Below are 445,308 nucleotides of genomic sequence, written 5' to 3'. Positions count from 1 at the left end.
GTTTGAAAACGACAATATGTCGAAAATCGGCCAGACCGTCGCGGGCCGAATGTGAAGGGTCGGGGTATTGCAGCGAATCATTTTCGTGGCGCTGCACCAACAAAAGGATTGAAACCGATGGCGATGAGTCCGGACCCCGTTCGCGGGCCTAGTTTCGCTGTGCCCGGTGCGCGGCAATCCGCCTTGTCCGGAAACGGGTTGGCGGTGGCGTCGATGCTGGCCTGGGCGGCCGGATTCCCGGCGGCCGAAATCCTGCTGCAGACCTGGCCGCCGGTTGCCTTGCTGGCTGCGCGGCTGATGCTGGCGGTGGCCGTGATGATCCCGATCTGGCTGTGGATCGATGGCGCAGATGCGGTGCTGCGGGCGCGCTGGGCCCATGCGATGAGAGTGGGCGGGTTTGGACTTGGCTTGGGCATGTTCCTGATCATCCTGGCGCAGAAACTGACCGATCCCGTAACCGTTGCCATCATCGCCTCCTGCGCGCCTTTGATTGCGACACTGCTCGAGCTGGCTGCGGGAACGCGCAGATTGCGGTGGAACTTCGCGCTGGGGGTTGCCGTTTCGATCATAGGCGGCCTGATCGCAACCAGCGCGGTGGCGCCGGCCCAGCTGGGACTGGGGGCGCTTTGCGCAATCGCCTCGACCGCGCTGTTCTGCTGGGCCAGCATGGCGACCGCGCGGGACTTCCCGGACCTCAGCCAAACCGGACGTACCACGATCACGCTGATCGGCGGCACGTTCATGGCCGGCGCGCTGTTCTATCTGTCGAGCGTCCTCGGGTTCGAAGTCTGGCCATCGTCGCCGATCGACCCGCAGCAGGCAGGAATGCTGGCGATCTACGCCGTGATCTCTCTCGGCCTCAGCCAGGTCCTGTTCATCGCTTCGATCGGCCGGCTGGGTGTTGCTCTGGCGTCATTCCACATCAATGTGGCCCCGTTCTACGTGATGCTCATCATGGTGGTTCTGGGTTCGGAGTGGAACTGGACCCGGGCGCTGGGCGCCGGAGTCGTGGCGCTGGCGGTTGTCCTTGCGCAAGACCGTCCCGCAAGACGGGTTGCCTATGGCGTTTCCTCGGCGCGACCCAAGACAAAGAACTGCCCGCCGGACCAGACCCCGACCTGCCCGGCGCGTTCCGTCGCAATGTCCACAAGGCGGTAGAAACTCTTGCGGTCGATCCGCGCCTCGAGGTTTGATCGCACCAATATATAGGGTCTGGGTTCGTTTGTTTCCGGGTCGGTGGCCACCCGTATCGGGTGATCCGGACCCGCCGACACCGTATCGCCGACATGGGCGGTAAAGGTCAGAACCTGATCCTCGTCCGCGCCGGTCCGGTCGAAATCGACCGCCACAAACGGCGCGTCTTCGACCCTGATGCCGACCTTCTCGACCGGGGTGACCAGAAAATAGGCGTCCCCTTCTTTCTTAAGAATTGAGGAAAAAAGCTTCACAAGCTCGAACCGGGTGATGGGCGACCCTAGGTAATACCAGGTGCCATCGCGCGCGATGCGCATGTCCAGATCGCCGCAGAACGGAGGATTCCAGCTGTCGACAGGGGGCAGACCCCGCGGTTTGGCCGCCTTGACCGAGGCCGCCAGACCCTCAGGGGACGGTTTCACAGGATTTTGTCCGCTCATTGTTTTTGCCATTTCCTCTCAGCGCGATACACTTCAACCATAATAAGTCCACGGAAGGGAAAGTCATGACCGAACCTGCCGACCTCGTCTCCGAGATCGAAGCGCTGGAAGAGAAACTGCAACAGGCCAAATCCTCGATCACCCGCCGCTTCATCGGGCAGGAGAGGGTCGTCGACCTGACGCTGACGGCGCTGCTGTGTGGCGGTCATGCCCTGCTGATCGGGCTGCCGGGCCTGGGCAAAACGCGGCTGGTCGAAACCCTGTCGACGGTCATGGGCCTTCATGGCAACCGCATCCAGTTCACCCCTGACCTGATGCCAGCCGACATTCTGGGGTCTGAGGTTCTGGACACCGCCGAGGATGGCAGCCGCCATTTCCGTTTCATTCCCGGCCCGATTTTCTGTGAACTCTTGATGGCCGACGAGATCAACCGCGCCAGCCCGCGCACCCAGTCGGCGCTGCTGCAGGCGATGCAGGAACGCACGGTGACCGTCGCGGGCGAGGATCGCGCGCTGGGCGTGCCGTTCCATGTGCTTGCCACCCAGAACCCGATCGAACAGGAGGGCACCTATCCGCTGCCCGAGGCCCAGTTGGACCGTTTCCTGGTGCAGATCGACGTGAACTATCCCGACCGTCAGACCGAGCGTGACATCCTGCTGGCCACCACCGGCGTGGCCGAGGAAGAGGCGCACCAGATCTTCACAAAGGAAGAATTGCTGGCCGCGCAGGTTCTGCTGCGCCGGATGCCGGTGGGCGAGTCGGTGGTCGAACTGATCCTCGATCTGGTGCGCGCGTTCCGCCCCGAAGAACCCGGCGTGTCCGAGCGCGTGTCCGAGACCGTCGCCTGGGGCCCGGGTCCGCGCGCGGCGCAGGCACTGATGATGACGGTGCGGGCGCGGGCGATGCTGCAGGGCCGGCTGGCCCCCAATGCAGAGGACGTGCTGGACATGGCGCGCCCGGTGCTCAGCCACCGGATGGCGCTGAACTTCGCCGCGCGGGCGCGCGGTGACAGCCTGCCCGACCTGATCGAAACCACCGCGGCCGGGCTTGTCCGGGCTGAGGCGGCGGCGTGAACGCGGCCCGCACCCTTCGCGAAAGATCCGAGGCCGAGGCGTCCCGGCTGCCGCCGCTGCTGGCGCGGGCCGAACACCTGGCCGGAACCGTGCTGCTGGGCGATCACGGCCGGCGGCGTTCGGGGTTGGGCGATGATTTCTGGCAATATCGACCGGCCCAGATCGGCGACAGCCGGCGGATGATCGACCATCGGCGCTCGGCCCGCGGCGATCAGCAATATGTGCGCGAACGCGAATGGCAGATCGCGCAGTCGATCATGCTGTGGGTCGATCAGGGCGCCTCGATGCGCTTTGCGTCCGATAAATCCCTGCCCACGAAGGCCGACCGGGCGCGTTTGCTGGGGCTGGCCACGGCGATCCTGCTGGTGCGCGGGGGCGAGCGTGTGGGCCTGACCGGCACCACCCTGCCGCCCCGGCGCGGCAATGCCCAGATCATCCGGCTGGCGCAGGCCTTGTCCGAAGATACCGAGGCCGATTATGCCCCGCCCGAGCACCGCGCCATGATTCCCCATGCCCGCGCCGTGTTCATCTCTGACTTCCTCGGCCCGCTGGACGAGGTCGAACTGGCCCTGACCAAGGCTGCCGACCGCGGCGTGCGCGGTGTGCTACTGCAGGTCCTGGACCCGGGTGAGGAGAGCTTCCCCTATCGCGGGCGCACCATCTTCGAAAGCGTCGGCGGGACGGTCCGGCACGAGACGCTGAAGGCGGGCGACCTGCGCGAGCGGTATCTGGCGCGGCTGGCGCGGCGAAAGGATGACCTGACCCGCCTGTGCCGCGTCACCGGCTGGCAGCTGGGCCTGCACCATACGAGCGACAGCGCGCAGGCGGCCCTGTTGTGGCTCTATCGTGCGCTGGACGGAGGGGCGCGATGACGGTTCTGGCGGGCATCGGCTTTACCGCGCCATGGGTGTTGCTGGGTCTGCTGACCCTGCCGATCCTGTGGCTGATCCTGCGCGCCGTGCCGCCCGCGCCGATCCGCCGACTGTTCCCGGCGGTGACGCTGTTGTTGGGCCTGAAGGACGACGAGAGCGTATCCGACCGCACCCCGTGGTGGCTGTTGCTGCTGCGGATGCTGGCGGCGGCGGCGATCATCATCGGTCTGGCCGGCCCGGTGCTGAACCCGTCGCGCGACCAAACCGGATCGGGGCCATTGCTGCTGGTGCTGGATGCCAGCTGGGCCGGGGCCACGCGCTGGCCCGCCACGCTGGATCAGATCGACGCGCAACTGACCGAAGCCGGACGGGCCGGGCGCCCGGTCTCGATCCTGCGACTGACCGAGCCGGAACCGCCCGTCTTCCAGGCCGCCGAAGCCTGGCGCAACCGCCTGCCCGGACTGGTTCCGCAGCCGTGGCAGCCGGACGCGGCGCAGATCGAACAGGCCCTGGCCGACCTGTCGGCGGTCGAGGGCGGTTTCGATACGCACTGGTTCACGGACAAGCTGGACTATCCGGGCCGTGAAACCCTGCTGTCTGCGCTGCAGGCGCGGGGCGGGGTCACGGTCTATCGCGCGGCGGCGCCGATCCTGGCGCTGCTGCCGGCCACCTATCAGGACGGGGCGATCCGACTGACCGCGGTGCGCGCCACACCGGGTCCGGCGCAGACCGTCACCATCAATGCGCAGGGGCGCGACCCGGCGGGCGTGATGCGCCTGCTGCAATCGGTCGAGGTCAGCTTCGAGAGCGGCGCGACCCAGGGACAGGCCGATCTGGCCTTGCCATCCGAACTGCGCGCCCGCATCACGCGGTTCGAACTGCAGGGCCAGCGGTCGGCCGGGGCGGTGTCGCTGACCGATGACAGCCTGCGCCGGCGCGAGGTCGCCCTGATCGCGGGAACCGTCAATCGCGAGGGGCTGGAGCTGCTGTCGCCGCTGCACTACCTGACACAGGTGCTGATCCCCACCGCCGATTTCGTCGAGGGCGGGCTGGCCGAGGTTCTGCCCGCCAACCCGGATGTGATCGTGCTGGCCGATGTGGCCAAGCTGACCCCCGCCGAACAGGCCGGATTGGTCGAATGGGTCGAGCAGGGCGGGCTGTTGCTGCGCTTTGCCGGTCCGCACATGGCGGCCAGCGATCTGGGCCGCGATGCCGAAGACGCCCTTTTGCCGGTGCGGCTGCGCAGCGGTGGCCGCTCGGTCGGCGGCGCGATGAGCTGGGGCGAGGCCAAGGGGCTGGCGCCCTTCCAGGAGGGCTCGCCCTTTTACGGGTTGCGCATCCCCGACGATGTGACCGTCAGCACCCAGGTGATGGCGCAGCCCGACCCGAACCTGGCCGACCGGGTGATCGCCGCGCTGTCGGATGGCACCCCGCTGGTGACGCGCAAGCCACTGGGCCTGGGTCAGGTGGTGCTGTTCCACGTCACCGCCGATGCCGAATGGTCGACTCTGCCGCTGTCGGGCCTGTTCGTCGAAATGCTGGACCGGCTGGCCGTGGCCTCGGCCGCCAAGACGCGGCAGGTCGAACAGCTGCAAGGCACCACGTGGGAGCCGATTCAGGTGATGGACGGGTTCGGAACCTTGTCTGATGCGGGCAATCTGGCCGGTGTCGATGGCCCTGCGCTGATATCCGGCGCCCTTGGCCCCGACTTGCGCCCGGGTCTGTATGAAAGCGGCAAGCAGAAACTGGCCCTGAACGTGCTCACCGAGGACAGCACGCTGCGCCCGATAAGTTGGCCTGCGGATGTGCCGATCAAGGGGCAGGAGGTCAGCGCCGAAACTCCGATCGGGGGTCTGCTGCTGAGCCTGGCCCTGATCCTGCTGGCGGTTGACGTCGTGGCCTCGCTGGCGCTGTCGGGGCGTCTGGGGCTGGCGCGGGCGGCGGCGGTGGCGCTGAGCGCGGTTCTGATCGCACCGCAGGCGCAGGCGCAGACGCCCGACGAGACGGAGTTCGCTCTGCAGGCAACCAAGGAATTGGTGCTGGCACATGTACTGACCGGCAATGCCCAGATTGACGACGTCGCCCATGCCGGGCTGCGCGGCCTGTCGCAAACCCTGTTTTATCGCACGTCCGTCGAACCGGCCGAGCCCATGGGCGTGGACCTCGAACGTGACGAACTGGCTTTCTTCCCGCTGCTCTACTGGCCGATCACCCCGGATCAGCCCCAGCCTTCGGCCGAGGCTTATGCCAAGCTGAACGCCTATCTGCGGTCCGGCGGGATGATCCTGTTTGACACGCGGGACGCCAACATCGCCGGATTCGGCGCCTCCAGCCCCAATGGCCGCAAGCTGCAGCAACTGGCTGCTCCGCTCAATATCCCTGCGTTGGAGCCTGTTCCGCGCGATCACGTCCTGACCCGCGCGTTCTACCTGTTGCAGGATTTCCCCGGCCGCTTTGCCGGAACCGAGGTCTGGGTCGAGGCCGCGCCCCTGGACGCCGAACTGATCGAAGGCATGCCCTTCCGCAACCTCAACGACAACGTCACCCCGGTGGTGATCGGTGGCAACGACTGGGCCGGGGCCTGGGCAATCGACCGGAACGGGCAGGCGCTGCTGCCGGTCGGGCGCGGCTATGCCGGAGAACGCCAACGCGAGCTGGCCAACCGGTTCGGCGTCAACCTGGTCATGCACGTGCTGACCGGGAACTACAAATCCGATCAGGTGCACGTGCCTGCTCTGCTTGACAGGTTGGGCCAATGACCGGTTCCGTCATCTTTGACCCGCTGATCCCGTGGCCTGTGCTGGTGGTCATCGGTTCGATCGCTTTGGCCGCGACGGTTCTGGCGCTGTGGCGCGGGCTGTCAGGTTGGGCGTTGCGCGGACTGGCCGCGCTGGTGCTGTTGGCAGCCTTGTCCGGCCCGGTCTACCAGATCGAGGACCGCGCCCCGCTGACCGACATCGTGTTGATGATCGAGGATGAAAGCGCCAGCCAGACCCTGTCGGACCGCGCCGAACAGACCGCGCAGACCGCCGAGGCCCTGGCCGCCGAGATCGAGGCCCGCGACAACACCGAACTGCGTCGTATCACCGTGGGCGACGGCGACGGAGACGAAGGTACCCAGGTGATGGCGGCGCTGAATGCCGCGCTGGCCGAGGAACCGCGCGCCCGGATCGCCGGAATACTGGTCTTGTCGGACGGAATTGTGCATGACGTCGATCAGGCCCCCGACCTGCCAGCGCCGATGCACCTGTTGCAGACCGGTCGCGCGCAGGACTGGGACCGCCGCCTGATCGTGCGCAACGCGCCGGCCTTTGCCATCATCGACGAGCCCGTCACTCTGACCTTGCGGGTCGAGGACAGTGGCGCGGTGCCCGCCGGTCCGGCGTCCGCCCCGCTCGAGATTGCGGTGGACGGGGGCGAGCCGCAGCAGTTCAGCATCCCGATCGGTGTGGATGTCGAGCTGCCGGTGACGCTGCCCCATGGCGGGCGCAACGTCATCCAGTTCACCGTTCCGCAGGCCGATGGCGAACTGACCGACCGCAACAACACCGCCTTGATCCAGATGAACGGTGTGCGCGACCGGCTTCGGGTTCTGTTGGTCTCGGGCGAGCCGCATCCGGGCGGACGAACCTGGCGCAATCTACTGAAATCCGACAGCTCGGTCGATCTGGTGCATTTCACCATCTTGCGCCCGCCCGAGAAACAGGACGGGGTTCCGGTGGACGAACTGTCGCTGATCGCATTCCCCACGCGCGAGTTGTTTCTGGAGAAGATCAACGATTTCGACCTGATCATCTTTGACCGCTACAAGCGGCGCGGCATCCTGCCCGCGATCTATCTGGACAACGTGACCAACTACATCAATGACGGCGGTGCGGTGCTGATTGCGGCCGGGCCTGACTTTGCCACCGCCGACAGCATCTTCCGCTCGCCCCTGTCTGCGATCCTGCCGGCGCAACCCTCGGCCCGGGTCATCGAAGAACGCTACGTGCCCACGGTGACAGACCTGGGCCAGCGTCATCCGGTGACCGCCGATCTGGGTGAGACGGGCGACTGGGGCGCATGGCTGCGGCAGATCGACGTGAAACAGCGCTCGGGTGAATTGTTGATGACCGGCGTCGACGACCGTCCGCTGCTGGTGCTGGACCGTGTGGGGGAAGGGCGCGTGGCGTTGCTGGCCTCGGACCACGCCTGGCTGTGGAGCCGTGGCTACGAGGGCGGTGGCCCGCAGTTGGAATTGCTGCGCCGCCTTGCCCACTGGATGATGAAAGAGCCCGAGCTTGAAGAAGAAGCGCTGTGGGCCGAGGCCAACGGGCAGTCAATGCGCATCATCCGCCAGACCCTGAACGAAGAGGTGGGCCCCGTCACGGTCACCCGACCCAATGGCGACACGCTTGAAGTGCCCTTGCGCGAATTGTCCCCCGGTCGGTTCGAGGCGCAGTATTTCGGCCCTGAAATTGGGCTTTATCGCCTGCAGGAAGGTGAGCTGTCCTCGGTCATCGGCCTTGGCCCTGCGGCGCCGCGGGAATTCGAACGCACCATCGCAACAGCCGAGATCCTCGCGCCGGCCATGGCGGCCATGCGTGGCGGCGCGATCCGTGTCGAGGACGGGCTGCCGGCAATCCGCAACGTGCGCGCCGGGCGTCCTGCGGCCGGGCGTGGCTGGATCGGTCTGACCCCGCGCGAGGCATATGAAACCCGTGACGTGACCCAGGCCGGACTGTTGCCTCCCTGGCTGGTGCTGCTGCTGGCGGGTGGCTTCCTGCTGGCGGGCTGGCTGCGCGAAGGACGGCGCTGACCGGCCTTTGGTCTTAAACAGATTTTCACGGTCTGCGGGAATGCTGATCCCGAACCGACCGGGAAGATGACCATGAGTCTTGCAGAAAAACTGGCACAGGAACGGCGGGCGCGTCTGGCCGCCGAACGCTTGCTTGCACTCAAGCAGAGTGAACTGTCCGAGGCCAATCGCAAGCTGGGCGAATATGCGATGGCCCTGACCAAACGTATCGGCGAGACCGAGGCCGAGGTCGAATCCGTGCGTGGCGAGAATGAAAAGGTCAAATCGGACCTGACCGTTGCAAATGCCAAGATCGAAGTGGCCGAACGCCGCCTCTGGCACTCGATCCAAACGATCCAGGACGGTTTCGCCTTCTTCGACGGCAGTGATCGGTTGATCAGCGCAAATACGGCCTATCTGAGCGTGTTCGAAGGACTGGACGAGGTCGCGCCCGGGATTTCATACCCCCGCATTCTTGATCTGCTGACCACAGAGGGCATCATCGATATCGGGTCGGAACCGGCCGAGGCGTGGAAAACCCGCATGATGCGCCGCTGGACCCGGATCAACCCGCCGCCCGAAGTGATCCAGCTGTGGAATGGGCAATATATCAAGCTGATCGACCAGCGCGGCCAGGGTGGCGATGTGGTCAGTCTGGCCCTGAACATCACGGCCTCGGTCCAGCATGAGGCGCAACTGCAGGCCGCGCGCGAAAAGGCCGAGGCCGCCAACCGGGCCAAGTCGGCTTTCCTTGCCAATATGAGCCATGAGATCCGGACCCCGATGAACGGCATCGTCGGGATGACCGACCTGCTGTCGGAAACCCCTCTGAATGAGGAGCAGAGGCTTTATGTCGAGACGATCCGCAATTCGGGGGACGCGCTGCTGGTCATCATCAATGACGTTCTGGACTATTCCAAGATCGAAGCGGACAAGCTTGTGCTGCATCCCGAGGATTTCGATCTTGAGCGTTGCATCCTCGAAGTTGCGATGCTGCTGCAGCCCACGGTGCGCGACAAGGGGCTGACCTTGCTGGTCGACTATGACCTGTTCCTGCCGACGCTGTTCGTGGGCGATCCAGGCCGGGTGCGTCAGGTGCTGACCAATCTGGTGGGCAACGCGGTCAAATTCACCGCCCATGGCCATGTTCTGATCCGGGTCACCGGAGTACCGCATGCCGATCAGAAGACCTGCGACATCCATATTGCGATCGAAGACACCGGAATCGGCATCGAAGCGGACAAGATCGGGCACATCTTTGGCGAGTTCAATCAGGTTGAAAACGAAAAGACCCGCGCCTTTGACGGCACTGGCCTTGGTCTGGCCATCACCAAACGCCTGATTACCTTGATGGGTGGCTCGATCTGGGTCGAGAGCGAGGCCGGCAAGGGATCGTGCTTTGGGTTCCGCATCACGCTGCCCACCGCCGAAGGCCCTCAACCGGCTCCGCCTGCCTTGGCGGACAGGCTGAAACATGTCCTCGTGGTCGAGGATTTGGCGGTCAATCGGGCCATTCTGAACAAGCAGCTGCGGCGTTTGGGGGCCGAGGTGACGGTTTGCGCCACAGGCACCGAAGCGCTGAGGGCGGTGGAAGCGTCGATCGACCTGATCCTTTGCGATCACGATCTGCCTGACATGGACGGGCTGGATTTGGCGGAAACTCTGCGCAAGCGAGGCTGGTCCGACGTTCCGATCGTGCTGATGTCCGCAAACCCGGCCATCGTGCACGCCGATCCGAACCATCGGCTGATACAAGGGGTGGTTCAGAAACCGATCCCACGGGCCGAGCTGTTCTCACGGCTTCAGGCGCTGGGCGCCGCTGTGTTGCCTGCGCCTGTTTCCCCGCCCTGCCGCGCGGAGCCGGCCCAATCGTCCGGCGGAAACACGAAGCTGCGCAAGATGCGGGTTCTGGCCGCCGAGGACAATCGCACCAACCAGTTGATCCTGAGCAAGATGACCAAGGATCTGAACATAGACCTCAAGCTGGTGGCCAACGGGCTTGAGGCTGTTGAAGCCTTTTCGGAATTCGCGCCGGACCTGATCCTCATGGACATCTCGATGCCCAAGATGGACGGAAAGCAGGCCACGGGTGAGATCCGTAGACGCGAAATCGGCACAGGGCAGCATGTGCCGATCGTGGCGCTGACCGCTCATGCCTTGGCGGGTGACGAGCACAGCATCCTAGCGGCCGGGCTGGATCACTACCTGACGAAACCGCTTCAGAAGAAGCTGATTTGCGAGATGATCCAGTCCAACTGCCCGACGGATGCGCAACCCGTCATTGTCGCGCCGGCCGGTGCGGTCTAGGCTGTCGCTATGTCACAGGAACGAGGTTTTCGCCCCCGCGCTTTGGGTGAAATAGCAATACGCTGCGCCGACATGGCAGCGATGGTCGATTTCTATGAAAACGTCATCGGTCTGACCCGCCTGCATGGCGGTCATGACAGCGCCATCACATTCTTTCGGATTGCGGAAGGGTTCGAAGGACACACACAAGTTCTGGCGCTGTTTCACCATGGGGCAGCGCCGCGGCCGGGTTTGCACCCCACCGGTGCCGACAAACCCATGACCGGGGTGCAATCGTCGCTGCACCATATCGCCTTGTCTCTTCCCTTTGCGGAACAGAAGGCCGTCATGCGCTGGTATGATCAAATCGGCCAGCCCTATCGCGTGGAACGGTTCGGCTGGATCGGTTGGCGCGGCGTGTTTACCACGGACCCCGAGGGCAACACGGTCGAGCTGGTTGCGTATGATGCCTCGATGCTGGATCAGGCCTGATAGGGGCGCACGAATACCGGTTTGTCCGGTTCCGACAAATCAGACCGATACACATAGCCGCCGGTGTCGAAATCCCGCAGGCCCGCAGGGTCGGTCAGCCGGTGCTGGATGATGTACCGCGCCATCGAGCCGCGAGCCTTCTTGGCAAAAAAGCTGACGATCTTGGGTGCGCCGCCCTTGTCCTCCATGAAGACCTGGGTGATGACCCGCAGTTTCAGCGCCTTGGGGGCCACCGCGCCAAAATACTCCTGGCTGGCGCAGTTCACCAGCGTGTCGGTGCCGATCTCGTCGGCCTGCGCGTTCAGGGCCTTGCTCAGTTGGTCGCGCCAGTAGTCGTAAAGGTTCGTGCCGCGCCGGGTCTTCAGCCGGCTGCCCATTTCCAGCCGATAGGGCTGGATGGCATCCAGCGGGCGCAGCAGGCCGTAAAGCCCCGACAGGATGCGCAGATGATCCTGCGCCCAGGCCAGTTCATCGGCGTCCAGCGAGGCGGCCTCGAGCCCCTGATAGGTGTCGCCGGCAAAGGCCAACGCGGCCGGACGGGTGGTTTCGGGCTGTGGTGCCTCGGCGAAGGCGCGGAACCGGTCGCGGTTCAGCCGGGCCAAATCGTCGCTGAGGCTCATCAGCTTTTTCAGGTCCCCCAGCGTCAGGTTGCGCGCGGTTTTCGCCAGCCGGATCGCGTCGTCCTGAAAATCGGGCCGGGTCGGTGCCACGTCCCGCTCTGCCCAGTCCAGCCGTTTGGCCGGAGAGATCACCACCAGCATGTCTGCCCCCGTGTTCGTGCCTGCCCGTCGATACCTAGCCCGCCGCGCGCAGCACGTCCAGAAAGGCGGCAGCGAAACGTTCGGCGCGGCGGTCGCCCAGCACCTGTTCCAGAGTGCGCGCGTCGTCCGGGCGCATCTGCGCCACCTTGGCCAGTTGCGCGGCTGAGCAGCTCAATGGTTTGTCGATCCCGTCCGGGCCTCGTGCCAGCTGTGCCTGCACCTCGAGCAGACGGTCGTAGATATTTCCCTGTTCACGCCCGGCCAGCTTGCGGCGCGCCGGGTGGATCGCCTGCGCCTCGCCCGCGATCACCTCAAGGAAGGTGTCGCCGTATCGGTCCAGCTTTTTCGCGCCGACACCGCCGATCCGGGCCATCTCGTCCAATGTCATGGGGCGTTTTTCCGCCATCTCGATCAGCGTGCGGTCGGGGAAGATGACATAGGCGGGCACGCGAGCGGCCTCGGCCAGCGCGCGGCGCTTGGCCTTGAGCGCCGACAGCAGGGGCGCGTCTTCTTCCGAGACCATCATCTTGACCGCGGGCCGGCGGGTGGCCTTGCGCAGCGTGTCCTTGCGCAGGGTGATCTGCGCCTCGCCCTTCAGGATCGGCTTGGCGGCCTCGGTCATGCGCAGGGCGCCGTGGCGTTCGGGGTCGGGGCGCACCAGGTCGTGGCCCATCATCTGCCGAAAGATCGCCTGCCATTGCGGGCGCGACCAGTCCTTGCCGATGCCATAGGTGGGCAGCGCGTCATGCCGGCGCGCGCGGATCTTGTCGGTATCATTGCCCAGAAGGATGTCGATCAGGTGGCCCGAGCCGAACCATTCCTCGGTGCGCAGGATCGCCGACAGGGCCATGCGCACTGGGGTGGTGCCGTCGAACAGCTCAGGCGGGCTGTCGCACAGATCGCATTTGCCGCAGGGCTGGGCCTCTTCCCCGAAATAGCCCAGCAGGGTTTGGCGGCGGCAGTGCAGCGCTTCGGCCAGCCCCAGCAGCGCGTTCAGGCGGGCATGGTCGGCGGCGCGGCGTTCGGGCGGGGCGAGCCCCTCGTCGATCTGGCTGCGGCGCAGGCGGATGTCGTCGGGGCCGAACAGGGTCAGGGTTTCGGCCGGGCCGCCGTCGCGGCCGGCGCGGCCGATTTCCTGGTAATAGGCCTCGATCGATTTTGGCAGGTCCGCATGGGCGACCCAGCGGATGTCGGGTTTGTCGATACCCATGCCAAAGGCCACGGTGGCCACCACGATCAGCCCGTCCTCGCGCGCGAAACGGGTTTCGACGATGCGGCGGTCCTCGGCCTCCATCCCGCCGTGATAGTGGCAGGCGCTGTGGCCCTGTTCGCGCAAGGCTTGCGCCAGCACTTCGGTCTTGTTGCGGGTGCCGCAATAGACGATGCCCGACTGGCCCCGGCGGGCGTCGGCGAAATCCAGGATCTGCTTGCGCGGGCTGTCCTTGGCGGCAAAGGCCAGGTGGATGTTCGGGCGGTCGAAGCCACGCAGGAACTTGCGCGGGGGCGTGCCGTCGAACAGTTTCTCGACGATTTCGTCCTGGGTTTCCCCATCCGCCGTGGCGGTGAAGGCGGCCAGTGGCACGTTCAGCGCGCGCCGCAGCTCTCCGATCCGCAGATAGTCGGGGCGGAAATCATGGCCCCACTGGCTGACGCAATGGGCCTCGTCCACGGCGATCAGGCTGACATTGATCCGTCGCAGCATCCCCAGCGCCGAGCCCGCCGCCAGCCGTTCGGGCGCCATGTAGAGCAGTTTCAGCCGCCCGGCCTCGAGCGCCTCCCACACGGCATCGGTTTCCTCGGGCGTGTTGCCCGAGGTCAGCGCACCAGCCTCGACCCCGGCCTCTTGCAGCCCCCGCACCTGGTCGCGCATCAGCGCGATCAGCGGCGAGATCACAACGGTGACGCCGTCGCGCAGCAGGGCAGGCAGTTGAAAACACAGAGATTTGCCGCCCCCGGTGGGCATGATGGCCAGCACGTTCTCGCCGGCGGTCACGGCATCGACGATCTCTTCCTGCCCGGGGCGGAAGTCATCGAATCCAAAGACATCTCGCAGCAGAGGCGCGGCGTCGAACATGTGCGGGGGTGCCCTGTTTCAAGATTTGACTGCTCTTGAACGGACAATCACACAGTCGGAATCGGGGAACAAGAGGTCAGTAGAAATAGACCGCGTTGTTGATGAGGATGATCCGCAGCGCATAGACCCCGATCAGCACCACCAGAGGCGTCAGGTCCAGACCGCCCATGTTGGGCAGAATGCGGCGGATCGGGCCGTAGATCGGTTCGAGCAGGCGGTTCAGGCCGTACCAGATCTGGGCTACCAGCTGTTGATGCAGGTTCAGGACCTGGAAGTTGATCAGCCAGCTCATGATCACATGGGCCAGGATGATGAACCAGACGATGTCCAGGATCAGCAGCAGGATTTGGATCAGCGACAGCATGAGCACCTCGTTTTCCGTACGGCCTGAGACCTAAGTGCCCAAGCGGCAATAGGCAAGCCCGCAGTCACAGAACGCTTGCGAAATGGCCCAAAGGCCCGTCTTATGAAATCAAAAGCAGGCAAGGGGCAGAGATGGCAGAGATTTCCAAGCGCAGGCGCATCTGGGGCTGGTGGTTTTTCGACTGGGCCAGCCAGCCGTATCACACCCTGTTGGTGACCTTTGTCTTTGGCCCGTATTTCGCCGGTGTTGCGGCTGAATATTACGCAACCGCCGGGATGGATGCCGAAGCTGCCGCCGCGCAGGCGCAGACGGTCTGGGCCAACTGCCTGACGATCACCGGTCTGATCATCGCTTTCGGCGCGCCGCTGCTGGGGGCGATGGCCGATGTCTCGGGGCGGCGCATCCCGTGGATCTTTGCCTTTTCGGTGATGTATGCCGTGGGCTCCGCGGCGCTGTGGTTCACGCTGCCGGACGGGTCGAACATGTGGCTGATGCTGTCGGCCTTCGGTCTGGGCTTCGTGGGGGCCGAATACGCGCTGATCTTCATCAACTCGCAACTGCCCGATCTGGGGGACGACGATGAGGTGGGCGAGATCTCGGGCTCGGGCTTTGCCTTCGGCTATTTCGGCGGGCTGATTTCCTTGGCGATCATGCTGGCGCTGTTCGTCGAGCAGCCCAACGGGAAGACGCTGATCGGGATGGAGCCGCTGTTCGGGCTGGACGCCGGCGCGCGGGAAGGCACGCGTTTCGTGGGGCCGTTCACCGCCGGGTGGTTCATCCTGTTCATGGTCCCGTATTTCCTGTGGGTTCGCGACGATCCTGCCGCCGACAAGAAAGGCAGCGTATCCGAGGCGCTACGCCTGCTGGGCAAATCCGTGGCCGCCTTGCGGTACCGGGTCAGCCTTGCCAGCTATCTGGGGTCATCGATGTTCTACCGGGACGCGCTGAACGGGCTGTACAGTTTCGGCGGCGTCTATGCGCGGCTGGTGCTGGAATGGGACCTGATCAAGATCGGCGTCTTCGGCATCATCAGCGTGCTGGCTTCGGCAGTCTTCGCCTGGATCGGCGGAAAGCTGGACCGGAAATTCGGCCCCAAGCCGGTGATCCTGACCGCGATCTGGGTTCTGATCCTGGTCTGCACCACCATCGTGTCGATGGACCGGACGCAGATCTTCGGCATCGCCCTGCCACAAGGCTCGGGCCTGCCGGACATGGTGTTCTTTGGCTGCGGCATCCTGATCGGCGGGATGGGGGGCATTCTGCAATCGGCCAGCCGGTCGTTGATGGTGCGCCACACCGATCCGGCCGCCCCGGTCGAGAGCTTTGGCCTCTATGGTCTGTCGGGCCGCGCCACCGCTTTTGCGGCGCCTTTGCTGATCGGAATTGCAACAACCGCGACCGGCAGCGCGCGGTTGGGGGTGTCTCCGATCGTCGGGTTGTTTATTCTGGGATTGTTCCTAATGCGCTGGGTCAAACCGGAAGGGGATCAGAGCAGATGATTTTATTACGTTTTTTGGTGTTTTTGGCAGGAATTGCGCTGGCCGGGGCGGCAGGGGCCCAACCGCTGGCCAAGCAGTTGTTCGGGGCTCAGAAGGACAGTTCGCAACAAAAACCGGCCGCTTTCGGCAGTTATTCGCGCGGATGCGCGGCCGGATCGGTGCAACTGCCCGAGACCGGACCCACCTGGCAGGCGATGCGTCTGTCGCGCAACCGCAACTGGGGCCATCCGCAAGCCATCGACTTCGTGCAGGACCTCAGCCGTTTTGCGGCAAAGCAACCGGGGTGGAACGGGCTTTACATCGGGGATATCAGCCAGCCGCGCGGCGGGCCGATGACTTCGGGCCACCGCAGCCACCAGCTTGGCCTGGACATCGACATCTGGATGCTGCCCGGTGACAACATGCGCCTGTCGCGCAAGGCCCGCGAGAACATCTCGTCGATCTCTCTGCGGCGCTCGAACGGGGCCTATGTGAACGGCAACTGGACGAAACAGCACCACGCCATCCTGCGCGAGGCGGCCAAGGACAAACGCGTGGCCCGCATCTTCGTGTTTCCGGGCGCCAAGGTGCAGATGTGCAAGGAAGAAAAAGGCAACCGCGCCTATCTGCGTAAGATCCGGCCCTGGTGGGGGCATCATTATCACTTCCACGTCCGGCTGAACTGCCCGCGCGGCTCGCGCGGGTGCGTCAATCAGGATCCGCCACCCAAGGGTGACGGCTGCGCCGAGGCCGAACAGTGGGTGCGCAACATCCTGAACCCGCCGCCGCCCGACCCCAACGCGCCGCCTCCGAAGAAACGGCGTGAGTATGTTCTGGCGGATCTGCCCCAGCAATGCGCCGCCGTCTTGCAGTCCAACTGATCGCCAGCCTGTTTCTGGCCGGCTCCGCCTGGGCGGTCGAAGTCAAATCGACCGAATATCTGGGCAGCTTTGCATGGCGCGCCGGCCATGACTGGTTCGGCGGGTTTTCCGCCATCCATGTCTCGGATGACGGGCAGCGCGCATGGGTGCTGAGCGACCGCTCCACCCTGGCATCGGTCCGCATCGAGCGGGATGGCGATGAGATTGTCGGCATCCGTATTGTTGGCCACTGGCCGGTTCTGTCCAGCCGGGGACGGATCATGCCCGGCAGCTCGGGTGACTCCGAGGGGCTGGCGCTGGCGCCGGATGGCAGCTTCTACATTTCGTTCGAAGGCGTGCATCGCGTGGCCCGTTATGCCGCGCCCGGTGCCCATGCTCAGGTGCTGCCGCGCCCCAAGGCCTTTGACGGGCTCGACCAGAATGGTTCGTTCGAGGGGCTGGCCATCGACGCGCAGGGTCGCCTGTACACGCTGCCCGAGAAAAGCCGCACGGCAAATGGCGACATTCCGGTCTATCGCTGGAACGGGCGCGCCTGGTCCACGCCCTTCGTCCTGGCGCAGCGGGACGGTTTTCTGCCCGTAGCGGCCGATTTCGGCCCGGACGGGCGGTTCTACGTACTGGAACGCGCGGTCTCGCTGACCGGGTTCCGGTCGCGTCTGCGTCGGTGGCAGATCGCGGGTGATACACCTGCGGCCGAGGAAATCCTGTTCCAGGCCGGAACCGGAACCCATGACAATCTCGAGGGGCTGTCGGTCTGGCGCGACGGGCAGGGGCGGTTGCGGGTCACGATGATCTCGGACGACAACTTTCTGGCCCTGCAGCGTACCGAACTGGTCGAGTATCTGCTGCCGGATTGACACGGGCCGATCCCGGGTCTAGAAGCGCGGCTTGCCTTGGGACGGTCCCTTGGCCAAGTCGCCGCTACCTTGTCAAAACGGGCATCAGAACATGCAACGCAACTTTATCCCCGGCATTCTTGCCATGGCCGCCATCGTCGTGGCCTCGAACATCCTGGTTCAGTTCCTGATCTTTGATGGGCTGTTGACCTGGGGTGCCTTCACCTACCCGCTGGCCTTTCTGGTCACCGACATCATGAACCGCGTCTATGGCGTGGGCCCGGCCCGCAAGGTCGTGTTTGCCGGCTTCGTCACCGGCGTGATCTGCTCGCTGATCGGCAGCCAGATCATGCTGCAGGGCGACGGCTTCACCTACGCCGCCGTGCCGTTGCGCATCGCCGTGGCTTCGGGAACCGCGTTCCTGATAGCGCAGCTGACCGATGTCACCGTGTTCAACGCCATGCGCGAAGGCCGCTGGTGGCGCGCGCCGCTGGTATCCACACTGGTCGGATCGGCGCTGGATACCGCGATCTTCTTCACCATCGCCTTCTCGGCCTCGGTGACCTTCTTCGGCGCCGATGCGGATGCGGCCATCAACTGGGCGTGGGAGCCCGTGCCCTTCATGCTGTCGGGCCCCGAGGCGCCTCTGTGGGTGACGCTGGCATTTGCAGACTGGCTGGTGAAGCTGTCGCTGGCTTTGGTCGCGCTTATCCCCTTCAAGGTGATCGTCGCGCGCCTGACCGCACAGCCCGCGTAAAAAACGCTTTGAGAATGGCACAAGTTGTGTCACCATCCTTTTCAACCGCAACAGATAGAAAAGGAGGTGATCCAGTGTCGAGAAAGAGATTGGAGAGAGGTGTCGGAACAACCGGGGGGACCGCCTGCTAGGGCAGCCCTTGGCGGAGCGCGCGCTCCGGCTGGTCGATTGATCTAACCGGCCCGACCTCCTGAACTTTCGAAGGGCCGTCCCGCCGGGGCGGCCCTTTCTGTTTCCGGGTGGCGCCTGTAAGGTCGCGCCCATGTTGCGCATCACCGACGATATCACCCTGCACGATTGGGAAATGACCGAGAGCTTCATCCGCGCTTCGGGGCCCGGCGGGCAGAACGTGAACAAGGTCTCGACCGCGGTCGAGCTGCGCTTCGAGGCGGCGCGCTCGCCCTCGCTGCCCGATCCGGTCAAGGCGCGGCTGAAACGGCTGGCCGGGCGGCGCTGGACCAAGGATGGTGCAATCATCATCCAATGCGACGAAACCCGCAGCCAGGCCCGCAACCGCGAGATCGCCCGCGCCCGTCTGGCCGAGCTGATCGGCAAGGCGCTGGTCAAACCCAAGCGGCGGATCGCGACGAAACCCACCTATGGATCGGTCAAGCGCCGGTTGGCGGCGAAAAAGGCCCGGTCCGACGTCAAGGCGCTGCGCGGCAAGGTGGCGGAAGATTGATCTGGCATCTTTCCCTGCCGTTGCTAGTCTGACCGCGACAGGCGGCAGGGAGGCAAAGCCATGAGGCTGGAGGGAAAAACCGCAATCGTGACCGGCGGCGCATCCGGGTTCGGGGCCGGGATCGTGCAGAAATTCCTGTCCGAGGGCGCACGGGTGATGATCGCCGACATCAACGGGGATGCCGCGCGTCACATGGCGGCAACGCTGGACCCTCTGGCCGACCACTGCCAGGTGGATGTCGCCGACGGCGACTCGGTCCAGGCGATGGCGGATGCGGCGCTGGACCTCTACGGCCAGCTGGACATTCTGGTGAACAATGCCGGTGTGACCCACCTGCCGACGCCGCTGGAGGAGGTCAGCGAAGAAGATTTCGACCGCGTCTATCGCGTGAACATGAAGTCGGTCTTTCTGACCGCGCGGGCGCTGGTGCCGCATATGAAATCGCACGGGTCGGGGGTGATCCTGAACGTCGCCTCGACCGCCGGATTGTCGCCGCGCCCAAATCTGAACTGGTACAACGCCTCCAAGGGTTGGATGATCACCGCGACCAAGACGATGGCGGTCGAGCTGGCCCCGTCCGGTGTGCGCGTGAACGCCATCTGCCCGGTGGCGGGGGAAACGCCCCTGCTGAAATCCTTCATGGGCGAGGACACGCCCGAAATTCGCGCCAAGTTCCTGTCGACCATCCCGTTGGGCCGGTTCTCGACCCCGCAGGACATGGGCAACGCCGCCTGTTTCCTGTGCTCGGACGAGGCCAGCATGATCACCGGCACCGCGCTCGAGGTGGACGGGGGCCGCTGCATCTGAGCCAGTCCTTCATCTGGCCATTAATACCCCGTCGAAGGCAGCGCGCGCCTGCCCGCTTTCCCGCAGTAAAGGACAAACCCAAATGACCCCCGGACCCAGAAACCTGATCACCGACGTGCCCGGCCTGCTGGTGGGCAATGCACAGGACGCGGCCCTGAAATCAGGTGTCACCGTCCTGACCGGAGATCAGCCCCTGCGGGCCTCGGTTCATGTGATGGGGGGCGCCCCCGGCACGCGTGAGACCGATCTGCTGGCGGCCGACAAGACCGTCGACCGGGTGGATGCGATCGTGCTTTCGGGGGGCTCGGCCTTCGGGCTGGATGCCTGTTCGGGCGTGATGGATGCGCTGCATGCACAGGGTCGCGGGTTTCAGGTGGGGCCGGCTGTGGTGCCGATCGTACCCGGGGCGATTCTGTTCGACCTGCTGAACGGCGGCGACAAGGCGTGGGGTGAAAACCCGTACCGCGCCTTGGGCCGGGCCGCATTTGACGCCGCGGCGGAGACGTTCGATCTGGGCAGCGCCGGGGCCGGAACCGGCGCGCTGACGGCCATGTGCAAGGGCGGGCTGGGCTCTGCCTCGGCGGCGTTGCCTGGCGGCGTGACCGTGGGTGCGCTGGTTGCGGCCAACCCGCTGGGCAGCGTCACCACTCCGGGCGACCGGCATTTCTGGGCCGCCCCGTTCGAGATCGGGGCCGAGTTTGGCGGGCTGGGGCCGGATGCGGCGTCCGGTCTGGGGGACCCCGCGCCCAGCCGCAAGGCCCGGGCGATGGGCCATCCCCCGCCCGACAAGGCCAACACGACCATCGCCATCGTCGCCACCGATGCCGCCCTGACCAAACCGCAATGCCAGCGCATGGCGGTGGCCGCCCATGACGGGATAGCCCGCGCCATCCTGCCCGCCCACACGCCGGGCGATGGCGACCTGGTGTTCGGCGTCAGCACGGGACGGATCCCTTCGGCCGAGGCCGATCTGGCCTTGCTGGGCCACGCCGCCGCCCTGTGCCTGGCCCGCGCCATCGCACGCGCGGTATTCCATGCGAAACCGGCGCCGGGCGACCTGTTGCCGTGCTGGTCAGATCTGCAAAATACGCCTTGAAAATATACCTTTTTGGCTGCGTCAGGTCGCCGCCGCGCGTCAAATTGCGCATTGACTCTGCGCGCGTTTGATACTGGTTAAAGGGCAGCCAATTCATATCGGAGCAACGCCAATGAAACGTATCATCGCGACTGCCATCGTCGGCCTGCTGGCTGTGCCGGCCCTGGCCGAAGGCGACGCCGAAGCCGGTGCCAAGACCTTCAACAAGTGCAAGTCTTGCCACATGATCGCAACGCCCGACGGCGAAGCGATCGTCAAAGGCGGCAAGACCGGGCCGAACCTGTACGGTATCGCGGGCCGTACCGCCGGCACCGAGGAAGGCTTCAAATATGGTGACAGCCTGGTTGCGGCCGGTGAAAAAGGACTGGTCTGGGACGAGGAAAGCTTCGTCGCCTATGTTCAGGACCCCAAGGCGTTCCTGAAAGACTACCTGGGTGAAACCTCGGCCAAGTCGAAGATGACCTTCAAGCTGAAGAAGGGTGGCGAGGACGTCTTTGCCTATCTGCAGAGCGTTTCGGCCGAATAAGCCGCACTTGCCAAAAAATCGGAACAAGTACAAAAGGCCGCAGCCCTGCGGCCTTTCGTGCGCTTGATTGCAACGTCGATCATCGCCAGTTTTGTCGCAGACCAAAAAAACACTGCGCCCAATCCGCCAGCGCATCGCGCCCGGTCGCCGATGCCGCCAGACCGACGCAGTCACATCAGGAGAGGACAGATGGGAATCATGATCCCGGCTTGGGTTCATGGCGAGCTGACACCCGTGGACAAGCTGGAAGCCCACGAAAAAGGGCTCAAGCACAAGGCGGTCTCGGTCTTCGTCGTGCGGGGCACCGAGATTCTGATGCAGCGCCGCGCGCTGGGCAAGTATCACACGCCCGGCCTGTGGGCGAACACCTGTTGCACCCATCCCGACTGGGACGAAAACTCCTCGGACTGCGCCGTGCGCCGCCTGCGCGAGGAGTTGGGCATTACCGGGCTGTATCCGGAATACCGGCACCGGCTGGAATATCATGCGGATGTCGGCAACGGGATGGTCGAGAACGAGGTCGTGGACGTGTTCTTGGCGCATGTGCGCGGGCCGCTGAAGATCGAGCCCAACCCCGATGAGGTGATGGAGATCCGCTGGATCGACTACCACGATCTGCTGGCCGAAGTGCGCCGTCACCCCGAACGGTTCACCCCGTGGCTGAAGATCTATCTGCACAATCACGCAGACACGATCTTTGGCCCCGACCTGATCATCTCGGCCAAATCCTGACGCGCCCATCTTGCAAGGGCTGACGAAGCCGCATACATCACGGCGTCATGGCCAAGCAGAAGACAGACCCCAACTACAAGGTGATCGCCGAAAACCGGCGGGCCCGCTTCGATTACGCGATCGAAGAGGATATCGAGTGCGGCATCGTGCTGGAAGGGTCCGAGGTCAAGTCTCTGCGCGCGGGCGGGGCGAACATCGCCGAAAGCTATGCCTCGGTCGAGGATGGCGAACTGTGGCTGATCAACAGCTACATCGCGCCCTACGAGCAGGCCAAGGCGTTCAAGCACGAAGAGCGCCGCCGGCGCAAGCTACTGGTGTCCCGCAAAGAGCTGTCGAACCTGTGGAACGCCACGCAGCGCAAGGGCATGACGCTGGTGCCGCTGGTGCTGTATTTCAACCACAAGGGCCGGGCCAAGCTGAAGATCGGGATCGCCAAGGGCAAGAAGATCCACGACAAGCGCGAAACCCAGGCCAAGCGCGACTGGTCGCGCCAGAAACAGCGCCTGCTGAAGGATCACAGCTGACCCGGGCTGCGCCGCGGGTCAGAGTGGATCAGAACGCCATGGTGGCCTGCACCGCCCGTTTCCAGCGCGCATAGGCCGCTTCGCGGTCAGCCTCGGGCAGGATCGGTTCGAACCGCTGGTCCAGCGCCCAGGTGTCGGCAAATCCGGCCTGATCGGGGTAGACCCCGGCCTTCATCCCCGCCAGCCAGGCTGCGCCCAGCGCCGTGGTTTCCTGCATCACCGGCCGGTCGACCGGCGCGCCCAGAATGTCCGACAGGCCCTGCATCGCCCAGTCGGAAGCGCTCATCCCGCCATCGACCCGCAGAATCACGTCCGCGTCGGCGCCCCAATCGCCCTGCATCGCGTGCCACAGGTCGCGGGTCTGGAAGGCGATGCTTTCCAGCGTGGCCCGTGCGATCTCGGCCCGGCCCGAGTTGCGGGTCAGGCCGAACATGGCGCCGCGGCAGTCGGGCTTCCAATAGGGCGCGCCCAGCCCGGTGAAGGCGGGCACCAGCACCACATGCTGGTTGGGGTCGGACTGCGCGGCCAGTTCGCCGCTTTGCGGGGCCGAGTCGATGATCTGCAGCGCGTCGCGCAGCCACTGCACCGCCGCGCCCGCGATGAAGATCGAGCCTTCCAGCGCATAGGTCCGCTGACCGTCCAGCTGATAGGCGATGGTGGTCAGCAGGCGGTTTTTCGACTCCACCGGCTGCGTGCCGGTGTTCAGCAGCGCGAAACAGCCGGTGCCATAGGTGGATTTCATCATGCCCGGCTGGAAACAGGCCTGCCCGATCGTGGCGGCCTGCTGGTCACCGGCCACGCCCAGAATCGGGATCGCCCCGCCGAACAGGCTGGTCTGGCCGAAATCGGCCGCGCAGTCGCGCACCTCGGGCAGCATCGACAGCGGCACGTCCAGAAGATCGCAGATCTCGGCGCTCCAGTTGCCTTTGTGGATGTCGAACAGCAGGGTGCGCGCGGCGTTGGTGGCGTCGGTGGCGTGGACCTGGCCCTCGGTCAGGCGCCAGATCAGGAAGCTGTCGATGGTGCCAAACAGCAGCTCGCCCGCCTCGGCCCGGTCGCGCGCGCCGGGTACGGTGTCCAGTATCCATTTGACCTTGGTGCCCGAGAAATATGGGTCGAGCAGCAGGCCGGTCTGGGCGGTCACGTCATCCTCGCAGCCCGCGTCGCGGAACCGCTGGCAGATTTCGGCGGTGCGGCGGTCCTGCCAGACGATGGCGTTGTGGATGGCCTTGCCGGTCGTCTTGTCCCAGACCACGGTGGTTTCACGCTGGTTGGTGATGCCGATCCCGGCGATCTGGTCGGCCGTGACGCCCACCTCGTCCATCACCTGCCGGCAGACGTTCATGACGCTGTCCCAGATTTCCTCGGGGTCGTGCTCGACCCAGCCTTCCTGCGGGAAATACTGGGTGAATTCCCGCTGTGCGGTGCCTACGCGCTGCATCTGCGCGTCGAACAGGATCGCGCGCGAGGACGTGGTGCCCTGATCGATTGCCAGAATATAGGTCATGCCCGTGCTCCCCCAGGTCGTCATTTTCAGGGGACCTTAGGCGATTGGTCGGGGCCGTTCCAGACCCCAGTTTCAGGCCACAGGCACGTCGATATTGTCGATCAGCCGCACGCCTTCCAGCCAGGCGGTGGCGAACAGGCGCGCGGGGCGGGTGGCAGCGGTCAGCGGCGCAAGCGTTTCGGTGCAGCGCAGGTCGAAATATTCCACCTCGGAAAAGCCCGCCGCCAGCAGCGTGTCGCGGGCCGGCCCCACCAGATCCGCGAATGCGGCGCCCTGCGCCAGTTGTCCGGCCATGTCCTGCATCACCGCATGCATCCGCGCCCCGGTCGCCAGCCCCTGGTCCGACAGGCGCAGATTGCGCGAGGACATCGCCAGCCCCGAGGGCTCGCGCACGGTGGGGCAGCCGATCACCTCGATCGGGATGTCCAGATCGCGGGCCATGCGCTGCACGACCATCAACTGCTGATAGTCCTTTTCCCCGAAATAGGCCCTGTCTGCCTGCGTCTGCAGGAACAGTTTTGCCACGACGGTTGCCACGCCGTCGAAATGTCCGGGGCGGAATTCGCCCTCCATTACGTCGGTCAGGCTGGCGACGGACACGGTGGTGACGAACCCGTCCGGATAGATCTGGTCCGGGTCGGGGACATAGATCGCATCGACCCCCAGCGGCGCCAGCTTGGCCGCGTCGTCCTGCTCGGTGCGCGGGTACTTGGCCAGATCCTCGGGGTTGTTGAACTGCTTGGGATTGACGAAGATCGTCACGATCACCCGGTCGCAATCGGCCCGCGCCGCCTGTGCCAGCGACAGGTGCCCCTGATGCAGCGCGCCCATGGTGGGCACCACGCCGACGGTCTGGCCCGCCCGGCGCCAGGCCCGGGTCTTGGCGCGCAGCTCCGAAAGGGTGCGCAGGATGGGCGCGGTCATGCCTTGCCCCCCTTGGCAGGGGCCTGATCGGCAAACACATGTTCGGCCGCGGGGAAGGTGCGGGCGCGCACCTCGGCGGCGTATTCGGCGATGGCGGCCTCGGCCAGCGGGCCCAGATCGGCATAGCGTTTGACGAATTTCGGTTTGAAGGCCGTGAAAAAGCCCAACATGTCGTCAACCACCAGGATCTGACCGTCACAGCCGGCCGAGGCTCCAATGCCGATGGTGGGGATGGGCAGCTCGGCGGTGATCCGGTCGGCCAGACCCAGCGGAACCTTCTCGAGCACGACCGAAAACGCCCCGGCCTCGGCCACGGCGCGGGCGTCGGCCAGCACCGTCTCGGCCTGTTCGTCGCGGCCCTGCACCTTATAGCCGCCCAGCGTGTTGATCGATTGCGGCGTCAGACCCACATGCGCCATCACCGGGATGCCGCGCTTGACCAGAAAGCGGATCGTCTCGGCCATCTCGTCCCCGCCTTCCAGCTTGACCGCGCCGGCGCCGGTCTCGGCCATCAGCCGGGCCGCGTTGCGGAAGGCCTGCTCGGGGCTTTCTTCATAGCTGGCAAAGGGCATGTCGATGACCATCATCGCCGTCTCGAGCCCGCGGGCGACGGCCTGACCGTGCAGGATCATCATCTCCATCGTCACGCCCAGGGTCGAGCTCAGCCCGTGCAGCACCATGCCCACGCTGTCGCCCACCAGGACGAAGTCGCAATGGGGGTCCATCAGCCGGGCCATCGGCGTGGTATAGGCAGTCAGGCTGACCAGCGGATCGCCCCCTTTGCGGGCGCGGATATCCTCGGCATTCGGGGCTGTCTTGCGGGCGGTGGCGCTCATGCTCGCTCCTCGCGGGGTTCATGTTGCAGCGCGGCATAGCAGATCGGCAGGGGCCAGAGAAACCCCGGTTGCGCGAACATTTCCTTGAATGACCCAAGGTTTGCAGGGACATTATTACCGTCAGGGCCGCGTCATCCGCCGCCCGTCCGCACATTCTGGGAGGGAATTTACATGACCAAGCCGTTCTTTCGCACCTTTGCCGGCGCCATGGCGCTGGGCGTGGGGCTGCTCGCCTCGCAGGCCATGGCCCGGTCGGACATCACCATCGCCATGCAGCTGGAGCCACCGCATCTGGACCCGACCAGCGCTGCCGCACAAGCTATCGATTCGGTCGTCTACACCAACGTGTTCGAAGGGCTGACCCGGTTCATGGGCGATGGCTCGGTTGTGCCCGGGCTGGCCGAAAGCTGGGAGATCTCCGAGGACGGAAAAGTCTATACCTTCACGCTGCACGATGGCGTCACATTCCATGATGGCACCACGATGGATGCCGAGGACGTGAAGTTCAGCCTCGACCGCGCCACCGCCGAGGACAGCGCCAATGCGCAGAAGGCCCTGTTCGCCGGGATCGAAAGCGTCGAGGTCGTGGACCCGCTGACCGTCAGAATCACTCTGGCGGAACCCAACGGCAATTTCCTGTTCAACCTGGCCTGGGGCGACGCGGTGATCGTGGCGCCCGAAAGCATCGAGGGCATCAAGACCAACCCGGTGGGCACCGGCGCCTACAAGTTCGCCGAATGGGTCCAGGGCGACCGCATAACCTTGAAGCGCAACCCCGATTACTGGGGTGACCAACCCGCGTTGGAGCAGGCCACGTTCAAGTTCATCTCGGACCCCACCGCCGCCTTTGCCGCGATGATGGCCGAGGACGTGGACGTGTTCGACAATTTCCCCGCCCCCGAGAGCCTGCCGCAGTTCGAGGCCGACCCACGGTTCCAAGTGCTTGTCGGCTCGACCGAGGGCGAGACCATTCTGGCGACCAACAACAAGAAGCCGCCCTTCGACGACGTTCGGGTACGGCAGGCGCTGGCCCACGCGATCGACCGTCAGGCCATCATCGACGGCGCGATGTTCGGCTACGGCACGCCGATCGGCACGCATTTCGCACCACACAACCCGGCCTATGTCGATCTGACCGGCCTGTCGGCGCATGACCCGGACAAGGCCCGCGCCCTGCTGGCCGAGGCCGGGTTCGCGGACGGGTTCGAAACCACGCTGCACCTGCCGCCGCCCTCCTACGCCCGCCGCGGGGGCGAGATCGTGGCCGCGCAGCTGGCCGAGGTCGGGATCAAGGCCGAGATCATCAACGTGGAATGGGCGCAGTGGCTGGAAACCGTGTTCAAGGGCAAGGATTTCGCCCTGACCATCGTCAGCCATACCGAGCCGATGGATATCGGCATCTATGCCCGGCCGGATTACTACTTCCAATATGACAACCCGGACTTCCAGGCCCTGATGGCGACGCTGAACGCCACCACCGACCCCGATGAACGCACCCGCCTTATGGGTGAGGCGCAGCGCATGATCGCCGAGGATTACGTCAACGCCTATCTGTTCCAACTTGCCAAGCTGGGCGTGGCCAAGGCCGGGGTTCAGGGCCTGTGGGAAAACGCGCCCACGGCGGCCATCGACCTGACCGCGATCAGCTGGGCGGAATGAGCCTTACGGGTCCGCCCGGCGGGCCTGTTTCCCCATATTAGGGTCTGTTTCAGATGACACGTTGCCTGGTTTCGGTGTTTTTCTTCATGGTCGCCCTGACCCTGTCGGGGCCTTTGGGTGCGCAAGGGTTGTTTCAGGATGGCCACAGCGCGCTGTTGGGCACCCCGGAGAACCCGGTCGAGGTCGGCGTCGGCATCAAGATCGACCAGATCACCTCGGTCGATCAGAAGGCCGAGAACTATGGCGCCGTGGTCGTGCTGCGGTTTGAATGGAGCGATCCGGCCTTGGCGTTCGATCCGGATGAACTGGGCCGCGATTTCCGCGTATTCGATCCGCCGGCCTTCGTGCGCCATGCGGCCGCACTGGATGCGGTGGTTCCGGCCTTCGTCATCCACAACCAGCAATCCAACCGCTGGGTGCACGAATCCGCGGCCGCGCTACGCCATGATGGGCATGTGACCTTTGTCGAGAAATCCTCGCTGACGCTGCAGGCGCCGCATTTCAACTTCCTCAGGTTCCCCTTCGACACGCAGGAGTTCCATTTCGAGGTCGTCTCCGTCTTTCCGTCCGACTTCGTGCATTACTACGCGCTGGACCAGTTTTCGGGGCTGGGCGACACGCTGGGCGAGGAGGAGTGGATTCTGGGCAACGCCCGTATGCTGGCCTCGACCACGACCGGCCTGTCGGGCAACGAAAGCGATCAGGTGTCGCTGGTCTTTCAGGGCAAGCGCCACCTGACCTACTATGTCATCCGGGTGTTCCTGCCCATGCTGGTGCTGGTTCTGGTCGGCTGGGCGCTGTTCTTTCTGGACGAATACCGCAAGCGGATCGACATCGCCGGGGCCAACCTACTGGTCTTTGTCGCCTTCAACTGGGCAATCTCGGCCGATCTGCCCAAGCTGGGCTATCTGACCTTTCTGGATTTCATCCTGCAATGCATGTTCCTGATGACCGGGGCGCTGGTGGTGTTCAACGTGATGCTGCGGCGGCTCAAGGTCTCGGGGCGCGAGGACACGGCGCGCAAGCTGGACAACTACGCGATCAAGTGGATCTATCCGCTGGGCTATGCCGCGATCGTGGGCTACGCGGTCTGGGCGTTTCTGATGCAGTCCTGACGCGCTGTGCCGCTGGACCGGCGGCCAATCCCGGCCTAACGTGGCGGCAATGCTCCGATATGCGCTCAAACGTCTGATTTCGCTGGCACTCAGCCTGGCCGTCGCTTCGGTGGTCATCTTCGCGGTGATCGAGGTGGCGCCCGGGGATCCGGCCTCGTTCATGCTGGGGGTGAACGCCCAGCCCGAAACGCTGGCCGCCCTGCGCGCCGAGCTGGGCTTGGACGTGTCACGGCCGCAGCGCTACCTGAACTGGGTCAGCGGCATGCTGGCCGGAGATTTCGGCACCTCGTACACCTATCGCACGCCGGTGGCGCAGATGGTGGCCGACCGGCTGTGGGTGTCGCTGCCGCTGGCGCTCTATGCGCTGACACTGTCGACGTTGATCGCCTTTCCGGTCGGTATCTTCGCCGCCGCGCGCCGGGGAAAACCGGGCGATCTGGCGGTGATGGGGGCCACGCAGCTGGGCATCGCGGTGCCGAATTTCTGGTTCGCGATGATGCTGGTGCTGATCTTCGCCATCAATCTGCGCTGGTTCAACGCGGGCGGGTTCGCGGGGTGGGACAACGGCCTGTGGACCGGGCTGCACTCGTTGACCCTGCCGGCGATCGCGCTGGCCCTGCCACAAGCGGCGATCCTGGCGCGGGTCATGCGTTCGGCACTGCTGGACATTCTGGGTGAGGATTTCATGCGCACCGCCCGCGCCAAGGGCCTGTCGCGCCGTCAGGCGCTGTGGCGGCACGGGGTGCGCAACGCGCTGATCCCGGTGTTGACCATCATCGGGCTGCAGTTTTCCTTCCTGCTGGCCGGATCGATCATCATAGAGCAGGTCTTCTATCTGCCCGGGTTGGGGCGGCTGGTGTTCCAGGCGATCTCGGCGCGGGACCTGATCGTGGTGGAGTCGGTTGTAATGCTGCTGGTCTTTGCGGTCATCACGGTGAACTTCCTGGTCGATCTGGCCTATGCCGCGGTCGACCCCCGGTTGCGGAGCCGCACATGAGCCGGTCTCTGATCCTGGGGGCGGCGCTGTCCTCGGTGGTGGTGTTGATGGCGCTGCTGTCCTTCGTCTGGACACCCTATGACCACGCCGCCCTGAACATCCCCGACAAGCTGCAGCCGCCCAACGCGCAGCACTGGTTCGGTACCGATCATTTCGGGCGAGACATGTTCTCGATGATCATGGTGGGCGCGCGTACCTCGATCGCGGTGGCGTTGGTGGCGGTGGGCATCGGCATGGGGTTCGGCGTGCCGCTGGGTCTGACGGCCGCGGCGCGCAAGGGGTCGTGGCTGGATGAGCTGATCATGCGCGGCAACGATCTGGTGTTTGCCTTCCCCTCGCTGGTCATCGCGATCCTGATCACCGCCGTCTTCGGCCCCGGTGCGGTGAACGCGATCATCGCCGTCGGCATCTTCAACATCCCCGTCTTCGCCCGCATCACCCGCGGCGCGGCCCTGTCCCTGTGGGAGCGCGAGTTCATCCTGGCCGCCCGCGTGGCGGGCAAGGGCGCGGCGCGGATCTCGGCCGAGCACATCCTGCCCAACGTCGCCAATCTGCTGATCGTGCAGGGCACCATCCAGTTCAGCCTTGGTATTCTGGCCGAAGCGGGGCTGTCCTATGTCGGCCTCGGTGCGCAGCCACCCACGCCCAGCTGGGGCCGGATGCTGGCGGATGCGCAGACGATGGTCAGTTTTGCCCCGCATTTGGCTCTGATTCCGGGGCTGGCGATCTTCGTGACGGTGCTGGGGCTGAACCTGCTGGGCGACGGGCTGCGCGATTGGCTGGACCCCCGCATCCGGGTGGCCCGCGCATGAGCCTGCTGGAAATCCATAACCTGTCGCTGTCGATCCACGGGGTCCCTGTTCTGGACCAGGTCAGCCTGTCCATCGACCCCGGGCAGATCGTGGCCGTCACCGGTGAGAGCGGCTCGGGCAAGTCGATGTCGGCACTGGCGGTGATGCAGTTGCTGCCCGCAGGGGCCGTGGCCAGCGGCTCGGTCCGCCTTGACGGGCACGAGGTTCTCAACAGCCCCGAGGACGAGATGTGCCGCCTGCGCGGCGCGGCCGTCGGGATGGTGTTTCAGGAGCCGATGACGGCCCTCAATCCGGTGAAGACCATCGGTGATCAGGTGATGGAGACCATCCTGATCCACAAGGCCATGCCCCCCGACGCCGCCCGCGCGCGCGCGCAAGAGGTTCTGACCCGTGTCGGCCTGCCGCCCGACCGCTTTCCCCTGTCGCGCTATCCGCACGAACTGTCGGGCGGGCAGCGGCAGCGGGTGGTGATCGCCATGGCCATCGCCCTGCGCCCCCGGCTGCTGATCGCGGACGAGCCGACAACTGCGCTGGACGTAACCACGCAGGCGCAGATCCTCGATCTGCTGCGGGGGCTGGTCACCGAATACGGCATGGGCCTGCTAATGATCACCCACGATCTGGCGGTGGTGGCCGACATGGCCGACCGGATCGTGGTGATGCAGAAGGGGCGGGTGGTCGAAACCGGGGCCACCGACCACCTGCTGCGCCAAATGCAGCATCCCTATACGCGGATGCTGTTTCAGGCCTCGGGCCACCGGGTCGTATTGCCTGCGCCGCCTGCGCCTGCGCCGCTGCTCGAGGTCCGCAACGTGGTGCGCGACTATCGCCTGCCGCGCACGCGGTTGTTTGAGAAGCCCGGCCATCACCGGGCCGTGGATCACGTCAGTTTCACGCTGAACCGGGGCGAGCGCCTTGGACTTGTGGGCGAGTCCGGCTGCGGAAAATCGACCCTGACACGGGCTGTTTTGGGGCTTGAGGAGGTTCAGGGCGGGCAGATCCTGCTGGGCGGCCTGCCAGTGTTCACCGGTCGCAAACCCAATCTGGCCGTGCGCCGCAAGATGCAGGTGGTGTTCCAGGACCCGTTCGGCAGCTTCAACCCCCGCCACCGTGTCGCCCGCCTGATCACCGAGCCTTTTCACCTGCTGGGAACGCCGCCCACCGGGTCCGAACGGCAGCATCGGATCGCCGAGATGCTGACCGCCGTAGGCCTCTCGCCGGACGATGCGGGGAAATACATCCACGAATTCTCGGGCGGGCAGCGCCAGCGCATCGCCATCGCCCGCGCCCTGATCATCCGGCCCGAGCTGATCCTGTTCGACGAGGCCGTCTCGGCACTCGACGTGTCCGTGCGGGCGCAGGTCCTCGACCTGTTGGCCGAGCTGTGCGCGGCCTATGACCTGACCTACCTGTTCATCAGCCATGACCTGAGCGTGGTGCGCACCATCACCGACCGGGTAATGGTGATGCAGTCCGGCCGGATAGTCGAGCAGGGCAAGACCGAGCGCGTGTTCGCGGACCCGCAGCACCCTTATACGCAAACCTTGATCCAAGCCGTGCCGAAATTGCCCGAGATCGGGCAAGGCGCGGCAAGAAACCCGTTAGTTAGAGCCTAATTTGGAGGCGGATATGCTAAATCCCATCTGGTTTGATCCCACCCTGTGCCTGATCGGCGGCGATTGGGTCGCAACCGACGGCACGCTTGATCTGACCAACCCGTCCGACGGCACGCCGCTGTGCCGGATTGCGCGCGGTGAGGCGCCGCAGATCGATGCCGCCGTGCAGGCCGCGCAGGCGGCGCTGGACGGCGACTGGGGCCGGATGACCGCGCTGGAGCGGGGCCGCATCCTGACCCGGCTGGGGCAGTTGGTGCAGGACCGGACCGAAGAGCTTGCGTTGCTCGAAGCTTTGGATGTGGGCAAACCGCTCACCCAGGCGCGCGCCGATGCGCTGGCGCTGGCGCGGTATTGCGAATTCTACGGCGGTGCGGCGGACAAGGTGATGGGCCAGACTATCCCCTATCTGGACGGCTACACGGTCTACACCCTGCGCGAGCCGCACGGTGTGACCGGCCATATCGTGCCGTGGAACTACCCGATGCAGATCATCGGCCGCTCGGTCGGGGCGGCGCTGGCCATGGGCAATGCTTGCGTGCTGAAACCGGCGGAAGAGGCCTGTCTGACCGCGCTGGCCTTTGCCCATCTGGCAACCGAGGCCGGCCTGCCGCCGGGGGCGCTGAACGTGGTGCCCGGCATCGGGGCTGAGGCGGGCGCGGCCCTGTCGGCGCATCCGGGTGTGCATCATATCTCGTTCACCGGGTCCGTGGCGACGGGCGCGCTGGTGCAACAGGCGGCCGGGGCCAACGTGGTGCCGGTGACGCTGGAACTGGGCGGGAAATCTCCGCAACTGGTGTTCGATGATGCCGATCTGGAGGCCGCGTTGCCGTTTCTGGTGAGTGCGGGCATCCAGAACGCGGGTCAGACCTGCTCGGCCGGGTCGCGTGTTCTGGTGCAGCGCGGAGTCTATGCCGAGGTCAAGGCGCGCATGGCCGCCGCCTATGCCGATCTGACCGTCGGCCCCGCGACCGAGGATCTGCGCGTCGGACCGCTGATCTCGGACCGGCAGAAGCAGATCGTGACCGGCTTTCTGGCGCGGGGGGCCGATCTTGAGATCGCAGCACAAGGCCGGATCGTGGATCACGCGCCGCCGGGCGGGGCCTATGTGCGCCCGACGCTATTTGGTGACGTGCCGCCCGATCATCCGCTGGCGCAGAAGGAAATCTTTGGCCCGGTCCAGGTTCTGATCCCCTTCGACACCGAGGAACAGGCCGTTCAAATCGCCAACGGCACCGATTACGGGCTGGTGGCCGGGATCTGGACGCGGGACGGCGCGCGGCAGATGCGGCTGGCCAAACGGCTGCGCGCGGGGCAGGTGTTCATCAACAATTACGGCGCGGGCGGCGGGGTTGAGCTGCCGTTCGGCGGGGTCGGAAAATCGGGCCATGGCCGCGAAAAGGGGTTCGAGGCGCTGTACGGGTTTTCCCAGTTGAAAACCGTGGCCGCCCATCACGGCTGAGCCGTGCTAGACGATCACTTCGATCGCTTCTTGGTCCCCTACGCCAAAGACGCGCTTGTAGCGCTCGATTTCGTCTTTCGGCCCCATCGCCTTTTCGGGGTTGTCCGACAGTTTCACCGTCGGCCGCCCATTGGCCGAGACCGCCTTGCACACCAGCGAGAACGGCGCCAGCGCATCCCCCGGCACCAGACCGCGGAAATCGTTGGTCAGCAAAGTGCCCCACCCGAACGAGACCTTCACCCGGCCCGCGAATTGGCCATGCAATTCGCGGATCTTGTCCACGTCGAGCCCGTCCGAGAAAATGATCCGCTTCTGGCTGGCATCCTCGCCGCGCGATTTCCACCAGTCGATGGCGATCTCGGCGCCCTTGGCCGGATCGCCGCTGTCGATGCGGATGCCAGTCCAGCCGGCCAGCCAGTCGGGCGCGCGGTCCAGAAACCCCTTGGTGCCATAGGTGTCGGGCAGGATGATCCGCAGGTTGCCGTCATGTTCGTCATGCCAGTCGCTCAGCACGTCATAGGGCGCGCGGGCCAGTTCCTCGTCGGTTTCGGCCAGCGCTGAATAGACCATCGGCAGTTCATGCGCATTGGTGCCGATCGCCTCGACCTCGCGCCGCATGGCGATCAGGCAGTTCGACGTGCCGGTAAACGCCGGGCCCAGCCCCTCGATCATCGCCTGCACGCACCAATCCTGCCACAAAAAGGAGTGCCGCCGCCGGGTGCCGAAATCGGCGATCCCCAAACCGGGAATGCCGCGCAGCGTTTCGATCTTTTCCCAGACACGGGTCATGGCGCGGGCATAGAGAACCTGAAGCTCGAACCGGCGCATGTCGTTCAGAACCGCACGCGAGCGCAGCTCCATCAGCACCGCCAGCGCCGGGATCTCCCACAGCATGACCTCGTGCCATTTCCCTTCGAATGTCAGCTCGTACTGATCGCCGCGGCGCTCCAGGTAATAGGGCGGCAGGCGCAGATTCTCGAACCATTCCATGAAATCGGGGCGGAACATCTGGCGTTTGCCGTAGAAAGTGTTGCCCCGCAGCCAGGTGCTTTCACCCCGGCTGAGGCTGAGTGAACGGATGTGGTCCAGCTGTTCGCGCAGCTCGCCCTCGTCGATCAGCTTGGCCAGCGGGACGTGATTCGAGCGGTTGATCAAGGAAAACTCGACCGTTGTTTGAGGTCGGTTTCGAAACACTGACTGGCACATCAGCAGTTTGTAGAAGTCTGTGTCGATCAAAGACCGGACAATCGGGTCGATCTTCCATTTGTGATTGTAGACACGGGTCGCGATGTCGACCATGGGGAACTCCTGCCATTTCCGTTGTTAGATCAATCAGGGCGGTGAATGGCAAGAGTCGCGGATTTGGTAACAATGCCTAGGACAGGCCATAATGCGGGCATAATGTCTGTTCTTTTCGCGGTCTAGTTAGACGGTGGGATGGTACGAGAAGGTAGTAGTTGGCTGAATGGTTCTGGCTTACGACTTTGATATTGTAACGATTGCGAAAGATGGGGGTGATTGCGGTTCGGCGACTGCGGCAGACTCGAAAACCGCAACCGTCTACGCGCGGTTTCGCGACGTAAAGACGGCCGATGCTCTTAGGGGAGCGTCACCGCAGCTGCGCCAGATGTTCGTGGATGCCGGGTTCATTCTGGACAGCCACGGCAATAGTGATGCACGTGGTTTCTATCCGGCCGAAGACGCCGAGGCCCGCGAAAAAGTCTTGCGTCGGCTGTTTGCAAATATTCGGGCAACGGGATTGCGCGGCCAGTATTGCGGTGAATTCTATCTGCACGGCTTTCTGCGCCATGTCCGCAGCGCGCAACCCAGTGTCGATATCAAACGCCGCGATCCGGTGCGCCGCCCGCAACCGGCCACACCCGCGCCCGCAAAACCTGACCGAAGAACCGTGCCGGGGCGCATTGGCTTCGCCCTTGGCCTTGCGGTTATCGTGTTCGTCCTGCTGAAATACCTGGCTGCGGCCGGAGCGACGCCCTGAACCGCTAGGCCAGCGTAACACCCGCGTCGCGCATGGCCTGTTCCGCCGCTGCGAGCGATCCATCCAGATCGATTGCGCGGCAAACGTCGGTTCTGACGGTCACGTCAAAGCCCAGCCGGGCCGCATCCACCGCCGAATAATGCACGCAGAAATCGGTCGCCAGGCCCACCAGCGTCAGCCGGTCGATCCCGCGCGTGCGCAGATAGCCTTCCAGCCCGGTGGGCGTGGTGTGGTCGTTTTCGAAGAAGCCGGAATAGCTGTCGATCGCGCTACGGAAGCCCTTGCGCAGGATCAGGTCGGCATCGGTACGCAGGTCGGGGTGGAATTCGGCGCCGGGTGTGCCCTGCACGCAATGGTCGGGCCACAGGACCTGCGGGCCATAGGGCATCTCGACCAGATCATAAGGCGCCTTGCCCGGATGGGAGGACGCGAACGAGGAATGACCCGCCGGGTGCCAGTCCTGCGTCAGGATCACCGCATCGAAATCGGGAATCATGGCATTGATCGGGGCGACGATCTTATCCCCGTTGGGAACTGCCAGCGCGCCGCCGGGGCAGAAATCGTTCTGGACATCGATCACGATCAGGGCATGGGTCATGGCGGCCTCCTTTGCGCGTCCTATCGGTAGGGGGGCGGGCGGTGGTCGTCAATGCGGTCTCTTGCGTTGCGGGGGGGCGCGCATTAGATCGCGGCCATGTACACGATCGCCGCACTGTATCACTTCACCCGTTTTGCCGACCCGGACGCCCTGCGCGCGCCGCTGCTGGAGCTGTGCCGCGCGCAGTCGGTCAAGGGCACGCTGCTGCTGGCGCATGAGGGCATCAACGGCACCATCGCCGGCCCACGCGCCGGGATCGACGCGGCTCTGGCGCATATTCGGGCGCTGCCGGGCTGCGCCGATCTGGAATGGAAAGAGGCCACCGCCAGCCAGCCGCCTTTTGGAAAGATGAAGGTGCGCCTGAAGAAAGAGATCGTGACCATGGGCCAGCCGGATGTCGATCCGCGCGCCCGCACCGGCCACTATGTCGAGCCTCAGGACTGGAACGATCTGATCCGTTCGGATGATGTGGTGGTGATCGATACGCGCAATGATTATGAGGTGTCGATCGGTACGTTCGACGGCGCAATCGACCCTAAAACGGCCAGTTTCCGCGATTTTCCTACCTGGTGGGAGCATAACAAGGACCGGTTCCACAACAAGCGCGTCGCCATGTTCTGCACAGGCGGCATCCGCTGCGAGAAATCCACCAACTATCTGCTGGGGCAGGGGGTCGAGGATGTCTATCACCTGAAGGGCGGCATCCTGCGCTATCTCGAGGAGGTCCCGCCCGAGGACAGCACCTGGAAGGGCGAGTGCTTCGTGTTCGACAATCGCGTTTCCGTAGGGCACGGGTTGGCCGAGGGACCGCACCAGCTGTGTCATGGCTGCCGCCGCCCGATCCTGCCCCAGGACATGGAGCGCCCCGAATACGAGCACGGCGTGTCCTGCCACCAATGCATCCACGAGACGTCCGAGGCCGACAAGGCCCGGTTCCGCGAACGGCAGAAACAGATCGCGCTGGCGCGGGCGCGCGGCGAAGAGCATATCGGCGGCCAATAGCTTCGAATCCCGCAAAAAAGCTTGCGATGATGCGCCCGGCGTTAAAAAATGGCCGGTACCCGTGCTTGGGGAGGGGGACGATGGCGCATGATCCAACCACATTGCAGGATTGGAAGCCCACGCTGATCGCAGCGATGGGCCTTGTCATGCTCAGTGCGCTGGCTTGGTACATCCTTTCACACCTGACCGAATCCGCCGCCGGCGACACGATCGGAGCCGCAGCCACCATCGGGCTGGCGATTTGGCTGTTCTCGCAAACCTGGTACTACATTGCGCTTGTGCGCTCGCCCAAGCGGCAGTTGCTGCTGATGGGGATTTCCTTCATTCAGGTCGTGCCGTTTCTGTTCGCTGCAGTCTACGGGTCATACGGGTACTACGATCTGTGCGTTGAAGGCGCCCGCGGTCCGGCGGATGTCCTGTACTTCTCGTATGTTACCTTCACGACGGTTGGTTTTGGTGACTTGCGGCCGGTTGGCGTGTGCCGCGCGCTTGCCGTGGCTGAGGCGATTACCGGCTATATTCTACTGGGCCTGTTCGTGGCAGCGGCCGTAGGGCTGTATGGTCGGTCGCATCGCCATCGCCATGACAAAGACGCCTGAGCCCGCCGGCCACATTTCTTCACTTGTTCCGCTCAATCCATTGCGACATCGCACGTTTGTCGCGGAAGCACTCGCTGGGGATCGGGCGGCGTTTGGTGCGCGAGATCCGCTCGGCAAAGGCCACCTGTTTGCCCGTCGGGTAGTCGGCAAAGGGGGAGGGATCGTGCGGCTTGTGCGCCGAGATCCAATCGGACATGGATCGCCGATCGCGCTGCGCCTCAACCGGGATCTCCAGCGCGGACTGCTGGGCGATCGCGCGCGCATAGCGCATCTGACGGTCCGTGACGGGCAGAATGTGGTAGTCGTTGGTCGGCCCCATCGGGGCGGTATTGCGCAAAGACTGTTCCATCTGGTGATCCTCCGATCATGCAGAACAGAAATGGAACATTAACCATTTTTTTCAAGAGTGCCCCTTTTTTTGTTGGCAAGAATTCGCCCAAAGCAGTGCTTTATTGACTGATCAATCAATAATCATTACCTGCGGATGAAACCGACCGGCACCGGTTCCCCGGGGCCAGAGTAAAAAAGGATCCGCGATGAAAGTTCAGCCCAAGGCCAGCCACTTTATTGATGGCGAATATGTCGAAGACACCGCAGGCACCCCGATCGACGTGATCTATCCAGCTACGGGCGAGGTCATCGCCCGCTTGCATTCGGCGACGCCGCAGATCATCGAACAGGCTCTAACGAGCGCAAAGCGCGCGCAAAAGGCCTGGGCGGCGATGACCGGGACCGAGCGCGGCCGCGTCCTGCGCCGCGCCGCCGACATCATGCGCGAGCGCAACCGCGAGCTGTCGATCCTGGAAACCCATGACACCGGCAAGCCGTTGCAGGAAACGCTGGTGGCCGATGCGACCTCGGGCGCGGATGCGTTGGAATATTTCGGCGGGCTGGCCGGGTCCCTGACCGGTGAGCACATCCCGCTGGGTGGCGGCGATTTCGTTTATACCATCCGCGAGGCGCTGGGCGTCTGCGTCGGCATCGGCGCGTGGAACTACCCCACCCAGATCGCCTGCTGGAAGGGCGCCCCGGCGCTGGCCTGCGGCAATGCGATGGTTTTCAAACCCTCGGAAACCACGCCCCTGTCGGCATTGAAAGTGGCGGAGATCCTGATCGAGGCCGGCTCGCCCAAGGGCATCTACAACGTGGTTCAGGGCTATGGCGATGTGGGCGCCGCGCTGGTCACCGACCCGCGCGTGGCCAAGGTGTCGCTGACCGGCTCGGTACCCACGGGCCGCAAGGTCTATGCTGCCGCGGCCGAGGGCATGAAACACGTCACGATGGAACTGGGCGGCAAGTCGCCCCTGATCGTGTTCGACGATGCCGACATCGAAAACGCCGTCTCGGGCGCGATCCTGGGCAATTTCTACTCATCCGGTCAGGTCTGTTCCAACGGTACGCGCGTCTTCGTGCAGAAGGGTATCAAAGAGGCCTTCCTGAGCCGTCTGACCGAACGCCTTGCCAATGTGAAGATCGGCGACCCGATGGATGAGGCCGTGAACTTCGGCCCGATGGTCAGCGAAAACCAGATGAACATCGTTCTGGGCTATATCGAGAAGGGCAAGGCCGAGGGCGCGCGGCTGGTCCATGGCGGCGCGCGGCTGGATCGCCGGGGCTTCTACATTCAGCCCACGGTCTTTGCCGATGTGACCGACGACATGACCATCGCCCGCGAGGAAATCTTCGGCCCCGTCATGTCGGTTCTGGATTTCGAAACCGAAGACGAGGTGATGGCCCGCGTCAACGCCACCGAGTTCGGCCTGGCCGCCGGCGTGTTCACCAACGACCTGACCCGCGCCCATCGCGTGGTGGCCGGGTTCGAGGCGGGCACCTGCTACATCAACACCTACAACCTGGCCCCGGTCGAAGCCCCGTTCGGCGGGTCGAAAATGTCAGGCGTCGGGCGCGAGAATTCGAAGCTGGCGATCAACCACTATTCGGAAATGAAAACCGTCTATGTCTCGATGAACGACGTCGAGGCACCCTACTAGACGATCCCGAACCGGGATTCCGGCCCAACTTGCCCTGTTCCCGACATTTGGGGTCGGGAACAGAGCATACGGTGTCCGCACACTGTGGCTGACTTCTGAGGCAGAGGGGTGACGCGCCCTCACCAGTCAGGAGAAAAGCCCGATGAGAACCCATGCACAGGCCGTCGTGATCGGAGGGGGCCTTGTCGGTTGTTCGATCCTCTACCACCTTGCCAAGCTGGGCTGGACCGACGTGATCCTGCTCGAGCGGGACGAACTGACCAGCGGGTCCACCTGGCACGCTGCGGCCAACATCCACGGGCTGCACGACAACAACAACGTCACCCGCATCCAGCACTACACGATGAACCTCTACAAGCAGCTGGAGCAGGAAACCGGGCAGGGCTGCGGCGTGTTCCAGCCGGGATCGCTGTATCTCGCCCAAACCGAAGCGCGCGAGCACCAGCTGCGCCTGCAAGAGGCCAAGGCGCGGTTCTATGGCCTGAATTTCCATGAGATCAGCCGCGAACAGGCGAGGGAGCTGCACCCGCTGGCGCAGTTCGATGACATCCGTTGCATCATGTATGAACCCGACGGCGGCAACGTAGACCCATCGGGCGTGACCCATGCCTATGCCGCAGGAGCGCGCGCGCTGGGGGCCGAGATTCAGCGGTTTTGCCCCGTAACAGGGACTGAGCCGCAGCCCGACGGCTCGTGGATCGTGCGCACGGAAAAGGGCGACATCCACACGCAATGGGTGGTCAACGCCGCCGGGCTGTGGGGGCGCGAGGTGGCCGCAATGGCCGGGCTGGACCTGCCGCTGCAACCGACCGAGCACCAGTATTTCGTAACCGAAGCAATTGACGAGGTCGCCGCCCTTGGCCGCCGCCTGCCCTCGATCGCCGACCGCGACGGCGAGTATTACTTCCGGCAGGAGGGCAACGGCCTGCTGATCGGCGCCTACGAGAAGGACATGCGGTTCTGGGCCGAGGATGGCACGCCGCTGGATTTCGCCCATGACCTGTTTCCCGACGACTTGGACCGGATCATGGAAAACGTGATCCGCGCGACCGAGCGTGTGCCGGTGGCCGCGACCGCAGGTGTGAAACGGGTGATCAACGGCCCGATGATCTGGTCGCCGGATTCCAACGCCATCTGGGGGCCGGTGCCCGAGTTGCGCAACTATTTCTGCTGCACCGGCATCATCCCCGGCTTTTCGCAATCGGGCGGGCTGGGCCTCCTGGCCGCGCAATGGATGATCGAGGGCGAGCCGCAATACGACATGTTCGCCTGGGATCTGGCGCGGTTCGGCGACTGGGCCGGCAAGAACTTCACCAAGGCGCGGGTCGCCGACCAATATTCCCACCGCTTCGCCATCCATTTCCCGAACGAAGAGCGCAGCGCTGGTCGGCCGGCTCGCGTGCGCCCTGCCTATGAGATGCAGAAACAGTTGGGCGCGGTCTTCGGCCTCAACTGCGGCTGGGAACACCCGCTGTGGTTCGCCGACCGGCCCGGAACGGTCGAAACCACCGGCTTCACCCGCCAGAACTGGTTCGAACCTGTGGGGCAAGAGGCCCGGATGCTGCGCGAGAGCGTGGGCGTGATCGACATCTCGAACTTTGCCAACTACGTCGTCAAGGGGCCGGGCGCGCATGACTGGCTCGACCGGCTGGTGGCCAACCGGGTGCCGACCGAGGTGGGGCGGTCTTGCCTGACCCCGCTGATTTCCGTGCGCGGTGGCGTGGCGGGGGATTTCACCATCACCAAGGTGGCCCAAGACGAATACATGATGATCGGCTCGGGTATGGCCGAACGCTATCACCAGCGGTTCTTCAACATGGTGGACCTGCCCGAGGGCACCACCTTCGAGGTCGCCACCAACCGCATCGCGGGCTTCAACATCGCCGGCCCGAAATCGCGAGAGGCCTTGCAACGGCTGACCAATGCCGACCTGTCGAACGCGGCGTTCCCCTTCATGCGCTCGGCCACGACCGAGGTTGCCGGGGTCACCTGCCTTGCCATCCGCGTCAGCTTCACCGGCGATCTGGGGTGGGAGCTGCACTGCGCCGAAGAGGACCAGATCAGACTCTATACCGCGCTTCTGGACGCTGCCCGCGCCTGCGGTGGAGGGCCGGTCGGCGGCCGTGCTCTGGGCGCGTTGCGGATCGAAAAAGGCTATGGCTCATGGGGGCGCGAGTATTCGCAGGAGTACTGGCCGCACGAGGTCGGTCTGGATGGGTTGATCAAGCCAGACAAGGATTTCCTGCACAAGGCGGCTTGGCTGGCGATCAAAGACAATCCCGCGCGCGAGGTGCTGTCGATTTTCGAGGTCGATGTCCCCCACGATGCCGATGCCAGCGGGGGCGAGCCGATCTTCACCCCAGATGGTACGCCCGTCGGGCGCGTCACCTCGGGCGCTTATGGCTATACGGTCGGCAAGTCGCTGGCCATCGGATACGCCAACCCAGCCGTGGCCCAGCCGGGTGACGAGGTGCATATCTTCATCCTGGGCAAACCGCACAGGGCTCGGATCCTGCATGCGCCTGCGTTCGACCCCGAAGGCCTGCGCCTGCGAGACCAGAAACCGGCGATGGAGGGTGCCAAGTGACCGAAACCTTCGCCCGCGTCGCCGAGTTTGTTCTGAACCGCCCGGCGGACCAGATGCCCGACAGCGCGCGCGAAGCGGCGGCCCTGATGCTGCTGGATACTTTGGGCATCGTGATCGCCTCGACCCCGATGGAGGCCGGCGTGATCGCCCGCGACACTGCCGCATTGCTGTACGGATCGACCGATCCTGCATTCTCGGCGCGGATGCTGTGCGACGGGCGCCGGGTCAGCCTGGCGGGCGCGGCCTACGCGGCCGCCACGCAGACCGACAATCTCGACGGGCACGACGGTTACAACCCGACCAAAGGGCATATCGGCGTGGTGGTCGTGCCCGCGCTGTGCGCATTGGCCGAGCACTGCCCTGATCTTTCCGGACCCGATGCGCTGGCCGCCGTCATCACCGGCTACGAAATTGCGGGCCGCGCAGGTATCGTGCTGCATGCCACCGTCAGTGACTATCACACCTCGGGGGCCTGGAACGCACTGGGCGTGGTTGCAATGGCGGCCCGCTTGCGGGGCCATTCACCGGACCAGTTGCGCCAAGGCCTTGGCATTGCCGAATATCACGGCCCCCGCAGCCAGATGATGCGCGAGATTGCCAACCCGACCATGCTGCATGACGGGTCGGGCTGGGGCGCGCTGGTGGGCATGTCGGCGGCAATTCTGGCCGAGCGCGGCTTTACCGGCGCCCCCGCCATCACCATCGAGGAGGACCGCGCCGCACCCTATTGGCAGGACCTCGGAACGTTTTGGCAGATGGAACATCAATATGTGAAACCCTATCCGATCTGCCGCTGGGCCCATGCCGCCATCGACGGGCTGCGCACGGTCATGACAAGGCACGCTCTGACCCATGACCAGATCGCCCGCGTCGAGATCCACAGTTTTCACGAAGCGGTTCAACTGTATTCGGGGATGCCCGAGACGACTTCGCAGGCGCAATACTCGCTGCCATTTGCCGTCTCGACTTTTGCGGTACACGGGCGGATCGGGGTCGAGCACATCAGCGGCGATGGATTGTCCGATCCAATGGTCGCCGATTTCCTGAGTCGCATCACCGTATCCGAGTCGGACCGCCATAATTCCCGCTTTCCCGCCGGGCGCTGGGCCGACGTTCAGGTCACGACGCATGACGGTCGCGTTTTCCGCTCGGGCGACATCCATGCCCGGGGAGGGCCTGAGTCTCCGATGTCGCGACAGGACGTCATCGACAAGTTTGTCGAGTTTTCTTCTCCGGAAATCGGAGGGTCTGCTGCCAAGAATCTGAGAAGCGCGGTTTTGAACCTTACCGATCCAGGCACCCGGTTTAGTGACATGGTGCAGCCTCTCTACCGGTCGGCCAAGTCGTCAGCCTGACCGGACCAGCCTTGCAACTGCAGAGGATAGGTCGACAGCGTTTCATATCGTGCGCCGTCCGGCCGAAGTGTCGAAAAGTTGAGGTTGAACTGGGTCACCACCATGGTGTCTTGGGGAACTGGGGTATGCAAAAAGGCCTTGTTTAGAGACGATTCAATACCCCGAACTATGGTGATATGCGGTCGAAAGCGGCGGCGTTGCAGCGTCAGCCCGGCCCGCCTAATGCACTGCAGGACGCTTTCATGCAGGTGCAGGAGTTCAGGATCGGGCTCCACCACCATGTGCAGGGAGTTTCCGAAACTGCCCAGCCCGGACAGTCTGATGGAAAAGGCCGGGCGCTTCAGCGCTTCGAGGTGATCATTCAATTCGATCAAGGCGTTTCGGGTCTGGTCGCCCAGGAAAGCCAGCGTCAGATGAAGGTTTTCAGCAGGCAAACTTCGACCGCAATGTACTGCGCGCGCGACGTCGGCGCATATCTGGGCGATTTCGGAAGATACGGGAATGGCGACAAAACATCGAATGAGCGCTTCGGACATCCGTTGCCCCTGATCTGGATAAGGTTGAATTTGCCGGGCAGTCTGGCGGTGCTTGCTCTTTCAGACAAGCGCATGCTCTCAATGCGAGGCGCACAAGCCGGCTGTTCGTCGCGCGGATCCTGACTATTCCAATTCAGTTGTCACGTTCAGCAATTCGGCTATCTTCTGCCGCGTGTCGGCGCTGGCCTCAAGCAGCTGTTCAGCGTCTGAAATTGGCTTGTCCGGTTCTCGCTGCACTGGCGCACGCAGTGCCGAGCTCAGATCTATGACCTGCCCCAGCGCTGTGTCCTTCGCCCCAACTTTTTCCAAGTTGAACCCCGCCCACCATGACAGGCGCGCGGCGGTATCCTCATCCCCTATGTTTCGCCAAGCCTCAACGGCGGCCGCGTAATTGCCCATATCGGTCAGGGCTTGTGCCCGCACCCTTTCAGCGTCATCGGAGGGATCCTCGGCCAATTCGCGAAGGGCCAGATCCGGTCGGTTTTCCAGCAGCGCGGCCCGCGCCCGAAGGATGGCGCGTTCGCGCCTGCGTGTCCCATCCGAACCTGCACCAGTCAAGTCTCGGGCTTGCTTGGCAAAGCCGAGGTCCGCAAAACGCTTGGCCAGTAACAGCGAAGTCTCGATCGAAATAGACTCTAAATCATGTGTTTTCAGGGTACTTGTATACAGCAGAAAGGTCAGGTCATCCGCGCGCTCTGCTGCCAGATGCAAAATACGATTGCGCGTGCCGGTCCAGGTCTCGTCTCCGCGATGGGCATCAAGGATATTGAAGGCCGCAGAAAACTCGCTGCCAAGGGCAAGCGCCAGGGCGTGACCGCGGGCCATGACCGGGCCCAATTCAGAATTGCGCAGTTCGATCGCGTAGCCCGAGATCAGATCGATTTGGCGTCGCGAAACGGCCCCACCCTCTGCCCACTTCTTTTCAACGAGCCGGGCCAGGGCAAGCGGGGCTTCCAAATCCGAGCTTGGGTTGTCGATGACGTCGTTCAACAAATTGTCGCGGGTGTCCGCATCTCCCTCAGCGGCAGCAACAGTTGCCTGCGCGAGTGTCACCTCGGGGTGTTGCAGAGTTTGGACGCGATCCACCGAACGAAGTACCCGCCGGGCGGCTTCAAGCTGGCCGGAGGTGACGAATATCTCGGCCAGCCGGGGGCCGAGGATCCGGCGTAGATGCTCAGGAAGCCTCAGGTACGCCTGTTCCATCCGTTCCTGCTGCGCATCTTCCTGCAACTGGCCATCCGCCATCGCGGCCCACATGGCAACCGCGCCGTCGCAGCGTTGCAACCCACGCAGTTGGTTAGGCTCTGATACAGGCTGATCATCAATTATTTGCGCGACCGCTCGAACCCATTCCTGTTCCGGCGATGCATCTTCGATCAACTGCAGAACCTGTATGGCCTCTGAACCGAAACCCCAGTGTGCCAACAGCTTTGCGAGCTTGAGCGCGATGGATCTGTCGACCCTGTCGAACTCCAGGAACAAGCCCGCTCGCAGCTCAGCCACCTGATGCGCAAAAGGCCGACCGTCAGACCAGGTGTCGAACCCCAATTCGGCATCCGAAATACAGGCTGGCAGCAACTCCAGAGGTTGCAGAGGTGGCTCTCCCAGTTTGCCCAACTCGTCAAGGATCGAGCTTACCTGGATATGAGCAGGCAGATCCTGCGCGATGTCCGGAAGCGCTTCCGGCACCGAGGCACGCGGACCCGGAGGTGTGACGTTCAGGTCGACAAGCCCGCGATCCGAGCCTTGCAACAGACGGGTCGAAAGGCGCTGCTGCAGGCCATCGCGATCCAGTTGCGGAAGTGGGGCAACGATTTCAATTGATGGCGCTTCGGCCTGTGGACGACGCTTGGAAGTCTGTTCTGGGATCACAATCGATGGAATGTCCAGACTTGGCGGAGGCAAGGCTTTTTGCGCCGCTATGTCCACAACGATCATCGTATCCTTGTACAAAAAAGCGGTCGCGGCGCAGTCACAGCCGAAGTCCAGCTCAAGCGGCGCGCCGGAATCGGCCTGCGATATCGCCTCAAGCCGGCCTGCGGACAATCGTGCAAAGACCGATCCGGTCTTAAATTCCACGTCGTCCAATTCGACCGCCAGGCGCGCGCCGTTTTTCCGGTGGGCGAGGCTCCAGTTGGTGCCCGCAGGAACGCTGAGAACAAGCCGCGTGAAACCGTCATGTTCGCCGGACCGCACCGGAACGTCCTTCGCCAGCACACCAGTTGCCAATGCGTTCAGGCCAAGGGTCAGGAGCAAAATCCGGATCATGCTGCCGCCTGCTTGATCTCTTTCAAGGCTTCTTCCAATTCGGTGAAGCCGGGGCGATTGTGGGTCGGCGTGTTCTGGCGACCAACCTCGATACACATTGCAGGGTTGTGATTGTGCAGGTTGGCAACCAGAACTTCCCGGATCAGTTGATAGAAGTGATTGTCTTCCTCCACGACCGCTTTCAGCTTTCCGGCGAAGGGGCCGACCAGCCCGTAGGCCAGAAAGACGCCCAAGAAAGTCCCGACAAGGGCACCTCCGATCAACTTGCCCAAGACCTCAGGCGGTTGGTCGATCGAGCCCATGGTCTTGATCACGCCGAGAACCGCCGCGACGATCCCCAGTGCCGGCAACCCGTCCGCCACGGTTTGCAAGGCGTGGCTGGAATGCATGGCGTGGTGGAAATTGGCATCCATCCGCTTTTCCAGAACCTCTTCAACCTGATGGGGATCGTCATAGTTCATCGCCGCCGACCGCATGGTGTCGCAAATCAGGTCCACCGCCTCTTTGTCCGCCTGTATCTTGGGGAAGGCTGCAAAAATGGCTGAGTTTTCATGGTCTTCGATGTGCTGCTCGAGCTCGACCGGATTTGAACGGGCAAGCCGGATTAGCGAGAACAGAAGGCACAGCAGATCGCGGTAGTCTTCGGGCTTCCACTTCGGGCCTTTGAAAACCTTGCCCAGATCCTTGATCGTGTGTTTGACCGCCGACAGGTCATTGCTGATCAGAAAGGCGCCGATGGCGGCCCCGCCGATCATCATCATCTCGAACGGCAGAGATTTGAGGATGATCGCCATCTTGCCGCCGGCGGCGAGGTAGCCGCCGAACACCATTACGAAAATAAAGACGATTCCAAGAATTCCGATCATGTGGTCTCTCCGGCAGAGCGGTCTTTGTGGGTGGGGCTCATGGCGGCTACTCAGTGGGGGCGTTGGCGTTGCGTCCGGCCATTACGACACTGATGGTATAGGCGGCCTCGGGGCTGAGACCGGCCATCACACCCGCAGCAGCCTCAGGCGGCATACGCGACAGGAAACCGGCCGCAAAAACCGGATCCATCGTTTCGAACAGCGCCGCGGCGTCCTTGGGCTTCATGTTCTGATAGACATCGGTCAGACGGGCAAGGTCGGTTTCAGCCGCCTTGTCCGCCACGGCCAATGTCTCGCGCAGCGATGCCTCGGCCTCTTGCAAATCAGAGAGGCGCGTCGCAATGGCCTCGTTTGCAATCTCCAGGGCACGCTCCCTGTCGCGCAGCGCGCTCTCACGCTGTTTGACGGCTGCTTCCCGACGCAGCAATTCGGTCAGCAAGGCTTGCATGTCCGGTTTTTCGTCCGAGCCGGCGCTGTGTGCAGAGACTTCCGAGGGGTCAGGCCCCCTTGCCAAAGCCGGCCCAGCCTCAAGCCCCAGCCGTATGATGGCGGAACTGATCATCAAGGCTGAAATGAGGGTCAGAACGCCACCACGTGGTCGACGCTGGGCAGGTTGCAGGCTGAGCATCAGGATCGGGCCTCGCTACCTTGCGCCTTGTGCCTGAAGAACAATACGCCTTTGGGAACCGGGCCCGGATCCTCTGCGGAGTCGTTGGTGGATTTGACCTTGGCTTCCGGCTTGGATGGCTTTGGTTCCACAGCCGCAGGCTCGGCGGGTTGCTCGGGTGCTTGAGGCCCGGATTCCGCTTTCAGCGAGTCCGGTTCCGCCTCGAGAGGTGACGGCTTTTTGGTTTCGGCCGAGGAATTTGCAGGCTCCTTAACCTTGGGTTTGTCCTCGGGGATCACGTCGTGCATCGACGCCATGATCAACTCAAGCCGCTGTGCGACTGACTCGGCGCGCTCGGTCAGATCCTGCAGTTTGTGTCCGGACTGGTCAGATGCAGCACGCGCGGCATCCAGGGATTTTTTCAGTTCTTCCGCCTGTGCGGACAGCACGGAAACCGCGCCACCGACGCCCCGCTCCAGGTCCGTGAACCGCCTGAGGCGTCGGGCCAGAACAAAACAGTACAATCCGGCCCCCAAGGCGCCGGCGACCAGCAGAATGTCCGAGATCAGTTCCAATTTCGCCTCCTAGTTCAATACGAATTCCGTGACCAGAACGTCACGTACCCGACCTTCGCCAACGACGATGCCGATGCGCCGCAGCAGGTGCCCGCGGATGCGAACCAGAGCCAGCGAGTCTTCGAGGTCGGACAGGTTGATGGCCCGGAGATAGCCGTTCATCACGTCCATGATGCGGGGAATCATCTTTTCCACCTCGGCCTCGTGACCGGCGGCCACCTCAAGTTGAGCGTGGAATTTCAGATGGCGCGAATCGCCGGAATTCACGGACACGATCACGGGCGGCAGGTCGACGAACCCGACATCCGGCAACGCATCGATCGCATGTCCGGCGTCCGCGTTTTCCGCTGTGTTTCCCTCGGCCTCGGGTGCTTTGCCCAAAAGCCCGGACGCGGTCACATAGTACCCTCCCGCAGCACCCAGAAGCGCCAGAACCGCGCCAATCATCAGTCCCTTTTTACCCGACTTCTTCGGGCCTTCTGCCTCATCCACGGTCGCGTCTGTCATGGCGTCCTCATTCTTGCGTTCGGCACCCGTCATAACCCCGCAGGGACTAACCGATTGTTAAGGGCAATCGTTCAAACAGGGCACGAGCCGCACAGAATGTCGGCGAGTCGGAGGTGAGCGTGCAGCAGATCGGAACTGTCTGGGCAAGTTTGGGCAGGCGCAAACAAATCATCGTGGCGGGGGCGGCTGTCGTCGTGTTCCTGAGTGTCCTGGCGATTTCGCGGTTGGTGACATCTCCGTCCATGACACTCCTCTATGCGGGGCTGGAAAGCGGGGCGGCGGGGGATATCGTCCGCGCCCTGGATCAACGCGGTGTCACCTACGAGATTCGTGGCGGCTCAATCTATGTTCCGGGCTCGCAACGCGACGAGTTGCGCATGACCCTGGCAAGCGAGGGTCTGCCTGCAAATGGCAACCGGGGTTATGAACTGCTGGATACGCTGAGTGGGTTCGGTACGACCTCGCAGATGTTCGACGCTGCCTATCGGCGCGCCAAGGAGGGTGAACTGGCGCGAACCATCGTCAGCAGCCCTCATGTAGGGCAGGCGCGGGTTCACATTGCCAGCGGGTCCACAAGCCCGTTCCAGCCCAGCGTTTCGCCAACCGCTTCGGTCTATCTGGTGCCATCCGGGGCCAAGATCACGGTTGAGCAGGCCAAGGCGATCCGATTTCTGGTGGCCTCCGCCGTGACCGGCCTCGCGCCCGAGGATGTTGCGGTGATCGATTCCAACGGTGCGGTGATCGGCCCGCAAGAGACGGCGGTTGCCGCCGACACTGCCGATGACAAGGCCAAGGTCCTGCGCGACCGCGTCCTGCGGCTGGTCGAGGCACGCGTCGGACCCGGCAATGCGGTGGTCGAAGTCAGCGTCGACACGGTCACCGAGACCGAATCCATAAGAGAGCGGCGGTTCGACCCCAAGGGCCGTGTCGCAATCAGCACCGATGTCGAGGAACGGTCGGATACCTCCCGCAATCAGTCGTCTGATGTAACAGTTGCTTCCAACCTGCCGGACGGGGACGGCAATGGCAGCGATGAATCGAATTCTTCAGCCACGCAAACCCGCGAGCGGATCAACTATGAGGTTTCAGAGACCGAGCTTGAAGTTCTGCGGGTGCCGGGGGCCATCAAACGCCTGACGGTTGCCGTGCTGGTCAACGGAACCCGAACAACGGACGCCACCGGTGCCGAGGTTTTTATGCCGATGGCACAGCCGGAACTGGACGCTCTGGAAGAGCTTGTCGCCTCGGCCGTGGGCTTCAATGCGGATCGCGGGGATGTCATCACGCTGAAATCCCTGGAACTGCCCAATGTCGAACCGCAAGGAACATTGGCGACCGCTTCGGTCTGGCAAAGCATCCATCTGGATACGATGTCGCTGATACAGATGGCAGTGTTGGCCATCGTATCGCTGGTCATGGGGCTGTTCGTGATCCGGCCGATCCTGACCGGTTCTGCCGCAGTGCCAGCCTTGCCGCCTGCCGCAGCCTCCGCCGGGGGCGGCGCGCCATATCTTGTCGGTGAAATCTCAGATGCTGATGGACAGGAATTCAGCGCTCTCACCGGCCAGGGCGAAAACGGAGGCTCTGTGCCTGCGATTGGGTCCACGGCAAGCGAAGATGCGGTCGGCCGTCTGCGCGCCCTGATCGGGGACAAACAGGAAGAAACGGTCGAAATTCTGCGGAGCTGGCTGGAAGAAAAAAAGGAGAAGGTGTGATGTCGATCGCCCACCTGCTCGAGGATTTCACGACTCAGGCCGACGGCGCGAACCTGCGATTGCTGGACGAAGAAGCTTTGGAGGAAGAGAGGCTCGCCGCTTTCGAACGCGGATATGGTGCCGGGTGGGAGGATGCGTTGCAGGCCCAAACCCAAGGTCGTGCTGCGCTGACCGAGGATATGCGGGCAGCCTTCTCCGACATGTCCTTCACCTACCAGGAAGCTCTGACCCGGATGACCTTGTCGCTTGAACCGATGTTCAGTGCTCTGGTTCAGACCGTCCTTCCGCACGCCTTGGATCGGGGGCTTGCCGCGCGCGTGATCGAGCAGTTAAGCGAAATGGCCAAGGCGCAGGTTGCACAACCGATCCTTCTGTTGGTTCCACCCGGTGTTGAAGGGGATGTCGAGGCAATGTTGCCCGCCGACATAACGCCCCTCCCCAAGGTCGTCGCGGACCCCGGGTTGCTGCCGGGTCAGGCGCGGTTGCAGGTCGGCACCGCCCGGTCCGAGGTTGATTGCACCGCGCTGCTGGACGCGATCGCCGCCGCTTTCGACGCATATGTTTTTGAGGCAAAAGAGGCTTTGTCAAATGAGTGACGCACCTGCATCCAAACCTGAAAGACCCAACCCGTTCGAAGCCGTTCCCATAGAGGTGACGGTTTCCGTCGGTCGGGCGCGCCCCCTGATACGCGACCTGTTGAGCATGGGTGAGAACGCCGTTCTGACCTTGGACAAACGGGTCGAAGATCCGGTGGATCTGTATGTCGGCGACCAATTGGTCGCCCGTGGTCTGCTCGAGGAAATGGAGGGGGACAATGCCGGTCAATTGGCGGTGCGTCTGACCGAGATTTCGGATTTCCAGAACGGACTTGGATGATGCGCCGGGCGGCTTGGTGTGCATTGGCGATCCTTGTGCTGACACCAGCACTGGCATCGGCACAGGAACTGTCGCTGTCATTGGGCGACGGCGGATCCATATCGGCGCGAACCATTCAGTTAATCCTGCTGATCACGGTGCTCAGCCTGGCACCCGGCCTTGCGATCATGGTGACCTGTTTCCCCTTTCTGGTCACGGTACTGGCCATTCTGCGGCAGGGGATCGGATTGCAACAGTCCCCGCCCAACATGCTGATCGTCAGCCTGGCGCTGTTTCTGACCTACTTCATCATGGAGCCGGTTTTTACCCACGCTTGGGACACCGGGATCCGACCGATGGTCGAAGAAACACTTACGGTAGAGCCTGCATTGGAACGTGCCATGGTGCCGTTCCGCGAGTTCATGGTGGCGCGGCTGGATGGCGACACGTTTCGGGCCATGGCGGCCTTGCGCCCCGACACCGCGTCGATGGAGCTGTCGCCGGAGGCGCCTCTTTCGGTTCTCATGCCGTCCTTCATGCTGTCCGAGGTTGCCCGCGCGTTCCAGATCGGATTCCTGATATTTCTACCGTTTCTGATCATCGATCTTGTAGTGGCCGCGGTACTCATGTCGATGGGGATGATGATGGTGCCGCCCGCCACGGTTTCGCTGCCGTTCAAACTGGCGTTTTTCGTGATTGCAGATGGGTGGTCCCTGATCGCAAGTGCCTTGGTGCGAAGCTATTCCTAGCCTGCGTGTGAACGGTCTCAGCGCCGGATTTGCAGCCGCGCCCGCAGACCCTGATCACCCGCTTCAAAGCGCAGCGAGCCACCATGCTGTTCTGCCACGGTTGCAACGATTGTCAGGCCCAGCCCGAACCCGTCGGACGACCCGATGTTCGAACCGCGCCGGAACGGGGCCATCAGCGCCTCGATATCCGAAACGGACAAGTTGGTTCCCTTGTCTTCGACGACAATCGTGGCGGTTTCCGCGTCGGTTTCCAGTTCAACCGTTGCGTGGCGCCCATATTTCAGCGCGTTGTCGATCAGGTTCGTCAACGCCCGTTTCAATGAGATCGGTCGCGCCATGACAAGGATGCGGCGGGTTTCCGGAAGCGAGCCATGCCCGCGCCGCGACATGAAGAGCGACGCCGCGCCCTCCACCTCGACCGGGGCGACCTGTTTCAGGGTCACAGGCAGATCCATGTCCTGATAGTCGGCAACCAGCGACTCGACCAGTGAGGTGAGAGAGATCTGGCGCGGGTCCTCGATGCTCAGTTCCGAGCGGGTGTAGGTCAACACGCTTTCGATCATGCCGGTCATCTGGTCGACATCGGACTCCAGCTTCTCTCGCAACTCGGCGTCCGGTATCAGCGCCGCGCGCAGACGCACGCGGGCCGCTGGTGTCCCAAGGTCGTGGCTGACGCCGGACAGGACCGTAGCACGCTTTTCCAGCTGTGCGCGTTCGTCCTCAAGATGCGTGTTTACCGCCGATACGATGTCGCGCAGTTCGGCCGGCCCGGACATGTCGTAGCTGTCCGGACCCCCGCTGCGCCGGCGGTCACGCAGCGACTGGGAGAACCGCGAAAAGCTGTCTGTCACATTGCCGACTGATGTCAGAATGATCGCAAGTGCCACGACGGCCAGAAAGATCGCAGGCAGGCGCAGGTCGGTCGGGGCCGCATCGCACCCCCAGACCTGCGTACCGTCGATCTTCTGCCAAGCGCCCTGTCCGAACCGGGCCACCAGAATGGGTTCGCTGCAATAGGTGGCCAGCAGGCGTGTCAGGTTGCCCATCTTCTGCGGCCCGGTCTGGTCGTTGCCTGACACGATGTCGGATACCGGATAGACCAGCCGGTCGGACAAGACCGCAAGCGTCAGGTTCCGCCCGCTGAGCGGCGCGGAGCTGTCGGTCAGAATGGACAGGTTGGTCAGAAACCGGCGTCCTGCAAGGTCGGGCAACTGCTCGAATTCACCCGCATCGGCCAGACTTGCGGCCTCGGGCGGCAGTGGCGTGATCAATACGTCGGGATGCGAGGCGCGACCGGTGCGCAGATCTTCGTAGACCGAGAACCCGGCAACATAGGCCCGGGTCAGATAGGCGTCCCAGTTGCGAACGGATGAAAACCACAATCCTGCCGCCAGCAGCCCGGCAGCAAACGCACCCAGGCTCCAGGCCCAGCCCAGATCCCGCAGGCGCAGGGTCATGCCTCCTGTTCCACGGTGACCTCGCAGGCGAAGACATAGCCGACACCGCGGGCCGTGCGCAGCATCTGCGGATCTTTGGGGTTGGCCTCGATTTTGGAGCGCAGCCGCCCCACCAGAACGTCGATGGCCCGACCCTGCGCTTCGGGCTTGTCACCGGTGCCGGTCACGTCCAGCGCGGCGGCGATCTCGTCGCGGGTCAGCGGAATGTGCGGGTTGGCCAGCAGCACCTTGAGCAACGCGGTTTCGCGCTGCGACAGCGACACCTGGTACCCGTCCGGGGCATGCACCTCGTCGCGTTTGCCGTCATAGACCCATCCGCCAAAGCGGAACGTGCGGATCCGCCGGCGATAGGCCAGCGATGGCGTGCGCCGCGCGCGCTGCATCACCGCGCGCACACGCGCCAGCAGCAGTTGCGGGTTGAACGGCTTGGCGATGTAGTCGTCGGCGCCCACCTCGTACCCGGCCATGCGCTGATGATCGGCAGACAGGGCCGACACGAAGATGATCGGCACGTCCTGCTCGCGGCGCAGCCGGGCGCAGATCTCGACCCCGTTCTCGTCACCCAGCATCACGTCCAGAAGGATCAGGTCGATGCGGCCTGACTTCAGGTGTGCCTGCACCTCGCGCTCGGTGGCTGCTGGCAGGGCAATGAACCCGTTCTGGTGAAAGAACTGGGTCAACATCGACCGGATTTCCGGATCGTCATCCACAACCAGCAGACGTGGAATGCTCACGCTGTTCCTCCCCGATTTCCCCCTCGACGCTGCCCTCAATTGTAACGGACTGCAACAGATTCAAGGTCAACGTAACACGCTGTAACAAAAGGCGGGAAAATTTGCAGCCCGCGCCGGATACATGGGAATTTGCCATTGCCAGACGGCAAGCGGCTGCCGGTAATGTCCCGCATCGCTGCCCCGCGGCAGCAAACAAGGATCTGGGAGGATACCAAACATGAAACGTTTCGCACTCGCCACGGCGTCGTCGCTGGCCGTTCTGGCTGGCACGTCGGTGATGGCCGAACCGCAGGCCGAAGTTCTTCACTGGTGGACGTCGGGCGGCGAGGCCAAGTCGGTCGCCGTTCTGCAGGAAGAGTTCGCGGCCAATGGCGGCACCTGGACGGATATGCCCGTTGCAGGCGGCGGCGGAGACGCGGCGATGACCGCGCTGCGCGCCCGCGTTCTGGCCGGCAACGCGCCGACCGCCGTTCAGCTGAAAGGCCCGGCGATCCAAGAATGGTACGAAGAGGGTGTTCTGGCGGACATCTCGAACGTTGCCGAGGCCGAGGGCTGGGCCGAAGTCCTGCCCGCCTCGATCGCGGCGCATATGCAATGCGAAGGCACCTGGTGTGCCGCACCGGTCAACGTGCACCGTATCGACTGGATCTGGGCAAATGCCGACATCCTGGCCGCCAATGACATCGAGATGCCGACCACCTGGGACGAGTTTAACGCCGCTGCCGAGAAGCTGCAGGCCGCAGGCATCATCCCGCTGGCCCATGGTGGTCAGGCCTGGCAAGACGCAACCGTCTTCGAAGCAGTTGCGCTGGGCATCGGCGGACCCGAGTTCTTCAAGAAGGCCTTTGTCGATCTGGACCCCGAGACTCTGACCTCGGACACGATGGTTCAGATTTTTGACCAGATGCGCACCCTGCGCGGGTTCGTTGATGAGAACTTCTCGGGCCGCGACTGGAACCTGGCCACCGCCATGGTCATGAACGGTGAGGCCGCCTTCCAGATCATGGGTGACTGGGCCAAGGGTGAATTCCTGGCCGCGGGCAAAGTCCCGGGCGAAGACTTCCTGTGTGGCTCGACCCCCGGTGACGGATACCTGTACAACGTCGACAGCTTTGCCATGTTCGACGTGGACGGCGACGACAAGCGCGCCGGTCAGGAACTGCTGGCCAAGCTGATCGTCGCGCCCAAGTTCCAGGAAGTGTTCAACCTGAACAAGGGTTCGATCCCGGCGCGGACCGACGTGGCGCTGGACAAGTTCGACATCTGCGCCAAGATCTCGGCCGAAGACATGGGCGCTTCGTCCGCCAATGGCTCGCTGCTGCCGTCCTACGCGCATGGCATGGCGCTGCGCGGTGCGCAGGCTGGTGCGATCACCGACGTCGTGACCGCGCATTTCAACTCGGATATGTCCTCGGCTGACGCGGTTCAGCAACTGGCGGACGCGGTGGCAAACAGCTACTGATCCAACACGCTCTGCCCCCTATACTGCGGGGCAGAGCATCTTTCCCCGGAGGAAAAAATGTCCGAATGGCTGGAAAACCACCTTCCAAAGGTGGTGCTGGCACCGTCGTTCATCGCCGTATTGATCTTTGTCTACGGATTTATCGGATGGACCGCCTGGGTGTCGCTGACCCGATCGAAACTGCTGCCGAAATACGAGATCAAGGGCTTCATCCAATATGACCGCCTGTTTGACTCGCCCCGCTGGGACACGGCGATCAACAACCTTTACGTCTTTGGCGCGCTGTTCATCGTGATCGCGATGGTGCTGGGCCTGCTGCTGGCGATCCTGCTGGATCAGAAGATCCGCGTCGAAGGCGCGATCCGTACGATCTACCTGTACCCGATGGCGCTGTCGATGATCGTGACCGGCACCGCGTGGAAGTGGATCCTGAACCCGGGTCTGGGTATCGAGGCCATGGTCCAGGGCTGGGGCTTTCCGAATTTCAAGTTCGACTGGCTGGTGAACCCGGACTACGCGATCTACACGATCGTCATCGCCGCGATCTGGCAGAGTTCGGGTTTTGTCATGGCTCTGTTCCTGGCCGGACTGCGCTCGGTGGATGGCGAGATCATCAAGGCCGCGCAGGTCGATGGCATCCCCACCTGGCGGATCTATACGGCAATCATCATTCCGTCGATGGCTCCGATCTTCCTGTCGGCCTTCATCGTGTTGGCACACCTTGCGATCAAGAGCTTTGACCTTGTCATCGCCCTGACAGGCGGCGGTCCGGGTTACGCAACCGATTTGCCCGCAACATACATGTACGCGATGGCGTTTTCGCGCGGCGATATCGGCCAGGCGGCGGCGTCCGCGATGATCATGATGCTGGTCGTCTTTGCCATCGTGGTTCCTTACCTCTACTCAGAACTGAGGGCGAAAAATGACTGATCTGTCGATGCCCCAAACCCGAACCCGCAGCCAGAGTGCCACGGGCAAGATTGCCTTGCGTTGGTTGCTGTATGTCCTGCTTGGTCTTTTTGCGCTCTACTACCTGATGCCGCTTTTCGTGATGTTGACCACATCGCTCAAAAGCCTCGAGGAAATTCGCACGGGATCGCTGATCTCGCTGCCGCGCGAGGTCAGTCTGGATGCCTGGAAAACCGCCTGGTCAGGCGCCTGCACCGGTATCCAGTGCGAAGGCCTGCGGCCCTATTTCTGGAACTCGGTCCTGATTGCGGTCCCTGCCGTGGCAATCTCGACCCTTCTGGGGGCGTTGAACGGATTTGTCGTCGCGCAATGGCGTTTCAAAGGGGCCAACATCATCTTTTCTCTGATGCTGTTCGGTTGTTTCATCCCGTTCCAAGTGGTCCTGCTGCCGATGGCGCGTCTGCTGGGCATGATGGGGATCGCCGGAACCATTCCGGGCCTGATCTTCGTCCACGTGATCTATGGGCTTGGCTTCACAACGCTGTTCTTCCGCAACTACTACGTCACCATCCCGACCGAGCTGACCAAGGCGGCGCGAGTGGATGGTGCCGGGTTCTTTCGGATCTTCTGGTCGATCTTCCTGCCGCTGTCGCTGCCCATCATCGTGGTGACCGTGATCTGGCAGTTCACCCAGATCTGGAACGATTTCCTGTTCGGCGTTTCGTTCAGCCAGGCGGGCACGCAGCCCGTGACCGTGGCGCTCAACAACATCGTCAACTCAACCACCGGCGTCAAAGAGTACAACGTCGACATGGCCGCCGCGATCATCGCGGGGCTGCCGACGCTGCTCGTCTATGTCGTTGCCGGTAAGTATTTCATCCGCGGCCTGACCGCCGGTTCCGTGAAGGGATAACCCATGGCTCCCATCCTCGATATCCAAAACCTGTACAAGAATTACGGCGCAACCGAGATTCTGAAGGACATCAACATCTCGATCGAACCGGGCGACTTCCTGGTGCTGGTCGGCCCTTCCGGCTGTGGCAAGTCGACCCTGCTGAACTGCATCGCCGGGCTCGAGCCGATCTCGGGCGGGACGCTGTCGATTGGCGGCAAGGACATGACTCATGTCAGCCCCAAAGACCGCGACATCGCGATGGTGTTCCAGTCCTACGCCCTGTACCCGACCATGTCGGTGGCCAAGAACATCACCTTTGGCATGAAGGTGCGCGGGGTCGATCAGGCAACTCAGGACGCCAAGCTGAAAGAGGTCGCCTCGCTTCTGCAGATCGAGCCGTTGCTGAACCGCCGCCCCAGCCAATTGTCGGGTGGTCAGCGACAGCGTGTGGCAATGGGCCGGGCTCTGGTGCGTGACCCCAAGCTGTTCCTGTTCGACGAACCGCTGTCAAACCTGGACGCCAAGCTGCGGGTCGAGATGCGGACCGAGATCAAGAAGCTGCATCAGACGCTGGATGCCTCGATCGTCTATGTGACCCATGATCAGATCGAAGCGATGACCCTGGCCACCAAGATCGTGGTGCTGAAGGGCGGTGTGGTGCAGCAGATCGGCACTCCGGCCGAGATATACAATCGCCCCGCCAACCTGTTCGTGGCCGATTTCATGGGCTCGCCGGCGATGAACCTGATCCCGGCGCGGGTCCAGCGCAACGGGACCGGCACGCAGGTCGCCATTGCGCGGGATGGGGCTGACCCGATCGTGCTGACGGATACGCGCGATCTGGACCTGCCCGAAGAGGTGATCCTGGGCCTGCGCCCCGAGGATATCGCTGAATCCGGGTTCCGCGCTGGTGCCGGTGTGCAAGAGGCCGCCTGCCTGGTCGATATGGTGGAACCGGCCGGTGCCGATACCTACGTCGTGTCGGAACTGGGCGGCAAACAGGTCACTGCGCGCCTGCATGCCGAGACCAGCGCCAGGGCCGGTCAGATGCTGAACCTGGCCTTTGACATGAGCAAAGTGTCCTATTTTGCGAAAGCGACAGGCGAACGCCTGAACTGAGCCACGAAAAACGCCGCGCGGGGATCCTGCGCGGCGTCATCACTACTCTGACCGTTTGGTTCAGCCGGTCTTTTTCAGGTCATTGATCAGCTGATCCAGGTTGCCTTTGCGCGCATCCAGCATGGCGCCGATCTCGGTCCGCTCTGTCAGCAGCAGGTTCACCCCTTCGATGAACATGTTGTAGAACTTGTCGCGACCCGACTTGTCCGACACCAGGAAGGTCACTTCGAACGGTGCTTCGCCGCGCAGCTTGACGCTGCTGCGAACCTCGTAACCGGCCTTGATCTTGCGGGCATTCTTGACGGTGACCTCACCCCCGATGAATTCGCGGAAGCGTCGACCGTATTTGCGCGAGATATACCCCTGGAAAGCCTTGGTGAATTCGCGCATCTGCGCATTGCTGGCGCTGCGCGCATCGGCGCCCAGCGCATAGCGTGCCATGATCGGAACGTCGGCATATTGCACGAAGATCTTTTCGAAATCGCGCAGCATGGCGCTTTCGGATTTGCCCGACTCGATCACGCGCGTGATGTCGGCAACGACGCTGTTGACCAGTTGTGTCGCGCTGGCCTCGGTCAACGCCAGGGTCTGCTGCGGAAGGCCAGCCACGGCCAGCCCGGCCAGGGCGGTGGCGGCAAAGGTACGGCGGTTCATGGCGTTATTCAGCATAGGGGTCCTCATATGGGTCCTCGTAAGGGTCAAGGTATGGGTCCCTGACCGGGTCGGTGCCGGTATCGGCGTAGGGATCGGAATACAGACCCAGATAGGCATCCTCATCGTCCCTTGCCAGTTCGAACCGGCGGTTTTGCAAATAGATCAGGCGGGCCTGAGCGTAACTGTCTGCGCTTTCGTACAGAATCGAGTCGACCGTGTCCGAGAATCTGCCCCGATCGCCCATCCGCCGTACCACCTCGGCATAGACGCCCAGGTTGTCGGCCGGTCGCGTCGGCGAGAAGTTGATCGGGTTCGAGAACAGGTTGACCACAACGCCGACCGCATCCCGGGTCGTCGAGGGGCCGTAGAACGGCAGTTCGACATAAGCCCCTTCGCCGAAGCCCCAGACATGAAGCGTTTCGCCGAAATCGGTATCAACCGGCGGCAGGTTCAACTCATCCGCCGGTTTGGACAGACCGAACCCGCCCACGGTCGAGTTGATCACGAACCGCAGCAGTGCGTTGCCCGACTGTTTCAGATTGCCCTGCAGCAGATAGTCGACGGCCTGTCCGGGCAACGAGATGTTTTCAGCGAAGTTGTTGAAGCTGGTGACCATCGGGTCGGGTACGATTTTCACATAGCCTTTCGAGGCCGGGCGGAACAGGAACCGGTCGACGCCCAGATTGAACTTGTGAATGCCGCGATTTGCGTTTTCGTAGGGGTCGAAGACCTCGCCGCGGGCCGCTGCGTCCTGGGGTTGCGACGCGCAGGCCGACAGAACCGCGAACAGCGACACTGCGACGATGTGCTTGAAACGGATCCGGTTGGACACGGTCTTGGTTACTCCCGATCGTCCGGATGTAATCCAGCCGGACACTCAATCAATACGTTTTCTCGTTGGCACAACGGACCAATTCAACGGCACATAGTCGTTTCGCACTCGAAAGGAAACTCCTAGCGTTTAACCCGCGCGCCGGACCCGGGTAAAGTGGCCTGCATTCAACACATCCGCATGAGTGGAGACCTGCCCAAATCGCGGGCAAATGCGAAATTGCCGGTTTCCGGCTTTCCGTGGGCGGTGTTCCCGGTTAGCGTCCGCCCGAGTCACATGAAGTTGAGGACAATCACATGAGCATCGCAGCCAAACTGGAATCCCTGGGCGTGACCCTGCCGGACGCCCCCGCACCGGCAGCCAATTACGTGCCGTTCGTGCGGGTGGGCAACATCGTCTATGTGTCGGGCCAGATCTCGAAGGACGATGCGTTGATAACCGGCAAGCTGGGCGCCGATTTGGATGTGGCCGCCGGTGCGGCGGCGGCCCGGGTCTGTGCCATCAACCTGTTGGCCCAGGTCAAAGCGGCCTGCGGCGGGGACATCGACAAGCTGGTGCGGGTGATCAAGCTGACCGGCTTCGTGAACTCGACCGCCGATTTCACCGACCAGCCGCAGGTGATCAACGGTGCGTCCGACTTCCTGGTCGAGGCGCTGGGCGATGCCGGCCGCCATTCGCGCTCGGCCGTCAGCGCCGCGTCGCTGCCGTTGGGCGTGGCCGTCGAGATCGAAGGGATTTTCGAGATCCAATGACACCGTCTCTGCCTCGTGTGTTCATGGGCGCGCCGATCGCGCATCGGGCGTTGCATGACATTCGCCAGAACCGCCCGGAAAACAGCCGGGCGGCCATCCGGGCCGCCATTGCTGCGGGCTACGGGATCGAGATTGACCTGCAGTTGACGTCGGACGGCCATGCCATGGTGTTTCACGACTATGATCTGACGCGCCTGACCGGGCGGCCGGGCGCCATTCAGCAGATCACCCGGGCCGAGGCCGCGGACCTTCCGCTGCTGCACGGGGACGAGGGTATCCCTTCGCTTGAGGAAGTTCTGCAACTGGTGGCCGGCCGCGTGCCGCTGCTGATCGAGTTCAAGGATCAGCACGGTGCGATGGGGCCTGTGGACGGGCGGCTGGAGCAAGACGCGGTCGCGCTGCTCAAGTCCTATGACGGCCCGGTCGCGCTGATGTCATTCAACCCCAACTCGGTGGCCGAGCTGGCCCGGCTTGCGCCGGAGATGCCGCGTGGGTTGACGACCTGTTCCTACAAGCCCGAAGTCGAGCATCTGCCGGCCGAGGTCTGCGACCACCTGCGCGAGATCCCCGATTTCGACCGGGTTGGCGCCAGCTTCATCAGCCACGAGGTGCAGGACCTGTCCCGCCCCCGCGTGGCCGAGTTGAAGGCGCAAGGCGTGCCGATCCTGTGCTGGACGGTGCGCTCGGCCGAACAGGAGGCCGAGGCGCGCAAGGTGGCCGACAACGTGACCTTCGAGAACTATCTGGCCGCCATTCCGGGTTGAACCCGGCTGCCGGCGTCACAGATAGTTCAGGGGACGCAGGAGGGCACATGGACCAGTCACAGATCGAGATACGGGTTCTGTCGGCGCTGGATCAGATCCCGGCGGCCGAATGGGACAGTTGCGCCTGCCCCGAGGCCGCCGACGGCACCCGCCCGCTGGACCCGTTCACCACGCATCGGTTCCTGCGCGCGCTGGAAGACAGCGGCTCGGTCGGGCGGGGCACCGGCTGGCAGCCGCAATACCTGACCGCCTATCTGGACGGCCTGTTGATCGGGGCCGCGCCGATGTATGCCAAGTCGCACAGCCAGGGCGAATATATCTTCGATCACAGCTGGGCCCATGCCTATGAAAACGCGGGCGGGCGGTATTACCCGAAATTGCAGATCGCGGTGCCCTTCACCCCGGCCACCGGGCGGCGGTTTCTGACACGGCCCGGCTATGACGGGATCGCCATGTCGGCGCTGGTGCAGGGGGCGGTGCAACTGGCCGCCGACAACCGCCTGTCGTCGCTGCACGTCACCTTCTGCACCCAGGACGAGGCGCTGGCCGGGCAGCAGATGGGCCTGCTGGCGCGCGACTCGCAGCAGTTTCACTGGCTGAACGACGGCTATACCGACTTCGACGATTTCCTCGCCGCACTGTCCTCGCGCAAGCGCAAGAACATCCGCAAGGAACGGGCGCAGGCCAATGCCTTTGGCGGCGAGATCCGCACCCTGAGTGGTGCCGATCTTCGTCCCGAACACTGGGACGCGTTCTGGGAATTCTATCAGGACACCGGCGCGCGCAAGTGGGGCTCGCCCTATCTGACGCGGCAATTTTTTGACATCGTTCACGAAACCATGGCCGATGACGTGGCGCTGGTGCTGGCCGAGCGGGGCGGATACCCGATCGCGGGGGCGCTGAACTTCATCGGGCGCAAGACCTTGTTCGGGCGCTATTGGGGCTGCAACGAACATCACCCCTGCCTGCATTTCGAACTGTGCTACTATAGGGCGATCGACTTTGCCATCGCGCATGGTCTTGACCGCGTCGAAGCCGGCGCGCAGGGAGAACACAAGCTGGCGCGGGGTTATCTGCCCACGCGCACGCACAGCCTGCACTGGATCGCCGATCCCGGCTTTGCGGACGCCGTCGCGCGGTATCTCGAGGCCGAGGCCCGCGCGGTGGGGGAAGAGATCGAAATTCTGACGGATTACGGCCCGTTCAGAAAAGCCAACCCGGAGGAACAGCAATGAGCGAACTTCTGTCGACCGAGACCCGTGGCCCGCTGCTGGATCCGCTGTTCAAGAACGGCTGGACCATGGTCAAGGATCGAGACGCGATCACCAAGACCTTTATCTTCGACGATTTTGTCGATGCCTTCGGCTGGATGACCAAAGTGTCGATCTTTGCGGAAAAATGGAACCATCATCCCGAATGGTCCAACGTCTACCGCACGGTCGAGGTGGTGCTGACCACTCATGACGTGGGCGGCCTGTCGTCTCAGGACGCCAAGCTTGCGCGCAAGATGGACAGCCTGCTTTAGCCGCGGTCGCCCCGCGACCCCATGCCCCCAGCCAACATCGCTACCTCGCCCAGACGACGGAACTCGGCCGGGGTCACGGTACCGTCGCTCACGTCGATGTCGCGCGGGATTCCGGCGGTGCGATTGCCCATCATCCGTACGCTACGCGCCGCCGGATTGATGTCCAGACAGCGCGTCTGATAGCAGGTCAGACCTGCCGTATTGATCTGAATGTGCGCTTGCCCGTCCGGCCCGGTCACGACCGGCGCCTGCGGGACGTCGCACGCTGCCAGCAGAACGACCGCGCCAAGCCAATAAAATACTCTCATGCCTGCGCTCCTGTTGGTCACAGGGTCAGCCGTGCCGGGGCGCCGGGCCTCAATCCAACTGACCGTTCCGGTCTTTGTCCGCAGACAGGAAATCGTCATTCATCTGCGAGTCATACTCTGACCGAGAGATAGAGTTGTCGCGATTGCGGTCAATCTTCTGGAACATCTTGATATCCATGAACGGCTTGGCCTCGTCCAGACCGAGCGTGCCATTCTTGTCATCGTCCATTTCCTGATAGGCGTAATCCGAAAAGGCATCGAATTCGTCGCGCGACAGGAAACCGTCGTTGTTGGCGTCGATCGCGTTCAATTCGCGCTCATTCAGTTCGGCCACGCTGTCTGCGGCGGCAGGTGCTGCCATCATCAGGGCCGTCATCAATAGAACCGAGTGTTTCATCCTGGCGCTCCTCAGCATGCGAATCTCTGGCCTTCGACCCCGCCGGCCACGGCGCCGGCTGCGGTCAGAATATCCTTGCCCGACCCACCGCCGAACTGGTTGCCGATGGCGCCGCCGATCAACGCGCCGCCCAGGGTGCCGCCAAGACAGGCGATTTCGTGCTGGCGCGCAGCCTGTTGCTGCGGTGTTGGCGCAGGCCCGCACGCGGTCAACAGTCCCGCGCCACCCAAAGTAATGACTGCTAGAATTCTTTTCATGAATGAGCTCCCGGTTCCCATGCAGGAACACTGGCACAATCCGCGGGTGCGGGCCAAGTTAATTGGCCTTCATCCAACGTGATCTGTGGCATGGCCCCGGTGCGCACCGGGGCCGTCCTGTCAGATGACTTCGAGCAAGCCTTCGCCAGCCGAAATCTCGCAGGCGCCGGGGCTTTCCTCCAGGTTCAGCGCCACGACCTTGCCGTCTTCGACCAGCATCGCATAGCGCTTGGAGCGCGCGATCAGGCCGGCTGGCGGGGCGTCGAAATCCATGCCGATCGCCTTGGTGAATTCCGAGGCCGGATCGGCCAGCATGGTCAGTCCGGCCGCAGTTGCGCCCGTGGCCTCGCCCCAGGCCTTCATCACGAAGGGGTCGTTGACCGACACGCAGATGATCTCGTCCACGCCTTTGGCCGCAAACTGGTCCTTGGTGCGCATGAAGCTGGGCACATGGGCCGAGTGGCAGGTGGGGGTGAACGCGCCGGGCACGGCAAAGATCACCACCTTGCGGCCCTTGACCTTGCTGGAGACCCGCACCTCTTCCGGTCCGTCAGCGCCCATCTGGATCAGGGTTGCTTCGGGCAGGGTGTCGCCGGTTGAAATCATCTTCATGCTCCTGTCGATTGAAATTGCAAACTCGCTCCTTGCCGCAATATAGGTGGGCGGGTGGCACAAGCCACGGGAAATTGACAGGGGGCGGACCAGATGAGCCATATCGTCGTGATCGGAGCCGGGCAGGCGGGGTCATCACTGGTGGCCGGGCTGCGCAAAGGCGGGTTTGACGGGGCGATCACCCTGATCGGGGCGGAACCCGTGCTGCCCTATCAGCGCCCGCCGCTGTCCAAGGCGTATCTGCTGGGCGAGATGGAGCTTGAACGGCTCTACCTGCGCCCCGAAAGTTTCTATGCCGAGAACGATATCACCCTGCGTCTGGGCCAGCAGGTGGGCGCGATCGACCCGGCGGCCAAGACCGTGACCATAAGCGGTGAGGTGATATCCTACGACCAGCTTGCCCTGACCACCGGCTCGCATCCGCGCCGCCTGCCTGCCGCGATCGGCGGAGACCTGGCGGCCGTGCATGTGGTGCGCACGCTGGCCGATGTGGACACGATGGCCCCCGCCGTCACCCAAGGCGCGCGGGCGCTGATCGTGGGCGGCGGTTATATCGGGCTCGAGGCCGCGGCGGTCTGCGCCAAACGCGGCGTGCAGGTGACGCTGGTCGAGATGGCTGACCGCATCCTGCAGCGTGTCGCGGCCCCCGAGACCAGCGACTATTTCCGCGCACTGCACAGCGCGCATGGCGTGGACATCCGCGAAGGCGTAGGGCTGGACCGGATCACCGGCGAGAATGGCAAGGTCACCGGCGCGGTGCTGGGCGACGGGACCGAACTCGAGGTCGATTTCGTGGTGGTCGGCGTGGGCATCGCTCCGGCCACCGAACTGGCCGAAGCGGCCGGGCTTGCGATCGAAAACGGTATCAAAACCGATGTGCAGGGCCGCACCTCTGCCGCCGATATCTGGGCGGCGGGCGATTGCGCCTCGTTCCCCTACAAGGGCCGGCGAATCCGTCTGGAAAGCGTGCCCAACGCCATCGACCAGGCCGAGGTGGTGGCGCAGAACATGCTGGGCGCGGGCAAGGATTACGTGGCCACGCCCTGGTTCTGGTCGGACCAGTATGACGTGAAGCTGCAGATCGCCGGGCTGAACATGGGTTATGACCACGTCGTAACCCGTCCGGGCGAGGGAGCGACCACCTCGTTCTGGTATTACCAGGGCGATCAGCTGCTGGCCGTGGATGCGATGAACGACCCGCGCGCCTATATGGTCGGCAAGCGCCTGATCGACGCAGGGAAAACCGCGGATCCGGCGGTGGTGGCCGACCCCGCAGCGGATCTGAAACCGCTGCTCAAGGCGTGAGGATCATCGCCGGAGACTTCCGGGGCCGGGCGCTGGCCTCGGTCGGCAAGGGGGATGCAGGCGCGCATCTGCGCCCCACCACCGACCGGGTGCGCGAAAGCCTGTTCAATGTGCTGAACCACCTGATCGATTTCGACGGGCTGCGGGTGCTGGACCTGTTCGCCGGCACCGGCGCGCTGGGGCTCGAGGCGCTGTCACGCCGCGCGGCGCATGTCACCTTCGTCGATGACGGGCGGGTGGCGCAGGGGCTGATCCGCAAGAATATAGACCTGACCCGCAGCGCCGACCGCACCGCCCTGATCCGCCGCGACGCGACGCGGCTGGGCGATAATCCCGAAGCGCCGTTCGACCTGATCTTTCTCGACCCGCCCTATGGCAAGGGAATGGGGCAAAAGGCGCTGGTGGCGGCACTCAAGGGCGGCTGGCTGGCCGATGACACGCTGGTGGTCTGGGAAGAGAACGCCCCGATGGCCCCGCCCGAAGGCTTTACGCTGCACGATGCGCGCAAATACGGCGACACCCATATCTCTCTGATGTGGCGGGACGGAACGCATGCATGATCTGGTAATCTTTGATTGCGACGGTGTCTTGGTCGACAGTGAAACGATCTCCAATCAAGTGATGGTCGACAACCTGGCCGGGTATGGGCTGCACCTGTCGCTGCAGGACTGCATGTCGATGTTCGTGGGCGGCACCATGTCGGGCGTCCGGGACTCGGCTCGCAAGATGGGCGCTGACCTGCCCGATGACTGGACCGAGCAGATCTATGCGCAGATCTATGATGTGCTGCGCGCCGGTGTTCCCGTGATTCCGGGAATCCCCGAGTTGCTGCGCCATCTGGACGAACAGCGCATTCCATTCTGTGTGGCCTCGAACGGGCGGCGCGAGAAGATGCAGATCACCTTGGGCCAGAACGGGCTGTGGGACAGGTTCCAGGGCGCGATCTTCTCGGCCCATGAGGTCGGCAGCGCCAAGCCCGAGCCGGGGTTGTTCCAGACCGCGGCCCGACATTTCGGTGCGAAGTCGCCCGTCGTCATCGAGGACAGTGCGAACGGTGTGACCGCCGCGATCCGGGCCCAGATGAGGTGCCTTGCCTATGCGCCGCATGATGACGGCGCGCGCCTGGCCGGGCTCGGGGCTGAAGTCATCCGTGACATGAAGGACGTGCCGCGGCTTTTGGGTCATTGACCGGCCTGTGCTAGACTGCGGTCATGGATCGCGCACTCTCACGCCCGCTCTGGCCCGCCCGGTTCGAGGCGCAGGCCTCCTCAGGACCCGAGCCACAGCCTCGGCCCGCACCCGTGTTCATTCAGGACGCGGTGACGCCTTGGGGCCCGGACACCCTACTGCTGAAGCTTCTGCGCGATCAGGCCGCCGATCAGGAGGAGTAGGTCGGGTGGAACTTGCCGCCCGGTGACAGGGTAAAGATCTCGACCCCGTCCGCTGTCACACCCACCGAATGCTCGAACTGCGCCGACAGCGACTTGTCGCGGGTCACGGCGGTCCAGTCATCGGCCAGCGTCTTGGTCTCGGGGCGGCCCAGATTCACCATCGGCTCGATGGTGAAGAACATGCCTTCTTCCAGAACCGCGCCGGTGCCCGGGCGGCCATAGTGCAGCACGTTGGGCGGCGCGTGGAACACGCGGCCAAGCCCGTGCCCGCAGAAATCGCGCACGACGCTCATGCGGTGGGCTTCGACGTAAGACTGGATCGCGTGGCCAATGTCACCGAAGGTGTTGCCCGGCTTGACCATCTCAATGCCTTTGAACAGGGCGTCGTGGGTCACCTGGATCAGCCGCTCGGCCTTGCGCGGCAGCTTTCCGGCCACGTACATGCGCGACGTGTCGCCGAACCAGCCGTCTACGATCACGGTCACGTCGATATTCAGGATGTCGCCATCCTTGAGCTTCTTGTCCCCGGGAATCCCGTGGCAGACCACGTGGTTCACGCTGATGCAGCTGGCGTGCTGATAGCCTTTGTAACCGATAGTGGCCGATTTCGCGCCGGCGTCCTCGACCATCTGGGTGATGATCCGGTCGATCTCGCCCGTGGTCTGGCCGGGAAAGACATGCTCGGCAATATCATCGAGGATGCGCGCCGCCAGAGCCCCTGACGCGTGCATGCCGGCAAGGTCAGTCTGTTCGTAGATGCGGATACCGTCCTTCGTCAGACGGCCACGATGCTCTTTCATTCGTGCGGGGCTCCAAAAAATTCTGCGCAGCATCCCTTCTACGCTGCTTGTGCAGAAAGTACCAGAGGGCGCAGGGTCGCGGGTGCCTGCCCTGATCTGAATTTGGATGCGGGGGGCGAAACGTCAAGGGACGTTGCCGCGTTTTGCGCGGGTGGTCCGGCCCGGCGTCAAAAGGCCTCGACCGATGCCCGGATTTGGGGCCAAATGAATCTACAGAGACTCATTTGGTCGGGAAGAGAGGAGCCGGATGAATGTTGCGGAAACGGGAACTGATATCGAATGGAAACCCAATGGAGGCGGTCGTCGGTTTCAGTCGCGCCGTTCGGGTGGGGGATTTCATCGCGGTCGGGGGGACTGCCCCGGTCGATGCGCAAGGCAAGACAGTCGGGGTCGGGGACGTCTATCTGCAGACCAAGCAATGCTTTGAGATCATCAAGGATGCGCTGGAGCGTGCCGGATCGGGTTTGCAGGACATCGTCCGAACCCGCGTGATCCTGACCGATATCGACAATTGGAAGCAGGCGATCGAGGCCCGCAAGCTGTACTGTCTGGACGCGCGACCCGTGGACACGATCATGGCGATCAACCGGTTCGTAAATCCCGAATGGTTGGTTGAAATCGAGGTCGACGCCGTCGTCCCCGATTGAATCGCCATGCGGCGGAAATCGACCGGCCTTCAGTCGCTGGAAATCGTCGCCTGCGGCTGAACCCAGACGCCATCCGGTGAAATGCGCGTACCACAGACCAAGTGTTCAACCCCATTGGCCTGGGCAGTCGAAAACGCTGCCGCATAGGCCGGGTCGATATCGGCGGCCAATGCGAAATTGCGGCAATCTGTGCGCTGAACCAGGTAGAGCAGGATGGCCCGGTGCCCTTGCGCGGCCATTTCGGCCAGCTCCCCCAGATGTTTGGTGCCCCGAGCGGTGACGCTGTCGGGGAATTCGGCCAGCCCCGGTTCGCGCGACAGGGTCACGCTTTTGACCTCGACATAGGCGTCGGGCAGCCCGGGTTGCGAAAGCAAAAAGTCGATGCGGCTGTTTTGGCCGTATCTGACCTCGGGCCTCACGGTTTCATAGGCGGCGAATGCTGGGATTTCCCGGGCTTCGAGCGCTGCCCGCAGCGCCCGGTTGGGCACCGAAGTATCGACCCCGGTGAAATGGCCGTTTTCATGATCGACCAGCCGCCAGCCGAATTTGAGCTTTTTCTTCGGGTCTTCATTAGGCTCAAGCCAGATCTTTTCGCCCGGTTCGGCCAGACCCATCATCGAACCCGGATTGGCGCAATGGGCCGTCACCTCGCGCCCGTCCTCAAGCCTGCAGTCGGCCAGAAAGCGTTTATAGCGGCGGATCAGGCGGGCGGGCACAAGAGGGGTTTGAAAGCGCATGGTTCCGGGCCTATACCTGCCGCAAAGGTCGATCAAGAGGAGAGCGTGCCATGCCCAACCCAACCGCTGCAATGCTGGTGATCGGGGATGAAATCCTGTCCGGCCGAACCCGCGACGCCAACATGCATTATCTGGCGCAGGAGCTGACCAAACACGGCATCGATCTGAAAGAGGTCCGCATCGTCAGCGACGAGGCACCGGCGATCGAGGCCGCCGTCACGGCGCTGTCGCAGGGCTATGACCATGTGTTCACCAGCGGGGGCATCGGCCCCACCCATGACGACATCACCGCCGATTGCATCGCCCGCGCGTTCGGGGCGCAAATCGATGTGCGAGACGATGCCCGCGCCCTGCTGCAGGCGCACTACGACCAATCGGGGCTGGAGCTGAACGAAGCGCGCCTGCGCATGGCGCGCATCCCTGACGGGGCAACGCTGATCGACAACCCGGTTTCCACCGCGCCAGGGTTCACACTAGGTAATGTCCATGTGATGGCCGGCGTCCCATTGGTCTTCCAGGCGATGGTGGCCAGTGTGCTGCCCACCCTGACCGGAGGAAAACCGTTGTTGTCTCAGACCTTGCGGGTCAACCGGGGAGAAGGTGACATCGCTGCGACCCTGGCCGCCGTGGCAGAGGAATTTGGCGACGTGTCGATCGGGTGTTACCCGTTCCAGATCAACGGCGTCTTCGGGGCCAACGTGGTTGTTCGGGGCACTGACGGGTCGCGTATCGATGCGGTCACGACGCGACTGGCCAAGGAGCTTGGCCTTTGACGGTAGACTGGGCGGCAGTTGTCGATGGCACATGGCCCGCCGCGCGGTACATGCAGTTGGGTCCGTTCCTGCTGCGCGAAGGGCAGGGGGGCGGCTCGCGCGTGTCGGCGGCCAGCCGTATCGGCCCGGTCACCCCGCCGGATATCGACGCGGCCGAGGCGGCCATGCAGGAGATGGGCCAAAAGCGCATCTTCTGCCTGCGCCCCCACGACGCGGACCTGGACGAAATCCTGGCGCAACGCGGATACGAGGTTCTGGATCCGGTCAACATCTATGCCTGCCCGGTCTCACAGCTGACGGACCAGCCGGTCCCGCCGGTCACGGTGTTCTGCCTGTGGGAGCCCTTGGCGATCATGCGCGAAATCTGGGCCCAAGGTGGCATCGGCCCCGAACGCCTGGCGGTGATGGAGCGCGCCCCCGGCCCCAAGACCGGACTGTTGCTGCGTCACCGCGATCAGCCGGCGGGCACCGGTTTCGTGGCCATCCACGACGGCATCGCCATGCTGCATGCGCTCGAGATCGTGCCGGCGCACCGCCGACAGGGGCTGGGCCGCTGGGGGATGCGCGCCGCGGCCTTTTGGGCGCTGGACAATGGCGCGCATACCCTTAGCGTGATCTGCACCAAGGCCAATACCGGCGCCAACGCGCTCTACCACTCTCTCGGGATGGAACGCGTCGGAGAGTATCACTATCGCCAGCTGGTCTGAGAGGAGACAGACGTGACCGATCGAGACATGCCCACCGCGCTTGACCTGCCAATGGTGGATCCGCTGCCGCCCGAGACTCAGAAGTACTTCGATATCTGCGTCGAGAAGCTGGGCATGGTCCCCAACGTGCTGAAGGCAAATGCCTTTGACATCGACAAGCTGAACGCGTTCACGGGCATGTATAATGACCTGATGCTGGCGGACAGCGGGCTCAGCAAGCTGGAACGTGAGATGATCGCGGTCGTGGTCTCGTCGATCAACCGGTGCTTCTATTGCCTGGTGGCCCATGGTGCCGCCGTGCGTCAGCTGTCAGGTGATCCCAAGCTGGGTGAAATGCTGGTGATGAACTACCGAGTGGCGCCTCTGGACGACCGCCAACGCGCGATGCTTGATTTCGCCGCCAAGATGACCATAGCCAGCGCCGAGATCGAGGAACCGGACCGCCAGCGCCTGCGCGATGCGGGGTTCACCGACCGCGACATCTGGGACATCGCAAACGTCGCTGGCTTCTTCAACATGTCCAACCGGGTCGCCAGTGCCACGGCGATGGTGCCCAATGACGAGTATCACGCGCAGTTTCGATGATCCGATTTGCTGTCCTTCTTTTCTGTCTGATCGCGGGTCCTGTGGCGGCGCAGGACCTGTCGCTGCCGGCGAGTGCGCGACAAATCAGCCAGCGCGTCAGCCCGTTGGACAGCTACCAATTGCCGACCGGCCCGTTTGCAGACAACGCCGTTCCCGCGCGCACGGTCGAAGGCCGGATCGAGCGCACCACATGGCGGCTGCAGGCCGGTTCCAGCACGACGCTGCAGATCCTCAACCCGCTGCGGGATCAGCTCAAGGCGCAGGGTTTCGAGATCGCTTTTGAATGTGAGGCCCGCACTTGCGGCGGGTTCGACTTCCGCTTTGGAACCGAGGTGGTGCCGACGCCCGACATGTATGTCGCAATCAATGATTATCGATTTCTGTCAGCCACTCGTGGAGCCGAAGCCCTGACCTTGCTGATCAGCCGAAACCAGCCCGACGGGTATGTGCAGATGATCCGCGTCACTCCGAAGGGTCAGACCCCACCGCCGCTGGTGGTCGAGGAAACGGTGATTGGCAGCGACGGGCTGGTTGCCAGCCTGGTGCGGGATGGTCACGTGATACTCGGCGATCTCAGCTTTGAGACGGGCGAGGTCGCCTTGGGGGCCGGGCCGTTCGAGTCGCTGCGCCTGCTGGCCGGCTACCTGGCCGAGACCCCCGGCGCGCGGCTTGCGCTGGTTGGGCACACCGACGACACCGGCGACCTGCAGGCCAATATCGAAGTCAGCACACGCCGCGCCCAGGCTGTCCGTGCGCGGTTGATCGAGGCACATGGAGTGGCAGAGGACCGCGTGCAGGCACAGGGTGTCGGCTACCTCGCCCCGATCGTTTCGAACGCCACCCCGGAAGGGCGCGAACAGAACCGCCGGGTCGAGGCTGTTCTGCTGTTGAACTGACCAAGAAAAAAAGCCCGCGCAATTTGCGCGGGCCGGTCAGTCTTCACTGGGAGGTCTTACCAATCCATCGGACCTTTTTCGGCAAAGGACTCGACAAGGAAATCAATGAACGCCCGCACCTTGGGCTGGGTGAACCGGCCCGGCGGGTACACCGCATAGACACCCTGAACCTCGTCCGGCAGCGATGGCATCGCGTCGACCACCTGGCCGGATTTCAGCGCGTCCGCGTAGAGATAGCTGGGCAGATAAGCTATTCCGAGGCCCGAGATAGCCGCATTCAACAGGGATTGACCGTCGTTCACGCTCAGCCAACCCGCCGTGCGCACCTGCCTCTTTTCGCCTGAGGGCGCGGTCAACTTCCAGACGTTGCCCGAGGACTGGCTGGAGTAATGCAGCAGCTTGTGTTCGTTGAGGTCATCGATCTTTGCCGGGCGCCCGAACTTCTCGATATAGCTGGGGGCCGCAACCATGCGTTTGACCGTTTCGGTCAGCTTGCGGGCGCGCAGGGTGCTGTCTTCCAGCTCGCCGATGCGCACGGCCACGTCGAACCCTTCGGAAATCAGTTCGACATAGCGATTGTTCAAGACCATGTTCACGGTGATGTCGGGATAGGCCGCCAGGAAACCCGACAGCACGGGCGACAGGTGGTTCACCCCGAAATCAGTGGCCACACTGATGCGCAGCAGACCTGAAGGCGCCGATTGCATCGACGTCACCAGCGCGTCGGCTTCGCCTGCATCATTCAGCACACGGCGTGCGCGGTCGTAATAGGCCAGCCCGATCTCGGTCGGCGACACGCGGCGCGTCGTGCGGTTCAGCAAACGCGCGCCCAAGCGGGCCTCCAAGCTCGACACGTGCTTCGACACGGCTGATTTGGAAATGCCCATCTTTTTGGCCGCGTCGGTGAAACCACCTTGGTCCACCACGTTGGCGAAGGCCTCCATTTCTGTCAGTCGGTCCATTCTCGTTCCCCAGGTCGTCTGTTCGTTGACCGACCATCGCCTCCAATCTGGGCGGAAACTGGGCAGACATGGGATAATATCAGGGTTTTGAATCGGATCGTTTGCGCTTCGGAAACGCGGAAACAGTGGTTTCCCGCCTGCATCCGCCCCCTGTTTGCGTGTTCTTTTCTGGTAATTTCTCGCAACGTGCTAAAGTCAGAATGGCATTTTTGTGACCAGGGAGGAGATCATGAAAGCCATTCTAGCAACCGTTTTTTGCCTGCTTGCCCCCTTGGCCTGGGCCGGAGGGGAGACACCTTCGAACCCCGACGCTGAGGTCTATTTCGTCAACCTGTCGGACGGCGACACGGTAACGTCGCCGGTGACGGTGGTCTTTGGCCTCCGCGGTATGGGCGTTGCGCCAGCCGGGACCGAAAAGGAAAACACCGGCCATCACCATTTGCTGATCGACCGTCCCCCATTGGGTCAGGGTGAGGACGGGGCCGATGAACTGGCCTACGGACTGCCGGCTGATGACAACCACCTGCACTTTGGCGGTGGTCAGACTGAAGTCACGTTGGAGCTTGCCCCCGGGACGCACACGTTGCAACTGGTCCTGGGCGATGCGGATCATGTGCCTCACGCGACGCCGATCGTCTCCGAGGTGATAACGATCACCGTGGAGTAACCCGTACCGACCAACCGCAGCGCCGGGACCAAACCGCCGACAGCGGCGGGACGGTTTCGGTTTGTTTACATGTGCTTGCCTCGCCTATACACGATCCCGATCGGGATCGGAGCCATGGTATTTGAATGAACGTTGGTTTTGGGGTCGACCGGAATTTTCTATATCCCGCATTGCTGTCAGCCGATTTTCAGAGTTCAAGACGAAATACCCGAAAATCACGCTGCTGCCGTTGTTTCTGCCAGACTTCTTTTCGGGCCGGTGTCTGTTCATTGACGCCGACACTCTTGTGCTGGGCGATGTCTGCGAGTTGCAGGAACTCGACATGAATGGCCACGGGATCGGGGCCTGTATCGACATGGGATTGGTCACATTGGGTGAGGGCCGCTTTCTGCGCCCATCCCTGCAGAGTGTTCTGAGGCCGGGGCACGAACACCAAAAGTCGGTGACGCGCGTTTTGCGCAGCATCCGGTTGGGCTTTCTGCCCGGCGAGAACTACTTCAACGCGGGCATCCTTCTGATGGATTGCGAAGCGATCCGGAATTCACCCGCAGGCAAGGAGCTGGGCGATTTCGACAAGCTGATCCCGCATATCCACGACCTGCCCGAGCAGGATCGGATGAACCAGATTTTTGCGGGTCAGTGGCTCAGACTTCCTCAGCAATGGAACACGCGGCCGCAGATTTGGTACGACGCTCACAGTCCGAAATTCCGGCATACCTCTGCCGAATTTCGAGACCAACTGAAACAGGCAAGCCAGAACCCGAAGATGTGGCACTATATCGGAGGCAAGAAGCCCTGGAGCGCGAAGCCGGCGTCACAGATTCTGCTGCGCCGCGCCTTTCGAGATTACCAGGAATACCTGGCACTGTTCGAGGACGAGACAGGTCTGACTTTTTCCGTTTAAGGCGGGGAATTGGCTCAACTCTCAAAAAAGCCACCCGGGCATCGTTCGGGTGGCTTTCTTTAGTCTGGGTGTTCTCGCCTTGGGGCAGTGGACGGAACGGGCCTTCCCTACAGAGCGGCGGCCAGCCGCGTGCCCTGGTTGATCGCCCGCTTGGCGTCCAGTTCCGCGGCCACATCCGCGCCGCCGATCACATGCGGGGTGATCCCGCGTTCGATCAGCGCATCGGCCAGCGACCGCTCGGGCACCTGTCCGGCGCACAGAACGATCGTGTCCGCCTTGATGACGGTCGGGTCCGCGCGCTCTTCTCCGAATGAGACATGCAGCCCCTCGTCGTCGATGCGCTCGTAGTTCACGCCGCCCACGAAGTTCACATCCTTCATCTTCAGCGTCGCGCGGTGGATCCAGCCGGTCGTCTTGCCCAGCCCCTTGCCATGCGCCTGCTTCTTGCGTTGAAGCAGCGTGACCTGCCGCTTGGGCGCCTCGGGCTGCGGGCCTTCGGGCGCCAGGCCCGAGCGGTGTTGTTCAGGGTCGGCGACGCCCCATTCCTTCATCCACAAGGGCAGGTCTGTGGTGGGTGAATGGCCCTCCTCCAGCAGGTATTCCGACACGTCGAACCCGATGCCGCCCGCGCCGATCACGGCCACCGATTTGCCCACCGGGGCCTTGTCGCGCAGCACGTCGATATAGTTCACGACATTGTCGCGGTCCTCGCCGGGGATCTGCGGGTCGCGCGGGTTGACGCCGGTGGCGATCACCACCTCGTCGAACCCGGTCAGATCGTCGGCGCCGACCTCGCGGCCCAGTTCCACCTCGACGCCAAGGCTGTCGAGCATGGTGCGATACCAGTCCACCAAGCCCCAGAACTCTTCCTTGCCCGGCACCTGCTTGGCCATGTTCAGCTGGCCGCCAATCTCGTCGGCCTTGTCGAACACGGTCACGTCATGGCCGCGATCCGCCGCCGTCATCGCCGTGGACAGGCCCGCCGGACCCGCGCCCACGATGGCCACGCGCTTGAGCGCGGTGGCCTTTTCGATCACCAGCTCGGTCTCGTGGCAGGCGCGCGGGTTCACCAGGCAGGAGGTCAGCTTGCCGCTGAACGTGTGATCCAGACAGGCCTGGTTGCAGGCGATGCAGGGCGCGATCTTGGCCGACTCGCCAGCCATCGCCTTGGCCACGAAATCCGCATCCGCCAGCATCGGCCGCGCCAGCGAGACCATGTCGGCGCAGCCCTCGGCCAGCACCTGCTCGGCCACTTCCGGCGTGTTGATCCGGTTCGAGGTGATGACCGGAATCCCCACCTTGCCTATCAGCTTCTTCGTCACCCAGGCAAAGGCCGCGCGCGGCACCGAGGTGGCGATGGTCGGAATCCGCGCCTCGTGCCAGCCGATGCCGGTGTTGATGATCGTCGCCCCGGCCTTCTCGACCGCTTGCGCCAGTTGCACCACCTCTTCATGGGTCGAGCCATTGGGCACCAGGTCGATCATCGACAGCCGGTAGATGATGATGAAATCACTGCCCACCGCCTCGCGCGTTCGGCGCACCACTTCCAGAGGCAGGCGCATCCGGTTCTCATAGGACCCGCCCCAGCGGTCGGTGCGCTTGTTGGTGTGGGTCACCAGGAACTGATTCAGGAAATACCCCTCGGACCCCATGATCTCGACCCCGTCATAGCCGGCCTTCTGCGCCAGCACGGCGGCGTTGACGATGTCGCCGATCTGCTTCTCGATGCCTTCCTCGTCCAGCTCGTTGGGCGGGAAGGGCGAGATCGGCGACTTCACCGGGCTGGGCGCCACGCATTTCGGGCCATAGGCGTAACGGCCCGCATGCAGGATCTGCATTGCGATCTTGCCGCCCGCCTGATGCACCCGGTCGGTGACGACCGAGTGGTTCGCCACGTCCTTGTCGCTGGCCATCATCGCAGCGCCGGGCAAAACCGAGCCTTCGAGGTTCGGCCCGATGCCGCCCGTCACCATCAGCGCCACGCCGCCACGTGCGCGCGAGGCATAGAACTCGGCCACCCGGTTCCAGTCGCCGGTTTCTTCCAGCCCGGTATGCATCGAGCCCATCAGGACCCGGTTCTTCAACGTGGTAAAGCCCAGATCCAGCGGGGCCAGCAGGTTCGGGTACGCAGTCATCTTGAAACTCTCCCTCAATTCGGGCCCGACAATCGCGCCGCACCGCGCCGGTGTCACGCGAAACCTGACGTCACCCCCTTTGCCGCCGCTTTGCCAGTTGCTACAGCTTGGCCAACCACATTACGAGGCCCGCCCATGACCCCAGAACAGATCGCCAAACTGCCCTATCGCCCCTGCGTCGGCCTGATGCTGATGAACGATCAGGGTCAGATTTTCGTCGGCCAGCGCAATGACCGGTTCGAGGACGCCTGGCAGATGCCCCAAGGTGGCGTGGACGAAGGCGAGACCCCGCGCGCGGCGGCGCTACGCGAGTTGCAGGAGGAAATCGGCGTCACCCCCGACCTCGTGGAAATCGTGGCCGAGACCGACGACTGGCTGCCCTACGACCTGCCGCATGACATCGTACCCAAGATCTGGAAGGGCCGCTTCCGGGGGCAAGAGCAGAAATGGTTCCTGTTGCGGTTCCTGGGGGAAGACGACCAGATCAATATTCAGACAGACCACCCTGAATTCACCCGCTGGAAATGGCAGGACCCCAACCACCTGATCGCCGAGATCGTGCCATTCAAACGCGAAGTCTACGAGCGGGCGATGGAGGCTTTCAGGGGGTATTTGGGGTGAACTAGAACTCGATCAAGCGGGTTCCGTTCCGGGTTGCGGACAAGTTGCCTAGTCCATGGAACTCTGTTATGGATTTCGCGAACCTGTGCTAGCCCTTGTTCATGGCAAAGACCTCAACACAAACCGGACCGGCTATTCCCTATGCGCTTGCGGTTGCAGGCGTTCTTTTCGCGTCGATCTGCTTTGGGCTGGTACCCTATTTCAGCAGAGGGCTGACGCAGCAGGGTGTCGCGCCCTATGCCGTCGCATTCTACCGCTACATCGTCGCGGCAATTCTGCTGCTGCCCGTTCTCGTCATGCACCGCAAAGCTTGGCGCGAGATTTGTTGGGGCCTTTCGGCAGGAGCCGTGATGGGACTTGGGTGGATTGGATACGTGACGGCTTTGGAGGCCTTGCCCGCATCAACCGTGGGCGTGCTCTACATGACCTATCCGGTTTTTACATTGGTCATTGCCTGGGCGCTTTTCTCCGATGCACCCACGCGGCGCGCCTTGCTCGCTTCTGGCCTTATCGTTCTGGCGGCAATCACTGCTGGTGCTCCCGCATCCGTGTCCCCACAACACATACCAACTCTATTGGCGGCACTGGCGGCCCCGTTCGGCTTTGGTTTCGGTATTTGTGTTTTGGTCCACAGGCTGTCCCGAATCGCGCCGCTTGCGCGCATAGCCTCGGTTTCCCTGGGATCGGTTCTTGGGCTCTTGCCGCTGATTCTGAGTGCCGATGTGCAACAGCTGCTCCCGGAGAGGCAATCCGACTGGATCTTGATTGTCGGAATTGGCCTGGTCACGGCGCTTGTGCCGCAGCTCATCTACACCATTTGCTCGCCCTTGATCGGCGCCTCTCAAACCGCGGTCGTTGGAAGCGTAGAATTGCCCACGATGTTCGTGGTCGGATTTGTTGCTTTTGGCGAAGCAATCACGGCGCCCCAAGCCATAGCCTGCGCTTTGGTTCTTGGTGCGATTGCAATCACCAGAAGCCGAACGACACGCACCTTGACCACTGTGATCGCAAATGAACCGAGCAAGTAGGTCCTACCTCAAACCAACCCCTCTTCCTGCAACAACTCCAGCGCGTGGGTATCCGGCCGCGGGCCGATATGGCTGATCACTTCTCGGGCGCAGGCGTTCCCGATTCTGGCGCATTTTCCGGACCGCGCGCATCGACTGCGCACACTTGCCGCACTTGACCCGGTGCAAAAATCGGCGCAAATCTGGCGCGTTTTCCGGGCCGCGCAGCAGTAGCGGCCTTTTGGGGATGGTGAATTTCATGCGCCAGCCAAAGATTCTGACGACGCTCAAAACCTATGACATGGCTCAGTTTACGGCGGATCTGATCGCCGGGATTTCGGTTGCCATGGTGGCCCTGCCGCTGAGCCTGGCGATCGCCATCGCCTCGGGCGCGGACCCGGCGCAGGGGTTGGTCACGGCCATCGTCGCGGGGTTCGTCATTTCGGCGCTGGGGGGCAGCCGGGTCCAGATCGGAGGCCCGACCGGCGCCTTCATCGTGGTGGTGTTCGGCGTGATTGCCGAACACGGATATGACGGGTTGGTCATGGCCACCTTCATGGCAGGGTTCATCCTGCTGATCGCGGGTTATTTCCGGGCCGGGCGATTGATCTCATTCGTGCCCGAGGCCGTTGTCAACGGCTTTACCATCGGCATCGCCGTCATCATCGCCACCAGCCAGATCAAGGATTTCTTCGGCCTGTCGATTCAAAATCTGCCCGCCGAATTTCTTGAGAAAGTACCCGCGCTATGGGGCGCGCGCGACACGCTGAACCTGGCGGCCACGGGAACCGCCCTGCTGGCGGCCGTTCTGATCGTTGCCCTGCGCCGGATCGCGCCGCGTTTTCCGGGGCTGATCATCGCGGTCGGCGTTGCCTCGGCGCTGGTCGCGCTGATGGGGCTGGGGGTCGACACGATCCATTCGCGGTTCGGTGATCTGCCCTCGACCCTGCCTGCGCCCCAGCTGCCCGACCTGTCGCTGTCGCGCTTTGTCGAGCTGTTCCCTTCGGCGGTCGTGATCGCCTTTCTGGCCGGAGTGGAATCGCTGCTGTCGGCCATGGTCGCCGACCGGATGATCGGCGGGCAGCACAGGCCCAACGCGGAATTGACGGCCCAGGGCGCGGCCAACATCGCCTCGGCCCTGTTCGGAGGGCTGCCGGCCACCGGGGCAATCGCGCGCACGGCGACGAACATCAAGGCGGGCGGCAAGACGCCGGTTGCGGGCATCATCCACGCGCTGACGATCCTGCTGATCATGCTGGTTGCGGCCCCGGCGGCGGGCTATCTGGCCATGCCGGCATTGGCCGCGCTGCTGATGATCACCGCCTGGAACATGAGTGAGCCGCACAAATGGGGTGAATATGCCCGCGCGCGCCCCAGCGATCGGGCGCTGCTGGTTCTGACCATGCTGCTGACCGTCTTCATCGACCTGACCGTGGCCATCGGTGTCGGCGTGGCCATCGGGCTTGCCCTGCGGCTTAGCCGGCGCGAGTCGGTCCAGACGGACTGGACCCCGCCAGATCGGTGAGGAACTCACGCGCCCTCAACTGAACAGGTTGAACTGGCTGGCGTACACCGGCGCTATATGGCCGGTTGCTGAATTTTGGTGTGCAAAGCACAGCGAACCTGTGCGTGGTGCCGGAGAACACCCAAACTACGCCCAAGCTCATCCGCTGGATTCGGCGGGACCCCGACGGCTTGATTGCCGAGATCCTGCCCTTTAGGCGGTAGCCTTTGAGCGGGTGCCCCCGCTCAAACCAACCCTTCGTCCCGCAGCAGTTCCAGCATGTTCGCCTCGGGGCGCGGGCCGATATGGCTGATTACTTCTCTTGCGCAGACGTTGCCGATGCGGGCGCAGGTCTCCATGTCGCGGCCCGTCGCAATGCCGAACAGGAATCCGGCGGCGAACTGGTCGCCCGCGCCGGTGGCGTCCACCGGCACAACCTTCTCGACCGGCACGTCGATGCGAATGCCGTCATGCAGAACCGTCACCCCGTCGCCCGAGCGGGTGCAGACCACCAGCGGGCAGATCGCAGCCGTGCGCCGCAGCGCCTCTTCCAGGTCGTCGGTCTCGAACAGCGATTTGATCTCGGCCTCGTTGCCGATCACGAAATCCAGCTCGTGTTCGATCAGCAGCAGGAAATCGGTGCGGTGACGCTCGACGCAGAACGGGTCGGAGATGGCGATGCCGGTCTTGCCGCCGCCGTTGCGACAGTCGCGCGCGGCCTCCAGGAAGGCGGTCTTGCCCTTCTCCTTGTCGAACAGATACCCCTCGAGGAACATGATCTGGCTGTTGCCCGCCACCTCGGCCGGCACGTCGGCCGAGGACAGTTCCGAGGAAATCCCCAGATAGGTGTTCATCGACCGTTCGCCATCGGGCGACACGAAGATCATCGAGCGCGAGGTCGGCAGTTCGCCCCCCGGCACGGGCGGGTTTACGAAATCCACGCCGTCCTCGTTCATCGCATCGGCATAGAACCGGCCCAGCGCATCATCATGCACCCGCCCGATGAAGGCCGCGTCCAGACCCAGCGCTCCTGCGCCCGCGATGGTGTTGGCCACCGACCCGCCCGGCGTCTGCACCCGGTTTTCCATGGCCGCATACAGCACCTCGCCGCGTTCCCGTTCGATCAGCTGCATGATGCCCTTCTCGATCCCCATCATCTCGAGAAAGCTGTCGTCGGCCTGAGAGATGACGTCCACAACGGCGTTGCCGATGCCGGTCAGGTGATAGGTTTTCATAGGGTCTTGTCCTCGAATTGGCACAGGTCGCGGATCAGGCAGGTGCCGCATTGCGGCTTGCGCGCCTTGCAGTGGTACCGGCCGTGCAGGATCAGCCAGTGATGGGCGTGAAGCTGAAAGTCCACGGGAATATTGTCTTCGATGGCGCGTTCCACGGCATCCACATCCTTGCCGGTGCAGATACCCGTGCGGTTGCCGACGCGAAAGATATGGGTGTCCACCGCCTGCGCCGGGTATCGCCACCACATGTTCAGCACCACGTTCGCGGTCTTGCGCCCGACGCCCGGCAGCGACTGCAGTGCGGCGCGCGAGTTGGGCACCTCGCCGCCGTAGTCCTCGACCAGGATGCGCGACATCTTGATGACGTTCTTGGCCTTCTGGCGGAACAGGCCGATGGTCTTGATGTGCTCGATCAGCCCCTCTTCGCCGAGGTCGAGCATCTTCTGCGGTGTGTCCGCGATCTTGAACAGCGCGCGGGTGGCCTTGTTGACGCCCGCATCGGTCGCCTGCGCTGACAGCGCCACGGCGACGACCAGCGTGTACACGTTCACGTGCTCAAGCTCGCCCCTGGGTTCGGGGTCGGCCTGCTGGAACCGGGTAAAGATCTCGCGGATCGTGTGATAATCAAGCTGCTTTGCCATCCGGGCCTTAATGCCGCCCGCGGTGCCGGGTGACAAGCCCAAAGCCCGCTGCACCGCCAATGCGCAAGTTTCGGGTCGCACGGTCGGGCCCAGCGCGGCTAGGATGGGGCAAGCCACAGCAAGGTGAATGCCATGAACGTCCAGACATCCGAATCCGGTTACCACTACAACGTGATGCGGCGCGCGATCGATCTGATCGACCAAGGCGGCGAGTCGCTGTCGCTGGAAGAACTGGCCCGCCAGATGGACATGAGCCCCGCCCATTTCCAGCGCCTGTTCTCGCGCTGGACGGGCGTGTCGCCGAAACGCTACCAGCAATATTTGACGCTCGGCCATGCCAAGGCGCTGCTGCGCGAGCGGTTCACCACGCTGGAGACCGCGCACAGCGTCGGTCTGTCCGGCAGCGGCCGCCTGCACGACCTGTTCCTGAAATGGGAGGCGATGAGCCCCGGCGAATATGCCCGCAAGGGGGCCGGGCTGACCATCTATTGGGGCTGGTTCGAAAGCCCCTTTGGCCCGGCGCTGGTGATGGGCACGGCCAAGGGCATCTGCGGCATGGCCTTTGCCGCCGAGACCGGCGAAGAGGCCGCGATGCAGGACATGCTGTCGCGCTGGCCCCTGGCGGAATACGTCGAGGATCCGATGCGCCTGCGCCCGTGGGTCCTGTCGGCATATGGCGCGGCCAGCGACCGGCTGGAGCCTACGCCGCTGTACCTGATCGGCTCACCCTTGCAGATCAAGGTGTGGGAGGCGCTGATGCAGATCCCCTCGGGCCAGGTGACGACCTATTCCCAGATCGCGCAGGCCGTGGGCACGCCGCAGGCGGTGCGGGCAGTGGGCACGGCGGTGGGCCGCAACCCGGTCAGCTGGCTGATCCCCTGCCACCGCGCGCTGCGCAAATCGGGGGGGCTGGGCGGCTATCACTGGGGGTTGCCCGTCAAACGCGCCATGCTGGCCTATGAGGCGGCGCAGGCCGATGCCTGATTGACTAAGGCCCGTGCGCCTGTCACAAGGCGCGCAGGTTCGGGTATCCTGCCGCTCGCGGCCCTTTGGCTTTGGTGAAACCCGGTTCAAACCACATCTGTTGCCCTTTCCCGGCGCGCGGATGGCAAGGCGAGCCCCGTCCAATACTCGCGCCCGTTTTTGGAAACGAGGCAAGAAATGACACAGATCCGAAACATCGCCCCCGTGGGCGAGCTGAAAGTGCAGGCCAAACGCCTGCGCGAGAAACTGCGTGGCGCAGGCGTGGCCCTGAGCCATGCGCAATCGCTTGAGATGATCGCCCATCAGCACGGCGCGCGCGACTGGAACACGTTGCACGCGATGGCCGGAAACCGGCTGCACCTGAAGGTCGGAGACCGCGTGCAGGGCACCTATCTGGGCCAGCCCTTCACAGGGGAAATCCGCGGCCTGACGATGCTGGGCGACGGTGCGCAGCGGCGGATCACCCTGCAGTTCGACACCCCGGTCGACGTGGTGACCTTTGACAGCTTCTCGGCCTTTCGCCAGCGCGTCAGCGGTCAGATAGGCTGGGACGGTCGGTCAGCCCGCCATACGACGAACGGCGAACCGCAGCTGGTGGTACGCCCGGCCTGACGAAAACGGGGCAAGGTGCCTGCCCGCGCCTTGCCCCGCATTTTGAACGTTCCTGTGCCGGGGTTATTCCGGGGTCCAGCCGCTGACGGCCTTGACCTCCAAAAAGTCCTCCAGCCCCCAGACACCGCCTTCGCGCCCGTTGCCGGACTGTTTCATGCCGCCAAAGGGCGACCCGGCGGCGCGCGACTGGCCGTTCATCTCGACCATGCCCGAGCGCAGTTTGCGCGCCATGCGGTTGGCGCGGGCGCCGTCCTGCGTCTGGACATAGTTGGTCAGGCCATAGGGCGTGTCATTGGCGATCTCGATGGCCTCTTCCTCGGTATCGAAGGGGATCATCGTCAGGACCGGGCCAAAGATCTCCTCGCGCGCGATGGTCATCTGGTTGTTGGCGTCGGCAAACACGGTGGGGCGCACGAAATAGCCTTTGTTGAACCCTTCGGGCCGACCGGGGCCGCCGGCGACCAGGCGCGCACCCTCGTCGATGCCTTTCTGGATCAGGGCCTGGATCTTGGTCCATTGCAGCTCGTTCACGACGGGGCCGATATGGCGGCCTTCCAGCATCGCCGGGCCCACGGTGACCTTGCCCGCCACCTCGGCCGCGGTTTCCACCGCTTGGTCATAGATCGGGCGCTGTACCAGCATCCGGCTGGGCGCGTTGCAGCTCTGGCCGGTGTTGTTCATCATGTGCAGCACGCCGCGCTTGACCGCCTTGTCATCGGCATCGGCAAAGATCACGTTGGCGCCCTTGCCGCCCAGTTCCAGATGCACCTTCTTCAGCGTGTCGGCGGCGTTCTTGGAAATCGCCGTGCCCGCACGGGTCGAGCCGGTGAAGCTGACCATGTCGACGTCCGGATGCCCCGACAGTTGCGAACCCACGCCCACGCCGTCGCCGTTCACCAGGTTGAAGACACCCGGCGGGAAGCCCGCCTCGTGCATCATCTCGGCAAAGATCATCGCGTTCAGCGGGCTTTGCTCGGACGGTTTCAGAACCATGGTGCAGCCCGCGATCGCCGCCGCGCCCACCTTGAGCGTGATCTGATTCATCGGCCAGTTCCACGGGGTGATCAGCGCGGCGACGCCGACTGCCTCGTAGATGATCCGGTCATTGGGGGCATGATCGCCCAGGGGGCGCTCGAACTGGAAACTCTTGGCTGCTCGAATGAAATTCTTCAGGTGCCAGATCCCGGCGCCCACCTGCTGGGTGCGCGACATGTCGATCGGCGCGCCCATCTCCATCGACATTGCCTGCGCGAGGTCTTCGGCGCGGGTGGGGTAGATCTCGATCAGCTTTTCCACCAGCGCGATGCGCTCTTCGACCGGCGTGGCCATCCAGCCCGGCAGCGCCGTCTTGGCCGCCGCCACGGCCGCGTCGGTATCGGCCTGACCGCCCAGAGAAATCACCGTGCAGGACTCCTCGGTCGAGGGGTCGATCACATGGAAATCATTGGCTTGGCTGGGGGCGACCCACTGGCCGTTGATGTAAAAGTCGCGTTTCTCGATCATGGCGTGTCCTCTTGATCCGCATTCATTCGACCGCGCGGTCGGTTTTCCCGGGCACTCTGTCACTGCGGCCCCCTTGGGGCAAGGCAATTCTGGAAATTTGATCAAATTATTGATCGCACGTTTTTTGCCCCTGTGCCACATCAATGGTTTAACCTGAGGGCAAAGTGATTAGGTTTGCACCAACCGACTCGGGTTTTCACAGGAAAGGAGATGCATCATGGGTTTGCGCATCAACGATACCGTCCCCAATTTCACCGCTGAAACGGACCAGGGCACCATCCAGTTCCACGACTGGATCGGCGACAGCTGGGCGATCCTCTTCTCGCACCCCAAGGATTTCACTCCGGTCTGCACCACCGAGTTTTCGGCCGTGGCGCAGTTGAACGACGAATGGGCCAAGCGCAACACCAAGGTGATCGGTGTTTCGGTCGATGGGGTCGAGGACCATAAGAAGTGGAAGAAAGACATCGAGGCCTATGGCAAGGCCAACCCCGGCTTTCCGATCATCGCCGATGACGGACTGGCAGTCTCCAAGGCCTTCGACATGCTGCCCGCCGAGGCATATCTGCCCGACGGCCGAACCCCGGCGGACAGCGCCACGGTGCGCTCGGTCTTCATCATCGGGCCGGACAAGCAGCTGAAACTGTCGATGACCTATCCGATGACCGTGGGCCGGAATTTCGCCGAGATTCTGCGCGCGCTGGACGGGTTGCAGATGAGCGCCAAGGGCGTGGCCACTCCGGCCAACTGGGTGCCCGGCGAAGACGTGATCATCCCGCCGTCGGTTTCGAATGACGAAGCCAAGGAGAAGTTCGGCGAGTTCGAGACGATCTTCCCCTATCTGCGCAAGACCAAGGCGCCGAGCTGACATCAAAAGGGGCGGGGCACATCATGTCCCGCCCCGTACCGCATTGAACGTCCTCAGGCCTCAAGCGCCTCAAGCACTTTCCTTGCAACCGCAGCGGACGACGCCGGGTTCTGCCCGGTAATCAGTTTGCCGTCCTGCACGGCGTGAGGTTGGAACGGGTCCACCTTGCTGAACTGCGCACCCCGGTCCTTCATCGTATCCTCGACCAGCAAGGGCACGATTTCGGTCAGGCCGACGGCGTCTTCTTCTTCATTCGTGAAGCCGGTAACGGTTCGACCCTTGACCAAGGGCGACCCGTCCGCGGCCTTGGCGTTCGCCAGAACGATCGGGGCGTGACACACGGCGCTGACCGGTTTCCCCGCTGACCAGAACGTCTCGATCAGATCAATCGATTTCTCATCCGACACAAGGTCCCACAGCGGCCCGTGCCCACCGGGATAGAAGATCGCGTCATAGCCGTGGGCGTTCACCTCGGACAGTTTGACCGTGTTGGCCAATGCCGCCATCGCTTCGGGGTCGGCCTCGAACCGGCGGGTGTCGTCGGTCTGGCTGTCGGGTGCGCTGCTTTTGGGGTCCAGCGGCGGCTGGTCACCTTTGGGCGAGGCCATTGTCAATTCGGCCCCGGCATCCTTGAACACGTAATACGGAGCGGCCAGCTCCTCGAGCCAGAACCCGGTCTTTTCTCCGGTGTCGCCCAGCTGGTCATGCGATGTCAGGACGACCAGAATTTTCTTTGCAGTCGAAGCCATGTGTTTTCTCCTAGTTCGGCCGGTTCACCCGGCCCGTGTCTTGTGTGACGGGATATATGGCTGTTGCCGCTTGTTGATTAGTGCCGGATTTGGCAAAGCATTATTGCTGACAGGTAATAATGAGGCTGCGAGATGGCGCTGTGGGACGGGCTGGAAGAATTCCTGATGGTGGTTGAGACGGGGGGCTTCACCGCCGCGGCCCGGCGGCTTGGGGTTTCGGCCAGCCATGTCTCGCGTCAGGTCGCCCGGCTTGAGGATCGTTTGGGCGTCAAGCTTTTGGCGCGTTCGACTCGCGTGGTGCGCCTGACCGACGCCGGACGCGACTATCACGCGCGTGTGGCCGGGCTTGTGGCGGGTCTGGAAGAAGCGAACCAGTCGGCGGCAGGGGATCGGGCCCAGATCGCAGGGCGCATTCGCGTTTCGGCCGCCGGGCCGTTTGCTGAACAGTTCGTGGCGCCCGCTTTGGCGCGGTTCGCAAGCCTGCACCCCAAGCTCTCGGTCACCATCGACTTCAATTCGCGCCTTCTGAACCTGACCGAGGAAGGCTTCGACTTTGCCATCCGCTATGGCACGCTGACCGAAAGCGGGCTGATCGCGCGGCGGTTGGCCACCCGACGGATGGTCTGCGTGGCCGCGCGCGGCTATCTCGACCGGCACGGAAGGCCGACCCATCCGGCCGACCTGCGGCATCATCAGTGCCTGATCACCAACAATGACCGGTGGGTATTCCGCGACCCCGGCTCGGGCGACCCGATCGAGGTTCGGGTGCATGGCCGGTGGCAGGCCAACAACCCGCACGCCGTTCTTTCTGCCGCGCGGCAAGGTCTGGGGGTCATGTACGCGCCCGAGATTTTTCTGGGCGCGAAGCGCCCCCCTGAGCTGGAGCCGATACTGCAGGGGTACGAAGATCCAAGCCGCGCGAGTTGGATCGTCTATCCTGAACGGCGTCATCTGCCGCTGCGGGTGCGCCGGGCGATGGATTTCTTGGTCGAGGAACTGGGCGATGCGGTGCCCGACTAGGCGGGGCGCTGCGGATGCAGGTGCAGTTGCGCGCGATAGGCGGCGCGCTTGAACTCGCGGGTCAGCTTATCGGTCAACGGCGGTTTCGTCTGGATCGTCGAGCCGCCGATTTCACCGGCCACTTCCTGGTTGCCGCTGCCCAACAGCGCGTGGACGGGCTGGCCCGTGATCCAGTGCATCTGCAGGAACGTGTCCACCGGGCGGTCAATGCGGTCGGTGGCCGCCAGCAGACGTTCCGCCGCCTTCCGGCCCACCACCTGGCAGACGCATTGCAGTCCGATGACCTTGGGCAGGATCAGACGAAGGCCGTCATGCTCAGCGAGGGTCTGGGCTGCGGTTTCGCGCTGCTTGACCGGGATGCGGATATAGTGGTCAGGGGTCGCGATCGGGCGCAACAGATCCAGTGCAGCGTTCATCCGATCGGGATCGACGCGCAGGTCATCCTCGGCGGTGATCGCCAGATCGATCCCCTCGTCGACCATCTTGCGCCAGATCCGGCGGTGGCTTTCGAAGACGCCGATCTCGGCCGGGCGCAGGGTGAACGGGTAGCGTGGGCGATGCAGGTTGCCCAGGTGCAGCGTGACCCCAGCAATCTGCGCCGGATCGCGCCCGTTGACCGCTTCGATCAGTTCGGCATTGGGCAGGTCGGCGCAGAGCTGCTCGGCATTGGGTCGGCGCGCGGTGCTGGAGGACATATGGATGACGAAGGATCGCATGGTGTCGTGCATAGAACAGGGGCGCCGCCCGGGAAAGGCCTCGGTAAAACAAAAAAGACCCCGGCCGGAACCGGGGTCTTGGATCAAGCAAGGGGCAGGGCGGATTATTCCGCGCCTTCCTCTTTCTTTTCTTTCTTCTCGGGCACGATCTCTTCGCCGGTTTCCTGATCGACGCATTTCATCGACAGGCGGACCTTGCCGCGATCGTCGAAGCCCAGAAGTTTGACCTTCACTTCCTGGCCTTCCTTCAGAACGTCCGAAGGGTGGTTAAGGCGACGGTTTTCGATCTGAGACACGTGGACCAGACCGTCACGCTTGCCGAAGAAGTTCACGAAGGCGCCGAAATCGACGATCTTCACGACCTTGCCGGTATAGATCTGACCTTCTTCCGGCTCAGCCACGATCGAGTGGATCATCTCGTAGGCTTTCTTGATCGACTCACCATCGGGCGATGCGATCTTGATGATGCCGTCATCGTTGATGTCGACCTTGGCGCCGCTGGTTTCCACGATCTCGCGGATCACCTTGCCGCCCGAGCCGATCACTTCGCGGATCTTGTCGGTCGGGATCTGCATGGTCTCGATGCGCGGTGCGTGGATCGAGAACTCGGCGGTCTCGCTCAGCGCCTTGCTCATCTCGTTCAGGATGTGCAGACGGCCGTCCTTGGCCTGAGCCAGGGCTTTTTCCATGATCTCGGGCGTGATGCCCGCGACCTTGATGTCCATCTGCAGCGAGGTGATGCCGTTTTCGGTACCCGCAACCTTGAAGTCCATGTCGCCCAGGTGGTCTTCGTCACCCAGGATGTCGGTCAGAACGGCATAGTCGCCGTCGTCTTCCAGTATCAGACCCATGGCCACACCGGCCACCGGAGCCTTGAGCGGAACGCCCGCATCCATCATCGACAGCGAACCGCCGCAGACCGATGCCATCGAGGACGAGCCGTTCGACTCGGTGATCTCGGACACCACGCGGATGGTGTAGGGGAAATCGGTCGGAGCCGGCAGAACCGCCTGCAGGGCGCGCCATGCCAGTTTGCCGTGGCCGATTTCGCGGCGACCGGGCGAACCAACGCGGCCCACTTCGCCGACCGAGTAGGGCGGGAAGTTGTAGTGCAGCAGGAAGTTCGATTTGAAGTTGCCGTGCAGCGCGTCGATGAACTGCTCGTCGTCACCAGTGCCCAGCGTCGTCACGGCAAGCGCCTGGGTTTCACCTCGGGTGAACAGGGCCGAACCATGGGTCCGCGGCAGCAGGCCGGTTTCGGCCACGATCGGGCGCACGTCGGTGGTCGAACGACCGTCGATCCGCTTGCCGCCCTTCACCACGTCGCCGCGCAGGATGCTGGCTTCGAGCTTTTTCATCGCCGAACCCAGGTTCGAGTCCTCAAGCTGCTCTTCGGTCAGAGCGGCCTTGATGGCCTCGCGCGCGGCAGCGACGGCTGCGGTGCGCTCTTGCTTGTCGGTGATTGCGAATGCGGCACGCATCTGCTCTTCACCGGCAGCTTTCACGGCAGCGTACAGCTCCGAGTAGTCGGGGGCTTCGAAGGCAAAGGGCTCTTTCGCGGCGTCTTCGGCCAGCGAGATGATCAGGTCGATCACCGGCTGGATCTGTTCGTGCGCGAAGGTCACGGCGCCCAGCATCTCGGCTTCGGTCAGCTCGTAGGCTTCCGACTCCACCATCATCACGGCGTCTTTGGTGCCGGCCACAACCAGATCCAGACGCTGTTCAGGGTTCAGGCGCAGGTCCTGCATGTCGTCGACGGTCGGGTTCAGGACGTACTCGCCATCCACGAAACCAACGCGGGCACCGGCGATCGGGCCGCGGAAGGGCGCGCCCGAGATGGTCAGGGCCGCCGATGCGGCGATCATCGCCACGATGTCGGGGTCGTTGACCAGGTCATGGCTCAGCACGGTGCACATCACCAGAACTTCGTTCTTGAACCCGTCAACGAACAGCGGACGGATCGGACGGTCGATCAGGCGCGCGGTCAGCGTCTCTTTCTCGGTCGGACGGGCCTCGCGCTTGAAGAAGCCACCCGGCACCTTGCCGGCGGCATAGTATTTTTCCTGATAGTGCACGGTCAGCGGGAAAAAGTCCTGACCGGGCTTCTGTTCCCGGGCAAAGGTCACGTTGGCCATGACGCTGGTTTCGCCCAGCGTGGCAATCACGCTGCCGTCAGCCTGACGGGCAACCTTGCCGGTTTCCAGTGTGAGCGTTTCCTCGCCCCACTGCATCGATTTCTTCGTTACATCAAACATATGCGTATCCTAGATGGGAGCACTCCCGCCCCTGCGGGTCTCCCGTTTTGCGTGGCGGCCCCATTGCCGCCGACCCCAATTTATCTTCCATTCGAGTGCCGGGGTCAGGGCACAACGTCTCAGATACCGCGCGCATACATGAGATTGCGTCGGATTGAAAGGGATAAGGCCGCAGAAGGCACACGGTCCTGCATCTGCCGTGGTTCGCCTTTGCGTCAGCCGACACCGCGAACGTTCCGATGCGTAAGCCCGCATAGCATCTGGCGTGCACCCGCTCGCAAACAGGACCATCGCTCGTCATCGAGGATATGCAGATCGGAAATCGGCGCGGCAGAGGCTGGAGAGAAACTCCGGGCTGCGACGGTGGTAGGAAAGCCGCGAAACTAATGCGACCCCATCCTCTCGACCTCGGTCAGGCCATCGCTGGCCATGCGCAGACATATTCCCGTAGGCGAATGCATTTTGTGAAAAAGTGATTGCAGTGTAGCCTCTTACCACGGAACCCGCGGTCCAGACGACGAAAAGGCGCCAAGGGGGTAAGACTACTCACTGTCGTCCGACGGCCGAATACCTTGGCGTTTGCAATTCGCGCGAACGAAAGGGACGGCCACATGTCTCAGACCAAGAAAATGCTGGATCCGGATCCGCGGATCTATGATTTCGAAACGGAATACGAGCTGGGGCAGGACAATGTTCGCCCATTCGGGCTGGATATTCACAACCCGGTTTTTCTTATCTCAAGCATCCTGATCTTTGCCTTCGTGCTGATCGCTCTCGCCAATCAAGAGGCCGCAGCAACGTTCTTCGGTTGGCTGCGGCCGTGGCTGACCAGCACCTTCGACTGGTTCCTCGTCCTGTCCGTGGATGCAATCACGCTGTTCTGCCTGGCCTTGATCGTTCTGCCGGTGGGCAAGGTGCGCATCGGCGGCAAAGACGCCAAGCCCGACTACTCCTACGCCGGCTGGATTGCGATGATGTTCGCGGCCGGGATCGGCATCGGATTGCTGTTTTTCGGCGTGTTAGAGCCGGTCTACTACAATTTCGCCGAGGATGGCGGCGCCCGTCCTTTGGGCATCGACATCGCGGTGCCGGGCAATGAATACATTGGTGTTGTCGGTACCATCCACCACTGGGGGCTGGAGGGCTGGGCGGTCTACGCCGCCGTGGGCCTGAGCCTCGCGATCTTCAGCTACAATCTCGGCCTGCCGCTGACCCTGCGCTCGGCCTTCTACCCGTTGCTGGGCGAGCGTGTCTGGGGCTGGTGGGGCCATGCGATCGACACGCTGGCGGTGTTTGCCACCCTGTTCGGCCTGACCACATCGCTGGGGCTGGGCGCGCAACAGGTTGCCGCCGGTCTCTACGAGGTGTTCGGCATCGAACCCAGCCCAACCGTCGTCGTCTTGCTGATCATCGGTATCACGATGATCGCGCTGGGCTCGGTGCTGATGGGCATGGACGCGGGCGTGAAGCGGCTCAGCGAGATCAACATGATCATGGCCGTGGGCCTGTTCCTGTTCGTGATCGCAGTGACCGGGATCGGCACGGCGATCTCGCGCTATTTCAGCGTGATGACCGATTACGTCAGGCTGCTGCCGGCTTTGTCGAACCCGTTCGGGCGCGAAGACACCAGCTTCTTCCACGGTTGGACAACCTTCTACTGGGCCTGGTGGATCGCGTGGTCGCCTTTCGTGGGCATGTTCATCGCCCGCATCTCCAAGGGGCGCACGGTGCGTGAATTCGTGATCTGTGCGCTGCTGGCGCCGACAGCGGTCTGCGCGCTGTGGATGTCCACCTTTGGTGGCGCGGCCATCGACATGCTGAACGTCGGCGGTGCCGAGGGCGTCAAGGCTACGGTGATCGACAGCTATGCCCCCGAAGGCGCGCTGTTCGGCTTCCTGAAAGAGCTTCCGCTCTACGGCATCGTGGCTCCGATCGCGCTGATTTTGATCGTGGTCTTCTTTGTCACCTCGTCCGACTCGGGGTCGCTGGTGATCGATACGATCACCGCCGGCGGCAAGATGGACGCCCCGGTGGTGCAGCGTGTGTTCTGGTGCACGCTGGAAGGCTTGGTCGCAATCGCGCTGCTGCTGGGTGGCGGGCTTGCCGCGCTGCAAGGGGCGGCGGTGTCAACCGGCATCCCGTTCACGCTTGTGGTGCTGATCATGTGCTACTGCCTGTGGCTGGCGCTGAAGTCTGAACGCGCCAAGATCTGAACCGACTTCATCGACCAATGAACGCCCGCCAAATGGCGGGCGTTCTTTCGGTTAAACCGGGCCCAGTCATAGTTCCGAAGGTTTGACCCGGGTCGGAAGTCTCTATTCAGGATCTCGCAACAAAGCCTTCGCAAATTGAATGAACATTGCGATGAACACGCCGACCCCGACGAAAATGTAGATCACGGTGAAGACCTTGCCGATCTTGGTCGCCGGGGACAGATCGCCGAACCCGACCGTCGACAATGTGGTCGCGCTGAAATACAGCGCGTCCACCCAATGCCAGCCCTCTATGCTGCTGTAGAACAACGTGCCAGACAGAAGAATAAGAATACATAGCAGCAAACCGCCCCGAAAATGCGGATCATCCCACGATCGGACGATCGCCTTGAGCAGACGGTAGGCATTGAGGATCAGAGCTATCATTCTATACGCCTTTGAGCTGTTTCGAGGGTACGTTCAGGATGCATGTTTTTGAGTGAAATTCCGCGTGTACAAATCGGATTATTTGCTAAGATGGCGATGTTTGACAGGAGATACTTCATGCGTATTCATCTTTTGGTGGCGCTGCTTGCCGCCACCTCAGTTTCCGCGCAGCAAGACCCGGCTCAGACCCTGATCACCAATGTGCATGTATTTGATGGCGTCAACGACGGGCGCATCGAAAACGCGAATGTTCTGATCGAGGGCAACCTGATTGCGGCTGTGTCGACAGACCCGATCTCGGCCGAAGGAGCAACGGTGATCGACGGCGGTGGACGCACCCTGATCCCGGGTCTGATCGATGTACACTGGCACACGACATATGCGTATACCCCAGCAACCGTCTTGATCTTCAATCAAGGCGATATGTCGGAAGTGGCCATTCGTTCGATGACAGGGGCAAAGGAAACCCTGATGCGCGGCTTCACAACAGTGCGCGATCCCGGCGGCAATCCATTTGCAATCAAGAGACTGATCGATTCCGGCGAATACCCCGGGCACCGCATTCTGCCTTCGGGGCCGTTCATGAGCCAAACATCGGGTCATGCCGATTTCCACAGTTTGTTGGAAAACCCAAGAAACTCGACTTCCGAGTTGAGTTATTGGGAAAAGAACATGATGGCGATGGTGGCCGATGGGGTCCCCGAGGTTCGCAAAAGGACCCGCGAGATTCTCAAGTACGGTGCCTCCCAAGTCAAAATAACCACGGGCGGTGGCGTATCCTCACAGTATGATCCGCTGGATGTGAGCGAATACTCTGTTGATGAGATCGAAGCGGTCGTCGAAGAAGCTGCGAACTTCAATACTTACGTACTGGCCCATGTAATGACGGACCGCGGGATTCGCACCTCAGTCGAAGCCGGCGTCATGAGCATCGAGCATGGTTTCTTCGCGTCTCGTGAAACGCTTGAGCTCATGAAAGAAAAAGGGGCATGGCTAAGCCCCCAGACCATGAAAGAAGAGGACATGGTCTGGGACAGCCCGGTCAGCGCGGCAAAATACAAGCAGGTCACAGATGCCGTTGCGAACCTGTACCCGATGGCCAAAGAGGTGGGGGTGAACCTGGCCTTTGGGACCGACCAGCTTCTGGACGCCTCCAAGGCGTATCAACAAAGCCTTTATCTGGTGCGATTGGGCGAATGGTTCACCCCGTATGAAGTGTTGAAAATCGCCACTTCTGAAAACGCCCGGTTGCTGGAACTGAGCGGCCCCCGGCACCCGTATCAAGACGGCCCGCTGGGGGTCATCAAAGAGGGTGCCTATGCCGACCTGATCCTCGTCGACGGCAATCCGCTTGAAAACCTTGAGTTGGTTGGGAATCCGGGCGAGTACTTCGACCTGATCATGAAAGACGGTGTGGTCTACAAGAACACGCTGGACTGAACATCACTCTCCTCTGACAAAAAACGCCCGCCAAATGGCGGGCGTCTCGAACTTGAAAGCGGTGTATTCCGCGCTTAGCGGCGGATGCCCAGCTTTTTGATCAGGTCCTGGTAGCGCGCTTCTTCCTTGCCCTTCAGGTAATCCAGCAGCTTGCGGCGCTGGGCGACCATCTTCAGCAGACCACGGCGGCCGTGGTTGTCTTTCTTGTGGGTCTTGAAGTGCTCGGTCAGGGTGTTGATGCGCGAGGTCAGAATAGCAACCTGGACTTCCGGCGAACCGGTGTCGCCGTCCTTGGTCGCGAATTCTTTCATGACGCGTGCTTTTTCTTCAGCAGTGATCGACATCGGGGTCTCCTTCGAAGGTTAGAGTTGATGGCGCAGGCCGGGATGTCGTCCAGCGCAGGCCCATGGAGAAAACCGCACCGATTCCAATGCGGATGGGCGCGTATAGGCGCAATCGGAATAAATGGCAAAGGGATTCTGCGTGTCTCAGCCCATGGGGCTGGTCAGGGTTGGGTCCAGACCCGGAGTCAGTTGGATGTCCTCGGGCCCAAGACCTTGGGCGCCGAACAGATAGGCCACCTCACGCCCGTTGACCAGAACGCGCGTCAGATCAGCGTTGTCCGCATCCTGTTCGATCCCGATATCGGGCGTGTCAGGGCCGTTCCATTCGATCAGCAGCTTGTCTTCTCCGGGGGTGAAATCCACGACGCTGACTTCCTTACCTGTGGCCGTTCTGTCGATGGCGATCTGGTCCGCTCCCTGACCACCGGTGACGACATCTCCGGCACCTGCCAGGATCGTGTCGTCCCCCGCGCCGCCGTTCAGAAAATCGCTGGCGGGCGTGTCGCCATCGTCCCGACCGGTCAGAGTGTCGTCGCCATCACCGCCGAACAGCGTGTCTGCCCCTGCGCCGCCGGCGAGCATGTCTTCGCCGTCGCCGCCTTGCAGCGCGTCTTCGCCCTCAGCACCGGCAAGGTCATCGTTGCCCTGACCGCCGTACAGATCGTCATCGCCTTCGCCACCAACCAACTGGTCGTCGCCAGCATGGCCGTACAATATGTCGTCACCGGCATTCCCCGAGAGGTCATCGTGACCGTTGCCACCGTGCAGAATATCATCGCCAGTGTTTCCGTTTAGCGTGTCATCCCCGTCCGCGCCGAACAACGTATCATCTCCGGCGCCACCATCGATAATGTCATCGCCATCATAGCCGTTGATCTGATCGTTGCCCTCGGCCCCGCTCAGATTGTCCACACCCGGTCCGCCAGCGATGACCAGGTTTCCGTCCACGTCCGAGAGTATGGTTCCGTGGGACGCACCCTCGGCCTCGGCCGGGTCTTCGAAAGAATCGTCAATCTCAAGCAGATTTCCTTCGGGAATGTCTTCGACGGCATCTTCTTCGATGACATCGTCGTCGTCCTCGTCCTCATCCCCCGAGAATACGTCGCTGATCGCGTATGCTGCGCCGCCCATTGCGGCCAGGCCGAACAATCCGAGCAGAAACATGGGAACCCTCCGAAAGCGTGCCGCCCCGAGTGTGAAATATCCCATGCCGCCAAAGGGTTGGTCAAAGCCAACCTGAGTCTGTGGTTAACCCTTTGTCACCGGTCCCACGGTTCGGGTTGCTGGGTATACGCGATGTAGAGCGGATGCTTGGGGTGGCCTGCCTTGCTGAGCCCCAGGTGGAACAGCGGCTGGCCGGTGCCGCGCAGCAGGCGCTCGACGGCCGGGCCGCGATCCAGATGCGCGCCATGGGTGCCCCAGGCGGCGATCACCTGATCGGCCCAGTCCACGCCGGCCAGGATGGCGGCGTCGTTCTCGGGCCCTACCGGATCGGCCGCCGCGCGCATCTTGCGCGGGTCGGTGTCGCGCCAGGCAAAGATGTTGGTCACCTGGAACGCCCCGAACCCCAAGGCCCGCGCGCGCCGCTCGCAACGCTCGACGGTCGGGTCATTCTGCACCTCGGTCGCGGTCGAAGGATTCAGCATCACGAACAGCGCCCGGCGCCCGGCCGGATCCCAGATGCGGGTCAGGCTGTAGCGATAGCGTTCGCAGTCGGAATAGACGGCTGTCGAGGGCGCGTCGCCCTTGGTGTGGGACCGGGTGATCATGCGCCTTCGCTTAGCACGGGACCTAGCCGGCGAACACCCGGCTGGGGTGCAGTTCACCGGATTTGTAGACCCCCACCGCCACGGCCTTGCCGTCGAACGAGGCCCAGGCCTCGTCGCCGTATTCCACGTCGCTGGCCAGAACCATGCCGGGGTTGCCGTTGCGCAGGCGGGTGGCGCCTTCGGGTGTGCATTTCAACTCGGGCAGGTCGGCCAGCCCTTCTTCCAGCGGGCGCAGGTAGTCATCCAGCGCCGGGGTTTTCGCCATCGCGTCGATCTGCTCGATGCTCAGGCCGTCCTCCGACTCGAATGGGCCGGACCAGATCCGGCGCAGCTCCTTGACGTGGCCATGGCAACCCAGCACCTCACCCAGATCGCGGGCGATCGAGCGGACATAGCCACCCTTGCCGCAGGTCATTTCCAGCACGACATAGTCGGGATCGGGACGATCGACCAGCACCAGTTCCTCGACCCACAGGGGTCGGGCGGCCAGTTCCACATCCTCGCCGTCGCGGGCCAGCTTATAGGCGCGCTGGCCGTCGATCTTGACCGCCGAGAACTTGGGCGGCACCTGCATGGTCTCGCCCACGAAGGGCAGCAGGGCCTGCTTGATCTCGTCATCGGTGGGGCGCAGGTCGCTTTCCGCGATCACTTCGCCCTCGGCATCGTCGGTATTGGTGGCCTGACCCAGCCGCACGGTAAAGGTATAGGCCTTGAGCGCATCGGTGATGTAGGGAACGGTCTTGGTGGCCTCGCCCAAAGCGACGGCCAGAACGCCGGTGGCTTCGGGGTCGAGCGTGCCGGCATGGCCCGCCTTTTTGGCGTCCAGCGCCCAGCGGACCTTGTTGACCACGGCGGTCGAGGTCATGCCTGCCGGCTTGTCGACCACCAGCCAACCGGAAATGTCACGACCCTTGCGTTTGCGTCCCATGATGCACCTTGCCGTCTGCTAAGGCGCGCGACCTAGCGGATCGGTCCGGCGCTGTCAATTTGCCGGGATGTCCTCGACCACGCCGACGATCGGCCCCAGCGAGAATCCCACGTCCGATCGGTTCGCCGCCCGATCATACATGCGCGAGATGTTGCCGTCGAAAAATAGCGCGTTGGGCGTGTTCAGAACGTCGCGGAACAGGCGGCCGAACTCGTGGAAGGTGACGTAATCTTCGGAAATCACGAATACCGCACGGCTGCCATCGGCGCTGGTGCCCACCCCGTTGCGCACATAGCGCGAGGTCGAATCCTTTAGAAACCGCGGATGCAATTCGCCGTCGATCACCAGCATCGGGCCGGATTGGGTGGCAAAGCGGCAGTCGGGCTTGCGATCTAGATAGTCCAGCGTCTCGAACACGTCGGCACGGCCTTCGCGGATGCAGAACACCCCGTTGGGCAGCAGGCCGAAATTGCCGGGTCCGGCGTTGGGAATCACGCGCATGAGTTCCTGCCCGTCTTCGACATAGTGGCCCACGGGCGAGCGGTCCTCGTGATACATGCCGGCATTCATCGCAAAGCTCAGGCGTTGGCCCGCATCGGCCAGTTCCTCGTTCACCGACGAGAAGTGGCCCAGCACTTGGCCCGCTTCGTCATACAGGAACAGGCGCAGGTCCTCGGTGGTGGCGTCGACCTCGCACACGGTATAGCGCCGGTCTTCGTGTGCCACGCGCTCGCAGGTCACCGCACCGGCCTGTCCGGCCCAGAGCAATGCGATCAAAGCGGCGGTCCTGCGGATCACTCGTCCAGGTCCCGGCGCACGGCGTCCTGTTCGAACATCCGGCGTGTGTCGTCCATGCGGTCGAACGTTTCGTCCAGCCGGAAGCGCAGGTCGGGGGCGAATTTCAGGCCGACCTTCTTGCCGACCATGCGGCGCAGCTCGCCCTTGTTGCGGGCCAGCAGCTCGATCACGGTGTCCTGCCCCTTGCCGCCCAGCGGCAGCACATAGGCGGTGGCGATCTTGAGGTCGGGCGAGGTACGCACTTCGCCCACGGTGATCGACAGGCGGTTCAGGTCGGGGTCGTGCACGTCGCCGCGCGCCAGCACCTCGGACAGGGTGCGGCGGATCAGTTCGCCGACGCGAAGCTGCCGTTGCGAGGGGCCGGGGCCGTCGTGGAATTTGTTCTTAGCCATGTCCCCGATCTAAGCGCAAAGCGGGCCTTTGCCAAGCGGCCCTGAACCGGGTAGGAGGCTTTGAGCCGAATTTCAGAAGAAGGACCAGCGCAATGACGCATATTCCGGGAATCGTCGTGACCGGGGCTTCGGGCCGGATGGGGCAGATGCTCATCAAGACCATCACCGACAGCGATAAGGCGCGGCTGGTCGGCGCGGTCGAACGCACGGGCCATGACTGGATCGGCCAGGACGTAGGCACCGCGATGGGCGGCCAGCCGCTGGGCGTGATCGTCACCGACGATCCGCTCGAGGCCTTTGCCCAGGCCCAGGCGGTGATCGACTTCACCGCGCCCGAGGCGACGCTGGAGTTCGCCGCGCTGGCGGCGCAGGCGCGCTGCGTGCATGTGATCGGCACCACCGGCATGAGCGACGAACAGATCGCCGCGCTGGAACCCGCCGCGCGCCATGCGGTGATCGTGCGGGCCGGAAACATGAGCCTGGGCGTGAACCTGCTGGTGCAGCTGACCAAGAAGGTCGCCGCCGCGCTGGACGAGGATTTCGACATCGAGGTGATCGAGGCGCATCACCATCACAAGGTCGATGCGCCCTCGGGCACGGCGCTGATGCTGGGCGAGGCCGCGGCCGAGGGGCGGGGCGTGCAACTGGCCGATGTCGCCGACCGGGGCCGCGACGGGATCACCGGCGCCCGGCAGCGGGGCCATATCGGCTTTCACGCCATCCGCGGTGGCGACATCGTCGGCGAACATGACGTGCTGTTCGCCGCACCGGGCGAACGAATCGTGCTGCGCCACGTGGCGACCGACCGGGCGATCTTTGCCCGAGGCGCGCTGAAGGCTGCGCTGTGGGGGCAGGGCAAGGCCCCCGGCCAATATGACATGGTGGATGTGCTGGGGCTTTAACCCTCGCCCAGATGCCGGTCGACCATGCGCTGAACCATCGGCGCGAAATGGTCGAAGCCGGGGGTGTCCATGTCGGGCCGTTTGCCGGCCTCGTCCAGATACCGGACCTGGATGATCTCTTTCAGGTTCGGGTTGGCCTCGAATGCGGCGACTTCCTCGGCGCTCATCGGGCCGCCCTGCAGGTCCAGCGTATGGACCGAGGCCGCCGACAGACGGTTGAAATATTCGGGTCTGGTTGCACACAGGTACCGTTTGGCTGCGACGTGATAGCGGCAGCAGTCGGTGATGACCGACGGAAAGAACCGCTCCAGCACCTCGGCGCCGGCGTCCTCGTGGTGGCGATCCTCGGTGTCGTCGGGGTGGTAGGTGCCGAATTCCGAGGTGAAATGCCCGATATCGTGCAGCAGGGCGCCCACGATGATCTCTTCGGGCATGCCGTTCTGCTCGGCGATGGTGGCGCCCTGCAGCATGTGCTGGGCCATGGTGACCGGCTCGCTCAGGTACTCCTCGCCTCCGCGCCGGTCGAAGATATCGGCGATGAAGGCCACGATGTTGTCGCGGGTCAGGGTCTGGAAATCGGGTTTCATTCCGCCGCCTCCGGTTGCGCCATCCGCATCGCGGCCAGAGTCGACAGCAGCCCGTCCTTGTCGGCATAGCATCCCTGCAGCCAGCGCGACCCGGCACCCGAATAGCCCAGCCGCGCGTGCAGGACGCGGGTGTTGTCGACGATGAAGCTTTCGCCCGGTTCCAGCTTGAACGCAACGCCCATGGCCGGGTCGTCGATGATCTCGCCCAAACGGCGGTAGGCGGCATAATAGGCCTCCATCCGGTCGAAGGGTACATCCAAGAACGGGGCCGAGGACCGGTTGTTGAAGCGGATGCCGATCAATTCGCCATCGGGCGACAGCTCGATCATCGGGCGGCGCGCGCGCAGGCAGACCCCGTCCGAACCGCGGTATTCGAACCGCGCGGGATAGCCGGCCAGCAGGGCAAAGCCCTCGGGGTTTTCGTCGCGCAGGCGCTGGGCCGCGCGAAAGCCGTCGACCACGATCGACTCCCCGCCCTCGGCGCTGTTCTCCAGGCAATAGAGGATCTGCAGCGTGGGCACCGGGTCGCGATAGGGGTTGTCGGTATGCGCCTGCAGGCCAAGGCCGGTATAGGCCAGATTGGTCGGGTTCACCTCGGTCCGCACCTCGAAATAGGGGCCATAATTGGTCTCGCGCACATAGCCGAACAGATCGGCGACCTTCATCAGCGAACCGGGCGCGGTCGGGCCGCCGGTCAGCTTGGCAAAGCCGTATTCGGCGACCGCCGCCAGCCAGTCGCGCTTGGCGGCGGGGTTTTCATGCACCTGCGTCCAGTCGCCGGCCGGGGCCGCGAACCCGCCGTCCCAGGTGGTTATGCCGGGCGACAGCCAGCCCATCGGGCGGGTCTGGTCCCGATCATAGACATGCGCGGCCAGCCAGTGTGCGGGGAAGGTGACGGTCTTGTCTTCGGGGGCGAAGGTCACCTGCAGGTCACCGCCCGCTACCTCGGCCGCCTGAATCGCGATCCCCGCCGGAATGTCGCCGATCGTGATCAGGCGCTGGCCGTTGCCGGGGTCGCGCGTCTGCGGGTCCAGCGCATTGTCGCGCAGCCAGATGGCGTGGAAACGGGCGCGGGTGCCGTCTTCGAATTCAACCGAAACGACCGCCGGGTCATGGGTGGCTTGGCGCAGCATGGGGCTCTCCTGTTCAGCGCGGGCTTTGATTGAGGAGATACGCGGGATATGGCATTACGACAATTAAGGCTTGTTTCCACTGAGGGTTGGAAAATCTAATGAGCAAGAAAAAGGTCGGCCTGCCCCCGCTGGACTGGCTGCGCGTGTTCGAGGCGGCCGGGCGGCTGGGCGGATTTTCGGCTGCGGCGCGCGAGTTCGGCCTGACCCAGGCGGCGGTCAGCCAACGCATCGCCAATCTGGAATCCTGGCTGGGCCGGTCCCTGTTCGTGCGCGAGGCGCGTGGCGTGTCGCTGACGGTCGAGGGCGAAAGCTATCTGCCGCTGGTGCAGGACAGTCTGCGGGCGTTGGAACGCAACACCGAGGATCTGTTCGGCACCGCCCCGCGCGCGTTGCGGGTGGCCGGGCTGTCTTCGCATATCCAGGCACTCGTGCTGCCCAGCCTGGGGGCCTTTCGCGCCCTGCGGCCCGAGGTGCAGGTCACCACGGATTCGGTGGCGCGGCGGTCCTCGCTGGAGGACGAGCGGACCTGGCTTCAGATCCGCTATGGGCGCGGCAGCTGGCCGGGGCGCGCCGCCGACCTGATCGCGCCCGAGGTTCTGACCCCGATGGCGGCACCGGGCGTCAGCTGGGGCGCGCCGGTGATCGACCTACGCGGCGAACGGCCCGGCTGGCAGGACTGGATGCAGAAGACGGTCGACACGGATCTGCCACGCACCGGTCTGAGCTTTGATTCGATGGAACACGCCCTTGGCGCGGCGCGGCAGGGGCTGGGGGTCGCCTTGGGGTCGGTCGCTCTGGCCTCGGCAGATCTGGCCTCGGGCCGTCTGATCCGGCTGGGGCGTCCCGATTTGAAAACCCGCGACGGATACTGGCTGACCTGGCCGCGGGACCGGGCGCAGTCGAAAAAGCAGCAGGCCCTGATCGGCGATTTCCTGCAGGCCCTGCGCGCGGCGGTCTGAGCGGTCAGAAATCGATCGCGATGCCCTTCTTCTCCCAATCGCCATAGCGCGCGGGATCGAGGCCGTCGCGTCCGCCCAGCTCCTTGGGCAGGGGTTTGGCCTCGGCTTCAGCCTTGCGCCGGCGCTCTTCGGCCTCGGCCAGGGCGCGCTGGGCGGCGGGCGGCAGGTCTGTGCGGTCGTCGCTCATGACATCGGGTTCCTTTCCGTGCATGGCCTTGATATACGCCCTCGTCCGCTGATGGCAATGCGGGCGAAAACCTTGCAAAGGCGGTTTCATGACCAACACCCCGACTGCGGCGCGGCGCAGCGCCATCTATCTGCTGGATCAGATCCTGGGCGAGGGGCGCTTGCTGTCCGAATGCCTGGCGGCCGGGGCGCTGGATCGCCTAGCGCCCGAAGACCGCGCCCGGGCGCAGCGGCTGGCGCTGGAGACCCTGCGCGGGCTTGAGCGCGCCGACCGCCTGCTGGAGGAGCATCTGCGGCGCACACCGGCGCTGACCGTCCAAAACGCGCTGCGTCTGGGAACGGTCGAACTGTGCCAGGGCGAGGCTGCGCATGGCGTCGTGAACGCTATGGTCGAGATCGTCGGCCGCTCGCGCAAGCACGGGCGGCTCAAGGGGCTGGTCAACGCGGTTCTGCGCAAGATCGCCGCCGAAGGCCCCGAGGCCTGGCCGAAGATGCGGGTGCCGCGCCTGCCGGACTGGCTGCGCGAACCGCTGATCGCGGCCTGGGGCGCGGATGCGGTCAAGGGCATGGAGCAGGCCCATTTCGCCGGCGCGCCGCTGGACCTGACGCCAAAACCCGGCGCAACGATCCCCATGGGCACCGAACTGCCGACCGGCTCGGTGCGGGTTGCTGACGCGGGGCAGGTCTCGGCCCTGCCGGGCTATGCGGCCGGAGACTGGTGGGTGCAGGATGCCGCCGCCGCCTTGCCAGCGCGGATTCTGACGCCCCGTCCGGGCGAGCGGGTTCTGGATATGTGCGCCGCGCCCGGCGGCAAGACGCTGCAACTGGCGGCGGCGGGGGGCGAGGTCACCGCGCTGGACATTTCCGAGGCCCGGCTGGCGCGGGTGCGGGAAAACCTCGAACGGACCGGGCTGTCGGCCCGGGTGGTCGCCGGCGACGCGCTGGACCATCAGGGCCAGTACGACGCGATCCTGCTGGACGCGCCCTGTTCGGCGACCGGCACCATCCGGCGGCACCCGGATCTGCCCTTTGCCAAGGACGGCTCCGAGTTCGGCGGCCTGATCGCGTTGCAGGCCCGGATGCTGGCCCATGCCTGGACCCTGCTGAAACCCGGCGGGCGGCTGGTCTATTGCACCTGCTCGCTGCTGCCCGACGAAGGCGAAGTGCAGATCGAAGAGGCTTTGCCGCAACATCCCGACATGCAGGTGGACCGCGCCGCGCTGCAGGTGCCCGGCGTTCAGCCCGACTGGCTGACCGAGGAGGGCGGGTTACGCCTGCGTCCCGATTTTTGGCCTGATCTGGGCGGCATGGATGGGTTCTACATCGCCTGCCTGAACAAATCGGCCTGACCGGTCGCTTTTCGATGACTTGACGAACCGGCCCGGCTATCGTTGGTTCAAACGCCAGCAGAGCGGCAGGGGCAGAGCAACACACGTCATGTCGAATTCGGACACCATGGCCAACCGATGGGTGCGGTTTCAGAACCGTCTCTACGCGCGCCTCAGCCAGCGCCGGAAACCCGTCAGCGGCTTTGTCGGTCAGCCCGAGCCGCGCACCGTCGGTTCATTTGCGCGCGGGCGGCAACTGGTGGCGGGAAATCTCTTGTTTGCCGGTTACCTTGTCGAAGCCCCGGACACGGGCTTGTGGGAGGTCGTGGCCCCCAACGCCGCATTCGATGCTGAACGCCACGGGTTTTCCTGGCTGGACGATCTGGCCGCGGTGGGTGATGCCGCGGCACGGGAAAAGGCGCAACGCTGGGTCTGGGGCTGGATCGAGACCCACGGCAAGGGGCAGGGTCCGGGCTGGGCTCCGGACCTGACTGGACGCCGCCTGATCCGCTGGATCAATCACGCGCTGTTCCTGCTGCGCGGTATGGACGAGGCCCACAGCCGCCTGTTTTTCCGGTCTCTGTCACAGCAGACCTGGTTCCTGTCCAAACGCTGGCACGCGGCGACACCGGGGCTGCCGCGGTTCGAGGCGCTGGCCGGCCTGGTTCAGGCCGGTTTGGCGCTGGAGGGGATGGAAGACATCTCGGACCCGGCCGTTCGGGCTTTGGCGCGGGAATGCGAGGCCCAGATCGACGCGCAGGGGGGCATTCCCACGCGGAATCCGGAGGAATTGCTCGAGGTCTTTACCCTGCTGGCCTGGACTTCCGCTGCGCTCAGCGAAGTGGGGCGCGGTACGCCCGCTGCTCAGACGGCAGCAATCAAACGGATTGCCCCCACCCTGCGCAGCCTGCGTCATGCAGACGGCGGGCTGGCCCGGTTTCACGGCGGTGGCCGCGGCGTAGAAGGCCGGTTGGAACAGGCGCTGGCCCAAAGCGGGGTCAAACCGAAACCCGTCAAAGGCCTGACCATGGGCTATGCCCGTCTGGCCGCCGCCCGCACCACGGTGATCATCGACGCAGCACCCCCGGCCAAAGGGGCGGCCTCGTGTATGGCGCACGCTTCGACATTGGCTTTCGAACTGACCTCGGGGCGACGGCCATTGATCGTCAATTGCGGTTCTGGCGAAAGCTTCGGGTTGGAGTGGCGCCGGGCCGGGCGGGCCACGCCGTCGCACTCGACCCTATGCCTGGATGGATACTCCAGCGCCCGGTTGGCTGCTCCGGCCAAGGGAACCGCGAACGAAGCAATGGTGGACGCCCCGAGCGAGGTTCCGGTGGAGTTCGAGGATTCGTTCGAAGGCGCGCGCGTGATGGCGGGCCATGATGGATACGCCAAGGTGTTCGGACTTACCCATGCCCGTACGATCGAGCTGCGCTTTGACGGGCGCGAGGTGACCGGTGAAGACATCCTTCTGACGGCCACCGACAAGGCAAAACGCCAGTTTGACCGGGCCGTTGACGCATCCAAGCTGTCAGGGATCGGTTTTGACATCCGGTTTCACCTTCATCCGGATGTGGACGCCGCGCTGGATCTGGGGGGATCTGCGGTGTCGATGGCGCTCAAAAGCGGCGAGATCTGGGTTTTTCGCCATGACGGCGTCGGAAAATTGTCGCTTGAGCCAAGCGTTTACCTGGAAAAAGGCCGTCTGAAGCCCCGCGCGACAAAACAGATCGTTCTATCCGGCCGCGCAATCGAGTATGCGACGCGCATCCGGTGGACGCTGAGCAAGGCGCAGGATACAGCCTATGCCGTGCGCGACGTGCACCGGGACGAGCCCGATTTCGACTGAGCCAAAAGGATCTTTGGACCCATGACCGACCTTCACCCCGTGCGCCGCGCGTTGCTTTCCGTTTCCGACAAGACCGGATTGATCGATCTGGGCAAGGCCCTGGCCGACCGCGGGGTCGAGCTGCTGTCGACCGGCGGCACCGCCAGGGCGCTGCGTGATGCGGGGCTTGCGGTCAAGGATGTCAGCGAGGTCACGGGTTTCCCCGAGATGATGGATGGCCGGGTCAAGACGCTGCACCCGATGGTGCATGGTGGCCTGCTGGCGCTGCGCGACAATGACGCCCATGTGGCGGCGATGCAGGAGCATGGCATCGGCCCGATCGACCTGCTGGTGGTCAACCTCTACCCGTTCGAGGAAACGGTGGCCAAGGGCGCGGGCTATGACGAATGCATCGAAAACATCGACATCGGCGGCCCCGCGATGATCCGCGCCGCGGCCAAGAACCACACCTTCGTCAACGTGGTGGTCGATGTCGAGGATTACTCGGCCCTGCTGGATCAGCTCGAGGAAAACTACGGCAAGACGTCGCTGGGCTTCCGCCAGTGGCTGGCGCAGAAAGCCTATGCCCGCACCGGAGCCTATGACGCGGCCGTGTCCAGCTGGCTGGCCGACGCGCTGCAGATCGACACCCCCAAGCGCCGCGTGTTCGCCGGCGAACTGAAACAGCCCCTGCGGTATGGCGAGAACAGCCACCAGCAGGCGGCGTTCTACGTCGATGGCTCGGGCCGCCCCGGGGTCGCCACAGCCGTTCAGCATCAGGGCAAAGAGCTGAGCTACAACAACATCAACGACACCGACGCCGCCTTTGAACTGGTGGCCGAGTTCGACCCGCGCGACAGCGCCGCCTGCGCCATCATCAAACATGCCAACCCTTGCGGCGTTGCAACGGGCGCCACGTTGCTCGAGGCATACAAGGCGGCGTTCGACTGCGACCGGACCTCGGCCTTTGGCGGGATTGTGGCGCTGAACCGGCCGCTGGACGCGGAAACCGCGCGCGAAATCACCGGCATCTTCACCGAGGTCGTGATCGCCCCCGGCGCCACCGACGAGGCCAAGGCGATCTTTGCCGCCAAAAAGAACCTGCGCCTGCTGACCACCGAAGCGCTGCCCGACGTGCGCGCCGGCGGCAAGACCGTGCGCCAGGTGGCCGGCGGGCTGCTGGTGCAGGACAAGGACAACGGGCATATCGAGATGGATGACCTCAAGGTCGTGACCAAGCTGGCCCCCACGCCCGAGCAGATGCGCGATCTGCTGTTTGCCTGGAAAGTGGCCAAGCACGTCAAGTCGAACGCCATCGTCTACGTCAAGAACGAGGCCACGGTGGGCGTCGGCGCCGGCCAGATGAGCCGGGTGGATTCCGCCCTGATCGCCGCCAAGAAGGCCGAGCGTATGGCTGAAAGTCTGGGCCTGCCCGAACGGCTGACTATCGGCTCGGCCGTGGCCTCGGACGCGTTCTTTCCCTTCCCCGACGGGCTGATGGAGGCCGCCGCCGCAGGCGCGACCTGCGTGATCCAGCCGGGCGGGTCGATGCGCGATGACGAGGTGATCGCCGCCGCCGACGAAGCCGGTCTGGCCATGGTGTTCACCGGCATGCGGCACTTCCGTCACTGATGCGGGTCCGGGTTCTGCTCTGGGCCGGGCTGGCCGCATTTGTGATCGACCAGCTCAGCAAGTACCTGGTGGTCCACGTGTTGCGCGTGGCCGACCGGCCCGGCGGCATCGACGTATTGCCGCCGCTGCTGACCTTTCGGTACGGCGAGAACCGCGGCATCAATTTCGGCCTGTTTCAGGGCAATTCCGAAGCCGCGCGCTGGTTTCTCATCGCTATTTCGCTGGCCATCAGCATCGGCGTTTTCGTCTGGCTCTGGCGCACGGCCGCATCGCGGCGGATGCTGGTTTTCGGCGGGTTGCTGATCGGCGGAGCGTTGGGGAACGTGGTTGACCGGGTGTTGTATGGATACGTTCTGGATTTCCTGAACATGTCCTGCTGTGGCATCAACAACCCGTTCGTCTTCAACCTCGCCGACGTGTTCATTTTCGCGGGTGCCCTCGGGTTGGTGCTGTTCGAAGGCAAAAAGCCCTCGTGACGCGCCGGATGTTATGCGATAAAAGCGCCTGAAACAGGCTGGAGACCAAGATGCGGATGCCGCGCGCCATTATTGCTCTGACACTTGCTGCGGTCGCAGGATGTTCCGATATCGGCCTGCGCCATCTCGAAGCGCCAGGGCCCGGGCCGGACGAGTTTTCGGTCATGCCGGTCAAGCCACTGACCCAGCCCAAAGATTATGCGTTCCTGCCTGCGCCGACGCCGGGTGGCGCGAACCTGACCGACCCAAACCCGAATGCCGATGCCGTGGCTGCGTTGGGTGGCAATCCCGGGGCGCTGAACCCCGGCACCGGTATTCCGTCGTCGGACGGGGCGCTGGTGACGGCTTCCAGCCGCTATGGCGTTTCCCCCAACACCCGCCAGGTTCTGGCGCAGGAAGATGCGGATTTCCGCAAGCGTCAAAGCCGCTGGACGCGGTTGCGCCTGTTCAAGGTGGACCGCTATTCGCAGGTCTACAAGCGCAATTCCATCGATCCCCAGGTGCAGACCGAAGCTTTGCGCAGACAGGGCGTGGAAACACCCTCGTCGCCGCCGGATGAATAATTCTTAACTTTCCGTCATCGCTCTTGAACCCGTTCGGCGTCACCGTAGTTTGAACACCGTAACGAAACGGAGGATGCCCCATGGCTCGGGCCTTGGCGTTTTGCGCCGCTTTGATGACCGCAACCCCGGTTTTGGCCGAAACCGGGCACGAGGCCGTCACCACCTTTACCCTGGACAACGGCATGGATGTCGTCGTGGTCGAAGATCACCGCGCGCCCGTGGTTCAGCATATGGTCTGGTATCGGGCCGGATCGGCGGATGAGCCGATCGGGTCGTCAGGTGTGGCGCATTTCCTCGAGCATCTTCTGTTCAAGGCCACCGATACGATGGAGGCGGGCGAGCTTTCGGCCACCGTTGCGGCCAATGGCGGCAACGACAACGCCTTCACCTCGTATGACTACACGGCCTATTTCCAGCGCGTCGCGGCCGACCGGCTGGAGTTGATGATGAAGATGGAGGCCGACCGGATGCGCAACATCCGGCTGACCGAGAGCGACATCGCCACCGAGCGCGACGTGATCTTGGAGGAACGCAACCAGCGTACCGAGAACAACCCCCGCGCCCTGTTCGGCGAACAGATGAGCGCGGCGCAGTATCTCAACCACCGCTACGGCGTTCCGGTGATCGGCTGGAAGCACGAGATGGAGACATTGGACATGGAGGACGCCCTGTCCTTCTACCAGACCTATTACGCGCCCAACAATGCGATCCTCGTGGTGACCGGCGATGTGGACCCGGACGAGGTCAAAGCCTTGGCCGACACCTATTATGGCGTGATCCCCGCCAACCCGGACCTGCCTGAACGGGTCCGATCGCAGGAACCGCCTCAGACCGCCGAGCGGCGTCTGACCTTCAAGGATGCGCGGGTGTCGCAACCATATGTTCAGCGCAGCTACCTCGCGCCCGAGCGTGATGCCGGTGCGCAGGAGAAGGCTGCGGCGTTGTTCCTGCTGGCCGAACTGCTGGGCGGCAGCACCACGTCCTACCTGAACGAGAAACTGCAGCTTGAACAGCAGTTGGCTGTTTATGCCGGGGCGTTTTATCGTGGGGTGTCGCTGGATGACACGACCTTTGACCTGATCGTTGTTCCAGCTGAAGGCGTGTCGCTGCAAGAGGCCGAGGATGCGATGGATCAGGCGGTGGCCGATTTCATCGCCGAAGGCGTCAACCCGGAGGATCTGGACCGGATCAAGATGCAGCTGCGCGCCGCACAGGTCTATGCCCGAGACAATGTCGATGGAATCGGCAACCGCTATGGTCGGGCGCTGACCAGCGGCCTGACGGTCGAGGACGTGCAGGCCTGGCCCGACATCTTGCAGGCCGTCACCGGCGAAGAAATCATCGCCGCCGCGCGCGAGGTGCTTCAGCCCGAAGCGTCTGTCACCGGCTGGCTGATGCGTGATGACGAGGTGACCCAATGATCCGTTTCCTTGCCCCCTTGATCGCCCTGCTGATCGCGCTGCCTGCCTGGGCCGAGATCAAGATTCAGGAGGTCACCTCGCCCGGCGGTATCCGAGCCTGGCTGGTCGAGGATCACTCGATCCCGTTCACTGCGCTGGAACTGCGGTTCCGCGGGGGCACGTCACTGGACGATCCCGACAAACGCGGCGCGGTCTATCTGATGAGCGGCCTTCTCGAAGAAGGCGCGGGCGACATGGATTCCCGCACCTATGCGCGGGCGCTGGAATCCCTGGCGGCGTCGATCGGATACAGGGCCACGGATGACAGTGTTGCGATCTCGGCCCAGTTCCTGACTGAAAACCGGGACGACGCCGTTGAGCTGCTGCGCACCACCATCCAGCAACCGCGCTTTGACCAGGACGCGATCGACCGGGTTCGGGCGCAGGTCCTGTCCGGGCTGCGCTCGGAACAGACCGACCCCAATGACATCGCGGGTGAGGCATTCGCCAAAATGGCCTATGGCGATCATCCTTATGGATCCAACGGCAAAGGCTCGATCGACAGCGTATCGGCCCTGACCCGGGACGACATCATCGACGCATACAAAGGCGTCTTCGCCAAGGACCGTCTGTATGTGGGCGCAGTGGGCGACATCACACCCGAAGAGTTGGGTGCATTGCTGGACAATCTGCTGTCGGACCTGCCCGAGACGGGCAAACCGATTCCCGGGAATGCAGAGGTGACGATCCCCGGTGGCGTCACGGTGGTCGAGTTCGACACGCCGCAATCAGTGGCGCTGTTCGGCCAGAAGGGCATCGACCGCGACGATCCGGATTTCTTTGCAGCCTACATCCTGAACCACATCCTCGGCGGCGGCGGCTTTGAAAGCCGCCTGATGCAGGAAGTGCGCGAAAAACGCGGCCTGACCTATGGCGTCGGGACCTATCTGGTGCCCAAGGATCTGGCCTCGGTCTATCTTGGGTCGGTATCCTCGGCCAATGACCGGATCGGGCAGGCTATCGAGGTAATTCGCGACGAATGGCGGCGCGCGGCGACCGAAGGTGTAACCCAGAAAGAGCTGGATGACGCCAAGACCTATCTGACCGGCGCCTATCCGTTGCGCTTTGACGGCAATTCCCAGATCGTGGGCATCATGGTGGGCATGCAGATGGAAGATCTGCCGATCGACTACATCGCGACGCGAAACGACAAGGTCAACGCGGTGACACTGGACGAGGTGAACCGCGTCGCGGCCGAGCTGCTGGACCCGGACGGGCTGCATTTCGTGGTTGTGGGCAAACCCGAGGGGCTTGAGACCACGAACTGACGCGAAGGGCCGGCAGTCAGCAGGCCTTTTGCCGAACTCCCGACGAGCGGTCATTCAGCGCCGCTCGCCCCGGGTCCCTTGAACCGGAAGCGTCCGCTACGTGTGGATCGTCCGCGTATCCGCCACCTGTTCCGTAAAACCGGTACGGTATTCACGGTCATGCGCGTCCGCCGGCGGGCTTGTTTCACTTGATGGACAGATGTCATCATGAAGCGGAACCATTTTTCGCGGGTAAGGAAGGATCCTTGATGCCCTATCAGTTCTGGCATTCGAAGTTGACCGACCCTCCCATCCACGTCCCGGCGATTGGACTGCAGTTGTTTGTCCGGATACCGCACGACACCACCGACGAGAATATCTCGGTCATAGAGACAATAAATGAACCGGGGTTTGGCCCGCCCCTGCACCGTCACCCGCAAACTGAGATCTTTCGCGTTTTGGACGGGCGGTATCTCTATGAGTGCGATGGAAAGCGCTTTGTTGCAGAAACGGGCGACGTCGTCACGATCCCCGGTGGCGCCGCGCACGCATTTCGCAATCTTTCCGACTGGCCAGCGCGGCAACTGGTCATGATACTGCCCTCCTTCGACACGGTCGCCTTTTTCAACGGGCTGGGAGACATCATGGCAGACGGAGTTCCCGACCGGGAGGTGCTGAACGCATTCTCCGAGAAATGGCAGATCGAGTTTCTGGGGCCGCCCCTGCAGCTTTGACGTCAGTCCAATTTGCCTCGGGCGCCAAAGTTGGCGGCTGAGTCATGCATTCACCGGGTTTTCGCGTTTCTTTTCCGGCCAGAACTCATCCACGACCACGTAGGCTATGATGACGAACAGGGCCGCGCTTGCGACTTGCAGAACGCGAGTGATGCTTTTGACATCGGCCTCGTCCGAAAACGGTGAAATCGACCCGCCGTAGACAATCAGGACCGTCGTCAGGGCCGATCCGGCGGCGGCGGCCAGCGGGATCTGGGATTTGCCGAGCGCGCCCAGCGTCACACAGGCGAAAAAGCACAGCAGGATCGGCGTGAGAATGACCGGCGCGATTACGTTGACTTCGTAGCAGATGATGGACGCAGCTGCGCCGAGCAGGTTTGCCGTCAGCATCGCCTTGGCCACGGCTTTGCCGGCGGCAGGCATCGCAGCGAGCTGCTGGCTGAGAAGAGCCACAAAGAACAGAACCAGCAGGGCAGACGCCCCAGACACAAAAAATGCCAGGGCGAAAGGAACCGTGACAAGAGACATTCTGACGATGCGCCGATGCTTGTCAAAGTCAGCGGCGGATGCGGCTTTGCCCTGCGTGGCGTTCTGGGGGGCGGCCGGAATAAGCGTGAACATCAACGTCGATACGAAACCGGCAAACAACAGGTTCAGCGGGATCCAGAATACAAGCACCAGCGCCAGATCCGGAGATTGCAGAACGAGGTTGGGGATCATCAGCGCCCCCATCAGGGCGATGACGCCCGGCAGGACACCGGCGCCTGACACGGACCATATGAAGGACAGGATTATCCCGATCGCCACCAGTATCAGAAACACGACCGGATAGGGCGCGAAAACCGATGAGAGCAGGAAAGAAACGAACATCAACGCAATCGAGAAAACGAACAGTTTCGCAAACGCGGCCAGGGGCAACGCGGTAGGTGCCTGAAGGAAGAGCGCGGTGAACACCGCGCCAACAACCGCCAATGGCCACCCAAGGAAAAGCCCCAGAGAAAAGACGCCGGTCACACCCAGTGCAAGTCTGTAAACGGCGTTTCTGTCCTCAGTACGCATAAGAAAAGATCGAAACCAAACGAATGTATGTCCGACCGACCGCGTTCAGTATCCCGTTGTCGCTGAGGTACATGATGACATCCGCCTGACCGTTCAACTGAAACCTCAGGTCGTCTTCCGCGCTTCCGGCCTCGTAGCCCGGCAGTATGATGCGCACGGGAAACCGTTCAGGTTCACGCAGAAAGCCTTTGGTGCTCGGCGGGCTTGCCAATTGTCCGGGTGTGTCGCCGCCACTCAGCGAGACCGCCGCGCTGAAGCTTTCGATTTTGCCCGGGATGATCTGACCGGGGTGCATATCCAGCACGACATCCACCGGAGACCCGACGGTGGCGCGCCCCAGATTGTTCTCGGTGAAATACGCCTCGATCCACACGTCCGTCGCATCAAGAAACGTCAGCAGATCCTGGCCGGACCGGGCGTATGTGCCGGGTGCAATCAACAAGTTGGATATGACGCCCGTAGCCGGCGCGCGCAGTTCGGTCCATTCCAGATTGAGCTCGGCATCGGCCAAAGCCGCCAAGGCACGTTGGATTTTGGGATTCTCATTCCCTTCGTCCCCAAGCCTTTGCTTGGCCTTCTCCAGATCTGCTTTGGCGTTTTCATAGTTCGCCTCGGACTCGGCCAGCTGGCCTCGGGCATCGTCGGCTTTCGAGATGGCAATCAGCCCTTTCTTCTCGAGCGCGAAGACCCGCTCCGTCTGAATGCGCATCGTATCCAGATCGCTCTGCGCGCGGGCCAACTTGGCTTGCGCCGCACTTACCTCGGCTGAGGATGCGCCGACCTCCTGAGTGGCCGCCTCAAGGTCGGCCTGGGCTCGGTCGCGATCAATCTCGTAGGGTCTCGGGTCGATCCGAACCAGCAGATCGCCGGCCGAGACGACCTGCCCGTTTTCTACCAATACCTCGATCACGGTTCCCGTGACCTGCGGAACGATTTGGGTCGCCACGGCCTTTACCCGTGCGTTCCCGGTGAACGGCGTCTTGCGGTCGGCAACCAGATACCAGATGAGGAAGATGAGAATGACGGCCAGTGTCGTCCAGATCGTCTTCCTCATTTTGCGGCTCCCTCGGCGGTGTCATCGGTCGCTGGTGAGGCGTCGATCCAGACCTTGAACAACTCGTAGAAGACGGCGAACAAGACCGGACCCATGAAGATGCCGATCAGGCCATAGGCCATCATCCCGCCCAGCACCCCGATGAGGATCACGAGCATCGGGGTCTCCAGGCCTTTTGAAATGAAAACCGGCCGCAGGAAGCTGTCCATTATGCTGACGGGAATGGCCAGAACGGTGAAGATCAGCGCCGCACCGCCGGACATGGAACTCCATGCATAGATGACCAGCGGCAGAAGAACGAGGCCGGGGCCGATCTGGATGATCGAGAGGATCAGGCAGATGAACGCCAGCGTCGCGGCCGAGGATATCCCGAACAGCGCCAACAGGACCCAGACAACGACGGCCTGAATGGCGGCAACCCCGATTACTCCCTTGGTGACGTTCCGGATCGTGGCCCCAGCCAGAGTGACGAATTCGCCGCCGCGTGGCGCAAAGACGCGGTTGGCAAAGCGCTGAAGGCCCTGCACCAGATCCGGTCCGGGGCTGAACAGGGCGCCCATGATCAACACCGACAGCGCAAGGCCGAGAAGCCCGATTCCGATCCCCAGGACTTTGCCAAAGAGCGATTTGGTGATCTCGAGGATTTGCGGGCCGTATTTTGCAAGCGCACCATCCAAGTTCCGTTCGAACATGCCCCAGGCATCGGCAAGCTTGGCGCCGACCAGAGGCAGATCCTTCAGGCCTTCCGGCGCCGGCGGTATCTTCAATTCGCCCTTGTCAGCCTGCTCGGCGAACTCGGACCCCAGTTCCGCAGCCCCTGACACCGCCGTTGCGACCGGCCCCAATGTGAGAACCAGACCCAGCAGAACCAGGATCGTCGTTGCCAGCTTCTTCCGTCCTCCCAGCTTGGACTGAAGCCAATCGAAGGCCGGATAAAGCGCAACGCAAAGGATTGTGGCCCAGATGACCACGCTTGCAAGCGGGGCGACCATGACCAAGGCGCTGTATAAGAACAGCCCGAGAAACAGCAACCTTATCGCAAGGTCGACAATCTTTGCGTCCTGAGTCTTTTCCATTCCATCCCCCTGGTATGTTTTTCCATATGTTACACTCAAAAAAGCAAATATGTATATTTTTTGAGCATTTAGGGGATGCCCGGCAGTGCGGTGGTTGACTCAGCCCCCAATTTGCAAGCGGATCGTGGGGCGCAAAGCACGCGGCTGCTCACCTTGCCAGAGCCTATTTTTACGAGGTCTCATCCTCTTGGGACAGGATCGTGTCGGCCACGGTCGTGGCGGCGGTGACAAAGATACCCAGACCCACGATTATGTACGCCATCGTAAAGATCTTGCCCGCAGCGGTTTCAGGAGAAAAGTCGCCAAAACCCACGGTCGAGATCGTCACTACGGAAAAATAGACGGAGTCCAACCAGCTCCACCCCTCGACAAAATGGTAGAACACGGACGCCCAAAGGATCATTCCGACGGTGAAGGCGAGTATGCCTTTCACTCTGCCGTCCTTGAAAGCGACACCTATCCCACGCGTTATTCTGGTTAGTGAATTCATCATGCCCTCATTCGCAAAAGAATTCACGTATAGCAGTAATTGGATGATTGTGTGAATCCAAAGGGTGAGTTGGCCCGGGCAACGGTGATCTCGTGGCCTCGGAAGGCGCGCGAAACATGTATTCCATTAACATGATGGATAAATGCTCTAGGGTAATCACATGCTGAATCGGGACGCTGAGGGATAACGTGCGAATAATTGTCAAAGGTGTCTTGATCTGTTGCGCGGTCGCGCTTGTGGTTTTTTCCGCGGCGTGGTTGTTTCTGTCGTCCGCTTTGTTTTCGTCGGTGCGGACCAGTTTCGTTGAGAACCTGATCTCAAAAAAGCTGGGTCAGCCGGTCTTGATTGAGGATGAGGTGCGTTTGGGCCTTGGCCGTCAGTTGCAGGTATCAGCAGCTGGACTGGTTCTGCCCGCGACGCCCAAGACCGAGGCGGATCTGGCAGCGATTGATCAGATCGAGTTCGACGTATCTGCACGGGACCTGTGGAACAGCAAGCTGTCGGTGAGCAATCTTTCAGTGTCGGGGGTTCATCTGAACTTGATCAAAGACGAAGAAGGCGTGACCAACTGGCAGTCCTTTTCGCGCGCCGGGGTCGAAACCGACAAGACTGCGGAACGCCCGACCCAACCTTTGGCCGGTATCCTGACGGATCGCACAATCGACCTCAAGGATGTCACCGTACTCTATCAGAACGACCTGAACGGCATTGGACTGGACTTGCAGCTTCCAGAACTGGTTTTGCAGCGCGATGCCGAAACCGATGTTGCCTCGGCGGTCGGAACGGGGTCGCTCAACGGTCAGAGTTTTGACTTGAAGGGCACGTTCCCGCCCCAGGACCCGTTCCAAGTGGCATGGAACTTTGATCAGATTTCGGTCGAAGCCCAACAGATTCCTGTGGAGACCGGCCTTCAGGTCAAGGCGACCCTCGAGGTCGATCAGTTGGGTCAACTGCTCGATGTCTTGAAACTCAACCGCGTGTTGGAGGGTTCGGGCAATGTTGGTGCAACATTCAAACTGGCAGACGGCGTCGCACGGGTTGATGACCTGTCTGTTCTGGCCGAGCTGGATGGTGGCCAAAGCCTTTCCGTCACCGGACAAATCGGGAAATTGGGCAATCCGGAAGATGTTTCTCTGACGACCCGCATTCGCCTGTATCCTGAGGATGCCGAGCCGGCTCCGGCTGCCTCGCGGTATGACCTCAAGCTTATTGCTGTGGATATGGTCATCGACAGTGTCCCGGGACAGGTCCCGCAACGGCAGATGGTCATCAAGACGAACGGTTTCACGCTGGACACCTCTGGTGAGGGCCCGCCGCCGATCAAATTCTCCGAGCTTGCCAGAACGCCCGAAGGCGCCCTGAGCGTGGGCAACATCAATTTGAGGATCGGAAACCCCGCCGATCCGTTTATCATTCTGACCGGTTCGGTCGAGGATGCGTTGCAGTTGCAGGGCGTATCCGCCGAGGGTTTGATTGATATTCCGGCAAGCAGTCTGATCTCGCCCGAACTTCTGGGCCCCGATGACCAGCTGGGCAGGTTTTCGGGAAACTTTCATTTGAACGGAAACATCGAACAACTTGCTTTGACCAATCTGGATGGTCAGACAAGCGAAACCGAGGTCTGGAACCTGGAGGTGCACGGGTCCGTAGAAAATGTCCTCAAGTTCGAGAATCTGGATCTGGCAATCGACGTGGATGTTCCGTCGGGCGCAGATCTTCTGAAGGCCTTGTCGCTGGAGCCGGTGGACACCGGTCGGGCCCATCTTGAAATCGACCTGGTAAGTGAAGGCACCGATTGGAATGCCAACGCCAATGTCGAGGTTTCCGAGTCGGTCTTGAAAATCGCGGCGGATCTTGATGACGCAACAAGCGATCCCGTGCTGCAGGGGTCGATCGAGAGCGATCTGATAAAAATCGATCAAATCCGGACCATCGTTCAGGCGGCCGCCCAACTGCGCAAGATAGGTGGTTCACCGCCGGAGCAGGAAGATGCCGAGCAAGGCGACGGTGACACAGGTCCGTTGAGGGATGTGACCCTCAAACCCATCGGGCGGGCCATTTTGCTGTCGGGTGTGAATGTAGATGTCGACATAGACCTGCGTCACATTGAGGGTGCCAAGGGCATCAGCAGCCTGCAGAGCGAACTGACTCTGGACGAAAACGAGCTACGGGCCGGACCTCTGAAGTTTGAATACGGAGGTGGTCATTTCGACGTCAGCGGGCAAATGGATCTTTCGAATGAGGCGCATCTGCTGACCCTGACCGGAAAGGCGGGCGGATGGCAGTTGGATGACCTTCTGCAAAACCTGAACTTCAAGAAAGGCGCCAGCGGCACGGTGTACGCAGATTTCTCGGTTACGGGGGGCACGGATACCGTCAAGCAATTCGTCGGCAGCATGAGTGGCAATGCCACGGTTTCAATTCGCGACGGTTCGATCGAAACCCAGCTTCTGGATCTAGCCGGGCTGGGTATTCTTCCGTGGGTATTTACCAAAGAAAAACAGAAAGTGGCGCCAATCGTGTGCCTGCGCGCTCCGATCAGCATTTCCAACGGAAAAATTGAGACGAAACAGACGACGCTGGAAACAGATCATGTTCAGGTCGTTGTCTTTGGCGCTGTCGACCTGACGGACAAGGTGTTGGACCTGAACATCCAGCCAAGAAAGATTGGCGAGCCACTTGCGCGCAGCCCGTGGCCAGTGACCCTGAGGGGCGCGCTCGCTGAGCCCAAGGTCAAAGTCAAGGATGGTCCGAAAAGGCTGAAGCGGTCGGATGGTGCAGACCAGATGCCGGCACAAAGAAAGCTCTGCATCCCGGATATCCTGCAGTTGCAGTAGGGGCGGTTTGCCAAGCGGCCACGGCCCTGCCTGTGTTCGGCAAGGCCGGCCAAGCCTTTCGGACGCGGATCACCCCTTTTTCATGCTGCGCAGCATCTGCCCCATCATCTGGCCGAACTGACCCGAGCCGCGCTGATACAGCGCCCCGTCCACGGCCAGAACCGTACCGCTGACATAGCTGGCCATGTCCGAGGCCAGGAACAGACAGGCGTTGGCCACGTCCTGAGGCGTGCCCCAGCGGCCCAGCGGCACGTCTCGGCGCAGCTGCTCGCCCGCGTCGGGGGTGGGGGCCAGACGCTTGGCGCCCTCGGTGCCCTCGATGAAACCCGGCACCACCGAGTTCACCCGGATGCCTTCCACGCCCCATTCCATCGACAGGGTGCGGGTGATCTGATCGACACCCGCCTTGGCCGCGCAGACATGGGCCTGGCCCTCGTAGGGCAGGTAAGATTGCGGGGCCGAAATGTTGATGATGTTGCCGCCGGGCCGTTTCAGATAGGGATAGGCGCCTTTCAGCACATGCACAGTACCCATCAGGTCGATCTCGACCACGGTGCGGAAGGCGTTGACCGACATCTCCGCCATCAGCGCCGGGAAGTTGCCCGCCGCCCCCGAAACCAGCACGTCGAAATCACCGAGCGCCGCGTGGAACTGTTCCAGCCCCGCGGCGACCGCCTCGGCATCACGCACGTCGAAGGCCGCGCCGATGGTCTCGGCCGCGCCGGCTGCCTTCAGCGCGGCGATGGTGTCGTCCACCTTCTCCTGCGAGCGGCTGGCCACGGCCAGTTTGGCGCCCGAGGCCGCGAAGGCCTCGGCGATGCCCCGATTGATACCGCTGGTCCCGCCGATGACGATGACCGTCTTTCCTGCAAAGTCCATGTAGAGCCTCCCGCTTTGGAAGGGGCCCTACTCGCCGTAGGGCACCCAGATGTTCTTGATCTCGGTCGCAGCCTGCAGGAAGCGGCGGGTGTGGTCCATGCCCCAATCGATTGCCGTCGCGTTATTGACCCAGGTCCGTTTCAGGTTCCCGGCCGAGACGACCTCGATCTGCGCTGACAGGTCCGACGACGAGAAGGACCAGACCGCATCCACGTTCAGATGCGAGGCCAGCGGTTTGGCCAGTTCCTCATGACTGCCGGTCAGGATGTTGACCACGCCTGCGGGCACGTCCGAGGTGTCCAGTACCTGATAGAAATCGGTCGCCGCCAGCGGATAGGGCTCGGACGCCACCAGAACCACCCGGTTGCCCATCGCGATCGCCGGGGCCATGGCCGAGACCAGACCCAGCAGCGGCGCTTCGTCAGCGCAAAGCGCGCCGATCACGCCCACCGGTTCCTTCATCGCAATCGCCACGCCCCGGATCGGAACGCCATGCACCTGGCCGTCGTACTTGTCGGCCCAGGCGGCTGCAGTGAACAGGCGCTGGATCGCGGCGTCGACCTCTTTCGTACCGTCCTTGCGGCCGGTCATCGCGTCGATGCGATGCGCGAACTCGTCGGCGCGGGCCGAGAGGTTCTCACCGATGTAATACAGGATCTGCGCGCGCAGATGGCCGGTTGTTTTCGACCAGCCCGCCGCGCCTGCCGCGGCCTCGACCGCGTTGCGCACGTCCTTGCGGTTGGCCAGACCCACATGGCCCAACAGCCCCGCCTTGCCCCAGACCGCGCGGGAATAGCCGCCATCCGGCCGGGCCTGCTTGCCGCCGACATAGAGCTTGGCGGTACGGTCGATTGGGTCAACCGGGCCGCCTTCGCCCACGACGGGTTCGATTTTCGCCAGCGGCTTGGTCTTGCCCTTGGGCTTGGTATAGGCACTCAGCCCTTCCCAGCCACCTTCGCGGCCAAAACCGCTTTCGCGCACGCCGCCAAAGCCCACGGCCGCGTCGAACAGGTTGGTGGCATTGACCCAGACCACGCCCGCGACCAGCTTGGGCGCGATGTCCAGCGCAAGGTTGACGTTCTCGGTCCAGACCGTGGCCGCCAGTCCGTAGCGGGTGTTGTTGGCCAGCTCGACCGCCTCGGCCGGGGTACGGAAGGTCGACGAGACCAGAACCGGGCCGAATATCTCCTCCTGCATCAGCGGGTCCGAGGTCTCGAGTCCGGTGATCAGCGTCGGCGGGTAGTAGCAGCCATTCGATGGCAACTCACAGGCGGGCTGGTAAACCTGGCCTACCGCGTTGCCCTCGACCATCGAGGTGATGGTCTGCAGCTGCACCGGGTCCACCACGGCGCCCACGTCGATGCATTTGTCCAGCGGGTTGCCGATGCGCAGCGTGTCCATGCGGGCGCGCAGCTTGGCATAGAACCGCTCGGCGATGCCCTCCTGCACCAGCAGGCGCGAGCCCGCGCAGCAGACCTGGCCCTGGTTGAACCAGATCGCATCGACCAGACCTTCGATGGCACTGTCGACATCGGCGTCGTCAAAGACGATATAGGGCGACTTGCCGCCCAGCTCGAGCGTGAGGGCCTTGCCCGACCCGGCGGTGGCCTCGCGGATGCGGCGCCCCACGATCGTCGAGCCGGTAAAGGCGATCTTGTCCACGTCTGCCTTCACGATCATCTCGCCCACCGCGCCGTCGCCGGTGACGATGTTGACCACGCCTTTGGGCAGACCGGCCTGCATGCAGATATCGGCGAACAGCAGCGCCGTCAGCGATGTGTATTCGGCGGGCTTCAGAACCACCGTGTTGCCCATGGCCAGCGCCGGGGCCACCTTCCACGCCAGCATCAGCAGCGGGAAGTTCCACGGGATGATCTGGCCGCAGACCCCCAGCGCCTGTGCGTCGGGCAGCTCGGTTTCCATCAGCTGGGCCATACCCGCGTGATAGTAGAAATGCCGCTGCACCAGAGGAATGTCGATGTCGCGCGATTCACGGATCGGCTTGCCGTTGTCGAGCGTCTCCAGCACCGCGAACAGGCGGGCGTGTTTCTGGATCAGCCGCGCGATGGCATAGAGGTAGCGGGCGCGGGCCGGGCCGCCCAGCTTTTCCCATTTGGGTTGCGCCTTGCGGGCGGCAGCGACGGCGGCATCCACATCGGCCTGCGTGGCCTGGGTCAGCTTGGCCAGAACCTCGCCCGTGGCCGGGTTGCGGCTTTCAAATCCTTTGCCGGGCTTGGTAAAGGCGCCGTCGATGAAATGGCCGAACTTGTCGCCCTGATCGACCAGCCATGCCAGGGCCTCGGCGGCACTTTCCGGGGCGGGTCCGTATTCCATGGTCTCGAAAATCTCTTTGACTGTCATTGTTCCTGTCCTCAGCCCATCGGGTGCCGGTAACCGGCCGAGTATGCCCCGGTGACGAAATGTTCCAACTGCCGCTCGATATCGCCCAGCAGGGACGACGCGCCGAACCGGAACAGGTCGGGCTGCAGCCAGCGGTCGCCCAGCTCGTCCTTGATCAGCGACAGGTAGACCAGCGCATCCTTGGCCTTGGAAATCCCGCCGGCGGGCTTGTAGCCCACACGATAGCCGGTGCGGTCATAGTAGTCACGGATCGCGCGGATCATGACCAGCGACACGGGCAGGGTGGCGTTGACGCTTTCCTTGCCGGTCGAGGTTTTGATGAAATCGGCCCCCGCCATCATGCAGATAAGCGAGGCACGCGCCACGTTGCGCAGGCTGCCCAGCTCGCCGGTGGCGAGGATGGCCTTTACATGCGCCTCGCCGCAGGCTGCGCGGAACGCCTTCATCTCGTCATACAGCGCCTGCCAGTTGTCCTGCAGCACATGGCGGCGCGAGATCACGATGTCGATCTCCTCGGCCCCGGCCTTCACGCTCTCCTCAATCTCGGCCACGCGCAGGTGAAAGGGCGACAGGCCCGCCGGAAAGCCCGTGGACACGGCTGCGACCGGAATGCCGGTGCCTGTCAGCGCATCCACCGCGGTTTCGATCATGTCGTGATAGACGCAGACCGCGCCGGTGGTAATCGGCGGCATGTCAAGCGCCCTCAGCAGGGCGGGTGACACGGGCTGGCGGGCCTTGGCGCACAGGCGGCGCACGCGGCCCTCGGTGTCATCGCCCGACAGGGTGGTCAGGTCGATCATGGTGATCGCCTTCAGCAGCCAGGCGGCCTGATGCTCTTTCTTGACCGACCGGCGTCCGGGCAGGGTCGCGGCGCGGCGCTCGATGGCCGAGGTGTTGGCCTGCACGGCGCGCACCCAGTCGAGGTCCAGACCCATGCCGGGGTTTCGGGGCTCGGTCACTTGCGGCAGATGCGCGGTGCGCACGGGGCTTTCTGAGCTCTGCGTATCCATTGTCACGTCCTTTGGGAGGTTTGCGCCAAAATCGCACGGGAAACGGCCAAAGGAAAGGCAAACTGGACGCCTTTGGCCACTTTTTTGACCAAATGGACAAATCCGGCTTTTTCTTGCGAGTAATTCGCAACACGGTTGACTTAGTTGCGAATGGTTCGCATATTCATTCTCAACTGGTACTCGGAACGAGGTCACATATGATTCGCCGCAGTTTTCTTTTTGCCCTTGCTCTTGGTGCCGCGCTGCCCTTGGCGGCGTGGGCCGAGGCGCCGCTGAAGGTCGTGGCGACGACCGGAATGATTGCGGACGCCGTGCAGCAGGTCGGCGGTGATCAGGTCGAAGTCAAAGGGCTGATGGGTCCCGGAGTCGACCCGCACGGCTATCGCCAGACCCGCAGCGATATCGTTGCCGCGACAAGGGCCGACCTGGTCTTGTGGCACGGCTTGTATCTTGAGGCGCAGATGGAAGACTTCTTCCACGACCTCGGGCGCAAACGCAAAGTCGTTGCCGTGGCGGATGCCATCGACAAGTCTAAACTGCGTGCACATGCCGACTATGCCGACAAATACGATCCGCATGTGTGGATGAGCCCGGTCTTGTGGAAAGACGTCGTGGTCGAGGTGCAAAAGGCGCTGACCGACGTGCGGCCGGACTCCGCCGCTTATTTCGCCGCCAACGCCCAGCGTTTTCTGGCTGAAATCGACCAGTTGGACGCTTATGGGAAAAAGGTGCTGACCCAGGTGCCCGAAGACAACCGGGTGCTGGTCACCGCCCATGACGCCTTTGCCTATTTCGGCGAGGAATTCGGGTTCGAAGTGTTGGGGATACAGGGTATCTCGACCCAGTCCGAGGCGGGGCTGAACCGGATCGGAGAATTGGTCAACACTTTGGTCGCGCGCAACCTGACCGCCGTCTTCGTTGAAAGCTCGGTCTCGGATCGGTCGATGCGGGCGTTGATCGAGGGTGCGGCGGCGAAGGGTCATACCGTCTCGGTCGGGGGTGAGTTGTATTCGGACGCCATGGGCGAGCCGGGCACCTACGAGGGCACCTATATCGGGATGCTGGATCACAACATCACGGTCATTGCACGGGGCCTGGGTGCGGATGTGCCCGAACGCGGCATGTCCGGCAAGCTGTCGGCGGGGTTCTGACCATGTTGGAGCTTGCGGCTGGCAAATCGTCATCAAGCGGGGACCTGACGGTGCAGGACAGCCCGCTTGTGATCCGGGGGATGACGGTATCCTACGGTCAGAAACCGGCCATTTTCTCGGTAGACATGACGGTGCAACCCGGGGCCATGACGGCCATCATCGGACCGAACGGCGCTGGCAAATCGACGCTGCTCAAGGCGGCGCTGGGTATCGTCAAGCCGCTGTCGGGCCAGGTGCTGGTGTTCGGCAAGGCGTTAGACCGGCAGCGGGCCCGTATCGCCTATGTTCCGCAGCGCGCCAGCGTCGATTGGGATTTCCCGACGCGGGTCATCGACGTGGTCCTGATGGGCCTGTCGCGGGAACTGGGCTTGCTGGGCCGGGTCCGGATGCGACACATGGCCCACGCGATGGAGTGCCTGCATCGGGTCGGGATGCATGAGTTTGCGGATCGCCAGATCGGCCAGCTTTCGGGTGGTCAGCAGCAACGGGTGTTTCTGGCGCGCGCACTTGCTCAGGATGCCGATCTGTACCTGCTGGATGAACCGTTTGCCGGGGTCGATGCCGCCACCGAAAAAGCCATCATCTCGGTCCTCAAATCCCTAAAGGAAGCCGGCAAGACGGTGGTCGTGGTCCACCATGACCTTGCTACGGTCACGGATTATTTCGACCACGTGTTCCTGATCAATACCCGCAAGGTCGCCGAGGGCCCGGTGGAGCAGGCCTTTACCGCCGAGACTCTTCAGGCCGCCTACGGGGGGCGGCTTGCCACCGCCCAGATCAACCAGATCTCGGGCACTGCGGGCTGACACATGCTGTGGGACGCACTGACCCTGCAATTGGGGTACAACGCCACCTTGGTTGCCATCGGCGCCACGCTGCTTGGGTTTTCGGCTGGCGTGACAGGCACCTTCCTGTTTCTGCGCAAGCGGGCGCTGGTCAGTGACGCCATCAGCCACGCGACCCTTCCGGGCGTCTGCATCGCCTTCATGGTGCTGGTGGCGCTGGGCGGAACCGGGCGAAACCTGATCGGACTGCTGTCCGGCTCCGCGATTTCGGCCGCCGTGGGCCTTTTGTGCATGAACTGGCTGATCCGCCGCACCCGTCTGGCCGAGGACGCGGCGATCGGGGCGGTCCTGTCGGTATTCTTCGGCTTTGGTATCGTTCTGCTGACAGTCATCCAGACCATGGGGGTGGGCCGACAGGCCGGGCTTGAGGGGTTCTTGCTGGGCTCGACGGCCGGTATGCTGTGGTCCGACGCTCTGATCATCGCGATCGGCGGCGCTGCAACGCTGCTGCTCGTCATGATCATCCGCCGCCCCATGATGATGGTGGCGTTCGATTCCGAATACGCGGCCGCCTTGGGGCTGCCAGTGCATCGCATCGACCTTGCGATGATGGGGCTTGTCATGGCGGTCACGGTTGTCGGGCTGAAGATCGTCGGATTGATCCTGATCGTGGCTTTGCTGATCATACCCGCCGTCACGGCGCGGTTCTGGTCGGACCGGTCCGACCATGTGGTGCTGTTGTCTGGGGTCATCGGCGGGTTGTCGGGCTATCTGGGTGCGGCGGTGTCCGCCTCAGCGCCCAACTTGCCGACCGGACCGATCATCGTCCTGTTCAGCTTTGGCTTCTTTGTTGTATCTCTGTTTCTTGCTCCGGTGCGCGGCGTGTTGGCCGCGATCGTGCGGCATCTGCGGTTCCAGCGGCGGGTTCACATCCGTCAGGGGTTGCTGGCGCTTGCGCAAGGCCAGAACATCTATGAGTCCTACACTTTGCGCCTGCTGCGTCGGGCTGGACTGGCCCGGCCCGACGGGGTGGCTACGGATGCGGGCAGAGCGCAGGCGGCCAAGGCGCTGCGCGACGAGAAACGCTGGGAAATCGTACGCGCCGACAATGCGCACGAGGCAGCCGCTGCCCTGTATGACGGGTTACGCGACATCGAAACCGTTCTGACCCGGGACCAGATCGACGACATTGACCGCCGCATCGGCGGACCACGGGAGGTTCGCCCATGAGCGGTGAAGAGTTTGTTCCCCTGTCCTTGACGCCGCTGCTGATCGGAACCTTTGCAGCCATCGCCTGCGCATTGCCCGGAAACTTCCTTGTACTCCGCAAACAGGCACTGATCGGCGACGCAATCAGTCATGTGGTTCTGCCCGGAATCGTCGTGGCCTTTCTCGTCACCGGCGCGATCTCGACCTGGCCGATGATGCTGGGCGCCGCCGGCGCGGCGGTTGTCGCCGTTGTGCTGATCGAGACCATCCGGAGGTTGGGCCAGATAGAACCGGGCGCCGCAATGGGCGTCGTATTCACCACTATGTTTGCTGGAGGGGTGCTGCTGTTGGAACAGACCGACACCTCGAGCGTTCATCTGGATGTCGAGCACGCACTCTATGGCAGCCTGGAAAGCCTGATCTGGCTCGACGCGACCGGCTGGTCCTCGCTGCTGGATCCGGTTGCGCTGGCCGGCCTGCCGCCCGAGCTTGCTCGGATCGCCCTGACCCTGGTGGGTGTCAGCCTGTTCGTCTGGCTGTTCTGGCGGCCGCTCAAGATCTCGACATTCGACGAAGGCTTTGCCCGGACGATCGGAATTCGAACCGGGGCGCTGGGAATGGCGCTGGTGATTGCGGCGGCGATTGCGGCCGTAGCCGCGTTTGATGCCGTCGGCTCGATCATCGTGATCGCAATGTTCATCTGCCCGCCGGCCGCCGCCCGGATGATGACCGACCGGCTTGAGACCCAGATTGCCTGGAGTGTTGTCTTCGCCATCCTGTCCGCCGTGTCCGGCTATATTCTTGCTGGGTATGGCCCGCTGTGGTTGGGCGGATCGGACGCCGTCAGTGCGGCCGGGATGATCGCCACAATGTCCGGCCTGATTCTGGCTGTCGCGGCCGTGTTTGGCCCCTGCCGGATGCGCGCTGCGGCGCCGGGTCCGGGCTGACCCGGCGTGTTCCCGCCACCCGCTCCGGTCGGTGATCGGCCAAACTTTGCCCACCAAACGGGGCAAGCGAACCTTAAGCAGATTTGTCCAACGCACCATGTTAGACACCGCGCCATTACACAGTTAATGACCACCACTCACCACGGATCGTCCGGGCAATCGTGAAACTTTTGGCAACCAATTCGGGTTGCGCATCTCGATTGGCCGGGCGATCCGACCCCCTATACCAAAGCAGCGTAAACCGGTGGCAGAATCGTGTGCGATTGTGCTAGGTCTAGCGGTATGGCGCAGGCAAACCCCAATATCAGCGAAAATCGCCCAGTAATCCGGCAACTCGACGAGGCCGCGATCAACCGCATCGCGGCCGGTGAAGTGGTCGAACGCCCCGCTTCCGCCGTCAAGGAACTGGTGGAAAACGCGATCGACGCAGGCGCGACCCGGATCGCCATCGACATCGCCGACGGCGGCAAAACCTTGATTCGCGTCACCGACGACGGGTGCGGCATCGCGCCCGAGGATCTGCCGCTGGCCCTGTCGCGCCACGCGACCTCCAAGATCGACGGGTCGGACCTGCTCAACATCCACACCTTCGGGTTCCGGGGCGAGGCGCTGCCCTCGCTTGGCGCGGTGGGGCGTCTGACCATCACCAGCCGCGCGCCGGGGACCGAGGCGGCCCAGATCCGCGTGGCTGGCGGCAAGATGGAGCCGGTGAAGCCCGCCGCCCTGCGCGCCGGCACCGTGGTCGAGCTGCGCGACCTGTTCTATGCCACGCCCGCGCGACTGAAATTCATGCGCACCGACCGGGCCGAGGCGCAGGCGATCTCGGACAAGGTCAAGCGGCTGGCCATGGCGGAACCCTCCATCACCTTCACCCTGCGCGATGTCTCGGGCGGGGGCGAGGGGCGCGTGGTGTTCCGCGCCGACCGTGAGAATGGAGACCTGTTCGACGCGCTGCACGCCCGGCTGGCCCGCATTCTGGGGCGCGAGTTTGCCGAGAATGCCTTGCAGATCGACGCCACCCGCGAGGGGATCCGGCTGTATGGCTATGCCGCGCTGCCGACCTATTCGCGCGGCGCGGCGGTGGCGCAATTCCTGTTCGTCAACGGCCGACCGGTGCGCGACAAGATGCTGACCGGGGCGCTGCGGGCGGCCTATTTCGATTTCCTTAGTCGTGACCGGCACCCGGCGGCGGCGCTGTTCATCGACTGCGAGCCCACCTTGGTGGATGTGAACGTGCACCCCGCGAAATCCGAGGTGCGGTTTCGCGATCCCGGCGTGGCGCGCGGGCTGATCGTCTCGAGCCTGCGGCACGCGCTGGCCGAGGCGGGGCACCGCGCCTCGACCACCGTGGCCAACGCAACGCTGGGTGCGATGCGGCCCGAGCCGGCCCCCGCGATACCCGCGCGGGTCTATCAGATGGACCGGCCCTTGCCCGCGGCGCGGGCCGTGGCCTATCAAGCGCAGGCGCCCGGCTTTGCCGATCTGGCCAATGCCTACAGCGGCAGCGTGGTCGAGCCCGTGGCCGAAGCCGAGCAGCCCGACCAGACCCCGCCCGAGCACCTACCCCTGGGGGCCGCGCGCGGGCAGGTGCATGAAAACTACATCATCGCCCAGACCGCCGACGGCATGGTGATCGTGGACCAGCACGCCGCGCATGAACGGCTGGTCTATGAGAAACTCAAGACACAGATGGCCGAGAACGGCGTGGCCGCGCAGGCGCTGCTGATCCCCGAGATCGTCGAACTGTCCGAGGGCGACTGCGCCCGCCTGCTCGCGGTGGCCGACGACCTGTCGCGCCTGGGCCTGACCATCGAGCCCTTCGGCGGCGGCGCGGTGGCGGTGCGCGAGACCCCGGCCATTTTGGGCGAGGTCAACGCGCGGGCGATGATCCTGGACATTCTGGACGAGCTGGCCGATCAGGGCGAAAGCCAGACGGTGCAGGCGCGGATCGAGGCGATCCTCAGCCGGGTGGCCTGTCATGGCTCGGTCCGCTCGGGCCGCCGGATGCGCGCCGAAGAGATGAACGCCCTGCTGCGCGAGATGGAGGCGACGCCCCATTCCGGCCAGTGCAACCACGGGCGGCCGACATATGTGGAACTGAAGCTGAGCGATATCGAACGGTTGTTCGGCCGCAGTTGATCCGGCCGCCGGTCGGCGGTAGAAAAGAAGAAACAAAACAAGAACGCGCAGGTTGAGATGATCGAGATTGCAGGCACCCCATATTCTTTGGAAGATCCCATGGTGATGGCCGCCCTGATCGGGGCGGGGGTGGTTCTGCTGATCCTCGTTCTGCTGTTTCTGGCCCTGCGCGCGGCCAACCGCTCGGCCCGGATGGCCGAGCCACTGGCGCAGCAGCTGGCCTATCTGGGCCAGCATGTGCAGCAGTTGGGGCAGGGGCAGGAGCAATTGCGCGGCGGGTTGCAGCATGTCTCGGACACGCAGGCCAATGCGCAGGTGCAGGTGATCCAGACGGTCGAGGCGCGGCTGTCGGCGGTGCAGCAGCACATGAACGACCGGCTGGCCGACAACGCCATGAAATCCGCCCGCGCGCTGGCCGAGATGCAGGAGCGGATGAAGGAAACCCTGCATGGGTCTTCGAAACAGACCGCGACCTCGCTGACCCAGTTGCAGGAACGGCTGGCCGCCATCGACAAGGCGCAGGACAACATCACCAAACTGTCGGGCGACGTGCTGTCGCTGCAGGACATCCTGTCGAACAAGCAGACCCGCGGCGCCTTCGGCGAGATCCAGTTGAACGACATCGTGTCCAAGGCGCTGCCCTCGGACAGCTATGTGCTGCAGGCGACCCTGTCGAACGGCAGACGCGCCGACTGCCTGATCCGCCTGCCCAACCCGCCGGGGCCCATCGTGATCGACAGCAAGTTCCCGCTGGAGGCCTATGAGGCGCTGGTGGGCGCGGGCAATGACATGGAGTTGAAGGCGGCGGTGCAGATGTTCCGCAGCACGGTGCGCAAGCACATCACCGACATCTCGACCAAGTACATCCTGGACGGTGAAACCGCCGACGGGGCGCTGATGTTCCTGCCCTCCGAGGCGGTCTATGCCGAACTGCACGCCAAGTTCCCCGAACTGGTGCAGGAGAGTTTCTCGAAACGGGTCTGGATCGTCTCGCCGACCACCTGCATGGCCACGTTGAATACGATGCGGGCGATCCTCAAGGACGCGAGGATGCGCGAACAGGCGGGCGCGATCCGCAAGGAACTGGGCCTGCTGCACAAGGATGTCGAGCGTCTGGGCGACCGGGTGGCCAATCTCGACCGGCATTTCGGGCAGGCGGCCAAGGATATCTCGGAAATCAAGATCAGCGCCGAAAAGGCCGGCAGGCGCGCGCAGCGGCTGGACAATTTCGATTTCGAGGAACTGGCCCCCGAAGACCGCGCCAACGTGGTGCCGCTGGGCAAGTCCGAGGGCTGAGGCCTACTGGATCGACAGGTCCAGATTGTAGCCGACGGTCTTGCCGGTATCGCGGTCGTTGCCCATCAGGTAGACGCGGATGGTATAGTCTCCGTCCTCGGGCAGGGTGATGCGGGCTGTGTTGCCGTTGACTGAGCCATTGTAGATCGCAACCCCGTCGCTGCCCGGCGGCAGGATGTTGAAATAGACTACGCCGCTGCCGTTGGTATCGCTGACCTGAAGCTCGGCAAACAATTCCTGCCTGCCTTTTGCACCCAGCACGTAGTCGAAATATTCATCACCCGTAATGGTGCCGTTGACCATCGTCCCGAAGTTTCCGGGCTGGAATCTCACCTCGGCTGTCCTTTGGGCCAAGGCGGGCAAGGCCACAACGGCAATGAACAGGGCTGCCAGAGCTTGTTTCAACATTCTGCATATCCTCCCGGTGATTCCCGGCTCCAAGCCTAGCACAACCGAGGGACGGTTCAGATTCGCAGGAAGGGCTGCACCAAACGTGGGATCAGGCTGTTGAACTTCAGCGGAGCGTCGGTCACCGCCAGGCAGATGCAATCCTCGGACATGTCGGCCACGGGCGTGTGTTCCAGATCCTCGTCTGCGATCTCGACATCGCCGCGGGCGAAATGATCCACCTCGTCGGAAAACGCGCCTTGCAGAACCATGGTCAGTTCCATGCCCTTGTGGCCGTGGTCCGGTACCGCCGCACCGGCCGGGATGAACAACAAACGCGCCGTAGCATCGCGCGAGGTTGGCAGAATGGCCTGCTTGACGCCCATGCCAATCGGCTTCCAGCGAATGCTGTGCACATCGCCGCCGACGTAATCCTGCAACGGTGCCGGCAGCACGTCGCATTTCGCGCGCGCGGGCTTGGGGGTCGGAGCACCCTGCGCGATCAGAGCCATTGTCGATGACAGGGCATCCGCGGACAAAGGTGCGGCTTCGACCTGGTCCTCAAGCATGTGTCCGCCCACCGCGTCATAACTCTCAGCGCGGGCGCGACAATGGTCGCACAGGGACAGGTGGGTCGCGACCATCAGGTCGAACGCTTCGGGCAGTGTGCCCGAGGCGTAGGCCATCAGCAGGTCGTCCGTCAGGTGATGTTTGATCTCTTTGCTCATCTCTATCATCTCAGTTCATCGCGTGGCGCAAGCGGTCCAGCGCCAGCCTAATTCTCGATTTGATGGTGCCCAACGGAAGCCCGGTCTGCGAAGCGATCTCGCGATGGCTCAGGTCACCAAAATACGCCTTCTCGATCAGTTCCCGCTGTGCCTCGGGCAATTGCAGCAGGGCCGTTTTCAGTTGCGCCGTTTCCTGTTGCAGCGCGATTACGTCTTCCTGTTCGGGTTCCGCTTCGGGACCCCATGTCAGTTCTTCCGGTTCAGGACGCCGCTGTTTGCGAATGGCGTCGATGCGTTTGTTCCGCGCGATAGTAAAGACCCATGTAGCCACGGTAGCCCGTGACGGATCAAACAGATGCGCCTTGTGCCACAAGGTGGCCATGACTTCCTGCGCGCACTCCTCGGCCAACGTCGCGTCCGAACCCGACCGGATCAGGAACGCTTTGACCCGAGGGGCAAAGTGTTGGAACAGCTCGGCAAACGCCGCCTGATCCTGCGACTGCCGGATGCGTTGGACGTGGGACACCCACTCGCATCTTGCCGCGCCATTATTCTTCGTGCAGTTCACCGACGATCCCTTGGTTCGTTTCGTGCCGCGCCCAGCCGGCCGCGCCGCCGGGGCGGTCGCGACATCGTCCGGAACAACGGTGTCCATCTCGGTAAACATAACTGTATTACGGTGCCGCACCCAAGTCGGATCACGCCTGCCCGAGATTTTTGATCCGGTCGCGCGTTTTTTTCGTATCATGATCATGGATGTTCGCTGAAAAACGCAGCCGATCCAGAATGTTGACCGCTAGAAAAGATCAGTCCGACCATGCCAGAAATCGACTTCGTTCCGGCCCATACCTTTCACGGAAGGAAAGGTGCCATCGAGAACGCCTTTCGCTACTCGGTCGACTACATCCTGCTGGATCCCGAACAGGCGGCGGAAACGCCCGCATTGTTTTCGGTAGATAGACCCAACCTCACCGGCTGGCGGACCCGCGATCATGGAGGTGTGCCTGGCGATGGTCGGGGTGCCCCGTGGCTCCGCGACAGTCTGCGGGCGATGCAAATCCCCCAACCCGCGCAGGTTCTGTTGCTGACCCAACCCCGGGTGCTGGGCCACGTATTCAACCCGGTCAGTTTCTGGTTTTGCCTGAATGACGCAGGCGCACTGTTTGCCGTGGTGGCCGAGGTCACCAACACTCATGGAACGCGGCACAGCTATGTCTGCCACAAGCCGGGGTTTGACGTGATCGCTCCTTCTGACCGGATTTGCGCGACCAAGGTCATGCATGTCTCGCCCTTTCAAAAGATCGAGGGCACCTACACTTTCCGGTTCGACCTGCGCCCGGATCGGGTCGGGGTTTGGATCGACTACGGCCGCGACGGGGGCGGTTTGATTGCTACGCTCACGGGCGTCCGGCAACCTCTCACCAATGGCGCGATCCTTCGTTCGCTGCTGCGACGCCCGTTTGGTGCGCGGCGGGCGGTTGCATTGATCCACTGGCAGGCGCTGAAACTGTGGATCAAGAAGGCCACTTTCCGACCGTTCCGCACCGCACCGGTGCCATCTCACCCCGTCTCGCGCCCGCACGAGTGACGATCTGCAGTTTGCGCAAGATCAAGGACGCAGGCGCGATGCAATGGTTGAGATGGACTTCAATTGCGGACAGAGGAGTTGAAACCAATGCTGGAAATCTCGCCAACCAAAGTCGCCCAGGTCGCCATGATGGGCCGCGAGCTGGATCGCGCCGAGGGCGAGCTGCGGGCTTTTATCGATCGCATGGACGAGGACGAGCAAGCCGAGTTGGTCGCGATCATGTGGATTGGACGTGAAAGCTTTTTCCCGGACGACCTCAGCGAGGCGATCGCTACGGCCAAGGCCGAGGCCTCGACGCCATGTGCCGATTACCTCATCGGCACGCCGCATCTGTCGGATCACCTTGAGAACGGGTTGGACGCGCTGGGCATCTCGGCCGAAGATGTCGAGAACGACCTGATGTAGACTTGGTCGCCCGCACGGTGTTTCTGCGCTATGCTCCGGGGCAGAGGGCGCCGTGTATTGCACAGCGCCCGGTCCACAGCAGGGGCGCCAGATGCCGCGTATGTTGAAGACGATATTGGTGTTGGCCCTTATGTCCGTTCCGGCGTGGCCGCAGCGTCCGGCGCTGGCCTGCACCGTTTGTCTGGCACTTCCCGAAAACTCTCTGGCCGACCGGTTGTTGTCTGCTTCGGTCATCGTTCTGGCCGCGCCCGCGCCCGACGACCCGTTCCGCTATGCACCCGTCGGGTTGCTGAAAGGCAGTTGGGACGAGGTTGCGGACCTCCCCCAGATACCGTTTCTGGTGGACAGCAGCACGCGGAATGCCCTGCGCGCCGATCCTGACCGGGTGGTCTTGATGATCTATGGCCCAGGCCGCCGGGACAAGGCCGGGCGCGCCTTTGATCAGTCCTGGACCAAGGGGTTTCTGATGACGCCGCAGCGGGCCGATTTTATTGCCGAGGTACAGGCGCAAGGCCAAGGCTGGCGGTTGGACGGATCCCGATCCGCCGAGCGCGCCGCGTTTTTCGCGGCCTATCTGAGTTCCGGTGACCGCTTGTTGCGGAACACCGCTCTCATCGAACTCCACCGGGCACCCTATGCGGCTGTGCGCGGCCTGCGCGACGCTGCTGCAACCCCGGATCTTTTGCGCGATTTGCGGAGCCTGAATCGCGTAGCCTATGCCCCGGCAACGATCCGGCTGCTGGGCCTGCAATCTGATCCGGCCGCGGCAGAGGCGGTGCGCACGGTCTATCCAAAGGCGGTCGCCACCGGAGGGTTCAACCTGCGCGAATGGGCGCTTGCCGGTATCGAAATCGACGGCGACCAAGCCCTGAATACGATCCAGGAGGCTCTGACCGCCAGCCCGCTTTCTCCAAAGGATCGCCAGGCGATCATCGCGGCGCTGATCGACGGCGGCGATGCGATGCCGGAACACCGCGGGAAGATCCTGGATATCTTTGTCGGTGAGATAGCGCGCGACCAAAGCACGGCCGGGCAGATCGCCCTGGCCACGCGCGATTGGGGGGATGATACGCTTGCCCCTGCGCTGCGGGCGCTTCTGGCTGACCCGCAGATCGACCCCGCCACCGCCTTCGCCATCCGAGTGGCCCTGCCATCCGGTCAGTGACCCCGCCAACCCTGACGTAAGGTTAACAAAGCTTAATCCGTTGGTCCGGAACCGTTAACGCGGCGTCCTTTTATCTGATGACAGTACTGCAATGCAGTTCGGATTTCAGGAGGACAAACCAATGGCAACCGCACAAACCACACAGTCGAACCACAGCCTGTTTCATGACCTTTTTGCAAAATACGCCGAGGCCAAGACCGAACGGTTTCGGAAGCAGATCTTTGCGAAGACGGTCCGTGACCTCGAACGCCTGAGCGACCAGCAGCTGCACGATATCGGCATCACCCGCTCAGACATCCCCCAAACGGCCTATCAGAGCGTCTATCAGCGCGCCGCGTTTACGCAGTAACCAGGGCCGCGCCCCAACAGGACACCGGCCAAACTGGGAGGAAACAGCCGATGCTCGACACAATGCAACCGACTCAACAACCCTGCCCATCCGCCAGCGCGCTGCTACTGTTCGATCGCGCCATGCGCATCCGGGCGGTCAAGGATGACATCGTACGCGCAGCGCAACATCTGAGTGGTCTGGATGACCGGCAGCTGTCCGAGCTTGGCATTAACCGCAGCGATCTTGAGGAAACGATCGAGCGCTACATCTGAACCACAGGCGCTGATCGATCGGTCGGTCACAATACCAGAAAAAGCCATTCCGGTGCGTCCGGAATGGCTTTTTGGTTGGTTCAGGCCAGGTGGTCGACCACCTGCAGGTGCTGTGCCAGCTTGTCGATCTCGGCCATCCAGGCCTGAACCAGTTTCGGATCGCTGGGCGCGGCATGGACACCGGCGGGAATGGCGCGGTCCTGCACCGCCTCGACCGCCAGCGAAACCGGGATCGACACCAGACGCGCCATCGCGCTGCCGCGCGCGTCGCCCCAGGCGTCCATCACGTAGGTCTTGTGCCAGACGGCCTTGCCATCCTTCTCGGCCTTCAGCCCGACACAGAGCACGACGCGGTCGGGCTCGCCCTCTTCATAGGCGTTCTCGGTCCAGAACTGGTCGGACATTTCCTTGAGCCTGGCATCGCCGTCTGGGCTTTCCAGCGTTTCGATCTCGCGGAACACGTCCGACCAGGCATCCGACCAGCCGTTCAGCCGCAGGGTGCCGCGGACGAACTCCTTGACCGGCCAGTGCTCCTCGAAATGGTACTGCTGCATGAAGGGGATCGAGTCGCGGTTCGGATAGACCTCGAAGCTTTCGGGCGTGGGAAGCGGCGCGACGTAGGTGCTGATCGCGTCCCAGGGCCGGGCCACGTCCAGCGGGGCATAGTCGCGGATCGACCGCGAGGGCGAACGCAGCGCCTTGAGCACACCCAAGGGCGACCAGCTGAACTTGTAGCGGAACGGGTTGGGGTTCTTGGGGATGCCGCCGCAATAGGAAATGAAGCTGAGGTGGTTTTCCGGGTCGAAGGCGTCGGACGCGCGGTAATCTTCCACCAGCGCATGGGCCATCAGGTGGTCGATGCCCGGGTCCAGCCCGACTTCGTTGACCAGCGCGACGCCGGCCTCGCGGGCTTTGTCGTTCAGCGCACGCATCTCGGGCGCGATGTAGGAGGACGAGACGAAATGCGCGCCTTTCGCGATCGCCAGTTCCGCCAGCGGCACGTGCCAGTCGCCCGGCAGCATCGAGACGATCACGTCGCCCTTTTCCAGCACCGCGCCCAAGGCGTCGATGTCGAAGGCCCGGATGTCGTCGGTCAGATCGCCGACCTCGGCGCGGGCCTTGTCGACGGTCCGGTTCCAGACGGTGACCTTGTGGCCGGCCTCGATCAGGCGGCGCAGGCCGGGGATGGCCGACAGGCCGGTGCCACACCAGTGAATCGTCATGGCTCAGATCCTTTCGATATGGGATTTGAAGGTGTCCTCGGCCCGCGCCCAAACGCCCGAGGTCAGGTCTGTCAGGGTCAGCAACGAGGGCAGAAGTTGCGCGGCGTAGTCTTCCGAGCTTTCGACCGGCAGCATTGAGGGCAGGTTGTCGATGGCCATCACGTCCAGCACCGGGTCGGTGGCCACGCGCAGGGCGGGTTCTTCCCAGGTTGTGGCGCGGTCATAGACCGGCACCGGGTTGTAGTCGCTGTCGGGGTCGCAGGCCACGTCGCCGATAGCGGTCAGCTTGCGCGGGGCATTCAGCGCCTCCCGCGGGACGAAGACCGGGGTGCCGGGGCGCGCGAAGATGCAGTTGAGGAAGATGTCGTTTTCGAGGATCTCCGGGAACGGCCCGCCATCGGCGGTTTCGGCCATGTCCCACTTGGTCACGTCGACCCCCATCGCCTCGCACAGGTCGGACGCGCCGGTGCCGACCCTTCCCAGCGCGCCGATGACGATGGCGCGGGGGCGGGGCGCTCCGGTGGCGTTCAGCTCGGCCAGCAACTCGGCGTTCAGTGCGTCCTTGCCGGGATAGACGCCGACGGGGCCGCAAATCTCGCCGCGCTGCTGCGCCGCCCAAGTCTTGAGCGTCACCGCCGCGCCCGCGTAGCCCGCCCAATAGCCGAAGGCCGCGACCCGCCGCCCGTTTTCATCGACCAGGTATTCCAGATCATACAGCGTGCCGCCGCCGACCTTGAAGCGCTCCAGCAGCTTGCGGCCCGAATGCTGGCCCTTGAAAGCATGACCGAACATGATGTGGCGATGCGGCAGGGGCGTACCGTCCTCGGGCAGCTCCTTGAGGCCGAAGATGACCGCATCCAGCGGCGCCTCCGGCCACGAGTTCTCCGGCGCGATTTCGCAGCCCGCCGCGCTGTAGCCGTCGATCGGGATGGCCCGGACATGGCTTTCCTCGACCGTCACGCGAATGCCGGCGGCGATCAGTTGTGCCGCACCCTCGGGCGTCAGGCCCACCCGTTCCTCGTTCGGGCGTTGTTCAGCCCGGACCCAGAGATGTGTCATGCGATGTCCTTTTGTCAGAGCATTCCGGCGGCCCGTACCGCCTGAACCGAGGGTCGGGCCTCCATCGCCGCGCGGAAGGCCTGGATCTTGGGAAAGGCCGTGACATCGACCCCGTCACCTTCCAACCAGCTGCAAACCACGTAGAGATAGGCGTCGGCCAGCGAGAATGCCTCGCCCAAAACAAACGGACCGCGCAGCCCGTTTGACGAGATGTAAGCGCAGGACTCGGTCATCGTCTGGGCCACCTTGCCCTTCATGTCCTGCCAGCTGGACTCCTGATCCGCCCAGCGGTGACCGCGCATCTTGTGCGCATGGTTCACATGCATGGTCGAGGCCAGGTAATGCATCACCTCGCGCATCCGCGCGGCCAAGACCGGATCGTCCGGAACAAGCCCGGCCTTGGGGGCCTTGGTTGCGATGTATTCAAGCAGAGCGCCGGTTTCCGTCAGAATGCCACCATCGACCACCAGAGCGGGAACGCGACCCTTGGGATTGATCTGCTTGTAGGCTGCCGTCGTCTGCTCGCCCGCTGCGAAGTCGAGCCTGATCGCCTCATAGTCCAGACCGGCTTCCTCAAGCGCGATGACGACGGCGATCGAGATAGTGCGGGGTGCGTAGTAGATCTGCATCTGGGACCTCCGATCCGGTTACAGGTGGGTCTGGGCGAAATGCCGGTCCGGCGCTTCCAGATGCGGAACCGCGTTGAACAGAACCGGGCTCAGGTCCGCTCCGATCGGGTGCAGACGATGCAATGAGGTGTTCATGATGGCAAGGGCCACGCGCGCCATCGCCGGGATGTCCAGCCCCATCGCCTGCCGCACCACCATCGAGATCAACCCGCCCGAGGTCACCACGATGGCCGGCCCGTCGCCGTCATGGATTTCACGCAGAGCGTCCGAGACGCGGGTCTCGAACTGCTCGAAGGTTTCGGGCGCGTTCCGAATGTCGCCGTTGGCCCAGGCCTTGAAGGTCAGCGGCAGGTGCTGAACGAAACCTTCGCGGTCCGTCGGGATCGTCACGCCGTGCTGTTCCTCGAACAGTTGCGCAAGGGTGAAATACTCGATTTCATTCAGACGTGCATCGCGGACGGGTTCCGGCAGACCCATGCTTGCCGCCGTTTCCACATGCCGGGTCAGGGTGCCGCAAAACACCCGTGGATAATGGGCTTTGGTCTCGCGCAGATGGGCCCCAAGCCAGCGCGCCTGCTGATGCCCAAGCTCGCTGAGCTTGTCATAACTGTGTTCGTCCCGTGCGGTGGTGTTGGCCTGCCCGTGGCGTACCAATGTGATGTATGACATGTCGGTCCCTCTTGGCCCGAAGTCTTAGGGCAGCTTGCACGCAGGGGCCAGAGGTGTTCGGCCGGTTGCCGTCAAAAAACCGGGACAGGCTGCAACCGGGCTTGCGGGCGGACGGCCCGGCGATAGAGTTGCGGCAAGCGACAAGAAAGGACAGCGCAATGGCCGTGAATGCGCAGAGGTTTCTGGATGATCTGCACAAGCTGCGGGAATTCGGAGCTGCGGGGGTTGGTAAAGGCGTCGTGCGCCCGGCATATTCAGACGCGGACATTGCGGCGCGGCGATGGCTGGCCGAACGGTTTCAGGAGGCCGGGCTGCAACCGCATTTTGATCCGGTCGGAAACCTGTTCGGTCTGGCATCCGCGCCGTCGCTTTTGATGGGGTCACATTCAGACAGCCAGCCCGAGGGCGGTTGGCTGGATGGCGCGCTGGGCGTAATCGCGGCGTTGGAGCTGGCTCGCTCCAGCCAGCGCCCGATCTCGGTGGTCAGCTTTCAGGATGAGGAGGGCCGGTTCGGCGTCACGACCGGATCAGCCATCTGGTCCGGCAAGTTGCCCCTTGCGCAGGCCGACGACCTGACCGACCACACGGGCATACGGTTCGGTGATGCGCGCGCTCGGATGAAAAGTCTGATGCAGGATTTTGTGAACCCCGCCCAATTCACCGGGTTCATCGAAATGCATATCGAGCAGGGTCCGATTCTGGATGCCAACGCCGAGGCCATCGGTGTGGTCTCGGACATCGTGGGCATTCGCGACATGGTCATCGAGTTTTCCGGCCAGCAGAACCACGCCGGCACGACGCCGATGCACTTGCGCCGAGACGCGTTCCAGGCTCTCTCGATCTTCAACGGCCTGATCAACGATCGGTTCCGCAACGTGGTGACCCCGCAGACGGTCTGGACGATCGGTCATGTTGAGCTGTCCCCGAATGCCTCGTCGATCGTTCCTGGCCGGGTCCGTTTCTCGATGCAGTGGCGCGATCAGGACACGGATCGTCTGGCCCGAATGGAAAGCATTATTCGTACGACCGCCCAAGAGGTCAGTGAATCCATCGGGGGCGAAGCGCAGTTCGGGCCAATGCTGGGCATCGAACCGGTTGAAATGGATCCAACCCTCCGGCGGTCGCTGGAACACGGAGCCCAGATCGTCGCGCCCGGCAACTGGCGGGTCATGCCATCCGGGGCCTTGCACGATGCGTCGAACGTGGCAGCCCTGATGCCGGTCGGAATGCTGTTCGTTCCATCCATTAACGGTATCAGTCATGACTTCGCGGAGGATACCGCCGAGGCCGATCTGGTGACGGGGCTGAAGGCCTTGGAGGCGGCACTTGCCGATCGCTGAGGTAAGTGGCCGCCGACCGCGAATACTGCAATTTCAGCTGTTGCGTAACGGAAAAAAGTTTCCTATACGACACAAAGCTGCAGCATGCAGATGTATACTCCTTGTCCATGAGCGATTTAGGCTGTGATGAATACCTGCGATCTGAAGTCGGACGGAGCACCGCCAGCCGTGAAGTTGCCGGTACAGGAAAATGCATGTCGACCAGCCAGAATTCCACTGACTCGATCCGGAAAGGCTGCCGTGGCATGGTATTCCCAGCCATGTGCTTTTGGATCCGGTCCATCGCGCCACTTTTGCCAAAAGAAAGAACACTGACATGCCTGGAATGAAGCGCACGCCGTTGTATGACCTTCATGTTGAGTTGGGAGGCAAGCTGGTTGATTTTGCGGGCTGGGAGATGCCCGTTCAGTATCCTTTGGGAATCATGGGCGAGCACAAGCAATGCCGCGAGAAGGCGGCGCTGTTCGATGTGAGCCACATGGGCCAGGTGATCCTTCGGGGAGAGAATGTGGGCGAGAAGCTCGAGGCGCTGTGCCCGCAGGCTTTTGCGACATTGCCCGAGGGCAAGGCGCGCTATGGGTTCTTCACCAACGAGGACGGCGGGATTATGGACGATCTGATCGTGTCGAACGCGGGCGATCATTTCTTCGTGGTGGTGAACGCGGCGCTGCGCGATCAGGACATTCCGCACATGCGCGCGCACCTGGACGGGGTCGAGGTGACCGAGATCTTCGACCGCGCGCTGGTGGCGGTTCAGGGCCCTAAAGCCGAGGACGTGGTGGGCGCGCTGTGCCCGGCGGCGCGCGATCTGAAGTTTATGGAAACCACCGTGGCCCCGATCGACGGAGTCGAATGCCGGATCTCGCGACTTGGTTACACGGGCGAGGACGGCTATGAGATCTCGATCCCCGAGGACAAGGCGATCGAGGTCACCCGCGCCCTGTTGGCGCATGAGGATTGCGAACCGGCGGGCCTGGGCGCGCGCGACAGCCTGCGGCTGGAGGCGGGTCTGTGCCTGTATGGCAATGACATCGACCAGAGCACTTCGCCGATCGAGGCCAACCTGGCCTGGGCGATCCAGAAGCGGCGCAAGGAAGAGGGCGGCTTTCCCGGCGCGGATCGCATCCAGCGCGAACTGGCCGAAGGCCCGGCACGCAAGCTGGTGGGGATCAAGCCCGATGGCCGCGCCCCGGCGCGACAGGGGGTCGAGGTGCAGGATCTTCAGGGCAACACGATCGGTCAGATCACCTCGGGCGGATTCGGGCCAACGGTCGGCGGCCCGGTTGCGATGGGTTACGTCGCCGCCGGCCACACCGAGCCGGGCGAACAGGTGAATCTGATCATCCGGGGCAAGGCGCAGCCGGCGCAGATCGTGGCGCTGCCCTTCGTCAAACAGAATTACAAGCGTTGAAGTCAGGAGAGAGACAGCATGGCAACCTATTATTCCGAAGAACATGAATGGCTGACGGTCGAGGGCGACACGGCCACGCTGGGAATCACCAAGCATGCGGCCGAGCAGCTGGGCGAGGTGGTGTTCGTCGAGCAGCAGGACGTGGGTGAAGAGTTTGCGAAGGACGGCGAGATCGGGGTGATCGAATCCGTCAAGGCGGCCTCCGAGATTTATGCCCCGGTCGATGGCGAGATCCTCGAGGTGAACGAGACGCTGGCCGACAACCCGGGCGCTTTGAACGAGGATCCCGAGGGCGAGGCGTGGATCTACAAGATCAAGATCACCGATGCCGCGCAGTTGGAAGATCTGATGGACGAGGCCGGCTACAAGGCGTTCATCGGCTAAACCCACGGAGTCCCGGCCTGGGGCTCCATCGTTTTGACTTGTGCCGCCGAATTTGGGCTCCGCCCGTTCGGGCCGGAAACTGTCCACCGGACAGTTTCCGGGACGGCCCTTACTCCCCGCCGGAGGCTTCCTCAGTCTCCGCCGGGCCTGACCTATCCATGGGAGCGCTGCAATGGCCTTCAAACTGACCGACTACGAAGCCTATGACTTTGCCAACCGTCGCCACATCGGTCCCAGCCCGACCGAGATGCGCGACATGCTCAAGGTGATCGGCTTCAAGACGCTGGACGATCTGATCGACGCCACCGTCCCCCCCGCGATCCGGCAGAAAGAGCCGCTGGACTGGGGCCCGGCGATGACGGAACGCGACGCGCTCTATCACATGAAAAAAGTGGCGGGAAAGAACAAGGTTCTGACCTCGCTGATCGGTCAGGGCTATTACGGCACCACCACCCCGGCGCCGATCCTGCGCAACATTCTGGAAAACCCGGCCTGGTACACCGCCTATACGCCTTATCAGCCCGAGATCAGCCAAGGCCGGCTCGAGGCGCTGCTGAACTTCCAGACCATGGTCAGCGACCTGACCGGGCTGGACGTGGCCAACGCCTCGCTGCTGGACGAGGCGACCGCAGCGGCCGAGGCGATGGCGATGGCCAAGCGCGGTGGCCGGTCCAAGGCCAACAACGCGGCCTTCTTCGTGGACCGCAACTGCCACCCGCAAACCATCGCGGTGATCAAAACCCGGGCCGAACCCCTGGGCATCGACGTCAAGGTCGCCGACCCTGACGAGCTGGATGCGGGCGCCGTGTTCGGCGCGATCTTCCAGTATCCCGGCACCTATGGCCATGTGCGCGACTTCACCAAGGAAATCGCGGCGCTGCATGAACACAACGCCATCGCCATCGTGGCCGCCGACATCCTGTCGCTGGCGCTGCTGAAATCCCCGGGCGAGATGGGGGCCGATATTGCCGTGGGCTCGACCCAGCGCTTCGGCGTGCCGATGGGCTATGGCGGACCGCACGCCGCCTACATGGCCACCACCGACAAGCTGAAACGGGCGATGCCGGGCCGGATCATCGGCGTCAGCATCGACAGCCGCGGCAACAAAGCGTATCGCCTCGCGCTGCAAACCCGCGAGCAACATATTCGCCGCGAGAAAGCGAACTCGAATGTCTGTACTGCGCAGGCGCTGCTGGCGGTGATTGCCTCGATGTATGCGGTCTATCACGGCCCCGATGGCATCAAAGCCATCGCGCAATCGGTACATCGCAAGACCTCGCGCCTGGCCGCCGGTCTGGAAGAGGCGGGCTTTGCCGTCGAACCCGAGGTGTTCTTCGACACCATCACCGTTGAGGTCGGCCATCTGCAGAAGACCGTCATGGAAGCCGCCGTGGCCCGGGGTGTCAACCTGCGCAAGGTCGGCGATACACGCGTGGGCATCAGCCTGGACGAACAGACCCGGCCCGAGACCATCGAGGCTGTCTGGGGGGCCTTTGGCATCGACAAGACAGACGACAGCTCGAACAAGCAGTACCGCCTGCCGGACTACGCGCTGCGCGAGACGCCGTATCTGACCCACGAGATCTTCCACAAGAACCGGGCCGAGGCCGAGATGACCCGCTACATGCGCCGTCTGGCCGACCGCGACCTGGCGCTGGACCGGGCGATGATCCCGCTGGGCAGCTGCACCATGAAGCTGAACGCGACGATCGAGATGATCCCGGTCACCTGGCCCGAGTTCGCCAACATGCACCCCTTCGTGCCGGAAGATCAGGCGCAGGGCTATCACGAGATGATCGCCGACCTGAACGACAAGCTGTGCCAGATCACCGGCTATGACGCGATCAGCCAGCAGCCCAACTCGGGCGCGCAGGGCGAATATGCGGGCCTGCTGACGATCCGCAACTATCACATCGCCAACGGGCAGGGGCATCGCAATGTCTGCCTGATCCCGACCTCGGCGCATGGCACCAACCCGGCCTCGGCGCAGATGGTCGGCTGGCAGGTGGTGCCGGTGAAGGCGGACGCGAAGGGCAACATCGATCTGACCGACTTCCGCGAGAAGGCCGAGAAGCACTCGGACAACCTGGCCGGCTGCATGATCACTTACCCCTCGACCCATGGCGTGTTCGAGGAAACGGTGCAGGAGGTCTGCCGGATCACCCATGACCACGGCGGTCAGGTCTATATCGACGGGGCCAACATGAACGCCATGGTGGGCCTGTCGCGCCCCGGCGACATCGGCGGCGACGTCAGCCACCTGAACCTGCACAAGACCTTCTGCATCCCGCATGGCGGCGGAGGCCCCGGCATGGGCCCGATCGGCGTCAAGGCGCATCTGGCCGAGCACCTGCCGGGCCACCCGGAATATGGCACCGCCGTGGGTCCGGTTTCGGCTGCACCCTTCGGCTCGCCCTCGATCCTGCCGGTCAGCTGGGCCTATGTGCTGCTGATGGGCGGCGCGGGCCTGACCCAGGCGACCAAGGTGGCGATCCTGAACGCCAACTACATCGCCGCGCGCCTGCAGGAGGCCTATCCGATCCTCTACACCTCCGAGACCGGCCGGGTGGCGCATGAATGCATCCTTGACACCCGCCCGCTGGCCGAGGCCGGCAACATTACCGTCGACGACGTGGCCAAGCGGCTGATCGACAGCGGCTTCCACGCGCCGACCATGTCATGGCCGGTGGCCGGCACGCTGATGGTCGAGCCGACGGAATCCGAGCCCAAGGACGAGCTGGACCGCTTTTGCGACGCCATGCTGTCGATCCGCGCCGAGGCGCAGGATGTCATCGACGGCAGGATCGACCCCGAGAACAACCCGCTGAAGAACGCCCCCCACACGGTGCGCGACCTGGTGGGCGAGTGGGACCGACCCTACACCCGCGAACAGGCCTGCTTCCCGCCGGGTTCCATGGGCGTCGACAAATACTGGTCGCCCGTCAACCGCGTCGACAACGCGTACGGAGACCGGAACCTCGTATGCACATGCCCGCCGATGGACGCATACGAAGAAGCCGCCGAATAAAAACACTGAAACCCCCGCCCGATCCGGCGGGGGTTTTTCTCAGGGCTTGAAGCCCGCGGGCACGCCAAAGGGCGGCGTCTCCACGCTGGTCCCGGTCAGGGCGTGCAGGAACGCCACCAGCTGCGCGATTTCGCCGTCGCTCAGGTCAACTGGCGTGATGTCGAGCTTGGCGCGTTGGCGCGCCATCTCGAACCGGTCCTGCCAGACGATGAAATCGGCCTGTTCCAGCCACGGCACCTTGGGCAGCGCGGCAAGATTGGGCGTCCAGCGTGACAGGCTGGTTGCCGGGTCCAGGTGGTGGCGGATGATCCCTTCGAGGTCGGGAAAGGCGCCGTTGTGGCCGTAGGGTGCGGTCAGCGCCACGTTGCGCAGCATGGGCGTGCGGAACCGGTAGGCGTCCTCCAGCCGGTCGCTTTCGCCCATGCGGCCCACGTCGCGGGCATAGGCGTCCCATTGCCGGGTGCGGCCAGGGCCGAATGGCGGCAGGGCCAGTGCGTGGAATTTCTGATCCGACAGCAGCGGCCCCGAATGGCAGGTGGCGCACCGCGCCTTGCCGTAGAACAGCCGCATCCCGGCCTTCTGATCGGGGGTCAGGGCGGTCTCGTGCCCGGCGAGGTACTGGTCGAACGGGCTGTCGGTGCTGCGCCATTCGATGGCCATGAAAGCGGCCAGAGCGTTGGCGACATGGGTGATGGTGATGTCCTCGGTGCTGTCCACGTCGTCAAAGGCGGCCACCATCGCCGGGCCGTATTTCGGGTCGGTCCGCACCCGTTTGGCGATGATCGGCCAGCCCTTGTCGATCCGGTCATGCACGGCGCCGGTGACCTCGTTCTCGGCCACGTTCCCGGCCATTTCGAACTGAGCGGTCAGCGGAAACAGCGCCTGCGCGGCCAGCAGCGAGTTCAGCCCTTCTGGCAGCCATTCCTGCGCGGGCGAGTTGAACCCGTTGCCATAGACGTCCGACAGGCTGAGCCGCCCGTCATGGAACATCGTGTGGATGTCGTGCGCGCCCAGGTTCCACAGGCCCGGCGCGTTGCGCGGGATGCGCTTGCGGATGCGGTCCGTCCCGGTGCCGGGCGTGCGGTCGGGGCCTAGACCCTGGCCGCCCTCGCCGATGCCCAGCGACAGGCCGTCGGAGGTGCCGAAATCGGGGTGGTGGCAATGGGCGCAGGTGATGTTGCGGTTGCCCGACAGGATCGGGTCATAAAATAGCTGGTGACCGATCGCGGCCTGTTCCCTATCAAAGAACAGAAAGTCGTCATCGGTCAGGGGCGAGGGCAGGTCCTGCGCCCAGGCCGCCCCGCAAAACAGGAGACCCGCCGCACCATGCGCCAGCTTGTGCTTGCCCTTTGTCTTGCCGCCTCGCCCGTCTGGGCCGAACTGGAACAGGCCCGCGATCTGATGGAGGCGGGCGAGTTTGCCGCCGCGCGCGAACAGCTTCTGCCCGCGGCCCGGTCGGGCAACGCCGAGGCCGAGGAGCTGATCGGCGTGATGTACGGCCTTGGTCTTGGGGTCGAGCAGGACTATGAGCGCGCGTTCGAATGGTATCTGCGCGCCTCGATGAAGGGGCATCCGGGCGCGCAATCGGGTGTCGGGTGGTATTACGAGCTGGGTCTGGGCCTGCCTGCGCCCGATCTGGTGCGGGCCTACATGTGGTACACGCTCAGCGCCATCGGCGGCGACCCCGATGCGGCGATCAGCCTTGAAGAGGTGGTCAAGAAGATGACGCCCGAACAGATCGAAAAGGCCCATGTGCTGGTCAATGACTACAAGGGGTGGATGTACCCCTTTCGGTAAAGGCGGGCCGGGATGACGCGACACCCCGGCCCGAACCGTATCAGTTCAGGTCGGCGGCGCGTTCCGCGTTGATCTCGGCTTCGGCCTCGGCCACGGCCGCGGTCAGAGCGCCATAGATCTCGTCCCCGCGCGCGACGTTCTGCTGGAACCAGTCATAGACCGGGGTCGCGGCCTGCTTGAACGCCTCTTTTTCCTCGGGGGTCGGCACGTACAGGTCGCCGCCACCGGCCACGAAATCCTCGTAGGCCTGGATCGACTTGCGCTTGGGCGAGGCAAAGGTGGCCTGCTGCAGCGCATAGAACCCATCGACGACGACACGGCGCAGATCTTCGGGCATTTCCTGGAACTTGGCGTTGTTCATCCACCACAGAGCGCCCATATAGGCGTGCCCGTCCAGCGTGACGTATTGAAGGCCGGCATCGGGGAATTTCATGCCCATGATGTCGGTGATACCGTTCTTCGAGCCGTCGACCACGCCGGTCTGGAAGCTTGTGAACAGTTCCGGCCACGGGATCGGGGTGGGCGAGGCGCCCAGGGCCTTGACCAGTTCCTGCGGCAGGTCTGCGACCACGGTGCGGATCTTCAGCCCGTCCATGTCGGACGGCTGGGTCACGCGGCGCTTGGTGTTGGCGAAGTTGCGCCAGCCGCCGGTGTTGCCGATGGTCATCAGACGGATCGCGCCGCCCGAATCTTCCAGCGCCATTTCGCGCATCTTGCGGGTGAAATCACCCGACAGGACCCGCTCGGCGATGCGGTCGTCGGCCATCAGATAGGGCAGGTCCAGAACCTGTACGTAAGGGAAGATGCCCGAGGCCCCGCCCGAGGTCGAGATGTAGATGTCGATGGTGCCGTCGGCCACGCCCTGCAGGCATTCGGCCCCGTTCGAGCACAGCTGCGTGCCGATGAACAGCTCGACCTCGATCGCGCCGTTCGAGGCGTTCTCGACGAAGTTCTTGAACACGACCAGGCCGTCATAGTCCTCGTCGTTTTCGTTCGAGTTGGCGGTGGCGCGCAGCGTATAGTCGGCCGCCGAGGCCGCCAGCGCCGAGGCCGCCACCAGCGACGTGGCCAGTGCTGCGGTTTTGAAGAATGTTCTGAGCATGCGTTTCCTCCCTGTGGTACTCAGTCTAGTTTGCAAATCCCGTCAGTCTCGGGATCGTCATGGATATTGCGGGGACATAAGTGATCAGGAAGATCACCGCGATTTCGACGGCCAGGAACGGCAGGATCGCCTTGGCGATGGTTTCCACCCGTTCGCGTGACACGGCGGCGGCCACGAACAGCACCAGCCCCATGGGCGGCGTGGCCAGGCCAACGGTCAGGTTGACGCTCATGATGATGGCGAAGTGGATCGGGTCGACCCCCAGGCTGGTGAAGATCGGGCCCAGGATCGGCCCCAGGATGATGATCGCCGGGCCTGCATCCAGGAACATGCCCACGACGAACAGCAGCAGGTTGATCAGGAACAGCAGAATCAGCGGGTTTTCGGACAGTCCGAGGATCAGCGCGGCCAGCTGCTCGGGCGCATGGCTGAGGCTGACCACGGTCTTGAACGCCATCGCCGCCCCCACCAGCAGCAGCACCACGGCCGAGGTCATGCCCGCGTTGCTGAGAACGTCGGGCACCTCTTTCAAGGTCAGCGTGCGCAGCACGAAAAACCCGATGATGAAGGCATAACCGACGGCGACGGCGGCGGCCTCGGTCGGGGTGAAGATGCCGCCCAGAATGCCGCCCAGAATGATTACCGGCGTCATCAGCGGGAAAAAGGCCTTGAGGCTGGCCTGACCGCGCTCGGGCCAGGTGTATTTGCGGCTGGCCACCGGGAAATCATACCGGTTGGCCATGACCTTGATCATCAGCATCAGACCGATGCCCACCATGACACCCGGCACGATGCCCGCCAGGAACAGGGCCGCGACGCTTTCGCCCATGACATAGGCATAGATGATCATGATCCCCGAGGGCGGGATGATCGGCCCGATGACCGAGCTGGCGGCGGTGATCGCGGCGGCGAACTTGCGGGTATAGCCCTGCTTCTCCATCGCCGGGATCAGCATCGAGCCCAGCGCCGAGGTATCGGCCACCGCCGAGCCCGACAGCCCCGCGAAGAGGATCGAGCTGAGCACGTTCACATGCGCCAGCCCGCCGCGCAGATGGCCCATCAGTGCCTGGCTGAACTCGACCAGCCGGATGGTGATGCCGCCGCGGTTCATCAGCTCTCCGGCCAGCATGAAGAAGGGGATGGCCATCAGCGGAAAGCTGTCCATCCCGTTGTAGACGTTGCGATACAGCAAGGTGATGTCGTTGGTCTGGCCGTTCAGCCACAGCAGCAGGCCGGGTGCGGCCAGCAGCGCGAAAAAGACCGGCAGGCCGATCAGCAGAAACACCAGAAAGACGGGCAGGAACCAGACCAGCATCTATTCGGCCCCCACGGCGGCTTCGGGGATCTCGGGCAGCAGGTCACCGCCGCCCAGCATGGTGATGATCGACCGCAGGATCAGTTCGATGTTGACCGACAGCAGCAGGATCACGCCCACCAGCAGGGAGGCCATCATCCAGCTGCGCGGGATCCGGTACCATTCATCAAAGCCCAGCGAGGTGGGCAGGTACAGCGCTGCGGTGGCGAAACGCCCGCCGAACCCCGTGACCTCGGACCAGCCGATGCGCACGGCGACCACCAGAACCGTCAGGCTGAGCAGCAGCAGAAACAGGTTCAGCAACTGGCCGGGTACGCGCGGCAGAAAGCGGACCAGCATGTCGATGGCCACGAACCCGCCGCGCCGGAATGCGGTGGGTGCCATCAGGCCCGTCATCCACAACATGCAGAACCGCGCGGCCTCGTCAGGCCAGGGCAGGGCGTTGCCCAGAACGTATCGGAAGAACACCTGAATCAGGATCGCGATCACCATGAAGGCGATCGCAACGACACCGACCGCGCGGCCCAGACGCAGCGCGGTTTCGTTCACGAATGCAATCGGCGCAAGCACCGACGTCAATCCGCCCATGCGGATCCTCCCTGTTCAGGCCGCGGGTTTTGCCCGCGACCGTGTCCCGCGCTTATTGGTGCGCGAATTGGCCGAGCTTGCCGGCGTAAAAGGTCAGCGCGTCTCCGTCCGCCATGCTGGCCCGCAAGACCTTGCCCACCACGATAACGTGATCGCCCGCATCGTGATACGCATGTTGTTCACATTCGAACCGCGCCAGGCATCCGCGCAGCAGCGGCGTTCCGTTTTCGCATCGGTCGTGGTCGATGTCGCGTAGGGCAAAGGCGTCTTTCGAGCAGCCAAAGCACAGCTCGGCCTGGTCGGCCGACAGAACATGAACACTGAAATGACGCGCCTTGTGAAAATAGGGGAACCGGCGCGAGTTCCGGTCGCCAGCCCACATCACCAGAGGCGGGTCCAGCGACAGCGAGGAAAAGCTGTTGGCCGTGATGCAGACCGGCCCGTCGGGGCTGTCGCAGGTCACGACGGTGACGCCGGTGGCGAACCGGCCGAAGGCGTCCCGCAGGGTACGGGTGTCGTCCTTGTGCGGAATGAAGGTGCGCGCCATGTCGTTCGAAAATGCGTTCATCATGGTACCTCATGCCCCAGCGCCGCCTCGTAGAGGCGGAACCAGGCTTCACGATCCAGATTGACTTCCAAGGCGTCCGAAATGCGCTTGATGCGGTCCAGGCTGTTGGTGCCCAGAACCGGCAGGATGCCGGCCGGATGGGCCAGCAGGAAGGCCACGGCCACCGCGGCACGGTCGACGCCGAACTGCGCGCCGATCTCGTCCGCGAAGACGCCCACCGGAGGATTGCCCGCCATCAGCGCCCCGCCGCCCAGCGGCGACCACGCCATCACCGGGTGTCCGTGCTGCTGGTGAAAGGCCAGATCGCCATTGGTGAATGGGGCGATCGCGCCCAGAGAAATCTCGATCTGGTTGGTCACCAGCGGGGTCTTCATGGCCGATTGCAGCAGCTGCCAGTCCCAGGGGCGGAAATTCGACACGCCCACCGCGCGGACCTTGCCGCTGGCCACCACCTCGTCCAGCGCAGCGCCGGTTTCATGGTGGTCCATGAACGGGTCGGGGCGGTGGATCAGCAGCAGGTCGATATGGTCGATCGCCATTTCCCGCAGCGAGGTGTCGACCGATTTCAGGATATGCGCGCGCGAGGTGTCATAGTATTTCACCTTGGCATCCGCATAGCGCCCGCAGGGGGCGACGATGTCGCATTTGGTGACGATCTCCATCCGGTCGCGCAGGCCGGGATTGGCGCGGAGGGCGTTGCCCAGAATCGCCTCGGCGCCATAGTCGCCATAGATGTCGGCCTGATCGAAGCTGGTGATGCCCTGATCCAGACAGGCGTGGATTTTGGCCGCCACATGCGCGGCCGAGGTGTCGCTGTCATCGCCCAGCCGCCACATGCCATAGACAAGGCGGCTCAGTTCCAGGGTGTCGGAAAGCTTGATACGTTGCATCAACGACGAACTCCGTTGCCCAGCGGCGTCGCCGGGGTGTCAGCAGGAACCCTTCCATAGGCTTCGGGAAGGGAACAGGTTTTCAGATGCGACATCACGCGGGTGCCGAAATGGCGGGCCTCGTCCATATGCGGATAGCCCGAGAAGATGAAGGCGCGGATGCCCATCTTCTGATACTCTTCGATCTTCGACAGCACCTGGTCGGTCGACCCCACCAGCGCCGCGCCGCAGCCTGACCGCGCCCGGCCGACGCCCGTCCACAGGCCCGGCTCGACATAGCCGTATTTGTCGGCCAGCTCGCGGTTCCTGGCCTGATGCGAAACACCGAGCGAGGTGGCGTCCAGCGCCCGTTCGCGGATTGCGCGGCCGTATTCGTCATCCAGTTTCGACACGATATAGTCGGCATATTCCTTGGCCTCGGCCTCGGTGTCGCGCACGATCATGTGCACCCGCAGGCCATAGTCCAGCGTGCGTCCGTATTCGTCGGCCACCGCGTGTACGGCCTTCATCCGCTCGGCCAGCTGGTCTTTGGTTTCGGGCCACATCAGATAGACGTCGCAATGTTGCCCGCACAGCTTCAGTGCATCGGGCGAATAGCCCCCGAAATACAGCAGCGGCCCGCCGGTCTGATAGGGTTTGGCCGGATCGGTCGTCAGGCCCGAGAAATTGTAGACCTGACCCTGGTAATTGATCTCATCCTGCGTCCAGGCCTGTTTCAGAATCTCGACCACCTCGCGCGAGCGCTGGTAGCGATAGCTGCTTTCGGCCTTTTCCCCAGGAAAATCCGACGAGATGATGTTGACCGTCAGCCGCCCCTTCAGCATGTGATCCAGCGTCGCGATGGTGCGTGCCAGCATGATCGGCTGCATCTCGCCGCAGCGCACGGCGGCCAGCAGGTTGATCTTTTCTGTGATCGGCGCGCAGCCGGCCACGAAACTCAGCGTGTCCTGCCCCACCTGATACGAGGACGGGCACAGGATGTTGCGAAAGCCCTGCGCCTCGGCCTCTTTCACGATGCCCGAGCAATGTTCCCAGCTGGAGCGCAGATCGCCGTCGGGCACGCCGAGAAACTGATAATCGTCCGAGCACAGCGCCGCGAACCACGAAACCTCGGCCGCATCCAGATCGGGGGATGTGATGGGGACGATCGTCATCTGATTCTCTCTCCTGCCGGGCTCAACTTTTCTCTTGCGTAGCAACCACATTGATGTAGATCAATAGTGTATCAATTTTTTCTGCGACCAAGTGAAGCGCCCGCGTGCCCCCATCCACCAGAAACCCCAACGCCCTGCCGATCTATGTGCAGATCGCCGAGCTGCTGATCCGCGACATCGCCGCCGGCCGGCTGATCGACGGCGAGCGTCTGCCGCCCGAGCGGGACATGGCGGCGCAGTTGAACGTCTCGGTCGGGACGCTGCGAAAATCGCTCGCCGAGCTGGAAAAAAAGGGGATGCTCGAGCGGATCCAGGGCTCGGGCAACTATGTGCGCGAGACCGGGACCCAGAACAGCGTTTATGCCATGTTCCGGCTGGAACTGCCCGAGGGCGGCGGCCTGCCGCGCGCCGACATCCTGTCGGTCGATCACCTGGACAAGCCCGCCGACCTGCCCGATTTCGGCACCTCGCGGCGCGGGTCGCGCGTGCGGCGGATGCGCTATCTGAATGACACAATCATCGCGGTCGAGGAGATCTGGCTGGACGAATCAGCCGGTCTGATCGATCGGCGGCTGCTGTCGGACTCGCTCTATCGCTATTACCAGCAGCAGCTTGGGTTCTGGATCACCCGCGCCGAGGATCGGGTTTCGGTCGGTCGGCTGCCCGACTGGACCCCCGCGCACTTCACCCGGCCGGCGGGCGAGACCGTCGGTTACATCGAGCGGTTCAGCTGGTCGGAACGGCCTGAACCCGTAGAGTTTTCGAAAACCTGGTTCGACCCGGACCGGGCAACTTACGTCCAACGACTGAAATGACGAGGAAACGCGCATGACCCGGACCATCAATTACGGGCTGATCGGATGTGGCATGATGGGGCAGGAACACCAGCACAACATCGCCCTGCTGGAGGGCACGCAAGTGGCCGCCATTTTCGAGCCCGACCCCGAGATGGCGCGCGCCGCGCAGGCGATTGCGCCGGGGGCCAGAATGGTGGCTTCGGTGCAGGATCTGCTGGCGGTCGAGGAGTTGGACTGCCTGGTCATCGCCAGCCCCAACCATCTGCATGTGGATCAGATCGCCCAGATCGCCGAAACGCGTCCCTTGCCGCTGTTGGTGGAAAAGCCGCTGTTCACCAACCCCGGCGATGCGGCCCGTCTGGCCGAGATCGAGCGCAGCTATCCCTGTCCGATCTGGGTGGCGATGGAATATCGCTACATGCCGCCCATCGCCGCCCTGATCACCGAGGCGCAGGACACCAGCGGCGGCGTCAAGATGCTGAGCATCCGCGAACACCGCTTTCCGTTCCTGGAAAAGGTCGGCAACTGGAACCGATTCAACCGCAACACGGGCGGTACCTTCGTCGAGAAATGCTGTCATTTTTTCGACCTGATGCGCCTGATCCTGCAATCCGATCCTGTACGCGTCAGCGCCAGCGGCGGGCAGGCCGTGAACCATCTAGATGAAACCTATGACGGCGAGACGCCCGACATCCTCGACCACGGCTATGTCATCGTCGATTTCGCCTCGGGCGCGCGGGCGATGCTGGAGCTGTGCATGTTCGCCGAGGGCGCGCGGTATCAGGAGGAAATCTCGGTCGTCGGCCCCAAGGCCAAGATCGAGGCGCTGGTCCCCGGGCCGGGCCGGTTCTGGCCCGAACATCTGGGCGAGCCGCCGGTGCCGCAGCTGATCGTCAGCCCGCGCGATCCCAAGGGCCCGATCACCCGCGACATTCCCGTCGATCCGCGTCTGCTGGCGGCGGGCGACCACAACGGCTCGACCTTCTATCAGCACCAGGGCTTTCTGGCACTGGTGCGCGGTGAGCGCGACGCCCCGGAGGTCAGCCTGACCGACGGCATGTGGGCCGTGCGCATGGGGCTGGCGGCGCAACAATCGCTGGCCACGGGCGAAACCGTCCGGCTGGATCGCTGAGGTCTTTCTGCGGGTGCAAAATGCGCCGATCGGAAACCTGTGTTCCGATTTGGCGTCACCGCCCGTGTCGTTTTTGATATTCAAAGCGTCTTTTCCGCTTGCCCGCCCAACCGCGGCCCCCTAGGTCTGGCCGCGGGACACCCCTCCCCAACGAGGGGCGTATATCTGGAAGGGTAACACCAATGACCATCGAACGACCGGCAACGCGGCCGGCCAATCCGCGTTTTTCCTCGGGCCCCTGCGCCAAACCCCCCACATTCGAGCTGAACAAGCTGGCCGATGCCGCGCTGGGCCGATCGCACCGCGCCGCCGTCGGCAAGGACAAGCTGAAGGCCGCCATCGAAGGCACGCGCGAGCTGCTGGGCATTCCGGCTGACTATCGCATCGGCATCGTTCCGGCCTCGGATACCGGCGCGGTGGAAATGGCGCTGTGGTCGCTGCTGGGCGAACGCAAGGTCGAGATGTTGGCCTGGGAAAGCTTTGGCGCGGGTTGGGTCACCGACGTGGTCAAACAGCTGAAGATCGACGCCGAGGTGAAAACCGCCGATTACGGGCAGATCGTCGATCTGGCGTCCATCGATTTCAACAATGACGTGGTCTTTACCTGGAACGGGACCACTTCGGGTGTACGGGTTCCGAATGGCGACTGGATCACCGATGACCGCGCCGGCCTGACCATCTGCGACGCCACCAGCGCCGCTTTTGCGATGGACCTGCCCTGGGACAAGCTGGATGTCACCACCTTCAGCTGGCAAAAGGTTCTGGGTGGCGAGGCCGCACATGGCTTGCTGATCCTCAGCCCCCGCGCGGTCGAACGGCTGGAAAGCTATACCCCCGCGTGGCCGCTGCCGAAGATCTTCCGTCTGACCAAGGGCGGCAAGCTGATCGAGGGCATCTTCCAGGGTGCCACCATCAACACGCCGTCGATGCTGGCGGTCGAGGATTACCTGTTCGCGCTGGACTGGGCGCGCTCGGTCGGCGGGCTGCAGGGCCTGATCGCCCGCGCCGATGCCAATGCGCAGGCGATCTTTGACTTCTGCGACCAGAACGACTGGATCGACAACCTGGCCGAGGACCCGGCCACCCGGTCGAACACCAGCGTTTGCCTGAAGTTCACCGATCCGCGCATTCGCGACGGCGCAAGCTTTGCCAAGGCGGTCGCCAAGCGGCTGGAGGCCGAGAACGTGGCGCTGGACATCGGCGCGTATCGCGATGCGCCGGCCGGGCTGCGCATCTGGTGCGGCGGCACGGTCGAGACGTCCGACATCCGGGCGATGCTGCCCTGGCTGAAATGGGCGTTCGAAGCCGAGATCGCCGCACAGGCCGAAGCCGCCTGACCCTTTTCCCCGACAAGATCCGGGCCGCGTCCGGCCCGGAGCCATCATCCCATTCAAGGACCACGCACATGGCCCCCAAAGTACTCGTATCCGACAAGCTCAGCGAAACCGCGGTTCAGATCTTCCGCGACCGCGGCATCGACGTGGATTTCATGCCCGACGTGGGCAAGGACAAGGAAAAGCTGGCCGAGATCATCGGCAACTATGACGGCCTGGCCATCCGCTCGGCCACCAAGGTCACCGAGAAGATCCTGGAAAAGGCCGACAAGCTGAAGGTGATCGGCCGCGCCGGCATCGGCACCGACAATATCGACAAGGACGCGGCCTCGAAAAAGGGCGTGATCGTGATGAACACGCCGTTCGGCAACATGATCACAACCGCCGAGCACGCCATCGCGATGATGTTCGCCGTGGCGCGCCAGATCCCCGAGGCCAATGCCAGCACCCATGCAGGCAAGTGGGAAAAGTCCAAATTCATGGGGGTCGAGCTGACCAACAAGACGCTGGGCGTGATCGGCGCCGGCAATATCGGCGGCATCGTCTGCGACCGGGCGCAGGGCCTCAAGATGAAGGTCATCGCCTATGACCCCTATCTGGGCCAGGAGAAGGCCGACAAGATGGGCGTGGAAAAGGTCGAGTTGGACGAGCTGCTGGCGCGGGCCGATTTTATCACCCTGCACGTGCCGCTGACGGACCAGACCCGCAACATCCTCAGCCGCGAGAACCTGGCCAAGACCAAGAAGGGCGTGCGCATCATCAACTGCGCCCGCGGCGGTCTGGTCGACGAAGAGGCGCTGGCCGAACTGATCAAATCCGGCCATGTCGCCGGCGCGGGGTTCGACGTGTTCAGCGAGGAACCGGCCAAGGAAAACCCGCTGTTCGGCCTGCCCAACGTGGTCTGCACCCCGCATCTGGGCGCGGCGACCACCGAAGCGCAGGAAAACGTGGCGCTGCAGGTGGCCGAGCAGATCTCGAACTATCTGCTGACCGGCGCGGTGGAAAATGCGCTGAACATGCCCAGCGTAACCGCCGAAGAGGCCAAGGTCATGGGACCGTGGATCAAGCTGGCCGGCCATCTGGGCAGCTTCATCGGCCAGATGACCGACGAGCCGATCAAGGCGATCAACATCCTGTATGACGGCGTGGCGGCGCAGATGAACCTGGCCGCGCTGAACTGCGCGGTGGTGGCGGGGATCATGAAACGCTCGAACCCTGAGGTGAATATGGTCTCGGCTCCGGTCGTGGCCAAAGAGCGCGGCGTCAAGATCTCGACCACCAACCAGGACAAGTCGGGCGCCTTCGAGGGCTATATCAAGGTGACCGTGGTGACCGACAAGCGCGAACGCTCGATCGGGGGCACCGTGTTCAGCGACGGCAAGCCGCGCTTCATCCAGATCAAGGGCATCAACATCGATGCCGAAGTCGGTGCGCACATGCTGTACACCACCAACGAGGACGTGCCGGGCATCATCGGCACCCTGGGCAAGACCATGGGCGAGCATGGCGTGAACATCGCCAACTTTACCCTGGGCCGCGCCCAGGCGGGGGGCGAGGCGATCGCGCTGCTGTATGTTGACGAGCCGGTTCCGGCAGAAGCCCGCGCCAAGCTGGCCGAAACCGGGCTGTTCACCCAGATCAAGCCGCTGGAGTTCGACGTGGTTTGATCCGGCAAGACCCGGATGAAAGCGATTGACGCCTGCACCCGCCCGGTGCAGGCGTTGTCGTTGCAAAGGCCCGCAAATCCAACCCCGCCTGGAACGGAGACATGGACATGACCGCGCCCACCTACGCCATCGGTGATCTGCACGGCCAGACGGCCGAGTTCGACCGCGCCCTGTCCCTGATCGAACAGGATGGCGGGCGCGATGCGCGGATCGTGTTTCTGGGCGACTACGTCGATCGCGGCCCCGACAGCAAGGGCCTGCTGGACCGGCTGATTGCCGGGCGCGACGCCGGGCGGAACTGGGTCACGCTGCTGGGCAACCATGACCGGATGTTCGCGTGGTTCCTGCAGGATGAGCCGCGCCATGATCCGCATCTTCTGGTCGGCTACCACTGGCTGCACGAGCGGCTGGGCGGCACCGAAACCCTGCGCAGCTATGGCGTCGAGTTCGAAGACCGCACCCGGCTGCAGGATGTGCATCGCGCGGCCGTTGCGGCAGTGCCGGTCGCGCACAGGGCTTTTCTGCGCGACCTGGTGCGGATGCATCAGACCCCCGAGATTGCCTTTGTCCACGCCGGCATCCGGCCGGGCGTGCCGCTGGGCGCGCAGGCCGAGGACGATCTGGTCTGGATCCGTCAGAGTTTTCACGCCTGCGAAACCCCGCACCCCAAGCTGATCGTGCATGGCCACACGGTGGTGGACCGCCCCACCCATTACGGGAACCGCATCAACCTGGACAGCGGCGCGGGCTATGGCCGCCAAACCGGGGTTGCCGTGTTCGAGGGGCGCGACTGCTGGCTGCTGACCGAAGCCGGACGCGTGCCGCTGCGCCCCTGATCAGCCGCCCGCGAACATGTTCTTGTAGGCCTCGCGGAGGGCGTTTTTCTGCACCTTGCCCATCGTATTGCGCGGCAGTTCGTCCAGCAGGATAAGCCTGCGGGGATGTTTGAAACGGGCAAGGCTTCGGCTCACCGCCTCCATGATCGTGTCCAGATCCGGTGCCGCGCCGGCCTCGGGCACCAGGATGCCCAGCACGGTTTCCCCGAAATCCGGGTGCTGCACGCCGATCACCGCGCTTTCCAGCACGCCGGGCTGGTCATCCAGAACCAGCTCGATTTCCTTGGGATAGATGTTGTAGCCGCCCGATATGATCAGGTCTTTGCCGCGGCCGACGATATGCACATAGCCATCCGCGTCGATGCGGCCCAGATCACCGGTGATGAAGAACCCGTCCTCGCGCAGCTCGGCGGCGGTTTTCTCGGGCATCTGCCAATAACCCTTGAACACGTTCGGGCCGCGCACTTCGATCATGCCGATCTCGCCCTGCGGCAGCGGATCGCCCGTTTCAGGGTCGGTGATCTTCAACTCGACCCCCGGCAGCGGAAAGCCCACCGTTCCGGCCCGACGCTCGCCGTCATAGGGGTTCGAGGTGTTCATGTTGGTTTCGGTCATGCCATAGCGTTCCAGGATGCGGTGGCCGGTGCGTTGCTCGAACCGCGTGTGGGTTTCGGCCAGCAGCGGCGCCGAACCGGATATGAACAGCCGCATGTGCCGGGTCAGATCCCCGGTAAACCGGTCGTCGTCCAAGAGACGAGTATAGAAGGTCGGCACACCCATCATCGAGGTGGCCTTGGGCATCAGGCGCAAGATGTCGTCCAGATCGAAGCCCGGTAGAAAGATCATCGATCCACCGGCCGACAGCATGACATTGGTGGCCACGAACAGGCCATGAGTGTGAAAGATCGGCAGCGCGTGCAGCAACACGTCATCCGCGGTGAAGCGCCACTCCCGTACCAGCGTTTCGGCGTTCGACAGCAGATTCGCCTGCGTCAGCATGGCACCCTTGGACCGTCCGGTGGTGCCCGATGTGTAAAGGAAAGCTGCGAGGTCATCCTCGGTCCTGTGCGCGGGTTCGAAGGCTGGCAACATCCCAAGTGCGCGCCGCATCAGGCTGCCGGAACCGTCCGCGTTCAGAGTTTCGAGCATCGCATTCTGCGCTTGGGCAATCGGCTCGATATCGACCTGTGATTTGGCATCCGCGACAACCATCCGAGCACCGCTGTTTTCGATGAAATACCGCAGCTCGTCTGTCGTGTAGGCGGTGTTCAGCGGCAGAAAGATCAGCCCGGCCTGAACGCAGGCTGCGTAAAGCGCCAGCGCCTCGGGCGATTTCGCGACCTGCACCGCAACGCGGTCATCCGGTTCCAGCCCGCAGGCCGTCAAAGCGTTGGCGATCCGGGCCGCCATGTCCAGGAATTCGGCATGTGAGAGAACGCGTCCGTCCGGCAGATGCAGGAACGGCGTTGTCTTGCCCGCGTGAATGCCGAAAAGTCGATCGTATAGCGGGTTGCTCATCCCGTTCTCCGTGTTGCCGTTGCTCGGTCAAGGCGAACCTGTACCGGAATCGGGCCGCGGTAAAGGCCCGGACTGCCTCAGAACCGGGTGGTCATCCGGTAGCCGGCCGCGAAATACATCTTGGCGAAGGTAACCGGGCTGCCTTGCAACCAGGTGATACGTTCCGCGGTAAAGACCGGCTCGCCAACCGTTACGTCCAGAAACCCGGCCAGTTCGGCGTCGGCGCGGCTTGCCAGAAAAGACAGCTCGACATTGGTGAAGGGGACCGTCTGAATCAGCCATTCATTGGGTCCCAGCGTCGAGAAATCAGCCTGTTCGACAGCCGGGACGCTGGCCGTAACGATCCAGCGATCCTCGAACTGAAACGGGGTGTTGTCCGAAAAATGCATGCACCGCACATGCATCACCCGCCGATCCGATCCCAGCGCCAGCCGCGCGGCCAGCCATTCGGGCGCCTGTTCGGCTTGGGCCGAGACAAGTGCATAGCGGTAGGTGCCGCCCAGAGCCTCGACCTCTTCCCGGACCAGCGGGATGGTGAACCGGGCCTGTCTCTGCGGCGCGCTCAGCACCCGGGTACCGGCCTTGCGGCGGCGTTCCAGAAATCCTTCCTCGGCCAGTTCGCGCAGCGCCCGATTGACCGTTGTACGCGTGCAGGAAAATTCGACCGCAAGGTCCTGCTCGTTGGGCAGCAGCATGTCCGGCAGCCACTGGCCCGAGCGGATGCGGTCAAGCACAGTCTGCTTGATTTCCTTGTAGCCGGTCGTGTCAGCGGTCTGGGTCATCTTGATCTCAACTCAGTTCTTTGTCGGGTCAGACGTCGGTCAACAGGTCTGCAATCGCGGCTTTGTAGTCTCTGATTATCGTCTCGCGCGCAATATGCCTGCCATCCCGCACCATATGACGGCCTGCCGACCACAGATCCGTTACCAGACCATCGGGTGCGGCAAAGCACAAGCCGTCCAGAAGTTGATGATCCGCCAGCGCGCAAAGCGTTGGGTGCGACCGGTCAACTGCCACCAGGTCGGCCAGTTTGCCGACCGCGATCTCTCCGGCATTGCGGCCCAGAGCCTGCGCCCCGCCTTGTGCCGCGCCGGTGTACAACGCATGTCCCACGGAACCGTTGGCTGCCGCCAGAACCGCGCGGGATCGGTCGCGAAGGCGCTGGGAGTATTCCAGACTGCGCAACTCCTCTGGCAGAGAAATCCGCACGTTAGAGTCTGATCCGACCCCGAACCGTCCTTGAGTTTCAAGGTAGGGCACTCCGTTGAAGATCCCGTCGCCCAGGTTGGCTTCTGTGATCGGACACAGGCCGGCCACGGCCCCCGAACGCGCCAGAGCGCGTGTTTCGGCGTCGTCCATCTGGGTAGCATGGATCAGACACCAGCGTGAATCGACCTGGGCGTTGTCCAGAAGCCAGGCGACCGGGCGTTGGCCCAAAGCGGATTGCACGTCCTCGACCTCTTTCACCTGTTCGGCGATATGGATGTGAACCGGACCCTCCGGAACTTGCGCCAGCAGCAGGGCCAAGTCCTTGGGTGAGGTGGCGCGCAAGGAATGCGGCGCGATGCCGACCACCGTGTCCGCGGCAAGATCTGCGGCAGCCGACCGGCACTCGTGATACAGGTCCGTGAACCGGTCCACGTCATTGCCGAACCGCAACTGGCCGCCAGACAGGGGCTCTTGCCGGACGCCGCCGTAGGAATAGAGAACCGGCAAATGGGTCAGACCGATTCCCGTCCGCAAAGCTGCTGCGAAGATACGCTGGCTCAGCTCGGAAAGCTGGTCGTAGGGCGCGCCGCCGGGCTGGTGATGCACATAGTGGAATTCCCCGACCGCGGCATATCCGGCCTCCTGCATCTCAAGGAACACCAGCGCAGCGATGGCCTCCATCTGCTCGGGCGTCAACCTGTCCAGAAAGCGGTACATCAGATTTCGCCAGGACCAGAAGCTTTCCCGCCCGGCTGCGCGAAACTCGGTCATACCTGCCATGGCGCGCTGAAACGCGTGGCTGTGCAGGTTCGACAAGGCTGGCAGCAGGGCATCAACGCTGGTGTCGGCCGACTGCGGACCCGCGCCGATCTCCAATCCGGTGATGACGCCATTCGCAGTTTCGACCCTCAGGTCCGAAACCCAGTCAGAGCCTAACAAGGCGGTTTTGGCATGGATCGGCATCAGTGCTTCTTTTTGTGTAGACTTTAATTTTTTACACGTATACGAAAAATTGAAACCCGAGGGGAGTCCAAAAGAATCGCGATGACCAGAAATTCGGTGATTTGTTGTCGGCGGATCGCAACCATGGCGGATGGGGTTGCGTCCTATGGCTTGGTCGAAGACGCGGCGATTGCTGTTTCGTCGGGCCGGATCAAATGGATCGGGCCGCACCGAGATCTGCCGCCGGATCACGCCGACTGGCCGATCGTCGATTTTGCAGATCGGTTGATCACTCCGGGCCTGATCGATCCGCACACGCATGCGATTTTCGGGGGTAACCGGGCGGTTGAGTTCGAAATGCGGCTGAACGGGGCAACCTACGAAGAGATTGCGCGCGCCAGCGGGGGAATTCTGTCGACGGTCACAGCCACACGCGCCGCCAGTATTCAGGACCTGATCCAAGAGGCGCTGCCTCGCATAGACGCGCTGTTGGCCGAGGGTGTGACCTGCATTGAAATCAAGTCCGGCTATGGACTGGATCAGGACACCGAGCTGCGCATGTTGCGCGGGGCCCGGGAAATTGCAAAGCAGCGCCCGGTGCGGGTTCGGACCAGCTTTCTGGGGGCACATGCAGTGCCGCCCGAATTCACCGGGCGTGCAGACGCCTATATCGACACGGTCTGCATCCCGACCCTGCGTGCGGCCCATGCCGAGGGGCTGGTCGACGCGGTCGACGGGTTCTGCGAGGGAATCGCGTTCGATACGACTCAGATCGCGCGGGTGTTCGTCGCAGCGCGTGATTTGGGGCTGCCGGTCAAACTGCATGCCGAGCAATTGTCGAACCTGGGCGGGGCCCGGCTGGCTGCGTCCTACGGCGCCCTGTCAGCCGATCATGTCGAATATGTGGATGCCGCCGGAGTGGCGGCCATGGCCGAGGCTGGAACGACTGCGGTTCTGCTGCCCGGGGCATTCTACACGTTGCGGGAAACGCAGGCTCCGCCGATCGACCTGTTCCGCAAGGCCGGGGTGCCGATGGCCCTGGCCACCGATTGCAACCCGGGGTCCTCGCCGCTGACGTCGCTGCTGCTGACGATGAACATGGGCTGCACCCTGTTTGGCATGACCCCGGCCGAGGCGTTGGCTGGGGTCACCCGCAATGCCGCCCGCGCGCTTGGGCTGAGTGATGCCGGCACGATAGCGCCGGGGCAGCGGGCGGATCTGGCCGTGTGGGACGTCTCTCACCCGGCCGAGCTGGCCTATCGGATCGGGTTCAACCCGCTGCACGCGCGCATTTTCGGAGGGGAGGCATGAGCGCTCTGACCTTGGTTCCGGGGCTGGTCTCGCTGGCCCAACTGGCGGATATCTACTGGAACGAAACGCCGGTGGTTCTGGATAATTGCTGTCGCCCGGCTGTCGAGGCCGCCGCCGCCCGCATCGCCGAGGCCGCCGCCGGGGACCAGCCCGTCTATGGCGTGAATACCGGTTTCGGCAAGCTGGCAAGCCTCAAGATCGCGGCCAAGGACACCTCGGCGCTGCAGCGCAACCTGATCCTCAGCCATTGCTGCGGGGTTGGCTCGGCGGTGCCGCGGCGGTTGGCGCGCCTGATGATGGCGCTCAAGCTGTTGTCCTTCGGGCGCGGCGCATCCGGTGTGCGGTGGGCGCTGGTAGATCTGCTGCAGCAGATGCTGGCCCGTGGCGTGACCCCGGTGATCCCGGCGCAGGGCTCGGTGGGGGCCTCGGGTGATCTGGCGCCGCTGGCCCACATGACGGCGGTGGTCATCGGCGAAGGCGAAGCCGAGCTGGACGGTACGGTCATGCCGGGCGCCCAAGCCTTGAAAAAAGCCGGGTTAGAGCCTGTTCAGCTGGGGCCGAAAGAGGGCCTGGCCTTCATCAACGGCACCCAGTTCTCGACGGCCTACGCCTTGGCGGGCCTGTTCGAAGGCTGGCGCGCGGCGCAGAACGCGCTCGTCGTTTCGGCCGTATCGACCGATGCCATCATGGGCTCCACCGCGCCGCTGCAACCCGAGATCCATGCCCTGCGCGGTCATCGCGGCCAGATCGAGGCCGCCAGCGCCATGCGGGCCGTGTTGCAGGGGTCGGAAATACGCGAAAGCCATCGCGAGGGCGACAGCCGCGTGCAGGATCCGTATTGCATTCGCTGCCAGCCGCAGGTCACCGGTGCCGCGATGGACGTGATCCGGCAGGCTGCCGCCACCCTGCAGACCGAGGCCAACGCGGCCACTGACAACCCGCTGGTGCTGTCCGATCCCGACATGATCGTTTCGGGCGGCAATTTTCACGCCGAACCGGTGGGATTTGCCGCCGACATGATCGCGCTGGCCCTGTCCGAGATCGGGGCCATCGCGCAACGCCGGATCGCGCTGATGGTGGATCCGACGCTCAGCTTCGATCTGCCGCCATTCCTGACCCCCGATCCGGGTCTGAATTCCGGCTTCATGATCGCCGAGGTCACGACCGCCGCACTGATGAGCGAAAACAAGCATCTGGCCAACCCCTGCGTCACCGACAGCACGCCCACCTCGGCCAACCAGGAGGATCACGTCTCGATGGCGGCCCACGGGGCGCGGCGTCTGACGCGCATGGTGGAAAACCTGAACCACATTCTGGGGATCGAACTGCTCTGCGCCGCCCAGGGCGTCGAGTTCCGCGCCCCGCTGGTCACCAGCGCGCCCTTGCAGCGGGTGATTGCGCGGCTGCGCGCCGATATCCCGCCTTTGGCGGAGGACCGATACCTGGCCCCGGAACTGGAGCAGGCCAAGGATCTTGTGGCCAGCGGCGCGATGCTGGAGGCGCTGGGCGTACCGCTGCCGGAGGTGACGGCATGACCGTGGTCGAGGTGCAGCGGGGGCAGGGCCCGATCGTGCTGGGCCAACCGCATGGCGGAACCTTCGTGCCCGAGGAGATCCATGCGCGCCTGAACCAGACCGGCCGGGCGTTGGCGGACACGGATTGGCACATAAATAGGCTCTATAAAGGGCTATTGGGCGATGCGACGGTGGTTCAGTCCCGCGTGCACCGCTATGTGATCGACGCCAATCGTGACCCTGCAGGTCAGTCGCTCTATCCGGGGCAGAACACGACGACCCTGGTGCCTCTGACCGATTTCGACGGGCGCCCCATATGGCTGGAAGGTCAGGAGCCGTCGGAAGATGAAATCGAGGAGAGGCGCGAAAAGTTCCACGCCCCCTACCACGCCGCGTTGCAGGAAGAATTGGAGCGGGTGCGGGTCAGGCATGGCGTGGTGATCTTGTTCGACTGCCATTCGATCCGGTCGCGGATCCCCTTCCTGTTCGACGGAGAACTGCCGGTGTTCAACACAGGCACCAATGACGGAACCACCTGCGCCCCCGAGGTCGCGCAGGCGGTGGACGCCGTGGCCCGGGCGTCGGGCTGTACCGCGGTGCTGAACGGCCGGTTCAAGGGCGGCTGGACCACCCGGAACTATGGCCGTCCGGACAAGGGCATACATGCGATCCAGATGGAGATCGCCCAATGCGCCTATATGGACGAGACCTCGCCCTGGACCTGGCGCGCGGACCGGGCCGAACGCCTGCGCCCGCACCTGAAAGAGATGCTTGACCGCCTGCGTGCCCTGGCCCTGTCTGGCGCGCTGGCCGAAAAAGGAGCCCCGAAATGAGTGACCCGCGCAAAAACACCCGTGACGTCTTTCCGCCGACCGGGCCGGACCTGAATGCCAAAAGCTGGCTGACCGAGGCCCCGTTGCGGATGCTGATGAACAACCTGCACCCCGACGTTGCTGAAAACCCGCACGAATTGGTGGTCTATGGCGGTATCGGCCGCGCGGCCCGAACCTGGAAGGATTTCGACACTATCGTTGCCAGTTTGAAGGATCTCGAGTCCGACGAGACCCTGATCGTGCAGTCCGGCAAGCCGGTGGCGATCATCCGCACGCACAAGGACGCGCCGCGGGTGCTGATCGCCAATTCCAACCTCGTGCCGCATTGGGCGACCTGGGACCATTTCAACGAATTGGATAAGAAGGGCCTGATGATGTACGGCCAGATGACGGCCGGGTCGTGGATCTATATCGGTACGCAGGGCATCGTTCAGGGCACCTATGAAACCTTCGCCGAGGCCGGGCGCCAGCACTATGGCGGCGACCTGACCGGCCGATGGATCCTGACCGGGGGGCTGGGCGGCATGGGCGGAGCACAGCCCCTCGCGGCAGTCTTCGCCGGGGCCTGCTGTCTGGCGGTGGAATGCAACCCCGACAGCATCGATTTCCGCCTGCGCACCAAATACCTGGATGAAAAGGCCGAAACTCTGGACGAGGCGCTCGCCATGATCGACCGCTGGACCAAGGCGGGCGAGGCGAAGTCCGTGGGTCTGCTGGGCAATGCGGCCGAGATCTTTCCCGAGATTTACGCCCGGATGCAGGCCGGCGGGATGCGCCCCGACATTGTAACCGACCAGACCAGCGCGCATGACCCGATCAACGGGTATCTGCCCTTGGGCTGGACCCTGGCCCAGTGGCGCGAAAAGCGGGAAACAGACCCTAAAGCTGTGGAAAAGGCCGCACGCGCCTCGATGAAGCAGCATGTCGCGGCGATGGTCGATTTCTGGAACGCGGGCGTGCCGACGCTGGATTATGGCAACAACATCCGTCAGGTGGCGCAGGACGAGGGGCTTGAGAACGCCTTTGCCTTTCCCGGTTTCGTCCCGGCCTATATCCGCCCGCTGTTCTGCCGTGGCATCGGCCCGTTCCGCTGGTGCGCGCTGTCGGGTGACCCCGAGGACATCTACAAGACTGATGCCAAGATGAAGGAGCTGTTCCCCGAGAACGAGCATCTGCATCGCTGGCTGGACATGGCCCGTGTCCGGATCGCGTTTCAGGGTCTGCCCGCGCGGATCTGCTGGATCGGGCTGGGCGACCGGCACCGCGCGGGTCTGGCCTTCAACGAGATGGTCGCGAACGGAGAGCTGAAGGCCCCGGTGGTGATCGGACGCGACCACCTCGACAGCGGTTCGGTTGCCAGTCCCAACCGCGAGACCGAGGCGATGCTGGACGGGTCCGACGCCGTGTCGGACTGGCCGCTGCTGAACGCGCTGATCAACACCGCCAGCGGCGCGACCTGGGTGTCGCTGCATCACGGCGGCGGAGTCGGCATGGGCTTCAGCCAGCATGCGGGCGTGGTGATCTGCGCCGACGGCACCGAGGACGCCGCGCGGCGGCTCGAGCGGGTGTTGTGGAACGACCCGGCCTCTGGCGTGTGGCGCCATGCGGATGCGGGGTATGACATCGCCAAGGACTGCGCCCGCGAACACGGCCTGCGCCTGCCGGGCATTCTGGGCTAGCGGCGTGGAATTGGCCTCTGGCGGAAATGCTGCGCCTGCGATATGCGCAGGGCAGGCTGCCGGAGGATCAAGATGTACGTTGCCACTCTGTTGACCAACCCCAAGACGCCGTCGCTGGACGGGGCGCTGATCGACTCGTTGCGCAATGCCTGGGGCGGGGGCGACATCCAGTGGCTGAGCCCCGACGAAGCGGCCGAATTTGCCCTGCCGGCGGTTCCGGCCAACCGCTGGGATGTCTGGGCCGATTTACAGAAGCTGGGCGTCGATCTGGTCGTGCAGCCGGCCGAGGGCCGCCGCAAGAAGATGCTGCTGGCCGATATGGACAGCACGATGATCCAGCAGGAATGCATCGACGAACTGGCTGACGAGGCCGGGGTGGGCGAGCGGGTCAAGGACATCACCGCCCGCGCCATGAATGGCGAGTTGGATTTCGAAGGCGCGCTGACCGAGCGGGTGGGCCTGCTGAAGGGGCTGGACGTGTCGGTGATCGACCGGGTGTTGAACCAGCGCATCACCCTTATGCCGGGCGGCCGCGAACTGGTTGCGACGATGCGGGCCAATGGCGGCTATGCCGCGCTGGTCTCGGGCGGGTTCACCGCGTTCACGGCCCGCGTGGCCGAGCTGCTGGGCTTTGACGAGAATCGCGCCAACACGTTGCTGGCGGCGGACGGCAAGCTGACCGGTGACGTGCAGCGCCCGATCCTGGGCCGTCAGGCCAAGGTCGAGGCGCTGGAGCAGATCTCGGCCCGGCTGGGCATTTCCGAGGCCGAGGTGATTGCCGTGGGCGACGGTGCGAACGATTTGGGCATGCTGGACCGCGCCGGGACGGGGGTGGCCCTGCACGCCAAACCCTCGGTCGCCGGGCAATGCGACGTGCGCATCAACCATGGCGACCTGACCGCGCTGCTGTATCTGCAGGGATATGCCCGATCGGATTTTGCGCAGGGCTGATCCGACGATTTCAGGTTTCCATTGCTTAACATTCATGTTAATTAATGGGCATGAACACGCTGCTCGATGCCTTTTCGGCCCTGTCCGACCCGACCCGATTCACGATCGTTGAACAACTGATGGATCAGGGCGAACTGCCCGCAGGCGACCTTGCCCAAGGCAAGGGGATGTCCGGCGCGGCCATATCCCGGCACCTGAAGGTGCTGCGGCAGGCCGGGCTGGTGAACCAGCGCGTGAACGGCACCCAGCGCATCTATTCGATCCGCCCCGAAGGTCTGCGGGCGATTGCCGAATGGACCATCTCCAAACGCCAGTTCTGGGAGGCCAGTCTGGACCGCCTGGGCGACATTCTGCAGGAGGAAAGCTCATGGCCGACCTGAAGCTGGTGCGCGACTTTCCGGTCAGCGCCGAAACCCTGTTCGCCTGGATCAGCGACGGAACCAGATTGTTGCAGTGGTGGGGGCCCGAAGGGGTCGAGGTGCCGGAGCACGATCTGGATTTCTCGCGCCTAGGTCCGTGGTATTCGGTCATGGTCAATCGCGAGGGGCAGCGTTTCAAGGTGTCCGGGCATGTGACCCATGTGGACCCACCGAACTCGGTCGGGTTCACCTGGGGCTGGCATGACGACCAGGACCAGCGCGGCGCCGAGAGCCATGTGAAGCTGGCGGTCGAGCCGACCGACACCGGAGCGCGCCTGATCCTGGATCACCGCGATCTGGGCGATGACGACGTCTCGGCCAATCATGAAAGCGGCTGGACTTCGTCGCTGCGCAAGCTAGAAGCCCGGCTTGCCAACCCCGTCTGACCAAAAGGGAGACCAGAAAATGCCTCAGTACCTGTTTGTCTATCACGGCGGCACCACGCCGACCGACCCGGCCGAGATCGAAGCCACCATGGCCGCCTGGGGCGCGTGGTTCCAGAACATGGGGCCGGCGCTGGAAATCCCCGGCAACCCGGTGGGCCAGTCCCATACCGTCAGCGCCGATGGCGTGGCCGGCAATGGCGGGCCGAACCCGGCCTCGGGCTTTACAGTGGTTAAGGCCGACAGCGTCGAAGCCGCCACCGAGATGGCCAAGGGCTGCCCCATGGTGGTCAACGGCTCGGGCTCGGTCGAGGTGGCCGAGATCCACGAGATCGAGATGTGACCCTCAGCCGGGGAAACCCGGCGCGGGGCGGATCACGCCGCATTCCAGCCCGCGGCGGCTGTATTGCGTGGCGTTCATGAATTTGCGCGTGGCCGGGTGATCGGCCTCGAGCACGCCGAGGCTGACGAGAATGGCGGCGATGGCACACTCGCTGGCGCGGGTGGCGCCATCGGTGATCTTCAGCGCCACGCCCATCTTCTTTTCCGGGATGATCGCGACGAACACGGCCTCGGCCCCGGTCTTGATCGCGGCACGGCCTTTCATCGCGCGCATCAGTTCGGTGCAGGCACGGGTTTCGCCGGCCACCAGCTCGGGGTGGGCGACCATCGCCCGGGTCAATTGCAGGGCCGCGTCGCTGGCCCGATCCGACCGGTCGCCGGCCGAGGCAAACCACGCCATCGACCGCGCCAGCCCCACCAGAGAAGTGGCGAAATTGGGCGCCGAGCAGCCGTCGATACCATAGCACGGGCTGTCCTCGCCCGTGGTCTCTTCGAAGGCCGACAGGCAGGCCTGCTGCACGGGGTGGTCGATCTCGATATATTCCGGGCCTGCACCCATGTGCCGGGCCAGGGTCAGGAACCCGCAATGCTTGCCCGAGCAGTTGTTGTGGATCTGGCAGGGCGTGTCGTCGGCCAGGATCAGGCCGTCGCGCGCGGCCATGTCGGCCGGCTCCTGCGGGCCGCAGCGCAGATCGGGCTCGGACAGGCCCAGGTGATCCAGCCAGGCGGTCACGCGCTCGGTATGGATCGCCGCGCCGTTGTGCGAGGCGCAGGCCAGCGCCAGATGCTCGGAGCCCAGCCCGTATTTGGCCGCCGCGCCCGAGGTGATCAGCGGCAGCGCCTGGATCATCTTGGCTGACGACCGCGGATAGATCACCGCGTTCGGATCGCCCCAGCTGCGCACGATCTGGCCGCTGTCGTCGCAGATCACCGCATGGCCCAGATGAAGGCTCTCCAACAGCGGTCCGCGCCACAGTTCGGTCATCGGTACTGGCTGCGTCATGTCGTCCCTCCGGAATGTGCGCAAAATTCTGCCAATCGCCCTTTCGCCTGTGGCGAAACCTGCGTTAGTGTGTGTATGTCGGCAATCATCCGGATGCGCAACTGCAACAGACGGACCGTCAGGGTTCGCGGCCTTCCGGGATGGAGTTGAGGTGTGGGTCGAGCCAGGAGGCTGAACGAATGAAAACAATGCTCGCCCGCGTATGCGCGGGCCTTTGTGTGGCAGGGATGGCCACGACAGCGATCGCCCAGCAGGCGACCAGTACGAACCGTGTGTCCGCTCAGACTGATTGGAGCGTGTTCGTCGAAGACGATCCGACCGAGTGCTGGAGCGTATCCGCCCCCAAGGAGACCGTGAATACCCGCGGTGGCCGTGTGGTATCGGTGCGTCGCAGCGACATTTTGCTGTTCGTGTTCTATCGCCCCAACGCCGAGGTCAAAGGTCAGGTGACATTCACCGGAGGCTACCCATTCGCCCCCGGGTCCACGGTGAATCTGGAAATCGACGGGTCCGAGTTCGAACTGTTCACCGAGGGCGAGTGGGCGTGGCCCGCCAGCGCCGCGGATGATGCCAAGATCGTCACGGCGATGAAGCGCGGGACCGAGGCCGTGTTGACCGCACGGTCCGAACGCGGCACCCAGACCAAGGACACGTTCTCGTTGCTGGGCTTTACCGCAGCCATCGAAGACGCCGAGAAGCGCTGCACCAAATAACTGCCCAACCCGTCCAGATCTCATGCCCCGCCAAAATGGCGGGGTTTTGCGTTTTTGCGCATCCGTTTACGCAACGTCGGCACCAAAACTTGATCCGCATCAAGGCTGACGGATTCGATTTCTGAACCAATCGGTTCAGACAACAAAGAAGGAGTCCAGACATGTCGATCAAACCCCTTATTGCGGTTCTGATTGTTGCAGCGGCAACTCTGAGCGCGTGCGAGAAATCCACCGAAACCTATCCGGTCACGGGCGAGCAATGCGGCCCGAATGATCCGGTCAAGACACTGGATGCCGAGGACTGCTACATCCCGCCAGCCGGGGTGTGATCGCTCGCTGCACCTAAAACGTGCCCAAGCCTGACCACTGTGCTAAGCTCTGTCTGAAACCATGGGTAGACAGGCGAGGAGACGGACATGCGTTGGGTTTGGGCAGCAATTCTTCTTCCGGTATCGGCATTTGCAGACCCGGCGCTGGAATGTACCGATGCCGGATCTCAGGTCGAGATCGGGACATGCGTCGGTCGGGCCGAGACCAATGTCGAGGCCGCTTTGGTCGCGGCGTTTGGGTTCGCAGTCGATGCGGCGAAGGAACTGGACGAAGTGACGGGTCGGGCTGTTGCTTTGCCAGCGCTTGAAACTTCTCAAGAGGCCTGGAAGACTTATCGCGATGCGCAGTGCGAAGCAGTTGGCGCGTCTTTTGGTGGTGGATCCGGAACGGGCATTGCGATCACCTCGTGCCGGGTCGAGTTGGGGCGGGCCCGTGTCACCGAACTGTTGCGGTTCCTCGACTGACGTCCGGACAGGTTCTCACGAATCCTTTTGATCTTTGCCGGCGTTCCTATATAGAGGCGCATCCCAAGCCAGAACGCCCGAGAACCGCCATGTCCGCCAAAGCGCCGATCACCCAGGATGTCATGACCATTCCCCGCAAATTGCCCGAGGGAACGATCAACCTTGTCGGTCTGACCCGCGACCGGCTGCGCGAGGTTCTGATCGAACATGGAACGCCTGAAAAGCAGGCCAAAATGCGGGTGAACCAGATCTGGCAGTGGATCTATCAATGGGGCGTGCGCGACTTTGACCAGATGACCAATCTGGCCAAGGCCTATCGCGCGCAGCTGGCCGAGAATTTCGTGATCGAAATCCCGGAGGTGGTTACCCGCCAGGTCTCGGAGGATGGTACTCGCAAGTACCTGGTGCGCATTGCCGGAGGGCACGAGGTCGAGGTCGTCTACATCCCCGAAGAGGATCGCGGCACGCTGTGCATCTCCTCGCAGGTGGGCTGCACGCTGACCTGTTCGTTCTGCCACACCGGAACGCAGAAGCTGGTGCGCAACCTGACTGCGGCCGAGATCATCGGTCAGGTGATGATGGCGCGTGACGATCTGGACGAATGGCCGACCCCGGGCGCGCCCAAGAACGAGACGCGCCTGCTGTCCAACATCGTGCTGATGGGCATGGGCGAGCCGCTCTACAATTTCGAAAACGTCCGCGACGCGATGAAGATCGCGATGGATCCCGAGGGCATTTCCCTGTCGCGTCGGCGCATCACCCTGTCGACCTCGGGCGTGGTACCCGAAATCGCACGCACGGCGGAAGAGATCGGCTGCCTGCTGGCGATCTCGTTCCACGCCACCACGGACGAGGTGCGCGACGTTCTGGTCCCGATCAACAAGCGTTGGAACATCGAGGAACTGCTGCAGGCGCTGGCCAGCTATCCCAACGCGTCGAATTCGGAGCGGATCACCTTTGAATACGTGATGCTGGACGGCGTGAACGACAGCGACGAGGACGCACATCGCCTGATCGACCACATCAAGCGCCATAACATTCCGGCCAAGATCAACCTGATCCCGTTCAACGAATGGCCCGGTGCGCCCTACAAGCGCAGCTCGAACAACCGGATCCGGGCCTTTGCCAACATCATCTATCAGGCCGGGTACGCCTCGCCCATCCGCAAGACGCGGGGCGAGGACATCATGGCCGCCTGCGGTCAGTTGAAATCGGCCACCGAGCGCGCCCGCAAGTCGCGCCGCCAGATCGAGGCCGAGGCCGGGCTGAAAGGTTGATCCGATGCCCGCGGGTTCGCGGGCAAATGGTCTGTAATTCTACGGCTGAATTTGGTAGTCTTGAGGCATGAGAGGTGCGCGGTTGCGCGCACGTAAAATCTGCGCACAAGACGGTGAGTTGGACAGTCCGGTTCTGGTGCGTTTCGTCCAGTCCGCTCAAATTTGTCGGGGAAATCTGCGGAATTCAGGCAAGCCTGGAACAGGGTGGGCCAATACATGAACGCACTGACGAACCTGTCCACGATCTGCATGACCGCCGTATTGGTTGCATCGGGCGCAGCCATTGCATGGGCGCAATCCAACGAGACCGAGGCGCATCTGGCGATCGAGAACCCGGCGGACCTGAGCAAAGAGGACGCGCAGCAGCACTATCGCGCCCTCAGGAAACAGATGGATCGCGGCTATGCCACCGCGCATCTGGATCAACTGATGAACTATCAGAACTGGCCGTTGTTCAACGACGCGCCGTACCTGTCGGCCACGCATGGGCAGCGCTACGTCAACAGCTATGCCAACCGGATGGCCCACAATTACGGCACCTTGCAACCGGGGGAAAAGCTGCCCGTGGGCTCGGTTCTGGCCAAGGACAGCATGACCGTCACGGATGAGGGCCGGGTGCATCCCGGCGCCCTGTTCGTGATGGAGAAACTGCCCGAAGGCACCAGCCCCGACACCGCCGACTGGCGCTATGTCATGGTGATGCCCGACGGATCGCTGTTCGGTGACACGATGGGGGATCGCGCGGGGGCGGTTGCCTATTGCCATGACTGCCACGAAGCGGTGGCTGACCGCGACTATACGTTCTTCGTGCCCGAGGATTACCGCGTCGGCAACTGATCGCGGGCCGCGTCGCCGGGCAGTTTCAGGGCGGCGGCCTCGCGCCGGCTGAGCTGTTCCCCCTGCTTGCGTTTTGACAGAACCTCGCGCGCCAGGGCGTATTTGTCATCCTGCCAGAAGATCAGGCAGCCGTTGCACCCCTTGCCGCAGCAACCCTCGGTGCCCACGCGGTTGGTCTTGAACCGGCGCGCGGTGCCGTCCTGTCCGATCTTCTCCACCAGCTCGTCCCGGCGGCGGGCGTAGGCGGCGGGATTGTCGCGCCCCGAGGTTTCCAGGCCCTGCACCAGCTTGTCAAAGCGGATGCGGCTCCAGTGTTCGTCGGTCAGGGCGCGCTCCTTGCGCAGCACCGAATATACCGGGAAACGGGCGCGCAGGTCGTCGGGGTCTTCGTGATCGAACAGGGAAAACGGCAGGCGGATCACGGTTTTCGTGCTGCCATGCACCACGTCCAGCTTGGCGCCGTCGCTGACGCGTTCAAATTCGTAGACGCGCAGCAGGACCGTCTCGCGCGAGATGGGCGAGACGAAATCCAGCACGTCGCCGGGTTCAAGCTTGTTCTTCACTTCGACCAGGAAGGCATCCTCGGTCACGTCGGTCACCAGTCCGGCATATTCCCATTGGGCGATGGTCGCGGTGTGTTCGTAATCATGCGCGTAATTTGTGAGCCGCCCCTCGTGAAAGGCCAGCGTGTAGCCGCGGTTTCCCACGGTCTCCAACTCGCGCATATACGGCTTCGGGTCCCAGTTCTCGGGGTCGGCATAGTAGTCGTCGATCGCCATGCGATAGGCGCGCGCGACGATGGCGGCATAATATTCCGACTTGCCGCGCCCCTCCACCTTGAGGCTGTCGACGCCGATCTTCAGATATTCGTCCAGCTTGGGCATGATGCACAGATCGCGCGAGTTGAGGATGTACGAGCCGCGATCATCCTCTTCGATCGGCATCAGTTCACCCGGGCGGCAGCCTTCTTCCAGCAGGAATTCGAACAGGTCGGCGTTTTCCTCGGTGATCCGCAGTTCCTGATGGGTGCCGTCCTTCAGCCGCAGCTTCAGCGCATAGTTCCAGCGGCAGGAATTGGCGCAGTTGCCCTGGTTGGCGCCACGTTCCGCCATGAAGTTCGACAGCAGGCAGCGGCCCGAATAGGTCATGCACATGGCGCCGTGCACGAAAGCCTCGAGCCGGATGTCGGGGCATTTCTCGCGGATTTCCACCAGTTCGGGGTACGAGACCTCGCGCGCCAGCACTACCAGTTCGGCCCCCTGATCCTGCCAGAACTTCACCGACAGCCACGAACAGATATTGGCCTGGGTCGAGATATGCAGCGGCAGTTCGGGCGCGCGGTCGCGCACATACTGGAACACGCCGGGGTCCGCGATGATCAACCCGTCGGGCCGTACCTTGCGCACGGTGTCGATGTATTCATCCAGCTTGGGGATGTCCTTGTTGTGCGAAAACAAGTTCAGCGTCAGATAGGCGCGCCGGCCATGCGCGTGGCAGAACTCGACCCCTTCGATCACCTCGCCCAGCGAAAACTCGGACTTGGTGCGCAGGGACATGTCGGGCGTGCCCAGATACACCGCATCCGCCCCGTACAGGATGGCCAGTTTCAGCTTGCGCAGATTGCCTGCAGGCATCAGCAATTCCGACTTGGTCCGTGTCATCGCATCACCCGGTTCCGACTCGATGGCGCCTTCTAAGGCAAAACCACCGAGTCCAGAAGGGCAAACCTGCCTTGCAGACAGGTCCTAGCCGCGGCGGAACCGCGCTGTTCCGATCCGTTCGACCAGCTGGCTGCGGACCGGGTCGGGTTGGGCGTCGATGGCGCGCAGCACCTCGCGCAGTTCTGCCCGCAGGCCGTGCATCTGGTCGATCAGCGACAGCACCATCGACAGGGCGTCGGGCTCCATCTCGTACTGGTCATCCAACTCGCAAGCCAGTTGCAGGCGCGCCATGTCCAGCCGCTCGTAGACCAGCCCCTGGTCGGACTGGCGCGGGATCACGATCCGGGCGGACAGGAACCGGGACAACCGCTCTGATGTCAGGTTCTGGACGGCTTCGATCAGTTCGGCTTCGGTCAGAGAACGGGTCATGCCGGCATTCCTTTCCGCGGGTCATAGCTGTGCGACTTGCGCCAGTTCTGCATGAACTGCTTCAGTTCGTCGTCGATCTTGTCGGGCATCACCACGCTCAGCTCGATCAGCTGGTCGCCCCGTTTGTCCGAGCCGCGTTTCCTGACGCCTTTGCCGCGCAGGCGCAGGGTCTTGCCGCTGCTTGTGCCCTCGGGCACGGTCACGTTCACGCGGCCGTCGATCGTGGGCGCGGGGACCTTGCCGCCCAGAACGGCCTCGTCGATGGTGATCGGCAGGGTGATGCGGATGTCGTCGCTCTCGCGCTTGAACACCGGGTGTTCGGCCACGCGGATCGTGACCAGCGCGTCGCCCGGCGGCCCCTCGCCATAGCCCGGCGCGCCCTTGCCACGCAGGCGGATGGTCTGGCCGTCGGTGATGCCGGCGGGGATCTTCACCTCGATCCGGTCGCCATTGGGCAGGGTCAGCTTTTGCGTGGCACCGAAAACCGCGTCCAGGAAGCTGATCTGCAGGCTGTAGTTCACGTTGTGACCGGGCGCATGAAACTCGCGCGCACGCCCCCCGCTGAAGCCACCGTTGCCACGGTTGCCGAAGAACTGGGCGAAGATGTCCGACATGTCGTCGTCCTCGACCCCGCCGCCCGCGCGATAAGGGTTGCCTGCGGTTTCGGCATATTCGCGGTAATATTGCTGCTGCGGGCGCTCCTGGCCCGAGGCGTCGATCTCGCCCCGGTCGAATTTTGCCCGGGTTTCGGGGTCCTTCAGCAGGTCATAGGCTGCGGCGGCGGCCTTGAACTTGGCCTCGGCCTTGGCGTCCCCGGGCTTTAGGTCCGGGTGGCAGTCCTTGGCGATGCGCCGGTAGGCTTTCTTGATTTCGGCGGCACTGGCGTCTTTCGAGACGCCCAACACCGAATATGGATTGTCGCTCATAGATCTCTCGTTTCTGATGGGTTGCGCCAGTGGATGTTGTTGGCAGTTAACCTTTCAGATTGTGTCGTGTCATGGAATTTCAACAGGACCGAATACCGAGAAGATTGAATTTTCTCGAAAAATTCCGGCATCATGATAATATCCGCATGTTTCGAACTGTTGCGGATGGAGTCAAACGCATGTCACGCAGAATCAAGTCGGCCCTGGCCCTGTTGGCGGGCAATGCCATCGGTCTGTTGTTGGCCAGCCTGTTGCTGACCGGCTTTTCGATCAAGCCGGTGTCCTTCATCGTGGTGGTGATCGTGTTCACCCTGGTTCAGGTCGTGGCCGAGCCATTGATCCTGAAGATCGGGGAAAAGAACGTGCCGGCGCTGAAGGGCGGCATCGCGCTGGTGGTCACCTTCGTGGGCCTGTTGATCACTGATCTGGTCGCCGCAGGGCTGACCGTGGGCGGTATCTCGAACCTGCTGGCGGCGACGCTGCTGGTGTGGCTCGGCGCCCTGATCGCCGGGGTTCTGCTGCCGATCTACGTCTTCACCGAACTGCGCGAGCCCAAGAAATAAGGCTCAGGCCAGCGCATTTAGGCTGTCGTTCAGAGCCTGCCACAGCTCGTCCACTGGTTCACACCCGACCGACAGGCGCACGAAACCGGGATCGACCTGATCGCCCCAGCGCGCGCGCCGCTCGGCCGAGCTGTGCACGCCACCGAAGGACGTGGCCGGGCGCAACAGCGGGCAGCCATTGATGAACCGTTCGGCCTGGTCTTCCAAGGCCAGCGTGATCGTCAGCAGAAAACCGAACCGTGCGGTCTGTTCGCGGGCCAGATCGTGCGATGGGTCCGTCGGCAGGCCGGGATAGCGGATCTGCGTGACCGCCGGATGATCGGCCAGCCGTTCGGCCAGAACCTGCGCCGAGCTGCACATGCGGTCGAACCGAACGTCCAGCGTCTCCAGCCCGCGATGCAGCAGCCAGGCTTCGTGCGGGCCTGGGATCGCGCCCGAGACGCGACGCCATTCCTCGATCCGTTCCATGATCTGGGCATCGCGGCTGGCCACATGGCCCATCAGCAGATCGGAATGCCCGCCCATCGCCTTGGTGTCCGAGGCGACGACGATGTCGATGCCCAGGTCCAGCGGGCGCTGTCCCAGCGGGGTCAGCGTCGTGTTGTCGGCGATGGTGATGCCTCCCGCGGCGCGCACGTCGCGGGCCACCTGCGCCAGGTCGATCATGTCGAGCCCGGGGTTGGAGGGGCTTTCGACGAAGACCACGTCGAACCCGTCGAACCCGCCCTGCGCAAATGCGGTCGTTGGGCGCTCTTCGACCGACACGCCCAGCGGGGCGAGGAACCGGTCGGCCAGCAGGCGGGTGACATAATACCCGTCCGACGGGATCAGGATGCGCGACCCCGCGCGCACGGTCGCGAATAACGCCGCCGAAATTGCACCCATGCCGGACGGAAAAATCAGGCAGGGTGCGTCTTCGAGATGCGCCAGCACATGCTCGACCTGTGTCCAGGTCGGGTTGTCCACGCGGCCATAGGTCGGGTGACCGTCCGGCGCGCCGGGCAGGTGGAACATGCTGCTTTGGGTCAGCGGCAAGGCCACCGGTTCGCCTTTGCTCAGGGCATTGCCGCGCAGATGCAGCATCTCACCTGTCTTGGGGGTGCGCGCCATCGCTCAGCGCCCCGGAATGTCGTCGCGCGGCGGGGCGGGTTCCCAGCGCTCGATGATGTCGACCGCCTCCTGCGCGGTATCGACAAAGCGGAACAGGTCCAGATCCTCTTCGGAAATGGTCCCGGCATCGGCCAGCGCTTCCCAATTGATCACCCGCTCCCAGAACTCGCGCCCGAACAGCAGGAACGGCACGCGCTCCATCCGGCCGGTCTGGATCAGGGTGAGGGACTCGAACAACTCATCCATCGTGCCGAACCCGCCGGGGAAGATGGTGATCGCACGGGCGCGCATCAGGAAATGCATCTTGCGTATGGCGAAATAGTGGAAATTGAAGCTCAGCTCAGGGGTGACATAGGCATTGGGCGCCTGCTCGTGCGGCAGCACGATGTTCAGCCCGATCGAGCAGCCACCGGCATCCTTGGCGCCGCGATTTCCGGCCTCCATCACGCCGGGGCCACCGCCGGTGACAATGACGTTCTCGCGGCACCCGCTTTGCTTGGATTTCTCGGTCATCAGCCGGGCGAATTCGCGCGCCTCGTCATAGTATTGCGACAGACCGGCCAGCGTGGCCGTCCGGGCGCTGTCCTTTTTGGCCGGTTCCGGGATTCGCGCGCCACCGAACATCACGATGGTCGACGTGATCTGGCGTTCGGCCATGATCATTTCGGGCTTCAGCAGTTCCAGTTGCAGACGCACGGGCCGCAGTTCCTCGCGGCACAGGAAATCGTCATCGGCAAAGGCCAGCCGGTACGAGGGCGAGCGTGTCTGCGGCGTGTCGGGGACTTCGCTTGCGGTCGAGCGGTCGGTATGCGCATCGCGGAAAGGGCTGAGGCGGTCTTCTCTCATTGCTGGGGGTTCCCTGCTTGCGTGTTTTTCAAACAGCTATAGGGTTCGCGGGCAGAGTGCCAGTCACGGAAAGACGAGAATGGATTGGAAGACTGAAATTTCGGCCGCAGCCGAACGCATCAATGGTCACGCGCAGGTGACACCGGTCATGACAAGCGACGCGCTGGGACTGGCGCAGCCGGTCGAGATGAAGCTGGAGCATTTCCAGCACACCGGCAGTTTTAAGGCGCGCGGCGCCTTCAATACCCTGCTGAGCACGGATGTGCCCGCGGCCGGAGTGGTGGCGGCGTCGGGCGGGAATCACGGTGCGGCTGCGGCCTATGCCGCGCGGGCGCTGGGCCATCCGGCCAAGATCTTCGTGCCCGAGATGGCCGGTCCGTCCAAAATCGCCCTGATCGAACGGATCGGCGCCGATCTGAGCGTCGTGCCGGGTGAATATGCCAATGCCCTGTCGATGGCGCGTGAACACGAGGCCCGCACGGGCGCGATGCAGATCCATGCCTATGACGCGCCGGCAACCGTGGCCGGGCAGGGCACCTGTTTCGCCGAATGGGACAGCCAGGGCCTGCAGGCCGATACCGTATTGGTGGCGGTGGGCGGCGGTGGGCTGATCGCGGGCGCGCTGGCCTGGTTTCAGGGCGCGCGCAAGGTCGTTGCGGTCGAGCCGGAAACCTCATGTGCCTTGAACGCGGCGTTGCAGGCCGGAACGCCCGTGGATGTGTCAGTTTCCGGCATAGCCGCCAACGCGCTGGGCGCGCGGCGGATCGGCGACATCTGTTTGGGGCTGGCGCAGGGGATGGCGTCGGTGCTGGTCAGCGATGACGCCATCGCCGAAGCGCAGCAGCGCCTGTGGCAGGCGCACCGCATTCTGGTCGAGCCGGCGGGGGCGACGGCCCTGGCGGCTCTGACCTCGGGCGTCTACACGCCGGAACCGGGCGAACGGGTCGCGGTTCTGGTCTGCGGGGGCAATATCGCACCTGACCCTCTGACCGTCTGAATTTGCGCCTTGAGGGCCGGGCCTTGGGATTATAGATAAAATTCCATGACCGCCACGATTGCAGATTCCATCTATGACCGGCTCAGCCAGCGCATCATCACGGGCGAGCTGCCTGCGGGTGAGAAACTGCGGCAGGACCACATCGCGCGGGCGTTCGACACCAGCCATGTCCCGGTGCGCGAGGCGCTGTTGCGGCTCCAGGCGCATGGTCTGGCTCACAGCGAACCACGGCGCGGCATGCGCGTCACCGCGTTGGACCCGGCCGAGGTGCGCGAGGTAATCGAGATGCGCGTGGCCCTGGAATCGCTGGCCTTGCAACATGCGATCCAGAATTTGACACCAGCGGATCTCAAGGCGGCCGACAAGGCCCGCATCGCCTGCGACGAGGCGCAGGACATGCCCACATGGGAAACCCGAAACCGCGCCTTTCATCGGGCGATCCTGACACCCTGCGCGCGGCCGCGCCTGTTGCATACGATCGACGATCTGCATATCGCCAGCGCCCGCCATCTATTCGCCCATTGGCGTCACCGCTGGGTCCAGCGGAAAGACACCGACCACGCCGCCATCGTGCAGGCGATGAAGCGCCGCGATACCGCCACGGCCACAGCGATTCTGGTGCGCCATATCCGCCGCGCCAGCTGAGACCGACGGGTTTTGGCACCGGGTGGCCGCAAATGGCCCCGCCAACGTCGCATTGCGCATTGGCCCCGGCTTTCATATAGGCAACACCAACCAAACGAGAGTCAGCACGGAGTTACCCCATGTCCAACGCCCAACTGGAAAACGCCATCGAGGCCGCATGGGAGGCCCGCGATACGATCACGCCCGCCACCACCGGCGAACAGCGCGAAGCGATTGAGGACACGCTGAGCGCGCTAGACAGCGGCGCTCTGCGAGTCGCGGAGAAGCAGGCCGATGGCAGCTGGCATGTGAACCAGTGGGCCAAGAAGGCGGTCCTGCTGGGCTTTCGCATCAAAGACATGGAAATCCAGTCCGGCGGCCCGCAGGACGGCGGCTGGTGGGACAAGGTCGACAGCAAGTTCGCCGGCTGGGGTGAAAACCAGTGGCGCGCGGCCGGTTTCCGTGCGGTGCCCAACTGCGTGGTGCGCAAGTCGGCCTATATCGCGCCGGGCGTGGTGCTGATGCCGTCTTTCGTGAACCTCGGCGCCTATGTGGACGAAGGCACCATGGTCGATACCTGGGCCACTGTCGGGTCCTGCGCGCAGATCGGCAAGAACGTGCACCTGTCGGGCGGCGTCGGCATCGGCGGCGTGCTGGAACCCATGCAGGCTGGTCCGACCATCATCGAAGACAACTGCTTCATCGGTGCCCGCTCCGAGGTGGTCGAGGGCTGCATCATCCGGGAAGGCTCGGTTCTGGGTATGGGCGTCTACATCGGCCAGTCCACCAAGATCGTCGACCGCGAGTCGGGCGAGGTCTTCTATGGCGAGGTGCCGCCTTATTCGGTGGTGGTCTCCGGTTCGATGCCGTCGAAGAACGGGATCAACCTGTACTGCGCGGTGATCGTGAAGCGGGTGGATGAAAAGACCCGCTCGAAGACCGGGATCAACGAGCTGCTGCGCGATTGATCGCAGACATCATTCAAAGTTCCAAAGGTCGCGGCTCTGGTCCGCGGCCTTTTTCGTTGGGCAGTGTCCGACCTATCCCGCCTCGTAGTCGGCGAGATCCTCGGGCGCGTGCAGCAGGGTGCTTTCGTATTTCGGCAAGTCATCGCGCAGATCCAGCCAGGGCAGCTTGCTTTGAAAATTGACGTGAAAGGTTGGCGCAAAGTCCGAAGGGTCTTCCAGCGAGGCCGCGTACAGGTGCATCCCGCCCTCATAGTGGTCGGCCTCGAACCCCATCGGGGAGCCACAGGTTGCGCAGAAATGCCGCTGGACGCCTTTCGAACTGGCGTAAGTACGCGGTGTTGCACCGGTCCATCGGAAATTGCGCAAGGGTACGCCCAACCACGCGACCACGGGCGCGGCGCAATTGCGGCGGCAATCGTCACAATGGCAATAGCAGCTCCAGGTCTCGGCGCCCTCAAACTCCCAGCGGGTTTCACCGCACAGGCAGCGGCCGCGTTTGGTCATGATGTCCTCCGTCGTTTTTAGGGACCAGTCTGACCGGATGGTGGGCCTGAGCGCGTCAAAAAACGACACGGCATCCGGGAACCGCGTCCAGCTGCCATGCTTGACCATCGACCGGCCCCCGGCTAAGGCCCACGGCATGGAAAAGCAAAAGAAACCCTCGCGCCAGCAGGTCTATACTCTGTTGGTTCAGATTGGCCGCAAGGATGGCGACGGCCTGCCCGAAGGCGCCACCGGCGCGGCGCTTATGTGCTATGCCAGCGGAGTGGACGAGGCCGAGGCCGTGCGCGAAACCGTGGCCATTCTCAAGCAGGCCGATACGGCTCCACTGGACGTAACCGGCTATGGCACCCTGGCCGAGCGCGAGGCGCAGGGGCACGAGATCGACCCCGACGAACGCGCTCTGATGCAGAGGGCGCTTGAGGAAAACGCGGTTATTGTTGCGCAGATGACGCCCTTCTTCGGCGACAAGCCCGAAAGCGCCTAGCGGCGCGTGCCGAACCACTTGCGATAGATCTGGTCATAGGTGCCATCTTCCCGGAGGCCCAGAAGCGCCTGGTTCACATCCTCGACCAGAGGTGACCCGGTCGGGAAGACGATACCGTAATTCTCGCGCAGGAAGACGCCGCCGGTCATTGCCGCAATCTTGCGGCCTTCATGTGCGGCGAAATACGACAGGATCGGCGCGTCGAACACGACGGCATCCAGGTCCCCATCCTTGAACGCGGTCAACATGCTGTCCAGGTCTTCGTACCCGGTGAATTCGACCTCGCGCCGGTTCAGAAAACTGGCGGCGGTCGAACCCGAGATCGTCCCGACCTGCTTGCCGTACAGATCATTGACCGAGTTGATGTTGCTGGTGATCGCATCCACCGTCATGACCGAGGTGATCCTTGCGGTGAAAACCGACACGATGAACAGCGAGGATACGACCAGGATCACACCCAGAATTCGCCCGAATGGGGTCCGGGGCATCCGCTCTTCAAATCCGCCATTGACCACCAGGTTCAACGCCCACCAGAAGGATGGGAACCAGGCCTCGTTCAGGTCGCGGTCGAAATAGGGTTGGGATCGGCGTTCGAACCCCCACATCAGCATGCCGCCACCCAGCAGGATGGCAAAGGCCAGCCCGATGGCGATGAACAGCTCGCGTGACAGAAGCGCCTGCATCAAGGACGGGCTGCGCGCCGCGTCTGATGGTACCATGATCTGAAGGCCGGCTTCGAAAATCGGCTGGCTGAAATCCATTCGGGCTTCACGGCCTGCGGTGATCGAAATATTCGCGATCGCCATGTCGGCTTCGCGGTTTTCGACCGCCGACAGCATGTCCCCGAACGCATCGACACGAACGACCGTGTATTCCCAATCCAGTTCTTCAGCCAGCGCGGCCAGCAGGTCCATTGAGAAGCCGGTGTCCTCGCCCTCATCCACATACGAGAACGGAGGACGCTCCACCGTCGTGACCGTCAGAGTTTCGGCTTGGCTGTGTTGTGCAAAGACCGCGAAGGTCAGGCAGATCAATGCGAAAAGGGCGCGCGTCATAGCTGGTTCACCTGTTTCGCGGCGCTCTAGCGCAATTTGCCATGGCGCGGCAAGGTCGTCGCGAGGTCATCGACCGGGATTTCTTTTTGCCGTTTTTTCGGGCTGGGCGACCGGAAAACCGCCGATCGGGGTTGGCATTGCGGCCAATTCGTTGAATCTGTGCGTGAACCCACATCCTGCCGACCCTGCGAGGCCCCTGAATGTCCGACCCTGTCCAGTTGACCGCAGACCTGATCCGTTGCCCCTCGGTCACACCCGAGGAGGGCGGGGCGCTGGTTCTGCTGGAAGATATCCTGTCGCGGGCCGGTTTCACCTGCACGCGGGTCGATCGCGGCGGCGTCTGCAACCTGTTCGCCCGGTGGGGCGACAAGGGGCATGCGCGCAGTTTTGGGTTCAACGGCCATACCGATGTGGTGCCGGTGGGCGACGAGGCCGCATGGACCCGCCCGCCGTTCGGCGCGGAAATCCATGACGGCGTTCTGTATGGCAGGGGCGCCACCGACATGAAATCGGGGGTGGCGGCCTTTGTCGCGGCCGCGGTGGATTTCGTGCGCGACACCCCGCCCGACGGGGCGATCATCCTGACCATCACGGGGGACGAGGAAGGCGACGCGGTTGACGGCACCACCGCGCTGCTGGACTACATGCAGGCGCAGGACGAGCGGATGTCGGTCTGTCTGGTGGGCGAGCCGACCTGCCCAAACGAGATGGGCGAGATGATGAAGATCGGCCGCCGCGGGTCGATGACCGCGTGGTTCGAGGTGACGGGCGTGCAGGGTCATTCGGCCTATCCGCATCGCGCCAGGAACCCGCTGCCCGCGCTGGCGCGCCTGATGGACCGGCTGGCCAGTCACGAACTGGATCGGGGGACGGATCATTTCGGCGCCTCGACCCTGGCCGTGGTCACGATGGACACCGGCAACGCGGCCACCAACGTCATTCCGGCCCAATGCCGTGGGGCGGTGAACATCCGGTTCAACGACTTGCATTCGGGCGCCAGCCTCAGCGACTGGCTGAAGGCGCAGGCGGCGGACGTGGCGGCAGAGTTCGGCGTGCAGATCGATACGCGGATCAAGGTCTCGGGCGAAAGCTTTCTGACCCCTCCGGGGCCGCTGTCGGATCTGGTCGCGCGCGCGGTCGAGGCCGAGACCGGCCGTCGGCCCGAGCTGTCGACCACCGGGGGCACCTCGGACGCGCGGTTCATCAAGGACCACTGCCCCGTGGTCGAGTTCGGCCTGGTCGGACGCACCATGCATCAGGTGGACGAATCCGTCCCGGTCGAGCAAATCCGCCAGCTCAAAGCGATCTACGCCCGGATCCTGGCCGACTATTTCGCCTGAGCGATTGATGCGCCCGGCCACTTTTTGGTCATGACGCGGTCGTATCGGCGTGCTAGGCGGAAAACATGAAACGCATACCGACCAAGCAGGAGATCCTCGACTGGATCTCGGCGAACCCCACGCTCACCTCGAAACGCGACATTGCCAAGGCCTTTGGCATCAAGGGCGCGGACCGGATCGACCTGAAACGGATTCTCAAAGAGCTTGAGGCCGAGGGGCATCTTGAAAAGCGCAAGCGCAGCTATCGCGACCCGGACCGCCTGCCGCCGGTCAGCGTGCTGCAGGTCAAGGCGCCGAACGCCGACGGCGACCTGTTCGCGCGGCCGCTGGAATGGCATGGCGAAGGGGTCGAGCCGATCGTGCTGATCATTTCCCGCGCCAGCGACCCGGCGCTGGGCGAGGGTGACCGGATCTTGGCCCGGCTGACCCAGGTGCATGAAGAAGACCACAATTACGAGGCCCGCCTGATCCGCCGCATCGGCGCCAATCCGCGCCGGGTCGTGGGCATTTTCCGCAAGGGCGCCGAGGGCGGTCGAATCGTGCCCATCGACAAGGCCGGATCGACCGAATGGCTGGTTGCCGAAGGCGCGGCGCTGGGCGCCAAGGATGGCGAATTGGTCGAGGCCGAGCAGGCGGGGCCGAAAAACCGCATGGGGCTGCCGCGTGCGCGTATCGTGGAACGGCTGGGCGATCCGTCCGCGCCCAAGGCGGTGTCGCTGATCTCGATTCACCAGCACGGCATCCCGGATGATTTTCCCGATGACGTGATCGCCGAGGCCGACCGGGCCAAGCCCGTCGGGCTGAAAGGGCGCGAGGATCTGCGGGACATCCCTCTGCTGACGATCGACCCTTCGGACGCGCGCGACCATGACGACGCTTGCTATGCCCATGCCGATGATGATCCGAAAAACCCGGGCGGTCACGTGATTTGGGTCGCCATTGCCGATGTGGCGGCCTATGTGCGCCCCGGCAGTGCGCTGGACCGCGAGGCGCGAAGAAGGGGCAACTCGACCTATTTCCCCGACCGCGTCGTGCCGATGCTGCCCGACCGTCTGTCGGGCGATCTTTGTTCGCTGCACGAAGGCGTGCCGCGCGCCTGTATCGCGGTGCGGATGCGGATCGATGCAAACGGCAACAAGATCGACCACCGCTTTGTGCGCGGGCTGATGCGCTCGGCCGCGTCTCTGCATTATGCCGAGGTGCAGGCGGCCATCGACGGCACCCCCAATGACCGGACCGGCCCGCTGCTGGAGAGCGTTCTGAAGCCGCTCTATGCCGCCTATGGCGCGCTGAAGACGGCGCGCAACGAACGCCAGCCGCTGGACCTGGACCTGCCGGAACGCAAGATCGTGCTGAACGACAAGGGCGAGGTCGAAAGCGTGGCCTTCCGCGAGCGGCTGGACGCGCACCGGCTGATCGAGGAATTCATGATCCTGGCCAATGTGGCCGCGGCCGAGACGCTGATCGCCAAGCGCAGCCCTCTGTTGTTCCGGGTGCACGAGGAACCCGCGCCCGAAAAGCTGGAAAGCCTGCGTGAGACGGCACAGGCCGCCGGGCTGAATCTGGCCAAAGGGCAGGTGCTGCAGACCCGTCACCTGAACGCGCTGTTGAATGCCGCCGCCGGCACCGAGGATGCTGAGCTGATCAATCTCAGCACCTTGCGGTCGATGGCGCAGGCCTATTACAGCCCCGAGAACTTTGGCCATTTCGGGCTGGCGCTGCGCAACTATGCGCATTTCACCTCGCCCATCCGCCGCTACGCCGACCTGATCGTGCACCGGGCGCTGATCTCGGCCCATGGCTGGGGCAAGGACGGGCTGACCGCCGACGAGATCGAGCGGCTGGAGGAGATTGCTACCCACATCTCGGACACCGAGCGCCGCTCGATGATGGCCGAGCGCGACACGACTGACCGCTATCTGGCGGCCTATCTGAGCGAGCGCGTCGGCAACGAGTTCACCGGCCGCATCAGCGGCATCGCCCGGTTCGGGGCCTTCGTCAAACTGGACGAAACCGGGGCCGACGGGCTGGTGCCGGTGCGGTCGCTGGGGCGCGAGTTCTTTCACTTCGACGCCGAGGCCGGCACCCTGATGGGGGCCGATACCGGCCTGACCATCGCCATTGGCCAGCGTGTCACAGTGCGCCTGACCGAGGCCACACCGGTGACCGGCGGGCTGGAGTTGGAGCTGCTGTCGATCGAAGATCAGGCCATGCCGCGCGGCGGCGGACGTGGGCGGCCCGGCCGTCCGACACGGCGCAAGGCGGTCAGCACCAAGCGCAAGAAGGACAAGATCAAACGCAAGGTCGAGCGCAAACGCCGTCAGCGGTGATAGGTCAACGCCCGGGCGATCAGCCATCCATGCCGGACGGGGTCGATCTGTTCGATCCCGTCGAACAGGATGGCGCGATTGCCGTCAATCCTGTCAGCGTCGGGAAAGGCCGAGGTAAACTCACCGATAAGCCGGGTCTGGCAGTGGACAAACAGGGCAAACCGGGAGGAGGTGTGTCTACCCAGCCTGATGGTTGTCCCCTTGGGACTCAGATAGGCCGGTTGACCCCATCGCAGAGCCTCGGTCACCGAAACCGCCGGCTGAAGTTCCTGCGCGGTGGCGAAGACCAGATCGCGCAGACCCAGAGCGCCGCTTCTGGTGTCCGCGGCGAATGCCTCGTAGGCAGACGCCACGTTGGGGTCATCGAAAGGCCTCATGGCAAGGGGATCGCCTGTTCCATCCGGTCAACATAACTGTTCAGCAGCGTATCCTGTTTGATGCGCCGGGTCAGCCGGGTATCGGCCGGAGTGGCCCGCATCGCAGCCAGCATCGGGCCGACGCTGAGGTCGGCCGAAGTGGGGTGATCGCCCAAAAGATACTGGGCCTGCCACAGATAGGCTGAGATCGCCTCGAGGTCGCGTTCGACCCGCGCCATCCGTTCAGCTTCTGAGAAGCGCCCGATCCCTTGCGACCGAAGGCCTTTCAAGACCGATTTCCGGACCGAGTTCGAGATCGGGCGTCGGACGATTCGGGGAATCTCATAGAAGAAAGTGTCGCGCAGAACTGGCCAAACCTCGTCGTTGGCCCAGCGGTCCATGACAATCTGGAAGTACAAATGTTCCTCGGCCATGCGGATCAACGCACGGGACTGGCCCTTTTGCACATCGCTCAGGCCACGGTCGAATTCGGCGCCCTGCGCTTCCAACCAGTCGCGAATCTGGTCGCTGTCCGGCACCAGACGTTCGGGTGTGCGCAAAACCGGCAACTTGCTGTGCGGCATCTGACGCGGATCGACCATGTCCGAGCGGCGCCAATGCAGCCCGGCCAGCTGCAGCATATAGGCGGTTTTGACGCAAAAGGGGCTGGCGCTGAAAAGTCCGAAGGCGGAAGGGTAGGTAAGAAGGGTCAACATAATAGGCTCCGAAATTGGGGTGCCGCCGGTCTAACGCGGGCTAATGACAGTTTCTGTCATTAGGTTTAGATTGAATGACATCATGTCCCGCACCGCCCGACTGTTCCAATTGATGCAGGCCTTGCGGTCTGGCCCGTCGCCCAAGACCTCGGCGCAGTTGGCGCAGGATCTGGGGGTTTCTGCACGCACCGTGCATCGCGACATCGACGCTCTGCGTGGCCTCGGTGCAGTCATTGATGGCGAGGCCGGGTTCGGGTTCACCCTGATCGAAGACGCGACACTGCCGCCGCTGGGATTCACCGATGACGAGTTGGAGGCGCTGGTTCTTGGCCTACGCGAGGTGCAACTGATCGGAGACCCGGCTCTGTCGGACGCCGCCGGTGCGGCGCTGCGCAAACTGCAGGGCCGGCTGCCACACCGCCAATCCCACCGCCTGAGCCACGCAGTGCTGACCGCCACCCGGTTCGACCGTCCTGCCGCACCCAGCATCGAAGTTGCCGACCTGCGGCAGGCGACGTGGGACGAGCGTGTGGTCGAGTTCGACTATACCGATGCGAAAGGTGGCGACACCCAGCGCCGCGTGAGCCCACTGAGCATCGTGTACATGGATCATGCCAGCGTACTGCTCAGCTGGTGCCATCTGAGGCGGGATTTTCGCGTGTTTCGGTTGGACCGGATGCGCGCGATGTCCGTCACCCAGGACAGTTTCCGCCCCAACCGCGTGCCTTTGCTGCGAGAGGCGCTGGCCAAGATCCGGGCCGAGCGCGAAGCAAAAAATCAAGAGAGACAGTCCTGAGCGCTTTGTGATTTGCGCAATCTGGGGTACCCTGTCTGCGAGCAGTAATCAGGAAAACCTGAATCATGAAATATGTGTGTGGCTTTGTGGCCGCCGCATTTTGGGCATCCATCTTGCAGGCGGAGACTTCGAATACAACCAAACGACCACAGATCAGACCGGCGCTGGATTCGATCCAGTTGGCGTCGGCCGATCTGACGGTTTCGATCCGGCCGGTGCCAAGGCCGACCACCGGCATGCACCGGGTGGTCGTCGAAGGCAACGCCAGCTTCGAGACTTGGTTGAACGCCTTCCGGCACCGGGCAGTTGCGGCAGGTATCCGGCCGCAGGTCCTGGACCGGTCATTGTCAGGCCTGACCTACGACAACGACGCCATCAAGCGCGATCGCAGTCAGGCCGAGTTCTCGAAACCGATCTGGGAGTATCTGGATTCGGCCGTGTCAGACCTGCGCATCGCAAATGGGCGCAAGGCGCTGGTGCGGTACAAGGATACGCTGGACCGGATCGAAGCCCGGTACGGGGTCGAAAAAGAGGTGGTGGTCGCGGTCTGGGGGCTGGAAACATCCTACGGCACGTATCGGGGCAGCAGCCAGACAATTCGGTCGCTTGCAACGCTGGCCCATGACGGGCGGCGTGCGCAGTTCTTCGAAACGCAGTTGCTGGCGGCATTGCAAATCGTGCAGGCCGGCGACATCACCTCGGACCGAATGACGGGCAGTTGGGCGGGTGCCATGGGGCACACGCAATTCATGCCGACCTCATACCTGGAGCATGCGGTTGACTTCGACGGCGACGGACGCCGCGACATCTGGTCGGACGATCCTACGGATGCGCTTGCGTCCGCTGCCGCCTACCTTGCCAAGTTCGGGTGGACCAAAGGTCAGCCCTGGGCGGTCGAGGTGCGTTTGCCCAAAGGGTTCGACTATGCCAGCGCCAGTCGGGACGTTAGTCTGCTGCCCTCGGAATGGGCCGCACGCGGCGTCCGCGCTGCAAACGGCGGTGGCATCGCAGATTTTGGACCCGCCTCGATCCTGCTGCCGGCCGGCAGCGGTGGCGTGGCCTTGATGATCTTTGACAATTTCAGCGTGATTGAGCGCTACAACGGCGCCGATGCCTATGTGATCGGCATCGGTCACCTGTCGGACCGGCTGGCCGGTCAGGGTCCGTTCCGCGCAAGCTGGCCGCGCGGTGACCGGGTGCTGAGTTTTACCGAACGCAAGGAATTGCAGCTGCGCCTGACCCTGGCCGGGTTCGACACGCAGGCCATCGACGGGCGGATCGGTCCGAACACCATCAATGCGCTGCGGGCCTATCAGATGGCGCGTGGTCTTTTGCCGGATGGGTACGCAACCGTGCAATTGCTGGAACGGATGCGGTGAACGAAATAGGGCGGCCCTACCGGACCGCCCTTTTTTGATATTTCGCTGAACTCACGAGGCCGCTTTCATCAAGCCTTGGGCGATGATCTCGGCCTGCGCCTCGTCCAGCGACTTGTAAATGCGCACGAACATCTCGTCGATATCTGCCGGGGTCAGGACCAGCGGCGGCGAGATGATCATCCGGTCGCCCACATGGCGCATGATCAGGTTGTTGGTAAAGCAGCGATCGCGGCAGATGTACCCGACAGTACCCGGATCGGAGGCGAACTTGGCCCGGCTGGCCTTGTCCGGCGTCAGCGCGATCGAGGCCATCATGCCCACGATCTTGGCCTCGCCGACCAGCGGGTGATCGACCAGCGCCTCCCATTTCTGTTTCAGATAGGGGGCCGCGACATCGCGCACATGCTCGACGATCTTTTCTTCTTCCAGAATGCGCAGGTTTTCCAGCGCGACGGCCGCCGCGACGGGGTGGCCCGAATAGGTATAGCCGTGGTTGAACTCGGTCCCGCCGATCACCTCGGCGATCTCGTCATTGACGATCGAGCCGCCGATGGGCGCATAGCCCGAGCTGAGCCCCTTGGCGATGGTCATGATATGCGGGCGGATGTTCATGGTCTGCGAGCCGAACCAGTTTCCGGTGCGGCCAAAGCCGCAGATCACCTCGTCGGCGATCAGCAGGATGTCATACTTGTCGCAGATGCGCTGGATTTCCGGCCAGTAGGTGTCGGGCGCGACGATCACGCCGCCCGCACCCTGGACCGGCTCGGCGATGAAGGCGGCAACGCGGTCTTCGCCCAATTCCAGGATGGCCTCTTCCAGCTCGCGTGCGCGGGCCAGACCGAACTCTTCGGGCGTCATGTCGCCGCCCTCGGCCCACCAGTTGGGCTGGTTGATGTGGTGGATGTTCGGGATCGGGATGCCGCCCTGCGCGTGCATACCGGCCATGCCGCCCAGCGAGGCCGACCCCACACTCGACCCGTGATAGGCGTTGTGGCGGCTGATGATGATGTTCTTGTTCGGATGGCCCTTTTCCGCCCAATAGGTGCGGACCAGACGGATGTTGGTGTCATTGGCCTCGGACCCGCCGGCGGCGAAGAAGACATGGTTCAGGTCACCCGGCGCCAGCTCGGCCAGTTTCGCCGCCAGCGCGATCGCCGGGACATGGGTCGTTTTGAAGAAGGTGTTGTAGTAGGGCAGTTCGCGCATCTGGCGCGCCGCCACTTCGGCCAGTTCGTCGCGGCCATAGCCGACGTTCACGCACCACAGGCCGGCCATGGCATCCAGGATCTCTTCGCCCTCGCTGTCGGTCAGATAGACGCCCTTGGCTCGGGTGATGACGCGCGCGCCTTCCTTGCCCAGTGCGCCGTTGGCCGAAAACGGGTGAAGGTGATGCGCCGCATCCAGGGCCTGCAATTCGGCGGTCGGCATGTGGTTGGTGATGGTCGACATCGGTCTCTACTCCTGCAACAGCGGTTGCCGTCACAATATGATCAAATTTTTTTCTGTCAATCGAATCGCGCTGACCTATTCGGTCGCCAGCGCCTCGGCCATCAGTTCCATGCCCTGTTCGATATCCTGGGTCGTTGCTTTTGCGACTTTTTCAGCGTCGCTGGCGCGCAAGGCATCGATGATGTCCTTGTGCCGGTCTGGAAGGCTCTGGGTGCCGAAGCGCCCACAGACGACGCGCAAGGACGGCCCGAATCGCAGCCACAGGCGCTCGGCCAAATCCTTTAGAATAGGCGCGCCGGCATGGTCATAGAGTTTTTCGTGGAATGCATGGTTCAGGCGAAGATAGCCGCCAACGTCCCCGTCGGCGATCGTGCGATCCAGCTGTTCGTCGATCTTTTCAAGCTGGTCGATATCCGCCGTGGTCATGTTGACTGCTGCGCGCCGGGAAAGCTCTGATTCTACGGCATTTCTGGCGAAAATCATCTGTTCGACATCTGTTGCGGTCAGAAGGGGGACGCTGACCCGCCGGTTACCCTGAAAGATCAGCGCACCGTCCGAGATCAGGCGCCGGATAGCCTCGCGCACCGGGGTCATGCCCACGCCCAGCGAATCGGTCAAGCCTTGGATCGTGACCGGTTGCCCCGGCACCAGATCGCCGAACATGATCTGCGACTTCAGTGTCTGGTACACCTGTTCATGTGCTGGTCGTTTTTCGGTCTGGGTCACTGCAGCAGATGCCTTATTTTTGATCAAATCCAATTGGTTCACCCCGATCCCAATGCTCCCGGCTTGTCAGGTTTCTTGCCCCGTGAAACCATACGACGTATCGAGGGAAAACGCAAAACTTGATCAAATCCAAAAAAACGGGAAAATGCCCGTACACTTGCAGGGAGAAGAAAATGAAAATCAAAACGCTGACGATGACGGCAATTGTCGCATTGGGGACGTCGGCCGCTGTTGCGGAAGAGGTGCGCGTATACAACTGGTCGGACTACATCGACGAGGAGTTGCTGAGCAAATTCCAGGAAGAGACGGGTCTGACCCTGATCTACGACGTGTTCGACAGCAACGAGGTTCTGGAAACCAAGATGCTGGCCGGAGGATCCGGTTACGATGTGGTGGTGCCGTCGGGCACCTTCCTTCAGCGCCAGATCCAGGCTGGAGCCTTCCAGAAACTGGACATGTCCAAGCTGCCCAATGCAGTTAACCTCTGGGATGTGATCCAGGAACGTACGGCCGGATATGACCCGGACAACGCCTATTCGATCAACTACATGTGGGGCACCACGGGGCTGGGCGTGAATGTCGACAAGGTCAAGGAAGTGCTGGGCGACGATGCGCCCTTGAACAGCATGGACCTGGTGCTGAAGCCCGAGAACATGGAAAAGCTGGCCTCATGCGGCGTCCATTTCCTGGACGCGCCGTCCGAGATCATTCCCATGGTACTCCAGTACATTGGCGAAGATCCGGACAGCCATGACACCGACGTGATCGCCAAGACCGAAGAGGTGCTGACGGGCGTGCGTCCCTACATTCAGAAGTTCCACAGCTCGGAATACATCAATGCACTGGCCAATGGGGACATCTGCGTGGCCGTGGGCTGGTCGGGCGACATTCTGCAGGCCCGCGATCGGGCGGATGAGGCCGACAACGGTGTGACCATCGAATACCATCCGTTTGCCGAAGGCTCGCTGATGTGGTTCGACCAGATGGCCATTCCGGTGGATGCACCCAACCCGGACGGCGCGCATAAATTCCTGAACTTCATCCTGGATGCCAACAACATGGCGGCGGCGTCGAACTACGTCTACTACGCCAACGGCAACAAGGCGTCGCAGGAGTTTCTGGAAGAAGACGTGATCGGCGATCCGGCGATCTACCCGGATGATGCCACGATGCAGAACCTCTACATCACCACGCCTTACCCGGCCAAAACGCAGCGGGTCGTGACCCGCCTGTGGACCAAGATCAAATCGGGCACCTGATCCGAAATGATTGCGCAAGGCAGAATGGTTCTGCCTTGCGCACAACCTGTACAGGCTGACTTACGGGGGCCGATTTGAACTCTACCGTCTTTGCGCCGTGGGAAGATCCGCAGGCGAAACCCTTGATCCAGTTCAAAAATGTGACCAAGCGATTCGGGGACTTTACTGCCATCGACAATCTGTCGCTGGACATCTTCGAGCGGGAATTCTTTGCTTTGCTGGGGCCGTCGGGTTGCGGCAAGACGACGATGATGCGGATGCTGGCGGGGTTCGAGAAACCCACCGAAGGCCACATCATGCTGAGTGGTCAGGACATCGACCCGGTTCCGCCGAACAAGCGGGCGGTCAACATGATGTTCCAGTCCTACGCGCTGTTTCCCCATCTGAATGTCTGGGACAACATCGCCTTTGGCCTGCGCCGGGACAACATGCCCAAGCATGATCTGGAAGACCGGGTCGAGGAGATGCTGCGCCTGACCCGTCTTGAGAAATTTGCCCGCCGCAAACCGCACCAGATTTCCGGTGGCCAGCGTCAGCGCGTGGCACTGGCCCGGTCGCTGGCCAAGGCGCCCAAACTGCTGCTGCTGGACGAACCGCTGGGCGCGCTGGACAAGAAGCTGCGCCAGGACACCCAGTTCGAGCTGATGGACATTCAGGAAAAGACCGGCACCACCTTCGTGATCGTGACCCACGACCAGGAAGAGGCGATGACGGTGGCCAGCCGCGTTGCCGTGATGGATCAGGGCAAGCTGATGCAGGTCGCCACGCCCGACCGCATTTATGAAAACCCCAATTCCGTCTATGTCGCCGATTTCATCGGGGACGTGAACATCATCGAAGGTCGTGCAACCGCAGCCGGTGAGGGCACGTACAGTATCGAATGGGCCGAGGGCCAGCCGCCTCTGACCGCCACGTCCGCGGCAAGCTTCGGAAACGGGCAGGCCTGTCACCTGGCCATCCGGCCGGAAAAGGTAACGATCTCGGCCGAGCGTCCTGCCGATGCCGTCAACGCCGTGCAGGGCAAGGTGCATGACATTGCCTATCTGGGCAACTTGTCGACCTACCATGTCGAATTGCCAAACGGGACGATCATCAAGGCGCAGACGGCCAATACCCGCCGCATCTCGCGCCGGTCCTTCACATGGGAAGACCCTGTCTGGCTGTCCTGGACAGCCACGGCGGCGGTTCTGCTGGCAGACTGATGCGCCGCGCGGTCCTGATCGCCATCCCCTATGTCTGGCTTCTGGCCCTGTTCCTGGTGCCGTTCTTCATCGTGTTGAAGATCTCGCTGTCGGACATCGCGCTTGCGATCCCGCCCTACACCCCGACCCTTGATCTGTCGCAGGGCTGGGCTGGGATCAAGGAATTCTTCAGCCAGCTGGATTTCGAGAATTTCGTCTGGCTGACCGAGGACGACCTGTACTGGAAAGCCTACTTGTCCAGCGTCAAGATCGCGCTGATCGCGACCGCGCTGACCCTGCTGGTGGGCTATCCCATCGCCTATGGCATGGCCCGCGCGCCCGAGGAATGGCGCCCGACGCTGATGATGCTGGTGATCCTGCCGTTCTGGACCTCGTTCCTGATCCGCGTCTATGCGTGGATGGGGATCCTGTCGAACGAAGGCTACCTGAACCAGTTCCTGCTGTGGACGGGCATCATCTCGACCCCGCTGACCATTCTGAATACGCAGACGGCCGTCTATATCGGTATCGTCTACACCTATCTGCCCTTCATGATCCTGCCGATTTATGCCGCGCTGGACCGGCTGGACGGCTCGCTGATCGAGGCGGCCGAGGATCTGGGCTGTTCGCGCACGCAGGCCTTCTGGCTGGTGACCATCCCGCTGTCGCGCCCGGGCATCATTGCGGGATGCTTCCTGGTGATGATTCCGGTGATCGGTGAATTCGTGATCCCCTCGCTGCTGGGCGGGTCAGGCACACTGATGATCGGCAAGGTCTTGTGGGAGGAGTTCTTCTCGAACCGCGACTGGCCGGTGGCCAGCGCCGTGGCGGTGATCCTGCTGCTGATCCTGGTGATCCCGATCGTGCTGTTCCAGCGCAACCAGCAGAAACAGGCGGAGGCAGAGCAATGAACAGGCTGAGCTGGTTCAACACGGTCTCGCTGACGCTGGGCTTTGCGTTTCTGTACATCCCGATGGTGATCCTGATCATCTTCAGCTTCAACGAAAGCAAGCTGGTCACGGTCTGGGCCGGGTTCTCGACCAAATGGTATGGCGAGCTGATGCAGAACCAGGCGTTTCTGGATGCGGCTTGGGTCACCGTTCGCGTCGCCGTGTTCTCGTCGACGCTGGCGACCATTCTGGGCACCATGGCCGCCTATGTCATGGTGCGGGGCGGGCGGTTCTTTGGCCGCACGCTGTTCTCCGGCATGATCTACGCGCCGCTGGTGATGCCCGAGGTGATCACCGGCCTGTCGCTGCTGCTGCTGTTCATCGGGATCGGGCTGGACCGGGGAATCCTGACCATCGTGCTGGCGCATACGACCTTTTCGATGTGCTACGTGTCGGTCGTGGTGTCCTCGCGGTTGGTGACGTTCGATCAGTCGCTGGAAGAGGCGGCGCTGGATCTGGGCTGCTCGCCGGCACAGGCCTTCAGGTTGGTGACGCTCCCCATCATCGCGCCGGCGGTGATCTCGGGGTGGCTGCTGGCCTTCACCCTGTCGCTGGATGATCTGGTGATCGCGTCCTTCACGTCCGGCCCCTCGGCCACGACCCTGCCGATCAAGATCTTCTCGGCCGTACGACTGGGGGTCAGCCCGGAAATCAACGCGCTGTCGACCATCATGATCGCCGTGGTCACCGTCGGTGTGATCACCGCGTCGCTGGTGTCGAAACGCGCGATGGTCCGGCAGCGGCAAGAGGAACAAGCCGCCGCGCGCACCGAATGAAGCGGATCTTTCCGGCCTATACCTATGGCCCCGGCCCCCGTGAGGGGTGTTGGTGGGATGAAACCACTACGGCGCCTGACTGGCCCGTTCATTCGGGTGATTTGTCGACCGACGTTGCGATTGTCGGCGGCGGGTTCACCGGATTGTCTGCGGCCCTGCACCTCGCCGAACGCGGTGTTTCTGTCGCCGTGTTCGAAGCCGAAACTCCGGCCTGGGGCGCTTCGGGGCGCAATGGTGGGTTTTGCTGCCAAGGAGGGTCCAAGCTTGGTTCGGCGACACTTGCGCGGCGCTATGGGATTTCGGCGGCACAGGATTACGCGCAGGCCGAAACCGACGCGGTCGCCTTGGTTGCGGATCTTTTGCAGCGCTTTCGGATCGACGCAGACGTTCACTCCGAAGGAGAGACGCAGCTTGCGCACAGCCCGCGCGCGATAGAGCGGCTGCGGCGTCGCGCGGAAAGCGGTGGGGTTCTGCATGAGCCGTCGGATTTGGAACGCCTCGGTATGGGGGGCCGTTTCTTTGGCGGATATACCGATCCAGTCGGCTTTGGGCTGAACCCGCAGAAATACCTGTTCGGGTTGGCCCGGGCCGCGCAGGCGCAAGGTGCCGCAGTATTCTCGAAAAGCCCGGTTCAGGACATCAGAAAAGCCGGGTCCGGGCACAAGATGACCACCCCCGCGGGCCGTATCCAGGCCAAGACGGTGTTGATCTGCACCAACGGTTATTCCAGCGACGATCTGCCCGACTGGTTGGACGCCCGTTACATGCCCGCCCAGTCTACGGTCATGGTGACACGTCCGCTGACCGAAGCTGAATTGCAGGAACAGGGTTGGACTTCGCGCCAGATGGCGTACGACACGCGCAACCTGCTGCACTATTTCCGTCTGATGCCGGACAACCGGTTCCTTTTCGGAATGCGAGGAGGCCTAATGTCCTCGCCGCGCGCCGAAGCTGCGATCCGTCGCAAAGTACGCAGTGACTTTGATCGCATGTTCCCGGGTTGGGCCGAGGTTGAGGCAACTCATATGTGGTCAGGTATGGTTTGCCTGACCCGTGACCTGCTGCCCTTTGTCGGGGAGGTTCCGGGCCACCCGGGCTTGTTTGCCGGTCTGGCCTATCACGGGAACGGCGTGGCGATGGGCAGCTATTGCGGGCGGGCATTGGCCCGCTTGGTTTTGGGTGAGCCCGCGAATATTCCGGACGTCATCGCCAAACCGCCGTCAAAGTTCCCATTCGGGCGCTGGCGGCGACTGCTGATGCCACCGGCTTATGCGGCCATGGCCCTTGCCGATTTGTGATACGGCTCACAGTCAGAGGGCCGCAACCTCAAGGTCAAAGCCGGCCCTATAGGCTGGCGCACCATTCTCGGCCCGCCACAGGCAGTAGGCGGCCATACGCCAATTGTACCAGGGCTTCAGCTCGAGGTATCGGCGCACCGTCTGCGGGCTGTCATAGGCCGACAGAAACGCAGCCTCTTCCTCGGGGCTCAGCGGCTTGCCACGATAGAGGTGCTGCATTGCGGGTGACAGGAACAGGGCAAGATCCTCGCATGGGTCACCCATCGCCGGGCATTGCCAGTCGATCAGTGTCAGCCCCGCAGGGGAGACGAGGATGTTGCCGGCCACCGGGTCGCCATGGATCAGGCATACTCGGGGGGTCGGCGGCACCTGGACACTGGGTTTGCGTTCGGCCAGAACGGCGCTGAGTTCCGAGCGGCAACCCTTCAAGATACGGGTGCCGTGATGATCGAGATCAACGCTTCCATTGCATCCCTTAGGGACCTCAAGCACGATTTCTCGGGCGTGCAGATCATGCAGCAGTTGCGCCACCTGCGCGGTTCCTTCTCGCCACGGAGTGCCAGCCGCATGGTCATAGAAAACCCAGCGATCCGAGCCAAAGCTGCCCGAGGCGCGAAGCCGCGGAACAAACCCCGTCGCAGCAAGTGCGTGCAGACAGGCTGCTTCGAGTTGGGCGTCGTTGCGAAACAGCGGGTTTTGAAGGGAAGACCGATAGACCTTCAAAACCCGGTCCGGCTCGGCGTCCAGTACCTTCCACACCTGGTTCGTGCGTCCGCCATACAGCGTCTCGAACTGGGCGTCTTTTGCGATCAACCCGCTTTCGGCAAGTTGGTCTGCAAGGCCGGGTGGAGGAGCGGTTGGAACGGACAGTTGAGACACCGAAGCGTTGCGAATCTGGACCGCCAATCCTTGGCCCGCAGCGCCCCTGAGTTCAAGCGCCGGTACGAACGGCAACGATGTCGGTTGCCGGAATCACGACGCCGCTGTCCAAGGTCAACATGACGACACCGGCCCCGACTTGTGCTTCGACGACGCGGCTGTAGGTGGCCGCAGGCCGCGCCGAGAGCAGTTCATCCCCCAAATAGCTTTCCAGCGTTGCGGAATAGGTGCCGTTGGGCATCGGAATGCCCGATGCATCCACTCCAGCCCAAAGAAACTCGGTCTCGGATACCGGAACAGAGACCCGGTCGATTTCGGTTCCGTCAGAATCCTTGATGACCAGTACAGACGCATCCGCGCCCAGGTCGGGCTGAGTGAATATGGTCTGTGGCTGGCCAGCAAACCGGAAGGAGGCTGCCCCCTGAACATCGACCCCAATCCAGTTTGACAGCTCATCCAGATTGACGCTGCTCAGGGCGGCGGTGAGGTTTGCCAGAAGGTCGTTGGTCTGCACCTGCTGCTCGACCATCGAAAACTGGGCGAGTTGCGACGCATATTCCGACGAATCCAGTGGCTCCAGCGGGTCCTGGTTGCGCGCCTGCGCCGTCAACATCATGAGAAACGTCTCAAAGTCCGAGGTCAGCCCTGTCGCTGTCGAAGTTCCCGTTGGCTGCGCTGTTGAGGGTGTTTGTGTCGCGGATGCCGCAGTGGTGATCATGGTTCAAAGCCTCAGGTCCAACGCCCGGTCCACCTGGGTTGGGCGGGTCCGAGCGGGTGTTTCGGTTGCAGGGTCAAGGTCCCCTGCGGTGATGAATGTGCTTCGTTCAGTTGGCTCAGCGTCCTGTTCTGGGTTCGCCGAGGTGCCCAGATCAAAGGAAAGATCGCCCAGCCCCATCTCTTTGAACTCGGCTGAAAGGATCGAAATATGCCGGCGCATGAGATCCATGGTTTCGGGCCGGTCAGCGACGATCATCATGTGCAACCCGTCTTCGCGCCCGGTCACCTTGATCGAAACTTTGCCCAGCTCTTCCGGAGTCAGTGCGATTTCCACGCTTCCGCTTCCCGGCTTTGCGACGATGGTGGCCGCCATTTGCCCGGCGACCGCCCGAGCAATTTCTGCCCGGCCCGAGAGCGGGGCGCTGTTGGTCGGGCCTGTATCCCTTTGCGCTGGGGTCGTACCCAAGTCCTGCGTTGGCATCCGGTCGCGCAGACTGTCCTCTGGCATCCGGTCCTTCAGTGCTGCGCGTTCCGATGTACCAACGATCTGCGCCCGGATGATGGATTCCGTTCTTTGGCCCGCAGGTTTGGCCGGCCGTTGATCCACCCCCCACGATCCGGTGGCCTGCTCGTCGCGCCTGGCTTCTTTACCGGTTGCAGTGCGCAATTCGTCCTTTCGGTTCTGCAGCCCTCCACTCACTCCAGGTTCGGTGGCGTTCAACTGCTCTTTTGCGGCTGACGCAGGTTGGGGCGCTGTGCTCGCGGCACGCTCGGGCGCTTCGGCTCCCTTGCCCGTGTCGCCCGCGAGCGATCGGCGATCGGGATCAGAGGTTACTGCGCGCATGGCCGCGGCGGCAGTTGACTGGCGTCCCTCCGCCGGAGGGCTGGCCTCGAGAGTGGCGTGCGCCGTCGCCTCGCGCTTTGGAAGTTCACCGGGCGTTGCCGCGGACAGAGGCGTGTCTTTCTGTCGGGCGTCCTGTTGTGATCCCTGCAAATCCAGCGGTTCAGCCAAATCGGGTTCGGCTTGCGGGACGTCAGGGTCGGTGTTTTCATCGCCATCCACGATTTCCGGACCCGCGCGGCTGTCCGGATGAGGTTTCGCCTCGGCCTCTAGGTTCGGCATCTCATCTTCGGCCATGAGTTCCGCGAAATCAGAGTCGCCTTTTGTTTGGGGCTCGGACTTTGCGGCCCAATTCGGCTTTCCGCCGGAAATCACATTGGTCATCATGGTCAGGGCGTTGGGCATTTTGCTCCGGCTCCGGTTGTTTGGCCCAAACCTGCCCTCAAGGTAGTTACGTTTATTTTAACCGCTCTTCGCTTTGATCGACAAAGATCGAAACAATTTTCGGAGAGGGCGATGGAAATCCCAAACCTCGCGCCGGTACCACGCAGCAATATGACCGAACAAAGACTCAAGGCCGCAGCGGTCGAGCTTGAGGCAACTTTTCTAGCCGAAATGCTGAAAGCCGCAGGCTTGGACAAGGCGCGGCAGGCTTTCGGAGGTGGCGCGGGCGAAGACCAGTTCTCGTCTTTCCTGCTGCAGGAGCAGGCCAGGCAATTGGCCCGATCCGGCGGGATCGGACTGTCTGAAACCCTTTTCAATGCAATGATGGAGAAGACCCATGCCGACTGAGCACAAGCAGGGACTGATCAACGCTCTCGAGGAGGTTCTTGATCTCGAGCGCAGGGCTTTGGTCGAGGGGGACCTGGATCGACTGGGCCAGATGATGCCGCAGAAGGAAAAGCTGATCGGCGCAATCAACGAGATGCAGGTGCACGACAGTGACGACTTGATTCGGCTGCACAAGAAGGTCGAGCGCAATCAGGGCCTGCTGAACAGCGCGGCCGAAGGGATTCGGGCGGTCATGAACCGGATGGCTGAACTCAGAAAAATCCGGCAGGAATTCACGACCTATGACGCGTCCGGGCAACGCAATGGTTTCGCCGTCCGTCAGGATCCCAAGCTGGAAAAACGTGCTTAACGGCCGGTTTGATTCAAATCCGTCCTTTTCCGTCGGACCGCCTTAGCACTCCGTTAGGAGGTCAGGCCCAATAGTGGTCCCGCACCTCGAAAGAAGGTGGCGCGAGCACCGACCGGTAGCTCGCACAGGTCAGAACGACAACACGTCCGCCAATGATGGTCGGGCGTCACTGGGCGAAGAAGGCCCGAATGGAAAAGGATGAAAAACATGTCCAGCATTCTGACAAACAACGGCGCGATGGTGGCGCTGCAGACCCTGAAATCGGTCAACAAGAACCTTGCAGCAACCCAGAACGCGATTTCGACGGGTAAAGATGTCGCTACCGCCAAGGACAACTCGGCCGTATGGGCGATTTCCAAGGTGATGGAATCCGACGTCAACGGTTTCAACGCGATCAAGGATAGCCTGGCATTGGGTGAATCGACTGTCGCCGTGGCGCGGAACGCTTCGGAAACCGTGACCGACCTGCTGACCCAGATGAAGAACAAGATCGTCGCCGCACAGGAGGACAACGTCGACCGCGGCAAGATCAATGATGACGTAACCGCCCTGCGGGACCAGATCGCATCGGTTGTCGGTGCCGCACAGTTCAACGGCCTCAATCTTTTGGACGGGTCAGCGGGCACCGCATCGATCCTGTCGTCGCTGGATCGCGACAGTGCGGGCAACGTGACCTCGTCGTCGATATCTGTGGCCAGCCAGGACCTGTCGACCGGTGGATATGCCAGCAAGGGTGTTCTGGCCGGCTCGGACAACGCGACCACTGACAATGACGCCGCCGGGTTCACAATGGACAAGTCGGGCGGGTCCGGTGATATCGTGATCGATAGTTCGACCGACAACTTCGCCGTCGGTGACAAAGTGTCGATCACGATCGGGGACAAAGTTGCTTCGTACACCGTACAGGCCAGCGATCTGGACCCTTCGGGAACCTATGACTCTGCCTACACAGATGCCATCGTGGCAGTGGGGCTGAAGAACCAGATCGACGCGCTTGGGATCACCGGTGTTGCGATCGATTATGACTCCAGCGCGCCGGGTACGCTGTCCTTCGTGACCGGGACCGCAACCGCTGGTGCTGACGCAGATCGCGACGTAACCGTTTCGGCCCAGTTCACCAATGCCGGTTCTGGCGGTCTTGGTGCGCTGTCGTCGATTGACGTTTCGACCAGTGCCGGCGCTGCCGCAGCACTGGGCACGATCGAAACCTTGATCGACACGGCGATTGACGCGTCGGCCGCATTCGGTTCGGCGCAAGGGCGGATCGAGACCCAGAAGGAGTTCATCTCGAACCTGACTGACTCATTCAAATCCGGCATCGGCTCGCTGGTGGACGCCGATATGGAAGAGACCTCGGCCCGTCTGCAGGCCCTGCAGGTCCAGCAGCAATTGGCGACACAATCGCTGTCGATCGCCAACCAGGCGCCGCAGTCGATCCTGTCGCTGTTCCGCTAACGCGGAAACTTGGTCGGGGCGTGACCAACGCGCCCCGGCTGTGACTGCAAATACGACGGCCTTTTGAAAGGAATTCAAGTGACCCTGCAAACGCTTGCCCAACGGGCATATGCTCAGTCCGCCGCTCCGACGCGAACCCCGCGTGATACCGAATATGAGGCGATTTCAAAGATCACGCATCGGCTCAAGGCAGCGGCCGCGCGCAAAGCCTCGGATTTCGCGGGCTTTGTTCAGGCCCTGCATGAAAACCGCCGCTTGTGGTCCGTTCTGGCCAACGGCGTCGTGGATTCGGACAATGCACTGCCGAATGAGCTGCGCGCGCGGATCTTCTATCTGGCCGAGTTCACCGAGCAGCACACGGGCCAGGTTCTGGCCAGCAAGGCTGGGGTCGAGCCGCTGCTTGAAATCAATCTGGCGGTTTTGCGCGGGCTGCGTCAGCGGGGGACCGCGTAATGGGCGGGCTGGTTCTGAAGCTGGCGCCGAAAGAGCGGGTTTTGATCAATGGCGTAGTGATTGAGAACGGCGATCGGCGGACCCGCTTTTCAATCATGACGCCCGAGGCAAATGTCCTTCGGTTGCGCGACGCGATACATCCCGACGAAGTGACAACCCCGGTCCGGCGCGTGTGTTACGCGGCCCAGCTGGTCCTGTCCGGAGATCTGGAAGCCGGAGACGCAAAACAACAGCTGCTGCGACGGATCGAGGAACTGAGCCAGGTCTTCACGGATGTCGACAGTCGCCGGGTCCTGGCACAGGCGACCGAAGCCCTGGTGGCCGAGCAGTACTACAAATGCCTGAAGGCGCTTCGATCGTTGCTGCCGCGCGAAGAGCGTCTGATGGCCTATCGGCAATGACATTCCTGCCGGTCATTCCAACTGGGGGTATCGTGGGGTGGCGTTTTTTGCAGCGCACCTATGACGCCCAGTTGCAGGCCTTTTCCACCTCGGCGGTCAATGACCGGGACACGCAGTATTTTGTGGAAAACATCCGAAACGTCCGATCGGCAGAAGATCTGGTCTCTGACCGGCGACTGCTGCAGGTCGCGTTGGGCGCGTTCGGATTGGAAGGTGACCTGGACAATCGGTACTTCATTCAAAAGGTCTTGTCAGACGGTACGAGTTCGGATGACGCCCTTGCGAACCGGCTTGCTGACAGCAGATATCGGGAGTTTTCCGAAGCATTCGGCTTGGGTCCGGGCGAAGTTCGGAAAACCGCACTGATCACTGACATGGACAAGATCGCTCAGAAGAATGTCGTCGCCGGGTTCGAAAGCTCGGTCGGAGAAACCGACGACTCGATGCGGATCGCACTTTTTGCCCAGCACGCTTTGAAAGACCTTGCCGGGCAGTCCGGAAGCGAGACCAAGAAGTGGTACGATCTGATGAGCCTGCCGCCGTTGCGCAGCATGATGGAAACAGCGTTGGGCCTGCCGTCAAGCTTTGGCCAGCTGGATATCGACAAGCAGCTGGACGTATTTCGGGACAAGCTGAGCAGAGTGACCGGTTCGCCGAACCTTTCGCAGTTCGTCGATGCCGATGCAATTGCCGAACTGACGGATACTTATCTCGCCCGAACTCAGATCGCACAGATGCAGAGTTCGATTTCTCCCGCGCAAACTGCGTTGATTTTGCTGGGCGCCGCAAGTTGAACCGTTCGGGCTAAGGTCAGTACCTCGCGCCAGGATCAGAAAGCGCACCAGTGCCGTGCGCAGCTATGAATGGCTATTTGGGATCGGGGGGGCAAGGGTGCCGGATGCTCAGGCATCCAGAACCGTGTCAGCGGATGTCTGCAAGGCAAAAGACATCACCGGATGCGAAACGTTGTGCAAGTCGACCGGCCCCAATGGAACGGCCCGGGAACAGGCCGGCTCGATATCTTCGGAAACGACGATCCGATGGCCATTGAGCTTGCCGAACTCGCCCAACCGCGCCGCGACATTGGCTGCATGTCCGATCACCGTGAAATCAAGCCGCTCGCGCGAACCGACATTTCCGTACGTAACACGCCCGAACGATACGCCGATCGAGCAATCGCATTGCCGGTTCTTGTCGGAGCGACGCAGCTCGGCCAATTTCTCGACGATTTCAACGGCACTGCGCTGAGCGTCTGACCGTGCCTTGCCGGGGTCCTCACCTGCCGGGAAAACCGCAAGAACGGCGTCGCCGATGAATTTTAGAACCTCACCGTCGTTGTCGTGGACGATGCCGGACACCGTTTCGAAGAATTCGTTCAACAGGTTGATGTATTCCGTGCGGCCCAGATCCTCTTCCAGGCTGGTCGAGTTGCGCAGGTCACAGAACATGATGGCCGCGTCGATGTCATCGCCGTCGCCGCGACGAATGTCGCCGCCCAAAACGCGGGCCCCGGTTCGTTTGCCCACATAGGTCTCGAGAAGGGCCTGAGAATTCTCGCGCTGCATGAACACCTCATAGTAGCGGGCGATGACGGCCGAGCACTCAAAGACAAGCCCCAGGTTTTCCGTGGTAAAGCCGTTGGGGTGGTCGCAGGTCAACGTCAGGACATTGATACGCCCGTCGGAAAACGGCAGAGGCATTGCCACGTAATCGGTGCCCCCCTTGGCGCGCAGGTCCTCCATGATGGGGAAACTGTTGTGGGGGTTGTCTACGTTCAGCCGTTGCCGAACGCCGCCCAATCCGTTCGAGACATGCCGCAAGGGGCTGTTGATGAACGCGGGGTGGTCGTGAATCTCGTAGGTTGGAATATTGGTCGAAATCTCCTCGGCACCCTTTTCCCAGATGTAGTGCTTGCCTGCGATCAGGGGATGCAGCGACCAGACAAGGATGCTGAGACGTTGAATGGCGATGCCGTGTTCCAGCATTTTTTCGGCCAGGGTCTTGGTGAAATCTTCCGGTGTTGAGATCGACCCCGCGCCACGCATCAACCAATCGATCAACGGGCCGCTGATGTTGCCGTCTCGCGGTTGGCGCAATTGATTGTCGCCCAGATCGATATGAGTGTAGGCCGCCGGCATGAAGCCGATGTGACCTTGGATGGCCTTGCTTTCAGGCAGAGAATCCTCGTAGGCCCAAACCGAGTTTGCCAACCGTTCGTCGCCGATCAGGACATCGTGATAGGTTGCCGTGCCCTTGAACGGGCAGAAGGTCTGCAACTCGGTCTCGCCGCTCAGATCAACGCGCACGTCTTCGCGCGGAACATAAATCGCAGGCGGCAGCCGGGTTTCATACATGACCTTGGCATTCGTGCTTTCAGCCAGAAGGATGTCATCGCGGTAGATGGCAACCCTGCCGTCAAGCGTTTCGATCGAAATTCCGTAGCCGTTCGTATTCCGTGTGGCGTGGACATTCATCGGCCGTCTCCCTTGCCCGGGTCCCTAGAGGATGGGCTTTTGCAGCCCGATTTCCAAGGGGCGCAACACAGAATTTACCGATCGCGATCCACGGCCGAGGTGGTCAGACCATCTGGATCACGTCTTTTTCGATCGCCAGCATATAGCCCTTTTTGGCGATGTTTTTGACCAACAGCTCGCTGACCATCTGATTGCCCAGCGCGTCCCGCAGCCGTTTGATGCGCGTGGCCCCGGCAGCTTCGTCACAGTCCGATATGTCTCGGCCAGAGATCATGGCTTCGATCTGAACCCCCGACAGCACTTCGTCGTCAAGGCGGGACTCGGCCAAGACGGCCAGTGTTTCCATCGCTGCGGGCGTCAGCTTGAAATCCATGTTGTTCAGGTAGACGGTGTTCTCTTCGCGACTGATCAGCAGCGACGTGACCTGGATTCCCGTGCGCTCGATCTGGGCCATTCGACGGTTCAACGTCACCAGCATCACCAGAAACACCAAGGCGGCCAACAGCATGGCCGTGGCAAAGATCAGCAGCACGAAGATCACCATCCGGTAGCTGGCCAGCGTGTCGGCAAATGCGGTTCCGGATTGCGCGAGGATCTCCAGCAATCGGATTTCAGCCTGGGTGGTCAGATCGCTTTCGACGAACAGCCGCTCGACCCGTGCGTTGAAAGCATTGGCATCGGGCAGGGTCCAGAACAAGAAGGCGGCGGCCGTGATCAGGATCACGACGATTGCGGCGATGCCTGCTCCGACCAGCCGGGTGCCAGACCGCCGAGCCTCAGAAACGGAGATAGAATTTTCCGGCATTGGCCTTCCTTTGATCCAACCCTTCCGGTCCGAAAACGCTGATCACGTTGAGCAACGTCCACCCCGAGGATTTCAGCCTTTTGGCCACCTCTTGCTTGGCTTGCCCCTTTTTGCAGGCGGACACCTGCATCACGCCATAGTGCAGGCGCAGCGGGTTGTCCTGTTTGGCCTTGTAATCGGCATAGCATTCGGCCGCCGAAACGGTGGTGCTCAGCGATATCAACGTCGCAACGACCAGGAAAGAGAGGATCTGTTTCATAGGCTGCATCCTGCGCATGGCTTGGCACGATATTCAATATCTCAAAGGGTTTGCGGCGATGATATCGGATAACACTGGGCCGTTATTGCTTGTCTGTCGGCGGGTGGCCGAAAGCTGTTGCATCAGTTTCGCGGTCAGCCAGTGGCGCCGCGTCCAGCTTTGAAAGGACACTTGTCATGCACCGGAAGTTCATCGCCCTCGTCGTCGCCACCGCAGTCGCCATCACCGGCGTTTCCGCATCCCAGGCCAAGGCGGCCGACGCCCATGATATTCTGGGCGGGTTGGCGGCCATTGCCATCATCGGTGCGGCCGTCAATCACTATAACAAGGAAAAGCGCAAAGAGCGTGTCACCCGGCAGAACAACTATGTCTACCAGCCGCAAAACGTTCGGCCCGATCATATCCGCCCGCTGCCCCGGCGCGTCGCCCGCTACGACCTGCCGCAACGTTGCCTGAAGACCTACAACGGCTATTCGAAGAAACGTCCTTTGCTGGGGCTGAATTGCCTCGAGAAACACTACAAACATGCCAATAGCCTGCCACAACAGTGCAAAGTGGGGTTCTGGGACGGCAAGAAGGTGAAGCGGGCCTACGAACCCGCCTGCCTGCGCCAGAAAGGATACCGCGTGGTTTACCAGTAGTCGGTTTCGAGCAGGAGCAGCGCCGCAGAAGCGCTGTACGGGAAGGGGGCGGCCTGGGTCGCCTCCTTCTTTTTTGTTGCGGTTCGGACCAAAAAGCGGTTTGCCGAGGGGATGACGACTCCGACGTTTGAATTGGAACAGGCGCTGATTGCGCAGGGCTACCCCCGAATAGCCGGTGTAGACGAGGTGGGCCGCGGCCCGTTGGCCGGTCCGGTCGTTGCGGCCGCGGTCATTCTGAATCCGCAAGACATCCCCGACGGTTTGAATGACTCCAAGAAGCTGACGGCGCGAAGGCGGCGCACCCTTGACGAAGATCTGCGCGCCCGGGCCGAGTTTGCCATTGCCGAGGCGTCGGTTGAGGAAATTGATGACCTCAATATCTTGTATGCCTCTCATCTGGCGATGGAGCGCGCCGTCGCCGCCCTGCATCCTGCGCCGGACTACCTGTTGATCGACGGCAATCTGATCCCCAAAGGGCTGACCTTGCCGGCGCAGGCTGTGGTCAAGGGGGATGCGAAGTCAGTCTCGATTGCGGCGGCGTCGATCCTTGCAAAGAATTGGCGCGATCAACTGATGGTGGATTTGGCGCAACAGCATCCGGGCTACGGCTGGGAAACCAATGCGGGCTATCCGTCCAAACAACACCGCGAGGCGCTGCAAAATCTTGGGGTAACCCCACACCATAGACGTTCGTTCAAGCCCGTCCACAATATCTTGTATCAAGAGTAAATCGTAACCCCCTGATTCAAAAAAGAATTTGACGCCGAATCCGGTTTGACTCATCCTAGTCTCAACCAAATGAGCGCAAAAGCGCCGTGGAACTTGAGGCAGAGACATGACAACCACCAAGACAAAGGGCGCATCCGCGCTCCCTTTAAACACGATTATATCTGGCGACTGCATCGAGGTGATGAACAGTCTGCCCGAGGCGTCGGTCGACCTGATTTTTGCGGATCCGCCGTATAATTTGCAACTGAAAGGACAGTTGCATCGCCCGGACAACAGCCAGGTGGATGCGGTCGATGATCATTGGGACCAGTTCTCGAGCTTTGCCGCCTATGACCAGTTTACCCGCGAGTGGCTGAAGGCCGCGCATCGCCTGCTCAAGCCCAATGGGGCGATCTGGGTGATCGGCTCGTATCATAACATCTTCCGCGTGGGCTCGGCCCTGCAGGATGCGGGCTATTGGATTTTGAACGACGTGATCTGGCGCAAATCGAACCCGATGCCGAATTTCCGCGGCAAGCGGTTCACCAACGCGCATGAGACGATGATCTGGGCCAGCAAGCGGGAAGGGGCGAAATACACCTTCAACTATGAGGCGCTGAAGGCCTTGAATGAAGGCGTGCAGATGCGCAGCGACTGGGTGCTGCCGATCTGCACGGGCCACGAGCGCCTGAAAGATGAAAACGGGGACAAGGCGCACCCGACGCAGAAGCCTGAGTCTTTGTTGCACAGGGTTCTGGTTGGTTCGACCAATCCGGGCGACGTGGTGCTTGATCCGTTCTTCGGCACCGGCACCACCGGCGCGGTGGCCAAGATGCTGGGGCGCGAGTTCATCGGGATCGAGCGCGAGGACAGCTATCGCAAGGTGGCCGAAAAGCGCATCGCCAAGGTGCGCAAGTTCGACCGTGACGCGCTCGAGGTCAGCGCGAGCAAGCGCGCCGAACCGCGCGTGCCCTTCGGCCAGCTGGTCGAACGCGGCATGTTGCGCCCGGGCGAAGAGCTGTATTCGATGAACCGGCGTCACAAGGCCAAGGTGCGGGCCGACGGCACGCTGGTGGGCGACAACATCAAGGGCTCGATCCATCAGGTGGGCGCGCATCTGGAAAACGCGCCGTCCTGCAATGGCTGGACATACTGGTGCTTCAAGCGCGACGGAAAAACCGTTCCGATCGACGTGCTGCGCCAGCAGATCCGGGCCGAACTGCACAACTGATTCCACCAATACCGCCGGTGCCTGTGGCCTGACACATGGTACCAAGCCTTGCCCCGCCGAACCCGGCGGGGTCTTTTGTTTTTGGCCCCGTGATGTTTGGATGGTTCGACCCCATATCCCGCTACATAGCGAGGGAGCATCAGAAATGTCTGATACCACGGCCAGCCAATCCCGGATTCAGCGGTTTTTCGTGACCACGCCGGACAAATTCAATTTGGACAACAAATACACCGAAGCCGCGCTGGAACGGCACAAGCGCGAAGGGCTGGAACTGGCCGTCCGCGCCCGCTGGATCGCCATGGCGTTGACCGGTGTCCTGCTGGTGTTTCTGAATCCGAACTGGGATGTGATGTGGTATCATTTCATCCTGCTGCTACTCTGCGGCAACGGCTGGTTGATCCGGCGCGCTGGCCGTGTGGGCCAATCCCGGATCGAGCTTCTGCTGATTTTCGCCGATCTGCTGATCATGACGCTGGGCATGGTCGTTCCCAACCCGTTCAGCGACGATGTGCGCCCGCTGGCGATGCAGTACCGGTTCGACAATTTCCAGTATTTCTTCATCATCCTGGCCGCAGGTACGCTGGCCTATTCCTGGCGCACGGTGATCGCCATGGGCAGCTGGACGGCCCTGATGTGGACGGCGGGCTGGATCGTCGCCTGGTGGGTGGCCACGCCCATCTCTGGCCTCAGCGAAAAGGTTGCCACCGCGTTGCAGGGCTATCCGGCCGTGGCCGAACTGTTGGACCCCAACAGCTTCATGGTTCCGATGCGCGTGCAAGAGGTGATCGTGTTCATGATGGTCGCGGTTACGCTGGGCGTGTCGATGCGGCGGCTCAATCGCCTGTTGATCTCAAATGCTGGACTGGAGCGGGAACGCGCCAACCTGTCGCGATACTTCTCGCCCAACGTGGTCGAGGAGCTGAGCCAGAACGACGAACCGCTCAAGCAGGTGCGCAAGGAAAACATCGCGGTTCTGTTCATCGACATCGTGGGCTTCACGAAATTCGCTGCCGGCCGCGACCCGTATGAGGTGATCGAGGTGCTGCGGGGCTTCCATGCGCGAATGGAGGCCGAGGTGTTCCATCACCACGGAACCTTGGACAAGTATCTGGGCGACGGGCTGATGGCCACGTTCGGCACGCCGGTTCCAACTCCGCTGGACGCGGTCAACGCCCTGTCCTGCGCGCGGTCAATGGCTGACATCATCGACCGTTGGAATCTGGAACGCCGACGGGCAGGCGAGCAGGAGATTCAGGTTGGCATCGGTGTTCACTACGGTCCGGTCGTTCTGGGCGACATCGGGGCCAACCGGCTGGAATTCGCGGTGATCGGAGACGCGGTCAATCTGGCTGCCAAGCTTGAAGCAATGACGCGAAAGATGGGTGCGCGGATTGTCATCAGCGACGCGCTGCGCGAAAAGGCCCTAAGCGAAGCGTCGACGGCTGCCGATCTGATGAACGGGTTCCAGCGCCACGATGCACAGGCGGTTGGCGGCGTCGAGCGGCCGGTCGATATCTGGGCGCTGCGTTGACCGCTCTCAGGACCGTGGCATCGGAAGCATTGCCTTGTTGTACGGCTTCCAGTCCGTGATCTCGGGGTAGTACTGTCGCCGCCAAGCCCGCACCCGCGGGTTCATCACACGCCGCCACAGCGGCGGGACCATCGCCGCGATCGTCATCACCGGATAGCCATAGGGCAGTTGCGGGGCCGCTTCGGCAGGGTGGTTCTGCAGCAGCGGAAACCGCCGGTTGGGCTTGTAATGGTGGTCCGAGTGGCGTTGCAGATTGATCAGCAGCCAGTTCGAGGCCTTGTGCGCGGCGTTCCACGAATGGCGCGGCCGGACGTGCTCGTATTTGCCGTCGCCCAGGTATTTGCGCGTCAGGCCGTAATGTTCGACATAGTTGACCAGCTCCAGCTGCCAGATCGCGGTGCCCGCCTGAACCAGGAACAGCCCCAGCCCCGCCCATCCGCCGAGCAGCAGCGCCAGCGCCAGCATCAACCCCTGCAGCGCCCAGTACCGCCAGAACGGGTTCGACCGGTCCGTCCAGTTCAGCCCTTTGCGCGCCAGCTTGGCCTTCTCGGCCTGGAACGCGGACACCAGGCACTGGCGCAGGACGCGCGGATAGAAGCGGTGGAACCCCTCGTTGTAGCGCGCGGTCACCGGGTCGCGGGGCGTGCCGACATAGCGGTGGTGCACCAGCAGGTGTTCGGACCGGAAATGCGAATACAGAACCATCGCCAGCAGGATGTCGCCCAGCCACCGCTCCAGCCGGCCCTTCTGGTGCATCAGTTCGTGGCTGTAGTTGATGCCGATCGTGCCCGAGATCACGCCCATCCCGAAGAACAGCCCGATCTTTTCCAGTGATGACAGATGATCGGCGCGGGTGGCGTAGCAGATCAGGCCATAGAGCGTGAAAAACTGGACCGGAACCCAGGCCTTGGTCAGCAGGACGTACCAGCGCAGCGCGTCCTCGGGCGTTTCGGGGTCGGCGTTTTCAAGGTTCAGCCCGGTCAGGCCGTCCAGCGCCGCAAACAACCACCAGGTGGACAGCGGCACCAGCAGCACCCACCAGCCACCGGCGAAAGCAGTGAACCACAGGATCGGGATCAATATGAACGAAACCCAGAAAGGAAGGGCTGATTGCCAGCGCGACAGGGTATCAGTCGAGATCATGGTCAGGCTCCGAAACTCTGCCGTCAGGATAATCCTGCCCGATCCATTTTCCCAGATGCAGAACTGCCGCGCCACAGATCATGCGCCTTGCGCATCACGGTCGGAAGAGCGCCGGGGCGAAAGGCATGTATGGGCGTCACGACCAAGCCCACGGGGTCCACCTCTGCGGGAACGGCGGCGGTCCAGACGCGCAGGGTCAGGTGGAAATGGGTAAAGGTATGGCGCACCTCGGCGGGCAGCAGGGTCCAATCGGCCGGAAAGGGCGGCGCTTCGGCCGCGTCCTCGGCCCAGTCCGAGCCCGGAAAGCCCAGCATCCCGCCCAACAACCCGGTTTCTGGGCGGCGTTCCAGCAGGATTGCGCCATCGGCGCGCTGCGCGATGTAGACGTGGCCAAGCCGGGTGGGCTTCGGTGCCTTGGGCGTCTTGCGTGGCAGGTCGGCCTGTGTTCCGGCAACGCGGGCCTCGCACGGGTCTCGCAGGGGGCAGATGCCACAGGCCGGAGACTTCGGCGTACAATTCGTGGCCCCCAGATCCATCACCGCCTGAGCATAGTCGCCGGGGCGGTCGTCCGGGGTCAGCGCGGCGGCCTTCGCCTTCAGCAGAGGTTTCGATTTCGGCAACGGGTCGTGGATGTCATACAGCCGGGCCATGACCCGCTCGACATTTCCGTCCAGCACGGTTTCCGGCCGGTCAAAGGCGATGGCCGCGATGGCGGCGGCAGTGTAGGGGCCGATGCCGGGCAGCTTCAGCAGCGCATCATGGCTGTCAGGAAAGCGCCCGTCGTGCTGGTCCACCACCGCGCGGGCGCATTTCAGCAGGTTGCGGGCGCGGGCGTAATAGCCCAGCCCGGCCCATTCCGCCATCACCTGGTCATCGGGTGCGGCGGCCAGCGCCCGGACATCCGGCCAACGCGAGGTGAACCGCAGGAAATAATCCCGCACGGCGGCCACCGTGGTCTGCTGCAACATCACCTCGGATAGCCACACGCGATAGGGGTCGGGTTGCACGCCCGCGGCCCTGTCGGCGGGGCTGACCCGCCACGGCAGGTCGCGGGCATGTCGGTCGTACCAGGCAAGCAGGCTGCGGCTCAGGTCGAAAGTGGCGGTGTCACGCAAGTTTTATCCATTTCTCTGTCGGGTTTCGCTGGCGCCCGGATGCACGCCCATTACAATAGCGGCGCAAGAGTTGGAAACCAGATGCAACCAAGACGGTCCACCACCCGCGGGTTCAAACGCACCGCGTCCTTGCTGAGCGATCGGATCCGCAAAGCCGGTGAAAGTCGCGGCTTTGCCGTGTCGCGCCTGTTGACCCATTGGGCCGATATCGTGGGCCCCGACATCGCCGCCATCGCCCGACCGGTCAAGGTGGGCTATGGAAAGGGTGGGTTCGGCGCCACATTGACCGTGCTGACCACCGGACCGCAGGCCCCGATGCTCGAGATGCAGAAGGACCGTCTGCGCGACAAAGTGAATGCCGTCTATGGCTACAGTGCCATCAGCCGCATCCGCATCACCCAGACCGCTCCCACAGGATTTGCCGAGGGGCAGGCCAGTTTCGAGCATCGGCCGAAACAGGCGAAACCCACCATCGCGCCGGAAGTCGTTGCCGAGGCAGACAAAGTGACGCGCGAGGTTCACGACCAAGACTTGCGTGCTGCCCTTGAACGACTGGGCCGGAACGTTCTATCCAAACAAAAACGCTGAGAAAGGGCTGAGTATGAGCCGTATTGCAACCGTAATCTGCGCGGCCGTGGCGCTGGCCGCAGGCGGCTATTGGCTGACCCAATCGCCAAGCACCGTGCCTGTGCCACAACTGGTCGGCAGCGCCGAAGCGCAAAACGCCGATCTGGACACCTCGACCATCGTCGAGATGGTGCAGGGGGCCGAGGATGCGCCGGTCGAAATCATCGAATACGCGTCCTATACCTGCCCGCACTGCGCGAATTTCCATCAGGGGCCATACAAGCAGCTCAAGAAGGATTACATCGACACAGGCAAGGTCAAGTTCATCTACCGCGAGGTCTTTTTCGACCGCTACGGCATCTGGGCGTCGATGGTGGCGCGCTGTGGTGGCCCCGAAAAGTTCTTTGGCATCACCGACCTGATCTATCAGGGCCAGTCCGAATGGACCCGCGCCGGCGGCCCGGCCGAGATCGTGGAAGAACTGCGCAAGATCGGCCGTCTGGCCGGGCTGAGCAACGATCAGCTGGAAGCCTGCCTGCAGGACGGCACCAAGGCGCAGACCCTCGTCGCCTGGTATCAGAAAAACGCCGAGAAAGACGGGATCCAGGCCACCCCGTCCTTTGTCGTCAACGGCAAGAAGGTCGACAACCAGTCCTATGACGAGTTCAAGGCTCTGATCGAAAAGGAACTGGGCAACTGATGACCGGGCCTCTGGCCGGTCTGAAGGTTGTCGAACTGGCGCGCATTCTGGCTGGCCCCTGGGCCGGCCAGACCTTTGCCGATCTGGGCGCCGAGGTCATCAAGGTGGAATCCCCGGCCGGCGACGACACCCGCGCCTGGGGTCCGCCCTTCGTGACCCGCGATCAGGATGTCTCGGCGGCCTATTACCATTCGACCAATCGCGGCAAGGCGTCGGTGATCGCCGATTTCTCGACCCCCGAAGGGCAGCAGAAGGTGCGCGCGCTGGTCGCTGACGCCGACGTGGTGATCGAGAATTTCAAGGTCGGCGGGCTGAAGAAATACGGGCTGGACTATGACAGCCTCAGCCAGTTGAACCCGCGCCTCGTCTTTTGCTCGATCACCGGGTTCGGGCAGACCGGGCCTTATGCGCACCGGGCCGGGTATGATTTCATCATCCAGGGCATGTCGGGTCTGATGTCCGTGACCGGAGAGCCCGACGGCCAGCCGCAGAAGGCAGGCGTGGCGATCACCGACGTGTTCACCGGCATTTATGCGGTGGCCGGGGTTCTGGCCGCCCTGCACCAGCGCCAGCGCACCGGGCGCGGGCAGCATGTGGACATGGCCTTGCTGGACGTGGCCGTGGCGGTCACGGCAAACCAGGCGCTGAACTATCTGACGACCGGTCAGGTGCCGCAGCGCATGGGCAACGCGCATGTGAACCTGGCGCCCTACCAGGTGTTCGACTGTGCCGACGGACACATCATCATCGCCACCGGCAATGACCGGCAGTATCAGCGCCTGTGCCAGGTGTTGAACCTGCCTGACATGGCCGAGGCGCCCGAATACCTGCACAACAAGGACCGGTTGGCCAATCGCCGCACCCTGATTGCACGGCTGAACGGGGCCACGGCAACCTGGGCCAAAGCCGACCTGCTGGCGGCCTGCGAGGCGCAAGGCATCCCCGCCGGGCCGATCAACACGCTGGACGAGGTCATGGCCGATCCGCAGGTGATCGCGCGCGGCATGCAGATCGACCTGGACGGGGTGCCGGGGATTCGCGCGCCATTCGTCTTTTCGGATGCCGATCTGAACCTTTCGCGCCCCGCCCCGAAACTGGGCGAAGACGACTAGGGCGGCGGCGCGGCCGTCAGCAACCGCTGACGCACGTTGTCGGCCTGATCCACCTGCAGGCGCACCGGTAGGGTGATGACCTTGCTGCGGAAGGCGGGCGGCAGGCGAACGGCGTCTTTTTCGGTGGTGACCATTTGCGCTCCCAGCAGCCGCGCCTCGTTTTCCAGCCGGGTCATCAGGGCCGGCGTCAGCGGCTGGTGATCGTCCAGCGCCTCGGCCCGCAGCAGCCGCGCGCCCTGTTGGCGCAAGGTCTGAAAGAACTTCTCGGGGTGGCCGATACCGGCAAAGGCCAGAACCGGAGTTTCGCTCCAGTCCATCCCGGTTTGCAGCGCCGTGACCTGACCGGTGGCGTGCTGAACGCCTAGCTTGTCGCCCCATAGCTGCGCGAACCGCTCCTGCGCGGCCAAGTCACCCAGCGACAATACCAGGTCGGCCCTTTGCAACCCGACATCGACCGGCTCGCGCAGCGGTCCGGCCGGCAGACACAAGCCGTTGCCAAAGCCGCGGGCCGCATCCACAACGACGATCGAGAATGTCTTGGCCACCGAGGGGTTCTGGAACCCGTCGTCCAGCACGATCACGGTAGCGCCGTTCTCGACGGCGGCGCGGGCGCCGGCGGCACGGTCCTTGGCGACCCAGACCTCGGCGAAGGCCGCCAGCAACAATGGCTCGTCTCCGACCTGCGCCGCCGTTTGTCGGACCGGGTCGACCCGAACCGGCCCCTCAAGCGATCCGCCATGGCCGCGGGTGACCACATGCGGCGTGTGATACGCGTCACGCAACTGTTCCAGAACCCATATTGCCGTCGGCGTTTTTCCAGTGCCGCCAGCATTCAGGTTGCCGACGCAGATCACGGGTACACCCGGATCAACCCCGGGCCCCGACGCCACCCGCCGCGCCGTTGCCCGCGCATAGACGCGGCCAAGCGGCGCCAGCAGCCTTGCGCGCAGGCCGGGGTGATCCGGCGCGTTGTTCCAGAATTCAGGCGCCCTCATGTTCCGCTCCGTGCTGGTCCAGATGTTCCTGTACCATGTCGATCAGAGTATCCACCTGGGGCGCGCTCTCGGTCACCAGTTGCCAACCGGCAAGGGCCATGTTCGCGGCCAGGTCCGGGGCCAGCAATTCAACGACAGTGTCGCCCAGTTCGGTGGCGGTGCGAATCTCTCGAGCGGCTCCTACACCATCAAGCGCGTCATACAGGGCCTTGTGGCCGCTCACGTCTGGTCCATGGATCAGGGCCGAGCCCAGGGCTGCGGCCGCGATCGGGTCATGCCCGCCTATTCCCGACTCGAGCGTGCTGCCCATGAACGTCACCGGAGAGACGCGATACCACAGGCCAAGGGCCTCGGGGTCCGACGCAAGGATGACCTGGGTCATGTCTTCGATCATGTCCCCATCTTCCCAGTTGGCACAGCGCAGGTCCATCGTTTCCAGCCTTTTGCGCAGGGGCGCCGCCTCGGACATGTCCGCGACGTGCAGGATCAGGGCCAGCCTCGGCAGCGTCCGCATGGCCTGCCGATGTGCGCTGAGAACCGAGATGAATTCCTTGGCGTCAACCCACGCCGCCAGCCAGACCGGCCGCCCTGCCAACGCATGGTTCGTCTCGATCAGTTCGTCCTCGGGCCAGGGGCGAAGGGTGGGGCTGATACTGAGCGGCGGAAATAGTGCCACCTTCGATGCCGGGACGCCCAGACGTCGGATTTGCCGGGCTGCATCCTCGGACGTGACGTGGATCGCACGGAAGCAGTCAAAGGTATAGCGATTGATGTCCGGCAGCCATTTCCCGACAAAGGCAACACGAACGTCGTTCTCGCCCTCAAGCAGGACCATGGGTATACCGCGTTCGGCCGCGCGGGTGATCACGTTGGGCATCAGGCCGCCGCCGACCCACAGCCCCATGTCGGGCTGCCAGTGCTCCAGGAATCCACGCGCCGCGCCGGTTTTTTCGTCAGGCAGCGGAACCAATTCCATGTCGCAGCCTGCCCAGCGTGTCAGGTCAGCGTCAGGCGGGACGGTCAACAGAATCGACAACCCTGGCCGGGACTGCTGCAGCCGCTTGCAAAAGTCGTTCACCGCGCGCAGGCGCTGAGCGTTGGCAACATGAATCCAAAGCAACTCACCCGCGGGGCGAGGCGGTGTGTTGTGTCCGGGGGGCTTGGGTACACCCCAGGAAAACGCGCGATAGGCCGCCAGGCTGAGGGATCGCGGTTTGCTCATGCCCGATGCCCTTGAATTGGCTGATCCAGACGTCCCATCAGCACCTTATGCAATTCGGACCCGGCTCCAACGACACCGTTCAGCCGTGGGTTGGGGTTGTTGAACCGCAACGGGCGCCCGGTACGGTCTGTACAGGTGCCGCCTGCTTCGCGCAGGATCAGGTCCCCGGCCGCGATGTCCCATTCCCAGCTTGGGCGCAAGGTCAGCATCCCGTCGAACCTGCCCTGTGCGACCAGCGCCATACGGTAGGCCAGCGACGGGCGATAGGCCCGACGGAAGATCGGCGCGACGCCCTCCTGCCAATGATCCGGTTTCAGGTTCGGCTTTGCGGCCAGAACCTCGGCTTCGGCCTCCGAGGCCGCCGCGGTCACCCGGATCGGCTGACCGTTCAGGGTTGCCCCCTGTCCCCGCGCGGCAGCAAACAGCATGTCGCGCATCGGCAGGTAGATCACGCCGGCGATGACTTGTCCGCGATCGGCGATCGCCAAGGAATGCGCCCAGGTGCGCGACCCTTCGGCAAAGCTGCGGGTGCCGTCGATCGGGTCGATGATGAACACTCGGTCACGGGTCAACCGGTCCTGATTGTCCTCGGTCTCCTCGCTCAGCCAGCCATATCCGGGCCGCGCGCTGGGCAGGCGTTGTTCCAGCATCGCGTTGACGGCCAGATCAGCCTCGGTCACCGGCCCGGCGCCCTTGGGTTTGTCCCAGCTCTGCATCTCGCGGCCTGCATAGGCGACGGCAATCCGGCCGGCCTCACGTGCGGCGTCGATCAGCAGGGACAGGTCAGTTTCCGGCAAGTGTCATCCCTTCGATCAGAAGCGAGGGCACAACCCGGGACAGATAGGTACGCGCGTCATTGGCCGGGATGATCCGCATCAGCATGTCCCGCAGGTTTCCGGCAATGGTGCATTCGTTGACCGGGTGCGAGATCTCGCCGTTTTCGACCCAGAAACCCGACGCACCGCGTGAGTAATCGCCGGTATTGGGGTTGATGGTGGAACCGATCATCGAAGTCACCAGCAATCCCGTTCCCATGTCACGAAGCAGGTCGTCGCGGCTGGATTCACCCTGGGTCAGGCTCAGGTTCCAGTTGCTGGGAGATGGAGGACCGGACACGCCACGGGCGGCGTTCCCGGTGGAATTCATGCCCAGTTTGCGCGCGCTTGAAAGATCCAGTGTCCATCCGGTCAGCACGCCGTTTTCGACGATCATCCGGCGCGCGGTCGGCAATCCTTCGGCATCAAACGGGCGCGATCCTGCAATTCTGGGGCGATGGGGGTCTTCGATCAGCGACAGATGTGCAGGCAGCACCTGCTGGCCCAGGCTGTCCTTGAGCCAGGAGGCGCCGCGGGCCACCGCCGCGCCGTTGCTGGCCGCCAGAAGATGCCCGATCAATGAGGACGAAATCCGCTCGTCGAACAATACCGGGAAACGCCCTGTTTCCGGCTTTCGGGCACCCACTCGCTGCACGGCACGCTCGCCCGCGATCCGGCCGATCTCGTAGGGGCTGCGCAGGTCGGACTGAAAGCTGCGGCTGTCTCCGTCATAGTCGCGTTCCATCCCGGTGCCTTCGCCCGAGATCGCCACGCATGAAACCGAGCGGCTGCTGCGCGCATAGCCACCGGAAAATCCATTTGTCGCGGACAGATGAACCCGGTGGGTGCCATAGGATGCCGCCGCATCAGACACCTGGGTAACGCCTTCCACCGCCAGGGCCGCAGCCTCGGCGGTCAGCGCGTCCTGCATCAGAGCGTCTGCTGAAGGTTCGGGCGTGGGGTCAAAAAGCTCCAAGGAGTCGACGGAAAAACCGCTGGCCAGTTGTTCCGGATCTGCCAAGCCAGCGAACGGATCCTCGGGCGCTTCGCGTGCCATGGCCACGGCCCGTTCGGCCATGGCGGCAAGCGTTTCGGGACGACTGTCCGAGCCTGACACGATGGCCTGCTGCTTGCCGATGAAAACACGCAACCCCACGTCGGTGCTTTCGGCGCGTTCGGCGTGCTCCAAAGCGCCGCCACGCACCTCGACCGAGACCGAGGATCCGTCGATCACGATCGTGTCGGCCGCTTCGGCTCCGGCCTTGCGGGCGAGGTCCAGCATTTCGTGGCTGATTGCTTCGGGTGATCGGGTCATGGTTCCTCCAATTGATTGTATTGGACCTAGCCTTGGTCAACCCGCCTCGCAAGCCCTGTGATCGTTTGCAATTCTCTTCAACTTGTTGAAGCATCCTTTTCGTGGAAGAGCTGGTTGTTGTTCGCACAACCTGCTCATGCGAAGGAACAAGCACTGCCATAAACGAAATATCGGAGTGCCAGTCACAGACAGGAGAAAGATGCAGAAACACCTTACGCTACGCGGTGTCCAGATTCCCGACGACCCTCAAATCATAACCCCCCAAGTTAAACGCTCGATACTCGCTGGAAGATACGAGAGGGACGAGGTTGGGGGGTTGCCGAAGTTCATGCAGGCTGACGACCGCGTTGTTGAGCTTGGTGCGGGTATAGGTTTTATTTCGACCTTTCTGTATACGCAGCTTGGGGTGTCAAAGTTAACCTGTATAGAAGCAAATCCTTCGCTCTGCGAGTTCATCGGCCGTGTTCACAGAGCCAATGACGCAACCGGTTTGAACGTACTAAACGCGGTGGCGGTAGGGGCCAGTGAAGTTGCGGGAAAATCAAGGTTCTACTTGCGGGAACCATTCTGGTCGTCGTCACTTGATCCAGAGCCTGAGTACAAAAAGTCAATAGAAGTGGACAGGATTCCTTTATCCGATGTGCTAAGGGAGACCAGAGCAAATGTTTTGATTGTCGATATTGAAGGGGGCGAAAGAACTCTATTCAATGACATAGATTTGGTAGGTATCCAAAAAATCTACCTAGAAGTGCACACTCGGAAGATCGGGTTGCGCGGCATTCAGTCTTGTTTCGATTCCTTGTCCGCATTGGGGTTCGCATACGATCAAAGAGTTAGCTGCGGCGGGTCAGTTCTATTCCGCCGCGTTCGAAAACAATAACGTGCAACTGTAGTATACGTGTGAGGCCGCCTTTTGGCGGCCTCATTGTGGAAATATTTGTTACTTGATCCGCTGACCATTGGCCAAAATCTGGCCGTCCTTGGTGAACTCGATCTTGGAGTTCAGCGTGTCGGGCTGGTCGCCGGGAACAGCCATCATCCCCATCATCATGCGCGCGCCCATGGCGTCGTTCTCGGACATGAACCCCATTCCGATCAGCTTGTCGATCAGGGCGTTGGCACCCACCAACTGGAGGTTTGCCTCACCCGCCGGCGCCGGAACGCCACCGAACTCTTCGGTGTTCGAGTTGTCGAAGGTGAAATCACCGGTGCCCGTCAGCTTGGCACCGACCATCGAGACCAGCAGTTCATTGATTTTGAGCGAATGCAGTTCGGCCGGAATCTCGTCCGAGCCTTCCAATGCTTCGGCAACTTCCGGGTCCAGGAAGTTCAGGAGAATCTTTGCGGTGCCCGTTGCATCCAGCGCGATCGTGGCTGGATCGCGTGGCAACGCGCCTGCGGGGTCGAACATGCTCCACAGAATGTCGGACATGGTGAAGTCTGTCAGGTTCATCGCAAAGCCGAACGGCTCAACCTCTTCGGATGCCTGGATGGGTGCCTCGAGTTTCAGACCGGCCTTCGCCATTGCAATCTCGATGGGAAACGGCAGGTCTGCCGTGGTTACTTCGAGCTTTGCATTGTTCTGTTCGACGTCATACGCCAGACGCTCGGCGTCGATACTGGCACCGAAGCGGCCACCGTCCGAACTGCTGGCCATCGAGAAAGCCTCGCCCTCGCTGGTGCCTGCGATGCTGGTTTGGCCGGCGCCGTAGGTGAAGATCCCGTCAAAGGCAAAACCAGCCTCATATGCGCCTTCCACGTCCGCCAGGCTGAAGCCTTCGGGGATTACGTTCTTGCCTTCAAACTCCAACTGGTCGAGCTTGCCGTTGATGCGTGCATCTTCGCCCGTTTCCGGGTCTTGGAAATTCAGGTCATAGGTCAGGTTTGCCGCGGTGAAATTCTGGTCGACCTTGCGGCCCTCTCCGATCTGCATTCGGGATGCACCGGCCAGGTTGATCATCTCAAAACCCAGATCCAGCGCGTCGTCGGGCATCGCTTCGCCATCGACCATGATGTTGTCGAGCGCCAGCGCCAGCTTGCTGGCAGAGTAGTCATAGGTCATGTCGTCGGGCGACCCCGAAACCAGCATTTTCAACCCGGTCTGCGAGTACAGGATATCCACCGAGAATTCTTCCTCCTCGGCCTGGCCGGATACCGTCATGGGGAAGCTTTCGGGGAATTCGATGCTGACCGTTCCGTCGCCGTTTTCCGTCAGGGTCATTTCCGGAACGACCATGTCGAACGAGCCTTCTCCCTCGGGAAGGTCCATCTTCATGGTCATGTTCGTGATGGTGGTGACGTCGCCAGAGGTGTTCTGCTCGCCGGTGATGGTGTACCCCATGCTGCCCATGTAGGCCTGCCAATCCGACCAGACATCGTTGGCGGACAGATCGGCAAAAGCGCCTTGGGTTGCAACGGCATAAGCCAGCGCGGCACCGCAGCTGCGGCGGAATAAAACGGACATAAGGGAACCCTTCTCGGTAAAAATTGCGCGCATGGTCGTGGTTGTCGCGGCTGCCGTCAAGGGGCAAGGGCTGGACGATTTCCCCGTTTGCGCGGTACCACTTTACCCGATTTCAATCCAAAAGGATTACAGGATGCACATGAAGGGCAAAACAGTACTGATCACCGGAGCCAGCCGCGGCATCGGCGCCGAAGCAGGGCGCGTATTTGCCGCAGCCGGCGCCAATGTCGCGCTGGTAGCGCGCAGCCATGATCAGATCGATGCATTGGCCGCGGCACTGGGTGAGAACGCCATCGCGCTGTCCTGCGACGTCAGCGATTTTGCGCAGGTGGAACAAGCGGTTGCGGATTGCGCCGACCGCTTTGGCCGCATGGACGTGCTGATCGGCAATGCGGGTGTGATCGATCCAATCTTTCACCTGTCAAATGCCGATCCAGCAGCCTGGAGCAAGGCCATCGATATCAACCTCAAAGGTGTGTTCCACGGGATGCGCGCGGTTCTGCCGCTGATGCGGGCGGCGGGCGGCGGGACGGTCCTGACCGTTTCCTCCGGAGCCGCCTCCAACCCGGTCGAGGCCTGGAGCCACTACTGCGCGTCCAAGGCCGGGGCGAAAATGCTGACCGAATGTCTTCACCTGGAAGAGGCGCATCACGGCATACGTGCCATGGGTCTGTCCCCGGGCACGGTGGCGACCGACATGCAGCGGGTCATCAAGGCCAGCGGCATCAACCCGGTCAGCCAGTTGGACTGGGACGATCACATCCCGGCCGACTGGCCGGCGCGGGCGCTGCTGTGGATGTGCTCGGAAGATGCGGACGAGTTTCTGGGAACCGAGATTTCGCTGCGCCGTGATGACATTCGCCAGAGGATCGGCCTGACGTGATCGACCTGACCCAGCAGGACGGTCTGTGGACGGTCACGATCAACAACCCCGGCAAGGCCAATGCCCTGACCGGGGCCATGTTGTCGGACCTGCTGCAGATCGCGGAAGCGGCCCAAGAGGCGCGCGCCCTGATCCTGACCGGAGCGGGCAAGGTGTTCAGTGCCGGCGCCGATCTGGACGAGGCGCGGGCAGGCCTTGCGACCTCGGACCTGTGGGAGCGTTTGTCCGGAGCCATCGCGGCGCTGCCCTGCCTGACCGTCGCTGCGTTGAACGGCACCATGGCGGGCGGGGCCAACGGTATGGCCTTGGCCTGTGACCTGCGCATCGCGGTGCCCACGGCCAAGGTCTTCTACCCGGTCATGCGGTTGGGGTTCCTGCCGCAGCCATCGGACGTGAAACGCATGCGGGCGCTGATCGGCCCCGCCCGGACCAAGTTGATCCTGATGGCAGGCCAGAAGGTCACTGCGGACGAAGCGCTTGCCTTTGGCCTGGTGGACCGGGTGGTCGCTCCGGAAGATCTGATGCAGACCGCGCGGGACCTGGTTGCCGACAGCCTGGCCGCTGATCCGCAGACGGCGGCCGGTATCGCCGGGATGTGCGGATGAGGATCGCTGCCCTTCGCCTGCGTGTGGCTGATCCCGCACGGCTGGCCGATTTTTACAGGGAAAACCTCGGCATGGTCGTCCGTGCCGAGGGAGATGCGCGGCGAGTAGGCTATCCGGGGCCCAGCGCCGACCTTCTGCTGTTGCCCGGAGGCGGCGGATACGCCCACGACCGGGGTCAGAGATACTGGAAGATCGGCATCACCTTGCCAGATCTCGACCAAGCGGCGGAATGGCTTCGGCGCGCTGGCATCAACGTCAGCCCTCCGGCCCAGTTTCGAGATATCGGTTACATGTGCCACCTCTCGGACCCCGAAGGCTTCTCGATCGAGCTTCTTCAGCATGATTTTGAGGGGAAGCGGCCCAAAAAGCAGCGGGATGAGAACCCGTTCGGACAGGCCGCCGTGGGCCAAATCACTCTGCGGACCGGCGACATTTCGGCAGAGGATGCGTTTTGCAGGGATTTGGGCCTGCGCCTGCTTTCCATGCAGGACGTGGCCTCGCACGGGTTTGATCTGCATTTCTATGCCTTCACGACCGAGGTGCCGCCGGACCCTGATCTCTGGGCGGTCGCAAATCGCGAATGGCTGTGGAAACGTCCCTATACCACTCTGGAATATCAGCATATTCCCGATGCGCGGATCGTTCCCGCGCCAGACTTTCTGGGCATCGAGGTCGAGGGCCTGGCTGCAACGGAAACAGACCCGATGGGTGACCCGTTCCTGCCAGCCTGATCAACGGCCGCGGCGTCGGCCCGGGACTTTGGATTGAAATCCAGGCGGACGTTTGCGTACCCAGTCCAGAAATCGGTTCAGCCGGGGATGCGTGCGCAGGCTTTCGACAGTGTTGAAGTCTCGCGCAAGCTCGGCTTCGGTCAGGGTGGCGTGCACCTCCTTGTGGCAGATCTTGTGCAGCAGAACCGTGGGACCGCCCTTGCCACCTTTGAGTTTTGGGATCAGATGGTGCAGGCTGCCGGTCCCGTTCGGGATCGGGCGGTTGCAGAGCGGGCAGATCGGATCGCTGTTCGTCATCACCGGAACACAGTCGCGGCTGAACGCAAGTGAGGCAAGAGGGCAGATATGGCACAGGCAGTGGTGATCGGGGCAGGCCCCGCCGGGCTGATGGCCGCCGAAGAACTTGCCGGGGCCGGGCACAATGTGCTGGTTGCCGAGGCCAAACCCTCGGTGGCCCGCAAATTCCTGATGGCGGGGAAGTCCGGTCTGAACCTGACAAAGGACGAGCCGTTTGACCGCCTGATTTCGGCCTACGGCGATGCGGCGGACTGGTTGCACCCAATGATTGCCGCCTTCGATGCGCAGAGCGTGCAAAGCTGGGCGCGGGACTTGGGTCAAGATCTGTTCACGGGGTCCACAGGGCGGGTATTTCCCAAATCAAAAAAAGCTTCGCCATTGCTGCGCGCCTGGCTGGCGCGGCTGGAAGAGATGCGGGTCGGGATCCGTACCCGTTGGCGCTGGCTGGGTTGGGACGGCCCCGCGCTGGTCTTTGATACGCCGGCAGGTCGGCAGAAAGTGGTTGCTGACGTCACGGTTCTGGCGCTTGGCGGTTCCAGCTGGGCGCGTCTGGGGTCGGATGGCGCCTGGGCGCCGGCTCTGGCCGATGCCGGGGTTCCGCTGGTCCCTTTTGCACCATCGAACGCCGCACTGTCCGTCGAATGGAGCCCCCATATGGCCGCGTATTTCGGTCAGGCGCTGAAATCTGTTCGGTGGCGCGCGGGCGACCTTGCCAGCCGTGGCGAGGCGGTCATTTCAGCCAAAGGCCTGGAAGGGGGCGGTCTTTACCCGCTGACACCCGCGCTTCGGCAGGGTGCTGATCTGTATGTGGACCTCGCGCCGGACCGCACGATTCAGGATCTGTCCGGGCGTCTGTCAAAAGCTGGCCCGAAAACCACTTTGACCCGTTGGTTGAAGAACGGCCTGCGACTGCCGCCGCCAAAGATCGCCTTGTTCCACGAAATGACACATGGGCAGAATCAGCGGCGCGATGATTGGGTCAAGACTTTGAAGGCTTTGCCTGTTCGCAACGCAGGCTTGCGCCCGCTGGACGAAGCCATTTCGACCGCAGGCGGGGTTGCGAAAAGCGGGCTGGACTCGGGGCTGATGCTGAGAGCCAAGCCCGGCGTGTTCTGCGCAGGCGAGATGCTGGATTGGGAAGCCCCGACCGGCGGCTATCTGTTGACCGCATGCCTGGCGACAGGTCGTTGGGCGGGGCGCTCGGCCGCAGAATGGGCCGGGCTGTCCCAAGCGGATTAGGCGGATTTGGCCATTTCACCCAGTTTCTTGTAGGCCGGACGCTCGCGAACGCGCTTGCCGTAGGCTTTCAGGCTGTCTGAATTCATCGGGAATCCAGCCGACTTTGCCCAGCTCATGCAGTGAACGCACAGGATGTCCGCGATCGTCATCTGCTCGCCCTGAAGGAATGGCCCTTTGGATCGCTGTCCCATGTGTTGAAAGCTGCGGTCAAACTCCCATTTGGCAGTTTCGACGACCTGTGGAACGCGTTTGTCCTTGGGCAGGATGAACATATGGCGGGCGGCCAGCCAAAGCGGAGCGTCGAATTCTTCCAACAGCGCGTGCAACAACGAATCTTGCTCGGCCCGTTCCGGGGTGCCGGCCGGGAAAGTGAAGGCCCCGTGCTTGTCCGCCAGATAGGTCATGATCGCCGCGCTGTCCGAAATGACTGCGTCGCCATCCTGCAGGACAGGGATCTTGCCCGTTCCGTTCAGGTCCAGAACGCGCGGATCGTGCGGGCCGGCATCGATCCACTCATAGTCCTGCCCCAACTCTTCCAATAGCCAGATCACCCGAGAGGCACGACTCTGGATGCGCCCGTAGATCTTGTACATGTCATGCTCCTGCGTGGTTGCACTGGCGACAGGGTGGGGGACTGCGCCGCCGCGTCAAGTCGGACGCGCCGTCAGTTCAATTCAGCGTGACCGCGCCAGCATGGCCAGCCGGATCAGAGCGCGCTCGACCAGGGCCATGGCCGGGGCAGTCTGCCCCGCCGACCGGAGAGACAGATCCGTGTCCGTCAACACGGTCAAAGCGGTCTGCAGCTTGTGTGCGCCCCAATTCTGCGCCTGCCGAAGGATCCGGTCACGCCGTTTGCCATAGACCGGCGGCCGGAGTTTGCCGATCCCTTGCGCCGCGCCACCGGGGTCCGAGGCGCAGGCATAGAGCGTGCGAAAATGGCGGGTCGCACCGATGCATAGGGAAACCGCATTGGTTCCTTGCGCCTGCAACCGTCGGATCAGGGGCCCGATTTCACCGGATCGGCCTTCTGCAACGACGTTGAGAACGTCATCCAGGGCCGCCTCATTGGATTGCGGCGCGCAGGCCTCGATGTCTTCGACGGCAACGTCTGACGCATCGCCGCGTTTGTAAAGAGACAGCTTTTCAACGGTTTGCGCAAAGTCGCCCGGGCTGAGTTCGGTGGCCAGATCGCTGAGCACGGACATCGCGTCACGGGGAACGCCCGCAAGTCCGGCCTGGGCCAGCACACGCTCGATCTCCGCGCGCGACGGTGGGTCGTCATAGATCCCGACCGCATAGGCAGCCCGATGGCCTTCGAACGCTTTGCGCAGCTTCGAGCTGGCCTTGAGCTGCCCGGCGGTCACAATGATCTGAGCGTCGCCTTGCGCCCAATCCTCGAGCGCGGCGGCGATCGCCGGGCTTGCGGCGTCGGTTGCATCCTCGACGAATACGGCGCGCGCGCCGGGAAAGAACCCGACAGCCTTCACGGCATCCAGCAGAAGGGCAGGATCCGCGCGCAGATCCGAGGCCGGAAGACGGGTCAGGCGCATTTCCTCTTCGGCACCCGGGCCCAGCAGCGCGGCCAATACCTGCTGGCGCTTGAGCGCGACGCGCATTGCGTCGGCGCCGTAGATCAACAATCCAGTCTTGTCGGGGTCAGGTTTGGCGAAATACCCCTCGGCGTCGCGCGGGGACAGCTTCATGAAGCCAAGCCCGGTGCGGAATACAGGCGCGTGACGATCTGATCGGACAGGATGACCATCAGCCTCTCTTTGGCATCCCGTTCATCAGCGAGCGTGGAAACGGTAGACCCCGCGGCGGAGTAGCCTACGAAATCGGCCACAGTGCCGGACACAAGGATCTGGCCCGTTTCATTGGATTTCAGCGTATAGCTGGCGCGCCCGTCGATCGAATACCGATTGGTCTCGTTCGAGGTCGTGATCGCGGCCCCGCGGGTCACCGTAGAGACCTGCACATTCAGGCTGTAATCCTTGGCCGAACTGACGCTGCGCCCCAGTGACTGCTCCAGATTCTGCACCAGAAGGTAGCTTTCGACCGAATCCGGCGCTGACACGGCGACCTTGCCGTACAATTCGCTGCCGGCGCCGCCCGGGGCATAAACCGGCTGGAACCCGCAAGCGGGCGCCACGGTCAACGCCGCCAACGAAAGCAGCAGTTTTCTGCGGTCAAACAACGACATTCACGATCCGGCCCGGAACAACGATCACTTTTTTCGGAGCAGCGCCATCCAGCGCCTTCTGCACAGCTTCGGTGCTGAGCGCGATTTTTTCAACCTGCGTCTTGTCCAGATCCTTGGCCACGCTGATTTCGGCGCGGCGTTTGCCGTTGATCTGGATGGGCAGGGTGACGGTGTCATCGACCAGCATCGACTCGTCCGCCACCGGCCAGGGCGCCAACGCCACCAGCCCTTCGCCGCCCAGCATCTGCCACAGCTCTTCGGACAGGTGCGGGGTCATCGGCGACATCAGCTGCGCCAGCGTCTTGGCTGCTTGCCGCTTGGCCTGCGCGCCCGCCTTGGATTTGGCCAGCGTGTTGGTAAAGGCATAGAGCTTGGCGATCGAGGCGTTGAAGCCGAAGGATTCGACCCCGCCGGTCACGTCATGGATGGTCTTGTGCATCTCGCGCAGCAGCGCTTCGTCCTCGGCATTGGCCGGGGCGTCGGACGCGGCGATCTCGGACACGATGCGGTGCACGCGGCTGAGGTGCTTGTGCGCGGCCTCGGCGCCGGCGGCGGTCCATTCCACGTCACGCTCGGGCGGCGAATCGGACAGAACGAACCAGCGCGCGGTATCCGCCCCGAAGGCCGAGATGATGCTGACCGGGTCCACCACGTTCTTCTTCGATTTCGACATCTTGGCCGAGGGGATGATCTCGACCGGCTCGCCCGTCGCCTTCAGCTTGCCGTCCTCGACCTCTTCCGGCAGGTGATAGACCGGGCGGCCCTTGTCGTCGCGGGTCTGATAGATTTCATGGGTGACCATGCCCTGGGTGAACAGCGCGTCGAACGGCTCGATCGCCTTTTTCGGCAGATGCCCGGTGATGTGCATGGCGCGGGCGAAGAACCGCGAATACAGCAGGTGCAGGATCGCGTGTTCGATGCCGCCGATATACTGGTCCACGTTCATCCAGTACTCGGCTTCGGCCAGATCGGTCGGCGTTTCCGCCCGCGGGGCGGTGAAACGGGCGAAATACCACGACGAATCGACGAAAGTGTCCATCGTGTCGGTTTCGCGCTTGGCCGGTTTGCCGCAGGACGGGCAGGCACAGTCGCGCCAGGTCGGGTGACGATCCAGCGGGTTGCCCGGTTTGTCGAAGGTGACATCGTCGGGCAGGCGAATCGGCAGGTTTTCCTTTTTCTCCGGCACCACGCCGCAATCGTCGCAATGTACCACCGGGATCGGACAGCCCCAGTAACGCTGGCGCGACAGGCCCCAATCGCGCAGGCGGTACTTGGTCACGCCTTTGCCCCAGCCGGCCTTCTCGGCAAAGTCGATGGTCGCGTCGATCGCCTCTTGCCCTGTGGCCTCGGTCAGACCGGCGAAATGGTTGACCCAGCGCACCTTCTGCTCTTTCGGCGGGACGAAGGCGATCTTGTCCACCGGCGTGTCGTCATCCAGCGCAAAGAAGGTGTCGATCACCGGCAGGTCGTATTTGCGGCAGAAATCCAGGTCGCGCTGGTCATGCGCGGGGCAGGCGAAGATCGCGCCGGTGCCGTAATCCATCAGGATGAAATTCGCGATCCAGACCGGCAGTTCCCAATTCGGGTCCAGCGGGTGTTTGACGCGGATGCCGGTGTCGAAACCCAGCTTCTCGCCGGTCTCGATGGCCTCTTCCGTGGTGCCGCCCTTGCGGCATTCGGCAACGAATTCAGCAACTTCGGGGTTCTCGGCCTCAAGCTGCTTGGCGATCGGGTGATCGGGCGAGATACCCACGAAAGACGCCCCCAGCAGCGTGTCGGGCCGCGTGGTATAGACGGTGATCGGCGCGCCGTTGTCGGTGCGCTCGAAGGAAAACTCGAGCCCGCGTGACTTGCCGATCCAGTTCTCCTGCATCAGCCGCACCTTGGCGGGCCAGTTCTCGAGCGTATCCAGCGCATCAAGCAACTCTTCCGAGAACTCGGAGATCTTGAAGAACCACTGGGTCAACTCGCGCCGCTCGACCAATGCGCCCGAGCGCCAGCCGCGGCCGTTTTCGACTTGTTCATTTGCCAGCACGGTCATGTCCACCGGGTCCCAGTTGACCACGGCGTTCTTGCGATAGACCAGCCCCGCATCCAGCATGTCGAGGAACAGCGCTTGCTGCTGGCCGTAATACTCCGGGTCGCAGGTCGCGAATTCGCGCGACCAGTCGATCGACAGGCCCAGCGGCTTCATCTGCGCGCGCATGTCGGCGATGTTGCCATAGGTCCAGTCCTTGGGATGGCCGCCGATGGCCATGGCCGCGTTTTCCGCCGGCATCCCGAAGGCGTCCCAGCCCATCGGGTGCAGAACGTTGTGCCCGGTGCTCAACTTGTGGCGCGCAATCACGTCACCCATGGTGTAGTTGCGCACATGCCCCATATGGATGCGCCCCGACGGATAGGGGAACATTTCCAGCACATAGTATTTCGGCTTGTCCGCCGTCCGTTTGGCGGTGAAGATCCCGGCCTTGTCCCAGGCCTCTTGCCATTTTGCTTCGATTTCGTTGGCCGAGTAACGCGACATCATGCGGTCCTTCGTGAATGAAAACGCCGGGCAGGGGCCCGGCGTGGTAATATTGTGATTTTCTGCGGGTTGCTAGAGCTTGTTGTCCGCGATCCGCAGCTGGCGCGCCCGCGACAGAATCGCATCTTCGACCGCACGCGTGGTCGCCGCGCTGACCGGAGCGCCCCCGCTGGTCTGCAGAGCCACCGAGAGGGACCGCGCCGCCAGGGCCGGATCACTGATGTGCACCGTCGCCCGATAGGACCGCCCACCGCCCGGCGGTTTGCCGTAACCCGTTATGATCACGCCGGTAAACGGATCCACCTCCTGCACCGGCAGGAAGCTGAGCACATCCAGCGACGCCGCCCACAGGTACCGGTTGACCTGGGTGACCTGTTCCGAGTTGTTGGGGCCGAACACATCCCAGATGGTCGAACGATTCGGATCGTTGAGCTCGCGGGCCTCGGACGAGCTGCCGTCGGCGGATAGAACATTGGGGTTGGGCGACGTGCTCCGATTCTGTCCGCACGCAGAAACGGAGGCAGTCAAAACGGTCAAACCCAAAATCGTCAGCAGGCGCATCGTCGGCAGGTCCTGTTTTCACATGTTTTGCTTTGCTAGGAGATACTCCTAGACAACGTACTGTGCTGCAACAACCCCATTCTTGGCTTACGTACCGGTGCCGCTGAAATATCGGGGTGAATTCGACTGTGGCATCCTTGCACCAATTTGGGGCCAAAGAACCGAAGCTGTCCAAGGCATGCTTGCGCAACAGGGGCAAAAAGAGCGAAACGGTCTGCGTGCTGAGACATATGCAGCAGGTATGTGTCGAGTAGAAATTATTGAAACCGAGGGAAACAAGATGAAAAAAGTTCTCTTCGCATCGACCGCACTGATCGCAACCGCATCGGTTGCCGCGGCCGAAGTTAAGTTCAGCGGTTATGGCCGCTTTGGTATCGGTTACCTGGAAGACCGTACCGGCGTTGTAACCAACTTCAACACCGGCGTGACTACTACGACTGCAAGTGGCGTAGTCAACACCGACACTACCACCACCAACACCACGACCGTTTCGACCGACGAAACCATCCTGGTCTCGCGCTTCCGCCTGAACATCGACGGCATCGCGGAAACCGACGGTGGCGTCCGCTTTGAAGCACGTGTTCGTCTGCAGGCTGACGAAAACGCCGACACCGGCGAAGCAAACCGTGCCGGCCTGAACGGCGCTCGCTTCTCGGTCATCTACGGTGGTCTGCGTGTTGACGCCGGCAACGTTGCTGGTTCGTTCGACAACTTGGCAAACTACTACGGTAACGAGCCGGGCCTGGAAAACTTCATCGGTCAGTACTCGGGCGTCGACTATGACTTCCTGGGCTACTCGTCGACCGGTGCAGGTTCGAACGCTGTGTTCTTCCAGTACGCAGTTGGTGACTTCGCCTTCGGCGCATCGTACGACCAGGCAACCTTTGGCCTGAACGGTGTTGCAGACAGCGCAGACCGCTGGGACATCAGCTTCACCTACAGCTTCAACAACTTCACCGCAGCTGTTGCTTATGGTGAAACCAGCGCCATCGGCGACGTTGTTGAGAAGCAGAGCCTGGCAGTTCTGACCCTGGGTGCTGAATTCGGCGACTTCTCGGGCACCATCTTCGTCGCAGACGATGACGTTGCAGACGAGGACCTGAACGGTACCGCATACGGTCTGTCGGCAGCCTACAACGTTGGCGCTGCAACCACCCTGACCTTCGCTTACGGCGACGGTTCGGCTGACAACGACACCCAGCAGTACGGCATTGGCGCCATCTACGACCTGGGCGGCGGTGCATCGCTGCGCGGTGGTATCGGCCAGTCGAAAGCCGGTGACGGCGACAGCCGCCTGCGCGCTGACTTCGGTGCTCAGTTCAACTTCTAAGTTGATCTGAACCGCAAGGTTTGAGGGCGGGTCTTCGGACCCGCCCTTTTCTTTTGTCCCGACATGGTGTTTTTCTGCGGACAAATGGAAACAGAGGGAATCCATGTCGCTGCAAGAAATCACCGCCCGCATCGCCAAGGCCGAAGCCGCAGCCGGCCGCCCCAAGGGCTCGGTCCGGCTGATTGCCGTATCCAAGGTGCAGCCCAACGATCGGGTCGAGGCCGTGTTGAAGCAGGGTCACCGGTGTTTTGGTGAAAATCGGGTGCAGGAGGCCGCCGGCAAGTGGCCCACCTTCCGTGAAAGCTATCCCGATATCGATCTGCATCTGATTGGTCCGCTGCAAACCAACAAAGCGCGGCAGACGATGGAGCTGTGCAACGCGATCCACTCGGTCGACCGTCCCAAACTGGCCAAAACCCTTGCGCGTTTGGCGCAAGAGCTGGGGCAGTGTCCTGACCTGTTCATTCAGGTGAATACCGGCGAAGAGGCCCAGAAAGCCGGGGTTATGCCCGCCGAGGCCGATGATTTTGTCGCCGAATGTCGATCACTTGACCTGCCGGTGCGTGGGTTGATGTGCATTCCGCCCGTCGACGAGGAGCCCGCGCTGCATTTTGCTCTGCTGGCCAAGATCGCGCGCCGAAACGGGCTGGATGGCCTGTCCATGGGGATGAGCAGCGATTTTGAAACCGCGATCGCGCTGGGTGCAACTCATGTCCGGGTGGGGTCGGCCATCTTTGGTGACCGGGTCAAACCCGCGGAATGATGATCCGGGTTCCGGGTGCGACGCGCTGCGCGATCCAGTGCAGGTGGTCGCGCTGGAACGCCACGCAGCCTTCGGTCGGATAACCCGGTCTGCGCCACTGATGCAGAAAGATCGCGGATCCGCCGCCCGGTGTGGCGACGGGCCAATTCCAATCGGTAACCAGCACCAGATCGTACAGCGGGTCAGCCCGACGCAGTCGTTCGTGACTGCATGGATAGGGCGCCCGAACGTGCTGGTTGTAGTCCTGATCCCTATCGTCATCCGACCACAGATCGCCCGGCCCGATGGGCAGAGCCCACGGGGCGGGCGGCGCAATCCGATCCGGGCGGTACAGCATCCCGACAATGTGGTGGTGCCCTGTGGGGGTGGCCCCGTCGCCCTCGCGCTTGTGGTTGCTCAGGCCACCTTTGCCGATGGTGCAGGGAAACCTGCGGCCGAAGAATCGCACTCCGGTCGGCGTCACCACCAGATCAAGAGGGCTCACAGCAGGTGGCCCGATTTCGAGGCCTTGGTCGCCAGATAGGCCCGGTTGTGGGCGGTTTCCCCGACCTTCAGCGGCACACGCTCGGTAACGGCAATCCCGGTCCGTTCCATCATTGCGATCTTGGCGGGGTTGTTGGTCAGCAACCGGACCGAACTGAACCCGAGCGATTTCAGGATGTCCGATCCAAGGCGGAAATCGCGCTCGTCATCTTCAAACCCAAGCCGGTGGTTGGCTTCGACCGTGTCGAAGCCCTGATCCTGCAGGAAATAGGCGCGCATTTTGTTGGCCAAGCCGATCCCGCGACCCTCTTGGTTGAGATACAGCAGGACGCCATGCCCCTCGGCCCCCATCTGGGCCAGGGCGCCGCGAAGTTGCGGGCCGCAGTCGCATTTCAGGCTGCCCATCAGGTCACCGGTAAAACAGGCCGAATGCAACCGCGCCAGAACAGGTTTCGAGCGATCCGGCCGGCCGATTTCGATGGCATAGTGCTCCTCGCCACCGTCCTCTGGGCGGAAGACGTGCAGACGACCGGCCTCGGACACCTCCATCGGCAGGCGCGCGGCAACCACCTCGTGCAAGGGGCTGCGATCGGCCAGATGCGGCGCGGCGCGTGTGTGGTCGATGCAGGTCAGACCGTGTGTCGCCGCAAAGGCCCGGCCATTTTCGACCGCAACCACCACCGCAGCGGGCAGCAGGCGGGCGGATTTTGTCAGTGCGATTGCGATGCGATGCAGGTGCGCATTGCCCTGGCGCTGAGTCATCAAGGGCCCCTTCATCGGGGCATTCAGGTCATCGGACGGGTCTGCAACCGCCTGCACCCACCCCAGATCAGCCTCGGCCGGTATCACGACCCGAGCAAGATCACCGTCATAGGCGCGGGCTTTCAGCGTTTCGGCCCGTCGTCCTGTGATGGCAACCACAGGCGTGTCGCCAAGCCCCCTCAGGTCCGCCAGACGCTGCGGGTTGAGTGTCTCTGCGGCGACGGCAACAACGCTGAAATCCCCGTCATCCGTCAGCACGACCGGAACGCCCATCCGAAGGTCGGCACGCGCCCGGGCCAGCAACTCGGTGATGTCTGGAATGAGACTCATTGATGTTATCCTGTAACGTTCGACCCTCGTCCTAGCCCGTTCGAAAGGAAATGTGAAACATTTCCGGCCCACCAGACACGAGGGCGTGAGAGCATTGCAGCAAAACTTGTTGATTGCATCTTCCAAGCTCAAGTGTTGCAAAAGGTTTAGGAGGACCGGGACATGGCGCAACTCAAGAAAATTCTGCTGGTCGATGACGATGAAGACCTGCGCGAAGCGCTCAGCGAGCAGTTGGTGATGACCGAGGACTTTGATGTATTCGAAGCCTCCGACGGCCAATCCGCGATGGAGCGGGCGCGCGAAGCCATCTATGACCTTGTGATCCTGGATGTGGGTTTGCCCGACACAGATGGGCGCGAGCTGTGCCGGCTGATGCGCAAGCAGGGGGTCAAGAGCCCGATCCTGATGCTGACCGGCCATGACAGCGACGCCGATACGATCCTGGGTTTGGACGCGGGTGCCAACGACTATGTCTCAAAGCCGTTCAAGTTCCCGGTGCTTCTGGCCCGGATCCGTGCGCAGCTGCGCCAACATGAACAATCCGAGGATGCGGTTTTTGTCCTGGGGCCCTATACCTTCAAACCCGCGATGAAGATGTTGATCACCGAGGACGACCGCAAGATTCGGCTGACCGAGAAGGAAACCAACATTCTCAAATTCCTGTATCGCTCGACCGACGGCGTGGTGGCGCGCGATGTGCTGCTGCACGAGGTCTGGGGCTACAACGCCGGTGTAACCACACATACGCTGGAAACGCACATCTACCGCCTGCGTCAGAAAATCGAGCCCGATCCCTCCAATGCGCGCCTTTTGGTCACAGAATCTGGTGGATATCGACTGGTGTCGTAACCATAGGTGGATTGATGTGGATCAAAGTGATACTCTTGAAGCATCTTTAGGATAATCCCATCCCGTGCATGTCCGGGTCATGACATGTACCTCCCTGTTGGACTGCCGGGCCTTTGGCCCGGCTTTTTTTCGGATGGCACCCCGGCACCTGCCGCGCTAGTTTGCCCGAGTCGCGACAAGGGAACCCCGATCATGCCTTTCACTCTGGCCACCTGGAACATCAATTCCGTTCGCCTGCGCGAGCCCATCGTGCTGAAGCTGCTGCAGGAAGAAGCGCCGGACGTGCTCTGCCTGCAAGAGTGCAAATCGCCGGTCGACAAGATCCCGACCGAGGGATTCGCGGAACTGGGCTACACCCACATGATCGCCCGCGGTCAGAAGGGCTATAACGGCGTGGCCATCCTGTCGCGCCTGCCGATCACGGATCTGGGCGATCAGGACTTTGCCGGGCTGGGCCATGCCCGGCATGTGGCGGGGCGATTGGAAAACGGGGTGATCATCCACAATTTCTACGTCCCGGCAGGCGGCGACGTTCCCGATCGCGAGGTGAACGAGAAATTTGGCCAGAAGCTGGATTACCTGACCGACATGCGGGACTGGTTCCACGCTGAAAAGCCGCAGAAATCCATTCTGGTCGGTGACCTGAACATCGCCCCGCGCGAGGATGACGTGTGGTCGCACAAGCAACTGCTCAAGGTCGTGTCGCACACGCCGATCGAGGTCGAGCAACTTGCCGAGACGCAGGATGCGGGCGGCTGGGTCGATATCACCCGGCAGGACATCCCCGAGGGACAGCTCTACAGTTGGTGGTCCTATCGCGCCCGCGACTGGGATGCGGCTGACAAAGGGCGGCGCCTGGATCACGTCTGGGCGACGCCTGATATCTCGAACGCCGGCCATTCCAGCCGCGTCCTGCGCGACGCGCGCGGCTGGGAGAAGCCCAGCGACCACGCGCCCGTCTTTGCCAGTTTCGATCTTTGATCGGTGCGGGATTCCGCAACTCGGCCCTTGGTTTCCCGGTCGGCTGGTTGCATATAAGGCGCAAGACTGAATCCGGAGAGTGAATGCCATGGAACTTCTGAACGGCGCAGGCAGCCCCGCAGCCACCGATCTGATCAAAGACGGAACCGAGGCCACTTTCATGGCCGATGTCGTCGAGGCATCGCAGGAATTGCCCATTATCGTCGACTTCTGGGCGCCCTGGTGCGGTCCCTGCAAAACCTTGGGTCCGGCCTTGGAAGAGGCCGTGACCGCGGCCAAGGGCGCGGTCAAGATGGTGAAAATCAACGTGGACGAGGCGCAGATGATCGCCTCGCAATTGCGTATCCAGTCGATTCCGACCGTCTACGCCTTCTTCAAGGGGCAGCCGGTTGACGGATTCCAAGGCGCTTTGCCAGGATCGGAGATCAAGGCCTTTATCGACCGTGTGATCGAGGCTGCCGGGGGCCAGAGCCCGGGCGGCCAGCTGGACGAGGCCGTGGAGGCCGCCGAAGAGATGCTGAATGATGGCGCGGCAGTGGATGCGGCCCAGACCTTTGCCGCCATTCTTGGCGAAGACCCCAAACATGCCGCGGCCTATGGCGGCCTGGTGCGGGCGCATATCGCGATGGGTGACCTTGATCAGGCCGAGGCGATCCTGAACGGCGCTCCGGCCGAGATTTCAACGACGGCCGAGTTGGAAGCTGCCCACGCGCAGCTGGAACTGGCCAAGCAGGCCGCAAATGCCGGGCCGGTGGCCGAGTTGACGGCAGCGGTCGAAGCAGATCCCGACAACCATCAGGTCCGGTTCGACCTGGCGCAGGCGCTCTATGCCAACGGCAAGGCGGCCGAGGCGGTTGACCAGCTTCTGGAGCTGTTCCGCCGCGACCGGGAATGGAATGATGGCGCAGCCAAGGCACAGCTGTTCACCATCTTCGATGCGCTCAAGGCCAATGACCCGATCGTTTTGAACGGTCGCCGCAAACTCAGCTCGATGATATTTGCCTAACCGCGCATCAGAGCTAGAATCGGAAACATGATGCATCCCGCCGATCTGCCGGACACGGTGTCCGTGTTTCCTCTGCCCGGGGCGCTGTTGCTGCCCCGGTCACGCCTGCCGCTGCATATTTTCGAGCCTCGTTACCTGCAAATGCTGGATGACGCCTTGAAAACCAAAGAGCGGCTGATTGGCATGGTCCAGCCGAACCCTTGTCAGAACGACGACACCAAATTGCATCGGATCGGATGCGCCGGACGTGTCACGCAGTTTTCCGAGACCGAAGACGGGCGCTATCTGATCACTCTGTCCGGTGTGTCCCGGTTTCGCATCCAATCCGAATTGGATGGTTTCACGCCGTATCGTCGCTGCGCCGTTACCTGGGACGGGTTCGACCGCGATCTGGGGAAAGGGGAAATAGACGATACGTTCGACCGGTCCGGTTTCCTGCGTCTGCTGGGGCGTTACTTTTCCGCCCGCCAACTGTCGACCGATTGGGAGTCACTGAACGAGGCGGATGACGAATTGCTGGTCAATTCCCTGTCTATGCTTCTGGATTTCGACCCTGAGGACAAGCAGGCCCTGCTTGAGGCGCCCTGTCTGCGCACCCGGCGCGAAACGCTTGTCACACTGATCGAATTCTCGCTGCGCGGGGGTTCAAACGAGGAACAATTGCAATGACTGAGACGGAACCGGGATTCGACCGCCACATGCTCGAGGCGCTGATCTGCCCACAGACTCATACCACGCTGGAATATGACGCCGAGCGGCAGGAGTTGGTCTCGAAAGCCGCTGGTCTGGCTTTTCCCATCCGCAACGGGATTCCGGTGATGCTGGTGGATGAGGCGCGCAAGCTCGACTAGATCGGGCGGCCCTGCAGCAGCTTGGGCAGGTCGCCTGTCAAACCGGCGGCCTCGCGCACGAAGCCGCGGCGCAGGCTGGGCAGGGAGCCCACGATGCCCATTCCGATGTCGCGCCCCAGCCGCAGTATCGGATTGTCGTTCGAAAACAGCTTGTTGAACACATCCGTCGCCATTGCCAGGGCCGCCGTGTCAAAGCGGCGCCATTCCTGATAGCGCTCCAGAACCAGCACCGAGCCGATGTCCTCGCCGCGTCGCCCGGCCAGCGTCAGAACCTCGGCCAGCGCGCCGACGTCGCGCAGCCCGGCGTTCAGCCCCTGACCGGCGATCGGGTGCATGCCATGGGCCGCATCACCCACCAGCGCCAGCCGCTCGGCGATGAAGGAATTGGCGATGGTCAGGTTCAGCGGATAGGTGAACCGGTCGCCCTGCAGGCGGATGTCACCCAGAAAACCGCCGAATCTGGGCCGCAGAACCTGAAGGTACTCGGCCTCGTCCAGCGCGTTGATGCGCTGCGCGGTGTCAGAGCGTTCGCTCCAGACGATCGAGCTGCGATTGCCGGTCAGCGGCAGGATCGCCAGCGGGCCGGGGGGCATGAAGAACTGATGTGCGATGCCGTAATGCGGCAGGTCGTGTTCGATGGCGCAGACCAGCGCGGTCTGGCCGTAGTCCCATCCGGTCCGCTTGATCAAGGCGCGGGCGGCGGTGCCGCTGCGGCGGCCGTCACACCCCACCAGAAGCCGACCGGACAGCGCCGATCCGTCATCCAGCGTCACGGTCACGCCACCAGGCCCGGTTTCCTGCGCAACCACGGTTTTGCCATCGACCCGAGTGATCGCCGGTTCTGCCTCCATCGCCGCAAGAAACGCGCGCCGCAGGTGACGGTCCTCGACCATATAGCCCATCGGGCCTTCCTCGATCTCGGCATGGTCGAAATGCATGAAAAACGGCGACGGGCCTGCGCCCGCATGGCCATCGGTGACCTTGATCTCCAACATCGGCTGGGCGTGGTCCGCGACCCGCTCCCAAATGCCGATCGCGGCCAGCAACCGTTGCGAGGCCAGCGCCAGCGCATAGGCACGCCCGTCGAACGCCGCGGTCTTGCGCACCTTCTCGGCCAGCGCGTCGATCACGGTGACGCTGTGCCCGGTCTGCGCCAGCGCCAGCGCCAGGGCGGGGCCGTTCAGCCCGCCGCCCACGATCAAGATATCGGAAACCTGTGTCATGCGGTGCAATATGCGCGCCCTTTCGGGATTGTCCATGTGCAGTCCTGTCGCTACCGTCGCCGAAACACGAATTTTTCCGACAAGGGGGCAAAGATGCAGGACTGGCTGACCATGACGGCATGTGACCTGGGCCGGGGGATCGGCATGGGGCAGATCGATCCCGAGGAACTGACCGAGGTCTATCTGGCGGCCATCGACGCCCATCCGCACCGCGATCGCATCTATGCCCGCGTCACGCATGACCGCGCCCGCGCCGAAGCCCGCGCGGCCAAGGAACGGGTGGCCCAAGGGCTGCGCCGGTCCCTGCTGGATGGGGTGCCGATCAGCTGGAAGGATCTGTTCGACACCGCCGGGATCGGAACCGAGGCCGGATCGGCCCTGCTGCGCGGCCGGGTTCCCGACCATGACGCAACCGTTCTGCGCAACGCGACGGCCATGGGCGCGGTCTGTCTGGGCAAGACGCATATGAGCGAGCTGGCCTTCTCGGGCCTTGGCCTGAACCCCGTCACCGCGACGCCGCCCTGCGTGAATGACGAAAAGGCGGTTCCGGGCGGGTCGTCCTCGGGTGCGGTGGCGTCGGTGGCCTTTGGTCTGGCGGCCTGCGGAATCGGCTCGGATACGGGCGGATCGGTGCGCATTCCGGCCGCGTGGAACGACCTGGTGGGGCTGAAAACCACCTCGGGACGGCTGAGCCTTGAGGGCGTGGTGCCCCTGTGCCTGCGGTTCGACACGGTCGGCCCGCTGGCGCGGTCCGTCGAGGATGCGGCGCAGATGCTGGCGCTGCTGGAAGGCGGAACGCCGGCCGATCTGCGGGGCGCCAGCCTGAAGGGGCGGCGGTTTGCCGATCTGCAGACCATCGCGCAGGACGATATGCGCGACGCGCCACGCCAGGCCTATGCCGAGGCGCTGGACCGCCTGCGTGATGCAGGGGCCGAAATCGTGCCGCTGGAGGTGCCGGAACTGACCGAGGCGATGGGCCTGTCCGGTGTTCTCTACACCACCGAAGCCTATGGCCTGTGGCGTGACGTGATCGAGGCCAACCCTGAGGCGATGTATCCCGAAATCCTTGAACGGTTCCGCGCGGGCAAGGGGCATTCCGGCCCGGATTACGTGGCCGCGTGGTCGCGGCTGAAAGCCTGCCGGTCGGCCTGGGACGCGGCCACCGCCGGCTTTGACGCGGTTCTGGCCCCCACCGCGCCGATCCTGCCGCCGGATCTGGACCGGCTGATGAACGACCATGACTACTACGTCACCGAGAACCTTCTGGCCCTGCGCAACACCCGGATCGGCAACCTGATGGGGCTGGCGGCGCTGTCGCTGCCCACCACGATACCGTCCTGCGGGCTGATGATGTTGGGCTATCCGGGCTCGGAAGAGGCGCTTTTGCGGCTGGGCGCGGCGGCCGAGGCGGTTCTGACCTGAATGCCACAATCCCCTGATTCGGAACCTCTTTGTCTGGACGCGCGGGGGTTCGGCCTGTAATCTGCTGGAAAACCGGGGCGCCAATGATCCCGGTATCGAGGCAGCAGTCATGAATTTCCCCGAGCGGTTTTCGAACCTACCGGCCTATGCTTTTCCGCGTCTACGCGCCCTGCTCGACCATCACGTGCCGGGCGGTGATGTCGTGCATATGACGATTGGCGAGCCCAAGCATGACTTTCCGCCCTGGGTGACCGATGTCATCGTGGAAAATGCCGCCGGATTTCAGAAATACCCGCCGAACGAGGGGTCCGACGCGCTGCGCGGGGCCATCGCCGACTGGATCGACCGTCGCTATGGCGTGCGGATGGACCCCGAGACCAACATCATGGCGCTGAACGGCACGCGCGAGGGGTTGTATAACGCCGCCATGGCGCTCTGCCCCGAGCAGAAGAACGGCCAGCAGCCGATCGTTTTGTGCCCCAACCCGTTCTATCAGGTCTACATGGTGGCCTCGATCTCGGTCGGGGCGCAGCCGTATTTTGTGCCGGCCACCGCGGCCACCGGGCATCTGCCGGACTATGCCGGCCTGCCAGAGGATGTGCTGAACCGCACCGCCGTGGCCTATATCTGTTCGCCCGCCAACCCGCAGGGGGCCGTCGCCTCGCGCGACTACTGGGCCGAGCTGATCCGGCTGGCCGAGCAGTATGATTTCCGCATCTTCGCCGACGAGTGCTATTCTGAGATATTCCGCGATACGCCGCCCACCGGCATCCTGACCGTCGCGCAGGAGCTGGGCGCCGACCCCGAGCGGATCACGCTGTTCAACTCGCTGTCGAAACGGTCGAACCTGGCAGGGCTGCGGTCGGGGCTGATAGCGGGCGGGCCGGAAAGCATCAAGCGGGTCAAGCAGTTGCGCGCCTATGCCGGGGCGCCCTTGCCGTCGCCGTTGCAGGCCGCCGCGGCCAAGGTCTGGGCCGATGAGGCGCATGTTCAGGAAAACCGTGCGCTGTATCAGGAAAAATACGCCATCGCCGATCAGGTGTTTACGGGCGTTCAGGGCTATATGCCGCCCGAGGCGGGGTTCTTTCTTTGGCTTCCTGTCGAAGATGGCGAGCAGGCCGCATTGAAGCTGTGGCAGGAAGCCGGGGTTCGGGTCCTGCCGGGCGCATATCTTTCACAAGGGGATCCGGGGCAGAACCCGGGCAAAGGCTTTATCAGGGTCGCGATGGTGGCCCCAAAAACAGAGATGCAGCGCGGGCTGATCACGCTCCGCGACTGCATCTATTCGTGAGGTACGAGGGCACATGGCATCTTACAACGCGCGCAACCGCGACCCATTGCTGGACAGCACCACCCAGGCCGCGATCGAGCGGCGCAGCAAGGAACTGATCGGAATCGCCTTGATCTTGGCCGGCCTGGCCGCCGCGGCGATGATCTGGTCCTACACGCCGGATGATCCGAACTGGATGGTCTCGACCGACGCGCCGGTGCAGAACTGGCTGGGCCGGTTCGGCGCTTCGATCGCCGCACCGTTGTTCATGATCGTGGGCTGGGGCAGCTTTGGCATCGCGCTGGTGCTGGTCGGCTGGGGCGTGCGCTTTGCCGGCCATTTCGGCGAGGATCGCGCCGTGGCCCGCCTGATTTTCGCGCCGATCTGGATCGCCGTCCTCTCGGTCTATGCCGCAACGCTGGTGCCCGGTGCCGAATGGCGCGCGACGCACAGCTTTGGTCTGGGCGGTCTGTTCGGCGACACGGTGATGGGGGCGCTGCTGACGCTGTTGCCGATCTCGTCGCATTTCATGGTCAAGCTGATGTCGCTGGCAATGGCGGCCGGCATGCTGGCATTGGGCGTCTTTGTGCTGGGTTTCACCAAATCGGACGTCCGGCGCGGGTTCCGGTCTTTCCTGCTGGGTCTGGTGATGGCCTATGACATGCTGATGACCGCGCTGGGGCAGGGGGCTTCGGCCACGGCCCGTGCGGCGCAGGCGCGCCGGGAAAAGTGGCAAGAACGCAAGGCAACCCAAGCCGCCGGTGCCGAATTCGAGGATGAACTGGCCTATGCCGATCCGGTCTTTGAAGAGCCCGAGATCGCAGCCCCCGAGCCGGCCAAAACGGGCCTGCTTGCGCGCATGCCCGGCCTGATCCGCCGCCCCGAGCCGATGCCCGAACCCGAACTGGTCGACCCGGAACCTGTTACCGGATATTGCGAGATGCCGGGCGAGGACCGGATCCGCTCGAAGATCTCCGCGGTGATCCAGAACCGCAAGGTCGCCACCGGTGAAATCGCGCCCGAGCCCGATCCGAACCGCCCGCTGACCAAGGGGCGCGGCCGTGGTCCCGACCCGCTGATCCTGAATGCGCCGCAAGCGGGCAACCTTCCGCCCGAACCTCCGCTGACTGCCGCCGGGCTCCCGCCCGAGCCGCCGTTGACAGGTCACCCGGCGCAGCCTTCTGCGGATATGGAGACGTTCGCGGAAGACCCGGTCTCGACCTATGCGCCTGAGGATATCGACGACGATCAGGTGTTTGAGGATGCAGAGGACCCAATCGCCGAGGCGCGCCCGGCCATGAAAATCCCGGTTGCCGAACCGCGCAAGCCGGTTGTCGCGCAGCCAGTCCGGCGCAACGTCCTGCCGTCGCGACGGGCTCAGGCCGAAGCGCAGCCCAGCCTGTCTTTCGAAGAGCGGCACACGGATTTCGAACTGCCGCCGCTCAGCCTGCTCACGAACCCGTCGGGTATTCAGCGTCATCACCTCAGTGACGAAGCGCTGGAGGAAAACGCGCGGATGCTTGAGAACGTGTTGGATGATTATGGGGTCAAAGGCGAGATCGTGAGTGTCCGCCCCGGCCCTGTCGTCACGATGTACGAGTTGGAACCCGCACCGGGCCTGAAAGCCAGCCGCGTGATCGGGCTGGCCGATGATATCGCCCGGTCTATGTCGGCCCTTTCAGCGCGGGTCTCGACCCTGCCCGGACGTTCGGTCATCGGTATCGAACTGCCCAACGAGAACCGCGAGATGGTGGTCCTGCGCGAAATCCTGGCAAGCCGCGATTTCGGCGACGGCACCCATGCGCTGCCGCTGGCGCTGGGCAAAGATATCGGCGGAGGCTCGGTCGTGGCCAACCTGGCCAAGATGCCCCACCTGCTGATCGCCGGGACGACCGGTTCGGGCAAGTCGGTGGCGATCAACACGATGATCCTGTCGCTGCTCTACAAGCTGACACCGGACGAATGCCGCCTGATCATGATCGACCCCAAGATGCTGGAACTTTCCGTCTATGACGGCATCCCGCATCTGCTGTCGCCGGTCGTGACCGACCCGAAAAAGGCGGTGGTTGCCCTGAAATGGGTCGTCGGCGAGATGGAGGACCGCTATCGCAAGATGTCCAAGATGGGCGTGCGCAACATCGCCGGCTACAACGGCCGGGTGAAGGACGCGCTGTCCAAGGGCGAATTGTTCAGCCGCACGGTCCAGACCGGGTTCGATGACGAAACCGGAGAGCCGATCTTCGAGACCGAAGAATTCGAACCCAAGGCCATGCCCTATATCGTCGTCATCGTCGACGAGATGGCTGACCTGATGATGGTGGCCGGCAAGGAGATCGAAGCCTGCATCCAGCGTCTGGCGCAGATGGCACGGGCCTCGGGCATCCACCTGATCATGGCCACGCAGCGGCCCTCGGTGGACGTCATCACCGGCACGATCAAGGCCAACTTCCCGACCCGGATCTCGTTCCAGGTGACGTCGAAAGTCGACAGCCGGACCATCCTGGGAGAGATGGGGGCCGAACAGCTGCTGGGGCAGGGCGACATGCTGTACATGGCCGGCGGCGCCAAGATCACCCGCTGCCACGGGCCGTTCGTGTCCGATGAAGAGGTCGAGGAGGTCGTGAACCACCTCAAGCAGTATGGCCCGCCCGACTATGTCGGCAGCGTGCTGGACGGCCCGTCCGAGGACAAGGCCGACAATATCGACGCGGTTCTGGGGCTGAACACCGGCGGTAACACCAATGGTGAGGATGCCCTGTACGATCAGGCGGTTGCCATCGTGATCAAGGATCGCAAGTGTTCTACCTCGTACATCCAGCGGAAACTTGCCATCGGCTACAACAAGGCTGCACGGCTGGTCGAGCAGATGGAGGACGAAGGCGTTGTTTCGGCAGCAAATCACGTGGGCAAACGCGAAATCCTCGTCCCGGAACAGTAGGATATTTAATAACAAGGGCAGAGCGCATATCTGTGTGTCATGAAACAGATTGCCTTTGCCCTTGCCCTTGCTTTGACTGCCCCTGCAGCCTGGGCCGCCGACAAGCTGCCCTTGTCGCAGATCTCGAACTATCTGAACGGACTGAAGGCCGTTCAGACGACGTTTACCCAAGTCAACGATGACGGATCGCTGAGTACCGGCAAGCTGTGGCTGCAGCGCCCCGGCAAGATGCGGTTCGAATACGATCCGCCCAACAGCGCGGTGGTGCTGGCCAATGCCGGCACCGTGATGGTGTTCGACCCCAAATCGAACCAGCCGCCCGAGCAGTACCCGTTGAAGCGCACACCGCTGTCGCTGGTTCTGGCGCGCAACGTGAACCTGTCGCAGGCCAACATGGTAGTCGGCCACACATTTGATGGCACAGCCACGGTCGTCACCGCGCAGGACCCGAAAAACCCCGAGTCCGGGCGGATCGAGCTGATGTTCACGGCAAATCCGATCGAGTTGAGGAAATGGGTCATCTACGACAACGCCGGGGGGCAAACCACGGTGCTGCTGGGCCCCCTCAACGAAGATGTCAGAATCGACAGCGGCCTGTTTTCGAACAAGGCGCGGCGCGGGTCAGAAAACCGCTGACCCGCGGCTCTTTCAGTAGCGACAGCTGGACAGCTGCGCCTGGTACATCTGCGCACGTGCGTCCACGTCATTGGCCACGTTCAATAGCCAGGTCTTGCCGTAGTGGCTGCCGCGTGCGTAACCCGCGCGACCTTCGTGATACGCCAGATACTGGTTCCGCGTGTCGCTGGTCGAGATGCCGATCTTCTGACTGCTTTTGTTCATGTACCAACCGACGAAATCTGACGCGTCACGAATGCGGTCACGCTTGGCGCGCCGCTTCCCCGTTTCGCGCTGATATTCTTCCCAGGTTCCGTCCAGGGCCTGGCTGAAGCCATAGGCGCTGCTCTGACGGCCCATCGGAATAACCCCCAGAACATATTTGTGGGGCGTCCGCGCGTCGTGACGATAGCGGCTTTCTTGGTAGATGGTTGCCATCTGGACATGAACCGGGACACCCCATTTGCGTTCGGTGCTTTTGAACGCCTTGATCATGTCCGGCCGCTCGCGCGCGATGGCGCAAGCGTCATTGAGGTTGCTGGGCGGACGCTGTGCGCCGCCCCCACAGGATGCCAAAAACAGCACCCCGAAGAGTACGAGAAGTTTTCTGCTCATGTGCCTCGTGCCTTTTTTTCTTTATTCTAGCGCAGATTGCAGGCTGAGGAAATCACAATCGTATAAGAAACTGTGCCGCAGGCCGCCGACTGTCAGGCATAGGTTCACAGACTGTTTCCGGGAATTTCAGATCAATGATTGGCAATTGCCGGCGGAAAGGTTTAGTAAGTGCCTTGGGGGCTGAAACAATGCTGAAGACACATGCAAAGTACCGCCTGGGCCAGGTGGTTCGTCACAAGAAACATCCCTTCCGAGGGGTGATTTTTGACGTGGATCCGGAATTTGCGAACACCGAGGAATGGTACGAGGCAATTCCCGAAGACAGCCGCCCGATCAAGGATCAGCCGTTCTACCATTTGCTGGCCGAGAACGATCAATCCTTCTATGTGGCTTATGTATCAGAGCAAAATCTGATTGCCGACCAGTCAGGCGAACCTGTTGATCATCCTGATATTCCCAACATGTTCGGGCCGTTTCAGGACGGCAGCTATCCGCTGCACTTCCAACTGAACTGATGCGGTGCTGACGCCGTTGCGGCGTCAGTAACCCAAAGCGCAGCCGTCCTTTCGGGGGTCGCTAGCGCCTTCCAAAACTCCGCTTTGATGGATTCGGATCGCCTGTGCACCGCCCAAAGGTGTTTCCGTCTCGACGACATTGTGGCCCAAGTCTGACAATTGTTGCGCGATCCTGCGGTTGTAGCCCGGTTCGATCTTCAAGATCGAACCGTCGGCAAAAACGCGGGGGGCGTCGACGGCGTGCTGCAGCCCCAAGTCGAAATCCAGAAGGTTGGAAACCAGGCGCGCGTGGCCTGTCGGCTGATAGGCCCCGCCCATCACGCCGAACGGCATGGCTATCTGGCCGTTTTGCTTCAGTATCGCGGGAATGATCGTGTGCATTGGGCGCTTGCCGCCGCCCAGTTCGTTCGGATGTCCCGGTTCAAGGTTGAAACCACATCCGCGGTTCTGCAGGAGAATGCCGAACTTTTCCGAGGCGATGCCCGATCCGAAGCTGTGGAAGATGGAGTAGATCAGAGAAACAGCCATACGATCCCGGTCGACGACCGTGACATAAACCGTGTCCTTGTGCACCGCTTCGGTCAGCGGGGCGGCGGCGGTCATGGCGCGCCGGGGATCAATCAGCTCGGCCAGCTTTGCCGCCGTTTCCGGCGCCAGAAAATGTCCCATGCGCGACGACTGATCCGGGTCGGCGATAAACCGGTTGCGTGCATCGTAGGCCAGCTTGGTCGCCTCGGCTTCGATATGCGCCCGTTCGGCGCCCCACGGGTCCATGCCTGCAATGTCGAAATGCTTGAGGATGTTGAGAAGCAGGATCGCAGTCGCGCCTTGTCCGTTCGGCGGATGTTCCAGCAGTTCAGCGTTGCGGTAGTCACCTCCGACCGGTGAGGCTTCGATGAACTTTGTGTCGTGAAAGTCCGTGGCCGAATGAACACCGCCTCGGGAATTCAACGCGGCCAGCATGTCATCGGCGATTTCGCCCTCATAAAAGGCGTCACGCCCATTTCGGGCCACGCGACGCAGGACTTCTGCCTGACCCGGAGCGCGAAACATCTGACCTGTCGTTGGGGCGCGGCCGTCGATTAGATAGTGATCCCGCGCTGCGCCCTGCAGCGTTTCGGCCCCGATCGACCAGTCATGCGCGACGCGAGGTGCAACCGGAACGCCCGTTTCGGCATAGTGAATTGCAGGTTGAAGAAGGGCCTCGATCCCCAATCGACCCTCGGCCTCTGACAGGTGGCAGAATGCGTCAACAGCCCCGGGGATCGTCACCGCTTCGGGGCCGTCAAGTGGCACCGCAGCCAACCCACGGGCCCGCAGATCTTCGACCGAGGCGCCAGCGGGCGCCCGCCCTGATCCGTTCAGCGCGCGCACCTTCGTTTCGCCAGCGCGATTGTAAAGAACGAAACAGTCGCCACCCAGACCTGTCATCTGCGGTTCGCAGATGCCCAGAAGTACGCCCGCGGCAATGGCGGCGTCCATTGCGTTTCCGCCGCGGCCCAGAATATCCAGCGCCACCTTTGCAGCCAGCGGATGCGAGGTTGCGCACATCCCTTCGGTCGATAAAACCTCGGAACGGCCGGGGGCGTGGAAATCGCGCATGGAATGGGTCTCCTCCTGAACGGGTCGACACTAGGGTGCCGTTGGCTGATGTCCAGTCATTTCAAGGAGAAGGTCCTCGGCGCCGTTCACTGGGTGGGGGCTGTGACACATGGCGCCGAGGGAAGCTATCTGAGCTACCCCTTGTTTCTGCCCGTCGTTTGCGGCGCGACAATGGTCCGATCTGGGCGTTATTGTGGCCGATCCGCTTTTTTTGTGCGCTCAAACCGCAAGAATAGCAGGTTCTGGCCGTTTCTGCGGTCATACCGCACGTCGTCGGCCAATGTGCGGATCAGGAACCAACCGAATCCACCTTCGGGCAGATTTGAAGTATCGGTTTCCACACTGGCAGGAATGCCATCAGGCATCTTAAAGCCGGGCAAGGGGTGCCCAGTGTCAGTGATCTGGACCTCCAGGTAATCTTTGGAGTCCAGCACGGAAACCCGAACCATTCCGGGCGCGCGCTCAGCATAGGCGTGTTCGACAACATTGTTGATCGCCTCGGCCAACACGATCTTGATGTCGGCAGTCTTTTGCCCCGGCAAACCGAGATTCGACAGCCCCGCGTGCAACGAAGCGATGGCGCGGCTGGCCTCGGCTTTGACGGCAGGGAACGCCACTTCGAGTCGGCCGTCTTCGCAGTTGACTGTCACGCCATTTGCCCCCTGACGCTTCACTCCAACTCGGAGGCCAGCGCGTCATCCAAGTTGGGATGCAGTTTGAAAACCGTATCCATCCGCGTCAGCCGAAAAACCTTGGCCACGACAGGCTGCAATCCTGCCAGTTCCAGCCTGCGCCCATTTCCAAGTTGCTTCATGGACGCCACGATCGCGCCCAATCCACTGGAGTCTATGAACTCGACCGCAGACAGGTCCAGGATGATCCGACCGGCGCCATCTGCGGTTTGGGTCCGCATGTCTTCCTTGAACTGTATCGCCATGGCGGCGTCGATGCGGGCGGCGTCGACTGTGATGATCTGCGTCTTGCCTGTCGTTTTGCTGCTCAGTGCCACGTGACTTCCCTCGGATTCCGTCGATCGATCGTAGAAATACGCTAGACGGCATTTCTTACCATTCGGTATCCAAGCACTCGACAAAAGGAGGAGTCGTCACATGAAAGAGGTTGTGATCGCTGGTGCTGCCCGGACGCCGATGGGCGGGTTTCAAGGAATGTTCGACGGCGTGCCTGCGGCGGAACTGGGTGGCGTCGCCATTCGCGCGGCGCTTGAAAACGCCAAGACGCAGACGGTCGACGAGGTTTTGATGGGCTGCGTTCTGCCCGCCGGTCAGGGGCAGGCTCCGGCGCGGCAGGCAGGGTTTGCGGCAGGTCTGGGTGAAGAGGTGCCTGCGACCACGCTGAACAAGATGTGCGGGTCGGGCATGAAGGCGGCGATGATGGCGTTCGATCAAATCGCGCTTGGCCATGCAGACTCGATGGTTGCGGGCGGAATGGAAAGCATGACGAATGCGCCCTACTTGCTGCCCAAGATGCGCGGCGGGGCGCGTATCGGTCACGGCCAGGTGGTGGATCACATGTTCCTGGACGGGCTGGAAGATGCCTATGACAAGGGCCGCCTGATGGGCACTTTTGCCGAAGACTGCGCCGAGGCTTATCAATTCACCCGAGAGGCGCAGGACGAGTACGCGTTGAAGTCGCTGTCGAATGCGCTCGAAGCGCAGGCCAGCGGGGCCTTCTCGAACGAAATCGCAACCGTCACGGTCCGAAGCCGCAAAGGTGAAATCATTCAGGATTCGGATGAGCAGCCCAAATCGGCGCGGCCGGAAAAGATACCGACGCTGAAGCCGGCATTCCGCAAGGATGGCACGGTGACGGCGGCCAATTCCTCGTCAATCTCGGATGGCGCGGCGGCGCTGGTTCTTGCCGCGGCTGACACGGCTGAAGCGCGCGGCCTGAATGTCCGTGCCCGCATCCTGGGCCATGCGAGCCACGCCCAGGCGCCCGGCCTTTTCACGACGGCTCCGGTCCCGGCCGCGCAGAAGCTGCTGGAACGGATCGGTTGGAGCAAGGACGACGTGGACTTGTGGGAAGTGAACGAGGCGTTTGCCGTTGTTCCGATGGCCTTCATGCACAAAATGGGCCTGCCGCGCGACAAGGTCAACGTCAACGGTGGCGCCTGCGCCCTTGGTCATCCGATCGGTGCCTCAGGTGCACGTATCATGGTGACGCTTCTAAATGCACTCGAGAAGCGTGGCCTGAAGCGCGGAGTGGCCGCGATCTGCATCGGAGGCGGCGAAGGCACCGCAATCGCGATCGAGCGGGTTTGACGCTTTGGCATTTTGCCATTAGCTGAACCGGGCCGCAGAGGTTGCGGCCCGGTTGCACATTGGAAATGACCCCATGAAAGCTGACTACGCGCTCTTGTCCAAAACCATCGAAGCCCTGACGGAAGGTGAAACTGACCAGGTCGCTCTGATGGCCACCGTCGCCTGCGAGGTGCATCACAGCGACGACCGCTTTGACTGGACAGGGTTTTACCGTGTGACCGAGCCGGAGTTGTTGAAGATCGGACCCTATCAAGGCGGGCATGGGTGTTTGGTCATTCCGTTCTCGCGCGGGGTCTGCGGGGCAGCAGCGCGGACCGGAGAGGTTCAGCTGGTCCCGGATGTGGATGCGTTTGAGGGGCACATTGCCTGTGCCTCGTCGACCCGGTCCGAATTGGTTCTGCCGGTGCGGGACTCTGCGGGGCAGGTCATCGGGGTCTTTGATATCGACAGCGATCAGCCCGATGCGTTCGAGCAGGCCGATGCCGATGGGCTGTCGCGTATCCTCGCGCAGGTTTTCGGGCGTCTGTAGAACCTTTATTCCGGTTCGATTCCCGAGGCTTTGAGCTGAGAGTCCGGCTCTACGTGAATGATGGTCCGGGCCTCGGGCAGCTTTTCGGCGATTGCATCTTCGATCGCGTCACAGATGTCGTGGGCGTCACCGACTGTCATGTTGCGATCGACGACCAGATGAAATTCGATGAACACGGCTTTGCCGGCCCGTCGGGTGCGCAGATCGTGGATCTGCAAGGCTCCCTGAGACGAGTTCCGAACGGCGGCCTCGATGATGTCCGTGTCCTCGGTGTGGGCAGCTGAATCCATCAGATCTCCGGCCGAATGGAAAATGACCTTCCAACCTTCGCGCAGAATATTCGCGGCCACCAGAATGGCCAGCAACGGGTCAAGAACGGCCCAGCCTGTGAGCAATACCAGGATCAGTCCCAACAAGACCCCGGCCGAGGTCCAGACGTCGGTCATCAGGTGGCGTCCATTGGCCGTCATGGCCGGCGAGCGCCGTTTCTGACCCGCCGAGATCAGCACGCGTGCCCAGACCAGGTTCAGGACCATGGCCGCGGCGTTCACTGCCAGTCCGATCGGCCCGAGTTGGTCCAGGTGTGGGGCGAACAAGGCACCCCAGGCTTCCTGAATGATCAGGATTGCGGCGAGAACGATCAGAGTCCCCTCGGCGATGGCCGAGAAGTTCTCGGCCTTGTGATGTCCGAAAGGGTGATTGCTGTCGGCAGGACGCTCCGCCATCCGAATGGCGAACCACGCCAGCAGCGCGCCAACTACGTTGACCAAAGATTCCATTGCGTCGGAATACAGAGCGACCGACCCGGTCAAATGCCATGCCAGGACCTTGAGCAGCAGCACCAGCAGGGACACCGCCACTGACCCGATGGCCAGCGCCTGGGACGAAGTTCTGTCAATCATGTGCAACCATTGCCCGATCGCACTGCCAATTTCCAGTTTCAAACAGAACTGTAGGTGAGGAACAGGTAGATCGCGCCCGCCTGCAGAGCCGCAATGGCATACAGCAGAGTCGTCAGCCGCTTTTTCCGAGTCTTGTGTCCGAATATCCAGCGACCCAGCAAAGCTGAGGGGCTGCCGCCCAACAGCGCCAGTCGCAAAAGCCACTTCTCCGGGACACGCCGCCTGCGTCGGATCGCCCGCAGCTTGTCCCAGCCGAACACCAGCAAAGTCAACGCGTTGATGGCCCAGAAATACAGAATGACGATCCACATTCCGCAGCCATAGCGTGGAAGGATCAGGACCGGTAGTGAAAAATATCTTGGAATTTTCACCGATTCGGGACATCGTGAAAAATGTGACGTAAATTTCATGACTCGGAGGGGAAAGCGTGAACGATCAGGCCCATATCGCTGCGACGCTAGGGGCGGACATTCGCGCGCTGCGCAAGGCGCGCGGGCTGACGCTGACCGATATCGCTTCGCGGTTGGACCGGTCGGTGGGCTGGCTCAGCCAGGTCGAGCGCGATTTGTCTGCTCCGTCGATCTCGGATCTGCGCCTGATCGCGGAATGCCTGGGCGTGCCGATGTCGATGCTGTTCGCCCATACCGGCGTTCTGGCCGGGGAACAGGGCTATGTGGTGCGCGCCGGTTCGCGCCGGCCGATGGGGTCGGGCGAGGAAGGGCTGATCGAGGAATTGCTGTCGCCTGACCTGACCGATGATTTCGAGATGGTGCATTCCACCTTTGAGCCCCACTCCCGGATGCAGACCCCGGCCAACCGTCCGACGCAGGAGGTTGGATACATGATCGCGGGCCGTCTTGACCTGACGATCGGAGGCCGAAATTTTACCGTCGGCGTCGGGGACAGCTTTCGGATCAAGCACGAACCCTATCAATGGGCGAACCCTTACGACGAACCCGCCGTGGCCGTCTGGGTGATCGCTCCGCCGGTGTACTGATGAGCTTTGAGGCCTGGACCATATTCGCGGTGTTCTGGGTGGTGTTCGTGACCACGCCGGGTCCGAATGCCGTGAATTGCATTTCGAACGGGATGAGCCTGCCATTTCCCAAGGCGATGCTTGGGGTTCTGGCGATCCTGACCCAGGCCAGCGCCTTTCTGATCCTGTCGGCTCTGGGGGTGACAGCCCTGATCGCGGCCTCGCCGACCGGGTTTTTTGTGGCCAAGCTGATCGGGGCGGGGTTCCTGATCTGGATGGGACTCCGGGGGTGGATGAACGCCGCGCGTCCCGCGCCGGCCAGCCAGCGCCCCGCCCGCCATGTCTACCTCCATGCCTTGGCCGTCGCCACGATCAATCCAAAGAGCGTCGCAGGTTACCTGGCCGCGTTTTCCCAGTTCGTGCAGCCTGATGTGCCGATCTGGCAGCAAATGGCGATCATCATGCCGACGGCGCTGATCATCACGACGCTCAGCTACACCGGGTTCACACTGTTGGGTGCGGTGATGGGGCGGGCGGCGCTGGGCGCCGTGTTCAACGTCTGGGTGCGCCGCATCATGGCCACCTGTTTCATCATTTATGGCGTCCTGCTGGGAACCAGCGCGGCACCTGCGGGAAAGGGATAGAACCATGCAAAAAGGATCGTGCCTTTGCGGTTCGGTGGCCTTCACGATCAACGGAGAGCTGTCACCGCCCTCGGCCTGCCACTGCGGGCAATGCCGTCGGCAGTCTGGGCATTATTGGGCCTCGACCGCGACCCACCAGGACAACCTGACCCTGAACAGCAGTGATACACTGGAATGGTTTCAGGCTTCGGACACGGCCCGGCGTGGTTTCTGCAAGGCATGCGGAAGCTTTCTGTTCTGGCAGCACAAGGACGAAGACACGATTTCGGTTTCGATGGGGGCTCTGGACCAGCCCACTCAGTTGAAACTGGCCCGCCACATCTTCGTGGCGGACAAGGGCGACTACTACGACATCACGGATGAACTGCCCCAAAGGGCACAATGACAGGGATCTAGAAACATGAGCGATTTTCCGACCAAGGCCCGCGTGGTCATCATCGGTGGCGGCGTCGTAGGGGCGTCCTCGCTGTACCATTTGGCCAAAAAGGGCTGGACCGACTGCGTTCTGCTGGAAAAGAACGAGCTGACCGCAGGGTCGACCTGGCACGCGGCGGGCAACGTGCCGACATTCTCGACCTCGTGGGCGATCATGAACATGCAGCGCTATTCGACCGAGCTGTATTCACGTCTTGGCGAAGAGGTCGACTACCCGATGAACTACCACGTGTCCGGCTCGATCCGTCTGGCGCACAGCAAAGAGCGGATGCAGGAGTTCCAGCGGGCCATGTCGATGGGCCGCTACCAGGGAATCCCGATGGAAATGTGGACGCCGGAGCAGGCCAAGGAACGCTACCCGTTCCTGGAAACTCATGATCTTGAGGGCGTTCTGTATGACCCGACCGATGGGGACATCGATCCTGCGCAGCTGACCCAGGCGCTGGCCAAGGGCGCACGCGACATGGGGCAGAAGATCATCCGGTTCTGCCCGGCCACCGGCGTGACCCAGCATGACGACGGCACCTGGACCGTCCACAGCGAAAAGGGCGACATCGACTGCGACTATGTCGTCAACGCGGCCGGCTACTACGCGCAGCGCGTGGGCGAATGGTTCAAACCCTTTGGCGGCCGCACCGTGCCCGCGATGGTCATGAGCCACCAGTATCTGCTGACTGACGAGATCCCTGAGGTCGAAGCCTGGTCCAAGGAAAACGGCGGCAAGCTACCGCTGTTGCGCGACGTAGATATCTCCTACTACCTGCGACAGGAAAAGCACGGCTTCAATCTCGGCCCGTACGAGCCCAATTGCAAGGGCCACTGGATGACCGAGGACGACCCGATGCCTGAGGATTTCAGCTTCCAGCTGTGGAACGACGATCTGGACCGGATCGAGGACATCGTCACTGACGCGATGGAGCGGGTGCCGCTGATGGCGACCTCGGGCGTGGGCCGCGTGATCAACGGGCCGATCCCCTATGCGCCCGACGGCCTGCCGCTGATCGGGCCGATGCCCGGCGTCAAGAACGCCTTCGAGGCGCATACCTTCACCTTCGGCATCGCCCAAGGCGGCGGTGCAGGCAAAGTGCTGGCCGAATGGATCGTGGATGGTGCCACCGAATGGGACATGTGGGCCGTCGATCCGCGACGCTACACCGATTACACCGATCAGGACTACTGCAACCAGAAGGGCATGGAGGTCTACGGCAACGAATACGCCATGCACTTCCCCCATCACGAATGGCCCGCCGCGCGCGACAAGAAGCTGTCGCCCGTGCATGCCAAGGTCAAGGAACTGGGCGGCGTCATGGGCGTCTACAACGGCTGGGAGCGCGCCAACTGGTTCGCGCAGCCGGGTGACGACACCTCCGAGGAAAGCACCCACACCTGGGGCCGCTCGGGTCCGTGGGAGCAGCGGATCAAGGAAGAATGCGAGGCCGTGCGCGACCATTGCGGCGTGCTCGACCTGCCGGGTTTCTCGCGCTTTGTCGTCAAGGGCGAAGGCGCGGCCGAGGCGCTGCGCGGGCTGGTCACCGGCGGCCTGCCCAAGGTGGGGCGGATCAACCTCGTCTACATCGCCGACAATCGCGGCCGCATCCTGACCGAGATGTCCTGCATGCGCCTGGGCGAGGATGAGTTCGTGATGATCACCGCCGCCACCGCGCAATGGCACGACCGCGACATCCTTGTGAACGCGATGCCCGCGGGTGTCACGGTCGAGGACGTGACCACCACCCGCGACACGCTGATCGTGACCGGTCCGAAATCCCGTGAGATCCTGTCGGGCCTGACCGACGCCGACCTCTCTCTGGGTTGGCTGACCCATCAGGCGGCCACCGTGGCCGGACAGCCCGCCCACCTGATCCGCGTGTCCTTTGCCGGTGAACTGGGCTGGGAGGTGCATGCACTCAACGAGCACATGCCCGCGATCTATGACGCGATCCTTGCCGCCGGGGCCAAGCCGTTCGGCATGTATGCGCTGAACAGCCTGCGCATCGAAAAGGGATACCGCGCGTGGAAGGGAGATCTCAGCACCGACTACTCGCTGCTCGAAGGCGGGCTGGAGCGCTTCGTCAAGTTCGACAAGCCGCAGGATTTCCCCGGCAAGACCGCGTTGCTGGCGGAAAAGCAGCGTGGAGTGAAGAAGTCTTTCGTCACGCTGGTCGTCGAGGCCGGTGACTGCGATGCGCCTTACATGTCCTGCATCTGGCAGGGCGACCAGATCGTGGGCGAGACCACATCGGGCGCCTGGGGCTATCGTGTCGGCAAGTCCGTCGCGCTGGGCATGATCAAGGCCGATCTGGCCAACCCGGGCACTGAGCTTGAGGTGGAAATCTACGGCGAAAAGTGTCGCGCCGTGGTACAGGAGGACCAGCCGCTGTGGGATCCCGCAAACGAGCGGCTGCGCGCCTGACACAAGGAGGCCCATATGCGCCCGCGATATTCCAAGCAGGGACCCGGTGAGGGTCCCAACTATGACTGGGAGAATGACCATACCTTCGTGAAGGTTTCCGGTCAGGACACGGGCGGGGCCTACACCCTGATGGAAGACAACTTGAAGGCCAGCTTCGCGCTTGGCCTTCATCGCCACGACAGCCACGCCGAGACTTTCTATTTCCTTGAGGGCGCCGTGGATTTCTACGTCGACGGAGATTGGCACCTGTGCACGCCGGGCACCACCATGCATGTTCCGCCGGGTGTGCCGCATGCCTGCCGCGTCGCCGACAACAAACCGGCACGAATGCTCATGATCTTTCAACCCTCCGGGTTTGACGGTTTCCTTGCGGAACTGGCAACCATGACCCAGGCAGATTTTGAGGACGAGGCCAAGATGGCCGATCTGAATGCCCGCTACGACATCGTGCCGATGGGGCCGGTGCCGCCCCATCCCGACGACCAGACCTGAGAAGCCAGCGAAATGAATGCTCCAAAGACGATGTGCGGTGTCTATCTGACAGGTCACGGTGGTCCAGAAGTTCTGGAATGGCGCGAGGATATTCCGGTTCCAGTACCCGGGCCCGGGCAGGTTCTGGTCCGCGTGGTCGCGGCAGGCGTCAACAACACCGACATCAACACGCGGATCGGATGGTATTCCTCGGACGTCACCGGCGCGACGGACGCGGTTGACCAAGAGGTCGAAGCCGGCGGGTGGGGCGGCGCGCTGTCCTTTCCCCGCATTCAAGGCGGAGATATTTGCGGCATAGTCGAGCAGATCGGGCCGGGTGCCGGCGTCAAACCGGGGCAACGCGTGACCTGCCCGATCAACCTGCCGCGCCCGCGCCCGGGTAACCCGACAGGCTTCATCGCGCTTGGGTCCGAGATCGACGGGTCTTTTGCGCAATACTGCCTGCTCGAGGCGGATGACCTCTATGACGTGACCGCCTCACCGCTGTCGGACGTGGAAATCGCCGCCATCCCCTGTGCGTTCGGGACGGCCGAGAACCTGTTGACCCGCGCGGGCGTGACTGCCGGGCACAAGGTGCTGATCACCGGCGCCTCGGGCGGCGTCGGGCTGGCGGCCGTGCAATTGGCAGCCTTGCGGGGAGCAACCGTGTGGGGGGTGACCAGTGCCGCCAAGGCCGAAGTGGTACGGGCGCAGGGTGCGGCTGGTACGTTCGAGCGCGACGCGCCGCTGCCTCAGGACAGCTTTGACGTGGTGATCGACGTGGTCGGCGGCCCGGCCTTTTCCGGCCTGATCCTGGCACTGAAGCCGGGCGGCCAATATGCCGTGTCCGGGGCCATCGCCGGCCCGATCGTGCAGGCTGATCTGCGCGAAATCTACCTGCGCGACATCACGATCCACGGCTGCACTCACCAAGCCTTCGAAGTTTTTGGCCGACTGGTCGAGTTGATGAACGCGGGTCGGATCAAGCCGTTGATTTCCAAGACTTACCCGCTGCGCGAGATCGTCCAGGCGCAGACGGACTTTCAATCAAAGACCCTGCCCGGAAAGCTGGTTCTCATACCGTAAGGAGGCACCGAGATGGCAGACATCACGCTGTTGGATGGTTCGATCGGTCAAGAGCTGGTCAAACGTCGTGGCGAACAGCCAACCGCCTTGTGGTCAACCCGCGTAATGATCGACGAGCCGGGGTTGGTCGGAGAGATCCACCGGGATTATTTCGACCGCGGGGCAACCGTCGCGACGACAAACACCTATGCGGTCCACCGCTCTCGCCTCGTACGAGCGGGGATCGAGGACCAGCTGGGGCAACTCATCGATGCGGCTCTGACACAGGCCGAACTGGCGCGCGATGGGCGGGCGGGGCGTATCGCCGGTGCGCTGGGCCCCTTACTGGCCACCTATCGCCCCGATCTGAACCCCGATCCCGACGAGGCCGCGCAGAAATTCGCGGAACTGGTGCGATTGATGCAGAACCGGGTGGACCTGTTTCTGATCGAAACCGTCTCGTCCGTGACCGAGGCCGAAGGCGCGCTGCGTGGAACTGAAGGCTGTGGCAAGCCGGTCTGGCTGGCCCTGTCGGTCATGGACGAGGACGGTACGCGGCTGAGGTCGGGCGAACCGCTGGGCGCGATCGCGCCACTGGTCGAACGCTTCGATCCCCAGGCGGTTCTGATCAATTGCACCCGACCCGAGGCGGTGCCCGCGGCGCTGGAGATCCTTGCGGAACTTGAAAAGCCCTACGGTGCCTACGCGAATGGTTTCACCCGGATTTCCGACGGCTTCCTGAAAGACGCTCCGACAGTCGACGCGCTGGAGGCGCGCCACGATCTGGACCCGTCGGCCTATGCCGTACATGCGATGAGTTGGGTTGACCAAGGGGCCACGATCATCGGTGGATGCTGCGAAGTGGGCCCTGAGCACATCGAAGCTTTGGCCAACGCCCTGCGCTCGGCCGGGCACAGGATCGTGTGAGTGGCGGGTATGGCGGAGAAACCGGACCCTGGAAAACCCGAAGGCGTCAAGGCGCAGTGGCATTTTGACATCATCACCGCGCCGGGCTTCGTTCTGCTGGAACTGGCGTCGGTGGTGGATGTGCTGCGTCTCGCCAATCGGGTTTGCCCGCACCCGCCGTTCACTTATGCCTATCGGTCGCTCAAGGGAGGGACCATCGTCAGCAGCAGCGGCGCCAGCATTCCGACCCAGCCCGTTACGCGCCAACCGGACGCCGACTATCTGTTCGTGATCGGCAACACCGACCCGGACCAGCCCGAGCTGTCGCTGGGCCGGGTTGTGTCCGACTATACCTATCGCGGTGCGCAGGTCTTTTTGCTGGCCGAGGCCGCCAGCCGATATATCGACGAACACGGCACGCCCGATATGGCAACACATTGGGAAAACGCGTCGATCTTCCGCGAACGCGGTGCCCGGTTCGAGGCCAAGCTTTCGATCGCGACCGAGCAGGGCCCGGTCGTGACCTGCGCGGGAATGGGGGCCACGGCCGATATTGCTTTGGCGGTGATCGGGCGTCACATCTCGGGGCCGGCCAAGATGACGGTGGCTGACATCATGCTGCACGAACACATCCGCGATTTTTCGTCGTTGCAGCCGTTTTCGGGCGCCAAGACGACAACGACCGGGGACGCCCGGCTGGATCAGTGCATCAAGTTGATGCAGGCCAATATCGAAGATCCATTGCCCATCAATCAACTGGTCGAAGAGCTTGGAATGTCGAACCGCTCGCTGGAGCGCAAATTCAAGACATTCTTCGGCACCACGCCGAACGGGTTCTATCGGGAGATGCGGTTGGCCAAGGCCAACAACCTGCTTTTGAATACCACTATGAGCGTGCGCGAAATCGGCCTCGCCTGCGGCTTTCCCAACGGGTTCTCATCCGTTTACAAAAGCTTTTTCGGGATCACGCCATTCGCTCTGCGCCGCCAGAAACGCCAATCGGCGCTGCGGTGATTTTTGTGCCGCAGTTGACGTTTTTGCTGCATTTTTTGTCGCCTGTTCGTGGCACTCTGACCCCGACTCGAGATTGGAGACTTCGGAATGGTTGATCTTCCCAGCAAGGCCCGCGTGGTGATCATCGGCGGCGGTGTGATCGGATGCTCGGTGGCCTATCACCTGACCAAGAAAGGCTGGAGCGACGTTGTTCTGCTGGAGCGCAAGCGGCTGACCAGTGGCACGACCTGGCACGCGGCTGGCCTGATCGCCCAACTGCGCGCCACCGCGAACATGACCAAGCTAGCGAAATACAGCCAGGAACTCTATGGAGCGCTCGAGGAAGAAACCGGTGTCGCCACCGGCTTCAAACGCTGCGGCTCGATCACCGTGGCGCTGACGGATGAGCGTAAGGAAGAGATCTACCGCCAGGCCGCCATGGCCCGCGCCTTCGGGGTCGAGGTCGAGGAGATTTCGAACGAACGCGTGGCCGAGCTTTATCCGCATCTGAATCTGGATGGGGTCAAGGGCGCCGTCTATCTGCCGCTGGACGGCCAGGGCGACCCGGCCAATATCGCGCTGGCGCTGGCCAAGGGTGCCCGTCAGCGCGGCGCCGTCGTCAAGGAACGGGTCAAGGTCACCGAGATCGCAAAGCAGGGCCGCAAAGTTACCGGCGTCGACTGGGTGGCGGATGATGGCAGCGCCTCGGGCCATATCGAGTGTGACATGGTGGTCAACTGCGCCGGCATGTGGGGGCATCAGGTGGGGCGCATGGCGGGCGTGAACGTTCCGCTGCATGCCTGCGAGCATTTCTACATCGTGACAGAGGGCATCGACGGCCTGACCCAGCTTCCGGTTCTGCGGGTGCCGGACGAATGCGCCTATTACAAGGAGGACGCCGGGAAAATCCTGCTGGGCGCCTTCGAGCCCAACGCCAAGCCCTGGGCGATGGACGGCATCCCCGACAGTTTCGAGTTCGACCAACTGCCCGAGGATTTCGACCATTTCGAACCGATCCTCGAGGCCGCCTGCAACCGCATGCCGATGCTGGCCGAGGCGGGCATCCATACCTTCTTCAACGGGCCGGAATCCTTCACTCCCGACGACGCCTATCACCTTGGCCTTGCGCCCGAGATGGACAATGTCTGGGTCGCCGCCGGGTTCAACTCGATCGGGATCCAGTCTGCGGGCGGCGCGGGAATGGCGCTGGCGGAATGGATGGACTCGGGTGAAAAACCCTTTGACCTGGGCGACGTGGACATCAGCCGGATGCACCCATTCCAGGGCAACAAGCGGTATCTATTCGAGCGGTCCAAGGAAACGCTGGGCCTGCTCTATGCCGACCACTACCCCTATCGGCAAAAGGCCACGGCGCGCGGCGTGCGCCGGACGCCGTTCCACCACTACCTCAAGGAACACGGCGCCGTCTTTGGCGAGCTGGCCGGCTGGGAGCGCGCGAACTGGTTTGCCAATGAGGGGCAGGAACGCGAATACCGCTACAGCTGGAAGCGCCAGAACTGGTTCGAGAACTCGGCCGCCGAACACCGCGCAGTGCGCGAGAACGTGGGCATGTATGACATGTCCTCGTTCGGAAAAATTCGGGTCGAAGGCCCCGATGCCCAGGCTTTCATGAACTATATCGGTGGCGGCGACTACGCGGTTCCAAACGGCAAAATCGTCTACACCCAATTCTTGAACCGGCATGGCGGGATCGAGGCAGACGTGACCGTGACCCGCCTTTCCGAGACCGCCTATCTGGTCGTGACCCCGGCGGCGACGCGACTGGCCGACCAGACGTGGATGATGCGTCATTCGGGCAATTTCAATGTGGTCATCACCGATGTCACGGCCGGCGAAGGCGTTCTGGCGGTGATGGGCCCCAACGCGCGGACCTTGCTTGAAAAAGTTTCGCCCAACGACTTCTCGAACACGGCAAACCCATTCGGCACCGCGCAGGAAATCGAGATCGGAATGGGCCTGGCACGCGTTCACCGCGTGACCTATGTGGGCGAACTTGGGTGGGAGGTCTACGTGTCGTCGGATATGGCCGGCCACGTTTTCGAAACGCTGCACGAGGCTGGGCAGGACATGGGCCTGAAGCTGTGCGGCATGCACATGATGGACAGCTGCCGGATCGAAAAGGGCTTCCGTCACTTCGGCCATGACATCACCTGCGAAGATCACGTTGTGGACGCCGGTCTCGGCTTTGCCGTCAAGGTGGACAAGGGATGTGATTTCATCGGCCGAGATGCGGTGATTGCCCGCAAGGACAGCGGCCCCCACAGCCGGCTGGTGCAATTCAAGCTGACTGACCCTGAACCGCTGCTGTTCCACAACGAACCGATTATCCGAGATGGCGAATATGTGGGCTACATCAGCTCAGGAAACTATGGCCACACTTTGGGTGGCGCGATCGGCATGGGTTATGTCCCCTGCAAGGGCGAAAGCGCGGCCGACGTGCTGTCCTCGACATACGAGATTGACGTCTGCGGAGTAAAGGTCCGCGCCGAGGCGTCGCTCAAACCCATGTACGATCCGAAATCCGAACGTGTGAAGGTCTGATGGCGGGTTGGGGGCGTTGCTCCTATGCAATTGCATAGCGCCGGATGGAGGTTCTTGACGAGGCCTCCATCTGGCCAAGACTTTACCGGAAAACCGAGCATAGCCGAACATGGTTCTGCCGGTCGCACACCGGACGATAGGGCCGCCGACCCATCACAATTCGTTATGAGCGTCTTCAAGCTTTTCTGAGTTTCAATGGCAAGGGACTTTGCCTAAAGACGGGGGGTATCAGCTGGAGACCATTCATGGCCGAGCGCCCGACCCAAGCCCAGAACACGGATTCGCCAAAAGGCCTTGCGCTGGCTGTTACGGCGTATGTCCTTTGGGGTTTTCTGCCGCTCTACATGAAGGCAATGGCGCATATCGGTCCCGTCGAAATCGTGGCGCATCGCATCATCTGGTCGGTGCCGGTGGCCGGGCTGTTGCTGGTCGCGCTGGGGCGAACCGGTGATCTGAAGGCGGCGCTGCGCGATCCGCGCATGTTGGGAATGGCATGCCTGACGGCGGCCCTGATTTCGGTGAACTGGGCTATCTACGTCTGGGCGATCGCCAGTGGCAACGCTCTGGACGCGGCGCTGGGGTATTATATCAACCCGCTGTTCAGCATAGCGCTGGGAGCGATCCTGCTACGCGAGTCCCTGACCCGAACACAGTTGATTGCCGTGGGGCTTGCCGCCTTGGGCGTTCTGGTTCTGGTGGTCGAGGCCGGCCGTCTGCCATGGGCGGCGCTGGGGTTGATGGTCAGCTGGGGATTTTACGCGTTCTTCAAGCGCTCGTTGCCCATCGGACCAAACCAGGGATTCCTGCTTGAGGTTCTGATTTTGCTGGTTCCCGCGCTGGCTTATGTGACCTGGTTGGGCGCGGAGGGTACCGGACATTTTGGAGGCGCCGCAACAGATACCATGCTGTTGGCCGGGGCAGGTATCGTGACCGCCGTTCCGCTTCTGGTCTATGCCAACGGGGCCAAGCTGGTGCGGCTTTCGACCATGGGTATCCTGCAGTACATCGCGCCGACCATGATATTCATCACGGCGATCACGCTGTTTGGTGAGCAGATCGACCGCGGGCGCATGATTGCCTTTCCGTTGATCTGGGCCGCACTGGTAGTCTATTCAGTGCCCATGATCCGTCAGGTGCGCGGTCAGACCTGATCGAGGATCATTCGCGCGGCCTGCTCTGCCCAAAGCCGATAGGCTTTGGGGCTTGGGTGATAGCCGTCCACAGCCGCCAGGGCCGGATCGTCGGGCAGGTGCAGCGCCAGATGCCGGGCCTTGGGGAAGCTCGCGATCACCTCTCTCAGCCCTTCGTCAAGGCGCGCGGATTGGCGTCCCAAAATCCATGCCAAGGGCTGTGGTAGCGCCGGGAACCGATCCATCTGCGGGACGCCCGTCACGATCACAGTCCGCACGCCCAGATCGACGGAAAGCAAGCGCATCAACTCGGCCTGTTGACGTTTGAACCGGTTGCAGGTCACGGCTCGGGTGACGTCGTTGACGCCCAAGGCCGTAACAGCCGCGTCAAACTGGCCTTCGATCCTGCGCAGGTCTTCGATCGCGTTACCGGTCGTGTGGCCGGTCGTTGCGACAAGGCGCCACTCAACGCTGAACTGGCGGCTGAGCAGTTTCACCAACTGGCCCGACAGCGCCTGTTCCTGAGTGCCCGCCCCAACACCTGCGGCGGAACTGTCGCCGGTGATCAGCAGGCGCAGTCTCGGCCCGCGGCCTTGCCGGCCCTCACGCGCACCAGCAGGTTCGGGCAGCTGCACGGCCCCTCGTCGCACCATCAGAGCCTGTACCGCCAGCACCGGCAGCAGCGCAACTCTCAGAAGCTGATCGGCGGCAATGGGCACGGGTGGCTCAGCTCAAAGCGTTCCGAAATTCCAGGAACCGGGGGTCTTTCATAACGCGCGCCATCATGGCCTCGCGCAGGGCGCCAACGGTCTTGTAGGGACGCATGGCGACTTCGAATGTCTGAATCAGCCCGTCATCGTTGAGCTTGATCAGGTCAACGCCAACAGCGTCCAGTTCACCCACCTTGCATTGAAACTCCAATGCCCAGTCTTTGCCATCGCCCATGATCCGGCGGTAGCGAAACTCGGAAAAAACCTGTCCAACATGACCCAATACCGCCGCCACCGGGGCGCGGCCTGTCCAGGTGCTGTAGTAGGTCGGCGGAAGGAACTGCACGTCTTCGGCCAGCAATTCATGGATCAGGCTCTCGTCGCCCTTGGCGACCACTTCCTGCATTCGTTCGATCGTCGGGTGCATGTCATCTCCTCTGCCTGGCGCGAGAGTTGCCGAGAAGCCTTCTCATCGCAAGGACGACGTTGCGAGAGGCGGCGCCCTGCGATAGGCAGCCCGCATGAGCGATACCTATGATCCCCCCAAAACGCCGCTGGACGTGCTGCACGAGGATGCGCAGGTGATCGTGGTGAACAAGCCGGCGGGCCTGCTGTCGGTGCCTGGCCGGGGAGAGCACCTGGCCGATTGTCTGCTGGCCCGTGTGCAGGCCGCATTCCCGCAGGCCTTGCTGGTCCACCGGTTGGACCGCGACACCTCAGGCGTCATGATCTTTGCCCAGACCCCGCACGCCCAACGATATCTGGGACAGCAATTCGAAAACCGGCAGACACGAAAAACCTACGTCGCCCGTGTGTGGGGCCGGGTGGAACCAAAGACCGGCACGGTAGACTTGCCGTTGATCGTGGATTGGCCCAACAGGCCGCGCCAGATGGTGTGCCACGAAACCGGAAAGCCGGCAGTCACGGATTGGCGGGTCGTCCGGTACGACGGGGACACCACCCGCGTTCGCCTATTTCCAAAAACCGGTCGCTCGCACCAGTTGCGGGTCCATATGCAGGCACTGGGCCATCCGATCCTGGGCGACCCGTTCTATGCCGAAGGACCAGCGCGCGATTTCGCCAGGCTGATGCTTCATTCCGAGGAATTGCGCGTCAAACACCCCGAGGATGGCATATCGATGAAATTTCGCGCTCTGCCGGATTTCTGAGCGCCTTGAGGGCGGCGGGTATTCGCCGATCTCACGTTTTTGTCGCTTGAGCCTGTTTGTGTCAGGCGTGCTATAATCACGTCAAACACGTAACCCGGAAAAACGGGTGCAGGAGCAGAAGGTGAACCCATGAAAATTTCCAAATTCTTGCTGCCGGTCGGGCTGAGCGCCGCATTTGTGCTGGGGGCCTGTACCGACCCCGGTACATTGCGGGTTCAGGACGACCCGAACCAGAGCGCCAAGCAGGGAGCGTTGCTGGGCGGTCTGATTGGCGCCGGTGTTGGCGCCATCGCCAATGACTCGAACCCTGGGCTGGGTGCCGTTGCCGGTGCGGCCATTGGTGCTGCCGGTGGCGGATTGATCGGCAACCAGTTGGACCGGCAGGCAGCCGAACTGCGTCAGCAACTGGCCAATGACGGTATCACGATCGTCAACGCCGGAGACCGGCTGATCGTCACGGTTCCAAATGACATCACCTTCGACACCGACAGCGCCACGGTCCGACCTGCGCTGAGGGCGGATCTGGTCCGCGTGGGGCAAAACCTGGTGAACTATCCCAACTCGAACGTACAGATCATCGGGCACACCGACAGTGATGGTGAAGCCGGTTACAATCAGATCCTGTCCGAACGCCGCGCCAATGCGGTGGCGGATGTCCTGCAGGCCAATGGCGTCAGCTATGCGCGCATCGCCACGATCGGTCGTGGTGAAAACCAACCGATCGCCTCGAACCTGACGCCTGAGGGCAAGGCGCAGAACCGCCGGGTCGAGATCGTGATCGTGCCCAGCGGCAACGCCTGAGCCGATCAACTGCCAACCGCCGGGGCCGCCGCAAGCGGCCCCTTTCTTTTTTGCACATTGACTGCGCGTCAGGCGGGCTATGGTTTGCAGTCGGGATGACTAAACTGCAGCCGAAACACATGACGGAGATATCCTGATGTCCGAACCGATCCTTCTGGGCCTGTCCGGCTCGTTGCGGCAGAACGCCACCAATCGACGCCTGATCCGTGAAGCGGCGCGCCTGTTCGGCGCGGGAACGTTCATCGAAGCTGATCTGAACCTGCCACTCTATGATGGAGATGCAGAGGAGGCCGACGGGATCCCGGCCGAAGTTCAGATCCTGGCGGACCAGATCGCCGGTGCCCATGCGGTGGTCATTTCCACTCCGGAATACAACAAGGGGCCGTCAGGCGTTCTGAAAAACGCGCTGGACTGGGTCAGCCGAACCAAGGGCAATCCCTGGGCCGACAAACCGGTTGCGGTGATGTCCGCGGCGGCGGGCCGGGCCGGAGGCGAACGGGCGCAGATGATCCTGCGGTCTTTCATGGTGCCGTTTCAGCCGCGGATCCTTCAGGGCCCCGAATTTCATCTGGCCGACAGCTCAAACGAGTTCGACGATGCAGGTCGGTTGCGCAGCGACCGGTACGAACGGACGCTTGGCCAGTTGATGGAGAAGCTGCGGGCCGAAGCAGGTTTCTGAGCCTTGTCGGGCTGGCCGAGCCTGCTTAGGGTGCGGCCATGACGGATCAAGTTTCCTCGGAAATTCAGCACGACGTGATGGACCCTGCCCGGGCGGCGGCGTTTCAGGTGGCGTTGGGGCAGGCACCTTCGATCGGGATGGGCACGTCGCTGCCGCCGTTCTTTCACCAGCTGTATTTCTGGTCACCGCGCCCGCCCGAGGGCTTGGGGCGTGACGGCCATCCCGCGGTGGGCGGAGGGCTGGTCCCCGATCTCGGTCTTCCGCGTCGGATGTGGGCCGGTGGGCGACTGCGGTTCGCCGCTCCGCTGATCGCTGGCACACCAGCCGAACGCCGCTCGACCTTGAGTAATGTGAGCACCAAGACCGGACGGACTGGGCCATTGGGGTTTGTGACCCTCAAGCACGAAATCTGGCAGGACGACACGCTGTGCCTGACCGAATGGCAAGACCTTGTCTATCGCGAGGACCCCTCGGCCGATGCACCGAAACCAGAGGCCCCGGTTGCCCGGACGGACGAAACAGACCTGCGCCAGGTCGAGTTCGACACCACGCTGCTGTTTCGGTACTCGGCGCTGACTTTCAATGGCCACCGCATCCACTATGACCTTGACTATGCCCGCGATGTCGAAGGCTATGCCGGACTGGTGGTCCATGGACCGCTTCTGGCGCAGCATCTGATGCTGCTCGCCACCGATCTCATGGGGTCGCTGGCCGAGTTTTCCTTTCGCGCGTCCTCTTCGCTGATGCATTTCGAGCCTGCCACGCTGTGCCGAAACGGGAACGATTTATGGGTCCGCGGTCCGGACGGGCGGCAGTGCATGCAGGCCGTGGCCCTTCCACGGTCACAGTGACGCCTCGGGGCGGAAGCCTTCGGGTATCGAATCCTTTCCGTCCAGCACCAGGTCTGCCATGACCGCGGCCACCTTGGGGGCCATGCCGAACCCGATTTTGAAGCCGCCATTGGCAATGAACTGACCCTTGTGCAGCGGGTGTGCGCCCAGCATCGGCGCTCGGCTCTTGCTGCGGGGGCGGACTCCGGCCCAACGCTCGATCACTTCCGCGCCGTGTAGAACAGGAACCGCCTGTAACGCGCGCTGGATCACATCATCGAGGGCAGCATCGGTGCCGGTCGGGTCGTCATAGTCCCGCTCGGATGTCGAGCCGATGGCCAGTGTCCCGTCGGCGTGGGGCACGAAATGGATCGAATCCGCGAACAGTTGCGGCACCTGGCCCGCGTCGAACCGCAGCAGTGCCGCCTGTCCCTTGACCCCGTTTCCGACCGCCTTGCCGAAAGCATCGGACAGCTCCAACAGGCCGGACACCCCGGTCGCATGAATGACTGCCCCGGTGTCCGGGGCGTCGGGCACGACCTCAACCCCCATCACGGCCAGCGCGGCGACCAGCGCAGCGCAGGCCCGGCGTGGATGCATGCGTGCACTCAACGTATCGCGGATGATGAAACCCGTTGCGCTGGGCGGGCACCATGATCCGACCGAGCGCGCCTCGACCACGGCCCATTCAGCCCGGCCCTGCCACAGGTCGCGGGCCGAGGTCGCACGCTGATGTGCAAGGTCGAGGCTCTTTTGGTCGTTGATGGGCTGGATCCTCCCCAGACGCGCATAGCCGGGCGAAACGCCGCCGGTGGCTTCAACCTGCCGCCAGAACGGTTCGGCCATCAGCAGGCTTTCGAATTGGAATGCTTTCTTGTCGTTCCAGTTTTCCGGAACGTGCGGGGCAAGCGCGCCCACCAGCCCGCCGCTGGACCCTGAACCCGCGCCGTAGGGATCGACGACCCGGACCCTGGCGCCACGTCGCGCACAGGTCCAGGCGATGGACAGGCCGAATATCCCAGCCCCGCGGATCGTCACATCGACCATTGCCAATCCCCTTTTCCTTGTTCAGTGTCGCGCCGCTTAGCTACAGGAATTCCCGATGGCAGACCAGCGCGCCAAATTGTCGTGGAGGGATGAGACAGTCCCTGTTTCTGATCGTTTCGACGACCCCTATTTCAGCCTTCAGAACGGGCTGGAGGAGACCCGTCATGTCTTTTTGCAGGGCAACGATCTGCCCGCGCGCTTTGCCCCCGGCTTTCACATCGCCGAGCTGGGATTCGGAACCGGACTGAACATGCTGACCGCTTGGTCGGAATGGGAGAAGTCCGGACAATCGGGTCCGCTGACGTTCACCAGTTTCGAAGCCTTTCCAATGGCCCCTGCCGACATGAAACGCGCGCTTGCGGCCTTTCCCGAGCTGGCGCCTTGGGCCGACCGGTTCCTTGACCGATGGCAGGGTGGCGGCTGTGATTTGGACACGCTGCGTCTGACCGTGATCGAAGGTGATGCCCGCCAGACCCTGCCCCTTTGGGACGGGCTCGCCGATGCCTGGTTCCTGGATGGGTTCTCGCCCGCCAAGAACCCTGAGCTGTGGCAGCCGGAATTGATGCGGCAAGTGGCGGCCCATACCGCGCCCGAAGGGACGGCTGCCACCTATACTGCAGCCGGGTTCGTGCGGCGTGGGTTGCAGGATGCCGGGTTTTCGGTATCCCGCGCGCCGGGATACGGCCGCAAACGGCACATGACGCGGGCGACCAAGGCATGACCCAGACAAACAACGTGCGGGCGGGTATTGCGCTGATGATCGCGGCCACGATCGTGTTTGCGCTGCAGGACGGCATCTCGCGTCATCTGGCTGGCACGTACAACACCTACATGGTGGTCATGCTGCGATACTGGTTCTTTGCGGCCTTCGTGATTGCCTTGGCGGCACGTGCACCCGGCGGTCTGGCGGCCGCGGCCCGGACCAGGCAACCGGGCCTGCAGATCCTGCGCGGCCTGCTGCTTGCCGGCGAGATCTGCGTCGCCGTCTACGGCTTTACCATTCTCGGACTGATCGAGAGCCAGGCGGTGTTCATCTGTTATCCTCTTCTGGTCGCCGCGCTCAGCGGGCCGGTGCTGGGCGAGAAGGTCGGCTGGCGGCGCTGGTCGGCCATCGGGGTCGGATGCGTTGGTGTGCTGATCATTCTGCAGCCCGGCATGGGCGTCTTCAATCCGTGGGCAGTGATCCCCCTGATCTCGGCGCTGATGTTTGCGTTCTACGGTCTGCTGACCCGCTATGCCGCGCGTCAGGACAGCACCGCAACCAGCTTCTTCTGGACCGGGATCGTCGGTGCATTGGTCATGACCTGCATCGGCCTGTGGTTCTGGGAGCCGATGATGCCGCGGGATTGGTTCTGGATGGGGCTGCTGTGCATTACCGGCGTTCTGGGGCATTGGCTGCTGATCAAGTGCTACGAGATGGCAGAGGCCAGCGCCGTACAGCCCTTTGCCTATTTCCACCTGATGTGGAGCGCAATCCTGGGCATCACGATCTTTGACGAGACCCTGCGCCCCGCGGTGGCCGCCGGGGCGGGGCTGGTGGTAGCGGCGGGTTTGTTCACCCTATGGCGCGAACGCAGACAGGGTTGATCCGACCAACTCCTGCGAGAAGGGGATCGGCAGCGCGGGTTTGCCCAGCCTTGCGCGGTAGACAGGCAGGCTCTCGGTCACCCGCATCACATAGTTGCGGGTCTCGTTGAAGGGGATCGTCTCGATCCAGTCGACGATATCCACCGCGCCGGTGCGCGGGTCGCCGTAGCGGTCCATCCATGATTTCGGGCGATTGGGGCCGGCATTGTAACCTGCGGCCATCATCACGACGTTGCCGTTGAATTCGGCAGCCAGCCCGGCCAGATAGTTTGCCCCCAGTTTGGCGTTGTAGCGCCAATCCGAGGTCAAACGTCCCGTCTGATGGCCGCTGAGAATGCCCAGCTCCTGCGCGACCAGCTTGGCGGTCGCAGGCATCACCTGCATCAGGCCGCGCGCCCCGGCACCGCTGATCACGACCGGGTCGAATTCGCTTTCGCGGCGGGCGATGGCCAGGGTCATTTCCTTGGCCATTGGCAATCCGATATCCGCAACGGGATGCACCGGGTAATACGCCGCGGGCAATACGACTCCATTCGTCGCGGCCCGTTTGGCGATCATCACCGCCAGATGCGGCTCCTTCAACTCGACCGCCAGATCACCCAGCTGGCCGGCCTGCACCGGATCCAGGCTTTCGACCAGGTGCGTCAGGAACCGTTCGCCCAATTCCGGCTCGCCAGCTCGTATCAGCAGCAGACCCGCCTCAAGCACACTGGACTTGGCGAACTCGGCTTGTTTCCAATGGGGCGCCCGGCGCGGGTTGGCCAGGTCGCTGTCAAATGGCCGTCCGATCTGTTCTGCAGCCAACAGGCCATAGAACGAGGTTTGGTAGTCGGCGCCGATTGCATAAGCCTCGTAGGCTTTCTCGGCGTTTCCGGTTGCGGCGTAGGCCCGGCCCAACCAATACCCGCCCCGACCCATCGAGATCGGAGACTTCACAGCCCCCAGAAAGTTCTGGAAATGCCGAACGGCTGTGGCCGGGTCGTTCAGCTTGCGCAACGCCAGGAAACCCGACAGCCACTCGAGGTCGGCATAACCATACCCCATCTCGGGTGTCATGTGGTGATTGGCGGCGATGGCATAGGCCCGGTTCGCATCACCCTGACGCATTTCCAGCCGAGCCAGCCTGCGTCGCCCTTCGGCCCACTTGTCGGGTTCGCCTAGCGCCTGCGGGCTGGTCGAGCGCGCCAGCATCAGGTCAATGGCGCTGTCGTCCAGCTCTTTGCGGTCCCGCCATACGAACCGGTCAAAGGCCAGCCCCGGATCATCGGCAAGCGCCTTCGGAACGGCGGCAACCTTGCCATCCACGCCGGGTTGGCGCTTTTGCAGGGCGATCCGCGCTTCGGCCAGTTTGCCGTAGTCTTCGCTGACCAGCGGCAGCATCTGGGCCGAGCTGATCAGATGGCCATCCCACAGCATCCGGTCCAGACGAGCCTCGTGATGCGGTTTCAGCAATGACCCGAAGTTCTGAACGTAGTCCTGCTGCAGGCCCGAACCCATCGGCATCGTCCGCCAGGCAGTGACGATATCCGCCTCGGCCTCACCGGTCCGGCCTTTGGCCTTCAGTGCCACGGCATAGTTCAGAGCTCCTTCGGCGGTCTGTGGTGGGTTGTCCTTGTAGAACTTCAGCACCCGGTCCGGGTCCGCGCCGGTAAATGACGGCTCGCTTTTGCGGCGCAGCCAGGCAAGGCCCGGCCAATCGGGCCGCCGGTCCAGAAAGACCAGAACATCGCCCGAGCTGCCGAACCCTTGGCGCAGCCAGTGCCACACGATGATGTCGCGCGCGACCGAGCCGCGGGTGCCGGCCACGCGCAAGGCGGCGTTCCAGTCGCCTTTGCGCATTTCGGACATTGCGGCCCGAAGATCGGATACCGCATCGGCCCGCACGCCCTGAGTTTGAAGCGTCAAAGCTAGAATCATCGTCGCGATCAGCGACAGAATCCGTGTCATCCCTTGCATTTCCCGACCAACCGAGGATACAGCCATTCAGGATAAACCTTGCGCCGCCGGGATCAACTCAAGAAACCTAAATTCGTGTCGGCCCGCGACGCACATCACACGATTGAACCTCAAGGAGCGTTCCATGTTCAAAGGCTCGATGCCAGCTCTCGTCACCCCGTTCCGCAACGGCGAGTTGGACTTGGATACGCTCAAACAATTGGTGGAATGGCAGATTGCCGAAGGGTCGACCGGTCTGGTGCCCGTCGGCACGACCGGCGAGAGCCCGACGCTGAGCCACGAGGAACACGAAACCGTAGTGGCCGAGGTGGTCAAGGCCGCCGCGGGGCGCGTTCCGGTAATTGCCGGGGCCGGGTCGAACAACACGGTCGAAGCCATCCGGTTCGTGCGATTCGCACAGAAAGTGGGTGCGGATGCGGCATTGGTCGTCACGCCCTACTACAACAAGCCGACTCAGAAAGGCCTGTTGTCCCATTTTCGGGCGCTGCATGACTGTGCGGATATCCCGATCATCATCTACAACATTCCGGGCCGCTCGGTCATCGACATGAACCCGGACACTATGGGTGCGCTGGCGCAGCTGCCTCGGATCATCGGTGTCAAGGACGCCACGGGCGATCTTGCCCGCGTCAGCCAGCAGCGCGCTGCCTGCGGCAAAGACTTCTGCCAGCTTTCGGGTGAGGACGCGACGGCCCTGGGTTTCAATGCTCATGGTGGCGTTGGCTGTATCTCGGTCACCGCAAACGTGGCCCCGAAGCTGTGTGCCGAGTTCCAGCAGGCGACCCTGTCGGGCGACTATGCGACGGCGCTGGAGTATCAGGATCGGTTGATGCCGCTGCACGAAGCCATATTCATCGAACCGGGCCTGGTGGGTGCGAAATACGCGCTCAGCAAACTGGGACGCTGCACCGAAGAAGTGCGGTCGCCGCTGACGACGCTGGAAGACAGCACAAAGGCCGCGATTGACGCCGCGATGGAGCATGCGGGCCTGATTTGATCAGGCGTGTTCCAAAAGAAAAAGGGCGGTGTCCGGGAGCCCCGGCACCGCCCTTTGCTTGCCTGCAGAGCGACTTAGCGCTTGCCGTAGTACAGCCCGACCACATGTTCGGCCTGGGCAAAGAAAAGCCAGCGCGAAGTTGCGATACCCGCCATATGAGACAGCACCGCCAGCGCTCCGACCAGGTGGTTGAACGGCAGGATCAACAGACCGACGGGAACCACGAAGGCCAAGGCAAAGGAAATGGCCCGCAGCTTGTCTGCGTGTTTGCGTCCGACAACGTGAACGAATTCGCGCAGCAGATAGTTGGTTCCTGTATGCGGCGGTTCAAACGCGCGGACAGAACCCCGGTCGCCAAGACCAGTTGCCGTACCAAGGTTGGTTCCCGAGTTGGCCAAGGCCTGATCGCCCGAACGCCAGTACAGAATTTGAACCAGCGCGGCGATCAACAGCAGCGGGATCGCAAATGCGGTCTGCCCCGCCAAAAGCGCGCCGCCGGCCACGCTGAAGCTCAGAAACATCACGGGCGTCAGTGTCAGGTTCCACCGCGGGATCGTCTTGAGTTGCGTGTAGATCATCGAGGTCGTGAATACGGTCGCCAATGAGAGCAGCGAACCGATCAGACCCAGACCGGACCAGCGCTGGTCCAGAAAGATCACGCCGATCGCATAGAGCCCCATGACCAACAGGGCCAGAACTGCGGACCAGCCCTCGCGGCTGAGCCAGCTTGTCTTCCATTGGGTGAACGCTTTGAGCGCGCGCTCGGGGTGGCCGAGGTGAAAGGTCGAGGCCATGAGCCCACCCACGGACAGCGCATAGGCGATGGCGAAGAACACGAAGGCCACCCAGCCCGAGACATTCGGAAAGCCGAGGCCCAGGAAAAACAGCAAGCCGAAGCCCAGCCCCGACAGAGTGGTGAACAGGATGACGGAAGGTGCGGGATGCATGTCAGAGCTTCTCCAATGCCTTGTCCAGCCAGCCAAGGAAGCCCTTCGGCTCGTCGGCGACCGGCGCCAGCAGGGGCGCCAGGATGTCGATCTGGTCCTCGACCGTATCCTTGGGGCGGGGTGGCAGGTATTTGTTGACCGGTTTGGTACCCATTTCGGGCATCAGATCCATTCCGCCGCGCTCGGCCACCAATTGGCTGACCTCGCTGTCGGGGTCGCCCAGGTCACCGAAATGGCGGGCGCCCGCAGGGCAGGTCCGCACGCAGGCGGGAACGCGGTCTTCCTCGGGCAGGTTGTCGTTGTAGATGCGATCGACGCACAGGGTGCATTTCTTCATGACGCCCTCTGCTGCGTCCAGTTCGCGCGCGCCATAGGGGCAGGCCCAGGCGCAGAGGCCGCAGCCGATGCAGTCGCTTTCGTTGACCAGCACGATCCCGTCCTCGACCCGCTTGTAACTGGCGCCGGTGGGGCAGACGGTGACGCAGGGCGCATCCTCGCAATGCAGGCAGGATTTCGGGAAATGGATCAGCTGGGCGGCACCTTCGATCGGCTGCACCTCGTAGGAGTGCACCCGGTTCAGGAATGTGCCCGAGGGGTCCGCGCCATAGGCGTCCTGATCGGACAGGGGGGCACCGTAGTTCTCGGTGTTCCAGCCCTTGCAGGAGATCACGCAGGCATGACAGCCGACGCAGGTATCCAGGTCAATGACCAGGCCCATTTTTCGCTCGGTGGATTGGGGAAGTTGGGTCATGGCGTCTGCTCTTTGTCGAGGGCCGGGGCCGAAAGGGGGGCAGCCCCCTCCTGAACCGCTCGGCTCAATTCATCCCCGGAGAATTGCGGGCCAAATGGAGTGTGGCGCAGGGTCATTTGCCAACCTTCCATGCGAGATCCTTGGGGCCGGTACCGACCGGAGAGTTGATTGGCGGGAATTCCGGTTGGCTTTGGGTGTCTGCCGGTGCTTCGGCTTTTTCGATCTTGACCTTGAGGTCAAACCACGCGGCCTGTCCCGTGATCGGGTCGGAATTGGCCCAGCGCAGACCGTCGCCCTTGGGCGGCAGCAATTCGTGGATCAGGTGGTTGAGCAGGAAGCCCTTGGTTGCCTCGGGTGCGTCGGGCTGCAGCGCCCATGCCCCTTTGCGTTTGCCGATGGCGTTCCATGTCCAGACGGTGTTGTCGTTCAACGCCGCCATTTCCATCACCGGCACGGTGATTTCTCCGTGCGGAGAACTGACTTTGGCCCAGTCCCCGTCCTTCAGTCCGTGTTCGCACATCAGCTTGGTGGGAACATACAGCGGGTTGCGCCCGTGCAGTTGCCGCAACCAGGCATTCTGGGTGCCCCAGCTGTGATACATCGCCATGGGGCGCTGGGTCAGGGCGTTTACGGTAAAGCCTTCGTTTCCGGTCTGGTCGGTCTCGTACCAGATCGGAAGCGGGTCCATGGTTTCCGTGATGCGGCCGCGCAGGTGGTCGGGGGGCTGGCGGTCACCATGGCCTTCGGCGGCCAGCTGGAACTTGCGCATCGGTTCGGAATAGAGCTGGAACAGGTAGGGTTGCGGGCTGTCATACAGGCCCATTCCCACTGCCCAGTCCTGATAGGCGGCGTTCCAGGGTTTGTAGAACAGGGCCTCGTCCGGGATGTGTTCCAGGTAGAAGCCGCCATTCTCGATATAGCGGTCCAGTTGGTTCGGGTTCACGTCGCCTCGACCCACCTGCGAGCCATCTGCGCCGCGGAATCCAGCCAGTGGGCCGATGCCTGGCTTGCGCTGATGGTTGACCATGTAGTCGGCATAGTCCGTGTATTTGGCCGAGCCGTCCTCATCGGTGAAACCCGGCAGACCCAGCTTGTTGGCCAGCTGGATCAGCACCGTCTGAAATCCGCGCACGTCGCGATCGGGTTCGATCACCGGCCAGCGGATCGCATCTGCGGCACCGTCGGCCTCGCAGATCGGGCGGTCGAGGAGCGAGATGCAGTCATGCCGCTCCAGATAGGTGGTGTCGGGCAGGATCAGGTCGGCATAGGCCACCATTTCCGAGGAATAGGCATCGGAGTAGATGATCCGCGGAATCACGTAGTCTCCGTTGTCATCCTTGTCCGTCAGCATCTCGATCACGCCCTTAGTGTTCATGGTCGAGTTCCAGGACATGTTGGCCATGTACATGAACAGCGTGTCGATCTTGTAGGGATCGCCCGCGTGAGCGTTCGAGATCACCATGTGCATCAGCCCGTGGCTGGACATCGGGTTTTCCCAGGTAAAGGCCTTGTCGATGCGCGCCGGGCTGCCATCGGCCTTCAGGGCCAGATCTTCGGGGCCGCGCACGAAACCCAGATGCGGGCCGTCCAGGGGCGAGTTTGGCGTGACCTTGCAATGGGGGGTCGGGTGCGCTTCGACCGGCTTCGGATAGGGCGGCTTGAAGCGGAACCCACCCGGGACTTCGACCGTGCCAAGCAGGATCTGCAGCACGTGCAGCGCGCGGCAGGTCTGGAATCCGTTGGCATGGGCCGAAACGCCGCGCATCGCGTGCATGGCCACCGGCCGGCCGATCATCTTGCTGTGCTTTTCGCCCCGGAAGTCAGTCCATTCCTGGTCCAGCTCGAAGGCCTCGTCAAAGGCGACGCGCGCCAGTTCACCGGCGATGGCGCGGATCCGGCTGGCGGGTATGCCGCATTCTTCGGCCACCGCTTCGGGGGCGTATTCGTCGCTGAGGTATTTTTCCGCCATCAGGTGAAAGACCGGCCGGTGGGTGATGCCGTCCATTTCATAGGTGGCGGTCAGGTCCGGCCGGACGCCCGGTTTGTCGAAGGCCGTCGGTTGCCCCGTGACCCGGTCAATCACCAACGGCTTGCCGTCCGCGTCCCGCAAAAACAGGCCCTTTTCAGGACCTTCGGCGGCATTCATCAGGACAGGGGCGTTGGTATAGCGGCTCAGGTAATCCAGGTCGATCCTGCCGGCTTTCATCAACACATGGATCAGCGACAGGATGAACAGCCCGTCGGTCCCGGGCGTGATGCCGACCCAGTCATCGGCCACTGCGTTGTAGCCGGTGCGGATCGGGTTCACCCCGATCACGCGGGCACCGCGCGCCTTGATCTTGCCGATACCCATCTTGATCGGGTTGCTGTCATGGTCTTCTGCCACGCCGAACAGCATGAACAGCTTGGTGCGGTCCCAATCGGGCTGGCCGAATTCCCAGAACGCGCCGCCCATCGTGTAGATGCCGCCGGCCGCCATGTTGACCGAGCAGAAACCGCCATGGGCCGCATAGTTGCAGGTGCCGAAATTCTGGGCCCAGAAGCTGGTAAAGGATTGCGACTGGTCGCGGCCGGTGAAAAAGGCGAGCTTCTCGGGGTTGTCCTCGCGCAGCGGTTTGAGCCAGCCGACGGCGATGTCCAACGCTTCGTCCCAGCTTATTTCCTCGAACTCACCCGACCCGCGCGGACCCACCCGCTTGAGCGGAGCGCGCAGGCGTGAAGGGGCGTTGACCTGCATGATGCCCGCGCTGCCTTTGGCGCACAGAACCCCCTTGTTCACCGGGTGGTCACGGTTGCCCTCGATGTAAGCGACCTTGCCATCCTTCATGTGGACGTTGATCCCGCATCGGCAGGCACACATGTAGCAGGTTGTCTTGCGAACCTCGTCCGAGACCTTGGGAGACGTGTCGAGGATTGGCTGCTGATGGGTCATTTGCGGATCCAGTCGTTTGCGTCGGGACGAACTTGTCACTTTCAGCCCGGATTTAGAATACTGTTCTGACGATGGCGCCAGATTTGATGGTCATGTTCCCAATGCCTGCAGCACGGTCACGGCGATCATCTGTTCGACATCCTCGGCGCTGCAGCCGCGGGACAGATCATTCGCCGGTCGGGCCAGACCCTGCAGCACCGGACCGATCGCCATGTATCCACCGATCCTCTGGGTGATCTTGTAGCTGATGTTTCCCGCGTCCAAATTGGGAAAGATCATGACGTTGGCCTTTCCGGCCACTGTCGATCCAGGAGCCTTTTTCTGGCCGACGGGGGGGTGAAAAGCCGCGTCGAATTGCAGCTCGCCGTCGACATGCAGCTCGGGATGCTGTTCGCGCAAAAGACGTGTTGCCTCGGTGACCTTGTCGACACCGGGATGTCTTGCGCTGCCTTTGGTCGAAAAGCTCAGCATCGCCAGCGACGGCTGTTCCCGCAGGATGGCCCGGGCCGACTGGGCCGAGGCGGCTGCGATATGGGCCAGCTCCGATGCGGTCGGATCAATCACGAGCCCGCAATCGGAAAACAGCATCGCGCGCGCATCAGGTCCGCCCGGGTCCGGCGGGTACATCAGGAAAAACGAGGACACCAATCCGGCATCCGGTGCTAGGCCGATCACCTGAATCGCCGTTCGCACCACATCACCGGTCGTGTGAACAGCGCCGCCGACCGTTCCCGTGGCACGGCCCGTCCGGACCAGCATGGCAGCGTAAACTAAGGGCGTTTCGGCCGCGGACCGGGCCGACGCTGCATCAACGCCCTTGTGCCGGCGCAGATCGTGGTAGATGGCCGCGAACTCCTCGGTCAGCGGCGACTCGGTCGGGTCATGGATGGAGAGGTCATCTCCCGGTGCGGCGCCCTGCGCCAGCAACTCGGCTTCGATTTCTGCCCGCGGACCGACAAGGATGATGTCGGACAGCCCTGCGGACCGGGCGGCAAGCGCCCCCGCAACGATGCGGGGATCACTGCCTTCGCTCAGAGCAACGATTGGCCGGATTGCCGGAGCTTGCTGACGCAACAACTCAATGGGTGTCAGGGTCATCCGCTCCAGCTCCGTTCCCGCTCAGACCTGCTGCGGCACCATGTCGTCGGCCGAAATGCCGGCCACGGCCACAGGCTTTTTCATCGCGTCGCGGCGGAACGGTTCACCCAGTTCCTGGTTGATCAGGGCTTCGATCAGGGTGGTGATGCCATTCTTCTGGTCTTCGATGGCCTGATTCAGGGCGGCGGTCAGCTCGTCCATGGTGCGGGCGACGACACCCTTCAGGCCGCAGGCTTGGGCGATGCCGGCATAGGACACTTTGGTGTCCAGTTCGGTGCCCACGAAGTTGTCGTCGAACCACAGGGTCGAGTTGCGCTTTTCCGCGCCCCACTGGTAGTTGCGGAACACGATCTGCGTCACGGCAGGCCATTCCTCGCGGCCGATGGCGGTCAGCTCGTTCACCGCGATGCCGAAGGCGCCGTCACCGGCAAAGCCAACTACGGGCACGTCCGGGCAGCCGATCTTGGCGCCGACGATGGCGGGCAGGCCATATCCGCACGGTCCGAACAGGCCGGGGGCCAGATACTTGCGACCTTCCTCAAAGGACGGGTAGGCGTTGCCGATGGCGCAGTTGTTGCCGATGTCCGAGCTGATGATGGCTTCTTTCGGCAGCGCGGCCTGAATGGCGCGCCATGCCATGCGGGGGCTCATCCAGTCGGGTTTGGCCGCGCGCGCGCGCTCGTTCCAGCTGGTACCGGGATCGTCGTCCTCGTGGTCCATGCTGCTGAGCTGCTGGGCCCAACGCGACTTCTTCTCGGCAATCTTGGCCTTGCGCTCGGCGCGGCCTTCGTCTCCGGCCGTGTCGCTCAGCTGCGCCAGGATGCCATTCGCCACCTTGGCCGCGTCGCCGACGATACCGACCGAGACCTTCTTGGTCAGGCCGATCCGGTCGGGGTTGATGTCGACCTGGATGATCTTGGCGTCGGCCGGCCAGTATTCCATGCCATAGCCCGGCAGAGTCGAGAACGGGTTCAGGCGCGTGCCGAGGCACAGGACCACGTCGGCTTCCTTGATCAACTCCATCGCTGCCTTGGACCCGTTGTAGCCCAGCGGGCCGGCAAACAGCGGATGGCTGCCGGGGAAGGCATCGTTGTGTTGGTAGCCGACGCAAACCGGCGCATCCAGGCGCTCGGCCAGGGCCTTGGAGGCCTCGATGCCGCCTTTGGCCAACACCACGCCCGCTCCGTTCAGGATCACGGGGTTCTTGGCGTTCGACAGCAGTTCGGCGGCCTTTGCGACAGCGGTTTCACCGCCTGCGGGACGCTCGAAATCGACGACCGCGGGCAGTTCGACGTCAATGACCTGGGTCCACATGTCACGCGGGATGTTGATCTGGGCCGGGGCGCTGGCGCGCTCGGCCTTCATGATCACGCGGTTCAGAACCTCGGTAACGCGGGATGGATCGCGGACCTCTTCCTGATACGCGACCATGTCCTCGAACAGCTTCATCTGTTCGACTTCCTGAAAGCCGCCCTGTCCGATGGTCTTGTTCGCGGCCTGCGGGGTGACCAGCAGCAGCGGTGTGTGGTTCCAGTAGGCGGTTTTGACGGCAGTGACGAAGTTGGTGATGCCGGGGCCGTTCTGTGCGATCATCATGGACATCTTGCCGGTGGCGCGGGTGTAACCGTCGGCCATCATGCCGGCGCTGCCTTCATGAGCGCAGTCCCAGAACATGATCCCGGCCTTGGGGAACAGGTCCGAGATCGGCATCATGGCCGAGCCGATGATCCCGAACGCGTGTTCGATGCCGTGCATCTGCAGAACCTTAACAAAGGCCTCTTCTGTCGTCATTTTCATTTGGACGCTCTCCAAGCAATGGTGGAAACGGTCAGGCGATACGCCTTGGCTTGCCATTGGTTTTGGCGCAACGGGGGCATCTGGGTTAGGGCCAGACACGGCGCCGGAGTAGGTCCAGTGTGGCCTCAGCAGGCCCGGATTGCGGCCGCAACCCGCTCGATTCCCGCAGGTATCCGGTCAGCCGAGATCGAGGAATACCCCAGGCGGTAATAGTTCCTGGGCCGATCCGGCCCCGAGAAGAACGCAGCACCGGGCTCGATATGAACACTCTGATTCTGCAGCGTTTTCGCCAGTTCGGCGGTGTCGACGTGGTCCGGTGCCTTCATCCACATCGACGATCCACCAAAGACACCGCGTCCGGCCACGGTCAACCCGTTCGCCTCGATCGCGTCCTCGATCGTCTTGCGCCGCTGCATCAGAGCCTTGGACATACGCCGTATCTGGGCGTCATAGTGCCCGAGCGACAGGAAATAGGCCGCCGTTCGCTGGATATGGCCGGGTGGGTGTCGGAAAACGAGCGACCGCAGCGCGCGGGCCTCGCGGATGAACGGTTCGGATCCGACCATGTACCCCAACCGCAATCCCGGGAACAAAGACTTGGAAAAGCTGCCCACGTAGACCACACGCCCGTCCTTGTCCAAGGACTTGAGCGCCGGGGACGGGGCACCCAAGAAGGCCATCTCGAACTCATAGTCATCTTCGACGATCATCGCGTCCAGTTCGCGGGCGCGTTTCAACAGGTCGTGACGCCGGGCGACGGGCATTGTCGCGGTTGTCGGGCATTGGTGGCTGGGCGTGGTGTAGATCACGTCGGTGCCGTCCGGGATGGACTCGGGCGGTAACCCATCCTTGTCCACCCGCAATGGTGTCATCGAGGCATCCGAGCAGCGCATAAGCTCGTGCAGAGCGTAGTAGCTGGGATCCTCGATCGCAGCCTTGCGCCCATGGCCCAGAAGAATGCGCGAGGTCAGCCAAAGGGCGTTCTGAGCGCCCAGCGTGATCAGGATTTCCTCGGGCCGAGCGGCGATACCGCGGCGGGGCAAGGTGTGGCGGGCAATGAACTCGATCAGCAACGGATCGTCCTGATCCACGTAGTCGCCGGTCAGCGAGTCGAAATCCTTGTGGCCAAGGGCCCGAACGGCGCAGAGGCGCCAGTTCGCATGATCAAACAGGGTGCGGTCGGCCTGGCCGTAGATGAACGGATAGCTATATTCTCGCCAATCCGGTGGCTTGGCCAGAAAATCACCCTCGGAAAAGCGGCGGGCCAGTGCGGCGTCCCAGTTGACGGTTTCTTCGCTGCGCTGAACCGGTGTGTATTTCGGTGGCACCGGTGCGTTCTGCGACACGTAGTACCCGGACCGGCCTTTGGCCGTCAGATAGTCATTTGCCAGCAGCTCGGTATAGGCCAGCGTCACGGTGATGCGGCTGACACCCAGATGCGCGGCCAGTTTGCGCGACGACGGCAGTTTCTCACCGACATGAAAGCGGCCTGACAGGATGCCCTCGGCAATCATCTGCTGGATCTGCGCCTGCAGAGTGCCCTGACCGCCCGGTTTCAGAAAGAAGGTATCGACCGAAATTCCCATGCCTCGTTATATGTTGGACTTAAATACAGGGCAATCTGGACTTATTCGGGATCAACGGAAATTTATCGATGCGGTTGACTCGGGCTCTGCTTATCACTAAAAAACTAGAAATCTAGTTTAATGGAGATAACCAAATGTGGGAAAAAGCTGCTGCAGGGTTTTCCGCGATGGGGTCCGAGGCGCGATTGCAGGTGCTCAAGACCCTTGTACGGGCCGGACAGGCCGGTCTGACGGTCGGGGAAATCCAAAGCCGCACGGGGATGGCACCATCCACCCTTGCTCATCACCTGCGATTCTTGGCGGCGGGCGGCGTGGTCGAGCAGGAGAAATCCGGTCGGACCACAATCAACCGTGCATGTTTCGATGAATTGAGATCACTGGCGCAGTTCATCCTCAGCGAATGCTGCGCGGACGAATCCAGAAAGGTTACCAACGATGGCTGAATTGACCCAATCCCCGAAGGCCGTTGGTCAAACCCTGTCCGGTCTGCTGAAGACACCCTGGGCCCTGATCGTGGTGATCCTTGTGCTAGTGGCCATTCTGGACCCGGGCAATTGGGTGAACGTCACGACTTTTGCAGCCAAGGCTCTGGTGCACACCGGTCAGTACATCCTGTTTGCAGTGCTGTTGCTGTCCTACCTCAAGGCCAGCGGGGCCGAGACTATGGTTGCCCGGGCCTTCGAGGGCCGCGAAACCCGGATGATCCTGCTGGCCGCATTGTTTGGCGGGTTGGCTCCGTTCTGCTCTTGCGAGGTGATTCCGTTCATCGCAGGCCTGCTTGCGTTGGGTGCGCCCTTGTCAGCGGTGATGGCCTTCTGGCTAAGCTCGCCGTTGATTGACCCGCCCACGCTTTTGATTACGGCGGGCGCTTTGGGCTGGCCGTTTGCGATCGGCAAAGCCGTTGCAGCCGTGGCACTGGGATTGTTCGGCGGGTTCGCGGTGCGTTTTCTCATGCGTCAGGGTGCCTTTGCCCAACCTCTGCGCCACTATGAACCGGCCGGATGCTGTGGCTGCGGTCCGAAGAAAGACACGCTGCTTTGGCGCTTTTGGCAAGAGCCCGAACGCCGCGCCCGGTTCCGTCGGGAATTCGTGCAGAACGGCCTGTTCCTGCTGAAGTGGCTCGCTCTGGCCTATGTGCTCGAGGCGCTGCTGGTCAGCTATGTTCCGGCTGATCTGATCGCGCGGCTGGTCGGTGGCGACGGTGCCTTGCCGATCGTGATCGCCGCCTTTGTCGGGATGCCGGCCTACCTGAATTCGTATGTCGCGCCGCCGCTTTTGGCCGGCCTAATGGAGCAGGGGATGAGCGCGGGCGCCGCGATGTCGTTCATGATCGCCGGGGCCGTCAGTTCCATTCCGGCCATGGCGGCTGTCTGGTCTCTGGTCAAACCCCGTGTGTTCGCAGCCTACATCGGGCTTGGGATCAGCGGAGCTATTGCAGCCGGGATCCTGTTCCAGCTTTTGTAAGAAGAAAACCGCCCGGAGTATTCTCCGGGCGGTTCTGCAAATCAGCTTGCGCCGCAGTTGCTTGGCAATTTGAACCGATAGCGCGGTTCGCCGCTGTCCACGTAAACCCGCTTTTCTACACAGGCCGTGGTTCCGACACTGCGCGCGATCGGCGCCTCGGTCGCGGTGATTGAAGTTGCCGATCCGTCCGGTAATCGAACCGACGCGATGACCCCGTTCTTGAGATCTCCATTGATCGGTGTGGCCGACAGCACGGGAACGGTCAGAAACGCTTCGTGTTCGTGTTTCCCATCGCCGCTGAACAGCAGCAGACCGGCAGCTACGGCGATAACGGCCACGCCGCCCAGAATGGCCAGTCCCTTTGTTTTTGCGAAAGCGTAAATCGAAACCGCCCGGTGCGGCCCGAAGATAGACGATAGAATGTTCAGCATGGTCCAGTTCCAAAAAGGCCCCGGTCCATCGGACCGGGGCCAGCACAGTGTCAGTTGCGCAGGTCGTCCTCGTCGTCTTCTTCGGCGCCGCCCTTGGGCAGGTTGAAGAAGCTGTCGGCATCCACCACTGCTTCGTCTTCTTTTTCCTCGTCGCCGTCATCGGACAGCGAGAAGGTTTCCAGCCCCTCGATCGCCGTGGGGATCTTGGGAGCGGCATCCATTTCCAGCGACTGTTCGGTCGAGACCAACTTGCGGCGCTCGTCATCGCTCATGACGCCACCTTCGGCGGCCTTCTTGGCGGCGGCTTTCTGGACGGCGGCATCCAGTTCGGACTGTTTGCACAGGCCCAGCGCGACCGGGTCGATCGGCTGCATATTGGCGATGTTCCAGTGGGTGCGCTCGCGGATCGACTGGATCGTGGGCTTGGTGGTTCCAACCAGTTTGGCGATCTGGCCATCGGTCAGCTCCGGGTGGAACTTGACCAGCCACAGGATCGAGTTCGGTCGGTCCTGACGCTTGGACAGCGGCGTGTAGCGCGGACCGCGGCGCTTTTCCTCGCCGGCGGCGGCCGGGTTGAACTTGAGCTTCAGCTTGTGCAGCGGATCTTTCTCGGCCTTGTCGATCTCTTCCTGAGTCAGCTGGTTGTTGGCGATCGGGTCGAACCCCTTGACGCCTGCCGCCACATCGCCATCAGCGATGCCTTGCACTTCCAACTCGTGCATGCCCACGAAATCCGCGATCTGCTTGAAGCTGATCGTGGTATTGTCCACCAGCCAAACGGCGGTTGCCTTGGCCATCAGGGGTTTTGCCATCAGCCCGTCTCCTTTGAATACATCTGTCCCGTCGCCGGAATTCGGCGGCCCCGTGGTCTTGGGGCAGGTTTCCGTTGTCGGGGAACTTGGCCCGTATATAGTCGTGCAGATGCAAGAAGGGAAGAGGCGAATGCGCTGGGCGTTATTGGGGCTGCTGGTGTGGATTTTGGGCGCGACGGCCGCGCTGGCCGATGGCGAGAAGTCAGGCGAGTTCGACTATTACGTCCTGTCGCTGAGCTGGTCGCCCAACTGGTGCGCCCGCGAAGGCGACGCGCGCGGATCCGACCAATGCGATGCGCGCCACGATCACGGCTGGATCCTGCACGGGTTGTGGCCGCAATACCACCAAGGCTGGCCCTCCTATTGCCCGACAGCCAAGGCGCCGCCGTCCCGTGCGATGACCCGACAGATGGAAGATATTCAAGGCAGTTCGGGTCTGGCCTGGCACCAGTGGAAGAAACACGGCACCTGTTCGAGCCTGTCCGCAGCGGACTACTACGCGTTGTCCCGGCAAGCCTATGACCGCATCACCCGACCGCCGGTGTTTCGCAAGTTGGACAAAGCCGTGAAACTGCCGGCGCGCGTGGTCGAGGATGCCTTCCTCAGTGCCAATCCGGGGCTGGAACCCGACATGATCACCGTCACCTGCAACAGCGGGTACATCGAAGAAGTGCGCATCTGCCTGTCGCGCGACCTGGACCCGGTGCCCTGCGGGCGAGACGTCATCCGGGACTGTACCGCCTCGGACGCGGTGTTCGATCCGATTCGCTAGAGCTTCTTGTTCTGGCAGTCCCGCGCATAGTCCAATGCCTTGGCGGTGCCCTTCAGATCGATCGCCAAAACCCGCTCGCCTGCGGGGTTGTAGATCGTCATCGTCTTGTTCTGGGCGATGGCCGCAACAAAGTTCCGGTCGGTGAAGAACACGGTCGCACCGGGCACCCGATCCTGCTTGAACCCTATGGCTGTGGCGTCAAAGCTCTTGCCGTCCAGCTCGAACCGGATCGGATAGGATTTGCCGGGCTCGATGTTGCCCCACCCCTTGTGGAAAACGGTGAAATAGCCCCGATTGTCCAGCGCATCGTAGCCCAGGCGCACCACGGACAGGTCCTGATACACCGTCTGGATCAGACAGCCGTTGCCCAGATTGGGGTCCATCATGATGTTCCAGCCTTCGACGAACCCCTTGTCGACCAGTTGCTGTGACCACGCGGAAGTGGCGGTGAAGGCGGCGAAGGTCAGGGCGAGAAGGCGTTTCATGGCGGGTTCCGATATCAAATGGGTCAGGCTAGGGCATAGTACACGGTGGGGGGTCGACGGAAAGATCATTCTAGGCCTCGGCAGCAGTGCATGATGATCTATGTGCATGGAACAACACGGCTTTGCCTTGTGGGGCGGGCGCTTGAAACAAGGACGTTGCAAAATACGTCTTGCCCAATAGACCAAGGAGCAAGCCATGCCTCAACATCCAAGAACATTCTCTCACATCGGGTTGTCCGTCCCGAACGTGGACGAAGCCGTGAAATTCTATTCCGAGGTTTTGGGATTTTACGTGATCATGCCGCCAACCGACGTGGTCGAGGATGACACGGACATCGGCGTGATGTGCACGGACGTGTTTGGCCCGAATTGGAAAAAACTGCGTATCGCGCATCTGGCGACCGCCGATCGTATCGGGATCGAGCTTTTTGAGTTTGATGGGAACTACGCGCCGGAAAACAACATCGACTTTCGCAGGAACGGGACGTTCCATTTCTGCGTCCAGGATCCTGATGTCGAAGGCTTGGTGGAAAAAATCGTGGCGGCCGGCGGGAAGCAACGCATGCCTATCCGGTACTACTACCCCAGCGAGAAACCCTACCGCATGGTCTATGTCGAGGATCCGTTCGGGATAGTCTTCGAGATCTACAGCCATTCCTATGAATTGACCTACTCTTCGGGTGCCTACACCTGACCGATGGGTCAAGTGGTTCCTTGCAATCGAGAGGGGGCGAGAGCCTGCTGCTTGTAGGCAGCAGGCGGCGGCTACAGTTCTTTCCGCGCCCGCAGCGCAGCGGTGATCGTCCCGTCATCCAGGTAGTCCAGTTCGCCCCCGATCGGCACGCCCTGCGCCAGTGAGGTCAGGCGGACCCGCCCTTCCAGCTGATCGGCGATGTAATGGGCCGTGGTCTGCCCGTCGACGGTGGCGTTCAGGGCCAAGATCACTTCGGTGATGTTCTCGGCGGTGACGCGATCGCGCAGGCGGGGGATGCGCAGTTCTTCCGGTCCGACGCCGTCCAGCGCCGAGAGCGTTCCGCCCAGCACGTGGTAGCGGCCCTTGAACACACCTGCGCGCTCCATCGCCCACAGGTCGGCCACGTCTTCGACCACGCACAGCTCTCCGGTGGCGCGGTCTTCGGAATTGCAGATGTCGCAGATGTCGGTGGTGCCCACGTTGCCGCAGTTCAGGCACTCGCGCGCGGTGGCGGCGACCTGCTGCATGGCGTCCGACAACGGCGTCAGCAGCAGGGCGCGTTTGCGGATCAAGTGCAGCACCGCCCGCCGGGCCGAGCGCGGCCCCAGCCCCGGCAGCTTCGCCATCAAGTCGATCAGGGCGTCGATGTCACTGTTCGAACTCATGGCCTGTCCTGCGTGGCTTTGGCGGCGGGGGTTTGAGGGGCGAAGATCAGAACGGCAGCTTGATGTCCGCTGGCAGGCCCATGCTTTCGGTCAGCTTGGCCATTTCTTCCTGCGACCGCTCGGCTGCCTTGGTCTGCGCATCCTTGATGGCGGCCAGGATCAGGTCCTCGACCACTTCCTTGTCGTCGCTGTTGAAGATCGAGGGGTCGATGTCCAGACCTTTCAACTCGCCCTTGGCCGAGGCCGTGGCCTTGACCAGGCCCGCGCCGGATTCGCCGACGACCATGATGGTGTTCAGCTCTTCCTGCATCTGCGCCATCTTGGTCTGCAGTTCCTGCGCGGATTTCATCATCTTGGCCATGTCGCCCAGACCGCCGAGTCCTTTGAGCATCTGTATGTCTCCTGTCATTCGATTTGCGGCCTAAATACGGGCCGTCTGCCTCCTTCACAAGGGCAGCGCGCCTTCTGCGCGGATGATCAGTCTTCCTCGAACGGGTCCCATTCGTCTTCGACCTCGGGCAGGGCTTCGGTTTCGACCTTGGCGGCACGGTCCTCGGGGGTTTCGATCCGGGTGATGCGGGCCTTGGGGAACCGTGTCAGAACCGCTTGCACCAGGGGGTGTTCTTCGGCCTTGGCCTTCAGCGCCAGCTCGGCCGCGTCGCGCAGTTCGGCGATGGTGGGGGCGTCGCCGTCCGAGACGATCGAGACCGCCCAGCGATTGCCGGTCCAGCGCTGCAGCGCCGACCCGAGCCGCGCGGCCAGGTCGGTGGGCGCCTTTTCGGTGGGCGTGAACTCGATCCGGCCCGGCTGGTACGAGACGAGGCGGACGCCGTTTTCGACCTCGACCAGCAGCTTCACGTCGCGGTTGGCGCGGATCAGCTCGACCACATGCTCGAACGTTGGATAACGCGCCAGCGCGGTCTGCACGTCCTGAGCCAACGCCGCCGTCGGCGCACCGCCCGCACCGCGCGGGGCCGGCGCATGGGCCGAGGCCGTCGCGGTCACGGGCGGGGCGCTGTTTCCGGCGACCGGAACGCCGCCCCCCGGCCCGCCGACAGGCGGTGGAGGGCTGTCCTGAAGGCGCTTGATCAACTCTTCCGGGCTGGGCAGGTCGGCCACATGGGTCAGACGGATCACCGCCATTTCCGCGGCCATCATGGCGTTGGGGGCGGCCGAGACTTCCTCTAGTGCCTTCAGCAGCATCTGCCACATCCGGGTCAGCGCCCGCATCGGCAGCGCCTCGGCCATCTGCTGGCCGCGGGTGCGTTCATCGGGCGAGACGGTGGGATCTTCGGCTGCGTCGGGGGTGATCTTCACCACCGAGACCCAATGCGTGATTTCGGCCAGATCGCGCAGCACTGCCAGCGGGTCGGCGCCCTCGGCATATTGCGCGCCCAGTTCGGTCAGGGCCCCGGCCGCATCGCCGCGCAGGATCATGTCCATCAGGTCCAGCACGCGGCCCCGGTCGGCCAGTCCCAGCATCGCGCGCACCTGGTCGGCGGTGGTTTCGCCGGCACCATGGCTGATTGCCTGATCCAGCAGCGAGGTCGCATCCCGGGCCGAGCCTTCGGCGGCGCGGGTGATCAGTGCCAGCGCGTCATCCGAGATTTCCGCGCCCTCGGCGGTGGCGATCTTGCGCAGCAGGCCGATCATCACTTCGGGTTCGATCCGGCGCAGGTCAAATCGTTGGCAGCGCGACAGCACGGTGACCGGCACCTTGCGGATCTCGGTCGTTGCAAAGATGAACTTCACATGCTCGGGCGGTTCCTCCAGCGTTTTCAGCAGCGCGTTGAACGCGCTGGTCGACAGCATGTGGACTTCGTCGATGATGTAGATCTTGTACCGCGCGCTGGCGGCGCGATAGCGCACGCTGTCGATGATCTCGCGGATGTCGCCCACGCCGGTGCGGCTGGCGGCGTCCATTTCCAGCACGTCCACATGGCGACCTTCCATGATGGCCACGCAATGCTCGCACTGGCCGCAGGGTTCGGTCGTTGGGCCGCCATTGCCGTCGGGGCCGATGCAGTTCATGCCCTTGGCGATGATCCGGGCCGTGGTCGTCTTGCCGGTACCGCGGATGCCGGTCATGATGAAGGCCTGCGCGATCCGGTCCGCCTCGAACGCGTTTTTCAGCGTGCGCACCATGGCATCCTGACCGACCAGATCGGCAAAGGTTTCCGGGCGGTATTTTCGGGCGAGAACCTGATAGGCGGGGCTGGACTGTGTGGTCATGTCTGCTCTGACGGATTCGTACTGACGATGCAGGGTAGAGTTCCCGGTGCCCCGCGTCCACAGCGCCGGTGCAGGTTTTTCGCTTTGGCGAGCGCGCGGTGTGAGGCATACTGCGCGGATCAAGTTCAATCAGCCAGTTTCGGGGGGAACGTCTGATGACAAATCTTGTGGTTCATGCATTGCAGGTGGGCGGCGGTACGCTGGCCCTGACCTCGGTTCCCGGCGGTGGCGGCGATTATGAGGGAGACCTGGACCTGATTTCAGCCTGGGCGCCGGGGCTGGTGATTTCGATGACAACCCTTGCCGAACTGGTTGCCGTGGGTGCGGGCGAATTGGGTTGTGACATCCATCGGCGCGCCTGTCGGTGGGCACATCTGCCGGTCGCCGACTTCTCGGCGCCGTCGACCGAGATATCCGGCCGCTGGCCCGAAGTCAGCGCCGCCGCCCGCCATGCGCTGTCGGGCGGCGGGCGGGTGCTGGTCCACTGCCGGGGCGGTTGCGGGCGGTCGGGCATGGTTGTTCTGCGCTTGATGATCGAAAGCGGCGAGCAGCCGGAACAGGCCCTGAAACGCCTGCGGGCCGTACGCCCCTGCGCAGTCGAAACCGATGCTCAGATGGACTGGGCCGTCGCCCCGGCGCGCGAGGCTCTGGCGACCTGACCTTCAGGCGGTCGCGCGAAACTCGCCCTCGGCCCTGACCACGGGCATGATCGCTGTGGCCTGCAGCATCGCACAGGGTCGATCACTGATGACCTGCGCGGGCAGGGCGTCGCTCTGGTCGTCAAACAGCATGTCGGAATAGGTTTCAAGGCGGTCGGACGGGGTGTCGGCGGCCGCTCCGCAATACACGCGGATCCGTTCGGGACGTGCATCGAACCGCGCCGTGCAGCCATGTTCGCAGTGGGCCAGTTCGCTGCTGCCTTCCACTTGGAAGTCGGGGGATGTCGCGGCCTGCGCCGTCGCCATTGCCTGCGCGATGGCCCGTGCCATGCGCGCCAGTGCCGGGCAGGTCTTTCCGGTGCGCTGGCAGATAGTTGCCGCGAATTCATGGGTGTCGGTCTTCCAAATCATGTTGCGCCCTCCGCGCGCTGGGCGGGGTGGATTTGGACAGACGCCGGTTTCAAGGCCAGACCCTGCCCGGACACCCCGTCCGAGTTTCGGTTTCACGTTTGATGGCAGGTCTCCTGACTTGCGGGTCTTTGCTTTGCCGACCTTCCCAACCTTGCGGTCAGTGGTATTTCGGCATCGCTCTCCGCCTACAGTTGCGGGGGCAGTCGCGGCCTTGGTCCGCTCCGGAGTTCCGGGTTGGACCGCACCGTGTTCCCTTTTCATCCCGGACCGAAACGGCACGGGAACCATCCCCTCATCGCTAGCGGTGTATCCGGGATCGAGTCAAGACGGTTTCAGCCCGGTTGCCGGAGTGAGTTCCAAGGGAACAGATCAGGCAGTCTGCGCAGCACATTCGAATCCCTGCGGGCACGGGCCAATTGCCAGCCGCCCTGCATCACGATGAACAGGGTGTCCGCAGTATTTTCGGGGTCGGAAACTCCGAACCGCGCGGCGTGGTTTCGAACTTCGATGATCCAGCTTTCATACAGACGGTCGGCATGCTCCCGAAACGCGCGGTTGTCGGGGCTTTCGAACAGGGTGGCGGCGATCGGGCAGGTCTCCCATTGGGCCGAGGTGTCGAACAGCTTCGCGATCTTGTGGCACAGGGTGATGACCCCGTCGCGAAAATCCGCGGCGTCGTCGAATGCCGCAGCGATCATGTTCAACATCCCGTCCGAGGCCCAACTGGCCGCCGCCAGGGCCAGATCCGGCTTGCCCTTTGGAAAATGGTGATACAGTGAACCCTTGGGGGCCTGCGCTTCGGCCAGCAATTCCGCCAGACCGACACCGTTATAGCCCGAGCGCTGGAACAGTTTGGCGGCAGTCACGATCAGGCGATCTTTGGTGTTTGGTGGACGTTGGGTCATGCAGGCCAAATATTGACAGGCCTAGACCAATTGGTCCAGACACAAAGTATTAGACCGATCGGTCCAGAGTGTTTGGAGGCAAAGATGTTGGATTCGCAGCACGCGGTTGACGTGGAAGACTTTAAGTTTCCGTCGGGCCAGACCCAGCTGGCGGCGCGGCTTTACACTCCGGCGGTCGAGCCGCAAACCGTTGTTGTGCTGAACGGCGCAACAGGAGTGCCACGTGACTACTATCAGCACTTTGCTCGCTGGCTGGCCGCCGAGCGCGGTATGGCTTGCCTGACATATGACTACCGGGATTTCGAGCATTCGCTGACCGGGCGGCTGAAAGACTCGAAGGCCACGATGGCGGACTGGGCGCTGATCGACATGCCCGCAGCGCGTGCCGAGATGCGCCGTCGATACCCGCAGGCAAAACTGTGGGTGATCGGGCATTCGGTCGGTGGAATGCTGGGTCCGCTGCAACCGGAAATCGAACAGATCGACCGGATGATCTGTGTGTGCGCAGGTTTGGTGACGGTGGCCGATCACCCGTGGCCCTACAAGGGCTTGGCGACTCTGTTCTGGTATGGCCACGTGCCACCTCTGGTGCGTCTTCTGGGGTACCTGCCGGGGAAACTTCTGGGATTCGGAGCCGATTTGCCGGCGGGCGTCTATTGGCAATGGCGCAAGTGGTGTACATCGCCCACCAGCTATCTGCCCGAATTGGGAGACACGCTTCCCCAAGCGGATTGGAGTCGGGCGAACGCCACGGCGGATATCATTGCGTTCGAGGATGACCAGACTGTGCCACCGCCCGCGGTCTGGCGGCTGTCTGAACTCTATGGTCCGACCGCCCGTCGGCGTTTGTTGCAGCCGAAGGATTTCGGACTGTCCGAAATCGGTCATATCGGCGCCTTCGCCCGGCGCAGCAGTGCCGTTTGGCCGCGATTGATCGCCTGACCCGCCGGCAAGCGCGGTTTTCAGGAACAACGACGAAATGCAGAGGTTGGATTGACCCGGCCGAATACGCGGCGCGGCGTCAAGTGAGAGGTTGGACATCGACCCAAGCGGGGCTCGTTGTGGCTGCTTCCTTCCGGACCTGACCAGGTTGGCGAGGCGCTTGCCCGCGCCAACCTCTCGACCGCCGATATAGGCATCACGCAGCCGCTTGGCAACCCGTCACAAAGACAGGCGTACCCGAAGAAACCCGCGCGCGTCCTGCCCGTCGGTGGTGGCTGCAAAGTGGTCGAGCTCGTGCAGGTAGTTCGCAGCGCGTGGCCCGGTCTTCAGAATCACGGACCGGCCCGCCTGCGGAACAAAGGAAAAGCTTTGGGCGGTGTTTTCCACCGGATCCGGACCCAATCGTCCCGCCAGGTAGTCGCGCAAGATTCCCTGGAGGCTCAGCGGCGGCACCGGGATCAGCCGGGCCGGGTCTGGGACGGGAAAGTTGCCGCCGCCATTGGCTCGGTAGCTGTTTGATGCAACGACGAATTGTTCATCCGGATCGACGGGGCGGCCCTGAAAGGCAAGATCGCGCAGGCGGGAATGGGACGTGTCGATCAACTGGCCGCCTAAATCATATCGCGCGGGCTGGGTCAGATCGAACCTGTAGGTCACCCCATGCAGCACGTCGAAATTGTGCCCGGTGCCCTCGGGGTCGATCAGAACCTGCTCGTCGCTGTTTCCAAGTTGGGAAAACTGGGCAGCCGACATCTCCAGCCACTCGGTGATCTGGCGGCCATCCAGCAGCATGGCGGCCAGTTGGTTTGGAAACACATGCAAGTCCGAGACATGCCTTACGGTGACACCGCCAGCCGGGACTGCGGTGTAGTGCCGTGGTCCGGCCCGGCCTCCGAATTTCGAAGGTGCGGCTGCGGACAGAACAGGGAGGGTTTCAAAGGCCGTTCCGGCCAGAACCGGTCGCAGAGCTGCCGCCTGTGCTGCGGCGACCAAGTTCAGCCCCTGATCCACCCCGCAAAAGGTGAAATAGCTGTGCAGGGTACGATTGATCCGGCCCACCGGCTGGGCAGCGGCTTTGCGGGTCGCCTTGTGGGCGGCGGCAAAAAGTTCGACCATCTCAGGGTCTTCAGGAACGACCCGAGCGCCGGTTTCAGCCCCGCCCGGGCAGATCGCGCGCAGATGCGCGCTGTGACCAGCAATTCTCGCTTCTCCCATGGCGTTCACGGCAAGCGTCAGGTCGATCACCCCCAAATGCGACCCCGCTGATCCGGGCATGACCACGGGTCTGGCCTGCTGCGGGTTACCATCGCTTGGGTCGGGAAGTGTCAGGTGCGTGTGTCCGGCCACGATTGCATCAATACCGTCCAGAGCAGAAAGCTGTGCGACCACATTTTCCGACATCGGCGCGGCGTCGGGCTCGCCTAGGCCGGAATGTGCAAGAGCCACAATCAGGTCACAGCCCTGACGACGCAAATTCTCGGCCATCCGGCGCGCTGAGGCGACGGCATCCTCGGCTGCAACCTGGCCTTCCAATTGTGGTGCTTCCCACTTCACCGTCTGCGGCGGCAGGATCGAGAAAACGCCAATTCGGACAGGAATGCTTTGGCCGTTGATGTGGACATGACGGGTCAGGATGGACTGTTTCTGCCAGGGCGCCCCCCCGGTCAGACACTGCATGTTGCTGCACAAAACCGGGCAAGGTGCCCGAGAAACGATCCGGCCCAGAGCCGGCAGACCAAAGCCGAAGTCGTGGTTCCCCAGCGCAATTGCGTCGTAGCCCAAACGCCCAAAGGCAGACATCAAGGGGTGGGTCGCTTCGGTCTGCGCGACCGCCCAGTCACCCAGAAGTGTCCCCTGAAGGGAATCTCCGTTGTCGAACAGCAGGACAGTTGCATTCGCCTCTTCCGCCTCTTGACGTGCAGAGCGGATCAAACTGACGGTTCGGGTGAAGCCCACACTTGGTTCCGGCCGGTCCGCATAATAGTCGAAACTGGTCAGATTCATGTGCAGATCGGTCGTCGCAAGAATCCGGATGTGCGCGGTTTTTAAGTGGGGATGTACCTGAAGCAGGGAGGATTTCAGAGCCAATTTTCTTCTTTTAGGTGCTGTTGTGCATACGTTTTCACTGAAAGGTAGAATACAGGTAATCGTCAGGGCTTCCATGCGTCCTTTGCGACAACGATGCTTTTTGCGAGTGTGAATTCCCATTGCACCAGTACCCAAGTCGTGGCAGCCCTTGTGCAAATTCCAAAGGGACAGGCATGAAACGGGCGGAAAGCGTGACATTTGGCGGCTCTGGACTGGACCGGGCGGCGCAGATCCGTACCGATGCCAGAGCCTTGGAGGCAGCACGGTCCGATACTACGGCGCGGTGCATCCTTATGTGGCGGGGCAAACCGCTGGTCATGGGCGAAGCGCTGGACCAGTTGGCCTTGGTTCCGATGGGCCACGATCTGGTTGCGAACGGACCCGGCGGGGCGATTGACCAACCGATCTTGCTGGGGCGCAGTGATGCGGGTGCGCCGCTGTTTGCAATGGACATTTCGAATTGGTCTGCCGACGGGTTGGACCTGTCGGGCGTTGGAGCGTTCGTGGACCGAACCGAACAGCAGCATCCGGGGCTGCCCGTGGGCCACGTGTTCGCCGAGCTTCGTCGGATCATGACCCGCCTGTCGGCCCGGGACGCCGAATTGGCAGCCACCGCCAAAGCCGTGATCGGCTGGCACGAGACGCACAGGTTCTGCGCGCGCTGCGGCAACCCGACCAACATTTCACAGGCGGGGTGGCAACGACTGTGCCCGGCCTGTGGCGGTCAGCACTTTCCACGGACCGATCCGGTGGTGATCATGTTGGTCACGCATGGCGATTCCGTCCTGATGGGCAGATCTCCGGGGTGGCCCGACGGCATGTATTCACTGTTGGCCGGTTTCGTCGAGCCGGGCGAAACCCTCGAAGCCGCCGTGCGGCGTGAGGTCATGGAGGAGGCCGGCGTTCCGGTCGGACACGTCAGCTATCTGGCAAGTCAACCCTGGCCATTTCCGTCGTCGCTGATGTTCGGGTGTGCAGCGCAGGCGCTGTCCCGCGAGATCACGATCGACCCGGTCGAGATCGAGGACGCGATGTGGGTCACCAAGTCCGAGATGATGCAGGCTTTTGCAGGCGAGCACCCCAAGCTTCTGCCGGCGCGAAAGGGGGCAATCGCGCATTTTCTTTTGCGTAACTGGCTTGCAGATACGCTGGACTGACGAAACACTGACACCCTGACTGAGCAGAAAAGGCCGACATGCAGGTTTCAGCACGCGAAGATATCCAGGCGCCGATCGATGCGGTGTTCGACATGGTCGCGGACTTCGAACGGTTCGAGCGCATGGCGATGCGCCGCGGTGTCGAGGTTCGACGCACTGTCGAAATGCCGGGCCACTGGGTCGGGTCGTGCTGGGAAGCCGATATCATGATCCGTGGCAAGCCACGCCACGTCGCGATCGAGGTGGCCGAGTTCGATCGCCCCACAGCCATGCGGTTTCGATCGACCAGCAAGGGGATGAACGGCCTGACCACGATTGATCTTCTGTCGCTGTCGCAAAAGCAGACGCGGCTGAGCATCGAGATGTCACTGGCGGCCAAGACCTTGCCTGCGCGTCTGCTTCTGCAGTCGTTGAAGCTGGGCAAGGCCAGATTCCGGCGCCAGTTCCAGATGCGGCTGAGCGATTTTGCGCGCGAAATGGAAGAACGCTATCTGCACGGGGCTTGAGAGCCGGCGTTTGACTGGCGGTGAGCAGTCCCAAGCTGCCTGCGCGTGGGAGCAGACTAACCGCGTGGTCGAGCAGCGGGGTACACGCCCAGCACTTCCACATTCGTGGTGAAATGCTGCAGTTCATCCATCGCGAGCTGCACGTTGCGGTCTTCCGGGTGGCCGACGATGTCGGCGTAGAACTGAGTCGCCGTGAACGAGCCATCAACCATGTAGCTTTCCAGCTTGGTCATGTTGATGCCGTTGGTGGCAAAACCGCCCATGGCCTTGTACAGCGCCGCCGGAATGTTCCGGACCTGGAACACGAAGCTGGTGATCATCCCGTGCTCGCCACGGCGGCTGCGGTCGTCCTCGCGGGACATCACCAGAAAGCGGGTCGTGTTGTCGTCGCTGTCTTCGATGTGGCGCGCCAGCAGTTCAAGGCCATAGATTTCGCCAGCCAGTTCGCTGGCCAGGGCCGCCGAATGTTTCTCACCCGCTTCCGAGACCTCGCGCGCCGCGCGGGCGTTGTCAGGGCTGACCCGCCCGCGGATGCCGTGGGCCTTCAGGAAGTTTGCGCATTGCGGCAATAGCACCAGATGCGAATGGGCTTCGGTGATATCTTCGAGTTTCGCGCCCGGCACGCCCAGCAAGTTGATGTGAACCCGCACGAAGGCCTCGTCCACGATGTGCAGCCCGCTGTGCGGAAGAAGGCGGTGGATATCGGCCACTCGTCCATAGGTGCTGTTCTCGACCGGCAGCATGGCCAGATCGGCCTCGCCCGAGCGCACCGATTCGATCACGTCCTCGAATGTTCGGCAGGGCAGCGCCTCCATATCCGGACGCGCATTGCGACAGGCTTCGTGACTGTAGGCGCCGGGTTCCCCCTGAAAGGCGATGCGTTTGGTCATTTGGTCGATTCCGTGCAACAAGTTCCAGAATTGGGCGTTTCGTCGCGGTGTCTATACCTTGCCTCTTGCAAGGGGAAGCCTTAGACACCCCGAAGACAGCTGAAATGGACTCGCGATCAATGTTCGACACGATGACAGTTACCAAGGCCGCAGCCGGCCTGTTCGGTGCCTTCCTTGTACTCCTCCTGGCAAAATGGGGGGGCGATGTTCTCTACCATGTCGGCGGGCACGGCGAAGCCGCCTATGTTATTGAAACCGAAAGCTCGGGCGAAAGCGCTGACGGCGAAGAAGTGGTCTTTGCCGATCTGCTGGCCGCAGCTGACCCGGAAAAGGGCGCGAAGGTTTTCCGCAAGTGTTCGGCTTGCCACAAGCTGGAAGAAGGCGCCAATGGCACCGGTCCCTACCTGTATGGCGTCGTGGACCGCCCTGTGGCGGCGGCTGCGGGCTTCGGCTACTCGGCGGCGATGCAGTCGCATGGCGGCAACTGGACCCCGGAAGAGCTGGATGCGTTCATTGCAAACCCCAAAGGCTATATCCAAGGCACTTCGATGAGCTTTGCCGGTCTCAAAAAGGCTCAGGAACGCGCAGACCTGATCGCGTACCTGCAGACGATTGGCGGCTGATCTGCCCACCCAGACACCGAAAAGCGAAAGCCGCTGCCATGTGCAGCGGCTTTTTTTGTCTGAGCAAAACTTCACAAAGCGCTCACGCATTCTAAACTTGCAAGTGTCAGTGCTGGGCTTTTAGCTTGCCCACAAGGACATGGACAGAAGACAACATCGAAGGATGACCCGTATGATTTCCCATCTGCCTGGCGCGCGCGAACAAGGTTTTCGTCATTGGGTCGCGGCATTGGGCATTTCGGCGGCGTTGGTTCTGGGGCAGGCGGGGCCAGTCCGGGCCGACGAGGACCAGATCATTCGCAGCCATGGCTACTCGTACTTCGGCAATCTCGACTACCCCGCCGACTACACGCACTTGAACTATGCCAACCCGGATGCACCCAAGGGCGGCGAGCTGTCATTGGCCGCATCGGGCACGTTTGATTCCCTGAATCCATATTCACGCAAAGGTCGCCCCGGAGCGTTGACGACACTGCAATACGATCGGCTGATGGACAGCACCGATGACAGTGTCGGCCAGTACTACGGCGTATTGGCTGAGAGCCTGGAGTATGACGCCGACCGCAACTGGGTCATTTTCCACCTGCGCCCCGAAGCGACGTTCTGGGATGGCACGCCCGTCACCGCCGAGGATGTGGTCTACAGCCACCGCCTGTTCATCGAACAGGGCCTGCCGTCATATGCGCAGGCCGTCGGGCGGATGGTGACCGGCGCCGAGGCGCTGGATACGCACACGGTCAAGTTCACGTTCAATCCCGAATTGACGGCCCGCAGCCGGATCGAAACCGTCGGCGCGACGCCCGTATTCTCGAAAGCGTGGTTCGAGGCAGACCCGTCCCGCCGTCTCGACGAGCCGCGCCTGGAAGTCGCCGTTGGATCTGGGCCTTACAAATTGGACAGCTACGATATCAACCGGCGCATCGTCTACAAACGCCGGGACGACTACTGGGGCAAGGACTTGCCGTTCAACAAGGGCCGGCACAACTACGATACCATCCGAGTCGAGTATTTCGCGGACCAGACAGCCGCCTTTGAAGGCTTCAAGGCAGGCGAATACACGCTGCGGATCGAAAGCGACCCCAAACTGTGGGCGACCGGCTATGACTTCCCCAAGTTGAAAGAGGGCTACGTCGTCAAGGACGCGATTGCGAATGGCAGCCCACCGACCCCGTCGGGCTTTGTGTTCAACCTCGCGCGTCCGCAATTCGCGGACAAGAATGTTCGAAAGGCACTGGCGCTGGCATTCAACTTTGAATGGGCCAATGAATCTCTGCTGTTCGGCCTGAACTCACCCCGCGATTCGTTCATCGAAGGCACACCGCTTGAAGCGATGGATACACCGCAGGGGGCAGAGCTGTCATTTCTGCAAGCTTTGGGCGACGTGGTTCCACCCGAGATGTTGACCGAACCGGTGACGACCGTTCACGAATCCAACCCGGCGCGCCTGAACGATCGGCGCAACCTGCGCAAAGCCTCGAAACTGTTGGACGAAGCCGGATGGCCCGTGGGCGACGGCAACTTGCGCCGCAATGCTCAGGGTCAGACCCTGCGGGTGAACATCCCCTATCCATCCAACCTGCCGACATCGACGGCCACGATGATCGAGACCTTTGTCCAGAACCTTCAGGCGCTGGGCGTGGATGCTTCGGCCGAAAAGGTCGATCCGGCGCAGTACACCCTGCGCAGCCGCGAGCGTGACTATGACATGGTTTATTCGACACGCTATGGTGCGTTCCTGTCCACTGGCGGTGGCCTCAGTCAGATGTATGGCTCGAAAGAGGCCGAGTTCAGCCTGTTCAACCCGGCAGGCCTTGCCAGCCCGTTGGTGGACGCCATCATCGAGGCGTCATTTGCGACCAGCAATCAAACCGATCAGGATGCAGCGCTTATGGCCTTGGATCGCGCCTTGCGCTATGAGTTCTTCATCATACCGGATGGGTATATCGCGGAATACTGGACAGCCTACTACAACATGTACGAATACCCCGATCAGTTGCCGCCCTATGCGCTGGGATACCTTGATCTGTGGTGGATCAATCCCGAGAAGGAAGCGGCCCTGAAAGCAGAAGGCGCGCTGCGTTAACATGGGCGCATATATTCTTCGACGCCTGTTGCTGGTCATCCCGACCCTTCTGGGCATCATGATCGTCAACTTCACGCTGGTGCAGTTCGTACCCGGCGGTCCGGTCGAGCAGATCATCGCCCAGATCGAAGGGCAGGGCGATGTATTTGCGGGTTTTGCGGGGTCCGGTGACGCGGGGGCCGGGGCCGAACCCGGCGGTGGCGTCTTCGATGACAAATACGTGGGCGCCCGCGGGCTGCCGCCGGAATTCATCGCCGAACTGGAAAAGGAATTCGGCTTCGACAAGCCGCCGGTCGAGCGGTTCCTGAACATGATGGGCAACTATCTTACGCTGGATTTCGGCGAAAGCTACTTCCGCTCGGTCTCGGTGATCGACCTGGTGCTGGAAAAGATGCCGGTGTCCATCTCGCTGGGCCTGTGGTCGACGCTGATCGCTTATCTGGTCTCGATCCCGCTGGGCATCCGCAAGGCGGTGAAGGATGGTTCACGCTTTGACACATGGACCAGCGCGACCATCATCGTGGCCTATGCGATTCCCGGCTTCCTGTTCGCGATCCTGCTGCTGGTGCTGTTTGCGGGCGGCTCCTACTGGCAGATCTTCCCGCTGCGCGGGCTGACCTCGGACAATTGGGAAGACCTCAGCCTGCTGGGCAAAGTGGCCGACTATTTCTGGCACATCGCCCTGCCGACCATCGCACTGACGATTTCCGCTTTTGCCACGCTGACGCTGCTGACCAAGAATTCGTTTCTGGACGAGATCAAGAAACAATACGTCATGACCGCCCGCGCCAAGGGGCTGAGCGAGCAGCGCGTTCTGTACGGCCACGTATTCCGCAACGCGATGCTGATCGTGATCGCCGGTTTTCCGGCGGTGTTCATCGGCGTGTTCTTCGGCGGGTCGATCATCATCGAGACGATCTTCTCGCTGGATGGCCTCGGTCGTCTGGGCTTTGAGGCCGCAGTGGCGCGCGATTATCCGGTGATCTTCGGGACGCTGTTCATTTTCGGTCTGCTCGGTCTGGTCGTCGGCATCATCAGCGACCTGATGTATGTGCTGGTCGATCCGCGCATCGATTTCGAGAAACGCGAGGGGTAAATGGCACTTTCTCCTCTGAACCAGCGCCGCTGGCGCAATTTCTGCCGCAACCGCCGGGCCTTCTGGTCGCTGATCATCTTCTCGGTGCTGTTCGGTCTGTCGCTGTTCGCGGAATTCATCGCCAATGACAAACCGATCCTTGTGAAGTATCGGGGCGAGTTCTATACGCCCATCTTCAACTTCTACGCCGAGACCGAGTTCGGCGGCGACTTCCAGACCGAGGCGATCTACCGCGACCCCGAGGTCCGTTGCCTGATCGACAGCGGCGGGCTGGATGACTGTTTCGATGACCCCGAAGGCATCATCGAGCAAATCAAGGCGGGAACGTTCCAAGCCGAGGGTTTCGAGCGTGGCTGGGCCATCTGGCCGCCGATCCCCTATTCCTACAACACCAGCGTCGACCGTCCCGGAGCCGCGCCGCTGCCGCCCAACGGGCAGAACCTGCTGGGCACCGATGACACCAAGCGCGACGTGCTGGCGCGTGTCATCTATGGCTTCCGCCTGTCGATCCTGTTCACCCTGATCGTCACCGGCGCGGCCAGCCTGATCGGCATATTCGCCGGCGCGTTGCAGGGCTTTTTCGGCGGCTGGCTGGATCTGATCTTCCAGCGCATCATCGAGATCTGGTCATCCACCCCGTCGCTTTACGTCATCATCATCATGTTCGCGGTGCTGGGGCGCAGTTTCTGGCTGCTGGTGATCCTGATGGTGTTGTTTTCCTGGACAGGCCTGGTGGGCGTGGTGCGGGCCGAGTTCCTGCGCGCCCGCAACCTGGAATATGTGCGCGCGGCCAAGGCGCTGGGCGTGGGCAACCTGACCATCATGTTCCGCCACATGCTGCCCAACGCGATGGTGGCCACGCTGACCTTCATGCCGTTCATCGTGACCGGCACGATCGGCGGGCTGGCCAGTCTCGATTTCCTGGGCTTTGGCCTGCCGTCCTCGGCGCCCTCGCTGGGTGAGCTGACCCTGCAGGCCAAGCAGAACCTGCAGGCGCCGTGGCTGGCCTTCACCGCCTTTTTCACCTTTGCCATCATGCTGTCGCTGCTGGTCTTCATCTTCGAAGGCGTGCGTGACGCGTTCGACCCGCGAAAGACCTTCTCATGAGCTTGCTGGATGTGAAAAACCTCAGGGTCTCGTTCCGTCAGGACGGGCAGGTGACCACGGCGGTTCGGGGCGTCTCGTTCCATGTCGATCGCGGGGAAACCGTAGCGCTGGTGGGCGAATCCGGCTCCGGCAAATCGGTCACGGCTCTGTCCACCGTGTCGCTGCTGGGCGACAGCGCGATCGTCGAAGGGTCGGTCACCTATGACGGTCAGGAGATGATCGGCGCATCCGAGCAGCGTCTGATGGAGGTGCGCGGCAACGACATCAGCTTCATCTTTCAGGAGCCGATGACCTCGCTGAACCCGCTGCACACGATCCAGAAGCAGATGGCGGAGTCGCTGGCCCTGCACCAGGGGCTGACGGGCGACGCGGCGCGGGCCCGGATCGTCGAATTGTTGAACAAGGTCGGCATCCGCGACCCCGAGGAACGGCTGGACGCCTATCCTCATCAGCTGTCCGGCGGACAGCGGCAGCGGGTGATGATCGCCATGGCGCTGGCCAATCAGCCCGACATCCTGATCGCGGATGAGCCGACCACCGCGCTGGACGTGACCATTCAGGCGCAGATACTCGAACTGCTGGCCGAGCTGCAGAAATCGGAAAACATGGGGATGCTGTTCATCACCCATGATCTGGGCATCGTGAGGCGCATCGCTGACCGGGTCTGCGTGATGAAGGATGGCGAGATCGTCGAGACCGGCCCTGTGGCCGAGATCTTCGACAACCCTCAGCATCCCTATACGCGCAAGCTGCTGGCGGCCGAACCCACGGGCATACCCGACCCGATCGACCCCGCCGCCGAAGAAGTGGCCCGGACCGAGCATCTGAAGGTCTGGTTTCCGATCCAGCGCGGGTTCCTGAAGCGCACGGTCGGCTATGTGAAGGCCGTGAACGACGCCTCGTTCAGCGTGCGCGCGGGCGAAACCGTTGGGATCGTGGGCGAAAGCGGCTCGGGCAAGACCACGCTGGCGCTTGCGATCATGCGTCTGATTGCTTCCGAGGGCGGGATCACCTTCCGAGGGCAGGATGTGCGCCGCTGGTCCACGCGTGAACTGCGCCGCCTGCGCAAGGACATGCAGATCGTTTTTCAGGACCCCTTCGGCAGCCTCAGCCCGCGCATGACCTGCCAGCAGATCATTGCCGAGGGTCTGGCGATCCACAAGGTTGATCCGCACCGCGCCCCGCGCGAGCTGGTGGCCGAGGTGATGACCGAGGTGGGCCTGGACCCGGCGGCCATGGACCGTTACCCGCACGAATTCTCGGGCGGGCAACGCCAGCGCATCGCGATTGCCCGCGCCATGGTGCTGCGGCCCAAGCTGTTGGTTCTGGATGAACCTACCAGTGCGTTGGACATGACGGTACAGGTGCAGATCGTCGAACTGCTGCGCGACCTGCAGAAGAAATACGGGCTGGCCTACCTGTTCATCAGTCACGACCTGAAGGTGGTGCGGGCGATGTCACACAAGGTGATAGTCATGCGCAATGGAGACGTGGTCGAGATGGGCGCTGCCGAAGACCTCTTCGTCAACGCCCAGGATGACTATACTCGCGAACTGATCGCAGCGGCGGGCTAGGCGTTGGCCGCTTCGCGCGCCGCCGATTTCGGCACCGGGCCCCGAAGCTCTTCATAGTGGTCGAACTGCAGCTTGACCCAGCCGGTCCCGCGCGTGGCGCTGGCCAGCGTGCGGTGCAGCTCGTCCTCGGCCACGGCGGGCAGCTTGGCGTTGAAGATTTCCCAGCCCGGCGCGTTCGGGTTGCCCTCGAACCCCAGGACCTGCCCCTGAAGCGAACTGATCGTGGGCACCAGATCGCCCACGAAGGCCGACGGAACATGGATCTCGGCATTCAGGATCGGCTGCAACACGACGGGTTTGGCCTGCGGCAAGGCCTCGCGCACGGCGTTTTTGCCGGCCGTCCGGAAGGCAAAATCGGAACTGTCCACGTTGTGATGCTTGCCGTCATGCAGCGTGACCTTCACATCCACCACGGGAAAACCCTCGGGGCCCTGCGCCAATGCATCGACCGCGCCTTGTTCGACTGAGGGGATATAGTTCTTGGGCACCGCCCCGCCCTTGACCACCTCGTCGAACTGAAAGCCAGATCCGCGCGGTAGCGGCGCGACCGAGATCACCACGTCTGCGAACTGCCCCGCGCCGCCGGATTGCTTGCGGTGGCGGTGCCGGTGTTCGACGGTGGCGCGGATGGTCTCGCGATAGGCAGTCTCGACCGGAGAGGTTTCGATCTCGATCCCGAAATCCTCGGCCAGCTTGGCGATCACCCGACGCATGTGCTGCGGCCCTTGCGAGCCGAGAACGGCATGGCCGCTCAGCTCGTCCTGTTCCAGCGTCAGGCCCGGGTCGATCTCGACCAGCCGGGACAGCGCGTTGGACAGGCGCACGTCGTCGCGTTCATGGGCCGGCGACACCACCTGCCGATGGGCGACCGGATGCGCCGTGGCCCAGTCCGGCAGCGGCGTGGAGTCACTCCTGTCATAGATATTGCCGGGGTTGAGGTGGTCGGATTTCACCGCCAGCCCGATCTCGCCGGCCTTCAGCCCGTCGATCTGGGTTTTGGCGTCCAGCGCGGTCAGGTTGCCAACGGTTTCGCCGCCCAGCGGGTCATGCGCCTTGATCCCGTCGCCCAGCCCCCGCAGGACGATGATCTTGCCGATGTGCTTCTTGACGTCGGCAAACCCGGCGATGGCGCGGGCGGCCTCGGGCGCCGCGTCCCGGTCGGCGGCGATGTCGAACTCGGGCGCCTCGTGCCGCAGGGCCTTCATCAGGCGGGTCAGCCCGTTGCCATGGCTGGCTGCGCCCAGACAGGCCGGGATCAACTGATGGTTCTGCAGGACCTGCGCGGCCAGGTCATAGACCTCGGCGCTGGGCGGTTGCTTGTCCTCGATCAGCTGCTCAAGCAGGTGGTCGTCGAAATCCGACAAGGTTTCGAGCAGTTCGGTGCGGGCTTCGGCCTCGCGATCGGCCACCGATTGCGGCAGTTCGATCAGCGCCGAGGGCTGACCTTCCTGATATTTCCACGCGCGCTCCGAGATCAGGTCGACGGCGCCGACGATGGTTTCGCCTTCACGGATCGGCACCTGTCGCAGGGTGATGTGATGGCTGCAATAGGTCTGCAGCGCGGCGATGATGTCGCGGATGCGGCCGTTGGGGTTGTCCATCCGGTTGATGAACAGAAAGCAGGGAATGCCCGCCTCCTCGACCAGCCGCAGATAGGGGGCACACAGAACCGCCGCGTCCGGGTCCGGCGGGACCACCACCACGGCCGCGTCGGAAATGGCCATGGCGGGTCCGGCATAGGCCAGCGCATCGCCCCCGCCATCCACGTCGATCGCGCACCACGGTTCGTCCAGATAAGAAAAACCGTGCAGATGCACGGTTCCGGACAGGTCGAATGTGGTGGGCCGGCCATCAAGGCGACTGATGGCCTCGACCAGTGTTGTCTTGCCCGATTGGCTGGGGCCGAGGACGGTAAAAACGCGCATGGGTGCTGTCCCTTCGTCAAGTTGCAGAGTGGCTGCACGAAAGGACCTGTCGAACGCGGATGCGCCGGCGAGTTTTGTCTGAATGATGGCCTGCCTCGGCGTCGGGCGGCCTGCCGCCCGCCTTCCGAGTGTGGGGAAAACCCACCGCGCGCGTCAACCCCCCGCTTTTTTGCATTGTGGCGACTGGCCGGCTTGCGGCATGTCGCCCGTCGTCAGATCGCCGAACTGTGGCCTGCCTTGCTCAGGTCATAAGCGTCGAAGGTCCGGGCGATCATCCGAGCCAAGGCGCGCGCTTCGGGCGGGATGAACAGCCCGTCATCGGTGATTTGCAACAACCCGTCGAAGGCGTCATTGGCGCGCTGGTACATCGCCTTCAGCTCGGCCGCCGAGATGTCGTGGTCGCGCAGGATCTCGGCCGTTTCGATGCGGAAGTCGCACATCAGGGCCTCGATCAGGCGGGCGCGCAGAATGTCCTGATCCTTGAACAGATGCCCGCGCGAGGTCGAGAACCGGCCATCGCGCACCGCTTTGGTATGGGCCGACGTGGCCGGTGCATTCTGCGCATAGCCCTGCGGGAAGCGCGAGATCGAACTGGCGCCGACGCCAATCAGAACCTCGGCCTGGTCGTCGGTGTAGCCCTGGAAGTTCCGCTTGAGCCGCCCGGCTTTCAGTGCATGGGTCAGCCCGTCATCCCTGGTGGCGAAATGGTCGATGCCGATTTCTTCGTAATTGTCCCACAGGAACAGGCGGCGGGCGGTATCGAACAGATCAAGCCGCTGTTCCGGCGTCGGCAGGGCGTCGGACGGGATCAGCTGCTGGCGTTTCGCCATCCACGGCACATGCGCGTAGCCATACAGGGCCACCCGGTCGGGGTTGAGCGACAGCAGCTTTTGCACGCTTTCGGTCATCCGCGCCTTGGTCTGGTGCGGCAGTCCATACAGGATGTCAGCGTTCAGGCTGGGCACGCCGCGCTCACGGATCATGTCGATCGCTTCGCGGGTGGTGTCATAGCTCTGGATGCGCCCGATCGTCTTCTGGATCTCGTCGTCGAAATCCTGAACCCCGATCGAGGCGCGGTTCATCCCGGCCTCGGTCAGCGCATCCAACCGGGCGGCATCCACCTCGTTGGGGTCGATCTCGACCGAGAATTCCGCGTTGTGTCCCAGTGGGACAATGCCCAAAATATGCGCGGCCAGTTCGCGCATCAGGTCGGGGTTCAGCAGCGTGGGCGTGCCCCCTCCCCAATGCAGGCGCGACAGGGTCACTCCGCTGGGCAGGCGCGAGGCCAGCAGGTCCAACTCGGCCTTGAGGACATCGACATAGGCGATGACCGGGTTGTCGGTCTGGGTGCCCTGGGTGCGGCAGGCGCAGAACCAGCACAGCCGGCGACAGAACGGCACATGGACATAGAGCGAGATCGAACTGCCCGGCCGGATGGCGGAAATCCAGTCGCCAAACATGTCGGGCCCCACGTCGTTGTTGAAGTGGGGGGCGGTCGGATAGCTGGTATAACGCGGTACCTTCGCGTCAAATAGTCCAAGCTTTGCCAATTGAGGTTTTACTATCATGACGACACCGGTATAGGCTCGACGACCAGAAAACCTTGACCGAGATCAAGTGGACGCGCGCATGACTCTGAATACCCTTGTTGACCACTCCAATTGCGAAGACTGCCCAATTCGGCATCGAGCCGTTTGCGCGCGCTGCGATGCGGACGAGTTGGTCGCTTTGGAAGAGATCAAGTATTACCGCAGCTTCGAGGCCGGTCAGACGATCATCTGGTCGGGCGATCAAATGAATTTCGTCGGCTCGGTCGTGTCCGGGATCGCGTCTCTGACCCAAACCATGGAGGACGGGCGCACCCAGATGGTGGGCCTGCTGCTGCCCAGCGACTTCGTAGGGCGGCCGGGGCGCGACTCGGCGCCTTATGACGTGCAAGCCACCACCGACGTGGTCATGTGCTGTTTCCGCAAGAAACCGTTCGAGGACCTCATGGGCCGCACGCCGCATATTGCCCACCGCTTGCTGCAGATGACGTTGGACGAGTTGGACGCGGCGCGTGAATGGATGCTGGTTCTTGGCCGCAAGACCGCGCGAGAGAAGATCGCCAGCCTGCTGTCGATCATCGCACGCCGGGATGCGTCTGCCAGCCAGAAGGGCTCATCCGGCCCCATCGTCTTCGACCTGCCGCTGACCCGCGAGGCGATGGCCGACTACCTTGGTCTGACACTGGAGACAGTCAGCCGTCAGATTTCTGCGCTTAAAAAGGATGAAGTGATCCTGCTGCAGGGCAAGCGCCACGTGACCGTTCCGGATATCGGCCGCCTGATGGAAGAGGCCGGGGATGATTCGGACGGCGGGTTTCTGGTCTAAGCGGTTTTTCTGAGCCACTCGACGACGCGCCCGACCGGTGTCTGCGATCGGACGGCACGTGGCGACCACAGCTTGAGCCTGTCGGGAAGAGTGACCACCGTTTCGAACGGAGCCACCAGTCGACCGCTGTCCAGATGCGGCTGAACCAGCGCCTTGTGCCCCATCAACACACCCGCACCGTTCAGCGCTTCTTCGACGGCCAGCGCGTACAAAGAGAAGACCGGCCCGCGGGGTGTGAACGCCCATCCGGGTCGCGCCGCGGCCACCCAGGTTTGCCAATCGTCGAACCAGGTAGAGTCGGACAGGCAGGTCACATTCGCCAAGTCCTCGGGCGTAGTCAGGCGACGCGCCAAGGCCGGCGCGCAAATCGGAAAGATGGCGTCTTCGGCGATGGGGTCCCCCAAATCTCCGCCAAAAAACAGGTAGATGTCGAAGGGCGCGCGCTTGAGGTTGGGCGGGGTTTCCTCGGCCGTGAGCGAAACTTCGATTTCCGGCTCTGCGGCTCGAAGTTCGGGCAACCTTGGCGACAGCCACAGCTGTGCAATCGAGGGCAGCGTCACGATATGCACCACCTGCGGCTGTGCCTGGGCGCGCATGGCAAATGTGGCTTGTCCCAAGGTGTCGAAGGCCTTGGTCAGGTCCGGCAATGCCTTCTGTCCCAGCGCGGTCAGGGCAACGCCTCTTGCGGTGCGCTCGAATAGGGGCGCACCCAGTTCGTCTTCCAACGTTTTGACATGGGCTGACACCGCGCCTGCGCTGACGCCAAGTTCCGTAGCCGCGGCCGAGAATCCTCCCAGGCGGGCTGCGGCCTCGAACGCACGCAGCGCGTTCAGGGGCAGGGGCTTGGGGCGCGGTGGAGCAACGGGCATGGATTTAGGCTCAATTTTTCCGACCCTAATTTTTCGCAAAACTGATTTGCGCGCAAGTCAGGATCTTTGCATCGTTGGCCGCGAAGACGGAGGATCAGATGCAGCACCTTGCTCACCGTGCCTGGGTTCCGGGCCACTGCGAAAACCTTGTTCAGACCATCGCCCAGAAGGTTGCCGACAGCAACTCGGAGGCGATCGAGGCCCGGATCGACGCGTTGATCGCGCGAAACTCGGATATTCACGATGCCGAGTGTTTCAATCTGAATCCGGCGACGAATGTCATGAATCCAAGGGCCGAGGCGGCACTGGCCGCGGGTCTGGGCAGTCGTCCATCTTTGGGCTATCCGGGCGACAAATACGAGATGGGTCTTGAGGCCATCGAGGAGATCGAGGTGATCGCGGCCGAGCTTGCGGCCCGCGTGTTCAACGCGCGATACGCCGAGATCCGGGTGGCATCCGGCGCTTTGGCCAATCTGTATGGCTTCATGGCTCTGACCCGGCCCGGCGATACGATCATCGCGCCTCCGGCAGCGATCGGCGGGCACGTGACCCACCATGAGGGTGGCTGCGCAGGGCTTTATGGTCTGCAAACGGTCAATGCACCAGTGGATGCGGACGGGTACAGTCTGGATCTGGCCGCTCTGCGCGACATGGCCAGAACGCACCGGCCCCGGTTGATCACCGTTGGTGGCTCGCTGAACCTGTTTCCGCATCCTGTGTCGGCCGTGCGCGAAATTGCCGACGAAATCGGGGCCAAGGTTCTATTCGATGCGGCCCACCAATGCGGGATCATTGCCAGCGGGGCTTGGGCGAACCCGTTGGATGAAGGCGCGCATCTGATGACGATGAGCACGTACAAAAGCCTCGGCGGCCCGGCGGGTGGGCTGATCGTCACCAACGACGCCGAAATCGCGGAACGGTTGGACGCCATCGCATTTCCTGGAATGACGGCCAATTTCGATGCCGCGAAGTCGGCGGCTCTGGCAATCTCGTTGCTGGACTGGGTCGACTTCGGGCCGGCCTATGGGCAAGCGATGATCGATCTTGCGCAGGCAATGGCCAGCAAGATGGAGGATCAGGGATTGCCAGTGTTCAAAGGGGCTGGTGGAGCCACCACCTCGCACCAATTCGCGCTGAAGGCCGCCGACTATGGGGGCGGGCAGGCGGTGTCAAAACACCTGCGGCGGGCTGGGTTCCTGGCGTGTGGTATCGGTTTGCCGATCGCCTCGGTTGCGGGTGACATGAACGGATTGCGGATCGGAACGCCCGAGTTGGTCCGGCGGGGCGTGACCCCCGAACATGCCGGAGAACTTGTGGCCCTGTTCGCCGAGGCGCTGTCGACGGATGATCCCGCATCGGTCGCGCCCAAGGTGCGGGATCTGCGATCCGGGTTCCAGGGGATGCACTACGTTCGTGCGTGACCCAACGGCCCGGCCGTGTTCTAATGCCTTTGCGTGAAACAATATTCAGGAGCAAGGCATGGAATTCAGTAGCCTATTGGCAATGCTGATCATCGGCGCGATCGCGGGCTGGTTGTCGGGCAGGATCATGAAGGGGCGCGGCTTTGGCGTGATCGGGAACATCATCGTCGGGATCGTTGGCGCTTTTCTCGCCGGAACGATTTTTCCCGCACTCGGGTTTTCGGTCGGCGGCGGTATGGTGTCGTCGATTTTCTTTGCAACGATCGGAGCCGTGATCCTTCTGTTCCTGATCGGTTTGGTCAAAAAGGTCTGACGAAAAACCGCCCCTTCCGGGGCGGTTATTTGTTTTGCCGTGCCCGCGGTTCAGTGGGCCAGGAAAACCGGAACCGAGGACTGTTCCAACATGTTCCGGGTCGCGCCACCCAGAATGGCCTCGCGGAATCGCGAGTGACCATAGGCGCCCATCACGATCATGTCGGCTTCGACGTCTGCGGCGTGACGGTTCAGAATGTCGGACACACGCGTCATCGTCTTGCTCAGCACGTCGATTTCGCATTTCACGCCATGGCGGGACAGCATTTGCGACAGCATACCGCCCGGGTCCGAGCGATCAGGGCCGTGACGCGGCGGGTCGATCACAACGATGCGGGTCAGTTCGGCCGCCCGCAGGAACGGCAGCGCGCGCCGAATGGCATTCATCGCCTCGACACTCTCATTCCAGCCGATCAGCACTGTCCGAGGGCTGGCGAACTGTTTCGCGTCATCCGGGACCACCAGAACCGGGGCGTGACCCTCGAACATAGCGGCTTCGATGATCGGTTCGGCCTCCGCGCCGCGATCTTTGCCATAGGGCTGCGGCAGAACGACAAGGTCCGAGAAACGGGCCCGATGCGCGACGTGCCGACCCAGGTCGGCGATCTGCGCCACGCCGTTTTCAGCGGACCAGCGTACGCCTGACTTGCCCAGGAAAACCTCGGCAAAGGCAAGCACTTCATCGGCCTCGGCATTTGCACGCTTCAAGGTCTCCTGAAGGATCAGGGCGTTTGCGCCTGCGTAGTAGTAGCCGGTCTGGCTACGGTCGACACCGAGGCACAGCGCTTCGGCATGGCCGTCCTGCGCTTCGGCCAAGGCGACCAACTGGGCCAGAGCCGGCTTGGCAAACTTGGTTTCCGTCATGACGGTGAGAAGAGATTTATAAGCCATTTCGACCTCGTGTTTCGGGTTCTGAAACCTGTGCGACCAGGTAACCCATTCATTTGCTTATGCCTGTCACAGTTTTCAGGCTATTGTCTTGATGCAGATCAAAGCAGCATTGGTTGTGCATGGATCATACAGCAACCAGTCAACGAAAGCTCTATGCGGCACAAGAATCGCCCGGAGCATGGCAAAGGGACGCAATATGTCGAATTACATCAAGCTGATCGCGCTTGGTCTGGTCGTGCTGTTCGCAGCGATCGGATCCAACTATGCGCGGGATTTGGCGTATCAGGTGCACGCGATACTGGTGATGCTCATCGCCGGTGGCCTGTTCATCTGGACGCTGCGAAACACGGATGAGCCGGATATTCTCGTCGATCGTTCGGGTGAGTACATGGATGGCGTGATCCGCTATGGCGTGATCGCAACCGCCTTTTGGGGTGTCGTAGGGTTCCTGGTGGGAACTTTCATCGCGTTCCAGCTGGCCTTTCCGGTGCTGAACTTCGAATGGGCGCAGGGGCTTCTGAACTTTGGCCGGTTGCGCCCGCTGCACACATCAGCGGTCATTTTCGCGTTCGGCGGCAACGCCCTGATCGCCACATCCTTCTACGTCGTGCAGCGCACAAGCGCCGCGCGTCTGTGGGGCGGCAACCTGGCCTGGTTCGTGTTCTGGGGCTATCAGCTGTTCATCGTTCTTGCCGCGACCGGCTATGTGCTGGGCGGGACCCAGTCCAAGGAATATGCCGAGCCTGAATGGTATGTAGACCTGTGGCTGACCATCGTCTGGGTGGCCTATCTGGCCGTGTTCCTGGGGACGATCGTCAAGCGGAAAGAGCCCCACATTTATGTGGCGAACTGGTTCTACCTGGCGTTCATCGTCACCGTCGCGATGCTGCACCTGGTCAACAACATGACCATTCCGGTCAGCATCTGGGGTTCGAAATCGGTCATCGTCTGGTCGGGCGTGCAGGATGCCATGATTCAGTGGTGGTATGGGCACAACGCCGTGGGCTTTTTCCTGACTGCGGGCTTCCTGGGCATGATGTACTACTTCATTCCCAAGCAGGCCGAACGCCCGGTCTTCAGCTACAAACTGTCGATCATCCACTTCTGGGCGCTGATCTTCCTGTATATCTGGGCCGGTCCGCACCACCTGCACTATACCGCGCTGCCTGACTGGGCCTCGACGCTGGGCATGGTATTCTCGGTCGTGCTGTGGATGCCTTCGTGGGGTGGCATGATCAACGGCCTGATGACCCTGTCGGGCGCTTGGGACAAGCTGCGTACCGACCCGGTCATCCGCATGATGGTCATCTCGGTCGGTTTCTACGGCATGTCCACCTTCGAAGGTCCGATGATGTCGATCCGCGCGGTGAACTCGCTGTCGCACTACACAGACTGGACCATTGGTCACGTGCATTCCGGCGCGCTGGGCTGGAACGGCATGATCACATTTGGTGCGCTGTACTTCCTCGTTCCGGTTCTTTGGAAGCGCGAGCGTCTGTACTCGCTGCAGATGGTCAGCTGGCACTTCTGGCTCGCCACCATCGGTATCGTGCTCTACGCCGCGTCGATGTGGGTCACCGGTATCATGGAAGGCCTGATGTGGCGCGAAGTGGATGCCAACGGCTTCCTGGTGAACTCGTTCGCCGACACCGTGGCGGCCAAGTTCCCGATGTATGTGGTGCGTGCGCTGGGCGGTGTTCTGTTCGTCGCTGGTGCGCTGATCATGTGCTACAACCTGTGGATGACCGTCCGGCGGGCTCCGGCCAAAGAGGCCAGCCTGACCGTCGCGGTCCCGGCTGAATAAGGAGGGCCGGAGCAATGGCAATTCTCGACAAACACAAGATCCTCGAGACCAACGCGACCCTCCTGCTGATCTTCAGCTTCCTGGTCGTGACCATCGGTGGCATCGTTCAGATCACCCCGCTGTTCTACCTTGAGAACACAATCGAGAAGGTGGAGGGCATGCGCCCTTACACCCCTCTCGAGATGGCGGGGCGTGAGATCTACATCCGCGAAGGCTGTTATGTCTGCCACAGTCAGATGATCCGCCCGATGCGGGACGAGGTCGAGCGTTATGGCCACTACTCGCTGGCGGCCGAGTCGATGTATGACCACCCGTTCCAGTGGGGGTCCAAGCGCACCGGGCCCGATCTGGCCCGTGTGGGTGGCCGCTACTCGGATCAATGGCACGTGGACCATCTGCGTGATCCGCAATCGGTGGTGCCGGAATCCGTGATGCCGAAATACGGCTTCCTGGAAAACCGCAAGATCGACGGCCGGTATATCGGTGACATCATGGCCACCAATGCGGTTCTGGGCACGCCTTACACAGACGAGATGCTGGAAAACGCAGTTGCCGATTTCCGGGCGCAGGCCGATCCGGACAGCGACTATGACGGGCTGCTGGAGCGTTATGGCGAAAACGTCAACGTGCGCAACTTCGATGGTCAGCCGGAACTGACCGAAGCCGATGCGTTGGTTGCATATCTGCAGATGCTGGGAACGCTGGTCGACTTCTCGACCTTCACCCCGGATGCAAGCCGCTAAAGGAGGGTGTGATGGAAGAATACACGATCCTGAGGCAATTCGCGGATAGCTGGATGCTGCTTCTGTTGTTCGCCTTCTTTGTCGGCATCGTCATCTGGGTGTTCCGCCCCGGTGCCAGCAAGGAATACAAGGACACCGCAAACATCCCGTTCCGGCACCAAGACAAACCCGCCACATCCGAGGAGGCGCGGAAATGAGCAAGACACCTGAAAAACAGCCGGGTGATCCCAAGACGACCGGTCACAGCTGGGATGGCATCGAGGAATTCGACAACCCGATGCCGCGTTGGTGGTTGTGGACCTTCTACGCGACCATCTTCTGGGGTGTGATCTACACGATCATGTATCCGGCGTGGCCGCTGGTGCAATCTGCAACCGCCGGTGTGCTTGGCTGGTCCTCGCGTGAGTTGGTGCAGAAGGAGATGGTTTCGTTTGAAGAGGCCAACGCTCCGTGGAACGCCAAGCTGGTCGAGACACCGCTGGATGATATCGCCAAGGATGCCGAGCTGCAGCAATATGCGGTCAACGCCGGTGGCGCCGTGTTCCGCACCTGGTGCGCTCAGTGCCACGGTTCGGGCGCGCAGGGCGCAAAGGGTTTCCCGAACCTTCTGGACGACGCCTGGCTGTGGGGCGGTACCTTGGATGACATCGTCACAACGGTCAGCTACGGCATTCGCAACGAAGAAAGCGACGACGCGCGCTACTCCGAAATGCCGGCATTCGGCGAGATCCTCGAGCCCGAGGAAATCACCCAGGTCGTGCAATATGTGATGTCGCTGACCAACGCCCAAACCGACGATGCTGCGGCGCAGGCGGGCAAGGTTGTCTACGAGGACAACTGCGCGGCCTGTCACGGCGATGACGGAAAGGGCGATATCGCGCAGGGCGCACCGAACCTGACGGATGCGATCTGGCTGTATGGCGGCGATGAGAAAACGCTGACCGAAACGGTGACCTACAGCCGGTTTGGCGTCATGCCCCCTTGGGACACGCGTCTGACCGAAGCGCAGATCCGCGCCGTGTCGGCCTATGTCCACCAATTGGGTGGCGGTCAATAAAATCCAGGAACACCTTCGGGCGGCGTGCCGCCCGAAGGCCTAGGTGCCGGCTGTTCCATCTGTTCGCGCGTTTCCTGAACAGCCGGCACCGCATTTTCCGAAAATAGTGCTGACAATGGCCCCGGTCCAGCGCCGGCACGCAAACTGATGCTAAAGGTTGCGCGGATCCAACTCGCGGCTCTTGCTGACCCACCAGTGTCCGGCGGGCAGCCATCTTTTCCTTTTTGGCGCATTCGGTTTGGGCGCGTCGCGCAGCTTGGGGGCGTTCAGCCGCGTGGCGGTCATGAAGGAAGCAGCGTAGATGTTCAGCATGGTCTTTCTCCTGATGCGATGAACTCGGGTTCCAGCATCGGCTCTTGACCGGATATTTGCGACTCAATTACCGTGTTCAGATGTAAGTAGAGGTTACATATGGACTGGCTGAACCTTCCGCCACTATCGGCGTTACGGGCTTTCGCTGCATTTGCCGAGCACAGAAATATCGTCAAGGCCGGCGATGCGTTGAATGTAAGTCATGCCGCCATAAGCCAGCAGTTGCGCGCGCTTGAGGCGCATATGGGCGTGACCCTGTTGGACCGGTCGGGCAAGACTCTGGTCCTGACGTCGGATGGCGAACACCTGGCGCGCAGCGTTCAGCTGGGGTTCGGCGCCATCCATGCGGCGGTCTCGGACCTGGTGCACGCGGGCGAGGATCGGCCGGTGCACGTCTCGCTGACTTCCTCATTTGCGGCTTCGTGGCTGATGCCGCGGTTGCCGATTTTCCGGTCGGATCACCCGGGGATCGATCTGACCTTGGATCCGTCACCGGAACTGGTCGATCTGCGCCCCGGCGGGGTGGATGTCGCGATTCGATACGGGGCAGGCGGTTGGCCGGGCGTCCGGTCCGAGATGTTGTTGAAAACCCCGATCGTCATCGTTGCCGCGCCCAGTCTCTTAGGGTCCAGATCCGAGTGGTCGCCGGCTGATCTGGCCCGTTTGCCGTGGCTGGAAGAGGTGGGCACGACCGAAGCCAGCACATGGCTGGCACAACATGGGGCGGCCATAGACCCAGGCGCCGGACGGACCAGTCTGCCGGGCAACCTGGTCCTTGAGGGCGTTCGCGCGGGGCAGGGGGTCACGGTGACGGTGCGACATTTCGTCGAACGTGATATCGTGGCCGGAAGACTAGTTGAACTTCATGTCGCACCGGACGCCCGAGGCTACCACATCGTGACGGCGCAAACGCCGCAAAGAAAGGCGGTGAAGACATTCGTCGGGTGGTTGAAACGCCAAGCGAACCAGGTGTGACAAAAGGTGTCTGTGCGATGCGCTTTTGACCCATGTCAAAGTTGTCCGGTGTATGATCTGGAACAAGTCGCCCGACCAACAGCAAGATCCGGAGCCATGCCGTGAGCGATCACACCCCAGCCCCCAGCCTTTACGCCGCAAGGGAACCGATCTTTCCACGGCGCGTTTCCGGCAAGTTTCGGAACCTCAAATGGATCATAATGGCCGTCACGCTTGGCATCTACTATGTGACGCCGTGGATCCGATGGGATAGGGGCCCCAGCCTTCCGGATCAGGCGGTGCTGCTGGATCTTGCGAACCGCCGCTTTTACTTCTTCTGGATCGAGATCTGGCCACACGAATTCTACTTTGTGGCCGGTCTGCTGATCATGGCCGGCTTGGGCCTGTTCCTGTTTACGTCGGCCTTGGGGCGGGTGTGGTGCGGCTATGCCTGCCCACAGACGGTTTGGACCGACCTTTTCATTCTGGTCGAGCGCTGGATCGAAGGCGATCGAAACGCCCGCCTGCGCCTTCATCGTCAGAAGAAGCTGGATTTCCGCAAGGCCCGCCTGCGATTGACCAAATGGGTGGTCTGGTTCCTGATCGGTCTGGCGACCGGCGGGGCCTGGGTGTTCTATTTCGCGGATGCGCCGACCCTTGCGCGGGACCTTGTGACCGGCAACGCTCATCCGATCGCCTATACCACCATGCTGGTTCTGACCGGCACGACCTTTTTCTTCGGCGGGTTCGCGCGCGAGCAGATCTGCATCTATGCCTGTCCGTGGCCGCGAATTCAGGCGGCGATGATGGACGAGGACACTCTGGTGGTCGGCTACCGAGAGTGGCGGGGCGAGCCGCGCGGCAAGGGCAAACGGACGGCCGACTCTGAACTGGGCGACTGCATCGATTGCATGGCCTGCGTCAATGTCTGCCCGGTCGGAATCGACATCCGTGATGGCCAACAGCTGGAGTGCATAACCTGCGCGCTGTGCATCGATGCCTGCGACGACATGATGGCCAAGATCGGCAAGCCGCGCGGTCTGATCGACTATATGGCGCTCAGCGACGAAACGCGTGAACGCGCGGGCCAGCCTCCAAAGAACGTGTGGAAGCACATCCTGCGGCCCCGGACGATCATGTATACCGCGCTTTGGTCGCTGGTGGGTTTTGGCCTGCTGTTTGCGTTGTTCATCCGGTCGGATATCGATCTGACGGTGGCACCGGTGCGCAATCCGACATTCGTGACCATGTCCGACGGTTCGATCCGCAACACCTACGACGTGCGGTTGCGGAACAAGCATGGCGAAGACCGCCTGTTCAAACTGTCTCTGGTCGGTGACCCAAGCCTGCAGGTTCAGATTGAAGGAACGGAACTGGATACGGTAAACGTAACTGCGGACACGGCGCAGTTGACCCGGGTCTACATCGTCGCCGCGAAAGATACAGCGCCCGCAACGGCGGAAACGACACCGGTCCGGATCTGGGTCGAAGACCTGCAAAGCGGCGAGCGCGCCTACAAGGACACCACGTTCAACGGGCGGGGGAACTGAACCATGGCCGAGCGCAAATTCACCGGAAAGCACGCTCTTGCGGTTTTTGTCGGGGCCTTCGGTGTCATCATCGCCGTCAATCTGGTGCTGGCCTACAAAGCAGTCGCGACATTTCCCGGGCTCGAGGTCAAGAACTCCTACGTTGCCAGTCAGGAGTTCAATGAAAAGCTGCAGGAGCAGCAGTCTCTAGGCTGGGATGCAGACGTGGAAACCAAGGGCGGCCTGCTGATCCTTCGCATCACGGATGCGCAAGGCGCGCCTGTGCGGGTGGCCGAACTGCAGGCCGTGGTCGGCCGCGCAACTCATATGCGCGAGGATTTTTCGCCGGACTTCACCTTTGACGGTGTGGCGTATTCCACCCCGGCGACACTTGGAAAAGGCAACTGGAATGTCCGTATCGTCGCGCGCGATGCGGACGGCGCGGAATTCAGTCGGCGCATTCCGTTGTACATCAAGGGTTAGGCTGATGTCGTCGCAAGTGACATCCGGGACCGCAGCCTGTCCGGGCTGCATCGCGGCTCCGGCGGAACCGGCCAGGCCGGTACCGGTCGACGTTCAGATCGCGCTGTCACTGCCGGGCATTCATTGCTCGGCCTGTATTGCCAATGTCGAACGTGCGTTGAACGCGCACCCCGGCGTACAGGACGCGCGAGTCAACCTGACGCTCAAGCGCGCTCTGATCAAGGCGGGCCCCGAGGTTCGGGCAACGGACCTGATCCCGGTCCTCGATCGGGCCGGGTACGAGGCGCATGAGCTGGATCCCGGTGCCCTGTCAGCCACGCAATCGGACAAGGCCGGACGAGACCTTCTGATGCGGCTCGCGGTCGCCGGCTTTGCATCGATGAACGTGATGCTGCTGTCAGTGTCCGTCTGGTCCGGCGCCACTGACGCGACGCGCGACATGTTTCACTGGATATCGGCGGCCATTGCCCTCCCGGCCATTGCGTTCTCGGCCCAACCGTTTTTTGCCAACGCGTGGAGCGCGCTGCGGGTTCGCCGCCTGAACATGGACGTGCCGATCGTTCTGGCAATCCTGCTGGCCTTGGTCACTTCGCTTTGGGAAACGGCGCTGAGCGGTGAGCACGCCTATTTCGATGCGGCTTTGACGCTGACGTTCTTTCTGCTGGCGGGGCGCTATCTGGATTACCGCACCCGTGCCGCGGCCCGCTCCGCCGCCGAGGAGCTGACAGCCCTCGAGGTGCCGCGCGCCATCCGTCTTGTTGACGGGGCCGAGCGCGAGGTCGCTGTTGCCGAACTGGCCGTCGGTGACCTGATCCTGGTGCGACCAGGGGGGCGGATGCCGGTGGACGGCAAGATCGTGACCGGTGAATCCGAGTTGGACCGGTCGTTGCTGACCGGTGAAACCCTGCCGGTATTTGCCCAGCCGGGAACACAGGTCAGCGCGGGTGAGGTCAACCTGACCGGGCCGCTGACCATTCAGGCAACGGCGGTGGGCGAAGAGACTTCGCTGCACCGCATGGCAGATCTTGTGGCCATCGCGGAATCCGGGCGGTCGCGCTATACGTCCTTGGCGGACAAGGCGGCCAAGCTGTATGCCCCCGGGGTTCATATCCTGTCCGCACTCAGTTTCGTTGGCTGGTACATCTATTCTGGCGATCTGCGCACAGCTCTGAACATCGCCGCCGCTGTGCTGATCATCACCTGCCCCTGTGCGTTGGGGTTGGCGGTTCCTGCGGTCACCACCGCAGCCTCGGGGCGGCTGTTCCGCAAGGGGATGCTGATCAAGGACGCCACCGCGTTGGAGCGGTTGGCCGAGGTCGACACCGTAGTGTTCGACAAGACCGGAACGCTCACATCAGGCGCGCCTCAACTGGTCAACGGTGGCGAACACACAGGCCGTGAGATCGAGATCGCTCTGGCCTTGGCACAGGCTTCGGCGCATCCGCTGGCGGTCGCCCTGACCCGGGCCGCTCGGGCCGAGGGGTATACCCCGGCCGAGGTTGAAAACGTCACCGAGATTCCCGGTCGCGGGACCGAAGGCCAGTTTCAGGGGCAACTCGTGCGGCTGGGCCGAGCCGAATGGGTGGGCGCGACGGAAGGTGATTACACCGCGGCTTGGTTGGCGGTGGGGGACGATCGCCCGGTCGAGTTCCGCTTTGCCGACTCATTGCGCCCCGGCGCCGCCGACGCGGTCGCGGCTTTGCGCGATGCGGGCAAGGACGTCATCCTCATGTCCGGGGACACGACCAACGCCGTGAAAGCTCTGGCCGAGAAGCTGGGGATCGAGACCTGGATCGCGCGGGCACTGCCGCAGGACAAGGCGGGACACATTCAGAAGCTGGCAGACCAAGGCCGCCGGGTTCTGATGGTCGGTGACGGGTTGAACGACACAGCCGCGCTGGCGGCGGCCCATGCCTCGATCTCTCCGGCTTCGGCACTGGATGCGGCCCGTGTGGCTTCGGACATCGTTCTGCTAGGCAATGACCTGTCGCCGATCGCCGATGCCTGCCATACTGCTGTCCGGGCGACGCAGCGCATCCGCGAGAATTTTCAGATTGCGACGATCTACAATGTCATCGCGGTGCCTTTGGCCGTTGCCGGCCTTGCGACGCCCTTGATCGCGGCCTTGGCGATGTCCACATCGTCGATTACCGTATCCCTGAACGCTCTGCGCCTGAGGTGATCCTTATGGAAGTTCTGGCCTATTTGATACCGATTTCGCTGCTGTTGGGCGGTGTTGGGCTGGTGGCGTTCATCTACACGGTCCGCAGCAACCAATATGACGACCCCGAAGGCGATGCCCGACGGATTCTGAGCAACGAGTGGGATGATCGCCCCAAGTCCTGACCGGGTGCAATCGTGATGCCGACGGCCCTTGAAATTGCCGCAATGCCCGGCTATGTCCGGCCCATCCGCTAGCAGAGAGACCAAGCCTAATGGCCACCACAAACCCGATCCAGTTCATTCAGCAAGTCCGTGCCGAAGTTGCGAAGGTCGTCTGGCCGACGCGGCGCGAGGTTCTGCTGACCACGGTCATGGTGTTCATCATGGCGGCTCTGACTGCCGTGTTCTTTGCTCTGGTGGATCTGGGCATTCGCGGCGGTCTGCAACTGATCCTGGGTATGTTCAGCTAAAGCCGACTGCCGGGTCCCGTCGGATCGCGCCGAGGTGCGCCCGTTTCGGGCGCCCGACCGGCACTGCCCCCTTGCACAGCAGGCAATGTCAGAGTAGTTGACGCGGGACCTTTCGGGATGGGCGTGCGGCGATTCGGACTGCGCGCCGCTTTTTATTCCGGAACACGCGGCCGGACCGCGACAAAATTTCAATTCAGGTGCGTCCGCCCGACGCGGCGCGCCAAAGGCAAACAAGGACGACAGGTTCATGGCGAAACGGTGGTACTCGGTCAGCGTTCTTTCGAATTTCGAAAAGAAGATCGCAGAGCAGATCCGCACGTCGGTGGCCGAGCACGGCCTTGAGGACGAGATCGACGAGGTTCTGGTTCCCACCGAAGAGGTGATCGAGGTACGCCGGGGCAAGAAGGTCACGACTGAACGCCGTTTCATGCCCGGCTACGTACTGGTGCACATGGAAATGTCGGATCAAGGCTATCACCTGATCAACTCGATCAACCGGGTCACCGGTTTCCTGGGTCCTCAGGGCCGCCCGATGCCGATGCGCGACGCCGAGGTAAACCAGATCCTCAACCGTGTTCAGGAAGGTGAGGAAGCACCCAAGCTGATGATCAGCTTCGAGGTTGGCGAGAAGGTCAAAGTCAACGACGGCCCGTTCGAGGATTTCGACGGTATGGTCGAGGGCGTGGACGACGAGAACCAGAAGCTGAAGGTTACCGTCTCGATCTTCGGGCGCGAAACTCCGGTCGAGCTGGACTTTACGCAGGTCACCAAGCAGAGCTGATCTTTCCTGCAGGAACTGATCGTGCAGAAATCGAACGCGCCGCCGTAACAGGCGGCGCAACTGTTTCTGGTGGTTGCCGGTAAGGTTTCGCCACAGCCTTGGCCGCTTGCCCTAACTCCTTGCCTGATGCACACTTGTGCTTGGTACAGGTATGACCGTTGCGCAGCCGGGCTCATGGGCCAGAGGATTTGCGCGCAGTGATGCTTTGGGAGGACTCTGTCATGACATCCAAGGCTGCAGGCCCCACGCCACCCGACAGGCTGACCCCGCCTCAGCGGACGATGCCTGTGGTCAACACGGTCACCGCCGCCGACATCACCGACTCGCTGAAGGCCGGGTTTTCCGACTTTCTGGCGCGTCCCATAATGAGCGGATTTTTCGGACTGTTCTATGCCGTTTTCGGGTTTCTGCTGGTCTGGAGCCTGGTCTGGCTTGGCAAGATTTGGATGATAATTCCTGCCGTCGTGGGATTTCCGCTGGTCGCCCCTTTCGCCGCTGCAGGCCTCTATGAGATGTCGCGTCGACTTCAGGCCGGAGAGGATTTTGGCTGGTCGGAAATACTGACGGTCATGGCCAATCAGCGTAAGCGGGAAATGGGCTGGATGGCCTTCGTTACGCTGTTCGTTTTCTGGGTATGGATCTACCAGGTTCGGCTTTGGTTGGCGATCATCCTGCAGAATGCCTCGTTTTCGGATTTCGACGGGTTCCTGAACACCGTGTTCTTTACCCCCCAAGGCTGGGCCTTCCTGGCTGTTGGCACCTGCGTCGGTGCGTTTCTGTGCGCCGTTCTATTTTCGGTGACTGTTGTTGCCATGCCCTTGCTTCTGGATCGCGACACCGATTTCGTAACGGCCATGCTTACATCGCTCCGCGTTGTCGCCGAAAGCCCTGTGGTCATGCTTGGCTGGGCGGCCATCATCTCGGTCACTATGCTGTTGTCGCTGGTGCCGGCGTTTCTGGGGCTTGTCTTTACGTTGCCGATCCTTGGGCATACTACTTGGCATCTCTACCAGCGCGCCGTTCAGCCGGAGGCGTCTGCCGATCGATAGCGGGGGCGGAGCCTGCATGCCGACGAACGCCTTGGGAAGGCGGCTTCGCCAGCCATCCGGTTTTCAGTGGCATGCTCTTGCCAACCCATTCGTTCCCCTGTAAACGCCGCCCCTATCGTCTTCGGGCGAGATTCTCTCGTGGGAGATCGCAGGGATCGCGATTCCGGATCGGACCACGCAACATAAAACCGGATGGGACGCGTCCCATTCACGTTGAAAGGAAAACCAAATGGCCAAGAAGCTTGCTGGTACGATGAAGCTGCAGGTTCCTGCAGGTCAGGCGAACCCGTCGCCACCAGTTGGTCCGGCGCTGGGTCAGCGCGGCATCAACATCATGGAATTCTGCAAGGCGTTCAACGCCAAGACCGCAGACATGGAGCCCGGCGCTCCGTGCCCGACCGTGATCACCTACTATCAGGACAAGTCCTTCACCATGGACATCAAGACGCCTCCCGCGTCTTACTACCTGAAGAAGGCGGCCGGTCTGAAGCCGGTCGGCAAGCGTAACCGCCCCCGTGGCGCGGAGAACCCCGGCCGTGAGACCGTGGCAACCGTGACCACCAAGCAGGTGCGCGAGATCGCCGAAGCCAAAATGAAGGATCTGAACGCCAACGACGTCGAAGGCGCAATGAAGATCATCCTGGGCTCGGCCCGTTCCATGGGCATCGAGGTGAAGTAAGATGGCAAAACTCGGTAAACGTACCCGCGCAGCGCGCGAAGCCGTCGCCGGCAAGGAAAACCTGTCGGTCGAAGAGGCAGTTGCACTGGTCAAGGCCAACGCAACGTCGAAGTTTGACGAAACCATCGAAATCGCCATGAACCTGGGCGTCGACACCCGTCACGCAGACCAGATGGTGCGCGGCGTCGTCGGTCTGCCGAACGGCACCGGCAAGGACATGCGCGTTGCTGTCTTCGCGCGCGGCCCCAAGGCTGACGAGGCGAAAGAAGCCGGTGCGGACATCGTCGGCGCCGAGGACCTGATGGAAAGCATCCAGGCCGGCAACATCGACTTTGACCGTTGCATCGCAACCCCGGACATGATGCCGATCGTCGGCCGTCTGGGTAAGGTTCTGGGCCCCCGCAACCTGATGCCGAACCCCAAGGTTGGCACCGTGACCATGGACGTGAAAGCGGCCGTGGAAGCAGCCAAGGGTGGTGAAGTTCAGTTCAAGGCGGAAAAAGGTGGTGTCGTGCACGCAGGCGTTGGCAAGGCGTCGTTCGACGAAGCCAAGCTGGCAGAAAACGTCCGTGCCTTCATCTCGGCCGTTGCCAAGGCGAAGCCGTCGGGCGCCAAGGGCACCTATATGAAGAAAATCGCGCTGAGCTCGACCATGGGCCCCGGCGTGACCGTGGATGTGGCGCAAGCTTCGGGCGAATAAGCCGACACGTTCTTTCGGAAATTCGAACCCCGGGCGGTCATGCTGCCCGGGGTTTTCTTTTGCTCTCAGGTGGCAGGTTCGACTGTGACCTGATTGGGTATTTCGCGTACGCGTGCCTTGTCGGCCTCCAGCCTGAGGTCGCGCTCGGCAACGGTCAATGCCTGGGTCGCAGCCGCCCGGGCCGCGGTTTTCATTGCCCCGTCTTGAGTCTGCGTCAGTCGGGTCAGCGCGCTGAGAATGGCCTCGTGGACTTCGACTTTGTCACCGGCATCCCGGGAAATGGCCGCATAAGCGTCACGCAGGAACGTGTCGATCGCGATCTCGGGGGCATGGATTCTCGGGAACTGCGGGTCGGTGGGCTGGGTGGGCCGCGAGCCAAGTGGCAGAAGAACCCGCAGCAACCTCTCGACCATCTGAATTGCCGTCATCGGGTCGTTGATACCCGGCGAGAGCGCGCGCTGCGCGATTTCGGACAGGGTTTGAATGCCAAAGCGGGGGTCTTGATTGAAGCTGCGCTCGGTCCCGATCACGAAGGCTTCCCGGATGGTTTCACCATCCATTTTCCGGGTCGCTCTGGCCAGGGGTTGGCCTTCGGTCACGAATTGCCCCGGCAGCGCCATGATCCAGATTTCGCAGTCATTCTCTTCGGCGCAGGAATTCAGCATGCCGACATCCACGTGGCGCACGTTCCCTGTCGAACTGGCCCGCACGTCGTGCCCTGTTCGCGGAACATCCGCGGCGGATTGATACGGAACGGCGCCGAGGCACGGCAGTTCCATGGCTCGGGTCATGGTGTCCCTGGCGTTGTTTTCTATCTTGCGTGCCGTTTCGGAGATGCTGCCATAGCTGGGCAATTGGTCGATCCAGAGCAAGAGCGCCAGTGTCACCAAAAAGATCACCACCAAGGTGAACGCGAGCGCAACGGCGATGGACTGCTGGGTGTAGACCCCGGTTTCGACAAGGATCAGCGATACGAGCGCGAAGATGAATGCGCCGAGAAACGTGGCCAGCACGTTTTGCGAGACACTGTCTTCTTCGATCACCTGCTGGGCGCGCGGAGAGGACTGGTTCGACGCCCATCGCTGTGCCGCGACCATGATCGACAGAGAAAAGGTCGTCACCGCCAGCATGGACGACGCCAGAATGCCGAGGATCTTTGCCACGGCCTCGGTGCTCAGCCGTTGTGCGAGAAAGTCGGGGACGAAGCCGCCGAGGTAGGTGCCAATCCCCGCGCTGACCACGGCGAGAGCAGCAATCAGGCTGGTTCGAACCCATAATTGGCGAGAAATCTGACGAAACAGGAATTGCGGCTTGGAAATGGATTTCAACTTGATCATCCGTTGATCCTGTTCGGGTTTGCGGTCATTGTCTACCGGCTTGGGGTTCGGGCAATTTACCCCTTGGAAACCCCGGCCATCTGCCCTAAAGAGGGCTGCGGAATAAAGCGTGCGATTCGTCGTGCGCTTTATTTCGTTTCGTCCAAGACGGTGGGTGGGTCCTTCCGGCCCCTTAATTCCCTGCCTGAGACGGGTAAGACCAAAGAATTTCGAGGGTCCTGACCCTCGGGCGCATTTTGGCCAATCCCGTAACAACGGACCTGAACGCCGGGGCGCAGCCCTCGGCAAATATGAGCCGGGGTGAAATATCGCCCCTAACTTGGAGAGAACTGTGGATAGAGCCCAGAAAGAGAAAGTGGTCGAGGAACTCGGCCAAATCTTCGAAAGCTCTGGCGTCGTAGTGGTTGCTCACTACGCCGGTCTGACAGTTGCCGAGATGCAGGACCTTCGCGCACGTGCTCGTGACGCGGGCGGCTCCGTGCGTGTTGCCAAGAACAGGCTCGCCAAAATCGCCCTCGACGGTAAGCCATGTGCGAGCATTGCTGACCTGCTGACGGGTATGACTGTTCTGACCTATTCCGAGGACCCCGTGGCAGCAGCCAAGGTGGCCGAGGACTTCGCTAAGGAGAACCAGAAGTTCGAGATCCTTGGCGGTGCAATGGGTGAGAACGCTCTGGACCGGGCTGGTGTCACAGCCGTGTCGAAAATGCCGTCGCGTGAAGAGCTTATTGCTTCGATCGTGGGCTGCATCGGCGCGCCTGCTTCGAACATCGCCGGTGCAATTGGCGCACCTGCAAGCAACATCGCAAGCATCCTTTCCACCATCGAAGAGAAGGCGGAAGCTGCGTAAGCGGTTGGCACTGAATGATCTGCGTGGGGCACATGCCCTGACGTTGGAACACACACTGTAAACGGAAAGAGCTGATACAATGGCTGATCTGAAGAAACTGGCAGAAGAGATCGTTGGTCTGACCCTGCTGGAAGCACAAGAACTGAAAACCATCCTCAAGGACGAGTACGGCATCGAGCCCGCAGCTGGCGGCGCCGTCATGGTCGCAGGCGCAGCTGGCGATGCCGGCGGTGCAGCTGAGGAAGAGAAAACCGAATTCGACGTCGTTCTGAAGAACGCCGGCGCTTCGAAAATCAACGTCATCAAAGAAGTTCGCGGCATCACCGGCCTGGGCCTGAAAGAAGCCAAGGAACTGGTCGAAGCCGGCGGCAAGATCAAAGAAGGCGTGGACAAGGCAGAAGCCGAAGAGATCAAGGGCAAGCTGGAAGCAGCTGGCGCCGAGGTCGAGCTGGCCTAAGCCTGTCTTTCGGTGCATCGCGGATGCGCCGTGGAATTTGGCTGGGCCCGGAGAAATCCGGGTCCAGCCGAACCTGTCTTAGAAAGGGCCTCATGTGCTGGGGCGTTTTCTAAGACGCGGTTCGCGGATCGGGAGGCTACCATTCGGGACGGTGGCCACGAATTGATCCGGACGTGTCGTCTCGTATGTGCAAGGCGCCGGGGCCCGACGGTGTTTTTGCCCGCTGAGAACATCGAAAGGTGACATCTGACATGGCTCAATCGTTCCTTGGCCAGAAACGTCTTCGGAAATACTACGGCAAAATCCGCGAAGTCCTGGAAATGCCGAACCTCATCGAGGTCCAGAAATCCTCCTATGATCTATTCCTGCGCTCTGGCGATGCCGACCAGCCGACCGACGGCGAAGGTATCAATGGCGTGTTCCAATCGGTCTTTCCGATCAAGGATTTCAACGAAACTTCCGTGCTGGAATTCGTGAAATACGAGCTGGAAAAGCCGAAATACGACGTTGAAGAGTGCATGCAGCGCGATATGACCTACAGCGCGCCGCTGAAGGTCACTCTGCGCCTGATCGTGTTTGATGTCGACGAAGACACCGGGGCCAAATCGGTCAAGGACATCAAGGAACAGGACGTGTTCATGGGCGACATGCCCCTGATGACGCCGAACGGCACCTTCATCGTGAACGGCACCGAGCGCGTGATCGTGTCCCAGATGCACCGGTCGCCCGGTGTGTTCTTCGACCACGACAAGGGCAAGACTCACTCCTCGGGCAAGCTGCTGTTTGCCTGCCGCATTATCCCGTACCGCGGCAGCTGGCTGGACTTCGAGTTCGACGCCAAGGACATCGTCTACGCACGCATCGACCGTCGCCGCAAACTGCCGGTGACCACGCTGCTCTATGCCCTGGGCCTGGACCAGGAAGCGATCATGGACGCGTATTACGACACCGTGTCCTACAAGCTGAACAAGAAGAAGGGCTGGGTCACCCCGTTCTTCCCCGAACGTGTGCGCGGCACCCGTCCCACCTATGACCTGATCGACGCAAAAAGCGGTGAAGTGATTGCCGAAGCCGGCAAGAAGGTCACCCCGCGCGCGGTCAAGCAGCTGATCGACGAGGGCAAGGTCACCGACCTACTGGTGCCGTTCGACCACATCGTCGGAAAGTTCGTCGCCAAGGACATCATCAATGAAGAAACCGGTGCGATCTATGTCGAAGCCGGTGATGAGCTGACGCTGGAATATGACAAGGATGGCGAGCTGATCGGCGGCACCGTGAAGGAGCTGATCGATGCCGGCATCACCGATATTCCGGTTCTGGACATCGACAACATCAACGTCGGTCCGTACATCCGCAACACCATGGCGCAGGACAAGAACATGGGCCGCGAAAGCGCGCTGATGGACATCTACCGCGTCATGCGTCCGGGCGAGCCGCCCACCGTCGAGGCCGCGTCGGCTCTGTTCGACACCCTGTTCTTCGACAGCGAGCGCTATGATCTGTCGGCCGTTGGCCGCGTGAAGATGAACATGCGCCTGAACCTGGATGCTCCGGACACCCTGCGGACTCTGCGCCGCGAAGACATCGTGGCCTGCATCAAGGCACTGGTCGAGCTTCGTGACGGCAAAGGCGACGTGGACGACATCGACCACCTAGGCAACCGTCGTGTGCGCTCGGTCGGTGAACTGATGGAAAACCAGTACCGCGTCGGCCTGCTGCGCATGGAACGCGCCATCAAAGAGCGCATGTCGTCGGTCGAGATCGACACCGTCATGCCGCAGGACCTGATCAACGCGAAACCGGCGGCGGCCGCCGTGCGTGAATTCTTCGGCAGCTCGCAGCTGTCGCAGTTCATGGACCAGACCAACCCGCTGTCGGAAGTCACCCACAAACGCCGCCTGTCGGCGCTTGGCCCGGGTGGTCTGACGCGCGAGCGTGCGGGTTTTGAGGTGCGCGACGTGCACCCAACCCACTATGGCCGGATGTGCCCGATTGAAACGCCTGAAGGTCCGAACATCGGTCTGATCAACTCGCTGGCCACCTTTGCCCGCGTGAACAAGTACGGTTTCATCGAAACCCCCTATCGCGTTGTGAAAGGCGGGCAGGTGACCGACGAGGTCCACTACATGTCCGCGACCGAGGAGATGCGTCACACCGTGGCCCAGGCCAACGCGACGCTGGATACGGATGGCAAGTTCATCAACGATCTGGTCTCGACCCGTCAGGCCGGTGACTACACGCTTGCCCCGCGCGAAAATGTGGACCTGATCGACGTTTCGCCGAAGCAGCTGGTCTCGGTTGCGGCCTCGCTGATCCCGTTCCTTGAAAATGACGACGCCAACCGCGCTCTGATGGGCTCGAACATGCAACGTCAGGCGGTTCCGCTGCTGCGGGCCGAGGCGCCGCTGGTCGGTACCGGGATTGAGGAAAAGGTTGCGATCGACTCGGGTGCTGCGATCCAGGCGAAACGTGCCGGCATCATCGACCAGGTTGATGCCCAGCGTATCGTTATCCGTGCAACCGAAGATCTGGAACTGGGCGACGCTGGCGTTGACATCTATCGTCTGCGCAAATTCCAGCGGTCGAACCAGAACACCTGCATTAACCAGCGTCCGCTGATCAAGGTGGGTGACACCGTCCAGAAGGGCGAAGTCATTGCCGATGGTCCGTCGACCGATATGGGTGAACTGGCCTTGGGTAAGAACGTGGTCGTCGCGTTCATGCCGTGGAACGGTTACAACTACGAAGACTCGATCCTGATCTCGGAACGTATCGCGCGTGACGACGTCTTTACCTCGGTCCATATCGAGGAATTCGAAGTCGCCGCCCGTGACACCAAGCTGGGCCCGGAAGAGATCACCCGCGACATCCCGAACGTCGGTGAAGAAGCGCTGCGCAACCTCGACGAGGCGGGCATCGTTTACATCGGTGCGGATGTTGAACCGGGCGATATTCTGGTCGGCAAGATCACTCCGAAGGGCGAAAGCCCGATGACCCCGGAAGAAAAGCTGCTGCGCGCCATCTTCGGTGAAAAAGCATCCGACGTGCGCGACACCTCGCTGCGCGTGAAGCCGGGCGATTACGGTACGGTCGTCGAAGTCCGCGTGTTCAACCGCCACGGCGTCGAGAAAGACGAGCGTGCGCTGCAGATCGAGCGTGAGGAAGTCGAACGTCTGGCCCGTGACCGGGACGACGAACTGGCGATCCTCGACCGCAACATCTATGCGCGTCTCAAGTCGATGATCCTGGGCAAAACCGCCGTCAAGGGGCCGAAAGGCGTCAAGGCGGGCTCGGAGATCACCGAAGAGCTGCTCGAGTCGCTGACCCGCGGTCAGTGGTGGCAGCTGGCGCTGGAAGACGAGAAGGACGCCCAGATCGTCGAGGCTCTGAACGAGCAGTACGAGGTGCAGAAACGCGCCCTGGATGCCCGTTTCGAAGACAAGGTCGAGAAGGTCCGCCGTGGCGACGACCTGCCGCCGGGCGTGATGAAGATGGTCAAGGTCTTCATCGCCGTGAAGCGCAAGCTGCAGCCGGGCGACAAGATGGCCGGCCGTCACGGGAACAAGGGTGTGATCTCGAAGGTCGTGCCGATGGAGGACATGCCGTTCCTTGCGGATGGTACTCCGGTCGACTTCTGTCTGAACCCTCTGGGCGTGCCGTCGCGTATGAACGTCGGTCAGATCCTTGAGACCCACATGGGTTGGGCCGCGCGCGGTCTGGGTCTGAAGATCGACGAGGCGCTGCAGGAATACCGCCGCTCGGGCGACCTGACGCCGGTCCGTGATGCGATGAAACACGCCTATGGCGAGGATGTCTACGAAGAGGGCATCAGCGGTATGGACGAGGATCAGCTGATCGAAGCGGCCAGCAACGTGACCCGCGGTGTTCCAATCGCAACCCCGGTCTTTGACGGCGCCAAAGAGGCCGACGTCAACGACGCGCTGATCCGCGCCGGTTTCTCGGAAAGCGGTCAGTCGATCCTGTTCGACGGTCGCACCGGCGAGCAGTTCGCGCGTCCGGTGACCGTGGGCATCAAGTACCTGCTGAAACTGCACCACCTGGTGGACGACAAGATCCACGCGCGTTCGACCGGGCCGTACAGCCTGGTGACCCAGCAGCCGCTGGGTGGTAAGGCGCAGTTCGGTGGTCAGCGCTTTGGTGAGATGGAGGTCTGGGCGCTGGAAGCTTACGGCGCCGCCTACACCCTGCAGGAGATGCTCACCGTGAAATCGGATGACGTCGCCGGCCGGACCAAGGTCTATGAGTCGATCGTCAAGGGCGAGGATAACTTCGAGGCGGGCGTACCGGAATCGTTCAACGTTCTGGTTAAAGAAGTCCGTGGCCTCGGCCTGAATATGGAACTCCTGGATGCGGAGGTTGAGGAGTAAGGGCGCTGCCCTTTCTCCCGTCCCCCCTTCCGCAAGATTTGAGGTAACAAATGAACCAGGAAATCACCAACAACCCGTTCAACCCGCTGACGCCCCCGAAGGTTTTCGACGAGATCAAGGTCTCTCTGGCGTCGCCCGAGCGGATCCTGTCTTGGTCCTATGGCGAGATCAAGAAACCCGAAACCATCAACTACCGGACGTTCAAGCCCGAGCGTGACGGTCTGTTCTGCGCGCGTATCTTTGGCCCGATCAAAGACTACGAATGCCTGTGCGGCAAATATAAGCGGATGAAGTATCGCGGCGTTGTCTGCGAGAAATGCGGTGTGGAAGTCACCCTGCAGAAGGTTCGCCGTGAGCGTATGGGCCACATCGAGCTGGCCGCGCCGGTCGCTCACATCTGGTTCCTGAAATCGCTGCCGTCGCGCATCGGTCTGATGCTGGACATGACGCTGCGCGATCTGGAACGCGTTCTGTACTTTGAAAACTATGTCGTCATCGAGCCCGGTCTGACGGACCTGACCTACGGCCAGATGCTGACCGAGGAAGAGTACATGGACGCGCAGGATGCCTATGGCATGGACGCGTTCACGGCGAATATCGGTGCCGAAGCCATCCGTGAGATGCTGGCCCAGATAGATCTGGAAGCCGAAGCCGAGCAACTGCGCGCTGATCTGGCCGAAGCCACCGGCGAGCTGAAGCCCAAGAAGATCATCAAGCGTCTGAAGGTTGTTGAATCCTTCCTCGAGTCCGGCAACCGGCCCGAGTGGATGGTGATGACCGTGATTCCGGTCATTCCGCCGGAACTGCGTCCGCTGGTTCCGCTGGATGGTGGCCGTTTTGCGACTTCGGATCTGAACGATCTGTATCGCCGTGTCATCAACCGGAACAACCGTCTGAAGCGTCTGATCGAGCTTCGCGCGCCTGACATCATCGTCCGCAACGAAAAGCGGATGCTGCAGGAATCCGTGGACGCCCTGTTCGACAATGGCCGTCGTGGCCGCGTAATCACCGGCGCCAACAAGCGTCCGCTGAAATCGCTGTCGGACATGCTGAAAGGCAAGCAGGGCCGCTTCCGTCAGAACCTTCTGGGTAAGCGCGTCGACTTCTCGGGCCGCTCGGTCATCGTGACCGGCCCCGAGCTCAAGCTGCACCAGTGTGGCCTGCCCAAGAAGATGGCGCTGGAACTGTTCAAGCCGTTCATCTACTCGCGCCTTGAAGCCAAGGGTCTGTCTTCGACCGTGAAACAGGCGAAGAAGCTGGTCGAGAAAGAGCGTCCCGAAGTGTGGGATATCCTCGACGAGGTGATCCGCGAACACCCAGTCATGCTGAACCGTGCGCCGACACTGCACCGTCTTGGCATTCAGGCGTTCGAGCCGGTCCTGATCGAAGGTAAAGCCATCCAGCTGCACCCGCTGGTCTGTTCGGCCTTCAACGCCGACTTCGACGGTGACCAGATGGCCGTTCACGTCCCGCTGAGCCTTGAGGCGCAGCTGGAAGCGCGTGTTCTGATGATGTCGACGAACAACGTTCTGTCGCCTGCAAACGGCGCTCCGATCATCGTTCCGTCGCAGGACATGATCCTGGGTCTCTACTACGTGACCCTGGAACGCGAAGGCATGCCCGGCGAAGGCAAGGTCTTTGGTTCGATCGACGAAGTCCAGCACGCGCTGGACGCGGGCGAGGTGCACCTGCACTCGAAAATCACCGCGCGGATCACTCAGATCGACGAAGAAGGCAACGAGGTTCAGAAGCGTTTTGAAACCACGCCGGGCCGTGTTCGCTTGGGGGCTCTGCTGCCCAAGAACAACAAGGCACCGTTTGAACTGGTCAACCGCCTGTTGCGGAAGAAAGAAGTGCAGCAGGTGATCGACACCGTCTACCGCTACTGCGGACAGAAAGAGTCGGTGATCTTCTGCGACCAGATCATGTCGATGGGCTTCAAGGAAGCGTTCAAGGCCGGTATCTCGTTCGGCAAGGACGACATGGTGATCCCCGAGGACAAGTGGGGCATCGTGGACGAAACCCGCGAACAGGTGAAAGACTTCGAACAGCAGTACATGGACGGCCTGATCACTCAGGGCGAAAAGTACAACAAGGTTGTCGATGCCTGGTCGAAGTGTAACGACCGCGTAACCGAAGCCATGATGCGCACCATCTCGGCCGTGGCCAAGGATGAGGGCGGCGCCGACAAAGAGCCGAACTCGGTCTACATGATGGCGCACTCCGGTGCGCGTGGCTCGGTAACCCAGATGAAGCAGCTGGGCGGCATGCGCGGCCTGATGGCCAAGCCGAACGGCGACATCATCGAGACGCCGATCATCTCGAACTTCAAGGAAGGTCTGACCGTTCTTGAATACTTCAACTCGACCCACGGTGCCCGTAAGGGTCTGTCGGATACCGCTCTGAAGACGGCGAACTCGGGCTACCTGACCCGTCGTCTTGTTGACGTGGCGCAGGATTGCATCGTGCGCGAGGTCGACTGTGGAACCGACCGTGCGATCACGGCCGAGGCTGCGGTCAATGACGGTGAAGTCGTCGCGTCGCTGGCAGAACGCGTTCTGGGCCGTGTGGCCGCAGATGACGTTCTGCGTCCGGGTACCGACGAGGTCATCGTCGCCGCCGGACAGCTGATCGACGAACGCATGGCCGATACGATCGACGAGGCCGGTGTTGCCTCGATGCGCATCCGCTCGCCTCTGACCTGTGAGTCCGAGGAAGGCGTCTGTGCAACCTGCTACGGTCGTGACCTTGCACGCGGGACCATGGTGAACACCGGTGAGGCTGTCGGCATCATCGCCGCGCAGTCGATCGGTGAACCGGGTACGCAGCTGACGATGCGGACCTTCCACATCGGTGGTGTTGCGCAAGGTGGTCAGCAGTCGTTCCAGGAAGCGAACCAGGACGGTGTCGTTGCCTTTGAGAACCCGCAGATCCTGGTCAATGCCGCCGGCGAAAGCCTGGTCATGGGCCGGAACATGAAGCTGGTGATCAACGACGAACACGGCGAAGAGCGCGCCAGCTTCAAGCTGGGCTACGGCTCGAAGCTGTTTGTCAAAGAAGGCACCAAGGTCAAGCGCGGCGACAAGCTGTTCGAGTGGGACCCCTACACCCTGCCGATCATCGCCGAGAAAGCCGGTACCGCAAAATACGTCGACCTGGTTTCGGGCATTGCTGTCCGCGACGAGACCGACGATGCAACCGGCATGACCCAGAAGATCGTGATCGACTGGCGCGCCGCCCCCAAAGGCAGCGATCTGAAGCCCGAGATCATTCTTGTGGATGACAATGGCGAGCCGGTCCGCAACGATGCGGGCAACCCGGTTCACTATCCGATGTCTGTGGACGCGATCCTGTCGGTCGAAGACGGTCAGAAGATCGAGGCCGGTGACGTTGTTGCGCGTATTCCGCGTGAAGGCGCCAAGACCAAGGACATCACCGGTGGTCTGCCGCGTGTGGCCGAACTGTTCGAAGCGCGTCGTCCGAAAGATCACGCAATCATCGCGGAAGCCGATGGTTACGTGCGCTTTGGCCGCGACTACAAGAACAAGCGTCGCATCAGCATCGAGCCGGTCGACGAGTCGCTGGAGACGATCGAGTACATGGTGCCCAAGGGCAAGCACATCCCGGTGCAGGAAGGCGACTTCGTGCAGAAGGGTGACTACATCATGGACGGCAACCCGGCTCCGCATGACATCCTGTCGATCATGGGTGTCGAGGCGCTGGCTGACTACATGATCAACGAGGTGCAAGAGGTCTACCGCCTGCAGGGTGTGAAGATCAACGACAAGCACATCGAAGTCATCGTGCGCCAGATGCTGCAGAAGTGGGAGATCTTGGACTCGGGCGACACCACCCTGCTGAAGGGCGAGCATGTCGACAAACAGGAGTTCGACGCGGCCAACGAGAAGACCATCGCACGCGGTGGTCGTCCGGCCCAGGGCGAGCCGATCCTTCTGGGGATCACCAAGGCATCGCTGCAAACGCGTTCGTTCATCTCGGCGGCGTCGTTCCAGGAAACCACCCGTGTGCTGACCGAAGCTTCGGTTCAAGGCAAGAAGGACAAGCTGGTTGGCCTGAAAGAGAACGTCATCGTCGGCCGTCTGATCCCGGCCGGTACCGGTGGTGCGACACAGCGTGTTCGCCAGATCGCGCAGCAGCGTGACAATGTCGTCATCGAGGCACGTCGCGAAGAGGCAGAGGCCGCAGCCGCGCTGGCCGCTCCGATGATGGATGATGACATGGTCGGCGACGAGCTGGACTCGCTGGTGGAAACTCCGGAAAGCCGCGAATAATATCGGCGACGAGAAACTCAGAAAGGCCCTGCGGTTCCGCGGGGCCTTTTTTGTTTCGGCCGGTGCCGGAAGCGGCCACGGTTCGATCCAAACACTGTGATTTCAAACGGAACTGCTGCATACTCAAAAATCAGAATGTGGTAATGGAATTGCTCCCGTCATCACTGTTTGAAACTCAACACGGGTCTTGCTCGGATGCTCATAGTCCTCGGATTGTATTTTGGCGTGATTTGGCTGGTCTTTTCCAAGTTCAGCCTGCTGCCCTGGAATGGCTTCTGGAAGACCGTGTCGTACGGTGGGGCCGCCGTCGTCGCGTTGGTTGTCATCGGCGCACTCAACCACACGGCGCCCACGGGGCCTGTGTCGGTTCTGGGCGTTCAGACAAGCATTGTGCCCAATGTCTCCGGAACGGTCGTCGAAGTTGCCGTTGAGCCGAACCAGAAGGTCAACGAAGGCGATCTTTTGTTCAGAATCGATCCCGAGTTCTACGTGCTCGAGGTAGCGCGGCTGGAGGCATCTCTGGAAGCCGCCCGGTCTGCAGCGGACCAATTGACCACGGATCTGGCGGCTGCCGAAGCCGATATCGCTTCATTGACCGCGCAGCTCGTTTTTGGGCAGCAGCGGCGGGATGACATCGTTCAACTGGAAGAGCGTGGCGCATCTACCACCTTCAAACTGCAGGAAGCGGTTGCGACGATCGAACAGCTCACCGCAAGCATTCGTGCAGCAGAAGCCCGAAAAGCGGGGCTGGAGCGCCGGATCGCAGCTCAGATCGACGGTGAGGATGTGGCGGTCGTGGAGGCCGAACAGGCGCTTGCGCAGGCCGAATGGAACCTCAAGCAGACGAGAGTCTTCGCGCCGGGCGACGGGATCGTCAGTGCGGTCACGCTGCGCCCGGGCAATCGCGCGACAACCTTCCAAGGCGCATTGACCTTCATAGATCCGACGAACCACGCGTTGGTGGCCTCGCTGCCCCAATCCAGCCGTTCCAATGTCGGCCTTGGCGATGAAATACGTGTGGCGCTGCGAACCCAACCGGGATCCGAGATCACGGGAACTATTTCGGGGTTCCCGCCGGCCCTGTCTGAGGGCGCACTGGATCTCCGCTCCGGTTTACCTTCAATGCGCGAACTTGTCGGGATCACCAGCTTTCCGGTCCTCATCGAACTTCCTGGCGATGTACCTCTGGAAACACTTCAATTCGGCGCGTCGGGCACCGCGCTTGTGATGACAGACAAGGCCGGGCCGATCTCGCCACTTGCAGAGATTCTGTTCTGGGTCACGCAGAAGCTGAACTACCTGTAAGCGGCAACGCAGAAACCCACCCCATGGCAGTGATCAGGTATTACTGCGATCGGACCAAACAAAATCGAATTGGCCGGATCACAAGTTGACAATCTGCTCAGGTGAGATGCCAATGCCGGGACCAGATTGAAACCGGGCTACGGCAATGACACCGAACGTCAAAGGCGCCCTGCTGATGATGGGCAGCATGGCCGCATTCACTGTGAACGACACGCTGGTCAAAGCGGCTGGTCAGGAGGTGCCACTGTTCCAACTGGTGGCTCTGCGTGGGTTGTTGGCGACCATCCTGGTTTTTGCGTTGACGCGGCATCTGGGGGCATTGCATCTGCGGTTCGGGCGGCACGACCGCTGGTTGGTGGCTTTTCGTTGCGTGGCGGAATTGTCGGCGACGTTCTTCTTCCTCACGGCTTTGATGCACATGCCGCTGGCCAATGTGACCGCGGTTCTGCAGGCCCTGCCGCTGACCGTAACCCTGGGTGCGGCCCTGTTCTTTTCGGAACAGATCGGGTGGCGGCGGATCATGGCCATTGCATTGGGATTTGCAGGCATGTTGCTGATCGTGCGACCGGGTCCGGACGGATTCAGCATCTATGCCATGTATGCCTTGATTGCCGTCATCTGCGTGACGGCTCGGGATTTGATCACCCGCCGAATGTCGCCCGAGGTGCCGTCGATGGTCGTCACTTTGGCAACCTCATTGACGATTACCACCGGTGCGGCAATTGCCTCGGTCTTCCAGGGTTGGGTGCCGATGACGGCCGGGTCGGGGATGTTGATTGCCTCGGCAGCAGTTTTCGTCCTGCTGGGGTATCTCTTCAGCGTCATGGTGATGCGCGTTGGCGAGGTCAGCTTTGTCGCGCCGTTCCGATACTCGAGCCTGATCTGGGCCTTGGGTCTGGGATGGGCGGTATTCGGAGATTGGCCTGACCGGATCACCATGCTGGGTGCCGCACTGGTGGTGACCGCGGGCCTGTTCACCCTCTTTCGCGAGCGGGCACTTCAGGCGTCCGAATAGACGCGTCGGACCACCGCCGGATCAATTGCAAACCGGGTTTCGAACTGCTTTGCCAGAGCGGGGGTCAACGGTTCCAGCTTGGCCTTGCTTGTGCGGGTGTTGGGTGAATCGTTGAACCCGTTGAGAGTGCGCACCCACATCGGTGGTTCGTTCTGGCTGATGACTGGCATGAAGTTGCCGATCTTGTGGTGGGCAAAGTTCATGATCGTCAGCTCACACCCGCCGCGCACATACATCCCAAAACCAACACCCAGCAGGGACCGGTGAACCGGCGTAACCTGGATTCCGCTGGCGTCGAACCGGGCAAGGAAGCCGTGATTGAAATCAATGGCAACCATCTTGTTGCGCCGTACCAGCCCTTCGGCGTCCTGAACCGCGCGGCGCAGCAATTCGACGAAATCCACCGCAATCGCATCGTCGTCATCATGACGGAACTGCAGGCATGGCAGGTCAGGGTTCAGGCGTGCCCGGTTCAGGACGTCCTTCATGACAGAGCGATGCCGGCCGGGTTCCTGCGAGACGATTTGCACTTGTTTCATGCCCGAAGTCAGGTCGTTCAGACGATCACGGGCGACCCTAGGCAGGCAGGTCCCCGTCACGATCAGAAACTGAAACCGCGGATCCGTCTGGGCGCGTAGGGCGGGCAGGGCGCAGGTCTCGAACAGGCGGAACCGCTCGTCCAGACGCCGGGGGTCATACAGATAGCGCCGGCGCGCTTCGACCGACTCGTGCATGGTCTGGAACCCGCCGATGGCCGGGTAGGAGAAACGGCACAGACCAATGACTTGCATCTTCACTTCCGGTAGGAATACACCAGTGCGGACTATGCCCCGAGGGATGTGACACCGCAACCGATGTCGCTTCCGCCGCGACGCACGGCTGCAAGGCGGGCGGGCATCTGCCGGGGCTGTTGACAGTCGGGCCGACTCCCCCTATACGCCCGTCATCTCGGTACCGGGGGCCGCCCCAAAACCGATTTCAGTATTGAACTGGTCAAGGCCCGGACAATTTTGCAGTTCGCGCCCTCTGATAACCAACCGCGACGTTCACCTCGGAATGGGAACGCTCGCGGGTTTTGCGCTTGTGGACGCATTGGCGCAGCGAAGTTAGCCGCACGCAACGCGCGTGCATGTCATGTGTGTTGCAAAACGGGGAAGAAACCGGAATGCCAACTATTCAACAGCTGATCCGCAAACCGCGGCAGCCCAAAGTAAAACGCTCGAAGTCCATGCACCTGGAGCAGTGCCCGCAGAAGCGCGGCGTCTGCACCCGCGTGTACACCACCACGCCGAAGAAGCCGAACTCGGCTATGCGTAAGGTTGCCAAGGTGCGCCTGACCAACGGTTACGAAGTCATTTCGTACATCCCGGGTGAAAGCCACAACCTGCAAGAGCACTCGGTTGTTCTGATCCGTGGCGGCCGTGTGAAAGACCTTCCGGGTGTCCGCTACCACATCCTGCGTGGTGTTCTGGATACCCAGGGCGTCAAAGACCGTAAGCAACGTCGTTCGAAATACGGCGCGAAGCGTCCCAAGTAAGAAGGAGAGGCTGATATGTCACGTCGTCACGCCGCCGAAAAACGCGAAGTCCTGCCTGACGCCAAATTTGGCGACAAGGTCCTGACCAAATTCATGAACAACCTGATGATCGACGGCAAGAAGTCGGTCGCAGAGCGTATCGTCTACAACGCCTTCGATCGCGTTGAGAGCAAGATCAAGCGCGCTCCTGTCGAGGTGTTCCACGAAGCACTCGACAACATCAAGCCGTCGGTCGAGGTTCGCTCGCGCCGGGTTGGTGGTGCAACCTACCAGGTTCCGGTCGAAGTGCGCCCCGAGCGCCGCGAAGCTCTGGCCATCCGCTGGCTGATCACCGCCGCGCGCGGCCGCAACGAAAACACCATGGAAGAACGCCTCGCCGGCGAACTGCTGGACGCCGTACAGTCCCGCGGTACTGCCGTTAAGAAGCGCGAAGACACCCACAAGATGGCCGAGGCGAACAAAGCCTTCAGCCACTATCGTTGGTAATCCCAGAGGCTTATCCAAATGGCACGCGAATATCCGCTCGAACTATACCGTAACTTCGGTATCATGGCGCACATCGATGCAGGCAAGACCACCTGCTCGGAGCGTATCCTGTATTACACCGGCAAATCCCACAACATCGGTGAGGTGCACGATGGTGCAGCCACCATGGACTGGATGGAGCAGGAGCAGGAACGCGGCATCACCATCACTTCGGCTGCGACCACCACCTTCTGGGAGCGCACCGAGGACGGTCAGACCGCCGATACCCCCAAGCACCGCCTGAACATCATCGACACCCCCGGCCACGTTGACTTCACCATCGAAGTCGAGCGTTCGCTGGCGGTTCTCGACGGTGCCGTCTGCGTTCTGGACGCAAACGCCGGTGTTGAACCCCAGACCGAAACCGTGTGGCGTCAGGCTGACCGCTACAAGGTTCCGCGCATGGTCTTCGTCAACAAGATGGACAAGATCGGCGCCGACTTCTTCAACTGCGTTCGCATGATCGAAGACCGCACCGGCGCGCGCGCCGTTCCCGTCGGTATCCCGATCGGTGCAGAGAACGAACTTGAAGGCCTGATCGACCTGGTCACCATGGAAGAATGGCTGTGGCAGGGCGAAGACCTTGGCGCAAGCTGGGTCAAGGCTCCGATCCGCGACAGCCTGAAGGACATGGCTGAAGAATGGCGCGGCAAGATGATCGAAGCGGCCGTCGAAGAAGACGACGACGCGATGATGGAATACCTGGAAGGCAACGAGCCCGACATTCCGACCCTGCGCAAACTGCTGCGCAAGGGTACCCTGGCGCTGCACTTCGTGCCGGTTCTGGGTGGTTCGGCGTTCAAGAACAAAGGTGTTCAGCCGCTGCTCAACGCCGTGATCGACTATCTGCCCAGCCCGCTGGACGTTGTCGACTACATGGGCTTCAAACCCGGTGACGAGGAAGAAGTCCGTAACATCGCGCGTCGCGCTGACGATGACATGGCCTTCTCGGGCCTGGCGTTCAAAATCATGAACGACCCCTTCGTTGGCTCGCTGACCTTCACCCGGATCTACTCGGGCGTTCTGAACAAGGGCGACTCGATTCTGAACTCGACCAAAGGCAAGAAAGAGCGCATCGGTCGTATGATGATGATGCACTCGAACAACCGGGAAGAGATCGAAGAAGCGTTCGCAGGCGACATCATCGCTCTGGCGGGTCTGAAAGACACCACCACCGGTGACACCCTGTGCGATCCGAAGGATCCCGTGGTTCTGGAAACCATGACCTTCCCCGATCCGGTGATCGAGATCGCGGTCGAGCCCAAAACCAAGGGCGACCAGGAAAAGATGTCTCAGGGTCTGGCCCGTCTGGCCGCCGAAGACCCGTCCTTCCGCGTGGAAACCGACCTGGAATCGGGTCAGACCATCATGAAGGGCATGGGCGAACTTCACCTGGACATCCTGGTCGACCGTCTGAAGCGCGAGTTCAAGGTCGAAGCCAACATCGGTGCGCCGCAGGTGGCCTATCGTGAGACCATCTCGATGCCGATCGAACACACCTACACCCACAAGAAACAGTCGGGTGGTTCGGGTCAGTTCGCTGAGGTCAAGCTCGAGATCACTCCGACCGAACCGGGCGAAGGTTATTCGTTCGAAAGCCGCATCGTTGGTGGTGCCGTTCCGAAGGAATACATCCCGGGTGTCGAAAAAGGCATCCAGTCCGTCATGGACAGCGGCCCGCTGGCCGGCTTCCCCGTGATCGACTTCAAGGTTGCCCTGCTGGACGGTAAATTCCACGACGTCGACTCGAGCGTTCTGGCGTTCGAAATCGCGGCGCGGATGTGCATGCGCGAAGGTCTGAAAAAGGCCGGCGCGAAACTGCTGGAACCGATCATGAAGGTCGAAGTGATCACCCCGGAAGAGTACACCGGCGGTATCATCGGCGACCTGACTTCGCGTCGGGGCCAGGTGTCTGGACAAGAGCCGCGCGGCAACGCGATTGCGATCGACGCATTCGTGCCGCTGGCCAACATGTTCGGCTACATCAACACTCTGCGTTCGATGTCGTCGGGCCGCGCCCAGTTCACCATGCAGTTCGACCACTATGATCCGGTTCCGCAGAACATCGCGGAAGAGATCCAGGCAAAATACGCATAACCGAAAAATAGAGGGAGCCTGCTGCCCGGGCTCCCTTCATTTCCGAAAAAGGAGGCCATCATGGCAAAGGAAAAGTTTGAGCGTACAAAACCGCACGTCAACATTGGCACGATTGGCCACGTTGACCACGGCAAGACGACGCTGACCGCAGCAATCACCAAGTATTTCGGCGACTTCAAGGCGTATGACCAGATTGACGGTGCGCCGGAAGAGAAAGCGCGCGGCATCACCATCTCGACCGCCCACGTGGAATACGAGACCGACAACCGCCACTATGCGCATGTCGACTGCCCCGGCCACGCTGACTATGTGAAGAACATGATCACCGGTGCGGCGCAGATGGACGGCGCGATCCTGGTTGTGAACGCCGCTGACGGCCCGATGCCGCAGACCCGCGAGCACATCCTGCTGGGCCGCCAGGTTGGCATCCCGAAGATGGTCGTGTTCCTGAACAAGGTTGACCAGGTTGACGACGAAGAGCTGCTGGAACTGGTTGAGATGGAAGTTCGCGAACTGCTGTCCAGCTACGACTACCCCGGCGACGACATTCCGATCATCGCAGGTTCGGCTCTGGCCGCGATGGAAGGCAACAACCCGGAAATCGGCGAGAACAAGATCCGCGAACTGATGGCGGCCGTTGACGAGTACATCGACACGCCCGAGCGCGCTGTTGACCAGCCGTTCCTGATGCCGATCGAAGACGTGTTCTCGATCTCGGGCCGCGGTACCGTTGTGACCGGTCGTGTCGAGCGTGGTGTGATCAACGTTGGCGACGAGATCGAAATCGTCGGCATCCGCGACACGCAGAAGACCACCTGCACCGGTGTCGAGATGTTCCGCAAGCTGCTGGACCGCGGTGAAGCGGGCGACAACATCGGCGCCCTGCTGCGCGGCGTTGACCGTGACGGCGTTGAGCGTGGCCAGGTTCTGTGTAAGCCGGGCTCGGTTACTCCGCACACCAAGTTCGAAGCCGAAGCCTACATCCTGACCAAGGAAGAAGGCGGCCGTCACACTCCGTTCTTCGCGAACTACCGTCCGCAGTTCTACTTCCGTACGACTGACGTGACCGGCACCGTGACCCTGGCCGAAGGCACCGAGATGGTCATGCCCGGCGACAACGTGTCGTTCGGCGTCGAGCTGATCGCCCCGATCGCCATGGAAAACGGTCTGCGCTTCGCCATCCGCGAAGGCGGCCGCACCGTCGGCGCAGGCGTCGTGTCCAAAATCATCGAGTAAGGCGCATCAGCGCATACTGATGGAAAGGGCGTCCCTTGGGGCGCCCTTTTTGCTCTGTTTGAACAGTACTTCTTCTTTCGGTGATCAGGTTCGCTGCCACTTGCTTGCGAAAGCAAGTCAGTTCCTGCAAGCCCATTCACAAGGGCAGAATTTCCGGCATTCGCGCATGTTGCCATCATTTCAGCGCATTTAGTGCTCATTGTATCGTCAGTGTGACGCAGGCAATTGCATCAAAATTCGTTGAGAGGAGCTTGCAGTTGGGAATAGTGGAAGAAGCTTGGTCGCAGTTGCAGTGGTTCTTCACGAGCTATGAATCGCGCCTTGCCGCGTTCTATCTGATTTGCACAGTCGTTATGGTTTTTGCCATATGGTTGTTTCGCGGTCGGCCGTCGGGTTTCGTAAAGTTTCTGCTGCCGCGTGAAGTATATTTCCACCGCTCCAACCTCATCGATATTCAAGTTTTCCTGATCAATCTATTCTTGGGCGTATTGGGTATATTCAGTGCGACCCTCTTCACACCGTTGATTGCGAACTTTGTGCTGCATCAACTTGTTTGGTATCAAGGGGCTGATTTCCAACCGCTTGATATCACTTGGGGGCGAAGCGCCTTGGCGACGCTCATTGTGATTCTAACGTTGGATTTCTGTAAGTATTGGGCGCATTTCATTCACCACGAGAACCGGTTGCTATGGCCATTCCATGCCTTGCATCACTCGGCTGAGGTTATGACCCCGCTTACCGCCAATCGAAACCACCCGGTCTTTCTCCTGATCCGGAACGTGATCTATAGTTTTGTGCTGGGAGCCGTTCAGGCCTTGGTTCTTTTCCTGCTGATTGGAAAAATAGACCTCTTGACCATTGGCGGTGCCAATGCGGGTTATTTCGTGTTCAACCTGTTGGGAGCGAACTTGAGGCACAGCCATGTTTGGCTTAGCTACGGGCCGGTGTTGGAACATATTTTCATTTCACCGGCGCAACATCAGATTCATCATTCCCGGGCCAAGAAGCACTTCAACAAGAACTATGGTGAAGTATTCGCCATTTGGGACTGGATGTTTGGAACACTTTATGTGCCGAACGGGTACGAGGAGCTTGAATTTGGGCTAGCGGACGCCCGCGGGAATCCGATCGAGCAACCTCATAGAAACTTGAAAGAGGCCCTGATCAACCCATTCGTCGAAAGTTTCGAAGAAGCAACGGGGCTTCAGTTCAAAACTGCGTCCCAAGATGTATCGTCCGGACGGAAATAGCGAGATGACGCGCGGCCTGTCCCTTTGGCTGGATGTTATGCGGGTCGCCGCAACTTTGATCGTGGTCTTGTCCCATCTTGCGTATCCACGCTTTACAGGAACCAGTTATGCATTTCTGCGCGATTGGAACGTCGGTAGCGACGCCGTCATCGTGTTCTTTGTCATTTCTGGTTTTGTCATTGCCTACGCGGCGGATCGGGATGGCACAGGGTCTCGATTTATTTTCAATCGTGCGACACGCCTTTTTTCGGTTATGGTTCCGGCACTGGTGTTGACACTGGCTTTTGATGCGTATGGTCAAGGTATCGATGCGGGGGCGTATCCGGCGCCGTTCTACCAACCGCATCCGACAGGCGAGTTCCTGTTGCGTGGGCTGACATTTTCGAACGAATGGTCAACGCTCGGCCGTCTCCGCCTGGGCACCAACGGCCCGCTGTGGTCCTTGAGCTACGAGGCAGCCTACTATATCCTGTTCGGCTTCGCGGTGTTCACAAAAGGTCTGCCACGTATCGCGATCCTGATCGCCGTCATCGCAATAGCAGGGTTGAATGTTATGCTTCTGATGCCGGCTTGGCTAATGGGTGTAGGCCTTTGGAAATGGGTTCAGTCCGAAGGCCTTGCTATTGTCCCACGTTGGGTCGGTTGGGTGTTTGTCCTGCTCGCACCCGGTTGCTATCTTGCCAACCACCTGTTGGGGGTGCCCGAGGTTCTGGTCGACGCAACGGCGGGCGCGCTCGGGGTACAGGACGCCCGCTGGGGGCTGGGGTTTTCAGACGAATTCTTGTGGAATTTCCTGATCGGTACCTTTACCGCAATGTTTGTGGCTGGGATCGCAATTCTGGATCCCAAGACCGTGCCGGGGCACCGACAGGTGCGTTGGTTGGCTGGTGCAAGCTTTTCCGTCTATGTGACGCATTATCCAGCCCTGCATCTTTTGGATGCGGCCGTCGCCGACACTCTTGGCCGAGATCTGATACTGCTGTTCGGCTCGCTTGGAGTCGGAATAGTCTTTGCCCGCTATTTTGAACGCCCAATAGGAAAATTCCGCACGAGGTTGGCCGGGCCAAAAATGACGCAACTATTGAAGAGCAGCCGGGCTACCCACTAAAGCGCACCGGATACAATGACGGCAGGAAATCGGAACTTGCAGCGTTTTTTGAACTTCCCTCTTGTCAGATGCTGCTTGCCCCTGTAGTACGCGCGGGTTCTCGATGAGAACGTGAAGGCGGGGTGATTCCCGCCTTTTGGGTTCGATGAGGGTTGGCGATGAGCGCCCGTCCTCCTCTCAACTCCAACGCCTGAAAAAAGGCTGTTAATATGCAAAGCCAAAACATCCGTATTCGGCTGAAGGCATTTGACTATCGCGTCCTGGATGCCAGCACGCAAGAGATCGTCAACACTGCAAAGCGGACCGGCGCGAACGTGCGCGGCCCGATCCCGCTGCCGAACAAGATCGAGAAGTTCACGGTTCTCCGTGGCCCTCACGTTGACAAGAAATCCCGCGATCAGTTCGAGATCCGTACGCACAAGCGTCTCTTGGACATCGTAGATCCGACCCCCCAGACCGTGGACGCGCTGATGAAGCTCGACCTGGCCGCTGGCGTGGACGTCGAGATCAAGCTGCAGTCGTAAGATCGGAGGGTATTGATGATGCGCTCTGGTATTATCGCAAAAAAAGTCGGCATGACCCGCCTGTTCATGGAAGACGGCAAGCAGATCCCTGTGACCGTTCTTCACCTGGACAACCTGCAGGTCGTTGCACAGCGCACCGCTGACAAAGACGGCTACACCGCCGTTCAGCTGGGCGCCGGTGCCGCCAAGGCAAAACGCACCTCGAAGGCCATGCGCGGCCACTTCGCCGCCGCCAAGGTCGAGCCCAAGCGCAAGCTGGCCGAGTTCCGCGTGTCGGAAGACGCGCTGATCGAAGTGGGCGCCGAGATCTCGGCAGATCACTTCCTGGCTGGTCAGAAAGTTGACGTTTCGGGCACCTCGATCGGTAAAGGTTTTGCCGGTGCAATGAAGCGCCACAACTTCGGTGGTCTGCGTGCCTCGCACGGTGTTTCGATCAGCCACCGTTCGCACGGTTCGACCGGTCAGTGTCAGGACCCGGGCAAGGTGTTCAAAGGCAAGAAGATGGCCGGTCACATGGGTGCTGCCCGTGTTACCACCCAGAACCTCGAGGTCGTCAAAACCGACGCCGACCGTGGTCTGGTCTTCATCAAAGGCGCCGTTCCCGGACCGAAGTCGGGCTGGGTTACCGTCAAGGACGCCGTCAAGAAGAAAGCACCGGAAGGCCTGCCCTTCCCGGCTGCTGTGAAATCGGCTGCAACCGAAGCACCTGCGGAAGAAGCACCCGCGGAAGGTGGTGAAGCATGAAACTTGATGTAATCAAACTGGACGGCAAGAAAGCCGGCAACATCGAGCTGGATGCGGACCTGTTCGGCCTGGAGCCGCGCGCGGACATCCTGCACCGTGTGGTCCGTTGGCAGCGCAACAACGCGCAGGCTGGCACCCACAAGGTGAAGACCCGCTCGGAAACCAGCTACTCGACCAAGAAGATCTACCGCCAGAAGGGCACCGGTGGCGCACGTCACGGTGACCGCAACGCGCCGATCTTCCGCAAAGGTGGCATCTACAAGGGTCCGACCCCGCGTTCGCACGGCCACGACCTGCCGAAGAAGTTCCGCAAGCTGGGCCTGCGCCACGCACTGTCGGCCAAGGCCAAAGCCGGTGAGCTGGTCGTGATCGAAAGCGCCGAAGCCGAAGGCAAGACCGCCGCACTGGCCAAACAGGTTGCAAACCTGGGCTGGAAGCGCGCTCTGGTCATCGACGGCGCCACCGTGAACGAAGGGTTCGCCCGCGCAGCCCGCAACATCGAAGGTCTGGATATCCTGCCGTCGATGGGCGCAAACGTCTATGACATCCTCAAGCGTGACACCCTGGTGCTCACCAAGGCGGGTGTCGAAGCACTGGAGGCTCGACTGAAATGAGCGCGAAGGCAGAACACTACGACGTGATCCGCAAGCCGATCATCACCGAGAAAACGACCATGGCCTCTGAGAACGGCGCGGTTGTCTTTGAAGTGGCGATCGACAGCAACAAGCCGCAGATCAAAGAGGCCGTCGAGGCGCTGTTTGGTGTGAAGGTCAAGGCGGTGAACACCACCGTGACCAAAGGCAAGGTCAAGCGGTTCCGCGGCCAGCTGGGCAAGCGGAAAGACGTCAAAAAGGCCTATGTGACCCTGGAAGAGGGCAACACCATCGACGTGACCACCGGTCTCTGATCGGACCCGTCTTTGGAGAGAGATGAAAGCCCCCGCCGAAAGGCGGGGGTTTTTGTTTTATTTTCGCGTTCTCAAGATCATGACGCGTTCTGGCTTCACTAGATTGAACTTACTCACTCAGCCTGTATCCTGTTGCGATAAACATCCCCGAAAGATGACACGGCAATGAGAGATACGGGCGCGTCTACTCAATTTTCATACCGCACTGGCTTTCTAAAGGCGGCGTTCGGAGATTTAGACAATTGTCAGTCGCCGAGTTTTCGGCAACGGTTCAAGCGTGAGAACGTTATTTGCTCAGCACAGACGCTCTACCACTATACAACCTTGGCTGGTTTTCAAGGAATTGTAAGGACGGGTGGTTTTTGGGCTAGTGACAGTCGCTACATGAACGACGCAGAAGAAACCGTGCATGGGCGAAAGTTAGCATTGAAAGTGATTCAACACCGAATTGAGAGAACCCGCGTTAGATGCTTTCCTGAAATTTTGAAGTCTGTGGCGGAAAAGCTTTCGCGCGAAGCCCGAATTGGGCATTTGGTGGCCTGCTTTTCAACCTCTAGAGACAGTTTGGAACAATGGCGAGGATACGGTGGCAGTGCAGGTGTCTGCCTTGCAGTGAACGGCCTCACGGGCCACTCTGAAATTTCGACTAAAGTCTCTCACGAAGCTACAAAATCGAATACCCCTGTCTTTGTTGCCCCCGATCAAGTGCCGCTTGAAGTTCAGTACAGATGGCGAAGAAAAGCGACAATTTTGCTTTCTGTTATTGGCCGGTTCGAAAGACAATATGAACTGGACCGCAGCGCCATGCCGGAGCGTTGGCCCCATGATCATGACGAACAGTACGTTGAGTACCTCTATGACACACTGATGCACTACATTCTGATCCTCAAGAACGACGCGTTTGAAAAAGAAAACGAAGCAAGGATCGTTTTGCCTTACTCGGCGATAAAAAAGTTCAGGTCGGGATTGCAGTTTAGGCCAAGCAACCTCGGTCTCATTCCCTACGTGTGCACCGGTGATCACTTGGGCAACACGGGTCAGATGCCAATCAAGGAAGTAATCGTTGGACCAAGTGCACACAAAGATCTTATAGCGGAGAGCATCACAACCTTCTTGGAACATATGGGCTACAGAGATGTTCCTGTTTCTCTTTCGACGGTCCCATTTCGGTCATAGCTCTGTTAGTGTCTAGTGTCGTGAAAGCCCGATTTTTGGCTAGCAGGAGAGAAACTGCGATCACTCCTATTGCCCCCCACCCCCAACCCTGCTACACGCTCCCAATCTTGCGGCCTCGGATTCGTTCCGGGGCCTCTGATATTTGCAACCGGGGACCTTCGGGGCCCTATAACCTGGGCACCTACGGGGGCCTCTCACATAGCGGGGATTGATCCTCGCGCTTGCTAAACGGAAGACAGAAAGCATGGCACTCAAGTCGTACAAACCGACGACGCCGGGCCAGCGCGGGCTGGTGCTGATCGACCGTTCGGAGCTTTGGAAAGGACGTCCGGTCAAGTCTCTCACTGAGGGTTTGACCAAATCGGGCGGCCGGAACAACACCGGACGGATCACTTCACGCCGCCGTGGCGGTGGCGCAAAGCGTCTCTACCGGATCGTTGACTTCAAACGGAACAAACTGGATGTGGCGGCAACCGTCGAGCGGATCGAATACGACCCGAACCGGACCGCATTCATCGCACTGATCAAATATGACGACGGCGAGCAGGCCTATATCCTGGCGCCGCAGCGTCTGGCGGTTGGCGACAAGGTCATCGCTTCGGCCAAGGCCGACATCAAGCCCGGCAACGCGATGCCGTTCTCGGGTATGCCGATCGGTACCATCGTGCACAACATCGAGATGAAGCCCGGCAAGGGCGGTCAGATCGCGCGTGCAGCGGGCACCTACGCCCAGTTCGTCGGCCGCGATGGCGGCTATGCCCAGATCCGTCTGAGCTCGGGCGAGCTGCGCATGGTGCGCCAGGAATGCATGGCCACCGTCGGTGCCGTGTCGAACCCCGACAACAGCAACCAGAACCTCGGCAAAGCCGGTCGTATGCGCCACAAGGGCGTGCGTCCGTCGGTCCGTGGTGTTGCCATGAACCCGATCGATCACCCCCACGGTGGTGGTGAAGGCCGGACCTCGGGTGGCCGTACGCCGGTTACGCCTTGGGGTAAGGACACCAAGGGTAAGCGTACCCGCAACAAGAACAAAGCGTCCCAGAAGCTGATCATCCGCTCGCGGCACGCCAAGAAGAAAGGGCGTTAAGACATGTCTCGCTCTGTTTGGAAGGGTCCTTTCGTCGACGCTTACGTGCTGAAAAAAGCCGAAGCTGCGCGCGAGTCGGGCCGCAACGAAGTCATCAAGATCTGGTCGCGTCGTTCCACCATTCTGCCCCAGTTCGTGGGTCTGACCTTTGGTGTGTACAACGGCCAGAAGCATATCCCGGTAAACGTCTCGGAAGACATGATCGGTCAGAAGTTCGGTGAGTACTCGCCGACCCGGACCTATTATGGCCATGCCGCAGACAAAAAAGCGAAGCGGAAGTAAGTCATGGGCAAGGAAAAGAACCCCCGCCGCGTGGCTGAAAACGAAGCAATGGCAAAAACCCGTATGCTTCGCACCAGCCCGCAGAAACTGAACCTGGTTGCGCAAATGATCCGCGGCAAGAAAGTCGAGAAGGCTCTGACCGACCTGACTTTCTCGAACAAGCGTGTCGCGCAGGACGTCAAAAAGTGCCTGCAGTCCGCAATCGCGAACGCCGAAAACAACCACAACCTGGATGTCGACGAGCTGATCGTCGCCGAAGCATGGGTTGGCAAGAACCTGGTCATGAAGCGCGGTCGTCCGCGTGCCCGTGGCCGTTTCGGCAAGATCATGAAGCCGTTCTCGGAGATCACCATCAAGGTGCGTCAAGTTGAGGAGCAAGCCTAATGGGACATAAAGTCAATCCGATCGGCATGCGCCTTCAGGTCAACCGCACCTGGGACAGCCGTTGGTACGCAGATACCAAGGACTACGGTGATCTTCTGCTGGAAGACCTCAAGATCCGTGAGTTCATCAAGAAAGAGTGCAAGCAGGCCGGCATCGCCCGTGTGATCATCGAACGTCCGCACAAGAAGTGCCGCGTCACGATCCACACCGCGCGTCCCGGTGTCATCATCGGCAAGAAAGGCGCGGACATTGAAGTTCTGCGCAAGAAAATCGCGCAGATGACCGACAGCGAACTGCACCTGAACATCGTCGAAGTGCGCAAGCCGGAACTCGACGCGCAGCTGGTTGCCGAGTCGATCGCTCAGCAGCTGGAACGTCGTGTTTCCTTCCGTCGCGCAATGAAGCGCTCGGTTCAGAACGCCATGCGCATGGGCGCCCTGGGTATCCGGGTGAACGTCGCTGGCCGTCTGGGCGGCGCCGAAATCGCACGGACCGAATGGTACCGCGAAGGCCGCGTGCCTCTGCACACCCTGCGTGCCGACATCGATTACGCACATGCCGAAGCGATGACCCCCTACGGGATCATCGGGATCAAGGTCTGGATCTTCAAAGGTGAGATCATGGAGCACGATCCGCAGGCACGTGACCGTAAAGCACAGGAACTCCAGGACGGCCCTGCACCTCGTGGTGCTGGTGGCGGTCGTCGCTAAGGAGGGAAAGATATGCTTCAACCAAAGCGTACAAAATTCCGCAAGATGCACAAAGGCCGGATCAAGGGCGAAGCCAAAGGCGGCTCTGATCTGAACTTTGGCACCTACGGTCTGAAAGCCCTGCAGCCCGAGCGCGTCACCGCACGCCAGATCGAAGCTGCTCGTCGTGCCATGACCCGTCACATGAAACGTCAAGGTCGCGTCTGGATCCGGATCTTCCCGGATACTCCCGTGACCTCGAAGCCGACCGAAGTCCGTATGGGTAAAGGTAAAGGCTCGGTCGACTATTGGGCAGCCAAAGTGAAGCCCGGTCGCGTGATGTTCGAGATCGACGGCGTCAACGATGAAATCGCGCGCGAGGCCCTGCGCCTGGCTGCGATGAAGCTGCCGATCAAGACCCGCGTGGTGGTCCGCGAGGACTGGTAAACCGGTCTTGCCAAGACTTCAGAAAACCCCGCCGAACCGGCGGGGTTTTTTGTTTTTCGGATGGTTTGGGTTAGGCTCAGCTTCAGCTTTTGATATTTTGGAAAAGCCTAGAACAGGGGGCCTCAAATGGTTTCGACGTCAGAGATTGAAAAGATTGACGACGGCTTCTTTGCCGCACTGAACGCAATGTTCGAGGGTGACGTTGCGCCGATGGAGGCGCTGTGGTCGCATGCGGACGATGTCATCTATATGGGGCCGTCACCCGATCTGTTCCACGTCGGGTGGAAAGTCACGGATCAGGATTGGGTCGCGCAGGGTCGGGCGCATCTGGGCGGGTCGATCAAAGTGCTGAACCGGCATGTTGTGGTTGGGGATACGCTTGCAACTGTGCATCACGTCGCCGAAGCATCGGGGCAGGGCGATGGGGCCGGTATCCGGATGCGCGGCACGAATGTCTATCGCCATGAAGGTGGAGCGTGGAAGCTGATCGCGCATCACAGCGACCCGTTGCCCTATGTTGACTTGTGACAGCTGCGGCGGTTTTCCAGAATCGAAGAAAGTTCCTCTATCGCGCCTTGGCGTCGAATGGGGTAATGGACGCCCATGGCACAGATTGAATCACTCTTCGTTACCCGTCTCTACCGCGCCGCTCTGTCTGAGTTCGATCCAAGGATCGATCCGGAGGAGCTGGAGAACTCGTGCCTTGTCATCGCTGAGGATGATGAGGCCGGGCAGGAGTGGTGCGAAAAGAACGGCTATCCGGGTTACACCAGCTATGCGTCGTTGACTGATCTGCCCTGGCGGTTTCCGATCTTTCAGGATTTGGTGAAGACTTTGGATCAGCACGTGGCTGCATTCGCAAAAGACCTTGAGTTTGATCTGGATGACCGGGAATTGAAGCTGGAGGATCTTTGGATCAACATCCTGCCTGAGGGTGGAATGCATGCCAGCCACATCCATCCTCACAGTGTGATTTCTGGGACGACCTATGTGTCAATGCCGGAAGGCGCCAGCGCGCTGAAGCTGGAGGACCCCCGCTCGGGCCGGATGATGGCCGCGCCGGTGCGCCGCAAGGGCGCCCGGCGCGAATTGCAGCCCTTTATTTATATGAAGCCGAAGGTCGGCGACGTTCTGCTGTGGGAAAGCTGGCTGCGCCACGAGGTGCCGATGAACATGGCCGAAGAAGAACGGATTTCGGTCAGTTTTAACTATAAGTGGGAGTGAGCCTTGAAGGGCGAACTCAACTGCCCGCATTGTGCCGGTTTGATCTGCGCCGATAGGCGACGACTGTCGTCGTCCTGCGAACCGAAATCGATGCGTGACCGAAAGCCCCATTCCGCAGTCGTTCTCTGGCACCGGTTGGTTCGAGATGCCTATACCTTCCCTGTGAAAAGAAAGGCAGGTCCAGCGCAAGCCCCCTTTTGACCAGCTCCGCGCCGATGTCCTGCCCATTGGGTAGGTATCCAATTCCAACTAGCCGGTCATAGGATGTTTCGCCGTTCGGCTTGACGGTAATCTCCTAACCTTTGCAGATTTCGACCATCGTCCACTTTGCCTTTAGGCCCCATGGCATGTCCAACTCGGGCGCATCAATGCCGGCTAGACGGATCTTTGTTCCACGGACAATGATTGTGTCGCCATCGATCACATAAGCGCGCCCCGTCAGAACGCGGTTGGAGGGAACAACACTCGGCTGTTGTCGCGGGATTGCGCGTTTCCGTGTGGAGGCTTGCGGATGTTTTTGATGGCCTCTATGACGGGCGACGAGGCGTGGCTTTCTTGATATTAAAGCAACTAGAAGTGCCGCAAACCCAATTAGGACAACCAGTTCCATTTTTTTCACCGTTCCTAAGTCAGCGGGATAAAGATACTTCAAGGGTTTCACGTGTCTTTTGAGTTTCGGCCAAACCCGTTTCCACAGAAGACAACGCGCAAGTGGTCAGGTTCTGACGTGACCCGTTGGTTGCCCGGTTCTGGCTGCAAAACTTCCTCTTGCCACCCACCCACCAAACCCTTATACGGCGGCATCCTGCGGTCTCCCGGCGTTGTCGGGCGATTCGCATGTCTATCATTCATCCACCAGGTCCAAGGTGACCCGTGTACGGGGCCTTCTGGTGTTTTGAGCAAAGGAAAAGGCGATGAACGCCCAAGAACTGCGTGAAAAGACCCCGGACCAGCTCCGCGAGGAACTGGCCAACCTGAAGAAAGAAAGCTTCAACCTGCGCTTTCAACAGGCCACCGGTCAGCTGGAAAACACTGCTGGTATCAAAGCGGCCCGCCGCAATGCTGCCCGCGTCAAAACCATTCTGAACGAAAAGGCCGCTGCCGCGGCATCCGAGGAGTAATCAGATGCCCAAGCGTATCCTGCAAGGCACCGTGACCAGCGACGCCAACGAACAGACCATCACCGTTCTGGTCGAGCGCCGTTTCAAGCACCCTCTGCTGCAGAAAACCGTTCGTAAGTCCAAGAAATACCGGGCTCACGACGAAAAGAACGCCTTCAAGGTCGGCGACACCGTACGCATCATCGAATGCGCGCCGAAATCGAAGACGAAACGTTGGGAGGTTCTGGAGGCCTAGGCCTCCGGGATTTTTCCATTTGTCGAAACCCTGGGGGATTTAACAAGACCAGCCCCCACAGGTCGGGAGAAACCACATGATCCAGATGCAGACCAATCTGGATGTCGCTGACAACTCCGGCGCCCGCCGAGTTCAGTGCATCAAGGTCCTGGGTGGTTCCAAGCGTAAATACGCCTCCGTCGGCGACATCATTGTCGTCTCGGTGAAGGAAGCCATTCCGCGCGGCCGCGTGAAGAAAGGTGACGTCCGCAAGGCCGTCGTCGTGCGCACCGCCAAAGAAGTCCGTCGCGAAGACGGCACCGCGATCCGCTTCGATCGCAACGCCGCCGTCATCCTGAACAACAACAACGAGCCCGTCGGTACCCGTATCTTCGGCCCCGTTGTTCGTGAACTGCGCGCGAAGAACTTCATGAAGATCATCTCGCTGGCTCCGGAGGTGCTGTAATCATGGCTGCTAAACTCCGCAAAGGCGACAAGGTCGTCGTGCTGGCCGGCAAGGACAAGGGCAAAGAGGGGACTATCACCTCGGTCGACCCCAAAGCCGGCAAAGCTGTCGTTGATGGCGTGAACATCGCCATCCGCCACACCCGCCAGTCGCAAACGTCGCAAGGTGGCCGCCTGCCCAAGGCGCTGCCGATCGACCTGTCGAACCTGGCCCTGCTGGACAAGAACGGCAAGGCAACCCGCGTCGGCTTCCGCATGGAAGGTGACAAGAAGGTTCGTTACGCCAAGACCACGGGGGACGTGATCGATGCTTGATGCTGCAACCTACACCCCGCGTCTGAAAGCTCAGTACGCTGAAACCATCCGTGCCGCTCTGAAAGAAGAGTTCGGCTACAAGAACGATATGCAGATCCCCAAGCTGGAGAAGATCGTTCTGAACATCGGCTGTGGTGCCGAGGCGGTGAAGGACTCGAAGAAGGCGAAAGCCGCGGTCGAGGATCTGACGGCGATCGCCGGTCAGAAGGCCGTTTCGACCAAGGCGAAGAAGTCGATCGCGGGTTTCCGCGTCCGTGAAGACATGCCGCTGGGCGCCAAGGTGACCCTGCGCGGCGACCGGATGTACGAATTCCTCGACCGTCTGATCACCATCGCGATGCCTCGCGTACGTGACTTCCGCGGTGTGAAACCGTCCTTCGATGGCCGTGGCAACTTTGCCATGGGCATGAAAGAGCACATCGTGTTCCCGGAAATCGACTTCGACAAGGTCGATGAGGTCTGGGGCATGGACATCGTAATTGCCACCACAGCGAAAACCGACGCTGAAGCAAAGGCACTGTTGAAAGCTTTCAACATGCCGTTCAACGCGTAAGCGCCGGGAGGATTGAGACATGGCTAAAAAAGCAATGATCGAACGCGAGAAGAAGCGCGCACGCCTGGTGGCACAATATGCCGAAAAGCGTGCGGCTCTGAAAGAGATCGCGAATGACGAGAGCAAGCCGATGGAAGAGCGCTTCAAAGCGCGTCTGAAACTGGCGAAACTGCCGCGCAACAGCTCGGCTACCCGTCTGCACAACCGTTGTCAGCTGACCGGTCGTCCCCACGCTTACTACCGTAAGCTGAAGGTCAGCCGTATCGCGCTGCGCGAGCTGGGTTCTGCTGGTCAGATCCCCGGCATGGTGAAATCGAGCTGGTAAGGGAGAGACAGATATGAACGATCCTATCGGCGATATGCTCACCCGCATCCGCAACGCGCAAATGCGCGGCAAGTCCACCGTGATCACTCCGGCGTCGAAACTGCGCGCCTGGGTTCTGGACGTGCTGGCGGACGAAGGCTATATCCGCGGCTATGAAAAGACGACCGGTGAAAACGGTCATCCGGCTCTGGAAATCAGCCTAAAATACTACGAAGGCACCCCTGTCATTCGCGAACTGAAGCGGGTCTCGAAGCCCGGCCGTCGCGTATACATGGGCGTCAATGACATCCCGCAGGTTCGTCAGGGCCTGGGCGTGTCGATTGTCAGCACTCCGAAAGGTGTGATGTCGGACGCAAACGCTCGCTCCAACAATGTTGGCGGCGAAGTGCTCTGCACCGTCTTCTAAGGAGGTCTGCAATGTCTCGTATTGGTAAGAAACCGGTCGAGCTGCCCAGCGGCGTTACCGCCTCTGTGTCGGGTCAGACCATCGAAGTCAAAGGTCCGAAAGGCACCCGCAGCTTCACCGCAACCGATGACGTCACCCTGACGGTCGAAGACAACGTGGTCAAAATCGACCCGCGTGGTTCGTCCAAGCGTGCGCGTCAGCAGTGGGGCATGAGCCGCACCATGGTCGCCAACCTGGTGACCGGTGTGACCGAAGGCTTCAAGAAGGAACTGGAAATCCAGGGTGTGGGTTACCGCGCTCAGATGCAGGGCAACACCCTGAAGCTGAACCTGGGCTACAGCCACGATGTTGATTTCGTTGCTCCGGAAGGTGTCACCATCACCGCGCCGAAGCAGACCGAGATCGTTGTGGAAGGCATCGACCAGCAGCTGGTGGGCGAAACCGCGGCGAAAATCCGCGAGTGGCGCCGTCCTGAGCCGTACAAAGGCAAAGGCATCCGCTACAAGGGCGAGTTCATCTTCCGCAAGGAAGGCAAGAAGAAGTAAGGACGAACACAATGGCAAACAGCAAAAGAACCCTGTTTCTGAAGCGCCGCCTGCGCGTTCGGAACAAACTTCGCAAGGTCAACGCGGGTCGTCCGCGTCTGTCCGTACACCGTTCGAACAAGAACATCTCCGTTCAGCTGATCGACGACGTACGTGGCGTGACCCTGGCCTCGGCCTCGACCCTGGAAAAGGATCTGGGTGTTGTTGGCAAGAACAACGTCGAAGCGGCCACCAAAGTGGGCGCAGCCATCGCCGAGCGGGCCAAGAAGGCCGGCGTCGAAGAGGCTTATTTCGATCGTGGCGGCTTCCTGTTCCACGGCAAGGTGAAGGCAGTTGCCGACGCCGCGCGTGAAGGCGGCCTGAAAATCTAAGACCTGTGGGCGGGTTTCGATCCGCCCCGATGATCCGGGGGCCTCGGCGTCAGTCGAGGCTCACTTGGATTGAAGAAAACGGCGCCAAGCGCCACATGAGAAAAGGGATGCCAAATGGCAGAACGTGAGAACCGTCGGGGCCGTGGCCGCGACCGTGAAGAAGCGCCGGAATTTGCCGATCGTCTGGTCGCAATCAACCGCGTGTCGAAAACCGTAAAAGGTGGTAAGCGCTTTGGCTTCGCCGCTCTGGTGGTTGTTGGCGATCAGAAAGGCCGCGTGGGCTTTGGCAAAGGTAAAGCGAAAGAAGTACCTGAAGCCATCCGTAAGGCGACCGAGCAAGCCAAGCGTCAGATGATCCGCGTGCAACTGCGCGAGGGTCGGACCCTGCACCACGATATCGAGGGCCGTCACGGCGCCGGTAAAGTGGTCATGCGCACCGCACCGGAAGGTACCGGTATCATCGCCGGTGGTCCGATGCGTGCCGTGTTCGAAATGCTGGGCGTTAAGGACGTTGTGTCCAAGTCGCTGGGCTCGCAGAACCCGTACAACATGATCCGCGCCACCATCGACGGCCTTAAGAAAGAACAGAGCCCGCGTTCGGTTGCCGCGCGTCGTGGCAAAAAGGTCGCCGATATCCTGCCCAAGCGGGATGAAGCACCGGCTGAAGCCGAAGCGTAAGGAGAGCGAGCAATGGCAAAAACCATCGTCGTCAAGCAGATCGGTTCCCCGATCCGTCGCCCCGCCGAACAGCGCGCAACCCTGATCGGTCTGGGCCTGAACAAGATGCACAAGACCCGCGAATTGGAAGACACTCCGTCGATCCGCGGCATGGTCAACAAGATCCCGCATCTGGTTGAGATCATCGAAGAGCGCGGCTGAGCGCCAAATTCGAAAGCCTAATGAACGCCTCCGATCTGATCGGGGGCGTTTTCATTTTTGGCCGTCGCCTGCGCGGAATGTCGGAAGACCGCCTTTTGCGTTGAACTTGGCCAAGGCCTGGCCAGGAACTCACAGGTAGACACCTTTTTTGCCCTCTGTCCTGACCTTTAAATTAAAAACATAGCCAAACGGCTAACTTTTTCTTGACGCGGGCGGTGCGTTGAAATACTTAGCCTTATGGCTAACAAACTCGATACATTTTTTTCTGCGCTGGCCGATCCGACCCGGCGTGCCGTGATCGAACGGCTGATCACTGGCCCAGCGGCCGTGTCAGAGCTGCACGAAGCGCACGACATGGCTCTTCCTTCGTTTCTGAAGCATCTCGGCAAACTGGAATCCGCTGGAATGATCCGTTCGGAGAAGATCGGTCGGGTTCGCATGTTGCATATCGAAGCCGCCCCGATCGCCGAGGCGGAAGGTTGGTTGAAACAACAACGTCACCTCTGGGAAGGCCGGTTGGATCGCCTGTCTGCACTTGCCGAGCAAATTGAAAAGGAATCCGATGATGGCTGATTACGAAACTTTGATCCTGGAACGCGAGATTTCCTGCGCTCCCGACCGGCTGTTTCAGGTGTTGACCGACCGCGAGTTACGCCAGAAATGGGCCGCACCAGACGATGAAAGCGTAGTTCTGATTGATGTTTTTGACTGTCGACCCGGAGGCCGTGAGGAAACGCGGTGTGGACCGAAAGAGGCGCCAGAGTTCAATACGACCAGCCTGTTCCACGTGGTCTCGCCGGAGTTTCTTTCATTGACCGAAACACTGGTCATTCAGGGAGAGTTGGTCTCGGTCTCGCTGTGCGGACACGAAATCATGCCGAATGGCCAAGGCAGTACGCTGCGCGTCACGTTGCAGATCACAAGCCTGGCCGGGCCAGAACTGTTTCAGGACTACAAAGGTGGCTGGTCTGCTGCTTTGGACAACCTGTCCCGGCTTGCGGCCGGTAGCGGTCACTCCTGATTTGCGCCGCTATGCCAAAAATGCATAGCGGCCAGTCCAAAACCATCGTTGTTAGCGATAACTGAAGTCCCTATCTCAACCCTGTCCAAGACAGGAACCAAGTAAGTGACATCGGGGAATACGCCCCGACATTCGAAAGGAAATGAGATAATGGCACACACAGCGACCCTGACACATGGCGGCTTCAACCTGACCGCCCGTATCGCAAACCTGATCGAGCGCGTGAAAGAAAACCGCGCCCGGGCCAGCGAATACACCCGCACGTATACCGAGTTGCAGCGTCTGAGCGACCGCGAGTTGAACGACATCGGCATCCGCCGGTGCGACATCGCCGACATCGCCCGCGAGCACGCCTACTGCTCGTAAGATACGGGACGACAACATATGAAGCAGAGGCGCCCAAGTGGCGCCTCTTTTGTGTTTACGGATCCCACACGGGCAGGAAAATAGTTGTTACCACAACTGCGACGTTGCGCGGCGCCGGGAATTGGGTCACTCCAATGCAGGCAAGCCGTCAAGGCATGAACACATTGGGCAGAGAGGGCAGAACATGGCACGGGACTTCCAGATTGCAATGCTGTGGGTCGAGGGGCCGCTCAGCTTTTTGGAACTGCTGTGCATCCAGTCCTACTTGGATATGGGCCACAGCGTGCGGCTTTATACCTATAGCAATGTGACGAACATCCCCGAGGGTGTTGAGCACCGTGATGCCCGCGAGATCCTGCCGGATTCCGAATTTATCACTCATGAGCGCACCAACAGCCCCGCGCCGCATTCCGACAAGTTCCGCTACCGAATGCTCGCGCAGGAGCCCGACCTGATCTGGGCCGACACCGATGCCTATTGCCTGAAACCCTATTCAACGGCGAATGGTCATTACTATGGGTATCTCGAGGGTGAGGTGGCGATCGGGGTTCTGGGTCTGCCGCAGGACAGTGAAACCCTGGCCAAGCTGATCGAGTACACGAATGATCCCTACCTTATTCCTCCTTGGTTACCGCCGCGCCACCGCCGACCGCTGGAAGAGGCGCGGGACGCCGGGAACCCGACCAACGTTCCCGAGGCGTTGTGGGGCGTGTGGGGGCCGAAGGCATTCGCTTGGGCACTCAAGCAAACGGGCGAAATAAAATATGTCCTGCCGGAGCATGTTTTTTACCCGATCAACTTTTCGCGGCGCCGGGCCCTTGCCCGGCCGAACGAAAATCTTGACCGGTTTTTTCACGAGGATACCGTCTCGATCCATCTATACGGGCGCCGGATGCGGGCGATCATGCGCAAGAACCACGGTGGAATACCACATCCCGACAGCCTGGTCGGGCGACTTGTGGCCAAACATGGAATTGTGCCCCAAGATGCGCCCATTGCTGGCCGCGACGACTGAGCCGCTGCTGCCGGGCAATCAAAACTTGCAACTCGGGGCGCGAGGCTGTACTGCGCTCCGGTGGCGTGTTTGCCACGAGAATCAAAACCAAGAAATGCCGTGTTTGGCCCATCACGCTTCGGGGTCATATCCGGCTTAGGAGAAGCGACATGAAACTGCACGAATTGCGCGACAATCCCGGCGCCGTCAAGAAACGCACCCGCGTTGGCCGTGGTCCCGGCTCTGGCAAGGGTAAAATGGGTGGCCGCGGTATCAAAGGCCAGAAATCTCGTTCGGGTGTGGCCATCAACGGCTACGAAGGCGGCCAGATGCCGCTGTATCAGCGCCTGCCCAAGCGCGGCTTCAACAAGCCGAACCGCAAGGAATTTGCCGTCATCAACCTGGGCCTGATCCAGAAATTCGTCGACGCCGGCAAACTGGACGTTAAATCGGCCATCACCGAGGACGCACTGGTTGCCTCGGGTCTGGTGCGCCGCAAGCTGGACGGTATCCGCGTTCTGGCCAAAGGCGAAATCAGCGCCAAGCTGAACCTCGAAGTGACCGGCGCGTCGAAAGCGGCGATCGAAGCCGTGGAAAAAGCGGGCGGTTCACTGAAGGTCACAAAAGCCGCTGCGGCAGAGTAAGCGCTTGTGAGCGGGCGCCGACCCGCTTACATAGACCTCAGAGTTTTCCAAGACGCCGCCCGAGCCGGAAAACGGTTCCGGGCGGCGTTTTCATAAGAGAGACCGATTTATGGTATCAGCAGCAGAACAAATGGCAGCCAACACAAGCTGGGCTGCTCTGGGCAAGGCCACCGATCTGCGCAACCGCATCCTGTTCACGCTGGGTTTGCTGATCGTCTATCGTCTGGGCACCTTCATTCCGGTGCCGGGGATCGACGGTCAGGCGCTGCGCGAGTTCATGGAACAGGCGGGGCAGGGCATCGGTGGGATGGTTTCGATGTTCACCGGCGGGGCGCTGGGGCGGATGGGTATCTTTGCCCTCGGCATCATGCCCTATATTTCGGCATCGATCATCGTACAGCTGCTGACCTCGATGGTGCCCGCGCTCGAACAGCTCAAGAAAGAGGGCGAGCAGGGCCGCAAGAAAATCAACCAGTACACCCGTTTCGGCACCGTCGCGCTGGCCACCGTTCAGGCCTATGGCTTGGCGGTTTCGCTGGAATCGGGAGATTTGGCCACCGATCCGGGTCTGTATTTCCGCCTGTCGACGATGATCACTCTGGTGGGCGGCACCATGTTCCTGATGTGGCTGGGCGAACAGATCACCGCGCGCGGCATCGGCAACGGCATCTCGCTGATCATTTTCGTCGGCATCATAGCCGAGGTTCCTGCCGCGCTGGCCCAGTTCCTCGCCTCGGGCCGTTCGGGCGCGATCAGCCCGGCCGTGATCGTCGGCGTGATCGTGATGGTGATCGCCGTTATCACCTTCGTGGTGTTCATGGAACGCGCGCTGCGCAAGATCCATATCCAGTACCCGCGCCGCAATGTCGGCATGAAGGTCTATGAGGGCGGCTCGAGCCACCTGCCGGTCAAGGTCAACCCGGCCGGCGTGATTCCGGCGATCTTCGCCAGCTCGCTGCTGCTGCTGCCGGTCACGATCTCGACCTTCTCGTCGGGTGCGGCGAACGGACCGATAATGTCGTGGCTGCTTGCCAATTTCGGACCGGGACAGCCGCTGTATCTGCTGTTCTTCGCCTCGATGATCGTGTTCTTTGCGTATTTCTACACGTTCAACGTGTCGTTCAAACCGGATGACGTGGCGGACAATCTGAAAAAGCAGAACGGTTTCGTGCCCGGCATTCGCCCCGGCAAGAAGACCGCCGAATACCTGGAATACGTCGTCAACCGCGTACTGGTTCTGGGCTCGGCCTATCTGGCGGCGGTCTGCCTGCTGCCTGAAATTCTGCGCGGCCAGTTCGCCATCCCGTTCTATTTCGGCGGCACCTCGGTTCTGATCATCGTCTCTGTGACCATGGACACGATCCAACAGGTTCAGAGCCACCTGCTGGCGCATCAATACGAAGGGCTGATCGAAAAGTCCCAGTTGCGCGGCAAAGGCAAGAAACGCGGCAGGAAGGGACCCGCTCGTCGATGAATATCATTCTTCTGGGCCCCCCGGGGGCAGGCAAGGGTACGCAGGCACGTCACCTGGTTGAAACGCGGGGCATGATTCAGCTCAGCACCGGTGACATGCTGCGCGAGGCCCGCAGCTCGGGAACCGAGATGGGCAAGAAGGTGGCCGCGATCATGGACGCGGGCAAGCTTGTCACCGACGAGATCGTGATCGGCCTGATCGAAGAGAAACTGACCACCGAAAAGGGCGCAGGCTTCATCTTCGACGGCTTCCCGCGCACCTTGGCCCAGGCTGACGCCTTGTCGGCCCTTCTGACCAAGCTGGGCCAGTCGCTGCACACCGTGATTGAAATGCGCGTGGATGACGAGGCCTTGGTTGATCGGATCACTGCCCGGTCGACCTGTGGCGGTTGCGGCGAGGTCTACAATGACAAGACCAAACCGATCCCGGCCGATGGTAAATGTACCAATTGCGGCAAGGAAAACGATTTCGTCCGTCGTGCCGACGACAACGAGGAAAGCCTCCGCACCCGGCTTATGGAGTATTACAAGAAGACCTCGCCGTTGATTGGCTATTATTATGCCAAGGGCGATCTTCGACCGGTGAACGGGCTGGCGGACATCAAGGAAGTCCGGGCCTCGATCGCAGCCATATTGGGTTAGGCTTGCAAAGGGCTTGACGCCAAGCGCAAAAGCCCATATCGACCCCCATCCCTTTGGGGAATCAATCGCGCACGCGGGATTCGTTCCGCATGTATAGACCACCTCGAATAATGCTGAACCCTCTGGCCACACTGCCACGGTTAGGCGTTGTGAAAAAAGGTTCTGGAACTACGGAACCGCAACGAAAGGAAAGTGACACGTGGCACGTATTGCCGGCGTAAACATCCCGACTGCAAAGCGGGTACCAATCGCCCTCACATATATCACCGGTATCGGCAACACCTCGGCCAAAGCGATCTGCGAAGCCGTTGGCATCGACACGACCCGTCGCGTCAATGAACTGTCGGATGCCGAAGTTCTGGCCATCCGCGAATACATCGACGCGAACTTCACCGTCGAAGGTGACCTGCGTCGCGAAGTTCAGATGAACATCAAGCGTCTGATGGACCTGGGCTGCTATCGCGGTCTGCGTCACCGCCGCAACCTGCCGGTTCGCGGTCAGCGTACCCACACCAACGCTCGTACCCGCAAAGGCCCCGCAAAGGCCATTGCTGGTAAGAAGAAATAAGGGAGGGTCTGACTGATGGCACGTGACAAGACTCGCGTTAAGCGCAAAGAGCGTAAGAACATCGCATCGGGCGTCGCCCATGTGAATTCGACCTTCAACAACACCAAGATCCTGATCTCGGACGTGCAGGGCAACGCCATTTCGTGGTCGTCGGCCGGTACCATGGGCTTCAAGGGATCGCGGAAATCGACCCCCTACGCCGCTCAGATGGCTGCAGAAGATGCAGGCAAGAAGGCGCAGGAACATGGCGTCAAGACGCTGGAAGTCGAAGTTCAGGGCCCCGGTTCGGGTCGTGAATCGGCTCTGCGTGCGCTGGCTGCCGTGGGCTTCAACATCACGTCGATCCGCGATGTGACCCCGATCGCCCACAATGGCTGCCGCCCGCCGAAGCGCCGCCGCGTCTAACCGATCGAATTACCAGGCTGGGGCCGTGTTTTTACACGGCCCCGGTTCGCCGTTTTGAAACCTCGGGCGTCTGCACCTGATTGGTCATGGGGCGCAGACAGGAATGGAGGGATTACATGATCCACAAGAATTGGGCAGAATTGATCAAGCCGACCCAACTGGAAGGCAAGCCGGGCAACGATCCCGCGCGGCAGGCAACCCTGGTTGCGGAGCCGCTTGAGCGTGGCTTTGGTCTGACCCTGGGCAACGCGCTGCGCCGCGTTCTGATGAGCTCGCTGCAAGGCGCCGCCATCACTAGCGTCCAGATCGACAACGTCCTGCACGAGTTCAGCTCGGTCGCAGGTGTGCGTGAAGACGTCACCGACATCATCCTGAACCTCAAGCAGGTCGCTCTGCGCATGGAAGTCGAAGGACCCAAGCGCCTGTCGATCAATGCCAAAGGCCCCGCAGTTGTCACCGCCGGTGATATCAGCGAAAGCGCCGGCATCGAGGTTCTGAACCGTGATCACGTCATCTGCCACCTGGACGATGGCGCCGAGCTGTTCATGGAACTGACCGTCAACACTGGCAAAGGCTATGTCTCGGCCGAGAAGAACAAGCCCGAAGATGCGCCCATCGGCCTGATCCCGATCGACGCGATCTACTCGCCGGTCAAGAAAGTCGCCTATGACGTTCAGCCGACCCGTGAAGGCCAGGTTCTGGACTATGACAAGCTGACCATGAAGATCGAAACCGACGGCTCGATCACGCCCGAGGACGCGCTGGCCTTCGCCGCCCGCATCCTGCAGGATCAGCTGTCGATCTTCGTCAACTTCGACGAGCCGGAATCGGCCGGTCGCCAGGACGAGGACGATGGTCTGGAGTTCAACCCGCTGCTGCTGAAGAAAGTGGACGAGTTGGAACTGTCGGTTCGTTCGGCGAACTGCCTGAAGAACGACAACATCGTCTACATCGGCGACCTGATCCAGAAGACCGAAGCCGAGATGCTGCGCACCCCGAACTTCGGCCGCAAGTCGCTGAACGAGATCAAGGAAGTGCTGTCCGGCATGGGTCTGCACCTCGGCATGGATGTCGAGGATTGGCCGCCCGACAACATTGAAGATCTGGCCAAGAAATTCGAAGACGCGTTCTAAACGCGTCTTCGCCAATGCCCGGGCTGCCGGGGACCGTATGGGCATTTCCGCCCCAAGGAGAGCCGGTGACACGCATCGCCGGCCAGACAAAGCAAAACGCGAAAGAAGGAATTGAAAAATGCGTCACGCACGTGGTTACCGCCGCCTGAACCGTACTCATGAGCACCGCAAGGCCCTGTTCTCGAACATGGCCGGCTCGCTGATCGAGCACGAACAGATCAAGACGACCCTGCCCAAGGCAAAAGAACTGCGCCCGATCGTTGAAAAACTGATCACCCTGGGCAAGCGCGGCGACCTGCACGCCCGCCGTCAGGCCGCAGCTCAGCTGAAGGAAGACAAGGACGTCGCCAAGCTGTTCGAGGTTCTGGGCCCGCGCTACAAGGACCGTCAGGGCGGCTATGTCCGTATCCTGAAAGCTGGCTTCCGCTATGGCGACATGGCTCCGATGGCGATCATCGAATTCGTTGATCGTGACATCGACGCCAAAGGCGCAGCCGACAAGGCCCGCGTCGCCGCTGAAGAAGTGGACGTTGACGAAGAATAAGAACCGGCTGCATTGCCGTTTCATGGCCCCTGTCCGGATATCCCGGTCAGGGGCTTTTTCTTATGGATCGCCTCGCTTGCGGCGGACATGGCAGCGGCAAGGTTTCGCGTGCTCTATTGCATTCGCGTGCCGACCTCCGCATATCTTCGGCGGATGATGAACGGAGCTGTCATGATACGCACGATCCTGGCCGTATGCCTGATGACACTGGCCACCCATGCCGGTGCCGAGACACGGGTTCCTCAGTCACAGGTCGAGATTTCCATGGGTTTTGCCCCGGTGGTCAAAAAGGCGGCCCCGGCGGTGGTGAACATTTATGCCAAGATCGTCCGGCCTGGGCGCAGCAGTCCGATTTTCACGGATCCGTTCTTTCGCGACTTTTTCGGCGGTGGGTTTGGTGCACCGCGGCCGCGGGTTCAAAACTCGCTGGGGTCGGGCGTCATCGTGACCGAGGACGGCTATGTCGTCTCGAACTATCACGTTGTCGGCACCGCGACCGAGATCCGGGTCGTGACAACGGATCGTCGCGAGTTCCAGGCCGAGGTCGTTCTGGGCGACGAGGAAAGCGACATCGCCATCCTGCGCCTGCAGGACGCGCAGGGACTGCCGTTTCTGCGTCTGCGGGATTCTGACCATGTCGAGGTGGGGGAACTGGCTCTGGCCATCGGCAACCCGTTCGGCGTCGGGCAGACCGTGTCGTCTGGCATCATCTCGGGGCTGGCGCGGTCTGGCACCGCCACCGGCAATGCGCGGGGCTATTTCATCCAGACAGACGCGCCGATCAACCCGGGCAATTCCGGTGGCGCCCTGATCGACGTGAATGGTGACCTGATCGGCATCAATACCTCGATCCTGACGCGGTCGGGTGGGTCCAATGGGATTGGCTTCGCCATTCCGGCCAATCTGGTCGCAGAGTTTCTGCGGCAGGCCCAGGAAGGAAACGAAGGTTTCGTCAGCCCTTGGGCGGGTATGGCCGGACAGACCATGAGCGCAGACATCGCCGAATCCCTTGGGCTTTCGCTGCCGCAGGGCGTTGTGATCTCGGACCTCCATCCGCTCAGCCCGTTGGCCGAGGCCGGGTTGCGGGTTGGCGATATTGTGACCCACGTGGATGGCGAGGAGGTGAATTCTCCGGCTGAGATGAAGTTCCGCATGTCTGTGGCGGGTGTTGGTGGGACATCCGTTCTGACCCGGCTCCGCGGCAGCGAGCGCGCTGAGGTCGCCGTCGATCTGGTCCCCGCGCCCGAGACGCCTCCGGCCGAGGAAACCACTCTGGACGATCGCACGGTTCTTCCGGGAATGACGGTTGCGCGCATCAACCCGGCAATGATTGCCAAGATGAGTCTGCTGCTGTCGCAGACCGGTGTGGTCGTGGTCGACCCCGGCCCCTATGGCGCGCGGGCCGGGTTGCGGCCCGGCGATGTCATCAATGCCGTGAACGGGCGACAGGCTGAACGTCCCCGCGACGTCGTTCGGGCGCTGCGCGATCCGGGGCGGCGTGTGCAGATCGACCTGGTGCGCGGTGGCAAACCCGTGTCGTTGCGGTTCAGGCTGTGACCGCATGAGTGACCTGTTCGATACCGAAGACCAGGCCTCGGAACCGGCCCCGAACCGCCCGCTGGCCGACCGGCTGCGGCCCCAGGCGCTGTCCGAGGTGATCGGGCAGCGACAGGTTCTGGGCCCCGAGGCGCCGCTGGGGGTGATGCTGGCGTCGGGCAGCCTGTCCAGCCTGATCTTCTGGGGGCCGCCTGGGGTAGGCAAAACCACGATCGCGCGGCTGCTGGCCAAGGAAACCGACCTTCATTTCGAACAGATCAGCGCGATCTTCACCGGCGTTCCCGACCTCAAGAAGGTGTTCGAGGCTGCCAAGTTGCGGCGGCGGAACGGCCGGGGGACGCTGTTGTTCGTGGACGAGATCCATCGTTTCAACAAGGCCCAGCAGGACGGGTTCCTGCCGCATATGGAGGACGGGACGATCCTTCTGGTGGGCGCGACCACCGAAAACCCTTCGTTCGAGTTGAACGCTGCCGTGCTCAGCCGCGCGCAGGTGCTGGTGCTGGAACGGCTGGATCTGGCCGATCTGGAACGCCTGACACAGCGTGCCGAAAAAGAGCTGGGCAAGGCGCTGCCTCTGACCCCCGCAGCGCGGGAGACGTTGCAGGATATGGCGGATGGAGACGGCCGGGCGCTGTTGAACCTGATCGAACAGATCGCGGCCTGGTCGGTGGACGCGCCGCTGGACCCCGACGCTTTGGCCAAGCGCCTGATGCGACGCGCCGCGAAATACGACAAGTCGGGGGACGAGCACTACAACCTGATCTCGGCGCTGCACAAATCGGTGCGCGGGTCCGACCCGGATGCGGCGCTGTACTGGTTCGCCCGGATGCTGACCGGGGGCGAAGATCCGCGATACTTGGCCCGCCGCATCACCCGAATGGCGGTCGAGGATATCGGCCTGGCCGATCCGCAGGCCCAGTCGATCTGCCTGCATTCCTGGGAAGTTTACGAGCGGCTCGGGTCGCCCGAGGGTGAGTTGGCGCTGGCGCAGGCGGTCGTGTATCTGGCGCTGGCGCCCAAATCCAACGGGGCCTATGTGGGCTACAAGGCGGCGATGCGCCTGGCCAAACAGTCGGGCAGCGAGCCGCCGCCCAAACACATCCTGAACGCGCCGACCGGGCTGATGAAGGATCAGGGTTACGGCGCGGGCTATGCCTATGACCACGATGCCGAGGACGGGTTCTCAGGGCAGAACTACTTTCCCGAGACCATGAAACGCCCGGTCCTGTACCAGCCGGTCGAACGCGGGTTCGAGCGCGAGTTGAAAAAGCGTCTGGACTACTTTTCGAAACTGCGCAGTCAACGCAAGGGGTCGTGACGCAAGGTCAGATCAGGCCGTGCCGTCGCGTTTTGCGCGACACCCAAGGCGTGCCCGGGTTTCCCTAGGGTTACATGCCGCCAGGGAGGAGCGCAGATGACCGTTTCCATAGACAAGACAGACGACGTGTGGACCATCATCCACGACCGGCCCCAGGCCAGAAACGCCGTGGATGCCGAACACGCGGCAGCCCTGGCCGAGGCCTTCATCGCCTTCGAGGACAGCGCGGCCAAAGCCGCCGTGTTCTGGGGCAAAGGCGGCAATTTCTGCGCGGGCTGGGACCTCAAGATGGCAGCCACGCTGTCCGACCCGGACCTGCGCGAGCCCTATTTCGACAAGCATGCTTTTCCGATCGGGGCGGCGCCGTCGCTGCTGGGCCCGATGGGTCCGTCGCGGCTGGAATTGTCAAAGCCGGTCATCGGCGCGATCGAAGGCGCCGCTGTTGCCGGCGGCATGGAACTGGCCCTGTGGTGCGACATCCGGGTGATGGCCGAGGACGCCTATATGGGCGTCTATTGCCGCCGCTGGGGGATCACGCTGATGGATGGCGGTTCGGTGCGGCTGCCGCGGCTGGTCGGGCAGGGCAAGGCGCTTGAGATTGCGCTGACAGGGCGCAAGGTCAAGGCTGACGAGTGCGAACGGATCGGCCTGGCCGAGAAAATCGTGCCGCAGGGTGAAGCACGCACGGCGGCCGAAGCGATGGCGCAAGAGATCGCCCGGTTCCCGCAGGAGGCCGTCCGCGCCGACCGCCGCTCGATCATCGAAACCCGGGGGATGCCGATGCGCGAGGCGTTGAAGGTCGAATGGGCCAACGGACTGGACGCCATCCGCCGCGAGGGCACATCCGGCGCGGCTCGGTTTCGCGATGGGGCCGGGCGGCACGGAGATTTCACCGATATCTGAGCGGCCTTGGCCCTGCGAACCCGTCAGCCTGCTTGACTCTTGCCTTGCGGCGCGCGACAGACGCGGATGTTTTCTGAGGCACTGACACGGGCGATTTTCCGGGCGCGCAGCATCCGGTCGCAAGGGGTATTGGCATGAGCGGCGTACAGATGATCACGGTCGAGCCGGGCGACGGCGACCAGCGGTTGGACCGCTGGATCCGGCGCCTGTTCCCGCATGTCAGCCAGGGCCGGATCGAAAAGATGTGCCGCAAGGGTGAACTGCGCGTGGACGGCGGCCGGGTCAAGGGCTCGACCCGCTTGCAGGCGGGGCAGGTGGTGCGCGTGCCGCCCCTGCCGGACCCGGATCACAAACCGGCCCCGGCCCGCCCCCGCGTGACGGATGCCGATGCGAAAATGATCCAGTCCTGCGTGATCTATCGCGACGACCATGTCCTGGCCCTGAACAAGCCCCACGGCCTGCCCGTTCAGGGCGGCAGCGGCCAGGCCCGGCATGTGGACGGCCTCGCCGAGGCGCTGCGCTTTGGCTATGACGAGAACCCGCGGCTGGTGCACCGGCTCGACAAGGACACCTCGGGCGTGCTGCTGATGGCGCGCACGCGCGAAGCGGCCAAGGGGCTGACCGCGGCCTTCCGGCATCGCAACACGCGCAAGATCTACTGGGCGCTGGTGGCCGGTGTGCCGACCCCGTATCTGGGCGAGATCAAGACCGGGCTGGTCAAGGCCCCCGGCCATGGCAAGCAGGGCGAGGGCGAAAAGATGATCGCCGTCCACCTGAACGAGATCGACAGCACGCCGGGTGCCAAACGGGCCCATACGCTTTATGCCACGCTGTATCGGGTGGCGGGGCGCGCATCTTGGGTCGCGATGGAGCCCGTCACCGGCCGCACGCACCAGCTGCGCGCGCATATGGCGGCCATCGGGCACCCGATCATCGGCGATGGTAAATATGGCGGCTCGGGTCAGGAAAATATGGGCGATGGCTGGGGCGCACAATTGGGCGGGGTCATCAGCAAGAGGCTGCATCTGCACGCCCGAACCGCGTCGTTCAAGCATCCGATGACCGGCAAGCAGGTCACGATCAACGCTCCGCTGCCGCCGCACATGAAGGACAGCTGGGATACTTTGGGCTGGACCGAAGATCTGGCCGCCGAGGACCCGTTCGAGGAGTTGCAATGACCGCGCCTCTGCGCCTGGTTCTGTTCGATGTCGACGGGACGCTGGTGGACAGCCAGGCCAGCATCGTGTCAGCCATGACCGCCAGTTTTCAGGCTCTGTCCCTTCCGGGGCCAGATCGCGCGGCGATCCTGTCGATCGTGGGGCTGTCCTTGCCGATTGCAATCGCACGCCTCGCGCCGGATCAGTCGCAGGCAACTCAACACCGGTTGGTCGAGGGTTACAAAGAGGCGTATCACGCTCATCGGCTTGAGATGGGGGCGGCAAGTTCTCCGCTCTATCCCGGCGCGCGCGAGGTTATCGGATCGTTGCAGGCCGTGCCCGAGATCCTTCTTGGCGTGGCGACGGGTAAATCGCAGCGGGGGTTGGATGCCTTGCTTGAGGCGCACGGTTTGGATTCGGTCTTCGTTACCCGTCAGGTGGCGGACCATCATCCATCCAAGCCGCATCCCTCGATGATCGAAACGGCGCTTTTTGAAACAGGGGTGTCGGCCGGTGATGCGGTGATGATCGGCGACACCAGCTTTGACATGGAAATGGCGCGGGCCGCCGGGGTTGCGGGGATCGGCGTGGGCTGGGGCTATCATGATCGGTCGCAGCTGGCTGCGGCGTCCGCGGTGATCGACCGGTTCGAGCAGCTGCCCGGCGTCCTGTCCGCAGTCTGGGGATAACGATATGAGTGAGTGGAAACCGAAACGCTTTTGGACAGCCAGTGCCGTGGTCGCGACCGATAGCGGTTTTACCGTCGAGTTGGATGGCCGCCGGGTGCGGACACCGGCCAAGGCTGCTCTGGTCCTGCCCACCCGGGCCATGGCCGAGGCGGTGGCCCGCGAGTGGGACGCGCAGGAAAAGGAAATCGATCCGGCGGCGATGCCCTTCACCCGCTCGGCCAACGCGGCAATCGACAAGGTGCAGCATCAGCACGCGGAAGTGGCCGACATGTTGTCGGACTATGGCGATTCGGACCTGCTGTGCTATCGCGCAACCCACCCGAAAGCCCTGATCGAACGTCAGCGCCGCGAATGGGACCCCGCGCTGGACTGGGCCGCGGAAACGCTGGGCGCCAGACTGATCCCGGTCGAAGGCGTACGGCATCAGCCTCAGGCCCCCGAGGCACTGGACCGGCTGCGTCGGCAGGTTCACGACCTGGACGCGTTCCGTCTGGCGGCGTTTCACGACCTTGTGAGTCTGTCGGGTTCGTTGATTCTGGGTTTTGCTGCTGCCCAAAACTGGCGCAACCCGGACGAGATATGGCGCATTTCTCGGCTGGATGAATCGTGGCAGGCCGAGCAATGGGGCGATGACGACGAGGCGGTCCAAGCCGCCGAACTGAAGAAGATCGCCTTTTTGCACGCGAAAACCTTCTACGATCTATCGGTTTGAGCCTTTCTGGTCCTGATTTGAGAGGCTTGGGCAGTTGCCTTGCCGGGAACATATCGTTTTCACTGATCCGACCCTTGACGTTTGTTTATGAATGCGCCCAAACTCGGGCGCACTAAAGGGGAGACACCTTTGGGGTAACCTATCCGGCTACCTTTGTGTGTCGGACAAGATCCGTCCCGGGATGGGGCGGGAAATCAGGAAGAGGTAAAAATGAAAAAATCCGTAATCTTGGGCGCGGCGACGATTGCCGGTCTTGCTGCCGGCGCGGCCGCGGCAGGAACCATGGACGACGTCAAAGCGCGCGGCAAGCTGAACTGCGGTGTAACCACCGGTCTGGTTGGCTTTGCTGCACCTGACGCGAATGGCGAATGGCAGGGCTTTGACGTTGCTGTATGCCGCGCAGTAGCCGCCGCCGTTCTGGGTGACGCGAACGCTGTTGAATTCGTTCCCACCACCGGCAAGACCCGCTTCACCGCTCTGGCTTCGGGCGAAGTTGACATGCTGGCCCGCAACACCACCTGGACCTTCAGCCGCGACGTCGACCTGAAGTTCGAATTCGTGGGTGTGAACTACTACGACGGTCAGGGCTTCATGGTTCCCAAGGCACTGGGCGTCAGCTCGGCCAAGGAACTGGACGGCGCCACTGTCTGCATCCAGACCGGCACCACGACCGAGCTGAACCTGGCGGACTTCTTCCGCTCGAACAACATCAGCTACGAGCCGGTTCCGATCGAAACCAACGCCGAAGCGCAGCAGCAGTACCTGGCAGGTGCCTGTGACGTTTACACCACCGACGCCTCGGGCCTGGCCGCAACCCGCGCCACGTTCGAAAACCCCGGTGATCACGTTCTGCTGCCCGAAATCATCTCGAAAGAGCCGCTGGGACCGCTGGTCCGTCACGGCGACAACGAGTGGGGCGACATCGTTCGCTGGACCCTGAACGCGCTGATCTCGGCCGAAGAGCTGGGCATCACCTCGGCCAACATCGACGAGATGGCTGCTGGCACCGAGAACCCGGAAATCAACCGTCTGCTGGGTAGCGAAGGCACCCTGGGCGAGATGCTGGGTCTGGACGCACAGTGGGCCATGCGCGCCGTCAAGGCGGGTGGTAACTACGGTGAAGTGTTTGCCAAGAACATCGGTGAGGAAACCCCGATCGGTCTGGCGCGCGGTCTGAACGCACAGTGGACCGATGGTGGTCTGCTGTACTCGCCGCCGTTCCGCTAAAATCCACGGAAAAGGGCGCAGGGCAACCTGCGCCCTTTTTTGCAAAACAGAATGCTACGGGCTGCTCGGGAGCGGGGAAAACCCTGCCGGGAAGGAAGCGTCCGAAAAGCACGGGGATCCCAAAATATGTCGACTATGACTGACCCACCGAAGGCTGACTTTCGGTTGTCGATGCTCATAAACGATACACGCTATCGCTCTCTTACATTTCAGGTGATCGCGGCAATCGTTATTGCGCTCAGCATCTGGTATCTTGGTAACAACCTGATCCAGAACCTTAGGGCCGCAGGGCTCAACATTTCCTATTCTTTCCTGGGCGATCCGTCCGGGTACGACATCAACCAGCGTTTGATCGAATATGACAGCCAGTCCTCGCATGGGCGTGCGGCTGTCGTCGGCATTCTCAACACGCTTTTGGTTGCATTCCTGGCTTGTATCACTGCGACGGTGTTTGGCGTGATCGCAGGCGTTTTGCGCCTGTCAAACAACTGGCTTGTATCCAAGCTGATGGCGGTCTACGTGGAAATCTTCCGGAATATTCCGGTCCTGATCTGGATCATCATCATCTTCACGATCATGACAGCCGTGCTGCCGGGACCGAGGGAGTTCCGCGGCGATAACCCAACATCCAGCATGCTGTTTGATCTGTTCGCCTTTACCAACCGCGGCGTCTATGTCCCGCGCCCCGAGTTTGCGAATGGGCTGTTCGGTTCGACCTTTCTGAATTGGCTGCTGGTCATCGCGGTTTTGGTCGCTTCCTGGTTTGCGTCTCGTGAAATTGAGAAACGCGCCACGCTCAAACAGGAACAGACGGGCGAGCGTCCTAAGACCGGCCTTGTGAAACTTGCAGTTTGGCTCGTGCCTTTTGCGCTGCTGATGATTTTGATGGGCCTGACCTGGGACGTCCCCGCACTGAAAGGTTTCAACTTCAGCGGTGGTATCAAGGTCGGCGGCCCGCTGATCGCATTGTGGTTCGCTTTGTCGATCTATACCGGCGCCTTCATCGCAGAAAACGTACGTGCGGGTATTCAGGCGATTTCAAAAGGCCAGACCGAGGCTGCGGCCGCGTTGGGCCTGCGTCCCGGTCGGATCATGAATCTTGTGATCCTGCCTCAGGCGCTGCGGGTCATCATCCCGCCGTTGATCTCGCAATATCTGAACATCACCAAGAACTCGTCGCTTGCGATTGCAGTCGGCTATGCGGATATCACCGCAACGCTGGGTGGCATCACGCTGAACCAAACCGGTCGGGCGATCGAGTGCGTCTTGCTGCTGATGCTGTTCTATCTGACAGCCTCGCTGCTGATTTCGATGGCGATGAACATCTACAACGCATCCGTCAAGTTGAAGGAGCGCTGAGCCATGGCTGATCAAACAACAAATCCGATCGCATTTGTGGCCGACGGCACCATTCCTCCGTCGCCTCCGCCGGCGAACCAGACGGGTATCGTCAAATGGCTGCGTGAGAATCTTTTCTCGGGTGTCACAAACACGATCCTTACCCTTCTGTCGATTCTGCTGATCTATGTGCTTCTCAAGAACACCTTGCCGTGGATTTTGAACGGCGTTTGGAATGCGGACTCGCTGGCGCAATGCCGCGAGATTCTGGACGGCAAGACCGGGGCCTGTTTCGCAGTTCTGACCGAACGCTGGCATCAACTGATCTACGGGTTCAAATATCCAGTAGAAGCGTATTGGCGCCCGAACCTGGCGTTTGTGCTGATGCTGGTCGCTGTGGCACCTGTTCTGTTCTTCGACCTGCCTCGTAAGTTGCTGCTGTTTACGGCGCTCTACCCGTTTATCGCTTTCTGGCTGATTTGGGGTGGAACCATCATGGTGCCCATCGTGGCCCTGCTGGGCTGTGTCGCGGCAGGCGTGGTGTTCCAGAAATTTGGCCGCAACAGCTTTGCAGCCGGGTTCTTTGGGGCCATTGTCGTGGCGCTGGTCGTGTGGAATGTCGGCGGGGCACTCATTCCCGAAGACGCCAACGAAGGTGCGCTGCTGACTGCGGTGCCCAGCCGTGACCTGGGTGGTTTTATGCTGAACCTGATGCTGGGCGTGACCTGTGTGTCGCTGTCCTTGCCCCTGGGTATTGCACTGGCTCTGGGTCGTCAGTCCGATATGCCGCTGATCAAGTGGGTTTGCGTCATCTTCATCGAATTCATCCGTGGCGTGCCTTTGATCACGCTGCTGTTCGTGGCTTCGGTGATGCTGGCCTATTTCTTCCCGCCTGACAGCACGGTCGACCTGTTCCTGCGCGTCGTGATCATGATCACCATGTTCTCTGCCGCCTACATCGCCGAGGTGATCCGCGGCGGTCTGGCGGCGCTTCCGCGCGGTCAGTATGAGGCAGCAGACAGTCTGGGTCTGGACTACCCGCAGGCGATGCGTCTGATCATCCTGCCACAGGCCTTGAAGATCTCAATCCCTGGTATCGTGAACGTGGCCGTTGGTCTGTTCAAAGATACAACGCTGGTTTCGGTCATCTCGATGTTCGATCTGGTGGGCATGATCCGGGGTCCCATCCTGGCGTCGACCGAATGGAACGGCGTCTATTGGGAGCTTCTGGGCTTTGCCGCGCTTCTGTTCTTCGTCGTCTGCTACGGCATCTCTCAATATTCCCAGTGGCTCGAGCGTCGCCTTGCCACGGATCATCACTAAGGAGTTCAACACATGTCTGAACTTGCAATCGACCGCGAAATTGACCGCTCTAAAATGCAGGTGAGCGACGAGGTCGCCATCGAAATCACCAACATGAACAAGTGGTACGGGTCCTTCCACGTGCTGCGCGACATCAATCTGACCGTCAATCAGGGCGAGCGGATCGTGATCGCGGGGCCGTCGGGGTCGGGCAAATCCACTCTGATCCGCTGCCTGAACGCGCTGGAAGAACACCAGCAGGGCAAAATCGTGGTGGACGGAACCGAGTTGTCGAACGATCTGAAGAACATCGACAAGATCCGGTCCGAGGTTGGCATGGTGTTCCAGCACTTCAACCTGTTTCCGCATCTGACCATTCTGGAAAACTGCACGCTGGCCCCGATCTGGGTGCGTAAAACGCCCAAGAAAGAGGCCGAAGAGCGCGCGATGCATTTCCTTGAGAAGGTCAAGATCCCCGAACAGGCCGACAAGTATCCCGGTCAGCTGTCGGGTGGTCAGCAGCAGCGTGTGGCGATTGCACGAAGCCTGTGCATGATGCCGCGGATCATGCTGTTTGACGAACCGACATCCGCTCTGGACCCCGAGATGATCAAAGAGGTGCTCGACACGATGATCGAGCTGGCCGAGGAAGGCATGACCATGCTCTGCGTAACGCACGAGATGGGCTTTGCCCGCCAGGTGGCGAACCGGGTGATCTTCATGGATGCCGGTCAGATTGTGGAACAGAACGAACCGGAAGAGTTCTTCAACAACCCGCAAAGCGAACGGACCAAGCTGTTCCTCAGCCAGATTCTGGGTCACTGAGGCGGGTCGAAAACGACGTTGGAAAGGGCGGGGTGATCCCGCCCTTTTTTCATTCCAGCAACGCGCGCGGCGTGACGAATTCGATCACCTGGCCGTCGTGCCAACCAATTCCGGACCAGTCCGCCATATCAAATTGAAGAACCGTGGTCGCACAGGTCGGATAGTCGCGGAACCGCGGGTGCTCCGGTGCAGACTGAGCAATACGTTCCGCAAACTCCGCGATCCCCGGATTGTGGCCCAGCAGCAGGACCGTTTGGCCCGTCGCGCTGGACAGCGCCTGCCGGATCTGGTCGGGCGAGGCATGATAGAGTTCGGAGAGGAACCGGATGTTGGACGCACTCAGCCCCATCCGAAGCCAGGTCTCGCGCGTGCGTTCGGATGAAGAACTCAGGACCTCGTCGGGCAAGTACCCCTTGCGCCGCAGCCAATCGCCGATGGCGGAGGCGGAGGCTCGGCCGCGCTTGTTCAACGGTCGGTCATGATCGGGCAGGCCGGGATCGTCCCAACTGGATTTTGCGTGGCGGGTCAGGATAAGCGTGCGGGTCATTCCGGGTGAAAGGCTCTCATGTGATGGGCGGATTGCTCGGCCCGACGTCCGGCCCCCGCGCTGAGCGGACAGACCAGCCGGGCCGCGCATCCCTGTGTCATGCAGGCCTGACCGGGCGGAGTTCTCAGGTAGCCGTGGCAGGCGTCGACGTCATAGAACGTCTTGGCGTTCAAGGCCCCAACCGGGCAGGCCGATGCGCAGGGCGCAGGGCAATTGATACATGGCGACGGGTCATCTGCGACGGGAATGTCGAACTCGTGATCAAAATGCAGGGCCCCACGGAATGAAATCATCATTCCCACCGTGTCGTGCACCAGCGCGCCCACCGGGCTTTGAAACGTACGTCCCGATTTCAACGCCCAATCTATGAATGGCGAATACGGGGGGCCGCCGAACGGATACCACGCCTGGGCGCCCAGGTTTTCCGCAAGGGTGCCGACCACTCGGAGCGACCAACGGTCGACCGGGTCCGGCTTGCCGTCCAACCACTCGGCCGAAGCGGTAAGGACCGGCCAAAAGCTGCTGCCTGCCCCGAGCAGAATAAGCGTGCCACTATCCAACTGTTTGGCGCCACTCACCCGCGGGTGTTGCGCGCCCATGAGGACCAGGCCCGCGGCCTCAGATGCGGAAACCACTTGATCATAGGTCACTTGCGCCGAAACGGCAGAGCGAGGCTCCACCCCAGCTTCGTCGGTCGATCGTCCTGCCATTCCAGCCCCACCGTCATGTCGTCGTGGCCGGCCTCGGGCTGCGCCACATATGTTCCCATCAAACGATCCCAGATGGATAATGCAAAGCCATAATTGCTGTCATGTTCCCTGCGCAGCACCGAATGGTGGACCCGGTGCATGTCCGGCGTGACCAGTATTCGGCGCATGGCGGCATCCACGGCGGCGGGCAGGCGGACGTTCGAATGGTTGAACAAAGCGGTGCCGTTCAGCAGGACTTCGAACAGGATGACCGCGAGCGCGCTGGGCCCCAGCAGGTAGACGAGACCGATCTTCAAACCCATCGACAAGGCGATTTCGACCGGGTGAAAGCGAACGGCCGTAGTGACATCCATATCACGGTCGGCATGGTGCACACGGTGAAGACGCCACAGGATCGGCACCTTGTGGGTGATCAGATGTTGTGCCCAGATGGCGAAATCCAGCACCAGGACACAAAGGGTGACCTCGACCCATTTGGGCCAGTCCAGAGTGTTGAAAACTCCGACGCCTAACCGGCCGGCATCCAAAGCCGCCCCGACCGCCAGCAAAGGGAACCCGATCGCCATCGCCCGCAGTGTCAGTGTGTTCAAAAGGGTGACCGAGAGGTTGGTCAGCCAGCGGCGCGATCGAGGCACGCGTAGTGGACGGCGCGGGGCAAGCCTTTCGGCCAACGCGAAGGTCAGAAACAGCGTCAGAAAGATGCCCATGCGGATGATGAGTTCACGCTCCATGCATTCAAATTTAAGCATGTGAGTGTGAACTGCAAGGGTGGGCTTGCCCGCGTCAGTCGGGGCGGATCAAAGACCCCGCACCATGTTCGGTGAACAGTTCCAGCAGCACGGCATTGGGGGCGCGGCCATCCAGAATGACCACGGCGCGCACACCGCTGTGCAGCGCGTCCAGCGCGGTTTCGGTCTTAGGGATCATACCGCCGGCAATGGTGCCGTCGCGGGTCATTTCCCGGATCTGGCCCGCCTTCAGTTCGGTCACGACCTCTCCGGCGGCGTTCTTGACGCCCGATACGTCGGTCAGCAGCAGCAGGCGGTCGGCCTTCAGCGCCGAGGCAATCGCTCCGGCAGCGGTATCACCGTTCACGTTGAACGTCTCGCCATTGCGGCCCGCCCCCAGCGGAGCGATCACCGGGATTACGTCGTGCGAGAACAGGTCGTGCAGGATCTTGGGGTTCATTTCGGCGGGCGTGCCGACATAGCCCAGCGACGCATCGGTCTGCTCACAGGTCATCAGGTTGGCATCCTTGCCCGACAGGCCGACGGCCGTTCCACCCTGGGCATTGATGGCTTGCACGATGCGCTTGTTGACCACGCCGGACAAAACCATCTCGACCACTTCGACCGTGGCGGCATCGGTGACGCGCTTACCGTTCACGAAGTCCGACTGGATGTCCAGCTTGTCCAGCATCGCGTTGATCATCGGCCCGCCGCCATGCACGACCACCGGGTTCACGCCGACCTGACGCATCAGCACCACGTCGCGGGCAAAGCTCTCCATCGCTTCGTCGCTGCCCATGGCGTGCCCGCCCAGCTTGATCACGACGATTGCCCCGTCATAGCGCTGCAGATAGGGCAGGGCGCTGTTGAGCGTGGCGGCGGTGGCTATCCAATCCCGGTTCATGTCCTGTTTCTTCATGGCTGTCGTCCCTCTGGCCTTCCCTGTTAGGGCCTTTGGCCGGACCTGCCAAGCCCGGAACGGGTAGGCCGCAGGTTTTGTTGCGTGGCGCGCCAAAAGGGGGACGCTGTCGCGCCACGCAGACGGGCGGACCCCAGGGGCACCGCCCGAACCGGTCAACTGAATGCGCGCCGAACCGCGGGGATGTTGCTGACCACCAGCAGGTCGACGGCCAGCACCGCAAACAGCGTCAGCCCGACCAGCGGAAAGGCCATGGCCGTGAACAGCCCGACCAGCACCGCGCCCTTCCACAGGGGCATCTCAGACGGCATCGGCGGCGCCGCCAGACGGCTGGCGCCGGAGGGCCGCCGCTTGATCCACATGACCACGCCGGACACGCAGACAAAGATCACCGATAGGCAGAACACCACGTTCAGGACAAAGTTCCACAGACCCGCCAGACCCATATGCAGAGGAATGCCCACCGCCATTGCCTTGCCCATCAGCGAGTAGTCCTGAAACCGCACGTCGGCCAGGATCTTGCCGGTGTACTGGTCGACATGGACGGTGCGGTCCTCGGTGGCGTCGGTCGAATCGCCGCTCATGCTGTCGCGGTTCAGGGTCCAGACGCCCGTGTCTCCGTTGGGATAGGCGACGCGGAACCGGTTCTGCATGCCCAGGGACTCACCCAGCGCAACCATCGCATCGATATTGACCGGAACACCCGTCGGGACCCCGGCAACGCCTGCCTCCGAACCCGAGGCCGGCATCGGTGTCTGTTCCAGCGCCCAGGGCACGTCGTTCTGGCTGCCGTGGTTCATGCTGGCATGCAGGTCGTCCGACAGTGGGACGTCGTCCCATTTCTCGGCTGGAAAGCTGCTCCAGGCCTGCACGAACTTGCCGCCCCAGATCCCGGTCCAGGACATGCCCGAGATCAGGAACCCGACCAGCAACAGCGACATCCAGAACCCGGTGACCGCGTGCAGAGATTTCCACAGGGCCCGGCCCCGCGCCCGCAGGTCGGGCACCAGGGCCGCCACCACGTTGCCGCGCGGCCACCACATGTAAAGGCCGGTGAACACCAGCAGCAGCGCCATCCCGGCCGCGATTTCCAGAATCCGGTCGCCGGTATCGCCCATCAGCAGGGTCGAGTGGATGTTGTCGGCCAGATCGTACCACCCCGCGCGGCGGTCCCAGACCTGGATCACCTCGCCGGAATACTGGTCGATCGCCACCATGCGCTGGCCGGTTTCGGCCTTGACGCGGAACACGGTTGCCAGATCCGGCGCCTTGGGGCCGATCCATTCGACCACGCGGCCCGGAACGCGGGCCTGCACCAGATCGGCCAGTTCGGATGCGGGCATCGCCTGGCCCGTGATCTCGACCGCGATCTTTTCTCCGTCGCGGCCATCGGTTTGGGTAATGAACATCATCATCAGGCCGGTCACCGCCAGGATGATCAGGAAGGGGACAACAAAAAGCCCCGCATAGAAGTGCCACCGCCAGGCGGCCATGTAGAATTTTTGCGCATGCTCGCGCCGGGCCGCCTGCGCGCCCCCGGTTTGGCTGTCTTGTGCCATTTCAGTCTCCAGAAATTCGGAACGTCCCCGGCCGGGCGGCCGAGGTTTCAGGTCTTGTTCGCGGATTCAGGAGAGGTGGGGCGGACCCCGCGCGTCATACCGGGCGTGGAACCCGGCGCTGTGATGGGTGAAATCCACATGCGCCCAACGCGCGGCAATCGGCCAGTCGGCGGGCAGTACCGTTCCCACTTCGGCCAATTGGCCTGCCAGAACAATCCCGCCATAGGGGCAGGCGCTTCGTTCGGCGGTTTCGTTGTGGTCCGGGGCGTCCTCGCCCGGATCGATCCAGCGCTCGACCGGGCCGTCGCCGGTGCAGATCACCATCAGGATCGCCCCGTCCGAGCTGCGCGTGGGCATCCAGCCCATCGGGATTGTACCGGCTACCATCACGGCAACCAGCGTCAGCACCGAAATGACGCGCATCCGCAGCATCATTCCAAATTGGCGATGATCGAACGCAGCGTCGGGATGCCGTCGCCCTTCTCGGACGAGGTCAGCACGATCTCGGGATAAGCGGCGGGGTGCTTGGACAGGGCGCCCCGCACCTGTTCCAGAATCTTTGCGCGGTCCTTGGCCTTGACCTTGTCGGCCTTGGTCATCACGCATTGAAAGGTCACGGCGCTGGTGTCCAGCAGTTTCATGATCTCGTCATCCACGGGTTTCACGCCGTGGCGGGAATCGATCAGCACGAAGGCCCGGCGCAGGGTCTGCCGTCCGCTCAGATACTGTTTCAGCAGGCGCTGCCATTTCTCGACCACCTTGACCGGCGCGTTGGCATAGCCATAGCCGGGCAGGTCAACCAGATACAGGTCGGGGCCCTGGGTGAAGAAGTTGATCTCTTGCGTGCGGCCCGGCGTGTTCGAGGCGCGCGCCAACCCTTTGGTGCCGGTCAGAGCGTTGATCAGGCTGGATTTACCAACGTTCGAGCGGCCGGCGAAACAGACCTCAAGCCGGTCGGGGGCGGGCAGGCCGTTCATCGCCACCACGCCCTTGACGAACTCGGACGGTCCGGCAAACAGTTTGCGGCCGGCCTCTTTTGCGTGGTCGTCGGGATCGGCCGCCAGAGGAAATGGCAGAGCTTTCATAGAACCTGCACCTTGTCTCCGGGGCGGATTGTGCCTTGGCGAATTACTTCGGCGTATACTCCGAAATCCTGATGGTCCCAGCTGTGCAGAGCGCCCAGCGTATCCGCGTCCCGCACTCCGGTGCCGGGGTTCGCAGTCGTTGCCATGCAGCGTGTAATCCGTTCGCGCACGTTAAATACGGCCTCGCCGATCTGCACATCCTTATCCAGCCAATCGAATTCTTCCCACAGAGGAAGGCCATCGAACCAGATGTTGCCACGCCAGCGGCAGATCGACAGTTCGCGGCCCAGACGCTGCTCGACCGCCCGGTGCGAGGCCATGTTGCACAGGCTGACCGAGGGATAGTCACTGTCGGTCATACCACGGCCAGGAACCCGGACGATCCGTGCCGATGCGGCGCGGTCGGCGGGCATCAGCGGGCGGACCCACTCCAGAAACAGGTCTTGTTCTGTGTCCGGGTGGAAGGTCAGATCGGGCCGATCCGGGTGGCTGAGAGTCACGCGATCCCCGTCCAGAACGGCCGATATCGCCATCAGCTGGGGCGCCTTCGAGCCGCGGCTGAAATTGGCGCAGGGCGCCCACTCGGATCCGTCGGCCTTGGACATCTCATGCGCCACCGCCCAAACGCGATCCCCGGGCATGGTCTGCCCGGGGATAACGGTGACTTCCTGCAGGGATTCCCTGCCATGGCTCTTGATCGGATGGCGCCAGATCTGCGTGACTTGTCCGGTCATTTCTTGTCCGTCTTGGGGGTTTTCTTGAACCCCGACTTGATGTTGCCAAACACATCCGGCGTATAGCCCTGGCTGCGCATGATCAGGTATTGCTGGGTGAACGTTATGGTGTTGTTTGCGATCCAGTAAACGACCAGCCCGCTGGCAAAGCTGCCCAGCATGAACATGAATACCCATGGCATCCAGGCAAAGATCATGGCCTGGGTCGCGTCGGTGGGCGCCGGGTTCAGCTTTTGCTGCAGCCACATCGAGATCCCCAGCAGCAGCGGCAGGATGCCGATGAAGATCGTCGCCATCAGCGTGCCCGGCTCAGGTCCGGCCCACGGCAGCCAGCCGAAGAAGTTGATGATCGAGGTCGGATCCGGTGCACTCAGGTCCCGGAAAGGACCGAACCAGGGGGCTTGCCGAAGTTCGATGGTGACGAAGATCACCTTGTAGAGAGAAAAGAAGATCGGGATCTGCATCAGGATCGGCAGACAGCCGGCGGCCGGGTTGACCTTTTCCTTTTTGTACAGCTCCATCATGCCCTGCTGCATCTTCTGGCGGTCGTCGCCAGCAGCTTCTTTCAGGGCTTCCATCTGTGGTTGCAGTTCCTTCATCTTCGCCATCGAGACGTAGGATTTGAACGCCAGCGGGAACAGGATTGCCTTGATGATCAGGGTCAGCCCGATGATCGACCAACCCATGTTGCCGATCAGGGCGTTGATGTTGTGCAGCAGCCAGAAGATCGGCTTGGTCAGGAAGAAGAACCAACCCCAGTCAATGCTGTCGATAAACTTCTGAACGCCCAGGGCCTGATATTCGCGGATGGTCTCCCATTCCTTGGCCCCGGCAAACAGCCGGGTGGTAACCTCGGCGGATTCGCCGGGGGCAACCGTCATCGTCGGCAACACCGTTTCCGCTTGGTAGATCTTCCGACGCGCGTCATATTTCGCGGCCGCCTTGAAAGCCGACCCCGGATCGGGGATCAGCGTGGTCATCCAATAGTGGTCGGTAAAGCCGATCCAGCCGTTTTCCTTGACCTGATAGACCTCGGCCTGTGCCCGTTCGTTGGGGTCGATGTCGAAATCGCGGACATCGCCATAGTCGACCTCGGACAGGGTCCCGTCGGCCATGCCGATCACACCTTCATGCAGGATGAAGAAGTTCTTCAACCCCGGCAGATCGCCATCCTCGCCGATGCCGTGGCGGGCCAGAATGCCGTATGGGGCCATTCCGACCTCGGCTCCGGTGCCGTTTTCGACGGATTGGGTCACGGTGAACATGTAATCCGCATCCACACCGATCGTGCGGCGGAATGTCAGGCCCGCGCCATTTTCCCATTTCAGGGTTACGGGGCTGTCTACCGACAGAGTCTCGCCCTGTTCCAGCGTCCAGATGGTATTCGGGCCCGGCACGTCCGAGCCAGCCAAACCGGCTCCGGGCGCCCACCCGTAGAGGGCGTAGTAGGCCGAATTGGACCCGACGGGCGACAGCAGTTCGACGATTGGCGCGCCTTCGTCGATCGAGACCTTGTAGTCTTTCAGATACAGTTCGTCGATCCGTCCACCCGAAAGCGACAGGCTGCCCGACAGACGCGGCGTGTCGATTTGGATCCGCGGCGCGGTGGCTTCCGGCAGGGTTTCCTCTGCGGTGGCGGTTGCCTCGCCGACAGTCGTGCTTCCGGCGCTGGGCGTCTGAATCTCTTCCCTCTCCGAGGCGCTGATCCCGGCCTGCTCAGGTGTTGTGGTCGGTTCCGGCGGAGGGAACAGCACAAACCAGACCAGGATCACAAGGAAACTAAGCGCGGTTGCAAGGATGAGATTCTTGTTCTGATCGTCCATCTGGGACAGCCACCTTGAGCAGTGAAAGACACCGCAGGGTTCAACAGAGTGCAGCCCAAAAGGTCAAGCGGAATCGCCCCGGAAATCGTGAGTGTAGGGCAATCCAGTCCCCGAAATCAGGATTTCCGGCCCATTTCGCGACCAATCCGCGGTGCGCCTCCCAGTTTCGCGCGGCGGTCCTTGATCCAGTCGAGCGTATGCTCGACCGGCATCGGCTTGCCGACCCCAAAGCCTTGGACATGGTGACACCCCAATTGTGCCATCAGCGCGTGCTCGCCGGGGGTTTCCACCCCCTCGGCCAGGGTTTCAAGGTTCAACCTCTCGGCCATCATCAGAATGGCGCTGACCATTTGCTGCTGGGACGGATCCCGATCCGCATTGGACACGAAAGACCGGTCGATCTTGATGCGGGAGACATCAAAGCGTTTGATCGACGAGAATGATGCGTGACCAGTGCCGAAATCGTCCAGGTCGATGCAACAGCCGAGCTTGGACAACTGGGTCACGTTGCGGGTGATGACATCATCGGGGCGGCGCGAAAAAACGGTTTCAAGGATTTCCACGGCCAGCCGGTCCGGCGAAAGGTCGAACTGGTCCAACTCCCATCGCACTCGGTCAACAAGTGAGGGGTCCCGCAATTCGTCCGACGAAAAGTTGATGCCGATCCGAGGAATGACGGCACCAGCGCAGTCCCAGTCACGCATCGCGCGAAAGGCGTGGTGGCGGATCGTCTGGCCCAGCTTGTCCATCAGCTTGGCCTGTTCGGCAAAAGGCAGAAACACCTGCGGCCCGACAACTCCCTTGGAAGGGTGCTCCCATCGAGCAAGGGCCTCAAACCCGGTGATATCGCCGGTGTCCGTTGAAACCTGTGGCTGAAACCATGGGCGGATCTGACCGGTTTCCAGAGCGGTCTCCAACTCCTTGCGGAAATTGATATGGGCGACTGATCTGCGTCGCGTGGCCTCGGAGAAGGCGCGGATCGTGGAAGGCCCGTTCCGATGTGCTTCGGCCAGCGCGGCCCGAGCGGCCTCGATCCAGCTGTCCGGCGCTTCATCGGCAACGGCAGAGTACAGGCAAAATCCGGCGGAGCAGGACAGATAGAGGCTGGCATTGTCCAAAGGGATCGGTTCTTCCACCGTGCTTTGTATGCGGCCCGAGGTCTGGATGCAGCTTTCCAAGTCCAGATGCCGTGAGGGGCGCAACCCGATCAGAAACGTGTTTCTCGACAGGCGTGTTGCAATGTCCTCGCTTCGGATCACCGCCAGGATGCGGTCGCAGAAGCGCCCTGCCACATAGCCGGCTGCCGCGGTTCCGTGCAGCTCTTCGATATCGTCGAAATCATCCAGTGACACAACGATGCAGGCTGAATCCTCTCCGGTTGCCCGCGATGTGCTGTGCAAATACTCCATCTCGGCGTAGAAAACATCACGTGGTAACAGTCCCCTGGGCCGCATGTGCGTCGCCGAACCAAGACCCACACCCGGTTGCAGCCGTTGGGCGGCCGAAAACAACAAGGGCAGCCCCAGGGCGACAACGACCAACGCCGTGTCGCCGCCCAGCCAGAAAGCAGCCAGGCACAATGCAGGTACGAATGCCAAAACCTGCGGCATTGCCAGAACGGTCAGCAGAGCATTCTGGAGACTCTGGGGTGAGAATTTTTTCAGCATCGATTCCGGCCTTCCAATTGCGCGAACTGCGTCCAATGGGAGGCTAGGAAATCAATCTGAGCCAGACGTTAACGCAGAAGCGGAATCTCTTCCGGATTTTCGCCGTTTTTGCCGGGGTCCAGCATCAGGCCGGCAAAATCGAAAAGTTTCGAGTCCAGAAGGTGCGAAGGCCGAGCATTGGTAAGCGCACGGAACATCACCTGCCGGCGTCCGGGGCTGTTCTTTTCCCATTGGTCCAGAATCTGTTTGACCTGCTGGCGTTGCAGGCCGTCCTGGCTGCCGCACAGGTCGCAGGGGATGATCGGATAGTTCATCGCCTTGGCGAATTTCTCGCAATCGGCCTCGGCCACATGGGCCAGCGGGCGATAGACGAACAGGTCGCCTTCTTCGTTCACCAGTTTCGGGGGCATGGTCGCCAGACGGCCGCCGTGGAACAGGTTCATGAAGAAGGTTTCCAGGATGTCATCGCGGTGATGCCCCAGCACCACGGCCGAGCACCCTTCCTCGCGCGCGATCCGGTACAGGTTGCCGCGGCGCAGGCGCGAGCACAGCGCGCAATAGGTGCGGCCCTGCGGCACCTTGTCGACCACGATGGAATAGGTGTCCTGGTACTCGATCCGGTGCGGCACGCCCATCTGTTCCAGAAACTCGGGCAGCACGGTGGCCGGAAAGCCCGGCTGCCCCTGATCCAGATTGCAAGCCAGCAGGTCCACGGGCAGCAGGCCGCGCCATTTCAACTCGTACAGAACGGCCAGCAGGGTATAGCTGTCCTTGCCGCCGGACAGGCAAACCAGCCAGCGCGGCGGCTTGCCGTCCTTGTCATGAGCCGACGGGTCAACCATGCCGTATTGCTCGATCGCCTCGCGCGTCTGGCGCACGATGCGTTTGCGCAGCTTCTTGAACTCGGTGGTCGAGGGCGCACCGGCAAACAGCGGATGGATATCGTCGGCTTCGTCGAACATGCGCAGCCCCTACCGCAGATGCGCCGGCCGGGCAAGGCCCGCCTAGCCGGACAGCCGGCCCAGCAGGGCGTCGGTGTCCAGCCCGGAGACCGATCCGGGAATGCGCCCGCTTTCGCCCAGAACCCGGGTGGCGATGTATCCATCGGCCACCGCACCGGGCGCGTGGCGCAGCAGCAGTGCGGCGGTGAGCAGATGCGCGGTGGCCTCGGCGAACCAGCGGGCCTCGGCCTCGGGGGGCAGGGTCGGCCAACGGTCGCGATGCGCCTTCAGCGCGGCGTCATAGCGGCGGTCGGCTCCGGTTGCCGCGTCCAGTTCGGCCTGCACGGTCTGGGCGGCCAGCGGGTCGCGCGCAAGGCTGCGCAGAATGTCCAGGCAGATCACGTTGCCAGACCCCTCCCAGATGCCGTTCAGGGGCGCTTCGCGATAGATCATCGGCATCGGCGTGTCGTCGACATAGCCCATACCGCCCAGCACCTCCATCGCCTCGACCGCAACGACGGGGCAGCGCTTGTTCGACAGGAACTTGGCAAGCGCCACCCCGATCCGGGCAAAGGCGCGGTCTTCGGCAGTGTCCCCGTCAAAGGCGCGGGCCACGCGCAGGCCGAGGGTCAGCGCGCCTTCCCAGTCCAGTACCAGATCGGCCAGAACGGCGCGCATCAGTGGCTGGTCGATCAGGCGGCGCTGAAAGGCGCTGCGGTGGCTGACCCAGTGATGCGCCTCGGACAGGGCCGCGCGCATCAGGCCGGCGGGAGCCATTGCGGTGTCGAGCCGGGTGTGATGCACCATCTCGATGATCGTGCGCACGCCGGCCCCCTCATCCCCCAGCTGATAGGCCAGCGCGTCATGGAACTCGACCTCGGACGAGGCGTTGGCGCGGTTGCCCAGCTTGTCCTTGAGGCGCATCAGATGGATGGCGTTGCGCTCGCCTTCCAGCCAGCGGGGCAGCAGAAAACAGGTCAGCCCGCCCGGTGTCTGCGCCAGCGTGAGGAACCCGTCGGACATCGGGGCCGAGCAGAACCATTTGTGGCCGCGCAGCCGCCAAGCCTCACCGTCGCGAGTGGCGGTGGTGGTATTGGCGCGCACGTCCGAGCCGCCCTGTTTCTCGGTCATCGCCATGCCCAAGGTTGCCGAGCGTTTTTCTCCGATCGGGCGGGGGGCTTGGTCATAAGCGTCTGCGGTCAGTTTCGGGCGCCAGACTTCGGCCAGTTCGGGGTTGGCGGCCAGCGCCGGCACGGCGGCGTAGGTCATGGTCAGCGGGCAGCAATGGCCCGGCTCGACCTGGCTGGCCAGATAGACCATCGCGGCATGGGTGGCGTGACCGCCCGGTGCTCCGTCCCAGGCAAGCGCGGCATAGCCTGCCGATTGGCTCAGATCCATCACGTGATGATAGGCCGGGTGGAACCGCACCTCGTCCAGGCGGCGGCCACCTCGGTCAAACAGGCGGAGTTCGGGCGGGTGCAGGTTGGCGTCGCGCCCGGCGTCGCGCGTTTCGGCTCGGCCCAGAGCGGCCCCGTAGGCGGCCAGCGGGGCCGCCCGCGCCCCGGCGCGCGTGGCGCAGTCCCTCAGAACCGGGTCCGAGGTCCACAGGTCAACGTCGCCGCGCTCGGGCGGTTGGTTCGTCACCTCATGCGTGGGCAGACACTGGCGGGCGTTGGATCTGGACATGGGCGCCTCGGACGGTTGTTGCTGAAACCGATGTTCAGCGGCGCACCCCCCTTGGGTCAAGCGTGACGGGGTGTCAGATCAGGGCGCGTCGGGTTTGTCGTCGGGCACCGGGTCATAGCCGTCGTCGCCCCAGGGGTGGCAGCGCCCGATGCGGCGCGCGGCCAGCCATGCGCCCTTGATCGGGCCGTGCTTTTCCAGCGCTTCCAGCGCATAGGCCGAGCAGGTCGGCTGATAACGGCAGTTGAACCCCACCCACGGGCTGAAGATCAGCCGGTAGGCCCGGATTGGCAGCGCGAGGATATGGGCAAGCAGGGTCATTTGCGCGGGCTGTGGATCTTGCGCAGGGCCTGGCGCAGATCGTCCAGCAAGGCGTCAAAGGGGCGGGCGGCGGTCACCTCGGCCCGTCCGATCAGGACGTAATCCCACCCGTCCCGGCCATGGTCCGGCAGAACGGCGCGGGCCGTCTCGCGCAGGCGGCGCTTGGCCCGGTTGCGGGCTACGGCATTGCCGACCTTTTTCGAGCAGGTGAAACCGACGCGAATGCCCTCGGCCTCATCCGGCGCGCGCTTGCGGGCCTGCACCATCATGGAAGGCGTGCCCTGTCGTCGGGCCCGTGCGGCCCTGAGGAAATCGCTGCGCTTGCGCAGCACCGACAGAGCAGGCGCGCAAACGGACGCCGCCGGGGGCATATCCCCGGGGTGGTCAGTGCCATCCACAGGGGCCTCCGGCGGCGTCATGTTCAAAACCTGAAAGGTCGCGCGGTTTATGCGCTCAGCGACTTGCGGCCGCGGGCACGGCGAGCGTTCAGGATCTTGCGGCCGGCCTTGGTGGCCATGCGCGCGCGGAAACCGTGGCGGCGTTTGCGAACCAGGTTCGAAGGCTGATAGGTGCGTTTCATCGCTCCGTCTCCAATCTTTGGCGGTCGGGTGCGGCGCGGATTCGCCTGCCCGTGGTGTTCGAAGCCCGTCCTCTACTGGGAACCGGCGGGCAAGTCAAACCCCATCGCATGGGTTTTCGTGCCTTTTGCAACAATTCTGTCGGGCGACCGGGCAAAAGTTTCAGAATCAGCCCGAGGATGGCGGATTTCTCACATTGAACCGGTGCGTGTTCAACCCGGCGTGAGGACCCTGTTGCACAGAGGGTCAAGTGCGCATCTTGTGGGGCAGATGAAGCATTCGAACCCGGACGACGAGATGACCGAAACCACCCAGGTGCCGCGCAGCGGGCTGGCGCGACATATTCCCCTGATCGTGATCCTGACGGTTGCCGTCATCGGGTTCTTTGCGCTGGGCGACTACCTGACCTTTGAAACCCTGCGCGACAATCGCGAGGCGCTGTTGGCCTGGCGCGATGCCAATTACTGGTCGTTGGCGGGCGTTTTCATCCTGGTTTACGTCCTGATCGTCACGTTTTCGCTGCCCGGTGCGGCCGTGGCCTCGATGACGGGCGGATTCCTGTTCGGCTTGTTCGCGGGCACCGTGTTCAACGTATTTGCCGCAACCGTGGGGGCCTCGGCGGTCTTTCTTGCGGCCCGCTGGGGGTTGGGCGAGGCGTTGACGGCGCGGCTGGAGGCCTCGGAGGGCACCGTCAAGCGAATCAAGGACGGGTTGCGCGAGAACGAGATCCCGGTGCTGTTCCTGATGCGGCTGGTGCCGGTGGTGCCGTTCTTCGTCGCCAATCTGGTGCCGGCGCTGGTGGGGGTGAAGTTCCGGAACTTTCTGCTGACCACGGCGCTGGGCATCATTCCGGGCGGCATCGTCTATACTTGGATCGGCGTCGGCCTGGGCGGCGTGTTCGACCGGGGCGAGACGCCAGACCTGTCGCTGCTGACCGAGCCGTTCGTGATCGGCCCGATCCTGGGGCTGTGTGCGCTGGCGGCTTTGCCGATTCTCCTCAAACTCATTCGCGGCCGAAGGGGCCTTTGATCCATGCAAGAGCTCAAGACCGACATCCTGGTGATCGGGGCCGGGTCGGGCGGCCTGTCGGTGGCTGCCGGGGCCAGCCAGATGGGCGCCGACGTGATCCTGCTGGAAGGGCACAAGATGGGTGGCGACTGCCTGAACTATGGCTGCGTCCCGTCCAAGGCCCTGCTGGCCAGCGCCAAGCTGTCCCATGCACAGAGCCATGCCGCGCCATTCGGCGTTGCCGACCACGCGCCGCAGGTGGACTATGCCGCCGCCAAGGATCATGTGCGGGACGTGATCGCGCAGATTGAGCCCATGGACAGCCAGGAACGGTTCGAAGGTTTCGGCGTGCGCGTCATTCGCGACTGGGGGACCTTTCTGTCGCCCAGGCAGGTTCAGGCCGGCGATTTCGTCATCACCGCCCGTCGCGTGGTGCTGGCCACGGGCTCGTCCCCGCTGGTGCCGCCGATCCCGGGGCTGGATGGCGTGCCGTTTGAGACCAACGAGACCATCTTCGACCTGCGCGACAAGCCCGACCACCTGCTGATCATCGGCGGGGGACCCATCGGCATGGAAATGGCGCAGGCCCATGTCCGGCTGGGCTGCAAGGTGACGGTGATCGAAGGCGCGCGGGCGCTGGGCAAGGATGACCCCGAGGCGGCCGCAGTGGTATTGGAGGCTCTGCGCGCCGAAGGGGTCGAAATTCTGGAACATGCAATGGTGGCCCGGGTGCGCGGGAAGGCCGGGGCGGTCGAGGTCGTCACCGAGGACGGCGCGGTCCATGCGGGCTCGCACCTGCTGCTTGCGGTGGGACGCAAGGCCAACATTGACCGCCTGAACCTGCAGGCTGCGGGGATCGACCAAACGCGCACGGGCATCAAGGTGGATGACAGCCTGCGCACCACCAACCGAAAGGTCTATGCGATCGGCGACGTCGCGGGCGGGCTGCAGTTCACCCATGTGGCGGGGTATCACGCCGGGGTCATCATCCGTTCGGCCCTGTTCGGGCTGCGGTCCAAGGCCAAGACGGCGCATATCCCCTGGGCAACCTATACCGACCCGGAATTGGCCCAGGTCGGCCTGACCGAGGCGCAGGCGCGCGACCGCCATGGCGACAGGGTCGAGATCGCCCGGTTCGACTATGCCCACAACGATCGCGCCGTGGCCGAACGCAAAACGACCGGGTTCATCAAGGTCATGGTCGTCAAGGGGCGCCCGGTGGGGGCCGCAATCGTGGGGCATCAGGCCGGCGAACTGATCAACTTGTGGTCTCTGGCGCTGGCCAATAACCTGAAGATGAGCCAGATCGCGGCGATGGTGTCGCCCTATCCCACGATCGGAGAGCTTAACAAACGGGTGGCGGGCGCCTATTTCTCGCCAAGACTGTTTGAGAATCAGATGGTTGAACGAGTGGTCAGGCTGGTCCAGCGCTGGATCCCCTGATCGGGAAAGGAGCGCCACTTGAACTCGCTGTCGGGTCGTTTCCTGATCTTGACGACGGTCTTCGTGATGTTGGCCGAGGTACTGATCTTCGTGCCGTCGATCGCGCGCTTCCGAGAGGATTTTCTTCTGAACCGGCTGGAACGCGCCCAGATCGCCTCGCTCGCGCTGCTGGCAGACGACATGCTGGCCGACGAGCTGGAGGCCGAGCTTTTGGCCAATGCCGGGGTCTACAACGTGGTGCTGCGCCGGGACGAAGTGCGCCAGCTGATGCTGTCTTCCCCTATCCCAGACCAGGTCGCCAAGACCTATGATCTGCGAGGCGCCGGGCCCTGGGTTCTCATTCGGGACGCGATGATCCGTTTCTTCACGCCCGAGAACCAGGTCATTCGCGTCATCGGGCAGCCTGTGCGGGATGCGGGTCTGCTTATCGAAGTCACCATGGACAGCGCGCCCCTGCGTATGGCGATGATCGACTATGGCCTGCGCATCCTCGGCCTGTCCTTTGTCATCTCGATCATCACCGCGTTTTTCCTGTTCCTTGCGGTGCGGGTGGTTCTGGTGCGCCCGATCAAAAGCGTGGTGGGCTACATGCAGCGTTACGCCCGTGCACCCGAGGATGCGCGCGGCATCATCTCGCCCCAATCCAAGGTGACCGAACTGCGCGAGGCTGAAGAAGCCCTGCAGATGCTGCAGACCGACCTGACCCAGGCCCTGAAACAGCGCGAGAGGCTGGCTCAGCTGGGTGGCGCGGTGGCCAAGGTCAGCCACGATCTGCGCAACATCCTGACCTCGGCCCAGCTGTTCACTGACCGGATCGAAGCCAGCGACGACCCGTTGGTCCGACGGATGGCGCCCAAGCTGGTCAACTCGATCACCCGGGCGGTGTCCCTGTGCGAAAGTACGCTGGCCTTCGGGCGGGCGGAAGAGCCCGCGCCCACCCTGACCATGGTGCGGTTGCGCGATATCGCGGCCGACGTAGCGTCCAGCGAGGCTCTGGCCGTAGACGGTGGCTGTATCGAAATTGCCAACGACGTTCCGGACGATCTGGTCGTTCGGGCCGATCCGGAACAGATGTTCCGGGTCATCATGAACCTTGTGCGCAACGCACGCCAAGCACTGATGACATCCGGCCAACCAGGAAAAATCACGATCTCGGCCTCCGAAGATCAGGACGCATGGGTCATCGAGGTTCGGGATACCGGCCCCGGTTTGCCGCCACGAGCGCAGGAGAATCTGTTCACGCCGTTTCAGGGTGGTGTGCGCAAAGGTGGCTCGGGCCTGGGTCTGGCGATTTCGCAGGAACTGGTGCGCGGCCACGGGGGAGAATTGGTGCTGACCAGCACCGGCCCGGAGGGCACGGTCTTTGAAATAAGGCTCCCACGGGGGGAGATGGGTTTTTGAATTATTTTTGAAGAATCGGGTTGCACGTCCCGAACGCCGGGTCTAAATACCGCCTCACCAACGCGGACCGATAGCTCAGCTGGATAGAGTACTTGACTACGAATCAAGGGGTCGGGGGTTCGAATCCTCCTCGGTCCGCCACTTGGTAATTCTCCCTGATTTCGACGAGATACACTAGGTCGTCTGAGCCCTTGTGTTTTATGACTATAGTCGTGCTTCCGGGATTTGTTGGATTTTATCCGGTCATACTCATATACTTCCATTGAGTGGTATCTTTTGTGGCATTTTCATGTCTGCGCTCAGCGGGAAGCTGACAAAGAAGCTGGTAGAGAATCTGGGTCCGGGCCGGCATGACGACGGTTCTGGCTTGTACCTTGTTGTTGATCCATCAGGTGCACGGCGTTGGATCGTACGCGTAACGGTCAAAGGACAGAAGAATCGCAAGGGCGCTCAGCTGAGAACGGACTTCGGTCTGGGCGGCGCCGACGTCGTCACACTGAACCAGGCCCGAGAAAGAGCGATCGGTGTGAGACCAGTCACCAGAAAGCGATGAGCATAAGGCGGCTTTGTCCGCGCCCCGGTCATTGCTATCATAAAAATGCTGCAGAGAGTCTCGAACGGCAGTTAAGCGAAAGCTGCATGCGGCGTCTGGCAATCCGGTGAATGTCTCTTGTGGGCCGGTCGCGTTCCTTGAGGTTACTTAATCGAAAGTCTGGAAGGTCCGCAATTCGGACATCGATCGATTTTCCCCGAATAACCGCTCTGCGGGACTTTCCTTACTTTCGCTACGTGACTCATCAAGGTCTACTTCCATGTAGACTTCCCATAGCCATCCCTACTCAACAGAAGCTCTCTGTTCCAAATTTATTGAAACGGCGATGAACGACAGCGACATGACCGTGCTTATCCGTCACTATTTCGCCTGGTTGACCGAGTTTATAAGCCACCAGCCCCAGAAACCATCATCCTGATGGACCAATGGTCCATCATGCTCTAACAATCAAAATGGACTACTTGGGTGGCGCTAATCAGCTCTCTAAGCATTGCAAAGTTAGGTGAACGCTTTGTCAAATTTGCTCTCAAAGTTTACGGGTTGGTTTTCTAAGAAGCTTCAAGAAAGGGATGGGAGCAATACATGGATTTTGCAGAGTCCACCTCGGGTGGCTGTCTGTGTCGGTGGCCAGTTGCGGACTTTCAGAGATTGTATTGATAATTTGAACGTGCATCTTGTTACCCCCCTGGATGCAGATGTTTTCGTGGCCACCTGGGCGCAGGTGGGGAATTCGCACAAAGAGAATAAGACCGTGACAGACACTGTCACCCTAGAAGACGTGGTCGAGGTGTTTGGCGCGAAGGCGGCTGTCGTAGAGAGTTTTGACGTAAGCTATTATGATGAGCTTTCCGGTGTGCAAAGACCGGTTCAGCTCGCAGAGGCTGAACCCATTCATTCGAAAAGCGCGTTGCCCAGTTTTTATATGATTGAACGCGCGAATGCGCTGAAAAAAAAAGCGGAGGAGGAAGCCGGCCAGCGATATGACATCGTGATCAGAATTCGGCCTGATCTGCTGCTGGACGGCAGTGTAGATTTCATTCGAGATGCGCAGGTCGATGACAATATGATTTGGGCCTCGGACCTTTTGATTGATACTAATACGCAGGTCAGCGACAAGTTTGTTTTTGGTTCGTCCTTTGCGATGGATCGATACGCCAATCTATTTGGGCGTTTGCCGCATTATTGGGAACAGTGCTCTGGCGCCCACTCCTGGGAGGAGGCGCCGGTCGGGGAGCGGCTGGTGAGGCGATACTGTAAAGACGAAGGTCTTGCGGTGACGTTTTTCAATACACCCTGCAAAATCCACCGTTGGTAAGCGCCTTAACTTTCGGCGCGCTTCAATGCCTCGTATTCATCGGGCGTTCCACAGAAGATGACCTCTTTGATCGGAATGGTGTGGTAGTAGATCTTTGCACCTTGCTGGATTGCGCGATTGTAAAGCGGAGCAATATATCGCTCTCCGCCTTGTAGCTCTTTTGGGTCCGTCGTTTCTATTTGTTGATATAAAGAAAAGAAAAACTTGGCGCTTTTGAAATAGTACAGGCCAGAGCTGCAGAGATCAGAAATTCTAACCTTCTCGGCTACTTCAAGGGCTATGTTTGGGGTGCTGTCTGGGCGCACGAATGACCAATGCTCGCCTTCCCCTTTGAAAACTTCGACATAGCCATCCGTGTCGGATAGGTCGAACTCGGTCGGATACCGAAAACCGGGGCGGAATGTATCAATGTTAAAGATGGTGAGCGGCTCATCGGCTGAAATATCGGTCGCGCGCAGGCCGAGGGCTACGGTTTCTGCTTGCCCGCTGGTTTCGTGGCTGAGCTCGGCAAGCTGATACATATCGGTAGAAAGTCCCATCTCTTGAAGCTCACGAACGAGAAAGGCTCTGGTGTCATCGATTTCACGGTAGATGAACAGAAAGTGCTCTTTTCCGAAATAATGTTGGAAGCTTTGTACCGCATTACGAAAAACGCTACGACCGTACACGTTCAACATATACTTTGGTTTAGTGTATCCGCTGCGATAAAATCGGGAGCTTAGCCCCGCCATGGGAATAACGATCATGTCTTGGTTCCTTGCAGTCGTGCGTAAGCCAGCAAGCCAGAGCACAGCAACATCTTTTGGCGTTGGGGGGCTTCCTCGTGAAGCGGTAGCATGGTGAAGAATAATAGTCCCATGTGTGCCATCAATTCGGTTTTCTGTAGTCCGAAGGAAGCTGATACTTGCTGGAAGAATATCTCTTCGACCTCTTTATCAAAAGACGTAGAAGCCACCGCAATGCTCCAGTCAAAACCTGTATGCTCGTCCAATACTGATCGGCCGAGTACTATCTTGTCGTATTTGCCGAGAATGGAATGAGCCAGCTTGCCCAAGTCATATCGATAATCGCCGTACAGGCTTTGCTCGCCGGATGACAATTGACCGCGGGGATCGATGCAGATCACACGGCCTGCGGTGAAATCGTAGAAAATGTTTCCGAAGAAAAAGTCGCCGTGCCACATGCAAATGTCATCTGGCGAGGTGGCGGGGATTTCTGCAAGCAGCTCGGTAACAACTTGTTTGATACTCGGAAGCAATGTGCCATTGACCGTGATCTGTTGATTCAGAGAGATACCAGATGTTTCGGAGAAATGCTCGAGCCGCCCCCAAGTTTTGCGAACATACATGTCTTGGAAAAAATCGCTTGCAAATTCTTCTGACGCTTCGGGACTGAACTCCTGCGGGCGCAGGTTACGGCATTCTTGTAAGAAGTCGATACAGCCACGCAGAATTTCGAGCCAATTTGCCAGCGAGAGTTCGCCAAACACATGCAGATCGGCAAGTAAGGGGTGATGAACATATTCAAGGGCATAACCCGCCTGATAGTCTCCTTCAGCCCGACCGAGATATCGCGGCGTGTGGAGGCGCAGCCTGTTCGGAATATTTTCGTACCAATTGGCTTCGGCGCGAATTTTCGCAACTTTCTTGGATCGTTTGACGGTGTAGCCGTCTTCAAATTTCACCTCGTTAAACGAGCGAGCCGTTAGCATGTCTCGTTTTGATCTGAAGTAGAGCGGCAAGTGGCCAAAGTCATACCATTCTTCGGGTTCGGTGAGCGAGAGGCCTTTGTTTTGATGATAACTGTTGAGTGCGCCGGTGATTTTGTCTTCGACGCAGGCGGCGTGCAGTTTCTCGGGGTCTGAGAAGTTGAAATAGCCGGAGACAATCCGACGAGTGCTTTGGTATTTGGGTGGGTCTTCCGAAAAACGCATCAACGCGCCGGTGTCGTCACATTCGGCGAAGGCCCAGAGGTAGTTTGCTGTACTGTCTTTAACAGCGACGATATCGCCCTGAAGCAGGTCTTCGTTCGACATCCGGACCAAAGTATCACCGTACAGAATTCTGACATTTTCTTGTGGTTTCAACGAGTCAAGTACGCCGGCAATTGCCCCTCTGATTGGCAAAGTTTCTGGCTGCTGGAGAATCTCGATGTTGCTTTGATCCAGCATGGCCTTATCCACGCTGGATATTTCGTAGTCATCGGGAAGTGTAAGAATACAACGTTCGCCGAGAGCGAGTTTGGCCTGGTGAGAATACAGCCTGCCTTGTCCCAGTGGCAAAAAACTGGGGGGGAGCATTCCAAATTGATGCGCGATTTCGGGGCTGACGCGGCGACCCGACATGATGATCAGCACGATTGCGGTCTCTTCGGGGCAGTTGTCACGATTTGTCTATTTTTGTCAGCTTGCGGATTTCATCATAGCTAAGAGAAACAAATTCATCCGGGCGAATTGCTTTGTCATCGATGTAAAAACCTTCGAAACCACACCAGGGCTTTCCGACCCAGATTTCATCATGTGGGATTTCGTGTTTTTCCAACCATGCCGTGATACCGGGGAGCGTCCTTACGTTTATTTTCCCTACGTTTCCGGAATGGGTGTGCATGTTTCGGCTGGTGTGAATGACAATCTCAAACCCACGCTTGTGATACTCGCGAAGGCGCTCTACTACGGCTTGGTTTGGGGCTTTGGTTGCATAGTTCGGTGAGCTTGCGCCGTTGGTTATGGTATCATCCAGATCTATAATCAATCGCTTCATATAGCTCTCACATCGCCTCAAATTTGTGTATTTTTAACAACTGATTTTACGGGAGATGCCCGCTTTAACAGTGTTTCATTATTCAAGATATATCCATACGTGGTTTCGAATATTCTGTCTATGCCAAGTCGTGCGGGACGCTTAGCGATTATACGGGATGCTCATACCCCAGTAGGCGATAATCTTCGGAAAAATGAGCCACAATGTTTTCTAGATCCTGCTTCGCGGGATGTATTTTTACGGATTTGCTTTTGTTGGCCCTGGGGAGCGTCGGCGAGCAGCCGATTTTTTGAGCGACAACAGCCCAATCCCTGCTCAAACTTTCCATCCGGCAAATGTGGTCGATCTGAATTGTGTTATCCTTGATTGGAAAATAGTCCACATATGGTGCCCAATGGTGATTGCTGCGAGTTCCCAAAGAGCGGCAAAACTCTGGGAAGTCGATGGTCTCAAAAGGCTTTCCAAAGACCTCTTCGATTTGTTGCTCGCGAAACTCATGTCCGCTTTGGGTAAACATCGAGTAGTTGGAGATCGTTCGGGCTACAGGATCACGCACAACGGTGAAGCTGAAAAATCTAGGATGCATCTCTATTGCTTCAAGAGGGGTCACACCGGTCAGCATCTTAAACCCGTATCGCCAACTGCGACACCGATCCGCAAAGGTTTTGACCTGACTGATCCCGAGATGGTCTTTGATCGAGGAGCAGGCGGCTTTGGGCGTTTCGAAGTATATTACTTTTTTGCGCTTTGAGACCCAGATGAATGAACTGGTTTGGCAGCCACATTTTCGGAGACTGCATGGAAAACTGGTTTTCCTGATCATAGCTGGCGATTCATTCATCGTTTTTCACACTTTTACTATTTGAGAGTCTTCATAGACCGGTTTGCCTGTCAGCCTCAGAAAATCCTTTAGTTTTGCTGACAGATGCAGGCAACTAAGTTGCGGGGGAGTGATCAGCCTCATCTGACTTGTCCAAGTTGATTGTTAGTGCATCATCGGCCTCTGATCCATCGGGATGATGGTTTCAGACGCTGGCGGGCGATAGCCCAGAGCACTGTGGGGGCGTTTTGTGTTGTAGTGTTTCCTCCATTGTTCGATCAGAATTTGAGCTTCTCGAAGGCTGTAGAAGATTTCGCCGTTGAGCAGCTCGCCTCTGAACCTGCCGTTGAAGCTTTCACAGTATCCGTTCTCCCACGGGCTCCCAGGTTCGATGTAAGCCGTCTGGGCGCCAACGGCGGCGAAACCGCAGGCAGACGCGGGATCCCATGTGCGGCCCGCTGGTGTTGCCGTCCTCCTCCTTGGCAACGGCTGAGAAAAAGCCCGAACCCTCGGGCGTCGAGAATGCTACCCACATCTGCAGGTCCTCCTATTTTTGGGAAAGGGCGCGCGGTCTATCAGAAAAAATACGGGGTCGTCAAATCGAGGGGGCTTCCGCGCTGGGTTGCTTGGCCTAGAGGCGCAAACCGAGACCTCAGAATCCGGCAGCGGATACGTGACGGTTGGAGACTATTCGTACCCATCCAGTTTTTCCGTGATCGCCTCCTGTTGCGGCGATCTTTCTGAAAGCGGTGGCTGACATCATTGAGCTGCTGTGCTGAACAGACGCTCATACCGATGGTTCCTTTGTGGGCCGGTTCGGGCCATTTGTACTTGCCGGCCGCGTTGGTGGCTTCGTCCGCAGAGCGGCCATTGGTGGACGATGCGGCGAAGAGTTGCTTTGCCCGGCGGGCTATGATTTTGGCGGCCACAGAGTTTCAATACTGCGGCGAACTGGTGGTTGGACGAGCCGAGGGGCAGGGAAGGGTTGGCTGGCTCAGTATCCGGTGCCTACCCTATGCCCACAGCCAGACTTACTCCAACTTGACCCAAGCCGCGTTTCTGGACGAGCTTTGCACACATGCGGCTACAAATTTGACGCCGTCTAGCCCGTCGTGCACGGTTGGGTAAACAACGGACGCCTCAGGTGAAATCCCATTTCGGAAAGCCTGGATCGCCTCAGCAGCCTCTCCGTAAATATTGGCGAACCCTTCAAGATATCCTTCGGGATGGCCCGGAGGAACTCTGCTCAAGCGATTGGCAGCGTCACCAGCTCCAGCGCCATTGCGGGTGATCAGACGCTTTGGTTCGTTGTAGGGCGTGAACCAGAGATAGTTCGGGTCTTCCTGAGCCCACTCCAGCCCACCTTTTTCGCCGTAGACCCGCAACCGAAGTGCGTTTTCGTTGCCGGGAGCCACCTGAGAGGACCACAGCATACCCCGTGCTCCGCCTTCGAAGCGAAGCAAGACATGTGCGTTGTCATCGACTTGGCGCCCCGGGACGAAGGCCTGCAGATCCGCCGCAAGGCTTTCCGCCCTCAGCCCGGTCACAAAACAAGCGAGGTTGTAGGCATGGGTCCCGATGTCACCGGTTGATCCGCCCGCGCCCGAGCGTTCCGGATCGGTTCGCCACTCCGCCTGTTTGAAATCCTGCTGCTCGGTCAGCCAATCCTGCGGGTATTCAACCTGGACAACGCGGATTTTGCCAATATCACCGTTGGCAACCATTTCACGCGCCTGCCGAACCATCGGGTAGCCCGTGTAGTTGTGGGTCAGTATGAACAGGGCATTCGCGCTTTCCGCCGCTTTGACCAGTTTTTTTGCATCGGCAAGGGTCGAGGTGAGTGGCTTGTCACAAATGACGTGAATCCCACGTTTCAGGAATTCACGCGCGGCGGCATAGTGGACGTGATTTGGCGTGACGATTGAGACCGCCTCGATCCCGGATTTGAGCCGGGCTTCCCGGATCGCCATTTGTTTGAAGTCTTCATAGACCCGTTCGAGACCCAATGCCCGGCCGCTTTCAATGGATTTTTCGGGCGTCGAAGACAAAGCGCCGGCAACCAGTTCGAACCTGTCATCCAATCGCGCCGCTATGCGATGAACGCCGCCTATGAAGGCGTCATTTCCGCCGCCGACCATGCCAAGCCGAATGCGACCCGAGGCTTCTTCACTGCGTCCTGTAACCATTATTCGATCCCCAGCATTTTGCGATTGGCGGCTTCGTCAGCGCCACCGTCCGCGAAATCATCAAAGGCTTTCTCGGTCACACGGATGATGTGATCCGACACAAACTGAGCGCCCTCACGCGCTCCATCCTCGGGGTGTTTGAGACAGCATTCCCATTCGACCACAGCCCAGCCATCAAAGTCGTTCGCCGCCATTTTTGAGAAGACTGCCCCGAAATCCACCTGGCCATCACCAAGCGACCGGAACCGGCCGGCACGATCCACCCAGCTTTGGTATCCTGAATAAACCCCTTGCCGCCCGGTCGGGTTGAACTCGGCATCTTTGACATGGAACATCCGGATCCGATCCTTGTAGATGTCGATATTGTCCAGATAGTCGAGGCATTGCAGTACGTAGTGCGAGGGGTCGTACAACATGCAGGCCCGTGGGTGATTGCCTGTCCGTTCGAGGAACATCTCGTAGGTCACGCCGTCGTGGAGGTCCTCTCCGGGGTGAATTTCGTAGCAGACATCGACGCCGCATTCCTCGGCGTGATCAAGGATTGGCCCCCAGCGGCGGGCGAGTTCATCAAATGCCGTCTCAATCAAGCCGGCAGGGCGCTGCGGCCAGGGATAGACGTAGGGCCACGCCAACGCGCCCGAGAATGTCGCATGCGCCGAAATGCCCAGGTTCTTCGAAGCGGACAATGCTTTTTTTACCTGGTCCACGGCCCATTCTTGCCGGGCTTTCGGGTTTCCTCTGACTCTCTCGGCGGCAAAGCCATCAAAGGCGCTGTCATAGGCCGGGTGAACGGCCACAAGTTGACCCTGAAGGTGCGTTGACAGTTCAGTGACTTCGACGCCATTTTCCCTGGCTTTGCCTTTGAAGTCATCGCAGTAACCGGTGCTGGACGCGGCCTGTTCAAGGTCGAACAACCGGCCATCCCAACTGGGAACTTGGACGCCCTTGTATCCACAGTCAGCCGCCCATTTGGTAATCGCGTCCCACGAATTGAACGGTGCTTCGTCCCCTGCGAATTGTGCAAGAAATAATGCTGGACCTTTGATCGTTTTCATAAGTTTCCTCCCCAAAACCTAAGCCGCTATGGCGGTAAATTTTCCCTCAGATAGATGTCGATACGGATACGTTCCTGCGCTTTGTTGAATGGGACCTTGTCTGAAGTCGCACGCAGAAGACGGACGGCTGAACGAACAATGTGCCCGGTGTCTTGCGAGATCAGGGCGTCAAACGTGCCAAGCCTCAGAGCCTCTCGACTAAGCGGAGTCAGCTCATGCGCTATGATCACCAGATCCTTGCTGAGCTTGTTTTCCGAAAGGAATTGAATAAGGCCGGCATTGCCCGCTGCTGACGAGTATATTCCGACCAGATCCGGGTAGGTTTCGAAGATCTCGGGCATCATCTTGTAAATCAGATCCGGGTCATCCCGGCCCTCAACAGACGCCACGACTTCGAGATGCGGAAACTCCTCGGCCACAACAAGATCAAAGCCCTGGCGACGCTCCAGGTGGTCACGTGCCAAACGAGAGCCAGTCAGAACCAGGACCTTGCCCTCCCGATGCACGAACCGCCCCATCAATTGACCGGCGGTTCGTCCTGCGGAAACGTTGTCAATTCCTACAAAGTGGTCTCGCTCGGAACTCGGCAGGTCAGACACCAAGGCAACCACCGGGACCCCTTTGTCCTTGAGCCGTCTCACCGCATCGCGAACAGAAGGCGTTTCGGGTCCGAAAACGGCAACTCCATCAACATCCAAACTATCGACAGCATCCAGAATGTTGACGATATCCTGCGGTTCAAACGGAGCGACCCTTTTGATCGTAATGCGTGTCCGCTCGATAAACTGGTCACGGGATTGCTCTGCGATCTGGTTGCTGATCGCTTCCACAAATTCATTGTCGGTGTCCGGCAAAACAAAAAGGAAATTGTAAACCCGGTTTCGTGCGAGGTTGGCCGCGGCGGTGTCGCGCACATACCCCAGCTCATCAATTGCCTTTTGTACTTTCTGAACGGTTACTGCGCGCACGCCGGGGCGCCTGTTCAAGACCCGGTCCACAGTGGCCAAACTGACACCCGCAACCCGCGCGATGTCATTGACGGTTGGCTTCTTCACCAATTCTAGTTTTTGTTTTTGGTCTGCCACGTGTTCTTCAGCCCTCAAGCTCCCGCGCCAAGCCCTCGAACAACAAGGCAACGGCCTCAGCGCCGGGATCGTTATGTCCAACTAGGTTTTCTTCGGGAACATAGGCTGCTCGGCCCGCCTTCGCACGGCGAATTTTGGCCGTTTTGTTCGCTCCTTCGCGGGCGGCACTTGCTGCATGGGCCAACCCCGACGGGAGAGCGGCAAGCGCGGGTGCCAAGGCGTCAATCATAGTTCTGTCGCCGACCTTGGCGCCTCCAACTTGGCTGACGCGTTTCAGGCCTTCTTCCAAGGATTTGGCAACGGTCGCCCCATTGGCACATGCATCACCAGCTGCGTTGAAGAAAATTGCAAGTATCACGCCGGAGGAGCCACCCATAGTCTGGCTCAATTCATTGCCCAACGCCGGAAACAGCTGAGTCAAATCAGCGAGCGGCATGCGGTCCAGGCTGCCTTGCAGCGCTCTTGCGGCCGTCGCCAATGTGCTTCCTGTATCGCCATCACCGGATTTCGCGTCCAGTTCGTTCAGGTTCTTCTCAGCGTTGATGAGGAGTTCAGACAAGCGCGAGATCGTTTCCCTTGTGGTGGGATTGTTCGAAGGAATTGGATCGATCGGCGTCAGGCCGTCAGGCAATGGTGCCACTTTGATCGGGTCGATGGAATTGACCCTGGGCCACGCGGCCAGATCAACAGGTGCTTCAAGAGCTGACAAATCGGCCTGATCCACGGGGAGAATGGAAACAGAAAACCCGTGCATATCCAGCGATGTCATCATGGGGGCCGGGCCGATGATATGGTGGGCTATACCGGTCTCGGACAAGGCGTGTGTTAGGACAGCCATTTCCAGCGGAGTCGTGGAGCCGAGGTTGTTGACCAACGCCACACATTCCCCAGCCCCAAGCCGTTGCCTCAGTTTCTCCACCACTGTGGACATGGCCGAGACGGCATTTGAGAACTCGACTTGCTGCACACCCGGCTCGCCATGGATGCCCAAGCCAAGTTCCGCCTTGCCGGGTGCGATCCTGTCTTCTTTCGGAGATCCCGGAACGGTACAGGTGTCCAGGCTCATACCGATGCTGACAACTTTTTCGATGGTGCTACTGGCTGCTTTGGCAACGGTGTCCAGGTCAGCACCGTTTTCCGCAAGCGCTCCGGCGATTTTGTGCACGAACAACGTGCCTGCCACGCCGCGTGGTTGCGGCAGGTCGGGCAGGGCGATGTCGTCGTCGACGACCACCATCTCAACCTTGCGACCCAATGCACGGGCGCGTTCAGCGGCCAGCCCAAAGTTCAGCCGGTCACCGGTATAATTCTTGACGATCAGCAAGCACCCAGCCTCACCCGTGACTGCAAGAATGCCCGCCAGAACCGCCTCGACAGACGGGGACGCAAACACTTCGCCGCAGACTGCGGCCGTCAGCATACCGGCGCCAACAAAGCCCGCATGGGCGGGTTCGTGACCTGACCCTCCACCGGACACCAACGCCACCTTCGACTTGTCCCAATCCGACCTGTAGACAACTTTGATATGCGGGTAGCCGTCCAGCCGGGTAAGCCTCCCTCCAGAGGAGGCCAGTAGTCCGTCTATGGCATCTGTTACCAGAGTTTCTTTTGTGTTGAGGAACTGGGCCATGCTTTGCTCCTTAATTCACCCGCGCGCCGGACGCGTCAAAATACAATGGGTTGTGGGGGCGGATTTTTATAATTTTTCCAGATGGATAGTCCTGGTGGACATCTATCAACGTCACGACCGGGTGACCGTTTAGGTCCAGGTGCAGTCGTGTTTGATCGCCCAGATGCTCGGCGCGTATCACGCGCGCCTCACTGCCTTCACCTTCAACGATGTTTTCCGGGCGAAGACCAATCTGCGGACCTTTGTGGTCGCCTCCGAACAACTCGGACGGAAGGATGTTAATCCGTGGCAGACCCAACCTGCTGGCCACGTAAACGCTGCCGGGATTTTCGTAGATATCGCGAGGGGTACCGTACTGAACCAGCCTGCCGTTTTCCAAAACGCCGATATGCGTGGCCATTGTCATGGCTTCCACCTGATCATGGGTCACATAAAGCAAGGTTGATCCCAGGTCGGCCTGAATTCTTTTCAGTTCAACCCGCAAATCCGCCCGAAGCTTGGCGTCCAAAGAGCTGAGCGGTTCGTCCATTAGGAAGATCTGGGGGTCGCGCACCAGCGCCCGCCCTATCGACACACGCTGCATTTCGCCGCCGGACAATTCGGTGGCTTTGTTGTCCAGCTTGTGCGGGATCTGCAATATCTCCGAGACTTCTTTGACCTTCCTCGCGATCTCATCCTCTGGCGTCTTCAGGATCGGCGACCGCAGAGGGAAAGACAGGTTTTCACGCACCGTCATATGCGGGTACAGCGAGTATTGCTGGAAGACCATCGCCACGTCGCGCTGGGCGGGTGTATCCATCCCTACATCGCGTCCGGCAATGCGAACTGTGCCTGAAGCCAGTTTCTCAAGCCCGGATATCAGTCTCAGCGTCGTTGTTTTTCCCGCGCCCGTTGGACCCAACAACACCACAAAGGCGCCGTTGGGGATCGTCATTGAGATATCATCCACCGCTTTGATGTCGCCGAATGACTTCGAAATGTTTTCCAGAACGACTTCAGCCATTGCTCAGTACCTCGTCGTTCAGTGCGGACCTCAACGCGCGTCCGGTAGATTTTTCGAAAAGGGTCACTGCAGACGAGCGGAATTCCAATCCGACCGTCTCGCCGGGATTGACGGTTTCGCGAGCATCAATGCGGGCTTTCAGCTCTCCGTTCGGACTCTGCAGCGTCACGATCTGCGTGGTTCCCAGATATTCAGCGGCCAGGACCTTGGCTCGGTAGGCGCTGGCATCCGACAGAAAAACATGCTCGGGTCGAACGCCAAAAACCAAGTCACCTTCCGCACCTTCCATCAGTTTGGGCACGGCTTCGTCATGGCCATTCAGTCGAACCATTTCCGAGCCAGGCGCGACCTTTCCTTGAAACGGCAGGAAGTTCATCGAAGGAGACCCGATAAAATCCGCAACGAACATCGTCGCTGGTTTGTCGTAGATTTCCTGAGGCGTGCCGAATTGCTCGATCACAGCGTTGTTCATCACAACGATCTTGTCGCCCATTTGCATGGCTTCCAACTGATCGTGTGTGACGTAAACAGTGGTTGCGCCCATGCGATCGTGGAGCGCTCGCAGTTCTTCGGCCATATGCTCACGAAACTCGGCATCCAAAGCGCCAAGAGGTTCGTCCATCATGAACGCCTTGGGTTCGCGAACAATTGCGCGACCCAGCGCCACGCGTTGCCTGTCGCCACCTGAAAGCCCACCCACCGGGCTGTCGAGGATGTCGTTGATCCCTAGTATTCCCGCGACTTCTTCGACTTTGGCTTTGACAGCAGCGCGCGGCATGCCCTGCGAAATAAGCGGGTAGCTGATGTTCTTGCGCACGTTCATGTGGGGATACAGCGCGAACATCTGGAACACGAAGGCAATGTCCCGCTCTGATGGCGGCCGCTGGCTGATCTCTTCGCCGTCCAGATAGATTTCGCCCGACGTTGGAAGCTCCAATCCCGCGATCATTCGCAGCGTCGTCGTTTTCCCGCAACCGGAGGGGCCCAGCAGCATGAAGAACTCGCCGTCTTCAATCGTGAACGAACTTTCGCGGACAGCCGTGAAATCGCCGAACATCTTCTTTACGTTTTTGACTACGATCTGGGCCATTTCTACTCCGGGAAATGGCTGACGATGATGAACATGACGGTTCCGATCAGCGTGACGATGAAGGAATAAGTGAAGGCCCAAAGGACAAAGGGCTGCATCAGCATGAAGACACCCAGTGCGATGAGGATGGTTGCGACCATCTCCCATGGGCCGCGGCGGAGCCGCACCAATCCGGAAAGAAACTCGCTCATTTGCGTACGGCTCCGAATGTTATCCCGCGCAGCAAGTGTTTGCGCATCAGGATGGTGAAAATCATGACCGGGATCAGGAAGATCGTCGCGCCGGCCGCAACGGCAGGCCAGTCCAAGCCGCCGATACCGATGATGGTCGGGATGAACGGTGGTGCAGTTTGCGCGTTTGCGGATGTCAGCAGCACGGCGAACGCGTACTCATTCCAGGCGAAGATCAGGCAGAAGATCGCAGTTGACGCAATTCCGGTAGCGGCTTGCGGCAGCACCACTTTGTAGAAGGCCTGAAACCTCGTGTACCCATCGATAAGGGCGGCTTCTTCGTACTCACTGGGGATTTCGTCGATGAATCCTTTCAGCAACCAGACCGCTAGGGAGATATTCACGCCCGTGTAGAGCAGGATCATCCCGAGATGCGTGTCGCTTAAACCGAGGTTTCTGAACATCAGGAAGATAGGGATGGCGACAGCGACCGGAGGCATCATCCTTGTACTCAGGATGAAGAACAGAAGGTCATCCTTAAGCGGGACCTTAAATCGGCTGAACGCATAGGCGGCCAACGTGCCAAGGAAGATACTCAAGAACGTCGAGCCAAATCCGATGATGACCGAATTCATGAAGCGCTCGCCGAACTTGGAGGGCCCAACGATCACCATGTCGTATTGGCGTACGATCTCATCGGCCCAGTTCTGCGGCGGGTTGGCTTCCAGAAACTCCTGCGTCTGCCTGGTGCGTGTGGTGAAAAGGTTTACGTAGCCTTCGAGCGTTGGGTCAAAGACCACTTTGGGCGGGTAGCTGATCGCGTCGGCCGGAGACTTGAAGCCAGTCAGCAAGATCCAAACCAGCGGGATCATCGTGATCAGCGCATAAGTGATGACCAGGAAGCCTGCGATCCATTTGGACCGGTTCGAAGGTTCAGTGACCGAAAAACTGCTCATCGCTGTTTCACCTTGTTCAGGGCTTTGACGTAGATCGACGCAAGGCCGAACACGGTGACGAACAAGATGATCGCATAGGCCGAGGCGTAGCCCGTCCGCCACTTCTCAAACGCCTCTCGCTTGAGATTGATTGAGGTGAGTTCCGTTACAGATCCCGGCCCACCGCCTGTCAGCTGAACAACCAGGTCGAACATCTTGAAGTTCTCGATCCCTCGAAACAGCACCGCGAGCATCAGGAACGGCAGCACCATCGGAATGGTAATCGTAAAGAACTGCCGCAGCTTGCTGGCCCTGTCGATCTCAGCCGCCTCGTAGATGTAGTCGGGGATGCTGCGCAGCCCGGCCAGACAGATCAGCATCACGAAGGGGGTCCACATCCAGGTGTCAACGATCACGATCGCCCAAGGGGCCAAAGTGACCGACCCCAGCATTTCAAAGCTTGAGGGGTCCTTGCCGGTGAACCAGGACACGATGTAGTTGAACAGGCCGATTTGAGGCTGATACAGGAATTTCCAGAAATTCCCGACGACGGCCGGGGACAGCATCATCGGCAGCACGATGATCGTGGTCCAAAGATCGTTGCCCTTGAATTTCTTGTTGATCAACCACGCCAGCGTGAACCCGATCAGGACCTGGAAAAAGATTGTCCAGAACAGGAAATGCGCTGTTGCCTGCATATTCAGCCAGGTATCCGAGTCCGTCAGGATACGCTCGTAGTTCCTGAGTCCGACGTCTTTGACTTCGCGCCCGATCCGGTTGGCCTTGTAGTTGGTAAAGCTCAGCTGGATGGTCCAGATCAACGGAAAGATGTTGATCGCCAGCAATAGAAAAATCGTTGGGGAGATGAAAATCCAGGCGATCGCGCGGTCGGATAATCCTCGGATTTTTCGCGCAACTCGCTCGGGCGTTGCCTGCGCAACGCGATCTACGGTCCTGTCAGACATCTCTTTGCCAGCTCTTGTTGGTTTAGGACTCACGGGTGAAGGTGGAGCGGGATTGCACCCGCTCCTGCCTGTGTCCGGACTACAGCTTGCCTTCGTCTTCGAAGACTTCGGTCCAGTCTTGGATCAGAAGGTCAAGCGCTTCTTGAGCGGTGCCCTGGTCCGCAACCACGTAGTCGTGGATGCGCTTCTGCATCGCCAGCAGCAGTTCCGCATAAGCAGGCTCCTGCCAGAAATCCTGCACCCCGGCCATCGCTTCCAGGAAGTCACCGGCAAACGGCTGGCTGTCAACAAAACCCGGATCTTCCAGTACGGAGTTATGGGCCGAGTAGCCGCCGAGCTCCCACCATTTGGCCTGAACGTCCGGTTGTGCAAACCACTTGATGTACTCAAGTGCGGCGTCCTGTTTGTCAGAGTAGCTGACAACAGAGATACCTTGTCCGCCCAGTGTCGAACCTGCCTGATTTTGTGGTGGGTTCACAAAGAAGTCGATCTTGTCGCCGCCGGTATTGGGATCGGCGTAGAGACCCGGGAAGAACGCAAACCAGTTCATCGCCATGGCGACCTGACCGGACTTAAAGGCGTCCAGACTCTCACCCATGTAAGAGTTGGTATATCCCGGAGGCGTCGCCGTTTCGTAGAATTCCTTGTAGAATTCCAGAGCTTCAACCGCTTCGGGCGAGTTCACGGCGCCTTCCATGTCATAGGAACCCGGCGTGTTTTCGTATTTGAAGCCCCAAGGATACAGCGCTCCGGTCACACCCATGGTGATCCCTTCCGAGCCACGCTCGGTAAAGATGGCTGCGCCATAGACAGTCTTGCCGTCGATCTCACGACCTTGGAAGAACTGCGCGATCTGCAGGAGTTCTTTTTGCGATTGAGGCTCGCGAAGATCCTGACCCGTCGCCTCTTTGTAGGCGGCTTGGATGTCGGGGTTTTCGAACCAGTCCTTGCGGTAGAACCAGCCATTCGCATCGCCCATCGCTGGCAGCGCATAGTAGTTCGGCGTGCCCTTGGGCCAGGTCGAGTACGCATAGACGGTGGCCGGCGCGAAATCGTCCATGCTGATGCCTTCAGCATCGAAGAAGTCGTTCAGTTTGACATAGTGGCCATTCTCAGCGCCCCCGCCGATCCACTGGCTGTCACCGATCAACAAGTCGCAGAGCTTGCCCCCAGAGTTCAGCTCGTTCAGCATCCGATCCGCAAAATTCGGCCAGGGAACAAACTCGAAGTTCATCGTATGCCCGGATTCAGCTTCGAATTCCTTTGAAAGCTCAACAAGCGCGTTGGCCGGGTCCCATGCAGCCCAACAAAGCGTCAGATCTTCAGCATTCGCCTTGGTGGAAAGAGTAGTAGCGGCAAGGACTATTGCGCTGGCCGAGGCCAGTTTTGTGTAAGTCATCCATTCCTCCCTTTTTTCGCCGTCAATCGAGGATGTGCGAATCGCGGCATACCTCCAAGGCTATTTGAGGTACGCACATCAAGTCTAGATATTTTTGAGGTTCGTACCTCAAACGGACGGCGGTTGACGATTGATTGTCCTCTTAGTCACTGATTTCATGTAACTTTATTCCATCTAGCCGGTGTGCATGTATTTTCAGCAGTGAGGCATAAAGGGCCGCACCCGCCAAAATTGGCCCAGCTCACGATCACGTCCATCATGCGGCCAACCGGATTTTGGAACCCGCTTATGAGGCTCTAGCGGATTATTCGGTCGATACCTTTGAGGATTGGAGATAGCGTCAAACCGCACGGGCCACTCTGGATCGTGCATGACTTGTATGGTCAGGGGCAGACGTATGAATACGCTCTCTATCGTCAGATTGAACCGGTACCCAATCAAAGGCTTGAGTGCCGAGCCGATGCAAACCGTGACGCTGCGGGCAGGGGAGGGGATCCCGGGTGATCGCCTGTTCGGATTTGCGCGCTACAACTCCGGATTCGACCCACAGAACCCTCAGCCACTGCCGAAAGATCGCTTTGTTGTTCTGTTGAATGAGGCAGCGCTGGCAGGCGTCGAGACGAGTTTTGATTTTGAGACCCAAGATCTTGAGATCAAAGCGAACGGCAAAACGCAAAGCTTCAATATGCGAACACCAGAAGACCGGATGAATGCGGCAAGCTTCCTGTCCTCAGAGATCGGCTTGAAAGATCCCGAACTGCCGGAATTCGTCTCGTCCGCTCCTCATCGGTTTACGGATGTGTCCGTCGTCTCACCAAAAATGATGAACGCGATATCCGTTCTTAATCGCGCGTCGGTGAGAGAGTTGGGTGAAAAACTGAACGCAGAGATCCAGCCAGCGCGGTTCCGCGCGAACATCGAGATAGACGGCTTACCTGCGTTGTTCGAATTGGAGGCGGTCGGATCAGTTCTGAGATTTGGCGATGTTGAGTTGAAGATACTATCGCGTACGAAAAGGTGTGCGGCCACTGAAGTGAACCCGGATACGGCCGAGCGTGACTTGAAAATACCCTATCTTATTAGGAAGTTGATGGGGCACATGGATATGGGAATCTATGTCGAGGTGACCAAAGGCGGAACCCTAAGTGTCGGCCAACCCGGGGAAATGCTTGCCTGAATGCCGCCCCCCTCAGATTGGCGACCTCGGGAAACCCCTGTTCCATATTCAATCGTGAAAAAGATCTTCGGTTTTTGCTGGTTCGCCCGGGGTGGCGATGTCTACGCAGCGAGGCTCCCCTGAGAGCCATATTCCAACCAGTCTCGGTCTTCGGGATCCAGGTGTGCATCCATCATCGCGTCGTAGCTTGCCAGTTCTTCCGCCGTCAGTTTTCCGTGCCATTTGCCGCTCGTTCCGCTGTGGAAAAACTCGGCATCCGACTTGAAGAATCCTTTGCCACCTGAGGGGGCATAGCGTTCTGCTTTGTCCTTCATATTGTCGAAGGTCGCAGTTTGAACCAATTGATCCATGACTGCCTCTGAATGGGTCGTGCCCAGGATGTCAGCCAGCCTGAAGAACGTTCCTCTCAAGTCCCGGGTCATGTCTGCGTAGTGAAAAAGCGATACGTTCGGCCGGTCGGAAGGTGCCGCAGCGGCTTTGTAATGCCGGATGATATGTGCCAGTGGCATCGCATCGGTATCGAACCCTTCCGCCCCGCCGTCCAGAAAGCGACGGAATGTGATACCTTCTTCATCGTTCTCGGGATACCAGGTGTCAAACCAGGTCATTGGAATGTTTCTGATGTGTTTGCGAAACGAGAAATGCGCATCGAGGGGATGACGAAAAACGCAGATGTACTGTGCTTGATCATCCAGAGGTAACCCATCCATCGGTGTGTGGCTTTTCATGCTGCGCCGATGCTGCATGGCTTCGAGCCGCTCTGCGACTTCAGGCATCTCTCGGATTCGGATGTCTCCCCACGGCATTTTCACGGACAACTCCGTTTCAACTTCGGGATCACCAGAAAACAACATAGATACAATGGTTTGCATCCAGGTCGTGCCGCATTTCGGTGGTGTTACCACGAACACATCGTCGGGGCGGATGCGAACCATATCCCAGCGTCTATTGTCGGTCAGGGGGCCAAGGTAGAGCTTTCGGTTTTTCACGTCTGAAAACTCCTCCGTGCGAATTGGTTCAGGAAAATTGGAATGAAAGTGAAAGGCGACTGGTTCTCATGGCGGAAAGCCCAAAAAGCCAGTTGCTGCCTTGTCGAGTCAGGCCGGCAACAGAATGACGGCGGAGCAGCACCTATACGTTGTTCCAAAGACCTCTCAGGGTTCTGTCCAGCAAGCAGCGCTCAATGCCCGCAGAACGAAATCAAGCTGCCGTTCATTCTTTCCCTTGGACTGCGCTGGTCTTCAGTCCAAGGGGGTGATTTACCAGTCTAAATTCGACAAACAGTTGTCTTTGAATTCAGACTGGCGAACACAGCTCACGGCGTCCCGTTGGTGCTATTGGTTCCCGGCACGGCTCGTGAGTTCCTCCATGACGTTGTCGAGGTTGAAGCTGCCGGGTTTTTGCCTTGGCGGAAACTCCTCGAAGCTTTGCAGCCATTGCCCAACGAAGGCGGAGGCCGGAGCTATCGCGAACATATGCTCGAGGAACCAGCGCTGGTATCCCATAGCGTTCTCTTCCTCGGCTCGCTCGAACGGATCGCTGCGGAGGTTTGCCAGCATCGGTGCACGCAGGACTTCAAACGGTGAGAGCCATACATCAAGCCCGTGCGCATTCTGCTTCAGGAATGTCACCTTGTACTGTTCGTATCGCAAGGCGGCGACGCTGCCATCATCGGTCCAATAGATGAACTCGCTGCGCGGCCACTCATCCGTTTCACCTGAGAGCGACGGCAGAAGATTGTAGCCGTCAAGATGGGCCTTGTATTGGCGACCGATCGCTTCAACGCCACCATCGAGCAACTTTTCTTTGATGTCTGGCTCACCGACCGCAGCCAGAATGGTAGGCAACATATCCGTATGCGATACTACGCCATTGACCTTCGATCCCGGCTCGATGACGCCCGGCCACTTGATGACCGTCGGGACACGATAGCCACCTTCCCATTGCGTGTTCTTCTCACCGCGGAAGGGTGTCGTACCGCCATCCGGCCACGTGAACGTCTCCGCTCCGTTGTCGGTTGAATACATCACGACGGTGTTGTCGGCGATTCCGAGCTCATCAAGTTTATCAAGCAGTACACCGACATGCCCATCATGCTCGACCATGCCGTCGGGATAAACTCCAAGTCCCGTCACTCCCTCGGACTCTTCCTTCAAATGCGTGAATATGTGCATGCGGGTGGAGTTCCACCAAAGGAAGAAAGGTTTGTCCTGTTCGACGGCTCTATCCATGAAATCCAACGCGCTGGCCGTGACTTCTTCGTCAACGGTTTCCATGCGCTTTTTCGTAAGCGGCCCGGTATCCTCGATCGAGCCATCAGCTGTCGACTTGATCACCCCGCGCGGGCCGAAGTTTTCCCTGAAGGCTTCATCCTTGGGGTAGTCAGGGTTTTCGGGCTCTTCTTCTGCGTTGAGATGGTAAAGGTTTCCGAAAAATTCATCGAAACCATGGTTTGTGGGGAGGTGCTCGTCACGGTCACCCAAATGGTTTTTGCCGAACTGGCCAGTCATGTAACCATGGTTTTTGAGCAGCCCGGCGATGGTTGGGTCTTCGACAGGCATGCCCTCGGGCGCGCCGGGTAGGCCGACTTTGGTCAAACCCGTGCGGATGGGAGATTGTCCTGTGATAAAGGCCGCTCGTCCTGCAGTACAGGACTGCTCACCGTACCAATCAGTAAATAGCGCGCCTTCTTTGGCTATGCGGTCGATGTTGGGTGTCTGATACCCCATCATGCCATGGTTGTAGGCACTGATATTCCAGAATCCAATGTCATCTCCCCAAATAATCAGGAAGTTCATGGGGGGATCATCTTGTGCAGAAACGGCTGTGGCAGCTGCAGCAAATAAGGCCGCCATTATCGTTGATCTTGTTTTGTATTTCATTTTCGTCCTCCCAAAATTTTTTGTTAATACCGAGTAACCTATCACAAAACTGGCGGTTTTGTCGGGGCATTTGCGGTTTTCAGGATTTCGGGCGGAAACGCGCAAGTGATCCAAGAGACCCAATCGACTTTGATGGCTTTGATTTACGAGCCGGCTGAAACTTTTCTCCGCGCTTCAAGGCGTGGTTGATAAAGACGAGTTACGTCGAACCTCGGAGCCACGCCAATGCGGTTTCTGGAGCACTTCTTCTGCTTTTGGAGCAAAGAACGGCCTGCTGAACGTTTTTTGGTGTGTGTTCAGTAAGTCTGTCGGTCGTTCCGGCACATTCGATCCCGTGCGTTGGCGACCGAAAAGCGCCGCGCACCGTTGATCAACCCGGCCGTCGGTGCTGCTGCCGTCTATCCTTTAGCCTATCGCCGGCTTCGGAACATGGGTGTTTGGATTCCTTGACAACCGCAGCATCGCGACCTGCGTGCCTCCGCCCCCTTGCCGTCGGAACGCCCAAACCTGCTGCGGGATATGATCCGCTGAAACCGATTTCAGCGGATCAAGGGGCAATGGTCAGTTGGTGATTTCTTGCACCTTCATGACCAGTTCGTTCCAGTTTCGCTGGTTTTCGATATCATGCTCGAGCCCTTGTTCATCGGCAATTCGAAAGCGTTTGACCGCCGGCGTCTTGCTAGTCGCCTGGTACAGCCAATAGGCCTCGGCTCTCAACGCCTCGGAAATAGGTTTGTCGATGGATTCGTAGACCATCTGCTTGCACGCGTTGATGGATTCGGCGGGGAACTGGGCAATGCGCCTGGCCAGAGCATCGACATAGGGACCGATCTCGTCGGAATCCAGCGCCTTGTTGATGGTGCCCATGCGCTCGGCATCGTCGGCATCGTAGTCCTGCGCACTCAGGATGATTTCCAATGCCCGGCCAAGTCCGGTTTGGCGCGCCATGCGAGAAGCTCCGCCGCCGCAGGGCAGGATACCCATGCCAACTTCCATCTGCATGAACTTGAACCGTCCACGTGCTGCAAAACGCATATCCAGCGCGAGTGCGAGTTCGTGTCCGCCGCCACGGGCGAAGCCTTCAAGCTTTGCGATTGTTGCCTGCGGGACCTTGCTCAGCCGTTCGCACACGGACTGCAGGTCCAGCAACTGGGCGTCTTCACGCGAGACGGCTTCGGTCGAAAGATCCTTGAGCAACTCGGTATCGTAATGACAGACCCAGATTTCGGGGTTCGCCGACTGGAAGATCACCACTTTGGTTTCCCGGTCCCGCTCCAGCCGCATCGCAAGGCTGTAGAGGTCGGCCAGCATCTCCTGGCCCTGAACATTGACCGCTCCGAAGTTGAACGTCACGGTGGCAATTGCATTCTCGACCGCGACGTCGAAGGTCTGGAAATTTTCGTATTTCATTGGACAGTCCTCTCCTGTTCTCGCCATCAAAGATGCGAGGGTTTGCATGGATTGGCAGGGCGCGGGAGTGCGCCCGGCTTAGCCGTATCGGCGGATAGTGTCTTGAATGGCCTTCATGACGTCGGCAGCGTGTTCGGACTTCAGCGCTGCGGGGTGCGGGTCTGCAAATGTACCGCCGTCATTGTCGAAATAGGCGCCCGACGCCTGCGCGAACCGATCGCTAAGTGCGGCGTCGATCAGGATGTCGGCGCCGATGTTGAGGTCGTTGCCGGCGACTCCGAAACCGTCCTTGACCATTTTGGACGCCAGCAACGAACCCGGATTGACCGCGATCAACGCCGGTCCATCGGGCAGGGCGCGGGCCTGTTCGCGCGTCCATATCGTGATTGCCAACTTGCTTTGCGCATATGCGCCCATATCGGCCAATCGCGTTTTGCCGGTCAAAGCATCCACATCCACAGGGGCCTGGGCGGCCGAGGACAGGTTCACGACGCGGCCAGTCTTGGGAATGATCGGAAGCAGAAGTTCGGTCAGCAGATAGGGCGCGAACGTGTTCACGACGAAGCGGATATCGAGACCGTTTTCGAGAGTGGTCTGCGGAGCCTTCAGGACGCCGGCGTTGTTGATCAGCACATCCAGCCGGTCGTGATTGGAGCGGATGGCCTCCGCCAAAGACCTCACTGCTGATAGGTCGGACAGATCGGCGCTGTAGGTTTCCGGCTGCCCTCCAACCTTCTGGGCGGCTGCTTCCAGCTTTGCAGTGTTCCGTCCGTGCAACAGAATACGGTGACCGTCAGCCGCCAGTTTCTTGGCGGTGAGGAGTCCGATGCCATCGGTTGCGCCAGTGATCAGAATGGTTTTGGTCATGCGATCCGTTCCTTATGAAAATTCCGGCAAGATCGTATCCGCCAGGCGTTTGAGTGTCGGTTCGATGGCCGCCTGGTTGAAACGCAGATTCAGGGCGACGTGATTCATCCCGATCTCACGTATTTCAGCCAAGTAGCGGCGCAGGAAATTCGAACCCGACTGGAACCCCAGATGTATGCGACGGGCGGGGGCATTTGGGTCTTCCAGCAAGGCGACATAGAGCGACTGCATCACCGGTTTGTCCGGTTGCCCCAGTGCTTTCAGACGGTTCCGGTAATCGGCCACCGCGCGCCCCTGTGATGCCGCGTCGCGCGGATAGGTCATCCATCCATCGCCGTTTTCAGCCACCCAATCCGGGGATTGTCGACTGCCGCCCGTGATCAACAGCGGCAGGCGCGATCCCGAGGGTTTTGGCAGAAGGTCAATGTCGCCGGGCAGATGCCCCTGCAGGCTTTCATGCTTGGGATAGGGTGTTGCCGTCGCACGGATATAGTCGACACTGTCGCGGAACCGCTCACCTCGATCGGGGAAGGATTGACGCATTGCCGGATACTCTTCCGGTCGATCGCCGGACGCCACACCCAACAGCAGACGGCCATCGGACAACACGTCCGCCGACGCGGCTGCCTTTGCCACATGGGCCGGATGGCGCAGGGGCAAAACGATGCTGGCGGTCCCCAGGGCAATGCGATCCGTCGCGGTCGCTAGCGCACCCAGATAGACGAACGGGTCAAAGATCTGGCCGGGGTCCCCGAAACTTGGAACATTGAACGGCACGTCGCGCAGCCAAAGCGCGGCAAAGCCCAGAGACTCGGCCAATTGCGCGGCCTTCATGTGGCCCTTCATCGTCGGCTCGGATCCCACCGGGTAGGCCTCAAGCGGCAATACCAGCCCGAGCGTCAGCTGATCCGGTCGAAATACCTGACCGTAGGCCTTGTTGATCGGGGCAAAGGACAGGTTTTGGTTTTTGTCCAACATGATGGTTCCTTGCTCAGTACCGCACCAAAGTGCGGGTCTCGATGCTCTTCCGGATGGTGGTGACGGTCGGGTCCTCGACCATATCGAGCGCGCTGTGCGCGACGGAAGGCAACCCCCGATTGTCGTAGATGTTGAAAATCGCGATTTCATCCGGGCTCATTCGAGACAGATAGACCCAGTCATGCCGTGCATTCCCGACAAGCCCCATGATCTGCCCTTTGCGGTCAGGATAGATCAGGTCAAGCAGGATCCAGTCTTTGGGTTCGACGGACGAAGGACGGACAAACCCCAGCGGCGCGCTGTTGATCGGGTGACCGACCGGCCGCCATAGATTGACAAAGGCATAGTGCCCTTTGCTCCACTCGGCCGCCCGCTCGGGGCTAAGCAAATCCACCAGTCGTTGCCGAGCGCCGTCCGCGCTGTAATCGCTGTGGACATTGCGCGCCGGCTTGCGCGTCGCCTTTGGGTCGTCCACGCGCAAGGTATGGTCAAAGATCACGACCTCGCGAACGCCGATCTTTGCGGTCAGCAGTTGAGCCAGTTCGTGTTCGTAGGGCCGTTTCCACTGATCCCCGGAGAAATCGCGGATCGCAGTGGGCGCATTCAGAAACTCGACGCCATCGGGGTCAAAGTGCAGGGGCCGCCCGGATGTCCGCATATCCGTCAGGCTCACCTGTGTCGGTAACAGTTCAGGCGAAATCAGGTTGCCGACAATGCCGCCGGTGTCCAGTTGGAACGCCTGCCGTTCAGGTTTGTGAACGTGATAGTTTACGATACCGGTTCGTTGCATCTGAACCCTCACTGAATTGCGGATGACGCAGCCCCTGGCTTTATCGACGTTGGCTCAGAACCAGTTCACGGTTTCGGCCATCGGGCGGCGGGTCTTGGGGAATTGCGGATCGCTGGCGCGATACCCGAAGGCAAACATCACCGCGGGTTTCCATTTCGAGGTATCCACCCCGAAATGCTCGGCCAGAGTCTGGGTGGTGAGTTCCATGTCAAACCCTTCGATGGGGCAGGAATCTACACCCATCAAAGCAGCGGTCGTCATCATGTTGGCCAGAACGATGTAGGCCTGTTTGCCGGACCAGTCGGTGATTTCGCGTTCAGTGGTGATGCGATGGTCGGTTGACTGGAACTTGCCATACGCACCGTTGAATAATTCGATGACGTCCTCGGGCAGTTGTTTGACCTTGCGATAGTGGTCCTGCAGATAATCAGACCCAGCGGTCATGGTTGCCGCAGTGCTGGCCAGAATGATGCCAAAGTGGCTGGCTGTCCCCAGCTGGCCGGAGTTGCCGTTCATCATGCCATTGGCGCCCCAAGAAAACTCGCGCAAAAGCTCGCGTTTGTTGGGCGATTGGATGACAAGAATCTTGAATGGCTCGTGCCCGAAAGAGGTGGGCGACAGGCGGCCAGCTTCAAGAATGGTTTCGAAATCGGCGTTGCTGATCTTGCGGTCGGGATCAAAGACCTTTGTCGCGTGCCGGAAATTGAAGGCTTCGAGGATCTGAGACTGAACGTTCGGGCGAACGGACATTTGTGGCTCCATTTGGTTTGTCTTCCGTGGAGCCAGAAATATCACTTGCAGAATCCGATGAAACGGCGGATATCAGGTTTCAGTTTTCGGATTTTGCGTATAATAAGCTAATGGACACACAAGCGCTTCGTCTTTTCGTGCTTGCAGCGGACAAGCTGAACATATCGGCCGCCGGGCGCGAACTGGGTTTGGTGCCCGCAGTCTCCAGCGCCCGACTTGCCAAGCTGGAGCATCAGCTGGGTGTCGAGTTGCTTCACCGCTCGACCCGGAAAGTATCGTTGTCTCTGGAGGGCGCTGAGTTTCTACCTTATGCGCGCGAGATTCTGGCGCAGGAGAATGCGGCCTTGGCCGCTTTGGGGCAGGGGTCGGCCCAAGCCACCGGCACACTGCGGTTTACTGCGCCCAGCACGTTTGCACAGCTCTACATTGCTCCGATCCTTGCAAAGTTCCAGGAACAGCATCCGGGTGTGACCCTGGACCTGCGTCTGTCGGATGCTCAGTTTGATCTGATCGAAGGCAGCTATGATCTTGCTTTGCGGAACGCACCGCTGATCGATACCAGCCTCAAGGGGCGCAAGCTGGCGGATGACAAACGCATCCTCTGCTCGGCACCAGATTACCTGTCGGCCCACGGAGAGCCCAAGACGCCGGATGATCTGGCGCATCATCGGCTGATTGCATTTCGCCACACCCGGGCCCGGGCGCTGAAAACTGCCCGGGGAGCTGTCGCAAGTTTCGATCCCGGAGCCACGAAATGTCCATTGATCATGGATGACGGTCTCAGCCAGAAGCTGGCCACCGTGGCAGGGGCGGGGATCTCGATGAACTCACTGTGGAGCGTTCAGGAGGAGCTTGCCTCGGGCAAGTTGCGTCATGTCCTTCCCGAATATGAGGCGGCGGAAGACAACGTGCTTTGGCTGATCTATCCCAAGTCGAACGTATTGTCGCCAAAGGTGCGGGTCTTCATGGATTTTCTGATCACCGAGATCGGCGTGAAGCCTCCGTGGAAAAGGTCATTGGACTGACTGATTGCGTCCAGTTGCTTCGGGCCAGCGCAGCAAAGGCCCGATTAGCCGTTCTGAAAGTAGAACGACAGCTTCCGGCTGACCCCGCCCGGAGGTTTCGGGAAGGGCGATGCGCGACGGACCTGTTCCTTGGCGGCCCTGTCGACCTCGGTCGAGCCGGAACTGTCGATAATATCGACCCAGGCCAGTGTTCCGTCCGGATTGATTTCAAAGAAGACTTTGGCAAAGCCGCGAACCGAGACATAGACCGGCGGAGTTCTGTTGAGGTGGACAAGAACCTGCCCGGCGTAATTGGTGACATTCGAGTTGCCCGGGCCTCGACCGCCGGACTGATTGGAGTTGCCTCCTCGGGTGAAGGCATCGACCCCCTGTCGGCGATAGGTCGTCAGCGGTGAGTCGATCTGCTTGTTGGGAAATCGCAGGTTGTCAAAACTGTCCAGCCGGCTGGCCCTTTGGTCGGGTACCGGGGCCGGAGCAGGGGTCCGGTCCGGAAGGCGCGGGCGGATCGATGTTGCAACCGCCAGATCCGAGGTGCCGTCTTCGGTGTCGCTTTCGACCGGTTGCTGCTCCTCTGCCGGCACTGAGGGGTCCGGGATCGGCGAGGGGGCTGGCAGGGCAGCCAGTTGCTCTGGTTCCGAAACCGGGGCCTGTATGGGTTCGTCCGGTGCTTCGGGCGCTGCTGCGGACTGCGTTTCGGCTTGGACGGGCGGTGTTTCGTCGACCTCATCGGCGGCCTGCCGATCACCTTCGGCCGAGTCCGCCAGCTCAACGATTTCCGGAACGAGCTGATCAGGCTGCACCGGGTTGGTTTGTCCGATATCAGGCGAGTTGACCTTTTGCGGGTCCGACGAGGCGACCAGTGTTTCGCTGACGGGTATTTCGGCCCGGTCCGGCTCTGTCGGCTGTTCGACATCGGGCTCGGGCTCTTCTGCGGGGGTCGGCGGCTCGGGCGGGGTCGCGGTTTCCGCCAGATCCTCGAACGCGTTGCCCAATGCAACCGTGTCCGGTTGCGAACCGGCCGTCGCAGGTTCCGCGGGGTCCCGCGTGGCTGGCAGCAGCAGGAAAAGGTGGAACAGCACCGAAAGTACAACGGCCAGCGCCGCGACAAACAGAGATTCCCGGATCATTCGAGCGCCCGTTCGGTCACCGCAAAGACTGCGGTGGCGCCGAGACGGCGCAAGGCGCCGGTGACTTCGATCAGGCGTGCTCCGGAAACGTTCCGGTCAGGCACGATCCGCACGGGTTCTTCCCCCCGGCCGGTCATGTAGGTCTGCGGATCCGTCGGTGTTCCGCGAAAGCTGAGCGTCCCGTCAACGTGAAGAACCAGTGCGTCGGGTGGTTCGCGGCCGTCCAGATCGGATGTGTTGACCAGTTCCAAGTCCGGGTCCAACGGTTGAGCTACGGTTCCGGCGATCAAAAAGAAGATCAGCATCAGAAAGACCACGTTGATCAACGGAATGGTCGAGTCGCGCTTGCGGCTTGGGCGGTCGTGGCGGATCATGGCGTCACTCCAGAACCGTTACCGACAGACCGTCGAGGCCGCGCAATTTCACCAGAAAGTCAACAAGCCGTTGGGCGGTAACGTCGCCGTCAAGACTGACCAGCACTTGCCCGGGCTGCAGCGCCTGTGCCAATTCATCCAGCGAGAGCGGTGCTCCGTTCAGCACCACGCGGTCCGCCCCCAATTGCACAAAAGCGCGATCCGACGGGGCGCTGGGCTCTGATGGGCCTGCGGCTGCGCTGCTGAGTTGAATTTCTCCGAATGTCGAAAAGGTCGACGTCAGCATGAAGAACAGCAAAAGCAGAAAAATCACGTCGATGAGCGGTGTCATCGACATGGCGCGCCGAACAAATGGGGCCGCGTTACGCATGTCCCGGCGCGGCGACAAACGCGGTGCTTGTCGTTGCTGTAGGCAGCGCCTGGGTCGGTACGAGAATCGTGCGCAAGGCCTTGTCTGCGAACACCCGCTCGCGCGCGGTGCGGCTTTCGAACCAGGACAGGACCATGGATGTGGGCATCGCAACCGCCAGACCCACCGCCGTCGTAACCAGCGCAACCCAGATCCCACCAGCCAGCAAAGATGGATCCACTCCGGCCCCGGCCGTCTGCAGGCTTTGGAACGCTTCGATCATGCCCAGAACCGTACCGAACAACCCCAGCAAGGGGGCCAACTGCGCGACCGTGTCCAAAAGCCGGAAACCGCGCTCGAGCCCGGCCAACGCCAGTCCGGCTTCGGCGTCCAGCCGTTCGTCCAGCCCCGCCGTATCCGGGGCGTTCATTGCCGCACCCACGATCGGGGCAAGGTAGCTGCTGCTGGCGGCCAGACGCTCGCGCGCAGTGTCGTGGTCTCCGGCATCCCAGGCCGCCAATGCCTGGGACAGCACCCTATGGCGGCCGACGCCACAGGCCGCAAACTGCCAGAGCTTGTAGATCGATACCGCCACGGTCAGGATCGACATCACAAGAAGGATCGCCACTACTGGCCCGCCTAGTGCAAGGATCTGGCCAAGCGCGTTGAAGATGTTCATCCCAAAAGCTCCATTTCCAAGCGGCTGGTCACCGAAAGGGCCGAATTGCAAAGATCACTCTCGGAACCGCCTGTTACGCAGGAACTGGCTCCGTTTATCAGAACGCGCCCGACCGTTGCGCATGGTCTGTCAGGCAGGTCGAACTGGCGCACACGCGGGCGGTCCTGCGGCAAATCCCGAAAATCGAACAATGACAGTTTGATCACCGAACCTTGCGTGTCGAAGATCACGGTTTCGAAAACGGCTTTGTCGATCGCCTGTCCGGTTTCGTTGGTGATCAGAAATGACAGCCGACAGGCCTGCCCTACATCCTGCGCCGCGTTGAGTTCCAGTGACAACCCTGCGCCATCGGCGTCAGATGATTGCGCACTGGCCGCAAAGGGGAGGGCTGAACATGCGATAAGGGCGGGTAAAAGGTGACGCAGTTTCAATGATAGAACCTCATTCTGAACACGTGGTACCTGCAGCCCGCCAAACAGTGCTGGCGCCGTGTCTGTGATATCTTAGACCGTCTGTACGGGGAAGGGTTGGCGGGGGCTTTGTGATCGTTCGTCAGGCGAAACCTCGCCAATACTCTTGGAGGTTCGCGGCTGTCGCTCAGGTTTCGACAAGATATCTGTCCGACAGAGGCAGGCTGGCTGCCCCCAGGGCGCGGGCATCCGGACCCACCGACCCGGCCAGAACCGAGGGCTGCTCGAGCCCGGTAAAGTTCAACCGGGAGAGATGCGTCTCGACGCGTTCGATCAAGCGCGCGGTAACGCTCTCGGGCATCCAGCCGTCGATTTTCACCGTTTCAAAGTCGATCAGGCTGCAGGAAGACAGGATCGCGTAGGCCAGACCTTTCGCGGCCTCGTCCATCCATGCCTCGAGAAGTGTATCCGGCATGTCCCAATGGTCCGGGGTCTCCCACATATGGAAGGGATCCAGGCCTGCGGCGACAAGCTTCTGCTCAAGCACGCAAAGGCTGGCGACATCGATCAGGGGTTTGACCGCGCCCGAGCCGACGGGAACCGGCAACGGACCCAAGGCGCCAGCATTCCCGCGCCCGGAAAAAATGACGCCGTTGAGGACGACACCCCCGCCAATGAAGTAGCCCATGTAGAAATACAGAAAGTTCCGCGGTCTTTCGGACGGCCCGAACACCAACTCTGCCCCGCAAGCCGCGGTGGCGTCATTCTGCAAATAGACCGGGATGTTTCGCGCTTGGGAAAGGCTAGCCTGCAGATCGGCCGAGCGCCATGGATCCATCTTTTCTTGTGGGACATTCAGGGTCTGCGCCCAGTCCCAGAGATAGAAGGGCATCGCAATGCCCAACCCGGCTACCCGGTCACGCGACGCTGTCGGCATCTGGTGTATCATCCGGTCCAATGTGCCGGTGGCGAAATCCAATGTCGCGCCGGGGGTGGGATAGTCATAGGTCTCTCGCGCGCGATCCCGTACTTTGCCCAGGAAATCGGTCAATACCAGCTCGGTGCTGCGGCGGCCGACCTTTAGCCCCAGAAAATAGGCCCCATCCGGATTCAGGCGCATTGGCACCGAGGGTTGCCCAACCTTGCCACGTTGTGGCTCGCCCCGCAGCAGCAACCCATCGCTTTCCAGTTGGCGCATGATCACCGAGACAGTCTGCGCCGACAATCCGGTCATGCGGGCCAGCTCCGATTTGGCGAGCGCCTGGTGCCGGCGGACCAGTGACAGCACCAGTCGTTCGTTGTGGGCGCGCATGCCACTTTGGTTCGTCCCGCGCACGGTCGAAACGCGCTCGGGCGGATTGCTTTGCGCTGATTGTTCGTCGGGCACGGGCCGCTCCTCCTTCAGTCAAGAATGTGGATGCGCCTACCCAGTGTCAATAATAAATAAGAGTGATTTATTTATTGACAGAACCCGAGAATCACGGGATGGTTTGACACATGGGAGCCGGAAGAAATCCGTTCGGATTCCTTAGATGCCCGTCGGGTATCGGAGATATTGGGAGGAAAAGCCTTGAAGATTTCAGCATTTGCTGGCGCGACCGCGCTGGCCTTTACAGCCATGGCAGGCGCTGCCGCCGCGCAGGACACGGTCTGCCTGATCACCAAAACCGACACCAACCCCTTCTTCGTGAAGATGAAAGAGGGGGCCACCGCCAAGGCCGAAGAGCTGGGCATGACGCTCAAGGCGTTTGCCGGCAAGATCGACGGCGACCATGAGACTCAGGTGCAGGCGATCGAGACCTGCATTCTGGACGGCGCCAAGGGTATCCTGTTGACCGCATCCGATACCTCGTCGATCGTTCCGGCCGTCCAGCAGGCGCGCGACGCCGGTGTTCTGGTCATCGCGCTGGATACACCGCTCGAACCGATCGACTCGGCGGACGCGACTTTCGCAACCGACAACTTTCTGGCGGGCGAGCTGATCGGCAAATGGGCCGCGGCCACGCTGGGAGACGAAGCCCAGAATGCGAAGATCGCGATGTTGGATCTGGCAGTCAGCCAGCCCTCGGTCGGGGTGCTGCGCGATCAGGGCTTCCTGCAGGGGTTCGGCATCGACCTGGGCGACCCGAACAAATGGGGCGACGAAACCGACCCGCGCATCGTGGGCCATGACGTCACCGCCGGGAACGAAGAGGGTGGCCGCAAAGCCATGGAGAACCTTCTGGCCAAGGACCCGATGGTCAACGTGGTCTATACGATCAACGAACCCGCCGCCGCGGGTGCGTACGAGGCGCTCAAGGCCATCGGCCGCGAAAACGACGTGCTGATCGTCTCGGTCGACGGCGGCTGCCCCGGTGTGCAGAACGTGGTCGACGGTGTGATCGGTGCGACCTCGCAGCAATACCCGCTGCTGATGGCGTCGCTTGGCGTGGAGGCGGTCAAGAAATGGGCCGACGAGGGCGTGAAGCCCGAGAACACACCCGGCAAGGACTTCTATGACACCGGTGTTGCGCTGGTGACGGACAAGCCGGCCGATGGCGTTGAGTCGATCTCAGTCAAAGAGGGCATGGACCTCTGCTGGGGCTGATCTGATCCCTTCAGGGGCCGCAGCACGCGGCCCCTGAATTGAACCACGACCTCACCCGAAATTTTGCTAGAGTCGCCCCAAGACGGGAGCTTGACGCATGGGGGAACCTCACTGATGTCCGACACATCGAGACAGTCCGACGATTTCGAAGCCGCAGCCAAAGGCAGCCCGGAACAAGTTGCCGAATTCGAAGATCACCACCGCGGTTTCATGGGGACGGTCCAACACTTTCTGCATGTGAACCCGTCGCTGGTGCCGCTGATCGTTCTGGTCGCGGCGATCCTGATTTTCGGCGCCTTGCTTGGGGCCAAGTTCTTTTCGCCATTCGCACTGACCCTGATCCTGCAACAGGTGCAGATCGTCGGCATCGTGGCCGCCGCCCAGAGTCTTGTGATCCTGACCGCCGGGATCGACCTGAGCGTGGGGGCGATCATGGTCATGTCCTCGGTGGTGATGGGCCAATTCACCTTCCGCTATGGGCTGCCGCCCACGGTGGCGATCCTGTGCGGTCTGGCCATCGGGACCGCCATCGGCGCCGTGAACGGGTTCCTGGTCAGCCGGGTCAAGCTACCACCCTTCATCGTGACGCTGGGCATGTGGCAGATCGTTCTGGCCGCCAACTTCCTGTATTCACAGAATGAAACCATCCGGTCGCAGGAAATCGAGGCCAACGCCCCGATCCTTCAACTGTTCGGCGCCAAGTTCAATGTCGGCGGGGCTGTTTTCACGGTCGGAGTGATCTTCATGCTGGTGCTGATCCTGGTTCTGGCCTATGCGCTGCGGCATACCGCGTGGGGGCGCCATGTCTATGCCGTGGGCGACGACCCCGAGGCCGCCGAGCTGTCGGGCGTGAATGTGCATCGCACGCTGATGTCGGTCTACATGCTGTCGGGGCTGATCTGCGCCTTTGCCGGCTGGGCGCTGATCGGGCGCATCGGCTCGGTCTCGCCCACCTCGGGGCAGTTGGCCAACATCGAAAGCATCACCGCCGTCGTGATCGGAGGCATTTCATTGTTCGGGGGGCGTGGATCGATCCTGGGCTCGTTGTTCGGGGCGCTGATCGTTGGCGTGTTCACCCTCGGCCTGCGGTTGTTGGGCGCGGATGCGCAGTGGACTTTCCTTCTTATCGGTATGCTGATCATCGCCGCCGTGGCCGTGGACCAGTGGATCAGAAAGGTAGCAGCGTGATGGAACCCATTCTCAAAGGGCGCAATCTGGTCAAACGCTATGGCAAGGTCACGGCGCTGGATCATTGCGATTTCGACCTGATGCCGGGCGAGATCCTGGCCGTGATCGGCGACAACGGCGCGGGTAAATCGACCCTGATCAAGGCGGTTTCCGGTGCCGTCGCCCCGGATGAGGGCGAGATCTGGCTGGAAGGGCGAAAGGTCGATTTCCACTCGCCCATCGACGCGCGCGAAGCCGGGATCGAAACGGTCTATCAGACGTTGGCCATGTCGCCCGCCCTGTCGATCACCGACAACATGTTCATGGGGCGCGAGATCCGGCGCAAGGGACCGTTGGGTTCGGTGTTCCGGATGCTCGACCGTCCGGCGATGGAGAAGTTCGCCCGCGACAAGCTGAACGAACTGGGGCTGATGACGATCCAGAACATCAACCAGGCGGTTGAGACCCTGTCGGGTGGACAACGTCAGGGTGTCGCCGTGGCTCGTGCGGCGGCGTTCGGGTCTAAAGTCATCATCCTTGACGAACCCACCGCGGCGCTTGGCGTCAAGGAAAGCCGACGGGTTCTGGAACTGATCCAAGACGTGAAATCGCGTGGCATTCCGATCATTCTGATCAGCCACAACATGCCCCATGTGTTCGAAGTGGCCGACCGCATCCATGTGCATCGGCTTGGCAAGCGGCTCTGCGTGATCGACCCCAAGGACTACACCATGTCCGATGCCGTGGCCTTCATGACGGGCGCCAAAGAGCCGCCGGAACAGGATCGCGCGGCATGACGACCGAAGGGTCATCGCCGCAGGCGCTGGCCGAGCGGATCGCCGACGCCGCAGCCGGGCTGGCGGACGGCGAGGCGCGTCAGCTTGTTGCCGTAGCCGGGCCGCCGGGTGCGGGGAAATCCACCGTGGCCGCTCTTGCCCAACAGGCGCTGCAGGGGCGCGGCATTCCGACCGGGCTGCTGTCGATGGATGGTTTCCACTATGACAACCAGATCCTGACGGCACGCGATCTGCTACCGCGCAAGGGTGCGCCCGAGACATTCGACCTGCCGGGCTTTCACGCCTTGTTGCGTCGCCTTCAGGCCGAAGACGAGGTCGCCGTGCCCGAGTTCGACCGCGTGCTCGACAAATCCATCGCAGCCTGTTCGTTCGTGACCCGTGACCAGCAGGTGGTGATCGTCGAAGGGAACTATCTCCTGCTGGACGAACCGGGATGGAACGATCTTCGCGACCTGTGGGCGCTGACCGTGTTTCTGGACGTGCCCCTGCCGACACTCGAGGCGCGCCTGCTGGACCGTTGGATCGGGCTGGGCCTGCCGCGCGACGAAGCCGAGCGCCGAGCCTTCGCCAATGACATTCCCAACGCCCGACGCGTGGTGCAGAACTCGGGCGCGGCCGACCTGGTGCTGCGTTAGCCCAGCGCCTTGTACATGTAGGTGGTGGGTTCGAAAACGGGTTCGAACGGGTTGCGGCAATAGCCGGGAATCTCTCCGGCAGTTTCAAAGCCCAGGCTCTGGTACAGGATGCGCGACGGGTCGGTGCTGCGTGTGTCCAGCACCAACAGGGTTCGGCCAAGTTCGGCGGCGCGCTCCTGCAGGGCGCCCATCAAGGCAAGGCCCAGTCCGCGCCGCCGTGCGTCGGGATGCACCAGCAGCTTGGCCACATCGGCGCGGTGTGGCTGGTTGGGCATCGCAGCCGGAATCAGCTGAACAGTCCCTTGGATGCGTCCGTCGCCATAGGCCACGAAAAGATCCAGCTCTCCGGCTGACAGCGCAGGGCGCACGCGCTCCTGCCAATAGGCGCGCGCGGCGTCACGGGAAAACGGCAGAATGAACCCTATGCTGGCGCCGGTATGCACGCAGCCATGCAGGACATCCGCCAGATCCTCCACCGCTTGGTCAAAAGTCGTTTCGGTCAGGCGTGTAATCATATCAGCACCAGAATGTAGCGGGCGCCGCGGGACGCCTCGGTTTCAAAACGGGTCGCGCCTGACAGATGATAACGCAGGCAATCACCCCCGTTCAGCGCATGGGACGTTCCATCAACGGTCAGGGTCAGTGCGCCATCCAGCACGATCAAGTGATGTTCCTGCCCGGGACGAGGCGGTGCGTCATAGGTGATTGTTGTGCCGGGAGGGAGGTGACATTCCAGAACCTCGCCCGTCAGCCCCGCCGAGGGCGGCGACACCGACCGGCGCGTGAACCCGGTTTCGGGGTCGCGCCATTCGATCTGCCGTTCGTAAGGAACCTTGGGGTCGAAGCTGTCCTCGACCATCATCAACAGGCGCGACATCGGCAGGCCGTAGGCTGCGCACAAGCGGCCAAGATTCTCGGCCGTCGGGCTGACCTCGGCCTTCTCCATGCGCGACAGGGTGGCCCGGCTGACCCCGCTGGCCTGCGCGAGTTGTTCAAGCGACCAGCCCCGACTGCGGCGCAGGTCGCTCAGATGGCGCGCGAGGCGGCTGGACAGGTTGTCGAGCATTTCTCATATCCGAGAATCAGTTTCGATAATGAGAAAGTTAGCAGAAATAAATAAAATAAAAAGGGGCGCCTTTGCTGCGCCCCTTCAACTGCTCGATATGATGGCGGCTTACTTCCAGCCAACCTCGTTGAAGATCTTCTGGGCCTCGGGGATGTTCTTGGCGACTTCAGACAGGTTCACTTCGTCGGCCTTGAATTCACCCAGAGCGGCCACGTTCTCGGCCAGCTCAACGCCTTGGACGGCGGGGAATTCATCGTTGCCGTTCGAGAAGTAGACCTGTGCCTGATCGCTGGCGAGGTATTCCAGGAACTTGACCGCGTTGTCCTTGTTCGGGGCATGAGCCGCGACGCCCGCACCCGACAGGTTCATGTGTGCGCCTTCGGCATCCTGCGCGGGGAATTGAATTCCGATCATGTCGACGCTGTCCGACAGGCCCTTGACGTCTTTGCGTAGAGCACGTGCAAAGTAGTACGAGTTCGACACGGCGATTTCGCATTCACCGGACACGATTCCACGCAGCTGATCGGTGTCGCCGCCCTGAGGTTCACGCGCCATGTTGGCCACGACGCCCTCGGCCCATTCCTTGGCCTTTTCTGCGCCGTGATGGGTGATGATCGAGGCCAGCAGGGTCTGGTTGTAGGTGTTGCTGGACGACCGGATGCAAACCAGCCCTTTGTATTCAGGGTCGGCCAGATCCAGGTAGGTGGCCGGAGGGTTGGTCACGTCATTCTTGTCATAGAAGATGATGCGCGCGCGCTGCGAGAAGCCGAACCACTGGTTGTCTTCGTCCTGCAGGTTGGCGGGGATGCGCTCTTCCAGAACTTCGCTGTCGACCGCCTGCAGCAGGCCCGCGTTCTTGGCCCGTGCCAGGCGCGAGGTGTCAACGGTCAGCAGGATGTCGGCGGGCGAGTTCGCGCCTTCGGCTTCCATCCGCGCGATCAGCTCGTCGGCCTTGCCTTCGATGCGATTGATCTTGATGCCAGTGGCTTCTTCGAAATCGGTGTAGAGACGCTCGTCGGTGTCGTAATGGCGCGAGGAGTACAGGTTCAGCTCGCCTTCAGCGGCGGCCGATCCGGCGATCAGGGCCGACAGTGCGGCGGCGATAAAGCTCGTGGTTTTCATCTGTGGATGTCCCGGTTGTCGAATCTCATGAGCGGGGTATTTCCCGACTGATTTGCTCAATTAAACGATTCCGGGTGGGATGCAAGAAAATCCGACAAAATTACTTGGTCTAATTTGCCGCAGCGTGTTTAAGTGCGCCGGACAGGCATGGCTAGCGCGCGCGTTGAATTGTCTCGACCGACAAAATGGTCGGCAAATGCCTGGCGATCTCGGTCCAGGTTTCGCCTTCGTCGGCGCTTGCAAACACCGAGCCGCTGTTGGTTCCGAAATAGACACCCGCAGGGTCGCAACAATCTCCTGCCATCGCCTGGCGCAGAACCGTGAAAAAGCAGCTGGTCTGCGGCAGCCCTTCGCGACAAGCGGTCCAGCTTTGGCCACCATCGGTCGATTTCCAGACCGCCGCCGCCGCATCCGGCGGATACCGTCCGATGCTGTCTCCATTCAGGGGAATGGTCCAGATCGTATTGGGATCGTGGGGATGGACGTGGATTGGGAATCCAAAGGTCGACGGCAACCCGCCCGAGATATCGTCCCAGCTGCGCCCGTCATCGGACGAACGCCAGACACCATGATGGTTCTGTTGATACAGCAGCCCTTTGGTGCCGGGCGCCCGGACCATGTTGTGTACGCAATGACCGATTTGACCGTCCCGCGGCGCGGCCGGATGGTCGTGCTGCCCGCAACTCTCGGCGTTCGACAGCCGGTTGCGCCGCTCCCACGTAGTGCCGCCGTCTTCCGAGGCGAATACTCCGGCCGCCGATATGCCCACCCACAGCTTTTGCGCATCGTCTGGATCGGAAACGATCGTGTGCAGCACCAAGCCTGCGGCCCCCGGTGACCAGTCTTCGGCTGAGGGGTGATCGGTCAGGCCATTGACCGTTTCCCAGGTCTGCCCAGCATCCGAACTGACCAACAACCGCGCCGGTTTTGTTCCCGCGTACAATGCCCCGCCCGTATGATGCAGCGACCAGATCTGCGAGAACTCGTCGCCGAACGGTGCTGCTTCTCCGGTCCACCCGATCAACTCGGCAAAGTCGGGATCGTTCGCGGCCCACTCGTCCTGCTGCCCTTGGGTGAGTTTGGTGACCTCCCAGCTCTGGCCCCCGTCCTCGGAGCGCCAGACGCCGGCTCCGTGCCAGTCGCCGCCGCCGCCGGCCCAGAGTGTCCCGGTTTCGTCATCTCCGACGACGTGGTTGATGGGCCAGCCGCCGCAATGCGGACCCGTAACGCGCCAAGATGCGCGATCCGGGTCTCCGATGATCACGAAGGCACCCTTGGTGGTGCCCACCAGTATGTCGATGCAAGAGTGTTTCATCCGTTTCGCGCTCCCGGCTGTTTTCAACAGCCTAACACGAACGGTCAGTCTCGGCGCGCGGCACAAAAAAACCGCGCCCGGAGGCGCGGTTCTTTGAAACAGCGATTTGCCGTTCTCAGCCCTGACGAGCTTTGAACTTGCGCTGCGTCTTGTTGATCACATAGACGCGGCCTTTGCGACGCACAACCCGGCAGTCGCGGTGCCGGTTCTTGAGCGAGCGGAGCGAGTTCTTGACCTTCATGGTCTCTCTCCAATTCTGCGGCGCCTTCATCAAGGACGTGGCCAGCGCCTGGGTTAGCGGGTGCCCCGGGTCAGACCCGAAACAGTGAAACGATGGTGGGCGGTACAAGGATCGAACTTGTGACCCCTTCGATGTCAACGAAGTGCTCTACCGCTGAGCTAACCGCCCACGTTCCCTTTGCGTATCCTGCCCCATAACGAAACGGGGCGCGGATCTCCGCGCCGGTGGAGGGGTCTATAAAAGGAGTCGCGAAGGGGTTCAAGGGGTTTGGTCCAACAATTTTCCGGTCTATGTTATCGGCAAAGAAGGAGAGGCCATGCACAGCGCCGCATACGCTTTGGAAATGCCCGCAGAACGCACGTCGTGCGTTGTTTTTTCTTCGCCACATAGCGGCCGGAACTATTTGCCGGGCTTTCTGGATCGTTCGGTTCTGAACCGCAATGTGATTCGCTCTTCCGAAGACGCCTTTGTCGATCAACTGTTCGCTTCGGCCTCGATCCATGGCGCACCGTTGATTGCGGCGCAGATGCCGCGCGCTTTCCTTGATCTCAACCGCAGCGCCGAGGAACTGGATCCTGCGTTGATTCTGGGCGCGCGCCGTCAGGGACACAACCCGCGCGTGGTATCGGGGTTGGGCGTGATCCCCCGTGTCGTGTCCAACGGTCGCGCAATCTACAGCGGCAAACTTACGATGGACGAAGCGCGCCTGCGCATCGACACCTATTGGCGTCCCTATCACGCCCGCCTGAAGTCTCTTTTGGCGGAATCGATCGACATGTTCGGACAGGCCATCCTGATCGACTGCCACTCGATGCCGCACGAGGCCGTTGCCATGGCAGGGAACCCCAAGGGGCGCCGTCCCGAGATCGTGCTGGGAGATCGGTTTGGTGCCTCGGCATCGGGCGTCATTGTTGATCAGATCGAAGCGGCCTTTTCGTCCGCCGGTCTGACCGTGGCCCGCAACACGCCCTTTGCAGGGGCGTACGTGACCCAAACCTACGGGCGTCCCGCCCGTCATCAGCATGCGATTCAGATCGAGATCGACCGGGCGCTCTATATGAATGAGAACACGATCGAGCCCAACGCCAATTTCCTGGCGTTCAGGGATATTCTGGAAGAAGTCATCGCGGAGATCGCCCGAATTGGTTCCCAGCCGGCACGGCTGGCCGCCGAATAGGAAGAGTCACCGCAGCGCTCGGCCCTTCACGATTGCATCAGTTCCATATTTTCGGCGGATCTCGTCGGTCGCACGCTCTGCTTTCGAGCGTTGCGTGGCCCCGGGGTCCAGCAGGTCGCCGGATATGTCGGCCTTATCTTCGGCGCACAGATCTGACAATCCGCAGCCCAGCAGACGATAGGGGCCCTGATCGCCGACCTGATCGAACAGCCCGCGGGCGGTGCGGTAGATGCGGTCGGCCATCTGTGTCGCATCCCGCAACGAGACCCGGCGGGTCAGCAGTTTGTGGTTGGCCTTCTTGAGCTTCAGCGTCACGACCCGCCCGGCCAGCCCCTTGGCCTTCGCACGGTCGGCCACCTTTTCGGCCATGCGCCAAAGGTGGCCGTCCAGAATGTCGGGGTTGGCGGTGTCCTCGAAAAACGTTGTTTCATTGCTGATCGACTTCATCGGCTCGTGGGCCGAAACGCGCCGCTTGTCCTGCCCTCTGGCCAGGTGCCACAGCCGATAGCCCATCGAACCGAAGCGCGCCGTGAGGGCCTCTTGATCCCATCGCAGCAAGTCCGAGAATGTGCGAATGCCGGCCCGCTCCAGTGACTCCTGCGCAGCCGGTCCGATGCCCCAGATCAACCGCACCGGCTTGTCGTTCAAAAACTCGGCGGTTTCCGCCATGCCGATCACGGAAAACCCGCGCGGCTTGTCCAGGTCGGACGCCACCTTGGCCAGAAACTTGTTGTGCGAAAGCCCGATCGAGCCTGTCAGGCCCAGTTCGTCTTTCATGCGTTTGACCAGCCGTGCCAGCATCACCGCGGGCGGCGCGCCATGCAGTCGCTGGGTGCCTGACAAGTCCATGAATGCCTCGTCCAGTGACAAGGGTTCGATATCCGGTGTCAGTTCGTCCATCATCGCGCGGATCTGTCGTGAGACCTCGACATAGACAGACATGCGCGGTTTGATCACCACTGCATCGGGGCATAGTTTCAGCGCCTGAAACATTGGCATCGCCGAGCGTACGCCGCGAATACGGGCCACATAGCAGGCCGTTGACACCACGCCACGCCGCCCCCCGCCGATGATCACCGGCTTGTCCGCCAGTTCGGGGTTGTCGCGCTTTTCGACCGAGGCATAGAACGCGTCGCAATCCATATGGGCGATGGTCAGATCGAACAGCTCTGGATGCCGCAACACCCGCGGGCTGCCGCAGGAGGGGCAGCGCCGTTCGTCGTGAAGACTGGCAAGGCAATCGCGACAGAGAGCGGGCATCATTTCCTTTCCACGGGCACCGTGAATGAGCGGTCTGGCCGAGGTGCCAAAAGTACAACACCGCACGCTGCAGCGCAAAGCGATTGAACGAAAAGGTGGGGCCGACAAGAAGACCCCCGCAGTTTCGCGGGGGGAGGTAACGGGCCTCAGGAAGACGCGGCCCGTTGGGGAGTGTCTCTTGATCAGAATCGCCCAAAAATGTCGATTTCGATAGGCCTACGAAGCAGGTCCCAAAACTCGTGTTTTTCATGTGTGTTTTGGGGCACAGAGGCAATTTGGCGCGGCCGCGGCCAAAAGTGACGCAAGGTCAACCGCTTGCGGGCCAAATCGTGCTTCTGGAATGGTGATTTGACGCGACTTGCCCTCGAAAGGTTACACCGAACGCAACTCGGCCAGTACGGCGTCGGCTGCAGCCTTGGGGTCGGCGGCCTGATAAATCGGCCGCCCGACCACGATGTGATCGGCCCCGTCACTGATTGCGGCGGCGGGTGTCGCGACGCGTTTCTGATCGCCAAGGTCCGATCCGGACGGCCGCACGCCAGGGGTGACGATCAGTCGGCCTTCGGCCTGGGGCAGGGCGCGGATCAGGGCCGCCTCTTGCGGACTGGCGATCACGCCGTCGGCGCCGGCCTCGAATGCGCGGGCCGCGCGTTCCAGAACCATGTCCTGCATGTCGCCGGACTTCATCAAACCTGCATCCAGATCGTCACGGTTCAGCGAGGTCAGGATGGTCACCGCCAGGATCTTCAGATCCTTGCCTGCCGCGCCTTCCTTGGCGGCACGCACCACGTGGGGGTCGCCATGCACCGTGAGGAAATCCAGATCGAACTGCGCCAGCCCCCGCACGGCATTCTCGACCGTGTTGCCGATGTCGAACAGCTTCATGTCCAGAAAGATGCGCTTGCCGTGCTCCTGCTTCAACTCGTTTGCCAAGGCCAACCCGCCACCGGTCAGCATGCCCAGACCGATCTTGTAGAACGATACCGCGTCGCCCAGCGTCTCGGCCATTTTCAGCCCTTCCAGCGCGTTGGGCACGTCGAGGGCGACGATCAGGCGGTCATCTGCGGTTTGGGGCAGGGCTTTGGGCATTGTTTCGACCTTTCAGGCTTGACGGGATCGGCGCTTCTGTAGAGCGTGCGGCGCAATCAGACAAGAAAAGACGCAGGGAAGTACAGGATGATACGGTTGGGTGTGATGGCTTCGGCAGCTGTTTTGGCCGGGGCGGGCGCTGTCTGGGCCGGCGAAACCGATTGCGGCGAGGCCCGACTGGTCTGGGCGGACGTCAAGGACAGCGGGTCGGCGGCAGCCATCCAAAGCTTTGCCGAGGTCTATGCGGAGTGCCCGATTTACTCGCAGCTTGCACGCGAGCAACTGGCCGAATTCAATGGAGGCTCACCTGAACCGGAGGAGGTCAGCACCCCCAAAGAAGAGACACGACGCCTGCTTGTGACCGACCTGCGACCGCGGCCGGAACCAGACCCCGACGATCCGCCATACGAGCCCGACTATTCGGATGGAGAATATCAGTGCCTGATGGCCGCTGCCGCTCCGGGCCAGTCGCCTTATTTCGACGGGGTGGAATGGGCGGACATGGACGCCGAGAATGCGATGGCGATCTGTGCCGATCTGCTGCTGAAAGACCAGAATGTCGATGCCGAGGTCGTCGCCGCGTTCGGCCGGGCGCTGATGAAAGGCGGCAAGCTGGAAATGGCGCTCGAATTTTCGGAGCTGGCAGCAATGGAAGGCAGCGGGCTGGCGATGAACACGCTCGCTTCGCTCTATAACGAGGGTCAGATCGTTCCCGAAAACGATGAAACGGCGTTCGGGTGGTACATGGCGGCCGCCGATGCCGGCCTGTCCATGGGAATGCACAACGTGGCATACGGCTATGAACACGGGGATGGTGTCGCGCCCGACATCGACAAGGCGCTCGAGTATTATGAACGGGCTGCGTTCTTTGGGTATGATCCTTCTATGGTCCGCCTTGGCATCTTCCATCGCGACGGTATGCATGTCGCACAGGATATGGACCGCGCGGTCGACTATCTGGAGCGGGCCGCCGATCACGGAAACGTCGATGCTGCGGTGCATCTGGGCTTGATCTACGAAACCGGCCAGAACGGATATCCCAAGGATATCGAAAAGGCGCTGGAGTATTATTTCCAGGCCGCCGAAGAGGATGACGTCGTGGCGCTGCATAATCTGGCGTCGCTGACCTATCACGGGCGGGACGGAGTACCCCAGGACACGCAGGCGGCTTTTGTGCTCTGGGGCAGGGCGGCCGAGCTTGGCCATATGGCCTCGCAGCGCAAGTTCGGCCGGCTGCTGCACGAGGCGGGCGAGATCGAAGGCGCGTTGAAATATTACCGTCTTGCGGCCGATCAGGGCGACGACGTTGCAACAAAACTGATCCGGGAAATCGAAGGCGATTGACCGCCACGGCTGGCAGGGGAGACCCTGGTTTCCCCGCTTTGGCCCAACTGTGCTATGGTGCCGCCATTCAGGACCAAAAATTGCACCAAAGGGACAGACCATGAAGCATCTATTTCCGCTGGCCGCCGTGGCCGCGCTCGCCGCTTGTGACGACACCCCTCCACAACCCGAGACGGGCGCTGCCCCGCCGCCCACCAACGACGATTTGTACCTGGTCGGCGGCTATCGGTCCGAGGATGACTGGTGCCAGTTGACCGGCGAAACCGCCTTTACCGTCAATTTCCTGGACCACACGGCGGACCTTGTCTCGTGCCCCACCGGCAGCGCCGCCGCGCAGTCGCTGGTCGAAATGCAGAATGCTCAGCAGGTGACCGAAACCGGCGGCTATACCGTCTATACGATTCCCCGCGGCTGAGCGTTTTTTCACCCGCTACCCTCTTGAAGCAGCGGGGACATTTCCCAAATTGATCCATGAGGCCCGGACCACTGCGTGCTGCCAAGCAGGCGCAAATTTAACGGGCGCTTGGAAAAGGAGAATGCCATGGACTTGAACAAGTTCACCGAGCGTGCACGAGGTTTCGTGCAGGCGGCGCAAACCATTGCGCTGCGCGAGGGACACCAGAGACTGGCTCCCGAACATATTCTGAAAGCACTGATGGATGATGACCAGGGGCTGGCCAGCAACCTGATCAAACGTGCGGGCGGCGCGCCCGAGCGCGTGGTCGAAGCGCTGGATGTTGCCCTGGCCAAGATCCCGAAGGTCAGCGGCGACGCGGGCCAGGTCTATCTGGACGGTCAGACCGCCAAGGTTCTGGACGAGGCCGAGAAGATCGCCAAGAAAGCCGGCGACAGCTTCGTTCCGGTCGAGCGCGTGCTGATGGCGCTGTGCATCGTCAAATCCAAAGCCAAAGAGGCCCTGGAAGCCGGTGCCGTGTCCGCCCAGAAGCTGAACGAGGCGATCAACGACATCCGCAAGGGCCGCACGGCCGACAGCGCCAATGCCGAAGAAGGCTATGACGCGCTGAAGAAATACGCCCGCGACCTGACCGAGGCCGCCCGCGAGGGCAAGATCGACCCGATCATCGGCCGCGACGAGGAAATCCGCCGCGCCATGCAGGTTCTGTCGCGTCGGACCAAGAACAACCCGGTTCTGATCGGTGAGCCTGGTGTGGGTAAGACCGCCATCGCCGAAGGTCTGGCTTTGCGCATCGTGAACGGCGACGTGCCGGAATCGCTGAAGGACAAGACGCTGCTGGCGCTGGACATGGGTGCCCTGATCGCCGGTGCGAAATACCGCGGTGAGTTCGAGGAACGCCTGAAAGCCGTTCTGAACGAAGTCACCGCGGCCGCCGGCGAGATCGTTCTGTTCATCGACGAGATGCACACGCTGGTCGGGGCCGGCAAGTCCGACGGTGCGATGGATGCGGCCAACCTGATCAAGCCCGCGCTGGCGCGGGGCGAGCTGCACTGCATCGGCGCCACCACGCTGGACGAGTACCGCAAATACGTCGAGAAGGACGCGGCCCTTGCCCGCCGGTTCCAGCCCGTCTTCGTGCAGGAACCCACGGTCGAGGACACGATCAGCATCCTGCGCGGCATCAAGGAAAAATACGAGCTGCACCACGGTGTGCGCATCTCGGATTCGGCGCTGGTGTCGGCCGCGACCCTGTCGCACCGCTACATCACCGACCGCTTCCTTCCCGACAAGGCGATCGACCTCGTGGACGAGGCCGCCTCGCGTCTGCGCATGGAAGTGGACAGCAAGCCCGAAGAGCTGGACCAGCTGGATCGCCAGATTCTGCAGCTCCAGATCGAGGAAGAAGCGCTGAAGCTTGAAGATGACGCGGCTTCGAAAGACCGGCTTGAGGCTTTGCAGAAGGAACTGGCCGAGCTCAAGGAGAAATCCGCTGAGATGACCGCCCAGTGGCAGGCCGAGCGTGACAAGCTGGCCAGCGCCCGCGAGCTGAAGGAACAGCTGGACAAGGCGCGCGCCGAGCTGGAGATCGCCAAGCGCGAGGGCAACCTGGCCAAGGCCGGTGAGCTGTCCTATGGCGTGATCCCCGAGCTGGAGCGCAAGCTGGCCGAGGCCGAAAGCCAGGAAAGCAACGCGGTCATGGCCAAGGAAACGGTGCGTCCCGAACAGATCGCGGCCGTGGTCGAGCGCTGGACGGGTATCCCGACCTCGAAGATGCTGGAAGGCGAGCGCGAAAAGCTGCTGCGCATGGAAGAAGCGCTGCATGCCCGCGTGGTCGGCCAGGACGAGGCCGTGCGCGCCGTGGCCAACGCCGTGCGCCGGGCCCGGGCCGGTCTGAACGACGAGAACCGCCCGTTGGGCTCGTTCCTGTTCCTCGGCCCGACTGGTGTGGGTAAGACCGAGCTGACCAAGGCCGTCGCCGAATACCTGTTCGACGACGAACACGCGATGGTGCGGATCGACATGTCCGAATTCATGGAGAAACACGCCGTCGCCCGCCTGATCGGTGCTCCGCCGGGCTATGTCGGCTATGAGGAAGGCGGCGTTCTGACCGAAGCCGTCCGTCGCCGGCCGTACCAGGTGGTTCTGTTCGACGAGGTCGAGAAGGCGCATCCGGACGTGTTCAACGTGCTGTTGCAGGTGTTGGATGACGGTGTGCTGACCGACGGTCAGGGCCGCACGGTCGACTTCAAGCAGACGCTGATCGTGCTGACCTCGAACCTTGGGTCGCAGGCGCTCAGCCAGTTGCCCGAAGGGGCCGACACGGCGCAGGCCAAGCGCGACGTGATGGACGCGGTCCGGGCGCATTTCCGGCCCGAGTTCCTGAACCGTCTGGATGAGACCATCATCTTCGACCGGCTTCAGCGGTCGGACATGGATGCAATCGTCGACATCCAGCTGTCCCGCCTGCGGAAGCGGCTTGCCGGGCGCAAGATCGATCTTGTGCTGGACGATGCCGCCAAGGAGTGGCTGGCCAACGAAGGCTACGACCCGGTCTTCGGGGCGCGTCCGCTCAAGCGCGTGATCCAGCGTGCCCTGCAGAACCCGCTGGCCGAGGCTTTGCTGGCCGGCGACATCCGGGATGGCGACACCGTGCCGGTAACTGCCGGACCCGATGGTCTGATCATCGGCGACCGGTTGGGCACCAGCGACCGCCCGCGCCCGGACGAGGCCGTGGTCCACTAAGCTGCGGCTTGGCTGAAACAGGAAAGGCCCGCCAAAAATGGCGGGCCTTTTTCATGCGCACCAATCAGTCTTAGTTCTGACGGCTTTTGCGCAATGCTCGCAAGTCGTCGGCACTCAGGCGCGGACCGGACTCGGGCGATGGTGGCGGTTCCGGCGGAGCCATGCGCTGGGCCGGATCCACCATATGGCGGCTGGGGCGCCCGCCCTGTAGTTTCAGATAGGCCAATACCGCACCCGCGGATTGCAGGCTCAGCCCCCAAAGCCCGACCAGGATAAAGCTGAGAAACAAGGCCACTGCAGGCCAGATCGGGTTTTCGATGGCGCCACCGCGGAACAGGCCTTCGATTTCGGTAACGGACGTTGCCAACGCCGGTAGCCCCGCCACGAAGGCCACGGCCAGTAAGGCGAGGACGTAAAGCACCATCATCGATACATAGCTGATGGCCACCAAAGCAAAGAGCGGCCAGAAGGACGCACCCAGATTGCGGAAGGGTGTATAAGGTCGGTCGTCAGGATCGCTGCCCAAGGCCGCCGCAGCCAGGGGAACCAGCAGACTGGCCCGCGCAGCCGAGGCTACCGTGAATACTGCAACCGTGACGACGAGGCCCGCCACCGAAACCGACGCGCCGGCCGAGGTCAGCCAGTCCAGGGCCGGTGTTTCGGGGGTCTTGGTCAGATCAACCAGATTCGGCGCGACCTGAACAAAGGCCAACCCGACCACTGGCGCAAGGATCAGGCCGATCGCCAGGGACTCCGCCGCGCCATAGGCAATGGCGGGAACGATCAGCTTGCGATAGCCCACACCGGGTCGGATCAGCTTTGACTGGAACCCGAACCGGGCCCCGACCATGATCGGGATCACTCCGGATGAGGCGCTGATCAGGAAGGTTGCGATGAACAGTGTTCCGGGCAGGATCAACCCGATGACGAACCCGATCACGCCACCCAACGCGCCGTATAGAAAAAGGCCAATGAGCAGGATCGGGAACGTCACCGCAAAGCGCCACAGGATCGAAAGGGACAAAGGAATGGTTTTGGTCAGTAACACGGGGCGGCCTTCACACAGTCTCTGGTGGTTTCGGCGATATCTTATCGGGTGTGCAGCTTCCATCCCGTTGATGCCGTTCCACACAGGTGTTTGGCTGTGCGCGACGGGAATGCAACGCAGGCTTCGTTACAGTCCCGTCTCTCAATCGTGACGCAAGTTGCGTTGGTCCGGTGCTAAAACGGGGCTAACTCAAGGCTGATTTTTGTAATTGAACGGAGAACGGAATGGCGCACCGCTGGATCAACACCCTGACACATGCCGATACGACCCCGCGGGCGGCGTTCCTGAACCGCCGACAGATCATGGCAGGACTCGCCGGATCGGGACTGGCGATGATCGCGGGCCGTGCAGGTGCGGAAGATGCGCTGGAGCAGAACACTTGGGAAGAGATCACTTCCTACAACAACTACTATGAGTTCGGGACCCGCAAGGACGACCCT

Annotated in this window: 457 protein-coding genes, 2 tRNA genes, 1 other RNA gene, 2 pseudogenes and 1 riboswitch (1 of these 463 cut by a window edge); of the genes and pseudogenes, 272 read left to right on the top strand and 190 right to left on the bottom strand. The window is 61.9% G+C overall.

Features of this window, described 5'->3' with window-relative positions; genetic code table 11:
- Positions 1-117: 117 nt before the first annotated feature.
- Positions 118-1,158 (top strand): DMT family transporter, encoded by a 1,041-nt coding sequence (locus K3752_RS15665; RefSeq protein ID WP_260063750.1) that lies wholly within the window; start codon positions 118-120, stop codon positions 1,156-1,158.
- Here the strand turns inward: K3752_RS15665 and K3752_RS15660 are convergent.
- Positions 1,059-1,634 (bottom strand): DUF1285 domain-containing protein, encoded by a 576-nt coding sequence (locus K3752_RS15660; protein WP_260063749.1) that lies wholly within the window; start codon positions 1,632-1,634, stop codon positions 1,059-1,061. The genes K3752_RS15665 and K3752_RS15660 overlap by 100 nt on opposite strands.
- A gap of 65 nt (positions 1,635-1,699) precedes the next feature.
- Between K3752_RS15660 and K3752_RS15655 the strand changes: the two genes are divergently transcribed.
- The 6 genes from K3752_RS15655 (at position 1,700) to K3752_RS15630 (ending at position 11,134) form a co-directional block, all read left to right on the top strand.
- The gene (locus K3752_RS15655; RefSeq protein ID WP_170440018.1) at positions 1,700-2,707 is read left to right on the top strand and encodes a MoxR family ATPase; all 1,008 of its coding nucleotides are present in this window, start codon (positions 1,700-1,702) and stop codon (positions 2,705-2,707) included.
- Positions 2,704-3,579 carry a DUF58 domain-containing protein gene (locus K3752_RS15650; protein ID WP_260063748.1) on the top strand — a complete coding sequence of 292 codons (876 nt, stop codon included), beginning with the start codon at positions 2,704-2,706 and terminating at the stop codon, positions 3,577-3,579. Before K3752_RS15655 ends, K3752_RS15650 begins: the two co-directional genes overlap by 4 nt.
- A complete protein-coding gene (locus K3752_RS15645) occupies positions 3,576-6,338 on the top strand; it encodes a DUF4159 domain-containing protein (RefSeq protein WP_260063747.1) in 2,763 nt (920 codons plus the stop codon). Before K3752_RS15650 ends, K3752_RS15645 begins: the two co-directional genes overlap by 4 nt.
- On the top strand, positions 6,335-8,377 hold the full coding sequence (locus tag K3752_RS15640; protein ID WP_260063746.1) for a hypothetical protein: 2,043 nt from the start codon (positions 6,335-6,337) through the stop codon (positions 8,375-8,377). The genes K3752_RS15645 and K3752_RS15640 overlap by 4 nt, the downstream gene beginning before the upstream one ends.
- 72 nt (positions 8,378-8,449) lie before the next feature.
- Positions 8,450-10,663: a response regulator gene (locus K3752_RS15635; protein ID WP_260063745.1), complete on the top strand. Its 2,214-nt coding sequence runs from the start codon at positions 8,450-8,452 to the stop codon at positions 10,661-10,663.
- 72 nt (positions 10,664-10,735) lie between these two features.
- Complete coding sequence (locus K3752_RS15630) at positions 10,736-11,134, top strand: VOC family protein (protein WP_260063744.1); 399 nt, start codon at positions 10,736-10,738, stop codon at positions 11,132-11,134.
- On the opposite strand, the gene yaaA is transcribed toward K3752_RS15630, so the two are convergent.
- The 3 genes from yaaA to K3752_RS15615 all read right to left on the bottom strand — a co-directional run bounded on the left by yaaA (position 11,125) and on the right by K3752_RS15615 (position 14,333).
- Positions 11,125-11,895: a peroxide stress protein YaaA gene (gene yaaA, locus K3752_RS15625; RefSeq protein WP_260063743.1), complete on the bottom strand. Its 771-nt coding sequence runs from the start codon at positions 11,893-11,895 to the stop codon at positions 11,125-11,127. The genes K3752_RS15630 and yaaA overlap by 10 nt on opposite strands.
- A 34-nt stretch (positions 11,896-11,929) precedes the next feature.
- Complete coding sequence (recQ, locus tag K3752_RS15620; protein ID WP_260063742.1) at positions 11,930-13,969, bottom strand: DNA helicase RecQ; 2,040 nt, start codon at positions 13,967-13,969, stop codon at positions 11,930-11,932.
- Between the two features lie 76 nt (positions 13,970-14,045).
- Entirely contained in the window at positions 14,046-14,333 is a 288-nt protein-coding gene (locus K3752_RS15615; RefSeq protein ID WP_005980077.1) for a YggT family protein, read from the bottom strand.
- A 131-nt stretch (positions 14,334-14,464) separates the two neighbouring features.
- Here K3752_RS15615 and K3752_RS15610 point away from each other — a divergent pair, with 131 nt between their 5' ends.
- The 10 genes from K3752_RS15610 (at position 14,465) to smpB (ending at position 22,652) form a co-directional block, all read left to right on the top strand.
- Positions 14,465-15,832, top strand: a complete 1,368-nt coding sequence (locus tag K3752_RS15610; RefSeq protein ID WP_260063741.1) for an MFS transporter — start codon at positions 14,465-14,467, stop codon at positions 15,830-15,832.
- The gene (gene mepA / locus K3752_RS15605) at positions 15,829-16,692 is read left to right on the top strand and encodes a penicillin-insensitive murein endopeptidase (protein ID WP_260063740.1); all 864 of its coding nucleotides are present in this window, start codon (positions 15,829-15,831) and stop codon (positions 16,690-16,692) included. Before K3752_RS15610 ends, mepA begins: the two co-directional genes overlap by 4 nt.
- Positions 16,665-17,549, top strand: a complete 885-nt coding sequence (locus K3752_RS15600; RefSeq protein ID WP_260063739.1) for an esterase-like activity of phytase family protein — start codon at positions 16,665-16,667, stop codon at positions 17,547-17,549. The genes mepA and K3752_RS15600 overlap by 28 nt, the downstream gene beginning before the upstream one ends.
- 91 nt (positions 17,550-17,640) lie before the next feature.
- The gene (locus K3752_RS15595) at positions 17,641-18,285 is read left to right on the top strand and encodes a queuosine precursor transporter (protein ID WP_170539916.1); all 645 of its coding nucleotides are present in this window, start codon (positions 17,641-17,643) and stop codon (positions 18,283-18,285) included.
- Between the two features lie 262 nt (positions 18,286-18,547).
- The gene (arfB, locus tag K3752_RS15590) at positions 18,548-18,967 is read left to right on the top strand and encodes an alternative ribosome rescue aminoacyl-tRNA hydrolase ArfB (protein WP_005980088.1); all 420 of its coding nucleotides are present in this window, start codon (positions 18,548-18,550) and stop codon (positions 18,965-18,967) included.
- Between the two features lie 60 nt (positions 18,968-19,027).
- Positions 19,028-19,774 (top strand): SDR family oxidoreductase, encoded by a 747-nt coding sequence (locus tag K3752_RS15585; RefSeq protein ID WP_260063738.1) that lies wholly within the window; start codon positions 19,028-19,030, stop codon positions 19,772-19,774.
- Positions 19,775-19,856: 82 nt separating this feature from the next.
- Positions 19,857-20,870 (top strand): P1 family peptidase, encoded by a 1,014-nt coding sequence (locus K3752_RS15580; RefSeq protein ID WP_260063737.1) that lies wholly within the window; start codon positions 19,857-19,859, stop codon positions 20,868-20,870.
- Positions 20,871-20,982: 112 nt separating this feature from the next.
- Positions 20,983-21,396, top strand: coding sequence for a cytochrome c family protein (locus K3752_RS15575; protein ID WP_170364075.1), 414 nt, complete (start codon positions 20,983-20,985; stop codon positions 21,394-21,396).
- A gap of 189 nt (positions 21,397-21,585) precedes the next feature.
- Positions 21,586-22,128 carry an isopentenyl-diphosphate Delta-isomerase gene (gene idi, locus K3752_RS15570; RefSeq protein WP_093964071.1) on the top strand — a complete coding sequence of 181 codons (543 nt, stop codon included), beginning with the start codon at positions 21,586-21,588 and terminating at the stop codon, positions 22,126-22,128.
- A gap of 47 nt (positions 22,129-22,175) precedes the next feature.
- On the top strand, positions 22,176-22,652 hold the full coding sequence (gene smpB / locus K3752_RS15565) for an SsrA-binding protein SmpB (protein ID WP_093964072.1): 477 nt from the start codon (positions 22,176-22,178) through the stop codon (positions 22,650-22,652).
- A gap of 28 nt (positions 22,653-22,680) precedes the next feature.
- On the opposite strand, the gene glpK is transcribed toward smpB, so the two are convergent.
- The 3 genes from glpK to panB form a co-directional block, all read right to left on the bottom strand.
- Positions 22,681-24,159: a glycerol kinase GlpK gene (gene glpK, locus K3752_RS15560; protein ID WP_260063736.1), complete on the bottom strand. Its 1,479-nt coding sequence runs from the start codon at positions 24,157-24,159 to the stop codon at positions 22,681-22,683.
- Positions 24,160-24,231: 72 nt separating this feature from the next.
- Positions 24,232-25,083: a pantoate--beta-alanine ligase gene (gene panC, locus K3752_RS15555; RefSeq protein WP_260063735.1), complete on the bottom strand. Its 852-nt coding sequence runs from the start codon at positions 25,081-25,083 to the stop codon at positions 24,232-24,234.
- Positions 25,080-25,919, bottom strand: a complete 840-nt coding sequence (panB, locus tag K3752_RS15550) for a 3-methyl-2-oxobutanoate hydroxymethyltransferase (protein ID WP_260063734.1) — start codon at positions 25,917-25,919, stop codon at positions 25,080-25,082. Before panB ends, panC begins: the two co-directional genes overlap by 4 nt.
- A 171-nt stretch (positions 25,920-26,090) precedes the next feature.
- On the opposite strand from panB, the gene K3752_RS15545 reads away from it, so the two are divergent.
- Genes K3752_RS15545 through K3752_RS15520 form a run of 6 tightly spaced genes read left to right on the top strand, consistent with a single transcriptional unit; the run spans position 26,091 to position 33,577 of the window.
- On the top strand, positions 26,091-27,578 hold the full coding sequence (locus K3752_RS15545) for an ABC transporter substrate-binding protein (RefSeq protein WP_260063733.1): 1,488 nt from the start codon (positions 26,091-26,093) through the stop codon (positions 27,576-27,578).
- Between the two features lie 53 nt (positions 27,579-27,631).
- Complete coding sequence (locus K3752_RS15540) at positions 27,632-28,693, top strand: hypothetical protein (RefSeq protein ID WP_260063732.1); 1,062 nt, start codon at positions 27,632-27,634, stop codon at positions 28,691-28,693.
- A 49-nt stretch (positions 28,694-28,742) separates the two neighbouring features.
- On the top strand, positions 28,743-29,690 hold the full coding sequence (locus K3752_RS15535; RefSeq protein ID WP_260063730.1) for an ABC transporter permease: 948 nt from the start codon (positions 28,743-28,745) through the stop codon (positions 29,688-29,690).
- Positions 29,687-30,502: an ABC transporter permease gene (locus tag K3752_RS15530; protein WP_260063729.1), complete on the top strand. Its 816-nt coding sequence runs from the start codon at positions 29,687-29,689 to the stop codon at positions 30,500-30,502. The genes K3752_RS15535 and K3752_RS15530 overlap by 4 nt, the downstream gene beginning before the upstream one ends.
- Positions 30,499-32,118 (top strand): ABC transporter ATP-binding protein, encoded by a 1,620-nt coding sequence (locus tag K3752_RS15525; RefSeq protein ID WP_260063728.1) that lies wholly within the window; start codon positions 30,499-30,501, stop codon positions 32,116-32,118. The genes K3752_RS15530 and K3752_RS15525 overlap by 4 nt, the downstream gene beginning before the upstream one ends.
- 13 nt (positions 32,119-32,131) lie before the next feature.
- Positions 32,132-33,577, top strand: coding sequence for an aldehyde dehydrogenase family protein (locus K3752_RS15520; protein ID WP_260063727.1), 1,446 nt, complete (start codon positions 32,132-32,134; stop codon positions 33,575-33,577).
- 6 nt (positions 33,578-33,583) lie between these two features.
- Here the strand turns inward: K3752_RS15520 and pncB are convergent, their stop codons facing one another.
- Positions 33,584-34,876, bottom strand: coding sequence for a nicotinate phosphoribosyltransferase (gene pncB, locus K3752_RS15515; RefSeq protein WP_260063726.1), 1,293 nt, complete (start codon positions 34,874-34,876; stop codon positions 33,584-33,586).
- Positions 34,877-35,042: 166 nt separating this feature from the next.
- Here pncB and K3752_RS15510 point away from each other — a divergent pair, with 166 nt between their 5' ends.
- The gene (locus K3752_RS15510) at positions 35,043-35,576 is read left to right on the top strand and encodes a hypothetical protein (protein WP_260063725.1); all 534 of its coding nucleotides are present in this window, start codon (positions 35,043-35,045) and stop codon (positions 35,574-35,576) included.
- A 4-nt stretch (positions 35,577-35,580) separates the two neighbouring features.
- Here K3752_RS15510 and pncA read toward each other — a convergent pair whose 3' ends face one another.
- Positions 35,581-36,174 (bottom strand): bifunctional nicotinamidase/pyrazinamidase, encoded by a 594-nt coding sequence (pncA, locus tag K3752_RS15505; protein ID WP_260063724.1) that lies wholly within the window; start codon positions 36,172-36,174, stop codon positions 35,581-35,583.
- Between the two features lie 96 nt (positions 36,175-36,270).
- Here pncA and K3752_RS15500 point away from each other — a divergent pair, with 96 nt between their 5' ends.
- Both K3752_RS15500 and K3752_RS15495 read left to right on the top strand, forming a co-directional pair.
- Positions 36,271-37,176 (top strand): rhodanese-related sulfurtransferase, encoded by a 906-nt coding sequence (locus K3752_RS15500; protein ID WP_260063723.1) that lies wholly within the window; start codon positions 36,271-36,273, stop codon positions 37,174-37,176.
- Between the two features lie 80 nt (positions 37,177-37,256).
- A complete protein-coding gene (locus K3752_RS15495; RefSeq protein ID WP_170364636.1) occupies positions 37,257-37,775 on the top strand; it encodes a potassium channel family protein in 519 nt (172 codons plus the stop codon).
- Positions 37,776-37,794: 19 nt separating this feature from the next.
- Here K3752_RS15495 and K3752_RS15490 read toward each other — a convergent pair whose 3' ends face one another.
- Complete coding sequence (locus K3752_RS15490; protein ID WP_260063722.1) at positions 37,795-38,124, bottom strand: hypothetical protein; 330 nt, start codon at positions 38,122-38,124, stop codon at positions 37,795-37,797.
- Between the two features lie 187 nt (positions 38,125-38,311).
- On the opposite strand from K3752_RS15490, the gene betB reads away from it, so the two are divergent.
- The 3 genes from betB to K3752_RS15475 all read left to right on the top strand — a co-directional run bounded on the left by betB (position 38,312) and on the right by K3752_RS15475 (position 43,708).
- Positions 38,312-39,766: a betaine-aldehyde dehydrogenase gene (gene betB, locus K3752_RS15485; protein WP_260063721.1), complete on the top strand. Its 1,455-nt coding sequence runs from the start codon at positions 38,312-38,314 to the stop codon at positions 39,764-39,766.
- Between the two features lie 142 nt (positions 39,767-39,908).
- Positions 39,909-42,353: an FAD-dependent oxidoreductase gene (locus K3752_RS15480; RefSeq protein ID WP_260063720.1), complete on the top strand. Its 2,445-nt coding sequence runs from the start codon at positions 39,909-39,911 to the stop codon at positions 42,351-42,353.
- Positions 42,350-43,708 carry an MmgE/PrpD family protein gene (locus K3752_RS15475; protein WP_260063719.1) on the top strand — a complete coding sequence of 453 codons (1,359 nt, stop codon included), beginning with the start codon at positions 42,350-42,352 and terminating at the stop codon, positions 43,706-43,708. Before K3752_RS15480 ends, K3752_RS15475 begins: the two co-directional genes overlap by 4 nt.
- Here K3752_RS15475 and thpR read toward each other — a convergent pair.
- The 6 genes from thpR to fliL form a co-directional block, all read right to left on the bottom strand.
- Positions 43,681-44,244, bottom strand: a complete 564-nt coding sequence (gene thpR / locus K3752_RS15470; RefSeq protein WP_260063718.1) for an RNA 2',3'-cyclic phosphodiesterase — start codon at positions 44,242-44,244, stop codon at positions 43,681-43,683. The two genes, K3752_RS15475 and thpR, sit on opposite strands and share 28 nt — an antisense overlap.
- Before the next feature lie 123 nt (positions 44,245-44,367).
- A complete protein-coding gene (locus tag K3752_RS15465) occupies positions 44,368-46,512 on the bottom strand; it encodes a hypothetical protein (protein ID WP_260063717.1) in 2,145 nt (714 codons plus the stop codon).
- The gene (gene motA, locus K3752_RS15460; protein WP_170364095.1) at positions 46,509-47,378 is read right to left on the bottom strand and encodes a flagellar motor stator protein MotA; all 870 of its coding nucleotides are present in this window, start codon (positions 47,376-47,378) and stop codon (positions 46,509-46,511) included. The genes K3752_RS15465 and motA overlap by 4 nt, the downstream gene beginning before the upstream one ends.
- A gap of 46 nt (positions 47,379-47,424) precedes the next feature.
- Entirely contained in the window at positions 47,425-48,006 is a 582-nt protein-coding gene (locus K3752_RS15455; protein WP_409233605.1) for a MotE family protein, read from the bottom strand.
- On the bottom strand, positions 48,006-48,560 hold the full coding sequence (locus K3752_RS15450; RefSeq protein WP_260063715.1) for a hypothetical protein: 555 nt from the start codon (positions 48,558-48,560) through the stop codon (positions 48,006-48,008). Before K3752_RS15450 ends, K3752_RS15455 begins: the two co-directional genes overlap by 1 nt.
- A gap of 9 nt (positions 48,561-48,569) precedes the next feature.
- On the bottom strand, positions 48,570-49,067 hold the full coding sequence (gene fliL, locus K3752_RS15445; RefSeq protein ID WP_222457705.1) for a flagellar basal body-associated protein FliL: 498 nt from the start codon (positions 49,065-49,067) through the stop codon (positions 48,570-48,572).
- A gap of 119 nt (positions 49,068-49,186) precedes the next feature.
- Here fliL and fliF point away from each other — a divergent pair, with 119 nt between their 5' ends.
- The 4 genes from fliF to fliP are packed head-to-tail and all read left to right on the top strand — an operon-like array spanning position 49,187 to position 52,386.
- Positions 49,187-50,782, top strand: coding sequence for a flagellar basal-body MS-ring/collar protein FliF (fliF, locus tag K3752_RS15440; protein ID WP_260063714.1), 1,596 nt, complete (start codon positions 49,187-49,189; stop codon positions 50,780-50,782).
- On the top strand, positions 50,782-51,378 hold the full coding sequence (locus K3752_RS15435) for an ABC transporter ATP-binding protein (protein WP_260063713.1): 597 nt from the start codon (positions 50,782-50,784) through the stop codon (positions 51,376-51,378). The genes fliF and K3752_RS15435 overlap by 1 nt, the downstream gene beginning before the upstream one ends.
- Entirely contained in the window at positions 51,371-51,658 is a 288-nt protein-coding gene (locus K3752_RS15430) for a FliM/FliN family flagellar motor switch protein (protein WP_093964097.1), read from the top strand. Before K3752_RS15435 ends, K3752_RS15430 begins: the two co-directional genes overlap by 8 nt.
- Positions 51,658-52,386, top strand: a complete 729-nt coding sequence (fliP, locus tag K3752_RS15425) for a flagellar type III secretion system pore protein FliP (RefSeq protein WP_409233604.1) — start codon at positions 51,658-51,660, stop codon at positions 52,384-52,386. Before K3752_RS15430 ends, fliP begins: the two co-directional genes overlap by 1 nt.
- Positions 52,387-52,403: 17 nt before the next feature.
- Here the strand turns inward: fliP and K3752_RS15420 are convergent, their stop codons facing one another.
- Positions 52,404-53,843: a HAMP domain-containing sensor histidine kinase gene (locus K3752_RS15420; RefSeq protein WP_170444054.1), complete on the bottom strand. Its 1,440-nt coding sequence runs from the start codon at positions 53,841-53,843 to the stop codon at positions 52,404-52,406.
- A complete protein-coding gene (locus tag K3752_RS15415; protein WP_170360520.1) occupies positions 53,840-54,577 on the bottom strand; it encodes a response regulator transcription factor in 738 nt (245 codons plus the stop codon). The genes K3752_RS15420 and K3752_RS15415 overlap by 4 nt, the downstream gene beginning before the upstream one ends.
- A gap of 217 nt (positions 54,578-54,794) precedes the next feature.
- On the opposite strand from K3752_RS15415, the gene K3752_RS15410 reads away from it, so the two are divergent.
- The 4 genes from K3752_RS15410 to K3752_RS15395 are packed head-to-tail and all read left to right on the top strand — an operon-like array spanning position 54,795 to position 58,962.
- The gene (locus K3752_RS15410) at positions 54,795-56,039 is read left to right on the top strand and encodes an ABC transporter substrate-binding protein (protein ID WP_260063711.1); all 1,245 of its coding nucleotides are present in this window, start codon (positions 54,795-54,797) and stop codon (positions 56,037-56,039) included.
- Between the two features lie 57 nt (positions 56,040-56,096).
- On the top strand, positions 56,097-56,969 hold the full coding sequence (locus K3752_RS15405) for a carbohydrate ABC transporter permease (RefSeq protein WP_170360524.1): 873 nt from the start codon (positions 56,097-56,099) through the stop codon (positions 56,967-56,969).
- Complete coding sequence (locus K3752_RS15400; protein WP_260063710.1) at positions 56,962-57,861, top strand: carbohydrate ABC transporter permease; 900 nt, start codon at positions 56,962-56,964, stop codon at positions 57,859-57,861. Before K3752_RS15405 ends, K3752_RS15400 begins: the two co-directional genes overlap by 8 nt.
- A gap of 3 nt (positions 57,862-57,864) precedes the next feature.
- Complete coding sequence (locus K3752_RS15395; RefSeq protein ID WP_170341040.1) at positions 57,865-58,962, top strand: ABC transporter ATP-binding protein; 1,098 nt, start codon at positions 57,865-57,867, stop codon at positions 58,960-58,962.
- Between the two features lie 60 nt (positions 58,963-59,022).
- On the opposite strand, the gene K3752_RS15390 is transcribed toward K3752_RS15395, so the two are convergent.
- Entirely contained in the window at positions 59,023-59,616 is a 594-nt protein-coding gene (locus tag K3752_RS15390; RefSeq protein ID WP_390895974.1) for an ABC transporter substrate-binding protein, read from the bottom strand.
- Positions 59,617-59,620: 4 nt separating this feature from the next.
- A complete protein-coding gene (locus K3752_RS15385) occupies positions 59,621-60,448 on the bottom strand; it encodes a VacJ family lipoprotein (RefSeq protein WP_170341043.1) in 828 nt (275 codons plus the stop codon).
- A gap of 296 nt (positions 60,449-60,744) precedes the next feature.
- Here K3752_RS15385 and K3752_RS15380 point away from each other — a divergent pair, with 296 nt between their 5' ends.
- The 4 genes from K3752_RS15380 to K3752_RS15365 are packed head-to-tail and all read left to right on the top strand — an operon-like array spanning position 60,745 to position 63,489.
- Positions 60,745-61,200, top strand: coding sequence for a RidA family protein (locus K3752_RS15380; protein WP_170439950.1), 456 nt, complete (start codon positions 60,745-60,747; stop codon positions 61,198-61,200).
- On the top strand, positions 61,197-61,964 hold the full coding sequence (locus tag K3752_RS15375; RefSeq protein WP_170364672.1) for a glycerophosphodiester phosphodiesterase family protein: 768 nt from the start codon (positions 61,197-61,199) through the stop codon (positions 61,962-61,964). The genes K3752_RS15380 and K3752_RS15375 overlap by 4 nt, the downstream gene beginning before the upstream one ends.
- A gap of 47 nt (positions 61,965-62,011) precedes the next feature.
- Positions 62,012-63,199 carry a GNAT family N-acetyltransferase gene (locus K3752_RS15370; protein WP_260063709.1) on the top strand — a complete coding sequence of 396 codons (1,188 nt, stop codon included), beginning with the start codon at positions 62,012-62,014 and terminating at the stop codon, positions 63,197-63,199.
- A complete protein-coding gene (locus K3752_RS15365; protein WP_170341049.1) occupies positions 63,196-63,489 on the top strand; it encodes a 4a-hydroxytetrahydrobiopterin dehydratase in 294 nt (97 codons plus the stop codon). Before K3752_RS15370 ends, K3752_RS15365 begins: the two co-directional genes overlap by 4 nt.
- Here K3752_RS15365 and K3752_RS15360 read toward each other — a convergent pair.
- From K3752_RS15360 to K3752_RS15345, 4 genes are all read right to left on the bottom strand, one after another.
- Positions 63,486-63,797 (bottom strand): hypothetical protein, encoded by a 312-nt coding sequence (locus tag K3752_RS15360; RefSeq protein WP_170360533.1) that lies wholly within the window; start codon positions 63,795-63,797, stop codon positions 63,486-63,488. The two genes, K3752_RS15365 and K3752_RS15360, sit on opposite strands and share 4 nt — an antisense overlap.
- A gap of 49 nt (positions 63,798-63,846) precedes the next feature.
- Positions 63,847-64,194: a hypothetical protein gene (locus tag K3752_RS15355; RefSeq protein ID WP_170360535.1), complete on the bottom strand. Its 348-nt coding sequence runs from the start codon at positions 64,192-64,194 to the stop codon at positions 63,847-63,849.
- Between the two features lie 11 nt (positions 64,195-64,205).
- Positions 64,206-64,451: a glycine zipper 2TM domain-containing protein gene (locus tag K3752_RS15350; RefSeq protein WP_170439942.1), complete on the bottom strand. Its 246-nt coding sequence runs from the start codon at positions 64,449-64,451 to the stop codon at positions 64,206-64,208.
- A 120-nt stretch (positions 64,452-64,571) separates the two neighbouring features.
- Positions 64,572-65,057, bottom strand: coding sequence for a peroxiredoxin (locus tag K3752_RS15345; RefSeq protein WP_170360950.1), 486 nt, complete (start codon positions 65,055-65,057; stop codon positions 64,572-64,574).
- A 99-nt stretch (positions 65,058-65,156) separates the two neighbouring features.
- On the opposite strand from K3752_RS15345, the gene K3752_RS15340 reads away from it, so the two are divergent.
- The 4 genes from K3752_RS15340 to K3752_RS15325 are packed head-to-tail and all read left to right on the top strand — an operon-like array spanning position 65,157 to position 67,759.
- Positions 65,157-66,368 (top strand): NAD(P)/FAD-dependent oxidoreductase, encoded by a 1,212-nt coding sequence (locus K3752_RS15340; RefSeq protein WP_260063708.1) that lies wholly within the window; start codon positions 65,157-65,159, stop codon positions 66,366-66,368.
- Positions 66,365-66,928, top strand: a complete 564-nt coding sequence (gene rsmD, locus K3752_RS15335; RefSeq protein ID WP_260063707.1) for a 16S rRNA (guanine(966)-N(2))-methyltransferase RsmD — start codon at positions 66,365-66,367, stop codon at positions 66,926-66,928. The genes K3752_RS15340 and rsmD overlap by 4 nt, the downstream gene beginning before the upstream one ends.
- Positions 66,921-67,556 carry an HAD family phosphatase gene (locus K3752_RS15330; RefSeq protein ID WP_260063706.1) on the top strand — a complete coding sequence of 212 codons (636 nt, stop codon included), beginning with the start codon at positions 66,921-66,923 and terminating at the stop codon, positions 67,554-67,556. The genes rsmD and K3752_RS15330 overlap by 8 nt, the downstream gene beginning before the upstream one ends.
- A gap of 23 nt (positions 67,557-67,579) precedes the next feature.
- Entirely contained in the window at positions 67,580-67,759 is a 180-nt protein-coding gene (locus tag K3752_RS15325; RefSeq protein WP_260063705.1) for a hypothetical protein, read from the top strand.
- Here the strand turns inward: K3752_RS15325 and map are convergent.
- Complete coding sequence (map, locus tag K3752_RS15320; protein WP_260063704.1) at positions 67,747-68,559, bottom strand: type I methionyl aminopeptidase; 813 nt, start codon at positions 68,557-68,559, stop codon at positions 67,747-67,749. The genes K3752_RS15325 and map overlap by 13 nt on opposite strands.
- A 251-nt stretch (positions 68,560-68,810) precedes the next feature.
- Between map and K3752_RS15315 the strand changes: the two genes are divergently transcribed.
- Complete coding sequence (locus tag K3752_RS15315) at positions 68,811-69,206, top strand: RidA family protein (protein WP_260063703.1); 396 nt, start codon at positions 68,811-68,813, stop codon at positions 69,204-69,206.
- Between the two features lie 29 nt (positions 69,207-69,235).
- Here K3752_RS15315 and sfsA read toward each other — a convergent pair whose 3' ends face one another.
- Positions 69,236-69,943, bottom strand: a complete 708-nt coding sequence (gene sfsA, locus K3752_RS15310) for a DNA/RNA nuclease SfsA (protein WP_170370265.1) — start codon at positions 69,941-69,943, stop codon at positions 69,236-69,238.
- A gap of 50 nt (positions 69,944-69,993) precedes the next feature.
- Here sfsA and K3752_RS15305 point away from each other — a divergent pair, with 50 nt between their 5' ends.
- Genes K3752_RS15305 through K3752_RS15290 form a run of 4 tightly spaced genes read left to right on the top strand, consistent with a single transcriptional unit; the run spans position 69,994 to position 72,904 of the window.
- Complete coding sequence (locus K3752_RS15305; protein ID WP_170369097.1) at positions 69,994-70,716, top strand: molybdopterin-binding protein; 723 nt, start codon at positions 69,994-69,996, stop codon at positions 70,714-70,716.
- On the top strand, positions 70,713-71,423 hold the full coding sequence (locus K3752_RS15300) for a GNAT family N-acetyltransferase (protein WP_260063702.1): 711 nt from the start codon (positions 70,713-70,715) through the stop codon (positions 71,421-71,423). Before K3752_RS15305 ends, K3752_RS15300 begins: the two co-directional genes overlap by 4 nt.
- 12 nt (positions 71,424-71,435) lie before the next feature.
- Entirely contained in the window at positions 71,436-72,008 is a 573-nt protein-coding gene (locus tag K3752_RS15295; RefSeq protein WP_260063701.1) for a peroxidase-related enzyme, read from the top strand.
- Positions 72,005-72,904, top strand: a complete 900-nt coding sequence (locus tag K3752_RS15290; protein WP_260063700.1) for an OmpA family protein — start codon at positions 72,005-72,007, stop codon at positions 72,902-72,904. Before K3752_RS15295 ends, K3752_RS15290 begins: the two co-directional genes overlap by 4 nt.
- 56 nt (positions 72,905-72,960) lie before the next feature.
- On the opposite strand, the gene K3752_RS15285 is transcribed toward K3752_RS15290, so the two are convergent.
- Positions 72,961-73,866, bottom strand: a complete 906-nt coding sequence (locus K3752_RS15285; RefSeq protein WP_093964122.1) for a LysR family transcriptional regulator — start codon at positions 73,864-73,866, stop codon at positions 72,961-72,963.
- A gap of 229 nt (positions 73,867-74,095) precedes the next feature.
- On the opposite strand from K3752_RS15285, the gene K3752_RS15280 reads away from it, so the two are divergent.
- Both K3752_RS15280 and K3752_RS15275 read left to right on the top strand, forming a co-directional pair.
- Entirely contained in the window at positions 74,096-74,533 is a 438-nt protein-coding gene (locus tag K3752_RS15280; protein WP_260063699.1) for a DUF4399 domain-containing protein, read from the top strand.
- Between the two features lie 229 nt (positions 74,534-74,762).
- On the top strand, positions 74,763-75,437 hold the full coding sequence (locus K3752_RS15275; RefSeq protein ID WP_260063698.1) for a glycosyltransferase: 675 nt from the start codon (positions 74,763-74,765) through the stop codon (positions 75,435-75,437).
- Between the two features lie 107 nt (positions 75,438-75,544).
- Here the strand turns inward: K3752_RS15275 and K3752_RS15270 are convergent, their stop codons facing one another.
- Positions 75,545-77,572, bottom strand: coding sequence for an NADPH-dependent 2,4-dienoyl-CoA reductase (locus K3752_RS15270; protein ID WP_260063697.1), 2,028 nt, complete (start codon positions 77,570-77,572; stop codon positions 75,545-75,547).
- 135 nt (positions 77,573-77,707) lie between these two features.
- On the opposite strand from K3752_RS15270, the gene K3752_RS15265 reads away from it, so the two are divergent.
- On the top strand, positions 77,708-78,193 hold the full coding sequence (locus tag K3752_RS15265) for an RNA pyrophosphohydrolase (protein WP_260063696.1): 486 nt from the start codon (positions 77,708-77,710) through the stop codon (positions 78,191-78,193).
- 101 nt (positions 78,194-78,294) lie between these two features.
- Complete coding sequence (locus K3752_RS15260) at positions 78,295-79,221, top strand: DMT family transporter (protein WP_260063695.1); 927 nt, start codon at positions 78,295-78,297, stop codon at positions 79,219-79,221.
- 8 nt (positions 79,222-79,229) lie between these two features.
- On the opposite strand, the pseudogene K3752_RS15255 reads toward K3752_RS15260, so the two are convergent.
- Positions 79,230-79,334 (bottom strand): annotated as a pseudogene (locus tag K3752_RS15255) (adenosine kinase); the annotation flags it as partial.
- Positions 79,335-79,459: 125 nt separating this feature from the next.
- Between K3752_RS15255 and K3752_RS15250 the strand changes: the two are divergent.
- Positions 79,460-80,725 (top strand): SulP family inorganic anion transporter, encoded by a 1,266-nt coding sequence (locus K3752_RS15250; protein WP_260063694.1) that lies wholly within the window; start codon positions 79,460-79,462, stop codon positions 80,723-80,725.
- Between the two features lie 224 nt (positions 80,726-80,949).
- Here K3752_RS15250 and K3752_RS15245 read toward each other — a convergent pair whose 3' ends face one another.
- Together K3752_RS15245 and nth are read right to left on the bottom strand one after the other, a co-directional pair.
- Positions 80,950-81,939, bottom strand: coding sequence for an adenosine kinase (locus tag K3752_RS15245; protein WP_260063693.1), 990 nt, complete (start codon positions 81,937-81,939; stop codon positions 80,950-80,952).
- Positions 81,936-82,580 (bottom strand): endonuclease III, encoded by a 645-nt coding sequence (nth, locus tag K3752_RS15240; protein ID WP_260063692.1) that lies wholly within the window; start codon positions 82,578-82,580, stop codon positions 81,936-81,938. Before nth ends, K3752_RS15245 begins: the two co-directional genes overlap by 4 nt.
- A 132-nt stretch (positions 82,581-82,712) precedes the next feature.
- On the opposite strand from nth, the gene K3752_RS15235 reads away from it, so the two are divergent.
- On the top strand, positions 82,713-83,564 hold the full coding sequence (locus tag K3752_RS15235; protein WP_260063691.1) for a bifunctional helix-turn-helix domain-containing protein/methylated-DNA--[protein]-cysteine S-methyltransferase: 852 nt from the start codon (positions 82,713-82,715) through the stop codon (positions 83,562-83,564).
- A 177-nt stretch (positions 83,565-83,741) separates the two neighbouring features.
- Entirely contained in the window at positions 83,742-84,176 is a 435-nt protein-coding gene (locus tag K3752_RS15230; RefSeq protein WP_260063690.1) for a glyoxalase superfamily protein, read from the top strand.
- A 63-nt stretch (positions 84,177-84,239) separates the two neighbouring features.
- Here K3752_RS15230 and K3752_RS15225 read toward each other — a convergent pair whose 3' ends face one another.
- Complete coding sequence (locus K3752_RS15225; protein ID WP_260063689.1) at positions 84,240-85,679, bottom strand: aldehyde dehydrogenase family protein; 1,440 nt, start codon at positions 85,677-85,679, stop codon at positions 84,240-84,242.
- Between the two features lie 217 nt (positions 85,680-85,896).
- Here K3752_RS15225 and K3752_RS15220 point away from each other — a divergent pair, with 217 nt between their 5' ends.
- Positions 85,897-86,547 (top strand): peroxiredoxin, encoded by a 651-nt coding sequence (locus tag K3752_RS15220; protein ID WP_093964131.1) that lies wholly within the window; start codon positions 85,897-85,899, stop codon positions 86,545-86,547.
- Positions 86,548-86,600: 53 nt separating this feature from the next.
- Here the strand turns inward: K3752_RS15220 and K3752_RS15215 are convergent, their stop codons facing one another.
- Complete coding sequence (locus tag K3752_RS15215; RefSeq protein ID WP_260063688.1) at positions 86,601-87,296, bottom strand: type 1 glutamine amidotransferase domain-containing protein; 696 nt, start codon at positions 87,294-87,296, stop codon at positions 86,601-86,603.
- A 132-nt stretch (positions 87,297-87,428) separates the two neighbouring features.
- Here K3752_RS15215 and K3752_RS15210 point away from each other — a divergent pair, with 132 nt between their 5' ends.
- A complete protein-coding gene (locus K3752_RS15210) occupies positions 87,429-88,316 on the top strand; it encodes a LysR family transcriptional regulator (RefSeq protein WP_170447504.1) in 888 nt (295 codons plus the stop codon).
- Here the strand turns inward: K3752_RS15210 and K3752_RS15205 are convergent.
- Both K3752_RS15205 and pnp read right to left on the bottom strand, forming a co-directional pair.
- Entirely contained in the window at positions 88,313-89,032 is a 720-nt protein-coding gene (locus K3752_RS15205; RefSeq protein ID WP_260063687.1) for a glycosyltransferase family 25 protein, read from the bottom strand. The genes K3752_RS15210 and K3752_RS15205 overlap by 4 nt on opposite strands.
- A 104-nt stretch (positions 89,033-89,136) precedes the next feature.
- Entirely contained in the window at positions 89,137-91,287 is a 2,151-nt protein-coding gene (gene pnp / locus K3752_RS15200) for a polyribonucleotide nucleotidyltransferase (RefSeq protein WP_170341993.1), read from the bottom strand.
- Between the two features lie 611 nt (positions 91,288-91,898).
- Between pnp and K3752_RS15195 the strand changes: the two genes are divergently transcribed.
- A complete protein-coding gene (locus K3752_RS15195) occupies positions 91,899-93,500 on the top strand; it encodes a BCCT family transporter (RefSeq protein ID WP_170341096.1) in 1,602 nt (533 codons plus the stop codon).
- Positions 93,501-93,602: 102 nt separating this feature from the next.
- Here the strand turns inward: K3752_RS15195 and K3752_RS15190 are convergent, their stop codons facing one another.
- Positions 93,603-93,926, bottom strand: a complete 324-nt coding sequence (locus tag K3752_RS15190) for a potassium channel family protein (protein ID WP_260063686.1) — start codon at positions 93,924-93,926, stop codon at positions 93,603-93,605.
- Between the two features lie 90 nt (positions 93,927-94,016).
- Here K3752_RS15190 and K3752_RS15185 point away from each other — a divergent pair, with 90 nt between their 5' ends.
- The gene (locus K3752_RS15185; protein WP_260063685.1) at positions 94,017-95,366 is read left to right on the top strand and encodes an amidohydrolase family protein; all 1,350 of its coding nucleotides are present in this window, start codon (positions 94,017-94,019) and stop codon (positions 95,364-95,366) included.
- 74 nt (positions 95,367-95,440) lie between these two features.
- Here K3752_RS15185 and rpsO read toward each other — a convergent pair whose 3' ends face one another.
- The 6 genes from rpsO to rbfA form a co-directional block, all read right to left on the bottom strand.
- Positions 95,441-95,710 carry a 30S ribosomal protein S15 gene (gene rpsO, locus K3752_RS15180; protein ID WP_005980247.1) on the bottom strand — a complete coding sequence of 90 codons (270 nt, stop codon included), beginning with the start codon at positions 95,708-95,710 and terminating at the stop codon, positions 95,441-95,443.
- A gap of 144 nt (positions 95,711-95,854) precedes the next feature.
- The gene (locus K3752_RS15175) at positions 95,855-96,874 is read right to left on the bottom strand and encodes a calcium-binding protein (RefSeq protein ID WP_260063684.1); all 1,020 of its coding nucleotides are present in this window, start codon (positions 96,872-96,874) and stop codon (positions 95,855-95,857) included.
- 95 nt (positions 96,875-96,969) lie between these two features.
- Positions 96,970-97,479 (bottom strand): DUF1643 domain-containing protein, encoded by a 510-nt coding sequence (locus K3752_RS15170; protein WP_093964139.1) that lies wholly within the window; start codon positions 97,477-97,479, stop codon positions 96,970-96,972.
- 22 nt (positions 97,480-97,501) lie between these two features.
- Positions 97,502-98,407 carry a tRNA pseudouridine(55) synthase TruB gene (gene truB / locus K3752_RS15165; protein WP_260063683.1) on the bottom strand — a complete coding sequence of 302 codons (906 nt, stop codon included), beginning with the start codon at positions 98,405-98,407 and terminating at the stop codon, positions 97,502-97,504.
- A 54-nt stretch (positions 98,408-98,461) separates the two neighbouring features.
- Entirely contained in the window at positions 98,462-99,205 is a 744-nt protein-coding gene (locus K3752_RS15160) for a phosphodiester glycosidase family protein (RefSeq protein WP_170364721.1), read from the bottom strand.
- Positions 99,202-99,597, bottom strand: coding sequence for a 30S ribosome-binding factor RbfA (gene rbfA / locus K3752_RS15155; RefSeq protein WP_093964142.1), 396 nt, complete (start codon positions 99,595-99,597; stop codon positions 99,202-99,204). The genes K3752_RS15160 and rbfA overlap by 4 nt, the downstream gene beginning before the upstream one ends.
- Positions 99,598-99,689: 92 nt before the next feature.
- Between rbfA and dapB the strand changes: the two genes are divergently transcribed.
- Positions 99,690-100,499: a 4-hydroxy-tetrahydrodipicolinate reductase gene (gene dapB, locus K3752_RS15150; RefSeq protein WP_260063682.1), complete on the top strand. Its 810-nt coding sequence runs from the start codon at positions 99,690-99,692 to the stop codon at positions 100,497-100,499.
- On the opposite strand, the gene K3752_RS15145 is transcribed toward dapB, so the two are convergent.
- Complete coding sequence (locus K3752_RS15145; protein WP_260063681.1) at positions 100,496-101,086, bottom strand: HD domain-containing protein; 591 nt, start codon at positions 101,084-101,086, stop codon at positions 100,496-100,498. The genes dapB and K3752_RS15145 overlap by 4 nt on opposite strands.
- Complete coding sequence (locus K3752_RS15140) at positions 101,083-102,219, bottom strand: gamma-butyrobetaine dioxygenase (protein ID WP_260063680.1); 1,137 nt, start codon at positions 102,217-102,219, stop codon at positions 101,083-101,085. Before K3752_RS15140 ends, K3752_RS15145 begins: the two co-directional genes overlap by 4 nt.
- 98 nt (positions 102,220-102,317) lie before the next feature.
- Between K3752_RS15140 and K3752_RS15135 the strand changes: the two genes are divergently transcribed.
- Positions 102,318-103,178, top strand: coding sequence for a LysR family transcriptional regulator (locus K3752_RS15135; RefSeq protein WP_260063679.1), 861 nt, complete (start codon positions 102,318-102,320; stop codon positions 103,176-103,178).
- 4 nt (positions 103,179-103,182) lie between these two features.
- Here the strand turns inward: K3752_RS15135 and K3752_RS15130 are convergent, their stop codons facing one another.
- Positions 103,183-103,365: a DUF1674 domain-containing protein gene (locus tag K3752_RS15130; RefSeq protein WP_170364414.1), complete on the bottom strand. Its 183-nt coding sequence runs from the start codon at positions 103,363-103,365 to the stop codon at positions 103,183-103,185.
- An 88-nt stretch (positions 103,366-103,453) separates the two neighbouring features.
- Between K3752_RS15130 and K3752_RS15125 the strand changes: the two genes are divergently transcribed.
- The 8 genes from K3752_RS15125 to K3752_RS15090 all read left to right on the top strand — a co-directional run bounded on the left by K3752_RS15125 (position 103,454) and on the right by K3752_RS15090 (position 112,632).
- Positions 103,454-104,713: an RsmB/NOP family class I SAM-dependent RNA methyltransferase gene (locus K3752_RS15125; RefSeq protein WP_260063678.1), complete on the top strand. Its 1,260-nt coding sequence runs from the start codon at positions 103,454-103,456 to the stop codon at positions 104,711-104,713.
- Between the two features lie 88 nt (positions 104,714-104,801).
- Positions 104,802-106,541: a heparinase II/III family protein gene (locus K3752_RS15120; RefSeq protein ID WP_260063677.1), complete on the top strand. Its 1,740-nt coding sequence runs from the start codon at positions 104,802-104,804 to the stop codon at positions 106,539-106,541.
- A gap of 21 nt (positions 106,542-106,562) precedes the next feature.
- Positions 106,563-108,152, top strand: a complete 1,590-nt coding sequence (gene purH, locus K3752_RS15115) for a bifunctional phosphoribosylaminoimidazolecarboxamide formyltransferase/IMP cyclohydrolase (protein ID WP_260063676.1) — start codon at positions 106,563-106,565, stop codon at positions 108,150-108,152.
- Positions 108,152-108,628, top strand: coding sequence for a signal peptidase II (lspA, locus tag K3752_RS15110; RefSeq protein WP_170342020.1), 477 nt, complete (start codon positions 108,152-108,154; stop codon positions 108,626-108,628). Before purH ends, lspA begins: the two co-directional genes overlap by 1 nt.
- A gap of 50 nt (positions 108,629-108,678) precedes the next feature.
- Entirely contained in the window at positions 108,679-109,191 is a 513-nt protein-coding gene (locus tag K3752_RS15105) for a DUF3035 domain-containing protein (RefSeq protein WP_170342023.1), read from the top strand.
- Between the two features lie 80 nt (positions 109,192-109,271).
- The gene (locus K3752_RS15100) at positions 109,272-110,612 is read left to right on the top strand and encodes a pitrilysin family protein (RefSeq protein ID WP_170406072.1); all 1,341 of its coding nucleotides are present in this window, start codon (positions 109,272-109,274) and stop codon (positions 110,610-110,612) included.
- Entirely contained in the window at positions 110,609-111,919 is a 1,311-nt protein-coding gene (locus K3752_RS15095) for a pitrilysin family protein (protein ID WP_260063675.1), read from the top strand. Before K3752_RS15100 ends, K3752_RS15095 begins: the two co-directional genes overlap by 4 nt.
- A 248-nt stretch (positions 111,920-112,167) precedes the next feature.
- Positions 112,168-112,632: a cupin domain-containing protein gene (locus K3752_RS15090; RefSeq protein WP_170525677.1), complete on the top strand. Its 465-nt coding sequence runs from the start codon at positions 112,168-112,170 to the stop codon at positions 112,630-112,632.
- A gap of 42 nt (positions 112,633-112,674) precedes the next feature.
- Here the strand turns inward: K3752_RS15090 and K3752_RS15085 are convergent, their stop codons facing one another.
- The 4 genes from K3752_RS15085 to K3752_RS15070 all read right to left on the bottom strand — a co-directional run bounded on the left by K3752_RS15085 (position 112,675) and on the right by K3752_RS15070 (position 116,254).
- Positions 112,675-113,691 carry a DUF2955 domain-containing protein gene (locus tag K3752_RS15085; protein ID WP_260063674.1) on the bottom strand — a complete coding sequence of 339 codons (1,017 nt, stop codon included), beginning with the start codon at positions 113,689-113,691 and terminating at the stop codon, positions 112,675-112,677.
- Positions 113,681-114,745: an HlyD family secretion protein gene (locus K3752_RS15080; RefSeq protein ID WP_170364749.1), complete on the bottom strand. Its 1,065-nt coding sequence runs from the start codon at positions 114,743-114,745 to the stop codon at positions 113,681-113,683. Before K3752_RS15080 ends, K3752_RS15085 begins: the two co-directional genes overlap by 11 nt.
- Positions 114,742-115,821, bottom strand: coding sequence for an AI-2E family transporter (locus K3752_RS15075; RefSeq protein ID WP_170360621.1), 1,080 nt, complete (start codon positions 115,819-115,821; stop codon positions 114,742-114,744). The genes K3752_RS15080 and K3752_RS15075 overlap by 4 nt, the downstream gene beginning before the upstream one ends.
- Before the next feature lie 169 nt (positions 115,822-115,990).
- On the bottom strand, positions 115,991-116,254 hold the full coding sequence (locus tag K3752_RS15070) for a potassium channel family protein (RefSeq protein WP_260063673.1): 264 nt from the start codon (positions 116,252-116,254) through the stop codon (positions 115,991-115,993).
- A 344-nt stretch (positions 116,255-116,598) separates the two neighbouring features.
- Here K3752_RS15070 and K3752_RS15065 point away from each other — a divergent pair, with 344 nt between their 5' ends.
- The gene (locus K3752_RS15065) at positions 116,599-119,148 is read left to right on the top strand and encodes an AsmA family protein (RefSeq protein ID WP_260063672.1); all 2,550 of its coding nucleotides are present in this window, start codon (positions 116,599-116,601) and stop codon (positions 119,146-119,148) included.
- Between the two features lie 69 nt (positions 119,149-119,217).
- Here the strand turns inward: K3752_RS15065 and K3752_RS15060 are convergent, their stop codons facing one another.
- From K3752_RS15060 to deoC, 3 genes are read right to left on the bottom strand one after another with little or no spacing between them, the layout of a single operon-like run.
- Complete coding sequence (locus tag K3752_RS15060; protein WP_170419938.1) at positions 119,218-120,027, bottom strand: SDR family oxidoreductase; 810 nt, start codon at positions 120,025-120,027, stop codon at positions 119,218-119,220.
- A gap of 27 nt (positions 120,028-120,054) precedes the next feature.
- Positions 120,055-122,388, bottom strand: coding sequence for an aldehyde dehydrogenase family protein (locus K3752_RS15055; protein ID WP_260063671.1), 2,334 nt, complete (start codon positions 122,386-122,388; stop codon positions 120,055-120,057).
- An 11-nt stretch (positions 122,389-122,399) separates the two neighbouring features.
- Positions 122,400-123,398, bottom strand: coding sequence for a deoxyribose-phosphate aldolase (deoC, locus tag K3752_RS15050; RefSeq protein ID WP_260063670.1), 999 nt, complete (start codon positions 123,396-123,398; stop codon positions 122,400-122,402).
- A 197-nt stretch (positions 123,399-123,595) separates the two neighbouring features.
- Between deoC and K3752_RS15045 the strand changes: the two genes are divergently transcribed.
- The 6 genes from K3752_RS15045 to K3752_RS15020 all read left to right on the top strand — a co-directional run bounded on the left by K3752_RS15045 (position 123,596) and on the right by K3752_RS15020 (position 130,925).
- On the top strand, positions 123,596-124,549 hold the full coding sequence (locus K3752_RS15045; RefSeq protein ID WP_260063669.1) for a metal ABC transporter solute-binding protein, Zn/Mn family: 954 nt from the start codon (positions 123,596-123,598) through the stop codon (positions 124,547-124,549).
- Positions 124,550-124,551: 2 nt separating this feature from the next.
- The gene (locus K3752_RS15040; protein ID WP_311201678.1) at positions 124,552-125,355 is read left to right on the top strand and encodes a metal ABC transporter ATP-binding protein; all 804 of its coding nucleotides are present in this window, start codon (positions 124,552-124,554) and stop codon (positions 125,353-125,355) included.
- 3 nt (positions 125,356-125,358) lie between these two features.
- A complete protein-coding gene (locus K3752_RS15035; protein WP_260063668.1) occupies positions 125,359-126,564 on the top strand; it encodes a metal ABC transporter permease in 1,206 nt (401 codons plus the stop codon).
- Positions 126,561-127,490, top strand: coding sequence for a metal ABC transporter permease (locus K3752_RS15030; RefSeq protein WP_170342049.1), 930 nt, complete (start codon positions 126,561-126,563; stop codon positions 127,488-127,490). Before K3752_RS15035 ends, K3752_RS15030 begins: the two co-directional genes overlap by 4 nt.
- 282 nt (positions 127,491-127,772) lie before the next feature.
- Positions 127,773-129,629: a DNA mismatch repair endonuclease MutL gene (gene mutL, locus K3752_RS15025; protein ID WP_260063667.1), complete on the top strand. Its 1,857-nt coding sequence runs from the start codon at positions 127,773-127,775 to the stop codon at positions 129,627-129,629.
- A gap of 57 nt (positions 129,630-129,686) precedes the next feature.
- Positions 129,687-130,925: a DNA recombination protein RmuC gene (locus K3752_RS15020; RefSeq protein WP_260063666.1), complete on the top strand. Its 1,239-nt coding sequence runs from the start codon at positions 129,687-129,689 to the stop codon at positions 130,923-130,925.
- A 3-nt stretch (positions 130,926-130,928) separates the two neighbouring features.
- On the opposite strand, the gene K3752_RS15015 is transcribed toward K3752_RS15020, so the two are convergent.
- From K3752_RS15015 to K3752_RS15005, 3 genes are read right to left on the bottom strand one after another with little or no spacing between them, the layout of a single operon-like run.
- Positions 130,929-131,333: a hypothetical protein gene (locus tag K3752_RS15015; protein WP_170444153.1), complete on the bottom strand. Its 405-nt coding sequence runs from the start codon at positions 131,331-131,333 to the stop codon at positions 130,929-130,931.
- Positions 131,334-131,389: 56 nt separating this feature from the next.
- Entirely contained in the window at positions 131,390-132,040 is a 651-nt protein-coding gene (locus K3752_RS15010; protein WP_260063665.1) for a ChrR family anti-sigma-E factor, read from the bottom strand.
- A gap of 10 nt (positions 132,041-132,050) precedes the next feature.
- Positions 132,051-132,707, bottom strand: a complete 657-nt coding sequence (locus K3752_RS15005; protein WP_260063664.1) for a sigma-70 family RNA polymerase sigma factor — start codon at positions 132,705-132,707, stop codon at positions 132,051-132,053.
- A gap of 150 nt (positions 132,708-132,857) precedes the next feature.
- On the opposite strand from K3752_RS15005, the gene K3752_RS15000 reads away from it, so the two are divergent.
- The 5 genes from K3752_RS15000 to K3752_RS14980 all read left to right on the top strand — a co-directional run bounded on the left by K3752_RS15000 (position 132,858) and on the right by K3752_RS14980 (position 135,801).
- A complete protein-coding gene (locus K3752_RS15000; RefSeq protein ID WP_260063663.1) occupies positions 132,858-133,628 on the top strand; it encodes a DUF1365 domain-containing protein in 771 nt (256 codons plus the stop codon).
- Between the two features lie 87 nt (positions 133,629-133,715).
- Positions 133,716-134,033, top strand: coding sequence for a DUF3775 domain-containing protein (locus K3752_RS14995; RefSeq protein ID WP_093964170.1), 318 nt, complete (start codon positions 133,716-133,718; stop codon positions 134,031-134,033).
- Between the two features lie 91 nt (positions 134,034-134,124).
- Positions 134,125-135,198 carry a hypothetical protein gene (locus K3752_RS14990; RefSeq protein WP_260063662.1) on the top strand — a complete coding sequence of 358 codons (1,074 nt, stop codon included), beginning with the start codon at positions 134,125-134,127 and terminating at the stop codon, positions 135,196-135,198.
- A gap of 121 nt (positions 135,199-135,319) precedes the next feature.
- Positions 135,320-135,547 (top strand): DUF1127 domain-containing protein, encoded by a 228-nt coding sequence (locus K3752_RS14985; RefSeq protein WP_141138513.1) that lies wholly within the window; start codon positions 135,320-135,322, stop codon positions 135,545-135,547.
- Between the two features lie 50 nt (positions 135,548-135,597).
- On the top strand, positions 135,598-135,801 hold the full coding sequence (locus K3752_RS14980; protein WP_093964173.1) for a DUF1127 domain-containing protein: 204 nt from the start codon (positions 135,598-135,600) through the stop codon (positions 135,799-135,801).
- A gap of 80 nt (positions 135,802-135,881) precedes the next feature.
- On the opposite strand, the gene K3752_RS14975 is transcribed toward K3752_RS14980, so the two are convergent.
- Genes K3752_RS14975 through K3752_RS14960 form a run of 4 tightly spaced genes read right to left on the bottom strand, consistent with a single transcriptional unit; the run spans position 135,882 to position 139,381 of the window.
- On the bottom strand, positions 135,882-137,024 hold the full coding sequence (locus K3752_RS14975; protein ID WP_260063661.1) for a saccharopine dehydrogenase family protein: 1,143 nt from the start codon (positions 137,022-137,024) through the stop codon (positions 135,882-135,884).
- A gap of 3 nt (positions 137,025-137,027) precedes the next feature.
- Positions 137,028-138,083 carry a saccharopine dehydrogenase gene (locus K3752_RS14970; RefSeq protein ID WP_260063660.1) on the bottom strand — a complete coding sequence of 352 codons (1,056 nt, stop codon included), beginning with the start codon at positions 138,081-138,083 and terminating at the stop codon, positions 137,028-137,030.
- Between the two features lie 14 nt (positions 138,084-138,097).
- Positions 138,098-138,712, bottom strand: a complete 615-nt coding sequence (locus K3752_RS14965) for a glutathione S-transferase family protein (protein ID WP_260063659.1) — start codon at positions 138,710-138,712, stop codon at positions 138,098-138,100.
- Between the two features lie 18 nt (positions 138,713-138,730).
- Positions 138,731-139,381, bottom strand: coding sequence for a histidine phosphatase family protein (locus K3752_RS14960; protein WP_170364170.1), 651 nt, complete (start codon positions 139,379-139,381; stop codon positions 138,731-138,733).
- Positions 139,382-139,539: 158 nt separating this feature from the next.
- On the opposite strand from K3752_RS14960, the gene K3752_RS14955 reads away from it, so the two are divergent.
- The 4 genes from K3752_RS14955 to gcvP all read left to right on the top strand — a co-directional run bounded on the left by K3752_RS14955 (position 139,540) and on the right by gcvP (position 145,544).
- Positions 139,540-140,721 (top strand): hydantoinase/carbamoylase family amidase, encoded by a 1,182-nt coding sequence (locus K3752_RS14955; RefSeq protein WP_260063658.1) that lies wholly within the window; start codon positions 139,540-139,542, stop codon positions 140,719-140,721.
- Positions 140,722-141,037: 316 nt separating this feature from the next.
- On the top strand, positions 141,038-142,132 hold the full coding sequence (gene gcvT, locus K3752_RS14950) for a glycine cleavage system aminomethyltransferase GcvT (protein WP_170342078.1): 1,095 nt from the start codon (positions 141,038-141,040) through the stop codon (positions 142,130-142,132).
- Between the two features lie 18 nt (positions 142,133-142,150).
- Entirely contained in the window at positions 142,151-142,516 is a 366-nt protein-coding gene (gene gcvH, locus K3752_RS14945; protein WP_093964179.1) for a glycine cleavage system protein GcvH, read from the top strand.
- Positions 142,517-142,688: 172 nt separating this feature from the next.
- Positions 142,689-145,544, top strand: coding sequence for an aminomethyl-transferring glycine dehydrogenase (gene gcvP / locus K3752_RS14940; RefSeq protein WP_260063657.1), 2,856 nt, complete (start codon positions 142,689-142,691; stop codon positions 145,542-145,544).
- A 39-nt stretch (positions 145,545-145,583) separates the two neighbouring features.
- Here gcvP and K3752_RS14935 read toward each other — a convergent pair whose 3' ends face one another.
- The gene (locus K3752_RS14935) at positions 145,584-146,825 is read right to left on the bottom strand and encodes a cytochrome-c peroxidase (RefSeq protein WP_260066332.1); all 1,242 of its coding nucleotides are present in this window, start codon (positions 146,823-146,825) and stop codon (positions 145,584-145,586) included.
- A gap of 45 nt (positions 146,826-146,870) precedes the next feature.
- On the opposite strand from K3752_RS14935, the gene K3752_RS14930 reads away from it, so the two are divergent.
- Entirely contained in the window at positions 146,871-147,341 is a 471-nt protein-coding gene (locus tag K3752_RS14930) for a tetratricopeptide repeat protein (protein WP_170444186.1), read from the top strand.
- A 40-nt stretch (positions 147,342-147,381) separates the two neighbouring features.
- On the opposite strand, the gene dctP is transcribed toward K3752_RS14930, so the two are convergent.
- From dctP to K3752_RS14900, 6 genes are read right to left on the bottom strand one after another with little or no spacing between them, the layout of a single operon-like run.
- Positions 147,382-148,443: a TRAP transporter substrate-binding protein DctP gene (gene dctP / locus K3752_RS14925; RefSeq protein WP_170341179.1), complete on the bottom strand. Its 1,062-nt coding sequence runs from the start codon at positions 148,441-148,443 to the stop codon at positions 147,382-147,384.
- 25 nt (positions 148,444-148,468) lie between these two features.
- Entirely contained in the window at positions 148,469-149,758 is a 1,290-nt protein-coding gene (locus K3752_RS14920; RefSeq protein WP_170360669.1) for a TRAP transporter large permease, read from the bottom strand.
- Positions 149,759-150,346, bottom strand: coding sequence for a TRAP transporter small permease (locus K3752_RS14915; RefSeq protein WP_005980318.1), 588 nt, complete (start codon positions 150,344-150,346; stop codon positions 149,759-149,761).
- Positions 150,347-150,398: 52 nt separating this feature from the next.
- Positions 150,399-150,917, bottom strand: coding sequence for a flavin reductase family protein (locus K3752_RS14910; protein ID WP_005980319.1), 519 nt, complete (start codon positions 150,915-150,917; stop codon positions 150,399-150,401).
- Positions 150,914-151,804, bottom strand: a complete 891-nt coding sequence (locus K3752_RS14905; RefSeq protein ID WP_260063656.1) for an aldo/keto reductase family oxidoreductase — start codon at positions 151,802-151,804, stop codon at positions 150,914-150,916. The genes K3752_RS14910 and K3752_RS14905 overlap by 4 nt, the downstream gene beginning before the upstream one ends.
- Positions 151,804-152,958, bottom strand: coding sequence for an LLM class flavin-dependent oxidoreductase (locus K3752_RS14900; RefSeq protein WP_260063655.1), 1,155 nt, complete (start codon positions 152,956-152,958; stop codon positions 151,804-151,806). The genes K3752_RS14905 and K3752_RS14900 overlap by 1 nt, the downstream gene beginning before the upstream one ends.
- 104 nt (positions 152,959-153,062) lie before the next feature.
- Here K3752_RS14900 and K3752_RS14895 point away from each other — a divergent pair, with 104 nt between their 5' ends.
- The 5 genes from K3752_RS14895 to K3752_RS14875 all read left to right on the top strand — a co-directional run bounded on the left by K3752_RS14895 (position 153,063) and on the right by K3752_RS14875 (position 158,724).
- Positions 153,063-153,773: a GntR family transcriptional regulator gene (locus K3752_RS14895; protein ID WP_093964188.1), complete on the top strand. Its 711-nt coding sequence runs from the start codon at positions 153,063-153,065 to the stop codon at positions 153,771-153,773.
- A gap of 13 nt (positions 153,774-153,786) precedes the next feature.
- Positions 153,787-154,887 (top strand): Gfo/Idh/MocA family protein, encoded by a 1,101-nt coding sequence (locus K3752_RS14890; protein ID WP_260063654.1) that lies wholly within the window; start codon positions 153,787-153,789, stop codon positions 154,885-154,887.
- A 182-nt stretch (positions 154,888-155,069) separates the two neighbouring features.
- Positions 155,070-156,224 carry a phosphoserine transaminase gene (locus tag K3752_RS14885; RefSeq protein WP_260063653.1) on the top strand — a complete coding sequence of 385 codons (1,155 nt, stop codon included), beginning with the start codon at positions 155,070-155,072 and terminating at the stop codon, positions 156,222-156,224.
- A gap of 68 nt (positions 156,225-156,292) precedes the next feature.
- Entirely contained in the window at positions 156,293-157,888 is a 1,596-nt protein-coding gene (serA, locus tag K3752_RS14880; RefSeq protein ID WP_170341193.1) for a phosphoglycerate dehydrogenase, read from the top strand.
- Between the two features lie 107 nt (positions 157,889-157,995).
- Positions 157,996-158,724, top strand: a complete 729-nt coding sequence (locus K3752_RS14875; protein WP_170360686.1) for a metallophosphoesterase — start codon at positions 157,996-157,998, stop codon at positions 158,722-158,724.
- On the opposite strand, the gene K3752_RS14870 is transcribed toward K3752_RS14875, so the two are convergent.
- From K3752_RS14870 to K3752_RS14860, 3 genes are all read right to left on the bottom strand, one after another.
- A complete protein-coding gene (locus tag K3752_RS14870; protein WP_260063652.1) occupies positions 158,725-160,242 on the bottom strand; it encodes a malonyl-CoA synthase in 1,518 nt (505 codons plus the stop codon). It lies immediately after the preceding gene.
- A gap of 77 nt (positions 160,243-160,319) precedes the next feature.
- Entirely contained in the window at positions 160,320-161,024 is a 705-nt protein-coding gene (locus K3752_RS14865) for a GntR family transcriptional regulator (protein WP_170529664.1), read from the bottom strand.
- 28 nt (positions 161,025-161,052) lie between these two features.
- Positions 161,053-162,414, bottom strand: coding sequence for a formimidoylglutamate deiminase (locus tag K3752_RS14860; protein ID WP_260063651.1), 1,362 nt, complete (start codon positions 162,412-162,414; stop codon positions 161,053-161,055).
- An 81-nt stretch (positions 162,415-162,495) separates the two neighbouring features.
- On the opposite strand from K3752_RS14860, the gene hutI reads away from it, so the two are divergent.
- The 8 genes from hutI to K3752_RS14820 all read left to right on the top strand — a co-directional run bounded on the left by hutI (position 162,496) and on the right by K3752_RS14820 (position 169,826).
- A complete protein-coding gene (hutI, locus tag K3752_RS14855; RefSeq protein ID WP_260063650.1) occupies positions 162,496-163,704 on the top strand; it encodes an imidazolonepropionase in 1,209 nt (402 codons plus the stop codon).
- Positions 163,701-165,239: a histidine ammonia-lyase gene (gene hutH, locus K3752_RS14850; RefSeq protein ID WP_260063649.1), complete on the top strand. Its 1,539-nt coding sequence runs from the start codon at positions 163,701-163,703 to the stop codon at positions 165,237-165,239. Before hutI ends, hutH begins: the two co-directional genes overlap by 4 nt.
- Positions 165,236-166,051: an N-formylglutamate deformylase gene (gene hutG / locus K3752_RS14845; protein ID WP_260063648.1), complete on the top strand. Its 816-nt coding sequence runs from the start codon at positions 165,236-165,238 to the stop codon at positions 166,049-166,051. The genes hutH and hutG overlap by 4 nt, the downstream gene beginning before the upstream one ends.
- Positions 166,048-167,730, top strand: coding sequence for a urocanate hydratase (hutU, locus tag K3752_RS14840; protein ID WP_260063647.1), 1,683 nt, complete (start codon positions 166,048-166,050; stop codon positions 167,728-167,730). The genes hutG and hutU overlap by 4 nt, the downstream gene beginning before the upstream one ends.
- Before the next feature lie 72 nt (positions 167,731-167,802).
- Complete coding sequence (gene serB, locus K3752_RS14835; RefSeq protein ID WP_260063646.1) at positions 167,803-168,681, top strand: phosphoserine phosphatase SerB; 879 nt, start codon at positions 167,803-167,805, stop codon at positions 168,679-168,681.
- A 50-nt stretch (positions 168,682-168,731) separates the two neighbouring features.
- Positions 168,732-169,061: a helix-turn-helix transcriptional regulator gene (locus tag K3752_RS14830; protein WP_170364192.1), complete on the top strand. Its 330-nt coding sequence runs from the start codon at positions 168,732-168,734 to the stop codon at positions 169,059-169,061.
- Entirely contained in the window at positions 169,049-169,486 is a 438-nt protein-coding gene (locus K3752_RS14825) for an SRPBCC domain-containing protein (protein WP_170341210.1), read from the top strand. The genes K3752_RS14830 and K3752_RS14825 overlap by 13 nt, the downstream gene beginning before the upstream one ends.
- A 19-nt stretch (positions 169,487-169,505) precedes the next feature.
- Complete coding sequence (locus K3752_RS14820) at positions 169,506-169,826, top strand: YciI family protein (RefSeq protein WP_170419976.1); 321 nt, start codon at positions 169,506-169,508, stop codon at positions 169,824-169,826.
- A 3-nt stretch (positions 169,827-169,829) separates the two neighbouring features.
- Here K3752_RS14820 and K3752_RS14815 read toward each other — a convergent pair whose 3' ends face one another.
- Entirely contained in the window at positions 169,830-170,828 is a 999-nt protein-coding gene (locus K3752_RS14815; protein WP_260063645.1) for an asparaginase, read from the bottom strand.
- A gap of 179 nt (positions 170,829-171,007) precedes the next feature.
- Between K3752_RS14815 and K3752_RS14810 the strand changes: the two genes are divergently transcribed.
- The 5 genes from K3752_RS14810 to K3752_RS14790 all read left to right on the top strand — a co-directional run bounded on the left by K3752_RS14810 (position 171,008) and on the right by K3752_RS14790 (position 174,449).
- Positions 171,008-171,541 carry an invasion associated locus B family protein gene (locus K3752_RS14810; RefSeq protein ID WP_170342134.1) on the top strand — a complete coding sequence of 178 codons (534 nt, stop codon included), beginning with the start codon at positions 171,008-171,010 and terminating at the stop codon, positions 171,539-171,541.
- A gap of 161 nt (positions 171,542-171,702) precedes the next feature.
- Positions 171,703-171,870, top strand: a complete 168-nt coding sequence (locus K3752_RS14805) for a hypothetical protein (RefSeq protein WP_260063644.1) — start codon at positions 171,703-171,705, stop codon at positions 171,868-171,870.
- 87 nt (positions 171,871-171,957) lie between these two features.
- A complete protein-coding gene (locus K3752_RS14800) occupies positions 171,958-172,335 on the top strand; it encodes a lysozyme inhibitor LprI family protein (protein WP_170370152.1) in 378 nt (125 codons plus the stop codon).
- Positions 172,336-172,424: 89 nt separating this feature from the next.
- Positions 172,425-173,612, top strand: coding sequence for a 23S rRNA (adenine(2503)-C(2))-methyltransferase RlmN (rlmN, locus tag K3752_RS14795; RefSeq protein ID WP_170364829.1), 1,188 nt, complete (start codon positions 172,425-172,427; stop codon positions 173,610-173,612).
- Positions 173,613-173,828: 216 nt separating this feature from the next.
- Positions 173,829-174,449 carry a cytochrome P460 family protein gene (locus tag K3752_RS14790; protein WP_170370147.1) on the top strand — a complete coding sequence of 207 codons (621 nt, stop codon included), beginning with the start codon at positions 173,829-173,831 and terminating at the stop codon, positions 174,447-174,449.
- Here K3752_RS14790 and K3752_RS14785 read toward each other — a convergent pair.
- The 3 genes from K3752_RS14785 to K3752_RS14775 all read right to left on the bottom strand — a co-directional run bounded on the left by K3752_RS14785 (position 174,431) and on the right by K3752_RS14775 (position 177,465).
- The gene (locus K3752_RS14785; RefSeq protein WP_260063643.1) at positions 174,431-176,110 is read right to left on the bottom strand and encodes a U32 family peptidase; all 1,680 of its coding nucleotides are present in this window, start codon (positions 176,108-176,110) and stop codon (positions 174,431-174,433) included. The genes K3752_RS14790 and K3752_RS14785 overlap by 19 nt on opposite strands.
- A gap of 84 nt (positions 176,111-176,194) precedes the next feature.
- Complete coding sequence (locus K3752_RS14780; protein WP_170341224.1) at positions 176,195-176,539, bottom strand: hypothetical protein; 345 nt, start codon at positions 176,537-176,539, stop codon at positions 176,195-176,197.
- The gene (locus tag K3752_RS14775) at positions 176,536-177,465 is read right to left on the bottom strand and encodes a J domain-containing protein (protein WP_260063642.1); all 930 of its coding nucleotides are present in this window, start codon (positions 177,463-177,465) and stop codon (positions 176,536-176,538) included. Before K3752_RS14775 ends, K3752_RS14780 begins: the two co-directional genes overlap by 4 nt.
- A 179-nt stretch (positions 177,466-177,644) precedes the next feature.
- On the opposite strand from K3752_RS14775, the gene K3752_RS14770 reads away from it, so the two are divergent.
- Positions 177,645-178,028 (top strand): hypothetical protein, encoded by a 384-nt coding sequence (locus tag K3752_RS14770; protein ID WP_093964407.1) that lies wholly within the window; start codon positions 177,645-177,647, stop codon positions 178,026-178,028.
- Between the two features lie 3 nt (positions 178,029-178,031).
- Here the strand turns inward: K3752_RS14770 and K3752_RS14765 are convergent, their stop codons facing one another.
- Complete coding sequence (locus tag K3752_RS14765; RefSeq protein ID WP_260063641.1) at positions 178,032-179,138, bottom strand: cystathionine gamma-lyase; 1,107 nt, start codon at positions 179,136-179,138, stop codon at positions 178,032-178,034.
- 3 nt (positions 179,139-179,141) lie between these two features.
- A complete protein-coding gene (locus K3752_RS14760) occupies positions 179,142-179,984 on the bottom strand; it encodes a TIGR00730 family Rossman fold protein (protein ID WP_093964208.1) in 843 nt (280 codons plus the stop codon).
- Positions 179,985-180,063: 79 nt separating this feature from the next.
- Here K3752_RS14760 and K3752_RS14755 point away from each other — a divergent pair, with 79 nt between their 5' ends.
- The 3 genes from K3752_RS14755 (at position 180,064) to dapD (ending at position 182,573) form a co-directional block, all read left to right on the top strand.
- A complete protein-coding gene (locus K3752_RS14755) occupies positions 180,064-180,981 on the top strand; it encodes a threonine/serine dehydratase (protein ID WP_170529678.1) in 918 nt (305 codons plus the stop codon).
- Positions 180,982-181,026: 45 nt separating this feature from the next.
- Positions 181,027-181,626 (top strand): GntR family transcriptional regulator, encoded by a 600-nt coding sequence (locus K3752_RS14750; protein ID WP_093964210.1) that lies wholly within the window; start codon positions 181,027-181,029, stop codon positions 181,624-181,626.
- A gap of 119 nt (positions 181,627-181,745) precedes the next feature.
- Entirely contained in the window at positions 181,746-182,573 is an 828-nt protein-coding gene (gene dapD / locus K3752_RS14745; protein ID WP_260063640.1) for a 2,3,4,5-tetrahydropyridine-2,6-dicarboxylate N-succinyltransferase, read from the top strand.
- A 72-nt stretch (positions 182,574-182,645) separates the two neighbouring features.
- Here the strand turns inward: dapD and K3752_RS14740 are convergent, their stop codons facing one another.
- Positions 182,646-183,077 (bottom strand): GFA family protein, encoded by a 432-nt coding sequence (locus K3752_RS14740; protein WP_260063639.1) that lies wholly within the window; start codon positions 183,075-183,077, stop codon positions 182,646-182,648.
- A 136-nt stretch (positions 183,078-183,213) separates the two neighbouring features.
- Between K3752_RS14740 and K3752_RS14735 the strand changes: the two genes are divergently transcribed.
- Complete coding sequence (locus K3752_RS14735) at positions 183,214-183,561, top strand: hypothetical protein (protein WP_170370135.1); 348 nt, start codon at positions 183,214-183,216, stop codon at positions 183,559-183,561.
- Here K3752_RS14735 and K3752_RS14730 read toward each other — a convergent pair.
- The gene (locus tag K3752_RS14730; protein ID WP_170370133.1) at positions 183,558-184,616 is read right to left on the bottom strand and encodes a transporter substrate-binding domain-containing protein; all 1,059 of its coding nucleotides are present in this window, start codon (positions 184,614-184,616) and stop codon (positions 183,558-183,560) included. The two genes, K3752_RS14735 and K3752_RS14730, sit on opposite strands and share 4 nt — an antisense overlap.
- Before the next feature lie 200 nt (positions 184,617-184,816).
- Here K3752_RS14730 and dapE point away from each other — a divergent pair, with 200 nt between their 5' ends.
- Together dapE and rnr are read left to right on the top strand one after the other, a co-directional pair.
- On the top strand, positions 184,817-185,956 hold the full coding sequence (gene dapE, locus K3752_RS14725; RefSeq protein ID WP_260063638.1) for a succinyl-diaminopimelate desuccinylase: 1,140 nt from the start codon (positions 184,817-184,819) through the stop codon (positions 185,954-185,956).
- 65 nt (positions 185,957-186,021) lie between these two features.
- Entirely contained in the window at positions 186,022-188,286 is a 2,265-nt protein-coding gene (rnr, locus tag K3752_RS14720) for a ribonuclease R (protein WP_260063637.1), read from the top strand.
- Here rnr and K3752_RS14715 read toward each other — a convergent pair.
- Entirely contained in the window at positions 188,277-188,663 is a 387-nt protein-coding gene (locus K3752_RS14715; protein WP_170439249.1) for a DUF1801 domain-containing protein, read from the bottom strand. The genes rnr and K3752_RS14715 overlap by 10 nt on opposite strands.
- Positions 188,660-189,358: a glutathione S-transferase family protein gene (locus tag K3752_RS14710; RefSeq protein WP_260063636.1), complete on the bottom strand. Its 699-nt coding sequence runs from the start codon at positions 189,356-189,358 to the stop codon at positions 188,660-188,662. Before K3752_RS14710 ends, K3752_RS14715 begins: the two co-directional genes overlap by 4 nt.
- A gap of 82 nt (positions 189,359-189,440) precedes the next feature.
- On the opposite strand from K3752_RS14710, the gene K3752_RS14705 reads away from it, so the two are divergent.
- Together K3752_RS14705 and K3752_RS14700 are read left to right on the top strand one after the other, a co-directional pair.
- Positions 189,441-190,154 carry a YafY family protein gene (locus K3752_RS14705; protein ID WP_260063635.1) on the top strand — a complete coding sequence of 238 codons (714 nt, stop codon included), beginning with the start codon at positions 189,441-189,443 and terminating at the stop codon, positions 190,152-190,154.
- Positions 190,155-190,219: 65 nt separating this feature from the next.
- On the top strand, positions 190,220-191,533 hold the full coding sequence (locus tag K3752_RS14700; RefSeq protein ID WP_260063634.1) for a lytic murein transglycosylase: 1,314 nt from the start codon (positions 190,220-190,222) through the stop codon (positions 191,531-191,533).
- A gap of 51 nt (positions 191,534-191,584) precedes the next feature.
- Here K3752_RS14700 and K3752_RS14695 read toward each other — a convergent pair whose 3' ends face one another.
- Complete coding sequence (locus tag K3752_RS14695) at positions 191,585-192,982, bottom strand: aspartate aminotransferase family protein (protein WP_260063633.1); 1,398 nt, start codon at positions 192,980-192,982, stop codon at positions 191,585-191,587.
- Positions 192,983-193,057: 75 nt separating this feature from the next.
- Complete coding sequence (locus K3752_RS14690; RefSeq protein WP_093964408.1) at positions 193,058-193,741, bottom strand: GntR family transcriptional regulator; 684 nt, start codon at positions 193,739-193,741, stop codon at positions 193,058-193,060.
- 140 nt (positions 193,742-193,881) lie between these two features.
- On the opposite strand from K3752_RS14690, the gene K3752_RS14685 reads away from it, so the two are divergent.
- From K3752_RS14685 to K3752_RS14665, 5 genes are all read left to right on the top strand, one after another.
- Entirely contained in the window at positions 193,882-194,967 is a 1,086-nt protein-coding gene (locus K3752_RS14685; RefSeq protein ID WP_093964222.1) for a polyamine ABC transporter substrate-binding protein, read from the top strand.
- Positions 194,968-195,041: 74 nt separating this feature from the next.
- Complete coding sequence (locus tag K3752_RS14680) at positions 195,042-196,169, top strand: ABC transporter ATP-binding protein (protein ID WP_170372953.1); 1,128 nt, start codon at positions 195,042-195,044, stop codon at positions 196,167-196,169.
- Complete coding sequence (locus K3752_RS14675; RefSeq protein ID WP_005980379.1) at positions 196,169-197,059, top strand: ABC transporter permease subunit; 891 nt, start codon at positions 196,169-196,171, stop codon at positions 197,057-197,059. The genes K3752_RS14680 and K3752_RS14675 overlap by 1 nt, the downstream gene beginning before the upstream one ends.
- Complete coding sequence (locus K3752_RS14670; RefSeq protein WP_170360749.1) at positions 197,056-197,874, top strand: ABC transporter permease; 819 nt, start codon at positions 197,056-197,058, stop codon at positions 197,872-197,874. The genes K3752_RS14675 and K3752_RS14670 overlap by 4 nt, the downstream gene beginning before the upstream one ends.
- Positions 197,871-199,172 carry an FAD-binding oxidoreductase gene (locus tag K3752_RS14665; protein WP_260063632.1) on the top strand — a complete coding sequence of 434 codons (1,302 nt, stop codon included), beginning with the start codon at positions 197,871-197,873 and terminating at the stop codon, positions 199,170-199,172. Before K3752_RS14670 ends, K3752_RS14665 begins: the two co-directional genes overlap by 4 nt.
- 12 nt (positions 199,173-199,184) lie before the next feature.
- On the opposite strand, the gene K3752_RS14660 is transcribed toward K3752_RS14665, so the two are convergent.
- Genes K3752_RS14660 through K3752_RS14650 form a run of 3 tightly spaced genes read right to left on the bottom strand, consistent with a single transcriptional unit; the run spans position 199,185 to position 202,014 of the window.
- A complete protein-coding gene (locus K3752_RS14660; RefSeq protein WP_260063631.1) occupies positions 199,185-200,051 on the bottom strand; it encodes an aminoglycoside phosphotransferase family protein in 867 nt (288 codons plus the stop codon).
- 52 nt (positions 200,052-200,103) lie between these two features.
- Positions 200,104-200,769: a flagellar hook capping FlgD N-terminal domain-containing protein gene (locus K3752_RS14655; protein WP_170439259.1), complete on the bottom strand. Its 666-nt coding sequence runs from the start codon at positions 200,767-200,769 to the stop codon at positions 200,104-200,106.
- 3 nt (positions 200,770-200,772) lie between these two features.
- Positions 200,773-202,014: a flagellar hook-length control protein FliK gene (locus K3752_RS14650; RefSeq protein ID WP_260063630.1), complete on the bottom strand. Its 1,242-nt coding sequence runs from the start codon at positions 202,012-202,014 to the stop codon at positions 200,773-200,775.
- Between the two features lie 111 nt (positions 202,015-202,125).
- On the opposite strand from K3752_RS14650, the gene K3752_RS14645 reads away from it, so the two are divergent.
- The 6 genes from K3752_RS14645 (at position 202,126) to K3752_RS14620 (ending at position 205,853) form a co-directional block, all read left to right on the top strand.
- On the top strand, positions 202,126-202,401 hold the full coding sequence (locus tag K3752_RS14645) for a rod-binding protein (protein ID WP_170341256.1): 276 nt from the start codon (positions 202,126-202,128) through the stop codon (positions 202,399-202,401).
- Entirely contained in the window at positions 202,391-202,750 is a 360-nt protein-coding gene (locus tag K3752_RS14640; protein WP_260063629.1) for a flagellar biosynthesis protein FlgN, read from the top strand. The genes K3752_RS14645 and K3752_RS14640 overlap by 11 nt, the downstream gene beginning before the upstream one ends.
- Positions 202,751-202,957: 207 nt before the next feature.
- Complete coding sequence (locus tag K3752_RS14635) at positions 202,958-204,205, top strand: flagellin (RefSeq protein WP_260063628.1); 1,248 nt, start codon at positions 202,958-202,960, stop codon at positions 204,203-204,205.
- A 78-nt stretch (positions 204,206-204,283) separates the two neighbouring features.
- A complete protein-coding gene (gene flaF / locus K3752_RS14630; protein WP_260063627.1) occupies positions 204,284-204,658 on the top strand; it encodes a flagellar biosynthesis regulator FlaF in 375 nt (124 codons plus the stop codon).
- The gene (gene flbT / locus K3752_RS14625; RefSeq protein ID WP_170370105.1) at positions 204,658-205,059 is read left to right on the top strand and encodes a flagellar biosynthesis repressor FlbT; all 402 of its coding nucleotides are present in this window, start codon (positions 204,658-204,660) and stop codon (positions 205,057-205,059) included. The genes flaF and flbT overlap by 1 nt, the downstream gene beginning before the upstream one ends.
- Positions 205,056-205,853: a DUF1217 domain-containing protein gene (locus tag K3752_RS14620; protein ID WP_170433955.1), complete on the top strand. Its 798-nt coding sequence runs from the start codon at positions 205,056-205,058 to the stop codon at positions 205,851-205,853. The genes flbT and K3752_RS14620 overlap by 4 nt, the downstream gene beginning before the upstream one ends.
- A 108-nt stretch (positions 205,854-205,961) precedes the next feature.
- Here the strand turns inward: K3752_RS14620 and K3752_RS14615 are convergent, their stop codons facing one another.
- The 3 genes from K3752_RS14615 to K3752_RS14605 all read right to left on the bottom strand — a co-directional run bounded on the left by K3752_RS14615 (position 205,962) and on the right by K3752_RS14605 (position 208,597).
- Positions 205,962-207,533, bottom strand: coding sequence for a DUF427 domain-containing protein (locus K3752_RS14615; protein WP_170360768.1), 1,572 nt, complete (start codon positions 207,531-207,533; stop codon positions 205,962-205,964).
- A 103-nt stretch (positions 207,534-207,636) separates the two neighbouring features.
- Positions 207,637-208,338, bottom strand: a complete 702-nt coding sequence (locus K3752_RS14610) for a helix-turn-helix domain-containing protein (protein WP_093964234.1) — start codon at positions 208,336-208,338, stop codon at positions 207,637-207,639.
- On the bottom strand, positions 208,310-208,597 hold the full coding sequence (locus K3752_RS14605; protein WP_093964235.1) for a hypothetical protein: 288 nt from the start codon (positions 208,595-208,597) through the stop codon (positions 208,310-208,312). Before K3752_RS14605 ends, K3752_RS14610 begins: the two co-directional genes overlap by 29 nt.
- A gap of 176 nt (positions 208,598-208,773) precedes the next feature.
- On the opposite strand from K3752_RS14605, the gene K3752_RS14600 reads away from it, so the two are divergent.
- The 4 genes from K3752_RS14600 (at position 208,774) to K3752_RS14585 (ending at position 212,708) form a co-directional block, all read left to right on the top strand.
- Entirely contained in the window at positions 208,774-209,238 is a 465-nt protein-coding gene (locus K3752_RS14600; RefSeq protein ID WP_260063626.1) for a hypothetical protein, read from the top strand.
- 111 nt (positions 209,239-209,349) lie between these two features.
- On the top strand, positions 209,350-209,967 hold the full coding sequence (locus tag K3752_RS14595; protein ID WP_170360772.1) for a ribonuclease HII: 618 nt from the start codon (positions 209,350-209,352) through the stop codon (positions 209,965-209,967).
- 106 nt (positions 209,968-210,073) lie between these two features.
- Positions 210,074-211,177, top strand: coding sequence for a site-specific DNA-methyltransferase (locus tag K3752_RS14590; protein ID WP_260063625.1), 1,104 nt, complete (start codon positions 210,074-210,076; stop codon positions 211,175-211,177).
- 145 nt (positions 211,178-211,322) lie between these two features.
- A complete protein-coding gene (locus K3752_RS14585; protein WP_170372961.1) occupies positions 211,323-212,708 on the top strand; it encodes an adenylate/guanylate cyclase domain-containing protein in 1,386 nt (461 codons plus the stop codon).
- A gap of 6 nt (positions 212,709-212,714) precedes the next feature.
- Here K3752_RS14585 and K3752_RS14580 read toward each other — a convergent pair whose 3' ends face one another.
- A complete protein-coding gene (locus K3752_RS14580) occupies positions 212,715-213,851 on the bottom strand; it encodes an alkane 1-monooxygenase (RefSeq protein ID WP_260063624.1) in 1,137 nt (378 codons plus the stop codon).
- 23 nt (positions 213,852-213,874) lie between these two features.
- Positions 213,875-214,966 carry an A/G-specific adenine glycosylase gene (mutY, locus tag K3752_RS14575; RefSeq protein WP_260063623.1) on the bottom strand — a complete coding sequence of 364 codons (1,092 nt, stop codon included), beginning with the start codon at positions 214,964-214,966 and terminating at the stop codon, positions 213,875-213,877.
- Between the two features lie 81 nt (positions 214,967-215,047).
- Here mutY and K3752_RS14570 point away from each other — a divergent pair, with 81 nt between their 5' ends.
- Genes K3752_RS14570 through K3752_RS14560 form a run of 3 tightly spaced genes read left to right on the top strand, consistent with a single transcriptional unit; the run spans position 215,048 to position 217,345 of the window.
- Entirely contained in the window at positions 215,048-215,554 is a 507-nt protein-coding gene (locus K3752_RS14570; protein ID WP_170341278.1) for a DUF721 domain-containing protein, read from the top strand.
- A gap of 13 nt (positions 215,555-215,567) precedes the next feature.
- Positions 215,568-216,233 (top strand): DsbA family protein, encoded by a 666-nt coding sequence (locus K3752_RS14565; RefSeq protein ID WP_260063622.1) that lies wholly within the window; start codon positions 215,568-215,570, stop codon positions 216,231-216,233.
- A complete protein-coding gene (locus tag K3752_RS14560) occupies positions 216,233-217,345 on the top strand; it encodes a CaiB/BaiF CoA-transferase family protein (protein ID WP_260063621.1) in 1,113 nt (370 codons plus the stop codon). Before K3752_RS14565 ends, K3752_RS14560 begins: the two co-directional genes overlap by 1 nt.
- On the opposite strand, the gene lpxK is transcribed toward K3752_RS14560, so the two are convergent.
- From lpxK to K3752_RS14540, 4 genes are read right to left on the bottom strand one after another with little or no spacing between them, the layout of a single operon-like run.
- Positions 217,342-218,340: a tetraacyldisaccharide 4'-kinase gene (lpxK, locus tag K3752_RS14555; RefSeq protein WP_260063620.1), complete on the bottom strand. Its 999-nt coding sequence runs from the start codon at positions 218,338-218,340 to the stop codon at positions 217,342-217,344. The two genes, K3752_RS14560 and lpxK, sit on opposite strands and share 4 nt — an antisense overlap.
- Entirely contained in the window at positions 218,327-219,562 is a 1,236-nt protein-coding gene (locus K3752_RS14550) for a 3-deoxy-D-manno-octulosonic acid transferase (RefSeq protein ID WP_260063619.1), read from the bottom strand. Before K3752_RS14550 ends, lpxK begins: the two co-directional genes overlap by 14 nt.
- Complete coding sequence (locus K3752_RS14545; protein ID WP_260063618.1) at positions 219,559-220,359, bottom strand: 3'(2'),5'-bisphosphate nucleotidase CysQ; 801 nt, start codon at positions 220,357-220,359, stop codon at positions 219,559-219,561. Before K3752_RS14545 ends, K3752_RS14550 begins: the two co-directional genes overlap by 4 nt.
- Positions 220,346-221,692: a TldD/PmbA family protein gene (locus K3752_RS14540; RefSeq protein WP_260063617.1), complete on the bottom strand. Its 1,347-nt coding sequence runs from the start codon at positions 221,690-221,692 to the stop codon at positions 220,346-220,348. The genes K3752_RS14545 and K3752_RS14540 overlap by 14 nt, the downstream gene beginning before the upstream one ends.
- A gap of 328 nt (positions 221,693-222,020) precedes the next feature.
- Here K3752_RS14540 and K3752_RS14535 point away from each other — a divergent pair, with 328 nt between their 5' ends.
- A complete protein-coding gene (locus K3752_RS14535) occupies positions 222,021-222,572 on the top strand; it encodes an FkbM family methyltransferase (protein WP_260063616.1) in 552 nt (183 codons plus the stop codon).
- Between the two features lie 60 nt (positions 222,573-222,632).
- On the opposite strand, the gene K3752_RS14530 is transcribed toward K3752_RS14535, so the two are convergent.
- Positions 222,633-224,156 (bottom strand): DUF2125 domain-containing protein, encoded by a 1,524-nt coding sequence (locus tag K3752_RS14530; protein ID WP_260063615.1) that lies wholly within the window; start codon positions 224,154-224,156, stop codon positions 222,633-222,635.
- A 133-nt stretch (positions 224,157-224,289) separates the two neighbouring features.
- Between K3752_RS14530 and K3752_RS14525 the strand changes: the two genes are divergently transcribed.
- The 3 genes from K3752_RS14525 to K3752_RS14515 are packed head-to-tail and all read left to right on the top strand — an operon-like array spanning position 224,290 to position 226,375.
- Entirely contained in the window at positions 224,290-225,039 is a 750-nt protein-coding gene (locus K3752_RS14525) for an SDR family oxidoreductase (RefSeq protein ID WP_170370466.1), read from the top strand.
- Positions 225,036-225,644, top strand: a complete 609-nt coding sequence (locus K3752_RS14520; protein ID WP_170341288.1) for an enoyl-CoA hydratase/isomerase family protein — start codon at positions 225,036-225,038, stop codon at positions 225,642-225,644. The genes K3752_RS14525 and K3752_RS14520 overlap by 4 nt, the downstream gene beginning before the upstream one ends.
- A complete protein-coding gene (locus K3752_RS14515; protein ID WP_170459911.1) occupies positions 225,641-226,375 on the top strand; it encodes a VOC family protein in 735 nt (244 codons plus the stop codon). Before K3752_RS14520 ends, K3752_RS14515 begins: the two co-directional genes overlap by 4 nt.
- Here the strand turns inward: K3752_RS14515 and K3752_RS14510 are convergent, their stop codons facing one another.
- Complete coding sequence (locus tag K3752_RS14510) at positions 226,376-226,672, bottom strand: HNH endonuclease (RefSeq protein ID WP_170342229.1); 297 nt, start codon at positions 226,670-226,672, stop codon at positions 226,376-226,378.
- Positions 226,673-226,720: 48 nt separating this feature from the next.
- Between K3752_RS14510 and K3752_RS14505 the strand changes: the two genes are divergently transcribed.
- On the top strand, positions 226,721-227,911 hold the full coding sequence (locus K3752_RS14505) for a TIGR03862 family flavoprotein (protein WP_260063614.1): 1,191 nt from the start codon (positions 226,721-226,723) through the stop codon (positions 227,909-227,911).
- On the opposite strand, the gene K3752_RS14500 is transcribed toward K3752_RS14505, so the two are convergent.
- From K3752_RS14500 to K3752_RS14480, 5 genes are all read right to left on the bottom strand, one after another.
- Positions 227,908-228,504, bottom strand: a complete 597-nt coding sequence (locus K3752_RS14500) for a glutathione S-transferase family protein (protein WP_260063613.1) — start codon at positions 228,502-228,504, stop codon at positions 227,908-227,910. The genes K3752_RS14505 and K3752_RS14500 overlap by 4 nt on opposite strands.
- Before the next feature lie 81 nt (positions 228,505-228,585).
- Positions 228,586-229,614, bottom strand: coding sequence for a DNA polymerase III subunit delta (gene holA, locus K3752_RS14495; RefSeq protein ID WP_260063612.1), 1,029 nt, complete (start codon positions 229,612-229,614; stop codon positions 228,586-228,588).
- Positions 229,611-230,111 carry an LPS assembly lipoprotein LptE gene (lptE, locus tag K3752_RS14490; RefSeq protein ID WP_093964257.1) on the bottom strand — a complete coding sequence of 167 codons (501 nt, stop codon included), beginning with the start codon at positions 230,109-230,111 and terminating at the stop codon, positions 229,611-229,613. Before lptE ends, holA begins: the two co-directional genes overlap by 4 nt.
- Positions 230,098-232,635 carry a leucine--tRNA ligase gene (gene leuS, locus K3752_RS14485; protein WP_260063611.1) on the bottom strand — a complete coding sequence of 846 codons (2,538 nt, stop codon included), beginning with the start codon at positions 232,633-232,635 and terminating at the stop codon, positions 230,098-230,100. Before leuS ends, lptE begins: the two co-directional genes overlap by 14 nt.
- Positions 232,636-232,707: 72 nt before the next feature.
- Complete coding sequence (locus K3752_RS14480; protein ID WP_170341302.1) at positions 232,708-233,196, bottom strand: DUF3576 domain-containing protein; 489 nt, start codon at positions 233,194-233,196, stop codon at positions 232,708-232,710.
- Between the two features lie 280 nt (positions 233,197-233,476).
- Here K3752_RS14480 and K3752_RS14475 point away from each other — a divergent pair, with 280 nt between their 5' ends.
- Entirely contained in the window at positions 233,477-234,526 is a 1,050-nt protein-coding gene (locus tag K3752_RS14475; RefSeq protein WP_260066329.1) for a porin, read from the top strand.
- Positions 234,527-234,629: 103 nt separating this feature from the next.
- Positions 234,630-235,289 carry a YggS family pyridoxal phosphate-dependent enzyme gene (locus K3752_RS14470; protein WP_260063610.1) on the top strand — a complete coding sequence of 220 codons (660 nt, stop codon included), beginning with the start codon at positions 234,630-234,632 and terminating at the stop codon, positions 235,287-235,289.
- Here the strand turns inward: K3752_RS14470 and K3752_RS14465 are convergent.
- Positions 235,273-235,773: a L,D-transpeptidase gene (locus K3752_RS14465; RefSeq protein ID WP_260063609.1), complete on the bottom strand. Its 501-nt coding sequence runs from the start codon at positions 235,771-235,773 to the stop codon at positions 235,273-235,275. The two genes, K3752_RS14470 and K3752_RS14465, sit on opposite strands and share 17 nt — an antisense overlap.
- Entirely contained in the window at positions 235,770-236,864 is a 1,095-nt protein-coding gene (gene ribA / locus K3752_RS14460) for a GTP cyclohydrolase II (RefSeq protein WP_170406327.1), read from the bottom strand. The genes K3752_RS14465 and ribA overlap by 4 nt, the downstream gene beginning before the upstream one ends.
- Before the next feature lie 162 nt (positions 236,865-237,026).
- Between ribA and K3752_RS14455 the strand changes: the two genes are divergently transcribed.
- From K3752_RS14455 to K3752_RS14435, 5 genes are all read left to right on the top strand, one after another.
- A complete protein-coding gene (locus tag K3752_RS14455; protein ID WP_093964262.1) occupies positions 237,027-237,713 on the top strand; it encodes a response regulator transcription factor in 687 nt (228 codons plus the stop codon).
- A 192-nt stretch (positions 237,714-237,905) separates the two neighbouring features.
- Positions 237,906-238,694, top strand: a complete 789-nt coding sequence (locus K3752_RS14450; RefSeq protein ID WP_260063608.1) for an exodeoxyribonuclease III — start codon at positions 237,906-237,908, stop codon at positions 238,692-238,694.
- A gap of 88 nt (positions 238,695-238,782) precedes the next feature.
- Entirely contained in the window at positions 238,783-239,700 is a 918-nt protein-coding gene (locus tag K3752_RS14445) for a co-chaperone YbbN (RefSeq protein WP_170360825.1), read from the top strand.
- Between the two features lie 27 nt (positions 239,701-239,727).
- Entirely contained in the window at positions 239,728-240,369 is a 642-nt protein-coding gene (locus tag K3752_RS14440) for an LON peptidase substrate-binding domain-containing protein (protein ID WP_093964265.1), read from the top strand.
- Positions 240,366-240,551 (top strand): Trm112 family protein, encoded by a 186-nt coding sequence (locus K3752_RS14435; protein WP_093964266.1) that lies wholly within the window; start codon positions 240,366-240,368, stop codon positions 240,549-240,551. The genes K3752_RS14440 and K3752_RS14435 overlap by 4 nt, the downstream gene beginning before the upstream one ends.
- On the opposite strand, the gene K3752_RS14430 is transcribed toward K3752_RS14435, so the two are convergent.
- The gene (locus tag K3752_RS14430) at positions 240,548-241,774 is read right to left on the bottom strand and encodes an FAD-dependent monooxygenase (RefSeq protein WP_260063607.1); all 1,227 of its coding nucleotides are present in this window, start codon (positions 241,772-241,774) and stop codon (positions 240,548-240,550) included. The genes K3752_RS14435 and K3752_RS14430 overlap by 4 nt on opposite strands.
- A gap of 93 nt (positions 241,775-241,867) precedes the next feature.
- On the opposite strand from K3752_RS14430, the gene K3752_RS14425 reads away from it, so the two are divergent.
- The 4 genes from K3752_RS14425 (at position 241,868) to K3752_RS14410 (ending at position 248,040) form a co-directional block, all read left to right on the top strand.
- Positions 241,868-243,196 (top strand): amidase, encoded by a 1,329-nt coding sequence (locus K3752_RS14425; protein WP_260063606.1) that lies wholly within the window; start codon positions 241,868-241,870, stop codon positions 243,194-243,196.
- A gap of 109 nt (positions 243,197-243,305) precedes the next feature.
- Positions 243,306-244,487: an aminotransferase class I/II-fold pyridoxal phosphate-dependent enzyme gene (locus tag K3752_RS14420; protein WP_260063605.1), complete on the top strand. Its 1,182-nt coding sequence runs from the start codon at positions 243,306-243,308 to the stop codon at positions 244,485-244,487.
- Positions 244,488-244,500: 13 nt separating this feature from the next.
- Entirely contained in the window at positions 244,501-247,404 is a 2,904-nt protein-coding gene (locus tag K3752_RS14415) for a DNA translocase FtsK (protein WP_260063604.1), read from the top strand.
- A gap of 39 nt (positions 247,405-247,443) precedes the next feature.
- Positions 247,444-248,040, top strand: a complete 597-nt coding sequence (locus K3752_RS14410; RefSeq protein WP_170342281.1) for an outer membrane lipoprotein carrier protein LolA — start codon at positions 247,444-247,446, stop codon at positions 248,038-248,040.
- Between the two features lie 12 nt (positions 248,041-248,052).
- On the opposite strand, the gene K3752_RS14405 is transcribed toward K3752_RS14410, so the two are convergent.
- Positions 248,053-248,634, bottom strand: coding sequence for a lytic transglycosylase (locus K3752_RS14405; RefSeq protein ID WP_093964271.1), 582 nt, complete (start codon positions 248,632-248,634; stop codon positions 248,053-248,055).
- Positions 248,635-248,822: 188 nt separating this feature from the next.
- Between K3752_RS14405 and hspQ the strand changes: the two genes are divergently transcribed.
- Positions 248,823-249,149, top strand: a complete 327-nt coding sequence (gene hspQ, locus K3752_RS14400) for a heat shock protein HspQ (protein ID WP_170341320.1) — start codon at positions 248,823-248,825, stop codon at positions 249,147-249,149.
- 24 nt (positions 249,150-249,173) lie between these two features.
- Here the strand turns inward: hspQ and K3752_RS14395 are convergent, their stop codons facing one another.
- The 3 genes from K3752_RS14395 to K3752_RS14385 form a co-directional block, all read right to left on the bottom strand.
- Complete coding sequence (locus tag K3752_RS14395; protein WP_260063603.1) at positions 249,174-250,751, bottom strand: gamma-glutamyltransferase family protein; 1,578 nt, start codon at positions 250,749-250,751, stop codon at positions 249,174-249,176.
- A gap of 188 nt (positions 250,752-250,939) precedes the next feature.
- Positions 250,940-251,425 (bottom strand): ATP-binding protein, encoded by a 486-nt coding sequence (locus tag K3752_RS14390; RefSeq protein WP_260063602.1) that lies wholly within the window; start codon positions 251,423-251,425, stop codon positions 250,940-250,942.
- Positions 251,422-251,760, bottom strand: coding sequence for an STAS domain-containing protein (locus tag K3752_RS14385; protein ID WP_260063601.1), 339 nt, complete (start codon positions 251,758-251,760; stop codon positions 251,422-251,424). The genes K3752_RS14390 and K3752_RS14385 overlap by 4 nt, the downstream gene beginning before the upstream one ends.
- A 100-nt stretch (positions 251,761-251,860) precedes the next feature.
- On the opposite strand from K3752_RS14385, the gene K3752_RS14380 reads away from it, so the two are divergent.
- Both K3752_RS14380 and K3752_RS14375 read left to right on the top strand, forming a co-directional pair.
- Positions 251,861-253,033: an acetyl-CoA C-acyltransferase gene (locus K3752_RS14380; protein ID WP_260063600.1), complete on the top strand. Its 1,173-nt coding sequence runs from the start codon at positions 251,861-251,863 to the stop codon at positions 253,031-253,033.
- Between the two features lie 73 nt (positions 253,034-253,106).
- The gene (locus K3752_RS14375) at positions 253,107-253,562 is read left to right on the top strand and encodes a GAF domain-containing protein (protein WP_170342295.1); all 456 of its coding nucleotides are present in this window, start codon (positions 253,107-253,109) and stop codon (positions 253,560-253,562) included.
- Between the two features lie 5 nt (positions 253,563-253,567).
- Here the strand turns inward: K3752_RS14375 and K3752_RS14370 are convergent, their stop codons facing one another.
- Positions 253,568-254,464, bottom strand: a complete 897-nt coding sequence (locus K3752_RS14370) for a cation diffusion facilitator family transporter (RefSeq protein ID WP_170341329.1) — start codon at positions 254,462-254,464, stop codon at positions 253,568-253,570.
- Between the two features lie 38 nt (positions 254,465-254,502).
- A complete protein-coding gene (locus K3752_RS14365; RefSeq protein ID WP_170341332.1) occupies positions 254,503-254,775 on the bottom strand; it encodes a DUF1294 domain-containing protein in 273 nt (90 codons plus the stop codon).
- A 116-nt stretch (positions 254,776-254,891) separates the two neighbouring features.
- On the opposite strand from K3752_RS14365, the gene K3752_RS14360 reads away from it, so the two are divergent.
- From K3752_RS14360 to rarD, 10 genes are all read left to right on the top strand, one after another.
- Positions 254,892-255,461 carry a helix-turn-helix domain-containing protein gene (locus tag K3752_RS14360; protein WP_260063599.1) on the top strand — a complete coding sequence of 190 codons (570 nt, stop codon included), beginning with the start codon at positions 254,892-254,894 and terminating at the stop codon, positions 255,459-255,461.
- Complete coding sequence (locus tag K3752_RS14355; RefSeq protein WP_260063598.1) at positions 255,461-256,084, top strand: LysE family translocator; 624 nt, start codon at positions 255,461-255,463, stop codon at positions 256,082-256,084. The genes K3752_RS14360 and K3752_RS14355 overlap by 1 nt, the downstream gene beginning before the upstream one ends.
- A gap of 4 nt (positions 256,085-256,088) precedes the next feature.
- Complete coding sequence (locus K3752_RS14350; RefSeq protein ID WP_260063597.1) at positions 256,089-256,469, top strand: GFA family protein; 381 nt, start codon at positions 256,089-256,091, stop codon at positions 256,467-256,469.
- 15 nt (positions 256,470-256,484) lie between these two features.
- On the top strand, positions 256,485-258,932 hold the full coding sequence (locus K3752_RS14345; protein WP_260063596.1) for an FAD-dependent oxidoreductase: 2,448 nt from the start codon (positions 256,485-256,487) through the stop codon (positions 258,930-258,932).
- 15 nt (positions 258,933-258,947) lie between these two features.
- On the top strand, positions 258,948-259,424 hold the full coding sequence (locus tag K3752_RS14340) for a cupin domain-containing protein (RefSeq protein WP_093964282.1): 477 nt from the start codon (positions 258,948-258,950) through the stop codon (positions 259,422-259,424).
- A 12-nt stretch (positions 259,425-259,436) separates the two neighbouring features.
- Positions 259,437-260,489 carry an alcohol dehydrogenase family protein gene (locus tag K3752_RS14335; protein WP_170364283.1) on the top strand — a complete coding sequence of 351 codons (1,053 nt, stop codon included), beginning with the start codon at positions 259,437-259,439 and terminating at the stop codon, positions 260,487-260,489.
- A gap of 12 nt (positions 260,490-260,501) precedes the next feature.
- Positions 260,502-261,395 (top strand): homocysteine S-methyltransferase family protein, encoded by an 894-nt coding sequence (locus K3752_RS14330; RefSeq protein WP_260063595.1) that lies wholly within the window; start codon positions 260,502-260,504, stop codon positions 261,393-261,395.
- A gap of 9 nt (positions 261,396-261,404) precedes the next feature.
- Positions 261,405-262,388, top strand: coding sequence for a GlxA family transcriptional regulator (locus K3752_RS14325; RefSeq protein ID WP_170342312.1), 984 nt, complete (start codon positions 261,405-261,407; stop codon positions 262,386-262,388).
- 87 nt (positions 262,389-262,475) lie between these two features.
- Complete coding sequence (locus tag K3752_RS14320; protein ID WP_260063594.1) at positions 262,476-264,929, top strand: FAD-dependent oxidoreductase; 2,454 nt, start codon at positions 262,476-262,478, stop codon at positions 264,927-264,929.
- Between the two features lie 245 nt (positions 264,930-265,174).
- Positions 265,175-266,080, top strand: a complete 906-nt coding sequence (rarD, locus tag K3752_RS14315) for an EamA family transporter RarD (RefSeq protein ID WP_170360854.1) — start codon at positions 265,175-265,177, stop codon at positions 266,078-266,080.
- On the opposite strand, the gene K3752_RS14310 is transcribed toward rarD, so the two are convergent.
- Both K3752_RS14310 and K3752_RS14305 read right to left on the bottom strand, forming a co-directional pair.
- Entirely contained in the window at positions 266,071-266,778 is a 708-nt protein-coding gene (locus K3752_RS14310; RefSeq protein WP_260063593.1) for an SGNH/GDSL hydrolase family protein, read from the bottom strand. The genes rarD and K3752_RS14310 overlap by 10 nt on opposite strands.
- A 7-nt stretch (positions 266,779-266,785) precedes the next feature.
- Entirely contained in the window at positions 266,786-267,196 is a 411-nt protein-coding gene (locus K3752_RS14305) for a nuclear transport factor 2 family protein (protein ID WP_170360856.1), read from the bottom strand.
- 94 nt (positions 267,197-267,290) lie between these two features.
- On the opposite strand from K3752_RS14305, the gene K3752_RS14300 reads away from it, so the two are divergent.
- The 4 genes from K3752_RS14300 to K3752_RS14285 all read left to right on the top strand — a co-directional run bounded on the left by K3752_RS14300 (position 267,291) and on the right by K3752_RS14285 (position 270,269).
- Positions 267,291-267,938, top strand: a complete 648-nt coding sequence (locus tag K3752_RS14300) for an RluA family pseudouridine synthase (protein ID WP_170451357.1) — start codon at positions 267,291-267,293, stop codon at positions 267,936-267,938.
- A 129-nt stretch (positions 267,939-268,067) separates the two neighbouring features.
- Positions 268,068-268,739 (top strand): OmpA family protein, encoded by a 672-nt coding sequence (locus K3752_RS14295; protein WP_260063592.1) that lies wholly within the window; start codon positions 268,068-268,070, stop codon positions 268,737-268,739.
- A 136-nt stretch (positions 268,740-268,875) separates the two neighbouring features.
- Positions 268,876-269,418, top strand: a complete 543-nt coding sequence (locus K3752_RS14290; protein ID WP_170439339.1) for an NADPH-dependent FMN reductase — start codon at positions 268,876-268,878, stop codon at positions 269,416-269,418.
- Between the two features lie 38 nt (positions 269,419-269,456).
- Positions 269,457-270,269 (top strand): MaoC family dehydratase N-terminal domain-containing protein, encoded by an 813-nt coding sequence (locus tag K3752_RS14285; RefSeq protein ID WP_260063590.1) that lies wholly within the window; start codon positions 269,457-269,459, stop codon positions 270,267-270,269.
- Here K3752_RS14285 and K3752_RS14280 read toward each other — a convergent pair.
- Positions 270,261-271,295, bottom strand: a complete 1,035-nt coding sequence (locus K3752_RS14280; protein WP_260063589.1) for an FAD-binding oxidoreductase — start codon at positions 271,293-271,295, stop codon at positions 270,261-270,263. The genes K3752_RS14285 and K3752_RS14280 overlap by 9 nt on opposite strands.
- A 55-nt stretch (positions 271,296-271,350) precedes the next feature.
- On the opposite strand from K3752_RS14280, the gene mnmD reads away from it, so the two are divergent.
- Together mnmD and K3752_RS14270 are read left to right on the top strand one after the other, a co-directional pair.
- Positions 271,351-272,016 (top strand): tRNA (5-methylaminomethyl-2-thiouridine)(34)-methyltransferase MnmD, encoded by a 666-nt coding sequence (mnmD, locus tag K3752_RS14275; RefSeq protein ID WP_260063588.1) that lies wholly within the window; start codon positions 271,351-271,353, stop codon positions 272,014-272,016.
- A complete protein-coding gene (locus K3752_RS14270) occupies positions 272,013-272,882 on the top strand; it encodes a DMT family transporter (protein ID WP_260063587.1) in 870 nt (289 codons plus the stop codon). Before mnmD ends, K3752_RS14270 begins: the two co-directional genes overlap by 4 nt.
- Here K3752_RS14270 and K3752_RS14265 read toward each other — a convergent pair.
- Positions 272,856-274,829 carry a lytic transglycosylase domain-containing protein gene (locus tag K3752_RS14265; RefSeq protein WP_260063586.1) on the bottom strand — a complete coding sequence of 658 codons (1,974 nt, stop codon included), beginning with the start codon at positions 274,827-274,829 and terminating at the stop codon, positions 272,856-272,858. The genes K3752_RS14270 and K3752_RS14265 overlap by 27 nt on opposite strands.
- A gap of 133 nt (positions 274,830-274,962) precedes the next feature.
- Between K3752_RS14265 and dapA the strand changes: the two genes are divergently transcribed.
- The gene (dapA, locus tag K3752_RS14260; protein ID WP_170360872.1) at positions 274,963-275,835 is read left to right on the top strand and encodes a 4-hydroxy-tetrahydrodipicolinate synthase; all 873 of its coding nucleotides are present in this window, start codon (positions 274,963-274,965) and stop codon (positions 275,833-275,835) included.
- Between the two features lie 74 nt (positions 275,836-275,909).
- Here the strand turns inward: dapA and K3752_RS14255 are convergent, their stop codons facing one another.
- From K3752_RS14255 to K3752_RS14230, 6 genes are all read right to left on the bottom strand, one after another.
- Entirely contained in the window at positions 275,910-276,782 is an 873-nt protein-coding gene (locus tag K3752_RS14255) for a DmsC/YnfH family molybdoenzyme membrane anchor subunit (protein ID WP_260063585.1), read from the bottom strand.
- Position 276,783: 1 nt separating this feature from the next.
- Positions 276,784-277,533, bottom strand: coding sequence for a 4Fe-4S dicluster domain-containing protein (locus tag K3752_RS14250; protein WP_260063584.1), 750 nt, complete (start codon positions 277,531-277,533; stop codon positions 276,784-276,786).
- 112 nt (positions 277,534-277,645) lie between these two features.
- Positions 277,646-280,465, bottom strand: coding sequence for a molybdopterin oxidoreductase family protein (locus K3752_RS14245; protein WP_260063583.1), 2,820 nt, complete (start codon positions 280,463-280,465; stop codon positions 277,646-277,648).
- 90 nt (positions 280,466-280,555) lie between these two features.
- A complete protein-coding gene (gene pta, locus K3752_RS14240) occupies positions 280,556-281,563 on the bottom strand; it encodes a phosphate acetyltransferase (RefSeq protein WP_260063582.1) in 1,008 nt (335 codons plus the stop codon).
- Positions 281,564-281,584: 21 nt separating this feature from the next.
- Positions 281,585-283,360: a sulfoacetaldehyde acetyltransferase gene (xsc, locus tag K3752_RS14235; protein ID WP_260063581.1), complete on the bottom strand. Its 1,776-nt coding sequence runs from the start codon at positions 283,358-283,360 to the stop codon at positions 281,585-281,587.
- A 125-nt stretch (positions 283,361-283,485) separates the two neighbouring features.
- Positions 283,486-284,946 carry a PLP-dependent aminotransferase family protein gene (locus K3752_RS14230; RefSeq protein WP_170439354.1) on the bottom strand — a complete coding sequence of 487 codons (1,461 nt, stop codon included), beginning with the start codon at positions 284,944-284,946 and terminating at the stop codon, positions 283,486-283,488.
- 134 nt (positions 284,947-285,080) lie between these two features.
- On the opposite strand from K3752_RS14230, the gene K3752_RS14225 reads away from it, so the two are divergent.
- Entirely contained in the window at positions 285,081-285,389 is a 309-nt protein-coding gene (locus K3752_RS14225; RefSeq protein ID WP_170364981.1) for a helix-turn-helix transcriptional regulator, read from the top strand.
- Positions 285,382-286,410: a permease gene (locus K3752_RS14220; RefSeq protein ID WP_170588666.1), complete on the top strand. Its 1,029-nt coding sequence runs from the start codon at positions 285,382-285,384 to the stop codon at positions 286,408-286,410. The genes K3752_RS14225 and K3752_RS14220 overlap by 8 nt, the downstream gene beginning before the upstream one ends.
- 41 nt (positions 286,411-286,451) lie before the next feature.
- Here the strand turns inward: K3752_RS14220 and K3752_RS14215 are convergent, their stop codons facing one another.
- Together K3752_RS14215 and K3752_RS14210 are read right to left on the bottom strand one after the other, a co-directional pair.
- Complete coding sequence (locus K3752_RS14215) at positions 286,452-286,841, bottom strand: hypothetical protein (protein WP_093964306.1); 390 nt, start codon at positions 286,839-286,841, stop codon at positions 286,452-286,454.
- 50 nt (positions 286,842-286,891) lie between these two features.
- Positions 286,892-287,653: a DUF1013 domain-containing protein gene (locus K3752_RS14210; RefSeq protein ID WP_093964307.1), complete on the bottom strand. Its 762-nt coding sequence runs from the start codon at positions 287,651-287,653 to the stop codon at positions 286,892-286,894.
- A 130-nt stretch (positions 287,654-287,783) separates the two neighbouring features.
- Here K3752_RS14210 and K3752_RS14205 point away from each other — a divergent pair, with 130 nt between their 5' ends.
- Positions 287,784-288,425 carry a ribonuclease T2 gene (locus tag K3752_RS14205; RefSeq protein WP_260063580.1) on the top strand — a complete coding sequence of 214 codons (642 nt, stop codon included), beginning with the start codon at positions 287,784-287,786 and terminating at the stop codon, positions 288,423-288,425.
- Here K3752_RS14205 and K3752_RS14200 read toward each other — a convergent pair.
- Positions 288,422-288,910 carry a hypothetical protein gene (locus K3752_RS14200; protein WP_170341383.1) on the bottom strand — a complete coding sequence of 163 codons (489 nt, stop codon included), beginning with the start codon at positions 288,908-288,910 and terminating at the stop codon, positions 288,422-288,424. The two genes, K3752_RS14205 and K3752_RS14200, sit on opposite strands and share 4 nt — an antisense overlap.
- 196 nt (positions 288,911-289,106) lie before the next feature.
- On the opposite strand from K3752_RS14200, the gene K3752_RS14195 reads away from it, so the two are divergent.
- Positions 289,107-289,604 carry a lactoylglutathione lyase family protein gene (locus K3752_RS14195; protein ID WP_260063579.1) on the top strand — a complete coding sequence of 166 codons (498 nt, stop codon included), beginning with the start codon at positions 289,107-289,109 and terminating at the stop codon, positions 289,602-289,604.
- A gap of 71 nt (positions 289,605-289,675) precedes the next feature.
- Here K3752_RS14195 and recR read toward each other — a convergent pair whose 3' ends face one another.
- The 3 genes from recR to K3752_RS14180 form a co-directional block, all read right to left on the bottom strand.
- The gene (gene recR / locus K3752_RS14190) at positions 289,676-290,269 is read right to left on the bottom strand and encodes a recombination mediator RecR (protein WP_260063578.1); all 594 of its coding nucleotides are present in this window, start codon (positions 290,267-290,269) and stop codon (positions 289,676-289,678) included.
- Positions 290,270-290,315: 46 nt separating this feature from the next.
- A complete protein-coding gene (locus K3752_RS14185; RefSeq protein WP_005980576.1) occupies positions 290,316-290,660 on the bottom strand; it encodes a YbaB/EbfC family nucleoid-associated protein in 345 nt (114 codons plus the stop codon).
- Between the two features lie 86 nt (positions 290,661-290,746).
- On the bottom strand, positions 290,747-292,501 hold the full coding sequence (locus tag K3752_RS14180; protein ID WP_260063577.1) for a DNA polymerase III subunit gamma/tau: 1,755 nt from the start codon (positions 292,499-292,501) through the stop codon (positions 290,747-290,749).
- A 155-nt stretch (positions 292,502-292,656) separates the two neighbouring features.
- Here K3752_RS14180 and K3752_RS14175 point away from each other — a divergent pair, with 155 nt between their 5' ends.
- The gene (locus tag K3752_RS14175) at positions 292,657-293,160 is read left to right on the top strand and encodes a dual specificity protein phosphatase family protein (RefSeq protein WP_170420055.1); all 504 of its coding nucleotides are present in this window, start codon (positions 292,657-292,659) and stop codon (positions 293,158-293,160) included.
- Positions 293,161-293,163: 3 nt separating this feature from the next.
- Here the strand turns inward: K3752_RS14175 and K3752_RS14170 are convergent, their stop codons facing one another.
- On the bottom strand, positions 293,164-293,571 hold the full coding sequence (locus tag K3752_RS14170; RefSeq protein WP_260063576.1) for a hypothetical protein: 408 nt from the start codon (positions 293,569-293,571) through the stop codon (positions 293,164-293,166).
- 85 nt (positions 293,572-293,656) lie between these two features.
- Positions 293,657-293,875: riboswitch (cobalamin riboswitch) on the bottom strand.
- 28 nt (positions 293,876-293,903) lie between these two features.
- The gene (locus tag K3752_RS14165; protein ID WP_260063575.1) at positions 293,904-294,476 is read right to left on the bottom strand and encodes a TetR/AcrR family transcriptional regulator; all 573 of its coding nucleotides are present in this window, start codon (positions 294,474-294,476) and stop codon (positions 293,904-293,906) included.
- An 84-nt stretch (positions 294,477-294,560) separates the two neighbouring features.
- Here K3752_RS14165 and K3752_RS14160 point away from each other — a divergent pair, with 84 nt between their 5' ends.
- A complete protein-coding gene (locus K3752_RS14160) occupies positions 294,561-295,418 on the top strand; it encodes an alpha/beta fold hydrolase (RefSeq protein ID WP_260063574.1) in 858 nt (285 codons plus the stop codon).
- Positions 295,419-295,499: 81 nt separating this feature from the next.
- Here the strand turns inward: K3752_RS14160 and ffs are convergent.
- Positions 295,500-295,598: signal recognition particle sRNA small type (gene ffs / locus K3752_RS14155), an RNA gene on the bottom strand.
- Positions 295,599-295,637: 39 nt separating this feature from the next.
- A complete protein-coding gene (locus K3752_RS14150; RefSeq protein ID WP_260063573.1) occupies positions 295,638-297,422 on the bottom strand; it encodes a 5'-nucleotidase C-terminal domain-containing protein in 1,785 nt (594 codons plus the stop codon).
- A gap of 257 nt (positions 297,423-297,679) precedes the next feature.
- Between K3752_RS14150 and nudC the strand changes: the two genes are divergently transcribed.
- Positions 297,680-298,663: an NAD(+) diphosphatase gene (gene nudC / locus K3752_RS14145; protein ID WP_170364998.1), complete on the top strand. Its 984-nt coding sequence runs from the start codon at positions 297,680-297,682 to the stop codon at positions 298,661-298,663.
- A gap of 38 nt (positions 298,664-298,701) precedes the next feature.
- Positions 298,702-299,169: an SRPBCC family protein gene (locus tag K3752_RS14140; protein ID WP_170360904.1), complete on the top strand. Its 468-nt coding sequence runs from the start codon at positions 298,702-298,704 to the stop codon at positions 299,167-299,169.
- Between the two features lie 56 nt (positions 299,170-299,225).
- Here the strand turns inward: K3752_RS14140 and K3752_RS14135 are convergent, their stop codons facing one another.
- Positions 299,226-300,059 (bottom strand): prephenate dehydratase, encoded by an 834-nt coding sequence (locus tag K3752_RS14135; RefSeq protein WP_170360906.1) that lies wholly within the window; start codon positions 300,057-300,059, stop codon positions 299,226-299,228.
- A gap of 119 nt (positions 300,060-300,178) precedes the next feature.
- Here K3752_RS14135 and K3752_RS14130 point away from each other — a divergent pair, with 119 nt between their 5' ends.
- The 5 genes from K3752_RS14130 to K3752_RS14110 all read left to right on the top strand — a co-directional run bounded on the left by K3752_RS14130 (position 300,179) and on the right by K3752_RS14110 (position 306,542).
- On the top strand, positions 300,179-300,682 hold the full coding sequence (locus K3752_RS14130) for a cytochrome c family protein (RefSeq protein ID WP_170341467.1): 504 nt from the start codon (positions 300,179-300,181) through the stop codon (positions 300,680-300,682).
- A 172-nt stretch (positions 300,683-300,854) separates the two neighbouring features.
- Complete coding sequence (locus K3752_RS14125; protein ID WP_409233620.1) at positions 300,855-302,765, top strand: extracellular solute-binding protein; 1,911 nt, start codon at positions 300,855-300,857, stop codon at positions 302,763-302,765.
- Between the two features lies 1 nt (position 302,766).
- Positions 302,767-303,861 (top strand): microcin C ABC transporter permease YejB, encoded by a 1,095-nt coding sequence (locus K3752_RS14120; protein WP_170341405.1) that lies wholly within the window; start codon positions 302,767-302,769, stop codon positions 303,859-303,861.
- Positions 303,862-304,968: an ABC transporter permease gene (locus tag K3752_RS14115; RefSeq protein ID WP_170364341.1), complete on the top strand. Its 1,107-nt coding sequence runs from the start codon at positions 303,862-303,864 to the stop codon at positions 304,966-304,968.
- Positions 304,965-306,542 carry an ABC transporter ATP-binding protein gene (locus K3752_RS14110; protein WP_260063571.1) on the top strand — a complete coding sequence of 526 codons (1,578 nt, stop codon included), beginning with the start codon at positions 304,965-304,967 and terminating at the stop codon, positions 306,540-306,542. Before K3752_RS14115 ends, K3752_RS14110 begins: the two co-directional genes overlap by 4 nt.
- Here the strand turns inward: K3752_RS14110 and K3752_RS14105 are convergent.
- Both K3752_RS14105 and hemN read right to left on the bottom strand, forming a co-directional pair.
- Positions 306,539-308,467 carry an elongation factor G gene (locus tag K3752_RS14105; protein ID WP_260063570.1) on the bottom strand — a complete coding sequence of 643 codons (1,929 nt, stop codon included), beginning with the start codon at positions 308,465-308,467 and terminating at the stop codon, positions 306,539-306,541. The two genes, K3752_RS14110 and K3752_RS14105, sit on opposite strands and share 4 nt — an antisense overlap.
- Positions 308,468-308,679: 212 nt before the next feature.
- Positions 308,680-310,035, bottom strand: a complete 1,356-nt coding sequence (gene hemN, locus K3752_RS14100; protein ID WP_260063569.1) for an oxygen-independent coproporphyrinogen III oxidase — start codon at positions 310,033-310,035, stop codon at positions 308,680-308,682.
- A 61-nt stretch (positions 310,036-310,096) separates the two neighbouring features.
- On the opposite strand from hemN, the gene fnrL reads away from it, so the two are divergent.
- Complete coding sequence (gene fnrL / locus K3752_RS14095) at positions 310,097-310,840, top strand: transcriptional regulator FnrL (RefSeq protein ID WP_170341416.1); 744 nt, start codon at positions 310,097-310,099, stop codon at positions 310,838-310,840.
- Here fnrL and K3752_RS14090 read toward each other — a convergent pair.
- On the bottom strand, positions 310,837-311,709 hold the full coding sequence (locus K3752_RS14090; RefSeq protein ID WP_260063568.1) for a LysR family transcriptional regulator: 873 nt from the start codon (positions 311,707-311,709) through the stop codon (positions 310,837-310,839). The genes fnrL and K3752_RS14090 overlap by 4 nt on opposite strands.
- A 98-nt stretch (positions 311,710-311,807) precedes the next feature.
- Between K3752_RS14090 and glyA the strand changes: the two genes are divergently transcribed.
- Together glyA and K3752_RS14080 are read left to right on the top strand one after the other, a co-directional pair.
- Positions 311,808-313,130, top strand: coding sequence for a serine hydroxymethyltransferase (glyA, locus tag K3752_RS14085; RefSeq protein ID WP_260063567.1), 1,323 nt, complete (start codon positions 311,808-311,810; stop codon positions 313,128-313,130).
- A 58-nt stretch (positions 313,131-313,188) separates the two neighbouring features.
- The gene (locus K3752_RS14080) at positions 313,189-313,443 is read left to right on the top strand and encodes a GlsB/YeaQ/YmgE family stress response membrane protein (RefSeq protein ID WP_093964328.1); all 255 of its coding nucleotides are present in this window, start codon (positions 313,189-313,191) and stop codon (positions 313,441-313,443) included.
- Between the two features lie 50 nt (positions 313,444-313,493).
- Here the strand turns inward: K3752_RS14080 and K3752_RS14075 are convergent, their stop codons facing one another.
- Positions 313,494-314,333, bottom strand: coding sequence for a universal stress protein (locus tag K3752_RS14075; RefSeq protein WP_260063566.1), 840 nt, complete (start codon positions 314,331-314,333; stop codon positions 313,494-313,496).
- Positions 314,334-314,529: 196 nt separating this feature from the next.
- Between K3752_RS14075 and ccoN the strand changes: the two genes are divergently transcribed.
- From ccoN to ccoP, 4 genes are read left to right on the top strand one after another with little or no spacing between them, the layout of a single operon-like run.
- Positions 314,530-316,137 carry a cytochrome-c oxidase, cbb3-type subunit I gene (gene ccoN, locus K3752_RS14070; RefSeq protein ID WP_093964421.1) on the top strand — a complete coding sequence of 536 codons (1,608 nt, stop codon included), beginning with the start codon at positions 314,530-314,532 and terminating at the stop codon, positions 316,135-316,137.
- A gap of 14 nt (positions 316,138-316,151) precedes the next feature.
- The gene (gene ccoO, locus K3752_RS14065) at positions 316,152-316,880 is read left to right on the top strand and encodes a cytochrome-c oxidase, cbb3-type subunit II (RefSeq protein ID WP_093964330.1); all 729 of its coding nucleotides are present in this window, start codon (positions 316,152-316,154) and stop codon (positions 316,878-316,880) included.
- 11 nt (positions 316,881-316,891) lie between these two features.
- Complete coding sequence (locus K3752_RS14060; protein WP_093964331.1) at positions 316,892-317,077, top strand: cbb3-type cytochrome c oxidase subunit 3; 186 nt, start codon at positions 316,892-316,894, stop codon at positions 317,075-317,077.
- Positions 317,074-317,937, top strand: a complete 864-nt coding sequence (gene ccoP / locus K3752_RS14055) for a cytochrome-c oxidase, cbb3-type subunit III (RefSeq protein ID WP_170540406.1) — start codon at positions 317,074-317,076, stop codon at positions 317,935-317,937. The genes K3752_RS14060 and ccoP overlap by 4 nt, the downstream gene beginning before the upstream one ends.
- 150 nt (positions 317,938-318,087) lie before the next feature.
- On the opposite strand, the gene K3752_RS14050 is transcribed toward ccoP, so the two are convergent.
- Entirely contained in the window at positions 318,088-318,249 is a 162-nt protein-coding gene (locus tag K3752_RS14050) for a hypothetical protein (RefSeq protein ID WP_170364352.1), read from the bottom strand.
- Positions 318,250-318,348: 99 nt separating this feature from the next.
- Between K3752_RS14050 and K3752_RS14045 the strand changes: the two genes are divergently transcribed.
- The 10 genes from K3752_RS14045 (at position 318,349) to rplA (ending at position 327,057) form a co-directional block, all read left to right on the top strand.
- Entirely contained in the window at positions 318,349-319,224 is an 876-nt protein-coding gene (locus K3752_RS14045; protein ID WP_260063565.1) for a LysR family transcriptional regulator, read from the top strand.
- Between the two features lie 101 nt (positions 319,225-319,325).
- Complete coding sequence (gene ccoG, locus K3752_RS14040) at positions 319,326-320,753, top strand: cytochrome c oxidase accessory protein CcoG (RefSeq protein ID WP_170369979.1); 1,428 nt, start codon at positions 319,326-319,328, stop codon at positions 320,751-320,753.
- Positions 320,754-320,756: 3 nt separating this feature from the next.
- Positions 320,757-321,215: a FixH family protein gene (locus K3752_RS14035; protein WP_260063564.1), complete on the top strand. Its 459-nt coding sequence runs from the start codon at positions 320,757-320,759 to the stop codon at positions 321,213-321,215.
- Between the two features lie 4 nt (positions 321,216-321,219).
- On the top strand, positions 321,220-323,397 hold the full coding sequence (locus K3752_RS14030; protein WP_260063563.1) for a heavy metal translocating P-type ATPase: 2,178 nt from the start codon (positions 321,220-321,222) through the stop codon (positions 323,395-323,397).
- Positions 323,398-323,402: 5 nt separating this feature from the next.
- Positions 323,403-323,561, top strand: coding sequence for a cbb3-type cytochrome oxidase assembly protein CcoS (gene ccoS / locus K3752_RS14025; RefSeq protein WP_093964337.1), 159 nt, complete (start codon positions 323,403-323,405; stop codon positions 323,559-323,561).
- Positions 323,562-323,650: 89 nt separating this feature from the next.
- Complete coding sequence (secE, locus tag K3752_RS14020; RefSeq protein ID WP_093964338.1) at positions 323,651-323,848, top strand: preprotein translocase subunit SecE; 198 nt, start codon at positions 323,651-323,653, stop codon at positions 323,846-323,848.
- A 247-nt stretch (positions 323,849-324,095) separates the two neighbouring features.
- The gene (gene nusG / locus K3752_RS14015; RefSeq protein ID WP_093964422.1) at positions 324,096-324,629 is read left to right on the top strand and encodes a transcription termination/antitermination protein NusG; all 534 of its coding nucleotides are present in this window, start codon (positions 324,096-324,098) and stop codon (positions 324,627-324,629) included.
- A 221-nt stretch (positions 324,630-324,850) separates the two neighbouring features.
- Positions 324,851-325,678, top strand: coding sequence for a DUF2189 domain-containing protein (locus tag K3752_RS14010; RefSeq protein WP_260063562.1), 828 nt, complete (start codon positions 324,851-324,853; stop codon positions 325,676-325,678).
- 229 nt (positions 325,679-325,907) lie between these two features.
- Complete coding sequence (gene rplK / locus K3752_RS14005) at positions 325,908-326,357, top strand: 50S ribosomal protein L11 (protein ID WP_093964340.1); 450 nt, start codon at positions 325,908-325,910, stop codon at positions 326,355-326,357.
- A gap of 1 nt (position 326,358) precedes the next feature.
- Entirely contained in the window at positions 326,359-327,057 is a 699-nt protein-coding gene (gene rplA / locus K3752_RS14000) for a 50S ribosomal protein L1 (protein ID WP_093964341.1), read from the top strand.
- 65 nt (positions 327,058-327,122) lie between these two features.
- On the opposite strand, the gene K3752_RS13995 is transcribed toward rplA, so the two are convergent.
- On the bottom strand, positions 327,123-328,394 hold the full coding sequence (locus K3752_RS13995; RefSeq protein ID WP_260063560.1) for a DUF2254 domain-containing protein: 1,272 nt from the start codon (positions 328,392-328,394) through the stop codon (positions 327,123-327,125).
- A gap of 331 nt (positions 328,395-328,725) precedes the next feature.
- On the opposite strand from K3752_RS13995, the gene rplJ reads away from it, so the two are divergent.
- The 6 genes from rplJ (at position 328,726) to K3752_RS13965 (ending at position 340,701) form a co-directional block, all read left to right on the top strand.
- Positions 328,726-329,244, top strand: a complete 519-nt coding sequence (gene rplJ, locus K3752_RS13990; protein ID WP_093964423.1) for a 50S ribosomal protein L10 — start codon at positions 328,726-328,728, stop codon at positions 329,242-329,244.
- 79 nt (positions 329,245-329,323) lie between these two features.
- Positions 329,324-329,701, top strand: coding sequence for a 50S ribosomal protein L7/L12 (gene rplL / locus K3752_RS13985; protein ID WP_093964343.1), 378 nt, complete (start codon positions 329,324-329,326; stop codon positions 329,699-329,701).
- A gap of 251 nt (positions 329,702-329,952) precedes the next feature.
- On the top strand, positions 329,953-334,089 hold the full coding sequence (rpoB, locus tag K3752_RS13980) for a DNA-directed RNA polymerase subunit beta (protein WP_170341436.1): 4,137 nt from the start codon (positions 329,953-329,955) through the stop codon (positions 334,087-334,089).
- 50 nt (positions 334,090-334,139) lie between these two features.
- A complete protein-coding gene (rpoC, locus tag K3752_RS13975; protein WP_170341438.1) occupies positions 334,140-338,381 on the top strand; it encodes a DNA-directed RNA polymerase subunit beta' in 4,242 nt (1,413 codons plus the stop codon).
- A gap of 195 nt (positions 338,382-338,576) precedes the next feature.
- A complete protein-coding gene (locus K3752_RS13970) occupies positions 338,577-339,686 on the top strand; it encodes an HlyD family secretion protein (RefSeq protein ID WP_260063559.1) in 1,110 nt (369 codons plus the stop codon).
- 145 nt (positions 339,687-339,831) lie between these two features.
- On the top strand, positions 339,832-340,701 hold the full coding sequence (locus K3752_RS13965; protein ID WP_260063558.1) for a DMT family transporter: 870 nt from the start codon (positions 339,832-339,834) through the stop codon (positions 340,699-340,701).
- On the opposite strand, the gene K3752_RS13960 is transcribed toward K3752_RS13965, so the two are convergent.
- Positions 340,686-341,492 (bottom strand): putative rhamnosyl transferase, encoded by an 807-nt coding sequence (locus tag K3752_RS13960; RefSeq protein ID WP_260063557.1) that lies wholly within the window; start codon positions 341,490-341,492, stop codon positions 340,686-340,688. The genes K3752_RS13965 and K3752_RS13960 overlap by 16 nt on opposite strands.
- 374 nt (positions 341,493-341,866) lie before the next feature.
- On the opposite strand from K3752_RS13960, the gene rpsL reads away from it, so the two are divergent.
- The 18 genes from rpsL (at position 341,867) to K3752_RS13870 (ending at position 355,918) form a co-directional block, all read left to right on the top strand.
- Complete coding sequence (rpsL, locus tag K3752_RS13955; RefSeq protein WP_005980675.1) at positions 341,867-342,238, top strand: 30S ribosomal protein S12; 372 nt, start codon at positions 341,867-341,869, stop codon at positions 342,236-342,238.
- A gap of 15 nt (positions 342,239-342,253) precedes the next feature.
- Positions 342,254-342,724, top strand: coding sequence for a 30S ribosomal protein S7 (gene rpsG / locus K3752_RS13950; RefSeq protein ID WP_093964348.1), 471 nt, complete (start codon positions 342,254-342,256; stop codon positions 342,722-342,724).
- Positions 342,725-342,742: 18 nt separating this feature from the next.
- The gene (gene fusA / locus K3752_RS13945) at positions 342,743-344,860 is read left to right on the top strand and encodes an elongation factor G (protein WP_170360942.1); all 2,118 of its coding nucleotides are present in this window, start codon (positions 342,743-342,745) and stop codon (positions 344,858-344,860) included.
- A gap of 60 nt (positions 344,861-344,920) precedes the next feature.
- Positions 344,921-346,096 (top strand): elongation factor Tu, encoded by a 1,176-nt coding sequence (gene tuf, locus K3752_RS13940; RefSeq protein ID WP_170343064.1) that lies wholly within the window; start codon positions 344,921-344,923, stop codon positions 346,094-346,096.
- Between the two features lie 266 nt (positions 346,097-346,362).
- The gene (locus K3752_RS13935; protein WP_260066327.1) at positions 346,363-347,346 is read left to right on the top strand and encodes a sterol desaturase family protein; all 984 of its coding nucleotides are present in this window, start codon (positions 346,363-346,365) and stop codon (positions 347,344-347,346) included.
- Between the two features lie 4 nt (positions 347,347-347,350).
- On the top strand, positions 347,351-348,454 hold the full coding sequence (locus K3752_RS13930; protein ID WP_260063554.1) for an acyltransferase: 1,104 nt from the start codon (positions 347,351-347,353) through the stop codon (positions 348,452-348,454).
- A 209-nt stretch (positions 348,455-348,663) separates the two neighbouring features.
- On the top strand, positions 348,664-348,978 hold the full coding sequence (rpsJ, locus tag K3752_RS13925; RefSeq protein ID WP_008756422.1) for a 30S ribosomal protein S10: 315 nt from the start codon (positions 348,664-348,666) through the stop codon (positions 348,976-348,978).
- Positions 348,979-348,996: 18 nt separating this feature from the next.
- The gene (rplC, locus tag K3752_RS13920; protein ID WP_170343454.1) at positions 348,997-349,722 is read left to right on the top strand and encodes a 50S ribosomal protein L3; all 726 of its coding nucleotides are present in this window, start codon (positions 348,997-348,999) and stop codon (positions 349,720-349,722) included.
- The gene (rplD, locus tag K3752_RS13915; RefSeq protein ID WP_170342972.1) at positions 349,719-350,336 is read left to right on the top strand and encodes a 50S ribosomal protein L4; all 618 of its coding nucleotides are present in this window, start codon (positions 349,719-349,721) and stop codon (positions 350,334-350,336) included. The genes rplC and rplD overlap by 4 nt, the downstream gene beginning before the upstream one ends.
- Positions 350,333-350,629 (top strand): 50S ribosomal protein L23, encoded by a 297-nt coding sequence (locus K3752_RS13910; protein WP_093965341.1) that lies wholly within the window; start codon positions 350,333-350,335, stop codon positions 350,627-350,629. Before rplD ends, K3752_RS13910 begins: the two co-directional genes overlap by 4 nt.
- Positions 350,630-350,794: 165 nt before the next feature.
- Positions 350,795-351,805: a DUF2971 domain-containing protein gene (locus tag K3752_RS13905; RefSeq protein WP_260063553.1), complete on the top strand. Its 1,011-nt coding sequence runs from the start codon at positions 350,795-350,797 to the stop codon at positions 351,803-351,805.
- A 244-nt stretch (positions 351,806-352,049) separates the two neighbouring features.
- The gene (gene rplB, locus K3752_RS13900; RefSeq protein WP_093965344.1) at positions 352,050-352,892 is read left to right on the top strand and encodes a 50S ribosomal protein L2; all 843 of its coding nucleotides are present in this window, start codon (positions 352,050-352,052) and stop codon (positions 352,890-352,892) included.
- A gap of 3 nt (positions 352,893-352,895) precedes the next feature.
- Positions 352,896-353,174 (top strand): 30S ribosomal protein S19, encoded by a 279-nt coding sequence (gene rpsS, locus K3752_RS13895; RefSeq protein WP_005980699.1) that lies wholly within the window; start codon positions 352,896-352,898, stop codon positions 353,172-353,174.
- A gap of 3 nt (positions 353,175-353,177) precedes the next feature.
- On the top strand, positions 353,178-353,558 hold the full coding sequence (rplV, locus tag K3752_RS13890) for a 50S ribosomal protein L22 (protein ID WP_039538267.1): 381 nt from the start codon (positions 353,178-353,180) through the stop codon (positions 353,556-353,558).
- Complete coding sequence (gene rpsC, locus K3752_RS13885) at positions 353,558-354,268, top strand: 30S ribosomal protein S3 (RefSeq protein WP_093965346.1); 711 nt, start codon at positions 353,558-353,560, stop codon at positions 354,266-354,268. The genes rplV and rpsC overlap by 1 nt, the downstream gene beginning before the upstream one ends.
- Before the next feature lie 12 nt (positions 354,269-354,280).
- A complete protein-coding gene (gene rplP, locus K3752_RS13880) occupies positions 354,281-354,694 on the top strand; it encodes a 50S ribosomal protein L16 (protein ID WP_005980704.1) in 414 nt (137 codons plus the stop codon).
- Between the two features lie 126 nt (positions 354,695-354,820).
- Positions 354,821-355,222 carry a nuclear transport factor 2 family protein gene (locus tag K3752_RS13875; protein WP_170366437.1) on the top strand — a complete coding sequence of 134 codons (402 nt, stop codon included), beginning with the start codon at positions 354,821-354,823 and terminating at the stop codon, positions 355,220-355,222.
- A 75-nt stretch (positions 355,223-355,297) separates the two neighbouring features.
- On the top strand, positions 355,298-355,918 hold the full coding sequence (locus K3752_RS13870) for a 2OG-Fe(II) oxygenase family protein (protein WP_170392161.1): 621 nt from the start codon (positions 355,298-355,300) through the stop codon (positions 355,916-355,918).
- A 295-nt stretch (positions 355,919-356,213) separates the two neighbouring features.
- Here the strand turns inward: K3752_RS13870 and K3752_RS13865 are convergent, their stop codons facing one another.
- Positions 356,214-356,579 carry a thermonuclease family protein gene (locus K3752_RS13865; RefSeq protein WP_260063552.1) on the bottom strand — a complete coding sequence of 122 codons (366 nt, stop codon included), beginning with the start codon at positions 356,577-356,579 and terminating at the stop codon, positions 356,214-356,216.
- Positions 356,580-356,832: 253 nt separating this feature from the next.
- Here K3752_RS13865 and rpmC point away from each other — a divergent pair, with 253 nt between their 5' ends.
- From rpmC to K3752_RS13705, 32 genes are all read left to right on the top strand, one after another.
- A complete protein-coding gene (gene rpmC, locus K3752_RS13860) occupies positions 356,833-357,039 on the top strand; it encodes a 50S ribosomal protein L29 (protein WP_093965352.1) in 207 nt (68 codons plus the stop codon).
- 4 nt (positions 357,040-357,043) lie between these two features.
- The gene (gene rpsQ / locus K3752_RS13855; protein ID WP_170342963.1) at positions 357,044-357,274 is read left to right on the top strand and encodes a 30S ribosomal protein S17; all 231 of its coding nucleotides are present in this window, start codon (positions 357,044-357,046) and stop codon (positions 357,272-357,274) included.
- A 76-nt stretch (positions 357,275-357,350) separates the two neighbouring features.
- Positions 357,351-357,719, top strand: a complete 369-nt coding sequence (rplN, locus tag K3752_RS13850) for a 50S ribosomal protein L14 (RefSeq protein ID WP_005621870.1) — start codon at positions 357,351-357,353, stop codon at positions 357,717-357,719.
- A gap of 2 nt (positions 357,720-357,721) precedes the next feature.
- Complete coding sequence (gene rplX, locus K3752_RS13845; protein WP_093965356.1) at positions 357,722-358,033, top strand: 50S ribosomal protein L24; 312 nt, start codon at positions 357,722-357,724, stop codon at positions 358,031-358,033.
- Positions 358,026-358,586 carry a 50S ribosomal protein L5 gene (rplE, locus tag K3752_RS13840; RefSeq protein WP_093965358.1) on the top strand — a complete coding sequence of 187 codons (561 nt, stop codon included), beginning with the start codon at positions 358,026-358,028 and terminating at the stop codon, positions 358,584-358,586. Before rplX ends, rplE begins: the two co-directional genes overlap by 8 nt.
- A gap of 19 nt (positions 358,587-358,605) precedes the next feature.
- Positions 358,606-358,911 carry a 30S ribosomal protein S14 gene (gene rpsN, locus K3752_RS13835; RefSeq protein ID WP_093965360.1) on the top strand — a complete coding sequence of 102 codons (306 nt, stop codon included), beginning with the start codon at positions 358,606-358,608 and terminating at the stop codon, positions 358,909-358,911.
- A 13-nt stretch (positions 358,912-358,924) separates the two neighbouring features.
- Positions 358,925-359,317 carry a 30S ribosomal protein S8 gene (gene rpsH, locus K3752_RS13830; protein ID WP_093965361.1) on the top strand — a complete coding sequence of 131 codons (393 nt, stop codon included), beginning with the start codon at positions 358,925-358,927 and terminating at the stop codon, positions 359,315-359,317.
- A gap of 11 nt (positions 359,318-359,328) precedes the next feature.
- A complete protein-coding gene (gene rplF, locus K3752_RS13825) occupies positions 359,329-359,862 on the top strand; it encodes a 50S ribosomal protein L6 (RefSeq protein WP_093965363.1) in 534 nt (177 codons plus the stop codon).
- 11 nt (positions 359,863-359,873) lie between these two features.
- Positions 359,874-360,233: a 50S ribosomal protein L18 gene (gene rplR / locus K3752_RS13820; protein WP_010437103.1), complete on the top strand. Its 360-nt coding sequence runs from the start codon at positions 359,874-359,876 to the stop codon at positions 360,231-360,233.
- Between the two features lie 114 nt (positions 360,234-360,347).
- Complete coding sequence (gene rpsE / locus K3752_RS13815) at positions 360,348-360,911, top strand: 30S ribosomal protein S5 (RefSeq protein WP_093965365.1); 564 nt, start codon at positions 360,348-360,350, stop codon at positions 360,909-360,911.
- 12 nt (positions 360,912-360,923) lie between these two features.
- Positions 360,924-361,112, top strand: coding sequence for a 50S ribosomal protein L30 (gene rpmD, locus K3752_RS13810; protein ID WP_093965366.1), 189 nt, complete (start codon positions 360,924-360,926; stop codon positions 361,110-361,112).
- A gap of 237 nt (positions 361,113-361,349) precedes the next feature.
- The gene (locus K3752_RS13805; protein WP_170342961.1) at positions 361,350-361,685 is read left to right on the top strand and encodes a helix-turn-helix transcriptional regulator; all 336 of its coding nucleotides are present in this window, start codon (positions 361,350-361,352) and stop codon (positions 361,683-361,685) included.
- Positions 361,678-362,133 carry an SRPBCC domain-containing protein gene (locus tag K3752_RS13800; RefSeq protein ID WP_170343461.1) on the top strand — a complete coding sequence of 152 codons (456 nt, stop codon included), beginning with the start codon at positions 361,678-361,680 and terminating at the stop codon, positions 362,131-362,133. The genes K3752_RS13805 and K3752_RS13800 overlap by 8 nt, the downstream gene beginning before the upstream one ends.
- Positions 362,134-362,283: 150 nt before the next feature.
- The gene (locus tag K3752_RS13795) at positions 362,284-362,499 is read left to right on the top strand and encodes a DUF1127 domain-containing protein (RefSeq protein WP_170343462.1); all 216 of its coding nucleotides are present in this window, start codon (positions 362,284-362,286) and stop codon (positions 362,497-362,499) included.
- 184 nt (positions 362,500-362,683) lie between these two features.
- Complete coding sequence (locus tag K3752_RS13790; RefSeq protein ID WP_260063551.1) at positions 362,684-363,514, top strand: hypothetical protein; 831 nt, start codon at positions 362,684-362,686, stop codon at positions 363,512-363,514.
- Between the two features lie 149 nt (positions 363,515-363,663).
- On the top strand, positions 363,664-364,137 hold the full coding sequence (rplO, locus tag K3752_RS13785) for a 50S ribosomal protein L15 (RefSeq protein WP_170342955.1): 474 nt from the start codon (positions 363,664-363,666) through the stop codon (positions 364,135-364,137).
- Between the two features lie 109 nt (positions 364,138-364,246).
- Positions 364,247-365,611, top strand: coding sequence for a preprotein translocase subunit SecY (gene secY, locus K3752_RS13780; RefSeq protein ID WP_093965375.1), 1,365 nt, complete (start codon positions 364,247-364,249; stop codon positions 365,609-365,611).
- Positions 365,608-366,252, top strand: a complete 645-nt coding sequence (locus K3752_RS13775) for an adenylate kinase (RefSeq protein WP_170343464.1) — start codon at positions 365,608-365,610, stop codon at positions 366,250-366,252. Before secY ends, K3752_RS13775 begins: the two co-directional genes overlap by 4 nt.
- A gap of 199 nt (positions 366,253-366,451) precedes the next feature.
- A complete protein-coding gene (gene rpsM, locus K3752_RS13770; RefSeq protein WP_093965378.1) occupies positions 366,452-366,820 on the top strand; it encodes a 30S ribosomal protein S13 in 369 nt (122 codons plus the stop codon).
- Positions 366,821-366,835: 15 nt separating this feature from the next.
- Positions 366,836-367,225, top strand: coding sequence for a 30S ribosomal protein S11 (gene rpsK, locus K3752_RS13765; protein WP_008757289.1), 390 nt, complete (start codon positions 366,836-366,838; stop codon positions 367,223-367,225).
- Between the two features lie 116 nt (positions 367,226-367,341).
- On the top strand, positions 367,342-368,358 hold the full coding sequence (locus K3752_RS13760) for a DNA-directed RNA polymerase subunit alpha (protein ID WP_170342951.1): 1,017 nt from the start codon (positions 367,342-367,344) through the stop codon (positions 368,356-368,358).
- A 118-nt stretch (positions 368,359-368,476) separates the two neighbouring features.
- Positions 368,477-368,902 carry a 50S ribosomal protein L17 gene (rplQ, locus tag K3752_RS13755; protein ID WP_093965383.1) on the top strand — a complete coding sequence of 142 codons (426 nt, stop codon included), beginning with the start codon at positions 368,477-368,479 and terminating at the stop codon, positions 368,900-368,902.
- 171 nt (positions 368,903-369,073) lie between these two features.
- Positions 369,074-370,459 (top strand): trypsin-like peptidase domain-containing protein, encoded by a 1,386-nt coding sequence (locus tag K3752_RS13750; protein ID WP_260063550.1) that lies wholly within the window; start codon positions 369,074-369,076, stop codon positions 370,457-370,459.
- 4 nt (positions 370,460-370,463) lie between these two features.
- Complete coding sequence (locus K3752_RS13745; protein ID WP_260063549.1) at positions 370,464-371,777, top strand: replication-associated recombination protein A; 1,314 nt, start codon at positions 370,464-370,466, stop codon at positions 371,775-371,777.
- Positions 371,778-371,873: 96 nt separating this feature from the next.
- Positions 371,874-372,680, top strand: a complete 807-nt coding sequence (locus tag K3752_RS13740) for a crotonase/enoyl-CoA hydratase family protein (RefSeq protein WP_170343468.1) — start codon at positions 371,874-371,876, stop codon at positions 372,678-372,680.
- A gap of 134 nt (positions 372,681-372,814) precedes the next feature.
- Entirely contained in the window at positions 372,815-373,858 is a 1,044-nt protein-coding gene (locus K3752_RS13735) for an RluA family pseudouridine synthase (RefSeq protein ID WP_260063548.1), read from the top strand.
- A complete protein-coding gene (locus tag K3752_RS13730; protein WP_260063546.1) occupies positions 373,855-374,526 on the top strand; it encodes an HAD-IA family hydrolase in 672 nt (223 codons plus the stop codon). Before K3752_RS13735 ends, K3752_RS13730 begins: the two co-directional genes overlap by 4 nt.
- 4 nt (positions 374,527-374,530) lie before the next feature.
- Positions 374,531-375,238, top strand: coding sequence for an ATP12 family chaperone protein (locus K3752_RS13725; RefSeq protein WP_170408093.1), 708 nt, complete (start codon positions 374,531-374,533; stop codon positions 375,236-375,238).
- Between the two features lie 210 nt (positions 375,239-375,448).
- Positions 375,449-376,465, top strand: coding sequence for an amino acid ABC transporter substrate-binding protein (locus K3752_RS13720; RefSeq protein ID WP_093965393.1), 1,017 nt, complete (start codon positions 375,449-375,451; stop codon positions 376,463-376,465).
- Positions 376,466-376,591: 126 nt separating this feature from the next.
- Entirely contained in the window at positions 376,592-377,824 is a 1,233-nt protein-coding gene (locus K3752_RS13715; protein ID WP_170361668.1) for an amino acid ABC transporter permease, read from the top strand.
- Between the two features lie 3 nt (positions 377,825-377,827).
- A complete protein-coding gene (locus tag K3752_RS13710; protein ID WP_170342939.1) occupies positions 377,828-379,126 on the top strand; it encodes an amino acid ABC transporter permease in 1,299 nt (432 codons plus the stop codon).
- Between the two features lie 12 nt (positions 379,127-379,138).
- Positions 379,139-379,930, top strand: a complete 792-nt coding sequence (locus tag K3752_RS13705) for an amino acid ABC transporter ATP-binding protein (RefSeq protein ID WP_093965397.1) — start codon at positions 379,139-379,141, stop codon at positions 379,928-379,930.
- A gap of 49 nt (positions 379,931-379,979) precedes the next feature.
- Here the strand turns inward: K3752_RS13705 and K3752_RS13700 are convergent, their stop codons facing one another.
- The 15 genes from K3752_RS13700 to rpmH all read right to left on the bottom strand — a co-directional run bounded on the left by K3752_RS13700 (position 379,980) and on the right by rpmH (position 393,227).
- Positions 379,980-380,477, bottom strand: a complete 498-nt coding sequence (locus K3752_RS13700; RefSeq protein WP_260063544.1) for a histidine phosphatase family protein — start codon at positions 380,475-380,477, stop codon at positions 379,980-379,982.
- The gene (locus K3752_RS13695; RefSeq protein ID WP_260063543.1) at positions 380,474-381,187 is read right to left on the bottom strand and encodes a ferredoxin; all 714 of its coding nucleotides are present in this window, start codon (positions 381,185-381,187) and stop codon (positions 380,474-380,476) included. The genes K3752_RS13700 and K3752_RS13695 overlap by 4 nt, the downstream gene beginning before the upstream one ends.
- Positions 381,124-381,918, bottom strand: coding sequence for a sterol desaturase family protein (locus K3752_RS13690; RefSeq protein ID WP_260063542.1), 795 nt, complete (start codon positions 381,916-381,918; stop codon positions 381,124-381,126). The genes K3752_RS13695 and K3752_RS13690 overlap by 64 nt, the downstream gene beginning before the upstream one ends.
- 52 nt (positions 381,919-381,970) lie before the next feature.
- Positions 381,971-382,834, bottom strand: a complete 864-nt coding sequence (gene argB / locus K3752_RS13685) for an acetylglutamate kinase (protein WP_170361663.1) — start codon at positions 382,832-382,834, stop codon at positions 381,971-381,973.
- 155 nt (positions 382,835-382,989) lie between these two features.
- A complete protein-coding gene (locus K3752_RS13680) occupies positions 382,990-384,393 on the bottom strand; it encodes a PepSY domain-containing protein (protein ID WP_260063541.1) in 1,404 nt (467 codons plus the stop codon).
- A 66-nt stretch (positions 384,394-384,459) separates the two neighbouring features.
- Positions 384,460-384,816: a DUF2946 family protein gene (locus K3752_RS13675; protein ID WP_254430032.1), complete on the bottom strand. Its 357-nt coding sequence runs from the start codon at positions 384,814-384,816 to the stop codon at positions 384,460-384,462.
- 8 nt (positions 384,817-384,824) lie between these two features.
- On the bottom strand, positions 384,825-385,478 hold the full coding sequence (gene yihA, locus K3752_RS13670; RefSeq protein ID WP_260063539.1) for a ribosome biogenesis GTP-binding protein YihA/YsxC: 654 nt from the start codon (positions 385,476-385,478) through the stop codon (positions 384,825-384,827).
- Positions 385,475-386,212 carry an MOSC domain-containing protein gene (locus K3752_RS13665; protein WP_260063538.1) on the bottom strand — a complete coding sequence of 246 codons (738 nt, stop codon included), beginning with the start codon at positions 386,210-386,212 and terminating at the stop codon, positions 385,475-385,477. The genes yihA and K3752_RS13665 overlap by 4 nt, the downstream gene beginning before the upstream one ends.
- A complete protein-coding gene (gene yidC / locus K3752_RS13660) occupies positions 386,209-388,035 on the bottom strand; it encodes a membrane protein insertase YidC (protein WP_260063537.1) in 1,827 nt (608 codons plus the stop codon). Before yidC ends, K3752_RS13665 begins: the two co-directional genes overlap by 4 nt.
- 116 nt (positions 388,036-388,151) lie before the next feature.
- A complete protein-coding gene (locus tag K3752_RS13655) occupies positions 388,152-389,702 on the bottom strand; it encodes a bifunctional diguanylate cyclase/phosphodiesterase (RefSeq protein WP_260063536.1) in 1,551 nt (516 codons plus the stop codon).
- A 68-nt stretch (positions 389,703-389,770) separates the two neighbouring features.
- Positions 389,771-390,664, bottom strand: a complete 894-nt coding sequence (ttcA, locus tag K3752_RS13650; protein WP_260063535.1) for a tRNA 2-thiocytidine(32) synthetase TtcA — start codon at positions 390,662-390,664, stop codon at positions 389,771-389,773.
- A 42-nt stretch (positions 390,665-390,706) separates the two neighbouring features.
- Positions 390,707-392,329: an acyl-CoA dehydrogenase family protein gene (locus tag K3752_RS13645; RefSeq protein ID WP_260063534.1), complete on the bottom strand. Its 1,623-nt coding sequence runs from the start codon at positions 392,327-392,329 to the stop codon at positions 390,707-390,709.
- Between the two features lie 78 nt (positions 392,330-392,407).
- Positions 392,408-392,647, bottom strand: a complete 240-nt coding sequence (yidD, locus tag K3752_RS13640; protein WP_170342924.1) for a membrane protein insertion efficiency factor YidD — start codon at positions 392,645-392,647, stop codon at positions 392,408-392,410.
- Complete coding sequence (gene rnpA, locus K3752_RS13635) at positions 392,644-393,066, bottom strand: ribonuclease P protein component (RefSeq protein WP_260063533.1); 423 nt, start codon at positions 393,064-393,066, stop codon at positions 392,644-392,646. Before rnpA ends, yidD begins: the two co-directional genes overlap by 4 nt.
- 26 nt (positions 393,067-393,092) lie before the next feature.
- Positions 393,093-393,227, bottom strand: a complete 135-nt coding sequence (gene rpmH / locus K3752_RS13630; protein WP_005980833.1) for a 50S ribosomal protein L34 — start codon at positions 393,225-393,227, stop codon at positions 393,093-393,095.
- Positions 393,228-393,495: 268 nt separating this feature from the next.
- On the opposite strand from rpmH, the gene K3752_RS13625 reads away from it, so the two are divergent.
- The 6 genes from K3752_RS13625 to K3752_RS13600 all read left to right on the top strand — a co-directional run bounded on the left by K3752_RS13625 (position 393,496) and on the right by K3752_RS13600 (position 398,945).
- Positions 393,496-394,254 (top strand): TVP38/TMEM64 family protein, encoded by a 759-nt coding sequence (locus tag K3752_RS13625; protein ID WP_260063532.1) that lies wholly within the window; start codon positions 393,496-393,498, stop codon positions 394,252-394,254.
- A gap of 3 nt (positions 394,255-394,257) precedes the next feature.
- On the top strand, positions 394,258-395,676 hold the full coding sequence (locus K3752_RS13620; protein ID WP_260063531.1) for an NAD(P)/FAD-dependent oxidoreductase: 1,419 nt from the start codon (positions 394,258-394,260) through the stop codon (positions 395,674-395,676).
- 18 nt (positions 395,677-395,694) lie between these two features.
- A complete protein-coding gene (locus K3752_RS13615) occupies positions 395,695-397,077 on the top strand; it encodes a sensor histidine kinase (protein ID WP_254429446.1) in 1,383 nt (460 codons plus the stop codon).
- Positions 397,078-397,141: 64 nt separating this feature from the next.
- Positions 397,142-397,218 (top strand) — tRNA-Arg (locus K3752_RS13610).
- 148 nt (positions 397,219-397,366) lie between these two features.
- The gene (locus K3752_RS13605) at positions 397,367-397,630 is read left to right on the top strand and encodes an Arm DNA-binding domain-containing protein (protein ID WP_260063530.1); all 264 of its coding nucleotides are present in this window, start codon (positions 397,367-397,369) and stop codon (positions 397,628-397,630) included.
- Between the two features lie 661 nt (positions 397,631-398,291).
- Positions 398,292-398,945: a hypothetical protein gene (locus tag K3752_RS13600; protein WP_260063529.1), complete on the top strand. Its 654-nt coding sequence runs from the start codon at positions 398,292-398,294 to the stop codon at positions 398,943-398,945.
- A gap of 5 nt (positions 398,946-398,950) precedes the next feature.
- On the opposite strand, the gene K3752_RS13595 is transcribed toward K3752_RS13600, so the two are convergent.
- From K3752_RS13595 to K3752_RS13525, 15 genes and pseudogenes are all read right to left on the bottom strand, one after another.
- A complete protein-coding gene (locus K3752_RS13595; RefSeq protein WP_260063528.1) occupies positions 398,951-399,691 on the bottom strand; it encodes a glycosyltransferase family 2 protein in 741 nt (246 codons plus the stop codon).
- Positions 399,688-401,301, bottom strand: a complete 1,614-nt coding sequence (locus K3752_RS13590) for an aminoglycoside phosphotransferase family protein (RefSeq protein ID WP_260063527.1) — start codon at positions 401,299-401,301, stop codon at positions 399,688-399,690. The genes K3752_RS13595 and K3752_RS13590 overlap by 4 nt, the downstream gene beginning before the upstream one ends.
- A 25-nt stretch (positions 401,302-401,326) precedes the next feature.
- A complete protein-coding gene (locus tag K3752_RS13585) occupies positions 401,327-401,704 on the bottom strand; it encodes a hypothetical protein (protein ID WP_260063526.1) in 378 nt (125 codons plus the stop codon).
- A 148-nt stretch (positions 401,705-401,852) separates the two neighbouring features.
- Positions 401,853-402,545 (bottom strand): sulfotransferase family protein, encoded by a 693-nt coding sequence (locus K3752_RS13580; protein ID WP_260063525.1) that lies wholly within the window; start codon positions 402,543-402,545, stop codon positions 401,853-401,855.
- A gap of 144 nt (positions 402,546-402,689) precedes the next feature.
- A pseudogene (locus K3752_RS13575) lies at positions 402,690-402,944 on the bottom strand (transposase); the annotation flags it as partial.
- Positions 402,945-403,555: 611 nt separating this feature from the next.
- A complete protein-coding gene (locus K3752_RS13570) occupies positions 403,556-404,710 on the bottom strand; it encodes a Gfo/Idh/MocA family protein (RefSeq protein WP_170366381.1) in 1,155 nt (384 codons plus the stop codon).
- Positions 404,710-405,765 carry a sugar phosphate isomerase/epimerase gene (locus tag K3752_RS13565; protein ID WP_260063524.1) on the bottom strand — a complete coding sequence of 352 codons (1,056 nt, stop codon included), beginning with the start codon at positions 405,763-405,765 and terminating at the stop codon, positions 404,710-404,712. The genes K3752_RS13570 and K3752_RS13565 overlap by 1 nt, the downstream gene beginning before the upstream one ends.
- 26 nt (positions 405,766-405,791) lie before the next feature.
- Positions 405,792-406,850 (bottom strand): LacI family DNA-binding transcriptional regulator, encoded by a 1,059-nt coding sequence (locus tag K3752_RS13560; RefSeq protein WP_170343496.1) that lies wholly within the window; start codon positions 406,848-406,850, stop codon positions 405,792-405,794.
- A 7-nt stretch (positions 406,851-406,857) separates the two neighbouring features.
- Complete coding sequence (locus K3752_RS13555; protein ID WP_260063523.1) at positions 406,858-408,480, bottom strand: dihydroxyacetone kinase subunit DhaK; 1,623 nt, start codon at positions 408,478-408,480, stop codon at positions 406,858-406,860.
- A gap of 10 nt (positions 408,481-408,490) precedes the next feature.
- Positions 408,491-409,483 (bottom strand): ABC transporter ATP-binding protein, encoded by a 993-nt coding sequence (locus K3752_RS13550; protein ID WP_260063522.1) that lies wholly within the window; start codon positions 409,481-409,483, stop codon positions 408,491-408,493.
- Positions 409,476-410,573: an ABC transporter ATP-binding protein gene (locus K3752_RS13545; RefSeq protein ID WP_170368062.1), complete on the bottom strand. Its 1,098-nt coding sequence runs from the start codon at positions 410,571-410,573 to the stop codon at positions 409,476-409,478. Before K3752_RS13545 ends, K3752_RS13550 begins: the two co-directional genes overlap by 8 nt.
- 2 nt (positions 410,574-410,575) lie before the next feature.
- Positions 410,576-410,764 (bottom strand): hypothetical protein, encoded by a 189-nt coding sequence (locus K3752_RS13540; RefSeq protein ID WP_170343500.1) that lies wholly within the window; start codon positions 410,762-410,764, stop codon positions 410,576-410,578.
- Positions 410,761-411,699 (bottom strand): carbohydrate ABC transporter permease, encoded by a 939-nt coding sequence (locus tag K3752_RS13535; protein ID WP_260063521.1) that lies wholly within the window; start codon positions 411,697-411,699, stop codon positions 410,761-410,763. Before K3752_RS13535 ends, K3752_RS13540 begins: the two co-directional genes overlap by 4 nt.
- Positions 411,696-412,643: a carbohydrate ABC transporter permease gene (locus K3752_RS13530; protein WP_170332156.1), complete on the bottom strand. Its 948-nt coding sequence runs from the start codon at positions 412,641-412,643 to the stop codon at positions 411,696-411,698. The genes K3752_RS13535 and K3752_RS13530 overlap by 4 nt, the downstream gene beginning before the upstream one ends.
- Before the next feature lie 79 nt (positions 412,644-412,722).
- The gene (locus K3752_RS13525) at positions 412,723-414,042 is read right to left on the bottom strand and encodes an ABC transporter substrate-binding protein (RefSeq protein ID WP_093965439.1); all 1,320 of its coding nucleotides are present in this window, start codon (positions 414,040-414,042) and stop codon (positions 412,723-412,725) included.
- Positions 414,043-414,439: 397 nt separating this feature from the next.
- Here K3752_RS13525 and K3752_RS13520 point away from each other — a divergent pair, with 397 nt between their 5' ends.
- Positions 414,440-415,219, top strand: coding sequence for an MOSC domain-containing protein (locus K3752_RS13520; protein ID WP_260063520.1), 780 nt, complete (start codon positions 414,440-414,442; stop codon positions 415,217-415,219).
- A gap of 101 nt (positions 415,220-415,320) precedes the next feature.
- On the opposite strand, the gene K3752_RS13515 is transcribed toward K3752_RS13520, so the two are convergent.
- From K3752_RS13515 to K3752_RS13485, 7 genes are all read right to left on the bottom strand, one after another.
- Positions 415,321-416,208 (bottom strand): sulfotransferase domain-containing protein, encoded by an 888-nt coding sequence (locus K3752_RS13515; protein WP_260063519.1) that lies wholly within the window; start codon positions 416,206-416,208, stop codon positions 415,321-415,323.
- 345 nt (positions 416,209-416,553) lie between these two features.
- The gene (locus K3752_RS13510; RefSeq protein WP_170373386.1) at positions 416,554-418,101 is read right to left on the bottom strand and encodes an arylsulfatase; all 1,548 of its coding nucleotides are present in this window, start codon (positions 418,099-418,101) and stop codon (positions 416,554-416,556) included.
- Positions 418,102-418,662: 561 nt separating this feature from the next.
- Positions 418,663-419,511: an enoyl-CoA hydratase/isomerase family protein gene (locus K3752_RS13505; protein ID WP_260063518.1), complete on the bottom strand. Its 849-nt coding sequence runs from the start codon at positions 419,509-419,511 to the stop codon at positions 418,663-418,665.
- Between the two features lie 78 nt (positions 419,512-419,589).
- Complete coding sequence (locus tag K3752_RS13500) at positions 419,590-420,378, bottom strand: SDR family NAD(P)-dependent oxidoreductase (protein WP_170408051.1); 789 nt, start codon at positions 420,376-420,378, stop codon at positions 419,590-419,592.
- A 12-nt stretch (positions 420,379-420,390) separates the two neighbouring features.
- Positions 420,391-421,356 carry an LLM class oxidoreductase gene (locus K3752_RS13495; RefSeq protein WP_260063517.1) on the bottom strand — a complete coding sequence of 322 codons (966 nt, stop codon included), beginning with the start codon at positions 421,354-421,356 and terminating at the stop codon, positions 420,391-420,393.
- Positions 421,357-421,369: 13 nt separating this feature from the next.
- Complete coding sequence (locus tag K3752_RS13490) at positions 421,370-422,146, bottom strand: CmcJ/NvfI family oxidoreductase (protein WP_260063516.1); 777 nt, start codon at positions 422,144-422,146, stop codon at positions 421,370-421,372.
- Positions 422,147-422,200: 54 nt separating this feature from the next.
- On the bottom strand, positions 422,201-422,896 hold the full coding sequence (locus K3752_RS13485; protein WP_260063515.1) for an NAD(P)H-dependent oxidoreductase: 696 nt from the start codon (positions 422,894-422,896) through the stop codon (positions 422,201-422,203).
- A gap of 110 nt (positions 422,897-423,006) precedes the next feature.
- On the opposite strand from K3752_RS13485, the gene K3752_RS13480 reads away from it, so the two are divergent.
- Positions 423,007-423,921 (top strand): LysR family transcriptional regulator, encoded by a 915-nt coding sequence (locus K3752_RS13480; protein ID WP_260063514.1) that lies wholly within the window; start codon positions 423,007-423,009, stop codon positions 423,919-423,921.
- 44 nt (positions 423,922-423,965) lie between these two features.
- Here the strand turns inward: K3752_RS13480 and K3752_RS13475 are convergent, their stop codons facing one another.
- From K3752_RS13475 to K3752_RS13450, 6 genes are all read right to left on the bottom strand, one after another.
- Positions 423,966-425,048 carry an energy transducer TonB gene (locus K3752_RS13475; RefSeq protein ID WP_260063513.1) on the bottom strand — a complete coding sequence of 361 codons (1,083 nt, stop codon included), beginning with the start codon at positions 425,046-425,048 and terminating at the stop codon, positions 423,966-423,968.
- The gene (locus K3752_RS13470) at positions 425,045-425,422 is read right to left on the bottom strand and encodes a biopolymer transporter ExbD (RefSeq protein ID WP_260063512.1); all 378 of its coding nucleotides are present in this window, start codon (positions 425,420-425,422) and stop codon (positions 425,045-425,047) included. The genes K3752_RS13475 and K3752_RS13470 overlap by 4 nt, the downstream gene beginning before the upstream one ends.
- 4 nt (positions 425,423-425,426) lie before the next feature.
- The gene (locus K3752_RS13465) at positions 425,427-425,792 is read right to left on the bottom strand and encodes a biopolymer transporter ExbD (RefSeq protein ID WP_254439137.1); all 366 of its coding nucleotides are present in this window, start codon (positions 425,790-425,792) and stop codon (positions 425,427-425,429) included.
- Positions 425,785-426,450 (bottom strand): MotA/TolQ/ExbB proton channel family protein, encoded by a 666-nt coding sequence (locus K3752_RS13460; protein WP_170343512.1) that lies wholly within the window; start codon positions 426,448-426,450, stop codon positions 425,785-425,787. The genes K3752_RS13465 and K3752_RS13460 overlap by 8 nt, the downstream gene beginning before the upstream one ends.
- The gene (locus K3752_RS13455) at positions 426,447-426,788 is read right to left on the bottom strand and encodes a hypothetical protein (protein ID WP_244952491.1); all 342 of its coding nucleotides are present in this window, start codon (positions 426,786-426,788) and stop codon (positions 426,447-426,449) included. The genes K3752_RS13460 and K3752_RS13455 overlap by 4 nt, the downstream gene beginning before the upstream one ends.
- Positions 426,789-427,047: 259 nt before the next feature.
- Positions 427,048-428,172: an ROK family transcriptional regulator gene (locus tag K3752_RS13450; protein WP_260066323.1), complete on the bottom strand. Its 1,125-nt coding sequence runs from the start codon at positions 428,170-428,172 to the stop codon at positions 427,048-427,050.
- 306 nt (positions 428,173-428,478) lie between these two features.
- Between K3752_RS13450 and K3752_RS13445 the strand changes: the two genes are divergently transcribed.
- From K3752_RS13445 to K3752_RS13430, 4 genes are all read left to right on the top strand, one after another.
- On the top strand, positions 428,479-429,447 hold the full coding sequence (locus K3752_RS13445) for a sugar ABC transporter substrate-binding protein (RefSeq protein WP_260066321.1): 969 nt from the start codon (positions 428,479-428,481) through the stop codon (positions 429,445-429,447).
- Between the two features lie 114 nt (positions 429,448-429,561).
- Complete coding sequence (locus tag K3752_RS13440) at positions 429,562-430,635, top strand: ABC transporter permease (protein WP_093965462.1); 1,074 nt, start codon at positions 429,562-429,564, stop codon at positions 430,633-430,635.
- Entirely contained in the window at positions 430,635-431,411 is a 777-nt protein-coding gene (locus K3752_RS13435) for an ATP-binding cassette domain-containing protein (protein ID WP_170342885.1), read from the top strand. The genes K3752_RS13440 and K3752_RS13435 overlap by 1 nt, the downstream gene beginning before the upstream one ends.
- A complete protein-coding gene (locus K3752_RS13430; protein WP_170343516.1) occupies positions 431,408-432,046 on the top strand; it encodes an AAA family ATPase in 639 nt (212 codons plus the stop codon). The genes K3752_RS13435 and K3752_RS13430 overlap by 4 nt, the downstream gene beginning before the upstream one ends.
- On the opposite strand, the gene K3752_RS13425 is transcribed toward K3752_RS13430, so the two are convergent.
- From K3752_RS13425 to K3752_RS13400, 6 genes are all read right to left on the bottom strand, one after another.
- Entirely contained in the window at positions 432,043-432,561 is a 519-nt protein-coding gene (locus K3752_RS13425) for a GNAT family N-acetyltransferase (RefSeq protein WP_260063511.1), read from the bottom strand. The two genes, K3752_RS13430 and K3752_RS13425, sit on opposite strands and share 4 nt — an antisense overlap.
- On the bottom strand, positions 432,558-433,112 hold the full coding sequence (locus K3752_RS13420) for a helix-turn-helix domain-containing protein (protein WP_170342880.1): 555 nt from the start codon (positions 433,110-433,112) through the stop codon (positions 432,558-432,560). Before K3752_RS13420 ends, K3752_RS13425 begins: the two co-directional genes overlap by 4 nt.
- A 108-nt stretch (positions 433,113-433,220) precedes the next feature.
- Positions 433,221-434,234 carry a Fe(3+) ABC transporter substrate-binding protein gene (locus K3752_RS13415; RefSeq protein ID WP_170589788.1) on the bottom strand — a complete coding sequence of 338 codons (1,014 nt, stop codon included), beginning with the start codon at positions 434,232-434,234 and terminating at the stop codon, positions 433,221-433,223.
- A gap of 151 nt (positions 434,235-434,385) precedes the next feature.
- Complete coding sequence (locus K3752_RS13410; RefSeq protein WP_260063510.1) at positions 434,386-435,549, bottom strand: exo-alpha-sialidase; 1,164 nt, start codon at positions 435,547-435,549, stop codon at positions 434,386-434,388.
- A gap of 115 nt (positions 435,550-435,664) precedes the next feature.
- Complete coding sequence (ykgO, locus tag K3752_RS13405) at positions 435,665-435,790, bottom strand: type B 50S ribosomal protein L36 (RefSeq protein WP_005648635.1); 126 nt, start codon at positions 435,788-435,790, stop codon at positions 435,665-435,667.
- A 93-nt stretch (positions 435,791-435,883) separates the two neighbouring features.
- Positions 435,884-435,958 (bottom strand) — tRNA-Val (locus tag K3752_RS13400).
- Between the two features lie 148 nt (positions 435,959-436,106).
- Here K3752_RS13400 and K3752_RS13395 point away from each other — a divergent pair.
- Positions 436,107-436,967 (top strand): N-formylglutamate amidohydrolase, encoded by an 861-nt coding sequence (locus tag K3752_RS13395; RefSeq protein ID WP_260063509.1) that lies wholly within the window; start codon positions 436,107-436,109, stop codon positions 436,965-436,967.
- Between the two features lie 6 nt (positions 436,968-436,973).
- Here the strand turns inward: K3752_RS13395 and K3752_RS13390 are convergent, their stop codons facing one another.
- Together K3752_RS13390 and pyrF are read right to left on the bottom strand one after the other, a co-directional pair.
- Complete coding sequence (locus K3752_RS13390) at positions 436,974-438,227, bottom strand: DNA polymerase IV (protein ID WP_260063508.1); 1,254 nt, start codon at positions 438,225-438,227, stop codon at positions 436,974-436,976.
- 372 nt (positions 438,228-438,599) lie between these two features.
- Positions 438,600-439,316 (bottom strand): orotidine-5'-phosphate decarboxylase, encoded by a 717-nt coding sequence (gene pyrF / locus K3752_RS13385; protein ID WP_170408025.1) that lies wholly within the window; start codon positions 439,314-439,316, stop codon positions 438,600-438,602.
- An 87-nt stretch (positions 439,317-439,403) separates the two neighbouring features.
- Between pyrF and K3752_RS13380 the strand changes: the two genes are divergently transcribed.
- From K3752_RS13380 to clpB, 3 genes are all read left to right on the top strand, one after another.
- Complete coding sequence (locus tag K3752_RS13380) at positions 439,404-440,660, top strand: tetratricopeptide repeat protein (RefSeq protein ID WP_260063507.1); 1,257 nt, start codon at positions 439,404-439,406, stop codon at positions 440,658-440,660.
- Between the two features lie 100 nt (positions 440,661-440,760).
- Positions 440,761-441,075 (top strand): hypothetical protein, encoded by a 315-nt coding sequence (locus K3752_RS13375; protein WP_170343525.1) that lies wholly within the window; start codon positions 440,761-440,763, stop codon positions 441,073-441,075.
- Between the two features lie 126 nt (positions 441,076-441,201).
- A complete protein-coding gene (clpB, locus tag K3752_RS13370; RefSeq protein ID WP_260063506.1) occupies positions 441,202-443,820 on the top strand; it encodes an ATP-dependent chaperone ClpB in 2,619 nt (872 codons plus the stop codon).
- Positions 443,821-443,890: 70 nt separating this feature from the next.
- On the opposite strand, the gene K3752_RS13365 is transcribed toward clpB, so the two are convergent.
- Entirely contained in the window at positions 443,891-444,868 is a 978-nt protein-coding gene (locus K3752_RS13365) for a hypothetical protein (RefSeq protein ID WP_260063505.1), read from the bottom strand.
- Positions 444,869-445,092: 224 nt separating this feature from the next.
- Here K3752_RS13365 and msrP point away from each other — a divergent pair, with 224 nt between their 5' ends.
- Positions 445,093-445,308: the start of a protein-methionine-sulfoxide reductase catalytic subunit MsrP gene (msrP, locus tag K3752_RS13360; RefSeq protein ID WP_260063504.1), read on the top strand. The gene runs 687 nt beyond the window's last position; 216 of the gene's 903 nt are visible here — the first part of the coding sequence; the start codon lies at positions 445,093-445,095; the stop codon falls past the right edge of the window.

The sequence above is a fragment of the Ruegeria sp. B32 genome (genome assembly GCF_025141855.1).
Lineage (GTDB): Bacteria > Pseudomonadota > Alphaproteobacteria > Rhodobacterales > Rhodobacteraceae > Ruegeria > Ruegeria arenilitoris.
The sequence above is the reverse complement of the archived record's forward strand: the minus strand, read 5'-3'. Positions and strand labels throughout refer to the sequence as shown.

Bases quoted from the DNA above. Each gene is read 5' to 3' on its own strand.
- K3752_RS13995 (WP_260063560.1), bottom strand. From the start codon at position 328,394: ATGATCAAGTTGAAATCCATTTCCAAGCCGCAATTCCTGTTTCGTCAG.
- K3752_RS14965 (WP_260063659.1), bottom strand. From the start codon at position 138,712: ATGCAGATCTACTACGCACCCCGCACTATCTCGATCGCCGTCGTCATC.
- K3752_RS15580 (WP_260063737.1), top strand. From the start codon at position 19,857: ATGACCCCCGGACCCAGAAACCTGATCACCGACGTGCCCGGCCTGCTG.
- rplO (WP_170342955.1), top strand. From the start codon at position 363,664: ATGAAACTGCACGAATTGCGCGACAATCCCGGCGCCGTCAAGAAACGC.
- K3752_RS14415 (WP_260063604.1), top strand. From the start codon at position 244,501: ATGGCATCTTACAACGCGCGCAACCGCGACCCATTGCTGGACAGCACC.
- K3752_RS15630 (WP_260063744.1), top strand. From the start codon at position 10,736: ATGGCAGCGATGGTCGATTTCTATGAAAACGTCATCGGTCTGACCCGC.
- K3752_RS13520 (WP_260063520.1), top strand. From the start codon at position 414,440: ATGAATACGCTCTCTATCGTCAGATTGAACCGGTACCCAATCAAAGGC.
- idi (WP_093964071.1), top strand. From the start codon at position 21,586: ATGGGAATCATGATCCCGGCTTGGGTTCATGGCGAGCTGACACCCGTG.
- K3752_RS15230 (WP_260063690.1), top strand. From the start codon at position 83,742: ATGACACAGATCCGAAACATCGCCCCCGTGGGCGAGCTGAAAGTGCAG.
- K3752_RS13750 (WP_260063550.1), top strand. From the start codon at position 369,074: ATGATACGCACGATCCTGGCCGTATGCCTGATGACACTGGCCACCCAT.
- K3752_RS15400 (WP_260063710.1), top strand. From the start codon at position 56,962: ATGACTGATCTGTCGATGCCCCAAACCCGAACCCGCAGCCAGAGTGCC.
- K3752_RS13565 (WP_260063524.1), bottom strand. From the start codon at position 405,765: ATGAAAACGATCAAAGGTCCAGCATTATTTCTTGCACAATTCGCAGGG.
- rpsQ (WP_170342963.1), top strand. From the start codon at position 357,044: ATGCCCAAGCGTATCCTGCAAGGCACCGTGACCAGCGACGCCAACGAA.
- K3752_RS14870 (WP_260063652.1), bottom strand. From the start codon at position 160,242: ATGAGCAACCCGCTATACGATCGACTTTTCGGCATTCACGCGGGCAAG.
- sfsA (WP_170370265.1), bottom strand. From the start codon at position 69,943: ATGCGCTTTCAAACCCCTCTTGTGCCCGCCCGCCTGATCCGCCGCTAT.
- K3752_RS14335 (WP_170364283.1), top strand. From the start codon at position 259,437: ATGAATGCTCCAAAGACGATGTGCGGTGTCTATCTGACAGGTCACGGT.
- thpR (WP_260063718.1), bottom strand. From the start codon at position 44,244: ATGTCCGAAGCGCTCATTCGATGTTTTGTCGCCATTCCCGTATCTTCC.
- K3752_RS13535 (WP_260063521.1), bottom strand. From the start codon at position 411,699: ATGAGCAGTTTTTCGGTCACTGAACCTTCGAACCGGTCCAAATGGATC.
- K3752_RS14970 (WP_260063660.1), bottom strand. From the start codon at position 138,083: ATGACACATCTCTGGGTCCGGGCTGAACAACGCCCGAACGAGGAACGG.
- K3752_RS14980 (WP_093964173.1), top strand. From the start codon at position 135,598: ATGCTCGACACAATGCAACCGACTCAACAACCCTGCCCATCCGCCAGC.
- K3752_RS13745 (WP_260063549.1), top strand. From the start codon at position 370,464: ATGAGTGACCTGTTCGATACCGAAGACCAGGCCTCGGAACCGGCCCCG.
- K3752_RS15540 (WP_260063732.1), top strand. From the start codon at position 27,632: ATGACACGTTGCCTGGTTTCGGTGTTTTTCTTCATGGTCGCCCTGACC.
- K3752_RS15000 (WP_260063663.1), top strand. From the start codon at position 132,858: ATGCCAGAAATCGACTTCGTTCCGGCCCATACCTTTCACGGAAGGAAA.
- K3752_RS14990 (WP_260063662.1), top strand. From the start codon at position 134,125: ATGCCGCGTATGTTGAAGACGATATTGGTGTTGGCCCTTATGTCCGTT.
- K3752_RS15350 (WP_170439942.1), bottom strand. From the start codon at position 64,451: ATGAAAAGAATTCTAGCAGTCATTACTTTGGGTGGCGCGGGACTGTTG.
- K3752_RS14330 (WP_260063595.1), top strand. From the start codon at position 260,502: ATGGCAGACATCACGCTGTTGGATGGTTCGATCGGTCAAGAGCTGGTC.
- K3752_RS14975 (WP_260063661.1), bottom strand. From the start codon at position 137,024: ATGACGATTCACTGGTGTGGCACCGGCCTGTCGGCCATCCCCGGCCTG.
- rpsL (WP_005980675.1), top strand. From the start codon at position 341,867: ATGCCAACTATTCAACAGCTGATCCGCAAACCGCGGCAGCCCAAAGTA.
- K3752_RS14600 (WP_260063626.1), top strand. From the start codon at position 208,774: ATGCACCGGAAGTTCATCGCCCTCGTCGTCGCCACCGCAGTCGCCATC.
- K3752_RS14645 (WP_170341256.1), top strand. From the start codon at position 202,126: ATGGAAATCCCAAACCTCGCGCCGGTACCACGCAGCAATATGACCGAA.
- K3752_RS15225 (WP_260063689.1), bottom strand. From the start codon at position 85,679: ATGATCGAGAAACGCGACTTTTACATCAACGGCCAGTGGGTCGCCCCC.
- K3752_RS15545 (WP_260063733.1), top strand. From the start codon at position 26,091: ATGACCAAGCCGTTCTTTCGCACCTTTGCCGGCGCCATGGCGCTGGGC.
- K3752_RS14050 (WP_170364352.1), bottom strand. From the start codon at position 318,249: ATGCTGAACATCTACGCTGCTTCCTTCATGACCGCCACGCGGCTGAAC.
- arfB (WP_005980088.1), top strand. From the start codon at position 18,548: ATGTTGCGCATCACCGACGATATCACCCTGCACGATTGGGAAATGACC.
- rarD (WP_170360854.1), top strand. From the start codon at position 265,175: ATGGCCGAGCGCCCGACCCAAGCCCAGAACACGGATTCGCCAAAAGGC.
- K3752_RS15215 (WP_260063688.1), bottom strand. From the start codon at position 87,296: ATGGCTTCGACTGCAAAGAAAATTCTGGTCGTCCTGACATCGCATGAC.
- K3752_RS15345 (WP_170360950.1), bottom strand. From the start codon at position 65,057: ATGATTTCAACCGGCGACACCCTGCCCGAAGCAACCCTGATCCAGATG.
- hutH (WP_260063649.1), top strand. From the start codon at position 163,701: ATGAGCGCTCTGACCTTGGTTCCGGGGCTGGTCTCGCTGGCCCAACTG.
- K3752_RS14825 (WP_170341210.1), top strand. From the start codon at position 169,049: ATGGCCGACCTGAAGCTGGTGCGCGACTTTCCGGTCAGCGCCGAAACC.
- rpsJ (WP_008756422.1), top strand. From the start codon at position 348,664: ATGCAAAGCCAAAACATCCGTATTCGGCTGAAGGCATTTGACTATCGC.
- K3752_RS14350 (WP_260063597.1), top strand. From the start codon at position 256,089: ATGCAAAAAGGATCGTGCCTTTGCGGTTCGGTGGCCTTCACGATCAAC.
- argB (WP_170361663.1), bottom strand. From the start codon at position 382,834: ATGAAGAAACAGGACATGAACCGGGATTGGATAGCCACCGCCGCCACG.
- K3752_RS14135 (WP_170360906.1), bottom strand. From the start codon at position 300,059: ATGACCAAACGCATCGCCTTTCAGGGGGAACCCGGCGCCTACAGTCAC.
- K3752_RS15280 (WP_260063699.1), top strand. From the start codon at position 74,096: ATGAAAGCCATTCTAGCAACCGTTTTTTGCCTGCTTGCCCCCTTGGCC.
- rplV (WP_039538267.1), top strand. From the start codon at position 353,178: ATGGGCAAGGAAAAGAACCCCCGCCGCGTGGCTGAAAACGAAGCAATG.
- K3752_RS15075 (WP_170360621.1), bottom strand. From the start codon at position 115,821: ATGGAAAAGACTCAGGACGCAAAGATTGTCGACCTTGCGATAAGGTTG.
- K3752_RS15270 (WP_260063697.1), bottom strand. From the start codon at position 77,572: ATGACTGCGTACCCGAACCTGCTGGCCCCGCTGGATCTGGGCTTTACC.
- K3752_RS13715 (WP_170361668.1), top strand. From the start codon at position 376,592: ATGTCGACTATGACTGACCCACCGAAGGCTGACTTTCGGTTGTCGATG.
- K3752_RS15430 (WP_093964097.1), top strand. From the start codon at position 51,371: ATGAGTGACGCACCTGCATCCAAACCTGAAAGACCCAACCCGTTCGAA.
- tuf (WP_170343064.1), top strand. From the start codon at position 344,921: ATGGCAAAGGAAAAGTTTGAGCGTACAAAACCGCACGTCAACATTGGC.
- K3752_RS14740 (WP_260063639.1), bottom strand. From the start codon at position 183,077: ATGACCAAACGCGGCCGCTGCCTGTGCGGTGAAACCCGCTGGGAGTTT.
- K3752_RS13425 (WP_260063511.1), bottom strand. From the start codon at position 432,561: ATGATTACACGCCTGACCGAAACGACTTTTGACCAAGCGGTGGAGGAT.
- K3752_RS13450 (WP_260066323.1), bottom strand. From the start codon at position 428,172: ATGCGCGCCCACAACGAACGACTGGTGCTGTCACTGGTCCGCCGGCAC.
- holA (WP_260063612.1), bottom strand. From the start codon at position 229,614: ATGAAGCTGTCCCCGCGCGACGCCGAGGGGTATTTCGCCAAACCTGAC.
- K3752_RS14475 (WP_260066329.1), top strand. From the start codon at position 233,477: ATGAAAAAAGTTCTCTTCGCATCGACCGCACTGATCGCAACCGCATCG.
- rpoB (WP_170341436.1), top strand. From the start codon at position 329,953: ATGGCTCAATCGTTCCTTGGCCAGAAACGTCTTCGGAAATACTACGGC.
- K3752_RS14610 (WP_093964234.1), bottom strand. From the start codon at position 208,338: ATGCCGGAAAATTCTATCTCCGTTTCTGAGGCTCGGCGGTCTGGCACC.
- K3752_RS15330 (WP_260063706.1), top strand. From the start codon at position 66,921: ATGCATGATCTGGTAATCTTTGATTGCGACGGTGTCTTGGTCGACAGT.
- K3752_RS13490 (WP_260063516.1), bottom strand. From the start codon at position 422,146: ATGCAACGAACCGGTATCGTAAACTATCACGTTCACAAACCTGAACGG.
- K3752_RS15250 (WP_260063694.1), top strand. From the start codon at position 79,460: ATGCGCCAGCCAAAGATTCTGACGACGCTCAAAACCTATGACATGGCT.
- K3752_RS14060 (WP_093964331.1), top strand. From the start codon at position 316,892: ATGGAAGAATACACGATCCTGAGGCAATTCGCGGATAGCTGGATGCTG.
- dapD (WP_260063640.1), top strand. From the start codon at position 181,746: ATGTCCAACGCCCAACTGGAAAACGCCATCGAGGCCGCATGGGAGGCC.
- K3752_RS14210 (WP_093964307.1), bottom strand. From the start codon at position 287,653: ATGGCAAAACCCCTGATGGCCAAGGCAACCGCCGTTTGGCTGGTGGAC.
- K3752_RS14525 (WP_170370466.1), top strand. From the start codon at position 224,290: ATGCACATGAAGGGCAAAACAGTACTGATCACCGGAGCCAGCCGCGGC.
- hutU (WP_260063647.1), top strand. From the start codon at position 166,048: ATGAGTGACCCGCGCAAAAACACCCGTGACGTCTTTCCGCCGACCGGG.
- K3752_RS15325 (WP_260063705.1), top strand. From the start codon at position 67,580: ATGGATCGCGCACTCTCACGCCCGCTCTGGCCCGCCCGGTTCGAGGCG.
- K3752_RS14540 (WP_260063617.1), bottom strand. From the start codon at position 221,692: ATGACCCGATCACCCGAAGCAATCAGCCACGAAATGCTGGACCTCGCC.
- K3752_RS15365 (WP_170341049.1), top strand. From the start codon at position 63,196: ATGAGCGAACTTCTGTCGACCGAGACCCGTGGCCCGCTGCTGGATCCG.
- flbT (WP_170370105.1), top strand. From the start codon at position 204,658: ATGGGCGGGCTGGTTCTGAAGCTGGCGCCGAAAGAGCGGGTTTTGATC.
- K3752_RS14760 (WP_093964208.1), bottom strand. From the start codon at position 179,984: ATGAGAGAAGACCGCCTCAGCCCTTTCCGCGATGCGCATACCGACCGC.
- betB (WP_260063721.1), top strand. From the start codon at position 38,312: ATGAAAGTTCAGCCCAAGGCCAGCCACTTTATTGATGGCGAATATGTC.
- K3752_RS13410 (WP_260063510.1), bottom strand. From the start codon at position 435,549: ATGAAACACTCTTGCATCGACATACTGGTGGGCACCACCAAGGGTGCC.
- K3752_RS15015 (WP_170444153.1), bottom strand. From the start codon at position 131,333: ATGTTGAAACAAGCTCTGGCAGCCCTGTTCATTGCCGTTGTGGCCTTG.
- K3752_RS14245 (WP_260063583.1), bottom strand. From the start codon at position 280,465: ATGACCCATCAGCAGCCAATCCTCGACACGTCTCCCAAGGTCTCGGAC.
- K3752_RS13965 (WP_260063558.1), top strand. From the start codon at position 339,832: ATGACACCGAACGTCAAAGGCGCCCTGCTGATGATGGGCAGCATGGCC.
- K3752_RS14565 (WP_260063622.1), top strand. From the start codon at position 215,568: ATGAGCCGTATTGCAACCGTAATCTGCGCGGCCGTGGCGCTGGCCGCA.
- K3752_RS14790 (WP_170370147.1), top strand. From the start codon at position 173,829: ATGAACGCACTGACGAACCTGTCCACGATCTGCATGACCGCCGTATTG.
- K3752_RS14570 (WP_170341278.1), top strand. From the start codon at position 215,048: ATGCAACCAAGACGGTCCACCACCCGCGGGTTCAAACGCACCGCGTCC.
- K3752_RS14695 (WP_260063633.1), bottom strand. From the start codon at position 192,982: ATGTCGACCATCACCAACCACATGCCGACCGCCGAATTGCAGGCCCTG.
- K3752_RS15185 (WP_260063685.1), top strand. From the start codon at position 94,017: ATGGCGATGTTTGACAGGAGATACTTCATGCGTATTCATCTTTTGGTG.
- K3752_RS15205 (WP_260063687.1), bottom strand. From the start codon at position 89,032: ATGCGATCCTTCGTCATCCATATGTCCTCCAGCACCGCGCGCCGACCC.
- K3752_RS14920 (WP_170360669.1), bottom strand. From the start codon at position 149,758: ATGCTGGTCTGGTTCCTGCCCGTCTTTCTGGTGTTTCTGCTGATCGGC.
- K3752_RS13790 (WP_260063551.1), top strand. From the start codon at position 362,684: ATGGCACGGGACTTCCAGATTGCAATGCTGTGGGTCGAGGGGCCGCTC.
- K3752_RS14430 (WP_260063607.1), bottom strand. From the start codon at position 241,774: ATGACACAGGTTTCCGATATCTTGATCGTGGGCGGCGGGCTGAACGGC.
- K3752_RS14535 (WP_260063616.1), top strand. From the start codon at position 222,021: ATGCAGGCTGACGACCGCGTTGTTGAGCTTGGTGCGGGTATAGGTTTT.
- deoC (WP_260063670.1), bottom strand. From the start codon at position 123,398: ATGGATACGCAGAGCTCAGAAAGCCCCGTGCGCACCGCGCATCTGCCG.
- K3752_RS15595 (WP_170539916.1), top strand. From the start codon at position 17,641: ATGCAACGCAACTTTATCCCCGGCATTCTTGCCATGGCCGCCATCGTC.
- rpmH (WP_005980833.1), bottom strand. From the start codon at position 393,227: ATGAAACGCACCTATCAGCCTTCGAACCTGGTTCGCAAACGCCGCCAC.
- rplK (WP_093964340.1), top strand. From the start codon at position 325,908: ATGGCCAAGAAGCTTGCTGGTACGATGAAGCTGCAGGTTCCTGCAGGT.
- K3752_RS14285 (WP_260063590.1), top strand. From the start codon at position 269,457: ATGACGGATCAAGTTTCCTCGGAAATTCAGCACGACGTGATGGACCCT.
- K3752_RS14140 (WP_170360904.1), top strand. From the start codon at position 298,702: ATGCAGGTTTCAGCACGCGAAGATATCCAGGCGCCGATCGATGCGGTG.
- K3752_RS15260 (WP_260063695.1), top strand. From the start codon at position 78,295: ATGGCAAAGACCTCAACACAAACCGGACCGGCTATTCCCTATGCGCTT.
- K3752_RS15390 (WP_390895974.1), bottom strand. From the start codon at position 59,616: ATGAACCGCCGTACCTTTGCCGCCACCGCCCTGGCCGGGCTGGCCGTG.
- K3752_RS14150 (WP_260063573.1), bottom strand. From the start codon at position 297,422: ATGAATCTGACCAGTTTCGACTATTATGCGGACCGGCCGGAACCAAGT.
- lpxK (WP_260063620.1), bottom strand. From the start codon at position 218,340: ATGAGGGCGCCTGAATTCTGGAACAACGCGCCGGATCACCCCGGCCTG.
- K3752_RS14785 (WP_260063643.1), bottom strand. From the start codon at position 176,110: ATGACACGGACCAAGTCGGAATTGCTGATGCCTGCAGGCAATCTGCGC.
- K3752_RS15125 (WP_260063678.1), top strand. From the start codon at position 103,454: ATGACCAACACCCCGACTGCGGCGCGGCGCAGCGCCATCTATCTGCTG.
- hutG (WP_260063648.1), top strand. From the start codon at position 165,236: ATGACCGTGGTCGAGGTGCAGCGGGGGCAGGGCCCGATCGTGCTGGGC.
- rpmC (WP_093965352.1), top strand. From the start codon at position 356,833: ATGAACGCCCAAGAACTGCGTGAAAAGACCCCGGACCAGCTCCGCGAG.
- K3752_RS15645 (WP_260063747.1), top strand. From the start codon at position 3,576: ATGACGGTTCTGGCGGGCATCGGCTTTACCGCGCCATGGGTGTTGCTG.
- K3752_RS13540 (WP_170343500.1), bottom strand. From the start codon at position 410,764: ATGAGCGAGTTTCTTTCCGGATTGGTGCGGCTCCGCCGCGGCCCATGG.
- K3752_RS14195 (WP_260063579.1), top strand. From the start codon at position 289,107: ATGCCTCAACATCCAAGAACATTCTCTCACATCGGGTTGTCCGTCCCG.
- gcvH (WP_093964179.1), top strand. From the start codon at position 142,151: ATGGCAACCTATTATTCCGAAGAACATGAATGGCTGACGGTCGAGGGC.
- K3752_RS15190 (WP_260063686.1), bottom strand. From the start codon at position 93,926: ATGATAGCTCTGATCCTCAATGCCTACCGTCTGCTCAAGGCGATCGTC.
- K3752_RS15315 (WP_260063703.1), top strand. From the start codon at position 68,811: ATGTTGCGGAAACGGGAACTGATATCGAATGGAAACCCAATGGAGGCG.
- K3752_RS13500 (WP_170408051.1), bottom strand. From the start codon at position 420,378: ATGACCAAAACCATTCTGATCACTGGCGCAACCGATGGCATCGGACTC.
- K3752_RS15060 (WP_170419938.1), bottom strand. From the start codon at position 120,027: ATGGACTTTGCAGGAAAGACGGTCATCGTCATCGGCGGGACCAGCGGT.
- yidC (WP_260063537.1), bottom strand. From the start codon at position 388,035: ATGGACGATCAGAACAAGAATCTCATCCTTGCAACCGCGCTTAGTTTC.
- K3752_RS14510 (WP_170342229.1), bottom strand. From the start codon at position 226,672: ATGACGAACAGCGATCCGATCTGCCCGCTCTGCAACCGCCCGATCCCG.
- K3752_RS13395 (WP_260063509.1), top strand. From the start codon at position 436,107: ATGCACAGCGCCGCATACGCTTTGGAAATGCCCGCAGAACGCACGTCG.
- fliL (WP_222457705.1), bottom strand. From the start codon at position 49,067: ATGACAGACGCGACCGTGGATGAGGCAGAAGGCCCGAAGAAGTCGGGT.
- K3752_RS13460 (WP_170343512.1), bottom strand. From the start codon at position 426,450: ATGAACATCTTCAACGCGCTTGGCCAGATCCTTGCACTAGGCGGGCCA.
- K3752_RS15055 (WP_260063671.1), bottom strand. From the start codon at position 122,388: ATGACAGTCAAAGAGATTTTCGAGACCATGGAATACGGACCCGCCCCG.
- K3752_RS14735 (WP_170370135.1), top strand. From the start codon at position 183,214: ATGGAAAAGCAAAAGAAACCCTCGCGCCAGCAGGTCTATACTCTGTTG.
- K3752_RS14860 (WP_260063651.1), bottom strand. From the start codon at position 162,414: ATGCCGATCCATGCCAAAACCGCCTTGTTAGGCTCTGACTGGGTTTCG.
- K3752_RS15575 (WP_170364075.1), top strand. From the start codon at position 20,983: ATGAAACGTATCATCGCGACTGCCATCGTCGGCCTGCTGGCTGTGCCG.
- K3752_RS13725 (WP_170408093.1), top strand. From the start codon at position 374,531: ATGAGTGAGTGGAAACCGAAACGCTTTTGGACAGCCAGTGCCGTGGTC.
- K3752_RS14370 (WP_170341329.1), bottom strand. From the start codon at position 254,464: ATGATTGACAGAACTTCGTCCCAGGCGCTGGCCATCGGGTCAGTGGCG.
- K3752_RS13795 (WP_170343462.1), top strand. From the start codon at position 362,284: ATGGCACACACAGCGACCCTGACACATGGCGGCTTCAACCTGACCGCC.
- K3752_RS14930 (WP_170444186.1), top strand. From the start codon at position 146,871: ATGCGCCAGCTTGTGCTTGCCCTTTGTCTTGCCGCCTCGCCCGTCTGG.
- K3752_RS14480 (WP_170341302.1), bottom strand. From the start codon at position 233,196: ATGCGCCTGCTGACGATTTTGGGTTTGACCGTTTTGACTGCCTCCGTT.
- K3752_RS15035 (WP_260063668.1), top strand. From the start codon at position 125,359: ATGCTGTGGGACGCACTGACCCTGCAATTGGGGTACAACGCCACCTTG.
- K3752_RS13645 (WP_260063534.1), bottom strand. From the start codon at position 392,329: ATGTCCAGATCCAACGCCCGCCAGTGTCTGCCCACGCATGAGGTGACG.
- K3752_RS15530 (WP_260063729.1), top strand. From the start codon at position 29,687: ATGAGCCGGTCTCTGATCCTGGGGGCGGCGCTGTCCTCGGTGGTGGTG.
- K3752_RS13800 (WP_170343461.1), top strand. From the start codon at position 361,678: ATGGCTGATTACGAAACTTTGATCCTGGAACGCGAGATTTCCTGCGCT.
- K3752_RS13655 (WP_260063536.1), bottom strand. From the start codon at position 389,702: ATGCTGAAAAAATTCTCACCCCAGAGTCTCCAGAATGCTCTGCTGACC.
- pncB (WP_260063726.1), bottom strand. From the start codon at position 34,876: ATGGTCGACATCGCGACCCGTGTCTACAATCACAAATGGAAGATCGAC.
- serB (WP_260063646.1), top strand. From the start codon at position 167,803: ATGTACGTTGCCACTCTGTTGACCAACCCCAAGACGCCGTCGCTGGAC.
- K3752_RS14265 (WP_260063586.1), bottom strand. From the start codon at position 274,829: ATGACACGGATTCTGTCGCTGATCGCGACGATGATTCTAGCTTTGACG.
- K3752_RS15510 (WP_260063725.1), top strand. From the start codon at position 35,043: ATGGTTCTGGCTTACGACTTTGATATTGTAACGATTGCGAAAGATGGG.
- K3752_RS14185 (WP_005980576.1), bottom strand. From the start codon at position 290,660: ATGCTCAAAGGACTCGGCGGTCTGGGCGACATGGCCAAGATGATGAAA.
- K3752_RS14960 (WP_170364170.1), bottom strand. From the start codon at position 139,381: ATGTCATACATCACATTGGTACGCCACGGGCAGGCCAACACCACCGCA.
- rnpA (WP_260063533.1), bottom strand. From the start codon at position 393,066: ATGACGCCGCCGGAGGCCCCTGTGGATGGCACTGACCACCCCGGGGAT.
- leuS (WP_260063611.1), bottom strand. From the start codon at position 232,635: ATGTCGCGTTACTCGGCCAACGAAATCGAAGCAAAATGGCAAGAGGCC.
- K3752_RS15030 (WP_170342049.1), top strand. From the start codon at position 126,561: ATGAGCGGTGAAGAGTTTGTTCCCCTGTCCTTGACGCCGCTGCTGATC.
- K3752_RS14905 (WP_260063656.1), bottom strand. From the start codon at position 151,804: ATGCAACGTATCAAGCTTTCCGACACCCTGGAACTGAGCCGCCTTGTC.
- K3752_RS13730 (WP_260063546.1), top strand. From the start codon at position 373,855: ATGACCGCGCCTCTGCGCCTGGTTCTGTTCGATGTCGACGGGACGCTG.
- K3752_RS14225 (WP_170364981.1), top strand. From the start codon at position 285,081: ATGTGGGAAAAAGCTGCTGCAGGGTTTTCCGCGATGGGGTCCGAGGCG.
- rplL (WP_093964343.1), top strand. From the start codon at position 329,324: ATGGCTGATCTGAAGAAACTGGCAGAAGAGATCGTTGGTCTGACCCTG.
- rpmD (WP_093965366.1), top strand. From the start codon at position 360,924: ATGGCAAAAACCATCGTCGTCAAGCAGATCGGTTCCCCGATCCGTCGC.
- K3752_RS14120 (WP_170341405.1), top strand. From the start codon at position 302,767: ATGGGCGCATATATTCTTCGACGCCTGTTGCTGGTCATCCCGACCCTT.
- gcvP (WP_260063657.1), top strand. From the start codon at position 142,689: ATGGCCTTCAAACTGACCGACTACGAAGCCTATGACTTTGCCAACCGT.
- K3752_RS14010 (WP_260063562.1), top strand. From the start codon at position 324,851: ATGACATCCAAGGCTGCAGGCCCCACGCCACCCGACAGGCTGACCCCG.
- K3752_RS15010 (WP_260063665.1), bottom strand. From the start codon at position 132,040: ATGAGCAAAGAGATCAAACATCACCTGACGGACGACCTGCTGATGGCC.
- K3752_RS14405 (WP_093964271.1), bottom strand. From the start codon at position 248,634: ATGAGCAGAAAACTTCTCGTACTCTTCGGGGTGCTGTTTTTGGCATCC.
- K3752_RS14775 (WP_260063642.1), bottom strand. From the start codon at position 177,465: ATGAGCGACAATCCATATTCGGTGTTGGGCGTCTCGAAAGACGCCAGT.
- K3752_RS15245 (WP_260063693.1), bottom strand. From the start codon at position 81,939: ATGAAAACCTATCACCTGACCGGCATCGGCAACGCCGTTGTGGACGTC.
- K3752_RS13675 (WP_254430032.1), bottom strand. From the start codon at position 384,816: ATGCGCGTCATTTCGGTGCTGACGCTGGTTGCCGTGATGGTAGCCGGT.
- K3752_RS14440 (WP_093964265.1), top strand. From the start codon at position 239,728: ATGATGCATCCCGCCGATCTGCCGGACACGGTGTCCGTGTTTCCTCTG.
- rpsS (WP_005980699.1), top strand. From the start codon at position 352,896: ATGTCTCGCTCTGTTTGGAAGGGTCCTTTCGTCGACGCTTACGTGCTG.
- xsc (WP_260063581.1), bottom strand. From the start codon at position 283,360: ATGAAAATGACGACAGAAGAGGCCTTTGTTAAGGTTCTGCAGATGCAC.
- K3752_RS14300 (WP_170451357.1), top strand. From the start codon at position 267,291: ATGAGCGATACCTATGATCCCCCCAAAACGCCGCTGGACGTGCTGCAC.
- K3752_RS14805 (WP_260063644.1), top strand. From the start codon at position 171,703: ATGTCGATCAAACCCCTTATTGCGGTTCTGATTGTTGCAGCGGCAACT.
- K3752_RS13470 (WP_260063512.1), bottom strand. From the start codon at position 425,422: ATGATCCGCCACGACCGCCCAAGCCGCAAGCGCGACTCGACCATTCCG.
- K3752_RS13740 (WP_170343468.1), top strand. From the start codon at position 371,874: ATGACCGTTTCCATAGACAAGACAGACGACGTGTGGACCATCATCCAC.
- K3752_RS13705 (WP_093965397.1), top strand. From the start codon at position 379,139: ATGTCTGAACTTGCAATCGACCGCGAAATTGACCGCTCTAAAATGCAG.
- K3752_RS14505 (WP_260063614.1), top strand. From the start codon at position 226,721: ATGGCACAGGCAGTGGTGATCGGGGCAGGCCCCGCCGGGCTGATGGCC.
- K3752_RS13775 (WP_170343464.1), top strand. From the start codon at position 365,608: ATGAATATCATTCTTCTGGGCCCCCCGGGGGCAGGCAAGGGTACGCAG.
- K3752_RS15210 (WP_170447504.1), top strand. From the start codon at position 87,429: ATGGCGCTGTGGGACGGGCTGGAAGAATTCCTGATGGTGGTTGAGACG.
- dapE (WP_260063638.1), top strand. From the start codon at position 184,817: ATGTCCGACCCTGTCCAGTTGACCGCAGACCTGATCCGTTGCCCCTCG.
- K3752_RS15195 (WP_170341096.1), top strand. From the start codon at position 91,899: ATGTCTCAGACCAAGAAAATGCTGGATCCGGATCCGCGGATCTATGAT.
- K3752_RS14160 (WP_260063574.1), top strand. From the start codon at position 294,561: ATGTTGGATTCGCAGCACGCGGTTGACGTGGAAGACTTTAAGTTTCCG.
- rplB (WP_093965344.1), top strand. From the start codon at position 352,050: ATGGCACTCAAGTCGTACAAACCGACGACGCCGGGCCAGCGCGGGCTG.
- mutL (WP_260063667.1), top strand. From the start codon at position 127,773: ATGGCGCAGGCAAACCCCAATATCAGCGAAAATCGCCCAGTAATCCGG.
- K3752_RS14250 (WP_260063584.1), bottom strand. From the start codon at position 277,533: ATGACCCAACTTCCCCAATCCACCGAGCGAAAAATGGGCCTGGTCATT.
- K3752_RS13710 (WP_170342939.1), top strand. From the start codon at position 377,828: ATGGCTGATCAAACAACAAATCCGATCGCATTTGTGGCCGACGGCACC.
- K3752_RS13910 (WP_093965341.1), top strand. From the start codon at position 350,333: ATGAGCGCGAAGGCAGAACACTACGACGTGATCCGCAAGCCGATCATC.
- K3752_RS14615 (WP_170360768.1), bottom strand. From the start codon at position 207,533: ATGAATGTCCACGCCACACGGAATACGAACGGCTACGGAATTTCGATC.
- K3752_RS14665 (WP_260063632.1), top strand. From the start codon at position 197,871: ATGAAGCGGATCTTTCCGGCCTATACCTATGGCCCCGGCCCCCGTGAG.
- K3752_RS13690 (WP_260063542.1), bottom strand. From the start codon at position 381,918: ATGGAGCGTGAACTCATCATCCGCATGGGCATCTTTCTGACGCTGTTT.
- K3752_RS15290 (WP_260063700.1), top strand. From the start codon at position 72,005: ATGATCCGATTTGCTGTCCTTCTTTTCTGTCTGATCGCGGGTCCTGTG.
- lptE (WP_093964257.1), bottom strand. From the start codon at position 230,111: ATGTCGTTGTTTGACCGCAGAAAACTGCTGCTTTCGTTGGCGGCGTTG.
- K3752_RS14820 (WP_170419976.1), top strand. From the start codon at position 169,506: ATGCCTCAGTACCTGTTTGTCTATCACGGCGGCACCACGCCGACCGAC.
- K3752_RS14670 (WP_170360749.1), top strand. From the start codon at position 197,056: ATGAACAGGCTGAGCTGGTTCAACACGGTCTCGCTGACGCTGGGCTTT.
- rplP (WP_005980704.1), top strand. From the start codon at position 354,281: ATGCTTCAACCAAAGCGTACAAAATTCCGCAAGATGCACAAAGGCCGG.
- K3752_RS14530 (WP_260063615.1), bottom strand. From the start codon at position 224,156: ATGTCCGTTTTATTCCGCCGCAGCTGCGGTGCCGCGCTGGCTTATGCC.
- serA (WP_170341193.1), top strand. From the start codon at position 156,293: ATGGCCCCCAAAGTACTCGTATCCGACAAGCTCAGCGAAACCGCGGTT.
- K3752_RS13480 (WP_260063514.1), top strand. From the start codon at position 423,007: ATGGACACACAAGCGCTTCGTCTTTTCGTGCTTGCAGCGGACAAGCTG.
- K3752_RS14080 (WP_093964328.1), top strand. From the start codon at position 313,189: ATGGAATTCAGTAGCCTATTGGCAATGCTGATCATCGGCGCGATCGCG.
- K3752_RS13930 (WP_260063554.1), top strand. From the start codon at position 347,351: ATGACGCGCGGCCTGTCCCTTTGGCTGGATGTTATGCGGGTCGCCGCA.
- K3752_RS14750 (WP_093964210.1), top strand. From the start codon at position 181,027: ATGACCGCCACGATTGCAGATTCCATCTATGACCGGCTCAGCCAGCGC.
- K3752_RS14730 (WP_170370133.1), bottom strand. From the start codon at position 184,616: ATGACGCGCGCCCTTTTCGCATTGATCTGCCTGACCTTCGCGGTCTTT.
- K3752_RS14815 (WP_260063645.1), bottom strand. From the start codon at position 170,828: ATGACGCAGCCAGTACCGATGACCGAACTGTGGCGCGGACCGCTGTTG.
- K3752_RS14425 (WP_260063606.1), top strand. From the start codon at position 241,868: ATGCAGGACTGGCTGACCATGACGGCATGTGACCTGGGCCGGGGGATC.
- K3752_RS14955 (WP_260063658.1), top strand. From the start codon at position 139,540: ATGGCCGTGAATGCGCAGAGGTTTCTGGATGATCTGCACAAGCTGCGG.
- K3752_RS14365 (WP_170341332.1), bottom strand. From the start codon at position 254,775: ATGTGGATCGTCATTCTGTATTTCTGGGCCATCAACGCGTTGACTTTG.
- K3752_RS15085 (WP_260063674.1), bottom strand. From the start codon at position 113,691: ATGCGTACTGAGGACAGAAACGCCGTTTACAGACTTGCACTGGGTGTG.
- K3752_RS14700 (WP_260063634.1), top strand. From the start codon at position 190,220: ATGAAATATGTGTGTGGCTTTGTGGCCGCCGCATTTTGGGCATCCATC.
- K3752_RS13390 (WP_260063508.1), bottom strand. From the start codon at position 438,227: ATGCCCGCTCTCTGTCGCGATTGCCTTGCCAGTCTTCACGACGAACGG.
- motA (WP_170364095.1), bottom strand. From the start codon at position 47,378: ATGATCGGAATTCTTGGAATCGTCTTTATTTTCGTAATGGTGTTCGGC.
- K3752_RS15655 (WP_170440018.1), top strand. From the start codon at position 1,700: ATGACCGAACCTGCCGACCTCGTCTCCGAGATCGAAGCGCTGGAAGAG.
- ykgO (WP_005648635.1), bottom strand. From the start codon at position 435,790: ATGAAGGTCAAGAACTCGCTCCGCTCGCTCAAGAACCGGCACCGCGAC.
- pyrF (WP_170408025.1), bottom strand. From the start codon at position 439,316: ATGCCCAAAGCCCTGCCCCAAACCGCAGATGACCGCCTGATCGTCGCC.
- K3752_RS13570 (WP_170366381.1), bottom strand. From the start codon at position 404,710: ATGGTTACAGGACGCAGTGAAGAAGCCTCGGGTCGCATTCGGCTTGGC.
- K3752_RS15535 (WP_260063730.1), top strand. From the start codon at position 28,743: ATGCTCCGATATGCGCTCAAACGTCTGATTTCGCTGGCACTCAGCCTG.
- yidD (WP_170342924.1), bottom strand. From the start codon at position 392,647: ATGACCCTGCTTGCCCATATCCTCGCGCTGCCAATCCGGGCCTACCGG.
- K3752_RS14705 (WP_260063635.1), top strand. From the start codon at position 189,441: ATGTCCCGCACCGCCCGACTGTTCCAATTGATGCAGGCCTTGCGGTCT.
- K3752_RS13760 (WP_170342951.1), top strand. From the start codon at position 367,342: ATGATCCACAAGAATTGGGCAGAATTGATCAAGCCGACCCAACTGGAA.
- dapB (WP_260063682.1), top strand. From the start codon at position 99,690: ATGACGCATATTCCGGGAATCGTCGTGACCGGGGCTTCGGGCCGGATG.
- K3752_RS14180 (WP_260063577.1), bottom strand. From the start codon at position 292,501: ATGACCACACAGTCCAGCCCCGCCTATCAGGTTCTCGCCCGAAAATAC.
- K3752_RS14110 (WP_260063571.1), top strand. From the start codon at position 304,965: ATGAGCTTGCTGGATGTGAAAAACCTCAGGGTCTCGTTCCGTCAGGAC.
- mnmD (WP_260063588.1), top strand. From the start codon at position 271,351: ATGGCAGACCAGCGCGCCAAATTGTCGTGGAGGGATGAGACAGTCCCT.
- rbfA (WP_093964142.1), bottom strand. From the start codon at position 99,597: ATGGCTAAGAACAAATTCCACGACGGCCCCGGCCCCTCGCAACGGCAG.
- K3752_RS13530 (WP_170332156.1), bottom strand. From the start codon at position 412,643: ATGTCTGACAGGACCGTAGATCGCGTTGCGCAGGCAACGCCCGAGCGA.
- secY (WP_093965375.1), top strand. From the start codon at position 364,247: ATGGTATCAGCAGCAGAACAAATGGCAGCCAACACAAGCTGGGCTGCT.
- K3752_RS13700 (WP_260063544.1), bottom strand. From the start codon at position 380,477: ATGACCCGCACGCTTATCCTGACCCGCCACGCAAAATCCAGTTGGGAC.
- K3752_RS14640 (WP_260063629.1), top strand. From the start codon at position 202,391: ATGCCGACTGAGCACAAGCAGGGACTGATCAACGCTCTCGAGGAGGTT.
- K3752_RS13475 (WP_260063513.1), bottom strand. From the start codon at position 425,048: ATGATCCGGGAATCTCTGTTTGTCGCGGCGCTGGCCGTTGTACTTTCG.
- rpsO (WP_005980247.1), bottom strand. From the start codon at position 95,710: ATGTCGATCACTGCTGAAGAAAAAGCACGCGTCATGAAAGAATTCGCG.
- K3752_RS13505 (WP_260063518.1), bottom strand. From the start codon at position 419,511: ATGAAATACGAAAATTTCCAGACCTTCGACGTCGCGGTCGAGAATGCA.
- K3752_RS14215 (WP_093964306.1), bottom strand. From the start codon at position 286,841: ATGCTGAACATTCTATCGTCTATCTTCGGGCCGCACCGGGCGGTTTCG.
- recR (WP_260063578.1), bottom strand. From the start codon at position 290,269: ATGAGTTCGAACAGTGACATCGACGCCCTGATCGACTTGATGGCGAAG.
- K3752_RS15285 (WP_093964122.1), bottom strand. From the start codon at position 73,866: ATGGACCGACTGACAGAAATGGAGGCCTTCGCCAACGTGGTGGACCAA.
- K3752_RS14810 (WP_170342134.1), top strand. From the start codon at position 171,008: ATGAAAACAATGCTCGCCCGCGTATGCGCGGGCCTTTGTGTGGCAGGG.
- K3752_RS14125 (WP_409233620.1), top strand. From the start codon at position 300,855: ATGATTTCCCATCTGCCTGGCGCGCGCGAACAAGGTTTTCGTCATTGG.
- hspQ (WP_170341320.1), top strand. From the start codon at position 248,823: ATGCTGAAGACACATGCAAAGTACCGCCTGGGCCAGGTGGTTCGTCAC.
- K3752_RS15380 (WP_170439950.1), top strand. From the start codon at position 60,745: ATGAGCATCGCAGCCAAACTGGAATCCCTGGGCGTGACCCTGCCGGAC.
- K3752_RS14325 (WP_170342312.1), top strand. From the start codon at position 261,405: ATGGCGGAGAAACCGGACCCTGGAAAACCCGAAGGCGTCAAGGCGCAG.
- K3752_RS14090 (WP_260063568.1), bottom strand. From the start codon at position 311,709: ATGCCCGTTGCTCCACCGCGCCCCAAGCCCCTGCCCCTGAACGCGCTG.
- K3752_RS15340 (WP_260063708.1), top strand. From the start codon at position 65,157: ATGAGCCATATCGTCGTGATCGGAGCCGGGCAGGCGGGGTCATCACTG.
- K3752_RS14355 (WP_260063598.1), top strand. From the start codon at position 255,461: ATGAGCTTTGAGGCCTGGACCATATTCGCGGTGTTCTGGGTGGTGTTC.
- fnrL (WP_170341416.1), top strand. From the start codon at position 310,097: ATGACTCTGAATACCCTTGTTGACCACTCCAATTGCGAAGACTGCCCA.
- K3752_RS15660 (WP_260063749.1), bottom strand. From the start codon at position 1,634: ATGAGCGGACAAAATCCTGTGAAACCGTCCCCTGAGGGTCTGGCGGCC.
- K3752_RS13735 (WP_260063548.1), top strand. From the start codon at position 372,815: ATGAGCGGCGTACAGATGATCACGGTCGAGCCGGGCGACGGCGACCAG.
- K3752_RS14165 (WP_260063575.1), bottom strand. From the start codon at position 294,476: ATGACCCAACGTCCACCAAACACCAAAGATCGCCTGATCGTGACTGCC.
- ccoN (WP_093964421.1), top strand. From the start codon at position 314,530: ATGTCGAATTACATCAAGCTGATCGCGCTTGGTCTGGTCGTGCTGTTC.
- K3752_RS13875 (WP_170366437.1), top strand. From the start codon at position 354,821: ATGGTTTCGACGTCAGAGATTGAAAAGATTGACGACGGCTTCTTTGCC.
- K3752_RS14890 (WP_260063654.1), top strand. From the start codon at position 153,787: ATGACCCGGACCATCAATTACGGGCTGATCGGATGTGGCATGATGGGG.
- smpB (WP_093964072.1), top strand. From the start codon at position 22,176: ATGGCCAAGCAGAAGACAGACCCCAACTACAAGGTGATCGCCGAAAAC.
- map (WP_260063704.1), bottom strand. From the start codon at position 68,559: ATGAAAGAGCATCGTGGCCGTCTGACGAAGGACGGTATCCGCATCTAC.
- K3752_RS14340 (WP_093964282.1), top strand. From the start codon at position 258,948: ATGCGCCCGCGATATTCCAAGCAGGGACCCGGTGAGGGTCCCAACTAT.
- K3752_RS14580 (WP_260063624.1), bottom strand. From the start codon at position 213,851: ATGATCTCGACTGATACCCTGTCGCGCTGGCAATCAGCCCTTCCTTTC.
- nudC (WP_170364998.1), top strand. From the start codon at position 297,680: ATGAAACGGGCGGAAAGCGTGACATTTGGCGGCTCTGGACTGGACCGG.
- K3752_RS15610 (WP_260063741.1), top strand. From the start codon at position 14,465: ATGGCAGAGATTTCCAAGCGCAGGCGCATCTGGGGCTGGTGGTTTTTC.
- rnr (WP_260063637.1), top strand. From the start codon at position 186,022: ATGAAACGCATACCGACCAAGCAGGAGATCCTCGACTGGATCTCGGCG.
- K3752_RS14035 (WP_260063564.1), top strand. From the start codon at position 320,757: ATGGCCGAGCGCAAATTCACCGGAAAGCACGCTCTTGCGGTTTTTGTC.
- rpsH (WP_093965361.1), top strand. From the start codon at position 358,925: ATGAACGATCCTATCGGCGATATGCTCACCCGCATCCGCAACGCGCAA.
- K3752_RS15265 (WP_260063696.1), top strand. From the start codon at position 77,708: ATGACCCCAGAACAGATCGCCAAACTGCCCTATCGCCCCTGCGTCGGC.
- rpsC (WP_093965346.1), top strand. From the start codon at position 353,558: ATGGGACATAAAGTCAATCCGATCGGCATGCGCCTTCAGGTCAACCGC.
- K3752_RS15100 (WP_170406072.1), top strand. From the start codon at position 109,272: ATGGCTCGGGCCTTGGCGTTTTGCGCCGCTTTGATGACCGCAACCCCG.
- K3752_RS14655 (WP_170439259.1), bottom strand. From the start codon at position 200,769: ATGATCACCACTGCGGCATCCGCGACACAAACACCCTCAACAGCGCAG.
- K3752_RS15370 (WP_260063709.1), top strand. From the start codon at position 62,012: ATGGACCAGTCACAGATCGAGATACGGGTTCTGTCGGCGCTGGATCAG.
- glpK (WP_260063736.1), bottom strand. From the start codon at position 24,159: ATGACCTATATTCTGGCAATCGATCAGGGCACCACGTCCTCGCGCGCG.
- mepA (WP_260063740.1), top strand. From the start codon at position 15,829: ATGATTTTATTACGTTTTTTGGTGTTTTTGGCAGGAATTGCGCTGGCC.
- K3752_RS15665 (WP_260063750.1), top strand. From the start codon at position 118: ATGGCGATGAGTCCGGACCCCGTTCGCGGGCCTAGTTTCGCTGTGCCC.
- K3752_RS14115 (WP_170364341.1), top strand. From the start codon at position 303,862: ATGGCACTTTCTCCTCTGAACCAGCGCCGCTGGCGCAATTTCTGCCGC.
- ccoO (WP_093964330.1), top strand. From the start codon at position 316,152: ATGGCAATTCTCGACAAACACAAGATCCTCGAGACCAACGCGACCCTC.
- K3752_RS15435 (WP_260063713.1), top strand. From the start codon at position 50,782: ATGTCGATCGCCCACCTGCTCGAGGATTTCACGACTCAGGCCGACGGC.
- K3752_RS15095 (WP_260063675.1), top strand. From the start codon at position 110,609: ATGATCCGTTTCCTTGCCCCCTTGATCGCCCTGCTGATCGCGCTGCCT.
- K3752_RS15405 (WP_170360524.1), top strand. From the start codon at position 56,097: ATGTCCGAATGGCTGGAAAACCACCTTCCAAAGGTGGTGCTGGCACCG.
- K3752_RS15105 (WP_170342023.1), top strand. From the start codon at position 108,679: ATGCGGATGCCGCGCGCCATTATTGCTCTGACACTTGCTGCGGTCGCA.
- K3752_RS14915 (WP_005980318.1), bottom strand. From the start codon at position 150,346: ATGGGCGGATTGACGTCGGTGCTTGCGCCGATTGCATTCGTGAACGAA.
- K3752_RS14255 (WP_260063585.1), bottom strand. From the start codon at position 276,782: ATGCATCCCGCACCTTCCGTCATCCTGTTCACCACTCTGTCGGGGCTG.
- K3752_RS15420 (WP_170444054.1), bottom strand. From the start codon at position 53,843: ATGACCCTGCGCCTGCGGGATCTGGGCTGGGCCTGGAGCCTGGGTGCG.
- K3752_RS14710 (WP_260063636.1), bottom strand. From the start codon at position 189,358: ATGTTGACCCTTCTTACCTACCCTTCCGCCTTCGGACTTTTCAGCGCC.
- K3752_RS13550 (WP_260063522.1), bottom strand. From the start codon at position 409,483: ATGGCTGAAGTCGTTCTGGAAAACATTTCGAAGTCATTCGGCGACATC.
- K3752_RS15375 (WP_170364672.1), top strand. From the start codon at position 61,197: ATGACACCGTCTCTGCCTCGTGTGTTCATGGGCGCGCCGATCGCGCAT.
- K3752_RS14045 (WP_260063565.1), top strand. From the start codon at position 318,349: ATGGACTGGCTGAACCTTCCGCCACTATCGGCGTTACGGGCTTTCGCT.
- K3752_RS14800 (WP_170370152.1), top strand. From the start codon at position 171,958: ATGCGTTGGGTTTGGGCAGCAATTCTTCTTCCGGTATCGGCATTTGCA.
- K3752_RS15635 (WP_260063745.1), top strand. From the start codon at position 8,450: ATGAGTCTTGCAGAAAAACTGGCACAGGAACGGCGGGCGCGTCTGGCC.
- K3752_RS15355 (WP_170360535.1), bottom strand. From the start codon at position 64,194: ATGAAACACTCGGTTCTATTGATGACGGCCCTGATGATGGCAGCACCT.
- K3752_RS15130 (WP_170364414.1), bottom strand. From the start codon at position 103,365: ATGAGCGACGACCGCACAGACCTGCCGCCCGCCGCCCAGCGCGCCCTG.
- yaaA (WP_260063743.1), bottom strand. From the start codon at position 11,895: ATGCTGGTGGTGATCTCTCCGGCCAAACGGCTGGACTGGGCAGAGCGG.
- yihA (WP_260063539.1), bottom strand. From the start codon at position 385,478: ATGAAAGCTCTGCCATTTCCTCTGGCGGCCGATCCCGACGACCACGCA.
- K3752_RS14515 (WP_170459911.1), top strand. From the start codon at position 225,641: ATGAGGATCGCTGCCCTTCGCCTGCGTGTGGCTGATCCCGCACGGCTG.
- K3752_RS13510 (WP_170373386.1), bottom strand. From the start codon at position 418,101: ATGAAATACAAAACAAGATCAACGATAATGGCGGCCTTATTTGCTGCA.
- nth (WP_260063692.1), bottom strand. From the start codon at position 82,580: ATGGCAAAGCAGCTTGATTATCACACGATCCGCGAGATCTTTACCCGG.
- K3752_RS15360 (WP_170360533.1), bottom strand. From the start codon at position 63,797: ATGAGAGTATTTTATTGGCTTGGCGCGGTCGTTCTGCTGGCAGCGTGC.
- K3752_RS13415 (WP_170589788.1), bottom strand. From the start codon at position 434,234: ATGAAAACCACGAGCTTTATCGCCGCCGCACTGTCGGCCCTGATCGCC.
- K3752_RS13680 (WP_260063541.1), bottom strand. From the start codon at position 384,393: ATGGCACAAGACAGCCAAACCGGGGGCGCGCAGGCGGCCCGGCGCGAG.
- lspA (WP_170342020.1), top strand. From the start codon at position 108,152: ATGCGGGTCCGGGTTCTGCTCTGGGCCGGGCTGGCCGCATTTGTGATC.
- K3752_RS13595 (WP_260063528.1), bottom strand. From the start codon at position 399,691: ATGATCGTTATTCCCATGGCGGGGCTAAGCTCCCGATTTTATCGCAGC.
- K3752_RS13430 (WP_170343516.1), top strand. From the start codon at position 431,408: ATGACGACCGAAGGGTCATCGCCGCAGGCGCTGGCCGAGCGGATCGCC.
- K3752_RS14685 (WP_093964222.1), top strand. From the start codon at position 193,882: ATGAAAATCAAAACGCTGACGATGACGGCAATTGTCGCATTGGGGACG.
- K3752_RS15640 (WP_260063746.1), top strand. From the start codon at position 6,335: ATGACCGGTTCCGTCATCTTTGACCCGCTGATCCCGTGGCCTGTGCTG.
- rplR (WP_010437103.1), top strand. From the start codon at position 359,874: ATGGCAAACAGCAAAAGAACCCTGTTTCTGAAGCGCCGCCTGCGCGTT.
- K3752_RS15490 (WP_260063722.1), bottom strand. From the start codon at position 38,124: ATGGAACAGTCTTTGCGCAATACCGCCCCGATGGGGCCGACCAACGAC.
- K3752_RS14590 (WP_260063625.1), top strand. From the start codon at position 210,074: ATGACAACCACCAAGACAAAGGGCGCATCCGCGCTCCCTTTAAACACG.
- K3752_RS13905 (WP_260063553.1), top strand. From the start codon at position 350,795: ATGAGAGATACGGGCGCGTCTACTCAATTTTCATACCGCACTGGCTTT.
- dapA (WP_170360872.1), top strand. From the start codon at position 274,963: ATGTTCAAAGGCTCGATGCCAGCTCTCGTCACCCCGTTCCGCAACGGC.
- K3752_RS13805 (WP_170342961.1), top strand. From the start codon at position 361,350: ATGGCTAACAAACTCGATACATTTTTTTCTGCGCTGGCCGATCCGACC.
- K3752_RS14560 (WP_260063621.1), top strand. From the start codon at position 216,233: ATGACCGGGCCTCTGGCCGGTCTGAAGGTTGTCGAACTGGCGCGCATT.
- K3752_RS14375 (WP_170342295.1), top strand. From the start codon at position 253,107: ATGAAAGCTGACTACGCGCTCTTGTCCAAAACCATCGAAGCCCTGACG.
- K3752_RS15615 (WP_005980077.1), bottom strand. From the start codon at position 14,333: ATGCTGTCGCTGATCCAAATCCTGCTGCTGATCCTGGACATCGTCTGG.
- K3752_RS15235 (WP_260063691.1), top strand. From the start codon at position 82,713: ATGAACGTCCAGACATCCGAATCCGGTTACCACTACAACGTGATGCGG.
- K3752_RS14865 (WP_170529664.1), bottom strand. From the start codon at position 161,024: ATGACCCAGACCGCTGACACGACCGGCTACAAGGAAATCAAGCAGACT.
- K3752_RS14030 (WP_260063563.1), top strand. From the start codon at position 321,220: ATGTCGTCGCAAGTGACATCCGGGACCGCAGCCTGTCCGGGCTGCATC.
- K3752_RS14410 (WP_170342281.1), top strand. From the start codon at position 247,444: ATGAAACAGATTGCCTTTGCCCTTGCCCTTGCTTTGACTGCCCCTGCA.
- K3752_RS14445 (WP_170360825.1), top strand. From the start codon at position 238,783: ATGGAACTTCTGAACGGCGCAGGCAGCCCCGCAGCCACCGATCTGATC.
- K3752_RS15170 (WP_093964139.1), bottom strand. From the start codon at position 97,479: ATGATCACCCGGTCCCACACCAAGGGCGACGCGCCCTCGACAGCCGTC.
- K3752_RS13555 (WP_260063523.1), bottom strand. From the start codon at position 408,480: ATGGCCCAGTTCCTCAACACAAAAGAAACTCTGGTAACAGATGCCATA.
- K3752_RS13545 (WP_170368062.1), bottom strand. From the start codon at position 410,573: ATGGCCCAGATCGTAGTCAAAAACGTAAAGAAGATGTTCGGCGATTTC.
- K3752_RS14220 (WP_170588666.1), top strand. From the start codon at position 285,382: ATGGCTGAATTGACCCAATCCCCGAAGGCCGTTGGTCAAACCCTGTCC.
- K3752_RS13445 (WP_260066321.1), top strand. From the start codon at position 428,479: ATGGCAGGCGCTGCCGCCGCGCAGGACACGGTCTGCCTGATCACCAAA.
- pnp (WP_170341993.1), bottom strand. From the start codon at position 91,287: ATGTTTGATGTAACGAAGAAATCGATGCAGTGGGGCGAGGAAACGCTC.
- rplF (WP_093965363.1), top strand. From the start codon at position 359,329: ATGTCTCGTATTGGTAAGAAACCGGTCGAGCTGCCCAGCGGCGTTACC.
- rpsG (WP_093964348.1), top strand. From the start codon at position 342,254: ATGTCACGTCGTCACGCCGCCGAAAAACGCGAAGTCCTGCCTGACGCC.
- K3752_RS14715 (WP_170439249.1), bottom strand. From the start codon at position 188,663: ATGAGGCCTTTCGATGACCCCAACGTGGCGTCTGCCTACGAGGCATTC.
- K3752_RS14470 (WP_260063610.1), top strand. From the start codon at position 234,630: ATGTCGCTGCAAGAAATCACCGCCCGCATCGCCAAGGCCGAAGCCGCA.
- K3752_RS14435 (WP_093964266.1), top strand. From the start codon at position 240,366: ATGACTGAGACGGAACCGGGATTCGACCGCCACATGCTCGAGGCGCTG.
- K3752_RS15220 (WP_093964131.1), top strand. From the start codon at position 85,897: ATGGGTTTGCGCATCAACGATACCGTCCCCAATTTCACCGCTGAAACG.
- K3752_RS15140 (WP_260063680.1), bottom strand. From the start codon at position 102,219: ATGCTGCGCCAAGCCACCCATGACCCGGCGGTCGTTTCGGTTGAATTC.
- K3752_RS15600 (WP_260063739.1), top strand. From the start codon at position 16,665: ATGCGCCGCCGTCTTGCAGTCCAACTGATCGCCAGCCTGTTTCTGGCC.
- K3752_RS15020 (WP_260063666.1), top strand. From the start codon at position 129,687: ATGATCGAGATTGCAGGCACCCCATATTCTTTGGAAGATCCCATGGTG.
- K3752_RS13625 (WP_260063532.1), top strand. From the start codon at position 393,496: ATGAAGCATTCGAACCCGGACGACGAGATGACCGAAACCACCCAGGTG.
- K3752_RS13620 (WP_260063531.1), top strand. From the start codon at position 394,258: ATGCAAGAGCTCAAGACCGACATCCTGGTGATCGGGGCCGGGTCGGGC.
- K3752_RS14395 (WP_260063603.1), bottom strand. From the start codon at position 250,751: ATGCGCGATTTCCACGCCCCCGGCCGTTCCGAGGTTTTATCGACCGAA.
- K3752_RS14995 (WP_093964170.1), top strand. From the start codon at position 133,716: ATGCTGGAAATCTCGCCAACCAAAGTCGCCCAGGTCGCCATGATGGGC.
- rlmN (WP_170364829.1), top strand. From the start codon at position 172,425: ATGTCCGCCAAAGCGCCGATCACCCAGGATGTCATGACCATTCCCCGC.
- K3752_RS15500 (WP_260063723.1), top strand. From the start codon at position 36,271: ATGTACACGATCGCCGCACTGTATCACTTCACCCGTTTTGCCGACCCG.
- fusA (WP_170360942.1), top strand. From the start codon at position 342,743: ATGGCACGCGAATATCCGCTCGAACTATACCGTAACTTCGGTATCATG.
- K3752_RS14830 (WP_170364192.1), top strand. From the start codon at position 168,732: ATGAACACGCTGCTCGATGCCTTTTCGGCCCTGTCCGACCCGACCCGA.
- K3752_RS14620 (WP_170433955.1), top strand. From the start codon at position 205,056: ATGACATTCCTGCCGGTCATTCCAACTGGGGGTATCGTGGGGTGGCGT.
- K3752_RS13695 (WP_260063543.1), bottom strand. From the start codon at position 381,187: ATGGCAGGACGATCGACCGACGAAGCTGGGGTGGAGCCTCGCTCTGCC.
- K3752_RS14200 (WP_170341383.1), bottom strand. From the start codon at position 288,910: ATGAAACGCCTTCTCGCCCTGACCTTCGCCGCCTTCACCGCCACTTCC.
- purH (WP_260063676.1), top strand. From the start codon at position 106,563: ATGACCGACCTTCACCCCGTGCGCCGCGCGTTGCTTTCCGTTTCCGAC.
- K3752_RS14900 (WP_260063655.1), bottom strand. From the start codon at position 152,958: ATGACGATCGTCCCCATCACATCCCCCGATCTGGATGCGGCCGAGGTT.
- ccoP (WP_170540406.1), top strand. From the start codon at position 317,074: ATGAGCAAGACACCTGAAAAACAGCCGGGTGATCCCAAGACGACCGGT.
- K3752_RS15465 (WP_260063717.1), bottom strand. From the start codon at position 46,512: ATGATCCGGATTTTGCTCCTGACCCTTGGCCTGAACGCATTGGCAACT.
- K3752_RS14500 (WP_260063613.1), bottom strand. From the start codon at position 228,504: ATGTACAAGATCTACGGGCGCATCCAGAGTCGTGCCTCTCGGGTGATC.
- K3752_RS14380 (WP_260063600.1), top strand. From the start codon at position 251,861: ATGAAAGAGGTTGTGATCGCTGGTGCTGCCCGGACGCCGATGGGCGGG.
- clpB (WP_260063506.1), top strand. From the start codon at position 441,202: ATGGACTTGAACAAGTTCACCGAGCGTGCACGAGGTTTCGTGCAGGCG.
- K3752_RS13435 (WP_170342885.1), top strand. From the start codon at position 430,635: ATGGAACCCATTCTCAAAGGGCGCAATCTGGTCAAACGCTATGGCAAG.
- gcvT (WP_170342078.1), top strand. From the start codon at position 141,038: ATGCCTGGAATGAAGCGCACGCCGTTGTATGACCTTCATGTTGAGTTG.
- panB (WP_260063734.1), bottom strand. From the start codon at position 25,919: ATGAGCGCCACCGCCCGCAAGACAGCCCCGAATGCCGAGGATATCCGC.
- rpsN (WP_093965360.1), top strand. From the start codon at position 358,606: ATGGCTAAAAAAGCAATGATCGAACGCGAGAAGAAGCGCGCACGCCTG.
- ccoS (WP_093964337.1), top strand. From the start codon at position 323,403: ATGGAAGTTCTGGCCTATTTGATACCGATTTCGCTGCTGTTGGGCGGT.
- K3752_RS13665 (WP_260063538.1), bottom strand. From the start codon at position 386,212: ATGACCGGACAAGTCACGCAGATCTGGCGCCATCCGATCAAGAGCCAT.
- rplD (WP_170342972.1), top strand. From the start codon at position 349,719: ATGAAACTTGATGTAATCAAACTGGACGGCAAGAAAGCCGGCAACATC.
- K3752_RS13525 (WP_093965439.1), bottom strand. From the start codon at position 414,042: ATGACTTACACAAAACTGGCCTCGGCCAGCGCAATAGTCCTTGCCGCT.
- K3752_RS13605 (WP_260063530.1), top strand. From the start codon at position 397,367: ATGTCTGCGCTCAGCGGGAAGCTGACAAAGAAGCTGGTAGAGAATCTG.
- K3752_RS14270 (WP_260063587.1), top strand. From the start codon at position 272,013: ATGACCCAGACAAACAACGTGCGGGCGGGTATTGCGCTGATGATCGCG.
- ribA (WP_170406327.1), bottom strand. From the start codon at position 236,864: ATGAGTCTCATTCCAGACATCACCGAGTTGCTGGCCCGGGCGCGTGCC.
- K3752_RS15585 (WP_260063738.1), top strand. From the start codon at position 19,028: ATGAGGCTGGAGGGAAAAACCGCAATCGTGACCGGCGGCGCATCCGGG.
- K3752_RS15495 (WP_170364636.1), top strand. From the start codon at position 37,257: ATGGCGCATGATCCAACCACATTGCAGGATTGGAAGCCCACGCTGATC.
- K3752_RS15045 (WP_260063669.1), top strand. From the start codon at position 123,596: ATGATTCGCCGCAGTTTTCTTTTTGCCCTTGCTCTTGGTGCCGCGCTG.
- K3752_RS13375 (WP_170343525.1), top strand. From the start codon at position 440,761: ATGAAGCATCTATTTCCGCTGGCCGCCGTGGCCGCGCTCGCCGCTTGT.
- K3752_RS13485 (WP_260063515.1), bottom strand. From the start codon at position 422,896: ATGTCCGTTCGCCCGAACGTTCAGTCTCAGATCCTCGAAGCCTTCAAT.
- pncA (WP_260063724.1), bottom strand. From the start codon at position 36,174: ATGACCCATGCCCTGATCGTGATCGATGTCCAGAACGATTTCTGCCCC.
- K3752_RS14105 (WP_260063570.1), bottom strand. From the start codon at position 308,467: ATGCGCGTTTTTACCGTCCTCGGCCCCAGCCAATCGGGCAAGACAACA.
- K3752_RS14175 (WP_170420055.1), top strand. From the start codon at position 292,657: ATGACAAATCTTGTGGTTCATGCATTGCAGGTGGGCGGCGGTACGCTG.
- ttcA (WP_260063535.1), bottom strand. From the start codon at position 390,664: ATGTTCGACGAAGCCGACGATATCCATCCGCTGTTTGCCGGTGCGCCC.
- K3752_RS13870 (WP_170392161.1), top strand. From the start codon at position 355,298: ATGGCACAGATTGAATCACTCTTCGTTACCCGTCTCTACCGCGCCGCT.
- rpoC (WP_170341438.1), top strand. From the start codon at position 334,140: ATGAACCAGGAAATCACCAACAACCCGTTCAACCCGCTGACGCCCCCG.
- rplE (WP_093965358.1), top strand. From the start codon at position 358,026: ATGCTTGATGCTGCAACCTACACCCCGCGTCTGAAAGCTCAGTACGCT.
- pta (WP_260063582.1), bottom strand. From the start codon at position 281,563: ATGACCCTGACACCCATTGAGTTGTTGCGTCAGCAAGCTCCGGCAATC.
- K3752_RS14420 (WP_260063605.1), top strand. From the start codon at position 243,306: ATGAATTTCCCCGAGCGGTTTTCGAACCTACCGGCCTATGCTTTTCCG.
- K3752_RS15520 (WP_260063727.1), top strand. From the start codon at position 32,132: ATGCTAAATCCCATCTGGTTTGATCCCACCCTGTGCCTGATCGGCGGC.
- K3752_RS15175 (WP_260063684.1), bottom strand. From the start codon at position 96,874: ATGTTTCTGCTCGGATTGTTCGGCCTGGCCGCAATGGGCGGCGCAGCA.
- K3752_RS15305 (WP_170369097.1), top strand. From the start codon at position 69,994: ATGCCCAACCCAACCGCTGCAATGCTGGTGATCGGGGATGAAATCCTG.
- K3752_RS13580 (WP_260063525.1), bottom strand. From the start codon at position 402,545: ATGAATGAATCGCCAGCTATGATCAGGAAAACCAGTTTTCCATGCAGT.
- K3752_RS14305 (WP_170360856.1), bottom strand. From the start codon at position 267,196: ATGCACCCGACGATCGAACGAATGCAGGAAGTGGTCGCCAAGGGCGAC.
- K3752_RS14280 (WP_260063589.1), bottom strand. From the start codon at position 271,295: ATGGTCGATGTGACGATCCGCGGGGCTGGGATATTCGGCCTGTCCATC.
- hutI (WP_260063650.1), top strand. From the start codon at position 162,496: ATGACCAGAAATTCGGTGATTTGTTGTCGGCGGATCGCAACCATGGCG.
- K3752_RS15525 (WP_260063728.1), top strand. From the start codon at position 30,499: ATGAGCCTGCTGGAAATCCATAACCTGTCGCTGTCGATCCACGGGGTC.
- rpsE (WP_093965365.1), top strand. From the start codon at position 360,348: ATGGCAGAACGTGAGAACCGTCGGGGCCGTGGCCGCGACCGTGAAGAA.
- K3752_RS14885 (WP_260063653.1), top strand. From the start codon at position 155,070: ATGACCATCGAACGACCGGCAACGCGGCCGGCCAATCCGCGTTTTTCC.
- K3752_RS14455 (WP_093964262.1), top strand. From the start codon at position 237,027: ATGGCGCAACTCAAGAAAATTCTGCTGGTCGATGACGATGAAGACCTG.
- K3752_RS14875 (WP_170360686.1), top strand. From the start codon at position 157,996: ATGACCGCGCCCACCTACGCCATCGGTGATCTGCACGGCCAGACGGCC.
- K3752_RS15145 (WP_260063681.1), bottom strand. From the start codon at position 101,086: ATGAAACCCGATTTCCAGACCCTGACCCGCGACAACATCGTGGCCTTC.
- K3752_RS14585 (WP_170372961.1), top strand. From the start codon at position 211,323: ATGTCTGATACCACGGCCAGCCAATCCCGGATTCAGCGGTTTTTCGTG.
- panC (WP_260063735.1), bottom strand. From the start codon at position 25,083: ATGACCGCGCCCATCCTGCGCACCCTTTCGGAGCTGCGCGCCAAGACC.
- K3752_RS14450 (WP_260063608.1), top strand. From the start codon at position 237,906: ATGCCTTTCACTCTGGCCACCTGGAACATCAATTCCGTTCGCCTGCGC.
- K3752_RS14770 (WP_093964407.1), top strand. From the start codon at position 177,645: ATGTCACGCAGAATCAAGTCGGCCCTGGCCCTGTTGGCGGGCAATGCC.
- rplX (WP_093965356.1), top strand. From the start codon at position 357,722: ATGGCTGCTAAACTCCGCAAAGGCGACAAGGTCGTCGTGCTGGCCGGC.
- K3752_RS15090 (WP_170525677.1), top strand. From the start codon at position 112,168: ATGCCCTATCAGTTCTGGCATTCGAAGTTGACCGACCCTCCCATCCAC.
- K3752_RS14130 (WP_170341467.1), top strand. From the start codon at position 300,179: ATGTTCGACACGATGACAGTTACCAAGGCCGCAGCCGGCCTGTTCGGT.
- K3752_RS14075 (WP_260063566.1), bottom strand. From the start codon at position 314,333: ATGGCTTATAAATCTCTTCTCACCGTCATGACGGAAACCAAGTTTGCC.
- K3752_RS14230 (WP_170439354.1), bottom strand. From the start codon at position 284,946: ATGGGAATTTCGGTCGATACCTTCTTTCTGAAACCGGGCGGTCAGGGC.
- secE (WP_093964338.1), top strand. From the start codon at position 323,651: ATGGCCACCACAAACCCGATCCAGTTCATTCAGCAAGTCCGTGCCGAA.
- rplC (WP_170343454.1), top strand. From the start codon at position 348,997: ATGCGCTCTGGTATTATCGCAAAAAAAGTCGGCATGACCCGCCTGTTC.
- K3752_RS14170 (WP_260063576.1), bottom strand. From the start codon at position 293,571: ATGATTTGGAAGACCGACACCCATGAATTCGCGGCAACTATCTGCCAG.
- K3752_RS13585 (WP_260063526.1), bottom strand. From the start codon at position 401,704: ATGAAGCGATTGATTATAGATCTGGATGATACCATAACCAACGGCGCA.
- K3752_RS13465 (WP_254439137.1), bottom strand. From the start codon at position 425,792: ATGCGTAACGCGGCCCCATTTGTTCGGCGCGCCATGTCGATGACACCG.
- K3752_RS15080 (WP_170364749.1), bottom strand. From the start codon at position 114,745: ATGAGGAAGACGATCTGGACGACACTGGCCGTCATTCTCATCTTCCTC.
- truB (WP_260063683.1), bottom strand. From the start codon at position 98,407: ATGGGACGCAAACGCAAGGGTCGTGACATTTCCGGTTGGCTGGTGGTC.
- K3752_RS14290 (WP_170439339.1), top strand. From the start codon at position 268,876: ATGTCCGAACCGATCCTTCTGGGCCTGTCCGGCTCGTTGCGGCAGAAC.
- K3752_RS15005 (WP_260063664.1), bottom strand. From the start codon at position 132,707: ATGTTTACCGAGATGGACACCGTTGTTCCGGACGATGTCGCGACCGCC.
- K3752_RS14650 (WP_260063630.1), bottom strand. From the start codon at position 202,014: ATGCCCAACGCCCTGACCATGATGACCAATGTGATTTCCGGCGGAAAG.
- glyA (WP_260063567.1), top strand. From the start codon at position 311,808: ATGCAGCACCTTGCTCACCGTGCCTGGGTTCCGGGCCACTGCGAAAAC.
- K3752_RS14320 (WP_260063594.1), top strand. From the start codon at position 262,476: ATGGTTGATCTTCCCAGCAAGGCCCGCGTGGTGATCATCGGCGGCGGT.
- K3752_RS14780 (WP_170341224.1), bottom strand. From the start codon at position 176,539: ATGACCCGTTCTCTGACCGAAGCCGAACTGATCGAAGCCGTCCAGAAC.
- rplQ (WP_093965383.1), top strand. From the start codon at position 368,477: ATGCGTCACGCACGTGGTTACCGCCGCCTGAACCGTACTCATGAGCAC.
- K3752_RS13970 (WP_260063559.1), top strand. From the start codon at position 338,577: ATGCTCATAGTCCTCGGATTGTATTTTGGCGTGATTTGGCTGGTCTTT.
- nusG (WP_093964422.1), top strand. From the start codon at position 324,096: ATGGCGAAACGGTGGTACTCGGTCAGCGTTCTTTCGAATTTCGAAAAG.
- K3752_RS14205 (WP_260063580.1), top strand. From the start codon at position 287,784: ATGCGCTGGGCGTTATTGGGGCTGCTGGTGTGGATTTTGGGCGCGACG.
- K3752_RS15395 (WP_170341040.1), top strand. From the start codon at position 57,865: ATGGCTCCCATCCTCGATATCCAAAACCTGTACAAGAATTACGGCGCA.
- K3752_RS15135 (WP_260063679.1), top strand. From the start codon at position 102,318: ATGAGCAAGAAAAAGGTCGGCCTGCCCCCGCTGGACTGGCTGCGCGTG.
- K3752_RS13420 (WP_170342880.1), bottom strand. From the start codon at position 433,112: ATGCTCGACAACCTGTCCAGCCGCCTCGCGCGCCATCTGAGCGACCTG.
- hemN (WP_260063569.1), bottom strand. From the start codon at position 310,035: ATGATAGTAAAACCTCAATTGGCAAAGCTTGGACTATTTGACGCGAAG.
- dctP (WP_170341179.1), bottom strand. From the start codon at position 148,443: ATGCTCAGAACATTCTTCAAAACCGCAGCACTGGCCACGTCGCTGGTG.
- K3752_RS14985 (WP_141138513.1), top strand. From the start codon at position 135,320: ATGGCAACCGCACAAACCACACAGTCGAACCACAGCCTGTTTCATGAC.
- K3752_RS13960 (WP_260063557.1), bottom strand. From the start codon at position 341,492: ATGCAAGTCATTGGTCTGTGCCGTTTCTCCTACCCGGCCATCGGCGGG.
- K3752_RS14550 (WP_260063619.1), bottom strand. From the start codon at position 219,562: ATGAGCAAACCGCGATCCCTCAGCCTGGCGGCCTATCGCGCGTTTTCC.
- K3752_RS15480 (WP_260063720.1), top strand. From the start codon at position 39,909: ATGAGAACCCATGCACAGGCCGTCGTGATCGGAGGGGGCCTTGTCGGT.
- recQ (WP_260063742.1), bottom strand. From the start codon at position 13,969: ATGTTCGACGCCGCGCCTCTGCTGCGAGATGTCTTTGGATTCGATGAC.
- K3752_RS13380 (WP_260063507.1), top strand. From the start codon at position 439,404: ATGATACGGTTGGGTGTGATGGCTTCGGCAGCTGTTTTGGCCGGGGCG.
- K3752_RS13440 (WP_093965462.1), top strand. From the start codon at position 429,562: ATGTCCGACACATCGAGACAGTCCGACGATTTCGAAGCCGCAGCCAAA.
- K3752_RS15410 (WP_260063711.1), top strand. From the start codon at position 54,795: ATGAAACGTTTCGCACTCGCCACGGCGTCGTCGCTGGCCGTTCTGGCT.
- K3752_RS14755 (WP_170529678.1), top strand. From the start codon at position 180,064: ATGGATTGGAAGACTGAAATTTCGGCCGCAGCCGAACGCATCAATGGT.
- K3752_RS14605 (WP_093964235.1), bottom strand. From the start codon at position 208,597: ATGAAACAGATCCTCTCTTTCCTGGTCGTTGCGACGTTGATATCGCTG.
- K3752_RS14595 (WP_170360772.1), top strand. From the start codon at position 209,350: ATGACGACTCCGACGTTTGAATTGGAACAGGCGCTGATTGCGCAGGGC.
- rplA (WP_093964341.1), top strand. From the start codon at position 326,359: ATGGCAAAACTCGGTAAACGTACCCGCGCAGCGCGCGAAGCCGTCGCC.
- K3752_RS14910 (WP_005980319.1), bottom strand. From the start codon at position 150,917: ATGATGAACGCATTTTCGAACGACATGGCGCGCACCTTCATTCCGCAC.
- K3752_RS14345 (WP_260063596.1), top strand. From the start codon at position 256,485: ATGAGCGATTTTCCGACCAAGGCCCGCGTGGTCATCATCGGTGGCGGC.
- K3752_RS14295 (WP_260063592.1), top strand. From the start codon at position 268,068: ATGAAAATTTCCAAATTCTTGCTGCCGGTCGGGCTGAGCGCCGCATTT.
- rpsK (WP_008757289.1), top strand. From the start codon at position 366,836: ATGGCACGTGACAAGACTCGCGTTAAGCGCAAAGAGCGTAAGAACATC.
- K3752_RS15040 (WP_311201678.1), top strand. From the start codon at position 124,552: ATGTTGGAGCTTGCGGCTGGCAAATCGTCATCAAGCGGGGACCTGACG.
- K3752_RS14635 (WP_260063628.1), top strand. From the start codon at position 202,958: ATGTCCAGCATTCTGACAAACAACGGCGCGATGGTGGCGCTGCAGACC.
- K3752_RS13720 (WP_093965393.1), top strand. From the start codon at position 375,449: ATGAAAAAATCCGTAATCTTGGGCGCGGCGACGATTGCCGGTCTTGCT.
- K3752_RS15455 (WP_409233605.1), bottom strand. From the start codon at position 48,006: ATGCTCAGCCTGCAACCTGCCCAGCGTCGACCACGTGGTGGCGTTCTG.
- fliP (WP_409233604.1), top strand. From the start codon at position 51,658: ATGCGCCGGGCGGCTTGGTGTGCATTGGCGATCCTTGTGCTGACACCA.
- rplN (WP_005621870.1), top strand. From the start codon at position 357,351: ATGATCCAGATGCAGACCAATCTGGATGTCGCTGACAACTCCGGCGCC.
- K3752_RS14675 (WP_005980379.1), top strand. From the start codon at position 196,169: ATGCGCCGCGCGGTCCTGATCGCCATCCCCTATGTCTGGCTTCTGGCC.
- K3752_RS15120 (WP_260063677.1), top strand. From the start codon at position 104,802: ATGTCGAATTCGGACACCATGGCCAACCGATGGGTGCGGTTTCAGAAC.
- K3752_RS13495 (WP_260063517.1), bottom strand. From the start codon at position 421,356: ATGTTGGACAAAAACCAAAACCTGTCCTTTGCCCCGATCAACAAGGCC.
- K3752_RS14765 (WP_260063641.1), bottom strand. From the start codon at position 179,138: ATGGCGCGCACCCCCAAGACAGGTGAGATGCTGCATCTGCGCGGCAAT.